The sequence below is a fragment of the Streptomyces sp. NBC_01471 genome (assembly GCF_041438865.1).
GTDB lineage: Bacteria > Actinomycetota > Actinomycetes > Streptomycetales > Streptomycetaceae > Streptomyces.
The window spans coordinates 5,990,875-6,445,000 of the sequence record NZ_CP109450.1 but is presented as its reverse complement, the minus strand read 5'-3'; the positions used below and the strand labels follow the sequence as shown (position 1 = coordinate 6,445,000).

The window sequence follows — 454,126 nt, the reverse complement described above, 5'->3', positions numbered from 1 at the left end:
GTTCTGCCCGCCGGAGCAGTACCGGGGGCTGAACCAGGTCGAGCTGACCTTCGTCACGGACGACCGTGAGATGGACGTGGTCCTGGAAATGGACAAGAAGCCGGGCCTCTTCAGCGAGGGCAGCGACTCCTATCGGGCGTTCCAGGTGGGTCTGCACGATTTCCGGGACACCGACTGGACGGGATACCTCCATCAGTGGCTGGCCGATGTGGGGGGCAGACGGAACTGGCTCTAGGGTCGGACACGGAACTGACAGCCGATGCAGGAGGTGCCGTCGTGACCGGGCTCAGCAAGCCGCCGCTCCCCCATGACTTTCATCCGCCGGTGCCCTCGTTCACCGTGGTGAGCGAGGACATCGCGCCGGGGTCGGTATTGAAGGACACTCAGGTGTACGCGGCGGGGAACACCTCGCCGCAGCTGCGGTGGGAGGGATTCCCGCCGGAGACCAGGAGCTTCGCCGTGACCTGCTTCGACCCCGACGCGCCCACCGGCAGCGGGTTCTGGCACTGGTCGCTGTTCGACATTCCGGCCTCCGTGACCGAGCTTCCGGCGGGTGCGGGAAGTGGTGCGTTCGAGGGGCTGCCGCCGGGCGCGGTCCAGGCCCGCAACGATTACGGCGCGAAGGAGTTCGGGGGCGCCGCGCCGCCGGCCGGTGAGAACCACCGTTATGTCTTCACCGTGTACGCGGTGGACACCCCGCAGCTCGGTATCGACTCGGACACCCCGCCCGCCGCGGTCGGCTTCAATCTGCGTTTCCATACGCTGGCCCGCGCCCAGCTCATCGCTGAGTACGCGGCTCCCGCCGAAAGCTGAAACCCGCGCGTCTGTTTGCCCTGCCCCGGTCTTGGAGAGACCAGGGCAGGGCCTTTTTTATTGCGTTGTCCATCGTGGCGTGCCCGGCCAGAGTTGATCCCAGTCCCGCCAGGGGGTGGGCCGGCACACGGAGGTGGGCACCATGCGGGACACATTGGTACTGAACGCCAGCTTCGAGCCGCTGTCGACGGTGACGCTCAACCGCGCGGTGGTCCTGGTGCTCCAGGACAAGGCCGTGGTCGAGCAGGCCCACCCCGGGCTCCGGGTGCGTGCGGCCGCTGTCGAACTGCCGGTGCCCCGGGTGATCAGGCTCTGCCGGTACGTCCGGGTTCCGTTCCGAAGACAGGCACCGTGGTCGAGACGGGGGGTGCTGGTCCGCGACCAGCACCGGTGCGCGTACTGCGGGCGGCGGGCCACCACCGTCGACCACGTGGTGCCGCGCGCCCAGGGCGGCCAGGACACCTGGCTGAACACGGTGGCCTCCTGTGCCGAGGACAACCACCGCAAAGCGGCCCGTACCCCGGACCAGGCCGGAATGCCGCTGCTGCGCAGGCCGTTCGTCCCGACGCCTGCCGACGCGATGATGCTCGCGCTCGGTGCCGGCGACCGGCAGGCGCTGCCCGACTGGCTCCCGCAGACCGCGTAACCGCCGCGAGCGCAACCGCCTGCCGTGCCGTACGGAACAGCCCGCCCCCGGGGCCGGGGGCGGGCTGATGGACTGCGCCGGGTCGTTACTCCGAGGGGCGCCTGGCGGCCGGCGGCGCGGGCGACTCCTTGCCGGTGTTGAAACCGGGGACGTTCTCGCCGAGGTTCCCGAAGGCTCCGCTGAGACCCTTGAGCGCGTCGCCGATCTCGCTCGGCACGATCCAGAGCTTGTTGGCGTCGCCCTCGGCGATCTTCGGGAGCATCTGGAGGTACTGGTAGGCGAGCAGCTTCTGGTCGGCGTCGCCCGCGTGGATCGACTCGAAGACCGTACGAATGGCCTGGGCCTCGCCCTCCGCGCGCAGCGCCGACGCCTTGGCCTCACCTTCGGCCCGGAGGATGGCCGACTGCTTCTCGCCCTCGGCGCGCAGGATTTCGGACTGCCGGACACCTTCGGCCTGGAGGATCGCGGCGCGCTTGTCACGGTCGGCGCGCATCTGCTTCTCCATCGAGTCCTGGATGGAGGTGGGCGGCTCGATGGCCTTCAGCTCGACGCGGTTGACGCGGATGCCCCACTTGCCGGTGGCCTCGTCGAGTACGCCGCGCAGCGCCGCGTTGATCTCCTCACGGGAGGTCAGGGTCCGCTCCAGGTCCATGCCGCCGATGATGTTGCGGAGGGTGGTGACGGTGAGCTGCTCGATCGCCTGGATGTAGCTGGCCACTTCGTAGGTCGCGGCGCGGGCGTCGGTCACCTGGTAATAGATGACCGTGTCGATGTTGACGACCAGGTTGTCCTGCGTGATCACCGGTTGCGGCGGGAAGGGCACGACCTGTTCCCGGAGGTCGATCCGGTTGCGGATCGAGTCGATGAACGGGACGACGATGTTCAGCCCGGCGTTCAGAGTGCGTGTGTAGCGGCCGAACCGTTCGACGATGGCGGCGCTGGCCTGTGGGATCACCTGGATCGTCTTGATCAGGGCGATGAAGACCAGCACCACCAGAATGATCAGAACGATGATGACGGATGGCATCGTGCTCCCCGTGCCCTTCGATTGCCGGCAGTTCCCGATGAATGATCTTCGCAGACCTCGGTCTGCCGTGTGTGCGGTTCTGTCACAGGACGACGGCTGTCGCTCCGTCGATCTCCACGACGTCAACCTGCTGACCTGGCTGATAACTGGTGTCGCCGTCGAGGGCCCGCGCCGACCAGACCTCCCCGGCGAGCTTGATACGGCCGCCGCTGCCGTCGACCCGTTCCAGGACGACGGCCTGACGGCCCTTCAGCGCATCGATTCCGGTGGCCAGTTCGGGCCGCTGGGACCGGTGCCGGTTGGCGATGGGACGTACTACGGCGATGAGCGCGACGGACACGGCCACGAAGACGAGGACCTGGAGCACCGGGCCGGCGCCGAGGGCGGCGGTGGCCGATGCGGCGACCGCTCCCACGGCCAGCATCCCGAATTCGGGCATGGCGGTGATGACGAGCGGGATTCCCAGCCCTGCCGCGCCGATCAGCCACCACACCCATGCCTCGATGTCCACGGGGTCATGGTAGGGCGGCAGTCCCCTCCGGGGACAGGGCGCAGGTGTCTTTCGGCCCGGACGAAAGACCCTGGGGATACGGAACCGGTCAGCCGAGCGGAAGACCCTGCGCGGTCCAGCGGTTGCCGCGCTGTTCGACGACGAGCGGCAGCCCGAAGCAGAGGGAGAGGTTGCGGGAGCTCAGCTCGGTCTCCATCGGACCGGCGGCGAGCACCTTGCCCTGACGGATCATCAGGACGTGGGTGAAGCCGGGGGCGATCTCCTCGACGTGGTGGGTCACCATCACCATCGAGGGCGCGTACGGATCCTTGGCCAGCCGGCCGAGACGGCGTACGAGGTCCTCGCGGCCGCCGAGGTCGAGACCGGCGGCGGGCTCGTCGAGCAGGAGCAGTTCGGGGTCGGTCATCATCGCGCGGGCGATCAGGGTGCGCTTGCGCTCGCCCTCGGAGAGGGTGCCGAACTTGCGGTCCAGGAACTCGGTCATGCCCAGGCGGTCGAGGAAGGCTCGGGCACGCTGCTCGTCGACCTCCTCGTAGTCCTCGTTCCAGGTGGCCGTCATGCCGTAGGCCGCGGTGAGCACCACCTGGAGGACGGTCTGCCGCTTGGGCATCTTCTCGGCCATGGCGGCGCCCGCCATGCCGATCCGGGGGCGGAGCTCGAACACGTCGGTACCGGGCTTGCCGAGCTGCTCACCGAGGATCGACGCGGTGCCGGTGGACGGGAAGAGGTAGCTGGACGCGATGTTGAGGAGTGTGGTCTTGCCCGCGCCGTTGGGGCCGAGGATGACCCAGCGCTCCCCCTCCTTCACCGCCCAGGAGACGTCTTCCACCAGAGCACGTCCGTCGCGGACCACCGATACGTCCAGCAGCTCCAGTACATCGCTCATGAGCGCGTTGTCTCCCCATGCAGTCTCGGTTCGCGCGTGCGCCTGTGGGCGCAGCTCCCAGGGAAAACTTACGCCACCTGACAAGTGGCCCCGTGCCTAGGGCTCTCGTTCGGCGCGAGCCAGGCCCAATCCGCACGAGAGGCCCCCGGTCCCGGTCCCTACGCTGGGTCCATGTTCACGGAACCACGCTCAGGACGGCTGGCCGCATGGGGAAATGCCCTTTTGGCCGGGAATGTATCGCCGGATGACGCCGCACTCGCCATCGTGAGTGAGGACGCTGTGCACCGGATCGAGGGGCTGCCCGGCGAGGAGGGGCCCGTCGGGCTCACGCTCGCTCTGGGGCGGCTGAGAGCGCTCGGCGCGACCGGTTACCGGGTGGCGATGCCCACAGCGGGACACCCGCTGGGCCTCAGCGGGCCGCCGGAGTTCAACGCGCGGGCGCTGGAGGCGGAGGAGGCGGTCACCGTATTCGGAGTGGCGCTGGGGCTGGTGCCCGAGCTGTACGAGGCGGGCCCGGAGGGAGATCTGCACCGGGAGGTGGTCTGGCACTGCCTGCCGGTCCGCGAGGCGCCGCCGGCCGATGTGCCCTCGCTCGGCGAGGCGGAGCGCGAGCTGGCGGAGGCCCTGCGGGAGGCGACCGCGGTGCTCTCGGGTCTCGATGTGGCGGGCGGCGGCCCGGCTGCCGAGGCGGCGATCGACGCCTACCGGGCCCGGGCCGAGGCGGGGGCCGGGGAGCTGCTCGCGCCCGGGTATCCGGCGCGTGCGGTCCGGGTGCTGGAACTGGCCCGGCGGGTCGGACTGCTGGTCTCGGTGGCGTACGAGCACGGGCCGGGCGGCGCGGTGAGTGCGTCGGAGATGGCGGCGCGGGGAGAGGCGCTGCGGCCGGTGGAGCGGGTGGCCCGGCGGGCGCAGGTGGCGGCGTACAACGCGTATGTGGAGGAGCGGGAGCGGCGCGGCTGACCTGGGCCGCTCATGCTCTCGGGCCTCGCGTGCGGGAGCGATGCGGCCGACAAGGGCCCTCGGGCCGCGCGGCCGACGCGGGGACCTTGCGGCCGACCGGCCCCCCGGCGCGGTGTCCGAGGGGCCGGTCGGCCGGTGACCGCTGTCCGGTCAGCCGTTGAGGCCGTGGTTGGCGAAGGCCGGGTTCAGCACGCCGATGACGGAGACGGTGTTGCCGACGGCGTTCACCGGGACGTGCACCGGGGCCTGCACCACGTTGCCGGAGACGACTCCCGGCGAGTTGGTCGCCGCACCCGCTGCGTGCGAGGCGGCGGACGCGGCGCCCGCTCCGGCGGCGAGGACGCCACCGGCGACGAGGGTGATGGTGGCGGCCTTCTTCAGGTTCTTCATTTCAGGTTCCTCCTAGCTGGCTGCGGCCGGCGCCGCAGCACGCATGGAGAACGGCACAGGGTTCATCCGGATACGCCATGTGGGTGACTTACACCCGACGGTATGAATCTCACATCGGAATATGTACGGCCGCTGACGGTCCGCTCAGCCCGCCGCCCCGTTCCGTACCGCCCAGAGCGCCGCCTGGGTCCGGTCGGCGAGGTCCAGTTTCATCAGGATGTTCGACACATGTGTCTTGACGGTCTTCTCGGAGAGGACCAGCGCCCGGGCGATCTCCCGGTTGGAGCGGCCGTCGGCGATCAGCCCGAGCACTTCGCGTTCCCGCTCGGTGAGCGCGGTGCCCCTCCCCTGTCCGCCGCCCGGCTCCTGGGAGAGGAGCGCCCCGGCCACCTCGGGCTGGAGGAGGACGTGCCCGGCGTGGACCGAGCGGATCGCGTCGGCCAGCGCCTCCGGGTCGACGTCCTTGTACACATAGCCCGAAGCGCCCGCGCGCAGCGCCGGAACGACGGTGCGCTGCTCGGTGAAGCTGGTGACCACCAGCACCCGGGCCGGATTGGCCAGCTCCCTGAGCCTGCGCAGCGCCTCGATGCCGTCCATGCCCGGCATCTTGATGTCCATCAGGACGATGTCGGGGCGCAGCTCCTCGGCGGCGGCCACCCCCTGCTCCCCGTCCGGCGCCTCACCCACGACCTCGATGTCGTCCTGGATCTCCAGAAAGGTGCGCAGCCCCCGCCTGACCACCTGGTGGTCGTCGACGAGCAGGACGCGGATGGCCGCCTTCGGCCTGGGTGCGGTGTCAGCCACCGGGCACCTCCATCTCGATCGTGGCGCCCTCTCCGGGCGCCGATTTCACCCTGAGCCTGCCCCCGACGCCGCTCGCCCGGTGCCGCATGGAGACCAGACCGAGGTGCCGGCCGGCCCGCCGGACGGCCGACGGATCGAATCCGGCGCCGTCGTCGGTGACCCGCAGGACCGCGCCGCGTCCGCTTCTGTCCAGTACGACATCGATCCGCCCGGCACCCGAGTGGCGCAGGGCGTTGTGCAGCGCCTCCTGCGCCACTCGCAGCAGCGCCTCCTCCTGGGCCGCGGGCAGTGCCCGCAGCGGCCCGCTCCGAAAGGTGACGTGGGGGGTGTGGGCGCGGTCGAGGACCTGGATGTGCGTCCGGAGCGTGTGGACCAGGCCGTCCTCGTCGAGGGCGGCGGGGCGCAGCTCCACGACGGCGGCACGGAGTTCGTCGGCGGCCTCCGCGGCGAGGTCGGCCACCTGCTGGAGCTCGCCCTTGGCACGGGCCGGGTCGCGGTCCACCAGGGTGGCGGCGGCCTGGGCGGTCAGCCGCAGGGAGAACAGTTTCTGGCTGACGGCGTCATGGAGCTCGTGCGCCAGCCTGGAGCGTTCCTCGGCGATGGTCAGCTCGCGGCTTCGCTCGTAGAGGCGGGCGTTGGTGAGGGCGATGGCGGCGTGCTGGGCGAGGATCGTCAGCAGTTCCTCGTCCTCCTCGGTGAATCCGCAGCTGCCGGGGGGCCTGGGGCACCGTTTGTTGGCGAGGAAGAGCGCGGCGATCGTCTCGTCTCCGTCGCGGACGGGCAGGCCCAGGAAGTCCGACATGTCGGGGTGCGCGGACGGCCAGCCGCCGAAACGGGGGTCCTGGCGTACGTCGTCGAGGCGCTGGGGCTTCTCGTCGTGCAGCATCGCGGCGAGGATGCCGTGCTGGCGCGGGAGCGGGCCGATGGCCTTCCACTGGGCGTCGCTGATGCCGTCGACCACGAACTGGGCGAAGCCGCCGTGGTCGTCGGGGACCCCGAGCGCGGCGTACTCGGCGTCCAGCAGCTCGCGGGCCGAGACCACGATCGTCTTGAGGACGTCGCGGACCTCCAGGTGCCTGCTCATGGCGAGCAGGGCGGTGCTCACGGCGGACAGGCCGGAAGCGGGTCTGTGTGACATGGCCACACCGTACCGGCGGTCCGGGCGGGCCGTATCGGGCTGTGGACGGCTCCGGCCCGGTCCATCGGGACCAGGTCGCCGGGCCGCGGGGACCAGGCCTAAAGGGCCATGGCCCCCGGGGCCCGCGGACGAGGCGCGGAGCGGGGGTGCGTTCCTACCTTGGTGGCACCAAGCGGGGAAACGAACGCGACGGAAGAGGCGTGCCATGGCGGTAGCGGTCATCACGGGCGGATCGAAGGGGCTGGGCCGGGCACTCGCGGCGGGGCTCGCGGAGCGGGGCTGGGATCTGGTCGTCGACGCGAGGAACCGGGAGGTCCTGGACGAGACCGTGCGGGGGCTGGCGGAGTACGGCACGCGGGTCGTGGCGGTGGCGGGGGATGTCTGCGACGCCGCGCACCGGAGCCGGCTGGTGGCGGCGGCGCACGGCCTGGGCGGGCTCGATCTGCTGGTCAGCAATGCGAGCGCGCTGGGCGCCGAACCGCTCGTACGCCTGGAGGAGCTGACGCCCGACGGGCTGCGGTCGGCGCTGGAGACCAATGTGGTGGCCGCGCTCGGTCTGGTGCGGGAGGCGCTGCCGCTGCTGCGGGCGGCCGGTGCGGGGGCGGTGATCACGGTGAGTTCGGACGCCGCTGTCGGGGCGTATCCGACGTGGGGCGGGTACGGGGCGTCGAAGGCGGCGCTGGACCAGCTGTCGGCGGTGCTGGCTGCGGAGGAGCCGGGGCTGCGGGTGTGGGCGGTGGACCCGGGCGACATGCGGACCGATCTGTACGCGGCCGCGGTGCCCGGTGACGAGGAGGCGAGGCCCGCTCCGTCGGAGGTGGTCCCGGCGTTTCTGCGGCTGCTCGACGAGCGGCCCGCGAGCGGCCGGTACTCGGCTCCCGCACTGGCCGGTGAGGTGCGATGAGCGCGCGGCAGGGGCTGCGGATCCCCGGCGGGCTGCTGGCAACGGTGCCGGCCGAGGAGCGCGGGCGCGGGCGGGACGACGTGCGGCTGATGGTCTCGCGCGGCGCCGCGGTCTCCCACCACGCCTTCCGGGAGCTGCCGGGACAGCTGCGGGCGGGAGACGTCCTGGTGGTGAACACCTCACGGACGCTGCCCGCCGCGATCGACGGGACAGCACCGGCGGGGGCCCGTGTCGTGGTGCACTTCTCCGCCCGCGGGGACGACGGCCGGTGGGCGGTGGAGCTGCGGGAGCCGGTGCCGGGCGGGAGCACCCGGCGGTGCGCGGGCGGCCCGGCGGGGTCCGTGGTGCGGCTGCCCGAGGGCGTGCGGCTCGTGTGGGAGGAGCCGCTGGCCGCCGGTGAGGACCGGTTGTGGTGGGCGCGGCCGTCGGTGACCGGGGTGCCGGAGCTGCTCGGGCGGCACGGCCGCCCGATCCGGTACGCGTACACCCGGCGTGACCAGCCGCTCTCCGCCTATCAGACGGTGTTCGCGCTGGCCGCGCCGGACGGGGCGGGTTCGGCGGAGATGCCCAGTGCCGCGCGGCCCTTCACCGCCGGGCTGGTCGCGGAGCTGGTGAGCCGCGGGGTCCAGTTCGCGCCGGTGGTACTGCATACCGGGGTGGCGTCGGCGGAGGCGCACGAGACCCCTGGTCCCGAACGGTTCGACGTGCCGGCGGCCACCGCCCGGCTGGTCAACGCGGCGCGGGCGGGCGGCGGGCGGATCGTCGCGGTGGGGACGACGGCGGTGCGCGCCCTGGAGACCGCGGCCGGGCCGGACGGGGTGGTGCGGGCGCTGGCGGGGTGGACGGATCTGGTGGTCACGCCCGGCCGCGGAGTGCGGGCGGTGGACGGACTGCTGACCGGGCTGCACGAGCCGGAGGCCTCGCATCTGCTGATGCTGGAGGCGGTCGCGGGGCGGGCCGCGCTGGAGCGCAGCTATGCGGAAGCGGTACGGGCGCTCTACCTCTGGCACGAGTTCGGGGACGTTCACCTCATCCTTCCGGATGAGGAACCTAACGTTCCGCATTGCTAGAGCAACGCATTGTGAATTCCCTGTGCGAACGGTGTGACGCCGCACATAGGACCCACGTCACTTACGAGGTTCGCTAGTGGATGCTTAAGGGGCTCCTGGACCGGGTACGCGCGGGCGCCCAGCCCTCCAGGACCTCCCCCACGCCACTAACCAGGATCGTACGTCACACCTTTGCCACAAGATTTTGCGGCCGCTAAGAATTGCTCCCGTCGCCGCCCCAGGGGCGCAACCGCCGCCCCCGGCGCATCGCGACTTCCGCTTATTCGAAGAGGTACGCCCGCATGACCGAGAACCACCACGGCCGTCGTCGGCTGACCAAGACCCATAAGTACTCGATCGGTGGAGTGGCCGCCATCGGCGCCGCAGCCGTCGCCTTCACGCTCGTTCCCGGAAACGCGTCCGCCGAGACGACCCACACGTCGATCGACGCGGCCCCGGTGGCCTTCGCCTCGCAGACCAGGACCGTGGAGGCCAGCCTCCACACGCAGCAGACCCACGCCGACAAGGCCGCCAAGGCCGCGGCGGCGAAGGCCAAGGCAGCTGCCAGGGCCAAGGCCGAAGCCAAGGCGAAGGCCAAGGCCGAAGCCGCCGCCAAGGCGAAGAGCGAGGCTGCCGCGAAGGCCAAGGCGAAGGCCGCCGCCGCGGCGAAGGCCAAGGCGAAGGAGCGGGAGGCCAAGGCGGCCGCCAGCCGCTCCGCCGCCCGCACGCCCGTCTACGCGAACAACCTCGACGGCTGGATCCGCCACGCGCTGGCCATCATGCAGGCCAAGGGCATCCCCGGCTCGTACGACGGCCTGCAGCGCAACATCATGCGTGAGTCCGGCGGCAACCCGATGGCCATCAACAACTGGGACATCAACGCCCAGAACGGTGTCCCGTCGAAGGGTCTGCTCCAGACCATCCAGCCGACGTTCGACACGTACCACGTCGCCGGCACGTCGACCAACATCTACGACCCGGTCGCCAACATCACCGCCGCCGCGAACTACGCCGCAGCGAACTACGGCTCGATCGACAACGTCAACAGCGCCTACTGATCCGGCACTGATCACGTACTGGCCGGGCACGGCCGGGCCACGCCGAAGGGCGGCACCCCACTGCGGGTGCCGCCCTTCGGCGTGGTCTCCGGTCCGCCGGTCCGCCCTACTTGCGCATGACCTCGGGCTCGTGGCGGCGCAGCAGCCGCGCCACCACGACGCCGCAGACCACGCCGATGGCGAGCAGGACCCCCATGTCCATCACCCAGGTACCGAGGGTGTGGTCCCAGAGCGGGTCCGTGCTGGTCGGGTCCTTCTTGTTGGGCAGCAGGACGTTCAGCGACGCCGTGGCACCCGCGGCGGCGACCGCCCAGCGGGCGGGCATCAGGAACGAGAACTGGTTGATCCCCGTGGCGCCGTTCAGGGTGAAGAGACAGCCCGTGAAGACGACCTGCGTGATGGCGAACATGACGAGGAGCGGCATGGTCTTCTCGGAGGTCTTCACCAGCGAGGAGATGATCAGGCCGATCATCATCGAGGTGAGCCCGAGGGCCATGATCGGCAGGGTCATCTCCAGCCGGGTGGAGGTGGAGAAGACCAGCCCCTCGGCGGGCGCCTTCTTCAGCCCGAAGCCGATACCGCCGATGATGGCGCCCTGCACCAGGGTGATCAGGCCGAGCACGATCACCTTGGACATCAGATAGGCGGAACGTGACAGGCCGGTGGCCCGTTCACGTTCGTAGATCACCCGTTCCTTGATCAGTTCTCGTACGGAGTTGGCCGCCCCGGCGAAGCAGGCGCCCACCGCGAGGATCAGCAGGATCACCGAGCCGTCGCCGTTGCTGAGGTGTCCCGCCGGCGGGCCGAAGCCGAGTCCGTAGTCCGCGGGGATCAGCGCACCGACCGTGCCCAGCACCGCGGGCAGCAGCAGGGAGAGCGCCATGAAGCCCCGGTCGGAGACGATCACCGAGACATAGCGCCGGATCAGGGTGAGCAGCTGGGATCCCCAGCCCTGCGGCTTCGGCGGCTTCATCGACTGGGCGGGCGGCATCTGGACCGACTGCACGGCGACCGCGTCGATGTCCGCCGCGTACATCTGGTAGTGCTGCGAACCGCGCCAGCGCCCCGCCCAGTCGTAGTCGCGGTAGTTCTCGAAGGCCGAGAAGACATCGGCCCAGCTGCTGTAACCGAAGAAGTTGAGCGCCTCCTCGGGCGGTCCGAAGTACGCGACCGAGCCGCCGGGTGCCATCACCAGAAGCTTGTCGCAGATGGCGAGCTCGGCGACGGAGTGCGTGACGACGAGGACCGTACGGCCGTCGTCGGCGAGGCCGCGCAGCAGCTGCATGACGTCGCGGTCCATGCCCGGGTCGAGCCCGGACGTCGGCTCGTCCAGGAAGATCAGCGACGGCTTGGTCAGCAGTTCGAGCGCGACCGAGACGCGCTTGCGCTGGCCGCCGGAGAGGGAGGCGACCCTCTTCTCCTTGTGGATGTCCAGCTTGAGCTCGCGCAGCACCTCGTCGATGCGCGACGAGCGCTCCGCCTCGGTGGTGTCGGCGGGGAAGCGCAGCTTGGCCGCGTACTTCATCGCCTTACGGACGGTGAGTTCCTTGTGCAGGATGTCGTCCTGCGGGACCAGTCCGATGCGCTGGCGCAGCTCGGCGAACTGCTTGTAGAGGTTCCTGTTGTCGTAGAGGACATCGCCGCGGTTCGCGGGCCGGTAACCGGTGAGCGCCTTGAGCAGGGTGGACTTCCCGGAGCCCGACGGGCCGATGACCGCGATGAGCGACTTCTCGGGGACGCCGAACGAGACGTCCTTGAGGATGTCCTTGCCCCCGTCGACCGTCACCGTGAGGTGTCGGGCGGAGAAGGAGACCTCGCCGGTGTCGACGAACTCCTCAAGCCGGTCGCCGACCAGCCGGAAGGTCGAGTGGCCGACGCCGACGATGTCGTTCGGGCCGATCAGGGCCGTGCCGGACTTGGCCATCGGCTGGCCGTTGATGTACGTGCCGTTGTGGGATCCGAGGTCACGGATCTCGAAGCGGCCGTCCGGTGTCGCCACGAACTCGGCGTGGATGCGGGAGACCTGGAGGTCGGAGACCACCAGTTCGTTCTCCAGCGCACGGCCGATGCGCATCACCCGGCCCATCGCCAGCTGGTGGAAGGTGGTCGGGCTGCGGTCACCGTACGCCGGCGAGGCCCCCGCGCCCCCGTCCGCTCGACCGCCCTGCTGGGGCACCTGGCCCTGCGGCTGCTGCCAGCCCTGCGGGGCCGCGTTCCGCGGCGGCTGCTGGGCCGGGGCCCAGCCCGCCGGGGCACCCTGCTGCTGGGCAGGTGCGTAGGCCGGCCCCTGGGCCTGGGCGGCCTGGGCGGCCTGCGGGGCGTGCGCGGGTGCCTGGGCCTGCGTCGGCGCGGACGCCTGGGCCGGCGCGGACGCCTGGGCGGCGGCCGCCGACGCGGACAGACTCAGCAGCGGGCCGTCGGTCGCGTTGCCGAGGTGCACCGCCGAACCGGGGCCGATCTCCAGCTGCTGGATCCGCTGCCCCTGTACGAAGGTGCCGTTGGTGGAACCGTGGTCCTCGATGACCCAACCACGGCCCCCCCAGCTGATAGTGGCGTGTCGCCACGAGACCCTGGCGTCGTCGATCGGCAGGTCCCCCTGCGGATCACGGCCGAGGGTGTACGACCTGGACGGATCGAGCGTCCAGATCCTGCCATTCAGTTCAACTACGAGTTCCGGCACTCCAGCCCCACTTATTGTCCCCCGAGGTACCCCCGTTGCAGGGAGTCTAGGGATGGCGAACATCGTGGGGAACTATTTCAGGCACAGGCACGTATCGGGAACCCGGGCGTGTGACGACCGCGTACCAATGGAGTGCAGGTGCACAGGTCCGGGCGACGTTCGGGACAAAAGGGAGCTGCCGCGGCGGGCGCCCCGCCCGGTCCCGCCACGGGCGTCCGGTCCTCGGGACGGGCTGCCTGCGGCCGGGCCGCGACCTATACGGTGGGAGCACCATGAGCGCATCTCAGCCACCAGTCCACGCGGACTCCCCGACTCTTCTCGTCAAGATCTTCGGGAAGGACCGTCCCGGGATCACCGCAGGTCTCTTCGATACCCTCGCCGCCTATGCCGTCGATGTCGTCGACATCGAGCAGGTGGTCACCCGTGGCCGGATCGTGCTGTGCGCCCTCGTCACAGCTCCGGGTCCCGGCGGCACCGCCCCGGGCGAACTGCGGGCGACCGTGCACAGCTGGGCCGAGTCCCTCAAACTGGAGGCCGAGATCATCTCCGGTACCGGTGACAACCGGCCCCGGGGCAGCGGTCGTTCCCATGTGACCGTGCTCGGCAACCCGCTCACCGCCGAGTCGACCGCCGCCATAGCGGCCAGCATCACCTCGACGGGCGGCAACATCGACCGTATCTTCCGGCTGGCCAAGTACCCGGTGACCGCAGTGGAGTTCGCGGTGTCCGGGGTGGAGACCGAGCCGCTGCGTACGGCGCTCGCCCTAGAGGCGTCGGCGCTCGGTGTGGATGTGGCCGTGATCTCGGCGGGCCTGCACCGCCGCGCCCAGCGGCTCGTCGTGATGGACGTCGACTCGACCGTCATCCAGGACGAGGTGATCGAGCTCTTCGCCGCGCACGCGGGGTGCGAGCAGGAGGTCGCGGAGGTGACGGCGCGCGCGATGCGCGGCGAGCTGGACTTCGAGCAGTCGCTGCACGCGCGGGTGGCGCTGCTCGCGGGCCTCGATGCCTCGGTCGTCGACAAAGTACGGTCCGAGGTACGGCTCACCCCCGGTGCCCGCACCCTGATCCGTACGCTGAAGCGGCTCGGCTACCAAGTGGGCGTCGTGTCCGGCGGTTTCACCCAGGTCACCGACGACCTCAAGGAGCGGCTCGGCCTCGATTTCGCCTCGGCCAACACGCTGGAGATCGTCGACGGCAGGCTCACCGGGCGGGTCGTCGGAGAGATCGTGGACCGTGCGGGCAAGGCCCGGCTGCTGCGGCGGTTCGCCGGGGAGGCGGGCGTCCCGCTGGCGCAGACCGTCGCCATCGGGGACGGTGCGAACGACCTGGACATGCTCAACGCGGCGGGGCTCGGTGTCGCGTTCAACGCCAAGCCCGTGGTCCGCAAGGCCGCCGACACGGCGGTGAACGTGCCGTTCCTGGACACCGTGCTCTATCTGCTGGGCATCACCCGTGAAGAGGTCGAGGCCGCGGACGGCCTCGTCGACGACGGGGTCTGACCGCCGCAGCGCACCGCCCGGAGGTCCGGGCCGGTGCGCTGCCGCGTACGGCGGGCGGGGCGGCGGTACGTGCGTGGGGGTGCCGAGCGGGTCCTACTCGTGCGGTGACCAGAACGCGGTCAGTTTGCCCACGCCGTGCTCGACGGACTTCCAGGGGCCGCTGAACTCGATGACCGCCACTCCCGCGGTCGGGAATCCGCTGCGGTTCATCCTGGCCAGTGCGTCCCCCTCGGTACGGCCCGACAGGGCGTCGGCGAGTGCGTGCGTACCGGGGTTGTGGCCGATGACCAGCACATCGCTGACGTCGTCGGGGGTCTCATTGAGCAACGCGAGCAGTTCGCCGAGGGACGCCTCGTACAGCCGCTCCTCGTACACGGTCCGGGGGCGCTCCTCCAGCTCCGGGACGGCCAGCTTCCAGGTCTCGCGCGTTCTGACCGCGGTCGAGCAGAGGGCCAGGTCGAAATGGGACGCGTGGGAGGCGAGCCAACTGCCGGCGGCCGCGGCGTCCATCCGGCCGCGGTCGGCGAGCGGCCGGTCGTGGTCGGCCACATCGGGCCAGTCGGCCTTCGCGTGCCGGAGAAGGACAATCCTGCGGGACTCGGGGGTTCCGGGGGTTGTTCCCCCGGATGACACAACGGCGCTCATACAATCCAGCTTCGCACGGATCGGACCATCGGGCGCAGGGTGTTGGGAGGCTCCCCCGGCACGAGTGAACAGGGTTCGGCCACGGTGGCCCGGCGGCGCTACCTCGGCAGACTCTGCCGGATCCGCTCCAGCACATGTGTGACGGTGGCCCCGCCGGTGTCCGCGTGTGCCTGGCCGGGTGCGCTGATCAGCAACAGCAGAACGGCGAAGGCCAGCGCGGGCAGAGCGATGGCCCACCACGGCAGCCGGACGTCGATACCGCTCTGGGCGGGTCCGTGGTGGGGGCGGGTGGTGTGCGGACGGGCCGGCATGGCCGCCTCCATGAGGTTCGCGGTGGCTGATGCACCTGAACCTACGGAGTACGGGGGCGCTCTCCCATCCGGTGACCCACCCACTTCACCCTGACCCTGGCCCCCTAGGGGATGGTGGTGCTGACCCCACCGTCCCCCGGGGAATCGGGCCGGGGAATCGGGTCCGGGAATCGAGTCAGGGCGACGCGAGCGTGGCGATGATCGCGACGATCACCGTGACCGCGAGCATGGCTCCGAGGACGAGCAGGAGCTTCTTCTGACCGTTCTGGGGATTCGGTTCGAGCACTGGCATGACGTCAGTCTCGCATCTCAGGATTCGTCCTCGATCGTCCGGTCCCGTCCGGCGAGGATCCCGACGGCGATCTGCGGCACCATCAGCCCGGCCATCAGCGCGATGGGCAGCCCCCAGCCGCCGCTGTGCTGGTAGAGGACGCCGACGAGCAGCGGTCCGGGAATCGAGATCAGATAGCCGGTGGACTGGGCGAAGGCGGAGAGCCTGACCACTCCGGCGCCGCTCCTGGAACGCATGCCGATCATCGTGAGGGCCAGCGGGAACGAGCAGTTGGAGACGCCGAGCAGCAGCGCCCAGGCCCAGGAACCGCCGGACGGGGCCAGATAGAGACCCGCGTAGCCGATGAGCCCGCAGGCGCCCAGGGCGACGACGATGGGGCCCTGGTTCTTTATCCGGCTCGCCAGGCGCGGGATGACGAAGGCGAGCGGCACGCCCATCACCATCGTGACGGCGAGCAGCAGCCCCGCCGTGCCGGCCGAGACCCCGGCGTCGCGGAAGATCTGCGGCATCCAGCCCATCGTGATGTACGCGGCGGTGGCCTGGAGGCCGAAGAAGCAGGCGAGCGCCCAGGCGGTGGGGCTGCTGGTGATCCGCCGGGCGGGTGCCTGCGAACAGGCCCGGTCGGCGGCGCCCGGAGCCTTCCCGGCTGCGTCCGGCGCGTTCGCCGCGGTGACGCTGCGGTCCTTGACGAGTGCGATCCAGGGCAGTATCGCCACGGCGGCCAGCGCCGCCCAGACCCCGAGGCCCAGCCGCCAGCTGCCGCCGAGACCGTCGGTCAGCGGCACGGTGAGGGCCGCGGCGAGGGCGGTGCCCAGGGCGAGGGCCATCGAGTAGAGCCCGGTCATCGATCCGACCCGGTCCGGGAAGTACCGCTTGACGATCACCGGCATCAGCACGTTGCTCACGGCTATGCCCATCAGGGCCAGCGCACTGGCGGCCAGGAAACCGGCCGTTCCACCCGCGAAGGGCCGGATCACCAGGCCCGCGGTGATCGCCACCATGCCGGCGCAGACGACGGCGCCGGGCCCGAACCGGCGGGCCAGCCGGGGCGACATGACACCGAAGACCGCGAAGCAGAGCGGCGGTACGGAGGTGAGGACACCGGCGATGCTGCCGCTCATCCCGAGACCGTCCCGCACCTCTTCGAGGAGCGCGCCGAGACTCGTGATGGCCGGCCGGAGGTTGACGGCGGCGAGAACGATGCCGGCCATCACCAGTTTTACGGTCCACGCGGCGGGCTGCGGACGTGCGGCATCCGCCGCGGCACGCGGCTCGGCGGCGGGGGCGAGGATCTTCGTCTCGTCGTCTGGCATAAGGACATCATAGAATCATGGGATGATTGGTTGTCCAATCCCCGTTTCCTGCCGCGCGACCCGAACGAGGAGCACCATGGCGCTGAACTCTCCCCGGCGTTCCGCACTCGCCGACCAGGTGATCACCGAACTGCGGAACCAGATCACCTCGGGCGAGTGGCCGGTCGGTGCCCGCATCCCGACCGAGCCCGAACTGGTCGAGCAGCTGGGGGTGGCCCGGAACACCGTCCGGGAGGCGGTGCGCGCCCTCGCGCACAACGGGCTGCTGGACATCCGCCAGGGCTCCGGCACCTACGTGGCCGCCACCAGTGAGCTGGCCGGGGTGATGCACCGCAGGTTCGCGGCGGCCGACCCCCGGCACGTCGCGGAGCTGCGCTCGACCCTGGAGTCGTCGGCCGCCCGGCTGGCCGCCGACCGGCGCACCGAGCGTGACGTGAAGCAGCTGGCCGCACTGCTCGCCGAGCGGGAGCGGACCTGGGAGGCGGGTGACGCGGAGGCGTTCGTGGCCGCCGACGCGACCCTGCACCTGGCGATCGTGAACGCCTCGCACAACGACGTACTGACGGAGCTCTACGCCGACCTGGGCGACCTGCTCCGCGACTGGCTCCGGGACGATGTGGGACGCGAACTGCGGCCCGAGGGGTACATGGACCACAGCCGGCTGGTCGAGGCGATCCGGAACGGCGACGCGGACCTGGCGGCCACCGAGGCGGCGAGCCACGCGTTCACCAACTGCCTGGGCAACCCTGCTTGAGGGGTGCGGCCGAGAAGCTCAGTCCGCCCGCCCGTGCGTCACCCAGACCGAGGTGATCTCTTTCCAGCAGCGGCCGGTGAGCCGCACGCTCTGCGCCGGTCCGACGTCGACCGGCGCGCTGTCCATGTCGATGTCCCACCAGCGGGCGCACTCGACGTGCAGGGCGACCCGGTCGGTCCCGACGTACCTGTTGTGGCAGGTGGCCGTCGTGTGCGAACCCCTGACGGATATGAGGCAGCCGGCGCCGAAGGGGGCCGGTTCGGCCTGCACGCTCGTGGGGGCGACGAGCCCCGCCACTCCGGCCGAGGCCACGAGCAGGACCGCTGTCCGGTAGCGGATCGAACGCATACCCGTGCCTCCTCCCCGGGAGAGCCGGGGTGCGCCCCGGCCTGATCAGTCTGCGGTGGATTGACCCGTTTCACGACTCGGGCGGCAGAGCCGGGCCCGGCGGGGGAAGTGACGTGAGAAGGGTTGACATGCCCAGGGGTCGGAATATGTTACATGCAATGTTGAGTATGCCGTAGCTGCCACAGAGTCTCTGGAGGCCCCCATGGAGTGCGATCTTCTGCTGTCGGGCGGGCGGGTGGTGACCGTGGACGGCCGGCGGTCCGTGTACGAACCGGGCTCGGTCGCCATCACCGGGAACCGCGTCGCGGCGGTGGGCCCGGCGGCGGAGACCGACGCCGCGTGGCAGGCGGCCCGTACGGTCGACTGCCGGGGCCGGGCCGTCGTACCCGGGTTCACCGACGGGCACAGCCACCTCTTCCAGTCCCTCGCCCGCGGGCTGGGCGAGGGACTCTCCATCTGGCCCTGGCTGTGCGAGTTCATGTGGCCGTACTCCATAGCCGTGACCCCCGACGACGCCAGGGTCGCCGCCACTCTCGGCGCGGTGGAGGCGCTCCGCTCGGGCATCACCACCGTCGTCGACAACCACTACGCGCCCACCGACCCGGAGACCGTGCTCGCGGTGGCGCGGGCCGTCGAATCGGCGGGGCTGCGCGGCGCGGTGGCCCGCGGCATGATCGGGCACCGGACGGCGGTGGCCCGCGCGCGGGGGCTGCCTCCCGCGCTCTTCCGGTACTCCGTCGCCGAGGAGCTGGACATCACCCGGGAGTGCATGCGCCGGCGGCCGCCCGGCTCCACCGTGGAGATCTGGCCGGCCCCCCTCAACCTCAGCTACGTGGACCAGGACCTGGTCAGGGGCGCGGCGGCGCTGGCGGCCGAGTTCGGGACGCGCTGGCACACGCACTGCAGCGAGGGGGCGAAGGACCCGGAGAGCTATCTGGAGGCGTACGGCATCAGGCCGGTCGAGTGGCTGGCCGCCGAGGGGCTGCTCGACGAGCGGACCACCCTCGCGCACGCCGTGTGGCTGGACGACTCGGAGATCCGGCGGATCGGCGAGCGGCGGGCCGGTGTCGCCCACAACCCGGTGTCCAACGCCTACCTGGCGTCGGGGGTGATGCCGCTGCGCGCGCTGCGGGAGGCGGGCGCCGTGGTCGCGCTCGGCACCGACGGGCCGAGCGCCGGGCACCGCCAGGACATGTTCGAGGTGATGAAGCAGACGCTCCTCGGTCAGCGTCAGCACACCCTCGACCCGGCCGCCGTGCGCTGCGAGGAGGCGCTGGAGCTGGCCACCCGGGAGGGCGCCCGTTACGCGGGTACGGGTGCCGGCGTCCTGACCGCGGGTGCGCCCGCGGATCTGGCCGTGGTCGCCCTGGACCGCCCGCACCAGATGCCGCTGCACCGCACGGTCTCCGCCCTCGTGTACGCGTCGCGCGGCTCCGACGTGGAGCTGACCGTCGTCGACGGGCGGGTCGTCTTCGAGGACGGCCGCTGCCTGCTGGTGGACGAGGAGGCGCTGCTCGCCGAGGCGCAGGAGCGGTCCGAACAGCTCGTGGCGCGCGCCGGGTTCGGCGCGCTGGCCCGCCCCTGGAACCACTGACCACACCACCGACCGACCGATTTCCCTGTCGGCTGCCCGTCCGCGGCCCCCGTACGTGCGCAGTGAACAACCCCCGCCGTCGGGCGGGTGGAGGGAGAACGCACATGTCGCGCAAGGCAGTTCAGGGCAGTACGGACCGGCCCGAGGACCCGGTCGAGGCGGTGCCGCCGTTCTGGCGGCTGGCCGTCTACGGACTCCAGCACGTCCTGGCCTTCTACGCCGGTGCCGTCGTCATGCCGCTCCTGGTCGCCCAGGGGATCGGGATGCCGGCCAAGGACATCGGGATGCTGGTCAACGCCTCACTGCTGGCGTGCGGGCTCGCCACCCTGCTGCAGTCCGTCGGGCTGCCCGGGATCGGCATCCGGCTGCCGGTGGTGCAGGGCACGTCGACGACAGCGGTGCCCTCGCTCGTGTCGGTGGGACTGGCCGCGGGCGGGGCGAGGGCCGGACTGCCGACCGTCTTCGGGGCGGTGATCGCCGCCGGGCTCGCCCTCTTCGTGATCGCACCGGTCTTCAGCAAGCTGGTCAGGTTCTTCCCGCCGCTGGTCACCGGCACCATCGTGACCATCGTCGGGATCACCCTGCTGGCGGTGGCGGCCCGGCAGGTGGGCGGCGGGGACCCCTCGCAGCGCACCTTCGGCTCACCCGTGCATCTGGGTCTCGCGGGCGTCACCCTGCTGGTGATCCTGCTGCTGCACAAGTTCTCCCGGGGTTTTCTGGCCACGGTGGCGGTCCTGCTCGGCCTGGTCGCCGGCACAGTGGTGGCCGCGCTCGCCGGGGAGACCGACTTCTCCGGGATCGGCGGCTCCGCGTGGCTGGGCATCACGGCCCCGCTGCACTACGGGGCGCCGCGGTTCGAGACGACCGCGGTGCTCTCCATCGTGCTGGTGATGATCATCATCGCGGTGGAGTCCATCGGGCAGTTCTTCGCGGTGGGCCGGATCGTCGGCCGCGAGGTGGACGGCAGGCAGGTGACCAGGGCGCTGCGCGCGGACGGCCTCGCGACGGTGGCGGCCGGTCTCCTCAACTCCTTTCCCAGCACGGTCTATTCGCAGAACATCGGGCTGATCAGACTGACCCGGGTGAAGAGCCGGTGGATCGTCGCGGCGTCCGGCGTGATCATGATGGTGCTGGGTGTGGTGCCGAAGGTGGGCGCGGTGGTGTCCGCGATGCCGGACTCCGTGCTGGGCGGCGCGACGATCGTGCTGTTCTCGACGATCGCCGTGGTCGGGGTGCAGATCCTGGTCCAGGCCGACCTGAGCGACCAGCGCAACACGATCCTGGTCGCCGCGAGCGTGGGCGTCGGCTTCCTGCCGACCGCGTTTCCCCAGTTCGCCGATCAGATGCCGGACCGGCAACTGCATGCACTCTTCGAGAGCGGCATCATCCTCGGCACGCTGATGGCTGTGCTGCTCAACCTGTTCTTCCACCATCTCAGGCTGCCGGGGCGCCGGAAGAGGGCTGCACGCTCCATTGACCCGCCAGAAGATTACATGCAACATGAAGAACAGCTGGAGAACGGGATTTCCAGCACACCGGACGAGGCGTCGTCAGCATCATGAGCGGCGCAGAGGGAGTTGGGGCATGTCGACGGAGAGAGCAGTGAACCCGGTCGCCGCCGGAAGCCTGCTTGCCGACCGGGCCTACGAGGAGCTGAAGGGGGCGGTGCTCGCCAACCGGCTGCGCCCCGGCGACGCCCTCTCCGTACCGGCACTCGCCACCCAGCTGGGCATCAGCCGCAGCCCGGTCCGCGAGGCCGTGCAGCGTCTGATCCACGACGGTCTGGCCACCCACGTCGCGCACCGGGGCGCCGTGGTCGCCACGGTCGACGTCGAGGACGTGCGCCAGCTGTACGTGGTCCGCGAGGTGATGGAGGGGCTGGCCGCCCGGCTCGCCACCGAGCGGCTCGACGCCACCAGGGTCGCCGAACTGCGCGACCTCCTGGAGCGGCACGAACAGGTGGTGGCGGCGGGCGACGACGAACAGGCGCACACCGAGATGGACATGGCCTACCACCGGCTCATCCGCGAGGTCGCGGGCAACGCCCATCTCACCGCGGCCCTGGACACCGTGCAGGGCAAGGCCCACCTCGCGCTGCACGCGCTGTGGCGCAGCCCCCAGGCCCCCCGGCTCGCCGTCGAGGAGCACCGCCGGATCTTCGAGGCGATGACGTCGGGCGACCCGGACGCGGCCGAGCTCGCGGCCCGCGACCACATCAGGCGGCTGCGGATCCGGCTGTCGCAGGCGGTGGCCCCGGGCCCCGACCGTACGGACGGCGGGCCCGCGCCCGTACACCCGGTCGGCCCGTAGCTCCCCGCGTCCTTGCCGCGGCTCCCGTGCGGCAGTCCCGCACCGCAGCCCCTACAGCAGAAGGGAAGTGATGGTCCGTGAGTACCGTCACCGGTATCCGGCAGGGAGTCGGCGAGAGTGTCCTGCGGCCCGACGGCCGGCTGAAGGTCCAGGGGGCCTTCGCGTACGCGTCGGATCTGCACGACGACGCGATGGTGTGGGGCGCGACCCTGCGCAGCCCGCACCCCAGCGCGCGGATCGTGCGTCTGGACACCACCGCCGCCCTCCGGCTGCCGGGTGTGGTCGCGGTGCTCACCCACGAGGACGTCCCGGGGCAGCCGCTGTACGGGATGAAGGTCGCGGACCAGCCGGTGCTGGCCGCCGACCGGGTGCGCTACCAGGGTGAGCCGGTGGCGCTGGTGGCGGCCGACCACCCGGAGACGGCCCGCCGCGCACTGCGGCTGATCGATGTCGGGTACGAGGTGCGCGAACCGCTGACCGACCCCGAGCGGGCGCTCGGCGGCGGGGGCCCGCTGGTCCATGAGCGGCGGGCCGACGGGAAGTCCGGCAACGTCGTACGGCATGTCCGCATCCGGCACGGTGACATGGCCGAGGCCCGGCGGCTCGCCGATGTGGTGGTCTCGGGGACGTACGAGGTCGGCATGCAGGACCAGGCGTTCCTCGGCCCCGAGTCGGGTCTGGCGATACCGGCGGAGGACGGCGGTGTCGATGTCTATGTGTCGACCCAGTGGCTTCACGACGACCAGCACCAGATGTGCGCGGCGCTCGGGCTGCCGCCGGAGAAGGTGCGGCTGACGCTCTCCGGGGTCGGCGGCGCCTTCGGCGGACGCGAGGACGTCTCGGTGCAGATCCACGCGGCGATGCTCGCGCTGCACACCGGCCGTCCGGTGAAGATGAGTTACAACCGCGAGGAGTCCTTCTACGGGCACGTGCACCGCCACCCGGCCCGGATGCGCTTCGAGCACGGTGCGACACGCGACGGGAAGCTCGTGTACGTCAAGGCGCGGCTGCTCTTCGACGGCGGGGCCTACACCTCCACCTCCCAGGTGGTCATAGCGAACGGCTCGTACTTCGCGGCGGGTGCCTACGACGTGCCGCACGCCGAGATCGACGGCTACTGCGTCTACACCAACAACCCGCCCTGCGGGGCGATGCGCGGCTTCGGAGCCGTGCAGTCCTGCTACGGGGTGGAGTCCAACCTCGACCGGCTGGCCCGTGAACTCGCCATGGATCCGGTGGAGTTACGCATCCGCAACGCCATGACGACCGGGACGGTGCTGCCCACCGGGCAGGCCGTGGACGGCCCGGCCCCCGCCGCCGAACTCCTTGAGCGGCTGCGCGCCCGGCCCCTGCCGCCCGCCGGTGAGGGCCCGTTCGCCCGGCCGGGCGGGCTGAACAACACCACCCACGGCGAGGGCGTCAGGCGCGGGGTCGGCTATGCGATCGGGGTCAAGGCCATCGGTTTCTCCGGCGGGGTCGACGACCGCTCGGTGGCCCGGGTCCGGCTGGCGCTGGCGAACGGGGAGCCGGTCGCCGAGATCCACACCGCGGCGGCGGAGTGCGGCCAGGGCATCGTGACCGTACAGGCGCAGATCGCCAGGACCGAGCTGGGCGTCGAGCGGGTGGTGGTGCTGCCCGCCGACACCCTGGTCGGCGACGCGGGGTCGGCGTCGGCGTCCCGGATCAGCTGGATGAGCGGCGGCGCGGTGCAGGGCGCCTGCAAGGCCGTACGGGAGGAGCTGACAGCCCGCGGCGACGGGCCCCTGGAGGTGCTGCTCGCGGACGGGCCCGTCGAGGCCGAGTACGAGTACCGCCACCGCCGCACCTTCCCCATCGACCCCGAACGCGGTCAGGGCGACGCCCATATCGCCTTCGCGTTCGCCGCCCACCGGGCGGTGGTGGACGTCGACACCGAACTCGGCCTGGTGAAGGTGGTCGAGCTGGCCACCACCCAGGATGTCGGCAGAGCGATGAATCCCCTAGCGGTGGAGGGCCAGATAGAGGGCGGCAGCGCGCAGGGCCTCGGGCTCGCGGTCATGGAGGAACTGCACGTCCAGGACGGCAAGGTACGCAATCCGTCGTTCACCGACTATCTGATCCCGACGATCGCGGACATGCCGTCGGTCCCCATCGAGCTGCTCGAACTGCCGCACCCCGACTCGCCGTACGGCCTGAACGGAGTGGGCGAGCCACCGACCCTGTCGTCGACCCCGGCCATCGCCAACGCGCTGCGTGACGCGACCGGCCTCGCACTGGCCAGGGTGCCGGTGCGCCCCGACGACCTCATCCACAGCGACCTCGTCGACGGCGAAGGGAGGTGATGCGGGCCCGCCCCCGGGTCCCCCGACGGTTCTGCACGCACCGCGTACGTACCACCAGAACCAGCAGGGAAGGAACAGCACCTTGATCATCGACACGCATATGCATCCCACCAACGTCGTGGACCAGGCATGGCGGCACGACGGAGACCCGTTCACCGGTGAGCGGACCCTGGCCATGATGGACGGCCCGTACATGATCAACGGCAAGCCCCGCCGGATCGACTACGGCTGCATCATGCCCCCGCCCGGCAACAGCGTCTGGCAGGACGGGATGCGGGGCGGCCGTGAGGGCATCCGCGACTACATGGCGTACATCACCGAGCTGGTGACGACGTACCCCGACCGCTTCATCGGGAACTTCATGTACAACCCGCGCTTCGGGCCGGAGAACGGCGCGAAGGAGCTGGAGTTCCACGTCAAGGAGTACGGCTACAAGATGCTCAAGCTGCATGCCAACATGCATGCCTACCGGCCCGACCGGGCGCTGGACTGGCTCCGTCCGGTGCTGCGGGTCTGTGACGAGCTGGGCATCCTCGTCCTGATCCACACCGGCGACGGGCCGTACTCGATCCCGACGCAGTTCTACCCGATCATCCGCGAGTTCCCGAACGTCAACTTCATCCTCGGGCACTTCGGCGTGCAGACCGGCGGCGTCTACTGCTTCGAGGCGCTCTACATGATCCTCGACTCGCCCAATGTGTACGGCGAGTCGGGGTGGCTGCTCCAGTCGCGGATCGTGGAGTTCGCCCAGCAGATGGAGAAGCACCAGCTGGTCTTCGGCACGGACTCGCCGCCCAACGAACCGGGCATGTGGGCACGCGAGCTGGAGGTCCTCTGCGGCCCGCCGCCCCAGGGCATGAACCTCTCCGAGGAGCATCTGGAGGGGTATCTGGGCAACAACGTGGCGAAGCTGCTGGGCCTGAAGCCCACTCCCCCGCCGCGCGACCAGGAGGAGGCACGGCTGCGCCTCACGGACACCTACGCCTCACTGGACACGGCCGGCACGTCGCGCGCCTGAGGGCCGCGGTTCCGGACCCCCCCCTCCGCACATCCACCACGGGCGCGGTGTCCCGGCGTCCCCGGTACGGAAGCAGGTGCCGCCATGCGGCGCATCGGTCATCTCGTCCCCTCCCCCTCCATCGGTGTCGAGCGCTGGTCGGGCCAGATCTGCCGCTCCGTCTCGATCGAGGCCGCCCATCCGGTCGCCCGCACCGCCCTGCCCGATGTGCTGTGCGGTCCGGCCATCGCGCCCTCGCAGTCCGGTGAGCTGACCCGGTCGGCCGCGCTGCTGGCCGACGCCGGCGTCGACGCCGTGGTCTGGAGCGGGAGTTCGAGCGATCTGCACGGCGCGGCGCACGGGCGGGCGGTGGCGCGCCGGATCGAGGAGGTCGCCGGCGTCCCGGCGTCGACCGTCACACTGGGCCAGCTCGATCTGCTCGCCCGCCGGGGGCTGACCTCGCTCGCGCTGGTCTCGCCGGGCTCCGGACAGGTCGCGGGGCGGCTCGCCGACACCTATCTGGCGGCCGGGTTCCGGGTCGCGTCGGTGACCGCGCTCGGCCTTTCCACCGCGCGGGAGGCCGCCGAACTGCCGGTGTCGCGGGTACGGAGACTACTGGCGGCCGCCGACGCGCCGGACGCCCAGTGCCTGGTGGTCACGGGCACGGAGCTGCCGGTGGCGCCCGTGGCGGCGCTGCTGGAGCGGGAGTTGGGCAAGCCGGTGTACGACGGGGCCCGGGTGGCGATCAGGACCGGGCTCGATCTGCTGGGTCTGACGGTCGCCGCTCCCGAGTGGGGCGAGCTGTTCTCGGTCGGGCAGCACGCGGGGGTCTGCTGTGACCACTGAGCCGGAGCCGCGGGCGGCCTCCCAGGATCTGCGTGACTTCCTCACCCGGTACACGGCCGGTCACCCGGATGACGTCCTCACGGTCGAGGAGCGGATCGAGGGCGAGGACGTGGCCGCGCTCGTCCTGGAGCTGGCCGCCCGCGGCCGGGACGAGATGGTGGTCTGCCGGAACGTCGCGGGGCTCGGCACTCCCCTGGTCACCAATGTGTTCGCCTCGCGCCGCCGCATCGCCCGCCTGCTCGGCACCGGTACGGCCGGGCTGCACCGCGCGTACCAGGCGGCGTCGGCCCGCCGGTGCGAGCCGCGCGTGGTGGCGGAGGGGCCGGTGCTCGACGTGGTGGCGGAACCGGACCTGGGCGCGCTCCCGATGATCCGGCACTTCGCCTCGGACCGGGGCCCGTACATCACGAACGGCATCATCACGGCGGAGGCACCGGCGTACGCCGAGGGCCGCTCGGGGAACCTCAGTTACCACCGCGCGATGGTGCACAGCCGGAACGAACTGGCCACCAGCCTCCATTCGCGCGGCCATCTGTGGCAGCTGCTGCGGCTGGCGCAGGAGCACGGCGAACGGCTGCCGGTGGCCATGGTCATCGGCGCGCACCCCCTGTTCATGCTGGCGGCGTCGGCCCGGGTGGGCGCGGACACCGACGAACGGACAGTGGCGGGCGGCCTCTTCGGGGCGCCCCTGGACGTCGTACGCACTCCGAAGTACGGGATACGGGTTCCGGCGAGCGCCGAGACGGTCCTTGAGGGGTTCATCGATCCGGCCCGCCGTGCGGAGGAGGGCCCCTTCGGCGAGTTCTCCGGATACTCGTCCGACCGCTCCACGCACAACGTGCTGACCGTGGAGACGGTGCTGCGCCGCCGGGACGCGCTGCTCCTGGACGTGGTGGGCGGCAGCACGGCCGAGCACCTCAACCTGGCGCGGGTGCCGCGCGAGTCGGAGATGGCGCAGAAGCTGACGGAGCGCTTCCCCGAGGTGACCGCGCTGCACTATCCGACCTCGGGCACGCACTTCCACGCGTATGTGGCGATGCGCGCCAGCCGTCCGGGCCAGGCCCGGCAGATCATGCTGGGGCTGCTCGGCTGGGACCCGTACCTCAAGACGGTGGTCGCGGTCGACGAGGACGTGGACGTCACCCGGGACGCGCAGGTGCTGTGGGCGATGGCAACCCATCTCCAGCCGCACCGGGACGTCTTCCAGGTCGGCGGTCTGCCGGGCAGCCCCCTCGACCCGTCGTCCACGGCGGACGGCACCACGTCCCGGATGGCCCTGGACGCGACCCGCGGCCCGGACTTCGACGGGGTACGGATCCGGGTCGCCCCCGGACGCGCGGAAGCCGCGCGCCGTCTGCTCGACGGTCGCGCGGCCTCCTGAGCGGTGCGGGCGGTCAGGCCCCCATCATGTGCACGCCGCCGTCGACGTGGATGATCTCGCCGGTCGTCTTCGGGAAGAAGTCCGAGAGCAGCGCGACGACGCCGCGGCCGGCCGGCTCGGGGTCGGCCATGTCCCAGGCGAGCGGCGAGCGGTGGTTCCAGACGTCCGCGAGCTCCCCGAAGCCCGGGATGGACTTCGCGGCCATCGAACCGATGGGGCCCGCGGAGATCAGGTTGCAGCGGATGTCCTGCTTGCCCAGGTCACGGGCGAGGTAGCGGGAGGTCGCCTCCAGCGCGGCCTTGGCGGGGCCCATCCAGTCGTACTGCGGCCAGGCGTACTGGGCGTCGAAGGTGAGGCCGACGACCGAGCCGCCCTCGCTCATCAGCGGCAGGCAGGCCATGGCCAGCGACTTCAGCGAGAACGCCGAGACGTGCATGGCCGTGGAGACCGACTCGAACGGGGTGTTGAGGAAGTTGCCGCCGAGCGCGTCCTGCGGTGCGAAGCCGATGGAGTGCACGACACCGTCGAGCGAGCCGAGCTCGTCCCTGACCAGGTCCGCGAGCCGGTCGAGGTGCTCGGTGCTGGTGACGTCGAGCTCGATGACCTTGGCGGGCCTGGGCAGCTTCTTGGCGATGCGCTCGGTGAGGGTGGGCCGCGGGAAGGCGGTCAGAATGACTTCGGCACCCTGCTCCTGGGCCACTTTGGCGGCATGGAAGGCGATGGAGGACTCCATCAGCACACCCGTGATGAGGATGCGCTTGCCGTCGAGAATTCCGCTCATGTGATCAGTGACCCATGCCCAATCCGCCGTCAACGGGGATGACGGCTCCAGTGATGTACGACGCGTCGTCGGAGGCGAGGAACCGCACCGTCGCGGCGATCTCCTCCGGCTGCGCGTACCGGCCGAGCGGCACCTGCGAGACGATGCCCGCGCGCTGCTCGTCGGTGAGCACCTTGGTCATGTCGGTGTCGACGAAACCGGGTGCGACTACGTTGAAAGTGATGTTGCGGGAGCCGAGCTCACGGGCGAGGGAGCGGGCGAAGCCGACCAGTCCGGCCTTGGAGGCGGCGTAGTTCGCCTGTCCCGCGGAGCCGAGCAGGCCGACCACCGACGAGACGAGGACGACGCGGCCCTTCTTGGCGCGCAGCATGGCGCGGTTGGCCCGCTTCACGACCCGGAAGGTGCCGGTGAGGTTGGTGTCGAGTACGGCGGTGAAGTCGTCCTCGGACATCCGCATCAGCAACTGGTCCCTGGTGACGCCGGCGTTGGCCACCAGCACCTCCACGGGGCCGTGCTTCTCCTCGATCTCCTTGTAGGCCTGCTCCACCTGCTCGGTGTCGGTGATGTCGCACTTGACGGCCAGGAACCCCTGTTCGGCGAGCGCTGACGGCTCACCGGAGCGGTACGTGATCGCGACCTTGTCGCCTGCGTCGACGAAAGCACGGGCGATGGCGAGGCCGATGCCCCGGTTTCCTCCGGTGACGAGAACCGAGCGGCTCAACGGATCACCCTTTCGATAGCTGTGTGGTACTCCCGCAAAACTATCGGTCCCGAGCCACTTCGGAGGAATCGGCCTCCGACAGCGCCGCACGGTGGTCCCTGTCGGGTCCCTACAGAACGCATCTGGCAGCGGCACGCGTCCGCGCGACATGATGCGAGCGACCGGTCGTGACGACAGGAGACCTCCGTGCCACATTCGATCGACGCAGCCTTCACGGCTCTGCCGCTGCGCGCCCTGGCCGACGCGGCGCTCGCCCGCGCCCGCGCGCTCGGCGCCGACCACGCCGACTTCCGTTTCGAACGCGTCCGCAGCGCGACCTGGCGGCTGCGGGACGCCAGACCTGCCGGCTCGACCGACACCACGGACCTCGGGTACGCCGTGCGGGTCGTGCACGGCGGCAGCTGGGGGTTCGCCTCCGGCGTCGACCTGTCGATGGACGCCGCGGCGCGGGTGGCCGGGCAGGCGGTCGCGATGGCGAAGCTCTCCGCCAAGGTCATCAGGGCGGCCGGGTCGGACGAGAAGGTGGAGCTGGCGGACGAGCCGGTGCACCCGGACCGGACCTGGATCTCCTCGTACGAGACCGACCCCTTCTCCGTACCCGCCGAGGAGAAGACCGGGCTGCTGGCCGACTGGTCGGCGCGGCTGCTGCGGGCGGACGGCGTCGCGCACGCGGACGCGTCACTGATGACCGTCCTCGAAAACAAGTTCTACGCGGACACCGCCGGCACCGTCACCACCCAGCAGCGGGTCAGGCTGCACCCGCAGCTCACCGCGGTGGCGGTGGACGCGGACACCGGCGAGTTCGACTCGATGCGCACCATCGCCCCGCCGGCCGGGCGCGGCTGGGAGTACCTGACCGGCACCGGCTGGGACTGGGACGCCGAGCTGGAGCGGATCCCGGAGCTGCTCGCCGAGAAGATGCGGGCACCGGGTGTCGAGGCGGGGGCGTACGACCTGGTCGTGGACCCGTCCAACCTCTGGCTGACCATCCACGAGTCGATCGGGCACGCCACCGAGCTGGACCGGGCGCTGGGGTACGAGGCGGCGTACGCGGGAACCTCCTTCGCCACGTTCGACCAGCTCGGGAAGCTGGCGTACGGCTCACCCGTGATGAATGTGACGGGCGACAGGACCGCCGAACACGGCCTGGCCACGGTCGGGTTCGACGACGAAGGTGTCGAGGCGCAGTCCTGGGACCTGATCAAGGACGGCACGCTGGTCGGGTACCAGCTGGACCGCAGGATCGCGAAGCTGACGGGGCTCGGCCGGTCCAACGGGTGTGCGTACGCGGATTCGCCGGGCCATGTGCCGGTGCAGCGGATGGCCAATGTGTCGCTCAAGCCGGATCCGGGCGGGCTCTCCACGGAGGACCTGATCGGGGGCGTCGAGCACGGGATCTATGTGGTGGGCGACCGGTCGTGGTCGATCGACATGCAGCGCTACAACTTTCAATTCACACAACAGAGGGCATATCGCATCAAGAACGGTCAACTTGCCGGGCAGCTGCGCGATGTCGCCTACCAGGCGACGACCACGGACTTCTGGGGCTCCATGGAGAAGGTCGGCGGCCCGCAGACGTATGTGCTGGGCGGCGCCTTCAACTGCGGCAAGGCCCAGCCGGGCCAGGTCGCGTCGGTCTCGCACGGCTGCCCGTCCGCCCTCTTCCGGGGCGTGAACATCCTGAACACCACGCAGGAGGCCGGGCGATGACCCCGTCGAACCGCACCAGCAGGCCGCACGAGATCGTCGAGCGGGCCCTCGCCCTGTCCACCGCGGACGGCTGCGCCGTCATCGCGGACGAGCATTCGAGCGCCAATCTGCGCTGGGCGGGGAACGCGCTGACCACCAACGGGGTGACCCGCGGCCGGACCCTGACCGTCATCGCGACGGTCGACGGCAAGGAGGGCACCGCGTCCGGAGTCGTTTCCCGGTCGGCGGTGACCGCGGCCGATCTCGAACCGCTGGTCCGGGCCGCCGAGGCGGCCGCCCGCGACGGCTCCCCCGCCGAGGACGCCCGGCCCCTGGTCACCGGGGTGCCCGCGTCCGTCGGCTTCACGGATGCGCCCGCCGTGACGACGTCGGCGGTCTTCGACGCCTTCGCCCCGGCGCTGGGCGAGTCCTTCGCCCGCGCGCGGTCCGGCGGGCGGGAGCTGTACGGCTTCGCCAGTCACGAGATGACCTCCAGCTACCTCGGCACGTCCACCGGCCTGCGGCTCCGCCACGACCAGCCGAACGGCACGCTGGAGCTGAACGCCAAGTCCCCCGACCGGTCCCGCTCCGCCTGGGCGGGCCGGGCCACGCGGGACTTCACCGACGTCGACCCGGCCGCGCTGGACGCCGAACTGGCGCAGCGGCTGCGCTGGGCCGAGCGCCGGATCACGCTGCCCGCCGGGCGGTACGAGACGCTGCTGCCGCCGACCGCCGTGGCCGATCTGCTGATCTACCAGTTCTGGTCGTCGGCCGCCCGGGACGCGGCGGAGGGCCGTACGGTCTTCTCCCGGCCCGGCGGCGGGACCCGGCTGGGCGACCGGCTCTCCCCGCTTCCGCTGACCCTGCGCAGTGATCCGGCCGAGCCGGGTCTGGAGTCGGCGCCCTTCGTCCTCGCGCACGCCTCGGGCGACGACTCGTCGGTCTTCGACAACGGCCTGCCGCTCTCGCGTACCGACTGGGTGCGCGAAGGGCGGCTGGAGCATCTGGTCACCACCCGGCACAGCGCGGAGCTGACCGGCCTGCCGGTGGCGCCCGCCATCGGCAATCTGATCCTGGAGGGCGGCGGGGACCGCACCCTGGAGGAGATGGTGGCCGCGTCGGGGCACGACGGGCCCGCGCTGCTGCTGACCTGCCTCTGGTACATCCGGGAGGTCGACCCGGCCACCCTGCTGCTGACCGGGCTGACCAGGGACGGCGTCTATCTCGTGGAGAACGGCGAGGTCACCGGCGAGGTGAACAACTTCCGCTTCAACGAGTCGCCCGTCGATCTGCTCTCCCGGGCCACCGAGGCCGGGCGTACGGAGCGGACCCTGCCGCGCGAGTGGGGCGACTGGTTCACCCGCGCCGCGATGCCCGCCCTGCGCATCCCGGATTTCAATATGAGTTCCGTCAGCCAGGGCGTATAACCTCTGGGACGTACTTCCAGCCACACCGAAGGAGACGCGAGACCCGTGACGGACATCGTCGACGAGCTGAAGTGGCGGGGGCTCTTCGCCCTCTCCACTGACGAGGACGCATTGCGCAAGACGCTCGCGGACGGTCCCGTCACGTTCTATTGCGGCTTCGACCCGACGGCGGCGAGCCTGCACGTGGGCCACCTCGTGCAGGTCCTCACCGTCCGCAGGCTCCAGCAGGCCGGGCACCGGCCGCTGGCGCTGGTGGGCGGGGCCACCGGCCAGATCGGTGACCCGCGGCCGACTGCCGAGCGCACGCTGAACGACCCGGAGACCATCGCGAACTGGGTGGGCCGGCTGCGCTCCCAGATCGAGCCGTTCCTCTCCTTCGAGGGGGAGAACGCGGCGGTGATGGTCAACAACCTGGACTGGACCGCGGGCCTGTCCGCGATCGAGTTCCTGCGGGACATCGGCAAGCACTTCCGGGTGAACAAGATGCTCACGAAGGAGTCGGTCGCCCGCCGCCTGGAGTCCGAACAGGGCATCAGCTACACGGAGTTCAGCTACCAGCTCCTCCAGGGGATGGACTTCCTGGAGCTGTACCGGCGGTACGGCTGCACGCTCCAGCAGGGCGGCAGCGACCAGTGGGGCAACCTCACGGCGGGGATCGACCTGATCCACCGCCTGGAGCCGGACGCGTCCGTGCACGCGCTGGGCACCCCGCTGATGGTGAAGGCCGACGGCACCAAGTTCGGCAAGTCCGAGGGCGGCGCCGTCTGGCTCGACGCGGAGATGACCACGCCGTACGCGTTCTACCAGTTCTGGCTGAACGTGGACGACCGCGACGTCTCCACGTACAACCGCATCCTCAGCTTCAAGAGCCGCGCGGAGCTGGAGGAGCTGGAGCAGCTCACCGAGGAGCGGCCGCAGGCGCGGGCCGCCCAGCGCTCACTGGCCGAGGAGCTGACGGCTCTGGTGCACGGCGCGGACCAGTGTGCGGCGGTCGTCGCGGCCTCCAGGGCGCTGTTCGGCCAGGGCGAGCTGGCGGAGCTCGATGAGGCGACGCTGAGCGCCGCGCTGTCCGAGCTGCCGCACACCAAGGTCGACGGGCTCGTCCCGGTCGTGGAGCTGCTCGCCGGGACGGGTCTGGTGCCGAGCCGGTCGGCGGCCCGCCGGGCCGTCAAGGAGGGCGGGGCGTACGTGAACAACGTGAAGGTCACGGGCGAGGACGCGGTGCCCGCGGCCCAGGATCTGCTGCACGGCCGGTGGCTGGTGCTGCGCCGGGGCAAGAAGAACCTGGCGGCGGTCGAGGTCACGGGCGCGTAGCACAGGGGTGAGGGGCGGCCGGTACGAACCGGCCGCCCCTCACGCACGTGTGGTGTCAGGTGGCGTGTCTGTTTCCCCGGATCGAGGTCCAGAGCTTGTCACCCACGCCGACGATGATGACGGCGCCGATCAGCTGGAGCAGATGCCTGATCCAGTCGATGCCCCGGGTGTCGTTGACCCCGAGCCCGGTGGCCGCCCAGTTGCCCAGCACGCTGCCCAGGATGCCGAACACCACGGTCAGCCACAGCGGGATCTCCTGCTTCCCCGGGATGATCGCCTTGGCGATCAGACCGAGCACCAGCCCCACGATGATGGCCCACAACCAATTCACGTCGCCTCCTGATGCGGCTGCTGGATACGCATGGGCCCCAGTTTCGGCGCAACCTCCGTACGGCGCATGTCGGACAGCTCCATACGTGCCCCGGTGGCCCCGTTACGGGCGGTACGGGCGCGCCCCGCTCTTATCGGCGGCGGAACGTCGGCGTAACGTGGTGCCGTCCGGTCCGGGGAGAGTCCGGCGCACGAATCGGGTGGTGGAGCGTGATGCGGAAGCAGAGCGGCGACGAGGTCTTCCGGATCACGGGCGCCCGGACGGGGCTCGCGGAGGACGTACGCGGGCGGCAGCGCCGGTACATCATCTCGATGACGGTGCGCACCGTGGCGGTCATTCTGACCGCGGCTCTCTGGAACGTGGCGCGGCCGGTGGCGATCGGGACCCTGGTGCTGGGCGCCTTCCTTCCGTACGTGGCCGTGGTGATCGCGAACGCGGGCCGCGAGAACACTCCGGGGCTCCCCACGACGTTCGTTCCCGCGCCGTTCCGTCCACCGCTGGAACCGTCGTCCGTGGTTCCGGGAACGGAGCCGGCGGACGAGGAGCCCACCACGGAGCGTGAGCACCGGGCGGCGGGGCCGAGCTGAGGCGTGGCCGGATCCCCACGGGGTCAAAGCTCAAGAAAAGCTCAGATCAATCATGAAGTTCCGGTGCCGCAGCCCCATGGGCCCGTGACATACTTTGCAGGCGCTCCGCATCCCCCGTCGGAGCGACAGACCGACGCCGGGCAGCTCCCCCCGTGGCTGCTCGGCGTCGCCTTTTGTCCGGCACCTCGTCCGTCCGTAACGGCGATGCGTTGGCCTAGGGTTGAGGTGTGAACTCCCCTGATACGACCGGTTCCGCCCCGGTCCCGCCCGCCCCGGTCTGCTCGGCCAAGGGATGCCGGGCCGATGCCGTGTGGGTGCTGGCGTGGAACAACCCGAAACTGCACACCCCGGAGCGCCGGAAGACCTGGCTGGCCTGTGCGGAACACCGGGAACACCTGTCGCAGTTCCTGGGGGTGCGCGGCTTCCTCAAGGACGTGGTGACCCTGGCCGAGTGGGAGCGGGACGGCGCGGCACAGACCGGGACACCGACCGAGACACCGCGGTCCGGCGAAGCCCAGACCGGCGGGACGCAGTCCGGCGGGACGCGGTAGGCCGTCAGCCGCCGATCGCCGACATGGGCCGGTCGGGCTGGAGGAACGTCGGGTCGTCCAGACCGGATCCGGCCTTCTTGCCCCACATCGCCAGCTTCCAGCGCCGGGCGATCTCCTCGTCCGGCGCCCCGGAGCGGAGCGCGGCCCGCAGGTCGGATTCCTCACGGGCGAAGAGGCAGGTGCGCACCTGTCCGTCCGCGGTGAGCCGGGTGCGGTCGCAGGCCCCGCAGAACGGGCGGGTCACCGAGGCGATGACTCCGACCCGGTGCGGTCCGCCGTCGACCACCCAGCGCTCCGCGGGCGCCGAACCGCGCTCGTCGGTGCCCTCCTCGGTCAGCGTGAAGCGGGTGCGCAGCGACTGGAGGATGTCACCCGCCGTGATCATGCCGTCGCGCTTCCAGCCGTGCTGGGCGTCGAGCGGCATCTGCTCGATGAAGCGCAGCTCGTACGCGTGCTCCACGGCCCAGGCCAGCAGGTCGGGGGCCTCGTCGTCGTTGAGCCCCGGCATCAGCACGGTGTTGACCTTGACCGGGGTGAGTCCGGCGGCGCTGGCCGCGGCCATGCCCTCCAGCACGTCGTGGTGCCGGTCCCTGCGGGTGAGGGTCTTGAAGACGTCCGGGCGCAGGGTGTCCAGCGAGACGTTGACCCGGTCGAGGCCGGCGGCCGCCAGGGCCTGGGCGGTGCGCTTGAGGCCGATGCCGTTGGTGGTGAGGGACATCCGGGGGCGTGGCTCCAGGGCCGCGACGCGCTCGACGATGCCGACCAGACCGGGGCGCAGCAGCGGCTCACCGCCGGTGAAGCGGACCTCGGTGATGCCGAGACCGGTCACGGCGATGTGGATCAGCCGGACGATTTCGTCGTCCGTGAGCAGATCGGGCTTGGCGAGCCACTGCAGCCCCTCTTCCGGCATGCAGTACGTACACCGCAGATTGCAGCGGTCGGTGAGTGACACTCGAAGGTCAGTGGCCACTCGGCCAAAGGTGTCGATAAGCACGGTGGGCCCCCTCCCCGATAAAGGAAATGCGTACGCCGTCGAGCCTACGCGACACCTGTGACAGTGACAGGGGCCGATTACCACGAGGCAGGCAGGGGCCCGGTCGTATGGATCTACGACCGGGCCCCCGGCCCGTCACCTCGTCCTGCCCGCGCCGGCCGCCGTCAGTGCGCCCCGAACCCGGTGAGGGACCTGACCTCCAGCTCGGCGTACTTGCCCTTGTCCGGTTCCTCCTTGGAGAGCAGGGAGCCCAGCCAGCCGAGCAGGAATCCCAGGGGGATCGAGATGAGGCCCGGGTTCTCCAGCGGGAACCAGGCGAAGTCGACGCCCTTGAACATCGAGGTGGGCTTCCCCGAGACGACCGGCGAGAAGAGCACGAGCACCACGGAGGAGACGAGCCCCCCGTAGATGGACCAGAGGGCGCCCATGGTGGTGAACCTCTTCCAGAAGAGGCTGTAGAGCAGGGTCGGCAGATTGGCGGAGGCGGCGACCGCGAAGGCGAGGGCCACAAGACCCGCGACGTTCAGATCACGGGCGAAGGCGCCCAGCACGATGGCGACGGCGCCGATGGCCACGGTCGCCCAGCGGGCCGCGCGCATCTCCTCCTTCTCGGTGGCCTTCCCCTTACGGATGACGTTGGCGTAGATGTCGTGCGCGAACGACGACGAGGAGGCCAGGGTCAGCCCGGCGACCACCGCGAGGATGGTGGCGAAGGCGACCGCCGAGATCACCGCGAGCAGGACCGACCCTCCGGTGGAGCCCGCGCCACCGCCGATCTCCAGGGCCGCGAGCGGGGCCGCCGTGTTGCCCGCCGGGTTGGACGCGATGATGTCGGCGGGCTTGAGCAGGGCCGCGGCGCCGAATCCGAGCACGATCGTCATCAGGTAGAAGGCGCCGATGATGCCGATGGCCCAGTTCACCGACTTGCGGGCGGCCTTGGCGGTCGGCACGGTGTAGAAGCGGATCAGGATGTGCGGCAGGCCCGCGGTGCCGAGCACCAGGGCGATGCCGAGCGAGATGAAGTCCAGCTTGGAGGTCCCCGTAGCGCCGTACTTGAGGCCGGGTTCCAGGAACGCCTTCCCCTTGCCGCTGTTCGACGCGGCCGAGCCCAGCAGGTCGGAGACGTTGAAGTGGAATTTCAGCAGGATCAGGAACGTGATGAGGATGGTTCCGGCGATCAGCAGGACGGCCTTGACCATCTGCACCCAGGTGGTGCCCTTCATCCCGCCGATCGTGACGTACACGATCATCAGGACGCCGACCAGCGCGACGATGGCGATCTTCCCGGCGTCGCTGGTGATGCCGAGCAGCAGCGAGACCAGGACGCCCGCGCCCGCCATCTGGGCCAGCAGGTAGAAGATCGAGACGACGATGGTGGAGGCACCGGCGGCGGTGCGGACGGGGCGCTGGCGCATCCGGTAGGCGAGGACGTCGCCCATCGTGTAGCGGCCGGAATTGCGCAGCGGCTCGGCGACGAGCAGCAGGGCGACCAGCCAGGCGACCAGGAAGCCGATCGAGTAGAGGAAGCCGTCGTAACCGAAGAGGGCGATGGCGCCCGCGATGCCGAGGAACGACGCGGCCGACATGTAGTCGCCGGAGACCGCGAGTCCGTTCTGCAGTGCGGAGAACTGCCGGCCGCCCGCGTAGAAGTCGGCGGCGCTCCTGGTCTGGCGTCCGGCCCAGACGGTGATGACGAGCGTGGCCACGACGAAGACCGCGAAGAGCGTGATGATCAGGGGCCGGTGCTGGGTGGTCGCCGTTGCGGCGAGCTGGACTGCGGGGCTCATGAGCGCTCCTCCATACGGGACTTGATCGCGGCGCCCTTCGGATCGAGCCGGGTCGCGGCATGCCGCGAGTAGAACCACGCGATGAGGAACGTGGTGAGGAACTGGCCGAGGCCGAGGACCAGGGCCACGTTGATGTTGCCGAAGAGCCTGGTGCCCATGAAGCCGCCCGCGTAGCTGGACAGCAGGACGTACAGCAGGTACCAGGCGACGAAGCCGACGGTCAGCGGAAAGGCGAAGGAGCGGTGGGAGCGGCGCAGTTCGCCGAACTCCGCGCTCTGCTGCACCTCGGTGAACAACTCGGTCGTGGGCAGGCCGGGGCGGGCACCCGTGCCGCCCGGGGGCTGGAGTTCATCGGTGGCCACGGAATCTCCTCGCGACGTGCGTACGGCGGGCTGGACTGCCGGAGGGCCTCCTTTACGGGGCCTCCGACAAGGGCACGGCGCGCGGGGCGGAGTGGTTCAACGTCCGGCCGTTCCTGCCGGATCGATTGACAGGCGCGGACGGCGGACCCCAGCCTCACTGGTCAGATAGCGCCCAACTGCGGCCCGCAGTCGGGTGGTTGATACGGATGATGTGGAGAACCCATGGCTCATCTGAGATCCGGGCGGTGGCGCGCGCTCGCGCTGCCCGCCGGTCTGGCACTCGTCGCCTCGCTCGGCCTCCTGCCGGGCACGGCAACAGCCGAGCAGGGCGCCGGCGGCCCCGCGTACTCATCGGCTCCCGGGGCGGGTCCCGGCCTGTCCTACGTCGTGAACACCGGGACCGACGACCGCACCCTGGCCTCGGTGAAGCGGGCCGTCTCCCGGGCGGGCGGTTCGGTGGTCATGGCGTACGACAAGGTGGGCGTGATCGTCGCGCACGCGTCGAACCCGGACTTCGCGGCGACCCTCCGCAGGACCAGGGGGGTCGTTTCGGCCGGGGCCACCCGCACCGCACCGCTGCCCGCAGCGTCCACGACGGACACCGTCACACCGCTGCGGCTCACGGCGCGGCGGCGGAAGGCGCTGGCCGCGGAGGCCGCGCCGGGCGCGGATCCGATGGAGCCGCTCCAGTGGGACATGAGGGCCATCAAGGCGGACAAGGCCCACGCGAGGACGCCCGGCAGCCGTGACGTCACGGTCGCGGTGATCGACACGGGGGTCGACGACACCCACCCGGACATCGCCCCCAACTTCGACCGCGGGGGTTCGGCGAACTGCACGACGGGCAGGCCCGACACCACGGAGGGCGCCTGGCGGCCGACCGCCGACGAGAGCCCGCACGGTACGCATGTGGCGGGCGAGATCGCGGGAGCGAGGAACGGCGTCGGCATCACGGGCGTCGCGCCCGGTGTGAAGGTGTCGGGCATCAAGGTCGGCACGGCCTCCGGGTTCTTCTACACGGAAGGCATCGTCTGCGCCTTCATGTGGGCCGCCGACCACGGCGCCGATGTGACCAACAACAGCTATTTCACCGACCCGTGGTACTTCAACTGCACGGCCGACCCGGACCAGAAGGCCCTGGTCGAGGCGGTCACCCGCGCCTCGCGGTACGCGGAACGCAAGGGCACGGTCAACGTCGCCGCCGCGGCCAACGAGAACTTCGACCTCGCCTCGCACGCGGTCACCGACCCGCTGAGCCCGGACGACGGCACTGCGGTGTCCCGCACCGTGGACCCGTCCACGTGCCTCGATATTCCCGCCCAGTTGCCGGGCGTCGTCACGGTGTCCGCGACGGGCGCCAAGACCCTCAAGGCCTCCTACTCCAACTACGGTCTCGGGGTCATCGACATCACGGCGCCGGGCGGCGACTCGGCCGCCTACCAGCCGCCCGAACCGCCGGCGACCAGCAGCGCGGTCCTCGGCCCGGTGCCGGGCGGCGGCTACGCGTACATGGCCGGTACGTCCATGGCGGCTCCGCATGTCGCCGGGGTCGTGGCCCTGATCGAGTCCCGGCATCCGCACGCCTCGCCGGCGCTGGTCAAGTCACTGCTGTACGCGGGGGCCGACCGGCTCGCCTGCCCGGAGCCGTATCCCATCGACGGTGACGGCGACGGCAAGGCGGACGCCGTCTGCAAGGGCGGCCGGGAGCACAACAGCTTCTACGGGGCGGGCCTGGCCGACGCCCTGCACGCGGTCACCCGGTAGCCCCGGCCCGCCAGGGCCACCGGGATGCCAGGGGCCACCGGGACGGGCCTACTTCACCAGCACCTTGAGGGCGGTGCGCTCGTCCATCGCCCGGTAGCCGTCCGGCACCTCGTCCAGGCCGACGGTCCGGTCGAAGACCGGCGACGGGTCGATGGTGCCGTCCAGGACGTCGGCGAGCAGTTCGGGGATGTAGGTGCGGACCGGGGCGACACCGCCGCGCAGGGCGATGTTGCGGTTGAACATGTCGCTCAGGTCCAGCCCCGTGCCGCTGCCGTGCGGGACCCCGACGTAGCCGATGGCCCCGCCGTCCCGGGTGACGGCGACGGCGGTGGCCATCGACTGCTCGGTGCCGACTGCCTCGATCACGGCGTGCGCGCCCTGGCCGCCGGTCAGCTCGCGCACCGCGGCGACGGCCTCGTCGCCGCGGACCGCGACGATGTCGGTGGCGCCGAAGGTGCGGGCGATGTCGGTGCGTATCCGGTGGCGGCCGAGGGCGATGATGCGCTCGGCGCCGAGCCGCCTGGCGGCCAGGACGCCGCAGAGCCCGACCGCGCCGTCACCGACGACGGCGACGGTGCTGCCGGGACGCACCCCCGCGCCGAGGGCGGCGTGGTGGCCGGTGCCCATGACGTCGGAGAGCGCGAGCAGCGCGGTGAGCAGACGGTCGTCGGACGCGGCGGCGGCCGGAAGCTTGACCAGCGTGCCGTCGGCGAAGGGCACCCTGACGGCTTCGCCCTGGCCGCCGTCGGAGCCGACCGAACCCCAGAAGCCGCCCTGCGGGCAGGAGGTGGTCAGACCCTCGGCGCAGTACTCGCACGTGCCGTCGGACCAGACGAACGGCGCGACCACGAGGTCACCGGCGGCGAAGCCCCGCACGCCGGAGCCCGCCTCCTCGACGATGCCGAGGAACTCGTGGCCGATGCGCTGCCCGGGGACGCGTGCGGCCACCCCCCGGTAGGCCCAGAGATCACTGCCGCAGATGCAGGCGCGCAGGACGCGGACGACGACGTCGGTGGGCTGCTGGACCGCGGGGTCCGGCACCTCTTCCACCCGGACGTCGTGAGGGGCGTGGATGACGGTGGCACGCATGGAACAGATCCTTGCTGATCAGACAGATGTACGAGTGTCACCGTACGTGGGAGACGCGGCGCCCTCGTACCGGATCACCCCGGCGGCCAGCAGGGACTGGGCTGTCAGATAGGTCACCATCACCCAGAACCCGGCCAGAGGCGGCTGCGGCAGGTCCGCGATGCCCGTGGCGATCAGCGTGTCGGAGACCAGGAAGAGCGCCCCGCCGAGCCCGGCCACCGGGCCACGACCGCTCGCCCGGTACGCCATGGCGGTGAGCAGCAGCGAGTAGCCCGCCACCGGGATCCGCAGCCCGCCGGGGAGGGCGGGAAGCAGCACGGCGGCCGTGGCGGCCAGGGCGACCGCGTACCCCGCCCCGAGGTACGGGTTCGTCCGGCCGCGGCCGAAGAGCACCAGGTAGCAGACGTGCCCGGCGGCGAACAGCGCCATCCCGGCGAGGAAGGCCGGGTCCGCGCCGATCAGCAGCAGGGTGTCGCCGCCCCAGCCGAGGAGCAGTGCCGCGACCAGCAGCCCGGGCGCGCCCCGGGCGTACACCAGGGCCGCGAGGAGCGGCATCAGCAGCGGCTTGGCGACGATGTGGAGGAGCTGGGCGGTGTGTCCGTGCGCGAGGAGGGCGGAGAGGTCGGTGAGGGCGGCGAGCGCGTAGGCGAGGAGCAGCAGCCGCGCGACCCGCTCCCGCTCCGGCGTCACGCGATGCGCTCGGACGGGGTCTCAAGGACGGCGGCGGAGGCTGTGGAAGGGACGGCAGGGGCGGCAGGTGTCACCGGGTCCAGGACGGCCCCGGCGACCGGTGCCGGCTGCCAGCCCGGTCCGCCGAAGACCCGTCCCGCCCGCTCGCGCCAGCTCGCCGCGGCCCGTACGTCCCGGGCGATGGCCGCGTACTCGTGGGTCGCGACCCGCAGCGGGTTGTAGGTCCCGATGTTCTTGGTCAGCCCGAAGACGGGCTGCACGGTCTCCGGCGTGAAGGACCCGAACAGCCGGTCCCAGACGATCAGGATCCCGCCGAAGTTGCGGTCCAGGTAGCCGCCCTGGGACGCGTGGTGCACCCGGTGGTGCGAGGGCGTGTTGAGCACGTACTCGAAGGGGCGCGGCAGCTTCCCGACGCGCTCGGTGTGCACCCAGAACTGGTAGACGAGGTTGGCGGACGAGCAGAAGGCGAGCGCGGCGGGATGCACGCCGAGGGCGATCAGCGGGACGTAGAACGGCCAGACGGTCAGCGACGTCCAGGGCTGGCGCAGCGCGGTCGTGAGGTTGAACTTGCGGCTGGAGTGGTGCACGACGTGGCAGGCCCACAGGATGCGGACGATGTGGTGGCCGCGGTGGGACCAGTAGTAGAAGAAGTCCTGGCCGAGCAGCATCAGCGGGACGGTCCACCACAGGACGGGGATGCGCAGCGGGGTGAGTTCGTACACCGCGGTGTAGATCGCGACGATCGGGATCTTCCACAGGAAGTCGAAGACCAGGCTGCCCAGGCCCATTCCGATACTGGTGACGGCATCTCTGGTCTCGTACCCCTCGGAGTCCTCGTCCGGATGGAACCGGTAGCTCGCCATCTCCACGACGGTGAGCAGGACGAAGGCCGGTATGGACCACAGCACGACATCGGGCAGGTTCGGCATGCCAGCACGGTACGGCCGCCGGATCGGCCCCGGCTAGATGTTGTTACCGACAAGTATGCGAGACATTCTGTCAGCGAGTTTTGGTGGGTTCCGCCAATCGGCCCCTCCGCACGGGTTGTTGACCGCCCCTGAGCAGCCGTGCGCCTGTGCGCCCACAGCAACTGGGGATCCCCGGGCGGCCTCGGCGGCTCAGACCCCCGCCGCACCCAGCAGCGCCCCGGCCGCGTAGGTCACCGCCATGGCCAGCGCGCCGCCGGCCATGTTCCGCACCACGGCGGGGCGTACGGGTGCGGCGCCGGACCGGGCGCTCCACCAGCCCGCCAGGGCGAGCGCCGCCAGGACCGAGAGCACCGTGATGTACAGCCGGACCGAGGCCGGTGGCAGCACGATGGCCAGCAGGGGCAGCAGCGCCCCGGCCGTGAAGGCGGCGAAGCTGGCGCCCGCCGCGTGCCAGGGGCTCGTGAGGTCGTCGGGGTCGATACCCAGCTCGACCTCGGCATGGGCGCGCAGGGCGTCGCGCTCGGTGAGCTGTTCGGCGGCCTCGCGGGCCAGTTCGGCCGAGAGCCCCTTGCCCTTGAGCAGCCGGGTCAGCTCGTCGAGTTCGGCGTCCGGGGTCTCGCGCAGCTCGCGCTTCTCCAGGGCGAGCGCGGCCTTCTCGGAGTCGCGCTGGGTGGATACCGAGACGTACTCCCCCGCCGCCATCGACATCGATCCGGCGAGCAGGCCGGAGAGACCGGCGGTGAACAGCGCGGTACGTGAGTCGGTGGCACCCGCGACACCGACGACGATGCCCGCGGTCGACACCACACCGTCGTTGGCGCCGAGCACCGCGGCCCGGAGCCAGTTGAGGCGCGCGCCGAGACCGCTGTGGTGCGGTTCGTCGTGGGAGGAGTCCGTCATCGGCCCAGAGTCTCATCCGGGGAGCCGCACACCGTACCGGCCTCGCCCGTGGCACCCCCATGAGCCGCCCGCCGGCCGGGGACCGGCGGCGACGGGACGAGCGGGACACCCGGGCGGGACGGGCCGGAGACCCGGAGGAGCGGGGCGGAGGAGCCGGACAGCACGGGAGCGGCGGTACGGGACGGACCGCGCGGTCCGGAGCCGACGCCCCGTCACATCGCTTGCACCACAGCGGAAGCCGTGCGGTGCCGCCCCGGACGCGAGGGCCGGTCACCGGGGGCGGCCGAGCGGGCCGGCCCCCGGGATTGCCGGGTTGTCGGTAGGGGCCCGTATTCTCTGTGACCATGCTCGACGACCGCCAGACAGCAGCGACAGCGTGGCCGGCCGCGTACCCGCAGGGGTACGCGGTCGTCGACGTGGAGACCACCGGCCTCGCACGCGACGACCGGATAATCTCCGCTGCCGTCTACCGGCTGGACGCCCGGGGCGAGGTCGAGGACCACTGGTACACGCTGGTCAATCCGGAGCGGGATCCCGGGCCCGTCTGGATCCACGGTCTGACCAGCGATGTCCTGGAGGGCGCCCCGCTCTTCCCGGAGATCGCGGCGGAGTTCGCCGAACGGCTCGACGGACGCGTGCTGGTGGCGCACAACGCGATCTTCGACTGGCAGATGATCGCCAGGGAGTACGCCCGCGCACAGCGCACCGCCCCGGTCCGTCAGCGGCTGTGCACCATCGCGCTCTCCAAGGAGCTCGCGCTGCCGCTGCCCAACCACAAGCTGGAGTCGCTCGCCGCGCACTTCGGCGTCGTACAGGAGCACGCCCACCACGCGCTCGACGACGCCCGGGTGCTGGCCGAGGCGTTCCGCCCGAGTCTGCACGCGGCGGCCAGGGACGGGGTGCGGCTGCCGCTCCTCGAGTGCCGGCCGCTCACCGAGTGGTCGGACGCCCCGGCCGCGCCGCGCGTCGGCTACCAGGCCTCGTACCGGCAGAGCGGCTGGCGCCCGGCCAGGAAGCGGCCTGCCTGCCCCTACCCCAATCCGGGGCGGTACGAGCCGGGGAAGCCGCTGGTGCAGGGGATGCGGGTGGCGTTCTCCGGTGACACCTCGGTCGACCGCGAGCTGCTGGAGGACCGGGCCGCCGAGGCCGGGCTGCATGTGGCGACGAGCCTCTCCCGGCTGACCAGCCTGCTCGTCACCAACGACCCGGACTCGGCCACCTCCAAGACGGTCAAGGCCAGGTCCTTCGGCACCCCCGTCATCGACGAGGCCGCCTTCACGCAGCTGCTGCGCGACGTCGCCCCGGCCCCGGCAGACGGGTGATTGGCGGGCGACTCGCCCGGCGCCCGCTCGCTCCTCGCCGCCCTCGCGTCCCACCCTGTGGCGCATGGCACGTTGCGAGGTATGCGGAAACGACTACGGCATGTCCTTCGAGGTGCACGCGCAGGGCGCGGTGCACGTCTTCGACTGCTTCTCCTGCGCCATCCACCGCATGGCGCCCATCTGCGAGCACTGCCGTGTCCGGGTGATCGGGCAGGGCGTGGAGGTCGACGGTGAGTGGTACTGCGGCGGACACTGCGCCCGCGCGGAGGGGAAGGAGGGCATCGTCGACAAGGTGTGACTCTGCCCGGTTCTGTCCCTCCGGCGGGACCCCCCGTCCGGAGGGCTCCCCGGGGCGGGTACCTTCAGAGACGTGTACCGCTTCCTGTTGACACGGCAGTGGGTGATTCTCGCCCTTGTCTCACTCGTCCTGATGCCGACGATGATCAAGCTGGGCTTCTGGCAACTGCACCGCCACCAGCACAAGGTCGCGCAGAACACCCTCATCGGCGAGAACCTCAAGTCGAAACCCGTACCGGTCGGAGACCTCACCTCCCCCGGGCACACCGTGCCGTACGACCAGTACTGGCGCCAGGTGACGGCGACCGGCCACTACGACACCGCGCACGAGGTCGTCGTCCGGCGCAGAACCTCGGCCGACGGCACCGTCGGGTACCACGTCCTGTCCCCCTTCGTCCTGGACGACGGCAGGACCGTACTGATCAACCGCGGCTGGATCCCGGACAACGGCAGCCAGACGACGCTGCCCAGGATCCCGGCCGCCCCCCGGGGCGAGGTGACGGTGACCGGTCGGCTGATGGCCGATCAGACCACCGGGGACAGCGGGATCAAGGACGTACGGGGGCTGCCGCCCCGCCAGGTGATGCTGATCAACAGCACGGAGCAGGCGAAGGCGCTGGGCAGGAAGGTGCTCGGCGGCTACATCGAGCAGACCGCGCCCGAGCCCAAGGGCGACACGCCCCAGCTGATCCCCGCTCCCGACCACTCGGACATCGGCCCGCACATGGCGTACGCCGTCCAGTGGTGGCTCTTCACCGCCGGGGTCCCCATCGGATTCGTCGTCCTCGCCCGCCGCGAGAAGCGCGAACGCGCCGCGGCCGCGTCGGAGAGCACACCCGAACCGGTGCCCGCGGCTGCTTAGCCCGACGCCCTCCCGGGAAGACGGCACTCCGTGACCCAACGTATCGAGGACTACGCCCTCATCGGCGATCTGCAGACCGCGGCCCTGGTCGGCAGGGACGGCTCCATCGACTGGCTGTGCCTGCCCCGCTTCGACTCGGCGGCGTGCTTCGCCTCGCTGCTCGGCGACGACGAGAACGGCCACTGGCGCATCGCACCGGCCGGAGCAGGCAACTGCACCAGGCGGAGCTACCGGGGCGAGTCGCTCGTCCTGGAGTCGGTCTGGGAGACGGCGACCGGCACGGTCAAGGTCACCGACTTCATGCCGCAGCGTGACACCGCCCCGGACATCGTGCGGATCGTGGAGGGCGTCACCGGCCAGGTGGAGATGGCGGGCACCATCCGCCTGCGCTTCGACTACGGCTCGGTCGTCCCCTGGATGCGCCGCTCGGACGGCCACCGGGTCGCGGTGGCCGGCCCGGACTCGGTGTGGCTGCGCAGCGAGCCCGAGGTGAAGACCTGGGGCCAGCACTTCTCCACCTGCTCGTCGTTCACGGTCGCCGCGGGCGAGAAAGTCGCTTTCGTGCTCACCTGGCACCCCTCGCAGGAACCGCGCCCTCCCCTCGTGGACCCGCACGAGTCGCTGGACCACGCGCTGGAGGACTGGCACGAGTGGTCGGCGCGCTGCCGGTACCAGGGCCCGTACCGCGAGGCCGTGATCCGCTCGCTGATCACGCTGAAGGCGCTCACCTTCGGCCCGACCGGCGGCATCGTCGCGGCCCCGACCACCTCGCTCCCGGAGGAGATCGGGGGCGTCCGCAACTGGGACTACCGGTTCTGCTGGCTGCGCGACTCGACGCTCACCCTCGGCGCGCTGCTGTCCTGCGGCTATCTGGACGAGGCCGGGGCGTGGCGCGACTGGCTGCTGCGCGCGGTCGCGGGCAGCCCCGGTGACCTGCAGATCATGTACGGGCTCGCGGGCGAGCGGCGGCTGCCCGAGACGGAGCTGGGATGGCTGCGCGGCCACGAGGGCTCCGCCCCGGTACGTACCGGGAACGGAGCCGTCAACCAGCTGCAGCTCGATGTGTACGGCGAGGTCATCGACTCGCTCTACCTGGCCCGCACCTCGGGTCTTGCCAACGAGCCGCACGCCTGGAGCCTCCAGCTGGCGCTGCTCGGCTTCCTGGAGTCGCGCTGGCGCGAGCCGGACGAGGGGCTGTGGGAAGTACGCGGGCCGCGCCGCCACTTCGTGCACTCCAAGGTGATGGCCTGGGTGGCCGCCGACCGCGCCGTCCGCACCCTGGAGGCCGAGCCGAAGCTGCGCGGGGACGTGGAGCGGTGGCGGCGGATGCGCGACGAGGTGCACCGCGAGGTGTGCGAGAAGGGCTTCGACAAGGAGCGCAACACCTTCACCCAGTCGTACGGCTCCACCGAGCTGGACGCGGCGACGCTGCTCATCCCCCAGGTCGGCTTCCTGCCGCCGGACGACCCCCGGGTGGCCGGGACGGTCGACGCGGTACGCCGGGAGCTGTGCCACCACGGCCTGGTGCGCCGCTACAGCGTGGAGGGGCCGTCGGTGGACGGCCTGCCGGGCGGCGAGGGGACGTTCCTGGTCTGCTCGTTCTGGCTGGCCGACGCGCTGCGCCTGACCGGACGGGTCAAGGAGGCCGAGGCGCTCTTCGAGAAGCTGCTGGCGCTCCGCAACGACGTCGGGCTGCTGGCCGAGGAGTACGACCCGGAGGCCGGGCGCCAGCTCGGCAACTTCCCGCAGGCGTTCAGCCACGTCGGCCTGGTGAACACCGCTCTCGCACTGGCCCGGGCGCTGGGGGCGCCCGAGGAGGATGCAGGATAGAGCCATGGATCTTGGACTGAAGGACCGCGTCTACGTCGTCACCGGGGCCACCAGGGGGCTGGGGTTCGCCTCCGCACGCGAACTGGCGGCCGACGGCGCGAAAGTGATCATCACCGGGCGTGAGGAGGAGACGGCGCGAGCCGCGGCGGCCGAGCTCGGTCCCGGTGTGATCGGGGTGGCGGCGGACAACAGCGACCCGGCGACCGCCGGGCGGCTGGTCGCCACCGCGCGCGAGCACTTCGGCCGCTTCGACGGCATCCTCATCAGCGTCGGCGGCCCCGCACCCGGCTCCGCCGCCGACAACACCGACGAGCAGTGGCGGACGGCCTTCGAGGCCGTCTTCCTGGGCGCGGTGCGGCTCGCCCGCACGGCTGCGGCCGAGCTGTCCGACGGAGGCGTCATCGGCCTGGTGCTCTCCGGCTCGGTCCATGAGCCCATCGGGGGCCTGACGATCTCCAACGGGCTCCGCCCCGGCCTGGCCGGTTTCGCCAAGTCGCTCGCCGACGAGGTGGGTCCGCGCGGGATCCGGGTGGTCGGGCTGCTGCCCGGCCGCATCGACACGGACCGGGTCCGGCACCTGGACACGCTCGGCGGTGACCCGGAGGCGGCGCGCGCGAGGAGCGAGGCCGGGATTCCGCTGCGGCGCTACGGGCGGCCCGAGGAGTTCGGCAGGACCGCCGCGTTCGTACTGTCGCCGGGGGCCTCGTACCTCACCGGGGTCATGGTGCCGGTCGACGGCGGCTCCCGGCGCGGATTCTGACCGCGGCGCCCGGCCCGGCCGGTGAGCCCGGCGGGCCGGGTCAGAAGGGCCGGGTCAGGGCAGTTCGACCGCCGTGACCAGCGCGGCCACCGGCAGGTCCGCACCGGCCGCGGCGGCCACCGCCGACCGCACCGCCCCCGCCACATCCAGGGCCCGCTGCCCGGAGGCCACCGCGAACTCCACCCGGACGTGGCCGTCGGTGCGGTGTACGGCTGCCCCCAGCACACCGGTCAGGTGGGCGACGCCGGGAACGGCGGCCGCCGCCTCCGCCTCGGGGCCCCGTACGGCGGCGGCTCCCCTGTCCGGCCCAACCACCGCCGACGGATTCGGCTGAGCCTCCAGCAGCCCCGTCACCCGTACGTCCACCTCGGCCACTTCGAGCCCCAGCGCACCGGAGCAGGCTCCGAACAGCGCGTCCCGCAGCCGCTCCACGGCCAGCGGGAGCGGCTCTCCCCCGGCCACCGCCTCGGCCTCCGCCTCGACCCGGAGCGGCCCTGGGGGCAGGGCGCTCGGCGGGGCCGGAACCGTCGCACGGGCGGCCGCGGCGGTCCCGACCGGAGCGATCCTCAGCTTCCCGAGCGCGGTCCCCGGCACCCCGCCACCGGCGTGCCGCAGCACCGCGACGGCCGCCTCCTCCGTGATCCAGGCACCGTCCCGCGCACCGCCGAGCGGCAGCAGCCTGCCGAGGGCGAGCCTGCTGCGGACGGCCTGCGCCAACCCGTCGTGCCCACACGATCCGTCACCCGTCATACCCCCACCCTGCCGCATTCCCGGCGCGGAACCGCGAAAGCACACCTACCGTGGGCACAGAATCCGCTACCGCTCGGAGAGGGACGTACGGCGATGAGTGAGACCCCGCAGCAGAACCAGTCCGACACCTCTGGCAAGGGCCCGGCGGGCCAGGGCCCGGGAAGGCCCGACGTGACCAAGCGCGGGGGCGGTGCCCCCGGTTCCCGCGGCCGGACCACCATCGCGGACGGTGTGGTCGAGAAGATCGCCGGTCTCGCGGCGCGCGACGTGGTGGGCGTGCACGCGATGGGCAGCGGTATCTCCCGTACCTTCGGTGCGGTGCGCGACCGGGTGCCCGGCGGCACCAAGTCCGTGTCGCGCGGGGTGAAGGCCGAGGTCGGTGAGGTCCAGACGGCTCTCGATCTGGAGATCGTCGTCGATTACGGCGTGTCGATCGCGGAGGTCGCCCGCGAGGTGCGGGAGAACGTCATCTCGGCGGTCGAGCGCATGACGGGACTTGAGGTCGTCGAGGTCAATATCGCGGTCAGCGATGTGAAGCTGCCCGACGAGGACGACGACGAGGAGCAGGAGTCCCGACTTCAGTAACCCCGTACCTTCGGCTTAGGAGCGCACGATGAGTATGGCTGTGGTCGGCCTGTTGGTCGGTATGGCACTTGGCTTCGCCGGCTACTTCGGCGGCTTCGGAGCCTTTCTTCTGGTGGCCGCGCTGGGCGCCATCGGCTTCGTCGCGGGCAAGTTCGCCGACGGCGACCTCGAAGCCGGCGACTTCTTCCGCGGCCGCGACCACGGCGACGGGCGGCGATGACCGCTCAGGTGGCGCCCGCGGAACGCGGTTCGACCCGGATCGCCGACCGGGTCGTGTCGAAGATCGCGGCGCAGGCGGCGCGTGAGGCGATCGGCTCGGTGCCCGACGGCGGCACCGCTCCGCACGCCACGGTCACGGTGCAGGACTCCCGCGCGCGGGTGCGGGTCAGCCTGGAGCTCGGCTATCCGTCCGACATCGGCGCCCAGTGCGGTGCGGTCCGCCGCCGGGTGACCCAGCGGGTCGAATCGCTGGCGGGCATGGAGGTGCCCGAGGTGGCGGTACAGGTGGAGCGGCTGCACTCCGAGCAGACCACCGGCTCCGGCGGGGGGAGGACCCGATGAGCGAAGCGGACGACAGCACCCGTCGGCTCCCCGTCCTGGAGAAGGACCCGGCCGGGCCCAGCGGTCCTGGCTCCGCCACGGCGTACGCACCGGTGCCCGGTTCGGGTGGCCGGGCGAGGCGTTTCTGGGCACGGCGCAGGACACCGGCGGCGCTGCTCGCACTCGTGGTGCTCGCCGCGGCGGGCGTACTGCTGTACGACGTGTCGGCGGTCCGGGCCGGGCGGCCCGCGATGCACTGGCGTCGTGTGGTCGCCGACGATCTGGCGACACGCCCCCTCGACAGCATCTGGATCAAGGTCTGCGCCGGGGTCGTGATGGCCATCGGCCTCTGGCTGCTCATCCTGGCGCTCACCCCGGGGCTGCGCTCGCTGCTGCCGATGCGGCGCGACAGCCCGCAGGTCAGGGCAGGCCTGGAACGGGACGCGGCGGCGCTGGTGCTGCGGGACCGGGCCATGGAGGTGTCCGGCGTGCAGTCCGTGCGGATCCGGATGAAGCGCTCCAGGGTCAAGGTGCGCGCGCGCTCGCATTTCCGCGAACTCGACGACGTACGGGCCGACTTGAACAACGCGATGGCGACGGGGATCACCGGTCTGGGGCTCGCGTCGCGCCCCCGGCTCTCCGTACGCGTCAGCCGTCCGGCCAAGAAGGGGTGACGCCGCGATGCTGAAGACGGTCAACCGGGTGCTGCTCACCCTCGCCGGGCTGGTACTGCTCGCCCTGGGCGGGGCGGTGCTGGCGGCGGGGCTCCATCTCTCCGTTCCGTCGTGGTGGCCCTGGAGCGGGCCGCACGACGTCCTGCTCAGCACGGCGCGCCGCACCAAGTGGCGCGGCGACGGCTGGTGGTGGCCGGTGGTCATCGCTGCGCTCGCGGTCATCGTGCTGCTCGCGCTGTGGTGGCTGCTCGCCCAGCTGCGCCGCTCGCGTCTCTCCGAAGTGCTGGTCGACAGCGGCGACGGTGACGGCGCGCGGCTCAGGGGCCGGGCGCTGGAGAACGCGCTGGCGTCCGAGGCCGAGTCGCTGCACGGCGTCGGCCGCGCGGTGGTCCGGCTGACCGGCCGGCGCACCTCTCCCGCGGCCCGGGTCGGCATGGCCCTCGCGGCGCACGCGGAGCCGGTGTCGGCGCTCTCGGACCTCACCACCGGGGCCCTGGCCCACGCCCGCGAGTCGGCCGGGCTGGCCGAGTTCCCCGCCGAGGTCCAGCTGCGCGCGGTGAAGCACCGCGCACGCCGGGTGTCGTGAGGAAGAGGTCCTGCGAGGGGGAGGGCCCGGGAGCGCCCGCGGCGGTCAGTCGGACAGGCCCGCCAGGTCACGCAGCCTGCGGGCCTGTCCGGCGCGCTCGGCCGTGCGCTGCTCCTCGTAGGTGCGGTCCGCGGCTCCGAGCAGCAGTGCCTTGGTCTCGATGACGGCGTCGCGGGGGGCGGCGAGCAGCGCGGCCGCCAGGTCGGTGACCGTTCCGTCGAGCTCGTCGGCGGGGACGGCCAGATTCGCCAGGCCCGTACGGACGGCTTCGTCGGCGTGCACGAACCGGCCGGTGGCGCAGATCTCCAGCGCACGGGCGTAACCGACGAGCCCCACCAGCGGATGCGTGCCGGTGAGGTCGGGGACGAGCCCGAGGCTGGTCTCGCGCATGGCGAACTGCACGTCCTCGGCGACGACCCGCAGGTCACAGGCGAGAGCGAGCTGGAAACCGGCGCCGATCGCATGGCCCTGTACGGCGGCGATCGTGATCAGGTCGGTGCGGCGCCACCAGGTGAACGCCTCCTGGTACTCGGCGATGGCCGCGTCGAGCGTGGCGTCATCACCGCGCGCCAGATCGAGGAAGGACGGCTCACCGTCGAAACCCTCAGGCGTGAACGCCTGCCGGTCCAGGCCCGCGGAGAAGGACTTGCCCTCACCGCGCAGCACCACGACGCGGACACTGCCCGGCAGTGACCGTCCCGCTTCTGTCAACGCCCGCCACAGAGCGGGAGACTGGGCGTTGCGCTTCGCGGGGTTGGCCAGCGTCACCGTGGCAACCGCGTCCTCGACGGTCAGCCGTACGCCGTCCTTGTCGAGCACGTAGTCGAGCGAGGTCATGGGGTCTCCGGTTCGGTGCAGACAGTTAAGTGACTGCACAGTAACCACCCTGCCGGCCTGTCGGCCGACCGGGTGGCCACCGTGGCGAACCGGTGAATCCCGGGCCTCGGCCCTGTCAGGCCGAGGCCGCCTTCTTGCCTCGCGTTGCTCCGCCGCGCCCTCGCAGCGTCACACCGGACTCACTGAGCATCCGGTGGACGAATCCGTAGGAGCGACCGGTCTCTTCGGCCAGTGCCCGGATGCTCGCACCGGAGTCGTATTTCTTCTTCAGGTCTGCCGCGAGCTTGTCACGCGCGGCGCCGGTAACCCGGCTGCCCTTCTTCAGAGTCTCGGCCACCCGTGCCTCCTCAAGGAAGTGCGCTCTGGACTCTCATGATCACCCCTACCGGCCTTCCTGGCCACCCATTCGGCAAGGTCTGTGCGACGGGGATTTCTGTGTCCCGGCTCACTGGGCGGACCGGAGCGTGGCATTCCGGCACCCGCGGGACGCACAGCGGACCGCCGCTGAGCGCGAAGGCGCTGGTCAGCGACGGTCCGGAGGAAGGAGCACGGTACGGGCCCGCGCGGCGCCCGCCGGGCGGGGAGCAGGCGCGGGACACGCCGTGGTATGAGAGCGGCTCACCCAGATGAAGGATCACCTGTAAGCCGAATGATCCATCCGAAGTGGATCAGGCGACGGACCAGCGAGCGGATCAGGCCACGGGAGCAGCCGGGCCGACCGGGCGCCGGCCCGGCGGATCAGGCCAGTGCCACCAGATCCGCGTAGTCCGGACCCCACAGGTCCTCGACGCCGTCGGGCAGCAGGATGATGCGCTCCGGCTCCAGCGCGTGCACCGCGCCCTCGTCGTGGGTGACGAGGATGACCGCGCCCTTGTAGGTGCGGAGCGCGCCGAGGATCTCCTCGCGGCTGGCCGGGTCGAGGTTGTTGGTGGGCTCGTCGAGCAGGAGCACATTGGCCGACGAGACGACGAGGGTGGCCAGCGCCAGCCGGGTCTTCTCACCACCGGAGAGGACCCCGGCCGGCTTGTCGACGTCGTCGCCCGAGAAGAGGAACGAGCCGAGCGTCTTGCGGACCTGGACCAGGTCCAGATCGGGCGCGGCGGAGCGCATGTTCTCCAGGACCGAGCGGTCGGGGTCCAGCGTCTCGTGCTCCTGGGCGTAGTAGCCCATCTTCAGCCCGTGGCCCTCGATGACCTCGCCGGTGTCGGGCTTCTCGGCACCGGCCAGCAGCTTCAGCAGCGTGGTCTTGCCCGCGCCGTTGAGGCCGAGGATGACGACGCGGGAGCCCTTGTCGACCGCGAGGTCGACATCGGTGAAGATCTCCAGCGAGCCGTACGACTTGGACAGGCCCTCCGCCATCAGCGGGGTCCTGCCGCACGGCGCCGGGTCGGGGAAGCGCAGCTTGGCGACCTTGTCGGAGACCCGCACGGCTTCGAGGCCGGCGAGCAGCCGGTCCGCGCGCTTGGCCATGTTCTGCGCGGCGACGGTCTTGGTCGCCTTGGCGCGCATCTTGTCGGCCTGCGAGTTGAGGGACGCGGCCTTCTTCTCGGCGTTCTGGCGCTCGCGCTTGCGGCGCTTCTCGTCGGCCTCGCGCTGCTGCTGGTAGAGCTTCCAGCCCATGTTGTAGACATCGATCTGGGTGCGGTTGGCGTCCAGATAGAAGACCTTGTTGACCACCGTCTCGACCAGCTCGACGTCGTGGGAGATCACGATGAAGCCGCCGCGGTAGTTCTTCAGGTAGTCGCGCAGCCAGACGATGGAGTCGGCGTCGAGGTGGTTGGTGGGCTCGTCGAGGAGCAGGGTGTCGGCGTCCGAGAAGAGGATCCTGGCCAGCTCGACCCGGCGGCGCTGACCGCCGGAGAGGGTGTGCAGCGGCTGGCCGAGCACCCGGTCGGGCAGTCCGAGCGCGGCGGCGATGGTGGCCGCCTCGGCCTCGGCCGCGTATCCGCCCTTGGTGAGGAACTCGGTCTCCAGGCGCTCGTACTTCTTCATCGCCTTCTCGCGGGTCGCGCCCTGGCCGTGCGCCATGCGCTCCTCGTTCTCCCGCATCTTGCGCAGCACGGAGTCGAGGTCACGGGCGGAGAGGATGCGGTCGCTGGCGAGGACGTCGAGGTCGCCGGTGCGCGGGTCCTGCGGGAGGTAGCCGACCTCGCCGGAGCGGGTGATGGTGCCCCCGGCGGGGACGCCCTCACCCGCGAGGCACTTGGTGAGCGTGGTCTTGCCCGCGCCGTTGCGGCCGACGAGGCCGATGCGGTCGCCCTTGGCGATACGGAAGGAGGCGGACTCGATGAGGATGCGGGCGCCGGCGCGCAGCTCGATGCCGGAAGCGGTGATCACGGAAAAACTCCAGGGCGGTATGGACGGCGGAAGGGCAGGCGGAGGGTTGCTTCGACGCCGGCTAATGCACAAGGAGAAATGCCATGCGGCCCAGTCTAACGGTGCCGCGCGGACACTCTGCCGGTGCCCGGTGCCAGACCGGGAACGAGCGACGCACAAGAAGGAAAAATCGGAAAGTTCGAACACCGGCGCCCACCACCGGAGGGCCGCGGAGCACGGGGCGGGGGTCCTGCTGCCGCCGACCGACCAGGACTACGGCACCCGGGACTGCATGGCGTGTGACGCCGAGGGCGACGTCTGGAGCTTCGGCACCTGTGCGCCGGGAGGCCCGGTCCCAGCCGTCCCGGCGCACCTCGATGCCCGTACCGCTCAGACTCCCCCGGTGTGCACCTGGAACGCGGCCCGGCGCACCGCCTTGGCCAGGGCGGGATCGGGGTGGGCGGCCGCCAGCGCCACCAGCACCTGCACGGTGCGCGGGTGCCCCACCGCCCGTACCTCTTCGAGCAGGGCCGGAACCGTGCCCTGCACCGCCGATTCCAGATGGCGGACCAGCAGGGTGCTCTCCCCGTGGTCGGCGACGGCGGCGGCGGTGTCCACCCAGAGCCAGGTCGCCTCTTCACGGGTGAGCGCGTCGTGGGCGTCCTCGGGGTCGGCGCCCTCGTACTCCGCCAGCCAGAGCACCGCGTACGGGCGGAGCGAGGTCTCACCGGCCGCGCCCCGTACCGCCGCTTCCGCGGCGGCTCCCACCACCCGCAGCGCCTCGAAGGCGAGACCGCGCAGCAGCGCGTCCTCACCGCGGGCCACCCCGAGCAGCTCGGTGACGGCGCTGCCCACGGTGCGGGCGGCCAGCCAGGCGCGGTACTCGGCCCGCGCCGGGCCGGGTGTCAGCCCCGCGCAGCCGCGCAGCATGTCGTCGGCGCGCTGCTCGATGTTGCCCGCCGGGCTCTGCGCCGCGACGCAGATCTGCTCCAGCTTGACCCAGACCGCCCAGTTGCCGAGCGGCGTCAGCGTCGCCTGGCCGGGTGCCAGCGTCAGGGCGCCGACGGCCGCCAGGCCCCGCAGCGCCCAGTCGAGCAGCGCGGCGAGCGAGGCCGGCGCCGTGGGGGGCTCGGGCTGCGACTGCGGGCCGTACGGGACCTCGCAGCGCTCCTCGTGCAGTTCGGCGACGCGCTGCTGGAGCAGGTCGAGCAGCGCCGGTACGGTCACGGGCCCCGCCGAGAGCTGGAGCAGCGAGAGCACCTGCGGTACGGCCTCGACGACCTCGGCCACCGCGGTGGCCGGTACGTCGGCGGCGGCCGGGTGGACGATCGACCAGGCGTCGAAGAGGGCGACCCAGCCGCGCAGCACCGCGCTGTCGTCACCGTCCCAGGCCCGCAGCCGCCACCCGGGGCGGGCGATGTCCCCGTGCAGTTCGACGAGTCCGGCGAGCCGGGCGCGGTCCCAGCCCGCACGGACCGCCTCCGGGGTCAACGCGAGGGTGCGTGCGGCGTGTTCGGCGGCGGGGGCGGCGAGCGCCCCGCCCTGTACCGGCCGGGCGTCCCCCGCCCAGCGGGCGATCCGGACGGCGTCGGCGAGCACCGTCCTGGCCTGGCGGGCCAGCTCCGCCGGGGCCGGGGTGCCGGCGGGCGGGCGCGGGGCGGGGCGGATGGGCCGGTTGCTCACGACACGGCGGGCCGTGACCAGAGGTCGGGGGCGGACGAGGCGGAGTCTGGAGTCGCGCGGGTTACGGGACGTCACGGGGAGCAGTCTTGCCTCTGACGGGCCGAAAGCCCAAACGGAACCCCTCGCTACAGGTTGACGCAGGGCGCACGGAAGCGGGCCGGCGGGCCCGATCCGAACGAAAGGTCCTACATGAGCGGGGTCAGGAAGCGCCGCATGGCCTCTTCGTAGGCGGCGGGATCCGCGTTCCACATGGCCCCGTGCGGGGCGCCCGCGACGGTCCGCAGCTCCACCAACGACGGCTTGCCCGCGGCGAGTTCGACCGAGCGCTGCCAGGGGGCCACCCGGTCGTCGGGGCCGTGGAAGATCAGCGTGGGTACGGTGAGCGCCCGCGGGTCGGCGGCGGCGCGCAGCCGGTCGCCGTTCATGCCCGTACGCCCCTGGGCCGCCCGTACCGCGAGCGGCAGCAGGACGGCCGGGGTGCGCCGGGCGGAGGCCAGCGCGCCGACGGTGGCCTCCCAGTCGAGGACCGGGGAGTCGAGCACCAGGCCGCTGATGCGGTCCCGCATGCCGGAGCCCGCCGCGGCGTGCAGGGCCATGGCGGCGCCGGTGGACCAGCCGTGCAGGATGACGCGCTCCGCGCCGTAGCGGACGGCGTAGCGGATGGCCGCGTCCAGGTCGCGCCACTCGGACGCGCCGAGGTGTCCGAGGCCGTCCGGGTACGCGGGGGCGCCGGTGTCCCCCCGGTAGGAGATGTCGAGGACCGGGAACTGCTGGGCGTGCAGGAAGCCCAGGACGTTCAGGGGGTGCTCCCTGCCGGTTCCCAGGCCGTGCACCGTGATCACCCAGGTGGGGCGGGGTCCGGGCACGAACCAGGCCGGCGAGGCGCCGAGTTCGCCGGGGATGTCCACGTCGGCGTGGTCGATGCCGAGCGCGGAGCGCGGGTCGCCCGCGTACACCTGCGGGGTGAGCCGGGCCTTGGTGCCGGGGGCGAGTGTGCCGTAGGTGACCCGGTCGAGACGGCGTACGACGGTGTCGGCGGTCTCGGAGCCGCCGTCGATCACCGGCCCGACGACCGCGTGGACTCCGGGACCCTCCAGCCCGTACACACCGGGGCGCAGCGAGGCCAGGCACCGGGTGAGGGTGACCCGGCCGGGGGCCGTGGCGTGGACGGAGAGCCGGGGTTCGGCGGGCAGGGCCCGGCCGTGCGGCGCCTTGAGCGCGGCGTCGGCGGCCAGCCGGCCGGCCGCTGCCGCGGCCGCGCCGACGCCGATCAGAGTGGTGACGGCCATTGCCGTCGCGGTTGCCGGGCGCACTCCTCCAGTGTCGGTGGGGGCGGGCCCGGCTGCCAGCCGGCCGGAGCAAACGGGGCCGGGCCGGACAGGGCCTAGCCGGGCTGGCCGTATCCCCGGAGCTTCTCGGTGACCTCGGCCAGCTGCCCCGGCGACAGCAGGGACGGGGCCCGGCCGGGCAGCGCGGACGCGGTCAGCCAGAGCCGGCACATCCACTCCAGCTGGGCGGTGCGGTCATAGGCCTGGTCGAGCGAGCTGCCGTAGGTGACCGTTCCGTGGTTCTGGAGGAGGCAGCCGGACCGGTCCGCGAGGGCGGTGAGCATGTTCGCGGCCAGCTCGTCGCTTCCGTAGAGCGCGTACGGGGCGACGCGCACCGGGCCGCCCAGCGCAGCGGCCATGTAGTGGACGACGGGCAGCTCGGGGACGAGGGTGGAGACCGCCGTCGCGTGCACCGCGTGGGTGTGGACCACGGCGGTGGCGGTGGTGGCGCGGTGGACGGCCAGGTGCAGGGGCAGTTCGCTGGTCGGTTTCAGCTCGCCGAGCACCTGGTGGCCGTCCAGGTCGACGGCGACGGTGTCGCCCGGGCCGAGCCTCTCGTACGGCACGCCGCTGGGGGTGACCAGGACCAGGTCGCCGCAGCGCACCGAGACATTGCCCGATGTGCCCACGACCAGCCCTTCGGAAGCGGTCCTGCGGGCGGTGGCGACGAGCTCGTGCCAGGCTCTCGCGAGCGGATCGGTCTCCTCGGGCGCCACCGGCGTCTCCCCCATCACGTCTGCCCCCATCACGTCTGCCTCGCCGCACGTCTGCCCGCTGTGCCGCTCCGGGCACCTGCGCCCGTCCACGCGATGATGCCAGGCGCCCGGGCGCCCCGGCAGGCCGCCGGGGCAGCGGCCCGCGGGGAGCGGAACAGAGGCCTCCGGGCAGGGTCACCACAGCGCCCGGCCCAGTTCATCTTCCGTTCACCCAGGTTGCCTACGTTCATCTCGTCAATGACCTCGAACGATTGCCCAGGTAAATGGAACACTTGACCCTGCTCCTTGGGATCGTGATCATTACCGCTCTCGTGTTCGACTTCACGAACGGTTTCCACGACACGGCCAACGCGATGGCGACCACCATCTCGACCGGCGCTCTCAAACCGAAGACCGCGGTGGCCATGTCCGCCGCGCTCAACCTTGTCGGGGCTTTCCTGTCCGTCGAGGTCGCCAGGACGATCTCCGGCGGGATCATCAATGAACAGGGCATCACCACAGAAGTGATCTTCGCGGCACTCGTCGGTGCCATCCTCTGGAACCTGCTGACCTGGCTGCTCGGCCTGCCGTCCAGTTCCTCCCACGCACTCTTCGGCGGGCTCATCGGAGCCACGCTGATGTCGGTCGGCTCGTCCGGTGTCAACGGCGATGTCGTCATCACCAAGGTTCTGCTCCCCGCGGTCGCCGCGCCCGTCGTCGCCGGAGTCGCGGCCCTGCTGGCGACCAGGCTGACGTACCGGATCGGCCGCCGTACGGACGAGAAGTCAGCCGCCAGGGGCTACCGGGCCGGTCAGATCGCGTCCGCCGGTCTGGTCTCGCTCGCCCACGGCACCAACGACGCGCAGAAGACCATGGGCGTCATCACCCTCGCCCTGGTGACCGGCCATGTCATCGCACCCGGATCGAACCCGCCCCTGTGGGTCATCGTCTCCGCGGGCACCGCCATCGCGCTGGGCACCTACCTGGGCGGCTGGCGCATCATCAAGACCATGGGCAAGGGGCTCACGGAGCTGCGGCCGCAGCAGGGCTTCGCCGCCCAGACCGGTGCGGCGACCGTGATCCTGGCCTCCTCGCACCTCGGCTTCTCGCTCTCCACCACCCAGGTCTGCTCGGGCGCCGTGATGGGCGCGGGCGTCGGCCGCAAGGGCGGGGTAGTCCGCTGGTCCACCGCGACCCGGATGTTCGTCGCCTGGTGCCTGACCCTGCCCGCCGCCGCGATCGTCGGCGCGGGCGCCGAGTATCTGACCGGCCGCGGCCCCTGGGGCATCGGCGCGGTCGCCGTCCTGCTGATCGCGGGCTCCGGTGTCATCTGGTCGCTCTCCCGCCGCAGGCCGGTGGGCCAGCACAGTGTCACCCCCGACGATCCTGCCGGGTCGGACGAGCCCCCGGGTGTGGTGACCGCGGCCGTCGCGGCCGTCACCCCGCCGCCGCCGGCCGGCGCGGTCTCCGACGGTCTCCGCACCACCATCCCCGCACCGGTCGGCGCCGCACCGGAGCCCACCCGGCCCGCCACGGTCTGAAGGAGAAGGACACCGCAGCATGGACATCGACTGGGCAGCACTCGGCACCGTCTTCGGCGTCAGCCTCGTGGCCACCGTCGGACTGGTGGGCCTGTTCACCCTCGGCGTGGTGGGCCTCGCGCGGAGGCCCGCGCCGGAGGCAGGCAGCGCCACCGCACCCGCCGCCGCGACACCTGCCGGTGCGGGCCGGGGCCCGGCGCCGGCCGCGCGGGCCGGTTCGTACGCCTGCTTCGCGCTCTGCGCGGCGGCCGTGGCGTACGGGATCTATCTGATCGTCGCCTGACCACCACGCCGCCCCGCACCACCGACCGCGTCACCCCGCCCGCCCGGCGGCCCGCCAACGGCCGCCGGGCGGGCGGCCCGTGTGAGCGGCCCGTGTGGGGCTCCGCACACGGCCCCGTCGCAGGTCAAGGGTGAGTTGACGGGTGTTCGCCGACCGTGGTGGACTTCCGGGGCCAATACGGCGGCAGGAGAGGAAGTCCGGTGCGAATCCGGCGCGGTCCCGCCACTGTCACCGGGGGTCGCACCCCGGGAGCCAGGAACTCTCACCGCCGGTCACGTCGAACCAGGGCGCGGACACCCTGAGTGAGGACTACGCCATGCGCGGCCGCCTGCTGCCCGAACCGCCCGACGCTCCGAGTACGGCTGCTGAACGGGCCCGCCGAGGCATACCGGGCTGCTGACCCATGCGTGCCGAGCGTGTCTTCGTGTACGGCGCCACCACGGGCCTCCTGGCAGACCTCCTCTTCGCCGACCCCCGGCGCGGGCACCCCGTCGCCGCCTTCGGGCGGGCCGCCGCCGCCGTCGAGCGCCGGCTCTGGCGCGACCACCGCGGGTGGGGCGCCCTGCACACCGCGGTCTGCGCCGGGGGCGCGACGGGCGCCGCCGTACTGGCCGGACGTGCCGTACGCGGCCGGCCCGCGGCGGGTGTCGCGCTGACCGCCGCCGCCACCTGGGCCGTCGTCGGCGGCACTTCGCTGGGGCGTGAGGCCCGCGCGGTGGGCGACGCGCTGGCCGCGGGAGACGTCGAGGCGGCCAGGGAGCGGCTGCCGCATCTGTGCGGACGCGATCCGCAGGCGCTCGACGCGCAGCAGATCGCGCGGGCCGTCGTGGAGTCCGTGGCCGAGAACACCTCCGACGCGGTGGTGGGCGCACTGGTCTGGGGCGCCCTGGCCGGGGTGCCCGGTCTCGCCGGGTTCCGGGCGGTGAACACCCTGGACGCGATGGTCGGCCACAAGTCCCCCCGTCATCTGCGGTACGGCTGGGCATCCGCCCGGCTCGACGACCTGGCCGGCTGGCCGGGCGCCCGGCTCACCGCCGTACTCGCGGTGCTCGCGGGCGAGGACCCGCGCGGCGCCCTGCGGGCCTGGCGGTCGGACGCGGGCGGCCACCCGAGCCCCAACGCGGGCCCGGTGGAGGCCTCGTTCGCGGGCGCGCTGGGCGTACGGCTCGGCGGCACCCTCGCGTACGGCGGCCGGGTCGAGCACCGGGCGGTACTGAACGCCGGCGGCCGGCCCGTTGCCGCCGGCGACATCGAGCGCGCGGTGCGGCTGTCGCGCCGGGTGTCCCTGCTGGCGCTCGCGGCAGCTCTCGTGGTGAGGAAGGTGCGCGGATGAGTGGCGGACTACTGGTGGCCGGAACCACGTCGGACGCGGGGAAGAGCGTGGTCACGGCGGGCATCTGCCGGTGGCTGGTGCGCCAGGGTGTGAAGGTCGCCCCCTTCAAGGCGCAGAACATGTCGCTCAATTCGTTCGTCACCCGCGAGGGCGCGGAGATCGGGCGGGCCCAGGCGATGCAGGCGCAGGCGGCGCGGGTCGAGCCCACGGCGCTGATGAACCCGGTGCTGCTCAAGCCGGGGAGCGACCGGTCGAGCCAGGTCGTGCTGATGGGGAAGCCGGTGGGCGAGATGAGCGCCCGCGGCTACCACGGCGGCCGCCAGGAATCGCTGCTCGGCACGGTGACGGACTGTCTGGACCAGCTCCGGGGCATGTATGACGCGGTGATCTGCGAGGGGGCGGGGAGTCCGGCCGAGATCAATCTGCGGCGCACCGACATCGTCAACATGGGCATCGCGCGCGCCGCGCGGTTCCCGGTGGTCGTCGTCGGCGACATCGACCGGGGCGGTGTCTTCGCGTCGTTCTTCGGTACGACGGCGCTGCTGAGCGCCGAGGACCAGTCGCTCGTCGCCGGGTACCTGGTCAACAAGTTCCGCGGCGACGTGTCCCTGCTCGAACCGGGGCTCGACATGCTGTACGGGCTGACCGGGCGGCGGACCTACGGTGTCCTGCCGTTCGCACACGGTCTGGGCATCGACGAGGAGGACGGGCTGCGGGTGTCGATGCGGGGCACGGTGCGCGAGTCCGCCGTGGCCGCTCCGTACGGGGAGGACGTGCTGCGGGTCGCCGTGTGCGCCGTGCCGCTGATGTCGAACTTCACGGATGTGGACGCGCTGGCGGCCGAACCGGGCGTCGTGGTGCGGTTCGTGGACCGTGCGGAGGAGCTGGCCGACGCGGACCTGGTGATCGTGCCGGGGACGCGCGGCACCGTGCGCGCGCTGGAGTGGCTGCGGGAGCGCGGGCTCGCGGACGCGCTGGCCCGGCGGGCCGCCGAAGGCCGTCCGGTGCTGGGCGTCTGCGGCGGTTTCCAGCTGCTGGGCGAGCACATCGACGACACGGTCGAATCGCGTGCCGGGGCCGTGGCCGGGCTCGGACTGCTGCCCGTCCGGGTGCGGTTCGCCGTGGAGAAGACCCTGGCGCGGCCCGTCGGCGAGGCGCTCGGGGAGCCCGTCGAGGGGTACGAGATCCACCACGGGGTCGCGGAGGTGCTGGGCGGCACCCCTTTCCTGGACGGCTGCCGCACCGGTTCCGTGTGGGGCACCCACTGGCACGGCTCGCTGGAGAGCGACGGTTTCCGCCGGGCCTTCCTGCGGGAGGTCGCCGCCGTCGCGGGCCGCCGCTTCGTACCGGCGCCCGACACCAGCTTCGGCATGCTCCGTGAGGAGCAGCTGGACCGGCTCGGCGACCTCATCGAGGAGCACGCGGACACCGACGGGCTGCTCTCGCTCATCGAGTCGGGCGCTCCGGCCGGACTCCCCTTCGTTCCGCCCGGAGCGCCGTGAGAGCGGCCGGGGCCACGGGCCCCCTCCGACCGGGAGCGTCCCGCCGGCCCCCCGCGCCCCCGCCCGTTACCGAACCTGTCACCCGAGCATCTGAAGGAGTGATCCCGAAGTGACCACGCCCTACCCGTTCACCGCTGTCGTGGGCATGGACGACCTGCGTCTCGGGCTGCTGCTCAACGCGGTCAGCCCGGCTGTCGGCGGCGTACTCGTGCGCGGCGAGAAGGGGACCGCGAAGAGTACGGCGGTGCGGGCCCTGTCCGCGCTGCTGCCCGGGGTCCCGGTGGTCTCCGGGTGCCGCTTCTCGTGCGACCCCGGCGCACCCGACCCGGCGTGTCCGGACGGCCCGCACGAGGGCACCGACGGCGTGTCGCGCGACGCGCGCATGGTCGAACTGCCCGTCGGCGCTTCGGAGGACCGGCTGGTCGGCGCGCTGGACATCGAACGCGCGCTGGCCGAGGGCGTGAAGGCTTTCGAGCCGGGGCTGCTCGCCGACGCGCACCGCGGGATCCTCTACGTCGACGAAGTCAACCTGCTGCACGACCACTTGGTGGACCTGCTGCTCGACGCCGCCGCGATGGGCGCCTCGTACGTGGAGCGCGAGGGCGTCTCCGTACGGCACGCCGCGCGGTTCCTGCTCGTCGGGACGATGAACCCCGAAGAGGGCGAGCTGCGGCCGCAGTTGCTGGACCGCTTCGGGCTGACCGTCGAGGTCGCCGCGTCGCGCGACCCGGATCAGCGGGTCGAGGTGGTGCGCAGGAGGCTCGCGTACGACGACGACCCCGCCGGGTTCGCCGCCCGCTGGGCGGACGAGGAGAGCGAGCTGCGGGCCCGCATCGTGGCCGCGCGGGCGCTGCTGCCCTCGGTACGGCTGGGCGACCCGGCACTGCGGCAGATCGCCGCGACCTGCGCCGCCTTCGAGGTGGACGGGATGCGCGCGGACATCGTGATGGCGCGTACCGCGACGGCGCTGGCCGCCTGGGCGGGGCGTTCGGACGTCACCGCCGACGATGTACGGCAGGCGGCGCTGCTGGCCCTGCCGCACCGCCGCAGGCGCAATCCGTTCGACGCGCCGGGGCTCGACGAGGACAAGCTCGACGACACGCTGAAGGAGTCCGCCGGGCAGGACGACGGCGGGACCGACGGCAACGACGACGACCCCGATCCGGACGGTGGCGGCGGTGGCGGGCTGCCGCCGCAGCGCGACGGGGACGGCGGTCCGGGCGACACGCCGCAGCAGCAGGAGCCCGCGGCGGACGGGTCCGACACGCCCGCGCAGCCGGAGGCAGACGGGTCCACCGCACGGGGTGGCGGCGGGCAGCAGGCAGCCGCGAAGGCGGCGGAACCCTTCCGTACCCGGATGCTGAGCGTGCCGGGCCTCGGCGAGGGCGCCGCGGGGCGCCGTTCCAGGGCGCGGACCGAGCACGGCCGCACCACCGGTTCACGCCGGCCGCAGGGTGCGCTCACCAAGCTGCATCTGGCGGCGACGGTCCAGGCCGCCGCGCCGCATCAGCGGGCACGCGGGCGCTCGGGCCGCGGGCTCGTGGTGCGCAGGGACGATCTGCGGCAGGCCACCCGCGAGGGGCGCGAGGGCAATCTGGTGCTCTTCGTGGTGGACGCCTCCGGATCGATGGCGGCCCGGCAGCGGATGAGCGCGGTGAAGGGCGCCGTGCTCTCGCTGCTGCTCGACGCGTACCAGCGGAGGGACAAGGTCGGTCTGGTGACCTTCCGCGGGAAGGACGCGGAGATCGCGCTGCCGCCGACGTCGTCGGTGGACGCCGCGGCGGCCCGGCTCGACACGCTGCCGACCGGCGGGCGCACCCCGGTGGCGGCCGGGCTGCTGAAGGCCCATGAGGTGCTGCGGGTCGAGCGGATGCGGGACCCCTCGCGCAGGCCGCTGCTTGTGGTCGTCACCGACGGCCGGGCCACGGGCGGCCCCGATCCGGTCGCGCTGGCGGCGCGTGCGGCGCGGCTGCACGAGGCCGAGGGCGTCGCGTCGGTCGTCGTGGACTGCGAGGCGGGGCCGGTCAGGCTGGGGCTCGCCGGGGAGCTGGCGCAGCGGCTCGGCGGTACCGCCGTGACGCTGGACGAGCTGCGGGCCGAGAGCATCGCGGGGCTGGTGAAGGACGTTGTGAAGGACGTACAGAGCAGTTCGCCGAGGAGGGCAGCGTAATGCCGCAGGGACAGCCGACCACCGTGCCCGAGGACGGGCTCACCACCCGGCAGCGCCGCAACCGGCCGCTGACCATGGTGCACACCGGCATCGGGAAGGGGAAGTCGACCGCGGCCTTCGGGCTCGCGCTGCGCGGCTGGAATCAGGGCTGGCCCATCGGGGTGTTCCAGTTCGTGAAGTCCGCCAAGTGGAAGGTCGGCGAGGAGCGGGCCCTGAAGGTGCTCGGTGACAGCGGTGAGGGCGGGACCGTCGCCTGGCACAAGATGGGCGAGGGGTGGTCCTGGGTCCAGCGGGACATCGAGTCGAGCGAGGAAGCCGCCCGTGAGGGCTGGGAGCAGGTCAAGCGCGATCTGGCGGCGGAGAGCTACCGGCTGGTCGTGCTCGACGAGTTCGCGTACCCGATGCACTGGGGGTGGGTCGACACCGACGAGGTGGTATCCGTACTGCGGGACCGGCCCGGCACCCAGCACGTGGTGATCACCGGGCGGAACGCGCCGCAGCCGCTGCTCGACTTCGCCGACCTGGTGACCGACATGTCCAAGGTCAAGCATCCGATGGACGCGGGGCAGAAGGGGCAGAGGGGCATCGAGTGGTAGCCAGACTCGTCATAGCCGCGCCCTCGTCGGGCAGCGGCAAGACCACGGTCGCCACCGGGCTGATGGCCGCGTTCGCCGGGCGCGGCCTCGCCGTGTCGCCGCACAAGGTGGGGCCCGACTACATCGACCCCGGCTACCACGCGCTGGCGACCGGCCGCCCCGGGCGCAACCTCGACGCGTACCTGTGCGGTACGGAGCTGATCGGGCCGCTCTTCGCACACGGTGCGGCCGGCGCGGATCTGGCGGTCGTCGAGGGGGTGATGGGTCTGTACGACGGGGCGGCCGGGCAGGGCGAGCTGGCGTCCACCGCGCAGATCGCGAAGGTGCTGCGGGCGCCGGTGGTGCTGGTGGTCGACGCGTCGTCGCAGTCCCGGTCGGTGGCCGCGCTGGTGCACGGGTTCGCCTCCTGGGACCCGCGGGTGCGGATCGGCGGGGTGATCCTGAACAAGGTGGGCTCCGACCGGCACGAGGTGCTGCTCCGGGAGGCGCTGGACGAGTCGGGGGTGCCGGTGCTCGGGGTGCTCCGGCGTACCGGGCAGGCCCAGACCCCGTCCCGGCACCTGGGCCTGGTGCCGGTGGCGGAGCGGCGGCCCGACGCGGTGGGCGCGGTCGCGGCGATGGCGGAGCAGGTGCGCGCGGGGTGCGATCTGGAGGCGGTACTGGCGCTGGCGCGGAGCGCGCCGCCGCTGGACGCCGGGGCGTGGGACCCTCGGGAGGCGCTTGCCGTGGGGTCCGGCGACGGGACTGCCGGGGGTGACCAGGCGGCCCCGGGCGGCGGGAAGGCCCGCCGTGCGCGCCCCGTCGTCGCCGTCGCGGGAGGGGCCGCGTTCTCCTTCTCGTACACCGAGCACACGGAACTTCTCACCGCCGCGGGCGCCGATGTCGTCGGCTTCGACCCGCTCCACGACGAGCGGCTCCCCGAGGGCACCGGCGCGCTCGTCATCGGGGGCGGCTTCCCCGAGGTGTACGGACCGGAGCTGTCCGCCAACGAGCCGCTGCGCGGGGCCGTCGCGGAGCTGGCGGCATCCGGCGCGCCGGTCGCCGCCGAGTGCGCCGGGCTGTTGTATCTGTCGCGCTCGCTCGACGGGCATCCGATGTGCGGCGTGCTGGACGCCGAGGCCCGGATGTCGGAGCGGCTGACGCTCGGCTACCGGGACGCGGTGGCCGTGTCGGACAGCTCGCTGGCGCGGGCCGGTACCCGGCTGCGCGCCCACGAGTTCCACCGCACGGTCCTGGAGCCCGGCGCGGGTGCGGTGCCCGCGTGGGGTGTGCACCAGCCGGAGCGCCGGGTCGAGGGGTTCGTCCAGCAGGGTGTGCACGCGAGCTATCTGCACACACACTGGGCCGCGCAGCCCGCGGTCGCCCGCAGGTTCCTGGACCGGTGCGCGGGATGAGCAGGCGGGCCCCCGGCGCGGGACACGGCCGCCGGCGCTCAGCCCGCGAGGCCCACCACCACCCAGATGAACGCCACCCCGGCCACGGTGCAGAGCAGCGTGGAGCGGGCCGGGTGGTCGTGGTGGGCCTCGGGGAGGATCTCGGCGGCGGCGAGATAGAGCAGGACACCGCCGAAGAAGCCGAGATAGCAGCCGAGCGGCTGCTCCGGAAGAGTGAACAGCAGGGTCGACGCCGCGCCCACCACGGGGGCCAGCGCGTCGGCGACCAGCATGACGATCGCCTTGCGCCGTGCGTTCCCGTACAAGCTGGTCAGGGTGTACGTGTTGAAGCCGTCCGCGAAGTCGTGGGTGACCACCGCGACGGCCACGGCGGCGCCCATCCCGTCGCCCACCTGGAAGGCGGCGCCGATCGCGACGCCGTCCATCAGGCTGTGGCCGACCATCGCGGCCGCCGCCGTCAGACCGACCTGGGGCACCCGTTCCTCCGAGGCGCCGTGCGCCGCCTGGCGCACCGCGAGCAGCCGCTCCACCAGGTGGGCGACGAGGAACCCGCCGACGAACAGCAGCAGCGCGGCGGGAACGCCGAAGACCTCACCGCCCGCAGCGCGCAGCGCCTCCGGCAGCAGGTCGAGACCGACCACCCCGAGCATCAGACCGCCCGCCAGGCCCAGCACCAAGTGACGCTTGTCGGTGACCCGCTGGGCCGTCCAGCCGCCGACCAGCGTCATCAGGAACGCGCCGAGCGCGACGAAGACCGCCATGGGCCCTGCCTAGCCCATAACACCCCGGTCCCGCATGTCAACGTCTGAACCCGTCGGAGAGGAAGCCGCCCCCATGACCGCTGTCGGCCCCGGCCCGGCGCGTGCGGCGGAGCATCCGGCGGCCCCGCTCGTCGTGGGCGTCGGGGCCTCCCGGGGGGTCCGCGCCGGCGAGGTGCTCGGGCTGATCGAGGGCGCCCTGCGGGACGCCGGTCTTTCGCCGCTCGATGTCGCCGAGCTGACGACCGTGGACAGCAGGGCCGGTGAGCCGGGGCTGGTCGCCGCGGCCGTACGGCTGGGGGTGCCGCTGCGCCCGTACAGCGCCGCCGCGCTCGCCCGGATCGAGGTGCCCCACCCGTCGGACACGTCGCGGGCCGCGGTCGGCACCCCGTCGGTCGCGGAGGCCGCCGCGCTCGCGGGAGGCGGCGAACTGCTCGTCCCGAAGCGCAAGTCGGCGCCGTACGGCCGGCCGGCGATGGCGACCTGCGCCGTGGTGCGACGGGGCACCCCGGGACCGCCCGGCCCGGACCCCGCCCACCGGACGGCACCGCCCGCCGGGACGGCGCGCCCGGGACTTCCACAACAGCCCCACGTCCACCCTGATGACGGCGGACACCACCTTCACCACGATGGCAGTCATGCGCACACACACTGACGTCCACGATCTCCGGCACCACGGCGACGCGGAGGTGCGGGACTGCGGCCCCGGCGGCCTCACCGACCTCGCGGTCAATGTCAGGGCGGGCACTCCCCCGCCCTGGCTCAGGGACCACATAGCGGGGTCGCTCGGCGGCCTGGCCGCGTATCCCGACGGCCGGGCGGCCCGGGCCGCGGTGGCCGCCCGGCACGGGCTGCCGGTCGAACGGGTCCTGCTGACGGCCGGCGCCGCCGAGGCCTTCGTACTGATCGCCCGCGCCCTTGCGGTGCGCAGACCGGTCGTCGTGCATCCGCAGTTCACCGAGCCGGAGGCGGCGCTGCGCGACGCCGGGCACACGGTGCGGCGGGTCCTGCTGCGTGCGGAGGACGGTTTCCGGCTGGACCCGGCGGCCGTCCCCGGCACGGCGGACCTGGTGGTGGCCGGCAATCCGACCAACCCGACGTCCGTACTGCATCCGGCGGGGACGCTGGCCGCGCTGGCGGCGCCGGGCCGGACGCTGGTGGTGGACGAGGCGTTCATGGACGCGGTGCCCGACGAGCGCGAGTCGCTGGCGGGCCGTACCGATGTGCCCGGCCTGATCGTCCTGCGCAGCCTCACCAAGACCTGGGGGCTCGCGGGGCTGCGGATCGGCTATGTGCTGGCCGAGCCGGAGACCGTGGAGCTGCTGGCGCGGGCGCAGCCGCTGTGGCCGGTGTCCACCCCGGCGCTGGCCGCGGCCGAGGCGTGCTCGGCGGCCCCCGCGCTCGCCGAGGCCGCGCTCGCCGCGCACGCCATCGCCGCGGACCGCGCCCATCTGCTGGCCGGTCTCGCGGAGTTCGACGAGGTACGGGCGGTCGAGCCGGCCGAGGGCCCGTTCGTACTGGTCCGGATGGAGCGCGCCGACGAGGTGCGGGAGCGGCTGCGGAGGCTGGGCTTCGCGGCCCGCCGCGGTGACACCTTTCCAGGGCTCGGGCCCGAGTGGCTGCGGCTCGCGGTGCGCGACCGCGCGACGACCAACCGATTCCTGCAAGCGCTCGACCAGGCGCTGACCGGAATCTCCGGCTGACCTCCGGACGGCCGGGCGGGGGCCGCACTCTGATGCGGCCCCCGCCTGTCCCCCCCTGCCCCCTGCCCCTCCCCTTTTCCCCTGCCCCCGCTCCCCCCTGCTTCCCCCCCCTCGGGCCACACCCCCCGTGCGGCCCGGGCTCCCCTGCGGGTCAGGCCTTGTTGCGGCTCCGTCCGCGGGCCACCGCGAGCGCACCGCCGCCGGCCAGCACCAGGGCCGCCGCGCCTCCCGCGATGTACGGAGTCACGGAGCTGCCCCCGGTCTCCGCGAGGTGTTCCTTCTCCGGCGCGGTCACGGGCTTCGGGTGGGCCACGGTCTGCTCCTTGACCCCGGGGGCCGGGGTGGGCTGCGCCGGGTGGCCGCCGCCGTGGTGGCTCGGCGGGGCCGCCTTCGGCGACTCGCAGGTCGCCTGCGCGAGGGTGACCTCGCCCCGGACATCGGCGACGTTCAGCTTCAGGGGGTTGACCGACACCTTGAGCTGCAACGCGGTGGCAGCCGCCGTACGGGACGTCGTGCTGGTCTTCGAGAGGTCGAGGGTGATGTCACCGACGGCGGGCACGTGGACCTGCGTCGTGCCACCGGCGGTGAGCGTGATCCTCTTGCCGAGCACGGTCACGTGGCCGAGTACGTTCGACTCCGCGTGCGGCCGCGCACCGGCCTCGCAGACCGCCTTCGACGTGACCTTCTCGACCTCGATCAGCGACAGCAGCGGCAGCCCGGGGACATGGACCGACGCGCGGGCGATGTTGGCGTACCCCTCGGCCTTGTGCCGGTCGGCCGTCGCACGGGCGGTGGCGACGTCGGCGCGCAGCAGGCTGAACGTGCGGCCCTGGTCGACGCCGTCCAGCTTCGCGGTCAGCGCGGTCTTGTCCGCGCTCGCCGGTGCGTGCACCTCGTTGAGCGCGACCGTGAGCGGTACGTCGACGGTCTTGTTGAGCAGCGAGACATCGAGCCCGGTACGGAGCACGACAGCACTCGCCTTTCCGTCGCTGCCGGTGGTCGCCTGCGCGGGTGCCGCGGCGAGGAGCGCCGCGGGGCCCGCGGTCAGCGCGGCGGCCACGAGGACGGTGGCCGTACGGCGTGCGGGCATACGGAAGGTGTTGCTGTTCAAGGCGGTGGAACCCCCACAAGAGACATGACGTCGCCGGGGGCGCGGTTCCACGGGGACTTCGTGGGTGCGCCGGCGACCGAGACACCGGAATCTTTACGCACTGTGGGTGAACGGTCAGCGACCTGACGTGAGTTCACTCCAAAGTGGCGTTTCCGCGTCCGCATTCGAATCCCCAGGCACGGGAGTTCCCCTGAACCCCTCGTTTCACTGCCGAGCGCTGCCTCCGAGGTCGTGCGCCGGTGGACTCGCAGGGCGCGCACCAGGTGCCTCAACGAGTACCGGAGCCCTCACGTCACGCCCGGTCAACCCCGCGCGACACAGGGCGTCAACGCGATCGGCCCGCGCCCCCCTCCCTCCCCTCACCCCACCTGACGGCCTTCGAGGATCACCCGGTGCGGGGCGCCCAGCACCCGCACGTCCTCGCGCGGGTCCTCCGTGTACACCACGAGGTCCGCGGGCGCGCCCTCCGCGAGCCCCGGCCTGCCCAGCCACTCGCGGGCGCCCCAGGACGCCGCCGACAGCACGTCGGACACCGGGATGCCCGCCTTCACCAGCTCCGCCGCCTCCTCGGCGACCAGGCCGTGCGGCAGCGACCCGCCCGCGTCCGTCCCGACGTAGACCGGGACACCCGCGTCGTAGGCGGAGCGGACGGTGTCGTAGCGCCGCTCGTGCAGCCGCCTCATATGCGCAGACCAGCGCGGGTACTTGGCGTCGCCGCCGGCGGCGAGCAGCGGGAAGGTCGCGATGTTCACCAGCGTCGGTACGATCGCGACCCCCCGCTCGGCGAAGAGCGGAATGGTCTCGTCGGTGAGCCCGGTGGCGTGCTCGACGCAGTCGATCCCGGCCTCCACGAGATCGCGCAGCGAGTCCTCGGCGAAGCAGTGCGCGGTGACCCTGGCACCGAGCCGGTGCGCCTCGGCGATCGCCGCCTCCACCTCCCCGCGCGGCCAGCAGGCGGACAGGTCCCCGGTGTCCCGGTCGATCCAGTCGCCGACGAGCTTGACCCAGCCGTCGCCGTTCCGGGCCTCCCTGGCGACGTACTCGACGAGGTCCCCCGGCTCGATCTCATGGGCGTAGTTCCGGATGTAGCGGCGGGTGCGCGCGATGTGGCGGCCCGCCCGGATGATCTTCGGGAGGTCGGCGCGGGCGTCGATCCACCGGGTGTCGGAGGGCGACCCCGCGTCCCGCAGCAGCAACGCCCCGGCCTCCCGCTCGCCGAGCGCCTGCTTCTCGGCGGTGGCTTCGTCGACCGCCCCGCGCGCGTCGAGCCCGACGTGGCAGTGCGCGTCGACCAGACCGGGCAGCGCCCACCCCCGCACCGTGACGGCCTCCGCGGCCGGGCGTACGTAGGTGATCCGCCCCCCGACCACCCACAGCTCGTCCCTGACGTCGTCGGGCCCGACCAGCACCCGCCCCTTCACATGCAGCACCGCGTGATCGCTCATGCGGCGAGCCTAACGACGGTACGGCGCAGGGCGGGAGGGGCCTCGGAGCCCGCTCAGTACCATCGGACCGGCAGCCCGAACGAACTCGCGAAGAGAGCACCACAGTGACGCACCCCTTCCTTGACCTCGCCCCGCTCACCCCCGCGCACTTCGCCGCGATCGAGCGGCAGACGGCCTCGCTGCTCGGCACCCGGCAGGATGTCGTGATCATGCAGGGGGAGGCGCTGCTGCCGCTGGAGGGATGCATCCGCTCCGGTGCGCGGCCGGGCTCCACCGCGCTCAATGTGATCACCGGGCCGTACGGCCAGACCTTCGGCAACTGGCTGCGCGACTGCGGGGTCACCGTGGTCGACCTGGCCGTGCCGTTCCACACCGCGGTCACCGCTGCCCAGGTGCGCGAGGCGCTCGCCGCCCGCCCGGAGATCGACTTCGTGTCCCTGGTCCACGCGGAGGCCGCGACCGGCAACACCAACCCGGTCGCGGAGATCGGTGAGGCGGTCCGGGCGCACGGAGCGCTCTTCATGCTGGACGCGGTCGCGTCGGTGGGCGCGGAGCCGCTGCTGCCGGACGCCTGGGGGGTGGACCTCTGCGTGATCGGCGGGCAGAAGGCGATGGGCGGCCCCGCCGGGGTCTCGGCCGTCTCCGTGAGCGAGCGGGCCTGGCAGCGGTTCGCGGAGAACCCGCAGGCTCCGCGCCGCTCGTACCTGTCGCTGCTCGACTGGAAGGAGCGCTGGATCGACGCGGGCCGCACCGCCCTGCCGCACGCCCCCGCCCAGCTGGAGATGCTGGCGCTGGGGGCCTGTCTGGAGCGGATCGAGTCGGAGGGCGCCGCGGCCGTGATGGACCGGCACGCACGGGCCGCGGCGGCCACCCGGGCCGGCGCGCTCGCCCTCGGCGGCGGACTGGCGCCGTTCGTGCACGAGGCCCGGGACGCGGCCCCGGTGGCCACCACGCTCCGCACCCCGGCCGGGGTCGACGCGTCGGAGCTGGTCGCGCAGGCCCTGGCGGCCGACCCGACACTGCCGCTGATCGCGGGCGGCGGGGCGCTGGCCGGGGAGATGCTGCGGATCAACCACTACGGTCCGGACGCCACCCAGGGTGTGGTGCACTCCTCGCTCGCGGCACTGGGTGCCGCGCTGAGCGATGCGGCGCTGGGCGGTTCGGGCGCTCCCGTGGATCTGGAGGCCGCGCGCGGTGCGGTGTCGGCGGCCTGGCAGCGCGGCTGAGCCGGCGGCCCCGCACGGCGGTGGGCTGTGTGCTGCCCGGTGCCCGGGCAGCACACAGCCCACCTAATGAAAGAATTGCAGAATGCAGAATTCCGGCTTTTACCAGTACAGCGCTCCGTTTTCTTCTGCCCGCTTTCCCGGACCCTAAACGCAGGATTCTCAACAGCCCGACCAGCGGGTTTCGGACACGCGTCACGAAGGTTACACACATGTGACCGACCCCACAGGTCGGGCGGTTTGCCCGGTAATTCCGGGACAAATCAGCCATATTCGCGACCGGGCGGGCTCCGACCCGCGCCCGCGCGGTAACACGGACTGCACTTTTGGCCAACCCCGCGCCAGAATGCATTTTTTGAATTTGCTGGGTAAATTCCCTTACATGACCGCCGCGCAAGAAGACCTTGTACGTGCCCGTAGCGAATTCCACGAGATCGACACCCCACGAGTGGAGGACGGGGCCGCGATCTGGCGTATCGCCCGCGACTCCGAGGTACTGGACCTCAACTCCTCGTACAGCTACCTGCTGTGGTTTCGCGACTTCGCAGCGACCTCTGTGGTGGCGCGTGACACGACCGGTGCCCCCATCGGCTTCGTCACCGGATACGTGCGCCCGGACCGCCCCGAAGCCCTCGTCGTCTGGCAGGTGGCCGTCGACCAGGCATACCGCGGCCAGGGCCTCGCCGGTGTGCTGCTGGACGGGCTGACCGCCAAGGTCACCGCCAGGGGAGTGGTTCGGGAGCTCGAAACCACCATTTCGCCGGACAACACCGCGTCCGACCGCCTGTTCCGCTCGTTCGCAAAGCGGCATGGGGCAGCAGTGGAACGTGAAGTGCTCTTCGACGGCGAAATGTTCCCCGAAGGGACGCACCAGCCGGAAGTGCTGTACCGCATCAGCCCCATCTCGGCCTGACTGACATCCCTCACCCCAGGAGACTTGCTGTGACCATCACCCCGCCCGCCCTGAGTGTCTTCGAGACTCTTGAGTCGGAGGTGCGCAGTTACTGCCGCAGCTGGCCGGCCGTGTTCGACCGTGCCCAGGGCAGCTACCTCCATGACGAGGACGGCCACACCTACCTCGACTTCTTCGCCGGTGCCGGATCGCTCAACTACGGCCACAACAACCCGGTGCTCAAACGCGCGCTGATCGACTACATCGAGCGTGATGGCATCACCCACGGCCTTGACATGGCCACCACGGCGAAACGGGCCTTCCTGGAGTCCTTCCAGAACGTGATCCTGCGCCCGCGTGACCTGCCGTACAAGGTGATGTTCCCGGGCCCGACAGGCACCAACGCCGTCGAGTCGGCGCTGAAGCTGGCCCGCAAGGTCAAGGGCCGCGAGTCCGTCGTCTCGTTCACCAACGCCTTCCACGGCATGTCGCTCGGCTCGCTCGCCGTGACCGGCAACGCCTTCAAGCGGGCCGGCGCCGGTATTCCGCTGGTGCACGGCACGCCGATGCCGTTCGACAACTACTTCGACGGCCAGATCCCGGACTTCCTCTGGTTCGAGCGCCTGCTGGAGGACCGGGGATCCGGTCTCAACAAGCCCGCCGCCGTGATCGTCGAGACGGTCCAGGGCGAGGGTGGCATCAACGTGGCGCGCGCCGAGTGGCTCCGCGCGCTCCAGGATCTCTGCCACCGCCAGGACATGCTGCTGATCGTCGACGACATCCAGATGGGCTGCGGCCGGACCGGTGGCTTCTTCTCCTTCGAGGAAGCGGGCATCACCCCCGACATCGTCACCCTGTCCAAGTCCATCAGCGGCTACGGACTGCCCATGTCGCTCTGCCTCTTCAAGGGCGAGCTCGACGTGTGGGAGCCGGGCGAGCACAACGGCACCTTCCGCGGCAACAACCCGGCGTTCGTCACCGCCACCGCGACCCTTGAGACGTACTGGGCCGACGGCCAGATGGAGAAGCAGACGCTGGCCCGCGGCGAGCAGGTCGAGCGCGCGCTGCTGGCCCTCGTCGAGGAGAACGACGGCGCGGGCGTGAGCTTCCGCGGCCGCGGCCTCGTCTGGGGCATCGAGTTCGAGGACAAGCCGCGCGCCACGGCCGTCTGCCGCCGCGCCTTCGACCTCGGGCTGCTCCTGGAGACCTCGGGTCCGGAGAGCGAGGTCGTCAAGCTGCTGCCGCCGCTGACCGTTTCCTCCGAAGAACTCGACGAGGGCCTGAGCATCCTGGCCCGCGCCGTCCGCGAGACCGCCTGACGCGCGGCGCATCCGCCGCGCAGCGACCCGCAACACAGAGAAAGGCACACGTCACAGTGATTGTCCGATCGTTCAAGGACGTCGAGGGAACCGACCGGCACATCAAGTCCAAGTCGGGGACCTGGGAGAGCAAGCGCATCGTGCTCGCCAAGGAGAAGGTCGGCTTCTCCCTGCACGAGACCATCCTGTACGCGGGGACCGAGACGTCGATGTGGTACGCCAACCACATCGAGGCCGTGCTCTGCACCAAGGGCGAGGCCGAGCTCACCAACGACGACACCGGCGAGGTCCACTGGATCGAGCCCGGCACCATGTACCTCTTGAACGGGCACGAGAAGCACACTCTGCGCCCGAAGACCGATTTCCACTGCGTCTGCGTCTTCAACCCTCCGGTCACCGGACGGGAGGACCACGATGAGAACGGCGTTTACCCGCTGCTGACCGAGGAGGTCTGAACAGCCATGACCGAAGTACTGTCCAACATCCGGGCGGATCTCTATCCCACCCGTGGTGCGAGTGAAGTGACCACCCCCCGCCAGGATCCGGTGGTCTGGTCGCAGCCCGGCGCGGCGGGCCCGATTTCCCAGCCGGAGCTCCAGGGCTTCGAGCGGGACGGGTTCCTCACCGTGGGCGAGTTGCTCACGGACGATGAAGTGGCCCTCTACCGTGCGGAACTGGACCGGCTGGTAGCCGACCCGGTCGTCCGCGCCGATGAGCGCTCCATCATCGAGCCGAAGTCTCAGGACGTACGGTCGGTCTTCGAGGTGCACAAGCTCAGCGAGGTCTTCGCGCGGCTGGTGCGGGACGAGCGGCTGCTGGACCGGGCCCGGCAGATCCTGGGGTCGGACGTCTACGTCCACCAGTCCCGGATCAACGTCAAGCCGGGGTTCGGCGCCAGTGGCTTCTACTGGCACTCGGACTTCGAGACGTGGCACGCCGAGGACGGTCTGGCGAACATGCGGACCGTGTCCGTCTCGGTCGCGCTGACCGAGAACTTCGACACCAACGGCGGCTTGATGATCATGCCCGGCTCGCACCAGCACTTCCTGGGGTGCGCGGGCAGGACGCCGAAGGACAACTACAAGCGGTCGCTCCAGATGCAGGACGCGGGCATCCCGTCGGACGCGGCGCTGACGCGGATGGCGGACGAGCACGGCATCAAGCTCTTCACCGGCCGGGCCGGTTCGGCCACCTGGTTCGACTGCAACTGCATGCACGGTTCGGGTGACAACATCACTCCGTACGCCCGCAGCAATGTCTTCATCGTGTTCAACAGTGTGGACAACGCAGCGGTGGAGCCCTTCGCGGCTCCGATCCGGCGGCCCGAGTTCATCGGGGCGCGGGACTTCACTCCGGTGAAGTGATCTGAGATACGCGGGAGGGGGACGGCACACGGTGCCGTCCCCCTCCCGCGTATACCGGTGCCTCCCCGGCTCAGCCGGAGAGCGCGTCGAGGAGCCGGTCGACGTCGGCGGCCGAGTTGTAGAGGTGGAAGGCGGCGCGCAGATTGCCCGCGCGGTCGGAGAGTTCGACACCCGCCCGGCTGAGCTCGTCACGGCGGTGGCCCAGCCCCGGGGCCGCGACGATCGCCGAGCCGGGAGCCGCGACGACGCGCTGCCCGATCCGGTCGAGCCCCGCCCGGAAGCGGTCGGCGAGCGCGGCGTCGTGGCGCTGGACCGCCGCGGGCCCGATCTCCTCGATCAGGGCGAGGGACCGCCGGGCTCCGGCGTACGAGAAGAGACTCGGGCTCTCGTCGAACCGCCGCGCGGAGTGGGCCAGTTCACCCACCGGCCCGTAGCAGCTGTTCCAGGGCTCCTCCCCCGCGACCCATCCGGCGAAGACCGGCGTCAGCCCGCCCAGGTCCTCGGGGACGACCAGGAAGGCGACGCCGCGCGGGCAGGTCAGCCATTTGAAGGCGACGGCCACGGTGTAGTCGTCCCCGGCCGCGTCGAGCGGGAGCCATCCCGCCGACTGCGACGCGTCCACCAGGGTGCGGGCCCCGTGGGCACGGGCCGCGGCCCGGATCGCGTCGAGGTCGGCGATCCGGCCGTCGGCCGACTGCACCGCGCTCACCGCGACGAGCGCGGTGCCCGGACGGACCGCTTCGGCCAGCGACTCCAGTGGCGCGAAACGCACCTTGAGATCGGCACGCACCACGAAGGGGTTCACCACCGAGCTGAAATCGTCCTCGGCGACCAGTACTTCGGCGCCCTCGGGGAGCGACGTGGCGATCAGCCCGGTGAAGACGGCGACGGATGCCCCGGCCGCGACGCGGGAGACCGGGACCCCCGCGATCCGGGCGAAGGAGGCGCGGGACGCCTCCACATCGGCGAACATGTCGGTCGGCCTGCCCGCGGCCGCCCTCGTCACCGCGGTGTGCATCGCGGCGACGGTGCGGGCCGGGAGCAGTCCGCTGCTCGCGGTGTTCAGATACGTCATCTCGGGCGCGAACTCGGCGCCTGCCAAGGTCTCCATGGAGTCCACTCTGCGGCCCCGGCCGGTCTCCGTCCATGGCGCGGAAATCTCGGACACCACAAAGCAGCGCTTATGGAGCGGACCTGACCTGCGCGTTCTCCCTCCTGTGCGGGACTCGTTCATGCACCGGCGTACGCCACCACATCGATTTCGACCAGGATGTCCATGAGCTCGGAGCCCACCGTGGTGCGCACCGGGTACGGGGCGGTGAAGAACTCGCCGTACGCCGCGTCGAAGGCGGCGAAATCCCGGTGCAGATCGGCCAGATGCACGGTCACCTTGACGGCGTCGTCCAGGGTCAGCCCGCGCTCGGCGAGCACCGCCCGGACGTTGCGCAGCGCCTGGGCGGTCTGCTGTCCGACCGTGCCGGGCGGTTCCCCGGTCGCCGGGTCCTGCGGGCCGAACCCGGCCGTGTACAGAAACCCTCCGGCCGGCACGCCCTGGCTGTAGGCCCCGGCGGGCCGGGGCGCGTGCGCACTGCGTACCGCCCGCCTGCCGGCCCGCTCCCCCCGCTGTCCTGGTGGCGTGCTCATCCGGTCAGGTCCCCTTCCCTCTCGTTGACACCGGCGAAGTGGCGCAGTTTCTCCTCGTCCACGCTCACGCCCAGGCCGGGTCCGGTGGGCACCCGCAGCCGGCCGCCTTCGAGGTGCAGCGGCTCGATGATGTCGTCGGCGTGCAGGTAGTACATGCTGTCGATCGCCCGTGAGAGCACCGGTGTGCTGGACACGACCGCCAGATGTGCCGCGGTCGCGATGCCCAGCTCGCCGCCGCTGTGCAGATTCATCCCGAGCCCGAACGTCTCGCAGTGGGCGGCGAGCGCCTTGGTCGCGGCGATTCCGCCCCACTTGTAGACGTCGCCGTGGATCACGTCGACGGCGTTCAGCCGCATCGCCGGGGCAAACTCCTCGAAACGGACGACACACATATTGGTGCACAGCGGGATCCGGACCTTGGCGTGCACCTGGCTCATGCCCTCGATGCCCACACAGGGGTCCTCCAGGTACTCCAGGTCGAGTTCCTCCAGGGCGATCCCGGCGCGCACCGAGTCGGGGACCGACCAGGCCGCGTTCGGGTCGACCCGCAGGTCCACCCGGGGCAGGGCCCCGCGGACCGCCCGCAGAATGGCGACGTCACCGGCGACGTCCCTGGTGCCCTTGAGCTTGACCGCGTCGAAGCCGCCCTCGGCCACGACCCGTGCGGTGTGCTCGGCCAGCGCCTGCGGCAGCCCGTCGGCGCCCACCCCGGGCGCGTCGGCGCGGGTCACCAGCGCGGTGATCGGGACCTCGTCGCGCACCGGCCCGCCCAGCAGGTCGGTGACCGACTGCCCGGTCGCCTTGCCCATCGCGTCCCAGCAGGCCACGTCCAGGGCGGCGATGGCCGCGTAGCCCAGATAGCCGTGGAAGAAGGGCACCATGTGCTGTTTGCGGTGGAAGCTCTCCAGCGCGAACGGGCTGGTGCCGATCAGGTCGGCGGCGAGCGCTTCGACGATCGCCGCGACCGGGCGGCCCCACATCGTCTCGCCCCAGCCGTCGACACCCGTGTCGGTACGGATCCGCACCACCGTGCGGGTCTCCCCCGTCTTGGTCTCGAACGAGCTGGTGAACGGGTTGACCAGCGGAAGGTTCACAACCCATACGTCGACATCGGTGATCTTCATATCTCTCTCTGTCTCTCCTCGGGTCCGGCTCGGTTCAGTGCTGCGGTGGCTCAGTGGTTCAGCGGGACGCCGCGTCGAACGCGCGGATCGCGCGGGCCAGCCCGGCGGCCCGGTCGTCGAGCAGCCGGGCGCCGCTCTCCGCCTCGGCGCCGGACGCATCGTCGGTCGAACCGCCGACCCGCTCCCACTCGCCGTGGCGCTCCACGGTCAGCCCCGGGTACGGCGGGTTGTCGAAGAGCGGTGGGGGCTCGACGGGCGGGCGCGCCGGTACCGGTGTGCGGACGAGACGCGGATGGGCCGCCAGCATCAGCGAGGTCTCGAACCACCCGGCGTGGCCGGGGGTGATCCCGGGCCTGCCCCCGTCGTCCGCACCGGAGGTGACGGTCCAGTACGAGCAGGCGGCGACCGTCACCTCGGAGCGCAGCGCGAACCGCTTCACGGCGAGGCGCATGATCTCGTCATTGCCGCCGTGTCCGTTCACCACCATGATCCGGCGGTATCCGCTGGTCACGAGCGAGTCCAGGATGTCGTCCAGGACCGCGCCCAGAGTGGCGGCGGAGAGCGAGACGGCGGCGGCGAACAGATGGTGCGGGCTGTGCCCGAACGGCAGGGCAGGGAGCCGGACCAGTTCCGGAACGTCCCCTTCCCGGTCGAGCAGGGCGCCCGCCCGGTCGATCACCGCCTCGGCGAGCAGGGTGTCGGTGCCCATCGGCAGATGACCGGCATGCTGTTCCTGGGACCCGATGGGCAGCAGGGCGATGCCGTGCTCGCCGGCGGCGCGCACCTCGCCCCAGGTCAGTTCGGTCAGCCGGGTCTGTCCGGTCGTCGGTTGCAGTTGGCTCACAGCGCTACCTCCTCGAAACTCCGCCGTGGCAGAGTCGGCGCATGGTGCAGAGACGTTCTCCGTTGCGGTTGGTGCCCGAGCCCGCTCCGGCCCCCCTCGCGTCCGGCGCCCGGCGGACGCTCGGCGCGGTCGAGCTGGTGCCCGGCCGGATCACGGCGGCCGTCCTGACGATGTCGGGCGCCGTGCTGGAACGGGCGGAGACCACGTACGACGCGGGCGCGGCGACACCGCGCGACATCGACGCAGCGCTCGCCGGGGCGGCCCGGGTCTTCGCCGGTCATGACCCGGACGGGGTAGGGGTGGCCGCCGCCGGGCTCGTCGACCCGGGCGCGGGCCTGATCACCGAGGTCAACGACGTCCCCGGACTGCACGGCTATCCGGTGGCGGCACGGCTGGGCGCGCTGACCGGGCTGCGGGTGCGGGTCGAGCACCGGGCCAGGCTCCAGGTGCTCGGCGACCGCTGGTTCGGTGCGGGCCGCGGACGGCGTACCTTCGCATCGGTCTCGACGGGCGGGGTGCTGGGCGTGGGCATCCTCTACGACGGTGAGGTGCTGGCCCCGCCGGGTGGCCGCAGCGGCGCCCATATGACCGTGTCGGCCAGCGGTGATCCGTGCACCTGCGGCCGTCGCGGCTGCTGGAAGACCGTGGCCACGACCCGCTGGCTGCGGGAGCGCGCCCGGGCGGCCGGGCTCGGCGACCGGGTTTCGCTGGCCGGGCTGGTGGAGCGGACGGACGGGCCGGCCCGCCGGGTGGTCGAGGAGTACGCGCGGAACCTGGCCCTGGGCCTGGTCAATGTGCAGCAGCTCTTCGCCCCCGGACTCTTCGTGCTGCACGGCGAGGCACGGGAGGGCGGCGAGCGGTTCCGGACGCTGATCGAGGAACGGCTGCGCGCCGACAGCGCCGACGGGGCGTCGGGCGCCGCCGAACAGCCGAGGGTGCTGGTCGGCGCGGCGGCCGTGGACGATGTGGCGCTGCTGGGCGGGGCCGGTCTCGTTCTGTCGTACCTGTAGGGCAGCGCCGCGCGTGACGGCCGGGCCCGGGAGGTCCGTGCGTACGGTGGCGGGCGCCGCGGCGGTCCCGGTCATCGCGGGCCCGTCCCTGCCGCGCCGTCCCGCGGCCCGGCCGTCCGGCGTGCGGTGCGCGGGTCCGGGTCCGGCACCGCGTCGAGGAGCCGGCGGGTGTACTCGTGCCGGGGGCGCCGGAACACATCGGCGGCGTCGCCGACCTCCACCAGGGCGCCCCGGCGCATCACGGCGACCCGGTCGGCCACCTGGCGCACGACGGCCAGGTTGTGCGAGACGAAGACATACGTCAGGCCGAGGCGCTGCTGGAGCTCCGCGAGCAGATCCAGGATCCTCGCCTGCACCGAGACGTCCAGGGCGCTGGTGGGTTCGTCGAGCACCACGAGCCGGGGTTCGATGGCGAGTGCGCGGGCGATCGAGACGCGCTGGCGCTGGCCGCCGGAGAACTCGTGCGGATAGCGGTCCTGGATGCCCGCGTCCAGACCGACCGCCTCCAGGAGATCGCCGACGCGCTCCCTGGTGCGGGCCCGGCCACGCCGGCCGCGCGCGGCCGGATCGTGGGTGACCAGGGGTTCCGCCACGATGTCGGCGATCCGCATCCGCGGGTTCATGCTGGAGTAGGGGTCCTGCAGGACGACCTGCATCTCACGCCGGACGGCCCGCAGCTGGGCGGAGCTGAGTGTGCCGAGGTCCTGCCCCGCGAACCGCACGCTCCCGGCGGTGGGTTCGACGAGCCGCAGCAGCAGCCTGGTCAGCGTGGTCTTGCCGCACCCCGATTCGCCGACCAGGGCCAGCGTCTCGCCCTCGTACACCGTCAGCGACACGTCGTCCACCGCCACGCTCACCGGCCTGCTGCCGAACTCCTTCCGGAGAGAGTCGAGTTCGAGCAGTGGACGGCCTTGTCCGGGGCGCGGTGCGGGCTCCGCACCGGCGCCCGGGCCGGGGTCTGTGCCGGGCTGTGCCGGGCCGGTTCCGGATGTCATGCCGGCTCCAATCGAGGGGTCGCGTCCAGGAGTCGGCGGGTGTAGTCGTCCGCCGGGTGGGCGAAGACGTCCAGGACGCCACCGGTCTCCACGACCCTGCCGTGGTTCATGACGGCGACCCGGTCGGCGGTCTCGGCCACCACGCCGAGGTCGTGGGTGATGAGGACGACGGCCATGCCGTGCCGTTGCCGGAGCTCGACGAGGAGGTCGAGGATCTGCCGCTGCACGGTGACGTCCAGCGCGGTGGTCGGCTCGTCGGCGATGAGCACCCGCGGCCTGCCCACCAGCGCGGTCGCGATCATCACGCGCTGGCGCAGCCCGCCGGAGAGCTCGTGCGGGTACTGCCGGTAGCGGCGTTCCGGGTCGGGGATGCCGACCTCGTCCAGTGCCGCGACGGCGGCCTCCCCGGCGCGGGCCCGGGACAGCCCCTGGTGGTGCCGGAGCACTTCGGCGACCTGGCTGCCGACGCGTTGGAGCGGGTCGAGGCTGGTCACCGGGTCCTGGAAGACCATGGCGATGTCATGTCCCCTGATCCGCCCGAGTTCCTTCTCGGAGAGCGCGAGCAGGTCCTGGCCGTCGAAGAGGATCTCGCCGCCGCTGTAGACGCAGAGCGGAGCCGGGTTGAGGCGCAGCACGGAGAGGGCGGTGGCCGTCTTCCCACTGCCGGACTCCCCGACCACGGCGAGCGTCTCGCCCGCGGCGACCTCCAGGGAGACGCCCCGTACGGCGTGCACGGTGGAGCTTTCGAGCCGGAAGTCGACGCTGAGGTCGCTGATGCGGAGCAGCGGCTCCGCCTGACTGGCTTTCATCGGCGGTACGCCTTCGGGTCCGCGACGTCGCGCAGGGCGTCGCCGGTGATGTTGACAGCGAGCGAGGTGACCATCAGGGCGGCTCCCGGGAAGACGGCGAGCCACCAGGAGGTGCCCAGGTAGAGCTGTCCGTCGGAGAGCATCGAGCCCCAGGTGACGGTCTCCTTGGGGACCCCGAGGCCGAGGTAGCTCAAGGACGCCTCCGCGACGATGGCGGCGGCGACGTGCAGGGTGCCGATGGTGGCGAGGGGCGCCATCACGTTGGGCAGCAGATGGCGGCGCATGATGGCGGCGTCCGTGACGCCGATGGCCCGTGCCTCGGTGATGAAGTCGCGGGAGCGCAGCGACATGACCTCGGAGCGGACGACGCGGGCGTAGGAGACCCAGCCGGTGAAGCCGAGCACGAGGATCACGTACCAGAGGCCGGAGCCGAGGAAGCCGACGATGGCCAGCGCCAGCAGGATCGCCGGGAAGGCGAGCTGGACGTCGGCCAGCCGCATCAGTACGCGGTCGGTCCAGCCTCCGAAGTACCCGGATGCGAGGCCGGCGGCCGTGCCGATGACTCCGGCGAGGAGCGCGGCGCCCGCGCCGACCAGGAGCGAGACCCGGGTGCCGTAGACGACCCGGGACAGCATGTCCCGGCCGAGCTGGTCGGTGCCGAGGAGGTGGGCGCTGCTGCCGCCGTGCTGCCAGGCGGGCGGCCGGAGCCGCAACAGCAGGTTCTGCGCGTTCGGGTCGCAGGGGGCGATGAGCGGGGCGAACACGGCGGCGATCAGCATGACCGCGAGTACGGCCAGGGCGGCGACGGCGAGCCGGTTGCGCAGCAGGGCCCGCAGCGCGGCGGATCCGGGGCCGCCGCCCCGAGCGGTGGGGCGGGTGGCCGGCGGGGTGGTGGTGGTCGGAGGCAGCGGACTCATCGGGATGACCTCACCCTCGGGTCGAGGAAGCTGTAGGAGAGGTCCACCAGCAGGTTCACCACGACGAAGGTGGCGGCGAAGAAGAGGACGGTGGCCTGGACCAGCGGGAAATCCCGTTTGGAGATGGCCTCGATGGTCAGCTGTCCCACGCCGGGCCAGGAGAAGACCTGTTCGGTGAGGATCGCGCCGCCGAGCAGGCTGCCCACTTCGAGCCCGACCACCGTGATCACGGGCAGCGAGGCATTGCGCAGCCCGTGTCTGAGCACCACCTCGACCGGGCCGAACCCCTTGGCCCTGGCGGTCCGGATGTGGTCGGAGGAGAGCACGTCGATCAGTGAGGACCGCAGCAGCCGCGCCACCACCGCGACGGAGTAGACGGCGAGGGTGACCGAGGGCAGGACGAGGTTGGCGAAGGTGCCGTATCCGGACGCCGGAAGGACGTGCAGCCCCACCGCGAAGACGAGGATCAGCAGGATGCCGACCCAGAAGGGCGGCGTGGACTGCCCGAGCAGCACCCCGGTCATCACTCCGCGGTCGCAGGCCCGGCCGCGGCGCATGGCCGCGAAGATCCCGGCGGGCACCGCGACGACCAGGGTCACCACCAGTGCGGCGCCCGCGAGTTGGAGGGTGGCGGGCAGCCGGTCGGCCAGCACGGTCCTGACCGGCTCGTTGTAGAAGAGGGAGTTGCCGAAGTCGAGGCGGGGCAGCCCCCACAGGAAGTCCAGGTACTGGGTGAACAGCGGCCGGTTCAGGCCGAGGCTCGCGCGCAGCACGGTCTCCTGGTGGGCGGTGGCGTCCGGCGGGAGGAGCTGTTTGACGGGGTCGCCGGAGAGCCGGACCAGGAAGAACGAGACGGTCGCCGTGCACAGCAGGACGAGCAGCGCGGTGCCGAGCCGGACCAGGACGCCGCGCAGCAGTCGGGTCCGGTCGCGGGCGGTCCGGGCCGGGGTGGCCGGCGTACCGTCCGGTTCCGACGTGTCCGGTTCCCGGAGGGACAGGTCGCTCATACCGTGACCTCCGCGTTCTGCATGGCCAGCGAGCCCGCGGCGCCCGGTTTCCAGCGGGGCCGTGCGTTGCGGGCGAGGATGTTGTCGAGCTGGTAGAGGAAGACGAAGGGCGCCTGCTCGCGCATCAGCCGCTGGAGGTCGGAGAAGGCGCGGGCGCGTCCGGCGGGGTCGACGCCGAGTTCCTCGGTGTCGATGAGCCGGTCCGCCTCCTTGGAGTGCCAGCGGCTCTGCCTGCGGTCGCTGCGTACGACGGACTGGAGCATGCTCTCGCCGTCGAGGGTCCAGACGGTGCTCGCGGCCAGGTACATCGGACCGAGCGCGCCGTGGTCGTCGGAGGTGAGCCGGGCCGCGTACGTACCGGGGTCGAGGAGGGCGACGCGGGCGTGCACCCCGGCCTCGGCGAGGAGTCCCGACAGCGCTTCGGCGACATTGGAGTCGACGTTGGACGCGGTGAGCGTGGTGGAGAAGCCGTGCGGGTAACCGGCCTCGGCGAGCAGCGCTCGGGCCCTGGACGCCGAGCGGGTGAAGGGTGTGACGGACGGGTCGAAGCCGAAGGCGCCGCGCGGGATCATCGCGGGGACCTCACGTGCCTTGCCGCCCAGCACCGCCTTGATGAGCAGCGGCACGTCGATCGCGTGGTTGAGCGCCTGCCGCACCCGGTGGTCGCCCAGCGGGCCGCCGTCCAGGGTGTTGAGCGAGAGGTACGAGGTGCGGATGCCGGGGTAGCTGTCCAGCGTCACCCCGGGGTACCCCTCCAGCTGCTGCGCGGCGTCGGGGGTCAGTCCGGTGACGAGGTCGACGCCGCCGCTCTGGAGTGCGGCCAGCGAGGAGGAGGGGTTGGGCGCCGGGCTGAAGACCAGTTCGTCCACGCTCGGCCTGCCCTGCCAGTGTTCGGTGTTGGCCCGCATCCGCAGCTGGTGGTCGCGCTGCCAGCTGACGAAGGTGAACGGGCCGGTGCCGACGGGGTGGTTCGCGAATCCCTCGTCCCCGGCCCGGGCGATGTAGCGCGGCGGGACGACCACCCCGCCGAACAGGGAGAGCTTGTCGGGCAGGATCGGGTCGTGCAGCGTGGTGTGCACATCCACGGTGAGGCGGTCGACGACGCTCACACTCTTCACGTAACGCAGCTCGACGATGGGCGACTTGGTCGCCGGGTCGAGCAGCCGCTCGATGCTGAACTTCACGGCGGCCGCGTCGCAGGGCTCGCCGTTGTGGAACGCCACGCCGGGGCGCAGCCGGAACCGCCAGGTGTGTGCGGAGCGGGCCGTCCAGGAGAGCGCGAGGCGCGGGTGGAGCTTGTTGTCGCGGCCGCGGGTGGTGAGCGTGTCGAACATGTTGATCAGGGCGTTCATCGACACCATGTCGCCCTGTTTCTGCGGGTCCATGGTCGTGGCGTCGCTGGGCTGCGAAACCCGCAGGACATTGCCGGCGCTGCTCGCGGGGTTGGCGCCGCACCCCGTCAGGAGAGCCGGGGCGGCAAGGGCCGGGACGAGCAGACCGCCGAGCCGCACCACGTCGCGGCGGGACGGGTGGCTGCGGTCCACGGCCCACCTCTGACGTATTCGTTCCATTGAACAACACTTCCGTTCCGGAAGATGGAATGCGATGGCGTTAAGCTAGGCGTCATGCCGAACACGGTCAACACCCGATCGAGCGAGCAGGAGCCCGGGAAGGGCCCCGTCGACAAAGCGATGGAGGTACTGGAGGCACTGGTACAGGCGGGCGGCCCGCACCGGCTGGGCGAGATCGCGCGGCGCACCGGGCTCACCAAACCGACGGTCCACCGCCATCTGCGGACCATGGCCGAGTACGGCTTCGCCCAGCCCGCGGAGGGCGGCAGTTACCGCGCGGGGCCCCGGCTGCTCGGCCTGGCCGCGGCCGCGCTGGACACCGGGGACGACCTCCGGCTGGTCCGCCCGGCGCTGGCCGATCTGCGCACCCGCACGGGCCTGCTCGCGTACTACGCGGTACGGCACCGGGGCGCCGCCGTACACCTGGAGCAGTCGGAACCGGTGCGCGGCTACCGGATGAGCACCCGGCCCGGCGGCGAGACCCCGCTGTACTGCACCGCGGCGGGTCTCGCGATGCTGTCCGTGCTGCCGGATGCGGAGGTGGGCGCGGTGCTCGACGAGACTCCGCTCACCGCGCGCACCTCCCGTACCCCCACCGAACCCGGCGCGATCCGGGCCGAGTTGCGCCGTACGGCGGTGCGCGGCTACGCGGTCGACGACGAGTACCACGAGCAGGACGTCCGCGCGGTGGCCGCACCGGTGACGGACGGGGACGGGCGGGTGGTGGGCGCGATCGGCGTCTCCGGGCTGACGTTCACCCTGGATCCGGAGAGCGCCGAGTTGTTCGGACCGATGGTGCGCGCGGCGGCCCGCACCGTCTCGGCCGGCCTCGGCAGCAGCGGGCCCGCGCTCGGCGTCGTCGGAGGTACGGCGGCGCGGGACGGGGGCCGGACGTGAGCGCGGCGGGCACCGGCCGGCCGGCCGCGCTGCTCACCGCCGGGCGGGAGCGCCGGGTGTACTCGGCGGCCGCCTGGTCGGTGGGCACCGCCGAAGGCCCGCTGGACCGGGGCTGGACCGGCACCAGGAGCTGGACGGGCCCTGAACTCGACGGCAGTGAGCTGTGGGATCTCGCATCGGTGACGAAGCCGGTCGCGGGCCTCGCGGTGATGGCCCTGGCCGATACAGGCACCCTGGCGCTCGATGACACCGTCGGCACCCATCTGCCGGAGTACCGGGGCGGCGACAAGGCGGGGCTGACGCTCCACCACCTGCTCACACACACCTCGGGGCTGCCCGGAGGGGTGCCGCTCTACCGGGAGAACCCGACGCGGGCGACGCTGCTGGACGCGGTACGGAAGCTGCCGCCGACCGCCCCGCCCGGCACCCGCGTCCAGTACTCCTCGCAGGGCTTCATCCTCCTCGGGCTGATCGCGGAGGCCGCCACCGGGCGCCCCCTGGACCGACTGGTGGCGGAACTGGTCTGCGCGCCCCTGGGGATGGCGGACACCGGTTTCATCCCGGGCCCGGCGGGCCGGACGCGCGCGGTGTCCACCGAGGACTGCCCGTGGCGCGGCCGGGTGGTGACCGGCGAGGTGCACGACGAGAACGCCGCGGTGCTCGGCGGGGTGGCCGCCCACGCGGGTCTGTTCGCGTCGCTGGGAGACATGGAGCGACTGGGCAGGTCACTGGCGGGCGGGGGCCGGGAACTGCTGCGCCCCGCGACGTTCGCCCTGATGACAGCGGCCCGCACGGACCGCCTGGCGCTGCGCAGGGGGCTCGCCTGGCAGGGCCAGGACCGGGCCGGCTCCCCCGTCGGCGACTCCTTCGGGCCCGCTTCGTACGGGCACACGGGGTTCACCGGCACGAGCCTCTGGGTCGACCCGGCGACCGGACGGTACGCGGTGCTGCTCACGAACCGGGTGCATCCCAGCAGGGAGGGGGACGGCATCGCAGCGGTGCGCCGCGCCTTCCACGACGCGGCGCAGGCGCTCGGCGGGGGGTGACCTCCGGGCGGCCGAACCGGACGATCAGGCCCGGTCCCCCGCCGCCGGGACCTCGCATCCGTCGGGACCGCAGACCTCACCGTCACCGCTGACCATCGCCGGCCGGGGCTTGGCGTCCCAGGCCTGGCCCAGCGCCTGGGTGAAGACCTCGGCGGGCTGGGCGCCGGACACGCCGAAGGCCCGGTCCAGGACGAAGAACGGCACGCCGTTCGCGCCGAGCTCGGCCGCCTCGCGCTCGTCGGCCCGTACGTCGTCGGCGTAGGCGGAGGGGTCGGCGAGCACCGCGCGTACCGCGTCGGCGTCGAGCCCGGCCTCCACGGCCAGCTCCACCAGATACGCGTCACCGTCGAAGACGGACCGCTCGTCGGCGAAGTTCGCCCGGTAGAACAGCCCGATCAGCTCGTCCTGGCGCCCCTGCTCCTTGGCGAGGTGCAGCAGCCGGTGCATGTCGAAGGTGTTCCCGTGGTCACGGCCCTCCGTGCGGTAGCCGAGCCCTTCGGCACCGGCGTTGGCGGCGATGTTGTTCTCGGCCTCCTGCGCCTGCTGCGGGCTCATCCCGTACTTCTTGCTGAGCATCCCGATGACGGGCGTGGCGTCGCCCTTCGCCCGCCCCGGGTCGAGCTCGAAGGAGCGGTGCACCACCTCGACCTGGTCACGGTGCGGGAAGCCGGCGAGGGCCTTCTCGAACCGGGCCTTGCCCACATAGCACCAGGGGCAGGCGATGTCGCTCCAGATCTCGACGCGCATGTTCTTCATCTCTCCAGGGGGCGTACGGCGCAGGAGGCTCCCCGCGCACCCAGGTGAACATGCCCGCGGACCGGCTCATTCCCGGCGGCCCCGGCCCCCGGGGTCCGGGGTCCGGGGCGGCTCGCGGTGGCCGGTGACCGGTGGGGCAGGGTGGGGGCATGGCTACGTACGAGACGATGTCGTTCCACCTGGAGACCGAGCGGTTGATACTGCGGCCGTGGGCCGAGTCGGACGCCGCCGAGTTCCGCGCCCTCCTCACCGAACGCGGCAAAGGGACGCCCACGGTCGAGCACGCCCGGACGTCCATCACGAAGCTGCTCACCGCGACGGCGACAACGGGGATCGCCCTGTTGCCCGTCCAGCGCCGTGCCGAAGGCGATTTCATCGGCTATTGCGGGCTGATCATCGGCCGCTCCACCCTGGAGGAGCCCGAAATCGCGTACGAGTTGTTCCAGCACGCGCAGGGGCGCGGCTACGCCACCGAGGCGGCCGGCGCGGTGCTCGATGCCGCTGTGGCGACCGGGCGGAAACGGCTCTGGGCGACCGTCGGCACCTGGAACACGCCGTCGCTCCGCGTCCTGGAGAAGCTCCGGTTCGAGCGGGATCACGTCTCCACGGAAGACAGCGGTGAAGTGGTGTGGCTCACCCGCCCGTTGCCGTGACCCGGGGTCGCGCCCCGGGGACTTCACGCTCGCGTGATCGAGTGCGCTCGCGGCGCTCACGACAGCGCTCACGAAGCGCCCTCGGATCCGGCTACCCGTCCCTGTCCGTGCCGTTCGGCGGCGGGGCCGGGGGGCTGTCCGGCGGGGCACTCGGTGGGGCGAGGAGGAGCGGGAGGTAGACGTCGTCGACGATCTCGGTGATGACGGCCTCCGGGACCGGGGCCCCGAAGAGCAGGAAGTGGTTGCGGAGCAGATCGACCGCCACGGTCGCGCGCCGTGACGCGGGGATCCACGGCTCGATCTCGCCACGCGTGACAGCACGCCACAGGACACTCTGGATCGGCCCGGGGCCGGCGCTGTGGACCCGCTCGCGGACCAGCCGGGCGAACTCGGGATCGTGCATGGCCTCGGTCAGCAGGCCGCGGAGGATGTCGCCGTGCGAGGTGGCCAGCCGGGCGGAGAGCTGCCGCAGCGCGGCCATGACATCGGTGCGCAGAGCGCCGGTATCGGGCAGATCCGCGTCGGACAGACGGGAGGCCGCACAGGCGTCGACGACGAGTTCGGCACGTCCCGGCCACCGGCGGTACAGGGTGGCCTTGCCGGTACGGGCCCGCGCCGCCACCCGCTCCATCGTCAGTCCGGCGTAACCGGCCTCGGCGAGTTCCTCGACGGTCGCCGTCAGGATGGCCTTCTCCAGCTCCTCGCCCCGGCGGCGCGGATTTCTGCGATGGTCGCCGGCCGATCGGTCCGGCACGTCCCCGTTGGTTGGAGGCATGACTCCCAGCCATTTGTTGAACACCCGTTGTGGACCTCGCGTGCGTCAGCCTAGCCTCAGTTTAGAGAACTGACCGTTCTTTAAGCGTCGAGCACATCGAGGGAACGATGACCGAGACCGTTACGACGCCCCCTTCAGGCGCCCCCGCCTTTCCCAGCGACCGCACCTGCCCCTACCGCCTGCCCGACCAGTACAACGACCTCCGAGGACAGGACGGGTCGCTGCAGCGGGTCACTCTCTACGACGGGCGGCAGGTCTGGCTGGCGACCGGGTACGACACGGCGCGGAAGCTGCTGGCCGATCCCCGGCTGTCGTCCGACCGGACAGACCTCGCCTTCCCCGCGACGTCCGAGCGGGTGGTGAGCTTCCGGGACCGCCGGCCCGCTTTCATCGGCCTGGACCCGCCCGAGCACGGGCCGAAGCGCCGCATGACCATCAGCGAGTTCACCGTCCGGCGCATCAAGGGCATGCGCGCCGACGTCGAGCAGATCGTGCACGGCTTCCTGGACGAGATGATCGCCTCCGGGCCGCCCGCCGACCTCGTCAGCCAGTTCGCACTCCCCGTGCCGTCCATGGTGATCTGCCAGCTCCTCGGCGTGCCCTACGAAGAGCACGACTTCTTCCAGGACGCCAGCAGGCGGCTGATCCAGTCCCCGGACGCGGCGGGGACGCGTGCCGCCCGCGACGAACTGGAGGACTACCTGGGCGGCCTGGTGGACTCCCTGCGCGGCAAGCCCGGGCCGGGCCTGCTGAGCACCCTGGTCACGGAGCAGCTGGAGAAGGGCACGATCGACCGCGAGGAACTGGTGTCGACCGCCATCCTGCTGCTGGTGGCCGGCCACGAGACGACCGCGTCGATGACTTCGCTCAGCGTCATCACCCTGCTCGAACACCCCGACCAGTACGCCGCGTTGCGCGCCGACCCGTCGCTCGTGCCGGGCGCGGTGGAGGAGCTGCTGCGTTATCTGGCGATCGCGGACATCGCCGGGGCGCGGCTCGCCACGGCCGACATCGAGATCGACGGGCAGTGCATCCGGGCGGGCGAAGGCGTCATCGTCACCAACTCCATAGCCAACCGGGACGGTTCGGTCTTCGCCGACCCGGACACCTTCGACGTACGCCGCGAGGCCCGCCACCACCTGGCGTTCGGCTACGGCGTACACCAGTGTCTCGGCCAGAACCTGGCCCGGCTCGAACTGGAGGTCATCCTGACGGCGTTGTTCGACCGGCTGCCGAACCTGCGGCTGGCGGTCCCGGTGGACCGTTTGACACTGCGCCCGGGTACGACGATCCAGGGCGTCAACGAACTCCCGGTCACCTGGTGACCGCGGCGAAAGGAGCAGCCATGCGCGTGACGGCCGACCGGGAGGTCTGCGTGGGAGCGGGCCTGTGCGCGATGACGGCGCCCGGCGTCTTCGACCAGGACGACGACGGTGTGGTGACGGTGCTGACCGCCGATCCCGGCGACGAGGCCCGTGCCGGGGCCCGCGAGGCCGGCATGCTCTGCCCGTCGGGCGCGGTGCACGTCACCGAATAGCCCCTCGGAGACAGCGGAACGACGGGGACGGCCGGACGGCGCGGCCGCCCCCGTCGTTCGCGCGGAACCCGGAGCCCGGGTTCGGGTGCGCCGGAGCGGGGTGCGCCGGGCCCGGCGCTCGCCCCGGCCCTCAGCTCCGGGCCGGGGCAGCCGGGACCTCCAGCCGCAGGGAGAGGTGTGCGCTGTCGGGGTCGCTGACCGCCGACTCGTCCGGCAGCCAGCCGTGGCGGGCGTAGAACCGCTGGGCGCGCAGGTTGTGTTCGTACACTTCGAGCCGGGCTCCCGGCACCGCGTCCCGCTGCCAGGCGGCCACCACCGCGTCGTGCAGGGCGCTCCCGATCCCCCGGCTCCAGCTCGGCGGGTCGACGTGGAACTGCGTGAGGGTCATGGACCCGTCGATCACCCGGAACGAGGCGACCGCGGTGACGATGTCCGAGACCTCGGCGCAGAGCACCCCGCCGTCCTGCCGGTCCACCGCGCGGACCCAGCCGTCCCGCACCTGTGCGTGCACCTCGGGGCTCGCGTACTCCTCGACCGGTATCCGGCCTTCGTAGTACGTGGCACGGGCCGCCGCGTGGAATGCGGCGATGGCGTCGATGTCCTCCGGGCGGGCCGGGCGGATCACAGCAACGGATGTCATGCGGGGATGGACGCCGGCTGATCACCACGCGGTTGCAGGACGGCTGAAAACGGCGGCGGGACCGGGCGGGCGCTGCCCCCGCCCGGCCCCTCCACCGTCGGCCGCCGTCAGCCCCGTCAGCTTCCGTCGCGGAGTCCCCGGGGCGCGTGGTCCCGGTAGGCGACGGAGTCGAACGTCACCGCGCAGCCGCCCGCGGCGGGGCACTGGGCGAGGAAGCCGATCCGGGCGCCGGCCGCCGCGCCGGCGTCGCCGAGTGCGAAGACCCGGACGAACGTCCAGCGCTCGCCGTCGGCCGACGCGTGGAAGGCGAACGCCTTTCCGGTCCGGCTGATCCGCAGCCAGACGCTGCCGCCCTCCACCACCGAGGAGTTGACGTCGTCGGAGTACCCCCTGGTCACGACCGAGCAGACGGTGGGGGTGTCCGGGGAGAGTTCGAAGCAGAGCTTGGCCCACTCCCGTGCGCCGGTCTCCAGGTACAGCGCGCCCGCGTCCCCGGCGCCGACGAAGCCGACCGCCACCCGGGCGATCAGCTGGAAGTCACCGGGCGGTGGCGTGCCGAGCAGCCTGGGCGCGTCCGACGCCGGGTCCAGCGAGTCGCCCGCCGGGGGCACGAACAGGTCCTCGCGCGCCCCGGCGCGCACCGAGAGCGCCCCGTCCTCGTACGACCAGGGGGCCTGCGGGCCCTCCGGAAGCAGCGGGAAGGGCAGCTCGGGCAGCCGGGTCACTCGGGCTGGCCGTTGATACGGCGGGGCAGGCCCAGCGGGTTGGCCTCGCGCAGTTCCGGCGGGAGCAGTGGGTCGGGCGTGCTCTGGTACGCGACCGGGCGCAGCCAGCGCTCGACGGCGGTGCCGCCGACCGAGGTGGAGGTGGAGGTGGTGGCCGGGTAGGGGCCGCCGTGGTGCTGGGCGGGTGCGACCGCGACCCCGGTGGGCCAGCCGTTGACCAGGACCCGTCCGGCGAGCGGGGTGAGCTCGTCGAGCAGGGCGGCCGCGGCGCCCTCGCCCGCGGCCTCGGCGGCGGAGACCTGGAGGGTCGCCGTCAGATTGCCCGGCAGCCGGGAGAGCACGGCGGTGACCTCGTCGGTCGAGTCGTAGCGGGCGACGACCGTGACCGGGCCGAAGCACTCCTCCAGGAGCAGATCGTGCTCGCCGTCCGCGGCGAGCAGCGCGGCGGGCAGGGTCAGGAACCCCGCGCTGACGGTGTGCTCGCCGCCCGCCCCGGGGGTGACCGGGACGTCGACGCCGGTCAGGGCGGCCCGTTCGCGTACACCCGTCAGGAAGTTGTCCCGCATCCGGTGGTCGAGGAGGACACCGGCCTCGCTGTCGCTGACCGCGGCGGTCAGCGCCTTGACCAGGGCGTCGCCCGCGGGGCCGGTGGGTGCGAGCACGAAGCCGGGCTTCACGCAGAACTGTCCGGTGCCGAGTGTGACGGAGCCCGCGAGCCCCGCGCCGATCTCCTCGGCACGCTCGGCCGCCGCGGCCTCCGTCACGACGACCGGGTTGAGCGAGCCCAGCTCGCCGTGGAAGGGGATCGGGACCGGCCGGGCGGCAGCCGCGTCGAAGAGGGCGCGGCCGCCGCGTACCGAGCCGGTGAAACCGGCCGCGGCGACCAGCGGGTGCTTGACGAGTGCCACTCCGGCGTCGAAGCCGTGCACCACGGAGACCACCGCGGGGTCGAGGCCGACCTGCTCGGCGGCCCGGTGCAGCACGGAGGCGCACAGCTCCGACGTGGCGGGGTGGTCGGGGTGCGCCTTGACGACGACCGGGCAGCCGGCCGCGAGCGCGCTCGCGGTGTCGCCGCCCGGCACCGAGAAGGCCAGCGGGAAGTTGCTCGCCGCGTACACCGCGACGACGCCCAGGGGCAGCTTGTACCGGCGGAGATCGGGCCGGGGCGGGGTCGCCCCCGCGTCCGGGTGGTCGATGCGGATGTCGAGGAAGGAACCCTCGTCGATCACGTCGGCGAACGCCCGGAACTGCGCTGTGGTGCGGGCGAGTTCACCGGTGAGCCGGCCGGGGCCGAGCGCCGTCTCGGCGTCGGCGGCCTCGATGACGTGCGGCCCGGCCTCGTCGAGCAGGTCGGCGGCGGCGCGCAGCAGCGCTGCCCGTACTCTACGGTCGGCGAGCGACGCGCGTGCGGCGTGGGCGGCGCGGACCACCTGGTCCACTTCACCCGTCGTGGCCTCCAGCGCGACCTGCTCGCGCTGCTTCCCGGTTCGGGGGTCGACACTCCAGACTGGTGTTGCTGCCACCGCGAACGTCCTTCCAGATCCACTGCCGCAAACCACTGCCGCACAACGAGTTGTTCGGTAAAGTTGTTCGGTATTCTGAACAAAGTTCCTGATGATGAATTCTCCTGGAACTCTAATGACGCGCGTTCAACATTGACAAGAGGGGCAAGGTCGAATGTCGGCTGCCGAGACAGCAGGTGGGGCGCAGGTCAAGTCCGCGGTGCGGACGGTCGAGTTGCTCGAGTACTTCGCCGGGCGCCCCGGCATGCACTCGCTCGCAGCCGTCCAGGAGGCGGTCGGCTACCCCAAGTCCAGTCTCTACATGCTGCTGCGCACGCTGGTGGAGCTGGGCTGGGTGGAGACCGACGCGACCGGCACGCGGTACGGCATCGGCGTACGCGCCCTGCTCGTCGGCACGTCGTACATCGACGGAGACGAGGTCGTCGCCGCGGCCCGCACCACCCTGGACCGGCTCTCCGACGACACGACGGAGACCATCCACCTCGCCCGCCTCGACGGGACGAACGTCGTCTATCTGGCCACCCGGCAGTCGCAGCACTATCTGCGCCCGTTCACCCGGGTCGGCCGCAGGCTGCCCGCGCACTCGACCTCGCTGGGCAAGGCGCTGCTCGCCACCCACAGCGACGAGCAGGTCCGCAAGATGCTGCCGGAGACCCTGCCGCAGCTGACCGAGCACACCATCACCGACCGCGAGAAGCTCATCGAGGAGCTGCGTCTCGTCCGCGAGCAGGGGTACGCCGTGGACCGCGAGGAGAACACGCTGGGGCTCCGCTGCTTCGGCGTGGCGATCCCGTACCGGACCCCGGCCCGCGACGCGATCAGCTGCTCGGTGCCGGTGGCCCGGCTCACCCCGGCCCATGAGCAGATGGTCAAGGACGCGCTCTTCGACGCCCGCGACCGGCTGACCCTCGCCACCCGCAGGCTCTGAGAGCGGTCCGCGCCGCGGACCGGCAGATGAGAGATCGCTGAGAAATCAGCCGGAGGGGAACGGCTCCGCCCGTCCCGCTCGTCCTCATACGGGATGAACAAGACAATCAGGCGTGCCTCGGTCTTCTGCCTGCTCCTGGTCCTCGCCCTGCTCGGGCGGGCGACCTGGGTGCAGGCGTACGAGAGCCAGGCCCTCGCGAACAACAAGGACAACCGGCGTACCGCCATCGCGCAGTACGCCAAGCCGCTCGGCGACATCATCGTGGGAGGCAGGTCGGTCACCGGTTCGAAGAAGACGGACGGCGGCGACCTCGCCTACCGGCGTACGTACACCGACGGAGACCTGTACTCGGCCGTGACCGGGTACAGCTCACAGGCGTACGGATCGACGCAGCTCGAAGGGATCTACAGCGATGTCCTGGACGGAACGGACAGCCGGCTGAAGAACCCGGTCGACGCGTTCACCGGCAAGCAGACCGCCCCCGGTGACGTCCTGACGACGATCGACCCCTCGGTGCAGAAGGCGGGGTACGAAGCGCTCGGCAGCAAGAAGGGCGCCGCCGTCGCCATCGATCCGAAGACCGGCGAGATCCTGGGGATGGTCTCCACACCGTCCTACGACCCGTCGAAGATCAGCGGTACGACGGACGGCGACGCCTGGAAGCAGCTGACCACCGACAAGAACCAGCCGATGCTGAACCGGGCGCTGCGCCAGCCGCTGCCCCCGGGATCGACCTTCAAGCTGGTGGTCGCGTCGGCGGCGCTGGAGGACGGGCTCTTCTCGTCGATCGACGAGAAGACCGACAGCCCCGACCCGTACCGGCTCCCCGGCACGTCCACGGACCTCGGGAACGAGAGCGCCGCGGACCCCTGCAAGAACGCGACGCTCCGCGCCGCCCTGGAGTACTCCTGCAACACGGTCTTCGCCAAGGTGGCCGACGACCTGGGCCAGGCCAAGGTGAAGGCGATGGCGGAGAAGTTCGGTTTCAACGACGCCAAGCAGGACATGCCGGTGCGCGCGACGGCGAGCAACTACCCCTCGGGCATGAACAAGGCGGAGACGGCCCTGAGCGGCATCGGCCAGTTCGACGTGACGGCCACCCCGCTCCAGATGGCGATGGTGACGTCCGCCCTGGCGAACGGCGGGGTGATGGCCGACCCCCACATGGTCTCCAAGGTGACGGACGGCGACGGCAACACCCTCCAGTCCTACGAGAAGGAGCCGTCCAAGCGGATCGTCTCGTCGTCCACGGCGGCCCAGCTGCAGAGTGCGATGCAGACGGTCGTCGAGCAGGGTACGGGTTCGAGCGCGAAGGTCCCCGGCGCCGTGGTGGGCGGCAAGACCGGCACGGCCCAGCACGGTGTGAACAACGACAAGGCGCCGTACGCCTGGTTCACGTCGTACGCGAAGGACAAGTCGACCGGCAAGGAGGTGGCGGTCGCGGTGCTCGTCGAGGACTCGGACGCGGCCCGTGCGGAGGTGAGCGGCAACGGCCTCGCGGGGCCCGTCGCCCAGAAGATGATGGCGGCGGCGCTGAAGTAGCCGGCCGGTCACGGGACGGCGGCCGGCTCCCGCCCCGCCGGCCCGACCGGGCAGGCGGGTCCGGCCCGGCGCCGCGCCTCGCGGGGGCGCCGGGCCGGGCCGGTCACGGCAGGAAGTACATCGGGTTCGGGATCTTGTACGTCTTGTCGGCGTAACCGCCGCTGAGGTCGGAGTACTGATCCCCGAAATTGGCGACGATGCTGTAGCCGAGAGACTCGATGTGCTTCCTGGTCCCGGCCTTGAACTGGACCGTGCTGCACGTCCACTTGGGCTTCGCGCAGCTCAGATAGGACGGGGCGGCGGCCGGGTCCTTGAGGTAGAAGTGGGACCTGTCCACCGGCACCTGGTAGCCGGCCCGGGTGAGGTTGGTGGCCGAAGCGGTGCGCTGCGACTCGTCACGTCCGGTCAGGAAGAAGACGGTGACGCCCTTCTTCGCCGCGTAGTTGACGACGTCGGGCATGCCGAAGACCGCGATCGACCGCGCGCTCTGGACGTAGTCGTTGAAGGCGGTCGCGTTGTAGGCGAAGCCGTTCTTCTTCTCCCAGTCGTACGTGAGCAGCGTCGTGTCGTCCACGTCCAGCACGATGGCGGGCCTGCGGCCGTGGCTCGTGCGGTGGGCGGCCTCGGCTATCTGCCGCTTCGCCCGTGCCTCGATGCCTCCGACCTGCTTGGCGTAGTTGCTCTTCGGGGACGCCTGGTAGGCGCCCGAAGCGTCGGCCGTACCGCCGTAGTAGGCGTTGATGCTGTCTTCGACCTTGGTGACGTTCGGGATCTCCCGGTCCGTCCGCGGCACGGAGTTGTCGGCGGTGGCGACGCCGATGCCGTAGAGGGCGCTGCCGGCCGCGGCGAGGGCGACCGTACAGGCGGAGATCCTGGCGAGTCTGGAGGGCATGCGCGTGTGCTCCGGTTCTGGTGGTGACGGACTGCAGGTCACTGGTTGTCTACGCGCATCACATGGACTTCACAAGACTCTTTGCGGATCTGTTGCGGAGAAACCCGGTTGCGGCCCGCGGGGCCCGGATATTGAGTGACCGCATGGACCTCGAAGCGGTACGGGTGGCGTTCGACCTACGCATGCGGCGGGACGCGCCACCGGAGGGGCCCGGCAGCGTGGTCGAGCGCGTCGGTGACGTCGTGCGGCAGACCGGCCCGGACGCGGACAGCTGGAACGGCGTCGTCTGGTCGGGCCTCGACGCGGCCGGCGCGGATGCGGCCATCGCCGGGGAGGTACGGCATTTCACCGCACTGCACCGTGAGTTCGAGTGGAAGCTGTACGCCCACGACCGCCCGGCCGACCTGGCGGAACGGCTCGTGGCGGCCGGATTCACGCCCGGGCCGCCGGAGACCCTGATGGTCGCCGAGGTGCGGCAGCTGCCGACCGGGGTGCGACTGCCCGAGGGAGTGGAGCTCCGGCCCGTGACCGATGCCGCCGGGGTGGCTCTCATGACCCGCGCGCACGAGGCGGCGTTCGGTGAGGACGGGTCTCGGATCCACCACCAGGTGCTGACCCGGCTGGCCGATGACCCGGATTCGATGGTCGCGATGGTGGCGATGGCCGGTGACGAACCGGTCTGCGCGGCGCGGATGGAGTTCCATCCGGGCACCGGGTTCGCCAGTCTCTGGGGCGGCGGGACGGCTCCGGCCTGGCGCGGCCGGGGCATCTACCGGGCCCTGGTCGCCCACCGCACGGGGATCGCTGCCGCACGCGGCGTCCGTCTCCTCCAGGTCGACGCGTCCGACGACAGCCGCCCGATCCTCCAGCGGCTGGGCTTCTCCGCACTCACCACCACGACCCCCCATGTGTACCGGGTGCGGGACGAGCAGGGGTGAGACAAGAGGGGTGAGGCGGGCAGGGGTGAACGGGCTCCGGGGTCAGGACAGCGCCGCCCGTACGAGCGCGAGATCGGGGTCGGACGCCAGCCCGGCGTGGTACAGCCGCAGTTCGGTCGCTCCGAATCCCGCGGCGCGGGCCGCGCCCTCCGCCAGGCTGGCCGGGCTGCCGCCCATGCCGGAGACGACGGTGAGGTTGGCCGCGAGCACCGTGCGGGCCGTGCGGTGCACGGCGAAGGGGGCCAGCAGGGTGGGGCCGCCGGTGCAGGGGACGACCACACCGTCGGCGACGCCGAGGATGTGCTCGGGGTCGACGCCCGCGTTCGCACCGCAGTGGTGGACGGCCGGGTCGGCGTGCAGCAGCACCTGGAAGCCGGGGGGCGCCGCGGCCCGCACCGCGGCGACGGCGCGTTCCTGAAGTGTCCGGGCTGTCCGGGTGCGCCACTGCAGCACGGCGGCGGCGACATCGGTCCCGAGCTGCTTCTCGATCGCGGAGCTGTCCGCTCCGGACGACCCGGTGGACCACCCCGGCTCCAGTGCCCGGCGCACGGCCGCGCTCAGCTCATCGGCGTCCAGGCCGAGTCCGCCGTACCCTTCCGCGCAGGCCGGACAGAAGCAGAGCGACATCAGGTACTGGCCCGCGTCGCCGAGCCCCACTCCGGCGATCTTGTCGTGGGCGTGCAGATGGGCGAGGCCGTACCAGCCGAGCGACTCCAGCTCGGTGCCGCGCGCTCCGGGTCGCACCGCGGCCTCCACCGCCAGATCGGTGAGGTAGGCACGGGTGGCGGGCTGGGCGATGCAGGGCGCCCAGGGGTAGCGGTCGCCGTAGGCGTTGACCACCGAAGTGCCGGGGTGCTCGGTGCCCAGACGGGAGTTGTGCGCCAGGACCACCCAGGTGTGGACGTCGAGGCCGGCGGCGGCCAGCGCGGCGGCGGCCTCGCCGTACGGATCGGGGGTGGGGGCCCAGGACCCGGCAGCGTACGGGCGCAGCTCCCGCCCGGCCCACCGCTCCGGGGACGGCGGGTAGAGCACGGACGCGTGTCCGGCGGTGACGATCCGGTGCCGGGGGTGACGCGGCGTCAGGGCGCGGGTCGAGTGGTAGGCGGAGGCAAGGGTGACCTGCTGGACACCGAGGCCGGCGATACGGGCCGGTGCTTCCGGGTCGCCGACGATGTCCCAGGGGTAGAGGAAGGCCGAGGCCTTCACGCCCGGCCCCCCTGTCCCGCGGGGACGGCCAGGGCCGCGCGGCCCCGCTCGATGATGGCGGCGAGCTGTCCGGTGTGCTCGGCGGAAGGCTCACCGAGCGGGGGACGGACCTCGCCGACGTCAAGGCCGCCGAGCCGGACCCCTGCCTTGATCAGCGACACCGCGTATCCGCGGCGCTGGTTGCGCAGTTCGACGAGCGGGCGGTAGAAGGCGTCGAGCAGCCGGTTCGCCGTCGCGTCGTCGCCGGAGCGCAGTGCGCGGTGGAAGGCGAGCGCGATGTCCGGGGCGAAGCAGAAGACGGCTGACGAGTAGAGCGTGACACCGACGGCGCGGTAGGAGAGCGCGGTGAGTTCGGCGGTGGGCAGCCCGTTGAAGTAGAGGAAGTCCCGGCCGGGCAGCTCGGTGCGGACCGCGCTGATGATGCGCTGCATCAGGTCGAGGTCGCCGTGCCCGTCCTTGAGCCCGATGATTCCGTCGACCTGTGCGAGTGCCACGACCGTCTCGGGAGTGAACACCGCGTTGTCGCGCTGGTAGACGATGATGTCGAGCGTCGTGGCCGCCGCGAGCGCCGTGTAGTGGCGGACCAGCCCGTCCTGACCCGCGGTGACGAGGTACGGCGGCATGGCGAGCAGCCCGTCGGCGCCCGCCTGCTGTGCGGTCCTCGCGAACTGGACGGCGAGCGCCGTGCCGTATCCGGTCCCGGCCACGACGGGCACCCGGCCCTCGCTCACCTCGACCGCGGCGGCGACGACCGCGCCGAACTCCTCCGGCGAGAGCGCGTGGAACTCACCCGTGCCGCAGCAGGCGAAGACCGCGGCCGCACCGGAGTCGATGCCGCTGCGCACATGCGCGCGGAAGGCATCGAGGTCGACGGCGCCGTCCGGCCCGTACGCAGTCACGGGGAAGAACAGCAGACCATCGAGTCGGCCGGCGAGCGGGGCTGAGGACACGGGCGCTCCCTGGGGCATCCAGTCGTGCACAGTTCTGATCAGTGTCTATATTTCTGAACTTCGCCACGCTAAGGCAGCGAGGCAGGGGTGGTCAAGACGAGAAACGCCACCACAGAAGCAGAATCCGCAGCTCCGCGCGACACTTGACGGAGCCCGGCGAGGCTCCTTAACTTGTCCATGCATGTGAATGTCATCCATGGACAGATCCGTCGTGGCAGGTCCGCCGCCGGTCCGTCCGTTGCCGGTCCGTCGTCGCAGTTCCGCCGCCGCGGGTCCGTTATCGCGGTCGGCCGGTTCCGATTCACCGAGGAGAGACCCGCTCATGTCCGCTCCCCGCACCGTCCTGCTCACCGGAGCCGCCGGAGGCCTCGGCACCCTGATGCGGGGCCTGCTGCCCGCGTACGGCTACGAGCTGCGCCTCTTCGACGCCGTACCGGTCGAGGGCGAGCCCTCGGCGATCACCGCGGACCTGGCCGACAAGGAGGCGCTGCACGAGGCGGTGCGGGGTGTCGACGCCGTCATCCATCTCGCCGGCATCTCCCTGGAGTCGTCCTTCGACAAGATCCTCCGGGCCAACATCGAAGGCACGTACAACCTCTACGAGGCGGCCCGCGCGGCGGGGACCGGACGCATCGTCTTCGCCTCCTCCAACCACGCGGTGGGCTACACCCCGAGCCCGGGGAGCGAAGTCCCCGCCGCCCCGGGCACGTTGATCCCCGTCGACACCCCGCGCAGGCCGGACACGTACTACGGGCTCTCCAAGTGCTTCGGCGAGGACCTGGCCCAGCTGTACTGGGACAAGTTCGGCCAGGAGACGGTGTCCGTACGGATCGGCTCCTGCTTCCCCGAGCCGTCCTCGGTACGGATGCTCTCGGTCTGGATGAGCCCGCGGGACGGCGCCCGGCTCTTCCACGCGGCCCTGACCGCCGACGGCGTCGGACACTCGGTCGTTTACGGATCGTCGGCCAACACCCGCATCTGGTGGGACCTCGCGTCGGCGCGGGCGCTGGGGTACGAGCCGCAGGACGACTCCGAGCCGTACGCGGCGCAGCTCATCGCCGAACAGGGCGAGCTCGACCCGGCGAACCCGGCCCACTCCCACCTCGGCGGGCCGTTCCTCACCGACCCGCCGATCTGGCCCCGCTGACCGGCCCGCGCCGGCCCGCCGCACCGCGGGCGCCCGCATCCGGGCAGTGAACGGGCCCGTCCGGCACACCGGACGGGCCTTCGCCGTGCCCGGACGGGCACACCACCCCAGGTGGGGCCGGGTATCACCCTTGCCGGATACGGGCAGGAACGGGCAGGATCAGGCCCGTTCCTGCCCTGTTCACATGATCCGGACGGCTGTACAACTCTCCTCACAGCAAGCGAAGAGCCGAGGAGAGCCAGTGTCAGTGAGCGCGGAGCAGCGCCGGCGGGAGATCGTCCGGTCCGCCCGGAAGGCGGGCTCGGTCGATGTCACCGAACTGTCCGCACAGCTCGGCGTGGCCAAGGAGACGGTGCGCCGCGATCTGCGCGCACTGGAGGACCACGGGCTGGTCCGGCGTACGCACGGCGGCGCCTATCCGGTGGAGAGCGCGGGCTTCGAGACGACGCTGGACTTCCGGACGACGATGCACGTACCGGAGAAGCGGCGGATCGCCGAGGCCGCGGCGCAGCTGCTCGGCGACGCCGAGACGGTCTTCATCGATGAGGGGTTCACCCCGCAGCTGATCGCCGAGTGCCTGCCGCACGACCGTCCGCTGACCGTGGTCACCGCTTCCCTGGTGACGGCGGGGGCGCTGGCGCTCGCCGAGCGGACGACCGTCCTGCTGCTGGGCGGCCGGCTGCGCTCGGGCACCCTGGCCACCGTCGACCACTGGACGACGCGGATGCTGTCCGGGTTCGTCATCGACCTGGCCTTCATCGGTGCGAACGGGATCTCCCGGGAACACGGTCTGACCACCCCCGATCCGGCGGTCGGCGAGGTCAAGGCGCAGGCCGTCCGGGCCGCCAGGCGCCGGGTGTTCGCCGGGAACCACACGAAGTTCGGCGCGTCGAGCTTCTGCCGGTTCGCCGACGTCACCGACTTCGAAGCCATCGTCACCAGCACGCTGCTGCCCGCACCCGAGGCCCACCGCTACTCCCTGCTGGGACCGCAGGTCATCCGGGTCTGAGCCCTCTCTCTCCCCCCCCCACCGGCCGGTCCGAGCCCTCCCCTCTCCACCGGCCGGTCCGAGCCCCAACCACCCGAGGAGCGATCCATGCGAAGCCCGATCCGACGGAGGCCGCGCGCACTGCTCGCGCAGGCCGCATCGGGGGCGCTGCTCATCAGCCTGTCCGGCTGCTGGACCGGCGCCGGAGGAAGCGGGTCCGGCGGGGACTCGATCAATGTGCTGATGGTCAACAACCCGCAGATGACGGAGTTGCAGAAGCTCACCGCGGCCCACTTCACCCGCGAGACCGGCATCAAGGTGAACTTCACCGTGCTGCCCGAGAACGACGTTCGCGACAAGATCAGCCAGGACTTCGCCAACCAGGCGGGCCAGTACGACGTCGCGACGCTGAGCAACTACGAGATCCCGATCTACGCCAGGAACGGCTGGCTGCACGACCTCGGCCCGTACACGGCCAAGGACACCGGCTTCGACCAGAAGGACATCCTGCCCGCGCTGCGGCAGTCCCTCACCGGGGACGACAAGAAGCTCTACGGTGAGCCCTTCTACGGCGAGTCGTCCATGCTGATGTACCGCAAGGACGTCTTCGCGCAGAAGCATCTGACCATGCCGGCCCACCCCACCTGGCAGCAGGTCGCCGCGCTCGCCGCCAAGGCGGACGGCGCGAAACCGGGGATGAAGGGCATCTGCCTGCGTGGTCTGCCCGGCTGGGGGGAGCTGATCGCCCCGCTGACGACCGTGGTGAACACCTTCGGCGGGACCTGGTTCGACAAGGACTGGAAGGCCCGGCTCGACTCCCCCGCCTTCAAGGAGGCGGTGAACTTCTACGTACAACTGGTCCGCGAGCACGGGGAGTCGGGGGCAGCCCAGTCCGGGTTCGCCGAGTGCCTCAACGACCTCACCCAGTCCAAGACCGCCATGTGGTACGACGCCACCTCGGCCGCCGGATCGCTGGAGTCGGCCAAGTCCCCGGTCAAGGGCAAGATCGGCTACGCACCCGCGCCGGTGGAGAAGACGGACAACTCCGGGTGGCTCTACACCTGGGCCTGGGGCATCCAGAAGACCTCCCGCAACCCCGACAAGGCCTGGAAGTTCATCTCCTGGGCGTCGGGCAAGCAGTACGAACAGCTCGTCGGCAAGGAGACCGGCTGGTCCGACGCCCCGGCCGGCAAGCGCGCGTCCACCTACACCGACCCGTCCTACCGCAAGGCGTCCGCCGCCTTCGGGGACGTCACGCTCAACGCCATCAGAAGCGCCCGGCCCGGCAACCCGGGGGTGCAGCCGCGCCCCGCGCCCGGTATCCAGTTCGTCGGCATCCCCGAGTTCACGGACCTCGGCACCAAGGTCTCCCAGGAGATCAGCGCGGCCATCGCCGGGCGCAAGTCCGTCGATTCGGCCATCGCCGCCTCCCAGCGGCTCGCCGCGAAGATCGCGAAGGAGTACGAGGGACGATGACAGCGACCACCGCTCCGTCCGCGCCCCGCGCGGTGTCCCCTCCCGGCCCCACGGCCCCGCCGGGCAACCGGCTGCGCGCCTGGGCCACCCGGGCCCCACTGCTGCCCGCCCTGATCTTCATGATCGTGGTCACCCAACTGCCCTTCGTGGCAACCGTGGTGATCTCCTTCTTCAACTGGAACGCGCTCTATCCGAAGGCGCGGCGCTTCACCGGATTCGCCAACTACTCCGATGTGCTCACCGACCCGGACCTGCGCAAGTCGGTCCTCACCACGGTGCTGCTGACGGTCGCGGTGGTCCTCGTCAGCCTGGTGCTCGGACTCGTCCTGGCGCTGCTGCTCGACCGCCGCTTCACAGGCCGGGGGTTCGTCCGTACGCTGCTGATCGCGCCGTTCCTGCTGGTCCCGGTGGCGGCCGCGCTGCTCTGGAAGCATGTGCTCTACAACCCGGAGTACGGGCTCTTCAACGGTCTGCTGCACTGGGTGGGGGGCGGCAGCGCACCGCAGCCCGACTGGGTGTCGAACACCCCGCTGCTGGCGGTGGAGGCGTCGCTGATCTGGCAGTGGACGCCGTTCATGATGCTGATCCTGCTGGCCGGGCTGCAGAGCCGCTCACCGGAGCTCATCGAGGCGGCACGGATCGACGGCGCGGGCGCCTGGCAGATCTTCCGTCATCTGACGCTGCCCCATCTGCGGCGCTATCTGGAACTGGGCGCGCTGCTCGGCTCGATCTACATCGTGCAGAACTTCGACGCCGTCTTCACCATCACCTCGGGCGGCCTGGGCACGGCGAACCTTCCGTACACCGTCTACCAGGCCTTCTACCAGGCGCACGAGAACGGTCTCGCGTCCGCCGCCGGGGTCCTGGTCGTCATCGGCACGATCATCATCGCGACCTTCGCGCTCCGCGTGGTCTCGTCCCTCTTCAGCGAGGAGGCATCACGCGCATGAAGTCCGCAGACACGACGGCGCCCCGGGGCGCCGCCCGTACCGGGGGCACGCTGCTGGGCCTGCTGGCCTGGCTGGCCGGGATCCTCTTCTTCCTGCCGATCGCCTGGATGGCGCTGACCTCCTTCCACGCGGAGGCCGACGCGGCCACCAACCCGCCGTCGCTCGCCGCCTCGCTCACCCTCGACGGCTACCGGGAGTTCTTCGGCGCGGGCGGCGGCCAGAGCCCCTGGCCCGCGCTGGCCAACTCGGCCGTGGCCTCGGTCGTCTCGACGCTCTGTGTGCTGGTGCTCGCGCTGCCCGCCGCGTACGCGCTCTCCATCCGGCCGGTGAAGAAGTGGACGGACGTTCTCTTCTTCTTCCTCTCCACGAAGATGCTGCCGGTGGTGGCCGGTCTTCTGCCGATCTACCTGTTCGCGAAGAACACCGGGATGCTCGACAACATCTGGATGCTGGTCATCCTCTACACCTCGATGAACCTGCCGATCGCGGTGTGGATGATGCAGTCCTTCCTGGCCGAGGTGCCGGTCGCGGTCATCGAGGCGGCGCGGGTCGACGGAGCCCGGCTGCCGGTGATCCTCACCCGGATCGTGGCCCCGATCTCCGCGCCCGGAATCGCCGCGACCGCGCTGATCTGCTTCATCTTCAGCTGGAACGAACTGCTCTTCGCCCGGGTGCTCACAGGCGTCGTCGCCGAGACCGCGCCCGTCTTCCTGACGACGTTCATCACCAGCCAGGGCCTGTTCCTGGCGAAGGTGTGCGCCGCGTCGCTCGTCATCTCCCTGCCGGTGCTCGCCGCGGGGTTCGCCGCCCAGGACAAGCTGGTCCAGGGCCTCTCGCTGGGAGCCGTGAAATGAAGGCCGCCATCATCGAAGCCGTCGGCAAGGTCGGGTACGGGGAGGTGCCCGACCCCACCCCCGGTCCGCGCGACGTGATCGTCGAGGTGGCCGCCTGCGGGCTGTGCGGCACGGATCTGCACATCCTCCAGGGCGAGTTCGCGCCCACCCTGCCGGTGGTGCCCGGCCATGAGTTCGCGGGCACGGTCGTGGCGCTGGGCTCCGAGGTCACCTCACTGGCCACGGGTGACCGGGTGGCCGTCGACCCGTCCCTGTACTGCTTCGAGTGCCGCTACTGCCGTCTCGGCCACAACAACATGTGCGAGAGGTGGGCGGCGATCGGGGTGACCACGGCGGGCGGCGCCGCCGAGTACGCCGTGGCACCCGCCGCCAACTGCGTGAAACTGCCCGAGCACGTCCGGACCGAGGACGCGGCCCTGATCGAACCGCTCTCCTGCGCGGTACGCGGCTACGACGTACTGAACAGCAGGCTCGGCTCGCACGTGCTCATCTACGGCTCGGGGACGATGGGGCTGATGATGCTGGAGCTGGCCAAGCGGACCGGCGCCGCCAGCGTGGACATGGTCGACATCAACGCGGAACGGCTGACCACCGCCCGCGGTCTGGGCTGTTCGGCGGCGGCGGGCGGCGCGGACGAGCTGGACCGGGCGGGGCAGGGCTGGGACGTCGTCATCGACGCGACCGGCAACGCGGCCGCGATCCAGGACGGTCTGGGACGGGTGGCGAAGGCCGGGACCTATCTGCAGTTCGGCGTCGCCGACTACGCGACACGGGCGACGATCGACCCGTACCGGATCTACAACCAGGAGATCACGATCACCGGTTCGATGGCGGTACTGCACAGTTATGAGCGGGCCGCCGAGCTGTTCGCCGCCGGGGTGCTGGACCCGGCGGTCTTCATCAGCGACCGGCTGCCGCTGGAGAGTTATCCGGCGGCGCTCGACCGCTTCAAGGCGGGCATCGGCCGGAAGATCGTGGTGCTGCCGGGGAAGTGACCGGGCGCCGGAGGGAGCAGCGGGCGGGGCGCACGGGGCCGGGAAAAGATTCAAGGAACCGTAAAGCCCCGCCGCTCGTTCCTCCGGACATGACCGCAATGACCCCAGGCTCGAACATCCCGCTTCCGATCTCCCGCGTCGCGGTGGACGTGGCAGCTCCGGTGCGGCTCGACGTGTCGGGCCTGCTGCTCACCGTCGACGGCAAGGTGCGCTCGGACGACGACTTCATCTTCTACAACCAGCCGTCGGGGCCCGGCGTCAGCCACCGCTCCGGCGGCGGCTCGGCGCCGGACGCGATCGTGGTGGACACGGCCGCCGTCCCCGCGGGCATCGACAGGATCGTGATCACCGCGAGCCCGGACGCGGCGGGCCAGACGTTCCAGGGCATCGAGCCGACGGCCACCGTCCGCTCCACCGAGGACGGCAGCGTCCTGGCCTCCTTCACCCCGCCCCGGCTGGGCGCCGAGACAGCGCTGGTCATCGTGGAGATCTACCTGCGCAACGGCGCGTGGAAGGTACGCGCCGTGGGCCAGGGGTACGCGAACGGCCTGGCCGGGATCGCGACGGACTTCGGGGTGTCGGTCGAGGAGCCTGCCGCCCCCGTGGCCGCACCGGCCCCCGTCCCCGCAACAGCCCCATTGGCGGCTCCACCGGTGCCGGCCACGCCGCCGGCCGACCCCCGGGTGGCCGTCGCGGCCCCGGCGGCCCCGCCCGCCGCGCCGTCGGCCCCGCCCGCCGGCACCGGGCGGATCAACCTGGACAAGGGCCGGGTCAGCCTCCAGAAGAACCAGACGGTCTCGCTGGTCAAGGGCGGAAAGCCGCTGCTGTCCCGGGTGAAGATGGGCCTCGGGTGGGAGCCCGCCTTCCGTGGCAAGGACATCGACCTCGATGCCTCGGTCATGGCCTTCGGCCCGCAGCGCAACCACATCGACAGCTGCTACTTCGGCAAGCTCGCGATCCTCGACGGCGCGGTCAAGCACTCCGGCGACAACCTCACCGGCGAGGGCGCGGGTGACGACGAGGTGATCGTGGTCGACCTCGGCAGAATCCCCGCCGAGGTGTCCGCCCTCGTGTTCACGGTCAACTCCTTCACCGGCCAGAAGTTCACCGAGGTGGGCAAGGCGTACTGCCGGCTGATCGACGCGGCGAGCGGGGAGGAGCTGGTCCGGTTCGACCTGACCGGCACCGAGCCGCGGACCGGGGTGCTGATGGCCAAGCTGATCAAGCAGTTCTCGGGCGAGTGGGAGATGACGGCGGTGGGCGACTTCGTCAAGTCCCGCACCGTCCGGGGCATGGTCAAACCCGCGGGGCAGGCACTGTAACGGCGCGGGACGCGGGGCGGGGGCGGCGGCCCCGGGCACCGACTGCGGCGAGCGGCCCGGGGGACAAGTGGCGGCCCCGCCCCGGCGTCACTGGCGGTATCCGGCCAGGAAGCGCCCGATACGGCTGATCGCCGCGTCCAGGTCGTCGGCCTGCGGCAGCGTCAGGATCCGGAAGTGGTCGGGGCGCGGCCAGTTGAAGCCGGTGCCCTGCACCACCTGGATCTTCTCGCGGAGCAACAGGTCCAGGACGAACTTCTCGTCGTCATGGATCCGGTGGACCTTCGGGTCGAGCCGGGGGAACGCGTAGAGCGCGCCCTTCGGCTTCACACAGGAGACGCCCGGGATCTCGTTGAGCTTCTCCCACGCCCTGTTGCGCTGCTCGTGCAGGCGGCCGCCGGGCGCCGTCAGATCCTTGATGGACTGGCGGCCGCCCAGCGCGGCCTGGATGGCGTACTGGGCGGGGGCGTTGGCACACAGCCGCATGGAGGCGAGCATCATCAGCCCCTCCAGATAGCTCTTCGCGTGCTGCTTGGGCCCGGTGACGACCAGCCAGCCGGACCGGAAGCCGGCCACCCGGTACGACTTGGACAGACCGCTGAAGGTGAGGACGACCAGGTCGGGCGCGAGGGCGGCCGCCGAGTGGTGGACGGCGTCGTCGTAGACGATCTGGTCGTAGATCTCGTCGGCGAAGACCATCAGGCCGTGGCGGCGGGCGAGATCGAGGATGCCCTCGACGATCTCGCGCGGATACACCGCTCCGGTGGGGTTGTTGGGGTTGATGATCACCACGGCCTTGGTGCGGTCGGTGATCTTCGACGCCATGTCGTCGAGGTCCGGGTACCAGTCCGCCGACTCGTCGCACAGATAGTGCACAGCCCGCCCGCCGGCCAGCGTGGTGACGGCCGTCCAGAGCGGGAAGTCGGGCGCCGGGACGAGGACCTCGTCCCCGTCCTCAAGGAGCGCCTGGACCGCCATCGAGATGAGTTCGGAGACGCCGTTGCCGAGGAAGACGTCATCGACGGTGACGTCGGGCAGCCCGAGCGCCTGATAGCGCTGGGCGACGGCGCGCCGCGCCGAGAGGATGCCCCGCGAGTCCGTGTAGCCGTGCGCCTGGGGCAGCATCCTGATCATGTCCTGGACGATCTCCTCCGGCGCCTCGAAACCGAAGAGCGCCGGGTTGCCGGTGTTCATGCGCAGCACGCTGTGCCCGGCCTCCTCCAGTGCGTTGGCATGGTCGATCACCGGGCCCCGGATCTCGTAGCAGACCTCACTCAATTTGTTCGACTGGCGGAACTCCATGCCGTGGCCCTCCCAGGTCTCACTTGCTTCACTTGGTTTTACCAAGCAGCAGCTTGGTAAGTCCAACTTTCTGTCTAGACTGCGGTGCATGCCACGCCGAAGTTACGACCAGTACTGCGCCGCCGCCCGCGCGCTCGACGCCGTCGGAGACCGCTGGACCCTGCTGATCGTCCGCGAACTCCTGGCGGGCCCCCGCCGCTACACCGACCTCCACGCCGACCTGCCGGGCGTCAGCACCGATGTGCTCGCCTCACGGCTCAAGGACATGGAGCGTGAGGGGCTGGCGACCCGGCGCAGGCTACCGCCGCCCGCACCCGCGTCCGTGTACGAACTCACCCCGCGGGGGGCAACGCTCCTGCCCGTCCTCACCGCGCTGGCCGACTGGGGCACTCCCGCACTGGCCGAGCGGCGGCCGACGGACGCCCTGCGCGCGCACTGGTTCGCGATTCCGCTGGCCCGGCACCTGGCGGACCTCGGCGCCGGGGTGGTCGAGGTCCGGATGGACGAGGGCGTCTTCCACGTCCGCACCGACGGCGGTGAGCCGCTCTACGGCGACGGCCCCGCCGAGCGCCCCGACATCCGGCTCACCCTCGACGCGGACACGTGTATCGCCGTCGTCGACGGCAGCCTCGCACTCGGCCACGCGGTCCGGGACGGCCGCGCGAAGCTCGAAACCCTGCCGCGCGACGCGCCGCACGAGACCCCGGCCGGCGTGCGCGCACAGCGTCCGGAGTGACCCGCGTCGCACCTCCGGGAGGCAACCCCGCAGGCCCGAACTCCGTCCCCATAAAGGCGCGTTAAGGCCGTCGAACGCCCTACCGCCGGGTACGAGTGACGGACAACACGCCCTTACCCGGAACACGTGACCGATACCACGCGCAGATGAGGGTTAACTGTCAGTGGCAGGCCGTAGCCTTGTTCGTATGTCCACCACCCCTTCCGCCTCCCAGGCCAACGACGCCATCCGCAGGCTCGTCGATGCCCAGACGACGGGCGCCGAGTGGCCATCGGAGGACTACGAAATCCTGCTGCTGGAGTGGGCCGCCGCGATACAGGGCGGGATCGAGCCCGCGGCCTAGACCGCCGGTCGCCGTCCGGTCACTCGGACGTAGCGACGCAGCCCCAGAAGCAGACCCAGAAGCACACGCGGACGACGGACGTATCGACCAGTGCCGTCAGTCCAGGCCGGGAAAGTCCAGGCCGGGAATCGGCTCCTGATCGACCCCGTGCCTGCGGGTCCGGATATCCGGACCCGCCGGATGCAGTTTCGCGTCGCAGGCCGGGCCCAGACCGGTGCGCCGTGAGGCCAGGCCCGTCAGCGGCCTGCCGCACATCCGGCACAGCACCACCCGGCCCGCATCCTCCGATCCGGCCCCGTCCACCGTCCCCGACCCCTCCCCCGCCCCGGCCGTGACCCCGGGCAGTTCCTCGGGTTCCGAGCCCATCGGGCCGACCCGGCTCACAGGGACATCGTCCGCCGGTCCCCGCCGCCGATCCCCTCGATCATCAGCGACAGATAGCGGCGCACATCGGGCGTCCCGCCCGCACCCAGCTCGGCCGCCGTGGCCACCGCGTGGGTCAGCCGCAGCACCTCCGCGGTCTCCAGGTCGGCGCGCGCCGCACCCGCCTTCTGCGCGGCCGTGAGCAGGTCGGCCGCCGCGTCCATGAGCCGGCCGCTGCAGTCCGAGATCACCGGGGTGCTGCCGTCGGCCATCGCCGCACCGAGCAGCGTCTTGAGGCCACGCAGGTGGATCATCTGCTCCGCCAGCTTCTGCAGCCAGTCGGCCAGCGCCTCGCCCGGCGCCCGGGCCGACGCGCCGAACTCGACCGCCTGGTCGGCGAGTTCGTCGATGCTGTCGACGTAGACCCCTTCGAGGAGGTCCTGTCGCGTGGGGAAGTGCCGGTAGAGCGTGCCCGAGCCGACACCCGCGCGCTTCGCGATGTCGTCCAGCGATGCGTCCACCCCGCGCTCGGCGAATGCCAGAGCCGCCTCCTTCAGGAGGCGTTCGTAGTTGCGGCGCGCATCGGCCCGCATCGGCTTCGGCATCAGCTGCTCCTTGCGAACCGGGGACGTCTCCGTGTCGTATGGATCGTATGGGCAGTAAACGGAGATGCTCCCCCGCTCACTTCCCGGGCACTGAGCGCTGCCTGCTCACCGGGGGTTGAGCACGTCCCGGCCGTCCGTCGCCCCGTTGCCCGCCGCCGGGTCCCGGTCGCGGCAACCCGGTGCCGTCCCCGCCGTCATCGCCACTGCCTGCTTCATGGTCGCTATCACCGGCACTGTCGTCAATGTCGCCCGACGCACCGGGACGCTCCGTCCCGGTGGTCCCATACGGAAAGGTGACCCGGCATTCCACCGGGTCACCTCACGCCGCCCTCGTGGCCGAGGGCCGACGGCCGTTCCCTGACTGACCTCGCTGACCTGTCCTCGCCGGACTCAGAGCTTGGTCAGCTTGGCGTAAGGGCTGAGGATCCTCCCCTGACGCCCTGAGAAGTCGATGAGCACAGCGTCGTTGTCGCCCTCGATTCCGATGACTCTTCCGAGCCCGAACTGATCATGCGAAACACGGTCGCCCACATCGAAGATCTCGATGGGTGCGGCGGCCTGGGCCGGGCGGTTGAAGGGACTGGAGGGCAGGTGGCGCCGGGATCCGGCTGACTTAGTCATTGCTCTCAGTATGCGCCCGCGAGACCTCCTCACGCCATGTCTGTCCCGCCGCACGGCCCTGGGCAGGGATTCCCCGCGAGGATTTTCCCTGCGATGATCAGGGGATGAAATTCTCGGCAACCAACCGTCGTGTGCTCATCACTGGTGCCTCCCGAGGCCTGGGCCGTGCCATCGCCCACGCCTTCGCCGCCAACGGGGACCGGGTTGCTGTGCACTACGGGACCAGGCAGGACGACGCCCGGCACACGCTCGCGGCGCTCCCGGGGTCCGGCCACGTGCTGGTGGGCGGCGACCTGTCGGACCCGGCGGTGGCCGCCGAAGTCGCCGGGCTCGCGGCCGACGGGCTGGGCGGCATCGACGTCCTGGTGAACAACGCCGCCGTGAACGACCGTCACCCGCTGCCCGGGACTCCGTACGAGGAGTGGGTGGCCGTCTGGCAGCAGCATGTCAGCGTCAATCTGCTCGCCACCGCGCATCTCAGCCATCTCGCCGGGCACCGCATGATCGACGCGGGGAACGGCGGCCGGATCGTGAACATCGGCTCGCGCGGGGCGTTCCGCGGGGAGCCCGATCACCCGGCGTACGGCGCGACCAAGGCGGCCGTGCACGCGCTCGGCCAGTCGCTGGCCGTCTCCCTCGCACCGTACGGAATCGGGGTCGCGTCGGTCGCCCCCGGCTTCTTCGAAACAGAGCGGGTGGCGGACCGGCTGAGCGGCGCCGAGGGTGAGGCGATCCGGGCGCAGTCCCCGTTCGGCCGGGTGGCCTCGCCCGAGGAGATCGCGGCCGCGGTGCTGTGGCTGGCCTCACCGGCCGCAGAGTGGTCGTCGGGCACCGTGCTGGACCTCAACGGGGCTTCCTACCTGCGGACTTGAGGACGCCCCCGGCCGACGAAAAGGCCGGACGGAGCCGGGGCGGCGGTCCGGACAGGCCGGGAGCCCTGCGGACCGGGGCCGCACAGGCCGGCAGGCGCGGGCCGCACAGGCCGGCAGGCGCGCAGGCCTGCGGGCGCCGGTGTCACCCGCCGCGGCGCGCGCCCGCCCCTCACGCCTGCGTGCGCGCCCCGGAACGCACGCAGGCGCGCCCCCGGGCGCGGCCGCAGGCCCAGGGGCGGCCCGGCAGCGGGGCCGGCCGCCTCAAGGCCCGCGTGGACCGCCTCAGGCCCGCGACCTCGCCTTGAAGGCCGCCTTGCGGGCGTCCTTCGCCGCCTTCCTGTCCGGGTGCAGCTGCCCCATCGCCTCCAGCACCTCGGCCGTCGCCGGGTGGTCCACCCTCCAGGCCGCCTCGAAGAAGCCGCTGTGCTGTCCGGTCAGCCCCTCCACGAGTCCCTGCAGCTCCTCGACCTCGCCCTCCGCGTCCAGCTGTGCGGCCAGCGTGTCGATCGCCAGCCAGAAGATCATCGAATCCGGAGGCGCGGGCACGTCGGCCGCGCCCCGCTCGGCCAGCCAGACCCGGGCGAGCCCGCCGAGCTGCGCGTCGTCGAGCACCTCGCGGACCTCGCGCTCCGCCGCGTCGTCGGCCACCAGCGAGAGCGCCTGCTGGCAGTGCAGCCTGCGCAGCGGCGCGCTCCGGTCCTCGCCCCGTGCGGCGGACAGCAACTCCTTCGCGGCGGCGGCCGGTTCACGTCCGTTGAGCCACAGAACAGTCTCGGCGCGGGCGGCCCCCTCGGGGAAGTTCGCGAGGGCGTCGAGGAGGGCGCCGGCGTCCTTGTCCGCGAGCTCACCGACGGCGGGCGCGTCGACGCCGGCATCCAGCATCCGGGCCCGGATGCCGTAAAGACCCAGCGGGGTGAGCCGCACCATGCCGTACCGGGAGACGTCCTCGTCGTCCACCGGCCGCTCCGGGCCCCCCTGTCCCTCCGCGTACTCCGCCTCCTCGGCCAGCAGGGCCTCGTCGACCGGGTGGTACTCGACCAGGCCGATCGGTTCGAGCAGGCTGAACTGGTCGTCCAGGCGCATCATCGCCTCCGACACCTGCTCCAGCACGTCGTCCGTGGGCTCGCCCATGTCGTCGGGGACGATCATCGAGGCGGCCAGCGCGGGGAGCGGCACCGGGGCGTCCTGGGCGCCGGTCTCCGTCACGGTGAGCAGATAGAGGTTCCCCAGAACTCCGTCGAGGAACTCCGCCTCCGCCTCGGGGTCCCACTCCAGCTTCTCGAAGTCGATCTCGCCGTCGTCGCCCACCAGGTCGGCGAAGTCGTCGAACTGCGGGGCGATGGCGTCGGCGTGCACGGTCTCCAGTCCGTCGAGCCACAGCGCCAGGATCTCCTGGGGGCTGCCCGACGTGATCAGCGCCAGGTTCTCGCCGGGCGCCGCCGTGCCCTCGCCGTCCCCGCTCTCGGCGTTTTCGGCGTCCTCGGCGTCGACGACGTCGACCAGGCCGGTGTCCACGGCGAGCCGCCACGCCTCGCTCGCCAGGGCTGCGCCGTCCTCGTCCGCGCCGAGACCGAGCTCCTTCGCGGCCGCGGGCAGCTGCTCGTCGACCAGCTCGCCCCCCGCGCCGACCCGCGTGCCGGGCCCGGCCCAGCGCGCCAGCCGGACGGCCCGGGTGAGGAGGGGCGCGGCCAGCGCATCACGTGCGAGTTCCGCTTCGGAGTTCAGCCGCACCGGCGGCAGAGTGGGGCGGTCTCCGGACATCGGTGGTTCTCCTCGGGGCTGAGACCGACCGGCGACAGTGCGCGGTCTTCGGGCATACGGTTCGGGCGCCCCAGCGTAGACGCATTTCGACCCATGCAACCTGGTTCATGTACCCGTCAGCCATCGTCCACCTCGGGACCCTTGACAACTCCCCTCCCCACACAAGAGATTGACGCGCGTAGAACGTAGCCCCGCTCCGCTCCACCCTCACCTCCGGAGTTCTGTAGATGCGCGCTCTCCCTTCTTTCGCCCGTACCAAACCGGCCGCCGTCACCGCCGTCGTCTCGGCCGCGCTGGCGGCCGGGCTGCTCGCCGTCACTCCCGCCTCGGCCGGTGCAGCCGGGGTCAGGATCCACGACGTCCAGGGCAGTACCCGCCTCTCCCCGCTGGCCGGGAAGGCGGTGGCCGGTGTGCCCGGCATCGTGACAGGTGTACGGACGTCGGGTTCCAAGGGCTTCTGGTTCCAGGACCCGCACCCGGACGCCGACCCGGCGACCAGTGAGGGCGTCTTCGTCTTCACCGGCTCCGCACCGACCGTGGCCGTGGGTGACGCGGTCACCGTCTCCGGCACGGTCGACGAATACATACCGGGCGGCGCCGCCTCCGGGAACCAGTCGGTCACCGAGATCGGCAAGCCGTCCGTGACCGTCGTCTCGTCGGGCAACCCGCTGCCTGCCGCGACCGTCATCAACTCCCGTGACGTGCCCGGCACGTTCGCCCCGGCGGGTGACAAGGCGGCGGGCGGCAGCATCAACGGCCTCACCCTGCGGCCGACGAAGTACGCCCTCGACCGCTACGAGTCCCTGGAGGGCATGAACGTCCGGATCGGCACCTCACGCGTCACCGGCGCGACCGACTCCTACGGGGAGCTGTGGGTCACCGTGAAGCCGGACGAGCGCCCCACGCCTCGCGGCGGCACCCTCTACAACGGGTACTCCTCGCAGAACACCGGCCGGCTGATGGTCCAGTCCCTCGCTCCCGCCACCGCCGGGTCCTTCCCGGTGGCGAATGTCGGTGACTCGCTGACCGGTACGACCGAGGGTCCGCTGGACTACAACCAGTTCGCCGGTACGTACACGGTGGCCGCCCGGCAGCTGGGCACCGTCAAGGCGGGCCGGACCAAGCCGGAGGTCACCCGCAAGCAGCGGAAGGACGAGCTGGCCGTCGCCACGTACAACGTGGAGAACCTGGATCCGACCGACCCGCAGAGCAAGTTCGACAAGCTGGCGGCCGGGATCGTGGACCACCTCTCGTCCCCCGACATCGTGGCCGTCGAGGAGATCCAGGACAACGACGGCGCGAAGAACGACGGCGTCGTGGCGTCCGATGTGACCGTCGGCAAGTTCATCGACGCGATCGTGGCGGCGGGCGGCCCGCACTACGCGTGGCGCTCCATCGACCCGGTCGACCAGGCGGACGGCGGAGAACCCGGCGGCAACATCCGCCAGGGCTACCTCTACAACCCGGACCGCGTCGGCTTCACCAGCCGCCCGGGCGGCACCGCCACCAACGCCACCGGCGTCACCTCCCAGGGCGGCAGGGCCGCGCTGACCTACTCGCCGGGCCGCGTCGACCCCGCCAACCCCGCCTGGAAGGACAGCCGCAAGCCGCTCGCCGGGGAGTTCACCTTCCAGGGCAGGAAGGTCTTCCTGGTCGCCAACCACTTCGCGTCGAAGGGCGGCGACCAGGCGATCGACTCGCAGTACCAGCCCCCGGCGCGCAGCTCGGAGACGGCCCGCCACGAGCAGGCCAAGGCCGTGAACGCGTTCGTGAAGAAGATCCGGTCGGTGCAGCCCGACGCCGAGGTCGTCGTGCTCGGCGACCTCAACGACTTCGAGTTCTCCGACACCGCGAAGATCCTCACCGGCGGGAAGGCGCTGTCGGCGACGGCGTACTCCCTGCCGGCGAACGAGCGGTACTCCTACGTCTTCGAGGGAAACTCGCAGATCCTGGACCAGATCCTGGTGAGCCCGTCGGTCCGCGACTACCAGCTGGACATCGTCCACATCAACGCCGAGTTCGCCGACCAGAACAGCGACCACGACCCGAGCGTGCTGCGCTTCCGTCCGTAGCACGGCCGTCGGTGCCCGACCGTCCGTGCTGTGACCGTCCCGGGCAGTGGCCACCGCGGCCGGGGGTGCGGGCCGGGGGTGCCGTACCGCACCCCCGGCCCGCACCCCCGGCCCGGAGCTCCGGCTCCGGGCCGGCCCCGCCCGTCGGCCCCGGAGGCCGGAGCCGGATGTGCCCGGGATAAAGGCGTGAGCCGGGCAGAGCGGGATGCGTGCGAAGATCTGGGTGAAATGCGAGGTCCCGGATGCGGTGAGGGTGGGCGATGTGACGGTCGGCACGGAGTCAGGCCAGGAGAGCGACGCGTCGGACGCGCGGGACCCGGGGCACGGCAGGACCACCAGGAGCACGCAGCGTTCCTTGTGGAAGGAGCTGCCGCTGCTCGTCGTCATCGCGCTGGTGCTCGCGCTGCTGATCAAGACGTTCCTGCTGCAGGCGTTCTCCATCCCGTCGGACTCCATGCAGAACACGCTGCAGACCGGCGACCGTGTGCTGGTCGACAAGCTGACCCCGTGGTTCGGCGCGGAGCCGCACCGCGGCGAGGTCGTCGTCTTCCACGACCCGGACGGCTGGCTGGGGGACGAGCCGGTCAGCAAGCCCAACCCCGTCCAGAAGGGGCTGAGCTTCATCGGGCTGATGCCGTCCGCCAATGAGAGGGATCTGATCAAGCGGGTCATCGGGGTCGGCGGCGACACCGTGGAGTGCAAGGGCACGGGACCGGTGAAGGTGAACGGCAAGGCCCTCAAGGAGCCGTACGTCTTCGCCGGCAACACCCCGTGCAGCACGGACCCGCAGAGCCAGTTCAAGATCAAGGTGCCCAAGAACCACCTCTGGGTCATGGGCGACCACCGGCAGTACTCGGAGGACTCCCGCTACCACCAGGACAAGAAGGGCGGCGGCTCCGTCCCGGTGAAGGACGTCGTGGGGCGTGCCGAGGTCATCGCCTGGCCGCTCAACCGGCTGAACAACCTGCCGGTCCCCGCCACCTTCGGCCAGCCCGGTCTCAGCGCCGCCGCGGCGTCGGCCCCCGCCGCGGCCGGTCTGATGGGTGCCGTGCCCCTGGTGCTGTGGCGCAGGCGCAGGCGCGCTCCGGAGCAGACCCGGCGGGCGGACGCTCCGGGCGCCTCGTAGCAGTCGCCGGGCTCCCGGGCCTCCGGGACCGTACTCCGGACGGCTCTTCCGGGTGGCCCGCCGCCGGGACTCGCGGTCCAGTGGATCCGGCGGCCCGCTCCGGGCCGGCCACCAGCGCCGCCCGTCCGGCGGCCGACCGGAGGAGCACCCATGAGGAGCACTACCAGTACAGCGGCCGCCGTAGCTGCGGTCGGCCTTTTCGCCGCGGCGGTCAGCGGCTGTTCCGGCGCGAGCGGATCGAAGGCACAGGACAGCGGGGCCGGCTCCTCGCCGTCCAGCAGCATGACGGCGTCGAGCAGCCCGTCGGCCATGACCGCGATGAAGACGGTCATGGTCAGGAAAACCCCGCTGGGCAAGATCCTCGTCACCGGCAAGGGCCGGACGCTCTACCTCTTCGAGGCGGACAAGACCACCAAGTCGACCTGCTCGGGTGCCTGCGCCAAGGCGTGGCCGCCGCTGCTGGCCAAGGACAAGCCGACCGCGGACAGCGGGGTGCAGACGAAGCTGCTGGGGACGTCGCTCCGCAGCGGGGGCGCCAAGCAGGTCACCTACAAGGGCCACCCGCTCTACACGTACCTGGGTGACCGCAAGCCCGGCGATCTCAACGGCCAGGGCCTCACCCAGTTCGGCGCCAAGTGGTACGTCCTGAGCCCCGACGGCAAGAAGGTCACCGCCCAGCCGAAGGCCAGCAGCTCACCGTCGAGCAGCTCCAGCAGTTCGCCTTCGAGCAGTTCCAGCAGCGGCGGGGGCTACTGATCCGTAGCTCAAGCTTCGGGCAGAGACCGTTCAGCCGTGGTGCGCATCCGGTCGAAGAAGTACGGGCGGCCGCGGAGGCAGTCGGCGACCGGGCGCACATCGTGGCGGGGGGTGGGCAGCGCCTCGACCCGGCACACCGTCGAGCCGGCACGGGGCCGGTCCGTGAGCCGCTGCACCCGCCGGCCGCGATGCGGTCGACGGGCTGCGGAGGGCGTACGCGGAGCTGCCCGCCGCCGGGTGAGACCGGCACCGGGCGGCGGCGGGGCAGGGCGTGTCAGTTGTGGTGGTGCAGGATCTCGTTGAGGCCGCCCCAGACCGCGTTGTTCGGACGGGCCTCCACCGTGCCGGTGACCGAGTTGCGGCGGAAGAGGATGTTCGAGGCGCCGGAGAGCTCACGGGCCTTGACGACCTGCCCGTCGGGCATCGTGACCCGGGTCCCCGCGGTGACGTAGAGGCCGGCCTCGACGACGCATTCGTCGCCGAGCGCGATCCCGACACCCGCCTCGGCGCCGACGAGGCAGCGCTCACCGATGGTGATACGGACGTTGCCGCCGCCGGAGAGAGTACCCATGGTGGAGGCGCCGCCGCCGATGTCGGAGCCGTCGCCGACCACGACGCCCGCCGAGATCCGGCCCTCGACCATGGAGGTGCCGAGCGTGCCCGCGTTGAAGTTGACGAAGCCCTCGTGCATGACGGTCGTGCCCTCGGCGAGGTGCGCGCCGAGCCGAACCCGGTCGGCGTCGGCGATCCGGACGCCCTTGGGCACGACGTAGTCCGTCATCCGCGGGAACTTGTCGATCGAGGTGACCTGGAGGTGCAGGCTCTCGGCGCGGGCGTTCAGCCGCACCTTCTCGATGTCGTTCACGGCGACCGGGCCCAGCGAGGTCCAGGCGACGTTGGCGAGCAGGCCGAACATCCCGTCCAGGCTCTGGCCGTGCGGCTGGACCAGCCGGTGCGAGAGCAGGTGCAGGCGCAGATAGGCGTCGTGCGCGTCCAGCGGCTTGTCGTCGAGCGAGGCGATGACCGTACGGACGGCGACGACCTCGACGCCACGGCGCGGGTCGGGGCCCACGGCCTTCGGGGCGGCCTCGCCCAGCAGCTCCGCGGCGCGCTCGGCGGAGAGCCGCTCGGTGCCCGCGGGGCCGGGGTCGGCGGTGAGCTCGGGCGCCGGGAACCAGGTGTCGAGAACGGTGCCGTCGGCGGTGATCGTGGCAAGTCCGGCGGCCACGGCGCCGGTGGAGCGGTCAGGGGTCTGCGAGAGCGTGTCGGTCATGCCCAAAACCTAACCGGCAGGACGCCGCACCGGCGAACCGGTCTCAGCGGTCGGCCACCCCGTCGACCCAGGTGTATTGACCCGCAGTGCTGTTCACCCGGCTGATCGGGGGGCCGCATGATCCTGGCCCGGGCCATCAGGGTCCGGGTGGCCCGGCGGCCGGGACGTCCCGGCCGCCGATGATCCGCACCAGCGCCTCCCGTACCTCATCCGGGTCGAACGCCCTTCCCGTCAGAAGGAGTTGGATCAGCAGCCCGTCGATCAGGGCCACCAGCGCGCGGGCCGTCGCGGCGTCACCGCCGACCTGGGCCCGGACGACCTCCACGAAGGAGTCCAGCCACTCCGCCGCGACGGGCCGCAGCGCCTCGCGGCGCAGCGCGGCGAGATACAGCTCGTACTCCAGCCGCACCCGACTCCGGTCCCCCGCGACGAGCCGTCCGAGCAGCGTGGTGAGCCGGCCGGCCAGCCCTTCGCCCGGCCCGGCGAGCGCCCGCGCCCACCCCTCGACGGCGGTCTGCGGTTCGTCGCTGACCTTCCGCAACGCGGCGACCAGCAGTTCGTCGAGCGTGGCGAAGTGGTACGTCGTCGAGCCGAGCGGCACATCGGCCTCGGCGGCGACCGATCGGTGGCTCAGCCCGGAGATTCCGTGGTCGGCTACGACCCGGATCGCGGCGTCGATGATCCGGTCGCGGCGGTCCGGGTCGTAGCGCCGGGCCATCAGTGCGAGCCGCCCAGATTGAGCAGCACGACCCCGCCGATGACCAGGGCGATGCCGCCGAGCTTCGCCACGCTCATCGACTCCCCCAGGAAGACCATGCCGATGGCCGCGACGGCGGCGGTGCCGGTGCCGGCCCAGATCGCGTACGCGGTCCCCACCGAAAGGGACTTGAGCACCTGGGCGAGCAGGACGAAGGCGAGTACGTACCCGGCCGCCGTCGCCAGCGAGGGCCACAACCGGCTGAATCCGTCGCTGTACTTCATGGCGGTGGTCCCGCCGACCTCTGCGGCGATGGCCGCGGCAAGCAGTACGTAGGGCATGCGTACGACCGTACACATCAGCGACCGGCTACGGTGTGCCGTCCGGCAGAATCCAGTACGCGGATCCGGGCGGGTGACGCACGGGGGACGGAGTGAGCGGTGGCACAGGATCAGGGGTGGGCAGGGGCGTACGGAGGTCCGCCGTACGGGGGGCCTCCGGGGTGGGGCCCGCCGGGATGGGGCGCCCCGCAGCCGCCCCAGGCGCCCAAGCCGGGCGTGATACCCCTGCAGCCCTTGCAGCTCAGCGACATCCTGAACGGCGCGGTCTCCACGGTCGGCCGCTACTGGAAGCAACTGCTCGGCATGGCGGCGGCGGTGTACGGCGGCGCCGCCGCGATCATCGGGGTGGCTCTCGCGATCCTCTACGCGTCGCTCTCCGGCCGGATCCACGGGATCGTCCACGCGCCGGAGGCCTCCGACGTCACCTGGGACCAGGCCGGTCCCGTGGTGCTGGGGTTCTCCGCGGTGCTGCTCGCCGCCGGCCTGCTGAGCATGGTGTGCACGGCCCTCGTCCACGCCACGTGCGCCACCGTGCTGCGGGAGGCCGTGCTCGGCCGGCCGACGACCTTCCGGGCCGTCTGGCGGCGGGCCTGGTCACGGGTGTTCCCGGTGATCGGCACCGTCCTGCTGAGCGGACTGATCGTCCTTGTGCCCCTGCTGCTGATCGCGGGAGCGTCGGTCGCCGTCGTCGTCGCCGCGGTCGGCGCGCACAACCCGGCCGTGGCGATCGTGGTGGGCGTGGTCGGCGGGCTGGCCCTGCTGCCGCCGGCCGTGTGGCTGTGGGTGCTCCTCAGCCTGGGCCCGGCCGCCGTGGTGTTCGAGCGTCAGGGGCCGGTCGGCGCGCTGCGCCGCTCGGCCCGGCTGGTACGGGGCGCCTGGTGGCGGGTCTGCGGCATCTCGCTGCTGGCCCTGGTGATCGGCTCCACTGCGGGCTCGTTCATCCAGCTCCCCTTCACGATGGTGGGGATGTTCAACAGCTCGATGCTCCACCTGGACACCGCCGCCGGCCCGAGCACGGCCCAGCTGCTGACCGGTGCCACCGGCTATCTGGCGCTCTCCATGCTGGGCCAGACGCTCAGCCAGATCGTGTCGGTGACCTTCCCTCAGCTGGTGACCGGACTGCTGTACGTGGACCGGCGGATGCGCCAGGAGGACCTGGGCCCGGTGCTCATCGAGGCGGCGGCCGGAGAGACCGCCGCGCAGGACCCGCCGGACGTCACTTCCCCACGGTGAACCAGGTGGCGCGGGACTTCTTCCACTCGTCGTGGGTGAGGTCCTTCGCCTCCGTGCCGTCCCCGTAGAGGTCGGCGGAGCCGTCGTCGGTGATCAGCTGGGCGCGCGCCCCGGCCGCGTTCAGGTCGGGGACGTCCACCACGGCCTCCCAGCCCCCCGGGTCGCTGGTCGGCAGGTCGGCCCGCTTCACGGGGGCGTGCCCGGCGGCACCGTCCCAGGAGTAGAGGGCGTACGGATCGGAGTTGTCGTCGGCGGCCCAGGAACCGGCGACGATCAGGTACTGGTCGGCCGCGTTCTTCCGGATGTCCCGGATGGCGAGCCCTCCGAGGTCCAGCTCGATCGGCGTGCCGAAGGCGGCCTTCTTGCCGGTGATGACCTTGTCGATGTTGGTGACCGGCACGATCAGCGCCTTGCCGCCGTTCTCCGGCGGCACCAGCGGGGCGCGGAAGCCGAGGTAGGCCGTGGTGGACGAACCGGGCGCGAACTCCAGCCCCTCGATGTTGAATCCGTCAATCTGCTTGGGCACCTGGCCGTCCTTGGTGCCCGCGGCGAATCCGTAGCGGTCGCCGTTGGCTTGGTCCCAGGCGACCAGGTCGTCACGGAGCTTCGCGTACGAGCCGCCGAAGGCCAGCTGGGTGGCGGCTCCCGAGCCGGTGACCTTCGTGGTGAAGATCCGGTTGCGGTCGGACTTGTACTCGCCGTCCTTGTTGTTGCCCAGCGAGCCCGTCCAGTAGACCGTGTCGCCGACCCGGGCCGCGCCCTCGATGTCGACCTCCTTCTTGACCCCGAGATCGTCACTGAAGTCCCAGGTCCGCACGGGCGCCCCGGACGTCGAACCGTCGTACAGCCGGAGGGTGTTGGACTCGTCGTCGGCCACCACCACATAGCCGCCGCCGACCGGGACGGCGGCCGACGCGTCGGACGAGCCGGTGAAGTAGCGGGTGTCCGCGCTGTGCTGGACCGCGGCCGACGCGGCGTAGTGCAGGGTCTTGGTGGCGCTCTTGCCGCCGAGACCGGTGACCTTGAGGGTGAGGTCGGTGTAGCCCTGCGCGCGGGCGCCGACCGTGACCCGGCGGGTGGCGCCCGTGCCGGTGACGGAGACGTCGCCGGTCCCGGCGACGGAGGACGTGGAACTGGCCGATGCGGCCACGGTGAGCGCCGAGGCGTCCGCCCCGCTCTGCCCCACGGTGACGGTGACGGCGGGGTCACCGGTGGCGCCGACCGCGCCGGAGAGATAGGCGGCCGAGAGGGAGACCGTGGGGGTGCCGTAACTCGCCGCGTGCGCCGGGGCGTTGAGCCCGGTGAGGGCCAGCGAGACCAGCCCGCTCGCGGCGGCGACCGCACCGGCGGTCCTCGGGCGGAACGAGCGGCGGGACAGGATGGCGGAGATCTGCGCGGGAATCTGTACGGGGATCTGCACGGGAACCCTCTCGTCGTGGGGGATCGCGGTGGGGGACGTCGTCGACGAGAAGGCTCCGGTCTCCGCGCCAACGGGGCGCGCACACCGTACGTACGGAAGGCGAACAGCACAATACGGCCCCGGTGCGCGGAGCACCGGGGCCGTACGGGAAGAGTCACGGCCGGCCTGAGGGCGGCCGGGCAGGACCGGTCAGACGTTGAAGCCGAGCGCGCGCAGCTGCTCACGGCCGTCGTCGGTGATCTTGTCCGGGCCCCACGGCGGCATCCAGACCCAGTTGATCTTCAGCTCGTTGACGATGCCCTCGGTGGCCGACTTCGCCTGGTCCTCGATGACATCGGTCAGCGGGCAGGCCGCGGACGTCAGTGTCATGTCCAGCGTGGCGATGTTGCCGTCGTCCACGTGAATGCCGTAGATCAGGCCGAGGTTGACCACGTCGATTCCCAGCTCGGGGTCGACGACGTCGTACAGCGCCTCGCGGACCTCCTCCTCGGAGGCCGGCTTGATCAGGGCGGTCTCGTTGTCGCTCATGCGGTCTTCCCTTCGGACAGCGCCTGCGCCGTCGCGTCCTTCCACGCCATCCAGCTCAGCAGCGCGCACTTGACGCGCGCCGGGTACTTCGAGACACCGGCGAACGCGACGGCGTCCTCCAGCACCTCCTCCATCGCGTCGTCCGGCTCGATCTGCCCCCTGGACTGCATCAGCTCCAGGAAGGTCGACTGGATCTTCTGGGCGTCGCCCAGCTCCTTGCCGACCAGCAGTTCGTTCAGCACGGACGCGCTGGCCTGGCTGATGGAACAGCCCTGGCCCTCGTACGACACGTCCGCGATGCGGTCGCCCTCGTACCGCACACGCAGCGTGATCTCGTCGCCGCACGTCGGATTGACGTGGTGCACCTCGGCATCGCCGTCACGGAGACCGCGCCCGTGCGGGTGCTTGTAGTGGTCCAGGATCACTTCCTGGTACATCGAATCCAGCTTCACGATCCAGTCCCTACCCGATGTCCTCGTCCATATGGCCGGGCCTGCGAGGCCCCAAGCCCTGTCCTAGCCGAAGAAATTCCGTACGTGCTCCAGCCCGTCCGCCAGCGCGTCGACCTCTTCGGGCGTGGAGTACAGATAGAACGACGCTCGCGTGGTCGCAGGAATTCCGTACCGCAGGCAGACCGGCCGCGCGCAGTGATGGCCGACCCGGACCGCGATGCCCTCCTCGTCGAGGACCTGACCCACGTCGTGCGGGTGGATGTCACCCAGCGTGAAGGAGATCGTCGCTCCGCGGTCCAGGGCCGTGGACGGTCCGATGAACCGCAGGTCCGGGATCTCGGCGAGACGCTTCATCGCGTACTCGGTGAGCGCGTGCTCATGCGCGGCGATCTTGTCCATGCCGATCGACGAGAGGTAGTCCACGGCCGCGCCGAGGCCGACGGCCTGGGCGATCGGGGGCGTACCGGCCTCGAACTTGTGCGGCGCGGGGGCGTACGTCGAGGAGTGCATCGACACGGTCTCGATCATCTCGCCGCCGCCGAGGAACGGCGGAAGGTCCTCCAGGAGCTCCTGACGGCCCCAGAGGACGCCGATCCCGGTGGGGCCGACCATCTTGTGGCCGGTGAAGGCCACGAAGTCGGCCTGCAGCGCCTGCACGTCCAGCACCATGTGCGGTGCCGCCTGGGAGGCGTCGATGCAGACCAGCGCACCGACCTCCTGGGCGCGCCGGATGATCGCCTCGACCGGGTTGACCGTGCCCATCAGGTTGGAGACCAGCGTGAAGGAGACGATCTTCGTCTTCTCGGTGATGATCTCCTCGACGTTGGACAGGTCGAGGCGGCCGTCGTCGGTGAGGCCGAACCACTTCAGCTTCGCGCCGGTGCGCTGCGAGAGCAGCTGCCACGGCACGATGTTGGAGTGGTGCTCCATCTCCGTGATGACGATCTCGGTCTCGTGGTCGACGCGGTACGGCTCGTCGGCCCAGCCGAGCATGTTGGCCACGAGGTTGAGCGACTCGGAGGCGTTCTTGGTGAAGATCACCTCGTCGCGGCTCGGCGCGTTGATGAAGGCGGCGACCTTGTCGCGGGCACCCTCGTACAGCGCCGTGGCCTCCTCCGCGAGCACGTGCACGCCGCGGTGGACGTTGGCGTTGTGCTGCTCGTAGTACTCGTTCAGCGCGTCGAGTACCTGGCGCGGCTTCTGCGAGGTCGCCGCGTTGTCCAGGTAAACGATCTTCTTCCCGTCGTGGACCACACGATCCAGCAGGGGGAAGTCCTTGCGGATCGCGTCGGTGTCCAGGAGGCCCGGCAGCTGTGTCACGCGACGTCCTCCTCCGGGTTCGCTCCGCTCACGGTGCCAACCTTCGTGTAGGCCTCGTAGCCCTCGTTCTCCAGCTTGTCGGCGAGCTCCGGGCCACCGGACTCGGCGATCCGGCCGTTCGCGAAGACGTGCACGAAGTCGGGCTTGATGTAGCGCAGGATGCGCGTGTAGTGGGTGATCAGCAGGGTGCCGACCTCGCCGCCCTCACGGACGCGGTTGACGCCGTCGGAGACCTGGCGCAGCGCGTCGACGTCCAGACCGGAGTCCGTCTCGTCGAGGATGGCGATCTTCGGCTTGAGCAGCTCCAGCTGGAGGATCTCGTGGCGCTTCTTCTCACCGCCGGAGAAGCCCTCGTTGACGTTGCGCTCGGCGAAGGCCGGGTCCATCTGGAGGGTCTCCATGGCCGTCTTGACCTCCTTCACCCAGGTACGGAGCTTCGGCGCCTCGCCGCGGATGGCGGTGGCCGACGTACGCAGGAAGTTGGAGACGGAGACGCCGGGGACCTCGACGGGGTACTGCATGGCGAGGAAGACACCGGCGCGGGCCCGCTCGTCGACGGTCATCTCCAGCACGTCCTCACCGTCGAGGGTGACGGTGCCGCTGGTGATCGTGTACTTGGGGTGCCCCGCGAGGGAGTACGCCAGCGTCGACTTGCCGGAGCCGTTCGGGCCCATGATGGCGTGGGTCTCGCCCTGCTTCACGGTCAGGTCGACGCCCTTGAGGATCTCCTTCGTACCGTTCTCGGTTTCGACGGAGACGTGCAGGTCGCGGATTTCAAGCGTTGCCATGGGTGACTCAGGACTCCTGGGATACGGAGACGAGCACATCGTCCCCTTCGATCTTTACGGGGTAAACGGGGACGGGGCGCGTCGCGGGAAGGCCGGACGGCTTGCCGGTACGGAGGTCGAAGCTGGAACCGTGCAGCCAGCACTCGATGGTGCAGTCCTCGACCTCCCCCTCGGAGAGGGAGACGTTCGCGTGCGAGCAGATGTCGTTGATCGCGAACACCTCCCCTTCCGTGCGGACCACGGACACCGGCGTGCCGTCGAGCTCCACCCGCTTCGGGGTGTCGTCCTCCAGCTCGCTCAGCGCACAGGCCCTGACGAAGGCGGCCATCAGACGGCTGCCTGCAGCTCGGCGTCGATCTTGGCGAGCAGGCGCTCCTCGACGTCCGGCAGACCGATCTGCTGGACCAGCTCGGCGAAGAAGCCGCGGACCACCAGCCGGCGGGCCTCGGACTCCGGGATTCCGCGCGACTGCAGGTAGAAGAGCTGCGAGTCGTCGAAGCGGCCCGTGGCCGACGCGTGGCCCGCGCCGGCGATCTCGCCGGTCTCGATCTCCAGGTTCGGGACCGAGTCGACCCGCGCGCCGTCGGTGAGGACGAGGTTGCGGTTGAGCTCGTACGAGTCGGTGCCCTCGGCGGCGGCCCTGATCAGGACGTCGCCGATCCAGACGGCGTGCGCGTCCTGGCCCTGGAGCGCGCCCTTGTAGGCCACGTTCGACTTGCAGTGCGGCGCGTTGTGGTCGACGAGGAGGCGGTGCTCCTGGTGCTGGCCGTGGTCGGTGAAGTAGAGCCCGAGGAGCTCGGCCTCACCGCCGGGGCCCGCGTACTGCACCCGCGGGTGGAGGCGTACGACGTCGCCGCCGAAGGTGACCACGACCGACTTGAGCGAGGCGTCCCTGCCCACCAGCGCGTTGTGCTGCGCCACGTGCACGGCGCCGGGCTCCCAGTCCTGGACGGAGACGACGGTCAGCTTCGCACCGTCACCCAGGATGTAGTCGACGTTGGCGGCGAGCACCGCGTCGCCGGTGTGGTCGATGACCACGAGGGCTTCGGCGAAGGCCCCGAGCTCGATGACCTGGTGGCCGTAGGCGACGCCGCCGGCGCCGCGCACGGCGATCCGGATCGGCTCACTGAGCACGGTCTCCTTGGGCACCGAGACGACCGAGGCCTTCTCGAAGGAGGAGTACGCCTGGGCGGCGACCCGGTCGACCGGGGTGCCGGCCCGGCCGATGCGCGCGTCGTCACGGCCGACGGTCTCGACGCGGACGCCCTCGGGGGCGGACACCTCGATCTCGACGCCGGAGCCGGTCGCGACGGCGGTGCCGTCGTGCAGGCCCTTGAGCCGCTCCAGCGGGGTGAACCGCCACTCCTCCTCACGGCCGTGAGGGACCGGGAAGTCCGCCACGTCGAAGGACGGCGGTGCACTCATACGGGTGGCGACGGTGGACTCGGCAGCCACCGCGATGGACCCGGCGGTGGTGGAACCCGTCGGAGAATTCTGAGCCTCAGCCATGGCTGTCGTCGTGCTCGCTTTCTGATGGATACGTCGGGGTCGGGCGAGGGGGCGGGGCTGACAGCTGCCAGGCAGCTGCTAGCCGACCGAGCCCTCCATCTGCAGCTCGATCAGCCGGTTGAGCTCCAGGGCGTACTCCATGGGGAGCTCCTTGGCGATCGGCTCGACGAAGCCGCGCACGATCATCGCCATCGCCTCGAACTCCGTCATACCGCGGCTCATCAGGTAGAAGAGCTGGTCGTCGGAGACCTTGGAGACGGTCGCCTCGTGGCCCATGGACACGTCGTCCTCACGGACGTCCACATAGGGGTACGTGTCCGAGCGGGAGACCGTGTCGACGAGCAGGGCGTCGCAGAGGACGTTGGACTTGGAGCCCGCGGCGCCCTCACCGATCTCGATCAGACCGCGGTAGGAGGTACGGCCGCCGCCTCGCGCCACCGACTTGGAGACGATGTTGGAGGAGGTGTTGGGGGCCATGTGGACCATCTTGGCGCCGGCGTCCTGGTGCTGGCCCTCGCCCGCGAAGGCGATCGACAGCGTCTCGCCCTTGGCGTGCTCGCCCATCAGGTAGACGGCCGGGTACTTCATGGTCACCTTGGAGCCGATGTTGCCGTCGACCCACTCCATGGTCGCGCCCTCGTACGCCACGGCACGCTTGGTGACGAGGTTGTAGACGTTGTTCGACCAGTTCTGGATCGTCGTGTAGCGGCAGCGGCCGCCCTTCTTCACGATGATCTCGACGACGGCGCTGTGCAGCGAGTCGGAGGAGTAGATCGGGGCGGTACAGCCCTCGACGTAGTGGACGTAGGCGTCCTCGTCGACGATGATCAGCGTCCGCTCGAACTGGCCCATGTTCTCCGTGTTGATACGGAAGTAGGCCTGGAGCGGGATCTCGACGTGCACGCCCTTCGGCACGTAGATGAAGGAACCGCCGGACCACACGGCCGAGTTCAGCGAGGCGAACTTGTTGTCGCCGACCGGGATGACCGTGCCGAAGTACTCCTGGAAGAGCTCGGGGTGCTCCTTCAGCGCGGTGTCGGTGTCCATGAAGATGACACCCTGCGCCTCCAGCTCCTCGTTGATCTGGTGGTACACGACCTCGGACTCGTACTGGGCGGCGACACCCGCGACGAGGCGCTGCTTCTCCGCCTCCGGGATGCCGAGCTTGTCGTACGTCTTCTTGATGTCCTCCGGCAGGTCCTCCCAGGACTCCGCCTGCTTCTCGGTGGACCGCACGAAGTACTTGATGTTCTCGAAGTCGATGCCCGAGAGGTCGGAGCCCCAGCTGGGCATGGGCTTCTTGCCGAAGAGCTTGAGGCCCTTGAGACGCAGCTTCAGCATCCACTCGGGCTCGTTCTTCTTCGCCGAGATGTCGCGGACGACAGCTTCGGACAGACCCCGCTTGGCTGCGGCGCCTGCCACGTCGGAGTCGGCCCAGCCGAATTCGTACGTACCCAGGCCCTCGAGTTCGGGGTGGGCAGTCTCCGTGGGGAGAGTCATGCGGGGTTCCTCCCGGCCGTACTGGCGGATGCTGAATCGGTGGTCTGATGGGTGGTCTTGGGAATGAACGTCGTGCACACACCGTCGCCGTGGGCGATGGTGGCCAGACGCTGGACATGGGTCCCGAGCAGGCGGGAGAAGACCTCGGTCTCCGCCTCGCAGAGCTGCGGGAACTGTTCGGCGACATGGGCCACCGGGCAGTGGTGCTGGCAGAGCTGCTCGCCGACCGGGGCGCTTCGCGCCGTAGCAGCGTACCCGTCGGTGGTCAACGCCTTGGCCAGAGCCTCGGCGCGGTTCTCCGGCGCCGCGGCGTCGACGGCCTCGCGGTACGTCTCCGCCTGCGTGGCGAGCCGGTCGCGGGCGAACGCCATGACCTCGTCGTCACCGGAGCGCTGGGCGATCCAGCGCAGGGCGTCGGCGGCGAGCTGGTCGTAGGACTGGTCGAAGGCGTCGCGGCCGCAGTCGGTGAGCGCGAAGACCTTGGCGGGACGGCCCCGGGTCCTGGCGCCGTACACCCGCTGCTCGCGGGCGGCGACCACGTCGTCGGTGACCAGGGCGTCGAGGTGGCGGCGGACCGCCGCCGCGGTGAGCCCGAGACGCCCCGCCAGTTCGGTGACGGTGGACGGGCCGTGGTCCAGGATGGAGCGCGCGACCCGGTTGCGGGTGGACCGCTCACCGGTCGCGAGTTCCTCCTGCGCAGTCTTTCCGACTGGAGCCTCGCCGACGTTTTTCACAACGCCATTGTTGCGTAATTCACCGGCCCGCGACAAGTGAAGATCGGGAACTCCAGCGGTGGCCTCGATCACTTAGGGTCACCTAAACAGGCCGGATGTCTGTTCCCCCATGGCCTCCGCCCCCTGAAGGATCCGCGACCCGTCCGCTTCGTAGACTCCCCCGTATGAGTACAGATCCCGCCGTTGAGGTCCGCGGCCTCGTCAAGCGGTACGGCGCCAAGACCGCTGTGGACGGCCTGGACCTCACGGTCGGCACGGGCACCGTCACCGCCGTACTCGGGCCCAACGGCGCAGGCAAGACCACCACCGTCGAGACCTGCGAGGGATACCGCCGCGCCGACGCCGGCACCGTCCGGGTGCTGGGTCTCGACCCGGTGGCCGACGCGGCCGGGCTGCGCCCCCGGATCGGGGTGATGCTCCAGTCCGGCGGCGTCTACTCCGGCGCCCGCGCCGACGAGATGCTCCGCCACATGGCGAAACTGCACGCGCACCCGCTCGATGTCGGCGCGCTGATCGAGCGGCTCGGCCTGGAGAGCTGCGGCCGTACGACGTACCGCAGGCTCTCCGGCGGGCAGCAGCAGCGGCTCGCCCTCGCGATGGCCGTCGTGGGCCGCCCCGAGCTGGTCTTCCTGGACGAGCCGACCGCCGGCCTCGACCCGCAGGCCCGCAGGTCCACCTGGGATCTCGTACGGGAGCTGCGTGCGGACGGGGTGACGACCGTGCTCACCACCCACTTCATGGACGAGGCCGAGCAGCTCGCCGACGCGGTGGCGATCATCGACGCGGGCCGGGCCGTCGCACACGGCACCCCCGAGGAGCTCTGCCGCGGCGGCGCCGAGAACACCCTGCGCTTCGGCGGACGGCCCGGACTCGACGTCGGCTCACTGCTGAAGGCGCTCCCGGACGGGTCTGCGGCCACCGAGCTGACCCCGGGCAGCTACCGGATCACCGGTACGGTCGACCCCCAGCTGCTCGCCACCGTCACCTCCTGGTGCGCCCAGCACGGAGTGATGCCCGACCGCATCTCGGTGGAGCGCCACACCCTCGAAGACGTCTTCCTGGAACTGACCGGCAAGGAGCTGCGCGCATGAGCGCCGGTACGTACACCCCCCGGCCGGGCGCGGCCCCGCTGTCGCGCATGATCGCCGCGCAGACCGCCTTCGAGACGAAGATGCTGCTGCGCAACGGCGAGCAGCTGCTGCTGACCGTGATCATCCCGTCGCTGCTGCTGGTCCTCTTCTCCGCGGTCGACATCGTCGACACCGGGGCGGGCAAATCGGTGGCCTTCCTGGCTCCGGGCATCCTGGCGCTCGCCGTGATGTCCACCGCCTTCACCGGGCAGGCCATCGCGACCGGCTTCGAGCGCAGGTACGGGGTGCTCAAGCGGCTCGGTGCCTCCCCGCTCCCCCGCTGGGCGCTGATGACGTCCAAGACCCTGTCCGTGATCGTGACCGAGGTCCTGCAGATCGTCCTGCTGACCGTGATCGCCCTCCTGCTCGGCTGGTCGCCGCACGGCAGTCCGCTCGCCGTCCTGCTGCTGCTCGTCCTGGGTACGGCCGCCTTCTCGGGTCTGGGCCTGCTGATGGCGGGGACGCTCAAGGCGGAAGCCACACTGGCCGCGGCCAACCTGGTCTTCCTGCTGCTGCTCGTCGGCGGCGGGGTGATCGTCCCGATGGACAAGTTCCCCGGCGGTGTCAGGTCCGTACTGGAGCTGCTGCCGGTCTCGGCGCTCTCGGACGGCCTGCGGGACGTCCTGCAGCACGGCGCTTCGATGCCGTGGGCCGACCTGGGGATCGTCGCGGTGTGGGCGGTGCTCGGCCTCGGCGCGGCCGCCCGGTACTTCCGCTGGGAGTAACCGGAGGGAGGACGCGGCCCGGCTGGGGTCCGGTTCGCCCGGTCCGGCGGGAAAGCGCCCCCTCGTGAAAGTAGGCACAAGCGCCCGGCCTACGATGTCCCCGTGCCGAAACTGACCCTCGCCGAAGCCTTCGGCGCCGTGCGCAATCCACTCGCCTTCATCGCCGACCGCTGGACTCCGGACCCCCGGACCGTCCGGCGCGCCGCGCTCGCCGCCCTGGTGATGTCGGTCGTCATCGTCGTCACCGGGGGCGCGGTCAGGCTGACCAGCTCCGGGCTCGGCTGCCCGACCTGGCCCAAGTGCACCGACCAGAGCCTCACCGCGACCAGCGAGATGGGCATCCACGGCGCCATCGAGTTCTCCAACCGGATGCTCACGTACGTGCTGTGCGCGGCGGTCGGCTGGGCGATCATCGCGGCCCGCTCGGCGAAGCCGTGGCGGCGCTCGGTGACCCGGCTCGGCTGGGCCCAGTTCTGGGTGGTCATGGGCAACGCGGTGCTGGGCGGCATCGTGGTACTGGTCGGCCTCAACCCGTACACGGTGGCCGCGCACTTCCTCCTGTCCACCGCGCTGATCACGGTCGCCGTGCTGACCTGGCAGCGCGTCCGCGAGGGCGACGAGACGCCGAGGCCCCTGGTGGGCAAGGCGGTCGTCCAGCTGACGTCGCTGCTCGTCGTGGCGGCGGGCGCCCTGATCGCGATCGGTACGGTCGTCTCGGGAGCGGGACGCCACGCGGGCGACTCCAGCGAGGTGGAGCGCATCCCGGTCGACTGGTCGATGATCGCGCAGCTGCACGCCGACTTCGCCTGGGTCGTGGTGGCGCTCACCGCGGCGCTCTGGTTCGTGCTCAAGGCCGTGGACGCGCCCGCCGGGCCGCTCCACCGGGCCCGCGACCTCTTCCTGATCCTGATGGGCCAGGGTGTGATCGGCTACGTCCAGTACTTCACCCACACCCCGGAGATCCTCGTCGGGCTGCACATGTTCGGCGCGTCGCTGGTGTGGATCGGTGTGATGCGGGTGCTGCTCTCGCTCCGCGAACGGCCGTTCACCGGTGCGGGGATCCCGGCGCAGTCCGAGGACACGGCGCTCACGGCCGTCTAGGGCCTGTCCGGGCCTTCGAGGCCGTAGACGCGGCGGGCGTTGCCCGCCGCGATCATTCCGGCGACCCGTGTCGCGTCCGTGTGCGACCAGGCACCCTCGTCGACCCAGCCGCCCAGCGTGCGGGCCAGCGCCTCCTGGAACACCCGCGCACGCACCACGTGCAGTTCGGGGAGCTCCTGGGCACCGCTGGAGTACAGCAGCTTCCCGAAGGGCGCGAGCTCCAGGATCTCCGCGAGGACGACGGCGGCCCGCGCCCCCGTGTGCGCCAGGGCCGGGCCCAGATCCGCGTACACATGCGGATGGACGCTCGCCAGCTGTGCGGCCTGCCGGTGGTACGGGTAGCCGTGCAGCAGCACCAGATCGGTGCCGAGCCCGGTGGCCGCGACGATGAAGTCCGTCAGCAGCAGCGGGTCGCCCGCCCCGATGTGCAGCTGGAGCGGACGGCCGGACGCGACGGCGTTCCACAGCAGATGGCGCAGCAGCACCGGATCGGTGAGGCTGCCGCCGACCCGGCGGTCGGCCAGCCAGCGCCCCGCGGCGCCGCGCACCTCGCCGGCGCCCGGCGGGTCGGGCGCCAGGGTGAGTCCGAGCCGCACCGGGGCGACCGAGCTGAAGGCCACGGCGGAGCCCGCCGCTCCGTGCACCGCCTCAGCGACGTTCGCGAGGAAGGAATCGACGGTGCCCGAGGTGTCGGCGACCTGCTCGGCGAGGAGTTCGAGCCGGACGATCTCATGGGCCTCGGCGCCGCCGGCCGCCGCGATCTCGGCGGGGCCCGTGAGGTCGCCGGGCAGCCCGGTGTCCACCAGATAGGTGGTGATCCCGCTGGAGCGCAGCAGCCGTCTGCCCACCTCCAGCACGCCGAGTTCCCGGCGGCGGGCGAGGTAGCGCGCGGGCGCGCAGTGCGGTTCCAGACCGAGCAGCGGCGGGCACCAGCGGCGTACGGCGAAGCCGGTCTGGGTGTCGAAGAAGGTGGTGCCGGGGGCGGGCGGCCCGGGGGTCCTGCCGAGGTGCGCCTCGAAGGTCCCGAGACCGAGCTCGGTGCGGAGCACGCCGTGGCAGTACTGATCCACCAGGCAGGGTGTCTCGATCATCCGGGCCTCCGCTTCGGGCTGTTCTCCTCCAGCCCTAACGGGGAAACCCGCCCCCAGGTGTTGCCCTCAGCCTTCGGCACCGGCCCGGGAGCCGCCGAGCTGGATACCGGCCATCCGCTTCCACTCGTAGGGACCGGTGCGGACCTTGGCCGCGAGATCGCCGTCGAAGGACTCGTGGACGGTGACGCCCGCCTGCTCGGCCGCGCTCTGCGCCATGGCGTACGACGGTGCCACCAGGTCTCCCCAGCCGCCGTCCTCGCCCACCAGCACGATGCGGGCCCCGCGCTCACCGATGTACGCGAGCTGCGCCTCCGCGCCGCCGTGCTCCCGGCCGAAGGCCTGGATCTGCCGGGCGAGCCTGGCCGTCTTCCGGTCGGCTCCGGCGTCCCGCTTCTCGTCAACCTGCGTGTCTGCCATGGCCGCATGCTACTAGCGGGTAGCGACACGCGCGACGGGCAGGTCCAGTGGCGTGAACCACTGCACCTGCCCGTCGCGTGACGCAGGGGGGCGGGAGATACCGCGGGGCTATCGCAGGAAGGGATCCACCGCGACGGCCACGAAGAGGAGCGAGACATAGGTGATGGACCAGTGGAAGAGCCGCATCTCCTTGAGCTTGGCGCCCGTCACCCCGTTCCTGGCCCGGCTCCGCAGCGCGTGTGCCTCGCGCAGCCAGAAGGCGCCGGCCAGCACGGCCACCACCGTGTAGAACCAGCCCGTGTAGCCGAGCGGGGTCAGCAGCAGCGAGACCACGACCATCGCCCAGCTGTAGATGACGATCTGCTTGGCCACGACCTGGTTGGTGGCGATGACCGGCAGCATCGGGACCCCGACGCGGGCGTAGTCGTCCTTGACGCGCATCGACAGCGGCCAGTAGTGCGGCGGTGTCCAGAAGAACATCACCAGGAAGAGGATGACCGGGGCCCACGACATGGAGTCCGTGACCGAGGACCAGCCGATGAGTACCGGCATGCAGCCCGCGATGCCGCCCCAGACGATGTTCTGCGAGGTCCGGCGCTTGAGGATCATCGTGTAGACGACGACGTAGAAGAGGAGCGCGCCCAGTGAGAGCGCCGCCGAGAGCCAGTTGACCAGCAGCCCGAACCAGAGCGTGGAGAAGGTGGCCAGCGCGAAGGCGAAGACCAGGCACTCGCGCGGCGAGACCATGCCGGTGACCAGTGGACGCTGCGACGTGCGGTCCATCAGCGCGTCGATGTCGCGGTCGATGTACATGTTGAACGCGTTGGCACCGCCGGCGGAGAGATAACCGCCGAAGCAGGTCGCCAGGACCAGCCACAGATTGGGTACGCCCTGCTTCGCGAGGAACATCACCGGAACGGTGGTGATCAGCAGCAGTTCGATGATCCGCGGCTTGGTCAGCGCCACAAAAGCCTTGACGCGGGCCCCGAATGGCCGATGGGCCCCCGGGCTGGGAGTCAGGACGACCCCTGCGGGTCGGGACTCGACGGCCGTCACGTACACCCCTGACAGAGAATTTCCCAGCAAGTTCCAGCCGTGAAGGGCCGGTAAAGACTTGCGCGTACCACGCCACTCTAGACGTTGCCCATACGTCACCATCCCCGGGGGTGCGGTCGTGTTGGGCCCGTCGTTCCGGGCGGAAAGGGCGGCTCTTACGAGCGGAGGTGCGCTCTTCGACGGGCGGATCGGCAGTCGCGCCCGCACCCTGAGAAGTGTCTGTCTGCAACCGGCGGGAACTCGAAAAGACGGGCGTTGTGGCGGGGGTAGGCTCGACAACGCCCGGTGCACCGAACGTAACCGGGATTACATATCTGGAGAGGAGCCCTGACCCAGGGTGAGTACCAAGCCGACCACCACTGAACTCGCGTGGACCGAATTGGACCAGCGGGCCGTCGACACCGCCCGCGTGCTGGCCGCGGACGCCGTACAGAAGGTCGGCAACGGCCATCCCGGTACGGCCATGAGCCTGGCCCCGGCCGCGTACACCCTCTTCCAGAAGGTGATGCGGCACGACCCGGCGGACCCCGAGTGGACCGGGCGTGACCGGTTCGTCCTCTCGGCCGGCCACTCGTCGCTGACCCTCTACACCCAGCTCTACCTGGCCGGTTTCGGTCTGGAGCTGGCGGACCTCGAGGCGTTCCGCACCTGGGGCTCGAAGACCCCCGGACACCCGGAGTACGGGCACACCTCCGGCGTGGAGACCACCACCGGCCCGCTGGGCCAGGGTGTCGCCAACGCGGTGGGCATGGCCATGGCCGCCCGCTACGAGCGCGGTCTCTTCGACCCGGAGGCGGCCCCCGGCACCTCCCCGTTCGACCACTTCATCTACGCGATCGCCGGCGACGGCTGCCTCCAGGAGGGCATCTCGTCCGAGGCGTCGTCGCTCGCGGGCCACCAGAAGCTCGGCAACCTCGTGCTGCTGTGGGACGACAACCACATCTCGATCGAGGGCGACACCGAGACCGCGGTGTCCGAGGACACCTGCGCGCGCTACGAGGCGTACGGCTGGCACGTGCAGCGTGTGGCGCCGAAGGCGAACGGCGACCTCGACCCGGACGCCCTGTACGCGGCGCTCCAGGCGGCCAAGGCCGAGACCGGGCGCCCGTCGTTCATCGCGATGCGCTCGATCATCGCCTGGCCCGCCCCGCACGCCCAGAACACCGGCGCCGCGCACGGCTCGGCGCTCGGCGACGAAGAGGTCGCCGCGACCAAGAAGATCCTCGGCTTCGACCCCGAGAATTCCTTCGACGTGTCGGACGAGGTCCTGGCGCACACCCGCGCCCTGGGTGACCGCGGCCGTGAGGCCAAGGCCGTCTGGGAGAAGGGCTTCGCCGCCTGGCGCACCGCCAACCCGGAGCACGCCGCCCGGTTCGACCGGGTCAGGGCGGGCGAGCTGCCCGAGGGCTGGACGAAGGAGCTTCCCGCCTTCGAGGCCGGCGCCTCCATCGCCACCCGCGCCGCTTCCGGCAAGGTGCTCGAAGCGCTGGGCGGTGCCATCCCGGAGCTGTGGGGCGGCTCGGCCGACCTCGCCGGGTCGAACAACACGACGATCGACAAGACGTCGTCGTTCCTGCCCGAGGGCAACCCGCTGCCGGGCGCCGACCCGTACGGCCGCACGGTCCACTTCGGGATCCGCGAGCACGCCATGGCCGCGGAGATGAACGGCATCGCGCTGCACGGCAACACCCGCATCTACGGCGGCACCTTCCTGGTGTTCTCCGACTACATGCGCAACGCCGTCCGGCTCTCGGCGCTGATGCACCTGCCGGTGACCTACGTGTGGACGCACGACTCGGTCGGCGTCGGCGAGGACGGCCCGACCCACCAGCCGGTGGAGCACCTGGCCGCCCTGCGCGCCATTCCGGGTCTGAACCTGATCCGCCCGGCGGACGCCAACGAGACGGTCATCGCCTGGCGCGAGGTCCTTGAGCGCTACACCAAGGTGTTCGGCAAGGGAGCCCCGCACGGCTTCGCGCTGACCCGCCAGGGTGTGCCGGTGTACGAGGCGAACGAGGGCGTGGCCAAGGGCGGCTACGTACTGTTCGAGGCCGAGGGCGGCACGCCCGAGGTCGTCCTGATCGGTACCGGCTCCGAGGTCCAGCTGGCCGTGGAGGCGCGTGAGCAGCTCCAGGCCGCGGGTGTTCCGACCCGGGTGGTCTCGATGCCGTGCGTCGAGTGGTTCGAGGAGCAGGACCAGGCGTACCGCGACTCGGTGCTTCCGCCGTCCGTCAGGGCGAGGGTGGCCGTCGAGGCCGGTATCGGTCTGACCTGGCACCGCTTCGTCGGTGACGCGGGACGGATCGTGTCGCTGGAGCACTTCGGTGCGTCCGCCGACGGCAAGCTGCTCTTCCGCGAGTTCGGCTTCACCGCCGAGGCCGTCGCCGACGCCGCCAGGGAATCGCTCGAAGCCGCAGCGCGCTGACGCTCATATACAAACAAGTAGGAGATGCAATTCCCATGACAGACGCACTCAAGCGCCTCTCCGACGAAGGCGTCGCGATCTGGCTCGACGACCTTTCGCGCAAGCGCATCACATCCGGCAACCTCGCCGAGCTGATCGACCAGCAGCACGTGGTGGGTGTCACCACCAACCCGTCGATCTTCCAGAAGGCGATCTCCCAGGGCGACGGCTACGACACGCAGCTCACCGACCTCGCGGCCCGCAGGGTCACCGTCGAGGAGGCTGTCCGCATGATCACGACGGCGGACGTCCGTGACGCCGCCGACATCCTGCGCCCGGTCTTCGACGCGACGGACGGCCAGGACGGCCGGGTCTCGATCGAGGTCGACCCGCGCCTCGCCCACAACACCAGGGCCACCGCCGCCGAGGCCAGGCAGCTCGCCTGGCTGGTGGACCGCCCGAACACGCTCATCAAGATCCCGGCGACCAAGGCCGGCCTGCCGGCCATCACCGAGACCATCGGCCGGGGCATCAGCGTCAACGTCACGCTGATCTTCTCGCTGGAGCGCTACCTCGCGGTCATGGACGCCTACCTGGCGGGCCTGGAGAAGGCCAAGGCCGCCGGCCTGGACCTCTCCAAGATCCACTCGGTCGCCTCCTTCTTCGTGTCCCGCGTGGACACCGAGATCGACAAGCGGCTGGACGCCCTGGGCACCGACGAGGCCAAGGCCGCCAAGGGCAAGGCCGCCGTGGCCAACGCGCGCCTCGCGTACCAGGCGTACGAGGAGGTCTTCTCCTCCGACCGCTGGGCCGCCCTCGACAAGGCGCACGCCAACAAGCAGCGCCCGCTGTGGGCGTCGACCGGCGTCAAGGACCCGGCGTACCGGGACACGATGTACGTCGTGGACCTGGTGGCGCCCAACACGGTGAACACCATGCCGGAGGCGACGCTCGACGCCACCGCCGACCATGGCGAGGTCACCGGCAACACGGTTTCCGGCACCTACGAGCAGGCCCGCGCCGCGCTCGATGCCGTGGAGAAGCTCGGGATCTCGTACGACGACGTCGTACAGGTCCTGGAGGACGAGGGAGTCGAGAAGTTCGCGACCTCCTGGAACGACCTGCTCAAGTCCACTGAGGCAGAGCTCGAGCGCCTCGCCCCTTCGGAGGGCTGAAACCTTGTCAAGCAGCAACCCGCTGCGTGACGCTGCGGACCGACGGCTCCCGCGTATCGCGGGGCCGTCGGGCCTGGTCATTTTTGGCGTCACGGGTGATTTGTCCCGTAAAAAGCTGATGCCCGCTGTCTACGACCTGGCCAATCGCGGCCTGCTGCCACCGGGCTTCTCGCTCATCGGGTTCGCGCGCCGCGACTGGGAGGACGAGGACTTCGCCCAGGTCGTCCACGACTCCGTCAAGGAGCACGCGCGGACGCCGTTCCGTGAGGAGGTCTGGCAGCAGCTCATCCAGGGCATGCGCTTCGTCCAGGGCGACTTCGACGACGACGCGGCGTTCGCCACCCTCAAGGCGACGATCGAGGAGCTGGACAAGCAGCAGGGCACCGGAGGCAACTTCGCCTTCTACCTCTCGGTCCCGCCCAAGTTCTTCCCCAAGGTCGTCCAGCAGCTCAAGAAGCACGGGCTCGCCGACCAGCAGAACGGCTCCTGGCGCCGTGCGGTCATCGAGAAGCCGTTCGGCCACGACCTGAAGAGCGCACAGGAGCTCAACAAGGTCGTGCACGAGGTCTTCCCGCCGCACGAGGTCTTCCGGATCGACCACTACCTCGGCAAGGAGACCGTCCAGAACATCCTGGCGCTCCGCTTCGCCAACACCCTCTTCGAGCCGATCTGGAACCGGTCGTACGTCGACCATGTCCAGATCACCATGGCCGAGGACATCGGGATCGGCGGCCGGGCCGGGTACTACGACGGCATCGGCGCCGCCCGTGACGTCATCCAGAACCACCTGCTCCAGCTGCTCGCGCTGACCGCGATGGAGGAGCCCGCCTCCTTCGACGCCCACGCGCTGGTGGCCGAGAAGACCAAGGTGCTGGGCGCCGTCAGGCTGCCCAAGGACCTCGGCCAGGAGACCGTGCGCGGTCAGTACGCCGCGGGCTGGCAGGGCGGCGAGCAGGCGGTCGGCTACCTCCAGGAAGACGGCATCGACCCCAAGTCGACGACCGACACCTACGCCGCGGTGCGGCTGGAGATCGACAACCGCCGCTGGGCGGGTGTCCCCTTCTATCTCCGCACCGGCAAGCGCCTGGGCCGCCGCGTCACCGAGATCGCCGTGGTATTCCAGCGTGCCCCGCACTCCCCCTTCGACCACACGGCGACGGAGGAGCTGGGCCAGAACGCGATCGTCATCCGCGTCCAGCCCGACGAGGGCATCACCATGCGGTTCGGCTCCAAGGTGCCCGGCACCTCGATGGAGATCCGGGACGTGTCGATGGACTTCGCGTACGGCGAGTCCTTCACCGAGTCCAGCCCGGAGGCGTACGAGCGGCTCATCCTCGATGTGCTGCTCGGCGACTCGAACCTCTTCCCGCGCCTGGAGGAGGTCGAGCAGTCCTGGCGGATCCTCGACCCGATCGAGGAGTACTGGGACACCCACGGAAAGCCCGCGCAGTACGAGTCGGGCACCTGGGGACCGGCCGAGGCGGACGAAATGCTCGCACGAGAAGGACGGAGCTGGCGTCGGCCATGAAAATCGATCTGACGGAAACCACAGCCAGCAAGGTCAACAAGGCACTGGTGGAGGGCCGCCGCGCCGTCGGCACCCCCGCCGTCGGCATGGTGCTGACCCTCGTCATCGTGACCGACGAGGAGAACGCCTACGACGCGCTCAAGGCGGCCAACGACGCCTCCCGCGAGCACCCCTCGCGCACCCTCGTGGTCGTCAAGCGGGTCTCCCGCTCCCCGCGCGACCGGGCCACGGCCCGGCTCGACGCGGAGATCCGGGTGGGCACGGACGCGGGCAGCGGCGAGACCGTCGTCCTGCGGATGTACGGCGAGGTGCTGCACCACGCCCAGTCGGTGGTGCTGCCGCTGCTGCTGCCGGACGCCCCCGTGGTGGTCTGGTGGCCGGTGAACGCGCCGCTCGACCCCGCCAAGGACCCGCTCGGTGCGCTGGGCCAGCGCCGTGTCACCGACTCGTACGCGGCCGAACACCCCATCGCGGAGCTCTCGGGCCGCGCCGCCGCCTACACACCGGGCGACACCGACCTGGCGTGGTCGCGCATCACCCCCTGGCGCTCGATGCTCGCCGCCGCCCTGGACCAGGTGCCGAGCCGGGTGAAGGGCGCCGAGGTGGAGGGCGAGGAGTTCAACCCGAGCTGCGAACTGCTCGCGATGTGGCTCGCCGACCGGCTCGACGTACCGGTGACCCGTTCCATCTCGTCCGGCCCGGGTCTGACGGCCGTACGGATGCAGACGGACCACGGCGAGATCGTGCTGGACCGCCCCGACGGTTCGCTGGCCACGCTCTGCATGGAGGGACAGCCGGACCGCGCGGTGGCGCTGAAGCGCCGGGAGACCTCGGAGCTGCTCGCCGAGGAGCTGCGCAGGCTCGACCCGGACGACACGTACGCGGCTTCGCTGAAGTACGGCGTGGACCGGCTGGTCACGGCCTCGCCGAAGGAGGCCGGCGACGGATCCGGCAACGGATCCGGGGACGCGGCGGACGAGCCCGCCAAGGCCGCCCCCGCCGCGAAGAAGGCACCCGCAAAGAAGGCGGCGTCGAAGTGAGTGCGCCGCAGCTCGTCGTCCACCGCGACAAGGAGCTGATGGCCCACACCGCGGCGGCCCGGCTGATCACGAAGATCGTGGACGCCCAGGCCGCCCGTGGTTCCGCTTCGGTGGTGCTCACCGGCGGGCGCAACGGCAACGGGCTGCTCGCGGCCCTCGCCGAGGCGCCCGCGCGGGACGCCGTCGACTGGTCGCGGATCGACCTGTGGTGGGGCGACGAACGCTTCCTGCCGGAGGGCGATCCCGAGCGGAACGTCACCCAGGCGCGGGCCGCGCTGCTCGACTCGGTGGGCGTGGCCCCCGAGCGGGTGCACGCCATGGCCGCCTCGGACGGTCCGTACGGCAGCGATGTGGAGGCGGCAGCCGCGGCGTACGCGGCGGAGCTGGCCGCCGCGGCGGGTCCCGAGGACCACGGCGACGTGCCGGCGTTCGACGTGCTGATGCTGGGTGTGGGCCCGGACGCGCACGTGGCCTCGCTCTTCCCCGAGCTGCCGGCCGTACGGGAGTCCGTACGCACCGTCGTCGGTGTGCACGGCGCGCCCAAGCCGCCGCCCGTGCGGCTGTCCCTGACGCTGCCCGCGATCCGGGCGGCACGCGAGGTGTGGCTGCTCGCGGCGGGCGAGGACAAGGCGGGGGCCGCGGCTCTCGCCCTGTCCGGGGCCGGAGAGATCCAGGCCCCGGCAGCGGGCGCCCGGGGTCGCGGCAGGACGCTGTGGCTGCTGGACACGGCGGCCGCTTCGCAGCTGCCGCCGCAGCTCTACCCGCCGGCCACCGCCTGACCGCCCGGCACGCGACAGAAAGGACCGGCCCGCCTCCCCGCAGGGAGTGCGGGCCGGTCTGCCTTTGTCCCCTTACCGCTACTGCTTGGCCCGCAGCGCCCGGTAGGTGTCGACCAGCGTGGCGGTGGAGCTGTCGAGGTCCGCTCCGCCCCTGCCGCCGGTCAGGACCGACTCGATCTTCTTGGCGAGCACCTTGCCGAGCTCGACGCCCCACTGGTCGAAGGAGTCGATGTTCCAGATGGCGCCCTGGACGAAGACCTTGTGCTCGTAGAGCGCGATCAGCTGCCCCAGGACGGACGGGGTGAGCGCGTCGGCGAGGATCGTGGACGTCGGGTGGTTGCCGCGGAACGTCTTGTGCGGGACCAGCTCCTCGGCGACACCCTCCGCCCGTACCTCGTCGGGCGTCTTGCCGAACGCCAGGGCCTGGGTCTGGGCGAAGAAGTTCGCCATCAGGAGGTCGTGCTGGGCCTTCAGACCCGAGGTCAGGTCATCGACGGGCTTGGCGAAGCCGATGAAGTCGGCCGGGACCACCTTGGTGCCCTGGTGGAGCAACTGGTAGTACGCGTGCTGGCCGTTGGTGCCGGGCGTCCCCCAGACCACCGGACCCGTCTGCCAGTCGACCGGACGGCCCTCACGGTCCACGGACTTGCCGTTGGACTCCATGTCCAGCTGCTGGAGGTACGCCGTGAACTTGGAGAGGTAGTGCGAGTACGGCAGCACGGCGTGCGACTGGGCGTCGAAGAACGCGCCGTACCAGACGCCCAGCAGGCCGAGCAGGAGCGGGATGTTCTCCTCGGGCGGCGCGGTGCGGAAGTGCTCGTCGATCAGGTGGAAGCCGTCGAGCATCTCCCGGAAGCGCTCCGGGCCGATCGCGATCATCAGCGAGAGGCCGATCGCCGAGTCGTAGGAGTACCGGCCGCCGACCCAGTCCCAGAACTCGAACATGTTGGCCGTGTCGATACCGAAGTCCTCGACCTTCTCCGCGTTCGTGGACAGCGCCACGAAGTGCTTGGCCACGGCGTCCTGGCCGGCCCGCAGATTCGTCAGCAGCCAATTGCGCGCGGAGGTCGCGTTGGTGATGGTCTCGATGGTGGTGAAGGTCTTGGAGGCGATGATGAAGAGCGTCTCCGCCGGGTCCAAGTCCCTTACGGCCTCGTGCAGATCGGCCCCGTCGACGTTCGACACGAAACGGACCGTCAGCCCGCGGTCGGTGAAGGAGCGGAGCGCCTCGTACGCCATCGCCGGGCCCAGGTCCGAGCCGCCGATGCCGATGTTGACGACGTTCTTGACGGGTTTGCCGGTGTGTCCGGTCCACTCCCCCGACCTGACCTTCTCCGAGAAGGCGGCCATCTTGTCGAGCACGGCGTGCACGGCGGGCACGACGTTCTCCCCGTCCACCTCGACGACCGCTCCGCGCGGGGCGCGGAGCGCGGTGTGCAGCACCGCGCGGTCCTCGGTGGTGTTGATCTTCTCGCCGCGGAACATCGCGTCACGCAGCCCGGCCACCCCGGCGGCGGCGGCCAGCTCACGGAGCAGGCCGAGCGTCTCACCGGTCACCAGGTGCTTGGAGTAGTCGAGATACAGATCGCCCGCCCGGAGGGTGTAGGTGCGCCCTCGCTCCGGGTCCCGGTCGAACAGCTCCCGCAGACGCGTGTCGCCCAGCTGCTCCCGGTGCTTGCCCAGAGCGGTCCACTCGGGCATCTGGTTGAGCCTGGTACGGCCTTCTGCGTTCATCTCGGACATCAGTCCATTCTTCTCGTACCTGCGTACATGCCCCGCTGCCCGTCCAACCTAATTGATCCGGCGGACGAGTGCCGCGACCACCGCCCCCGGCTCACGGGCGGTCCCCACCACGGCCGGACGGGAGCTCTACGCAGTCCGGCCGGACACCCGAAGGGGTTCCGGCCGGAATTCACACTCTAGATCTCGCCCCGCAGCTTCGCGAGGGCCTCGGCGAGGATCGCCTCGCCGTCCTCGTCGCTGCGGCGCTCGCGCACGTAGGCAAGGTGCGTCTTGTACGGCTCGGTGCGCGGCGGGTCCGGGGGGTTGTCGCTGTCCTGACCGGCCGGGAACCCACAGCGCGGGCAGTCCCAGGTCTCGGGAACCTGCGCGTCGTGGGCGAAGCTAGGCTGCGTCTCGTGCCCGTTCGAGCACCAGAAGGAGATGCGGAGGCGCGGGGCGGACTCGCCCCGTTCGGCCTCCCCCATCGGCCCCGCTCCGACCCGGCTTCCCCGGATCGCGTTGCCACTTGCCACGGTCGTAACTCCCTGCGTGATGGTGCTCGAAGATGCCCCAGTCTACGTAAGGCCCAACGCGCGTCCAGTGATTGGAGTTACACCCCCGCACCGAAACGCGGGCAACACGCGGAGAGAACGTGGATACAGACAGTCAGTTCTTCAGCTTCATCAGCAGGCCGAGTACGACGATGCACGCGAACCAGCAGAGGCCGAGCACCACGGTGATGCGGTCGAGGTTGCGCTCGGCGACCGAGGAGCCACCGACGGACGACTGCATGCCGCCACCGAACATGTCGGAGAGGCCGCCGCCCTTCCCCTTGTGCATCAGCACCAGCAGCATCAGCAGCAGGCTGAAGACGATCAGGGCGATCGAGAACCCCAGAATCACGGCTGGACCAACTTCCTCGGAACTCAAAACGGACGAAGGGGCCGGACGGCTGCTGCCAGCCGTCTCGGCCCCGCAAGGGTACGACGGATCCGCGCTAGCGCATACTCACTGGTCGCGGAACCGGACGATCTTGACGAACTCGTCGGCGTCGAGGGCGGCGCCGCCGATGAGCGCACCGTCCACGTCGGGCTGCGCCATGATCGCGGCCACGTTGCCGGACTTGACGGAGCCGCCGTACTGGATGCGGACCTTGTCGGCCAGCTCCTGCGAGTACAGCTCGGCCAGCCGGCCGCGGATCGCCCCGCAGACCTCCTGGGCGTCCTCGGGAGTGGCGACCTCGCCGGTGCCGATGGCCCAGACCGGCTCGTACGCGATCACGATCGACTCGGCCTCGTCGGCCGGGATGTCCTTGAGCCCGCCGTCGAGCTGGCCCAGCGTGTACTCGACCTGCTGGCCGGCCTTGCGGACGTCCAGGCCCTCGCCGACACAGAGGATCGGGGTGATGCCGTGCTTGTAGGCCGCCTTGACCTTGGCGTTGCAGACCTCGTCGGTCTCGGCGTGGTACTGGCGGCGCTCGCTGTGCCCGACGGCCACATAGGCGCACTTCAGCTTGGCCAGCATCGGCCCGGAGACCTCACCGGTGTACGCGCCGGAGTCGTGCGCCGAGATGTCCTGGGCGCCGTACTTGATCTTCAGCTTGTCGCCGTCGACCAGGGTCTGGACGGAACGCAGGTCCACGAAGGGCGGCAGGACCGCCACCTCGACCGCGTCGTAGTCCTTGTCGGCGAGCGCGAAGGAGAGCTTCTGGACGTGCGCGATGGCCTCGAGGTGGTTGAGGTTCATCTTCCAGTTGCCCGCCATCAGCGGGGTGCGGGTGCTCTGATTTGTCATGAGGTTTGTCAGTTCTCCAGTGCGGCGAGGCCGGGAAGCGTCTTGCCTTCGAGGTATTCGAGGCTGGCGCCGCCACCGGTCGAGATGTGTCCGAACTTGTTCTCGTCGAAGCCCAGGATGCGTACCGCGGCGGCGGAGTCACCGCCGCCGACGACCGTGAAGGCCGGGCTGTCGAGGAGGGCCTGCGCGACGGCGCGGGTGCCGTCGGCGTAGTCGGGGTGCTCGAAGACGCCCATCGGGCCGTTCCAGAAGACGGTGGCCGCGTCGGCGAGCTTCGATGCGTAGAGCTTGTTGGTCTCGGGGCCGTTGTCCAGACCCATCTTCCCGGCCGGGATCGCGTCCGCGGGGACCGTCTCGGGGTGCGTCGGAGCCTTGGCCTTGAGGTCGGGGAACTCCGCGGAGACCACGACGTCGACCGGGAGCACGAACTCCACGCCCTTGGCCTTGGCGCGCTCCAGGTATTCGCGGACCACCGGGATCTGGTCCTCCTGGAGGAGCGAGCTGCCGACCTCGTGGCCCTGGGCCTTGAGGAAGGTGTACGCCATGCCGCCGCCGATGAGGATGCGGTCGGCCCGCTCCAGCAGGTGGTCGATGACGCCGAGCTTGTCGGAGACCTTGGCGCCGCCCAGGATCACGGCGTACGGGCGCTTGACGTCGGACGTCAGCTTCTTGAGGACGGCGACCTCGGTGGCGATGAGGTAGCCGGCGGCATGCGGCAGGCGCGCGGGGAGGTCGTAGACCGAGGCGTGCTTGCGGTGCACGGCGCCGAAGCCGTCGCCGACGTAGACATCGGCCAGCTCGGCGAGCCGGTCGGCGAAGGCGCCGCGCTCGGCGTCGTCCTTCGAGGTCTCACCGGCGTTGAAGCGGAGGTTCTCGATGACGGCGACCTGGCCGTCGGTGAGGGCGGCGACCGTGGCCTTCGCGGACTCACCGACCGTGTCGGTCGCGAACGCGACGTCGGCGCCGAGGAGTTCGCCGAGGCGGGCCGCCGCGGGAGCGAGCGAGAACGCCGGGTCCGGGGCGCCCTTCGGGCGGCCCAGGTGCGAGGCGACGACGACACGGGCGCCGGCCTCCGCGAGCTTGGCCACCGTCGGCTGGACGGCACGGATCCGGCCGTCGTCGGTGATGGTGGTGCCGGAGAGCGGCACATTGAGGTCGGCGCGGACGAATACCCGCTTGCCCGCGACCCCTTCAGCGAGAAGTTCGTCGATGGTCTTCATGGGTTCCTGGACTCCTTGGACGATCTGGACAGGCCACGGGGCCCGGACCGCGCTTCGTCGCGCAGTCCGGGCCCCGTGCTCACATTCGAGGTGCCTACCGGCCCGTGATCAGAGCTGGTTGCCGACGAAGACGGTCAGGTCGACCAGTCGGTTGGAGTAGCCCCACTCGTTGTCGTACCAGCCGATGACCTTGACGCTCTTGCCCTGGACCATGGTCAGGGAGGAGTCGAAGGTGCAGGACGCCGGCCAGTTGACGATGTCCGAGGAGACGATCGGGTCCTCGGTGTAGTCGAGGAGGCCCTTGAGCTGGCCCTCGGAGGCCTTCTGGAACGCGGCGTTGACCTCGTCCTTGGTGACCTCGCGCTCCAGCTCGATGACCAGGTCGGTCACGGAGCCGGTCGGGACCGGGACGCGCATCGCGATGCCGTCGAGCTTGCCCTCGAGCTCCGGGATGACCAGCGCGGTGGCCTTGGCGGCACCCGTGGTGGTCGGAATGATGTTCTCGGCGGCGGCGCGGGCGCGGCGCAGGTCCGAGTGCGGGTAGTCCAGGATGCGCTGGTCGTTGGTGTACGCGTGGACCGTCGTCATCATGCCCTTGACGATGCCGAAGTTCTCCAGGAGAACCTTGGCCATCGGCGCCACACAGTTGGTGGTGCAGGAGGCGTTGGAGATGACGTTGTGCTTCGCCGCGTCGTACTTGTCCTGGTTGACGCCCATCACGATGGTGATGTCCTCACCCTTGGCCGGAGCCGAGATGAGGACCTTCTTGGCGCCGCCGGCGATGTGCTTCTCGGCATCGGCCTTCTTCGTGAAGAAGCCGGTCGACTCGATCACGATGTCGACGCCCAGCTGACCCCAGGGGATGTCGGCCGGGTTGCGCTCGGACAGCACCTTGATGGTGTGGCCGTCAACGGTGATGGTGTCTGCGGTGTGCGTGACCTCGGCCTTGAGACGGCCCAGAATCGTGTCGTACTTCAGCAGATGCGCGGTGGTCGCGGTGTCACCCAGGTCGTTGACAGCCACGATCTCGATGTCAGCACCCTGCTCCAGCAGCGCGCGGAAGTAGTTACGACCGATGCGGCCAAAGCCGTTGATGCCTACGCGGATCGTCACGAACTCGATCTCCTCGTTGGTACGCCGGGTTTCGACGCCACGGCGAGATGTATGGGATGTCCCCGACCGCCTCCGACCCTACCTCTCGAAAGCCCCCAGGGTCATATCGAACAGGACCGTACGGAATTTCACATGCGGTACGGACACCCGTACCCACCAGTACATTCGCGGGCTCATACGACGGTGCCGGTACCCATATGGGCACCGGCACCGTCGGGTTGAACACCGGGTGAATGCGGGGGCGCGGGAATACGGCGCGGGATTCCGCCGGATTCCGCCGGTGCTCAGCCGACGAGGCTGTCGTCCATCTCCTCGGAAAGCGTGGACTCGGTACCGGGAATCCCCAGATCCTGTGCCCGCTTGTCGGCCATGGCGAGCAGCCGGCGGATCCGGCCCGCGACGGCGTCCTTGGTGAGCGGCGGGTCGGCGAGCGCGCCGAGCTCCTCCAGCGACGCCTGCTTGTGCTCCATGCGCAGCCGGCCGGCCGCCGCGAGGTGCTCGGGCACCTCGTCGGCGAGGATCTCCAGTGCGCGGCCCACCCGGGCCCCGGCGGCGACCGCGGCCCGTGCCGAGCGGCGGAGGTTGGCGTCGTCGAAGTTGGCGAGGCGGTTGGCGGTGGCGCGGACCTCACGGCGCATCCGCCGCTCCTCCCAGGCCAGCACGGACTCGTGTGCGCCGAGCCGGGTGAGCAGGGCGCCGATCGCGTCCCCGTCCCGGACGACGACCCGGTCCACACCGCGGACCTCACGGGCCTTCGAGGCGATCTGGAGCCTGCGTGCCGCGCCCACCAGGGCGAGCGCCGCCTCGGGTCCGGGGCAGGTCACCTCCAGTGAGGAGGAGCGACCGGGCTCGGTGAGCGAGCCGTGTGCCAGGAAGGCACCGCGCCAGGCCGCCTCGGCATCACAGGTGGCCCCCGAGACCACCTGCGGGGGCAGACCGCGGATCGGGCGGCCGCGGCCGTCGACCAGGCCGGTCTGGCGTGCCAGCTGGTCGCCTCCCGCCACGACGCGTACGACGTAGCGGCTGCCTCTGCGCAGCCCGCCGGGGGCCATCACGATCAGTTCGGAGTTGTGCCCGAAGATCTCCAGAATGTCCCGCTTGAGCCGGCGTGCCGCCATGGCGGTGTCCAGCTCCGCCTCGATCACAATCCGCCCGCTCACCAGGTGCAGCCCGCCGGCGAACCGAAGAATCGCCGAAACCTCCGCCTTCCTGCAGCAGGTCCGGGTGACGGGGAGCCGGGAGACTTCGTCCTTCACCGCTGCCGTCATCGCCATGGGCCGATCCTTCCATGCATCCGAAAAATACGGTCGTACGCGGCGGCCAGCAGCTCCCTGTCATGCGTAGGGGAGCCATCGGGCGAGGCCACGGGCGCCAGCTCGACCGCCGCACCGAGCCCTTTGGCGGCTTCGGCGAGACTCGCGCGGTCGGGCACGGCGGCCTCGTCGGCAAGCACCACGTCCAGGGCGAGTTTAGGGGCGTGTCGGGCCAAAACCTCCAAATGACGCTGCGGTGAGAAGCCATCGGTTTCACCGGGTTGCGGTGCGAGATTGAGCGAGAGCACCTTGCGGGCCTTCGTCTCGACCAGTGCGTCGAGCAGTTCGGGCACCAGCAGGTGCGGGATCACCGAGGAGAACCAGGAGCCGGGGCCGAGCACCACCCAGTCCGCGTCGAGGACCGCGGCGACGGCCTCCGGGACGGCCGGCGGGTCGTTCGGCACGAGGTGCACGGACTGCACCTCGCCCGGGGTGAGCGCGACCGTGGCCTGGCCGCGGACCGTGTCGATGTCGTCGGGGCGGTCCGGATCGTGGCCGCGTACGAGCGCCTGGAGCTCCAGCGGCACCGCGGACATCGGCAGCACTCTGCCGTGCGCGCCGAGCAGCTTGCCGACCAGGTCGAGCGCCTGCACATGGTCGCCGAGCTGCTCCCACAGGGCGACGATCAGCAGATTGCCGACCGCGTGCTCGTGCAGCTCGCCCTTGGACTGGAAGCGGTGCTGGATGACACGGGCCCAGGTCTGCCCCCAGTCGTCGTCCCCGCAGAGCGCGGCGAGCGCCTTGCGCAGATCCCCGGGCGGCAGCACGCCCAGCTCCTCGCGGAGCCGGCCGCTGGAGCCGCCGTCGTCGGCGACGGTGACCACGGCGGTCAGGTCCCCGGTGATGCGGCGCAGCGCGGCGAGCGAGGCGGAGAGCCCCATCCCGCCGCCCAGCGCGACGACCTTCGGCTGGGTGCCGCGCCTGATCCGGCCCGGTACCAGCCGTACCCGCCGCGGCTTGGCGGTGCTGCGGCCTGTCACTCGCGCCCCATGTCGCGGTGGACGAGCACCGTCTCGATCCCTTCCGACGCCAGCCGGGCGGCGAGCTTCTCGGACATCGCCACCGAGCGGTGCTTGCCGCCGGTACAGCCGACGGCGATGGTCACGTACCGCTTGCCCTCGCGCCGGTAGCCGGTGGCGATGATCTGGAGCAGTTCGCTGTACTGGTCGAGGAACTCCTTGGCACCCGGCTGGTTGAAGACGTACGCGGACACCTCCTCGTTGAGGCCGGTGAAGGGGCGCAGCTCGGGGACCCAGTGCGGGTTGGGCAGGAAGCGGCAGTCGACGACGAGGTCCGCGTCGACCGGGAGTCCGTACTTGTAGCCGAAGGACATCACGGTCGCCCGCAGCTCGGGCTCCTCGTCGCCGGCGAACTGGGCGTCCATCTTGGCCCGCAGCTCGTGCACGTTGAGGCTGGAGGTGTCGATCACCAGGTCGGCGTCACCGCGCAGCTCGCGCAGCAGGTCACGCTCGGCTGCGATGCCGTCGGTGATCCGGCCGTCCCCCTGGAGCGGGTGCGGTCTGCGGACGGATTCGAAGCGGCGCACCAGGGCGTCGTCGGAGGATTCCAGGAAGACGATCCGCCGGGTGACCTGCTTGGCGGCCAGGTCCGCGAGGGACTGGCGCAGGTTGTCGAAGAAGCGGCGGCCGCGGACGTCGACGACCACGGCGATACGGGCGACATTGCCCTGCGAGCGGGCGCCGAGCTCCACCATCGTGGGGATCAGGGCGGGCGGCAGGTTGTCGACCACGAACCAGCCCAGGTCCTCCAGGCACTTCGCCGCGGTGGAACGCCCGGCGCCGGACATCCCGGAGATGATCACCAGCTCCGGGATGGCCGCCTCTGTGGTCTCGGCCGGTGTACCCGCTCCCGCACTGCCCGTACTCACCTGTGCTCCGTCCCGTTCCTGCTCGTCACTCATGTGTGTCGCCCCCGTCGTCTTCCATGATCTCTCCTGTTGCCGTGTTCACGGCAGGTGCGGCCGGGGCCGCCTGTGCGAGCGCCGCGGCCACCGACTCGGCCGTCCTGCGGCCTATGCCGGGCACTTCGCAGATCTGTTCGATTGTGGCCTGTCTCAGCTTCTTGACCGAGCCGAAGTGCTTGATCAGGGCCTGTTTCCTGGTCTCGCCCAGACCGGCTACGGAGTCCAGCGGCCCCGCCCTGAAGCGCTTGGCCCGCTTGGCGCGCTGGTAGGTGATGGCGAAGCGGTGGGCCTCGTCACGCACCCGCTGGAGGAGGTAGAGCCCCTCGCTGGACCGGGGCAGGACCACCGGGTCGTCGTCCCCCGGGAGCCAGACCTCCTCCAGCCGCTTGGCCAGACCGCACACGGCGACGTCGTCGATGCCCAGCTCGTCCAGAGCGCGCTTCGCGGCCGCCACCTGGGGCTGGCCCCCGTCGACCACCACGAGCTGGGGCGGGTAGGCGAACCGCTTGGGCCGTCCGTCCTCCTCGACGGCCTCGGCGGTCTGCTCCTCGGTCCACTCCCCCGTCCGCTCCTTCTCCTGGAGATACCGCCGGAAGCGCCGGGTGATCACCTCGTGCATGGACCGGACGTCGTCCTGGCCCTCGAACCCCTTGATCTGGAAGCGGCGGTACTCCCCCTTGCGGACCAGCCCGTCCTCGAAGACCACCATCGAGGCCACCACGTCGTCGCCCTGGAGGTGCGAGATGTCGTAGCACTCGATCCGCAGCGGCGCGCTGTCGAGGCCGAGCGCGGCGGCGATCTCCTCCAGGGCCCGGGACCGGGTGGTCAGGTCGGACGCGCGCTTCGTCTTGTGCAGGACCAGCGCCTGCTGGGCATTGCGCTGGACGGTCGCCATCAGGTCCTTCTTGTCACCGCGCTGCGGGATGCGCAGCGAGACATGCGAACCACGGCGGTCCGTGAGCCACTGGGTGACGGCGTCGGCCTGCTCCGGCAGGGCCGGGACCAGCACCTCCTTGGGCACGCCCTCGCCCTTCTCGTCGCCGTACAGCTGCTGGAGCGCGTGCTCGACGAGACCGGAGGTCTCCACGGCCTCGACCTTGTCGGTCACCCAGCCGCGCTGGCCGCGGACCCGGCCGCCCCGGACGTGGAAGATCTGGACGGCGGCCTCCAGCTCGTCCTCCGCGACCGCGATCAGGTCGGCGTCGGTGGCGTCGTTGAAGACGACCGCGTTCTTCTCCAGGGCACGCTTGAGCGCCTCTATGTCGTCGCGGAGCCTGGCCGCCTTCTCGTACTCCATCTCCTCGGCCGCGTCCCGCATCTCCTGCTCGATACGGCGTATGTACGCGCCGGTGCGGCCGGCCATGAAGTCGCAGAACTCCTCGGCGAGTTCGCGGTGCTCCTCGGGGGTGACACGGCCGACACAGGGCGCCGAGCACTTGCCGATGTAGCCGAGCAGGCAGGGGCGGCCGATCTGCGCGGAGCGTTTGAACACCCCGGCGGAGCAGGTGCGTACGGGGAAGACGCGGAGCATCAGGTCGACGGTCTCGCGGATGGCCCAGGCATGGCCGTAGGGACCGAAGTAGCGCACGCCCTTCTTCTTGGGTCCGCGCATCACCTGTACCCGGGGGAACTTCTCGTTCAGCGTCACCGCGAGGGACGGATAGCTCTTGTCGTCGCGGTACTTGACGTTGAAACGGGGGTCGAATTCCTTGATCCAGGAATATTCGAGCTGGAGCGCCTCGACCTCGGTGGAGACCACCGTCCACTCCACGGACGCGGCCGTGGTGACCATCGTGCGGGTGCGCGGGTGGAGATTCGCGAGGTCCTGGAAGTACGAGGACAGGCGCGGGCGCAGGCTCTTCGCCTTCCCGACGTAGATCACCCGGTGGTGCTCGTCGCGGAATTTGTAGACCCCCGGGGAGTCGGGGATCTGTCCCGGCTTGGGGCGGTAACTGGAGGGGTCTGCCATGTCTCCCACCCTACTGGCGGTGACTGACAGCGCGGAGTCACCGCGGGCGGCGTCAGGCCTTCTTGTCGGGGCCCGCGATCAGCTTTCCGCCCACCACCTTGACCGGCACGTCGGCGAGCGGGCGGCCGGCGGGGCCCTGCAGCACCTTGCCGGTCGTGACGTCGAACCGGCTGCCGTGGCAGGGGCAGATGCCGACCTTGCCCTCGATCTTCTGCAGCGGGCAGTTCTGGTGGGTGCACCGTGACCAGAGCGCCTTGTACTCGTCGGCGCTCGGCCGGCTCACGAGCAGGAACTGGTCCCGGTAGTACTTGACCCCGCCGACCGGCACGGCGTCCGCCGCACCGAGGTCGACGGGCTTGTCAGGGCCCGACGAGGTGCTGCTGCCGCCGCCCGAACAGGCGGTGAGCCCGAGCCCGGCGGCGCCCGCCAGGGCGGCTCCCATGAGGACGGAACGGCGGGCGGGGGGCAGACCGGACATGGGAGGCTCCACGGTTCAGCAGGCATCGGCGACGGAACCGACCATACCGGTGGAGATCTCCGCCATCGCAGGCGGTGTTTGGGGCGTTTACGGGCCCGGGAACTTCGGCTACGTTCGGGATCTGTGATCACCGTCGCCGGAGAGTCCCTGATCGACCTGGTGCCGCAGAACGCCGCCGCGCCCGGTGAGCCGCTGCCCGCACTGCTGCCACGGCTGGGCGGCGGGCCCTACAACACGGCCGTCGCCCTCGGGCGGCTCGGCGCCCGGGTGGGCTTCTGCTCACGGGTGTCCACCGACGGCTTCGGAGAGGCACTGCTCGGCGGACTGCGGGCAGCCGGGGTGGACCTCTCCCTGGTGCAGCGCGGCCCGGAGCCGACGACACTCGCGGTGGCGGCGCTGGGCGCCGACGGTTCCGCGGGATACGGCTTCTACGCCGAGGGCAGCGCGGACCGGCTCTTCGAACTCCCGGAGCAACTGCCCTCCGAGGTACGGGCCTTGTCCCTGGGCACCTGTTCGCTGGTCCTCGAACCGGGCGCTAGCGCGTACGAGGCACTGCTCCGGCGGGAATCGGCGCGCGGGGTGTTCACCCTGCTCGACCCGAACATCAGGGCGGGGCTGATCCGGGACGGGGACGCCTACCGGAAGCGGTTCCGGGGCTGGCTGCCCGACGTCACCCTCCTGAAACTGTCGGAGGAGGACGCCCAGTGGCTCGGCGGTTCCCCGGAGGAGTGGCTGGCCGCGGGGCCGGAGGCGGTGGTGGTCACACACGGCGGTGACGGCCTGACCGTACGGACCAGGGCGGGCGGCGCGTACGCGGTCCCCGGCGAGGCGGTCGACGTGGTGGACACCATCGGCGCGGGCGACACGGTCAATGCGGCGCTGCTGCACGGCCTCGCGGAGCGGGACGCACTGTCGGCGGCGGCGACGGCCGCACTGTCCGGCGACGACTGGGCCCAGGTCCTGGGCTTCGCGGCCCGGGCGGCCGCGGTGACCTGCTCACGTACGGGCGCCCAGCCGCCGTACGCGGGAGAGCTGGCCTGACCTCCGGACCGGATGCCCCACCGGCCGGGGCCGCCGTGGCAGAGAACACCACGGGCGGACCCGGGCCCGGGCGCACGGCCACAGGGCCGTGCGCCGTCGTCGGCCCGTACCCGGTCACGACCCCGGCCCCGTCAAAGCGCCATGGCTCCCGGCTCAGCCACCGGCACGGTCACCGTCGCCGTCACGAAGCGCGGCGTGTTCGCGTCGCCTTCTTCGCCGCCGCCTTCTTCGCCGTGCTTCCCTTCGCCGCAGTGCCCTTCGGCGCCGGCTTCTCCACCGCCGCCTTCTTGGCCGCTGTCTTCTTGGCCGCTGTCTTCTTCACAGCGGCCTTCTTCGCCGGCGCCTTCCCGGACAGGGCCGCGTCGCTGATCCGGTCGCCGTCCAGGATGTCCCGGAGGAACTTCCCGGTGTGGCTGGCCGGGACCCCGGCGACCTGCTCCGGAGTGCCCTCCGCGATGACCAGGCCACCCCCGTTGCCGCCCTCGGGCCCCATGTCGACAACCCAGTCCGCAGTCTTGACGACATCCAGGTTGTGCTCGATGACGATGACCGTGTTGCCCTTGTCGACCAGGCCCGACAGCACGTTGATGAGCTTGCTGATGTCCTCGAAGTGCAGGCCCGTCGTCGGCTCGTCCAGGACGTAGACGGTGCGGCCGGTGGAGCGCTTCTGGAGCTCGCTCGCCAGCTTCACCCGCTGTGCCTCACCGCCCGACAGCGTCGGCGCGGACTGCCCGAGCCTGACATACCCGAGGCCCACCTCGTTGAGCGTGCGCAGGTGACGCGCGATCGTCGGGACGGCCTCGAAGAAGTCCAGGCCCTCCTCGATCGGCATGTCCAGGACCTCCGCGATGGACTTGCCCTTGTAGTGGACCTCAAGGGTCTCCCGGTTGTAGCGCGCGCCGTGGCAGACCTCGCACGGGACGTACACATCCGGCAGGAAGTTCATCTCGATCTTGATCGTGCCGTCGCCCGAGCAGTTCTCGCAGCGGCCGCCCTTGACGTTGAAGGAGAAGCGTCCCGGCAGATAGCCCCGGACCTTGGCCTCCATCGTTTCGGCGAAGAGCCGGCGCACATGGTCGAAGACCCCGGTGTACGTCGCCGGGTTGGACCGGGGGGTGCGGCCGATGGGCGACTGGTCGACGTGTACGACCTTGTCGACCAGGTCGTCGCCGTCGACCCGGGTGTGCCGGCCCGGCACCGTACGAGCGCCGTTGAGCTCGCGCGCCAGGTGTGTGTAGAGGATGTCGTTGACCAGGGTCGACTTGCCGGATCCGGAGACACCGGTGACCGCGGTCAGCACCCCCAGCGGGAAGGACACGTCGATGTCCTGGAGGTTGTTCTCCCGGGCACCGTGCACCGTCAGCTGCCGCCCCGGGTCCACGGGCCTGCGCAGGTCCGGGATCGGGATGGCCTTCTTGCCCGCCAGGTACTGGCCGGTCAGGGACTCCTTGTTGGTAAGGAGGTCCTTCAGCGACCCGGAGTGCACGACCTTGCCGCCGTGCTCACCCGCGCCGGGGCCGATGTCCACGACCCAGTCGGCGACCTTGATGGTGTCCTCGTCGTGTTCGACGACGATCAGGGTGTTGCCCATGTCACGCAGCCGGATGAGCGTCTCGATGAGGCGGTGGTTGTCGCGCTGGTGCAGGCCGATGGACGGCTCGTCCAGCACGTACAGCACCCCGACCAGGCCGGAACCGATCTGGGTGGCCAGCCTGATGCGCTGCGCCTCGCCGCCGGAGAGCGTGCCCGCCGCGCGGTTGAGCGAGAGGTAGTCGAGACCGACGTCGACCAGGAACTTCAGCCGTTCGTTGACCTCCTTGAGCACCCGCTCGGCGATCTTCTTGTCGCGGGCGTTGAGCTTCAGCCGGCCCAGGAAGTCCGCGCACTCGCTGATCGACATCGCGGCGACCTCGGCGATGGACTTCTCCATCACGGTGACCGCGAGGACGATCGGCTTCAGCCGGGTGCCCTCACAGGTCGGGCAGGGCACCTCGCGCATGTAGCCCTCGAAGCGCTCCCGGCTGGAGTCGCTCTCGGCCTCCGAGTGCCGCCGCTTGACGAAGGGCACCACGCCTTCGAAGGACGTCGTGTAGGCGCGCTCGCGCCCGTACCTGTTCCGGTAGCGGACCTCGATCTGGGTCTTGTGGCCGTGCAGCAGGGCCTTCTTCGCGCGCTGCGGGAGCCCGGCCCAGGGAATGTCCGTCCGGAATCCGAGCTCCTCGGAGAGCGCGCCGACCAGCCGGGCGAAGTACTCCTTGGTGTGGCCGAGCGACCACGGAGAGATCGCACCCTCGTCGAGTGACTTGTCCTCGTCCGGGATGATCAGCTCGGGGTCGACCTCCATCCGCGTCCCGATGCCGGTGCAGTCGGGGCAGGCGCCGAAGGGCGAGTTGAACGAGAAGGAGCGCGGCTCCAGCTCCTCGAAGGACAGGTCGTCGTACGCGCAGTAGAGGTGCTCGGAGTACATCCGCTCACGCTCGGGGTCGTCCGCGGGCAGGTCGACGAAGTCCAGGATGACCATGCCGCCGGCCAGCCCGAGGGCGGTCTCCACCGAGTCGGTGAGGCGGCGCTTGGCGCTGTCCTTGACCGTGAGGCGGTCGATGACCACCTCGATGGTGTGCTTCTCCTGCTTCTTCAGCTTGGGCGGCTCGGAGAGCTGGATCGTCTCGCCGTCCACCCGGGCACGGCTGTACCCCTTGGTCTGAAGGTCGGAGAAGAGGTCGACGAATTCACCCTTGCGCTCCCGCACGAGCGGCGAGAGCACCTGGAAGCGGCTGCCCTCGGGCAGTTCGAGGACCTTGTCGACGATGGCCTGCGGGGACTGGCGCGAGATGGGCCGGCCGCACTGGGGGCAGTGCGGCTTGCCGATGCGCGCGAAGAGCAGACGCAGGTAGTCGTAGACCTCGGTGATGGTGCCGACCGTCGAGCGCGGGTTGCGCGAGGTCGACTTCTGGTCGATGGAGACAGCGGGGGACAGACCCTCGATGAAGTCCACATCGGGCTTGTCCATCTGCCCGAGGAACTGCCGGGCGTACGAGGAGAGCGACTCGACATAGCGGCGCTGCCCCTCGGCGAAGATCGTGTCGAACGCGAGGGAGGACTTACCCGATCCGGAGAGCCCGGTGAAGACGATCAGGGAGTCACGCGGGAGGTCGATCGAGACGTTTTTGAGGTTGTGCTCGCGAGCGCCACGAACGATGAGACGGTCGGCCACGCCGGTCCGCACCTTTCTGAGAGAAGAAGCAGGGGCGGAGCCCCCTTCCCAGGGTATGGGGGGCGCCTCAGCGATGTCGGAAGATGGCTTGTTGGATGTCTCTCACGAGCCTATAGCACGCGCATTCGAATTACGGCCATCGGTAAACAGCTTCACTCGAAGGAGTGGAGGGGCCTATCGTCAGCTGCATGATCGATCACGCGCGCGACCTGAAATCCGTGGACGAGGCGACCGAACGGCTCCTGGCCGCGGTTGCCGGACTGGACAACGCCGCGGCCGCGGAACCGTCACGGCTTCCCGGCTGGTCCCGCGGTCACGTCCTCGCCCATCTCTCCCGTAACGCCGACGCGATCGGAAATGTTCTCGCCGGACTGCCGATGTACGCCTCCGCCGAGGTCCGCGACGCCGACATCGAGCGCGACGCACACCGCCCGCTCGCCGTACAGCTGGCCGATCTGCGCGAGAGCGCGGCCCGGTTCCGCGAGCGCACGGCGCTTCCCGCGGACTGGTCCCGCACCGTGACCCTCCGCAACGGCGTCACCGACACGGCCTCCCGCGTCCCCTTCCGGCGATGGGCCGAGATGGAGCTGCACCACGTCGATCTCGGTATCGGTTACGAGCTGGAGGACCTGTCCGCGGAGTTCACCGAGCGGGAGATCGCATTCCTGCGGGACCGCTTCGCCGCCGATCCCGCGGTGGCCGGTGTGACCGGACCTGCCCCAGCCCTGCTGGGCTGGCTCTCGGGCCGCGGTGACGGCAAGGTGCTGACGGTCCCGGGCGGTGGCGCGCTGCCGGTACTTCCCGGACTCTAGAGGGCCGTTCGCGATCCGTGCTCCGGTCCCGGGGTCCGGCGTACGCCCCTGGACCTAGACTCGGCACCATGACGTACAGCGGAGTGGTGAAGGTCGGCGGCGCGGCGGACGTACACGAGCTGACAGCACTGATGATCTCCAAGGTCGCAGTGGGTCCGATGAACAACAACGCGTATCTGCTGCGCTGCCGGGAGTCCGGTGCGCAGTTGCTGATCGACGCGGCGAACGACACCCCGACGCTGCTGCAGCTGATCGGCGCCGACTCCATCACCTCGGTGATCACCACCCACCGCCACGGCGACCACTGGCAGTCCTTGCAGGACGTGGTGGACGCAACGGGTGCCCGTACCTACGCGGGGCGGTACGACGCCGGTGGCATCCCGGTCGCCACCGACGTCCCCGTGGAGGACGGCGACACGATCTGGGTGGGCCGGGTCGGGCTCATGGCCCGCCGGCTGATCGGTCACACCCCGGGCTCGATCGCGCTCATCTACGACGACCCGCACGGCCACCCGCACATCTTCACCGGTGACTGCCTCTTCCCGGGCGGCGTCGGGAACACCCACGACGACCCAAAGGCCTTCACCAGCCTGCTCGACGGTGTCGAGGAGAAGCTCTTCGACCCGCTCTCCGACGAGAGCTGGGTCTATCCGGGGCACGGCCACGACACCACGCTGGGCGACGAGCGCCCGCACCTCGCGGAGTGGCGCGCCCGCGGCTGGTGAGCGACCCGTACCCGTACGTCTCCCCCGTCTTTCCCCGGATCACCTTGGCCGTCAGGCGCCGATGCTGTCCTTGTCCGACGCCTCGGCTGCCTCCGCCGCCGCCTGCTTCCTGTTGGCGAGGAGGCTGGTCACCGTGGTGATGATCAGCACGCCGCAGATGACCGCCAGCGAAACGGGGATGGAGATCTCCGGAACGGGCACCCCCGACTCGTGCAGCGCGTGCAGCAGCAGCTTGACGCCGATGAACCCGAGGATGACCGACAGCCCGTAGCTGAGGTGCACCAGCTTCTTCAGCAGGCCGCCTATGAGGAAGTACAGCTGGCGCAGCCCCATGAGGGCGAAGGCGTTGGCCGTGAAGACGATGTACGGGTCCTTGGTGAGGCCGAAGATCGCGGGGATGGAGTCCATCGCGAACAGCACGTCGGTGGTGCCGATGGCGAGCATCACGACCATCAGCGGCGTCATGATCCGCTTGCCGTTCTGCTGGATGAAGAGCTTGGTGCCGTGGTAGCGGTCGGCCACACCGAGACGCCGCTCGACCGACTTGAGGAGGCGGTTCTCCTCGAACTCCTCTTCCTCGTCGTCCGACCGCGCTTCCTTGATGAGCTTCCACGCGGTGTAGATCAGGAACGCGCCGAAGAGGAAGAAGACCCAGGAGAAGCCGGCGATGATCGCCGCACCCGCCGCGATGAAGACGGCACGCAGCACCAGGGCTATCAGGACACCGAACAGCAGCACCCGCTGCTGGAGGTGGGACGGCACCGAGAACTTCGCCATGATCAGGATGAAGACGAAGAGGTTGTCGACGCTCAGCGACTTCTCGGTGATGAAACCGGCGAAGAACTCGCCGGACGCCTGGCCACTGCCGAAGAGCAGCAGTCCGAGGCCGAAGAGGGCGGCCAGAGCGATCCAGACCACGGTCCAGACGCCGGCCTCCTTGACCGATACGTCATGGGGCTTGCGCCCGATCACGAAGTCGACCGCGATGAGGGCACCCAGACCAAGAATGGTCAGCGCCCACAGGGTCAGTGAAACGTCCATCACGCCTCCGGCGATTGCTACGGCTACTTGATCAGCGTCGTCGCTGCCGGAGGTCTCCTCCACCCGCACCGGACGGACCGGCACCTCGGGCCGGCGCCCCGGGACCTTGCAGGTCCGTACTGACGGGTGCGCCGCACTTGGGGAGTACTCCCCTCCGCACCAAGAACAGTACAGGGAGTACCAAGTAAAGGTAAAGGGATTGGTAAAGGGTAATTCAAACTCGCAGGTCAGCCGAGTTGGAGAATGGGAGACGCCGACGATCCGGGAGAGCCGGAAGAGCTGGGGGCCGATCGGGGTCAGGACCGGCGGGCAGCGGCGACCTGGTCCAGTACGTACCGCAGCACCTCACTGCCCGGCGGCGGCAGTGACGGCTCGAACGTCCAGGCATGCCCGACCCAGGGGTCGGCGAGGTGGTCGTCCGGCACCGGAGTGATGCGCAGAAGCGAACGCCACAGCGGATCGAGCACCGGACCGTACTCCCGGGCGTCCTCCCGGTCGGCGACCATCAGCAGATGGACACCGACCGCGGGCCCCTCGTCGGCCAGATAACGCAGGTGTGTGAGGGCTCGGTCATCGAAACCGTGCGGGAAGTCATTGACGATCAGCAGCTGCCCGGCCGTGTCCAGATCCGGCGGAAGGGAGTCGGCCGCACCCCCGCGAACCGCCATCTGCACCAGATCCACCCGCCGCACCAGCCGGGCGAGTACGTCGGCCACCCCCTGCGCGCCGGCCGCCGGTGGCGCGTCGAGCACCCCGGACCCGGTCAGCGGAGCCAGCGGCCCGGCGCCCGCGCCCGCCGGATCGATCACCTGCACGGTGAACTCCCCCGCCGGGTGGACGGCCAGCAGACGGGCGGCGTGGGCGACGGCGGTGTCCATGGCGCGCCTGCGCAGCGCGGCGGAGTCCAGTTCTGCCCCGGATCCGGGACGGCCGCTGTCGACCCAGAGGCCGCGCTCGAGCGGCAGCCGCACCAGCATCGGAATGTGCAGCTCGGGGCGGACCGGCAGGTGCAGATCACCGAGGCGCAGCGCCAGCGGAGCCTCCACCGGGACCCGGTACCCGTGCCAGACCGGGTGGTCCCAGCGGGCGAAGGCGGGGGCCAGGGCCGGCTCGACCACCCGGGACTCGGCGATGAGCTGGTCGAGGTCCCGGTCGAGCACTTCTCTTGCCTGAGCGGTCAGCCCGTCCCGCTTCTCCTGCGCCTGCCGCCGGGCTTCGCTGCCCGTGGGTCCGGTACGGCTGCGGGGGTCGGAGAGCGCCGCGTCGATCTCGCGCTCCAGCCGCGAGTCGGCGAAATCGACAGCGCTGCGGTAGGCGGCCGCCGTGCGGGCCAGGTCCTCGAACATGCCCCAGACCTGGTTGTACAGGCGCTCCTCCATGGACCAGCCGGTGGCGTCACCCGCGACGGGCCGGGGCCGCTCGCCGGGCCGGGGGCTGGGGACAGCCGGGGCCGGCGCCGGGCGCGTGGGGCGCTTCCGGCGCGGGTGCGTGTAGTCGACGGGGCCGCCCCCGGAACCGCCGGCTCCGGGGGCGCTCGGCGCCTCGTCGCCCACGAACTGCCGCGAGGGTGCCGCAGGGACGTCAGGACGGTCGTCGCGCGGTGGGCCGCCGGCACCCGGGCCGGGCCGTACCCGGTCGCCCTGTGGGGTACGCGGCGAGGCGGGCGCCACCGAGCGGGCCGCGCCGCCGACGGCCGCGGCCTGGATCTCGTCCGCGAGGTCCCGGGCGCCCGGCAGCCCCTGGTCACCGAGCAGGTCGGCGAGCCCGCCCGCGTACCCCTGGCCGACAGCGCGGACCTTCCAGGCCCCCTGCCTGCGGTAGAGCTCCAGGGCGACGACGGCCGACTCGGTGCCCAGTCCGGTGATGCTGTAGCTGACGACGTCCGCACCGGTCGGCCCGGTGACAGCGGTGAAGGGCGCGGCGACGGAGGCGAACGAGGTGGGACCGCCGGTGCCGGTGGGCAGAGCAAGCAGGACGCTCACCCGGTGCACAGCCTCCGGCAGCGCATTCAGATCCACCACGAGCCGGTGGTCCGCAGCCGCCTGCCGGGCCACTTCGAGGCCGGGCAGCCGCGGAGACCCGGGGTGGGCGACCCACTCCGCACCGCGGACCTTGCCCTGCACGTCGCTGAGCGTCGCACCGGCGAGCACCGGCTTCCCGGCCGAGACCCGGATTTCCAGTCGGTCCATGGGCAGGGGTTGATTCTGCCCCCGGACCAGCTCGGCCGTCATCGCGCGTGTCCCCTCGTCGCGGTGCAGTTGGTCGTCAGCTCGCGGTTCCGTCTGCCGGAACAGCCAGTTCCCGGCAGCATCGCGCCGCCGGGAACTGTTCGCGCACTCTTCGAGGGCGCCGGGTGGTGACCAGGCCCTGTCCGGGTTGACTACAGGTGCGGCAGGATCGCCGGCATCAGGTCCTGGAACGTGCGGCCGTTGGCAGGGTTGCCGATGGCCGTCATCTGCCAGCCGCCGCCCGAACGGTGCACCTTTGCCATGATCTGGGCCGTGAACTGGCCTCCGCCGTCGAGCGTGTAACGGGCGAGCTCTTCACCGTTGGTCTCGTCGACGATGCGGCAGAAGGCGTTCTGCACCTCCTGGAACGTCTGGCCGGTGAAGGAGTTCACCGTGAAGACGATCTGGTCGATGTGGACGGGGACCCGCGCGAGGTCGACAAGGATCGCCTCGTCGTCGCCACCCTGACCCGCGCCGCCGACCAGGTTGTCACCGGTGTGCTGCACCGAGCCGTCGTCGCTGACGAGGTGGCGGAAGAACACCACGTCCACCGGCTGCTTGTCGGCGAACAGCACCGCCGACGCGTCGAGGTCGATCTCCCGGGTGCGGGAGCCGAACAGCCCACGGCGCGGCGCCGCCTGCCAGCCGAGCCCCATCCGCACCGCGGTCAGGGTGCCCCCGTCGTTCTTCTGCAGGCTGATGGCCTGCCCCTTGGTCAGATTGACGCCAGGGCCTTTGGCAAAATTGGCCGTCACGCGCTGTCCCTTCTTCCTGTTTCCCCACGTTTTCCCCGCACCCTACGCAGTCGCGCGGACGCCGCAGGAGGGCCAGGGCTTTTTTGTGTCGTTCTTGCAACAACAGGGTCAGGCCAGCCCGCCCTCCTTCATCTGGCGCAGCTCCTTCTTCATCTCACCGACTTCGTCACGGAGCCGGGCGGCCACCTCGAACTGCAGGTCCGCGGCGGCGGCGCGCATCCGCTCGGTCATCTCCTCGATGATTCCGGCCAGTTCCTCGGCGGGGCGGTCGGTCGGGACCGCCCTCCCCGTCTTCGCACCCTTGCCGCCCTTCGCGGCCGCACCGCCGAGCGCGGGCACCGGAGCCTTCGGCTGCTTCCCGTCCTTCGGCTTGCGGTAGCCCGTGCCGAGCAGCTGCTCGGTGTCGACCTCCTCGCGAGCGATCGTCGCGACGATGTCGTTGATCTTCTTGCGCAGCGGCTGCGGGTCGAGCCCGCGCTCCTTGTTGTACGCGACCTGCTTCTCGCGGCGGCGGTTGGTCTCCTCGATGGCCTTCTCCATCGCCGGAGTGACCCGGTCCGCGTACATGTGGACCTGCCCGGAGACGTTGCGCGCCGCGCGGCCGATCGTCTGGATCAGCGACGTGCCCGACCGGAGGAAGCCTTCCTTGTCGGCGTCGAGGATGGCGACCAGCGACACCTCGGGCAGGTCGAGCCCCTCACGCAGCAGGTTGATGCCGACCAGTACGTCGTACTCCCCGGCCCGCAGCTCGCGGAGCAGCTCGATACGGCGCAGCGTGTCCACGTCGCTGTGTAGATAGCGCACCTGGATGCCCAGGTTGAGGAAGTAGTCGGTCAGGTCCTCGGCCATCTTCTTGGTGAGGGTGGTGACCAGGACCCGCTCGTCCTTCTCCGTACGCATACGGATCTCGTGGACCAGGTCGTCGATCTGGCCCTCGGTGGGCTTGACGACGACCTCGGGGTCGACCAGCCCGGTGGGGCGGATGATCTGCTCCACGAAGCCGTCGCCCCGGGAGAGTTCGTATTTGCCCGGTGTGGCGGAGAGGTAGACGGTCTGGCCGATCCGCTTCTGGAACTCCTCCCACTTCAGCGGCCTGTTGTCCAGGGCGGAGGGCAGCCGGAAGCCGTGGTCGACCAGGGTGCGCTTACGGGAGGCGTCACCCTCGTACATCGCGCCGATCTGCGGAACGGTGACGTGTGACTCGTCCAGGACGAGGAGGAAGTCCTCGGGGAAGTAGTCGAGGAGGGTGTTGGGCGCCGTGCCGGGGTCGCGGCCGTCGAAGTGCATCGAGTAGTTCTCGACGCCGGAGCAGCTGCCGATCTGGCGCAGCATCTCCAGGTCGTAGGTGGTGCGCATGCGCAGCCGCTGGGACTCCAGCATCTTGCCCTGCTTGTCCAGCTCCGCGAGCCGCTCCTCCAGCTCCTTCTCGATGCCGTTGACCGCCTTCTCCATGCGCTCCGGGCCCGCCACGTAGTGGGTCGCCGGGAAGATGTAGAGGGACTCGTCCTCGCTGATGATCTCGCCGGTGAGCGGGTGCAGCGTCGAGAGCGCCTCGATCTCGTCGCCGAACATCTCGATGCGGACGGCGAGCTCCTCGTACACCGGGAAGATCTCGATGGTGTCGCCGCGGACCCGGAAGGTGCCCCGGGTGAACGCCACGTCATTGCGCGTGTACTGGATGTCGACAAATCGCCGCAGCAGCTCGTCCCGGTCCAGTTCCTGGCCGACCTTGAGGGACACCATCCGGTCCACGTACTCCTGCGGCGTACCGAGGCCGTAGATACAGGAGACCGAGGCGACCACGACCACGTCGCGGCGGGTCAGCAGCGAGTTCGTCGCGGAGTGGCGCAGGCGCTCGACCTCCTCATTGATCGAGGAGTCCTTCTCGATGTACGTATCGGACTGCGGGACGTACGCCTCGGGCTGGTAGTAGTCGTAGTACGAGACGAAGTACTCGACGGCGTTGTTGGGGAGCAGCTCGCGGAACTCGTTCGCCAGCTGGGCGGCGAGTGTCTTGTTCGGCGCCATCACCAGCGTGGGGCGCTGAAGCTTCTCGATCATCCAGGCGGTGGTGGCCGACTTGCCGGTGCCGGTCGCGCCGAGCAGGACGACATCCTTCTCACCTGCACGGATACGCTTGTCGAGCTCTGCGATGGCCGTCGGCTGGTCACCGCTGGGCTGGTAGGGACTGACGACCTCGAAAGGCGCCACCGTGCGTTCGATCTTGGAAACGGGCCGCATGCAACCACCGTACGACCACCCACTGACAACCGGGTCCGTTCGCCGTCCGGCCGGGCTGTCGGTGGGCCGCCGTACGGTGGGGCCGTGGAGAACGGAACGCAGGTCATCGAGATCGAGTGGACCACGGTCGCGAGCGACATCGGTCCGCTGCTGCTGGCCGCGAGCAGCAGAGGGCTGGTCAGCGTGGGCTTCCACGCCGTTCCCGCGGTGCGCCGCAGGGCGCTGGAGCGGCTGGCCGCACGCTTCGCGGCCGCGCCCGTCGAGGCGCCGGAATCGGCGCGGCTGGCCGAGCCCATACGCCAGCTGGCCGCCTATTTCGACGGCGGCCTGCGGAGCTTCACCCTGCCGCTGGACTGGACGCTGACCACCGGGTTCAACCGCCGGGTACTGCGTGAACTGGCGGCCGGCGTGCCGTACGGGTCGGTCGTGGGGTACGGCGACCTGGCCCACCGCGTGGGACAGCCGCGTGCGGCGCAGGCGGTGGGCGTCGCGATGGCGTCGAACCCGCTGCCCGTCGTCGTGCCCTGCCACCGGGTGGTGGAGAGCGACGGCGGCCTGGGCGGATTCGGCGGAGGCCCGGAGACGAAGCGGCAGCTCCTGGCGCTGGAGGGGGTGCTGCCGCAGCCCCTGTTCTGAGCGTTCCCCGTCGGCCCGTGTGGCCCCGGGCCCGGCACTCCCACCCCTCGTGGGGCCACAGCGGCCGACGGGCCCGTGGCCCGGCCTCCGGGACGGGACCTCAGGTCAGCAGTCGCAGGGGCGTCAGATGCCTCAGAGACTGATGTGGTAGGCCTTGCGCAGCGTCTCGTGGACGGTCCAGGTCGTACGGTCGCCCTCCCGCAGCACACACCCGTCGCCGGGGCCGATCCGCAGCGTCTCGCCACCCTCCACCACGACGGTCGCCCGCCCGCTGACGACCACGAACAGTTCGTCGGCCTCCGTGTCGGTCACCACTCCGGGCGTGATCTGCCAGATACCGCGCAGCTGCGTGCCGTCCGCGGACTCCCACAGGACCTTTCCGGTGACCACCGGGTCCCCGGACACGATCTGCCCGGGGTCGAGCGGTTCGGGCTCCAGGTCTGCATCCGGTATGTGCACGGCGAAGGAGGCGGGTGTCTGATCATTTGTCGTCATGGCGGGCAACCTTAGCGACCAGGACGGGCTGGAAGAATCCGGTGTCCACAGGCTCATGCCGGCTGGTCTCCGTGAACCCCGCGGTCGCAGCGAAACCGGCCGCCTCGGCCTGCGTCAGAGCCCAGTGGGTGGCATGCCTGGTACGTGTCACCCACGTACCGTCCCCGGGCAGCAGCTGGAAGTGCTCCAGGTCGTAGCGTTCGCCGTCCGGGTGCCAGTCCCACAGCTGGAAGGTGATGGTGCGGTCTTCTGCCGTCCCGTCCCTGACCTGCGGCGGGGTGGACTGCGGCTGTTCCCGGCGCAGTTGGCCGAAGCGGCGGGTGGACAGCAGGAGCAGCCCGCCGGGCCGCAGGGCCTGACCTGGCGAGCCGAGCCGATTGTCAGTGGTGCCCTCTAGCTTGGAGTCAGTGGAGACCGGCCGGACGGGCCGGTCCTTGGGGAGGGGTGTGCTGTGGCCGCTGGCGGGTCGGGAGAGACGACGTATCTGGAACTGTCCCAGGAGGGCGCCGGAGCGCACAAGTTCTACGAAGTGACCGTCAGCGGGACAGCGGTGTCCGTGCGGTACGGCCGGATCGGCGCGGACGGCCAGCGCCAGGTCTCGGCCTTCCCGACCACTGCCAAGGCGCAGGCGGCCGCGGCGAAGAAGGTCGGAGAGAAGATCCGGAAGGGATACGCGCCCGCGGTGCGGGGGCAGCGGGCGGCCCGGGCGGTGACCCGCCGTCAGGTCACCTCCGCACCCTCGACGGCACGGGCCACCGCGCCCGTCCTCTGGCGCTTCCGTACCGGCACTTCGGCGTTCGGAATCCATATCGACGAGGACCACTGCTGGGTGGGCAATCAGCGCGGCGACGTGTACACGCTGGGCCACGACGGCGAGGTGCTGGCCAGGTTCTCCCTGCCCGACGGGGTCAAGTGCCTGGTTGCCGACGACTTCTGGATCTACGCGGGCTGCGACGACGGCAAGGTGTACGACCTGTCGTCCAAGGTGCCCTTCGCCGCCTACGAGATCGCCGAGGACGTGGACATCTTCTGGCTGGACATCCACGAGGGCGTGCTGAACGTGTCGGACCACAACGGCGGCCTCACGGTCATCGACCACGAGGACGAGTTCCAGTGGTCACGCCGCTCCAAGGGCACCAACGCCTGGATGGTGCGTGCCGACGACCATGCGGTCTACCACGGGCACACGCACGGCGTGACGGCGTACGCGGCGGACGGCAGCGGCGAGTTGTGGCACACGGACACTTTCGGCGGGGTGCTCTTCGGCTGGCAGGAGGAGACGTCGGTGTACGCGGGCACCGGACGTCAGGTCGTGGAGCGGCTCTCCAAGGCGACCGGCCGCAGCGAAGCGCGGTACCAGTGCGACGCGGCCGTGTACTCCTGTGCGACATCCGCCGGCGGAGAGTACGTCTTCGCGGGTGACCTGGCCTCCTCCGTCTACTGCTTCGCCTCGGACGGCACCCGGTTGTGGAAGCTGGGAACGGGCGGCGGTTCGGCGCTGTCCATGCAGTACCACGACGAGAAGCTCTACATCGTCACCACCGACGGCTCACTGGCCTGCATCGACGCCAGTGAGGCGGCGATCACCGCGGCGCAGGGCGGAAGCCTGCCGGTCGCCGTGGATGTCAAGCAGGCCGCGGCCCTGCCCACCTACACGCCGACGGCGGACGTGGCCACGGTGAGCGCGCTTGCCGCGCCGGGCGCCGGGATCGTCGTGGAGTGCGTCCAGGTCGGGGGCCGGCTGCGGGTACAGGTGGTGTCCGACGGCTATGAGCCGACGTGGCACGTGCAGTTCCCCCGGGGGATACGCCAGGCGGGCGCACGTTATGTGGTGGACGCCCTGCACTCCTCGTCGGGTGGTTTCTACCGGGTCCGGGGCGAGATAAAGCGCCTCGTGTAGCAGAGCGCCCGCCTGTTCTCAGACCGGTGGTCCGCTCCAGGCGAGATGGTCCGGATGGTCCGCCCGTACGACAACATCCGCGGTCTCCGCCGGGGCGACCTCCTCCTCGTACCGCTGGAAGGCGGACAGCATCCACTGGTCGTCCGTATCGGTACGGCGCTGGAGTGCGCCCGGCGAAAGCCGCAGATGGACGCTCAGATCGAAGGGAAACCAGTGTCCGAAGAGCAACGGCCCGTGCACGATGAGCACAGCTCCATCCGCCAGTTGCTGATACGGGCTGCGGGTGGCCCGGTCGGTCGACGGGTCCCAGAGGTCGGTCAGTACACGTCCACCGCCACCCGCCTCCAGCGGCCCGAAGACCTCTCGCCAGAGCGCCCCGGTGTCGAACCAACCGCTGTAGTACGCGTCCGGATCACGCTTCCCGTACTCGTACCGCAGTGAGGCCGGACGCAGGAAGCCCTGCGTACTGACGACGTGGACGGACCGGCCGCGGAGCCGCAGCCCCTCGGCGACAGCGGCAGCCAGCTCTCCGGTGGGGGCGGCGGGCGCACCGTCCACCGCGATCTTGGGCCAGGGACCGCCGTCCGCGGCCTTCAGTTCGTCGGCGCTCCGGACCAGAGCGTCGGTCAGCCGTTTCCAGGAGATCGCTTCGAGTCGCACGCGTCCATCATCACCGGACCGGCCTCTACGATCGGCCGCATGGATCTGGAATTCGCGCAGAAGTTCGCCGCGGAGTGGCAGGAGCACTGGAACTCGCACGACCTGGAGCGCGTTCTCGCGCACTACCACGAGGATGTGACCTTCAGTTCACCGATGATCGCGCGCTTCAACGGTGACGCGTCGGGGACCGTTCACGGCAAGGCCGAGCTGCGGGCGTACTGGCGGACGGGGCTCGCCCGTATCCCCGATCTGCACTTCGAGGTCATGGACGTACGGGCGGGGGTGGACTCGCTCGTGATCGACTACCGGAACCAGATCGGAGGGCGGGTCTATGAGGTGCTGACGTTCCGGGACGGTCTGGTGATCGCCGGCTTCGGCGCGTACGGAACGGTGCTTGCTGTCGAAGAGTAGTCGCAGAGTAAGGGGCCGAAGAGTACCGAGGAGCAGGAGCCGTGAACTGCCAAGTGTGCACGGAGGCATGGAGCGGGCCCGAAGGTATGTCCAACCCCCGGGCCCTGATGATGCCGCCCCACTGCACACTCCGGCGCGCTTGAGGACACAGGTCAGCTGTTACGTCGTCGCGCTCTGCCATTGAGCTACCGCCCCACGGAAGAGGGGCGGGCCGGGGTCGAACCGGCAACCGACGACCAAGCCCGTGCCCGGTCGGACCGGAGATGAGCGGCGAATGCTGAGTCTGGAGCGAGAGTCTGAGATGGAACGCGGCTCATGCCGCTTCATCACGACGAACTTCAGTTTCAGCTTGCGCTCCTCGCGCACCCCGGGCCGCACTGAAGCGGCCGGGGAGTCTCTGACGCTACCCCTGCCCGCCCCCGAAGAGATAGCCGAATACCGCATCGCCCACGTGCTCGTCGGTGACGTCGGCGCTGTTGGCGTCCTCTCGTGCGAACTTCACCGCCTGCTGCAGCTTCTCGATCCTGCCCACCAGCTCATTGACCCGGCGGGCAGGCAGCGCACCGGAGAACTTCACCGTGGTCCAGTAGCCGACCGGCACATCCTCGTAATACACCTCGACCTGCGCCGGATGGTTTTCGGTCGCCTCGGCCTTGACGTGATTTCGGGGCACCTTCCTCGTACGGACCGTGCGCACCGGCTCGGTCTTCCACGCGTCCGTCGAGGGATCCTGCACCCAGAATTCGGATGCGTCCAGAATCGGCAGCTTCCGTGCGAAGGTATGGAGGTCGGTGAGCTGTTTCTCCAGGAAAAGCAGATACGAGACCGGCACGGCGGTGAGCAGCGTACGCCCGTCGACCAACACATCGGCGCGGGCGGAGCAGTTCGCCCAGTCCTTGGTGGCAGTGACATCAAAGAGCCTGGTCAGGGTGGATGCGGTGTCCCGCAGCACATCCTCGGCCTGCACCTGGACCCGCGTGGACTCGGGCGGCAACTGCTCGCCCTCTTCGTCCTTCGGCTGGTAGGTGCGGGAAATCCCCGACAGCAGGACCGGCTTCTGCAGTCCCTGCTGGGACGCGGTGAGGTCCTGGTGGGACCTGGACTTGATTCCCTTTTCGACTGCGATGATCTGATTGAGTTTCGCCACGGATGGAACGTAGCAGCGCCAACTCCCCCGGATCCAGGGATTATTACTGCCATGGTTCAAGGCGCGAGGAACAGAAGCAGCACTCCCGGTAGAATCTCGGCATGCCACTGCCCGAGCCGTCACATACGCAAGAGAATGGCAAAGACGCCATAACCGGCAGTGGGCCATGGACTAGGATGAACGATCCAATAGCGGGCAGCGGGCAGCGGGCAGCGGGCAGCGGGCAGCGGGCAGTTCAGAAGTCGGTCCTCTTCGCTGCGCGTTCGGCCACCGCTCTGCACCGGCTCCTCGACGTGGCGCCGGTCTTCGCCGGCGACGGGCGAATCGGCCACCGCAGGTTCACTCTGGTCCCCGGCTCCGATTTCGGGGTCGACGCACTCGCAGCGATAGAGACCGCGGGTGCGCGCACCGTCCCCTGGGCGGAAGCCCTGCGGCAGCCGTACGACCTGGTGGTCGCCGCCAGCCCCAAGGGCGATCTGCATCTGCTCACCGGGCCGCTCGCCCTGCTCCCGCACGGAGCGGGCTTCAACAAGTCGCTCACCGGAGAAGGCTCCGCCGATGCGGCCTCCGGGCTCGACCCCGTATGGCTGCTGCGCGACGGCCGGCCGCTGGCCGATCTGCACGGGCTCGCCCACCCCGGCCAGATCGCACGGCTCGCGGCCCGCTGCCCGGCGGCGGCAGCCCGCGCGACCGTGGTCGGAGACCCCGTGCTGGACCGCATGCTCGCATCACTGCCGCGCCGTGACGCCTATCGCGCCGCCCTGGGGACCGGAGACCGCAGGCTCATCGCCCTGACCTCGACCTGGGGGCCGGAGTCCCTGCTGGAGCGCCGGCCGGAACTGCCCGCCGAGCTGGCCGCCCACCTCGACTGCGACACCTACCAGTTGGCGCTGATCCTGCATCCCAACGAGCACAGCAGGACGGGCGCGTACGACCTGCGGCAGGCCCTCGCCCCCGCGCTCGCATCAGGAATGCTCCTGGCGCGACCGTACGAAGAGTGGGCCTCGGTCCTCGTGGCGGCCGACGGCGTCATCACCGACCACGGTTCGACGGCACTGTACGCGGCGGCGCTGGGCATCCCGATGGCGGCGGGGTGCGACGGCGGCAGCGAACTGATCCCCGGCACGCCGATGGCCGAACTCCTCTCCCGGGCAACGGTCCTGGACACGGCAGCCGACCTGGAACCGGTGCTGGCAGCCCACTCCCCGCAAGCGGTCCGCGTCCTGGCCGCGCCGGCCTTCGCCGAACGGGGCAGGGCCCTGGACCGGCTGCGCACCGAGCTCTACGCACTGCTGGGCCTCGCTCCCCCGACGGCCGCGATCAACGCCCGCCCCCTTCCGCCGCCCACTCCCGCCCCGAGCACCCCGGCGGCCTTCGCCGTGCGGACGGAGGTCCACGGAGCGGACATCAGCGTCGAGCGCCGCCCCGCCCACACCGAACTCCCGGCCCACCACCTCGCGGTCGAGCCGGAACGCGCCACCGTCCCCCAGTCCCGGAGCGCGGCGCTGTTGTTCCGCCGCCGCACCACCCGGCCGGAGCGGATCGCGCCGCACTCGGTCACCTGGACGGCAGCAGGCTGGACCGCGCGCACGCTCGCCGACCACCCGGGGCGCCGAACGGCCGCGGTCGAACTCTCCGCCTCCCGCTGGCTGCTCCGCAGGGCGCAGATGCCGCTGCTCACCGTCCGCATCGAGGGGTCCCCCGCCGAAGGGACCGTCGTACGGACAGATCCGGCCGCCGTTCTCTCCGGTGTGCACGCCTGGCTGAGCGACAACCCGCACCCCGGCGCTCCGGTCACCCTGCGCTGCCAGGTGGCGGGCCGGACGTACCGCACACACCTGGCTCCCGCCGGTGAGGACGAGGCGGCCTACGAGCTGTAGCCGCCGCCCAGCAGGATCGGGTGGGCGTGCCTTGCCCCGCCGCGCCTGGGCAAGGCAGGGCAGGGCAAGATGAATCCGGCCGGATCAGGACGGGCTGTCGGTGCCGGTGTCCGGAAGGCCACCCTCCCGCTCGCGGATCGCCCGGGCCGACGCCCGGTGCTCCGACGCCGTCCCCTCATCGCCGCAGTCCGCCGCCAGTGAGGCGAGCGCCTCCAGGATCCGCACTTCGTCCCGCCCTGAGCCACGCCCACGAGCCCCGGCCAGGGCGGCTGCGTACAGTTCGGCGGCCTCCTCCCGGCGCGCGAGCCCCTGCAGCACCCGGCCCAGCTCGAAGCCGGTCCGGGCGGTCATTCGTTCGCGCCGTTGCTCCCGGGCCATCCCGTGGGCCTGCGCCAACAGCGTTGCCGCCCTGTCCAGTTCGCCCAGGGCCGCGGCGGCCTGGCCCAGCAGGTGGGTCTGGAGCAGCACTCCGTACGGGTTCTTGATCCGGGTGTGGATCTGCCGGGACTCCTCGAAGTCCGGCACGGCGCCCGCCCAGTCCCCTCGCACGGAACGGACCTTGCCACGGAACTCCAGTGCGGACGGCCACAGTTTCAGCTCGTTGTCGGTCAACTCGCCACCGAGCACCCGGGCGCCGCTCACCGCGAGCCCCACCTCGGTCTCCGCCTCCTCGTACCGCTCCTGTTCCCACAGCGGGCGGGCCAGTTGGCAGCGCATCCGCACCAGGGCGGCGATGTTCCCGGCTCGCTGAGCGGCGTCCCGGCCCGTGCGGAATGCCTCGGTCACCTCGCCGTAGTGCGCGTGATCGAGGAAATGCGTCCACAAGGGTTCGCAGAGAGCCCAGGCCTCCGTGTCCATCCCGTACGTGTAGGCGGCGCGGACGCATCCGTACAGGGCGAGCCGTTCGCTCTCCAGCCACCGCAGAGCGTGCTGCTTGCCCGATCCGAACTCCACATCCGGTGCCCCCTCGATGGCGGGCACCGCGTCGGCGAACTTCATGCGCGGTCCTGCGGCCAGTTCGTCCGCCCGCTGGGCCTGGCGCAGATACCAGCGGACGACCCGCACACGTGCCTCGGCGGCCCCGGCCTCTCCGCCGTCCCGCCGGGCGCAGCGCACCGCGTGGGCCCGGAGCAGATCGTGCATCGCCGGGCGGCCGCCGCGCCCCGGCAGCAGCAGACTGGCGCGCTCCAGCTCCTCCAGGGCGTCCTCAGCGGCATCCGCACCCTCGCCGAACAGCGCGGTGACGGCCTCCGGCGCGAGATACGGGCCGGGGTGCACCGTGAGCAGCCGGTACAGCCGGGCGGCGTCCGGCCCGAGATCCCCGTACGCCGCGTCCCAGACGGCTTCGACCATGGGAAGGCCCCTCTCCGCCAGCTCGTCGGTCAGCTGGGCGACCAGCCGCAGGAGTCTCCTCCTACGGTGCTTGCGCAGCCACTCACCCGCGACCTCCAGCGCGGCGGGCAGGCCCCCGCACGCCCGGGCCAGGGCCTCGGCAGCCGCCGGCTCGGTGGAGAAGCGCGGGTCGTCGGCGATTCCGCGCAGCAGCTGTACGGCGTGCTCGTCGCCGAGCGGCCCGAGGGGGATCTCCAGGTCGGCGCCGCCCTTCAGGTCGTCCAGCCGGCCCTGGCTGATGGCGATCACGACGGAGTCCGCCGATGCGGGCATCAGCTGATCGAGTTCCAGCCCGAACCGGACGTTGTCCACCACCAGGACCAGGCGTCTGCCCTGGGTGCGGGCCCAGTACTGACTGCGGCGCCCCGCGTACGCCGGCTCCACCCAGTCCGGCCGCACCCCGAGCGAGCGGAGCAGTTCCCCCAGCACCTCCGCCGTGTCGACGCCTCCGTCCCTGCGGTGGTCGTCGAGGTCGACGAACCTCAGGGCATCAGGGAATTCCTCCGCCAGCCCCCGCGCGAGCCGCACTCCGAGCGCCGTCTTGCCGACACCGCGCAGCCCGCGGACCGCTACGACGAGCGGCCGCTCCGCAGTGACCCTGCGGGCCTCTGCGCCTGCCTCTCTGCGCTCGTGAACCGCCCTGATCACAGAGGCCTGTTCGTCGTCCCGGTTGACGAAGTGGCCGGCGCCGGGCGGAAGCTGGAACGCGGCGATCTCAGGACCCGTATCCGCACTCTCATGAAAGTGGACCTCCCCCATACTTCCGGCCTGAACGACCGTCCTCACGTCGGCCTGCCCGCTCACGCTGTTCCGCGTCTCTTCGACCACGTATCAACTGTATGCAGAGCCACAGACATTGGGGCCCCTCGCGAGGGGAAGTAACGTGGCATGACGGATCGCCCGCTGCTCCTCATCGACGTGGATGGCCCCCTCAACCCGTACAGCGCCCGGCTCGCTCGCCTGCGCGGCTACACGGCCCACCGCCTCCACCCGGCGAACTGGCTCGCGCGCCAGACCCCGGGTTCCCGGGCCCACCGCCGCGGCCTATGCGTCCGCCTGCATCCGGAGCACGGCGCCCGCCTCACGGCTCTCCCCTTCGAACTCGTGTGGGCGACCACCTGGATGCACGAGGCGAACGAGATGATCGGCCCGGTCATCGGCCTGCCGCACGCGCTACCGGTCATCGAATGGCCCGAGCTCTTCGCCAAGGACCCCGACGGCCTCTTCTGGAAGACGCGCCCGCTTCTGGAGTGGGCGGCGGGCCGCCCCTTCGCCTGGGTGGACGACATGATCACGGACCTGGACACGGCTCATGTCACGACTCACCATGACGCGCCGTCGCTGCTTCTACGGATCCGGCCCCGACACGGCTTGCGGGAGAGGGACTTCACCACTCTGACCAACTGGTCGAAGTCGTTGTGAGGCGGTGGGCGAGGCTCTGCTCGACCGCAACCGTGCTGATAGCGCCGGCCGGGGGGAAAGAGGCTCCGGGTTGGCGTACGGACTTGCACCGACAAGTAAGGGCGACCAGAAAGCGCTGATGCCACTTCGCCAGGAGTTCGCGAAAAGGTCTGCCGTCCGGACCGGGCGGCAGAAGACAAAATAAAAAGCAAGGAGAGTTCCCACTCCTTGCCACTTTTAACTTATAGCGCACTGGGGGGCTTGCGGCAAGGCCCCCTCCGTACCGCAGAATCGTCGGCCGAACCAGGATCTACGGGAATGCGAGTCGCGAAGTGCGCGTGCTGTTGACGACGTATGGGTCGCGCGGGGACGTCGAACCGCTGGTGGGGCTCGCGGTGCGGTTGCGCGCCCTCGGCTCGGAGGTACGGGTGTGTGCGCCGCCGGACGACTAGTGCGCCGAGCGGTTGGCCGGTGTCGGCGTGCCGCTGGTGCCGGTCGGCCGGTGGGCGCGGGCGCTGACGGCCCGGACCCCGCGGCCCTCATCTCTGCCCCGGCGCGCGCCCCAGTTGATCGTCTCCCGGTTCGGCGCGGTCACCCCGGTGGCCGAGGCATGCGATGTGCTGGCGGCGACCGGTGTGACGCCGGCCGCGGCCGGTGCGCGGTCGGTGGCCGAGAAGCTGGGCATCCGCTCCGTGCCCCTCACTTCCAGCAGCTCACCCTGCCGTCGCCGCAGCACCCGCACTGGCGTATCCGGGCCGGCCGTTCCTGCAGGACGTGACCGACAACCGGATGCTGTGGGACCTGGATGAGCACGGTCCGCACCGACGGGGCGACCGTGGTCGCTGAACTGCTGCTCGGCATGGGCAGCCGAGAAATGCCGCCCATGTCCGCGTGAACCCCGGAACGAACACCCCAGAACGAACAACCCCAGACCGAAGGACCCAGTATCCGCGTTCGGCGGAATCCGCGTCCGGCGGAGCAGTGCCGCCGCGGTGGCCACCACGTTCGTCACACCGGTCCGGAAGCCCTGCTGCGCGCAGCGGCTGCAAGCGACCTCAGATCGGAGCCCCTCACATGAACCCGCTGACCACCAGAGCGTTCGACCTTCCCGACCGCCTCTCCCTCAAGGCCGACCCGTCGCTGGTCGGGGGCGATGAGCAGCACTTCGCGGCTATCGCGGAGTGCCTGGACCGGTCGATCGCCGAGCTGTCCGCCCGCCTCGATGCCGAGCGCAGGGCACCCGGCGGCGTCGGACGGCAGGCGATGGACCGGGACATGGAGATCCACCGGCTGACCGCCCGCCTGCGCACACTGCGCCGCTTCGGCCTGGACCTGTGCCTCGGGCACATGGTCGGCGAGGACAGCCACGAGCCCGTGTACGTCGGGCGCCTCGGCCTCAAGGACAGCGCGGGCCGCAGGCTGCTGATCGACTGGCGTTCTCCCGCGGCTGAGCCGTTCTTCGGAGCCACCCATGCCAACCCGATGGGTCTGGCGAGCCGCCGCCGGTATCGCTGGACGGGTGGCCGGATCAGCGACTACTGGGACGAGGTGTTCACCCCGGACAGGTTCGCCGGGCACGCCGCGCTCGACGACCAGTCCGCCTTCATCGCGAGCCTGGGCAGCAACCGGTCACCGCGGATGCGCGACGTGCTCGGCACCATCCAGGCCGACCAGGACGCCATCATCCGCGCGGGATCCCGCGGCGCTCTCGTCGTCGACGGCGGCCCGGGCACCGGAAAGACCGTCGTCGCTCTGCACCGCTCCGCGTACCTTCTCTACTCCGATCCGCACCTGGGCCACCACCGGGGCGGCGTGCTGTTCGTCGGTCCGCACCAGCCGTACCTGGGGTACGTCGCCGACGTCCTCCCCAGCCTCGGCGAGGAGGGCGTACAGACCTGCACCCTGCGGGACCTCGTCACCGAGGGAGCCTCAGCCGCTACCGAGGCCGACCAGGGCGTGGCCCTTCTGAAGTCGTCGGCGGACCTGGTGAAGGCGGTCGAGACGGCCGTCAGGTTCTACGAGGAGCCGCCCGCCCGGGGCATGACGGTCACGACCCACTGGTCCGACATCTGGCTGAGCGCCGGTGACTGGGCCGCGGCGTTCGAAGCGGCAGAGCCCGGTACTCCGCACAACGAGGCGCGCGACCAGGTCTGGGAGGAACTGCTCACGATTCTGGTGGACAAGCACGACGAAGACGCCCCGGCAGGCCTGCTCCGCACGTCGCTGCTGCACGACCGGGAGCTGCTGGCCGCGTTCAGCCGCGCGTGGCCGCTGCTCGAAGCGGCTGACCTGGTCGGAGACCTGTGGTCGGTGCCCGCCTACCTGCGGATGTGTGCCCCCTGGCTCGGCCCCGATGACGTGCAGCGGCTACAGCGCGAGGACGCCCGCGCCTGGACGGTGTCCGACCTGCCGCTCCTGGACGCGGCACGGCAGCGACTCGGTGACCCGGAGGCGTCGCGGCGCAAGCGCCGGCACCACGCCTCGGTCGCCGCCGAACGCGAACAGATGGCCAAGGTCGTCGACACCCTGCTCCAGTCGGACGACGACGGTGAAGGTGTGCTGACGATGCTGCACGGACAGGACATCAAGGACAGCCTGGTCGATGGGGCCGCACAGCCCGGCGGCGAACCGGATCTGCTCGCCGGGCCGTTCGCACACGTCGTCGTGGACGAAGCGCAGGAGCTGACCGACGCGGAGTGGCAGATGCTGCTGCTCCGGTGTCCGTCCCGGAGCTTCACCGTCGTCGGAGACCGCGCCCAGGCACGGCACGGGTTCACGGAGTCGTGGCGGGAACGGCTTGAGCGGGCCGGGCTCGACCGGATCAACCTGGCCTCCCTGAGCGTCAACTACCGGACACCGGAAGAAATCATGGCGGAAGCCGAGCCGGTCATCAGGGCCGCGCTCCCGGACGCCAATGTGCCGGTCTCCGTCCGCAGCACCGGGATCCCCGTCGCCCACGGATCTGCTGCGGACGTGCACGCGATCGTCGACGCCTGGCTCGCCGCGCATACCGACGGGATCGCCTGCGTGATCGGCGATCCCGGGTTCCGGGCGACGTCCCGCGTCCGGTCGCTGACCCCGGAGCTCGCGAAGGGGCTCGAGTTCGATCTGGTCGTCCTCGTCGACCCGGAGGCGTTCGGCGAGGGCATCAAAGGAGCGGTCGACCGCTATGTCGCGATGACCCGCGCGACCCGGCAACTGGTCATCCTCACCAGCCCCTGACACCGGCCGGACGAGGGCCCGGTTTCCCCGGTCCCCACCGCCCCCGTTCACCATGTGCAACGGGGGGTTGACCGCGCCCCCATGGCCTCATACGGTGCTCCCACCTCGCAGGTATATCGATTAACCACCTCCCAGGTTCCTCACTCCCCTGCTCCCCCGTAGGAGGCCGCACGCCGTGCGTTCCATGCTGAATCGCCGTGGATTCATCTCCGCGGGTGCGGCCGTCGCCGCCGGTGTCGCCGTGCCCGGGCTGTCCGGGTGCGGGATGCTCGGAGGGGACGAGTCCGATCCCGACACCCTGGTCATCCACAGTTCGCTGGGCGGCACCGCGCCCGGCTCCGCGACCTTCCGGGCCGTTCTCGACATGTTCCGCAAGGAGAACCCGGGGCTCAAGGTCAAGAGCCTGATCAACGGGGACGAGCTGGGGCAGGTCTACGAGACCTCGCGGCTGGCGCACAAAGAGGCCGACGTCGTCATGGTCAACCTCTATGACAAGACCGTCTCCTGGACCGAACTCGGCGCCACGGTGACCGTGAACGGCTATCTGGACGACTGGGACCTGCGCAAGCGCATCCTGCCCGCCGCGCTCACCGAATGGACCGACGAGAAGGGCCGGCTCCGTGCCCTTCCGTACATCGCGAGCAACTGGCCGGTCGCCTTCAACCGCGGTCTGATGCGCAAGGCCGGTGTCGAGGACATCCCGCTCACCGGGGACGCGCTGATCGCCGCGGCGAGGAAGCTGCGCGCCAAGGGCACCGCCCCCGTCACCATCGGCGGCAACGACTGGACCGGGCAGAAGCTCCTCGCCCAGATCATCCAGTCGTTCCTCACCGCCGACCAGGCGAAGAAGCTCTACGCCACCGGTGACTTCAGCGGGATCAAGGGGGCGCGGGAAGGCATCGAGTACTTCGTCGAGCTGAGGGACGCCGGGGTCTTCACCGACAAGGCCCAGGGGCTCACCACCGACTCGATGACCACGCAGTTCAACACCGAGGCCGCCGCCATGCAGTCCGCGATGTCCTCCGCACTCGCCCGCGTTCCTGACAACGTTGCCAGCCATACGGACGTCGGCGGCTGGCCGCTGCCGCCCGGCGCCGTGCACGACAGGCCGACCATCCTGCGGACCTTCACCGTCTCCGGGTTCTGGGTCAGTCCCAACGGCACCAAGAAGATCGAGACCGTCGAGAAGTTCGTCCGCTTCATGTACCGGCCGGAGGTCGTCAGCCGGTTCATCAAGGAGGGCGGCCGGGACATGGCGGTGCGGACGGACACCCTGAGCGACCAGTTCCCGCTCGTCGCCAAGGCCCAGCAACTCGGCTCCGGTGTCAGCCAGGTCGTGCTGCCCGACCTCTACGTACCGCCGTCGGCCGTCCAGCCGATGATCCAGGCCACCAGCACCGCCTTCACACCGGGCGTCAGCTCCCGCCGTATTCTCTCCGCGCTCCAGGGCGCGTACCGCAACGCCTGAGGAGGCAACCCCATGACGATGACCTCGTCCGTCAGGCCCGCCTCCCGGCAGGCAGTCCCGCCCGCCGGCACCCGGCGGAAGCAGCACGGTCCGCGCACCATGGTCCTCGCGCTGCCCGCCCTCGTCTGGTACCTGGTCTTCATGGTCGGACCGATGGTCGCGATCTTCGTGATCGCCGCCCTGCACTGGCCCGGCATGCTCCAGCCGACGTCCTTCGCAGGCGTCGACAACTTCCGTGCCCTGTTCGACGATCCGGTTTTCTGGCAGGCGGTGCGCAACACCGGCCTGCAAATGGTCATCGCGCTTCCGGTGATGATCGTCTGCGCCTACATGGTCGGGTACTACGTCGCCCAGAAACCGCCCGGCCACCGGGTGATCCGCTATCTGCTGTTCGTCCCCGGGCTCATCTCCACCCCGGCCAAGGCCATGGTCTTCTACGCCGCCCTCTCCCCGGACGGTCTGGTCAACGGCGCCCTCAAGTCCGTCGGCCTCGGATCGGTGACCGACGCCTGGCTCGCCAACCCCGACACCGCGCTCTACTGCCTGATCGCCCTGGACGTCTGGGCCGGAATCGGCTTCACCGCGGTCCTGTTCGCCGCGCGGCTCGACAGCGTGCCCGAGGAGATCGGCGAGGCCGCGCAGCTGGACGGCGCCGGGCACTGGCGCGCCATGTGGCGCATCCACTTCCCGGTCATCAAGGAGTACGTGGGCGTCGTCACGATGCTCCAGTTCCTCTGGACGCTCTTCGGCTCGGCGCAGCAGGTGCTGCTGCTGACCCAGGGCGGTCCCGCCAACTCCTCGACCACGCTGTCCTTCCTCGTCTACGAGAAGGCCTTCATGGAGAGCGACCTCGGCTACAGCCAGGCCGTCGGTGTGGTCCTCTTCCTGGCGGGGCTCGCCGGACTGCTCGCCATCCGCCGCGCCTTCCGCCAGAGCTACTGATCGGAGCCCGACCCCATGGCCACCATGAAGTTCAGAAAGTCCTGGCTCCCCGCGCACATCCTGGTGTGGGCCTACGCCGTGCTGCTCGCCGTCCCGCTCTACTACTTCCTGGCGTCGGCGTTCAAGTCCAACGAGGCCATCTTCGCCCACCCGCTCGCCCCGCCGACCTCGCTCGGGTTCGGGAACTTCCGTACCGCCTTCGAGAGCGCCGATCTGGGGATGGCGATCCTCAACTCCGGGATCGTGACGGTGTTCTCGCTGGCCCTGACCCTGGGCCTCGCCATACCCGCGGCGTTCTCGCTGGCCCGGGCGCGGGGCCGGGTCGGCGCCGCCATCGAGAGGATCTTCTCGCTCGGGTTCCTCATCCCCACCTTCGCCGCCCTGTTCCCGACCTTCCTGCTCTCCGCGGCCACCGGGCTCTTCCACACCCGGCTGTTCATGGTGCTGTTCCTGCCCGCCACCGCGATGCCGCTGTCGGTGGTGATCCTCATCCAGTTCATGCGCACCATCCCGCCCGAGATGGAAGAGGCCGCGCGGATCGACGGCGCCTCGACCTTCGGCGTGCTGCGGCACATCTACACCCCGATGTGCATGCCCGGCATCGCGACGGTGCTGCTGCTGAACTTCCTGACCTTCTGGAACGAGTACCTGTACTCCCTGATCATCATCGGCCCGGACCCGGACCTGCGGACCATCCAGGTCGCCCTGCCCACCCTCAAATCGCAGATCGGTACCGACTACGGCATCCTCACGGCCGGGACGATCCTCACCCTCGTACCGGTCTGGATCATGTACACGCTGCTGCAGAAGCGGATGCAGCAGGCCCTGGTCAGTGGCGCGGTGAAGATGTGAGTCCGGGTACGGCGGCCGGTCCCCGGCCCACGATCAAGGACGTCGCCGCGGAGGCCGGGGTCTCCACGGCGGCCGTGTCCAAGGTCTTCAACAACACCGGCCGGATCTCCGAGTCCACCCGGCGCCGCGTCCTGGAGACGGCCGGGCGGCTCGGCTGGTCACCGAGCGCGTCCGCGAGCGCCCTGCGCCGGGCCCGTACGCACACGGTCGCGATGGTCGTCCGCCGCCCCACCGACGTCCTCGGCACCGACCTGCACTTCTCCGAGCTGATCACCGGTCTGGAGAGCGAGCTGTCGCCGCGCGGATACGGGCTGCTGCTGCATCTGGCCGGCGATGTGCGCGAGGAGACCGCGCTGTACGAGCGACTCGCCGCCGAGGGCCGGGTCGACGGGGCGGTGCTGACCGAGCACCGGGCCGACGATCCGCGGCCGCCGCTGCTCGAACGGCTCGGGCTGCCCGCGGTCCTGCTGGGCACGGCGCACGGCAGCGGGGTCAGCGAGGCGGTCCGCCACCTGCTGGACCTGGGGCACCGGCGCATCGCCTATGTCACCGGGCCGACCGGGCTGCTGCACACCCGATTCCGGCAGCGGGTCTTCGAGGAGACCCTGGCCGCGGCGGGCCTGTCCCCCGTCTCGGTCCTCCACACCGACTTCACCGAGGCGGCGGCCACCGCGGCCACCGAGCGGCTGCTCGCCCTGGACCCGCGGCCCACCGCCATCGCCTTCGCCAACGACTCGATGGCGGTGTGCGGCATCGGCACCGCGCAGCGCGCGGGCCTCTCCGTGCCCGCCCAGCTCTCCGTGGTCGGCTACGACAACCTGCCGGTCGGCAGCTGGATCCACCCCCGGCTGACCACCGTCGACCAGTACGTCCAGCGGGCCGGCGCGGCTGCCGCCCGGGCGCTGCTCGCGCAGTGCGGCGAGGACGTACCCCCTGAACCCCTCACCGGACAACCCCGGCTCGTCGTCCGCGAGTCGACCGGTCCCGTCTGATTCTCTGGAGCACGAAACATGCAGCGCCACAGCGCCCAGCTCACCCACGACCCGGCCGTTCTGCCCTGGCTCGGCGCCAACTTCTGGTCCCGCACCGGCGGCCCCCTGATGTGGCGCGACTACGACCCCGGTGTGGTGCGCGAGGAGCTCGCCGTGCTGCGCGAGCACGGGCTCAACATGACCCGCTCGTTCTTCTACTGGCCGGACTTCCACCCGGAACCGCACCGGATCGACGAGGAACTGTGCGACCGCTTCCGGGACTTCCTGGACGCGCACAGCGAGTACGGGATGGGCACGGTCCCGACCTTCATCGTCGGCCACATGTCCGGTGAGAACTGGGACCCGGTCTGGCGTGCGGGACGCGATCTGTACGAGGACGTGTGGATGGTCGGCCGGCAGGCCTGGTTCGCGAGCGAGATGACCCGGCGCTTCAAGGATCACGCCGCCGTCACCGGGTGGCTGATCACCAATGAGATGCCGGGGTACGGGCGGATCTACCAGGTCGACCCGCCGTCGTCGGACGTGGTGACGGCATGGGCGCAGTCGATGTGCAACGCGGTGCGGGCGGCGGGCGGCACCCAGCCGGTCTCGCTCGGCGACGGCGCCTGGGGGCAGGAGGTGACCGGGCGCGACAACGGCTTCTCGCTGCGCGAGACCGCCGAGTACGTCGATTTCGTCGGGCCGCACGTCTACCGCTCGGACACCGACACGGTCCGCCAGCACTACCGGGCGGCCTTCGAGTGCGAACTGGCCGCCGTGACCGGGCAGCCGGTGGTCCTGGAGGAGTTCGGCCTCTCCACGGACACCGTGTCGGCGCGCAACGCGGGCGTGTACTACCGCCAGACGCTGCACAATTCGCTGCTGGGCGGGGCGACGGGCTGGATGGCCTGGAACAACACCGACTACGACGATCTGTGGGACCAGTCGCCGTACGACCACCACCCCTTCGAGATGCACTTCGGCATCACGGACGGCGAGGGGCGCCCGAAGGAGCCGCTGCGGGAACTCGCGGCCTTCGCCACGGTGCTCGGCCAGGTGGACTTCGCCCGTTGCCGGCGCTCGGACGCCGGTGCCGCACTGGTCGTCCCCGCGTTTCTGGAGCGCGGCTACCCCTACAGCCGGCCCGCGGACCGTCCGTTGATCTTCTCCTCGCTGCACCAGGGGTACGTCTCGGCGCACGGCGCCGATCTGCCGGTCGGGTTCGTACGGGAGGCGGACGGGCTCGCCGATGACGTCCAGTTGTATCTGCTGCCCTCGACCCGTCAGCTGACGACCCGGACCCGGCGGGACCTGGAGCGGCGGGCCCGCGAGGGAGCGACCGTCTATCTGTCGTTCTGCTCGGGCGAGCACCCGGCGACCCGGGGGCCCTGGTTCCACGACCTGGACGGGCTCTTCGGGGTGGAGCACCAGCTGTCGTACGGGGTCGCCGAGCCGGTCGAGGACACGGTCCTCGACCTGACCTTCACCGAGGACTTCGGCCCGCTGAAGGCCGGTGAGACGCTGCGTTTCCCGGTCGCGGGGAACGAGGACAGCACCGCCTACCTGCCCGTCGTACCGGTGGACGCACGCGTGGTCGCGACCGACGCGCACGGTCGGCCCGCGCTGCTGGTGAACGAGACGGGAGCGGGCAGGACCGTGCTGGCCACCTACCCGCTGGAGCACATGGCCGCCCGCACCGCACGCATCAACCCCGAGCAGACGCACCGGCTGTACGAGGCCCTGGCGGAGGTCGCGGGGGTGGCCCGCCCGGTGACGGTGGACACCCCGTACGTCAGCGCCGATGTGCTGGTCCATGAGGACGGCCGGCGCTTCGTCTGGCTGGTCAGCCAGTCGCAGGACACGCTGACCGTACGGCCGGGCGGGGGCAGGCTCTTCGACCTCGGGACGGGGACGGAGTCGCCGGAGGTCACGCTGGAGCCGTACGGGGTCCGGGTCCTCGAACTGCGCTGACGGCCGGCACCGGCGGGGCGCCACCCCGCCGGTACCGGTTGCGCACGGTGCCCCTCAGCGCCGGCCGCCGGAGTCCGTACTGCCGATGCTCCCGGCCTGGATCACGGTGCTGTTGTGGGCGACCCCGCTGAAGCTGTTGCTGACGCTGCCGATCTGCGGGGCCGTCACCGGTGGCGTCAACTCGCCGAGCAGCGCGCGCAGTTCCGCTGCGGCGTCCGGGTCGGCCACCAGGGCGCGCCGCATCCGCAGCCGCCACTCCCCCTGCACATCGGCGGCGGTCTCCTCGTCGCCGTCCTGCCGGGCCGTCGCCAGTTCGGCGCGGGCCGCGTCCAGTTCGGCCGCGACCGCCGAGGGGTCCGCGCTGCTGCGGCGGGCCAGGAAGGCAGCCACCCGGTCCCGCGTGCGCGACCACGCGTCGGTCGCCATCTGCTGTACGAGCGTGGTCGCCCCCGCCGTCACCAGCGCCGTCAACTCCGCGTCCACCGTGCCCCCTTGAGTTGTTCCGTTAGCTGTTCCGTGAGCCGTCGAGTGAGCCGTTCCGCGAGCCGAGTCGGTCCGTGGGCCGAGCCGTTCCGCGGGCCTCTCAGACTGGCGCCCTTCGAGGTTAGCGCCGGAGTGCCTCCACCGGGTCGGCGTCCGGGGTGTCCCGCGGCCACCAGTCGTCCCTGCCCGGGTCGGATTCGTAGGCGTACCAGCGGTTGTCCCGGCCGAAGCGGAGCTGGAGGGCGCCGCCCGGCACGGTCAGCCGGTTGCGCGAGGGCTGGAAGCGCGGCAGCCCGGCGGCGGCCAGGGCGGCGCGGGCCCGGTCGAAGGGGCCGGCGGGCGGGTCCCACGGCGTTTCGAGTACGGCCAGGCCCTCGGCGCCGCCCTGCCGCCAGGCGGCGACGGCCCGCGCCAGGTCCGTGGGGGTACGGCCGGTTGCCGACGCGAGAGCGCGGTAGAGAGTGCGGGTGGTGGCGGTCAGTCCGGCGGTGGGGCGGGCCGCTGCCAGCCGGACCGCGTCCTGCCAGGGGGTGAGGCCGCTGACGGGGTCGGCGCCGGTGGTGAGCAGGGTGTGGGCGCGCGCCGCGGCGTCGGTGGCGAGGTCGTCGAGAGCCGACGGGTCGGGAGCCCCGGGTGCCTCGGGGTAGGCGGGCGGGCGGCCCGGATACGGCCCGACGGGCAGGGGCGGGGGAAGAGGCGGCAGGAACCGCGGGGTGAGCGCTTCCCGTGCGGGGACTCCGGGGGCGGGCGGCGCGGTGGGCTGCTCCCGTGCGGCATTGGCCGCGTTGCGCCGGGCCAGTTCGTCGAGGAGTTCACGCTCGCTCCTCCCTCGCATCAGGAGCAGGACGAACGGATCGGAGTCGAGGAGGCGGGCCGTCTCGTAGCAGAGGGCGGCAGCATGCTTGCAGGGGCGGCCGCTGTCGGGGCAGGTGCAGGACGGAACGAGATCGCCCGGCGCCGGGAGCAGGGCGACACCGGCCTCGGCCGCCGCGTCGACCAGCGAGTGGGGCATGTCCTTGTCGAGCAGCGCGGCGATGTGGCCCGGCTGGGCGGCGGCCACTTCCAGGAAGTGGTCCCAGTCGGCGCCGGAGAGCGTGCGCAGCCGCAGCTCCGCCCGGTAGGGGCGCGGGCGGCTCCCGTGCACGTAGGCGAGGATGCGGCCCGGTGCGACGTTCACCGCGGCGACATGGCCGGCGTCGGCGTAACTCCTGCCCCGTTCGAGCCGTCCCGGGTCGAGCGACAGCGCTTCCAGGGCGGCCACCCAGGCGTTCCCCCACCAGCTGCTCATGAGGGCCTCCGCAAGGACACCAGGTCCGCGAGCTCCGCGTCGCCCAGCTCGGTGAGGGCGCTCTCACCGGAGCCGAGCACCGCGTCGGCCAGCGCGCGCTTGGCCGTCAGCATCTCGGCGATCCGGTCCTCCACGGTGCCCTCCGTGATCAGCCGGTGGACCTGCACCGGCTGAGTCTGGCCGATGCGGTACGCGCGGTCCGTCGCCTGTTCCTCGACGGCCGGGTTCCACCAGCGGTCGTAGTGGATGACGTGACCGGCTCTGGTGAGGTTCAGCCCGGTCCCCGCCGCCTTGAGGGAGAGCAGGAAGACCGGGCACTCGCCGGCCTGGAAGCGGTCCACCATCTCCTCGCGCCGGGCCACGGGCGTCCCTCCGTGCAGGAGCTGCGAGGGGATGCCGCGTGCGGTGAGGTGTTCGGAGAGCAGCCGGGCCATCGCCACGTACTGGGTGAAGACCAGGACCGCGCCGCCGGAACCGCCCTCCGCGAGGATGGTGTCGAGGAGTTCGTCGAGGAGGGCGAGCTTGCCCGAGCGTCCGGCGAGGCGGGAGGGGCCCTCCTTCAGATACTGCGCGGGGTGGTTGCAGATCTGCTTGAGCGCGGTGAGCAGCTTCATGATCTGGGCGCGCCGGCCGAAGCCCTCACCGGCTTCGATGACCGCCATCGACTCGCGGACGACCGCCTGGTAGAGCGATGCCTGCTCCCTGGTGAGCGGGACGGGGTGGTCGGTCTCCGTCTTGGGCGGAAGCTCGGGGGCGATACCGGGGTCGGACTTCTTGCGGCGCAGGAGGAACGGCCTGACGAGCCGGGCCAGCCGCTCGACCGCGCCGTCCTCCTCGCCGTTCTCGACGATCCTCGCGTGGCGGGCGCGGAACGTCTTGAGCGGTCCGAGGAGCCCGGGGGTCGTCCAGTCGAGGAGCGCCCACAGTTCGGAGAGGTTGTTCTCGACGGGGGTGCCGGTGAGGGCGACCCGCGCCGGGGCGGGGATGGTGCGCAGGGCCTTCGCCGTCGCCGCGTTGGGGTTCTTGATGTGCTGTGCCTCGTCGGCGACGACCATGCCCCAGGGGTGCCCGGCCAGTTCGGCGGCGCTGGTCCGCATCGTCCCGTACGTCGTGAGGACGAAGCCGCCGTCGGTGCCGGCCAGTGAGCGGTCGGTGCCGTGGAAACGGCGGACGGGCACGCCCGGGGCGAAGCGGGTGATCTCGCGCTGCCAGTTCCCGAGCAGCGAGGCGGGGCAGACGACCAGCGTGGGTTCGGCGCGGGCGCGGTGCAGATGGAGGGCGATGAGCGTGATCGTCTTGCCGAGGCCCATGTCGTCGGCGAGGCAGCCGCCGAGGCCGAGCGAGGTCATCAGATCGAGCCAGCCCAGACCGCGCAGCTGGTAATCGCGGAGCGTGGCCTCCAGTCCGGCGGGCTGTGGCAACGGCGCCGTGTCGGACGTGAGTCTGGAGTGCAGGGTCGCGAGCGCGCCGACCGGGACAGCCTCGACCGTCTCACCGTCCACGTCGGCGCTGCCGGTCAGTGCCACCGACAGCGCGTCCACCGGTGCGAGGAGCCCCAGCTCCCGCTTGCGTGCCTTCCGTACGAGGGCCGGGTCGACGACGACCCACTGGTCGCGCAGGCGCACGATCGGGCGGTGCGCCTCGGCCAGGAGGTCCATCTCCGATTCGGTCAGCCGGTCGTCGCCGACGGCCAGCTGCCAGCTGAAGGCGAAGAGCTGTTCCGCGTCGAAGAACGAGGTGCCGTCCGTGGCCGAGCCGGGCGCGGGTCTGACGACCGCGGCGGCGGACAGCGACCGGACCAGGTCCCGCGGCCAGTGCACGACGACGCCCGCCGCGGCGAGCCGTGCGGCGGCCGGGCCGAGCAGCTCGTACAACTCGTCCTCGGACAACGGCAGTACGTCGGGCACGGGCCGCTCCAGGAGCCCGGCCAGCGGGGGCCATACCCGCGCGGCGCGCCGCAGCGCCAGTACGGCGTCGATCCGTACCCGCGGCCCGAAGTGCTCGTCGCCGTCACCGGCCCAGAGCCGTCCCGCGTCGGCCACCAGCGTCGGGTCGGCGAGGCTGTGCACCTGGACGACGGCCGCGGCGGCCCGCCGCTCCCGTGCCGCGGCACGACCGGCCGCCCCGGTGTCACCGGCGGCGGTGTCACCGGCCGCGCCGTCCGCCGGGGTGGCCACGTCGTCGGCGCGGTCGAACAGCTCGTAGCCGGAGAGGTCGAGCCGGAGCGAGACCTGTACGCCCGCGTCCGCCCCTGCCGCCACCTCGGCCGCCCACTCGCGCAGCCCCGGCAGCCGCTGGGGTGCGCGGGCTGCGTAGACGGGCCCGGCCGCGTGCGGTGCGGCCGGGGTGCGCGGCAGGGCGTCGGCGACGGCGTCGTAGAACGACCGGATCAGCCCTTCGGGCTCCGGGAGCTCCAGGGGTGTGCGGCCGGGGAGCGGGACGGCGTACGCCTCGGGCGGCATGGCGGCGGCCACCGCACGCAGATGTGCGACGTCCTCCGCGTCGAGCGGCCCGGCCCGCCAGGCGTCGTGGTCATCGGTGGTCAGTCCGGGCAGGAACCGCCCCCGGGCGGCCAGTTGAAGGGCATGCAACGCCGCCGCGCCCCAGCAGCGGGCGGCGGGGTGGGCGACCGGGGAGTGCCGCGCGGCGGCCAGCAGCGGCAGCGCCTCGGTGACGGGCAGCAGAACAGCTGGCACGGTACGGCGACGGGCCGCCGTACCGTGCCGCTGTACGACCACGAGTTCCTCGGAGCCGGCGGCCGGCACCTGTCCCGCTGCCGGATCCCAGAAGGCGAACCGGCCTTCGCGGGGCAGGGCGGCGGGCAGGAAAACCGCCGCCTGCCGGGTGAGCGCCGCGGGCCCGGCCCCGGTCTCCCCTTGTGTCTCCGCTGTCCGGCGCACCCCGCTCACCTGCCTTTCCACCCTGCTTCCGTCTCTCTGCGAGTGTAGGTGCGGGGTCCGACAGCCGACCGCCGGCAAGGTCGGCAGGTGGCTGGCGGAGGCGGCGGGGACCGGCTCAGCGCACCCCTTCCCACAAGGCGCGCTCCGCGGGACGCGGATCACGGACGGGGCCTGACGCGTCGGCGAAGATCATCGTGGTGCGCTCGGCCGGTCCGTACGCCGGCCAGCCCGGGTCCCCGGTCTCCGCGAAGGCCACCCAGGCTCCGTGCACCGTGTCGGCCAGCGCCTGGGGCGGGTGGCTCCCGAGCATCGGGCGATACGTGGGGTCGTGCAGATTGTCGAAGACGAAGCCCAGCTCGGAGGCGTGGCAGGCGCCGAGTCCACCGTCGAACTGCGGTGAGCGCCAGGCGAATTCGTACACGTGCGAACCGGGTACGGCCTCGGCCAGGCGGAGGGCGGGAATCCGGTAGAACCAGTCGGTCGCCAGCGCGTCGAAGAGCTCGCCCGGGCTCGCCTGCTCGCGCCCCGAGCGGTAGACGGCGAGGGCCCGGTCCGGGTCGAGTCCGTACGCCGTCGCGGCCAGCCGCAGCCGCTCCTCCGTGATCGCGTCCATCCGCCCGGTCGGGACCATGAAGAGGCGGTTCTCCTCCTGGTTGCTGCCGACGAGCAGGTCGACACCGCAGTCCGGGCCGGGCAGGGTGAGTCCGGGAGCGACCGGCTCGAAGGGCATCGCATTGAGCGCGGCGTCTCCCCACAGCTCCGGATCGGGACGGCGCCCGATCTCCGCGCGCAGCTCCGCCTGCGCCCCGAGCAGCGTGGCGAGCGGCAGAGCGGCGAATTCCGTGGCGACGGGAGCGACGCCGAGCCGCTCGGCGAGGTGCGCGGCGATCAGCTGGGCGGAGCGGGGGCGCAGGAAGTGATGCGCGCCCCCGCTCTGCAGAACGGCCCGCCGGAACAGCCCGCGGGCCGGCTCCATCCCCAGCAGCATGCCGATGCTCATCGCACCGGCCGACTCCCCGAAGACCGTGACCCGGTCGGGGGCACCGCCGAAGGAGGCGATGTTCTCGTGCACCCATTCCAGGGCCGCGATCTGATCGAGCAGCCCGCGGTTGTCGGGGGCGCCCTCCAGGCTCAGGAAACCGTCGGAGCCCAGCCGGTAGTTGACCGTCACACAGACCACGCCGTCGCGGGCGAACGCTCTGCCGTCGTAGGCGGAAGCCGACCCCGAGCCGTTCGAGAACGCCCCTCCGTGGAGCCACACCATGACCGGGAGGCCACCGTTGGGCCCCGGCTCGGGCGTCCAGACACTGAGGTTGAGACAGTTCTCGCCTTCGTTGCCGAGGTCCTCGGGGATCAGGACGTCGAAGGGGGGCGCGTACGGCGCTCTGGGCGCGGTCGGACCGTGGACATGTGCTTCCCGCACACCCTGCCACGGTGCGGGCGGCGCGGGCGCACGGAACCGGCGCGGTCCGAACGGCGGCGCCGCGTAAGGGATTCCGAGGAAGGATGCCACCCCTGCGTCGTCCATCCGACCGCGGACGGCGCCCTGACGCGTCATGCACACCGGTTCCATCTGGTTCAGATCTCCACTCTTCACTTCGGTCCCAACGGCTCGGTGGAAAGCATGCGTTCACCGGCGGGGTCCGGACGGCCCGCTCGGCGGAGCCCGGCCGGAAAGGAGAGGTGCCGGGCCCCTCCCCCCTGGTACCGTCCCACGACCTTCCCGTAAAGGTCCCGGCTCCTCATGTCGGGTGAAAGGCGGCCAGGATGGCCCGGCACAGCACGGTCCCGACACTCTTCCCGCCGCCCGGCTACGCGCATGCGGCCGTGGTCGAAGCCGGACAGCAGCTCGCCTTCATGGCCGGATCGGTACCCCTCGACGCAGCGGGAAAGCTGGTCGGGCCCGGCGATCCGCTGCTGCAGACCGAACAGGTTCTCGCCAATCTGGAGGAGGCGCTGCGGGCGATCGGAAGCGGCCTCTCCCTGGTCGTCGCCACCACCGTGTACGTGGTCGCCGATACCCCGGAAACGCTGTCCGGCGTCTGGCAGGTCGTCCGGGCCTCCGGTCTCGGCGCAGGGCCGCACACCTCGACTCTGCTCGGGGTCGGCTGCCTGGGGTATCCGGGCCAGCTGGTCGAGATCACCGCGACCGCCGTCGTGGACTGAGCGCCGTCCCCCGCGCGGCCCAGCACCGGATGCCGCGGGGTCCGGAAGCGGGCAGGGTTGCTCCCACCAGTGACTCTCCGTACAGACGGGACCGCGCATGTCCGATCACCGGCGCCTCGGCTTCATCGCCGGCGCAGTGCTCCTGCCGTTCGCCGTAGCCGGGTGTTCCGGTCTCAGCCGCACGGCGGTCGGCACGATCTCGTACACCACACCGGATTCGAAGGTCGTCACCGTCTCGAATCCGTCCGTGAGCGGCTGCCATCCGCTGCCGCGCGGGGGCGCCGCGTCCGTCGCCAACAAGACGCTGATCGACATGTGGCTGTACCCGGGCGCCGGGTGCACCGGAAAGCCCTCGGTGTACAACGCGACCACGATGACGAACACGGTGACGCCACCGCTCGTGGCCTGGCGCAGCTACACCCTGGTCCACTGACAGCGGCGCGCCGGCCGTCGGAGCGCCCGCGGGCAGCCGCCCGCACCCCGGGCATCCGGTACTCACCGTGCGGGCAGTGCCCGGACCCACGTGCCGTCCTCCGTGAGGAAGCTGTCCACGACGAGCCCGGCCTCGCCCAGGTGCCGCTCGAACTCCTCGTGGCTCAGCGGGCGCGACAGGAACGTCTGCGTCCACGTCGCGTCCGGGTACTCGTACTCGCAGAGCATCGCGTCCACACCGTCACCGACCGGGGTCGCGGATCTGATCCGGACGATCCCGCCCGCGCTGTTGCGCCGCTCCCTCGGTACGTCCGTGTGCCAGTCGAGGCCCTCGCGCTGTATCAGCACACACCCGTCGTCCTTCACGTGACGGCGGCAGGTGCGCAGCAGCCCGTGGCGCACCCGCGGATCGCCCGCGTGCACCAGATAGGACGCCAGCATCACCACGTCGTAGCGCTCGCCGGTGTCCAGTTCCTCGATCGGACTGCACACCGTGCGGACGCCCCCGGTGCCCTCGATCTGCTCCAGCATGCCGGGTGACTCGTCCACCGCTGTCACCCTGAAGCCCCGTTGGGCCAGCGGGCGGGTGACCCGGCCCGCGCCGCTGCCCAGTTCGAGGATGCTCGCTCCGGCCGGGACCGCCGCCGCGACGACATCCGGTTCGCCCCCGACGGGGAGCCGCTTGTAGAGCTCGACGGAGCACCCGTCGGGCGTTCTCGCTCCCGGCCCCGTGCCCTCGTATCCCTCGCGCATCCGGATGCTCATGCCGTACAGAACGAACGTGCCCCGGCCGCCGTTCCCGCCACCGTCCGGAACTCCCGCCCCGGTCCCCGGAGTCAGTCCTCGGAGTCGAACCGCGCGGCCCGCAGATATTCGGGCTGCGGGTCGAGCGCGGCGGCCAACCTGAAGTGGCGCCTTGCCTGTTCGGGGCGGCCGGCCCGCTCGAAGGTCCGGGCCAGGGCGAAGTGCGCGAAGGCGTTGTCCGGCTCCCGCTCCAGCACCAGCTGGAATTCCAGCTCGGCCGGGCGGAGTTGCGCGGCGGCGAAGAACGCCCGGGCGCGCAGCAGGCGCGCCGCGGTGTGCTCCGGGTGAGCCGCGATGACTTCGTCCAGCAGTTTCACGGCGCCTCGTGGGTCGCGGGCGTCCAGCAGCTGTTCGGCCGCGCGGTAGTCGATGACGTGGGTCTCGGGTGTGCTGTGGGACATCGGTGCTGGCCTTTCTTCTCGGTCGCCCGGACGATCAGCGCCCGGCCCGCTCCGTCAGCTGTGCCCAGACCGTGCGCACCTGCGGCTCCAGGGCGTCCAGCGGGCCGTCGTTGTCGATCAGGATGTCGGCGATCTCGCGGCGCTGCTCCCTGGTGGCCTGGGCTGCCATCCGGGCGCGGGCCTCGGACTCCTGCATTCCGCGCAGCCGTACCAGCCGGTCCAGCTGCGTCTGCGGCGACGCGTCCACCACGACCACCAGGTCGTAGAGCGGGGCGAGACCGTTCTCGGTGAGCAGCGGTACGTCGTGGATGACGACCGAGTCCGCGTCCGCCAGGCCCTCCAGTTCGGCGGAGCGGGCTCCGACGAGCGGGTGGACGATCGCGTTCAGCGTCGCCAGGCGGTCCGGGTCGGCGAAGACGACCGAACCGAGAGCGGGCCGGTTAAGGCTGCCGTCCCCGGCGAGTACGGACTCACCGAACGCCTCGACCACGGCTGCCAGCCCCGGAGTTCCCGGTTCCACCACCTCGCGGGCGATCCGGTCGGCGTCGATCAGCACCGCTCCGTAACTGACGAGCAGCCGGGACACTTCGCTCTTGCCGGCGCCGATTCCACCGGTCAATCCCACTTTCAGCATGGCCAGGAGCCTAGAGCCTGTCCGCCGGGGTCTTCCGGCGGGGCATCAGGCGTCTCCCTCCCGCTCCGCGAGGAAGCGTTCGAATTCGCGGCCGATCTCGTCCGCCGACGGCAGTTCGACCGCCTCGGCGACCAGATTGCCACGGGTCTCCGATCCGGCCAGCGCGTCGTACTGGTGCTCAAGTCCCTGGACCAGGGCGGTCAGTTCCTCGTCGCCCTCGCCGATCTGGCGCTCGATCTCGTCCTGAGTGCGCTGCGCCTCGGTGCGCAGCGCGTGCGCGACGCTCGGCAGGACCAGACCGGTCGCCGCGGTGACGGCCTCAAGGGCGGTCAGCGCCGCGTCGGGGTACGAGGACCGCGCGACGTAGTGCGGCACATGGGCGGCCACACCGAGCACGTCGTGCCCCGACTGCGCGAGCCGGAACTCCACCAGCGACTCCGCGCTGCCCGGCACCTGCGCCTCGTCGAACGGCGACTTGTGCCCGGGCATCAGATCCGTGCGGTTGCCGTGCGGGGTGATCCCGACCGGGCGGGTGTGCGGCACCCCCATCGGGATCCCGTGGAAGTTCACCGAGATCCGCACGCCGAGCCGGTCGACGATCTGCTCGACCGCGGCCGCGAACCGCTCCCACTCGACATCGGGCTCGGGGCCCGAGAGCAGCAGGAAGGGCGCACCCGTGGCGTCCTGGACCAGGCGCACGTCGAGCGTCGGGGTCTCGTAGTCCGTCCACTGGTCGCGCTTGAAGGTCAGCAGGGGGCGGCGCGCGCGGTAGTCCACGAGCCGGTCGTGGTCGAAACTGGCGACCAGCTCGTGGGGCAGCGTGTCCAGCAGACCCTCGACGATCTGGTCGCCGGTCTCGCCCGCGTCGATGTACCCGTCGAAGTGATAGAGCATGACCAGTCCGGCCGACTCCTGGGCGAGCGCCACATCGACGACTGCCAGGCCCTTCGGCTCCCATGCGTACAACTCTTGCGGATCAAGCACGATTACCGCTCCTCCTCGTGTTCACCGGGGAGAACGCCCCGCACGGCCCGCGCATTCCCCGCCGCCACGCCTTGCGCACGGACCCGGGCCCGTGCGGACATGAGTGAGGCCCGCCCCCCGAAGGGAGCGGGCCTCGACTTCAGCTATGCACCAGCTGGGACCTGAGCGTCAGCTCTGGCCACCGGCCAGCTTCTCGCGCAGGGCGGCCAGGGCCTCGTCCGACGCCAGGGCGCCGGAGTTGTCGTCCGACTCCGAGGAGTACGAACCGCCCGAGGCACCCGCACCCGCGTTGCCACCGCTGGCCGCGGCCGGAGCGGCAGCGCCCTCGGCAGCAGCGGCCTCGTCGGCCTCGCGGGACTTGATGACCTGGGCCTGGTGCTGCTCGAAGCGCGTCTGCGCCTCGGCGTACTGGCCTTCCCAAGCCTCGCGCTGGGTGTCGAAGCCCTCGAGCCAGTCGTTGGTCTCGGGGTCGAAGCCCTCGGGGTAGATGTAGTTCCCCTGGTCGTCGTACGACGCGGCCATGCCGTACAGCGTCGGGTCGAACTCGACCGAGGCCGGGTCCGAACCGAAGGACTCGTTGGCCTGCTTCAGCGAGAGGCTGATGCGGCGGCGCTCAAGGTCGATGTCGATGACCTTGACGAAGATCTCGTCGTTGACCTGGACGACCTGCTCCGGGATCTCCACGTGGCGCTCGGCCAGCTCGGAGATGTGGACCAGGCCCTCGATGCCCTCGTCGACGCGCACGAACGCACCGAACGGAACGAGCTTCGTGACCTTGCCCGGGACGACCTGACCGATCTGGTGCGTACGGGCGAACTGCTGCCACGGGTCTTCCTGCGTCGCCTTGAGCGACAGGGAGACACGCTCGCGGTCCATGTCCACGTCGAGAACCTCGACGGTGACTTCCTGGCCGACCTCGACAACCTCGGAGGGGTGGTCGATGTGCTTCCAGGAGAGCTCGGAGACGTGCACGAGACCGTCGACGCCACCCAGGTCCACGAAGGCACCGAAGTTGACGATCGAGGAGACGACGCCGGAGCGGACCTGACCCTTCTGCAGGGTCGTGAGGAACGTCTGGCGAACCTCGGACTGGGTCTGCTCAAGCCAGGCACGGCGGGACAGGACCACGTTGTTGCGGTTCTTGTCCAGCTCGATGATCTTGGCCTCGAGCTCCTTGCCCACGTAGGGCTGGAGGTCGCGGACACGACGCATCTCGACCAGGGAGGCCGGCAGGAAGCCACGGAGGCCGATGTCGAGGATGAGACCACCCTTGACGACCTCGATGACGGTGCCGGTGACGATTCCGTCTTCTTCCTTGATCTTCTCGATGGTGCCCCAGGCACGCTCGTACTGAGCGCGCTTCTTCGAGAGGATCAGGCGGCCTTCCTTGTCCTCCTTCTGGAGAACCAGGGCCTCGATCTCGTCGCCGACCTTGACGACCTCATTGGGGTCGACGTCGTGCTTGATCGAGAGCTCGCGGCTCGGAATGACGCCTTCGGTCTTATAACCGATGTCGAGGAGGACCTCGTCCCGGTCAACCTTGACGATGACGCCGTCAACGATGTCGCCATCGTTGAAGTACTTGATCGTCTCGTCGATCGCCGCGAGGAACGCGTCCGCGTCGCCGATGTCGTTGACCGCAACCTGCGGCGTGGTGGCGGTGGTCTCGGTGCTGCTCGTCATGTGGGAAAGGGCTCCGGTACGGACATTGAAGTCGTAGGTACTGCTACGCCGGGAGCCCGTATCGCCTCTGCAGACGCCGGACAGCCCAGGAAGCGCCGATCCGGTATTCCGTGCTCGTTGCCGAACACATCGGTGGCGCCTCGATAACCGAGGGGACATGCAACAGATGCAAGCGCAGCCTGCTAGGTCTGAGGAGCGCAGGCTCGCAGCGCAACTTGTAGCATACGGGGACGGCCGGACACGGTCAATGCGCGAAGGCGCACACCCGGGGCGGATCGCACCAATCCCGGCACAACTTCAGTTGCACGAGGCCACATCGGCCCCGGTGCCGTTCTGCCGGTGCCGGGCACCGGCACTGCCGCCGCTGCCGACGATACAGACTGGCACGATGAACGAAGAGTACGAGTACGAACCCGAGGCGACGCGCCGTGACGCCGGGGACACCGAGAGCAGCCGGGCCAACCGGGGCTGGTGGGACCGCAACGCCGACGAGTACCAGACCGAGCACGGCTCCTTCCTGGGCGACGACCGTTTCGTCTGGGGGCCCGAGGGCCTCGACGAGGTGGAGGCCGAGCTGCTCGGCCCGGCCGAGGGGCTCAGGGGACTGGACGTCCTGGAGATCGGCGCCGGAGCCGCGCAGTGCTCGCGCTGGCTGGCCGCCCAGGGCGCACGCCCGGTGGCCCTCGACGTCTCCCACCGGCAGCTCCAGCACGCGCTGCGGATCGGCGAGAACAGGCCCGGCGCGGCCGCGGTCCCGCTGGTGGCGGCCGACGCATCGGTCCTGCCGTTCCGCGACGGCTCCTTCGACCTCGCCTGTTCCGCGTACGGCGCCGTGCCGTTCGTCGCGGACCCGGTGAAGGTGTTCCGCGAGGTGCACCGGGTGCTGCGGCCCGGCGGCCGCTGGATCTTCTCCGTCACACACCCGATCCGCTGGGCGTTCCCCGACGAGCCGGGGCCCGAGGGCCTCACGGCCACGTCCTCCTACTTCGACCGCACCCCGTACGTCGAGCAGGACGAGCAGGGGAACGCGGTGTACGTCGAGCACCACCGCACCCTCGGGGACCGGGTGCGGGACGTGCTGGCGGGCGGCTTCCGGCTGGCCGATCTGGTCGAGCCGCAGTGGCCCGAGTGGAACACGTCGGAGTGGGGCGGCTGGTCCCCGCTGCGGGGCAGGCTGATTCCCGGCTCGGCGATTTTCGTCTGCGTGCGGGACGACGTACGAGACTGACCGGGTGATCCGTACCGGCGCGCTCGACGTGCTTCCCGTCCGTACCGCCGTGCCCGCCCTCGAACGGGCCCTCGACACGCACGGGACCGCCGTGCTCTGCGCGCCGCCCGGCACCGGCAAGACCACGCTGGTGCCGCTGGTGCTGGCGGGGCTCGTCGGTGGTGCGGCCGGGGAGGGCCCGGTGCGGAAGGTGATCGTCGCCGAGCCGCGCCGGATCGCCGCCCGGGCCGCCGCCCGGCGGATGGCGTGGCTGCTGGGCGAGGAGCCGGGCGGGCGGGTCGGGTTCACCGTGCGCGGCGAGCGGGCCGTGGGGCCGGACACCGTGGTGGAGGTCCTCACCACCGGGGTTCTGCTCCAGCGGCTCCAGCGCGACCAGGAGCTGGCCGGGGTGGATGTGGTCATGCTCGACGAATGCCACGAGCGCCATCTCGACGCGGACACGGTCGCCGCCTTCCTCCTCGACGTGCGGGCCGCGCTCCGGCCGGAGCTGCGTCTGGTGGCGGCCTCGGCGACGACCGATGCCCAGGGGTGGGCACGGCTGCTCGGGGACGCACCCGTGGTGGAGGCGCACGGCGTCTCGCACCCGGTGGAGACCGTGTGGGCGCCGCCCGTCCGGCCGGTGCGGCCGCCGCACGGGATGCGGGTGGACCCCGCCCTGCTCACGCATGTCGCCTCGGTCGTGCGGCGGGCGCTGGCCGAGCGGACCGGCGATGTGCTCTGTTTCCTGCCGGGGGTCGGTGAAATCACCAGGGTGGCCGGGCAGTTGACCGGTCTGGATGTCGACGTGCTCCAGGTGCACGGGCGCGCGCCCGCCGCCGTGCAGGACGCGGTGCTCGCGGGTTCGGCCGGCCGCCGGGTGGTGCTCGCGACGTCGGTGGCCGAGTCGTCGCTGACCGTTCCGGGGGTACGGGTGGTGGTGGACGCCGGGCTGGCGCGCGAGCCGCGCATGGACCATGCGCGGGGCCTGAGCGCGCTCACGACCGTACGGGTCTCGCAGGCCGCGTCCCGGCAGCGCGCGGGACGGGCGGGCCGGGAGGCCCCCGGCACCGTCTACCGCTGCTGGACGGAGGCCGAGGACACCCGGCTCACCCGCTTCCCCTCCCCGGAGATCAAGGTCGCCGATCTGGCCGCGTTCGCCCTCCAGACGGCCTGCTGGGGCGATCCGTCGGCCGCCGGCCTCGCCCTGCTCGACCCGCCGCCCGCCGGGGCGATGGGCGCGGCGCGCGACGTGCTGGCCGCGATCGGGGCGGTGGACGCGGACGGCCGGGCCACCGGCCGGGGCGCACGGATGGCACGGCTCGGACTGCACCCCCGGCTTGCGCGGGCGCTCCTCGACGGCGCACGCGAGGTCGGCGCACGCCGGGCGGCGGAGGTGGTGGCGCTGCTCAGCGAGGAGCCGCCCAGGGAGTACGGGGACGATCTCACCGCCGCCTGGCGCGCCGCACGCACGGGGGGCGACGGCTACGCGGGCCGCTGGCGCCAGGAGGTCCGCAGGCTGGTGTCGGGGGTGGACGGCGCACGGGCCGGGCGGAGTGCGCGGGACGGCGCCGGTGCCGGCGGTCACGGCAGCGGTGCTGACAGCGAGGACTCGGTGGCGGGTCTCGTGGCCGCCCTCGCCTTCCCGGAACGGGTGGCAAGAGCCCGGGGCGAGGGCGCGTTCCTGATGGTGTCGGGGACCGGGGCGGAGACGGCGGCCGGGTCACGGCTGCGTAGTGCGCCGTGGATCGCGGTCGCGGTGGCCGACCGCCCGGCGACCGCCGCTTCGGCACGGGTACGGCTCGCCGCCGTCGTCGACGAGGACACCGCACGGCTGGCCGCGGGACATCTGCTCAGCACCGCCGACGAGGTCCGCTGGGCGGACGGTGACGTGCTGGCCCGGCGCGTGGAACGGCTGGGCGCGGTCGAGCTGGCGGTACGGGCGCTGAAGAGCCCGCCGCCCGCCCTCGTACGGGAGGCGCTCCTCGACGGGCTGCGGCGGGAGGGGCTCGGGCTGCTGCGCTGGACCCCGCACGCACGGGAGTTGCGGCAGCGGCTCGCCTTTCTGCACCGGGAACTGGGCGGCGGCTGGCCGGACGTTTCGGAGGAGGCGCTGCTGGCGCGGACCGACGAGTGGCTGGAGCCCGAGCTGTCCAGGGCGCGGCGGCGGAGCGACCTGACGCGGATCGAGGCCGGGCAGGCGCTCGGCAGGCTGCTGCCCTGGGCGACCGGCGAGGCGGCGCGGCTGGACGAGCTGGCGCCCGAGCGGTACGAGGTGCCGAGCGGGTCCCGGATCCGGCTGGACTACGGCGGGGCGCAGCCGGTGCTCGCGGTGAAGCTCCAGGAGATGTTCGGTCTCGCCGAGACCCCGGCCGTGGCGGGTGTGCCGGTCCTGGTGCACCTGCTGTCCCCGGCGGGGCGGCCCGCCGCGGTGACGGCCGATCTGGCGTCGTTCTGGCGGGAGGGCTACCGGTCGGTGCGGGCCGAACTGCGCGGGCGCTACCCCCGGCACCCGTGGCCGGAGGACCCTTCGGACGCGGCACCGACGCGGTACACGAAGGCACGCCAGAACCGCGGGTAGGGGACGGCCCGGTCCGCCTCCGGCCGGAGTGCCGCCTGTCCGGCTGCCGGACCGCTGCCCGTTCGGCTGCCGCGGCCGGGTGTCTGTTACGGATGTCAGGCGATGACCGGTTCGGGGTCGGGCAGCCGGGCGTCCGGCCGGTCGGGCTCCCCCGGCCGACGGCTGCGCGCCTCCAGCCAGAGGGCGAGGGCGAGCAGGCAGCTGCCGAGGCCCAGGAAGCCCCAGGGCAGATACGAGGTGAGCAGCAGCACGAGCAGCCGGTTCGACTTGACCAGGTTGACCGTGTAATTGACGTAGTCCGGGCGCATCTTCACGTCCCCGGCGAACGCGGTGACCTTCGCCCGGCCGCCCAGCAGGGTGCCGCCGCGCAGCTCCTCCTTGTGGATCTCCTCGCCGTTGACGGGGGCGCCGGTGACGGGGTCGACCCAGAACATCCGCTTGGTGGAGTACCAGCGTGTGGTGCCGGTCTTCGCGACGGATTCCGGGGTGATGCCCTTGACCGGCATCTTCGTGGGCAGCGACACCTTGGTCCAGGGGATGGTCTGCTCGAAGTAGTAGACGTCGAGGCCGTGGAACTTCACCGTGCCCCGGTAGTGGATCGGGGACGAGGTCCGGGTCTGCGCGTCGAAGTACTCGTAGTCGCGCTTCTGGGTGAGGAAGGGCCACTTGAACTCGATGCCCTCCCGGCTGACCGGGGTGCCGTCGACCATCTCGCCGGTCGCGTGGACCGGTGCCTGGGTGTGCGCGTCGAAGATGTAGCGCTCGGGGATCTCGGACACCATCTTGCCGTCGGGTCCGGCGACATAGGACAGCGAGTCCCAGACGACGACGTCGCGCCCCGCGCTCTGCTCGATGCGGTTGGATTCGGCCACGTTGCCCCGGAGTGTCTGCACGATGGTCACCTGAGGGACCTTCTTGGCCTGCATGGTGCCGTAGTCGAGGAGGGTCGCGGGCTTCGCCTGGAGGACTTCCTCCTGGTACTGGTTGGCCGGGATCTTCGCCAGCCGGGGGAAGGCGTACCAGCGCAGCAGCGGGGACATGGCGGCGCAGAAGACCGCGAAGGCGAGCAGCACCAGACTGGCTTTACGGCGCATGGCCGTCCTCCTACTGGGTCTTGGGGCCTACTGGCTCTTGGGGCCGGGGACGGTGGTGAGCAGCGGTTTGGGTGAGGTCTTGCCGGTGGGTGAGCCGACCGCCGCGATGGTGAGGACGAGGGCGAAGGCCACGGCCAGCCCGATGGCTGCGGCGATGAGGGCGCGCATGCACGGCCTCCTATGGGATCTGATGCATCGTCAGGGATGGGGCACCGTAGCAACGCGGCGGCGAGATGAGAACACGTTGCACGGACCTGATGCCCGCGCCGGATCCGGGCGGGCACGACTGAGCCCGGCCGCACACCGCTTTCGGTGTGCGGCCGGGCTCAGTGGCTCGGCCGGACGGACCTGCGCCCCGCCGGGGCGGACGGCTCGCACCGTCCGGCGACGGGTGGGCGCCGCTTCGTCAGCCGGTGGCGCAGGGCGACGGGCTGCTCTGGGTGGGCGACGGCGAGGGCGAACCGCTCGCGCTGCCGGACGGGGACGGGGTGGGCGACGGGGACGGCTTTCCCGAACCCGAGGGGGACGGTGACGGGCTCGGGCTCGCGCTGTCCGACGGCGAGGGGGTCGGGCAGCCGGAGCCGCTCGGCGAGGGTGACGGCGAACCGCTCGGGCTGCCCGAAGGGCTCGGGGAGGGCGAGGGCTTTCCGCTCTTGCTGGGGCTCGGCACCGGGGAGATCGTCCCGGTGCCGGACTTCGTCGGCCTGGGGCTGGGCCTGGCCACCGTGGACGGGAACGGGGACGGCGTCGAGCCGTGCCGGGGCGAATTGCCGCCGTGAGCGGGGGTGTTGACGATTCCGCCGCTGTGTTCCTGGCCGCCGAAGCCCTGGCCGTCGGGTCCGGTACCGGCGGGCAGCACACCCGTGCCGTCCGGGACGTCGTGGGTGCCCTTCTTGTAGAACTCGAACCAGGACAGGACCGTGCTCAGATACTCCTGCGAGTGGTTGTAGCCCAGGATCGCCTGGTCGAGATCGTGCTGCACGGCGACATCGCGTTCGTCGGCGCAGAGATAGCGGCCGGTGGCGAGCGACGCGTCGAAGACGTTGTTGGGGTCCTTCTTGCCGTCGCCGTTTCCGTCCTGTCCCCAGGTGGCCCAGGTGGAGGGGATGAACTGCATCGGGCCGACCGCGCGGTCGTGTGTCGCGTCGCCGTCGTACTGCCCGTTGTCGGTGTCGGAGATGTTGGCGAAGCCCGCGCCGTTGAGCACGGGGCCCAGGATGGGGCTGAGCGTGGTGCCCTCGGTGTCCACCCGTCCGCCGCGCGCCTGACCAGACTCGACCTTGCCGATCGCCGCGAGCAGTTGCCACGGCAGATGGCAGCCGGGGTCGGTACCCGCGACGGTCTGCTCCGCCTTCCGGTAGGCGGCGAGCACCGAGGCCGGTATGCCCGACGCCGCCGATCCGGCCGGAGTGGTGACGGGAGTCGCCGGCTTGGCGGGGGTGTTCAGCGGGGGGAGGTCGGTGAAGTACGGGGAGTCGCCGCTCACCGGGGTACCGGCCGGGGGCGCCGCGTCAGCGGCCTGCCGGCTGTTCTCCGGGGACTGGCTGCCCATGGCGTCCGGCGCCTGCGAAGCGGTCATCGCCGCCACCGCGAGCGCGGCCACCGTGGTCGCCGTCGCCCCCTTGCGCAACCGGCTGCTGAAGTGCGGTGCCATGGATGTAGTCCCTCCCCGTCGGCTGATCGCGCTCCCCAGCGCGAGACTCCGGTGACACTACGACAACTACCGCCCCCGCAACACCGGTCGCTGACCGTTTTTCACCGATTCTTCAGCTCTGGTCCGTCCGGCGTCTCTCTGGGGCGGTGCACGGGCCGGAGCCCCGTCGGGACACCGCAGGAGCCCGGCGGAGTCCGGCGCCGTTCGGCGGAATCCGGTGCCGCCCGCTGCCGCCCCGAGCCAGCGCCCCCGGCACCCCCCGGGCCACCCTCCCGGGGCGGTGCCTGTCCCCACACCTCAGTGCGCGGCGGACTCCCAGTCCGCGCCGACGCCGACCGACACATCGAGCGGTGCGCGCAGCTCCGCCGCGGCCGCCATCTCCCTGCGGAGGATCTCCTCCACCTGCTTGCGCTCGCCTGAGGCGATCTCCAGCACGATTTCGTCGTGGACCTGGAGCAGCATCCGCGAGGCCAGCCCGGCCTCGGTCAGTGCCCGGTCCACCTTCAGCATCGCGACCTTGACGATGTCCGCGGCGGTGCCCTGGATGGGCGCGTTGAGCGCCATCCGCTCAGCCATCTCCCTGCGCTGACGGTTGTCGCTGTTGAGATCGGGCAGATAGCGGCGGCGGCCCAGCATCGTCTGGGTGTACCCGGTGGCGCGGGCCTCCTCGACGACGCGCTGCAGATAGTCCCGCACCCCGCCGAACCGCTCGAAGAAGGTGTCCATCAATCCGCGCGCCTCGCCGGCCTCGATGTTCAGCTGCTGGGAGAGTCCGAACGCCGAGAGCCCGTAGGCGAGTCCGTACGACATCGCCTTGATCTTGCGCCGCATCTCCGGGTCGACGGCGGACTTCTCCACCCCGAACACCTGGGAGGCGACCGTGGTGTGCAGATCCTCGCCCGAGGTGAACGCCTCGATCAGCCCGGCGTCCTCCGACAGGTGCGCCATCACCCGCAGTTCGATCTGGCTGTAGTCGGCGGTCATCAGGGATTCGTACCCCTCGCCGACGACGAAGCCCCTGCGGATGGCCCGGCCCTCGTCCGTACGCACCGGGATGTTCTGCAGGTTCGGGTCGGTGGACGACAGCCGCCCGGTCGCCGCCACCGTCTGGTTGAAGGTGGTGTGGATCCGGCCGTCCGCCGCCACCATCTTGATCAGGCCCTCGACGGTCACCCGCAGCTTGGCCTGCTCCCGGTGGCGCAGCATGATCACCGGCAGGTCGTGCTCGGTCTGCGCGGCCAGCCAGGCCAGTGCGTCCGCGTCCGTCGTGTACCCGGTCTTGGTCTTCTTCGTCTTGGGCAGACCCAGCTCGGTGAAGAAAACCTCCTGAAGCTGCTTGGGCGAGCCGAGGTTGAACTCGTGGCCGACCGCCGCGTGCGCCTCCTTCACCGCCTGCTGCACCGCGCCGGCGAACTGCTGCTCCATCCCCTCCAGATGGGCGCGGTCGGCGGCGATGCCGTGCCGTTCCAGCCGGGCCAGCAGGATCGACGTCGGCAGCTCCACGTCGTGCAGCAGCCCGGCGGCGCCGACTTCCTCCAGCCGCTCGCCGAACGCGTCGCCGAGGTCGAGCACGGCGCGGGCCTGGGTCATCAGGGACTCGGCCTCGGCCTGCTCGTCCGTACCGAAGGCGAGCTGGCCGTCGGCCGAGGCAGCCGGGGCGAGCTCCCGGCCCAGATACTCCACGGCCAGGGGCTCCAGTGCGAAGGAACGCCGACCCGGCTTCACCAGATAGGCGGCGAGCGCGGTGTCCATCGCGACGCCCTCGACGCTCCACCCGTGCTCGGGGAAGACCCGCATCGCGTTCTTCGCGTTGTGCATGACCTTGGGGCTCTCCGGGTCCGCGATCCAGGCGGCGAAGGCCTGCTCGTCGGCCTCGTCCAGCTGGGTCGTGTCGAACCAGGCGGCAGGCCCCTCCGCCGCGGCGAGCGCGATCTCGCGGACACTGCCGGTGCCCAGCGCCCAGCTCTCGACGGTGGCCATGCCCAGCGGCTGCCCGCCGTGCTCGGCCAGCCAGGGTGCCAGCTCCCCGGAAGCCAGCACGGAGCCGTCCAGCTCCACTCCGGCGGCCGGGGCCTGCGGGGCTTCGTCCGCCGCGCCCGGGTCGACGGCCAGCAACCGCTCGCGCAGGCTCGGGTTCCGGATCTCCAGCACATCCAGCACGTGCGCGAACGCCTCCCGGTCGTACGCGGCGCGCTCCAGGTCCGCCGGGCCCTTCGGCAGCTCGACGTCACGGACCATCTCGGTGAGCCGGCGGTTGAGCCGCACCGACTCCAGGTGGTCGCGGAAATTCTGCCCGGCCTTGCCCTTGACCTCGTCGGCGCGCTCCACCAGCTCGGCGAACGAACCGAACTGGTTGATCCACTTCGCGGCCGTCTTCTCGCCGACCCCGGGGATGCCCGGAAGGTTGTCCGACGGGTCGCCGCGAAGCGCCGCGAAGTCCGGGTACTGCTGCGGGGTCAGCCCGTACTTCTCCTCGACCTTCTCGGGTGTGAAGCGGGTCAGCTCCGAGACGCCCTTGGTCGGGTACAGCACGGTGACGTGGTCGGAGATCAGCTGGAACGAGTCCCGGTCACCCGTGACGATCAGCACCTCGAAACCGTCCGCCTCGGCCTGGGTGGCCAGCGTCGCGATGACGTCGTCCGCCTCGAAGCCCTCGATCGCGAAGCGGTCCACCCGCATCGTGTCCAGCACCTCGCCGATCAGCTCGACCTGGCCCTTGAACTCGTCCGGCGTCTTCGAACGGTTCGCCTTGTACTCGGGGAACTCCTCCGCACGCCAGGTCTTGCGGGAGACGTCGAAGGCCACCGCGAAGTGGGTGGGCGCCTCATCACGCAACGTGTTCGCCAGCATCGACGCGAAGCCGTAGACGGCATTCGTCGTCTGACCGCTCGCGGTCGTGAAATTCTCCGCGGGCAGCGCGAAGAACGCCCGGTACGCCAGAGAGTGCCCGTCCATGAGGAGCAGGCGGGGGCGGGTGTCTGCGGTCTGCTTCGATGCTGTCTTTGCCACGGGTCCGATCCTGCCACGGAGCACTGACAATCCAGACCTCCGGACACCTCACCGGGGAGGCTGTCAGTGGCGCGTGACAGGATCGGAGCTGTACGTCGGATCCGCCCGCTCGAAGGAGAGCGCCATGGCTGCCAAGCCGCCCGCAGGTGACCCGGTCCAGGACGCGCCGCAGGTCGCGGCCCCCAAGCACGCCGCCGCCGGGCTGCCCGCCATCGGCCACACGCTGCAGATGGCACAGCAGCAGATGGGCGTCGTGCGGACCGCGCGGACCCTGCTCAAGGTCAATCAGAAAGACGGCTTCGACTGCCCCGGCTGCGCCTGGCCGGAGGGCGACAAGCGGCACACCGCGGAATTCTGCGAGAACGGCGCCAAGGCCGTCGCCGAGGAGGCGACGCTGCGCCGGGTCACGCCCGCCTTCTTCGCCGCCCACCCCGTGGCCGATCTCGCCTCGCGCAGCGGCTACTGGCTGGGACAGCAGGGCCGGATCACCGAGCCGATGCTCCTGCCCGAGGGCGGCGACCGGTACGAGCCGGTCAGCTGGGAGCGCGCCTTCGAGATCATCGCCGAGGAGCTGCGCGCGCTGGACTCCCCCGACGAGGCGCTCTTCTACACCTCGGGCCGCACCAGCAACGAAGCAGCGTTCCTGCTCCAGCTCTTCGCCCGCGCCTACGGCACCAACAACCTGCCCGACTGCTCCAACATGTGCCACGAGTCCTCCGGCTCGGCGCTCTCGGAGACGATCGGCGTCGGCAAGGGCAGCGTCTCCCTCGACGACATGCACCAGGCGGACCTGATCATCGTCGCCGGGCAGAACCCGGGCACCAACCATCCGCGCATGCTCTCCGCGCTGGAGAAGGCCAAGACCGCGGGCGCGAAGATCATCTCGGTGAACCCGCTGCCCGAGGCGGGCCTGGAGCGCTTCAAGAACCCGCAGACCCCGCAGGGCATGATCAGGGGAGCGGCACTCACCGACCTCTTCCTGCAGATCCGTATCGGCGGCGACCAGGCGCTCTTCCGCCTCCTGAACAAACTGATCATCGAGACCGAGGGCGCGACCGACGAGCTCTTCGTACGCGAACACACCCATGGGTACGAGGAGTTCGCGGCCACCGCACGCGCCGCCGACTGGGACGCGACACTCACCGCCACCGGCCTCTCCCGTACGGACATCGAGCAGGCCCTCGCGCTGATCCTCGCCTCCAAGCGGACCATCGTCTGCTGGGCCATGGGCCTCACCCAGCACAAGCACGCGGTGCCCACCATCCGCGAAGTCGTCAACTTCCTGCTGCTGCGCGGGAACATCGGCCGCCCCGGCGCCGGTGTCTGCCCCGTCCGCGGGCACTCCAACGTCCAGGGCGACCGCACCATGGGCATCTTCGAGCGGCCCGCTCCCGCCTTCCTCGACGCCCTGGACAAGGAATTCGGGATCACCTCGCCCCGCCACCACGGCTTCGACGTCGTCCGCGCCATCGAGGCGCTGCGCGACGGCAAGGCGAAGGTCTTCTTCGCCATGGGCGGCAACTTCGTCGGCGCGACACCGGACACCGATGTGACCGAGGCGGCCATGCGGCGGGCCTCCCTCACCGTGCAGGTGTCGACCAAACTGAACCGCTCGCACACCGTCACCGGCACCCGCGCCCTGATCCTCCCCACCCTGGGGCGCACCGACAAGGACGTCCAGGCGAGCGGAAAGCAGTTCGTGACGGTCGAGGACTCCATGGGGCTGGTCCACGCCTCCCGGGGCAACCTCACCCCCGCGGGCCCGCGGCTCCTCTCCGAGCCGGCCATCGTCGCCCGGATGGCACGGGCGGTCCTCGGCGCCGGATCCGCCATCGGCTGGGAGGAGTTCGAGAAGGACTACGCCACGATCCGGGACCGGATCTCGCGCGTCGTGCCGGGATTCGAGGACTTCAACACCCGCATCGCCGCACCCGGCGGCTTCTCCCTCCCGCACGCCCCGCGTGACGAGCGCCGCTTCCCCACGGCCACCGGCAAGGCGAACTTCACCGCCGCGCCCGTCGAGTACCCGGAGCTCCCCGAGGGCCGGCTGCTGCTGCAGACCATGCGCTCGCACGACCAGTACAACACCACGATCTACGGCCTCGACGACCGCTACCGCGGCATCAAGGGCGGCCGCCGCGTCGTCCTGGTCAACCCGGACGACGCCCGTGAGCTCGGCCTCGCCGAGGGCTCGTACACCGATCTGGTCAGCGAGTGGAAGGACGGCGTCGAGCGGCGCGCTCCCGGATTCCGGGTGGTGCACTACCCGACCGCCCGCGGCTGCGCCGCCGCGTACTACCCGGAGACGAACGTCCTGGTCCCGCTGGACGCTACCGCCGACGTCAGCAACACCCCCGTGAGCAAGTCCGTGGTGGTCCGTCTGGAACAATCCGGCCCGGCCTAAGCGTTCGCTCAAGCCACCGGGCGGCGGACCCTCCGGAGGTCCGCGGCCGGCAGCCGCCACGACGATCGGAGCCTGACCACCATGGGCGAGCAGACCACCGTGAAGTTCCCTCAAGAGGTCATCGACGAGTACGCCGTACTCGGCGTCGACCTGCCCGGGCTGTTCTCCGCCGGCCACCTCGGCGAGCGGATGGACGTGCGGATCATCGAGGCCGCCGCCGACCGCGTCGTCGGCACCATGCCGGTCGAGGGCAACACCCAGCCGTACGGCCTGCTGCACGGCGGCGCCTCCGCCGTACTCGCCGAGACCCTCGGCTCCATCGGCTCGATGCTGCACGGCGGCCCGTCCAAGCTCGCCGTCGGCGTCGACCTCAACTGCACCCATCACCGCGGCGCCCGCAGCGGACTGGTCACCGGAGTGGCCACCCCGGTCCACCGCGGCCGCTCCACCGCGACCTACGAGATCGTCATCACCGACGAACAGGACAAGCGGGTCTGCACGGCCCGGCTCACCTGCCTGCTGCGCGACGTCTCCCCCAACGGCTCCGCGGGCTGACCGGCCCGACCAGGAGGCGGGAGGCGCCGGGGACCCTGCCCGGCCGGGGTGGGGCGGGCCGGGGCGGGCCGTCCGGCTGTCCCCGTCGTACCTCGGGCCGGAACCCACCGCGGAGCTACTGCTCCTTGGCCGCCTTCTTCTCCTCGGCGTCCTCGATGACCGCCTCGGCGACCTGCTGCATCGACATCCGGCGGTCCATCGACGTCTTCTGGATCCACCGGAAAGCGGCGGGCTCGGTCAGTCCGTACTGCGTCTGCAGCACCGACTTGGCCCGGTCCACCAGCTTCCGCGTCTCCAGCCGCTGCGAGAGGTCCGCGACCTCCTGCTCCAGGGCCTTCAGCTCGGTGAAGCGGGACACGGCCATCTCGATGGCGGGCACCACGTCGCTCTTGGAGAACGGCTTCACCAGATACGCCATCGCTCCGGCGTCCCGGGCCCGCTCCACGAGGTCGCGCTGCGAGAACGCGGTCAGCATCAGTACCGGGGCGATGGACTCCTCGGTGATCTTCTCGGCGGCGGAGATCCCGTCCAGAACGGGCATCTTCACATCGAGGATCACCAGGTCGGGCCGGTGTTCCCGGGCCAGCTCGATGGCCCGCTGACCGTCACCGGCTTCGCCGACGACCGCGTAGCCCTCTTCTTCGAGCATCTCTTTGAGGTCGAGACGGATGAGGGCCTCGTCCTCGGCGATGACGACACGGGTCGTCAGCGGCGGGACGTGCGACTTGTCGTCGTCGGCGACGGGCTGGGGCGACTCGGGGGCGGTCACGGGGGGCTCCTCGTTATGGGGCAGGTGCAGCTCCCAAGAGCCTACCTAGCTGCGGTATGGTTGTGGCGCGGAGGGTCCTTACCTTCCTTCGTTTTGAAGGAGCCCCGGTAGCCCAGCGGTAGAGGCCATGGATTCAAAACCCATCCAGCGTCGGTTCGAATCCGACTCGGGGCACTTTCCCTTCGGTTCCAAGGTCTGTGACTGGTAACACGATCTTCAACCGTCCCGGTGAATGCTCCTTCGATGCCACCGCTCGCAGTAATGCCTCCCGTGACGCTCCGGGCACGGAGGAGCGCAGCCCTTCGATACGGGACGAAACGCCCGCTCTGCTCCGGCAGGGCGTGAACAACCGCGATGTGGCCGAACGAACAGGCGTGCAGGCATGCCGCGCGGGACAGTTGGCTGGTGGCGCCCGCATCGAAGCCATACGACATTTCGGTCGCCGAGCGCGCACCCGCCGCCCTCATGAACACCCCCCGTGCGCGCCACATTCCGATCTGCTACTTCGGGGAGTCGTCCTCTCCGACATGGTGGACGCGGACAAGATTGGTGGAGCCCGCGACGCCGGGCGGGGAGCCCGCGGTGATCACGACGATGTCGCCCTTCCGGCAGCGGCCCGCCTTCAGGAGCTGTTCGTCGACCTGGGCCACCATCTCGTCCGTGGAGTCCACGTGCGGTCCGAGATAGGTCTCGACACCCCAGCTCAGGGTGAGCTGGGCGCGGGTCGCCGGGTCCGGGGTGAAGGCCAGCAACGGGATCGGTGAGCGGTAGCGCGAGAGCCGCTTCGCGGTGTCGCCGGACTGGGTGAAGGCCACGAGCAGCTTCGCGCCGAGGAAGTCGCCCATCTCGGCGGCGGCACGGGCGACGGCGCCGCCCTGGGTGCGGGGCTTGTTGCGGTCGCTCAGCGGGGGCAGGCCCAGGGCGAGGATGTCCTCCTCGGCGGCCTCGACGATGCGGCCCATCGTCCGCACCGTCTCCACCGGGTACTTGCCGACGCTGGTCTCGCCGGAGAGCATCACGGCGTCGGTGCCGTCGATGACCGCGTTGGCGACGTCCGATGCCTCGGCTCGGGTGGGCCGGGAGTTGTCGATCATCGAGTCGAGCATCTGGGTCGCGACGATGACGGGCTTGGCGTTGCGCTTGGCCAGCTTCACGGCGCGTTTCTGGACGATGGGCACCTGTTCGAGCGGCATCTCGACGCCGAGGTCGCCGCGGGCGACCATGATGCCGTCGAAGGCCGCGACGATCCCGTCGATGTTCTCCACGGCCTGCGGCTTCTCGATCTTGGCGATGACGGGGAGCCTGCGCCCCTCCTCCGCCATGATCCGGTGGACCTCGTCGACGTCCCGGCCGCTGCGCACGAAGGAGAGCGCGATGATGTCGGCACCGGTCCGCAGCGCCCAGCGAAGGTCCTCGGCGTCCTTCTCGGACATCGCGGGGACCGACACCGCGACACCGGGGAGGTTGAGCCCCTTGTGGTCGGAGACCATGCCGCCCTCCACCACCATGGTGTGGACGCGGGGGCCCTCGACCGAGGTGACTTCGAGGGCCACCTTGCCGTCGTCGACGAGGATGCGCTCGCCGGTGGTCACGTCCCCGGCGAGGCCGTCGTAGGTGGTGCCGCAGCTGCTCCGGTCGCCCCGGGCGCCGGGAGCGACGGTGATGGTGAACTCGTCACCGCGTTCAAGGAGTACGGGGCCCTCGGCGAAGCGGCCCAGGCGAATCTTCGGACCTTGAAGATCCGCGAGGATACCGACACTGCGCCCGGTCTCCTCGGCCGCCTTGCGTACCCGGTGGAAACGCTGCTCGTGCTCGGCGTAGCTGCCGTGACTGAGATTGAATCGGGCCATGTCCATTCCGGCCTCGACCAGTGCCTTGATCTGGTCGTACGAGTCGGTCGCGGGGCCCAGGGTACAAACGATCTTTGCTCGGCGCATGGTTCGAGCGTATGCCTTACCGATGGGTAAGTGATGGGTCACACATGACTACTCAACCACCTTTCCTTGAAAGGCTATTGACAACTGTTGAATTGTGCGCGGGTGCGCTCTGATGAGCAATTCCGATGCCCCGGACGCGGAATGAGGGAAACCCCGGGAGCATCAGGGCCGAGCTGTCAGGGGCGGGCTGTCAGGGGCGAGCCGGCAGGTGCGTACCGGCAGGGACAAGCCTCCCGGCACGCGGCCTCAGAGCGCGGGCGGTGACATGGTGAAACGGGCGTTCACCTGTGCGTAAACGGTCTGGCGCTGGGGTTCGAGGTCGATGACGGGCGCATCGTCCGACGCACCGGGCGCCGCCCCCGGCGAACCGAACATGCGGCTGCCGGCGAACCCTGGGGCGGGCGGCCGCGCGCCCTCCGCGCCGGGGTCGGAGAGCTCGACGAGGGCGGACAGCTCGGCGCCGAGCGCCTCGGCGTACTCACGGGCGCGGGTCACGGCGTCCCGCACGGCCTGCCGGCGGGCGTCGCGGTGTGCGGGCGATCCGGGGCGCAGCGCCCACCACGGCCCGTCGACGCGGGTCAGTTCCAGGTCGGCGAGGCGGGAGGTGAGCTCGCCGAGTGCGGTGAAGTCGTTCAGCACGACGGTGATCCGGACGTGGCCGAAGTAGGCGCGGACCTTCTCGCCCCGGCCGTGCTGGGCCAGTTCGGGGCTGACGGAGAGCGCGCCGCTCTCCAGCTTCTCGACGGCTCCGCCGTATCCCCTGGCGAGTTCGAGGATGGCGGTGTTGCGCCGGGTGAGGTCCTGGAGCGCCGCCCGCCGGTCCTTGCCGCGGGCGCTCGCTGTGACGGCGAGGGTGGCGGTCTCGGGCTCCACTTCGAGGGTCGCCTCGCCGCGGACGGCGACGCGGGGGGTGCCGGGGGTGCCGTAGGGGGCTGCGGGGTGCTGGACTTCGTCGGTCATGGTTCCCACTCTCGCACCCCGGTACGACAGTCGGCGGTCACCAGATCGAAACCTGCGGGGGGTGTTGCACCGCATACCTCCTGGGTCAGAATCTACGCGCGTTGTGCATGGTCGCAGTCCGCATCTACGCGCGTTGTGTACGTGAATAGGGAGACGAAATGCCGCTCAATCGTAGGACGTTCCTGGGTACTTCGGCCGCCGCCGGCGCCGGTGTGGCCATCGCCGGAGGCACGGCAGTGCCCGCCGACGCGCAGGGGCGCGGCCATGGCCACGGTCACGGCCGTCCGCAGCGGCGGTACTCGTTCACCGTGATGGGGACGACCGACCTGCACGGCAATCTCTTCAACTGGGACTACTTCACGGACAAGGAGTTCGACGACGCCGCGCACAACGACGTCGGCCTGGCGAAGATCTCGACGCTGGTCAACGGGATCCGCGAGGAGAAGGGCCGCCACAACACCCTGATGATCGACGCGGGTGACACCATCCAGGGCACCCAACTGTCCTACTACTACGCCAAGATCGACCCGATCACGGCGAAGCACGGGCCGGTGCACCCGATGGCGCAGGCGATGAACCACATCGGCTACGACGCGGCGGCACTGGGCAACCACGAGTTCAACTACGGCATTCCGGTGCTGCGCAAGTTCGAGGAGCAGTGCCGCTTCCCGCTGCTGGGCGCCAACGCCCTGGACGCGAAGACGCTGAAGCCCGCGTTCGCCCCGTACGTCTTCAGGACGCTCCGCACTCCGCACGGCCGGGACGTGAAGGTCGCGGTTCTCGGGCTGACGAACCCGGGCATCGCCCTCTGGGACAAGGCGAATGTCCAGGGAAAGATGGTGTTTCCGGGGCTTGAGGAGCAGGCCGCGAAGTACGTCCCGCGGCTGCGTTCCATGGGTGCCGACGTGGTGATCGTCGCGGCGCACTCGGGGGCCAGCGGCACATCCTCGTACGGCGACCAGCTCCCGTACGTGGAGAACGCGGCCGGTCTGGTCGCCGAGCAGGTTCCGGGGATCGACGCGATCCTGGTGGGCCACGCGCATGTCGAGATCCCCGAGAAGTTCGTGGCGAACAAGAAGACCGGGAAGCAGGTCGTCCTCTCGGAGCCGCTGATGTGGGGCGAGCGGCTCACGGTCTTCGACTTCGACCTGGTGTGGGAGAAGGGACGCTGGACGGTCGAGAAGGCCGGTGCCCGGGTGCTGAACTCCAATACCGCGGCCGAGGACCCGAAGCTGGTGAAGCTGCTGACGGACGAGCACAAGAAGGTCGTGGCGTACGTCAACCAGGTGATCGGGACGTCTGCCGCCGCGATGACCACGGCGGACGCGCCCTGGAAGGACGAACCGATCATCGATCTGATCAACGCCGTCCAGACCGACACGGTGAAGGCGGCGCTGGCCGGCGGTGAGTACGCGGCGCTGCCGGTGCTCTCGCAGGCGTCGTGTTTCTCGCGTACGGCGCAGATTCCCGCCGGGAACGTGACGATCAAGGACGCGGCAGGGCTCTACCCGTTCGAGAACACGCTGGAAGCACGGCTGGTGACGGGCGCGCAGATCAAGGACTATCTGGAGTTCTCGGCACGCTACTACGTACAGACGCCGGCGGGCGGCCCGGTGGACACGTCGAAGCTGACGAACGCGGACGACACTCCGGACTACAACTACGACGCGGTGTCGGGTCTGACGTACGAGATCGACATCGCCAAGGCGGCCGGTTCGCGGATCGCGAAGCTGTCCTTCGGCGGCAAGGCGATCGATCCGGCGGCGCAGTTCGTGCTCGCGGTGAACAACTACCGGGCGAGCGGCGGCGGGAACTTCCCGCACGTGCCGGCCGCCAAGCAGCTGTGGGCCAATTCGGACGAGATCCGGAACACGATCATCGCGTGGGTGCAGGCGAAGGGGACGGTGGACGCGTCGGAGTTCGCTTCGGTCGACTGGAAGCTGACACGGGACGGCACCCCGGTCTTCTAGTACGCGGGGTCCGGCCGGACCGGGTGGGCCGGTCCGGCCGGAGCCGGTGCGCGCTCAACCGCGGTCAGCTGCGCTCGCCCAGGGGGACGAGAGCGGTACGGCGCTGCGGGGGCAGGGCGTGTTCGCGGTCGAGGCCGAAGCTGGTGAACGCGGTGCGCCGGGGCAGCGGGTAGGGGTCCTTCCCGGTGAGGGAGTTGAGGATCGTCGCGCTGCGCCAGGCGGCGAGGCCGAGGTCGGGGGCGCCGACGCCGTGGGTGTGGCGTTCGGCGTTCTGTACGTACACGGAGCCGGTGACGGCGGGGTCGAGGAGCAGCCGGTACTGGTCGTCGATGCGGGGGCGCTCGGACGCGTCCCGCCGCATGTAGGGGTCGAGGCCGGCGAGCATTCCGTCGAGCGGGCGCTCCCGGTAGCCGGTGGCGAGGACCACGGCGTCGGTGGTGAGGCGGGAGCGGGAGCCCTGCCGGGCGTGTTCGAGGTGGAGTTCGACCTTGGTGGTGGCGACGCGTCCCGCGGTGCGGACGGTGACACCCGGGGTGAGGACGGCGTCGGGCCAGCCGCCGTGCTGGGTGCGGCGGTAGAGCTCGCCGTGGATGGCCGCGATGGTGTCGGCGTCGATGCCCTTGTGCAGCTGCCACTGCTGCGGGGCGAGGGAGTCGCGGGCGGACTCGGGCAGCCGGTGGAAGTAGCGGGTGTAGTCGGGGGTGAAGTGCTCCAGGCCGAGCTTGGAGTACTCCATGGGGGCGAATGCCTCGGTGCGGGCGAGCCAGGTGATCCTCTCGTGGCCTGCGGGGCGGGCCCGGAGCAGGTCGAGGAAGATCTCGGCGCCGGACTGGCCCGCGCCGATGACGGTGATGTGCCCGGCGGTGAGCAGCCGTTCGCGGCTGGCGAGGTAGTCGGACGAGTGCACGACGGGCACCGACGGTGCTTCAGCGAGCGGCTTGAGGGTTTCCGGGATGTACGGCTCCGTGCCGACGCCGAGTGCCAGGTTGCGGGTGTGCGCGCGGCCGAGTGCCTCGGCTTCTCCGTCGGCGTCGAGTTTGGTGAAGTCGACCTCGAAGAGGGCGTGTTCGGCGTTCCAGCGGATGGCGTCGACCTGGTGGCCGAAGTGGAGTCCGGGCAGGCTCTCACTCACCCAGCGGCAGTAGGCGTCGTACTCGGTGCGCCTGATGTGGAAGTGCTCGGCGAAGTAGAAGGGGTAGAGCCGCTCGCGCTCCTTGAGGTAGCTGAGGAACGACCAGGGGCTGGCGGGCTCCGCCAGCGTCACCAGGTCGGCGAGGAAGGGGACTTGGAGGGTGGCGTCCTCGATCAGCAGCCCGGGGTGCCAGTGGAAGGCGGGACGCTGTTCGTAGAAGGCGGTGGAGAGCTCGGTGAGGGGGTGGGCGAGCGCCGCGAGGGAGAGGTTGAACGGTCCGATGCCGACCCCCACCAGGTCGTGGGGCTGGTCTACGGGAGGCTGGTGGTCCGTCATCGGGGCGTACTGCCTTCCAGGAGTTTGAGGAGAGCTTCCAGGTCACCGGTGGTGGCGTGGGGGTTGAGCAGGGTGGCTTTCAGCCAGAGGCGGTTGTCGGCGCGGGCCCGGCCGAGGACGGCGTGGCCTTCGGCGAGGAGGGTGCGGCGGATGGCGGCCACGGTCGCGTCGTCCGCTCCGGTGGGGCGGAAGAGCACGGTGGAGATGGTCGGCCGGTCGTAGAGCTCCAGGCCGGGATGGGCCTCGACGAGGCCGGCGAGTTCTCCGGCGATGGCGCAGGTGCGGTCGACGAGGGCGGCGAGGCCGGTCCTGCCGAGGGCGCGGAGTGTGACGGCGATCTTGAACACGTCGGGCCGCCGGGTGGTCCGCAGGGAGCGGCCGAGGAGGTCGGGGAGGCCCGCTTCGGTGTCGTCGTCGGCGTTGAGGTAGTCGGCCTGGTGGGTGAGGGCGTCCAGGGCGGCGGGGCCGGGGACGGCGAGGATGCCTGCCGCGACCGGCTGCCAGCCGAGTTTGTGCAGGTCGATGGTTACCGAGTCGGCGCGTTCGAGCCCGGCGAGCAGGGGCCGGTGCAGGTCGCTGAAGAGGAGCGGTCCGCCGTATGCGGCGTCGATGTGCAGTTCGGCGCCGTACCGGTCACAGAGGTCGGCGATCTCGGGGAGCGGGTCGATGAGTCCCGCGTCGGTGGTGCCGGCGGTGGCCACGACCAGGACCGGACCGTGGGTCGCGGTGAGGGCTTCGTCGAGCGCGGCGAGGTCGATGACCCCGGAGGGCGACGGAACGGTGAGGGGTTCGGGGAGGCCGAGCAGCCAGGCGGCACGGTGCAGCGAGTGGTGGGCGTTGGCACCGCAGACGATCCGTACGGCGCCGTGGCGTTCCCGGGCGAGCAGCAGCGCGAGCTGGTTGGACTCGCTGCCGCCGGTGGTGATCAGAGCGTCGCCCGCCGGGTAGATCTCGGCGGCGATGGCGCGGGTGACGAGGGCTTCCAGCTCGGAGGCGGCGGGTGCCTGGTCCCAGGAGTCCATCGAGGGGTTGAGGACGGAGACGGCGAGGTCGGCGGCTGCGGCGACGGCCAGCGGCGGGCAGTGCAGATGGGCGGCGCAGCCGGGGTCCGCCGGGTCGGCGGCGCCTTCGGTGAGGGCGTGGACCAGGGTGCGCAGGGCCTCTTCGGCGCCGGTTCCGGTGTCGGGCAGTACGGGGTGGGCCGTGGCCCGTACCCGTGCGGCGACGGTGTGCGGGCCGCCGGGCGGCAGGGGGCCGAGCCGGTCGGCGGCCCCGTCGTGCAGCGCGTCGAGGACGGCACCGACGAGGGGCCGCAGGGCGCTCGGCCCTGCGGCCCCTCCGGCGAGGGGCGGCGTGCTCATACGGGTGTCCTTCGGTGCGCTGGGGGCTGTCGCCCCAGCCTGTACGGGGGACAGGCGGCGCGCCCGAAGAGCACAACGAGCTCAACCCGAAAGTGGTATTGCCCTGGTGCGGGGGGAAGTTGGGGCCTCCGCCGGTGGTACAAGGGGCGGCCGGCCCGCACCGCAGGTCATGCCCCGCGGACCTCCAGGGCGCGCCGCAGGTCGTCGAGCTGGTCGGCGAGCTTGCGGCGCAGGGCAGGGATCATCTCGGTGTCGCGCAGACAGGCTTCGCCGCGGGCGAGGGCCTCGGCGGTGATCTCGTACGCGGGGAAGGCGTACCGTCCCGCCGCCTCGGCGATGGCGGGGCCCCGGCGGCCGGCGAGGGCGACGGCGTCCTCGTAGTAGCGCTCCGCGTACTCCGCGACGAGTGCGCTCTGCTCGGGCTGCCAGAAGCCGCGGGCGGTGGCGGTGAACAAGTAGTTGGAGAGGTCGTCGGAGGTGAACATCCGCTGCCAGGCGGCGTCCTTGGCCTCCGGTGCGGGCAGCGCGGCCCGGCAGCGGGCGGCGCCCTCCTGTCCGGTGGCGCTGATGTCCCGGTCGAGTTCGGCGTCGATGGCGCTCTCCTCGGCGGCGCCGAGGGCGGCGAGACGCTGGAGGATGCGCCAGCGCAGCTCGGGGTCGAGTTCGGGCCCGCCGGGGACGCTGCCGTCGGCGAGCCAGGCCTGGATGCCGTCGGGCTGGGTGGCCGCGTCGATGAAGTGGCGGACGGCGATGAGGCGCAGTCCGGGGTTGTTCCCGTCCTCGGTGCGGCGGATGAGCGCGCGGCAGATCGTGCTGATCGTGGCGAGTGCGGCGGGCCGGTCGGCGGGCGGCAGGTAGCGGTCGGCGATCTGGGTGGCGGCGAAGACGAGGACGCCCTGGACGAGGGCGAGGTCCGACTCGTGCGGGAGGTGGGCGAGCGCGGCGTCCAGGTAGGCGGCCGGGGGCAGTTCGCCGTCGCGGACCATGTCGCGCGCGGCGTTCCAGACGACGGCGCGGGTCAGCGGGTCGGGGAGGCCGGAGAGCGCACGTACGACGGTCTCCCAGGAGGCGGCGTCGAGGCGGACCTTGGCGTAGGTGAGGTCGCCGTCGTTGAGGAGGAGCAGGTCGGGGCGGCGGCCCTGGAAGGTCCTCGCGGCCTCGCCCTCGGCGGGGACGTCGATTTCGAAGCGTTCGCGCAGGACGAGGTGGGTGGGGTCGACCGGGTCGTGGTCGTAGGCGCCGACGGCGATGAGGTGCGGGCGGCTGCCGGTGCGGGCGACGGCGAACGACCAGTCGCTGTCGGTCTCGGTGACGGTGGGGGTGAGGGTGTCGACGCCGGTGGTGCCCAGCCACTGTGCGGCCCAGCCGTGGACGTCACGGTCGGTGGCGGAGGCCAGATTGTCGATGAAGTCGGCGAGGGTGGCGTTGCCGAAGCGGTGCCGGGCGAAGTGGACGTTGATGCCGGCGAGGAAGTCTTTCTCGCCGAGCCAGGCGACGAGCTGGCGCAGCGCGGAGGCGCCCTTGGCGTACGAGATCCCGTCGAAGTTGAGCATCGCGGACGCGGTGTCCGGGACGAGGGCCGGGTCGGGGGCGACCGGGTGGGTGGAGGGGCGCTGGTCGGCGTCGTACCCCCAGCTCTTGCGGGCGATGGCGAAGTCCACCCAGGCGCCGGTGAAGCGGGTGGCTTCGGCGAGGGTCTGGTAGCCCATGTACTCGGCGAACGACTCGTTGAGCCAGATGTCGTCCCACCACTGGAGGGTGACGAGGTCGCCGAACCACATGTGGGCCATCTCGTGGGCGATGACCATGCCGCGGGTCTGCCGCTCGGTGTCGGTCACGGCGGAGCGGTAGATGAACTCGTCGCGGAAGGTGACGAGGCCCGGGTTCTCCATCGCTCCGGCGTTGAACTCCGGAACGAACGCCTGGTCGTACGAGTCGAACGGGTACGGCTCGTCGAACTTCTCGTGGTAGCGGTCGTAGCAGGCGCGGGTGATCTCGAAGATCTCCTCGGCGTCCGCGTCGAGGTGGGGTGCGAGCGAGCGGCGGCAGTGCAGTCCGAAGGGGAGCCCGGCGTGCTCGGTGGTCACGGAGTGCCAGGGGCCCGCGGCGACGGCGACGAGGTAGGTGGAGATGAGCGCGGTGGGCGCGGCCTGCCAGTGGCCACCGCCGGTCGGCCGGGTGACGGCGTTGGCGAGGACGGTCCAGCCGTCGGGTGCGGTGACGCCGAGTTCGAAGACGGCTTTGAGGTCCGGCTGGTCGAACGCGGCGAACACCCGCTGGACGTCCTCCATGAACAGCTGGGTGTAGACGTAGGTCTCGCCGTCGGTGGGGTCGGTGAACCGGTGCATGCCCTCGCCGGTGTGCGAGTAGCGCATGACGGCGTCGATCCGCAGCTCGTGCTCACCGGCCGCGATGCCGGTGAGCGGGAGCCGGTTCCCGGAGAGCGTCCCGGGGTCGATGGGCTGTCCGTCGAGGGTCACGGAGCGCAGCTCGGCGGGCTTGAGCTCGACAAAGGTGTCTCCGGCCGCACGCGCGGTGAAGCCGATGACGGTGCGGGAGTCGAAGGTGTCGTCGCCCTGCGTCAGATCGAGGTCGATCGTGTACCGCTGGACATCGAGGAGCTGGGCTCGGAGCTGCGCTTCGTCGCGCGTCAGTACGGACATGAGCCCATCGTGCCGTACGCCGTCGACACCGCGCACGGGGTCTCGGGTACTGCGGGCGGGGCGGGTCGGTACGGGGTTCGGTGCGGGTCGTGGGCGGGGGCGGTACGGGGTGTGGCTGGTTCGGTACGGGGGTGTGGCGGGGCGGTCACAGGGGGTGGCGGGGGTGCGGGTGGGGCCGTTCGGCCGCAGGCGCTATGTGCTACCTGGACTCGCCCTCCCCACGGAATGCCTCAACTCTCTCAAGACCCACCAGGAACGGCAGGAGGAAGAGCGCCAGGCAGCCGGAACGGGCTGGACGGACAACGGGGTCATCTTCACCGCCCACCCCGAAGGGCGGGCCACTCGGCCTCACCAACCTCACCCACCGCTTTCGCCTCCTCCTCCATGCGCGGGACTCCGGCCGATCCGGTTCCATGATCTCCGGCACTCAGCAGCCACCCTCTTCCGGAACAGGGCGTCGAACTCGTCGTGATCAAGGAACTCCTCGGCCACGCCCACATCGGCGTCTACGCCCACGTACGCCTCCGCCTTCAGCGCTAGGCCATCGACACCCTTGGCAGCATCCTTGACACGACTGATGCCCCGGACGACCCGCCCACCGCAGCCGTCGTCCGCTGACGTTGCCACCCACCATTGCCGTCAAACAACAGGACGCCCTTTCTCCGGCTTACGGAGAAAGGGCGTCCTGCTTCATTCCGCGAGAGCACCTATAGGCGAGTTAGCTTTCACCCAGGAATTGCAAAACCCCTTCAGGTCCACCTGACTCGACAATCCCCTTGAACGAATCCAACATCGCCGCCAGACCACCCTCCGGAATTATCACAAGATCGGGGCACTGGAAATATGCCCCGCCGGAGCATTCTCCAGTATCCCGCCACCGACTCATCACCTGCCCGATCGCACGCAGTGTCATGAATGTGGCGCTCCATCGCGTCCCATCCGGAAGGCCGAGTTCTGCGTCCACATTCTCGATGGTTTCCTTGTCGTCCTCTGCGCCCAACATGAAGAGCGCGCTGAACTGAGGGTTCTCTACGCGGTAGAGAGGGTCATTGGCCATAGAGCTGATTCATCCTCGCAATCACCTTGGATTCGTTCGCCTTGTCTGATTTCCCAACGACCTGAATCCCACCATCGACGTTCCGAAAGAACAGGCGACCGCCGTTCCTTCCTCGCGCATAGGTAACATCCGTTCCAGCCAATGCCTTACTCCCGAGCCCAGGATTCATGTTTCCGCGCGACAGCTGCTGGAACAGACTGTCCAAGTCGCCCTGGACCTTCTGATTCTTCCCCGCCTGCTGAGCAGCTTTCACGAGCGATGAGTCCTCGCCAATCGCTGACGACATCGTGAGACAGCCACTGGAGTTATGAACCAGGACCGGCGTCCCGCCCGCCAGCACACAGTACGTGTGCTACGCGAAGCCTTCGACCTGCTTTTTCGCAGGTCAAGTGCGGTTTGCTGGTCCGGTGAAGTGCGTGGGTGTCCGTGGTTGTGCGGGGTTGTTGCCGTCGCTACTGCCATCAGGCGGTTCAGCCCAGGTACGGCTTCTCGCGCTGTTCCAGGAAGTGCTGGAGCCTGAGTCGTTGGGTGTGGTGCATCGGCAACTGCTCGATCTCGTCCGGCGGTACATACCGGAGTTCGGTGGACTCGTCGGAGATCTCCAGCCGGCCGCCGGTGATGCGGGCGGTGAAGCAGACGTTGAACTGTCGCCGGACCTCGCCGTCGGTGTAGGCGATGATGTGTTTCGGGTCGGTGTAGGTGCCGACCAGGCCGGTGATCTCGACGTCGAGGCCGGTTTCTTCCTTGACCTCGCGGACGGCCGTGCCTGGCAGCGAGTCGGTGAGGTCCATGCCGCCTCCGGGCAGTGCCCAGAGGTCGTTGTCGCGACGGCGCTGGAGGAAGATGCGCCCGTGGTCGTCGGTGACGACGGCGGAAGCGGCGACGACCATGCTGTTCGGCTTGGGCGCGCTCGGGTCGTCGTAGTACTCGGTGCGGGCCACGGTCAGCCTTCCTGTTGTACGGGGGTTGCTGTCGTCCACACGGCGTCGAAGCTGTCGGCGTAGGTGTCGAACATGCCGCTCTCTTGGTGTCGGCGAAGGTGCCATACAGGGGCGGCGTAGGCGTTGACACCCCAGACGTGTGCGTTGACGAGTTGCTGGTCGTCGGCCCGGTAGAGGGAGTTGTAGAGCGTGGTTGCGTGGGTGCGGACTTCGATGCCGGGGGTGTCGGCGAGCGGCTTGTAGTGCATGAGTGCGAGGCGGCAGCGGGATTCGATGCCGTGGCCGAACCGCTCCTCCTGGCCGCGGGCTTGGACGTTGTTGCTGTCGGGGTCCCCGATCGCGATGCGGACGGTGCAGCCTTCGGCGGCGCGTTCGCTGAGGAGTTCGTTCAGCCGTGGGTATGCCTCGTGGAGGAAGATGGCCGCGTAGACGAGGATGTCGATCCGTTCCCGGGCCTGGGTCAAGAGGTCGGTGAACGTCGAGACGGGATGTCGGCCCGCTGCTGGTAGAGCGCGACCAGTTCGGGGCTGATGGCGCGGGCGGGGCGGGCCTGGCGGAGCGCCGGCCAGAGTGCGTGCACATCTTCTCCCAGGGCCTTGGCCGCCTGGAGGGCGGTGGCACACAGAACACCGATCACCGCCCACCTGGGCACACGCATGGGCATCGCCCTGCCGGTGGCCACCACCGCACTCGCCCAGCTCTGAGCACCGGCCCCCACCGGCCGCATCTCCCTCGCTGAACCCACGCCCGCCCCTGGGCCTGGTTCGCCATGCCCCGAGCAGCACCAACACGCCTTCCAGTTCGGCTGGTTGCTGCTCGGGGCCACCCACCCGAACAGAAGGGATACGACCCGAATGGTCACCCTGGACCTGCGCCACGTGGCAAGCCCCGCCGTACGGGACCTGCTCCACCTGGTCAATCACCCGACTTCGACCGCGCGCAGCAGCAGATCGAACGCCTCGGCGGCTGCGCCGAACCCGTCCGCCTGACCGGACAGACCACCACCGTCAACGCCCACGCCGGAGCCTTGTGGGCCCGCTTCGCGATCTACCTGCGGCGGGAGCTCGCCACCCGGCTCGGCATAACGCAGATGGCCGCCCGCGCAGTGTTTCGGGTGTCCTTCGCCAAGGTCGCCGAGTACCAGAAGCGCGGCCTGGTCCACTTCCACGCCGTGATCCGCCTCGACGGCCCGGACGGCAACACCCAGCCCCCAACGTCCTACGCCACCGCCTCCGTACTCACCGACGCCATCCGCTCCGCCGCACCACGCGCCCGCATCTCGGTCACCTCGGACGCGATCGGGGAACGCGAACTCTCCTGGGGCCAGCAGTTCGACGTACGCGAGATCGCCGCCTTCGGCACCGACAGCGAACTCACCGACCAGGCGGTGGCCGCCTACGTGGCCAAGTACGCCACCAAGTCCGCCGACGCCTCCGGCACCCTCGACCGGGCCCTGTTCTGCCGCCCCTGCCAGGGACGCGGCGCCACCCTCCTGCCCCACGGAACGCCGCTCCCGTGCACCGCGTGCGACGGGACCGGACAGGCCCGCCCGCTGACCCGGCTCCCCGTCGCCCGGCACATCCGGCAGATGATCCGCACCTGCTTGGAGCTGGGCAGGTTGCCGGAGTTCGCCCACATCAAGCTCCGGAAGTGGGCGCACATGCTCGGCTTCCGGGGCCACTTCTCCACCAAGTCCCGCAGCTACTCCACCACCCTGGGCGCGCTGCGCGAAACCCGCCGCTCCTGGCGCACCGAACAGGCCCGCGTCCACGCCGGCCTGCCCGACCTCGACCCGACGACCACGCTCGTCGTCGGTCGCTGGGACTACCTCGGCTCGGGCTACAGCCCCGGCGGCGCACTCCTCGCAGCCCACATATGGCACCGCAAGGAACTGGAACGGCAGTTCGCGGCCGAAGGGGGCTGTTGATGACCTCGCCCCCGCTCGCTGGCCTCCACGCGGAGGCGGCACCGGCGCTGGATCTGCTCACGGTGCCCCAGGTCATGGGCCGCCTCCAGCTCGGCCGCTCCGCCGTCTACGACCTGCTCCGCACCGGGCAACTCGCCTCGATCACCCTCGGCCGCGCCCGCCGCATTCCCACCCACGCCCTCACCGACTTCATCCACACCCGCCTCGAACAGGACTCCGCCTGATGACCACATCCCGCGACACCCCAGCCTCTCGCCGCGTCCGTGCCAACGGCGACGGAACCGTCTACCAGCGCAAGGACAGCCGCTGGGAAGCCGCCGGATACGTCCTCGCCCCCGGCAACACCCGCAAGCGCATCCGCGTCTATGGCGCCACCCGCAAAGACGCCCTCGCCAAGCTCACCGAGAAGATCGCCGCCAGCAACCGCGGCATCCCCGCGCCCTCCGCGCAGGGCAGCCTGGCCGCGTACCTGACGTACTGGCTCGACGCTGTCGCCGTCCACCAACTCCGCGAGAACACCCACACCCGCTACACCGCCGTCACCCGGCTCTACCTCATCCCCGGCCTCGGACGGAAGAAGCTCGCCAAGCTCACCGCCAAGGACGTCCGCACCTGGCTCAACCAGCTCCGCACCACCTGCCAATGCTGCGCGCGCGGCCTAGACACCGCCCGCGATGAGCCCCTGTGCTGCGCTGCCGGAAAGTGCTGCGCAAGGCGGCTCTCACCGCTGACCTTGGCCTACGTGCATTCCGTTCTCAAGTCCGCCCTGGAGCACGCCGTACGCGAGGAGGAGATCCCGCGCAACGTCGCCCGCAACGTCCGCACCGGCACACCCCGGCCCCGCCGCTTCGAACCCCTCACCGCCGACGAAGCGCGTACGTTCTTGGCCGCGACGAGCGGTCACCGGTTGCAGCCGCTGTTCGAGCTCGCCCTGCATACCGGGCTCCGCAAGGGCGAACTCCTCGGCCTGCGCTGGGAAGATCTCGACCTGGCCGGCGGAACCGCCAGCATCAGACGTACTCTCCAGCGCACCTCCTCCGGCGGCCTGACCGCCCTCCCGACCAAGACCAAGAGCTCGGAGCGGCGCATTGTCCTGCCGACGCCATGCCGGCGCTCCCTCGAAGAGCACCGCGACCGGCAACTCCAGGAACGTGAGGCGGTGGGGACGGGCTGGGAGAACAGCGGCTACGTCTTCACCCGCCCCGACGGCGCCCCGATCGAAGGGTCCACCCTCACCCGGCACTTCAACATCCTGCTCCGACAGGCCGGGCTCCGCCGCATCCGCTTCCACGACCTCCGCCACTCGACGGCCACCCTCCTCCTGGAACAGGGAGTGGAACTCGTTGTGATCAAGGAGCTGTTGGGGCACGCTCACATCGGCGTCACCGCCACCGTCTACGCCCACGTCCGACTCCGCCTCCAGCGCGACGCCATCGACCTCCTCGGACTCGCCCTCCGCGCTCCCGCCGACACCGGAAACCGGCCTGACGACGGCAAGGAACCGCCGCTCTGCGCAGCCCCCGTCCGCTGACGTTGCCGTCAACTACTGCCGTCACGGCACGCTGAAGCCCCGCCCGGCACTGCCTGGCGGGGCTTCATATTTGCGAACGCACACTTCCTGGCGAATCCTCAAAGGTCCTGGAGAACCCAATCACGGGAAGTCGCAAGGCAGGATTCAAGATCGCCTGGCGACGCCAGGCGGCCGCTCCGCGTCCGAACTTGACCCGTCTCCGCGTTCACTAGATCTTCCTCGAATTCCCCGGTATCCCACAGCACAACCTGGGCCATGAAGTTACCGCCATCAAGGATCCAGCTCACCGACGCCAGTTCACCCCCATTTAGGGATGTTTCAATCTCTGAAATATCCCTCAGGGCTTCCGCCTTGCAGATTTCCTGCCGGATCCATTCCTGAGCCCGGTCCAGCAACGCACTACCTAGGGACATCCCCATCCTCCCAGCTTGATGTTCTTCGCCTCGGGAAGTTGAGGAACAGGGTTCCCCTTCTTCTGTGACAGGCGAGCAAAGATGGTGTCAGAATCTGACATCTTAAAGTCCCCCGGCCTGCCGCCGGGAATTAGCGAAGATTTCGGCACATCGAATTCTGCGTACACGGATCCCGGGCGTGCCGATATGTATGCGTCTCGGCTTGCCGGGTACACGACGTAGGTGAAACCACCCCCGCCACGCTGAACCATTCCTGTCTCCGCCATCGCCTGATGTTCTGCCGCAGACATCCAACGGCCTACAGTGACCATCCCGTCATCTGGGGTGTGGCCTCCGCTGTTGTGAACGAGTACCGGCGTCTGACCAGCGAGTACATAGTACGTATGGAGCCCCTCGACCGTAAGGTTATAGGTCCTCGCGTGCTTGACGAAGGGGTGGTTGGCCGTGACCGTGACTCTGCTGCCGTCGTCCGTCAGCAGGGTCATACCCCGCTTCAGCTTGGCCGTCCCGGTCCAGCGCCCTTCAGAGGGGGACCAGAAGGGATGCTCATAGGTGGCGGTGATCTTTTCCGTACCGCTTTTTGTAGCGATGGAAAGAGTGTTGAAGCGTTTGTCGTCATTAGTGACGATGAGGCGGGTCACCTTCCGGTGACCGGATTTACCCGTTTCAGGATCGGTGGCTTCTACCTCATCCCCAACCTTGACGTCTTCAATTTTCTTCTTTTCCCCGTCGGCCATGAGGACACGAGTGTCGGCCAAGAAGCACTGCCCACATCCAAATTTCGCTCTGCCGGCTCGCTTCCCTTTTCCGCCCTCGATTCTCCCCTCTCCTGGCCCGAACGCAAACACCTCCTTCATGCCGGCCTTGATTACTTTGCTGAACATTGTCTTGCTATCGGGGCACCTGGTGGCTTGGCATGCGAAGGCCGCATTCACCGAAATCGCATATTCGTCAGGGTGTTCAACCTCGCAATCAAGGCCCCCCAGCCCGTGACACAGACTTTCCATCCGGTCGTAGAAAATTGCGATGAATGCTTTCGCGACATTCGGTTTCCAGGTGGCACGCACCTTCACCAGCGGGTAAACATTTATATAGCCGTCATGGTCGAAGTCCGCCGCATTTGATCCCTCATTTTCCCAGTCCCCAGGGCGCGTAATGGGCGTCGCGACAGGTGTCGAGTTGTCTTTTACAGGTCCCTTGCCATTCGCCCATCTATCTCCTACCTGGCAAGGGAAGGTGATGCCGCAGACAGTTCCGCCCGGGTCACTCAGGCCGGTGGGGTCACTATTGGATACAGGGGTGTTATGGGAATAGCTGTATCCGTTGAGAGACTGCGGGTCGCTGGGATCGAGCAGGGGGTCGACGCTGATGAAGCGTCCAGTGGTGGGGTCATATTCACGGGCCCCGAGGTGGGTCAGGCCGGTGTCTGCGTCCTTCGTACCTCCGACAATGCCCTTCGTTCCAGGCCAGCCGGCAGGCTGGGCTCCGCGGGCCGAGCCGAAGGGGGTGGAGCGACGCTGACGCATGGACAGGTCGGCTGCACCGATGGCGAGTTCGGAGGTGCCGTGATGGTCCCCGATGAGGAAGGTGAGTTTGTTGTCGTCGGTGCGAACCGCCTGGTTACCACCGCCGAGGTCGTAGTAGCGAGTGGCCTTGGCCTTCGTCGCGCCCACGGCAAGGGTGAGTTCTGTGGCACCGAGATAGAGGGTGGTGCCGGTGGGGGTGCGTGCGATCAGGCGGTTTCCGTCTGCGTCGTAGACGTAGGACCCGAGCGTCTTTGTTCCGCTGCCATCTTTCTGGACGACTTTCGCGAGGTGCCCTTCGGCGTCCCAGGTCATGCTCTGCTTGGTCGCACCTTCGGTGCGGGAAGCGGTGTTGCCGGTGGGGTCGTAGGTGTAGTCCGTGGTAGCGGCACCTTCCGGTCCGCCGGCTGTGATTCCGCTCAGGGTGTGAGGCTGCGGGGATTTCGCATCGGGGTACGAGTAAGTGCGGTGGGTGTCCTTGGAAGGGTCACCGCTCTGGTCGTGGAGCGTCTCGGTTTTACGGTTGCCGGTGAGGTCGTAGGTGTACGACTGCCAGTACGGTGCCGGTCCGCCCAGAACGGATCCACCGGGGGCTCCGCAGGTCCTTGTGCTCTGGGCCCAGGCCTCGGTCAGACGGTTGAGGTAGTCGTACTGGAAGCACTGATTGTCGGTACCGTCACGAGATACGTCGCTGATGGACTGGACATTGCCTGCGTCGTCGTATCCGTAGGTGGAGGACTTGTCGGTGCCGGGAACGTCCTCCCGGTCGACACGTGCATTTTCCAGACGCTGGGTGCCCCATTGGTAGGTATTGGTCGCCTGGGTCTTCTTGCCACCGCTCTGATAGGTGAACTGCAGAGGCTTACCCGTGTAGCTGTAGGTGGTACCGCTGATGTAGCCGGTCCCGCCGCTGCCGGACAGGGTCGTGGGCCGCAGCACGTCGTCATAGGCCGGCGTGAGGGCGTCCGCGGCGAGAGAACCTGCCGCGGGATAGCCCGTGGACTGAACTGTGCCGTTGGCGTTGTACTTGATGTTGTTCTGGTACGCCCCGGCCAGAGCCTCTTCCCCCTTGACGGAGGGAATGGTCGTGGTCACCCGGTTCGGTCGATAGAGCGTGTCGTAGATGTTGTACGTGGTGGTGTAGGCGTCTCCGCCCGCTCCTCCGACGTACCGGGTCGTGGAGGCGAGCTGCCCCTTGGCTCCTGCGGGATCCCACGTGTGCTTGGTCAGAACGGGCCCTGTCGCGCTCCCGTCGTGGGTCTCGGTCTCCCTGCCCAGACCGTCGTAGAGATGCGTGATGGTCTGATGGGGATCGCCGTTCGCGGACACCCGATCGTCACTTACCGAGACGATCTGGTCACGGTCGTCGTAATGCGAGCTCGTGACGCCCTTGTCCGGGTCGTGGGCTGTGATCTGGTTACCGCGCTGGTCGTACGTGTACGTCCACTCGTTGCCCGCCGGATCGGTGACCTTCGCCAGTTTGCCCGTGGGTGTGTATGCGTAGTGGGTCGTATCTGCCACACCCGCGGGGTTGGTGGCGTGGTACTGGAGCAGATCGGTGGTTCTGCCCCGTGCGTCGGTCACGGTTGTGGTGGGAGTGGCCCCTTGCGGCGGGGTGACGGTCGTGCGGTCGCCGCCGTAGGTGGTGCTGGTGGTGGCGAGCACCTTGCCGCCATCACTGTTGCCGGCCACTTCCTGTGATCTGGTGGCACGGCCGAGGCCGTCGTAGGTGTTCCACTCCTGGGTCTCGACGGCGAGCGCGTCGTCGAGCTTCAGGAGGGCCGCTGCCGGTGCCTGGGTGTTGTAGTACGGGGCGAAGGTCTTGGCCGTCAGCCCACGCTCGTCGTAGAAAGTGTCACTGACCAGCCGTCCGCCACCAGGTCCAGGAGCTTGCACCTGCCGGGGACGCAGGGACCCGTCATAGAGCGTGTAAGAGGTCTGTTGTGCGCTGTCGCTCTTGAGAGTCTTCGTGGCAACGGATACGGCGTTCTTGTCGGAGATGCCGTAGACGAACTCGTAGTTCGGGATGTCGCTGTTTGCCTTGGACCGGTCGGGCAGCCAGATCCTGAGCCGGCGTCCGAGGGAGTCGTACGTCGTGTCCGTTCGTTTGCGATTCGTGTCAAGAACGGTGAGAGGCGAACCGCGCAGGGTGTCGTAGGTGGTCGTCGACGACTGCGCTGTGGCGGCGTTGCCCGGTGTGGCAGGCGGCCCGGTCACGGTGATTTCCGTCGGGAAGCCGCTGGCCGGCGTATACGCCGTCGTAGTGGTGTGGCCATCAGTACGGTTGGTACGCACCGGAGCGGTTGATTCCGTGGCAGTGACCGTGCCGGTGATGTCGGTCGCTGTGAGAATCCGGCCGCTCTGCGTGTCGTAGGTGGCGCCCGACTCGGTGTACGTAGCGGTGGTGCCGTCGTGGGACTTCAGAATGGCGACGTGTGTCGCGTCGCCCTTGGTCGGGGCCGCACCGTACGCCTGTCCGTCATAGGCGGTGCGGACGTCGGAGACGACATCCTTGGACCGATCGGGGGTGTCGGTGCAGGCCTTGGTTACGACTTCGACTCTCGTCGGCAGGTTGAGGATCCACTGCTTGGTGTTGTCGACGTACGTCGTGCGCGTGCAGGTGTCGTCGCTCGCGATGGAACTGTCACCGGCGTCGTGCGCCTGAGTGATGCGTCCTGCGGTCTTCTCGTGACTGTAGGAAACATAGGTCTTCCGCCACTTGCTGCCCGCGCCGTTGTCCAGTGACGTCCACGACCACGTGTGCAGCGTGCCGGTCAGGTTGGCGGTGGTGGTGCCCCAGTCCCGGACCCGCTTGGCCGTCTCAAAGTGCCACGGAGTATTGACCGACTTGGTCAGGACCTTGCCGCCAGGACCGCTGTACTGCTCGGTCTTGTACTCGAATCCCGCTGCGGAGGCGTGGTCGGTGATCGTGCCGCCGTTGTCGTCCGGGACAGTCACCGACTTGGTCGTACTGGAGGAGAGAGAGTCCTTGTCTCCGTCCATGCCACGAAGGAAATAGTGATCGGCCTGGGACTTCATGCCGACAGGATCCTGACCGCCCGTCTGCACTCTGACATGGCCGTACCCTCGCCAGCTGGACCAGGTTTTGTACTTCTCCTTGGTCAGCCCGTCATCGTCGTCGTAATGCCAGGCAGCGCCGTCCAGGTAGGAGTAGCGGGTGACCATGTCCGGCGACGACTGAGTGCGATCGGTCTGAGTGACGGCGTCAACCACATATTTGTTGAACCACTGTCTAGTCGGGTCCTCAGCACCTGGCTTGGTGTAGTAGACGGGATAACAGCGTGAGGTGTTCGACTCGGGTACGGGAAGGTGATCCGCGTCGCACGCAGCGGTGGAGTAGGTAACGTCCAGCTGTCCTCCCGATTCGTCTACGACAGTGGAAAGGCGCTCCTTGATGAACGGTGACGTGTCGTCGCCGGGAACGTCGAGCCGGTTGGCTCGCTGATCGTAGGTAAACGTGACCTTGGGGAGGGTAATGCTTGAGGCGGCCGACTTTCCGGTGTGCTGTATGGACTTCAGCTCGAGCTGATAGTCGGTGTCCGCCATTCCCCAGCCGTGCTCGAAGTCCCAGGAGTCGATGTCGGAGTACCCGGTGCTGTCCGGCTTGAGGACCTGGGTGGTCACTCCGGCCAGGCGTTTACGGCTCCAGAAGCTGGGAGAGACAGACTTGGTACAGTCCGCTCCGGACTTGCAGTTCAAGTCCCACGGAGTGTCGTACCAGTAGAAGGACTTGTCACCGATCGTTGACGCTTCGCATGTGACACCCGTCTCCGGTACGCAGCGTTCGGCCGAGTCGAAGTCGACCCGGGCAAGGGGCTTTTTGCTGTATACCGTCGAGGACGTCAGTCCGTATTCGATCCGGTCCAGACTGCCACCACGGTCGTAGACCGTCTCATCAGCGGCCTTCAAGTTGCGGGCGTAGTAGTTGGTCTCCTTGTCGTAGTAATAGGTGATCGCGTTCCCGCGCGCGTCCACCGCATAGTCGAGATTCCAGCGCCATGCCTGCTGGCACCAGGAGTCCGCGAACGACGACGCGTGGCAGGGCTCGTCCGTGTTGTTGCCGTAGACAGGTACGGTCCAGGTCGAATCAGTGGTCTCGTCACCGGCAGACCAGCCCGGCAGTTTGTTGTAGCCGAAGTAGTACCGCGACCCGTCGGGAGTAGTGACCACCCAGTACTCGTCCTTACGGGCTCCGTTGTCCCGTACGTCGGTACTGGATCCGTACAGCCGCTGTACCTTGGTCCCGTCGTCCCCCTTGATCTTGAACGTGTCGGTACCGGTCGGGATCAGTTCGCCGGAGTGACCGTTGAAGGAAAGGGTCGCGTTGTCGTAGGCCCAGCACAGGTCGCCCGGCTTCTTGCCATCGGCATTCTTCACTCCATCGTCGGCGCACTGCTTGTAAGAGCGCTCGATGGATCCTGACCAGAGGGAGAAGCCGTCCCCGGCCCACGACGACTGGTTGTTGGTGTTTGACGTACGTCCGTCCACCGCGTTGGACGAATAGGAGAGCTTGACGGCCGGAGTGAAGTCTCCCGGTACCGCGGGGGACGGCAAGTCGTAGGACCAGGAGAAGTCACCTGTGTTGAGACTCGTGTCCCATGCGGCGGAGGGAGACAGCGATGATGCGCCGTAGTCGCCGTGGTCACTGGAGGTTCCGGCTGCGACCGCGAAGAGGGAGACGCCACTCGGGTCGTTCGTACTCACTGAACGGGCGGTGAGCACATGTGTGTTCTGGTTGTTGACGGCAGGTACCGGCGTGGAGTTCGTGCAGGCCTTCTTCTTCGGAGTGGTGGCCGCGCAGGCAGGCAGCTTCACCAGCTTGACCCTGTCGGCGTACGCACCGCCGTATGCCTGGGCGAAGGCGCTGTAGTCGACGGTGAGCCCCACTGCGTCACCAGTGGCTCCAGCCTTGCGGGCGAGGGAGAACAGCATGCCGTCGACGCCGGCGCGCTGGGCCGCCCCGTGATCGAGCACCCGCACCGTTGCCGCACCCGCGAGCGGGGTGCCGGACGTCTTCGCGCTCTTCACTCCGACCGGTGCGGACAGGGAGACCGGCGTTCCCGTTGCTTGAGCGGCCGTCGGCCTGGTCTTCGGGTGGAGCGTGACCACGGTGGAAGTGGCCTTCGGCCAGGCACGTTTGGGTGCCTGTTCCGGGGTTCTGGGAGTGCCCTTGGTGGGGCGGGGTTTCATCTTCACCCCATGGCCGCTGAGTGCTTTCTCCGAGGCGGGGACCTTCGGCATGTCATCGGCCTCGGCTGCGGGGGTGACCGCGCCCTGCAACAGGGTGCCGATGAGTGCTGCGGCGAGCGACACTCCGATTCTTCGCCGCATCCGTGTCCGTGTTCTTGCTGGCATTCTTCGCTCCATCTCCATGCCCGCCCAGGGCTGCGCGCGACGCACACAGCCCGCCCCACGACAGGGCACAGTGCTGGGAAACGTCTTGAGGGTTCTGCGAGGTGTTACGAGTGGCCTACAGGCCGGCCGCACAGCGAGGTGCCGCCTGCCACCGGATCAGGGGCCGGGGTTGGTCGCCAGATCGACTCCGCCGGCGAGCTCGGCGATCTGCTCGTCAGTGGCAACGCCCTGAAGCATCCACACGTCGTCGATGCCACCCGACCAGTACTCACCGAAGCTTCCACCGGTCCGGGTTCGGCCGAGCTGCAGTCCCTGGGACGCGTCAAAGGGATGCACGTCCGAGTTCCAGGAGGCCTTCTCCGTACACGCGGGGTCGTTGGGTACGCCATCGTCATCGTCGTCCAAGCACGATGTCTGGCGTACCTCTCCGTTCACGTACAGGCGCATTTCGGTGGTGAAGGCGTCGTAGACGACGGTGATGTTGGTCCAGGTGTTGTCCTGGAAGTTGGTGTGCTCCGCGACGGTGTGTGTCGTGGTGGTGCCGTCGGTGTCTGCCATGTCCAGCTGCCAGGCGCCGGCGTTCACCGGGTCTTTCTTGTCCGGCATGTAGCGGACGGTGAATGCGCTGTTCTTCGCTCCGGCCTGACTCATCACCGTCACTGGGTGATCAGGGCGACCGGGAGTCGTCACCCAGGTGCTGGCGGTGAAACTGGCGTTGGTGTGCAGCGGTGAGGCCGCGGTGGCGGCGTAGCTGCTGGTGGTGCCGTCCAGAAGCAGACCGCCGATGCCGACGTAGTTGTTGCTGCCACTGGTGTCGATGCTCGCGCCGGACCCCAGGGTCAGCGGGTGCCGGGCGGTTGAAGTCGGCAGGTCGTCCGGAGAGACGGCCGGGCTGCCCGCCGCGCCGTCCAGCCTCCAGCGGCCTTCGACGATCGGACGTGCGCGGTACAGGTCCGATGCCTCAGGTGCCGACAGCGCCCGGTCGTACACCTGCACGTCGTCGACCTGTCCGGGAAAGAAACTGTCGGGTTTCCCGCTGTAGGAACCAGCGCCGATCCGGACGGGCCCGCCGCCGTAGAAGGGGGCCGTGAATTTGGCAGTGGAGACCCACACGCCATTCACGTAGAGGCGCAGGTCGTTGGTTACCGCGTCATAGGAACCGAGAAGCTGTGTCCACTCACCGGCCGGCGACTTCGTGGTGCCGCCCTGAGAGGCGCGCACCGGGGTCCCGGCAGTGCTGTCGGCGGTGTACTGATTGAAGGACCAGCCATAGGTGGGCGAGTAGTAGAGCTCGAACCCGGGCTTCACCTTGCCGGTCTGAGTGGCGACGATCCCTGCGTGGGTCGGCTTTGTTGAGAGCCTCGCCCAGGCGACAACGGAGAAACTGGCCTGATTGTTGACATGCGGAGAAACAGTGGTGGCGTAGTCGTCCACTCCGTCCAGACTCAGTGCCTTGCCATAGGCGCCCGCTTCGCCGGGCTCGGCACCGTTCTTGAGGACGGCAGCTTCCACATCCGCCTGGCCGTGAAGCTCCATGGTGGGCTTGCCGTCCCCTCCGACAGCTGAATCGTCCAGAGGGAATACCGCGCGGGCCGGACGGCCGGCGTTGAGCGACTTCTTGCTCGCCAGTTGTGTGACGTCGGCCGGGGCGAGCGGCTTGTCGTAAATCCGTATGTCATCGATGGCGCCCGGAAAGTAGGAGGCGGGTTTGCCGTCGTACGATCCAGCGCCGATCTGCAGGCCGCGATGCGCATCCCACGGTGTGGCGTACGCCGCTGTCCCGGCCAGGCTGCCGTTGACGTACAGGCTCAGCAGGTCGGTGGCGGTGCTGTAGGTACCCGCCAAGTGCACCCATTCATCAGGCTTCACCCCGCCGCCGGAAGCCTGCATGGCGCGCACCGGCGTCGCCGAGGCAGTGTCGGCGGTGTACTGGTCGAAAGCCCAGCGATCGGACGTTTTTGAGTAGTAGAGCTCGAAGCCGGGGCTGTTGTTCCCCGGTTGGGTGGCGATGACTGCCGCACCGTCCGGCATTTTGGAGAGCTTCACCCATGCGGACACCGAGAATCCGGCTGAGGTGACCACGGTGGGAATGTCGGATTGCAGGTAGTCGTGTGCCCCGTCGAAGCTAACGGCATCACCGACCGCGCCTTCGACACCCAGAGTGGGGGCGCCGTTGACTGCGAGAGTGCGGTCTCCCGCACTTCCCTCCGCCTGGCTGGATCCTGCCGCGTCGTCCAGCTTCCACTGTGCCCGGGCCGGCTGACCGGCCTTGACCTTGAACTCATAGGGAATCGGCGCGCTCTTGTTGCCGGCCGCGTCCAGAGTGGCGGCGTACAGGAAGTTCGTTCCCGATTTCGTGGGCCGGAAGCTGACGGTCTTGGCGGCGCCGGCTGTGGTCAGTACTTCGTTGTCCTCGGAGGGTTCCTCGTTGACGCCGAACCAGTACCTGGTGACGCTGGTGTCGGTGGAGGACATGGTGAAATTGCCGTATCGGCCCACCCCGTCGTAACTGGGGTCCGCAGGATCCTCGTCGTTGATGGCCGGGTAGTCGCCGGAGCTGATCTTCGGTCCGGGCGGGGCATCCGGGTCGTAGATGAAGTAGCAGGCAGTCGCCGATCCGGTCTGTGACCAGGGCGAGTAGCTGTAGTACTTGCCGGCGTCGTAGTCGATCGCCCGGGCAGCCCAGTCGACGGTCTTGTTCTTCGGGATCGACGAAGGCAGGGCGGTCGAGAAGTTCGACCCGGACTTCTTCGGGGTCGTCTTCGCCGACGTCCACCGGGCCACGGTGCCCTTGCCGTCCCCGGTGTCCCAGTACGCCTGGAACTGCACACTCACTTGATCGTGGTCCGGGTCTGTGACGTCAGTCGCCTGGATCATCGGGCGGGTGTGCACGGAAACCTTGTTCTCCGGCTTCTTGCACATACCGCCCGGGTTCATGGACAGATGCGACATGGCGATCTGCTTCGGCGGGTTGTTGTACTTGACGCGCAGGTAGGCGTCGTCGGAGAAGCGCTTCCAGCCGAACTTGTCGGTCTCGCTGGAGGCGCGCAGGCCGAAGGACGTGGACGAGTCGTTGTGCGAGGCCGCGTACTTCACGCCGTCGATGGCGTTGAACTCCACATCACCGCCCGGGCACGTGGTGCCGCCTCCGTATGCGACATCCCGGGTCTCAAGACGGTCCAGCCAGTCGTCCTGCGAGTTGTTCCACGTCGTTGCCTTACCTATCCCCTTGGTGCGCCACAGCTCCACCCCCCGGCCGTCGCAGGAGGCGGAGTGGGTTTCGTGCGCCACGAACGTCGCGCTGAGGATGGACTTGCCAGCGAAGGCAGAAGTCGGCATCTGGAAGAAGACTCGCTTGACGTCGTACGGCGCGCAGTAACTCCACTCGCAGTCACCCACGCCCGCGTCCGAGTCGCCGTTGAACCGCCACTGCGGGCTGTCGGCCCAGTACCGCGAAACCATCGTCCACGCACCGGCCTTGGGCGTGTAGGTCTGCGGATCGATGAACACCGGGAAGTGTGTAGCCGCGCTGCCCAGCATGTCCTGATCCGGTGTCAGGCGCAGCTCACTGCCGTCCGCTGCCACTTCCACACCGATCGGAGCCACATTCGAGGCGTCTCCCGGTCCCTCAGCCTCAGCCGCGCCGGCCCTCGGCTCAGCAGTAAGCGCCTTCGCGCTCCGAGTGGCAGCCGGGCCGGCCGAATCCCACATCAGCGGGGTCGGCGCCTCGAAGGCCAGACCGCCCCCGCCGTTGTCGTGCGCTTCCAAACCGCCCTGGGCCGACTCCTTCAAGGTCAGACCGGGCGCATCCACCCCCAGCTTCAGCTCCGCAAGGGCGGGGTTCTTCGCGGCCTCAGCGGTACGCACCACAAGCAGTTGGTGAAAGCCGTCGACGTCGGCCCGCAGCTGCAGGTCCACGTCCGGGAGTACGTTCTTGTAGGTCGCCGTGTCCCCCTCCAGCGCCGGGGCTGGCAGTGAGGTCGGCCAGGAGTACGCCAGCTTCTTCCCCGCCCGCTCCAAGGACACCAACGGGGTGTCGCCGCCGCCGGAGAATGCCATGTCAACGGCTGGGGCAGCGGGAGCAACCGTGCCGTCGCCGGTTTTGGCCAGCGTGTTGTCGACGGGCTTCCATGCCCCGCGTACGCGCGCTCGAACCGGCCGCACATGCTGGACCGCCTCCAACTGCCCGTCCGCGGTGGCGTAGACCTCACTCGACTCCGAACGCAGCGAGGTGATCTCGACATCCGCACCTGTGTCAGCGGCCTTCGCTTCAGCCGCCTGCTCGGTCAGCGCCGTCTTCGCACTCCCCGTGGCCGCAGACGCGGTGAGAGCTCGCCCCGGCGCGGCGAGCGCCTGACCTCCGGCCCCCACAGGCGCGAGCACCCCCGCGACAACCGTCGCCACCACGGTGGCAATCAGCGTCCTGCTGCCGCACTTGTTCATCACTGCACTCATCCCCGCCCACACCGACTCCACAGTCCCCACCCCGGAGTCACAGAATCTTCATAAGTTGCGCGATCTTAACTGCCCCCTACATGCGCACGTCAATAGCAATTAGCATGGACCTGACAAAACCTGCGCCCTACCGAACGGGATCAGTCGATCACCCGGACGTGATCAGTCAACGCATCAACGCCATTCGAGACGGGGCGGATACTTCCCATTCATGGATAAATTGCCCATGTCACGCACAGCTCGGCCCCATCGGGAACGCCTCCGGTAGCCGCGGACCGGCGCCGCGTGGCCGATTGGCACGAGAGCCGGCGCCGGCCCCCGTCCCACCGGCGGGCTCCGGTCAGCTGTCGTCCGCGGAGCCCTCCGCGATGCGTTCGTGGTGTCTGATCACTTCCGCGACGATGAAGTTGAGCAGCTTCTCGGCGAAGGCCGGGTCGAGCCTGGCGCTCTCGGCGAGGCTGCGCAGCCGGGCGATCTGGCGGGCCTCGCGGGCCGGGTCGGCGGGCGGGAGCTGGTTGCGCGCCTTGAGGAGGCCGACCTGCTGGGTGGCCTTGAAGCGCTCGGCGAGCATGTGGACGACGGCGGCGTCGATGTTGTCGATGGACCCGCGCAGGCGGTCCAGCTCGGCCTGTACGGACGGGGCTGTCTCGGTCATGGTCGTCGAGCTTACGTCGTGATCGTCGGCGGGTTGTCGGGGTCCGGTATCTGGTCACTCCAGCCGCCGGGGACGGTGTGTCCCTGCTGCTGGCGGAAGACGACGGGGGCTTTCCCGACCCGGCGGGTGAACAGCCGGGAGAAGTACGCGGGGTCGTCGTAGCCCACCCTGCGGGCGACGGCGGCGACCGGCAGATCGGTGGCGGCGAGCAGTTCCTTGGCCCGGCCGAGACGGATCCCCAGCAGGTAGTCCTTGGGGCTGCAGCCCGCCCCCTGCCGTACCGCGGTGCGCAGTTCGGCCGGGGTCATGCCGTGCCGGGCCGCGTGTTCGGCGACGGTCAGCGGCTGGAAGGCGTCGCGGGCGAGCGCCTGGAGGACGGGGGCACCTTCGGCGTCGGTGTCGGCGCGGGCGCGGCGCAGCGCGACGAGCAGTTCGTGGACGGCGGCCCCGCTCTCCACTTCGAGCAGCGGGTTTCCGCGGCGCGCGGCGCGGACGATCCGCCCCACGGCCGCGCGTGCGCCCGCGACATCGGTGAGCGGGACGACGGGCCGGTCGGGTTCGATGTAGCCGAGTTCGGTGTAGGTGGCGGTGGCGGGCCCGGTGAAGTCGACGAAGGACTCGTCCCAGCCGGTGGCCGGATCGGCTCCGTAGTGGTGGGTGACGCCGGGCGTGATCCAGATGAGCGCGGGCGCGGTGACGGCCGTACGGCGTCCGTCGGCGCCGCGGTACCAGCCGCTGCCCGCGCCGACGACGACGGCGACATGGTGGTCGAGCGTCCGCGGCCCGACCGCGGGCAGGGTGCCGTGCTGGAGGCCCACTCCGAGACAGACGAGGCCGAGCTTGTGGTGGACGGGGCTCGGAGTGAAATAGCGCATCCAGGTGTGGTACATCCCTTTTCCGGCCTCCCTGTACGGCGCGTCGTGATCCATCACGGGCTGTTCACCGCGTTCGCTTGCGTTCCGTCGCCGTCTCGTACGGTCTGTTGCTGTGTCGTGCGGTCTGCCGCTTCCGTCGCGGACCGTGACGGAAGTGTCCGCGCCATGGCGATGTGCTCCGTTGCGTCCAATGAGCGTTGATCTTTGTCCATGGACCGGGCAGCCGCCAGGGGTGAGAGTGTCGACGTGGCTGATTTCACTGTGGGTGACGAGGATTTCCTGATCGACGGGCGGCCGGTCCGGCTGCTGTCGGGGGCACTGCACTACTTCCGGGTGCACGAGGACCAGTGGGGGCACCGGCTGGCCATGCTCCGGGCCATGGGGCTCAACTCCGTGGAGACATACGTCCCGTGGAATCTGCACGAGCCCCAGCAGGGCCGCTTCCACGACGTGCAGGCGCTCGGCCGGTTCCTGGACGCGGCGCACGAGGCCGGTCTGTGGGCGGTCGTCCGCCCGGGACCGTACATCTGCGCCGAGTGGGAGAACGGCGGGCTGCCGCACTGGCTGACCGGAGCACTGGGTCCGCGGGTGCGTACGCGTGACGCTGAGTATCTGCGCCACGTGGACCGCTGGTTCCACCACCTCCTGCACGAGGTCGTCCCCCGGCAGATCGACCGGGGCGGCCCGGTGATCATGGTGCAGGTCGAGAACGAGTACGGCAGCTACGGCTCCGACCAGACCTATCTGCGCCACATGGCGGGGCTGCTCCGCACGCTCGGCGTGAGTGTTCCGCTGTTCACATCGGACGGGCCGGAGGACCACATGCTGACCGGCGGTTCGGTCCCGGGAGTGCTGGCCACGGCCAACTTCGGCGCGGGCGCGCGCGAGGGCTTCGAGGTGCTGCGCCGGCACCGGCCGAAGGGGCCGCTGATGTGCATGGAGTTCTGGTGCGGCTGGTTCGACCACTGGGGTGCCGAGCCCGTCGTACGGGATCCGGCGGACGCCGCGCGGGCGCTGCGGGAGATCCTGGAGTGCGGCGCGTCGGTGAATCTGTACATGGCGCACGGCGGGACGAACTTCGCCGGCTGGGCGGGCGCCAACCGCTCGGGCGAGCTGCACGACGGTGAGCTGCTGCCGACCGTGACCTCGTACGACTACGGTGCGCCGGTCGACGAGTACGGACGGCCGACGGAGAAGTTCTGGCTGTTCCGCGAGGTGCTCGCGGAGTACGCGGCCGGGCCGCTGCCGGAACTGCCGCCGCCGCCCGCCGCGCTGGCGGCGCCCGCCCGGGCCGCGCTCCAGGAGTGGGTGCCGCTCGGCGAGGTGACGGACGCGCTGGGCGGGCCCGAGCAGGTCACGGGCGCTCCGCCGTCCTTCGAGGAGCTGGATGTCGACCGGGGTCTTGTCCGCTACCGCGTCCGGATACCGGGCCCGCGACAGCCGTACCCGCTGACCGCGCCCGGACTGCGTGATGTGGCGCAGCTGTACGTCGACGGGGTGCGTACGGAACTGGGCGCGCCGGTGGCGGGTCCCGCCTCCGTGGAGCTGTGGGTGGAGTCGCTCGGCCGGGTCAACTACGGCCCCCGGCTGGGTGAGCCGAAGGGCCTGACGGGCGGGGTGCTGCACGAGCGGCAGTATCTGCACGGGGTGCGCGCGCGGGGGCTGCGGCTCGACGCGTTCGACGACGCGGCGGCCGTCGCGAAGCTGCCGTTCCGCGCGGTGCCGCCGGGCGGCCCGGATTCCGGGGCCCGGGGGCTGCACCGGGGGACGTTCGAGGTGACCGGGGCCGGGGACGCGACGCTGGAACTGACCGGCTGGGTGCGGGGCTTCGTCTGGGTGAACGGCTTCGGCCTGGGCCGCTACTGGTCGGCCGGGCCGCAGGGTTCGCTGTTCGTACCGGGCCCGGTGCTGCGCGAGGGTGAGAACGAGGTGTGGGTGCTGGAGCTCGCGGGAGCGGCGGCCGAGGGCGGCGAACCGGGGCTGGCGCTCCGCTGAACCGGACCCGCCACCGGGCGGAGACGGCAGGGGCCGGTCCTCGACGCGTTCGAGGACCGGCCCCTGCCGGGACAGGCGGGCCCTACACCTCGCGGACCTCGAACGCGTCGAGGGCGAACTCCGCGACGCCGTCGTCGCCGACCTTGCGCAGCCCCACCCAGGCGTCGCCCTTGGCCGGCGCGGTGAACTCGTAGCTCAGCTGCGTCGGTTCGGTCGCGACGGGCAGTGCCTTGCGGTCCAGCTCACGCGCTGCGGGCTCGTCGACGCCGGTGATCCAGGCGTACTGGCCGGCCGTGTCGTTCTCGTACCGGAAGGAGACCCGGTACCGCTTGGACGGCTCGAAGCGGACGGTGTGCTGGACGGTCCGGTAGACCAGGCCGTCGTTCTCGCCGCGAGACTTGAGCGACTGGCCGCCGTCGATGACGTCATCGATGGCCTTGCCGTTCCAGCCCCGCTGGGTGAACGGCGCGTGCCGCTGCCCGACGTGGGTGCGCGGGTCGGTCGAGCCGCCCGCGTCGCCCTTGACGAAGACGCCCCAGCCCTGCGGGACGTTCTCGAAGTCCTCGAACGCCAGCGCGCCCGCCTTCCGGGTGGGCTTCGCCCCGGCGATCCGCAGGTTGTCGAACCGCACCTGCGCGTCGCCCGCCGCCACCCGCAGCGTGAGGTCGACCCGGCCGCCGCTCTCCGGCACGGTGAAGTACGTGAACATCCGCTGGAAGCGGGTCTCGTGCTTGCGGTCGGCCGCGACGTAGTTGCCCGCGCACGACGTGTCGGTCCAGTTGGCGGCGGTGACACCGTCGGCGGTCCGGATCTCCAGGGCGGCCCGGCGCTGCTCCCCCGCCTTCTTGCCGACTTCCACCTGCACCGATGCGACGTAGGTGCCGGCGGGCAGCCGGCCCAGGCGCTGGCCTACGGTGGTGGCCGCTCCGGCTCCGATCACCAGCTCGTAGTCGCCGATGGTGTTGCGTACGACCGATGCCGGCCCCCCAGCCGGCGTGACCTGCCAGCCCTTCAGAGAGCCGGAGTTGAAACCGGGGTCGTACACCGGGGTGCCCTGCCCCCACCGGGGTTCGGCGGGCGCTCCCACCCGTGCGCGGTACAGCACATAGGGCTGGCCCGCGGTGGCGTCCACGGTGACCTTGCCCGAGCGGACCGCCAGGTCACCGGCGTGCACCCGGCCCTGGTCGGTGAGCCGGTAGAGCGCGACGCGCGAGGAGTGCGACCAGCCGCGCGGCAGCTGCCAGGTGGTGCTGCCGCCCTTCGGGTTGTAGTGGTAGAGCTTCTCCGGGTCGGTCGCCCTGCGGGGCTCCCAGGGCAGCAGATAGCTGCCGCCGGTGTAGACGACCCGTCCGTCGGTGGTGATGCGGCGGTTGCCGTCCGTGTCACCGACGACGGTCCCGGTGGGGCCGAAGAAGGTGATCTCGTGCTCGGTCCACCGCTTGACCGGGTAGGCCTGGAGGTACTTCGCGGGCAGCGCCTCGGTCCAGATGATGTCGTAGAAGGCGTTCCAGTCGGTCTTGTTGACCCAGCCCTCGAAGTTGCCCATCCGCCCGGCGCCCAGCAGGGTGGGCCACTTGTTGGAGAAGACGTCCTTCTGGTGGTTGCGGATGAAGCGGATCAGCTGCGAGTTGATGCCGCGCGAGGTGTCCGCGCCGTAGTCGGTCTCGTTCGCCCAGTGCGACCAGACCGAGGAGCGCTCCAGGCCGTGTCCCCACTCGCTGCTGACCGTCCAGCCCTGCTCGCGCAGAGCGCGCTGGAGCCGGTCGCCGTTCCAGCCGGACTCACGGAAGACGTCGAAGTAGATGGCGTTGAGCGCGGGATGCGCGTCGTCGCGCAGGTCCTTGAGCCGCTTGATGATGTCGCCCGAGACGAGGTCACGCCGGGAGTCGATGCGGTAGGACTGGTCGAGCCAGTCCCACTGCTTGTCGGTCTTGTCGACGAGCTTCTCGGAGAAGGCGTGGGCGACGGGATACGACTCGGTGGCGTTGACGTGCACGCTGAAGTCGCTGTTCCACTTGCTGCCCTCCTTGACGAGGGTGTTCATGTCGGCGAGACCGCCGGCCCGCTCGTTGTAGTTGCCCGCGTAGTCGGGGTGGGCTGAGTCGTGGCCCTCCGACTGGTACCCCTTGAGCAGCGTGTACTGGCGCAGCCCGTCCGTGGCGAGCGAGATCCGCTTGACGTTGTCGAGCGTCGCGAGGAACGGGTTGGTGGCCTGCGAGGCGAAGTTGAACGGGATGTGCGGGACGACCCGAAGATGGGTGTCGTCCGCGCCGAGCGGGGTCACCATGACGTCGCGGAAGGCGATGGCAGCGTCCTGCCAGTCGACCACGCCGTCGCCGTTGCGGTCCCGGGTGACGATGACGGTCGCGTACGGCAGCGGCTCGGTGGCGTCGACCGGCGAGGTGTCCGCGCGGTGGGTCCACTGGCCGCACGCCAGCTGCGCCTTGACGTAGCCGTCCTTCTTGACGGTCTGCCGCCACATCCGGCCGTTCTCCCAGGTGGCGCCCGGGGTGTCGGCCGGCTTGTCGTAGACCGTGTTGGTCTCGACGGCCCCGCCGAGCCCGTCGTGCGCCACCACGGCGTACGCACAGCCGGCCGGCGCCGCGTCCGCCGCGCTGTCCGGCGTGACCTTCACCAGGGTGTCGCCGCTCTTGGCCTTGTCCAGGTCGAGCTTGGCGGCCAGCAGGGTGGCACCGGGCTGGTCGCTGCGTACGGAGAGGAAGGCGAGTGCGGGGATCTCCAGCGTCCCGACGCGCAGCGCCGCGGTGTCCGCGATGCGGGTGACCCGCCAGTCGGTCTGCCATCCGTCGACCCGGATCTCGACCCGGATCTCGGTCCCGCCGTCGAAGGCGAGGGTGTACGCGATCCGGTCCCGGCCCGGCCTGGACGTCACTTTCGGGGTGTGCGCGGTCCCGTCGATCAGCACCGAGGTGACGGGGTCCTCCTGCCCGTGCAGCAGCGCGCCCGTCCGGCGGTCGGTGTACGACACGATGCGCGGGAAGCCGCGGTCGACGCGTACGTCGAGGGCTTCGGAACGCAGGACGGCCCCGGCTCCGCCGGCGGTCCCGGAGCCCGTGGTCGCTGCGTCCGCCGCGAAGGCGGACGGGGTGGCGAATGCCGCGCCGACACCGGCCAGCGCGGTGGCGGCCACAACGGTCCTGCGGCTGGGCCCTCGGTCTTCTTCGTGCACGCTCGCTCCTCCATCGCGACGATCATCCGTGCACGTCACGATGGAGGGGCGGGGCGTGTGAGCCTATGGACAAAGGAGGGACAGGTCTTGGACTAAAGCGAAATCCGGCGCTTTGCCCGGGGCCCGCGCCCCTTCGTCCGACCGGCTTGACCGGCCTTTTACCCGGCTCGTGCGCCGGGCGCCCGACACGGCCTCAGTGCAGCGCGGCCGCGGCCGACTTGATGTCCGCCGAGAGGGCGGACACCTGGCTGTACACACCCGGGTAGCCCGGCTCGGCGCAGCCCTGGCCGTAGCTCACGATGCCGACCTGGATCCAGGCGCCCTGGTCGTCCTTGCGGAACATCGGGCCACCCGAGTCGCCCTGGCAGGTGTCGACGCCGCCCTTGTCGACGTCTCCGGCGCAGATCTCGTCACCGGCGTTGAACTGCGTTCCGTACGCCTCCCCGCACTGCGCGTCGGACACGTACGGGACGGTCGCCTGCCGCAGATAGCGCTGCTGGGCGCCGTCCTCGCTCGTCGAGCCCCAGCCCGCGATGGTGAAGGTTCCCTTGTCGTACGCCGTACTGGTGACGGTGGGCAGGGTCGGCAGGTCGAAGGGCGTGGCCAGTTTGACCAGCGCCCAGTCCTTGCCCTTGCCGTCGTAACCGGGGGCCTGGACGACCTGGGTGGACTTGATGTGGACGGCTTGCGGGCTCTGGAGGTCGACGGAGCCCGCGGTGGCGGTGATCGAGGTGTTGGCCCCGGAGCCGGACACGCAGTGGGCCGCGGTGAGGACGATGTCCTTGGCGTAGAGGGCGCCGCCGCATCCCTGGGAGAGATGCACCATAAAGGGGTACTGACCCTCCGCCACCCGGGTGCCTCCGACGACGGGTTCGGGGGCGGTGGCCGAGGCCGGGGCGGGCTGGAGGCTGAGGACGGCGAGTACGGCGGCGCCGATGGCCGCGCATCGTCCGATGGTGCGCACTGGCTGGTTCAACGGGCTTCCTCTCGTGGGGGCTGAGGGGTCCTCAAGCCCTGTCCGGACAGGACCTGGTCCCATCGTCCGGAAAGGGCTCCTCCCACGACAATGGCCGCTGTCCGGGGTTTCCGCCCGGCCGTAGAGTGGATGCGTGACGGACGACAGCGAGGTCGTACACGGCTTTCCGCATCTGGAGACCGTGCAGGCGGCGATCACGGCGCTCCACAGGCGCCTCTCGTACGACGGCGTCCTCAGCTACGCGCCGAGCGTCGCCCCCGCCGATGTCGCCTTCACCGACCTGGACGATCTGCATCTGGGCGCCCAGCGGGTGGCCCGTGCGCTGGTCCACCACCTGCGGCTGCCCGAGGCCCGGATGATTGTCGGCTTCCGCGAGATGGAGCACGCGGCGGCGGTCGAACTGACCGCAGGGCCGGAGTACTTCATCGAGCTGAACGACCGCTTCCGTACTCACCGGGGCGACATCGGGGCAGCTCTCGCCCATGAGGTCATGCACGTGCTGTTGCACCGGCTCGGCCTCGGCTTCGCGGGGACCCGGGACAACGAGATCCTCACCGACACCGCGACGACCTATCTCGGGGCGGGCTGGCTGCTGCTGGACGCCTTCCGGGAGGACAAGCTGTCCAGCCAGAAGCTCGGCTATCTCACCCCGGAGGAGTTCGGGTACGTCCTGGCCAAGCGGGCGCTGCTCTTCGACGAGGACCCGTCGATCTGGTTCACCAGTCCGCAGGCGTACACGGCCTACACCAAGGGGCGTGCCCGGGCCGCTCAGGACGGCAGCCGCCCGCCGCTGACCGCGGCGGGCTGGGCCGGGCGGCGGGCCTATGCGAAGCACCGCAGGTCCGCGCTGGAACACGGCGGGCGTACCCCTCCGGGCCTGCCGTACGCCTTCGAGCAGACGGCGGACGGACCGCGCGTCAGTTTCGCCTGCCCGACCTGCCATCAGCGGATCCGGGTACCGGTCAGGGGCCGGGTGCGGGCACGCTGCGGGCTCTGCCACACGGTCCTCGACTGCGACACCTAGCGCGTTCCGCGGGTCGGGGGCCTGGCGCCGGGCCCGCTCCGCGGAGGGGCCCGGTCACACACTGCCGTACGTCAGGCAGCGGCCCTGCGGCCGCCCTGGCCGCCACGGCTCTGACCGCCGCCGCCGGCACCACGGCCGGCGCCGCCACGGCCCTGACCACCCTGGCCGCCGCCCTGACCCTGACCTCCACGGCCCTGGCCACCACGTCGGCCGCGGCCCCCGCGGCCCTGCCCGGACGGGGCGACAGCCCCGGTCGCGGGCCTGCCGGGCCTGGAACGCCGCTGCGGTGCGGTGGCCTGCTGCGGTACGTCGATGACGATCGCCACGCCGGAGGGCTCCTGCGCCCCGGTGATCCGGGTCAGCTCTTCGTCGCTCGACCTGACCCGGGCGGTCCTGGGCGTGATGCCCGCGTCCGACATCAGGCGGGTCATCTCGCGCTTCTGCTCCGGGAGCACGAGCGTGACGACGCTGCCCGACTCGCCGGCCCGCGCCGTGCGGCCGCCGCGGTGGACGTAGTCCTTGTGGTCGGTGGGCGGGTCCACGTTCACGACCAGGTCGAGGTCGTCGATGTGGATGCCGCGCGCCGCGACGTTGGTCGCGACCAACGCGGTGACCTGGCCGTTCTTGAACTGGTCGAGGGTGCGGTTGCGCTGCGGCTGGGAGCGGCCGCCGTGCAGCCCGCCCGCCCGTACACCGCTGGCGAGCAGCCGCTTCACCAGGCGGTCGACGGACCGCTTGGTGTCCAGGAAGAGGATCACCCGGCCGTCGCGGGCCGCGATGCGCGTGGTGACGGCCTTCTTGTCGGTCTCGTCGGCGACGTAGAGCACGTGGTGGTCCATCGTGGTCACCGCGCCCGCCGACGGGTCCACCGAGTGCACGACCGGGTCGGTCAGGAACATCTTGACCAGCCGGTCGATGTTCTTGTCCAGGGTCGCCGAGAACAGCATCCGCTGACCGCCGGGCTCGACCTGCTTGAGCAGGGCGGTGACCTGCGGCATGAACCCCATGTCGGCCATCTGGTCGGCCTCGTCGAGCACGGTGATGCCGACCTGGTCGAGGCGGCAGTCGCCGCGCTCGATGAGGTCCTTGAGCCGTCCCGGGGTGGCGACCAGCACCTCGGCGCCGCGCCGCAGCGCCCCGGACTGCTTGGAGATCGACATCCCGCCGACGACGGTGGTCAGCCGCAGCTGGACCGAGGTGGCGTACGGCGTCAGCGCGTCGGTGACCTGCTGCGCGAGCTCGCGCGTGGGCACCAGCACGAGAGCAAGCGGCGCCTTCGGCTCGGCCCGGCGGCCCGCGACACGGGCCAGCATCGCGAGCCCGAACGCGAGCGTCTTGCCGGAGCCGGTGCGGCCGCGGCCCAGCAGGTCGCGGCCCGCGAGGGAGTTCGGCAGGGTCGCTGCCTGGATCGGGAAGGGGTCGGTCACACCCTGGGCCGCGAGGGTCTTCAGGAGTGCGGCGGGCATGTCCAGCTCGGCGAAGGCCTCGACGGCGGGCAGCGCGGGGGTGATGGTGTCCGGCAGCGTGAATTCGGCAGGCCTGGGAGCTGCCTTGCGGGCCGGAGACTTTGCGGGGGCCTTGCCTCGGCCCCTCGGCGGACTGGTGCGTGCGGGGCGTGCCGGGCGTTCAGCGGAGCGGGTCATGCGGTTCAAGCCTTCCTGCCGGATGTAGGACAGCACAAACCGGGACCCGCACCTTGGAGGTGCGGGCCCCGGTCAGCGAGGTACGCGTCCGACAATTAGGCCGGGACGATGTTCTCCGCCTGCGGGCCCTTCTGGCCCTGCGTGACGTCGAAGGAGACCTTCTGGCCCTCCTGGAGCTCACGGAAGCCCTGGGTGGCGATGTTCGAGTAGTGGGCGAAGACGTCGGCGCCGCCGCCGTCCTGCTCGATGAAGCCGAAGCCCTTTTCCGAGTTGAACCACTTCACGGTACCGGTGGCCATAACATTCTCCTCAACAGGTGCAGTGCCGGAAATTCGCACTTTACGAATTCCGCGTCGCCGCATTGAACCCCATCCGGAGAAAGCCGGAAAACAATAATGCGCCTGTCGGAGCATTCCCGTCAGGCGCACATAAAGTTCATGGGTACCAAAACTGCAACAAGGTCAGCCTAGCACGCTTGTCGCCCGGATGTCTGGACGCACCGGGTCACGAATGATCTCCGTTCACCCCTCCGACCGGTGGTTCCGCCCCGGGCGGATCGCCACGGGCGGTCAACTCGCCTGGGCCGGAAGAGCAGTTGCCCCGGTGCACGGGAACGCCCGGGAAGCCGGCGGAAGGCAGATCGGTCCCCGGACCGTGAACCGGACGGATGAAGGAGTCCCGGCACTGTTCGATTGACGTTCACCCGCGCCCGGGGCGGCCGGGACGCCCCTCCCCCTCCGGGGCGCGCCGGCCCGCAGCCTAGGATTCCGGGCATGATCGCCGAATTGCAGTGCATAGTGCTGGACTGCCCCGACCCCGCAGACCTGGCCGCGTTCTACCGGTCGGTCCTCGGCGGCACCGTCGACCGGCCCGACCCCCGCTGGTCGCTCAGCTCCGACTGGTCCACGCTGCACACCGCGTCCGGTCTCGTGCTGGCCTTCCAGCGCGCCGAGAACCACCGCGCGCCGGCCTGGCCGGACCCGACCAGGCCCCAGCAGTTCCACCTGGACTTCGGCGTGCCCGACCTCGACCGGGCGGAGGTCGAGGTGCTCGACGCGGGCGCCCATCTGCTCGACGACAGCGCACCGGGCTGGCGCATCTACGCCGACCCCGCGGGGCACCCCTTCTGCCTGGTCCGCCACTGAGCGGAGGGCGAGGCGGGCAGGACGCAGGACAGGCTGCACGCGGGACGGGCGGGCAGGCAGGACAGGCCGGCCACCGCGTCGTCCACTGCACGGCAGGCGGAGCGCGGCAGGTCAGCCCCTGGACCGCTCGGCGGTGCTCCGCTCGACACAGAACTCGTTGCCCTCGATGTCGGCCAGCGTCGCCCACCCCCGGCCGTCGGGCCTGCGGTGGTCCTCGACGAGTGTGGCGCCGAGCGCCAGCAGCCGCTCGACCTCCTCCTCGCGGGTGCGGTCCGTCGGCTGGAGGTCCAGATGCAAGCGGTTCTTGATCTGCTTGGGCTCGGGTACCTGGATGAAGAGCAGCCCGAATCCGGTGGCCTGGATCAGCGCCTCGGGGTCACCGGGCCGGTCGTCGTCGGTGAGCGGGATGTCGAGGACCTTGGCCCAGAAGCTGCCGAGCCCATAGGCGTCGGCGCAGTCGACCGTCACATGGCGCACGAAGGAAGTCATGATCGCATCATGCCTCAACCCCCCTGCGGCGCAAGGGAATTCAGCTGCTCCCTGGCCCGGTCCGCGGCCTGCTCCGCAGGGTGACGAGAGCCGTGCGGCCGTCGGCCCGCAGCACACCGGGTGACTCGCCGGTCACCATCGCCGCGTCGAAACGCCCCAGGGCGGCGCCCGAGTCCTCCAGGACCGCGGTCCCGTCCAGTACGACGGCCAGCACGGTGGCGTCCGGCGGGACGCCGACGGTGAGTCTGCCGCGTACGACCGAGGTGAGCGCTTCGGTGAGCGCCTCGCGGTACATCACGTTGAAGTTCACGACGGGGCCGTCGAGCAGCCGTCCGTGCGTCGCCACGTCACCGGCGAAGCGGTGCGGCACGAACCGCTCGTCCGCCCGCAGCGGGACTCCCCCGGGCGTCAGCTCCATCCCCGCGCCGTCCGCCACCGTCAGCACCCTGGTGACCCCGGGGAAGACGGAGAACGGCCCGTCGGCACCGACATCGGCCAGGCTCACCCGCCAGGCGAAGGTGTCCATCCCGGCGCCGTCCGGCGCGGCCGCGATCTCACGGGTGACCCCGCCGCCGTTCTTCCAGGGCGCGGCGGTCCGCCCGGCGGCCCGCAGTATCCGTACCGTCACGCCCGCACCGCCTGTGCCCGCCGGTCCGCGCCCCGGTCCGCCCGCTGATCCATCCGCTTCACCCGCTGGTCCACTCCCTCGCCCGCCCTGTCGTCGTCCGCCGCCCGGAGGCCGGACGCGCCACGGCGCCCACCCAGTGTCCGGTCGGGGACAAGGCAGGCGCCGCGTTCAGTTCCGCACCCCATTGTGCGGGACGTTCTTGTGGGGCCGTCAGACCGTCAGTGCCCGGTCCGTCGGCTTGATCGGGGCGTGCAGCTCGCTGGCGCCCGTGAGGAAACGGTCCACGCCGCGCGCCGCCGAGCGGCCCTCGGCGATCGCCCAGACGATCAGCGACTGGCCGCGGCCCGCGTCACCTGCAACGTACACGCCGGGAACATTGGTCGCGAAGTCGGCATCACGGGCGATGTTCCCGCGGGCGTCGAGCTCCAGGCCGAACTGCTGGACGAGGCCGTTGGCCTGGTCGGTGCCGGTGAAGCCCATGGCCAGGGTGACGAGCTCGGCGGGGATACGCCGCTCGGTGCCCGGCTTCTGCTCCAGCTTGCCGTCCTTGAACTCCACCTCGGCGAGGTGCAGGTACGTGACGTTCCCGACCGTCTCCCCCTCCTCGGGCGCGGAGCCCTCGAAGTGCGTGGTCGAGACGGCGTAGACGCGCTCGCCGCCCTCCTCGTGCGCGGAGGTGACCTTGTAGAGCATCGGGAAGGTCGGCCAGGGCTGGCTCGGATTCCGCTCGTCACCGGGGCGGGGCATGATCTCCAGCTGGGTGACCGAGGCGGCGCCCTGGCGGTGCGCGGTGCCCACGCAGTCGGCGCCGGTGTCGCCGCCGCCGATGACCACGACGTGCTTGCCCTCGGCGGTGATCGGGGCCACCGTGAGGTCACCCTCCTGCACCTTGTTGGCGAGCGGCAGGTACTCCATCGCGAAGTGGATGCCGTTCAGCTCGCGGCCCGGTACGGGCAGGTCCCGGGAGACCGTCGCGCCGGCCGCGATGACCACCGCGTCGTACCTGCGGCGGAGCTTCGCCGCGTCGATGTCGCGGCCGATCTCCGTCTCGGTGCGGAACTTGGTGCCTTCCGCGCGCATCTGCTCGATGCGCCGGTTGATGTGGGACTTCTCCATCTTGAACGCGGGGATGCCGTACCGGAGCAGTCCCCCGATGCGGTCCGCGCGCTCGTAGACGGCGACCGTGTGCCCGGCACGGGTCAGCTGCTGGGCGGCGGCGAGACCCGCCGGGCCGGAGCCGATGACCGCCACCGTCTTGCCGGAGAGCCGCTCGGGCGGCTGCGGGGTGACGTCGCCGCTGTCCCACGCCTTGTCGATGATCGAGACTTCGACGTTCTTGATGGTGACGGCGGGCTGGTTGATGCCGAGGACACACGCCGACTCGCAGGGCGCCGGGCAGAGGCGTCCGGTGAACTCCGGGAAGTTGTTGGTGGCGTGCAGCCGCTCGGAGGCCGCCGACCAGTCCTCGCGGTACGCGTAGTCGTTCCACTCGGGGATGAGGTTCCCCAGCGGACAGCCGTTGTGGCAGAACGGGATGCCGCAGTCCATGCAGCGGCCGGCCTGCTTGCTGATGATCGGCAGCAGGGATCCGGGAACGTAGACCTCGTTCCAGTCCTTCACCCGCTCCTCGACGGGGCGGGTCTGCGCGACCTCGCGGCCCGTTGTCAGAAAGCCCTTGGGGTCAGCCATTGGTCGCCGCCTCCATCATCTTCTCGGTGGTCTCGTTCTCGGAGAGACCTGCCAGCTCAGCGGCGTCCTTGGCGGCGAGCACTGCCTTGTAGGTGGTCGGGATGATCTTGCTGAAGCGGGCGGCCGCGGTGTCCCAGTCGGCCAGCAGCTTCTCGGCCACGGTGGAGCCGGTCTCCTCCTGGTGGCGGCGCACGACGTCGTGCAGCCACTGCTTGTCGGAGTCGTCGACGGGCTCGACCGCGCCGATGTTGCCGGCGTTGACGTTGTCGCGGTCCAGGTCGATGACGTAGGCGACACCGCCCGACATACCGGCGGCGAAGTTCCGCCCGGTCTCGCCGATGACCACGGCGTGGCCGCCGGTCATGTACTCGCAGCCGTGGTCGCCCACGCCTTCCGAGACGACCGTCGCGCCGGAGTTGCGGACGCAGAACCGCTCGCCGGTGCGGCCGCGCAGGAACAGCTCGCCGCCGGTCGCGCCGTAGGCGATGGTGTTGCCCGCGATGGTGGAGTACTCGGCGAGGTGCTCGGCGCCGCGGTCCGGGCGGACGACGACCCGGCCGCCGGAGAGGCCCTTGCCGACGTAGTCGTTGGCGTCGCCCTCCAGCCGGAGTGTCACCCCGCGCGGGGCGAAGGCGCCGAAGGACTGGCCAGCGGAGCCGGTGAAGGTGATGTCGATGGTGTCGTCGGGCAGGCCCGCGCCACCGAACTTCTTCGTCACCTCGTGGCCGAGCATGGTGCCGACCGTCCGGTTGATGTTCCGGATGGCGATCTGCGCGCGGACCGGCTGGGCGGCCTCCGCGGAGTCGGCGTCCAGCGCGTCGGCGGCCAGCTTGATCAGCTGGTTGTCGAGCGCCTTCTCCAGGCCGTGGTCCTGTACGGCGGTGCGGTGGCGTGCCGCGCCCTCGGGCAGCTCCGGGACGTGGAAGAGCGGGTTGAGGTCGAGCCCCTGCGCCTTCCAGTGGTTCACGGCGCGCTCGGTGTCGAGCAGCTCGGCGTGACCGACGGCCTCCTCCAGCGTACGGAAGCCCAGCTCGGCGAGGAGTTCGCGGACCTCTTCGGCGATGAACCGGAAGAAGTTCACGATGTACTCGGCCTTGCCGGAGAAGCGCTCGCGCAGCACCGGGTTCTGGGTGGCGATGCCGACCGGGCAGGTGTCCAGGTGACAGACGCGCATCATGACGCAGCCCGAGACGACGAGTGGCGCGGTCGCGAAACCGAACTCCTCGGCGCCGAGGAGCGCGGCGATGATGACGTCGCGGCCGGTCTTGAGCTGACCGTCGGTCTGTACGACGATGCGGTCGCGCAGGCCGTTGAGCAGCAGCGTCTGCTGGGTCTCGGCGAGGCCGAGCTCCCAGGGGCCGCCCGCGTGCTTCAGCGAGGTGAGCGGGGACGCGCCCGTGCCACCGTCGTGGCCGGAGATGAGGACGACGTCCGCGTGCGCCTTGGAGACGCCCGCGGCGACCGTGCCGACACCGACCTCGGAGACCAGCTTCACGTGGATGCGGGCCGCCGGGTTGGCGTTCTTCAGGTCGTGGATCAGCTGGGCGAGATCCTCGATGGAGTAGATGTCGTGGTGCGGCGGCGGCGAGATGAGGCCGACGCCCGGCGTCGAGTGACGCGTCTTGGCGACCCACGGGTAGACCTTGTGGCCGGGCAGCTGGCCGCCCTCGCCGGGCTTCGCGCCCTGCGCCATCTTGATCTGGATGTCGTCCGCGTTGACCAGGTACTCGCTGGTCACACCGAAGCGGCCGGACGCGACCTGCTTGATGGACGAGCGGCGCGCCGGGTCGTACAGCCGGTCCGCGTCCTCGCCGCCCTCACCGGTGTTGGACTTGCCGCCCAGCTGGTTCATGGCGATGGCGAGGGTCTCGTGCGCCTCCTTGGAGATGGAGCCGTACGACATGGCGCCGGTGGAGAAGCGCTTGACGATCTCGGACGCGGGCTCGACCTCGTCGAGCGGGATGGACTCGCGGCCGGAGGCGAAGCCGAACAGGCCGCGGAGCGTCATCAGCCGCTCGGACTGCTCGTTCACCCGGTCCGTGTACTTCTTGAAGATGTCGTACCGGCCGGAGCGCGCCGCGTGCTGGAGGCGGAAGACCGTGTCCGGGTCGAAGAGGTGCGGCTCGCCCTCACGGCGCCACTGGTACTCGCCGCCGATCTCCAGCTTGCGGTGCGAGGCGGAGATGCCGGACGCGGGATACGCCTTGGCGTGGCGGGCGGCGACCTCGGTGGCGACGACGTCGAGTCCGGCGCCGCCGATCTTGGTCGCGGTGCCGTTGAAGTACGTGTCGACGAAGGACTGGTCGAGGCCGACGGCCTCGAAGACCTGCGCGCCCCGGTAGGAGGCCACGGTCGAGATGCCCATCTTGGACATGACCTTCAGGACGCCCTTGCCGAGGGCGTAGATCAGGTTGCGGATGGCCTGCTCGGGCTCCAGGCCCTCGATGAAGGTGCCGGCGCGGACCAGGTCCTCGACGGACTCCATGGCGAGGTACGGGTTGACGGCGGCGGCGCCGTACCCGATGAGCAGCGCGACGTGGTGCACCTCGCGGACGTCACCGGCCTCGACGAGCAGCCCCACCTGAGTGCGCTGCTTGGTGCGGATGAGGTGGTGGTGGACGGCCGAGGTGAGCAGCAGCGACGGGATCGGGGCGTGCTCGGCGTCGGAGTGCCGGTCGGAGAGGACGATCAGCCGGGCACCGGCCTCGATGGCCGCGTCGGTCTCGTCGCAGATGTCCTTCAGCCGGGCGGCCAGCGCCTCGCCGCCACCGCCGACCCGGTAGAGGCCGGCGAGCGTCGCGGCCTTCATCCCCGGCATGTCGCCGTCGGCGTTGATGTGTATGAGCTTGGCCAGCTCGTCGTTGTCGATCACCGGGAACGGCAGCGTCACGCTGCGGCAGGCGGCCGCGGTGGGCTCCAGGATGTTGCCCGCGGGCCCGAGCGTGGAGCGCAGCGAGGTGACGAGCTCCTCGCGGATGGCGTCCAGCGGCGGGTTGGTGACCTGGGCGAAGAGCTGGGTGAAGTAGTCGAAGAGCAGCCTGGGGCGCGCGGAGAGCGCGGCGATCGGCGAGTCCGTGCCCATCGAGCCGAGCGGCTCGCCCGAGGTGCGGGCCATGGGCGCGAGGATGACGCGCAGCTCCTCCTCAGTGTAGCCGAAGGTCTGCTGGCGGCGGGTGACCGAGGCGTGGGTGTGCACGATGTGCTCGCGCTCGGGGAGGTCCTCGAGCTCGATCTCACCGCTCTCCAGCCACTCCTCGTACGGCTGCTCGGCGGCGAGGCCGGCCTTGATCTCGTCGTCCTCGATGATGCGGTGCTCGGCGGTGTCCACGAGGAACATCCGGCCGGGCTGCAGGCGGCCCTTGCGGACGACCTTCGCGGGGTCGATGTCCAGGACGCCGACCTCGGACGAGAGGACGACGAGGCCGTCGTCGGTCACCCAGTACCGGCCGGGGCGCAGACCGTTGCGGTCGAGGACCGCGCCGACCTGCGTGCCGTCGGTGAAGGTGACGCAGGCGGGGCCGTCCCAGGGCTCCATCATCGTCGCGTGGTACTGGTAGAAGGCCCGGCGTGCCGGGTCCATCGACTCGTGGTTCTCCCACGCCTCGGGGACCATCATCAGCACGGAGTGCGGGAGCGAGCGGCCGCCGAGGTGCAGGAGCTCCAGGACCTCGTCGAACGAGGCGGAGTCCGAGGCGTCGGGGGTGCAGAGGGGGAAGATCCGGTCCAGCTTCTGCGGTCCGAAGAGGTCGGACGCGAGCTGGGACTCGCGGGCCTTCATCCAGTTGCGGTTGCCCTTGACCGTGTTGATCTCGCCGTTGTGCGCGACGAAGCGGTACGGGTGGGCGAGCGGCCAGCTCGGGAAGGTGTTCGTCGAGAAGCGCGAGTGCACCAGCGCGACGGCGGTGGCGAAGCGGCGGTCGGAGAGGTCCGGGAAGAACGGTTCCAGCTGGCCCGTCGTGAGCATGCCCTTGTAGACGATCGTGCGGGCGGAGAGCGAGGGGAAGTAGACACCGGCCTCGCGCTCGGCGCGCTTGCGCAGGACGAATGCCTTGCGGTCGAGCGCGATGCCCGTCGCGGGGGCGTCCTGGCCGTCCGCCGCGTCGGCGACGAAGAGCTGGCGGAACTCGGGCATGGTGGCGCGGGCCAGGCTGCCCAGCAGGTCCGGGGTCACCGGGACGTCGCGCCAGCCGAGGACGGTGAGGCCTTCCTCGGCGGCCAGCGCCTCTATCCGGGAGACGGCGGCGGGGCTGTCGTCGAGCGGCAGGAAGCCGATGCCGACGGCGTACGCGCCCGCTTCGGGAAGCTCGAATGCGGTGGCCTCACGCAGGAAGGCATCGGGTACCTGGAGCAGGATTCCGGCGCCGTCGCCGGAGTCCGGCTCGGATCCGGTGGCGCCGCGGTGTTCGAGATTGCGCAGTACGGTCAGCGCCTGCTCGACCAGCTCGTGGCTGGCCACGCCGGTAAGAGTGGCCACGAACCCGACACCGCAGGCATCGTGTTCGTTGCTGGGGTCGTACATCCCCTGCGGGGCGGGGCGACCCTCCATGGGCGACCAGGCGTGGATGCGCATCGGCTCTCCCGTCGTCGTCGTGGCATATGCAAGTGCATAGGGACGACGTTGGCCCTCTGCGAAATTTCGAGCAGGTTACATGATGGAATGCTTCTCGAAAAGCGGATGTTTCATTCCAGCATGCGGACACCGCAGAGCGGTGGAAGCGGGGGCGACACGGCCGGAGTCAGCGTCCGTGGGCCCGGAACGGAGCAGGCGACGTTGCCTGCGGCGTTCCCCGCTTATGCCCGGTGGTCCGGGGCTCGAAACCGCCCGGTAACCGATACCTATGATGCGGGACGCATAATGTCTCACTCCGTCGCGCCGAAGGCCACCCCTTCAGCCCGTCAGCCCACCGCGGTACCGAACAGCGTGCCGAGCGCGTAGGTGATCCCGGCCGCCGCCCCGCCCAGCGCCAGCTGCCGGAGCCCGCTGTACCACCAGGAGCGTGCGGTGACCCGCGCCACCACGGCGCCGCAGCCGAAGAGCCCGATCAGCGCCAGCAGCAGGGCCGGCCAGAGCGCGGTGGCGCCGAGGAGGTACGGCAGCAGCGGGAGCAGCGCACCCAGCGCGAAGGCGCCGAAGGACGACACCGCGGCGACCAGCGGGGAAGGAAGGTCGTCCGGGTCGATGCCCAGCTCCTCCCTGGCATGGATCTCCAGTGCCTGCTCGGGGTCCCGGGAGAGCTGTTCGGCGACCGCGGCCGCCAGCCCGGGCTCCACCCCGCGCGATACGTAGAGCGCTGCGAGCTCCTTCATCTCGTCCAGCGGGTGCTTGCGCAACTCCCCCCGCTCGACTTCGAGTTCGGCCTGTACGAGCTCGCGCTGCGAGGCGACCGAGGTGTACTCGCCCGCAGCCATCGAGAAGGCTCCGGCCGCCAGTCCCACCAGCCCGGTGATCACGATGGTGCGGTGCGAGACGTCGCCGCCCGCGACCCCGGTCATCAGCGCGAGGTTGGAGACCAGTCCGTCCATCGCACCGAAGACGGCAGGGCGCAGCCAGCCGCCATTGACATCCCGGTGGGTGTGGTTGTCGCGGTGCGCCTCGTGCAGCGCCGCCTCGTTCTCCATGATGGACATCGGTCCCCGCCCTCTCTTTTCGTCAGCACCCCCACGCCGCACAGCGACCCGGGAACACACTCGAAAGTACGCACGAAAAATGGCCTCCGCCAGCAAGGAAGGCCGTACTTACCAGGGGTGCGGAGGGCCGGGACCAGCCCGGATGCGATCTCCCCGAAAGACCATGGAGACATGGATCACACGACAGGCGCGTTGACGCCCCGGAGACGGGTTCGCACTATCTGTAAACGTTTCGCCGAGCGCCCGGGGTGTCCATCGCGTCCGTCCCCACCGACGCGGTCGTGGAGGGCGAGCTCGCGGCGGTCCCTGCTCCGCGCCTCCACCGCGCCGGCGACCGGCCCGGAGAACCCGAGGTCCGTATGAGTCTCACCGCAGCCCGTGGCAAAGACGCCGTGGGCCACCGCGGCGCCCCACCGCCCCGCACCCCCGACCAGCGCAAGCGGGCGCTCGGTCTGGACCGGGGAGCCTGGTTCCTGCTGGCGCCCGCCCTGATCCCGATCCTGGTGCTCAGCGTGGGTCCGCTGCTGTACGGCTTCTCGCTCGCCTTCACCGACGCACAGGCCGGGCGCACGACGCCGACCCGGTTCACCGGGTTCGCCAACTTCGCCGACCTGCTGCACGACACGCTGTTCTGGGAGTCGTTCAGGACCGGCGTCGTCTGGGCCGTCAGTGTCACCGCGCTGCAGTTCGCGATGGCGCTGGGACTTGCCCTGCTGCTCAACGAGAACCTGCGCCTCCGCTGGCTGGCGCGCACGCTCGCGCTGGTCCCCTGGGCCATGCCCGAGGTGGTCGTCGGGATCATGTGGCGCCTCGTGTACCACCCGGACGCGGGCATTCTCAACAGGACACTGACGCAGCTGCACCTGATCAGCGACAACGTCGACTGGCTGACCAGCCTCCCGGTCGCGCTCCCGGCCGTCATCGTGGTCGGCGTGTGGGCTGGGATGCCGCAGACCACCGTGGTGCTGCTGGCCGGGCTGCAGAACGTGCCGGTGGAACTGAAGGAGGCCGCACAGCTCGACGGCGCCGGCCTGTGGCGCCGCTTCACCACCGTGACCTGGCCGGCCCTCGGACCGGTGGCCGCCGCCGTGACCGCGCTGAACTTCATCTGGAACTTCAACTCGTTCGGCCTGGTCTATGTACTGACACAGGGAGGCCCCGGCGGTAGGACCCGGCTGCCGATGCTCTTCTCGTACGAAGAGGCCTTCACCTACGGCCAGTTCGGCTACGCGGCCGCGATGGGCCTGGTGATGGTGGCCCTCATCGCCGTCCTCCTCACCGCGTTCCTGCGCAAGAAGCTCAAGGAGGAGGCGGCATGAGCGTCCCCGCACGGATCCGCGTCCGGCGGACGGCCGGCCGCACCGGTCAGTACCTGGCCCTCCTGTGCTACCTGGTCTTCCTCGCGTTCCCGCTGGTGTGGCTGGTGTCCACCGCGTTCAAGTCCCCCCGTGAACTGGGATCGATCAGCCCCACCTGGCTCCCCCGGCATCCGACCCTGGACAACTTCAGAGCCGCCTTCGACGCGCAGCCGCTGCTGCACTCCGCGCTCAACAGCCTGATCGTGGCGGGCGGCGCGACGGTGATCTCGGTGGTGCTCGCGGTGCCCGCCGCGTATGTCCTGGTCCGCTTCCGCAGCCGGATGTCCACGGTGGCCAACGGCTGGGTGCTGGTCAGCCAGATGTTCCCGTTCGTACTCGTCATCATCCCGCTGTTCCTGGTGCTGAAGAACCTGCACCTGATCGACTCGCTCGCCGGCCTGACCGGGGTGTACGTGGTCTGGAACCTGCCGTTCTCGCTCTGGATGCTCCAGGGGTACGTCAAGGCCGTGCCGGCCACGCTGGAGGAGGCCGCGGCCGTCGACGGCGCGGGACGGCTGCGGACCCTGGTCAGTGTGGTCCTGCCGCTGCTCACCCCGGGGCTGGTCGCCACCGCGATGTTCACCTTCGTCACCGCCTGGAACGAGTTCTTCTTCGCCCTCGTACTGCTCAAGTCCCCGGAGAACCAGACGATGTCCGTGATCCTCACCCGTTTCATCGGCGCCGAAGGCGTCGCCGACCTGGGGCCGCTCGCCGCGGCCTCCGTCATCGCCACCCTCCCCAGCCTGCTCTTCTTCGCGCTGCTCCAGCGCAGACTGGTCGGCGGCATGCTCGCAGGGGCGGTGAAGGGCTGATGCGCACCCGGATCCGTACCGCGGTGACGGCGCTGGCCGCCGCTGCCGGGCTCGTCCTCGTCACCGGCTGCGGCCAGGGGAAGAGCGACGACTCCTCGGGCCGTGTCACACTCCAGTTCCTCAGCCTGGCCTGGCAGAAGGACTCGGTGGCCGCCAACAAGGCGCTGGTCGCGCAGTGGAACGGACAGCACCCCGATGTCCACGTCAGATATGTGCAGGGCAGCTGGGACGGGATCCACGACCAGCTGCTCACCTCCTTCGAGGGCGGCCGGGCGCCGGACATCATCCATGACGACGCGTCGGACCTCACCGACTTCGCGTACGGCGGCTACCTCGCCGACCTGCGCGGGATGCTGCCCACATCGCTGAAGAAGGACATCCCGCGCCAGTCGTGGTCCATGACCACCTTCGGCAAGGGGGTCTACGGCGTGCCGTTCCTCCAGGAGCCGCGCGTGATGGTCGCCGCCACCAGGCTGCTCAGGGCGTCCGGTGTACGGATCCCGACCGCCGAACGCCCCTGGAGCTGGCCGGAGTTCGAGCAGGCCGCCAAGAAGCTCACGGTGCGGGGAGCGGGCGGAAGGACGCAACGGTACGGAGTCGCCTGGTCGATGAAGGAGCCGGTGAGCCAGTCCGTCAACAGCTCCGCGTCCACCGGCGGACAGATCTTCAAGAAGACGGGCGGCAAGAACAAGGTGAGCTTCGACGCCGCCGACTCGGCGGTGTCCCAGGTCATCAACCGGCAGATCAACCAGGACCACACCGCCCCCAGGAGCAGTCTGGGCATGGGCGGTTCGGACACCCTGCCGGGCTTCTTCGCGGGCCGGTACGCCATGGTGCCGCTGAACTTCTCCTTCCGGCAGCAGGTCCAGCAGCAGGCGCCGAAGGGCTTCGGCTGGACCGTGCTGCCGATGCCCGCGGGGAGCGGACCGGGTGGCAGCTCGCAGGGGGTCGTCCCGCAGACCCTCTCGGTCGCGCAGGACTCCCGGCACAAGCAGGCGGCGGTCGACTTCGTCTCGTTCCTCACCCAGGGCAAGAACGCCGCGCGCCTCGCCCTCGGCGACTGGCTGCTGCCGAGCAGCCGCTCGGCGCTGAAGGACCCGGCACTGCGCACCCCCGAGAACGGCTGGCGTACCGGCAGTCGGATGTCCGGCGACCTGGTCCCCTCCCCCGCACTCGGGGTGCGGGGCTACGCGGAATGGAAGGACAAGATCGCCACCCCTGCCTTCCAGGAGTACTACAACGGCTCGATCGGTCTGAACTCGCTGCGCTCCGAGCTCACCGGCGACGGCCAGCGGGTCCTCGACCGGTACCAGCGCTGACGCCTCCCGTGCCGGTCAGCCCTTCTCGGCCTGCGCTTCCGCCTTGACTCCGTCCGGCTCCGCCGTCCCGGCTGCCTCGTCGTGTGCGTCGGGACCCGCGTGACCGTCGGTGTCCTCGCCGTCGGCGTCCCGGGTTTCTCCGCCCTGGGCGTCCTCGGCCGCATCGACGGCGGCGGCCCCGACGGTGGCGGGCTCGACGGTCTCCTCACGGCCCGGCCGCAGCTTCGACGAGACGACCAAGTACGTCACGGCGAGCAGGAACATGATCAGCGCGGTCCAGTCGTTGAGCCGCAGCCCCAGGATGTGGTGCGCGTAGTCGACCCGCATGTGCTCGATCCAGGCGCGGCCCACGCAGTACGAAGCGACATACAGCGCGAACGCCCGCCCGTGGCCGAGCGTGAAGCGGCGGTCCGCCCAGATGACGAGGAGGCCGACGCCGACGCACCAGAGCGACTCGTAGAGGAAGGTCGGGTGGTACGTCCCGGCGACCCTGTCGGTGCCTTCGCTGATCTTCAGCGCCCAGGGCAGATCGGTCGGCTTGCCGTACAGCTCCTGGTTGAACCAGTTGCCCCAGCGGCCGATGGCCTGGGCGAAGGCGAGGCCCGGAGCCAGTGTGTCGGCCCATGCGGGGAGCGGGATCCCGCGGCGGCGGCAGCCGATCCAGGCGCCGACCGCGCCGAGCGCGACCGCGCCCCAGATACCCAGGCCGCCTTCCCAGATCTTGAAGGCGTCGACCCAGTCCCGGCCACTGCTGAAGTACAGCTCGTAGTCGGTGATGACGTGGTAGAGCCGCCCGCCGACCAGGCCGAAGGGCACGGCCCAGACCGCGATGTCGGCCACGGTGCCCGCGCTGCCGCCCCGGGCGACCCAGCGCTTGTTGCCGTACCAGACGGCGACGAAGACACCGATGATGATGCAGAACGCGTAGCCGCGCAGCGGGATCGGTCCGAGATGGATCACGCCGGTCGACGGACTGGGGATGAAGGCAAGGTTCATGGCACCGCAGACGCTACATGGCCGGGCGGGCCGTCGGACCACCCGCCCGGCAACGTATGCGTAACAAGGCCCGCTCCCGGTGGGCTCAGGCCGCGGGCGCCGGTGAGACCGTGCCCGCCTTCTTGCCCTGGTTGGCCTCGGTCACCCACTTCTTCAGATTGGCGGGCGAGATCTGCTCGTTCCCCTTCTTGGGGAAGACCGACTGGCCGTTGAGTTCGACGGTCGGGGTACCGCTGAAGCCGCCCTTCTGGAAGGCCGCGTTCGAGCGCTTCACCCAGCTGTCGTGCTTCCCGCTGTTCACACAGGAAGTGAAGGCGGCCGTCCTCAGCCCCTTGACCTTCCCCGCCAGCTCGATCAGCTTGCTGTTCTGCGCATAGGGGTCCTGGGTCTCCTCGGGCTGGTTCTCGTAGAGCACGTCGTGGTAGGCGGGGAACTTCCTCTCGTCCTGCGCGCAGGCGGCCGCGTTGGCCGCGCGCAGCGAGCCCGTGCCGCCCATGTTGCTGTCGATGAGCGTGGCGATGTGGTACTCGACCTTCAGCCGGCCGGACTTCTCCAGCTCGTGGACGGTGCTGCGGAAGCCGTTCTCGAACTGGCCGCAGGCCGGGCAGCGGAAGTCCTCCCAGACGGTGAGCGTGGACGGTGCGTCGCTCGCGCCCACCGGCACCGCCAGGCTGTCCTTCCCCGTCGCACCACTCGGCACGGTGAGGGGGCTGTTCGCGCTGGAACCGCCGCTGTCCTTGCCGGTGTTGGCCGCGACCACTCCGATCACCGCGGCCAGCGCCAGCACCCCCACCACGGAGCCGCCGACGATCATTCCGCGCTTGCGCCGGTCACGGGCCTTCTGCTTCTCGCGCTCTTCGACGAGCCGCTCTCGGGCGGCCCTCTTCGCGTCTCGGTTCTTCTCGCTCACACCCGCAGCAACGAACCGGGGAGGCACGAGCGTGCCTCCCCGGTCCCAGTTCCACCCGTACGAGCGACGGCGTCAGCTTCGGCGTACGCCCTTGGCCAGGTCGCCCGCCAGTTCGCGGACGGCCTCCAGACCGGCTGCGCCGTTCTCCGCGTCGAGCATCCGCTTGACGAACGCGGAACCGACGATCACCCCGTCGGCGAATCCCGCGACCTCGGCGGCCTGTTCGGCGTTGGAGACCCCGAGCCCCACGCACACCGGCAGCTCGGTGGTGGCGCGGGTGCGCCGTACGAGCTCCTGCGCCTGCTCGCCCACGGAGTTCCTGGTGCCGGTGACCCCCATCAGCGAGGCCGCGTAGACGAAGCCGGACCCGGCCGCGGTGATCGTCGCCAGCCGTTCGTCCCTGCTGCTCGGCGCGACGACGAAGACGGTCGCGAGACCGTGCTTCTCCGCGTGCTCGCGCCACAGCGCGGACTCCTGGACCGGCAGGTCGGGCAGGATGCACCCGGCGCCGCCCGCCTCGGCCAGTTCGGCGGTGAACCTCTCGACGCCGTACCGGTCGACGGGGTTCCAGTACGTCATGACGAGGATGGGCGCGCCGGTGGCCTCGTACCCCTCGCGCACCGTGCGCAGGACGTCGGCGATCTTCACCCCGCCCTTGAGCGCGATGTCGTCGGCGGTCTGGATGACCGGTCCGTCGAGGACCGGGTCGCTGTGCGGCAGCCCCACCTCGACGATGTCGGCGCCGCCCTCGATGACGGCCTTCACCGCCGCGATACCGCCGTCGACCGTGGGGAAACCGGCCGGGAGGTACGCGATGAGCGCCGCCCGGTCCTCGGCCTTCGCCCCGGCCAGGACCGAACTCAGGAGCTCTGTGTTGCCGCCGTGCCCGCTGTTTCCGCTCACTTGGCCGCCACCTCCGCATCCACGTCGTACAGCCCGAAGTAACGGGCAGCCGTGTCCATGTCCTTGTCACCGCGGCCGGACAGGTTGACCACGATCAGCCCGTCCTTGCCCAGCTCCTTGCCGAGGTCCAGCGCACCGGCCAGCGCGTGCGCCGACTCGATGGCCGGGATGATGCCCTCGGTGCGCGACAGCAGCCGCAGCGCCTGCATCGCCTCGTCGTCGGTCACCGCGCGGTACTCGCCCCGTCCGACGTCCTTCAGATAGGCGTGCTCCGGGCCGATGCCCGGGTAGTCGAGCCCGGCCGAGATCGAGTACGGCTCGGTGATCTGGCCCTCCTCGTCCTGGAGTACGTACGAACGGGAGCCGTGCAGGATCCCCGGCTCGCCGGCGGAGAGCGTGGCCGCGTGCTCGCCGGTCGCGATGCCGTGTCCTGCGGGCTCGAAGCCGACCAGCCGCACCGAGGTGTCCGGGATGAACGCGTGGAAGAGCCCGATGGCGTTGGAGCCGCCGCCCACGCACGCGGCGACGGCGTCGGGGAGCCGGCCCGCGCGCTCCAGGATCTGCCGCCGCGCCTCGACGCCGATCACCCGGTGGAAGTCACGCACCATCGCGGGGAAGGGGTGCGGTCCGGCGACCGTACCGAAGAGGTAGTGCGTGCGGTCCACATTGGCGACCCAGTCGCGGAACGCCTCGTTGATGGCGTCCTTGAGGGTGCGGCTGCCGGACTTCACGGCGACGACCTCCGCGCCGAGCATCCGCATCCTGGCGACGTTGAGCGCCTGGCGCTCGGTGTCGATCTCGCCCATGTAGATGGTGCATTCGAGACCGAACAGGGCACAGGCGGTCGCCGTGGCGACGCCGTGCTGACCGGCCCCGGTCTCGGCGATGACCCGGGTCTTGCCCATGCGCTTGGTCAGCAGGGCCTGGCCGAGGACGTTGTTGATCTTGTGGGAGCCGGTGTGGTTGAGGTCCTCGCGCTTGAGGAACATCCGCACGCCACCGGCGTGTTCGGCGAACCGCGGCACCTCGGTGAGGGCGCTCGGCCGGCCGGTGTAGTTGACCATGAGGTCGTTGAGCTCGGCCGCGAAGGCCGGGTCGGCCTTGGCCTTGTCGTACTCGACGGCGACCTCGTCCACCGCGGCGACGAGCGCCTCGGGGATGAACTTGCCGCCGAACTCGCCGAAGTAGCCCTCGGCGCTGGGGATCCGGCCGTCCGGATCCGGGATGAAGAACTCTGAAGACATGCGTGATCTCCGCAGGTACGTAAGGGGTGGTACGCAGGAGGTGAGTGGCGTTGCTGAGCTGTCCGCTCAGCGGCGCCATCGCATGCCGTTGATCTGGCCGGGCTCGGAGCCGATGTGGTAGCGCACCCGTCGCCCGTGCACCCGCCGTGCGGGCGCACGGCAGCCGCGGGGCTTGCACCCACGCGAGAGACGGGCGATGGCCATGCCGGGTCAGTCCCGTCCGTGGCGCAGCGCCGGGTGGGCGCCGGCGGCGACCAGGTCGGCGACGGCCCCCTTCGGGTCGCGGCCGGTGACCAGGGACTCGCCGACCAGCACGGCGTCGGCGCCCTCGTTGGCGTAGGCGATCAGGTCGTGCGGGCCGCGGACACCGGACTCGGCGACCTTGACCACGTGCGAGGGGATCTCGGGGGCGACGCGCTCGAACGTGCCGCGGTCGACCTTGAGGTCCTTGAGGTTCCGTGCGTTGACCCCGATGATCCGGGCTCCGGCGGCGACCGCGCGCTCGGCCTCGTCCTCGTCGTGGACCTCGACCAGCGGGGTCAGCCCGATGGACTCGGCGCGCTCGATCAGCGAGACGAGCGCCTCCTGCTCCAGGGCCGCGACGATCAGGAGCACCAGGTCGGCGCCGTACGCGCGCGCCTCCCAGAGCTGGTACGCGGTGACGATGAAGTCCTTGCGCAGGACCGGGATGTCGACCTTGGCGCGGACGGCCTCCAGGTCGGCCAGCGATCCGCCGAAGCGGCGCTGCTCGGTCAGCACGGAGATGACGGACGCGCCGCCCGCCTCGTAGTCGGCGGCGAGCGCGGCGGGGTCGGCGATGGCGGCCAGCGCGCCCTTCGAGGGGCTGGAGCGCTTGACCTCGCAGATGACCTTCACGCTGTCACCGCGCAGCGCGGCGACGCCGTCCTTGGCCTGGGGAGCCTTCGCGGCGCGGTCCTTGAGCTCGTCGAGGCTGACGCTCGCCTGCCGCTCCGCGAGGTCGGCGCGTACGCCTTCGATGATCTCGTCGAGCACACTCACGCGAGCGGCCCCCTTCCGGGACGTGTGGATGGATCAGGATCAGCCATGGCGATGGTATCCGCAGAAGACCCGGCACCCCGCATCCGGCCGGTGCGAGTTCCGGTCCGTGGACACTCACGGCGCCAGGAAGGACCCCATGGGGAGGTTGCGCAGCACGCTGAAGACCAGGGCGACGGCGCCGATCCCCCACCAGAGGGCCGGCCGGATCGTGAATCGCGCGGACCGACCCCGTACGGCGCGAATCAGCCACACCACCATGACCACGGCGAAGACGCCGTACCCGACGACAGCGAGCGCGTTGTCACCGAGGGCCGCCACGAAGTCGCCGTGGGCGACGGCGTGGGCACTGCGCAGACCGCCGCAGCCCGGGCAGTAGATGCCGGTGACCGCGTACAGCGGGCAGACCGGGTAGTGACCGGGGTGATTGGGGTCGACCGCCCCGACATAGGTGAAGGCGGCGGCGACCGCGGCCAGCGTGCCGGCCGGTACGAGCAGCCTGCGTACGAGCGGCTCCGGGGCCGCGGGTCCGGGGTGTCCGGGAGCCGGGGGCCAGGCCGGCTGCTGGGCAGGGGCCGGGGCACGGAGAGCGGCAGGGGCCGCGTTGGGGTCCACTCGGCGATTCTCCCTGTTCGTACGGGAAGGCGCAGCTCATAGGAGAAGGCGCAGCCCGGGTTGCCGGACTGCGCCCGCAGGACGGTGCTCGCGGGGAGGGCCGTCAGTGCGCCTGCGCCTGGGCGGCCCGGGCCCTGGCCTGGATGAAGGCCTCGGACTCCTTCGGCATGCCGAGACCCGCGGCCTTCATGCCGAGCCCGACGACGCCGCCGAGAACCACGACGACGAGTCCGACGACGACCCCGACCGGGCTGGCCATCACCATGAAGGCGCCCGAGACGCAGAAGCCGATGAAGGCGATGATGACGCCGGTCCAGGCGGCCGGGGTGTGTCCGTGGCTGGTGCCCGCCATGAGTTGCTCCTCGTTGCTGTGTGTCCAGGCCCTGTCCGGGCCGAATGTTCCTCGGTCGCCCGTCCCGGCCGTGGCCCGGCCGGGCGCCGGAAGCTCACGCCCATTGTCGCGCACCGCCGCGCCGGGGGATGAGCTGGGGGGTGAGCTGTCCGTCACGCTCCCCGCGTGGGGTCCTCGCCGCGGTCGAGCGCCTTCCAGATCTCCTCGGGGCGCTCCGGGTCCGGAGCCGTGCGCGGCCTGCGCGGCCGCGGGGTGCCGTCGCGCTCGTACCGGCTGGACATGGTGGGCCACTGCTTGCCGTAGCGGAGGGCGAGCAGGCCGGCGAAGAGGATCAGCAGGCTGCCGAACGCGGCCACGTAGGGCCAGGCCGTGTGCGAGAGCGCCTCGATGGTGGTGGCGGTGTTCCCGGCGGTGGTGGCCGCCTTCTCGTCCAGGGCCGAGCTGTCGCTCGCTCCGGCGACGGCTGCCACGGCCGCGCCCGCCCCGCAGAGCGCGAGCAGCGCGGAGACGAAGAGGCGGCCCGCGCTGCGCACCGCGAAGACGGCGACGAGAGCGGCGAGACCGACGATCGCGAGGGCCGTGGGCACCCCGGTGACATCGCCTCCGTCGGCCGTCAGCGGCAGGGCGCCGCCGCCGACCGGGGCGTTGCCCCGGGCCCAGGTCTGCCCGGAGGCGAGGAGGACGACGGCAGCGCCGACTGCGCCGAGTAGCAGAGCGGTGGCAAGACTGCGGCGGCTGCCCGGGGAGGCTGCGGCCGGTCCTGCTTCGGATCGGGGCTGGGGTACGGCACTCACGCCCTCCACTATCCCCTATGCCCCGAAGGCCGGGTGAGGCGGTTGGCCGAACCGACGGCGCGGAGTACGGCGGCCGCCTTGTTGCGGCACTCGTTGTCCTCGGAGACCGGATCGGAATCGGCGACCACGCCCGCCCCGGCCTGGACATAGGCGGTGCCGTCGCGCAGCAGCGCCGTGCGGATGGCGATGGCGGTGTCGGAGTCGCCCGCGAAGTCGAGGTAGCCGACGCAGCCCCCGTAGAGCCCGCGCCGGGTGGGCTCCAGCTCGTCGATGATCTGCAGCGCGCGCGGCTTGGGAGCGCCGGAGAGCGTGCCGGCGGGGAAGCACGAGGTGAGGACGTCGAAGGCGGTGCGCCCCTCGGCGACCCGGCCCGTCACGGTGGACACGATGTGCATGACGTGGGAGTACTTCTCGACCGACATGAAGTCGACGACCTCGACGGAGCCCGGCTCACAGACCCGCCCGAGGTCGTTGCGTCCGAGGTCGACCAGCATCAGGTGCTCGGCGCGCTCCTTCGGGTCGGCGAGCAGCTCGTCGGCGAGTTCCTGGTCCTCGCGGGGGGTCGCTCCGCGGTGCCGGGTCCCGGCGATGGGGTGCACCATGGCGCGCCCGTCCTCGACCTTGACCAGCGCCTCGGGGCTGGAGCCGACGACGTCGAAGCCGTCGAAGCGGAAGAGGTACATGTACGGCGAGGGGTTGGTGGCGCGCAGTACCCGGTAGACGTCCAGCGCGCTCGCCGTGCAGGCGGTCTCGAAACGCTGGGACGGCACGACCTGGAAGGCCTCCCCCGCCCTGATGCGCTCCTTGATGTCCTCGACCACGTCCTGGTAGTCCTTGCCGCCCCAGAGCGCGGTGTACTCGGGAAGCTCGGACGCGGGCAGCACGGCGGGCGCGGTCCCGGCGGGACGCGTGAGGTCGGCCTCCATGGCGTCGAGCCGGGCCACGGCGTCGGCGTACGCCTCGTCGACGCCGGTGTCGAGGTCGTTGTGGTTGATCGCGTTGGCGATCAGCATGACCGTGCCCGCCCAGTGGTCGAGCACGGCGAGGTCCGAGGTGAGCAGCATGGTCAGCTCGGGAAGCTTCAGGTCGTCCCGCTCGCCGGGTCCGACCTTTTCGAGACGGCGCACGATGTCGTAGCCGAGGTAGCCGACCATGCCGCCGGTGAAGGGCGGCAGGCCGCCCGCGAGGTCGCGCGGGGTGTGCAGCGCCTCGACGGTGGCGCGCAGTGCCTGCAGCGGGTCGCCGTCGACCGGCACGCCGACCGGCGGGGCGCCCTCCCAGTGGGTGGCGCCGTCGCGCTCGGTGAGGGTGGCGGCGGACCGTACGCCGATGAAGGAGTAGCGGGACCAGGTGCGCCCGTTCTCGGCGGACTCCAGGAGGAAGGTGCCCGGGCGCTCGGCGGCGAGCTTCCGGTAGAGACCCACCGGGGTGTCTCCGTCGGCGAGGAGGGTGCGGCTGACGGGGATGACGCGGCGGTCGGCGGCGAGCTTGCGGAAGGTCTCCAGGTCCATGGCGGAAGTCTAGGGGCCGCGGCCGGGCCCCTGATCAGCGCGACCGCCGTCTCAGCCGAGCAGGATGTCCGCGTCGAAGCAGGTCCGCTCACCCGTGTGGCAGGCCGCGCCGACCTGGTCCACCTTCACCAGGACCGTGTCGGCGTCGCAGTCGAGGGCGACCGACTTGACGTGCTGCACGTGCCCGGACGTGTCGCCCTTGACCCAGTACTCCCGGCGGCTGCGCGACCAGTACGTGCAGCGGCCGGTGGTGAGGGTGCGGTGCAGGGCCTCGTCGTCCATCCAGCCGAGCATCAGTACCTCGCCGGTGTCGTACTGCTGGGCGATGGCCGGCACCAGGCCGTCCGCGCTGCGCTTGAGGCGCGCGGCGATGGCGGGGTCGAGACTGCTGGACTGCGGTGTGCTGGGCGTGCTGCTCATGGGTCCATTGTGCCGCCCGCGCGAGGCCCGGCAGACCCGGCCGCCCACCACAGTCCACTGGGCGGAACGGCGCGCGCGGCCGTACGCTGGCGGGCATGTCGACCCATGCCAAGCGCGAACGACTTCTCCTCGCCGACCTGTTGGAGGCGGCGGGTCCCGGCGCCCCGACGCTCTGCGAGGGCTGGAAGACCCGCGATCTCGCCGCCCATGTGGTGGTACGCGAGCGGCGGCTCGACGCGGCGGGCGGGATCATGATCGGCGCGCTCAAGGGGCGTCTCGACCGGGTCCAGGGCGAATTCGCCGCGAAGCCGTACGAGGAGCTGATCCAGCTGATCCGTACGGGGCCGCCCAAGTTCTCCCCGTACTCGCTCAAGCAGGTGGACGAGGGCGCCAACGCCGTCGAGTTCTTCGTGCACGCCGAGGACGTCCGCCGGGCGCAGCCCGACTGGTCGCCCCGCGAGGTGGACCCGGTGTTCGCCGAGGCTCTGTGGCGGCGGCTGGAGAAGGCGGCCAGGCTGATGGGGCGCAAGGCTCCGGTGGGTCTCGTGCTGCGGCGGCCGGACGGTCAGACCGCGGTCGCGCACCGCGGCACGCCGGTGGTGACGGTCACCGGGGAGCCGGGCGAGCTGACGATGTTCGCCTTCGGGCGGCAGGACGCGGCGAAGGTGGAGGTCGACGGGGACCCGGAGGCCTCGGCCAGGGCGATCGAGGCCAGGCTCGGCATGTGAGCGGCCGGCCGGCGGCCCCTGGGGGAGGCGGCCGACCGGGCCTGCGGCGCTACCTGACCGGGTGACCGGCCTGCCTCAGCTCGTCCTTGACCTGGGAGATCCGCAGGTCACCGAAGTGGAAGACCGATGCGGCGAGCACCGCGTCGGCGCCCGCGCCGACGGCCGGAGGGAAGTGCCCCAGGGCGCCCGCGCCGCCGCTCGCGATGACCGGGACGGTGACGTGTGCGCGTACCGCCGCGATCATCTCGGTGTCGTAGCCGTCCCTGGTGCCGTCGGCGTCCATGGAGTTGAGCAGGATCTCGCCCGCCCCGAGCTCGGCCGCCCGGTGCGCCCACTCGACGGCATCGATCCCGGTGCCCCGGCGGCCGCCGTGCGTGGTGACCTCGAAGGTGCCGTCGGCGGTGCGGCGCGCGTCGACCGAGAGGACGAGCACCTGGCGCCCGAAGCGCTCGGCGATCTCGCTGATGAGTTCCGGGCGGGCGATGGCCGCGGTGTTCACGCCGACCTTGTCCGCGCCGGCCCGCAGCAGCTTGTCGACGTCCTCGGTGGTGCGGACGCCGCCGCCGACCGTGAGCGGGATGAAGACCTGCTCGGCGGTACGGCGCACCACGTCGTACGTCGTCTCGCGGTTGCCGGACGAGGCGGTGATGTCGAGGAAGGTCAGCTCGTCGGCGCCCTCGGCGTCGTAGAGCCTGGCCATCTCGACGGGGTCGCCCGCGTCCCGGAGGTTCTGGAAGTTGACGCCCTTGACGACGCGGCCGTTGTCCACGTCCAGGCAGGGAATGACCCGTACGGCGAGTGTCATGCGCGCTCCCTGCGGTACGCCTCCACCTCGACCTCGACGACCAGGCTGGGGTCGACGAAACCGGAGACGATGATCATTGACGCGGCGGGGCGCACCGCGCCGAACCGCTCCTTGTGGGCGCGGCCGACGTCGTCCACGTCGCGGGCGTGCGTGACGTACATCCGGGTGCGGACCACGTGCTCGGCGCCGAGGCCGAGCTCCCTGAGCGCGTCGACGGCGACACCGAAGGCGGTGACGGCCTGTTCGTACGGTCCGCCCTCCGCGATCCGGCCGTTGGCCATGGCGGTGCAGCCGGCGACCAGCACCAGGCCGCTGGGGAGCTCCACGGCGCGGGAGCAGCCGATGGACTCCTCCCACGGGCCGCCGGAGGCGATACGGCGTACGCCGTCGTCCGTGGCGCCTTCGCTCATGCCGCCACCGCTACCGCTTCGAGGGCCTCTTCCAGGGTGAACGCCTTGGCGTACAGCGCCTTGCCGACGATGGCGCCCTCGACACCCGAGGGGACGAGCGAGGAGATGGCCCGCAGGTCGTCGAGCGAGGAGACGCCGCCGGAGGCGACGACGGGCTTGTCCGTGGCCGCGCAGACGTTCTTCAGGAGCTCCAGGTTGGGGCCCTGGAGGGTGCCGTCCTTGGCGATGTCGGTGACCACGTAGCGGCCGCAGCCCTCGGAGTCGAGGCGGGCGAGCGTCTCGTAGAGGTCGCCGCCGTCACGGGTCCAGCCGCGGCCCCGCAGGGTCGTACCGCGTACGTCGAGGCCGACCGCGATCTTGTCGCCGTGCTCGGCGATGATCTTCGCGACCCACTCGGGGGTCTCCAGCGCCGCGGTGCCGAGGTTGACCCGGGTACAGCCGGTGGCGAGCGCGGCGGCCAGGGAGGCGTCGTCGCGGATGCCGCCGGAGAGTTCGACCTTGATGTCCATCGCCGAGGTGACCTCGGAGATCAGCTTCCGGTTGTCGCCGGTGCCGAAGGCGGCGTCGAGGTCGACCAGGTGCAGCCACTCGGCGCCCGACCGCTGCCAGGCGAGCGCTGCCTCCAGCGGGGAGCCGTAGGAGGTCTCGGAGCCGGACTCGCCGTGGACGAGGCGGACCGCCTGGCCGTCCCGGACGTCGACGGCGGGGAGGAGTTCGAGCTTCTTCTGCAAGGCGGACATCAGAGGGTTCCGATCCAGTTGGTCAGCAGCTGGGCGCCGGCGTCGCCGGACTTCTCGGGGTGGAACTGGGTGGCCGACAGGGCGCCGTTCTCGACGGCCGCGACGAAGCGCTCGCCGTGCGTGGCCCAGGTGACGCGCGGGGCACGGATGTTGGCGTTGGTGACTTCGAGCGACCAGTCGTGCGCCGCGTAGGAGTGCACGAAGTAGAAGCGCGCCCCGGCGTCGAGCCCGGCGAAGAGCTCGGTGTCCGCCGGGGCTTCCACGGTGTTCCACCCCATGTGCGGGACGACGTCGGCCTTGAGCGGGCCGACCGTGCCGGGCCACTCGTCGAGGCCCTCGGTCTCCACGCCGTGCTCGATGCCGCGCTCGAACAAAATCTGCATCCCGACACAGATCCCCATGACCGGTCGGCCGCCGGCCAGCCTGCGGCCGACGATCCAGTCGCCGCGGGCCTCCTTGAGCCCCTTCATGCAGGCGGAGAAGGCACCGACGCCGGGGACGAGGAGTCCTTCGGCGTTCATGGCGCGGTCGAAGTCACGGGTGATCTCGACCTCCGCTCCGGCGTGCGCGAGCGCGCGTTCGGCGGAGCGGACGTTGCCGAAGCCGTAGTCGAGGACCACGACCTTCTTGCGGTCGGTCATGTCCAGATTCCCTGGATACGCATCACACCCGCCGCCAGGCACATCACGGCTCCGATGGAGAGCAGCACGATGAGGCTCGCGGGCATCTTCTGCTTGGCGAAGGAGTAGACACCGCCGGCCAGGAAGAGGCCGACGACGATGAGGATGGTGTTGAGGCCAGTCATGCTTACAGCGCGCCCTTGGTCGAAGGAAGAATGCCCGCTGCCCGCGGGTCGTGCTCGGACGCGTAACGCAGCGCTCGGGCCAGGGCCTTGAACTGGCACTCCACGATGTGGTGGGCGTTGCGCCCGTACGGCACGTGGACGTGCAGCGCGATCTGGGCCTGCGCGACGAACGACTCCAGGATGTGCCGGGTCATCGTCGTGTCGTACTCGCCGATCATCGGTGCCATGTTCTCCGGCTCGGTGTGCACCAGGTAGGGGCGGCCCGAGAGGTCGACGGTGACCTGGGCGAGCGACTCGTCCAGCGGCACCGTGCAGTTGCCGAACCGGTAGATGCCCACCTTGTCGCCGAGCGCCTGCTTGAAGGCGGCGCCGATCGCCAGGGCGGTGTCCTCGATGGTGTGGTGCGAGTCGATGTGCAGGTCGCCGTCCGTCTTGACCGTGAGGTCGAAGAGGCCGTGGCGGCCCAGCTGGTCGAGCATGTGGTCGTAGAAGCCGACCCCTGTCGACACGTCGACCTTGCCGGTGCCGTCGAGATTGATCTCGACCACGACCGAGGTCTCCTTGGTGGTGCGTTCCACCCGTCCGATGCGGCCCACGCGAGTCATGCGGTGATCTCCTTGTGCAGTGCGCGTGCCGCTTCGAGGAACGCGTCGTTCTCGGCCGGAGTGCCCACGGAGACCCGCAGCCATCCGGGGACCCCGTTGTCCCTGATCAGGACACCGCGGTCGAGGATCGCCCGCCAGGCAGCCTGGGCGTCCCGGAAGCGGCCGAACTGGATGAAGTTGGCATCGGACTGCGTCACGTCGTATCCGATGGAGCGCAGCTCGCCGACGAGCCTGTCGCGCTCGGCCTTCAGCTGCTCGACGTACCGCAACAGGGTATCCGTGTGCTCCAGGGCGGCGAGCGCGGTGGCCTGGGTGACGGACGACAGGTGGTACGGCAGCCGGACGAGCTGGACGGCGTCGACCACGGCCGGGTCCGCCGCGAGGTAGCCGAGCCGCAGCCCGGCCGCGCCGAACGCCTTGGACATGGTCCGGGAGAGGACCAGGCGGGGGCGGCCCTCGATCAGCGGGAGCAGCGAGGGCGCGTGGCTGAACTCGCCGTACGCCTCGTCCACCACGACCATCGAGGGCCCCGCCGCCTGTGCCGCGTCGTACAGCGCGAGGACGGTCCCGGCATCGACCGCGGTACCGGTGGGGTTGTTGGGCGAGGTGATGAAGACGACGTCCGGCCGGTTCTCGGCGATGGAGCGCTCGGCCGCCGCGACGTCGATGGTGAAGTCCTCGTTGCGGGGTCCGGAGATCCAGCCGGTGCCGGTGCCGCGGGCGATGAGGGCGTGCATCGAGTACGAGGGTTCGAAGCCGATGGCCGTGCGGCCGGGGCCGCCGAAGGTCTGGAGCAGCTGCTGGATGACCTCGTTGGAGCCGTTCGCCGCCCAGACGTTGGCCGTCGTGACCGTGTGCCCGGCCGTCCTGGTGAGGTAGCGGGCCAGCTCGGTGCGGAGCTCGACGGCCTCGCGGTCGGGGTAGCGGTTGAGCGTGCGGGCCGCCTCGCGTACCCGCTCGGTGATCCGGTCGACCAGTGCCTCGGGCAGCGGGTACGGGTTCTCGTTGGTGTTCAGCCGTACGGGGACGTCCAGTTGGGGCGCCCCGTAGGGGGACTTGCCGCGCAGTTCGTCCCGTACGGGCAGGTCGTCGATGCCGGTCATGCGGTGGGCACCTGCCATCCGAACCTCGCCTTGAGGGCGGCGCCGTGCGCGGGCAGGTCCTCGGCCTCGGCGAGCGTCACCACGTGGTGGGTGACCTCGGCCAGCGCGTCCCGGGTGTAGTCGACGATGTGGATGCCGCGCAGGAACGACTGGACCGAGAGGCCGGAGGAGTGGCAGGCGCAGCCGCCGGTGGGCAGCACGTGGTTGGACCCGGCGCAGTAGTCCCCGAGGGAGACCGGGGCCCAGGGGCCGACGAAGACGGCTCCGGCGTTGCGGACCCGGGCGGCGACCGCTGCGGCGTCGGCGGTCTGGATCTCCAGGTGCTCGGCGCCGTACGCGTCCACGACCCTGAGGCCGTCCTCGACCGAGTCGACGAGAACGATCGCGGACTGCTTGCCCTCCAGCGCGGGCACGATCCGGTCGGTGACGTGCTTGGTGGCGGCGACCTGCGGGGCCAGTTCCTTCTCGACCGCGTCGGCCAGCTCCGCCGAGTCGGTGACGAGGACGGCGGCGGCCATCGGGTCGTGCTCTGCCTGGCTGATCAGGTCGGCCGCGACGTGCGCCGGGTCGGCGGTGGCGTCGGCGAGGACGGCGATCTCGGTGGGACCCGCCTCGGCGTCGATGCCGATCCGGCCGGTGAAGTACCGCTTGGCCGCCGCGACCCAGATGTTGCCGGGCCCCGTGACCATGTTGACCGGGGGGCAGGACTCGGTGCCGTGGGCGAACATCGCGACGGCGGTGGCGCCGCCCGCCGCGTACACCTCGTCGATGCCGAGCAGCGCGCAGGCGGCCAGAATCGTCGGGTGCGGCAGGCCGCCGAACTCCCTCTGCCCCGGGGACGCGAGGGCGATCGACTCGACCCCGGCCTCCTGGGCGGGGACCACGTTCATGACCACGGAGGAGGGGTAGACGGAGCGTCCGCCCGGCGCGTACAGCCCGACACGCTCGACCGGTACCCACTTCTCGGTCACCTTGCCGCCGGGGACGACCTGGGTGGTGTGTTCGGCGCGCCGCTGGGCGCGGTGGACCAGCCTGGCGCGCCTGACCGACTCCTCCAGCGCTGCCCGCACGGCCGGGTCGAGCCCGGCCAGGGCGTCGGTGAGGGCGGCCGCGGGCACCCGCACCTGCGCCAGCCGCACACCGTCGAACTTCTCCGCGTACTCGATGAGCGCCGCGTCGCCGCGATGGTGCACGTCCTCGCAGATCGGCCGCACCTTTTCCAGGGCGGCCTGTACGTCGAAGTCGGCACGGGGCAGCAGGTCGCGCAGGGCGCCGCCCTCGGGGAGGGCGTCGCCGCGCAGATCGATTCGGGAGATCATGACCCCAATTCTCTCAGACCGGTTACGGCCTCCGGTCGCCCGTATCAGTGGCTGATACACAACCGGCCCTCTGGCGGTGACCGCTAGCGTTCACTCCATCACTCGTGGGCAGGGAGGGGCGGCAGTGACAGAGGCGCAGCACGACGAGCATGCGCCCGACTGGCTGACCGTCGCCGAGCTGGGCATGTGGGAGGCCTTCCGCAACGGCAGTACGTACGATCTGCGCACCCGCAACCCCGTCATGGACAATCCGCTCTCGGCCAGGACCTGGGGCCCCGAGCGCACGGTCCGCGCGCGCGTGGTGGCCCTGCTGCTGCTCAGCGGGCCGCCGGCGCTGGCGGGCCGGGTCTCCTCGCTGAAGCTGACCGGGGTGCAGATCACCGGCGCGCTGGATCTCGCGGGCGGCACGGTCACGCCGTACGTGGAGCTGACCGGCTGCCGGTTCGAGGACGAGGTGCTGCTGCCCGAGTGCCGGGTCACCACGGTCAGGATGGTCGGCTGCGCGATGCCGCGCCTGGAGGCGGCCCGGCTGCACACCGAGGGGGATCTGCATCTGCCGCGCTGCCAGGTGGCGGGCGGCATCCGGCTCACCGACGCGCAGATCGGCACGGATCTGCTGATCAACATGATCGTGGTGCACCCGGACCGCAAGGGCCGCTCCATCGCGGCCGACGGGCTGTACGTGGCACAGGACCTGCAGGCCGAGATGATCGAGTCGCACGGCGAGGTGAGTCTGCGCTCGGCACGGATCGGGGTCTCGCTGAGCTTCAACGGCAGCCGGCTGCTCAATCCGGACGGCAGGCGGGCGCTGAACGCGCCGCAGCTCTCGGTGGAGCGCACGCTCTACCTGTCGGCGGCCGGGGTGGCACCGGACGGCGGTGGCACCACTCCCCCGTACGGCACCGGGCCGACCCCGCCGTACGGGACGCGGCTCCAGTCGTTCGAGTGCGTCGGCGGGATACGGCTGGACGACGGACGGTTCGGGGACGCGGTGGACCTGCGGAGCGCGAAGTTCCGTATGCACAGCGACCAGGAGCTGTCGCTGCGCCGCATCCAGACCCCCGAACTGCGCTTCCTCGGGGACCCCCCCGAGCAGGGCCGGGTGGTGCTGTCGGGTGCCAAGGTGGTCAACCTGGTCGACATGTCGACGAGTTGGCCGGGCCCCGGCGGTCTGGCGATGGGCGGCTTCAGCTACGAGAACCTCATCCCGGTCGGCCACTTCCCGCTGGAGCAGCGGCTGGAGTGGGTGACGGCGGCGACTCCGGAGTACGCGCCGGAGCCGTACGAACGGCTGGCGTCGGTGCTGCGCAACAGCGGCGAGGACGCGGACGCCCGCGAAGTGCTGCTGGCGAAGCAGCGCAGGCGCCGCGAGACGCTGCCGCTGGCCGCCAAGGTGTGGGGCTACCTCCAGGACTGGACGGTGGCGTACGGCTACCGGCCGGGCCGGGCCGCGCTCTGGATGGCGGTGCTGTGGGCAGCGGGAACCGTCGCGTTCTCGCGCTACCGCCCGGAGCCGATCAGCCCGGACGGGCATCCGCAGTGGAACGCGGCGCTCTACGCCCTGGACCTGCTGATCCCGGTGATCAACCTCGGCCAGGACGGCTACTGGAAGCTGTACGGCGGCTGGCAGTGGGCGGCCGCCGCGCTGATCGTGCTCGGCTGGATCCTGGCCACGACGGTCGCGACGGGTGCGACGCGTCTGCTGCGCCGGAGCTGACGGACGGGGTCCGACGGAAACGGTCCGACGGAGAGGTCCGACGGACGGGGCTGACGGACGGGGCCCGCGCCCGGAAAGGGCACCCCGGATGAAGCCCCACCCGGAAGGCCTTGCCCGGGAAGTCCGGTCCGCCCCGATACCTCTTTACCGCTCCTTGACCACTCGGCGTACAACCATCGCCCCGATACGAAAGCTTCACGTCCTGCCCCTGGCGCCCTCCTCACCTGCGGTTTTCAATGGTCCGCACCATGTCTCTGATGACTTCCCTGCCCTCCCTGCGCACCATGCCCCTGCGGTCCCTGCGCACCCTGACCGGGACGGCGCGCCGCCCGCAGCGCCGGCCTGCCGCCGGGCAGGCCGACCACCACCGCGACGACGAGGTACTGCTCGACGTCCCCGACACCCGGCTGGCGCCCGTGCTCGTCGCGGCGGCCGAGGGCGACCACGGGCCGGCGGCCGTGCTGCTGGCCGCCACGCGCGCCACGGCCGGGTGGGAGGACCGTGACCGCCACCTGACCCGGCTCGCCGCCTTCGCCCTGAGCAGGGACGAATGGCTGACCGGCTGGCTCTCCGCCTCACCCCACGATCCCGACGCGCTGCTCCTCACGGCCGGCCTCGCGGTCCTCAGGGCCTGGGACTCCCCCGCCCGGGCCGAACTGCTGCGGGAGATCGCCCCGCTGGTCGACGCGGCGGCCGCCGGTGCCCCCCGCGACCCCGTGCCGTGGCGCATAGCCCTGGACCACGCCCGTGGTGTGCACGCCGCGCACACCGCCTTCGAGAGCCTCTGGGAGCAGGCGCTGCGCCGCTCCCCCTGGCACTACGGCTGCCATGTGGCGGCCCTGCGGTACCTGTCGGCGCAGTGGCACGGCTCGCACCGCGAGTGCTTCGACTTCGCGGAACAGGCCGCCGACGACGCACCGCCCGGATCGCTGGTGCGGGCTCTTCCCGTACGGGCCGCGTTCGCCTACCTCGCCGGCGGCGGACAGCCCGCCGCCGTCCGTGCGCGGATCGACGGGGCCGCGGACCGTGCCATCGAGCTGTCCGCCGGGTACGGGCCGGGCGACGCGCTGCCCGCGGAGATCCGGAATCTGCTGGCGTACGTGCTGATCAGCCGGGAGAGGTGGTCCGAGGCGCTGGAGCAGTTCCGGCTGATCGGCCCGGACGTGACCTCGTTCCCGTGGGCCCGGCTGAGTGACGATCCGCTGGGCCGGTTCATCGAACTGCGCGGCTCGGCACGCCTGCTGGCGGCTGCCGGGGGTGTGCGGCGGGACGGGACGGGGCGCACCCGCGGCCGCGGCCATTACGCTTGACCGCTGTGACCACCGCGCGCCTCCCTCTCTTCCCGCTGAACTCGGTGCTGTTCCCGGGCCTCGTGCTGCCTCTGAACATCTTCGAGGAGCGTTATCGCGCCATGATGCGCGACCTGCTCAAGGTGGACGACGAGGTTGAGCCACGCCGCTTCGCCGTCGTCGCCATCCGCGACGGCTCCGAAGCCGCGCCCACGCTGCCCGGACTGCCCAGCGGCGCCCCGCCCCCCGAGCCGGGCCCGGCCGCCGGTTTCGGCGACGACCCGGCGACCGCCCTGCACGGCATCGGCTGCATCGCGGACGCGGCGACGATCCGGGAGCGCGACGACGGCAGCTTCGAGGTCCTGGCCACCGGCACGGCACGGGTGCGGATCCACTCGCTGGACGCGAGCGGCCCGTATCTGACCGCCGAGGTCGAAGAGCTGCCCGAGGACACGGGCGAGGACGCGGGCGCCCTCGCCGAGGGGGTACTGCGCGCCTTCCGCGCCTACCAGAAGCGGCTGGCCGGTGCGCGCGAACGCTCGCTCACCACCGGGGCCGAGCTTCCCGACGAGCCCTCGGTGGTCTCGTACCTGGTCGCGGCGGCGACCGTGCTCGACGTACCCGCCAAGCAGAAGCTGCTCGAAGCGCCGGACATCGCGACCCGGCTGCGCGAGGAGCTGAAGCTGCTGCGGTCGGAGACCGCGGTGATCCGGCACCTGCCGTCGCTGCCCGCCACGGACCTGACCCGGGCCCCGACCCACCTCAACTGACCCCGGGCCGGCAGTCAGGCCCCGACCGGACCCGAGGAGCGCCCGGTGGCGAAGAAGGCGAAGAAGCAGCAGCAGTCGGGCGGCACGCCCGCCACGGCGGCACTGACCGCGGCGGGCACGGCGTACACCCTGCACGCGTACGAGCACGACCCGGCCGCCGCCTCCTACGGAGGGGAGGCCGCCGAGGCCCTCGGGGTCACTCCCGACCGGGTCTTCAAGACACTGGTGGCCGATGTGGACGGCGAACTGACCGTGGCCGTCGTCCCGGTCGCGGGCAGCCTGGACCTCAAGGCGCTGGCCGCCGCGGTCGGCGGCAAGCGCGCCACCATGGCGGACCCGGCCGTGGCGGAACGCACCACGGGGTACGTCCTGGGCGGCATCTCCCCCCTGGGCCAGCGCAAGCGCCTGCGCACGGTGCTGGACGCCTCGGCGTCGGCGCACGGGACGATCTGCGTATCGGCGGGGCGCAGGGGCCTGGAGGTGGAACTGTCCCCGGCGGACCTGGCCGGGCTCACCGGGGCGTTGCTGGCCGCGGTGGGGCGGGCCGCCTGACGCGGCGCTAGTGCCGCGGCCCGCCCGGCTGCCCCGGAGCGGGGTCCTCGTACGGCAGCGGGGGCAGCGGAGAGGGCGGGGACGGCGGGGTCCACTCCGGCTCCGGGTCCCGCGGCCCGAACACCGCGGTCACGCCCAGGTGCACGATCATCGCCGCCACCGGCCACGCGAGCAGCGCGCCCTTCGCGGCCAGTTTCAGCGGTGCGTCGAAGGTGACGCCCTTGCCCGCGTGCTTCGCGGCGGCGACCACGTCCTGCGACGGGCCGAGCCAGATCCCGACGCGCCAGGCCAGCAGCGATCCGAGCAGGCCGCCGACCGCGAGGGCGAGGACCAGCGGCACCCCGCCGCGCTTGCGGAAGAGGAAGACGGCGGCCGCGCTCACCACGCCGAACGCCAGTCCGAGCAGCGCGAACGTGCCGTCCCCGCCGATCGCCTGCTCGCCCTCGGAGTCCTTGAGGTAGACGGCCTTGCCGTCGGAGATCAGCGGAACGTGCGGCGCGAGCCACATCCACAGCAGGCCGAGCAGGACGCCCAGGACCGCCACCACGACCGCGACGACGGCGGCCTGTACCAGCTCGGCCCGGAGTCCGGGGCCCTCGTCCCCGTTCCGGCCGGGGCCCGGCCAGGGGGTGGCTCCCGAAGGACCCTTCTGCCACGGGTCGTCGTTCGGCGGCGGCTGGTGCGGAGGTGTCAGTGGCGCGGTCACTCTGCCATCGTGCCAGGCGGGCCTGTGTGCCGCCTCACCGGACCGCCGCCCGCCGGTAGGCCCAGGTCGCCACGGCCAGCGAGACGACCCCCACCGCCGCGCACACAGCGAGGTCGGCGCCGACCGCCGCCCAGTCGGGGTGGTCGCCGAAGGTACGGGCCAGCGCCTCCACCCCGTAGGTGGACGGCAGCAGGTCCCGGGCGTACGCGATCGGCTCCGGCAGCCGGTCGGCCGGGAGCACGCCCAGCAGCAGCGCCGCGGACATCCCGAGCTGCCCGAGCAGGGTGGCCAGCTCCTGGCGCGGCGCGAGCAGCCCGAGCGCCGCGCCGAGTCCGGCGAGCGCCGCTCCCGCGAGCGGGACGACGGCGGCGAGCACCCACAGGTGCGCCAGCGGCAGCTGGAAGAGCACCGAACCGGCGACCGCGGTGACGACCGTGCCGGGCACCGTGAAGGAGGCGTACGCCCCGGCCGTCCCCAGCACCACCGACGCGGGCGGCACCGGCAGGGTGGCGTAGTGGTCGAGTCCGCCGCTGGCGCGCAGCTGCCCGAAGTACTGCGCGAGCAGATTGAGCGCGACGAACGCCACGACCAGGACGGTCGAACCCGCCACCACGGCGCGGGCCTCGTCTCCGCCGTCGACGACCCCGCGCATCAGGATCATGATCCCGACGGACTGGAACGTCGCCACGAAGAGCAGCGGAATGCGTGCTACCCGGGCCCGCGACAACTGCGCCCGGTAGACCGCGGCGAGCGCGGGCAGCAGCCGGGCGCGCGGCGCGAGCGGCTCGGCCTCGGTGGCCGGGCCGGCGTCGACGGCACCGGAGTCGTGAGGGGGACGCGGCTCGTCGCGCGCCGGGATCCCCGGGTAGGGCTGCGACTGTGCGGAGACCACTGCGCTCACGCCTTCACCAGTCCCTTGGTACGGCCGCCCAGCGCCATGTACACGTCCTCCAGGCTCGGTGTGGACAGCGTGAAGTCGTCGAGTGCGGTGAAGGCGGGCCCGCCGGTCACCGCGGCGACGGCGGCCCGCGCCTCGTCGGGCGCCAGCCGCAGCACCCAGCGGCGCCCGGACTCCTGCGCCGACTCGCGCAGCACGGCGACCTCCGGGATGTCGAGCGGCGCCCGCTCCCGCCAGACCAGCTCGACCCGGACCTCGCCCGCGACCTGGGCCTTCAGTCCTGCCGGGGTGTCGCAGGCGATCACCCGGCCGCGTTCGATGACGGCGACCCGGTCCAGCACGGTCTCGGCCTCGATGACGTTGTGCGTGACCAGCAGGACCGTCGCACCGCGCTCGGCCCGCCGCCGGTCGACCGCGGCCCACACCGCGCGCCGTGCGACGGGGTCCATCCCGGTGGTGGGCTCGTCCAGCACGAGCAGCGAGCGGTCCCCGACGAGCGTCGCGGCGAAACAGGCGAGGCGGCGCTGACCGCCGGAGAGTTTCCTGAGCGGCCGCCCGGCGAGCTCGGTGATCCCCAGCTCCTCCAGTACGGCGTCCCGTTCCCGGCGCGCGTCCGGCACGGAGAGACCGCGCAGCCGGCCGGTGGTCTCCGCGGCCAGGGCGACGGTCAGTTCGTCGAGTGCGGTGGACTCCTGGCCCAGGTAGCCGAGCAGCCGCGCGGCGCGTTCGGGGTGGCGTACGAGATCGTGGCCGAGCACCTCGACCCGGCCCGAGTCCGGCCGCATCAGCCCGGTGAGCTGGCGCACGAGGGTGGACTTGCCCGCGCCGTTGGGTCCGAGCAGCCCGAAGATCTCGCCGCGGCGCACGGTCAGGGAGATCCCGTCGGTGGCCCGCACCTCGGGCGTGGCGGGAGCCCCCCGTCTGCCGCGCGCGGCCGGGTACGTCTTCACCAGCTCGCGCACCACGCACACATTGCCCGTACTCACGAGGGACGAGCCTACGGGGTTGGACGGCCCGGAAGGGCGCCGGGGCCGCCCGGGCCCGCTTCCGGCGGCGCCCGCCGGCACGCGTCAGCGCCCGGACTGCTCCCCCGCGGGAGCGTGCTCCGCGGCCCGTACGTCGATCTCGCGCCAGAACCCGGCCCTGATCGCGTACCGGTCGTGCTCGTCGATCTGGTCGTCCTTGTGGGCGAGCAGCCCGAACCGGGCCGCGTACCGCAGCAGCTCACCGTCGATCCGGTGCGGGATCCGCGGGTACATCGCCGACAGCTTCTGCACCTGGCCGGGGTCCGGCAGCCGCTCCATCCACCGCCTGGCGAAGACCTGTCCCACCTCGAAGGGGTCACCGCCGACCGTGGTGATGTCCTCCTCGCGGTCCGCCCACCGCTGCTCCGCGGTGGTGAGCTGGGCGAGCGTCGGCAGGGTGGCCGTCTCCGCGGGCTCACCGGCCTGGCCGCCCGGGCGCTCGATCCAGCCGCGCTCCGACGACCAGCGCAGCGTCGCGTTCGCCGGGTGCTGGTTCGCCGGGTGCTGGGCGGGCTGCGCTCCGGGGCCGCGCAGGCCCGCGAGGTCCTTGGGCGTGGGCACACCGGCCTTGGCCGCCGCGTGGGCCCGTTCCTCCTCGGTGGGCTGCTCGGTGGCCGGGCCCGCCGACGCGCCGTTGTGCACGGCCGCGGCCTGCGCCGCCCGCTCGGCCGACGCGGCGAGCGCCGACTCGGGCAGCGGGGCGGAGAGGATCGCGGCGATCTCCGGACGGGGGGCGGGCGCGGGCGCGCAGACCCCGCCGGTCTCCTTGGCCCGTACGGCCTTGGTGATCCAGGCCCGGTCCAGCACCCGGCGTTCGTCGGCCTCGGCGACCAGGTCCTCGGACTGGTTGTAGTCCCCGTCGGCCGCCTGCACGGCCCACAGGTGTACGGCGACGCCGTGCTCCTTCGCGGACATCAGGCCGGGCAGCAGGTCGCCGTCGCCGGTGACCAGCACGATGTCCGAACAGGCGCGATTTCTGGCCAGTTCGGTCAGCTCCGCGTGCATCGCGGCATCGACGCCCTTCTGCGCCCAGCGGCCGTCGCTCCTGGTCAGCGCGCCCAGCCGGACGGTCACCCGGGGCATCACCCGCAGCCTGCGGTGTTCGGGCTGCGGGACCCGGTCGGGCGCTCCGTCGAACCAGTAGATCCGCAGCAGCGGCTGCTCCGTGTCACCCTCGGCGCGCTCGCGCAGGCCCTGGATGAGCGCCGCGTGGTCGACAGTGATGCGCGAGCGCGCAGGTTCTCCCGCGAGGAGACTCGCGGCGGCGCCCAGCAGGTATCCGGCGTCCACCAGGACGACGCAGCGGTCCACGCGATCCACCCTCTTTCGGGTACCTCGGGAGAAGGGGAAGTACTTCGGGTTTCCTTCGAGTCTGCCCGACCGCACGAGGGTTAACGGCCGGAACTCGATCATCGGCGTGGCGCAGCGCGAAGTTGGTCCGAAGTGGCGTGGGACAAGGCCTCATTACGCACGGTAATGATCCAAAATGCGGCAGTCTGTGCGATATGTGAATCTGGTCGCGGCCCTGGCCCCTAGTCCCCCTCAAGGAGGCATCACCATGGCCAAGCACAAGAACCGTCATAAGCACGACAGTCAGCAGGACCGCTCGTCCGCCGCCGAGACCGGCGGCCAGGACGACCGGTCCGGCTCGTTCGAGTCGCAGAATCAGTCCCAGCCGCAGTCGATACCGGGCAGCCCGTCCGATGTCGCGCGCAAGCACCAGAAGCGCTTCGGCCACAACTGACGTCACAACTGATCTTCGCCGTAACGATGTTCGAGGGGCGCGCCGTGCACGGCGCGCCCCTCCATCAGCCGACTCCCGGCTCCCCTGGCCGCCGGGCCGGTCAGCCCGCCAGGCAGGACGGGCCGAGCAGCACCTTCAGATCCCCGAAGAGCGCCGGGTCGGGCTGCACCCGGTGCCGGTCGAGCCGGAGCACCGTGGTCTTGCGGGAGCCCTGGAGCTTGATCCGCACCTCGGAGTTGCCCCGGTGGTGGGAGAGGATCTCACCGAGCCTGCTGACCATCGGCGGGGTGACCTTCACGGTCGGGATGGTGATCGTCACCGGGGCGTTGGTCCCGGCGGACGACAGGTCGGGGACCTGGAGTTCCATCGCGACGAGCCGCGGGATGTCCTCGCGCTTGTCGAGCCGGCCCTTGACGAACACCACGGTGTCCTCCACCAGCTGGGTCGAGACCAGTTGGTAGGTGGCCGGGAAGAACATGCACTCGATGGTGCCCGCGAGGTCCTCGACGGTCGCGATGGCCCAGGCGTTCCCCTGCTTGGTCATCTTGCGCTGGAGGCCCGAGATGATGCCACCGATGGTGACCACCGCGCCGTCCGAGTGCTCCCCGCCGGTCAGCTGGGCGATGGCGGCGTCGCTCTTGTCCGAGAGCACGTGCTCCAGGCCGAAGAGCGGGTGGTCGGAGACGTAGAGGCCGAGCATCTCCCGCTCCTGCGCGAGCAGATACGACTTCTCCCACTCGATGTCGGAGAACTCCACGTCCAGTCCGAAGCCCGGCTCGGAGCTGTCCTCCTCGCCGCCGCCGAAGAGGTCGAACTGCCCCTCGGCCTCCTTGCGCTTGACCGCTACCACGTTGTCGATCATCGGCTCGAAGTGCGCGGTGAGGCCCTTGCGGGTGTGCCCCATCTCGTCGAAGGCGCCCGCCTTGATGAGCGATTCGGTGGTGCGCTTGTTGCAGGCGACGGCCTCGACCTTGTCGAGGTAGTCGGGGAAGGAGCTGTACTTCCCCTTGGCCTTGCGGGAGCGGATGATCGACTCCACCACGTTGGTACCGACGTTGCGCACCGCGGAGAGGCCGAAGAGGATCACGTCGTCGCCCTGGGCGGCGAAGTTGGACTCGGACTCGTTGACGTTCGGCGGCAGCACCTTGATGCCCATGCGGCGGCACTCGTTGAGGTAGATCGCCGACTTGTCCTTGTCGTCGCGCACGGAGGTGAGCAGCGCCGCCATGTACTCGGCCGGGTAGTTGGCCTTGAGGTACGCGGTCCAGTAGGTGACCAGGCCGTACGCGGAGGAGTGCGCCTTGTTGAACGCGTACCCGGCGAACGGCACCAGGACGTCCCAGAGCGCCTTGATCGCCGCGTCCGAGAAGCCTTCCTTCTTGGCCCCGGCCTCGAAGAGCACGAAGTTCTTCGCGAGCTCGTCGGCCTTCTTCTTGCCCATCACGCGGCGCAGGATGTCGGCCTCGCCGAGCGTGTAGCCGGCGACGATCTGGGCGGCCTTCTGCACCTGCTCCTGGTACACGATCAGGCCGTAGGTGAGACCGAGGACCTCCTTGAGCGGCTCCTCCAGCTCCGGGTGGATCGGGGTGATCTCCTGGCGGTTGTTCTTGCGCTCCGCGTAGTTCGTGTGCGAGTTCATGCCCATCGGGCCCGGCCGGTACAGGGCCGAGACGGCGGAAATGTCCTCGAAGTTGTCGGGCTGCATCTGGCGCAGCAGGGAGCGCATCGGGCCGCCGTCGAACTGGAACACCCCGAGCGTGTCACCGCGGCAGAGCAGCTCGAAGGTCTTGGGGTCGTCCAGCGGGAGGGCCAGCATCTCCAGGTCGATGCCCTTGTTGGCCTTCACCATCTTGACGGCGTCGTCCATGATCGTCAGGTTGCGCAGGCCCAGGAAGTCCATCTTCAGCAGGCCGAGCGACTCGCACTGCGGGTAGTCCCACTGCGTGATGGTGACGTTGTCCGTGTGCCTGACCCAGACCGGGGCGTGGTCGACGATGGGCTCGCTGGACATGATCACGCCGGCCGCGTGCACACCCATCTGCCGGACCAGGCCCTCGACACCGGTGGCGGTGTCGATGACCTTCTTCACGTCCGGTTCGTTCTCGTACATCCCCCGGATCTCGCCCGCCTCGCTGTAGCGGGGGTGCTTCGGGTCGGTGATGCCGCTGAGGTCGATCCCCTTGCCGAGGACGTCCGCGGGCATCGCCTTGGTGAGGCGGTCGCCCATCGCGTACGGGTAGCCCAGCACCCGCGCGGAGTCCTTGATCGCGTTCTTGGCCTTGATCTTTCCGTACGTGCCGATCATGGCGACCTTGTCGGCGCCGTACTTCTCGGTCACGTACCGGATCACCTCGACGCGCCTGCGTTCGTCGAAGTCGATGTCGACGTCGGGCATGGAGACGCGCTCGGGGTTGAGGAACCGCTCGAAGATCAGCCCGTGCGTGATCGGGTCGAGGTCGGTGATGCCCATGGCGTACGAGACGATCGAGCCGGCCGCCGAGCCACGGCCGGGGCCGACCGCGATGCCGTTGTTCTTGGCCCACATGATGAAGTCGGCGACGACGAGGAAGTACCCCGGGAACCCCATCTGGATGATGATGTCCATCTCGTACTCCGCCTGCTTCTGGCGGTCTTCGGGGACACCCCCCGGGTACCGGCGCTCCATGCCGACCCGGACCTCTTCCTGGAACCAGGTGATCTCGGTGTAGCCGTCCGGGATGTCGAACTTCGGCATCAGGTCGCGCTTCTCGAACATGCCGGAGGTGTCGATCTGCTCCGCGACCAGGAGGGTGTTGGCACACCCCTGCTGCCAGGCGTCCGAGGAGTCGATGGCGTACATCTCGTCGGTCGTCTTGAGGTAGTAGCCGGTGCCGTCGAAGCGGAAGCGGTCCGGGTCCGAGAGGTTCTTGCCGGTCTGGATGCAGAGCAGGGCGTCGTGCGCGCTCGCCTCGTGCGCGTAGGTGTAGTGCGAGTCGTTCGTCACCAGCGGCGGGATGCCGAGCTTCTGGCCGATCTCCACCAGGCCGTCGCGGACCCGGCGTTCGATCTCGATGCCGTGGTCCATCAGCTCCAGGAAGTACCGGCCCTCACCGAAGATGTCCTTGTAGTCGGACGCCGCCTGCACCGCCTCGTCGAACTGCCCGAGCCGCAGCCGGGTCTGCACCTCGCCCGACGGACAGCCGGTGGACGCGATCAGCCCCTCCGACCACTGGGAGATCGTCTCCTTGTCCATGCGCGGCCACTTCTGCAGCCAGCCCTCGGCGTACGCGTCCGACGACAGCTTGAAGAGGTTGTGCAGGCCCGTGCTGTTCGCCGCCCAGATCGTCTTGTGCGTATAACCACCCGAACCGGACACGTCGTCGCGCTTCTGATGCGGCTGGCCCCACTTGACCTTGCGCTTGTTCCGCCGGGATTCCGGGGCGACGTACGCCTCGATGCCGATGATCGGCGTCACGCCCGCCTTCTGCGCCGAGTGGAAGAAGTCGTACGCCCCGTGGAGGTTGCCGTGGTCGGACATGGCGATGTGCGACATGCCCATCTCGTTGCAGGCGTTGAACATGTCCTTGAGCCGCGCGGCACCGTCCAGCATGGAGTACTGCGTGTGGACGTGAAGGTGCGTGAACGGCGTCTTGGCCACGGGGGTGCCTCCTGGGACGAGTGGGGAACAGCGTGGAAGTCTACGTCGGCGCACTGACAGCCGCGGGGCACTCCCGGGTGGCTCCGTGCGTTGAGCCCGTTGGAACAGCTGTCCCATATGTCATGCACCTGGAGGCACACGCGATGTCGGTCCCGCAGTCCAGCTCCGAGGAGCGCGGCGAGCAGATCCTCGCCGTTTTCGGCACCGCGTTCGGCGAGCTGCTGGCCGCCGATCCGGCGGCCTTCCGGGTCAAGTTCCGGAAGATGGCGGCCTCGGCCTTCGCCTTCTACCGGGGCGCGGCCTGCCTCTTCTACCAGGACCTGGGCGAGAGCGCGGAGGGCGGACCGTATCTGGACGAGCGGACCGGCCGGGTCTGGGTGCACGGCGATCTGCACGCGGAGAACTTCGGCACCTACATGGACGCCAACGGCCGGCTGATCTTCAATGTGAACGACTTCGACGAGGCGTACGTGGGCCCGTTCACCTGGGACGTCCAGCGCTTCGCGGCCTCGCTGGCGCTGCTCGGCCACGCCAAGGCGCTCAGCGACGACCAGATCACCGGTCTGGTGGAGACCTATGCCGCCGCCTACCGCGAGCGCATCCGGGTCCTGGCGTCCGGCGCGCAGGACGACGACGTGCCGCCGTTCACGCTGGACACGGCGGAGGGACCGCTGCTCGGCGCGCTGCGCGCGGCCAGAGCGCGCACCAGATTCGCCCTCCTCGACTCCATGACGGAGATCCGCGACCACGAGCGCCGCTTCACCGCCGACAGCAGCTCGGTCGAGCTCGACGCCGCGACGCGGTACAAGATCCTCGCCGCCTTCGACGGCTATCTGGAGACGCTGCCGGAGGAGAGCCTGGGCCGCCCCGAGTCGTACCGGGTGAAGGACGTGGTGGGCCGCAGAGGCATCGGCATCGGCTCGGCCGGGCTGCCCTCGTACAACATCCTCCTGGAGGGCCACAGCGACGCCCTGGAGAACGACGTGATCATCTACATGAAGCAGGGGCAGACCCCGGCGGTCTCCCGGCACATCACGGATCCGGCGGTCCGCGGGTACTTCCGGCACGAGGGCCACCGCACGGTGATCTCGCAGCGCGCCCTCCAGGCGCACGCCGACCCGTGGCTCGGCTGGACCGAGCTGGACGGGGCCGGGCAGCTGGTGGCGGAGGTCTCGCCGTACGCGGTCGATCTCGACTGGTCGGACCTGGACGACCCCGAGGAGATCGCGGCGGTCGTCGCCGACCTCGGGCGGGCCACGGCCACCATGCACGCGGCGGCGGACGTCGAGAGCGGCCACTCCCTGGTGCCGTTCTCGACGGAGCGCGCCATCGACGCGGCCATCGCGGCCGACGAGGACGGCTTCGCCAAGATGCTGGTGGACTTCGCGCACGCGTACGGGGCACAGACCCGGCGCGACCACTCGATATTCGTGGAATTGTTCCGCAATGGCCGGATCCCCGGTCTCTAGACTCAGGAACCTTTAAGGGTCTCTTACCGGCGCCCATGGCACACTCGGGGCCGATGGACATATCAGGGACGCAGCTCAGAGCGGTTCGCGCGGCGCTTTTCACAGCGCTGGTCGTGACCCTCTCCGCTGCGTCCCATGTGCTCCTCTCGCGGGTCCCGCTGCCGCCGTTCACCGTGGCGGCGCTCGCCGCCGCCGTGTTCACCGTGGCCTTTGCGCTGGCCGGCCGCGAGCGGGGTTTCGGAGCGATAGCGGGCGTGCTCATTCCGCTCGAACTCGCCGCCGACACCGTCTTCACCGCCGGCCAGCACGTCTGTTACGGCCCGTCGGGCGGTCCCGTCGCGGGCGCGCTGCGCTCGGTCGGGGTGGACGTGCTCTGCGGCGGCCAGGTCGGCACCCCGCTGGCCTCCGTGACCGGCCCCGGCAAGGACGCGGTGGCACTGCTCGACTCACCGGCCCCTGCGCTGCCCTGGCTGCTGCTCGGCGCGCACGTGGCCGTCGGGCTGCTGGCCGCGCTCTGGCTGCGGCGCGGCGAGAGCGCGCTGGCCTCGGTGGCCCGCTCGGTCGGCGCGCTCGCCTTCCGGCCGCTGCTCGTCGCGGTGGCCGTCGCCGGCGCGGTCCGCACCTCGCTGCGCGACGGCGCGCTTCCCCTGCACCGGCCGCGCACCTCGCGCACCCTGCTCCTCGTGCACTCCGTGGGACTGCGCGGACCTCCGTACCCGGCTCCTGTCCTGAGCTAGTACGCAGTTCCGCCCTGCCCGATCACGTACCGCACGGAGAACACCACCATGAGCGCACGCAACAACCAGTCCAACAAGGCAGCTGCCCGCGAGCGGCTGCGCGCCGAGCGCGAGCGCCAGGCGAAGAAGGACAAGACGCGCCGGCAGGTCGTCGTCGCCGGGTCCATCGTCGTCGTCCTCGCGATAGCCGCGGGCGTCGGTTACGGCGTGATGCAGCTGAACAAGCCCTCCCAGTGGGAGGCCGCGAAGAGCGACAAGGTCGTCGCGCCGAAGAACACCACGGGCACGGACGGCACCACGGTCACCGTCGGCAAGGCGTCCGCCAAGAAGACGCTGCAGATGTACGAGGACCCGCGCTGCCCGATCTGCGCGACGTTCGACCAGACGGTCGGGCCGACGGTCCAGAAGGACCTGGACGCGGGCAAGTTCAAGATCCAGTACATCGGGGCCACGTTCATCGACAACAACGGCGGCGAGGGCTCGAAGAACGGCCTGAGCGCGCTGGGCGCCGCGCTCAATGTGAGCCCCACCGCATTCGAGCACTACAAGACCGCGATGTACTCCACGAAGTGGCACCCCGACGAGACCACGGACACCTTCAAGGACGACTCGTACCTCATCAAGATCGCGCAGACCGTGCCCGAGCTGAAGGACAACAAGGCCTTCCAGAAGGCGGTCAACGACGGCACCTATGACGCGTGGGCGATGAAGATGTCCGCGAAGTTCGACAAGAGCGGGGTCACGGGCACGCCCACCCTCAAGATGGACGGCAAGAAGCTGACCACCCCGGGCAGTGACAACGCGCCCATGACCGTCGCCGACTTCAACACCGCGCTGGACAAGGCTCTCAAGGCCTGACCGGACAGCAGACCAGACCGCTACAGCGTTTCGAGGAAGCCGAGTGCGACCCGCCAGGTCCGCTCGGCCGACTCGGCGTCGTAGTCGGGCAGCTCGGGGTCGGTGTAGAGGTGGCCCGCGCCCGCGTAGCGGTGCACCTCCACATCGGCCCCGATCCGCTGCATCCGCAGATACCAGGCGTTCAGCCAGTCGTGCGGCTCGAACGGGTCGGGGTCGGCGACATGCAGCTGTACGGGCAGCTCGTCCACCGACGCGTCGTCGGCGATGTCGGACGTCCCGTGCAGAAGCAGCAGTCCGCGCGCCTTCTCATCGGCGATGGCCAGATTCTGCGCGAGGGAACCGCCGAGTGAGAACCCGGCGTAGACCAGGCCCTCGTCCGAGTGGGGAGCCGCGGCCGTCACCGCGCGCTTGAGGAGCTCCTCGGAGCCGAGTTCCTCCTTGAAGGCCATGCCCTCCTCGACGGTCCCGAAAGTAATACCGTCGAAAAGATCGGGCACCAGCACGTGATGACCGGCTGCCCGCAGCCGGTCGGCCGCCGCATGAACGGCCGGCCGCAAACCGTAGGTCGAATGGAAAAGGATGATGTTCACGTGGCCATGGTGCCAGTTGCGGCCGGAGGCGTGGAGAGCGTAGTGCGGCCCCTGATCGTCATCGGCGGTTCGGTGGTGCTGACGCTCGCGGTGGGCTGGCTGGTCGACCGTGCGCTCAGGAGAACGGACGCGCGCCACCACGAGACCCCGCTCTGGGGCCTGCTCCGGCGCTGCCGGGTGCCGCTGCAGCTGGTGCTGATCACGGCGTTGCTGCGCGGCAGCTACCACCAGGTGCGGCTGAGTCCGGTCAAGCACCACGACACCGCGATCGGGCAGCTCCTCACCCTGGTCCTGATCGGCTCCACGGCCTGGCTGGCCCTGCGCATCGCCGCCGCGATCGTCGACTCCTCGTACGCCCGCTACGCGGCGACCACCCGTGATCCGGCCAGGCTCCGCCGGGTCCGCACGCAGGTCACGCTCATCCAGCGGGTGGTGACGGCGATCGTCGGGACGGTGGCCGTCGCGGCGATGCTGCTGACCTTCCCCGCGATGCGTACCGCGGGCACCTCGCTGCTGGCCTCCGCCGGTGTCCTCGGCATCGTCGCCGGTGTCGCCGCCCAGTCCACCCTGGGCAACCTCTTCGCCGGGCTGCAGATCGCCTTCGGCGACATGGTCCGCATCGGGGACACGGTGGTCGTGGACGGTGAGTGGGGCACCGTCGAGGAGATCACGCTGACCTTCCTCGCGGTGCGCACCTGGGACGAGCGCCGGATCACCATGCCGGTCTCGTACTTCACCAGCAAGCCGTTCGAGAACTGGTCGCGCGGTGGTGCGCAGATGTCCGGCACGGTCTTCTTCGAGCTCGACCACTCGACGCCGGTCCCGCAGATGCGTGAGAAGCTGCGGCAGATCCTGCCCGAGATCCCGTCGTGGGACGGGAGGAACTGGTCGCTGGCCGTCACGGACACCTCACCGAGCACGATCCAGGTGCGGGCCGTGGTCACCGCGAGGGACGCGGACGACATCTGGACCGTGCGGTGTGCGGTGCGGGAGCAGCTGATCGCCTGGCTGCGGGACGAGCATCCGTACGCCCTGCCGCGGATCTCGACGGCGCCGGCCGAGCTGGCGAAGAACGACTGGGGACCGGATCTGTTCAAGCACGACCCCGCTCCCCGGACCGGCCGGGGCTGAGGGACCGATCCCGGACGAGGCCCTGCCCAGGGGCTCTACCGCAGGCTGCGCACATCCAGGTGGCGCAGCACCCGGTCGACGATCTCCGGGTCGGCGCCGGGCTCGTTGCGCGCGGAGAGCACTTCATGGCGGGCCGCCGACATCATCTCCCGCTGGATCCGCTGGACGGTCTTGAGCCGCTCGGCCCGCTTCAGGTAAGCGGCGTGCCGTTCTTCGTCGACCATGTCGGGGCTGATCCTGACGCCGATCTCGAACGCCCCGCGGGCCAGCCGCTCCATGACGTCCTCGGGCAGCTCCTCGACGTTCTGGATCTCCTTGAGCCGGTGCCTGGCGGCCTTGGCCGCCCGTACCGCCAGGCTCCGTTCGAGTTCGCGCTCGGCACCGGCGTCCGCGCGGACACCCAGCTTCTTCACCAGCCAGGGCAGTGTCAGCCCCTGGAAGACCAGGGTGACCATGACCACGGCGAAGGCGATGAAGACCATCTCGCTGCGCGCCGGAAAGGGGCTGCCGTCGTCCTTGGTCATCGGGATGGCGAGGGCGAGCGCGACCGAGGCGACCCCGCGCATCCCGGACCACCACATGATGACGGTCTCGCGCCAGCTGGTGGGGATCTCCTCGTCGTAGTCCCGCAGGGTGTGCAGTCTCTTCGCCAGCCAGGTGGCGGGCAGCAGCCACAGCAGGCGCAGTCCGACGACCACTCCGACGGCCGCCGCGCCCCAGCCGATCATCTCGGCCAGATGCCCTCCGGCGGTGCCGAACACCACGTGCAGTTCGAGTCCGATGAGGCCGAAGGTCACGCCGGTGACGAGGGTGTCGACGATTTCCCAGAAGGCGTTGCCCTCAAGCCGGCCGCGTACGTCGTCGGCGTCGGCGGTGTGTTCGGCGAGGAACAGCGCGGACGTGAGCACGGCCAGCACGCCCGACCCCATCAGCTCCTCGGCCAGCACATAGCTGAGGAAGGGCACCAGCAGGGTCAGGCCGATCTGCAGGGTGGTGTCGCCCAGCAGCCCCATCAGCTTGTTGGTGGCCCAGCCGAGGGCGAGACCCACCACGACGGCCACCACGGCGGAGAGCACCAACTGTCCTGCCGCGACCGGCCAGGAGAACGTTCCGGTGACGGCGGCGGCGATCGCCACGTGGTAGAGCACGATCGCCGTCACGTCGTTGAACAGCCCTTCGCCCTCCAGGATCGAGACCAGCCGCCGGGGCAGCCCGAGCGCGCCCGCGACGGCGGTCGCCGCCACCGGATCGGGCGGCGCCACCAGCGCGCCCAGCGCCACGGCCGCGGCGATCGGCAGGCCCGGCACGATCGCGCTCGCGACGGCGGCCACCGCGGCCGTCGTCACGAAGACCAGCGCCACGGCGAGCAGCAGGATCGGCCGGAAATTGGCCGTGAACTGCCGCCAGGAGGTGCGTTGTACGGCCGCGTACAGCAGGGGCGGCAGCACCAGCGGGAGGATGAAGTCCGAGGGGATGTCGACATTCGGTACGAAGGGCAGCAGGGCGAGGCAGATCCCGCCGAGCGTCATCAGGACCGGGGCGGGCAGCCCGAGCCGCTCACCGATCGGTACGGAGACCACCGCCCCGATCAACAGCAGGAGCAGCAGTGCCAGTTGGTCCACGGGGTGCCCTCCGGGGCTGTCGGGATCTGCGTCGGCGTCGCAGCCGAAACCTTGACGATCAGTGGCTCAAGCGTGCCATGCAATGCGCGCGTATCGGCCCAATAGCCCCGCCCGTTCCAGCTCCGCACTCGCCACACCTCATCTTTCATCCGATGTCTATGGCGTCGGAGGTCTTCCCGTGCGGTGGAGGCACGGGCACTATGCAGGGTGCATGGATTCAGGGACAAGAACTGTCGACACATACCTGACTGGAGCTCATATGCCCTCCGCGCAGCGCCGTCGAGCCGACGACCGGGTCCCGCTGGAGCGATTACGCCCGCCGCGTCCCGGAGCGGCCTTCCGCACCGTCGACGATCGGATCTTTCGGTCCGCACACCGGCCGCCGGACACCACGGCACCGGACACCACGGCACCGGCCCCGACAGCACCGGACCACGCAGGGAACAGGAGTCACCACCGTGCATGAACTCTCCCGCAGACGCTTCGCCGGTACGGCGGCGGGTGCGACCGCCGCACTCTGGCTGGCCGGGTCCCGCACCGCCTGGGCCGCACCCGGCGACGGCCGGCCCGCGTCCCACAGCCCCGATGTGTACGAACGGACGGTACGTGCCGCCGCCATGAAGTGGCGCCGGCTGCCGGCCGGCTGGCAGGACGCCCCGTTCCTCGCCAACGGCTACCTGGGCGCGCAGCTCTACCGGGGCACAGCGGGGAACACCCTGAAGCTGATGATCAGCCACACCCAGGTGCAGGACCAGCGCGGCCAGTGGCGCGGCGGCACGGGCTACTCCCGGCTGCCCGTCGGGTACTTCACCCTCACCCTGGCCGGGGAGATCACCGCGGTCGACTGGACGCTCGATCCCTACGACGCGGAGCTGCGCGGCACACTCACCACCACCCGCGGCTCCCTCACCTTCTCCGCGCTCGTCCAGAACGATACGGGCGCGCTGCTGGTATCGACCCGGCCGAGCGCGGGCGAGGAGTCCGCTGCCTGGTCCTTCCAGTGGCTCCAGGCGGCCAGTACCCGGCTCATCGACAAGCCGGCCGACTACACGCCCAACCCGGACCCGCGGGTCGGCGCGGGCTTCGTCGAACAGCCGCTCCTTGCGGGCGGCGGCTGGACGACGGCCTGGCGGGAGCAGCGCGAGGGGACCGGGCGGCTGCTGGCCGCGCAGCTGGTCTACCACTTCCCAGGCGATGTACGGCGGGCGACCGCGGACGCCGTACGGGCGGTGGACCGGGCCCTGGCCACCGGTCCCGACCGGCTGGTCGCCCGGCACCGGGAGTGGTGGCACGCCTACTACCGGCGCAGCTTCTTCTCCGTACCGGACAAGCGGCTCCAGGCGTTCTACATCCTCCAGCTCTACAAACTGGCCTCGACCACCCGCGCCCAGGGCCCGACGCTGTCCGAGTGGGGACCCTGGTACCCGGAGGTCGGGAACAGCTGGACGGCGGTGTGGTGGAACCTCAACGTCCAGATCGGGATGCCCGCCGTCAACGGCACCAACCACCCCGAACTCGACTCGGTGACCCGGACGTTCCACCGCTTCGAGAAGAACCTGTCGACGTCCGTGCCGGCCGCGTACCGCGACGGCCGCAACTACGCGCTCGGCCACCCGTCCGACTGGCAGCTGCGGGCGGGCGACACCTACGACGTAGGGGTCCCCGGCTCCGGCCACATCTCCGACAACTTCGGCAATCTCACCTGGGCGCTGCACAACGTCTGGCTCTCCTACCGGCACTCGATGGACCTCGCCACCCTGCGCGACGTGGTGTATCCGATCCTCGCGAAGGCGATCAACTTCTACGCCCAGTTCCTGCACGAGGGCGGCGACGGCAAGCTGCACCTGCTGACCACCCGCTCCCCCGAGTACGCCAACGCGGCGGACTGCACCTACGACCTCTCGCTGATCCGCTGGGGCGTCCGTACGCTCATCGAGTCGGCCCGGCTGCTGCGCGTCGACGACCCCGGGGCGCGGCAGTGGCGGGACATCGCGGCGCGGCTCACGCCGTACGCCGAGGACCCGGCGGACGGGGTGATGATCGGCAAGGACGTGCCCCTGGCGGACTCGCACCGCCACCACTCCCATCTGCTCTGGCTCTATCCGCTGCGCGAACGGAACTGGGACCGGCCGGGCGACCGGGACGTGATGCGGCGTTCGCTGGCGCACTGGACGAGCATGCAGAGCGCCTGGCACGGCTACAGCTACGCCACCTCGTCATCCATGTACTCCGTGATGGGCGAGCCAGAGAAGGCCCTGGACCAGCTGACCCTCTTCACCGACGGGAACACGGTGGCGGACTGTCAGCTGACGCCCAACACGATGTACCGCGAGGGCAAGAACCTCGCACTCGAATCCCCCCTGGCGGCGGTCCAGTCGATGCTCGACATGGCGGTGCAGGGCGACGGCGGGGTGCTGAAGGTCTTCCCGTCGGTGTCGGAACGGTGGGCGGACGCGTCGTTCGCCTCCCTGCGCACCGAGGGCGCCTTCCTCGTGGACGCGGACCGCGCGGGCGGAACCACCCGCTGGATACGGATCAGGAGCGAGGCGGGCGAACCACTGACACTCGACCACGGGATCTCCGGCGCGGTGGACGTACGGGACGAGCACGGGCGTCCGCTGTCCTGGCACGGGGCGGGGCCCGGCCGGATCACGGTGCGGCTGGCGCGCGGCGCGACGGCCGTGGTCACCCCGCGCGGCGCTCGCGGGTCGCGGGGGCCCAGGGACGTACCGGCGAACGGTCCGGCCGAGCCGTGGGGACTGCCGTCCTGACCCGCACCCGGTCCTGACACCCGGTCAGGGAGCGGCGCCGGCAGCAAGCGGTCCTAGGCCTCCGGGCCGCTGCCCGGCGCCGCATCCCCGACAGCACGGCGCATCGCCCGGTGCGGGATACCCGCATCCGGGAACTCGGGTCCGTACGCCACGTACCCGAGGCGCTCGTAGAAACCCAGCGCATGGGTCTGCGCATGCAGATCGACCGCGGTCAGCCCGCGCTCACGGGACTCGTCCTCGATCGCCCGGACCAGCGCGACGCCCACGCCCCTGCCGCGTGCGGCAGCGGCGACGGCGAGCCGGCCGAGCGAGCCGACGCCCGGCTCGTCCACACCGCGCCCCGGACCGGCGGCGGGCAGCAGCAGCCGCCCGGTCCCCAGCGGCCCGTCCGCGTCGGCGGCCAGCAGGTGCACGGTGACCGTGTCGTCGGCGGCGTCGTACGCGTCGTACTCCAGCTCGGGCGGCACGCCCTGCTCGGTCACGAAGACGTCCCTGCGGACGGCGAAGCAGGCGTCGAGACCGGCCTGGTCGGCGACCACCCGGACCTCGTACCCGCCGGTCATCGCTGCTCGCTCTCCGCCCGGATCGCCTCCAGCGCGTTCCGCAGGTCTTCCGGGTACTCGCTCCGGAACTGGACCCACTGCCCGTCCGACGGGTGCTCGAAGCCCAGGCTCATCGCGTGCAGCCACTGCCGCGTCAGACCGAGCCGCTTCGCCATGGTCGGGTCGGCGCCGTAGGTGATGTCGCCCACACAGGGGTGGCGGTGGGCGGACATGTGCACCCGGATCTGGTGCGTGCGCCCGGTCTCCAGCTTGATGTCCAGCAGCGAGGCCGCCCGGAACGCCTCGATCAGGTCGTAGTGCGTGACGGACGGCTTGCCCTCGGCCGTCACCGCCCACTTGTAGTCGTGGTTGGGGTGGCGCCCGATGGGGGCGTCGATCGTGCCGCTCATCGGGTCCGGGTGGCCCTGTACGAGCGCGTGGTAGCGCTTGTCGACCGTGCGCTCCCGGAACTGCTGCTTGAGCAGGGTGTACGCACGCTCCGACTTGGCCACCACCATCAGCCCGGACGTGCCCACGTCCAGCCGGTGCACGATGCCCTGGCGCTCGGCCGCGCCCGAGGTGGAGATGCGGTACCCGGCAGCGGCGAGACCGCCGATGACGGTGGTGCCGGTCCAGCCGGGGCTGGGGTGCGCGGCGACACCGACGGGCTTGAGGATCACCACGATGTCGTCGTCGTCATGGACGATCTCCATGCCCTCGACGGGCTCGGCGACGATCTGCACGGGGGCCGCGGCCGCGGGCATCTCGACCTCCAGCCAGGCGCCGCCGTGGACCCGCTCGGACTTTCCGACCACTGACCCGTCGACCTGCACCTTTCCGGAGGCGGCGAGGTCGGCCGCCTTGGTGCGAGAAAACCCGAACATACGGGAGATGGCGGCGTCGACACGCTCACCCTCCAGGCCGTCGGGAACGGGCAGGGTGCGGATCTCGGGAACGGTACTCACCCGTCGAGTATGCCTTGCCCGGAGAGCCGCCCGGGCCGTCAGTCCTTGTGGACGGTCCCGTCGGGGTCGAGGCCCTTGAACGAAAGCAGCACGATCAGGATGCCGCCGCAGACGATCGCGGAGTCGGCGAGGTTGAACACCGCGAAGTGCGCGGGCCTGATGAAGTCGACGACCTCGCCCTGGAAGGCGCTGGGCGAGCGGAAGATCCGGTCGGTCAGATTGCCCAGCGCGCCACCGAGCAGCAGGCCGAGCGCGACCGCCCAGGGTGCGCTGTAGAGCTTCCGGGCCAGCCGGACGATGACCACGATCACGGACGCCGCGACAATGGTGAAGATCACGGTGTACGCCGACCCGAGCCCGAAGGCGGCGCCCGCGTTCCGGATCGCGTCGAACTGCAGCAGATCACCGATCACCTTGACCGGGGCATGGTGCTCCAGCTTGGCCACCACGATCGTCTTGCTCACCAGATCGAGCAGATAGGCGAGGACGGCGACGACGAAGAGCACCGTGAGCCTGCGCTTGCCCCGGGGCCGCTCCTCGGAGCTCTCCCCGTCCGGGGCAGGCCCGTCCGCGCCCCGTGTCCCGGGGGCCGCGGAGGTCTCCTCCTCGGGCGACTGCTCCGGTGCGTCCCCCGCCGACTCGGGAATGTCCGGCGTACCGATGATGCGCTCCGCCTCTGCCACGTGATTCCCTCGCCCTAGTACCTGACTGAGGACGAGGGTACGACACACCGTCCCGGAAGCTCTCAGTACCTGCGCTCCTGTTTCTGCTTGCACTCGACGCAGAGGGTGGCGCGCGGGAAGGCCTGCATCCGCGCCTTGCCGATCGGGTTGCCGCAGTTCTCGCAGAGCCCGTACGTCCCCGCGTCGAGCCGCTCCAGCGCCCGCTCGGTCTGCTCCAGCATCTCCCGGGCATTGGCCGCGAGCGCCAGCTCGCTCTCCCGGGTGATGTTCTTGGTGCCGGTGTCGGCCTGGTCGTCACCCGCGCCGTCGCCGGAGTCCCGCATCAGCCCGGCGAGAGCCGTCTCGGCCGCCGCGATCTCGGCTCCCAGCCGCAGGTCCTCGCTCTGCAGCCCGGCCCGCGCGTCCGCGACCTCCTCCGGGGTCCAGGGATCCTCACCGGGCCGTACGGGCAGCTCCCCCGGGGCCACGGGCGCGGCGACCCGGGCCTTGGGCACGGGGGAGGCGGCGCGCTTGCCTGCCGCCGCGCTGCCTCCAGCGCTCTTCTTCGCAACCACCGTCTTGGCTCCCGTCTGTTCCGCGGCCTCGGCCGCCCCCTGGGCCGCGGTCGCGGCCGTGCTGCCCGGCGCCCGGTGGCCCGGTGACGTACTGGACGCGGCCTTCTTCGCGGCCGCCTTCCCGGCGCCCGCCTTCTTGGCTGCGGTCTTCTTCGCGGGTGCCTTCTTGGCGCCCGCCTTCTTGGCTGCGGTCTTCTTCGCCGCCGCGGCCTTCTTCGCGGTGGGTTTCCCGGCGACGGTCCCGTCCGCGGCGGCTCCGTGCTCGCCTGCCGCGTCCCCGGCCGTCGCCCCAGTGGATTCTGTGGACGCCGATCTTGATCCGGCGGTCTTTTTCGCCACCATGGCCGCGGCCCCTTCACATATTGTGATCTTGCTCGCGAGTCTGCTGGGACGATAAATCGACACCAGTCGCGCGGCAACGGGGCACGCCGCCGGTTCAGCCCTCCTCACGTCCGGGACAAGCCGAGCCTGCAAGCGTTGTGCCCAGCTCCCCGCCCGGTAATCCGCCAACCGGGAGTCCCGGTATTCCGCACGGCCGCGTATGGCCATTCGGGTCAGTGAGGCAGCCGGGAGCGCCCGCCGGAAAACCGGTCGGAGCCCGCCCGGGAGGCCCCGTACACTGGCACCAGCGGAAGGCATGGACGGGACGAGTAGCGGCGCAGGCGGCCACGAGCGATCCGGGGACGGTGTGAGCCCGGAGGCAGGCACGGCGTGAAGATCATCCCTGAGCCGTCGGAAGAAAGCCCCTGAGCGACCGGACGGGGCGAGTAGAACCGGCACCGCGACCCCAATGAGGGGGCCACGGCACGACCGCCGGGGCCAAGGAGGGTGGTACCGCGGGAGCGACTGGGCTCTCGTCCCTCCGACGGAGAGAGAAACGTCCGTTGGAGGAGTTCGATGACACCGCCCCTGTACCGCCAGGTGCCCGCCCAGGTCGACCTGCCCGCCCTTGAGCACGCCGTGCTCGACTTCTGGCGCGAGGCACAGGTCTTCTCGAAGAGTCTGGAGCAGTCCGAAGGACGCCCCGAGTGGGTGTTCTACGAAGGGCCGCCGACCGCCAACGGCATGCCGGGCGCGCACCACATCGAAGCCCGTGTCTTCAAGGACGTCTTCCCGCGCTTCCGCACGATGCGGGGCTATCACGTGCCCCGGAAGGCGGGCTGGGACTGCCACGGTCTGCCTGTCGAGCTTGCCGTCGAGAAGGAGCTCGGCTTCGACGGCAAGAAGGACATCGAGGCGTACGGCATCGCCGCCTTCAACGACAAGTGCCGCGCCTCGGTGACCCGGCACACCGACGCCTTCGCCGAGCTGACCACCCGGATGGGCTACTGGGTCGACCTCGACAACGCGTACCGGACGATGGACCCGTCCTACGTCGAGAGCGTCTGGTGGTCGCTGAAGGAGATCTTCAACAAGGACCTGCTGGTCCAGGACCACCGCGTCGCCCCCTGGTGTCCGCGGTGCGGCACCGGCCTCTCGGACCACGAGCTGGCCCAGGGGTACGAGACGGTCGTCGACCCCTCGGTCTTCGTACGCTTCCCCCTCACCTCGGGGCCCCTGGCCGGCGAAGCCTCGATGCTGGTGTGGACGACCACCCCCTGGACGCTGGTCTCCAACACGGCTGTCGCCGCGCACCCCGACGTCAGCTACGTCGTCGCGACCGACGGCACGGAGAAGCTGGTCGTCGCGGAGCCGCTCCTCGGCAAGGCGCTCGGCGAGGGCTGGGAGACCACGGGCGAGCGGTTCACCGGCGCCGAGATGGAGCGCTGGACCTACCAGCGCCCGTTCGCCCTGATCGACTTCCCGGCCGAGGCGCACTACGTCGTCAACGCCGAGTACGTGACCACGGAGGACGGCACCGGACTGGTCCACCAGTCCCCCGCCTTCGGTGCGGACGACCTCAAGGTGTGCCGGGCGTACGGCCTGCCGGTCGTCAACCCGGTCCGCCCCGACGGCACGTTCGAGGAGGACGTCCCGCTCGTCGGCGGTGTCTTCTTCAAGAAGGCCGACGAGACGCTGGTCGCCGACCTCCAGGCCCGCGGCGCACTCTTCCGGCACGTCCCGTACGAGCACAGCTACCCGCACTGCTGGCGCTGCCACACCGCGCTCCTCTACTACGCGCAGCCGTCCTGGTACATCAGGACCACCGCGGTCAAGGACGCGATGCTCCGGGAGAACGAGAAGACCAACTGGTTCCCGGACTCGGTCAAGCAGGGCCGCTTCGGCGACTGGCTGAACAACAACGTGGACTGGGCGCTCTCCCGCAACCGCTACTGGGGCACCCCGCTGCCGATCTGGCGCTGCGAGGACGACCACCTCACGGTCATCGGCTCGCTCGCCGAGCTGACCGATCTGACGGGCACCGACCAGTCGGACCTCGACCCGCACCGCCCGTACATCGACGAGGTCACCTTCCCCTGCCCGCAGTGCGAGAAGACCGCGACCCGGGTCCCGGAGGTCATCGACGCCTGGTACGACTCGGGTTCGATGCCGTTCGCGCAGTACGGCTACCCGTACCGGAACAAGGAGCTCTTCGAGCGGCGCTACCCGGCGCAGTTCATCTCCGAGGCCATCGACCAGACGCGCGGGTGGTTCTACACGCTGATGGCGGTCGGCACGCTGGTCTTCGACAGGTCGAGTTACGAGAACGTCGTCTGCCTGGGCCACATCCTCGCCGAGGACGGCCGGAAGATGTCCAAGCACCTGGGCAACACCCTCGACCCGATCCCGCTGATGGACCAGCACGGGGCGGACGCGGTGCGCTGGTTCATGGCGGCCGGCGGCTCCCCCTGGGCGGCCCGCCGGGTCGGCCACGGCACGATTCAGGAGGTCGTCCGCAAGACCCTCCTCACGTACTGGAACACGGTGGCCTTCCAAGCCCTGTACGCCCGTACGTCTGGCTGGGCCCCTTCGGCCTCCGATCCGGCGCCCGCCGACCGCACGGTCCTGGACCGCTGGCTGCTCAGCGAACTCCACGCACTGGTGGACCAGGTCACCCAGTCGCTGGACACGTACGACACCCAGCGGGCCGGCAAGCTGCTGTCCGCCTTCGTCGACGACCTGTCGAACTGGTACGTGCGCCGTTCACGCCGGCGCTTCTGGCAGGGCGACGCGGCGGCGCTGCGCACCCTGCACGAGGTCATCGAGACGGTCACCGGGCTGATGGCGCCGCTCACCCCGTTCATCACCGAGCGGGTCTGGCAGGACATGGTCACCCCGGTCACGCCGGACGCCCCCGAGTCGGTACACCTCTCCAGCTGGCCGAAGGCGGACCTGGCGGCCATCGACCCGCAGCTCTCGCAGCAGATGGCGCTGGTGCGCCGTCTGGTGGAGCTGGGCCGCGCGACGCGCGCCGAGTCGGGCGTCAAGACCCGCCAGCCGCTCTCCCGCGCGCTGGTCGCCGCGGCCGGGTTCGAGTCACTGACGCCCGAACTCCGCGCCCAGATCACCGAGGAGCTGAACGTCTCGTCCCTGGCCTCGCTCTCCGAGGTCGGCGGCTCGCTGGTGGACACCACGGCCAAGGCCAACTTCCGGGCGCTGGGCAAGCGTTTCGGCAAGGGCGTCCAGGCAGTGGCCAAGGCGGTGGCCGGGGCCGACGCGGCAGCGCTCTCGCTCGCGCTGCGCGAGGGCACGGCATCGGTGACGGTCGAAGGCGAGACGGTCACGCTCTCCCCCGACGAGGTGATCATCACCGAGACTCCGCGCGAGGGCTGGTCGGTGGCGTCCGACTCGGGCGCGACGGTGGCCCTGGACCTGGAGATCACCCCGGAGCTGCGCAGGGCGGGGCTGGCGCGCGACGCCATCCGCCTGATCCAGGAGGCCCGCAAGAACAGCGGCCTGGACGTCGCGGACCGCATCGCGGTCCGCTGGTCCAGCACCGCCCCGGAGACCAGGGACGCCCTGGCCGAACACGCGGGTCTGATCGCGGACGAGGTCCTGGCCCTGGACTACGCGGAGGGCGACGCAGACACGGGGGCGTACGGCGAGGCGTTCACGGACGAGGGCCTCGCGCTGACGTTCCGCCTCCACAGGACAGAGGCGTAACAGCCGGACTCCACCGATGGGCCCGGCCGGGGAATTCCCGGCCGGGCCCATCGGGCTTCTCCCCCTGCGCACGGTCCGGCCCGTTCCGGAATACAGCCTCTCCGGCGTGTGAGGAGCGGGGCCCGGGGCGGAGCCCCGGTTACGCGAAGGGGCGGGGAGGGGAACAGGCCCGCCGCGGGCGCCACCCACCCGCACCCACCGGACGCACCCACCCCACCCCGCCAGCCACCCCCCATAACCACCCACACCGCACAAAAGGGCCGGGCCCCGGGGAAACCCCGGGGCCCGGCCCTCAGTCTGCCGACCGTCAAGCGCTCAACGCACTCACCGTCAGTTGTCGTCCTCGTCGATCAGGAACCCGCGCATGGGCGACGGCGCCTGCTGCATCGGCTGCGGAGCCTGCGGCCGCACCGGCGCCATCGGCTGAGTCATCGCCGGTGACATCTGCTGCTGACCGCCGTACGACGGAGCGCCGCCCATCGACGGCTGGCTGCCCATGGACTGGTTGCCACCGCCCATGCCGTGCTGCGTGTGTCCCATAGCGCCCGCGCCGGCCGGAGCCATCGAGGGCGACGGCGGCAGCGAAGCGGTCGCCGGGGTCCGCGGTGGGGCGAGCGAGTCGTCCGCCTGGGTCTCCAGCTGACGCAGCTGGCTCTCCAGGTAGGACTTCAGCCTGGTCCGGTACTCACGCTCGAAGCCACGCAGATCCTCGACCTTGCGCTCCAGCGTCGCGCGGGCGGACTCCAGGGAGCCCATCGCCACGCGGTGCTTCTCCTGAGCGTCCCGCTCCAGTGCGTCGGCCTTGGCGCGAGCGTCCCGCTCCAGACCCTCGGCACGGCTCCGCGCCTCGCCGACGATCTTGTTGGCCTCGGAACGGGCCTCCGCGATCGCCTGGTCGGCCGTCTGCTGCGCGAGCGAGAGCACACGGGCAGCGCTGTCTCCGCCGGGGCCCTGCTGCTGCATCTGCGGGGGACCGCCGTGGCCGCCCATCGGACCGCCCATGGGTCCCTGGGCGAGCTGCCCCTGACCACCCATCGGACCCTGCTGGCCCATCGGGCCCTGACCCATCGGACCCTGCTGGCCCATGGGACCCGGGCCGAGCTGGCCCTGGCCACCCATCGGACCCTGCTGGCCCATGGGACCGGGGCCGTGCTGACCCTGCGGACCCGGACCGTGCTGGCCCTGCGGACCGGGGCCGTGCTGACCCTGGGGACCCGGGCCGTGCTGGCCCTGGGGACCGGGGCCGTGACCGCCAGGACCTGCAGGCAGCTGCGGCTGACCGCCCGGCAGTTGGGGCGGACCCATCTGCGGCTGCTGCTGGCCCTGCGGTGGACCGGATATGGCGGCGGGCACCGGAGCGTTCGGACCGCCGCGGCCGTCCTGCTGCTCGGGCGGCTTGCGCATGCCCTGCTGCTGATTCTGCGCGGCGGCACGCGTGGCGGCTGCCAGCTTGGCGCGCAGGTCCTCGTTCTCGCGGAGCAATCGCGTCAGTTCGGCTTCGACCTCGTCGAGGAAGGCATCGACCTCGTCCTCGTCATAGCCTTCTCGGAGGCGGACGGTCGTGAACTGTTTGTTCCGCACGTCCTCGGGGGTCAGCGGCATCTCTTCTTCACCTCTACGTAGTCGTCGGCAGTCGGCAGGACCGAATCGTTCACACCTGGCTCACAATGTTGATCAGGATGTAGACGATGATCATCAGAACGAAGAAGGACAGGTCGAGTGCCACGCCCCCGAGACGCAGCGGCGGAATGAACCGCCGCAGAAGCTTGAGCGGTGGATCGGTGACAGTGTAAGTGGCCTCCAGAACGACCACCATCGCCTTGCCAGGTTGCCATGAACGGGCGAACTGGAAGACGTAGTCCATGACAAGCCGGAAGATCAACACGATGAGGAAACACATCAGCGCGATGTAGACCACATCCAATGCGATGCCCATCTAACGCTTCCCTCTCCCCTGACGCTCTCGTCTTCCGGCCTCCCGGCCGGGGTTGTACCCGGTGTCTCGTCTCAGCTCTGGTTGAAGAAACCGCCCTCTGCGATACGGGCCTTGTCCTCCGCCGTGACATCGACGTTAGCAGGCGACAACAGGAACACCTTCTGCGTCACCCGCTCAATGCTGCCATGCAGACCGAAGACAAGTCCTGCGGCAAAGTCGACAAGTCGCTTCGCGTCCGTGTCATCCATCTCGGTCAGATTCATGATCACCGGAGTGCCCTCACGGAAGTGTTCCCCGATGGTACGGGCCTCGTTGTAGGTCCGGGGGTGCAGCGTGGTGATGCGGTAGGGCTCCCGCTCGGACACAACCTTGGGCATGATCACCGGGGCGTTCTTCTCCATACTCGGGCGTTCAGGTGTGATGGACGCCACGGGGGCGATTCGGGCGGGTCGTCCGCTTTCCGCCGGTAGCGCAACAGGCTCGCGCTGGGCGGGCGGTTGCACCATTCGCACCGGTTCGTCCTGCTGGGACTGGTGCAACTGATGCGGAGGTTGGTGTCGCCGTCGGTCCCTCTCGGGCTCGGGCTCGGGTTCGAACTCGTCGTCGGGGTCGAACCCCGGGCCGTCGTACCCATCGTCCTCCACGAGGCCGAGGTAGACCGCCATCTTGCGCATCGCGCCGGCCATGCTCTGAGTCCTCCGCTCTGTGGTGGATCGCCCTTGTGCCAATTTCGCAGCGTCACCAAGTGCCCGCGATCCACTGGGTCTGCCCGCCGATCGGCGGGAATGACCATATTTTCTGCTGTGGTCCGACTTGCTTCGCGACGTTACCCGAGCGGGGGACGGACGCCGAGTACCGCAGTGCCGACGCGGACATGTGTCGCACCCGCCTTCACCGCCTCTTCGAGATCCGCACTCATCCCTGCTGACACCATGTTGGCAGCAGGATGGGTCACGCGCAGGCCGGATGAGATTTCCATCAGCCGCTCGAATGCCGCTTGTTGCCGTCCCGCATAGGGTCCGGCCAGTGGTGCGACGGTCATCAACCCGTCGAGCCGGAGCCCTGGCGCGGCGGCCACCGCATCGGCCAACTCGCCGACTCCGTCGGGCGCGACGCCCCCGCGCTCCCCGCGCCCGCCGGCCTCCGCGTCGAGTGCGACCTGGACCAGGCACCCCAGTTCACGGTCCGCCCGGACGGCGGCGGCTGAGAGAGATGTAACAAGTTTGGCCCGGTCCACCGACTGCACGACATCGGCATAACTCGCCACAGAACGGACCTTGTTGGTCTGGAGTTGACCGACAAAGTGCCAGGAGAGTGTCAGATCCGCACATTCAGCGGCCTTGGGTGCCGCGTCCTGGTCGCGGTTCTCCGCGACCTGCCGTACGCCGAGTTCCGAGAGAAGTCGCACATCGCTCGCGGGATACGTCTTGGTGACCACGATCAGGGTCACCTCGTCCCGCTCGCGGCCGGCGGACGCGCAGGCGGAGGCGATCCGTTCCTCGACGCGGGCCAGGTTTGCGGTGAGTTCGCGCTTACGGTCCGTCATGCCCTATCAGTCCAGCCAGACATATCCGGCGAGCCGCCCAGTGGTGCGGTCGCGACGGTAGGAGAAATGGTCGGTCGATTCCAGAGTGCAGACCGGCGAGTGCCGCCGGTCAGCGACGCCGAGCGCCGACAACTGGGCGAGCACTCCGGCGGTGACGTCCACCGCCGGAGTGGACCAGCTCGTCTCCGACCAGGCTTCGGGAACGGTCCGCGCGACCTCGGCCCGCATGTCGGCGGGCACTTCATAGCAGCGGCCGCAGACGGCCGGGCCCGTGCGGGCCGTGATCCGTGCGGGGTCGGCGCCGAGCGAGACCATCGCACCGACCGCGGCCGGGACGACCCCGGCGACCAGTCCGGGACGGCCCGCGTGAGCGGCGGCCACGACCCCCGCGACCGGGTCGGCGAGCAGTACGGGGACGCAGTCGGCGGTGAGTACCGCCAGCGGCACTCCCCGGCGGGCCGTCACGACGGCATCGGTGGCCGGGATCTCCGCACCGTCGCCGCGTGTCTGTGCCCAGGGGCCGTCGACCACGGCGACCTCGCGCCCGTGCACCTGGTTCATCCAGACGACCCGTGCCGGGTCGATGCCCAGTGCGCGCGCGGCGAGTTCACGGTTCGTCACGACCGCGGCCGGGTCGTCACCGACCGCTCCGCCGAGGTTGAGCTCCTCGTACGGAACGGCGCTCACCCCGCCCCACCTGTCGGTGAAAGCGAAGTGCGCGCCGTTCGTAGACATCTCGGTGCCGCACGCGGTTATGGGACGCCGCATCACTTCAAGAAGTCCGGTACGTCCAGCTCTTCGGCCTGGCTGTCCTGGTAGGGACGGGCCGGCGGGACCTGCGGCGGGGCGACCGGCGCCGCCGGGGCCTCGTTCGCACGCTCCGTCTCGACCGGAACCGGAGTCTCCTCGCGCTGGGTGACCGCACCGAGACCGCCGAGCGAACGGGGTGCCTCGGTGGCCCGCACCGGCACGGGCTCCTCACGCTTGGCGGAGCCGGAACCGATGGCGCTCTCCCGGCGGGTCGGCGGCTGTCCGCCGTCGAAGCCCGCCGCGATGACCGTCACCCGTACCTCGTCGCCGAGCGCGTCATCGATGACGGCGCCGAAGATGATGTTGGCCTCGGGGTGGGCGGCCTCGCTGACCAGCTGCGCGGCCTCGTTGATCTCGAAGAGACCGAGGTCCGAACCGCCGGAGATCGAGAGCAGCACCCCGCGTGCGCCGTCGATGGACGCTTCGAGCAGTGGCGAGGAGATCGCCATCTCGGCAGCGGCCACCGCGCGGTCGTCGCCGCGTGCCGAGCCGATCCCCATGAGCGCCGATCCGGCCTCGGACATCACGGACTTGACGTCGGCGAAGTCGAGGTTGATCAGACCCGGTGTGGTGATCAGATCGGTGATGCCCTGGACACCCGACAGCAGGACCTGGTCCGCCGACTTGAACGCGTCCAGCACGCTGACCTGGCGGTCCGAGATGGACAGCAGGCGGTCGTTGGGGATGACGATGAGGGTGTCGACCTCTTCGCGGAGTTCGGCGATGCCGTCCTCCGCCTGATTGGCGCGGCGCCGGCCCTCGAAGGTGAAGGGACGGGTGACCACGCCGATGGTGAGTGCGCCCAGCGAACGGGCGATGTTGGCGACGACGGGTGCGCCGCCGGTGCCGGTGCCGCCGCCTTCTCCTGCGGTGACGAAGACCATGTCGGCCCCCTTGAGGACCTCCTCGATCTCCTCACGGTGGTCCTCTGCCGCCTTGCGCCCGACTGCCGGGTTCGCCCCGGCGCCGAGGCCGCGGGTCAGTTCACGGCCGACGTCGAGCTTGACGTCGGCGTCGCTCATCAACAGGGCCTGTGCGTCGGTGTTGATCGCGATGAACTCGACGCCCTTGAGGCCGACCTCGATCATTCGGTTGATGGCATTGACACCACCGCCGCCGACACCGATGACCTTGATGACTGCGAGGTAGTTCTGCGGTGCTGCCACGTCGAAGGCCTCTCGCCTCGAGTTACGTGTCGTCGCTGCGCGCTTGCCGCGTCGCGACGACGGATGCCGATGGGACGGTCCGAACGCCGACCCGAACCCTAACTGTGAAGTTCAGGGTTACCAGTGTGTCTGCTCCTTGGACTCTCCGAACAGGACACTAAGTCGACAAGTGGCGCACGTTCAATGAACACGCCGAACCTCCCGTTTTTCTTTTCACCCTATGTGATCAGCCGTTGCGCTGACCAACCAGGGTGCTGGCCAGCGAGGATGCGCGTCAACTCCCCGACGCCGCAGGGGCAGTGGGGGCGCTCACGTCGAAGTGCGCCGCCTTGGGAGCGGCTTTCGTCAGCGCGATGAGCGCGCGCGCCTTCGCCGCGCCGGACTCGCTGCTCCCCCAGGCCACCGTGCGGTGCCCGGTCAGCTCCAACGAGATGGAGTCATATGAACTGACCCGGACGAACAGGGTGTCCCGGGCGACAGCGGACGGAAGTTCTCCGGCCACCCGGACCGCCTCGACCCGCAGCCGGTCCGCGCCGAAGCGGCGGAGGCTGGGTGACTGACCAGCCGTCAATTCGAGTACCGGAACTCTTCGGGGAGCGCTTTCCACTGTGGCGAAACGCACGCCCTTCGCGTCCACTTCTGTGAACTTACCGCCCGACTTCATGAGCAGTACCGGCTTTCGCTCCGTCACTTTCAGACTGATGCCGTGCGGCCAGGAACGTGAGACAACGACCGAGTCGATTCGGGGCAATTTCTTCCGAAGCCGGTTCTCCATCGCATCCGTATCGACAGAAATCAACGGATCGCCGATCGGAACGGCCGCGGCCGACTCCACCTCGTCCGGGGTCAGAACCCGCACCCCCGTGGTCCGAATATGTTCCACCCGCAGCCACGAAGAGCCGTAGAGCGCCCAGATGACGCCACCCAGCAGAAGCAACAGAACGGCCGGCACCACGATCACCAGCAGCCTGCCGCGCGGCCGGAGACGGCCGGGGGGCTTCCCCTGCCGCCCGGAGCGGCCGCGGCCGGACTCCGCCGCTGGATTGCGCTCACCGCGCTGTGCGGTCGTCGGTCCGGCCACGCTCGCTCCTTCGGGCGGTCACGCCTGGCGGCGCGCCGCAATCGCCTCGTACACCATGCCGACGAGCAGGTCGTCGGCGTCCCGGCGGCCGAACTCGGCGGCTGCGCGGGACATCTCGAACAGCCGGTGCGGATCGGCGAGTACCGGCAGGACGTTGCCCTGCACCCACTCGGGGGTCAGCTGGGCGTCGTCCACCAGCAGGCCACCGCCCGCGTTGACCACCGGCTGGGCGTTGAGCCGCTGTTCACCGTTGCCGATCGGCAACGGCACATAGGCGGCGGGCAGCCCGACGGCGGAGAGTTCGGCCACGGTCATCGCGCCCGCGCGGCAGAGCATCATGTCGGCCGCGGCGTACGCGAGGTCCATCCGGTCCACGTACGGTACCGGGAGGTAGGGCGGCATTCCGGGCATGTTGTCGACACGCGGCAGTTCGTTCTTCGGGCCGACCACGTGCAGGATCTGGATCCCGGAGCGCTGGAGCACCGGGGCGACCTGCTGGACCACCTCGTTGAGGCGGCGGGCCCCCTGGGAGCCGCCGGAGACCAGCAGCGTCGGCAGATTGGGGTCGAGACCGAAGGCGGCACGCGCCTCGGGACGGACCCTGGCCCGGTCGAGGACGGCGATGGTGCGGCGCAGCGGGATGCCGATGTAGCGGGCCCCGCGGAGCTTGCTGTCCGGGGTGGAGACGGCCACGGCGGCCGCGTACCGGGAGCCGATCTTGTTGGCGAGCCCCGGCCTGGCGTTGGCCTCGTGCACGATGATCGGCACCCCGAGCCGCTTGGCCGCGAGGTAGCCGGGCAGCGCCACGTAGCCGCCGAAGCCGACGACGCAGTCGGCCCTGGTCCGCTCCAGGATCTGCTCGGCGGCCTTGATCGTCCCGCGCAGCCGCCCGGGAACGGTGATCAGTTCGGGGGTGGGCCTGCGGGGCAGCGGTACGGCGGGGATCAGCCCCAACTCGTAGCCCCGTTCGGGCACGAGGCGGGTTTCGAGTCCGCGCTCCGTGCCGAGGGCCGTGATGCCCACGGCCGGGTCCTGCCTGCGCAGGGCATCCGCAAGGGCGAGCGCCGGCTCGATGTGGCCGGCGGTCCCCCCGCCGGCGAGTACGACATGCACCGAAATTCACCGCTCTCCGGACGGACGCTTCTTGACGCGCCGTCTCATCGACTTCCATCTCACCCCGGGCCTCCGCAAGGCCAGAGCCGTTCTCGCTGCGGGGTCCGACCGCGCAAAGGCGATCAGCAGCCCGACGGCGAACATGGTCGGCAGCAGGGCGGAGCCCCCGTAGGAGAACAGCGGGAGCGGGACACCGGCGATCGGCAGCAGACCGAGCACCGCACCGATGTTGATCACGGACTGGACCGTGATCCAGGTGGTCACACCTCCCGCTGCGTACCTCACGAAGGGGTCCTCCGTGCGTCCGGCCACGCGGATACCCGCATAGCCTAGAGCCGCGAAGAGGCCGAGTACCGACAGAGTCCCCGCAAGACCCAGTTCCTCACCGGTGACGGCGAAGATGAAGTCGGTGTGGGGCTCCGGGAGTTGGCCCCATTTCTCCACACTCGCACCCAGTCCGGATCCGAACCAGCCGCCGGACGCGAGCGCGTAGATTCCGTGCACCGCCTGCCAGCACTGGTCCTGCGGGCCCGGGTCGGTCGCACCGATGCAGGCGAGCCTGCCCATCCGGTTCGGGCTGGTCTCGATCAGCAGCACGGTCATGACCGCGGCGATACCGAGCACCATCGCGAACATCCGGGTGGGAGCCCCCGCCAGCCACAGCAGCCCGAAGAGAATCGCGGTGAGGATGATCGCCGTACCCATGTCGCCGCCGAGCATGATCAGTCCGAGCAGCATGAAGGCGACGGGGACGAGCGGTACGAGCATGTGCTTCCACTGCGTGAGCAGCTTCTTCTCCTGCTTGCGGGCGAGCAGGTCGGCTCCCCAGAGGATCAGGGCGAGCTTGCCGAACTCGCTCGGCTGGAGCATGAAGGGGCCGCCCAGCGAGATCCAGTTCTGGTTGCCGTTGACCGAACGCCCTATCCCCGGCACCTGGACGAGGACCATCAGGAAGACGGTGCCCGCGAGCATCGGGTAGGCGAAGGCCCGGTGCAGCTTCACCGGCATCCGGGTCGCAACGAGCGCGAGACCTCCGCCGAGCACTGCGGCGAAGAGCTGTTTGCGGAAGAAGTACGAGCCGGGCTCGGAGATTTCGAGCGCCTTGATCATCGAGGCGGAGTAGACCATCACCAGGCCGAGCACCGTGATCAGGAGGGCGGAGCCCACCAGCAGGTAGTAGGCCGTCAGAGGGCGGTCCAGGGTGCTCCGCGCCTGCTCGTAGGTGCGGCGCAGCTGGCTGCCGCCCGCGCCGAGCGGTCCGGAGCCGCGCCGGACCGCGGACGGGCGGCGCGCCGTCCCCGTACCGCCACGCCCGCCTCTGTCCTTGACCGGCATGCCTGTCCCCTCCACTCGTGCCCGGCGTCCGCCGGGTCCCGGCGCGGGGCCGTACGGCCGGCCAGGAGACACGCTCCTAGCCGCTCTCGGCGGCCAACTCGCGTACCGCGTCGGCGAATGCCTCGCCACGCTTGTTGTAGTTGGCGAACATGTCCATGGAGGCACAGGCCGGAGCCAGCAGGACCGTGTCCCCCGGCCGGGCGAGCCGTGCCGCCTCCCGGACCGCCGCCGACATGGCCCCAGTGTCGGTCCGGTCGAGGTCGACCACCGGTACTTCCGGGGCGTGTCGCGCCAGGGCTTCGGCGATGAGCGCCCGCTCGGCGCCGATCAGTACGACGCCCCGCAGCCGCTTCGCGGCCCCGCCGACCAGCTCGTCGAAGCTCGCGCCCTTGGCGAGGCCGCCCGCGATCCAGACGATCGGATCGTAGGCGGCCAGGGAGGCTTCGGTGGCATGGGTGTTGGTGGCCTTGGAGTCGTCGATGTACGCGACACCCGCGACGTCGGCCACCTTCTCGATGCGGTGCGGATCCGGCCGGAAGGCCCGGAGCCCGTCCCGTACGGCGGCCGGTGCCACGCCGTACGCGCGGGCCAGCGCGGCCGCCGCGAGGGCGTTGGCGATGTTGTGCGGGGCCGGCGGGGTGACGTCGCCGACCTCGGCCAGCTCCTGGGCCTGCTTCTGGCGGTCGGCCACGAAGGCCCGGTCGACCAGGATCCCGTCGACCACGCCGAGCTGGGAGGGCCCCGGTGTACCGAGGGTGAAGCCGATGGCCCGGCAGCCCTCCTCCACGTCCGCGGCACGGACCAGTTCCTCGGTGGCCGGGTCCGCGGCGTTGTAGACGCAGGCGACGGTGTTGCCCTCGTAGACCCGGCCCTTGTCGGCCGCGTACGCCGCCATGGAGCCGTGCCAGTCGAGGTGGTCGGGGGCCAGGTTGAGCACGGCCGCCGAGTGGACGCGCAGGCTGGGCGCCCAGTGCAGCTGGTAGCTGGAGAGCTCCACGGCCAGCACGTCGTACTTCTCGCCGTCCTCGTCGCCGAGGACGGCGTCCAGGAGCGAGACGCCGATGTTGCCGACGGCCTCGGTGCGCAGCCCGGCGGCGCGCAGGATCGAGGCGAGCATCAGTACGGTCGTGGTCTTGCCGTTGGTGCCGGTGACCGCGAGCCAGGGCGCGGCGCCCGGACGCCGCAGCCGCCAGGCGAGTTCGACGTCGCCCCAGACCGGTACGCCCGCCTCGGACGCCGCCTGGAAGAGCGGCTTGTCGGGCCGCCAGCCGGGCGCGGTGACAACCAGCTCGGTACCGTCCGGCAGGGTTGCCCCGTCGCCGAGGCGCACCGTGATGCCGAGCGCGGTGAGTTCGGCGGCCTGGGCGCGGGCGCGCTCGTCGGCGCCCTCGTTGACGACGGTGACCTCGGCGCCGAGGCCGTGCAGGGCGCGCGCCGCCGGAAGTCCGGAGACACCCATGCCCGCAACGGTGACGCGCTTGCCCTGCCAGATCACTTGGCGGCCGCCCAGCCCGCGTAGAAGAGCCCGAGGCCGACGATCACGCACATGCCCTGGATGATCCAGAAGCGGACCACGACAAGGACTTCGGACCACCCCTTGAGTTCGAAGTGGTGCTGGAGCGGTGCCATCTTGAAGACGCGCTTGCCGGTCATCTTGAACGAGCCGACCTGGATCACGACGGACATGGTGATCAGGACGAAGAGGCCGCCGAGGATGGCCATCAGGAACTCGGTGCGGGAGCAGATGGCGAGCCCGGCGAGCGCGCCGCCCAGTGCCAGCGACCCGGTGTCGCCCATGAAGATCTTGGCGGGCGACGTGTTCCACCACAGGAAGCCGAAGCAGGCGCCCATCAGCGCCGATGCGACGACTGCCAGGTCGAGTGGGTCCCTGACCTCGAAGCAGGCGCTGGGGTTGGTCAGGGTCGCCGCGTTGGCGCAGGACTCCTGGAACTGCCAGACGCCGATGAAGGTGTACGCGCCGAAGACCATCACGGAGGCGCCGGTGGCGAGACCGTCGAGGCCGTCGGTGAGGTTCACCCCGTTCGACATGGCCAGGATCATGAACAGCGCCCAGACGACGAAGAGCACCGGGCCGATCGACCAGCCGAAGTCCGTGACGAAGGACAGCTTGGTGGAGGCCGGGGTCTGGCCCTGGGAGTCCTTGAACATCAGGGCCAGGACCGCGAAGGCGATGCCGACGATTAGCTGGCCCGCCATCTTCGCCTTGGCCCGCAGACCCAGCGAGCGCTGCTTGACGATCTTGATGTAGTCGTCGAGGAACCCGACCAGGCCCATCCCCGTCATCAGGAAGAGCACCAGCACACCCGAGAACGTCATCGGGTCGCCGGTGATCAGCTTGGTGGCGAGGTACGCGATGACCGTGGCCAGGATGAAGGCGATACCACCCATGGTCGGGGTACCGCGCTTGCCGTGGTGGCCGCGCGGTCCGTCGTCCCGGATGAACTGCCCGTACCCCTTGCGGGCGAGCAGCTTGATCAGCAGCGGTGTGCCGACCAGGGTCAGGAAGAGTCCGATGACTCCCGAGAAGAGAATCTGCTTCATCGGGCGGCGACCTCGCCCTCGGTACCACCGTCGAGCAAGGCGTACGCCACCTGCTCCAACCCCACCGACCTGGACGCCTTCACCAGCACGACGTCTCCCTCACGCAGTTGACTGCGCAACAGGTCGACGGCCGCCTGCGCGTCGGACACGTGCACCGACTCCTCACCCCACGAACCCTCGTTATAGGCGCCCAGTTGCAGCCAGGACGCTTCCATGCCCCCGACTGCCACGAGCTTGCTCACGTTGAGCCGGACGGCCAGCCGTCCGACCGCGTCGTGCTCGGCGAGTGACTCGTCTCCGAGCTCGGCCATCTGACCGAGCACCGCCCACGTGCGTCCCCCCTTTGCCTGTGAGGCCTTGCCCATGGCCGCCAGCGCACGCAGCGCGGCTCGCATGGATTCGGGGTTGGCGTTGTAGGCGTCGTTGACAACCGTCACACCGTCCGGACGCTCGGTGACCTCCATGCGCCAGCGGGAGAGCGAGCCAGCCTCGGAGAGCGCCGTTGCGATCTCGTCTGCGGACATGCCCAACTCATGTGCGACGGCGGCCGCGGCGAGCGCGTTCGACACGTGGTGCTCACCGTACAGGCGCAAGGTCACATCGCTGCACCCGGTGGGTGTGTGCAGCGTAAATGCGGCCTGCCCGGTGTCGGTCAGGCGGACCTTCTCGGCACGTACGTCCGCTTCATCCGCCTCTCCGAAGAGCAGGACACGCGCCTTGGTACGGACGGACATGGCCCGTACGAGGGGGTCGTCGGCGTTGAGCACGGCGACGCCGTGCTCCGGAAGCGACTCGACCATCTCGCCCTTGGCCTGCGCGATCTGCTCGCGGCCGCCGAACTCCCCGATGTGCGCGGTCCCGACGTTCAGGACGAGACCGGTCTTCGGCGGCACCAGGCCGGTGAGGTAGCGGATGTCGCCGATGTAGCGCGCGCCCATTTCGAGGACCAGGTAACGGGTGTTCTCGTCGGCCCGCAGCGCGGTGAGCGGCAGGCCGATCTCGTTGTTCAGATTGCCCTCCGGGTAGACCGTCGGGCCCTTGCGCTCCAGGATCTGGGCGATCAGGTCCTTGGTCGACGTCTTGCCTGCGGAACCGGTGAGTGCGACGACTTCGGTGCCCAGGCGCTCCACGACGGTACGCGCGAGCGTCCCGAGCGCGGCGGTCACGTCGGGCACCACGAGGGCCGGTACGCCGACGGGCCGGGTGGCCAGCACGGCCACCGCCCCCGCTTCGGCGGAGCTCCGCGCGTAGTCGTGGCCGTCGACGCGTTCACCGGCGAACGCGACGAAGAGACTGCCGGGCCGCACCGCGCGGGAGTCGGTGACGACAGGACCGGTGACCAGGACGGACGGATCCGGTATGTCGTGCGGCTGCCCGCCGATGATGTCGGCGATCTCGGCGAGGGAGAGGGTGATCACTTGGTCATCCCTGACTGTTGTTCTCGATTGCTGCGCGCTCGATTGCTGCGCGGAGGACCTGGCGGTCGTCGAAGGGGCGTACCACTCCGGCGATGTCCTGGCCCTGCTCATGGCCCTTGCCCGCGACCAGCACGGTGTCGCCGGGGCGGGCGCGGACCACGGCCGCGGCGATGGCCGCCGCCCGGTCCGAGTCGATCAGGACGTCGCCGCGCTCGTGGACCGGCACCTCGGCGGCGCCGGCGATCATCGCGGCGAGGATCGCGAGGGGGTCCTCGCCACGCGGGTTGTCGGAGGTCAGTACGGCGGTGTCGGCGAGGCGGGCCGCCGCCGCGCCCATCGGGCCGCGCTTGGTCTGGTCGCGGTCGCCGCCGCAGCCGAGCACGATGTGCAGACTGCCCTCGGTGACCTTGCGCAGAGCGCGCAGCACCGACTCGACGGCGTCCGTCTTGTGCGCGTAGTCGACGACGGCGAGATACGGCTGTCCGGCGTCCACCCGCTCCAGCCGGCCCGGCACCCCGGGGACGGCCGCGATGCCGTCGGCCGCCGTCTGCGGGTCGGTGCCCGCGACGGCGAGGGTGACGATCGCGGCGAGGGTGTTGGCCACGTTGAAGGGGCCGGCCAGCGGCGAGGTGGCCGCGATGCGCTCCCCCTTCGGGCCGACGGCGGTGAAGGTGCTGGTGAACAGGGCGACTTCGACGTCCTCGGCCCGCCAGTCGGCGTCCGGATGCCCCTCGGCCGAGAAGGTGGTGATGGGGACGGTCGCCTCGTCGACGAGCCTGCGGCCGTACTCGTCGTCGTAGTTGACGACGCCGACCCTGCTGCGCAGCGGGGTGAACAGCTGCGCCTTGGCCTGGAAGTAGTCCTCCATCCCGGAGTGGAACTCCATGTGCTCCGGGCTGAGGTTGTTGAAGACCGCGACGTCGAAGACACAGCCGTCGACCCGGCCGAGCACCAGCGCGTGGCTGGAGACCTCCATGGCGACCGTGTCGACCCCGCGCTCGCGCATGACCGCGAACAGCGCCTGGAGGTCGGTGGCTTCGGGCGTGGTGCGCTCGGACTTGATGCGCTCGTCGCCGATCCGCATCTCGACCGTGCCGATCAGGCCGCTGAGGTGCCCGGCCGCCCGGATGCCGCCCTCGACCAGATAGGCGGTGGTGGTCTTGCCGGACGTGCCCGTGATGCCGATCTGGAGGAGGTCGCGGCCGGGGTGGCCGTAGATCTCCGTGGCCAGCTCGCCCATCACGGCCCGCGGGTCGGGGACGGTCAGCACGGGAAGCCCGGTGGCCTCGGCCCGTTCGGTGCCCGTGGGGTCCGTGAGCACCGCGGCGGCCCCCAGGCCGGCCGCCTGCTCGACGAAGTCGGCACCGTGCAGCCGGGCGCCCGGGAGTGCGGCGTACAGGTCTCCGGGGCGCACCGCCCGGGAGTCGTGGGTGATGCCGGTGACCTCAGCGGCACCAGGTGACGCGATGCCCAGTCGTCCTGCCAGTTCCCCCAGGGGGGTCGGTCGGACCTCGGCCGGACGGGGTGCTCCCGGATAGGTCACAGAAGGGTCTTTCTGGGCGATTTGGTACTGATCAGCGTGTGGCACGGCGGTGAGCGTACCGGGCGCACCGGGCTCCCCGCGAAGTGAGGGTCCGGGGGTGTTCCGGTTCCCCGGCTCCGGGGTGATGGTCGTCACTGATGCTTCCTGAGTCACTGGTGGGGGCCGAAGGTGACCGGCAGCGGGTCGGCCTTCTGGCCTGTCGGTGGGGCCTGGAGGGACTTGAGGGCGAACTCCATGACTTTCTTGTAGACGTTGCCGCAGGTGGAGCCGCCGAAGTGGCTTCCGCTGGTCGGGTTCTGGATGGCGCAGTAGACGGTGACCCGGGGTTTGTCGGCGGGGGCGAAGCCCGCGAAGGAGGCGGTGTATCCGCTGTAGCGGCCCGTCTTCGGATCCACCCGGTTGGCCGTTCCGGTCTTGCCCGCGACCCGGTAGCCGGGGATACGGGCGGAGACGCCGGTGCCCTCCACGTCGCTGACGACCGACTCCAGCATCCGGGAGACCGTCCTGGCCGTCCGCTCGCTCACGACCCGGGTCCTCTTCGGCGCGGGCGACGGGGTGAAGCGGCCGTCGGGGCCCTTGGTGCCGCTGATCAGCGACGGCTCCACCCGTACGCCGCCGTTGGCGATCGTGGAGTACACGGAGGCCGCCTGCAGCGCGTTGAGCGAGAGCCCCTGACCGAACGGGATCGTGTACTGCTGGGACGTCGACCAGTCCTGCGGCTTGGCCAGGATCCCCGAGGTCTCGCCGGGGAAACCGACACCGGTGGGGCTGCCGATGCCGAACTTGTGCAGATAGGAGTACAGGATCCTGTTGGCCTCGGGCTGGGTCCTGCCGAGCTGGCCCGCGGCCTCGATGGTGCCGATGTTGCTGGACTTGGCCAGTACGCCGTTGAGCGTCAGCGACCAGGTGTCGTGGTCGACGTCGTCCTTGAAGAGCCGGTCCCCGCGGTGCAGCCGGTTGGGGACGGTCACATGGGTGGTCGGCGTGGCCACCCCCTGCTGGATGATGGCGGCCATGGACATGATCTTGCTGACGGAGCCCGGCTCGTAGGCGTCCTGGACCGCGGCGTTGCCGAGCGCCGAGGGGTCGGCGTGGGTCAGGTCGTTGGGGTCGAAGCCGGGCGCGTTGGCCATGGCGAGGACCTGACCACTCCTGGTGTCCTGCACGACGACATAGCCGCGGTCCGCCTTGGACTCCTTGACCTGGGCGGCGATGGCGCTCTGCGCGGCCCACTGGATGTCGCGGTCCAGGGTCAGTTCTACGTCCGAGCCCGGGACGGCCGGCTTCTCGCTGGCCCCGGCCGTCGGCACCGTACGGCCGCCCGACTGGGCGTAGGTGATCTTGCCGTCCTTGCCCGCCAGCTCCTTGTTCAGCGAGGATTCGAGCCCGCCGGCGCCCTGGCCGGCCGAGTTGACCCAGCCGAGCACCCCGGCGGCGAGATCGCCGTTCGGGTACACGCGTTTGGTGCTCGGCTCCTGGAAGACCCCGGCGATCACGTCGGCGCCCTTGCCGCCCTTGGCCTTGTCCGCGGAGGCCTTCTGCGCGAAGACGTTCTTCAGGTCCTTGATCTGGTTCCAGACCTGCGGGGTCTGCCGGCTCGCCAGCAGCACGTAACGGGTGTCGGGCGTCCTGAGCTTCCTCGCGATCGCCTCGGCGTCCTGCCCGAGGATCGGTGCGAGCAGCGCGCCCGCCTGCTCGGGGGCGTCGGTCGCGTGGCTCTGGGCCCGGCTGAACATCGTGGGGTCGGCCGTGATGTCGTACGCGTCGACACTGGCGGCCAGGGCCACGCCGCTGCGGTCGGTGATCTCCCCGCGCTCGGCGGTCAGCGTGTGGCTCAGATAGCGGTTCTTGTCCGCCTTGGCCGTGTAGGCGCTGGCGTCGACGGCCTGGACCTGAAGCAGCCGTACGACGAAGACCGCCATCACGAGCGTCAGGCCGAGGGTGACGAGCCGCAGCCGGGGGCGCGGGCTGCCGAGCCGCAGCTTCCGGGGCTGCCGTGCGGGCCGCGGACGGCGCTGTGCCGGACGCGCGGTTCGCGCGGCGGGCCGGGCCGGGCGGGCGGGGCCCGGTACACGGCGGCGCGGGGGTTCCTTGGACGGCACTGCGTCACCTGCCGGGGGTCGGGGTCGGCGCTGCTGGCGTGCCCGCCGGCGCGGATGGCACGGAGGGGGCGCCGCCCGGGACGGCCGGGGCGCTGCCCGACGGGGTCGCGGCCGGTGCCGAAGGGGTGGCGGACGGCTTGGGCCCGGCCGGGGGCGGCGGCGGTGCGGGCTGCGCCGTGGACTCGGCGGCCCGGCCCAGAACTCTGCCGTCCGGGTCGAGGAAGGCGGGGCCGCCGCCCGGCACCATGCCGAGTTCGCGGGCCCGCTTCGCCAGCGCACCGGGCGCGGAGCGGTCGTCGACGTCCCGCTGCAGTGCCTGCTCCTCGTCGGTCAGCTCGGTGATCCGCTTCTGGTCCTTGCTGAGCTTGAAGGAACCTTCGTTCAGCGCCGAGTTGAGCAGCAGGAGCGTGATCAGGCCGCCGCCGAGCAGCACGACGACCAGCAGTACGAAGGGCATCCGGGCCGCCCGGCCGGGCCCGGCGGGCATCAGCGCGGCCAGGCGCGCGGCGCGGCCCTTCAGCTGTCTCGGCTGCTTGCTCACAGAGCCTCCTCGCGGATGCGCTGCGCACCCCGCAGCCGGGCGGGCGCCGCGCGCCGGTTGTCCGCGACCTCCTCCTCCGCAGGGAGTTCCGCACCGCGGGTGAGGAGCTTGAGCCGTGGCTGGTAGCGCTCGGGCACCACCGGCAGGCCGGCCGGCGCCGTGTTGGCCGCGCCTGCCGCGAAGACCTGTTTGACCAGCCGGTCCTCCAGCGAGTGGTACGAGAGGACGGCGATCCGCCCGCCCACGGCGAGGGCCTGCACGGCGGCCGGAACGGCCCGCTCCAGCACGGTGAGTTCGCCGTTGACCTCGATGCGCAGGGCCTGGAAGGTGCGTTTGGCGGGATTGCCGCCGGTGCGCTTGGCGGCCTGCGGCAGTGAGTCACGGATCAGCTCGACCAGCCGGGCGCTGTTGGTGAAGGGTTCCTTCTCCCGCTCCCGCACGACGGCGGAGACGATCCGCTTGGCCTGCTTCTCCTCGCCGTACGCGCGCAGGATCCGGACGAGTTCGCCGGGCGGATAGGTGTTGAGCACCTCGGCCGCGCCCATACCGGTCGTCTGGTCCATCCTCATGTCGAGCGGGGCGTCCTGGGCGTAGGCGAAACCGCGGTCCGCCTCGTCCAGCTGCATCGACGAGACGCCGAGGTCGAAGAGGACTCCCTGTACGCGCGGGACCTCCAGCCGGTCCAGGACCTCGGGCAGTTCGTCGTAGACGGCGTGCACCAGGGTGGCGCGGTCGCCGAACGGCGCGAGCCGCTCGGCGGAGAGCCGCAGGGCTTCCTTGTCCCGGTCGAGTGCGATCAGCCGGGCCGCCGGGAAGGTCGACAGCAGCGCCTCGCTGTGGCCGCCGAGGCCGAGGGTGCAGTCGACGACGACCGCACCGGGCTGGGCGAGGGCCGGGGCCAACAGGTCCAGGCATCGCTGGAGCATCACCGGGACATGTCGGGACTGGGTCATGCGCCCTCTCAGGTACGGCGCGGGCGGACGTACTGCCGGGTCCCCGCCCGCTCGGAAGGGGACGGTCCGCCGGCGCCGGGAAAGGCGTCGGCCGGCCGGCGAGCGGGAGAGGGCCGGGCCGTACGTACGCCGCGCATGCGCGGGTGTGCGGGATGTGTCCGTCAAGCAGGTGTGTCTGGGGTGAGTGACCGTGAGGAGTACGTCCGTGCACGCACGTGACGACGCTCACGCCTCCCACTTCGCGCCACTTTAGTCCACTCGTCCCCCCGGTCAATCAACCGCCCAGCGCGCCGCGGGCTCCGGTTTTCACCCGAACGGGTCACTGGCCATCACCGCTGTGGATTAGGTCACAACCGTCCGTGTTGACGCTCGTTTTCCGGCCCCTGGGCAGGACTGTTCGATCAGCGGCGGCTACCGTCATACACATGTCGACTGCTGCGCACTCTCCCGCAGAGCCCACCCCGCCCCGCCCCCACCTGGCCGTACGTGACGGCGGAACGGTGACCGACCGGCTCGTCGAGGCCAACCGGCAGTACGCCGGGGCATTCGAGGACCCCGGCATGGACGCCCGGCCCGTACTGCAGGTGGCCGTGGTCGCGTGCATGGACGCCCGGATCGATCTGCACGCCGCCCTCGGGCTCGAACTCGGCGACTGCCACACGATCCGCAACGCGGGCGGTGTGGTCACCGACGATGTCATCCGGTCACTGACCATCAGCCAGCGCGCCCTGGGCACCCGGAGCGTGATACTGATCCACCACACCAGCTGCGGTCTGGAGAGCCTCACCGAGGACTTCCGGATCGAGCTGGAGGAAGAGGTGGGTCAGCGTCCGCCGTGGGCGGTGGAGTCGTTCCGCGACGTCGACCAGGACGTACGCCAGTCGATGCAGCGGGTGCGGACCTCGCCGTTCCTGCTGCACACCGACGATGTCCGGGGCTTCGTCTTCGACGTGCGGTCGGGGCTCCTGCGGGAGATCGAGCCGGCCGGCCGCAACCCTCAGGAGTGAGCTCACGGGCCGGCGTTCGCGCCCCCGGAGCAGGACGAAATCACGGCAACCTGCGACATGTCCCGCCCACTTGTCCACAGGCGAGTGACACGAAGCGGTAACGGCAACAACAATGCGGGGGCGGCACCTCGTCCGGATCCCTCCGGGCGGGGCGTCGGCTGTTCGGGGCCGGGCCGGGCCGTACGCAGTGCCCCGGCACGTGGATGGGGTATCCCCTGCTTCTCAGGAGCGCGGGAGTAGGGCCGAGGAGGGCCGGGTGACGACCTATGACGATCGAGCGAGCCTCACGGATCTGACGACCACGGCGGAGCGCATCCGCAGGTCGGTGGAGGGTGTGATCGAGGGCAAGCCCGAGGTCGTACGGCTTTCGCTGACCGTGCTGCTCGCCGAGGGGCATCTCCTCATCGAGGATGTGCCAGGCGTCGGCAAGACCATGCTGGCCAAGGCGCTGGCCCGCAGCATCGACTGCTCGGTGCGGCGCATCCAGTTCACCCCCGACCTGCTGCCTTCGGACATCACCGGGGTCTCGATCTTCGACCAGCAGCGGCGGGACTTCGAGTTCAAGCCCGGGGCGATCTTCGCGCAGATCGTGATCGGCGACGAGATCAACCGCGCCTCGCCGAAGACCCAGTCGGCGCTGCTCGAATCGATGGAGGAGCGCCAGGTCACCATCGACGGGCAGACGTACGAACTGCCCGGTCCGTTCATGGTGGTGGCCACGCAGAACCCGGTGGAGATGGAGGGCACCTACCCGCTCCCCGAGGCGCAGCGCGACCGGTTCATGGCGCGGGTCTCCATCGGTTATCCGAGCCCCGAAGCCGAGCTCCGGATGCTCGACGTGCACGGCGGTGTCTCACCGCTGGACGACCTCCAGCCGGTGGCGCACGCCCACGAGATCCTGAAACTCATCGACGCGGTGCGCGGAGTGCACGTCGCCGACGCGGTGCGCCGGTACGCGGTGCAGCTGGTGACGGCCACCCGCAGTCACCAGGACCTCCGACTCGGCGCTTCGCCGCGTGCCACCCTGCACCTGCTGCGGGCGGCCAAGGCGGCGGCCGCGCTGAGCGGACGGGAGTACGCGCTGCCCGACGACGTCCAGGCACTGGCCGTCGCGGTCCTCGCGCACCGGCTGCTGCCCACGGCCCAGGCCCAGTTGAACCGCCGTACGGCGGAGCAGGTCGTCCAGGAGATCCTCCAGCAGACTCCCGTTCCCGCGTACAACGACCAGCAGCCCGGCGCCCGGCGGCTGTGATGGCCGTCGGGGGTGCTCCGGCCGCCGCCGACGAGGACGGGGGCGGACTGCGGACCGCGCTGTCGGGGCTCACCACACGGGGCCGCTCGTTCATCGCGGCCGGGGTCGCCGCGGCGGTCTGCGCGTATGTCCTGGGCCAGAGCGATCTGCTGCGGGTGGGGCTCCTGCTGGCGGTGCTCCCGCTGGTGTGTGTGGCCGTGCTGTTCCGTACCCGGTACCGGGTCGCGGCCAGCAGGCGGCTCGCCCCGGCCCGGGTGCCTGCCGGGTCGGAGGCCCGCGTCCATCTGCGGATGGACAACGTCTCGCGGCTCCCCACCGGACTGCTGATGCTCCAGGACCGGGTGCCGTACGTGCTGGGGCCGCGGCCCCGGTTCGTCCTGGACCGGGTGGAGGCGGGCGGCCGGCGCGAGGTGTCGTACCGGGTCCGTTCCGATCTGCGCGGGCGGTATCCGCTGGGCCCGCTCCAGCTGCGGCTCACCGACCCGTTCGGGATGTGCGAGCTGACCAGGTCGTTCAGCGCGCACGACACCCTGACCGTGATTCCCAGGACCGAGCCGCTGCCGCCGGTCCGGCTGACCGGTGAGGCGGCCGGATACGGGGACGGCAGACACCGCTCGCTCGCGCTGGCCGGCGAGGACGACGTGATCCCGCGCGGCTACCGGCACGGCGACGATCTGCGCCGGGTGCACTGGCGCTCCACCGCCCGCTACGGCGAGCTGATGGTGCGCCGCGAGGAGCAGCCGCAGCGGGCCCGCTGCACGGTGTTGCTGGACACCCGCCGGGGCGCCTACCAGGGCGCGGGGCCGGACTCGGCCTTCGAATGGGCCGTGTCGGGGGCGGCCTCGGCGCTGGTGCACGTACTCGAACGGGGCTTCTCGGTACGGCTGCTGACGGACACCGGCAGCTCGGTGCCGGGCGAGGGCTCGGGCGGGTTCGCCGGGTCCACCCAGGATTCCGCCGACTCCGCCGGGCTGATGATGGACAGCCTCGCCGTCGTAGGCCACTCCGACGGGACCGGCCTCTCCCGCTCGTACGATGTGCTGCGCGGCGGGAACGAAGGACTTCTGATCGCCTTCTTCGGCAGTCTCGACGAGGAGCAGGCCGCGGTCGCGGCCCGGATGCGGCAGCGCAGCGGGGCAGCCGTCGCCTTCGTACTGAACAGCGATGCCCGGGCGCACGGCGAGGCGGCGGCGGAGCGCGACACCAAGACGCTGCGGCTGCTGCGCGACGCGGGCTGGACCGCGCTGGAGGCCGGGCCCGGGGCGGCGCTCGCCGAGCTGTGGCGGCAGGCGGGGCAGCAGCGCAGCGGTACGGGTGCGGCGTCCTGGCACGGCGGTACGGCGGCCACGGGTGCCGGCGCGGAGGCGGGCAGCGGGACAGGCGCGGGGGGATGGTCATGAGCGGCCGGACGAGGGTGGCGCTGTGCGCCTATGCGGCCACGATGCTGGCCGCGTGCGCACTGCTGCCGCTGGTCCAGCCGGTCACGTGGATCATTCAGGCCGCACTGCTGCTGGCCGTTCAGAGCGGGGTGGGCGCGCTGGCCCGGCGGGTTCCGCTGGCGCGTCCGCTGACCGTGGCCGCGCAGGCGGTGACCGCGCTGCTGATCCTCACCGTGGTCTTCGCGCGCGGCCAGGCGCTCGGCGGCATCGTGCCGGGCCCGGAGGCCGTGGAGCATTTCGGGGCGATGCTGCGGGCGGGCGCCGACGACATAGGGCAGTACTCGATACCGGCACCGACGACCGCGAGCATCCGGCTGATGCTGTTCGGCGGGGTGCTGCTGGTCGGGCTGCTGGTGGACGCGCTGGCGGTGACGTTCCGCAGCGCCGCGCCGGCCGGGCTGCCGCTGCTCGCCCTGTACTCGGTGGCGGCCGGCATCTCGCAGAGCGGCGCGGCCTGGCTGTGGTTCGTGCTCGCCGCTTCCGGCTATCTGCTGCTCCTGCTGGCCGAGAGCAAGGACCGGCTCTCCCAGTGGGGACGGGTCTTCGGTTCGCCGCGCGGGAGCGGGGCCGGTGGTCCCGCGAGCGGTGGCGGCGGCCCGTCGGCGCCGGTCCGCACGGGGCGGCGCATCGGGGTGGTCGCACTGGGGTTCGCCCTGGTGGTGCCGGCCGCGCTGCCCGCCATGGACACCGGGCTGCTCGGCGGCGCGGGGCGGGGCGCCGGGCCCGGGGGCGGCGGGGGGACGATCTCCGCGGTCAACCCGCTGGTCTCGCTGCAGAACAGCCTCACCCAGTCCGACGACCGCGAGGTGCTCCGCTACCGCACCAACGCGGTCGACACCGACGGGATGTATCTGCGGATCGTCTCGCTCGACCGGTTCGACGGCACCGCCTGGAAGTCGTCGGAGCGCCGGATCACGGATGTGCCGAAGGAGTTGCCGAGGCCGCAGGGGCTCGGCTCCGATGTGGGCACCACCCAGGTCAGGACCAACATCTCGGCGGCCGGCTGGTACGCCCAGAACTGGCTGCCGCTCCCCTACCCGGCCACGAAGGTGGACATCAGGGGCCGCTGGCGCTTCGAGCCGGCCGGGCGGACGCTCGTCGGCGACCGCGGGCAGACCACCCGCGGTGCGGAGTACGGCGTGGACAGCCTGGTCGTCCAGCCGACGGCGGCGCAGCTGGCTTCGGCCCCGCAGCCGTCCGCCGCGCTGCTGCGGGAGTACACGGAGGTGCCCGGCTCACTGCCCGGCGTGGTGAAGTCCACCGCGGACCAGGTGACGAAGGGCGCCACGAACGACTACCAGCGTGCGGTGAAGCTGCAGGACTGGTTCGCGTCGGAGGGCGGATTCACCTACGACACCCAGGTGCAGTCGGGCACCGGCACCGCCGCCATCGCGCGTTTCCTGAAGCAGAAGCAGGGCTTCTGCGTCCACTTCGCCTTCACGATGGCGGCGATGGCCAGGACGCTGCACATCCCGGCCAGGGTCGCGGTGGGCTTCACTCCGGGCACCGCACAGCCGGACGGCACGATGTCGGTCGGGCTGCGCGACGCACACGCCTGGCCCGAGCTGTACTTCGAGGGGGTGGGCTGGACGCGCTTCGAGCCGACGCCCACCCGGGGGTCCGTACCGTCCTACACCCAGCCGGACAGCTCGTCCGACGGCCCGGCCTCTCCGGCGCAGCCGGATTCCACGTCATCGGCCGCGCCCGAGACGGCCCCGTCCGCGACGTCCGCCTGCCCGCCGCAGGTGCACAAGCTCAGCGGCTGCGGGGCGGTCGCGCAGGGCGGCGGCGTACCGCCGGCCGACGGGGGCACGGATCCCGGCACGGTGGTGGGCGTGGGGCTGGCCGCGCTGCTCGTGCTCCTGTTGCTCCTGCTGCCGCTGCTCTGGCGGACCCGGGCACGGGCCCGGCGGCTGGGGTCCGGCGGGCGGACGCCCGCGGACGCCGGGGAGCGGACGCTGTCGGCCTGGCGGGAGATCACCGACTCGGCGTGGGACTACGGGGTGCGGCCCGACGATTCGCTGACCCCGCGCAAGTCGGCCGACCGGATCGTACGGACCGGCGCGCTGACGGGTCCGGCGGCCGATGCGGTGCACCGGGCCGCCCGGGCGGTGGAGCAGGTGCTGTACGCGCCCCGGGCCGGTGAGGTGAGCGGTCTTACCGATGACGTCGTGCTGGTCCGGGCCGGGCTGCGGGCCGGTGCGGGCCGGGCGGCACGGGTCCGTGCGGTGCTGGCACCGCGCTCGTCCGTACGGGTGGTGTGGGAGGCGTCCCGGCGCCGGGAGCGGGCGGCGGAACGCTGGGCCCGCCGCCGTGCGGGACTGAACCGCTGGGTGGCGGATCTGCGACCCTCCCGGCAGCGCGGCTGAACCGGCCGGCCGGGGGGCCGCAGGGCCCGCTCGGACCGGCTCGCCGGAACGCCCCGTGATCCGGGGCTGCGGAAGGAGGTCCGTCCGGGCTGCGATCCGGTCAGTGGCCCTGTTCGTCGCGGCGGCGCTGCCACCGCTCCTCGATGCGGTTCATCACCGAACGGTGTTTCCTGGCCTGCCGGCCCGGGGCCGGGCCTCCGGCCTGTTGCTGTTCACCGGGCTTTGGCGCCTTGCGCCATCCGGTGACCGCGAGCACCGCACAGCCGAGCATGACGAGGAACCCCACCACACTGATCCAGATCTGCTGAGCGACCATTCCCGCCATGAGGAGGGCGATACCCACCAGAAAGCCAGCGATCGCCTGGTACACCCGACGACGGGTGTACGTACGCAGCCCGCTTCCCTCAAGCGCTGTCGCGAACTTGGGATCTTCGGCGTACAGCGCTCGCTCCATCTGCTCGAGCATGCGCTGCTCGTGCTCCGAGAGCGGCACGGAGTCCTCCTACTCGTCGGTCGCGGGGTACGACCGTGATGCGGCCCTTTCAGAATAGGCAGGGATTCGCCCCCGTGAAACCCGCCCTCTACGCCAATTCACCATCCGGGCCGCCATGCAGGCACAGCTGCCGGGGCGTGCATTCCCCGACGGCCGGACCGTCATGCCGGATGGTTACCCCGATCATACGGGGACTAGCCCCCGTATGGGGGGCCTGTGTGTCAGTCCGTGCGTGACTGCACTGCTGATCAGCCCTGCTTCTCGCCCAGGACGTGCAGCTGGGTGGCGACCGAGTGGAAGGCGGACAGCTCCGCCGCGGCCGCCTCCAGCTTCAGCAGGGCCTCCAGGGCGCCCGGCTCGGTGTCGACCAGGACGCCGGGAACGAGGTCGGCGAAGACCCGGACACCGTGCACCGCGCCGACCTCCGCACCGGCCGTGGTGACCAGCTCGGTGAGCTGTTCCGCGGTGAAGCGCCGGGGCACCGGGTCCCCGTCGCCCCAGCGTCCCGCCGGGTCCGTCAGCGCCTGCCGGGCCTCGCTGAAGTGCCCGGCGAGCGCCCTGGCGAGGACGGCGCCGCCGAGCCCGGCGGCGAGCAGGCTGAGCGCGCCGGAGGGGCGGAGCGCGTCCACCGCGTTCCTGATGCCCTCGGCCGGGTCCTCCACGTATTCGAGGACGCCGTGGCAGAGCACCGCGTCGTAGCCGCCGCGCTCCACCACGTCGAACAGACCGAGCACATCGCCCTGCACCCCGCGCACCTGGTCGGCGACCCCGGCCTCGGCGGCCCTGCGCTCCAGGCCGAAGAGCGCGTTGGGGCTGGGGTCGACCACGGTGACCCGGTGGCCGAGCCGGGCGACGGGCACCGCGAAGTTCCCGGTGCCGCCGCCGGTGTCGAGCACGTCCAGAGTGGTCCGGCCGGTCGCTTCGGCCCGGCGGTCGAGAGCGTCCTTGAGTACGTCCCACACCACGGCGGTACGAAGGGAGGCGCGGGGGCGCAGCTGGTCCGACACGGCGGTTGACTCCTCGGCGCGGTGCCGCCGCGGACGGCGGGCCGTAGACAGCAAAGACTGGCTCCCACCCTATTGCCTTCGAAGGTCCCGCTGGTCACCCCGCGTGGGGGTGCTCCGTCCTCGGCTGCGGCAACACCGGCTGGAGGGCCAGCAGCCGCTCGACCAGCCGCAGGAACATGGCCGCGTCGCGGAGCAGATCGTCGGCGTCACGGCTGCACGCCGCGCCCGGTATGCCGGCCTCGGCCCTGGCCCTGCGGCCTGCTCCGGAGGCGAAGAGCGCGCTCCACTCGGTCAGTTCGGGTGCGAGCTCCGGCAGCAGCTCCCAGGCGGTACGGATCGCGTTCCTGCGGCGGGCGCCTCCCGCCTTCCGGCGCGGTACTTCCTCGGGCCTGGCCCGCGAGGCGAGGACCGCGGCTGCGGTGCGCAGCGCCGCGAGGTGGGCCGTCGCGTACCGCTCGTTGGGCACTTCGAGCCCGGCGGCCTCGTCCAGTCCGGCACGGGCCTGGGCCAGCAGGTCGAGGGCGGCAGCGGGCGCCGTCGTACGGCGCGCGACCGGGTGGATGTCACCCGCGGGGCCTGCCGACGGGGAACCGGCGGGCGGGGCCGGGGAGGCTGGCGTGAAGAGGGCCGGTGACGCGGGTCCGGTGGAGCGGGACGGATCGGGGGACGCGGCGAGCGCGGGCACGGGGACAAGTGAAGGGGCAGGGGCGGTGACACGGTGCCAGTGCGCTGGTGCGGCGTTCGAGCTGGCCATGACGGAACCTCCTGTCGTCGTGTGACGGCACTGTGGCCGTCTGTGCCCATGGTGCGGGCCACCACTGACAATCGGCCCTGACCTGGGCCTTTGCGAGGACCCCCGTACACGGCGTACTTTTTTGTACTGACCGGTCAGTACAAGGTGATGCGAACAGTGCACCCACGGCTCGTATCGGCAAGGCAGGGGAGGGTGTCGTGGACAGCCCGCACGGGGCAGCTGTCATGGCGGAGGATCTGGGGCTCAAGGGCCCGTACGGCTGGGCGTTCCGGGGCGTGAGCATCGCGGCGGAGCCGGGCGCGCTCATCGCGGTCGAGGGCCCGTCGGGCTCCGGGCGCACCTGTCTGCTCCTCGCCCTGACGGGCCGGATGCGGACGAGCGAGGGCCATGCCGAGGTGGCCGGGCTCCGGCTGCCCGGGCGACTGGCCGAAGTGCGCCGGATCAGCGCGCTCGGCCCGGTCCCCGGGGTCAACGAGCTCGACCCCGCGCTGACCGTCGAGGAGCATCTGCGCGAGCGCGCCCTGCTGCAGCGCAGGTACCGCGGATCACTCCGTGCGCTGCTGCGGCCCCGTTCCGAGCGTGCCGCGACGGCCCGGGGCCGTATCGACACGGCGCTGGAGGCCGCAGGCCTGGATCTCGCCACCCTGCCCAAGGAGGGCCGGACCCCGGCGCGGGATCTGGAGCGTCTGGAGGCGCTGCGGCTCTCCGTGGCGCTCGGCCTGATGGACGCTCCGCGGCTGCTCGCCGTGGACGACGCGGATATGAAGCTCTCCGGCCCCGAACGCGACGAGGCCTGGGACCTGCTGCGCTCCGTCGCCGCCGGCGGTGTCACCACCCTCGCCGTCTGCGGCCGCGCTCCGGACGGTGCGATCACCGTCTCCACCCGGCGGACCGCTCCGCAGGACACGAAGGAACCGAAGGGCCCGACAGACTCCGCGGCCGCAAACGCCACAGAGGCAACAGAGGACTCGCAGGAAGGGGCAGCCGATGCGCTCGCCGAGACTGGCCGCCCTTGAGCTGAAGCGGTTCGGCAGGGGCAGGCTCCCGCGCGCCGCCCTCGTCGCACTCCTGCTGCTTCCCCTGCTCTACGGCGCGCTGTACCTCTGGTCGTTCTGGGACCCGTACGGGCGGCTCGACCGGATACCCGTAGCCCTGGTCAACGACGACCGGGGCGCCGAAGCCGCCGGACAGAAGGTCCGGGCGGGCGACGACATCACCGAGGGGCTGCGCGACAGCAAGGTCTTCGACTGGCACGAGACCAGCGCCGCCGGGGCCCGCAAGGGCGTCGAGGACGGCACGTACTACCTGTCGCTGACCGTGCCGGCCGACTTCAGCAAGCGGGTCGCGTCCAGTGCAGGCGACTCCCCCGAGACCGGCGCCCTCCAGGTCCGGACGGACGACGCCAACAACTACATCGTCGGTCAGCTCTCGCGGACGGTGTTCTCCGAAGTCAGAGCCTCGGCGTCGACACACGCGTCCCGCACCTTCCTGGACCGCATCTATCTCTCCTTCGCGAGTCTGCACGATCAGACCGCGAAGGCCGCCGACGGTGCCTCCGACCTCACGTCGGGCCTGGGCAAGGCGCGGAAGGGGTCCAAGGACCTGGCCGACGGGCTGAAGGACGCCAAGGCGGGGAGCGGCAAGCTGGCCGGTGGCATCAAGAAGCTCGACAAGGGCTCCGCGAGTCTCCAGTCCGGGTCCAAGCAGGTCGCCGCGGGCACCCGGACCCTCGCGAAGAAGGTGAACGGCGCGGCGGGCGCCGTCCGCCCCTTCCTCAAGGACAACGGCAAGTCCATCGGTGACGCGGCCCGGCTGGTCTCCGACTCCACCCAGGTCGTCCGGGACCACCTCGCCACGCTGGTGAAGGCGGCGCCGGTCGCGGCGGAGGGCGCCGCCACCGCCTCCACCGACCTCGACAGCGTCTACCGGGCGCGCTGCCAGGACCTGCCCGTCCCCGATCCGGCCTGCCCCCAGCTGAAGAAGGCCAAGGAGGCGGCAGCCGATACGGCGCGGATCGCGGGCGACGTCAACGACCTCGTCAAGCAGCAGAACGGCGATCTGAAGAAGCTCGACGGACAGCTCGCCACGCTCCAGAAACAGGCGGACAGCCTGGCGGAGCACGCCCCGGACCTCGCCGGTGACCTGGACACGGCCGTGGCCAAGGTCAACGAGCTGGACAGCGGGGCCCACCGGGTCGCGAGCGGCGCCGCACAGCTGCACACCGGGCTCTCGACGGCCAGGACCGGTGCCGCCTCGCTGCACACCGGCGTCGGCAAGCTGAACACCGGGGCGCACACCCTGCACACCGGGATCGTCAAACTCTCCGACGGCGCGGGCACCCTCGCCACCGGTCTGCACGACGGGGTGTCCAAGATCCCCGACTACGACAAGCAGGACCGGGACCGGCGCACCGGAGTGATGGCGGATCCGGTGCAGCTGGCCTCCAAGTCGCTGCACCCGGCGCCCAATTACGGGACCGGCTTCGCCCCGTACTTCATCCCGCTCTCGCTCTGGGTCGGCGCGATGGTGGCGTACATGCTCATCCAGCCGCTCAGCCGGCGCGCGCTCGCCGCGGGCGCCTCGGCGTGGCGGATCACCTTCGCGGGCTGGCTCCCGGTGGCCGCGATCGGCGTGCTCCAGACCGCCGCGCTGATGGCCGTACTGCACTGGGCGATCGGTCTGCAGATGGCCCGCGCCGCCGGGACCCTGGGCTTCCTGGCCCTGGTGACCTGCTGCTTCGCCGCGATCGTGCAGTGGCTCAACGCCCGCTTCGGCGCGGCGGGGCGGATCCTGGTGCTGGCCCTGCTGATGCTCCAGTTGACGTCGGCGGGCGGCACCTATCCGGTGCAGACGAGCCCGGCCTTCTTCAACGCCATCCACCCGTATCTGCCGATGAGTTACGTGGTCGAGGGGCTGCGCAGACTCATCACGGGCGGGGGCCTGGCCCCGGTCTGGACCGGTTCCGCCGTGCTGCTCGCGTTCACCGCGGGCGCGCTGGCGCTGACCGCGCTCTCGGCGCGGAGCAAGCAGGTGTGGACCATGGAGCGCCTGCATCCGGAGCTCAGCCTGTGAGAATCGGCCCCATGGACACCAGCACCAGACGGCAGGCCACCCGCCAGAAGCTGTACGAGGCGGCTGTCACCCTCATCGCGGAGAAGGGCTTCTCCTCCACGACGGTGGAGGAGATCGCCGAGCGCGCGGGGGTCGCGAAGGGCACGGTCTACTACAACTTCGCGAGCAAGACCGTGCTCTTCGAGGAGCTGCTGCGGCACGGGGTCGGTCTGCTCACCGCCTCGCTCCAGGCCGCTGCCGACACGACGGCCGAGCGGGGCGGTACCAAGGTCGAGGCGCTGGACGCCATGATCAGGTCCGGCCTCGGTTTCATCGACGCCTATCCGGCCTTCACCCAGCTGTACGTGGCCGAGCTGTGGCGTACCAACCGGGCCTGGCAGTCGACCCTTCTCGTGGTACGCCAGGAGGCCGTCGCCGTCGTCGAGACCGTGCTGCGCGAGGCCGTCGAAGGCGGCGAACTGAGCGAGGAGATCGACATTCCGCTGACGGCTGCCGCCCTGGTCGGGATGGTCCTGGTGGCGGCGCTCGACTGGCAGGCCTTCCAGAGCGAGCGGTCGATCGACGACGTGCACGCGGCGCTCTCGCGGCTGCTGCACGGGCGCGTCAGCGGACGCTGAAAGCGCGGAGGACCGAGACGGCCGGGAGGAGCGGGAAGTGCGGGAAGTGCGGGAAAGGAAAGAGCGCCGCCCGTCCCCGCCCGGTCTCCCGGGCCGTTCCTGAGCGGCGCTTCCCCCGTACTCCCCCGCTGTACTCCCCCGTACACCCGTACTCGTCAGGGGAGCCGCGCCGTTCCGCCGCCCCGTGTCGGCAGTGCCGGCGCCGCGCCCCTTCCGTGCCCCACACTCTGCCGTCTTCGCAGGTGGGAGCCTATCCGCGTAACTACTCATCTCCGCTTCTAGGTACGGATACTCAGACGTGTGTGCGCCACCGGGGGCGTGCGGACACCGATAAAGTCCCTGCCATGGCACGGATTGCGGTGATCGGCGCCGGGATGGGCGCCATGGCGGCTGCCGCCCGGCTGGCTGTGGCAGGCCACCGGGTGACGGTGTACGAACGTACGGAGACCCACGGCGGGGCGGTGGGCCGCTTCGCACGCGACGGCTTCGCCTTCGACACCGGGCCCGGGCTGCTCCAGCTGCCCGCCGTCTACCGCGACCTCTTCGTGAAGACGGGCCGTGAACCGCTGGAGCAGTGCGTCGGACTCGTCCAGGTGGACCCGGCGAGCCGCCATCTCTTCGACGACGGGACGGAGGTCCTGCTGCCGAACGCCTCACGTGCAGGGGCCGTGGCGGCCCTGGACGCGGCGCTGGGCGGCGGCGCCGGCGCCCGCTGGGGTGCGTTCCTCGACCGGGCCCGGGAGACCTGGGACAGGACCAGGCGCCCGCTCCTCGAAGAGCCGCTGCCCGCCGATCCCGCACCGCTGGGCCGCGAACCGTACCCGGCACTCAGAACCGGGCTGCTGCGGCGCGGCGCGTCCACGCTCGGCGAGATCGGCAGCAGGGAGCTGCGCGATCCGAGGCTGGCTGCCCTGCTGGCGAGTTACGCCCTGTCCCACGGTTTCGATCCGCTGACCGCCCCGGCGTCGGCCGCCGTCCTGCCGTACATGGAGCAGACCTTCGGCAACTGGTACGTACGCGGTGGGATGCGCGCGCTGGCGGACGCGGTGTACGAGCGGTGCCTGGCGCGGAAGGTCGAGTTCGTGTTCTCGGCCGAGGCCACGGACGTACGGGAGAAGGACGGCCGGGCCTGCGGTCTGGAGCTGGCCGACGGGCGCGGCGTCGACGCCGACCACGTGGTCGCGGGCGCCCCGCTGCCGTCGGCCCGTGCGCCGCGCCGGGAGACGGACGCGGGGTCCGGCCGGTTCGTGGTCTGCCTGGCGCTGCGCGGTGACCGGCCGGCGGACGCCGTCCACCGCACCGTGGTGCACCGGGCGGAGAGCACCCTGCCGATGGTGACCGTGCTGCGCCCCGACGATCCGGCGCTGGTTCCCGGCCCGGGGCACGAGTCCCTGACGCTGACGGTCACGGTCCCGGTCATCCGCGGGACCGTCGGCGGGACGGAGAACTGGTCCACCGGCGACCAGGCCGAAGCGTTCGCGGACCGGGTGGTGGCAGCAGCGGAGGCGGCCGTGCCCGGGCTGCGCGAGCGCACGCTGTGGCGCGAGGTACGGACCCCCGCCGACACGCTTCGGGAAACGGGTTCGCCCGAGGTGCCGGGCCCGGCACTGGCCGGTGCGCACGGGCAGCTGCTGCCCGCCCCCAATAGGTCTCCGCTGCCCGGCCTCTACCGCGCGGGCGGCTGGTCGCACCCGGGCGGCGGGCTCGCCCACGCCGGCATGTCCGGGGCGCTGGCCGCCGGGCTGATCGTCGAGGGCGAGGGGTTCCGCGGCTCGCGGTGAACACCCGGCGGACGGCGCGGCACCGCCCGCGCCGCCCGGGACACGGCGTACCGCACCCGGTGGCGGGCGCCGACCGCTCTCAGTACCGCTGCTGCTCGTTGTGGCCGTCGTGGCCGCTCTGGTACGGCTGCTGCCCGGAGTGGTCGGGGTGGTCGGCGTGCTCCCCGTACGACGGGTTGTGCGGGAAGCCGTACGCCGGTTCGGTGTCGCGCTGCTGCGGGACCCAGACCCCGCCGGGCGGGGTGTCGTTGGCGTACTGGTCCGCGTACGGATCGGTGTACTGCTGCTGGCCCCCGTAGGAGGCTCCGTACTGGCCCGCGCCGATGTACGGGTCCGAGTAGGCGGGGTACTGCTGCTGCTCGCCGCCGTAGCCGTACTGGCCGTCGTACGACTGGCCGTTCTGGTCGTAGCCGGTGCCGTACTGCGCCGCGGTTCCGTACGCCGTGTCGCTGTATATGCCGTACTGGCCGGTGTCGTCGGGCATCGGCTGCGGGGCGTAGACACCGGCGGCCATGGGCTCGGGGGTCTGCGGCTCCGGGGAGGTGCCGGAGTCCGCGGTGTGCTGCGGGTAGGCGGATCCGTGGTAGCCGAACCCGTCGTCCGTCCCGTAGCCGCTGCCGCCGTACCCGGCCTGCTCGTAGCCGTCGTGGTCCGGGCCGTGCTGCGCGAAGGGGCCCTCGTGGCCGCCGTGCGGGCCGCCGTCCAGCAGGTCCTGGTCCTGGCCGCCCGGCCGGTCCTGCCCGGGCTGCTCGTACTCCAGGTCCGAGACTTCGAGTACCGGATCCTTCGCCGTGTTCCCGCCGCGCGCCCTGCGCCGCTTGTTCTCCCGGGGTGCGCCCTTCATGGCCCAGCCGGTCGAGAAGCCGCGCCGGAAGGAGAGCGTGACGTACAACTGGCCGACGGCGAACGCGAGGGCGCCCACCACGATCACCGGTACGGAGTGCAGCAGCACACCGACGACCACGCCGAGGAACCCGGTGAAGGCGAGCAGACGCCAGCGCAGCCGGGCCTTGTACTGCAGCAGCACCTCGCCCAGCAGCCACAGCGCGACGAATCCGAACCCGACATAGAGGACCGTCCAGCCCATGTACGCCCCTCTCTGCGGCCATCGTCCCGTGCGGGGGACGGATGGACCGGTCAGGACTGCTTGTGCAGTCCGAGATTCTCGTAGATTTCGAGGGTCGCGGTGGAGTTGTTCAGCGTGATGAAGTGCAGTCCAGGAACATCCTCGGAGAGCAGCTTCGCGCAGAACTCCGTAGCGAACTCGATGCCAATGGAGCGTACAGCGGCCGGGTCGTCCTTGACCGCGTGGATGCGTTCTTTCAGGCCGGACGGGAAGTGCGCGTTGCTGAGCTGGGCGAACCGCTCCAGCTGCCGCACATTGGTGATCGGCATGACTTCCGGGATGACCGGGGTGTCGCAGCCTGCGGCGACGACCCGCTCGCGCATCCGCAGATAGTCCTCCGGGTCGAAGAACATCTGGGTGATCGCGTAGTCGGCGCCGGCCCGGCACTTGTCGGTGAAGTGCCGGATGTCGCTCTCCCAGTTCTCCGAACGCGGATGCATCTCGGGGAAGGCCGCGACGCCGACGCAGAAGTCGCCGGACTCCTTGATCAGCCGCACCAGGTCGGCGGCGTACATGACGCCTTCCGGGTGCTTGACCCACTCGCCCATCGGGTCGCCGGGCGGGTCACCGCGGACAGCGAGGATGTTCCGGATCCCGGCGTCCGCGTACTGGCCGATGATGTTGCGCAGCTGGGCGACGGAGTGGTCGACGGCCGTGAGGTGCGCGACCGGGGTGAGTGTGGTGTCAGAGGCGATCTGCTCGGTGGCCCTGACCGTGCCCGCACGCGACGAACCGCCCGCGCCGTAGGTCACGGACACGAAGCTGGGTGCCACCGACTCGACGCGGCGCAGCGCGTTCCAGAGGTTCCGCTCGCCCTTCTCGGTCTTGGGCGCCCAGAACTCGAAGGAGTACAGCGTCCTGCCGGTCGCGAGCAGATCGCGCACGGTCCGGGCGTGGTCGGTTCTGGTGGAAGAGGTACCGAAGGCCATACGGGCAGATTAGTCAGGGCTTACCTCTCCCCCAACCACGCCGGGACTTTATGACCGATTTGCGAGATACTTGTCCACCCATCGGACAGTTATCCGGAACCGGTACGTCCGTTTCCCTGCCGGCCGTCTGCCAGACCCCGGCCGGACCTCCTGGCCCTGCTGATCGCCGGTCCCCGGCGGGGCCTCCCGGTCCCTACCGGGCTTCCTGCCCGGTACGGGCCCGGACCCGGGCGGCGAGAGCGGCAGCCGCAGCAGCCGGGTCGCCCGCCTCGGTGATCGCACGGACGACCACGACGCGGCGCGCCCCCGCGTCCAGCACCTCGTCCAGGTTGCCCGCGTCGATCCCGCCGATCGCGAACCAGGGCCGGGAGGTGCCGAGCGCCGCCGCGTACCGCACGAGGCCGAGCCCCGGCGCGTGCCGACCCGGCTTGGTCGGGGTGGGCCAGCAGGGCCCGGTGCAGAAGTAGTCCACGCCCGGTTCGGCGGCGGCCGCGTCCACCTCGGACTCGGCGTGGGTCGAGCGGCCGATCAGCACCTCGGGGCCGAGCAGCGCACGGGCGGCGGGGACCGGCAGGTCGCCCTGGCCCAGGTGCAACACGTCGGACGCGATGGCGTGCGCGACATCCGCCCGGTCGTTCACCGCGAGCAGCTTGCCGTGCCTGCGGCAGGCGTCGGCGAAGACCTGGAGGTGGTCGAGCTCTTCGGCCGCCTCCATCCCCTTGTCCCGCAGCTGGACGATGTCCACGCCGTGGGACAGGACGGCGTCCAGGAACTCGGGCAGGTCACCCTGGCGCCTGCGCGCGTCCGTGCAGAGATACAGCCGGGCGTCGGAGAGCGGTGCGGGTGCGGTGGACATCGGGCGATTCCCCCCAGGGACGGCGATGGACTGCTGAGCTGATGGACAGGTGAGCTGATGCACTGGTGGACAGCGATGGGCTGCCGTACAGGAACGGCGGTGACGAACGGCGGTACGGACCCGCGGTGTACGGGCCGGGGCTGCGGGCCCCTTCCGTACACCGCGGGGTGGTCACCATCCGGTCAGAGGGCGAGCGCCTGGGCCCGGCGCTTCACCTCCGTCCCGCGATTCTCGCTCAGCGCCTGCGCGGGCGTGCCGGGCAGGGTCTCGTCGGGGGTGAAGAGCCACTCCAGCATCTCCTGGTCGCTGAAGCCGTCGTCCCGCAGGAGCGTCAGGGTCCCGGAGAGGCCCTTGACCACTTTGGTGCCGTCGATGAAGGCGGCGGGCACCTGGAGCGCCCTGTTCTCACCACGGCGCACCGCGATCAGCGTGCCGTCCCTGACCAGCTGGCGTACCCGGGTCACCTCGACGTCGAACATCTCGGCGATGTCGGGCAGGTGCAGCCAGGCGGGGATGAGAGCATCGGTTTTTGCGTCAATCTCGGTCACGGGACAAGCCTGCCATCCCGCACTGACAGTCGATACCCGGACTCAGCCCTTCAGGCGGCGCGTGCTCAGCTCCGGCCCGTCTCCGGGCGTACCGCCGACTTGAGCGGCACGGCCGGATCGGCGGTACGCACCGGATCCACCGGGGCTCCCGACTCGATGAGCTTCCGGCCCTGGGCCAGGTCCCGGGGCCTGCCGACGGCGAGCACCGCGACCAGCCGCCCCTCCCGCAGCCAGCACACCGACCAGGCCGGACCGGACGGGTCGCCGCGCCGGACCAGGGTGTCGGCGGCCGCGTGGTGGCCCGCGTACTGGACGAACCGGCCGAACTGCTCGGACCAGAAGTACGGCACCGGGTCGTAGACCTGCGGCGTCTCGCCGATCACGTCCGCCGCCACCGTGCGCGGCCCCTGGAGGGCGTTGTCCCAGTGGTGGACCAGCAGCCGCTCGCCGTACCGGCGGGAGGGGAAGGACGCGCAGTCGCCGACCGCGTACACATCGGCGACCGAGGTGCGCAGCCGCTCGTCGGCGGTGACCGAGCCGTCGGTGCCCAGCGCGATTCCGGAGCCGGCCAGCCAGCCGGTCGCGGGCCTGGCCCCGATGCCGACGAGGACGGCCGCGGCGGGCAGCCGCCGCCCGGACTCCAGGACCACGGCCCCCGGCTCGACGCGGGCCACGCGTGCGTGGGTGACGAGTTCGGCGCCGCTGTCGGCGTACCAGTCGGCCATGGGCGCCGCGATCTCGGCCGGCAACGCCCCGACGAGCGGCCGGCCGGCCGCCTCCACCACCGTCACCGCGCACCCCGCCTCCCGTGCGGCCGTGGCGAACTCGGCGCCGATCCAGCCGGCGCCCACCACCACGACGTCCCGCCGGTCGGCGAGGACGGCCCGCAGCCGCCCCGCGTCGTCGAGCGTGCGCAGCAGATGGACGCCGGGAACGCCCTCGCTGCCGGGCAGCGTGACCGGGTGGGCGCCGGTGGCGACGACCAGCGACCCGTACGGGACGGGGCCGCGCGAGGTGTCCAGCTCCCGTTCCCGCGGGCGTACGCCGGTCACCTCGCAGCCCAGCAGCAGCTCGACCCCGAGCGCGCCGAAGTCGACGTCGAAGGCGGAGCCCTCGGCCTTGCCGAGCAGCACGGACTTGGAGAGCGGCGGTCTGTCGTACGGCTGGTGGGACTCCTCACCGATCAGCGTGACGGGCCCGGTGAAGCCCTGGTCCCGCAGGGCGACAGCGGTCTGCACTCCGGCCATGCCCGCACCGGCGATGACGACGTTCCTCGGCTCACTCACCCGATCACCTTAAGCAGCTGACGCACCGTCAGGACAGGGGGCCGTCCCGGGACGCCTTACGGGGCGGCGCGGACCGGGGTTAGGCTGGCCACGCTGAACCACTCGCGGGAGTCCGGGCGTACCGGGCTGAGAGGGGGGCTGGACGGCCTCCGACCGTACGAACCTGATCCGGGTCATGCCGGCGAAGGGAGGGGCTGGACGCCCATGCACGCGCATCACGCCAACCACCACGCGCACCGCACCGACCGCGCGGACACGCTGCCCGACGTACTGATCATCGGTGGCGGGATCATCGGCCTCGTCACGGCCTGGCGGTCGGCGCAGCGCGGACTGCGCACCGCCGTCGTCGACCCGCAGCCGGGCGGCGGCGCCGCACAGGTCGCGGCCGGCATGCTGGCCGCCGTCACGGAACTGCACTACGGCGAGCAGGTCCTGCTCGGTCTGAATCTGGAGTCCGCCCGCCGCTACCCGGCGTTCGCGGCGGAGCTGGAGGAGGCATCGGGGCAGGAGCTGGGTTACCGCGCCTGCGGCACCCTCGCCGTGGCACTCGACCTCGACGACCGGGCCCGTCTGCGGGAGCTGCACGCGCTCCAGCTCCGCTCGGGCCTGGAGTCCGAATGGCTCACGGGACGCGAGTGCAGGCGCCTCGAACCGATGCTCGCGCCGGGGGTACGCGGCGGGCTGCGGGTGGACGGCGACCACCAGGTCGATCCGCGGCGGCTGGCGAAAGCGCTGCTCACCGCGTGCGAGCGGGCCGGGGTCACCTTCCACCGCGGCTGGGCGGAGCGGCTGACGGTGGAACGCGGCCGGGCTACCGGCGTCGTGCTCGCCGACGGCGTCGCGCTCACCGCCGACCGGGTGGTCCTGGCGGCGGGCAGCCTCAGCGGCCGGCTCGCCGGGGTGCCGGACGCGGTGCTTCCGCCGGTACGCCCGGTCAAGGGGCAGGTCCTGCGGCTGACGGTGCCGCCCGTGTACGCGCCGTTCCTCAGCCGGACCGTCCGCGCGGTCGTCCGGGGCAGCGATGTCTATCTGGTCCCCCGCGAGAACGGGGAACTCGTGGTCGGCGCGACCAGCGAGGAGCTCGGCTGGGACACCACGGTCACCGCGGGCGGGGTGTACGAACTGCTCCGCGACGCCCACGAGCTGGTGCCCGGCATCACCGAACTCCCGCTCACCGAGACGCGCGCGGGACTGCGTCCCGCGTCGCCCGACAACGCGCCGCTGCTCGGCCCGACCGCGCTGCCCGGCCTCCTGCTGGCCACCGGGCACTTCCGGAACGGCGTGCTGCTCACCCCCGTCACCGGCGATGTGATGGCCGAACTGCTCACCACCGGGGAGCTGCCCGCCGAGGCCCGCGCCTTCACTCCCCGGCGCTTCTCTCCCGTACGACAGGAGCAGCCCGCATGAACACGCCGCCCACGCCCACGAACGTGCCGCCGGTGGACGCACCTCCCGCGGACCCGCCGCCGGTCGACGTGTCGGTCAACGGCGAGCCCCGCAGGATCGCGCCGGGCACCACCCTCGATGTGCTGGTCACCGGCCTCACCAGCGCTCCGTCGGGTGTCGCCGCCGCGGTCAACGAGACCGTCGTGCCCCGGGGCAGCTGGTCCCGCACCGCGCTCGGCGACGGCGACCGCGTCGAGATCCTCACCGCAGTCCAAGGAGGCTGAACCGGACATGGCAGACGATCCCCTCACCCTCGCGGACACCGTCTTCTCCTCCCGGCTGATCATGGGGACCGGCGGTGCGCCGAGCCTCGATGTGCTGGAGAGGTCCCTGATCGCGTCGGGCACCGAACTCACGACGGTCGCGATGCGCCGCCTCGACCCGACGGTGCAGGGCTCGGTCCTCTCGGTGCTCGACCGGCTCGCCATCAAGGTGCTGCCGAACACCGCCGGCTGCTTCACCGCGGGCGAGGCGGTCCTGACCGCGCGCCTGGCCCGCGAGGCGCTGGGCACCGACTGGATCAAACTTGAGGTCGTGGCGGACGAGCACACCCTGCTGCCCGACCCGGTGGAGCTGCTCGACGCCGCCGAGACGCTGGTCGACGACGGTTTCACGGTCCTGCCGTACACCAACGACGACCCGGTGCTGGCCCGGCGCCTTGAGGAGGCGGGCTGCGCGGCGATCATGCCGCTCGGCTCCCCCATCGGCTCGGGCCTCGGCATCCGCAACCCGCACAACTTCCAGCTGATCGTGGAGCGGGCGGGCGTGCCGGTGATCCTCGACGCGGGGGCCGGTACGGCCTCGGACGCCGCGCTGGCGATGGAGCTCGGGTGCGCGGCCGTGATGCTGGCCTCGGCGGTGACGCGCGCGCAGGAACCGGAGCTGATGGCGTCCGCGATGCGGCGGGGCGTGGAGGCGGGCCGGCTCGCGTACCGCGCGGGACGGATCCCCCGGAGGCACTTCGCCCGGGCGTCGTCACCGGAGGCGGGGCGCGCGGCACTCGATCCGGAGCGGCCCGCGTTCTAGGGCGTGTCCGCTTGCACGGAGCCGGCCGAGCGGGTCGGCGGGAGGTGCGTGATGCCTCCCCCACAGCCGCCTCCCGCCCTGTCACAGCTCGGCCTCAGTCCCGGCCGATTCGCCAGGACCGCTTAGGCCCTGTCAGCGCCGACTCGTACACTCGCCAGCGTGGATACGACGCTTGGTGACCCGCAAGCCCCGCTCGTCGGGCAGCTGCTCGACGGCCGCTACCGGGTGGACGCGTGCATCGCCGTCGGTGGCATGGCCACGGTCTACCGGGCCGTCGACACCCGTCTGGACCGGGTGGTCGCCCTCAAGGTGATGCACCCCGCACTGGCGGTCGACGCCACGTTCGTGGAGCGGTTCATCCGGGAGGCCAAGTCCGTCGCACGGCTCGACCACCCCAATGTGGTCGGCATGTTCGACCAGGGCGCGGAGGGCGCGCACGTCTATCTGGCGATGGAGTACGTCGCCGGGTGCACGCTGCGCGACGTCCTGCGCGAGCGGGGCGCGCTGTGCCCCCGTGCGGCCCTGGACATCCTGGAGCCGGTCCTCGCCGCACTCGGCGCCGCGCACCGGGCCGGATTCGTCCACCGCGACATGAAGCCGGAGAACGTGCTGATCGGGGACGACGGCCGGGTCAAGGTCGCCGACTTCGGCCTCGTCCGGGCCGTGGACACCGAGACGAACAGCACGGGCACCATCCTGGGCACCGTCTCCTACCTGGCCCCCGAGCAGATCGAGCAGGGCACGGCCGACACCCGGGCGGACGTCTACGCCTGCGGCGTGATGCTGTACGAGATGCTGACCGGCGCCAAACCGCACGGCGGCGACACCGCCGCACAGGTCCTCTACCAGCACCTCAACGAAGGCGTGCCCGCGCCGTCCGCCGCCGTTCCGGGACTCGCCGGCCGGCTGGACGACCTGGTGGCGAGCGCCACCGCCCGGCACCCCGGCGACCGGCCGCACGACGCCGTGGCGCTGCTCGGCCAGGTCCGCGAGGCCCGCGCCGCACTGAGCGACGCCGAGCTGGACGCCGAACCGCCGCAGGCGCTCGCGACCGGCGCCGCGCGGCCGGGGGCGGACTCCTCCGAGGACCGTACGGATGTGATCCGGCGCCCGTTGCCCGCAGCGGGGATCAACCGGACCAGCCGTCTGGTGATGCCCGCCGCCGAGGAGCCGGAGCCCGGGCGGCAGCCCGTGCGCCGCGGCCGGCGGGCCCGCCGCGGTCTCATCGCGTCGGTCGTCGCCGTCCTGCTGGTGCTGGGCGTCGGGGCCGGTGTCTGGTACATCAACTCGGGCCAGTTCACCCGGGTCCCCTCGCTCCTCGGCCAGCCCGAGAAGACCGCGACGTCGCGGCTGTCGGCCGCCGGTCTCGACGTGAAGAGGACCGAACGCAAATTCAGCGACACCTACGACCGCGGCCAGGTCATGAGCAGCAGCCCGGCGTCGGGCGCCCGCATCCGCGACAACGACGCGGTGTCCCTGGTCATCTCGCGCGGACCCAGGGTCGTCCGGGTGCCCCGCGTCGAGGGCCGGCCGCTCGCACAGGCCAAGCAGGACCTGACGAAGGCGGGGCTGGCGTCCGGCATGGTCACCAAGGAGTTCAGCGAGGACGTCGGACGGGGCAAGGTGATCCGTACGGACCCGGGGTCCGGCACGGAGCGGCACGCCGACTCCGCGATCGCCCTCGTCGTCTCGAAGGGCGCCCCGGTCGACGTACCGGATGTCACCGGCGAGTCCCTGGACGACGCGCGCGCCGACCTCAAGGACGAGAACCTCAAGGTCGTGGTCGCGCCGGAGCGGATCAACTCCACCGAGGACGCCGGACAGGTCGCCAAGCAGTCGCCTGCCGAGGGGGCGCGGGCGGAGGAGGGCGACACCATCACACTGACGGTCTCCAAGGGTCCCCGGATGATCAGCGTCCCCGACGTCACGGGCGACAACGTGGACGACGCGAAGAGCGCGCTCACCGACAAGGGCTTCAAGGTCCATGTCGACCGGCCGTTCCTGTCCTTCAGCGACACCGTCGACAGCCAATCCGTCGACGGCGGCGGCCGGGCCCCGGAGGGCAGCACCATCACCATCAAGACCAAGGGACTCTGAACACACCGTGCGCAACCCCATCGGCGGCCACGTCCCCGTGGCCGGCGGACTCGCCAGGACCGGACTGCCCTACGCCCGGGAGCTGGGCGCGGAGACCGTACAGGTCTTCGTGGCCAACCCGCGCGGCTGGGCCACACCCACCGGGAACCCGGACCAGGACGAGCAGTTCCGCAAGGAGTGCGCGAACGAGGCGGTCACGGCGTACGTTCACGCGCCGTATCTGATCAACTTCGGTTCGCACACGGCCGCGACCGTGGAGAAGTCGGTGGAGTCCCTGCGCCACTCGCTGCGCCGGGGCCGGGAGATCGGCGCGCTGGGCGTCGTCGTGCACACCGGCTCAGCGACCGGTGGCCGTCCGCGGTCCGAGGCACTGGCGCAGGTCCGCGCGCATCTGCTGCCCCTGCTCGACGAGCTGACCCACGACGACGACCCGTTCCTGCTGCTGGAGTCGACGGCGGGCCAGGGTTCGTCGCTGTGCTCCCGCACCTGGGACTTCGGCCCGTACTTCGAGGCGCTCGACTCCCATCCGAGGCTCGGGGTCTGCCTGGACACCTGCCACATCTTCGCGGCCGGCCACGACCTGGCAGGGCCCGGCGGGATGAACCAGACACTGGACCTGCTCGTGGACACCGTCGGCGAGGGCCGGCTCAAGCTGATCCACGCCAATGACTCCAAAGAGGCCACGGCCGCGCACAAGGACCGGCACGAGAACATCGGGGCGGGTCACATCGGTGCGGAGCCGTTCCGGGAGCTGCTCGCCCATCCGGCGACCGCGGGGGTGCCGCTGGTCATCGAGACCCCCGGCGGCAAGGAGGGGCACAAGGCGGACGTGGACCGTCTGAAGTCGCTCCGCCTCTGAGACGCTCCGCCTCCGGGGAACGACCCGCTCAGAGCTCGGGACCGTCCTCCGGGCCTTCCTGGTACGAGTAGCGCTGCTCCTGCCAGGGGTCGCCGAGATTGTGGTAGCCCCGCTCCTCCCAGAAGCCACGGCGGTCCGCGGTCATGTACTCGATGCCCCGGACCCATTTGGGGCCCTTCCAGGCGTAGAGCTGGGGCACCACCAGCCGCAGCGGGAACCCGTGCTCGGCGGTCAGCAGCTCACCGGCCTTGTGGGTCGCGAAGAGAGTATTCGCATCCGTGAAGTCCTCCAGGCGCAGATTGGCGCTGTAGCCGTACTCGGCCCAGACCATCACATGGGTGACCTGCGGCGCGGGCGGTGCGAGCTCGGCCAGCGTCCGGGCCCGTACGCCGCCCCATTCGGCCGCCAGCATGGAGAACTTCGTCACGCAGTGCAGGTCGGCGACCACGGTGGAGAACGGCAGAGCCGAGAACTCCTCGTGGTTCCAGCAGTGCTTCTCGCCGTCCGCGGTGGCTCCGAAGATCCGGAATTCCCAGCGGTCGGGCTTGAACTTGGGGACGGGACCGTAGTGGGTCACCGGCCAGCCGCGCTGCAGCCGCTGCCCCGGGGGGAGCTCGGACTGCGCCGCTCCCTGTTGCTCCCGGCTCTCCGGCTGACCCATGCATCCATGGTGACAGACCTCGCGGGGTGGTCATGACCAGGTCTGCACCGATGAGGGCAACTCGTACTAAGCCTGCACTTACTGGACTGCCCCGATGGGCGGTGACAGGATGCGCGGAATCTGCCCAGATCCACGCCTGGAAGGAGCCTCTGCGATGCAGGGCGACCCCGAGGTCATCGAGTTTCTCAATGAGCAGCTGACCGCAGAACTCACGGCGATCAATCAGTACTTCCTGCACGCGAAGATGCAGGAGAACTTCGGCTGGACCAAGCTCGCGAAATACACCAGGTCCGAGTCGATCGACGAGATGAAGCACGCCGAGATCCTCACCGACCGGATTCTCTTCCTGGAGGGGCTGCCGAACTACCAGCGGCTCTTCCATGTCCGGGTGGGCCAGACGGTCACCGAGATGTTCCAGGCGGACCGGCAGGTCGAGGCCGAGGCCATCGACCGGCTCCGGCGCGGGATCGAGGTCATGCGCGGCAAGTCCGACATCACATCCGCGAACATCTTCGAGGCGATCCTGGCCGACGAGGAGCATCACATCGACTATCTCGACACCCAGCTGGAGCTGGTGGAGAAACTCGGCGAGCCGCTCTACATCGCCCAGGTGATCGAGCAGCCGGAGAGCTGAGCCTCAGCGCGTACGGACGCGCCGTACGGTGACAGGCTCGGGGTCAGGCGGCCTCGGGGAGCGGAACTCCGGCCGGCTCCGGTGTGCCGACGGGCTCCTGTGCGGGCTGCCGGCGTCCGTCGAGCAGTTCCCGGCGGGGGCAGCCGCCCCGGCCCAGGATCGCCTGGATGCTGCGTACGCAGCCGCCGCAGTCCGTGCCGGCCTTGCTGGCCGACGCGATGTCACGGGGGGTGCAGGCGCCGGCGTCCGCGTGTTCCTTCACCTGCTTCTCGGTCACGCCGAAGCACGAGCAGACGTACACGCGGGTTCACCTCCCGGACGGGATCGCTGACGGGCACCACCCCGACCAATCGGTGAGGTAACCCTTACCTTACCCGCCGATCCCGGGGGTGCAAAAGGGCCGTGGGGTCCGGATCTCTGTGATCCGCACCCCACGGCCCTTTCCGCTGTGCTCGCCGGCCGTACCGCAGGGTCCGCCGGCCGGGGTCCTGCCTACTGCGCCCGGTACATCTCCGCGACCAGGAACGCCAGGTCGAGCGACTGGCTGCGGTTGAGCCGCGGGTCACAGGCCGTCTCGTAGCGCTGGTGCAGGTCGTCGACGAAGATCTCGTCGCCGCCGCCCACGCACTCGGTGACGTCGTCACCGGTCAGCTCGACATGGATACCGCCGGGGTGCGTGCCCAGGCTCTTGTGGACCTCGAAGAAGCCCTTGACCTCGTCGAGCACGTCGTCGAAGCGGCGGGTCTTGTGGCCGGACGCCGCCTCGAAGGTGTTGCCGTGCATCGGGTCCGTCACCCAGACGACCTGGGCGCCGGACGCGGTGACCTTCTCGACCAGGTTCGGCAGCCGGTCGCGGACCTTGTCCGCGCCCATCCTGACGATGAAGGTCAGCCGGCCGGGCTCGCGGTCCGGGTCCAGACGCTCGATGTAGCTGAGCGCCTCCTCAGGCGTGGTCGTCGGGCCGAGCTTCACACCGATCGGGTTGCGGATCTGCGAGGCGAACTCGATGTGCGCGTGGTCCAGCTGGCGCGTGCGCTCACCGACCCAGACCATGTGGCCCGAGGTGTCGTAGAGCTTGCCGGTACGGGAGTCCGTGCGGGTCAGCGCCGACTCGTAGTCGAGGAGGAGCGCCTCGTGGGAGGCGTAGAACTCGACCGCGCGGAACTCCGCCGGGTCGGTCCCGCACGCCTTCATGAAGTTCAGCGCGCTGTCGATCTCGCGGGCGAGCTGCTCGTAACGCTGTCCGGACGGTGAGGACTTCACGAAGTCCTGGTTCCAGGCGTGCACCTGGCGCAGGTCCGCGTAGCCACCGGTGGTGAAGGCGCGGACCAGGTTCAGCGTCGACGCGGACGCGTGGTACATCCGCTTGAGCCGCTCGGGGTCCGGGATCCGGGACTTCTCGTCGAAGTCGAACCCGTTGACCGAGTCGCCGCGGTACGTAGGCAGCGTCACGCCGTCGCGGGTCTCGGTCCCCTTGGAGCGCGGCTTGGAGTACTGGCCCGCGATCCGGCCGACCTTCACGACGGGCACCGAGGCCGCGTAGGTGAGCACGGCGCTCATCTGCAACAGCGTCTTGAGCTTCGCCCTGATGTGCTCGGCGGACACCGCGTCGAAGGCCTCGGCACAGTCGCCGCCCTGAAGCAGGAACGCCTCGCCCCTGGCCACGGCTCCCAGCCGCTCGCGCAGCTGGTCGCACTCGCCCGCGAAGACGAGCGGCGGATACGACGTGAGGTCCGCGATCACATCGCGCAGCGCGCCGGCATCCGGGTACTCGGGCTGCTGCACCGCGGGAAGGTCGCGCCAGGTCGCCTCTGCGGCGGGGGCTTGGGTATCAGCGTTCACGGTCACAGCGCCAACAGTACGGGGTCGCCGTCACCGGTTTTGGTGGTGCCCGGTGGATGAGACGGCCGGGGAGCCCGGACGGACACCTCCGATGCGCTACAGTCCCCACCATGTTCGCGACGACGACTCGAAACTGGTGGTGGACCGCTCATCCGGCGGCCCACTGACATCGCGCGTACAGACGAAGCGAAGGCCGCCCGAGGGGCGGCCTTCCGTGTTTCCACCGGCCGTTCCTCCCCGTATCCCTCCCCGCACCGCGGGGCGCCCGGAAGGAACAACCCCGATGCTCATCAGCGCACTGCTGGACGACCACCGCCCCTTCGCCCTGCTGCGCAGGCGTGCTCCCGGCCATGACCACGACACCGTCGAGCTGCTGACCGGCGAGGTCCACCAGGTGGCACGGCTCGCGGACATCCCGGCGGGCGGCAGCGGTCCCGTGCTGGCCCTGGTGCCGTTCCGGCAGATCGCGGAGCGCGGATTCGACGTGCGCGACGACGGGACGCCGCTGGCGGTCCTGGTCGCCGACGAGTGCTGTGAGCTGCCGCTCGGAGAGGTGCTCGACCAGCTGCCCGCCCACGGCGTACAGGTCGAGGACGGCGGCTTCGACGTCAGCGACGACGCCTACCGGGAGATCGTCGGGCGGGTCATCGAGGACGAGATCGGCCGGGGCGAGGGGGCGAACTTCGTCGTCCGGCGCACGTACACCGGCTCCGTCCCGGGCTTCGGCCGGGCGGACGCGCTGGCCCTCTTCCGGCGGCTGCTCGACGGCGAGCGCGGGGCGTACTGGACCTTCGTGGTGCACACCGGGGAGCGCACCCTGGTCGGCGCGAGCCCCGAGGTCCATGTCCGGATGTCCGGCGGGACGGTCGTGATGAACCCGATCAGCGGGACCTTCCGCTATCCGCCGGAGGGGCCGACCACCGAGGCGCTGCTGGAGTTCCTCGGCGACCGCAAGGAGACCGACGAGCTCTCCATGGTGGTGGACGAGGAGCTGAAGATGATGTGCACCGTCGGCGACAGGGGCGGGGTCGTCGTCGGGCCGCGGCTGAAGGAGATGGCCCATCTCGCGCACACCGAGTACGAGTTGCGGGGCCGCAGTTCGATGGATGTGCGGGAGGTGCTGAAGGAGACGATGTTCGCCGCGACCGTCACCGGTTCGCCGGGGCAGAACGCCTGCCGGGTGATCGAGCGGTACGAGGCGGACGGGCGCGGCTACTACGCGGGGGCGCTGGCGCTCATCGGGCGTGACGCGGGCGGGGCGCAGACCCTGGACTCGCCGATCCTGATCCGGACGGCCGACATCTCGGCCGCGGGCGCGCTGCGCGTCTCGGTCGGCGCCACGCTCGTACGCCACTCGGATCCGGCGAGCGAGGTCGCCGAGACCCACGCCAAGGCGGCGGGGGTACTGACCGCGCTCGGGGTGCGGGAGGACAGGCCCCGGCCGGCCGCCGCCGGGCCGCGGCTCGCGGACGATCCGCGGGTGCGGGCGGCCCTGGAGTCCCGGCGGGGCGACCTGGCGCCGTTCTGGCTGCGGATGCAGGAGACGACCGCCGCCGTGGCGGGCCATGCGCTGGTGGTGGACGCGGAGGACACCTTCACCTCGATGCTCGCCCATCTGCTGCGGTCGTCGGGGCTGGACGTGACGGTGCGGCGGTACGACGAGCCCGGTCTGCGGGACGACGTCCTGCGGCACCGGGGTCCGGTGGTGCTCGGCCCGGGGCCCGGCGACCCGGCGGACCGGGCCGACCCGAAGATGCGGTTCCTGCGGGGGCTCACCGCGGAGCTGCTCCGCGACCACCGGCACGGGCTGCTCGGGGTGTGCCTGGGCCATGAACTGATGGCGGCCGAACTGGGCCTGGAGATCGTCCGGAAGGCGGTCCCCCACCAGGGCGCCCAGGAGCGCATCGACTTCTTCGGGCGACCGGAGACGGTGGGGTTCTACAACTCGTACACGGCGCGGTGCGACGAGGGCGCGGCGGCGGAGCTGGCGATGCACCGGATCGAGCTGAGCCGTGACCCGGCCGGCGGCGAGGTGCACGCGCTGCGCGGTGACGGGTTCGCCGGGGTGCAGTTCCATCCCGAGTCGGTGCTGACGAAGAACGGGGCCCGGCTTGTGACGGGGCTGCTGGCCGGGGTGCTGGCGCAGGCGTCCGGACGGCGGGGCGCTCAGCCGAAGAAGACCCCGGCCTCCCGGTAGAGCGCGGGGTCGACCGTCTTGAGCCGCGCGGTCGCCACGGCGATCGGCACCCGCACGATGTCCGTCCCGCGCAGCGCGACCATCATGCCGAAGTCCCCGTCGCGCACGGCGTCGATCGCGTGCAGGCCGAAGCGGGTGGCCAGCCAGCGGTCGAAGGCGCTGGGGGTGCCGCCGCGCTGGACATGGCCGAGGACGGTGGTGCGGGCCTCCTTGCCGGCCCGCTTCTCGATTTCGGTGGCGAGCCATTCGCCGACCCCGGAGAGCCGGGTGTGGCCGAAGGAGTCGAGCGTGCCGTCCTTGAGCACCGCGTCACCGTCCTTGGGCATCGCCCCTTCGGCGACGACCACGATCGGGGCGTACGAGGCCCGGAAGCGCGAGGTCACCCACGCGCAGACCTGATCGATGTCGAAGCGCTGCTCGGGGATGAGGATGACGTTCGCGCCGCCGGCCAGCCCGGAGTGCAGGGCGATCCACCCCGCGTGCCGGCCCATCACCTCGACCACCAGGACGCGCATGTGCGATTCGGCGGTGGTGTGGAGGCGGTCGATGGCCTCGGTGGCGATCCCCACCGCCGTGTCGAAACCGAAGGTGTAGTCCGTGGCCGAGATGTCGTTGTCGATGGTCTTCGGTACGCCGACGCAGGGGATCCCGTACTCGTCCCAGAGACGGCCCGCCACACCCAGCGTGTCCTCGCCGCCGACCACGATCAGCGCGTCGACCCCGTGACCGGCGAGGTTCTCCCGCACCCGCCGGACGCCGTCCTCGGTGCGGAAGGGGTTGGTGCGCGACGAACCGAGGATGGTTCCGCCGCGCGGCAGGATCCCCCGCACCTCGGGGATGCCGAGTGTGACGGTGGCGCCCTCCAGGGGGCCACGCCAGCCGTCCTTGAATCCGGTGAATCCGAAGCCGTACTCCTGCACGCCCTTGCGGACGGCAGCCCGGATGACCGCGTTGAGCCCGGGGCAGTCGCCGCCCCCGGTCAGCACTCCGACCCGCATGGAACCACGTCCCTTCGCAGTGGAAGACACCGTGCCCTCCACGCTACGGTGACCCAGGTCACAAAGGGATAGGGCGGAAGGTCAATTCCCGCCGTTCTGCGTGCAGTTGACCTTGATACGCGGCTTGGTGCACGGCTAGACGTCGTCGAGGCCGCGCTCGATGGCGTACCGCACGAGCTCCACACGGTTGTGCAGCTGGAGCTTGCCCAGGGTGTTCTGTACGTGGTTCTGGACGGTGCGGTGCGAGATGACGAGGCGTTCGGCGATCTGCTTGTAGCTCAGCCCCTTCGCGACGAGCCGCAGCACCTCGGTCTCCCGCTCGGTGAGCCGCGGGGCCTTCGGCTCGTCGGAGGCCGCGGGCGCCGGGTCGGACGCGAGCCTGCGGTACTCGCCCAGGACCAGGCCCGCCAGGCCCGGGGTGAAGACCGGGTCGCCGGCCGCGGTACTGCGGACGGCGTCCGACAGCTCCTGCGTGCTGGCGGACTTCAGCAGATAGCCGGTGGCGCCGGACTTCACCGCCTCCAGGACGTCGGCGTGCTCACCGCTCGCCGAGAGCACCAGGACGCGGAGTGCGGGGTAGGCCCCGACGAGCTCCTTGCAGACCTGGGCGCCCGGCATCCCCGGCAGGTTGAGGTCGAGCACCAGGACATCGGGCACGACGGCCCTGGCCCGCCGCACCGCCTGGGGGCCGTCGCCCGCCGTGGCGACGACGTCGAAACCGGCGGCCGCCAGGTCCCGGGCGACCGCGTCCCGCCACATCGGGTGGTCGTCGACCACCATCACCTTGACCGCCTCGACCATCCGCTGCTCGCTCATGTCGTTCCGCTCGCTCATGTCCGTCCGTTCCCCCGCGTGGTGCGCGTGTTCCTCGGCACTTTCAGTTCCACCTCGGTGCCCTGGCCCGGTACCGAGATCAGCTCGGCGCTGCCGCCCAGATCCCGCAGCCGGCCGCGGATGGAGAGGGCGACACCGAGGCGCCCCTCCCCCTCGGCGACCGCGAGCCTCCCGTCCGGGATGCCGGGGCCGTCGTCGCGTACCGTCACGATCACCTCGTCCGGCTCGTCCTCCACCAGGATCCACGCCCGCGCGCCGCTGCCCGCGTGCCTGCGGACGTTGTCCAGGGCCGCGCTGACCGCGGCGGCGAGCTCCTTCGCCGCCGCGGGGTCGAGGAGCACCGGAGCGCCCGGTTCCGCGAAGCTCACCCGCGATCCGGCGTGCGGGGCGAGGAGCGCCCGCAGATCGATGCGCCCCGGCTCTCCGGCTTTCTGCCCGCCGGGCTCCCGGACGCCGCCCGGCCTTTCCCGGACGCCCCGGCTCTCCCCGTCGGCGGGATCCGCCTCGGCGGGGTCCCTGGCCAGGGGGACGAGACCGCTGGAGACCAGGGTGCGCAGGGCGACCTCCTGCTCCCCCGCCATCCGGCCGAGCTCGGCCGACTCCCCGCCCAGCGCGGCGCCGCGGCGCTGCACCATGGCCAGCACCTGGAGCACGCTGTCGTGGATGTCGCGGGCCAGCCGCTCCCGCTCCCGGGTGGCCGCCTCTATCTCCAGGGCGCGGGCGAGGGTGCGCTCGGACGCCCGGGCGACCTCGACGATGTAGCCGATGGCGATGGAGGCGATCCACACCAGGACCACGTTGTGGATGGTGTCCCCGCTGGGCTCGCCGCGCTCGGTGACGTTGGCGACCGCCACCACCGACGAGGCGAAGGCGGCCCACCGCCAGCCGCCCTTGATCGCGAACGCGAGGACGGAACCGGCGGTCCATATGGACGGCATGGTCGTGGCGCCCCCGACGACCCGGGCGTGCGAGTCGGCGACCGGCGTCAGCAGGATGCCCGCGATGGCCACCGTGAGATCGGCGCCGAGGAAGCGCTTGGTGCAGCGGGCCGCGCCGGCCACCCTGGGAAGGGTGGCCAGGGTCCAGGCGGCCAGCACCGCGAAGTAGGCGACGGCCACCCACTGACGGTGGAACTCCCGGTACGCGAAGGCGAACAGCAGGATCGCGTAGACCATCGTCAGCACGCGGTAAGCGGTCAGCGCACGCCACAGGGGCAGTTCCACCGACATCCGCACGACGCGCTCGCGCCGGTCCTTCCCCATCGCACCCCCCGGCGGACGGTACGGCTAGCTGCCGGACCCGTCCGCCCCCTCGCTCTTCTCCGCGGCCTCGGCGGCCCTCCGGGCCTTGTCGTCGTCCGCGATCCGGCGCTTGGCGGCGGTCGCGTAGATGTCGACGTACTCCTGGCCGGAGAGCTTCATGATCTCGTACATGACCTCGTCGGTCACCGAGCGCAGGATGAACCGGTCGTTCTCCATGCCGTAATAGCGGCTGAAGTCGAGCGGCTTGCCGATCCTGATCTCGGGCCGCATCAGCTTGGGCATGACCTGTCCGGGCGGCTGGATCTTCTCGGTGTCGATCATCGCGACCGGGATGACGGGCGCACCGGACGCCAGCGCCACCCGGGCGAGGCCTCCGGGCTTGCCCCGGTAGAGGCGGCCGTCCGGTGAGCGGGTGCCCTCCGGGTAGATACCGAAGAGCTCGCCCCGGGCCAGCACCTCGACACCGCTCCTGACCGCGGCCTCGCCCGCGCCGCGGCTGCCCGAGCGGTCGACCGGCAGCTGGCCGACGCCCTTGAAGAACGCGGCGGTGAGCTTCCCCTTCACACCGGGCGACGTGAAGTACTCGGCCTTGGCGATGAAGGTGAGCTTGCGGTCCATGACGGCGGGCAGGAAGAAGGAGTCCGAGAACGACAGGTGGTTGCTCGCGAGGATGGCGGGCCCCTCCTCGGGAATGTTCTCAAGCCCCTCCACCCACGGCCTGAAGGCGACCTTCAGCGATCCCCCGATGGCGAACTTCATTGCGCCGTAGATCAACTCGGATGCCTTCCTGTGACGGTCGAACCGACCATAACCCGCGCGGGGCGTGCGCTCCCGGCCATCCGCTCTCCGTCCCGGGGGTGACGGCCCTGGTCGGTGTCGGTCCGGTCGCGTACGGTGAAGTACACCTTTCGAGACCTGACGAACAGGAGACCCGGTGCCGGTGCTTCCTGGAGCCGAGCCCTACCGCCACGAAGGCGGAGAGACCGGCGTCCTCCTCTGTCATGGATTCACCGGCTCGCCGCAGTCGCTGCGCCCCTGGGCGGAGTATCTGGCCGAGCAGGGGCTGACCGTCTCGCTGCCGCTGCTCCCGGGGCACGGCACCCGCTGGCAGGACATGCAGGTCACCGGCTGGCAGGACTGGTACGCGGAGGTCGACAGGGAGCTGCGCGCCCTGCTCGACCGGTGCGAGCGGGTCTATGTCTTCGGTCTCTCGATGGGCGGCGCGCTGGCCCTGCGGCTGGCCGCCAAGCACGGCCACTCGGTCAGCGGCCTCGTCCTGGTCAACCCGCTGAACAAGGTGCACGGCATCGCGGCCCACGCACTCCCGGTCGCCCGGCATCTGGTGCGTACGACGAAGGGGGTCGCCAGCGACATCGCCCTGGGCGGCTCCGTCGAGGTGGGCTACGACCGGGTGCCGCTGCACTGCGCCCACTCGCTGCGGCGTTTCTGCCGGCTCGTGGACCGTGAACTGCCCCAGGTCACCCAGCCGTTGCTCCTTCTGCACAGCGCCGAGGACCATGTGGTGCGGCCCTCCGACTCGGCCCGCATCCTCAGCCGGGTCTCGTCGACGGATGTCGAGGAGGTCCTGCTGGAACAGAGCTACCACGTGGCGACGTTGGACCACGATGCGGAGCGGATTTTCGAGAAGAGCCACGCGTTCATCGGCCGCCTCGCTCCGAGCGTCGGGACGAAGGGGAGTACTACCGGTGGCTGAGAACGAGGCGGAGCGCGAACCGCAGCCGATCGACGAGGAAGCGGTGTGGGCCGCGATCGTCGCGGGGTACGGTGCGGAGCCCGCCGATCCCGCGGGCACCAAGCCCTTCAAGTCGGTGGAGGACCTCGCCCTGCTGGAGGAGGGGGTCAACGCCGACGGGGCCCGGGAGTCCGGGGCCGAGACGCCGGATGCGGAGGCCGAGTCCGAGACCGCGCCTGATCCGGCGAGTGGGCCGGACCGGCCGCTGGGCAGCTCGGTCGTGTTCGCCCCGGGTATCGGCGGGCCCCGCGACCACAGCCTGGCGGAGCCGTCCGACGACGACCTCGGGCCTTCCGACGAGGGCCACTTCGTCCAGCCGGACCCGGAGCTGCCCGAGGCGGACGTCACGGCGAAGTTCGCCTGGCTGGCCGTCGTGGGCGGACCGGTGCTGCTGATCCTCGCCGTGGTGCTGGGCTGGGACATGACGTGGTGGCTCACGACGCTCGGTATCGGCGGGTTTCTCGGCGGATTCGCGGTACTGGTGGTGCGGATGGGGCCGGAGGACGACGACGAGGACGATCCCGGCCGGGGCGCCGTGGTCTAGGGGCCGGATCCGGAGTCGGGGACCCGGGGGTCTGGGATGCAGAATCCAGGGCCTGGGGGCCCAAGGCTCTCCGTCCGGGTCAGGCCGGACCGACCCCGCCTGACCCGGACCAGCCTCCCCGGACCGGCGCGGCCCTCTCAGGCGCCGGTCGGGCCGGTCCGCACCCGGAGTGCCGCCAGCACCGGAAGGTGGTCGGACGCCGCCCGGAGATCCGCCTGCGGGATGTCCTGCGGCACCCCGCACCCCAGCACCTCGACCTCCGGCGTCGCGAACACCGCGTCGATCCGCCGGTCCGGGGCCGCCGCCGGGTAGGTGTGCCCGCCGCCCCACGGCTTCACCGTCCGGCAGTCCTGGAGCTCCGTCGCGAGCCGCCCGAAACTCCGGCCGTCCGGGCCCTCGTTGAGGTCCCCGGCGACGACCGCGTGCGGGACGTCCATCGAGCCGAGCCGGTCGAGCAGCAGCCCGGTCTGCGTACGGCGCTCGGCGGACTGCAGGCTCAGATGGCAGCTGAGGACGCCGAGCCGGGCGCCCCCGATGCGGACCACAGCGGTCGCGAACCCACGCTGGTGCAGGCCGGGGGTGCGCGGCAGCAGCACGTCCTCGGTGCGCTCCACGGTGGCGCGCAGCGAGCAGAGCAGCAGCGGACCGGCCGCCGTGGCTCCGCCGCCGAGTGTCACCAGGCCGGTACTGGTCGCGAGCCGGGCCGCGGCCTTGCGCCAGCGGAAGAAGCGCGGGGCCTCCTGGATGAGCACCAGATCGGGGTCGCAGGCGCGGATCACCCGGACCAGCGCCGCGCGGTCGTCGCGCATCGAGCGGATGTTGTAACTGAGCACCCGGATTACGGCCGAGTCGCTCTCCGTACGGGATTCGGGCAGCGTAGTGATCGCCATGGGCGACACCCTACGACGGCGGGCAGTGAGCGGCGCCTGCCGCACCCCTGGGGTGCGGCAGGCGCCGGTCCGGCTGCTCGGGTCAGCCCTGGCGGGCCAGGTCCGCGGCGCCCACCAGCCCTGCCTCGCCGCCGAGTTGGGCCGCGAGCACCTGGGCGTGCGGCCGCCACGCGCCGCCGATCAGCCAGCGCCGGAAGGACTTGCGGATCGGGTCGAGGACCAGTTCGCCCTCGTCCGACACACCGCCGCCGACGATGAACGCCGAAGGGTCGAAGAGCGAGGCCAGATCGGCCAGCCCCGCCCCGGCCCAGCGGGCGAGCTCGCGGAACGAGTCGACGGCCACCGGGTCGCCCTGGCGGGCGGCCTCGCTGATGTGCTTGCCCTGGATGCCGGCGGGGGTCCCGTCGCCGAGGCCGAGCAGCACCTGTGCGTTCTCCGGGGTGGCGTTGGCCCGCTGCGTCGCGTACCTGACGAGGGCCCGCCCCGACGCGTACTGCTCCCAGCAGCCCTGGCTGCCGCAGCCGCACAGCAGTCCGTCCGGTACGACCCGGATGTGGCCGAACTCGGCTGCCACACCGAACCGTCCGCGCCGCAGCTTGTTGCCGATGATGATGCCGCCGCCGAGACCGGTGCCGAGCGTGATGCAGATGACGTCCTCGTGCCCCTGCCCCGCACCGAACTTGTACTCCCCCCAGGCGGCCGCGTTGGCGTCGTTCTCCACGACCACGGGCAGGCCGACGCGCTGCTCGACCTTGTCCTTGAGCGGCTCGTGCCGCCAGTTGATGTTCGGCGCGAAGAGGACGGTCGCGCGCTTGTCGTCCACGTAACCGGCCGCCCCGATGCCGACCGCCTCGATCTCGTGCCCCTTGCCGGCCTCGGAGACTGCCGCGCAGATAGCGTCGACGATGCCTTCGGCGGTCGGCGGGGTGGGCACCTTGTGCACATCGAGAATGGTGCCCTCTTCGTCGACCACTCCGGCCGCGATCTTCGTGCCGCCGATGTCGACGCCGATGGTGAGTCCCATGAGTCCCTCAGTTTTCGGTCGAGCCCCGCTGAGGGGCAACCGTACCCGAGGGCCGCCGGGCCGGGGTGATCAGTCCAGATCGATGCGCTCGGCCGGGCCGGGCCCCTCGTCGCCGCCGTCGTCCTTGCCCGCGTCGCGGTCGGCGGCCGTTTCCCGGCCCGCGGTCCACCGCTGCTCCTGCTTCTCCACCGCGGAACGGTAGGCGGCGAGGAGTTCGCCACCGGCGGCCGCCAGGTGGTCGAAGACGTCGGGGTTGCGCTCGACGACCGGTTCGACCACGGACTTCGCCTGGCTGAGGAACTGCTGGACGGCGCCCTGGGCGGCCAGGCCGGGGATCGACGACTGGAAGTCGGAGACCTTGTCGGCGACCGCGTCGAAGAGCTTCCGCAGCTCGTCGGCGGCCGACCCCTCGGCGCTCCCGTACTCGGCGCGGCGGCGCGCCTTCTCCTCGGCGAGATCCTCGGCGCAGGCCTTCGCCCAGGCGTCCGAGTCGGTGGCGGGCTGCTCGGGGGCTTCGCTCATGGCGGACTCCTGCGACGGGATACGGGTGTGCTTAGGACCGTACTCCCGACGTTACCCGAACGGCCCTGCGGCGTTCACCGGCCCGGCCACCGGCTCTGTGGCGGGGCCGGTGGCACCGGCTCTGTCCGGTCCTGTTGCCGACTCGGTCAACGGCCCGGTGCCGAATCCGTCAACGGCCCCGGGCCGGCTCGGTCAGCGGTTCTGCGGCCACAGCCGCGGATCCGGCGCGAACCGGATGCCGAGCACCCCGTCCGTGAGCCCCGCACCCTCCACCGTGCAGCGGCGGAGCGCCGACGGCAGGGTGACGGTCCTGCGGAAAGGACCGGCGGTGAGCAGCAGTTCGTCGCCGCGCCTGACCAGGCCGAGCTCCTCCTTGACCGCGCCGGGCAGCGGCAGCCGCCAGACCAGGACGCCGTCGTCGGCGAGCCGGTCCTCGACGTCCCACTCCGGGGCCGTCGCACGGGGAGCGGCCGGGAGCTCCAGCGGGTCCAGCTGGTCGGCGGTGCGGGGTGCCCGGCCCAGATGGGGAAGCTCTGCCACCTCGATGTCGCCGAAGCAGGCGGACAGTTCCTTGAGGTGCTCCTGCTGTTCGGCCGCCAGCGCGGTGAGCCAGTGGTCCCCGGAGCCGGTGGGCACCAGCCGGTTCGCGACGACCAGGTCGAGGATGCGGCGGTGCAGCGCGATCCCGGTACGGGCGGTGCGCAGCGCCCGGGTCGCGGCGGGCCCCGGCTCGGCCACCAGTCGCAGGGTGGTGTCCGGGTCGTCGATCCTGGTCTGGACGGCGGCCAGCTCGTCCTCCCACCGGGCGGCCGTCCCGTACAGCCACTGCGCGGGCATCGGGACACCGGCGAGCTGGGCCAGCACCGGGCGCAGCGCGCGGGCCGCCTGCCGCTCGGGCGGCAGCAGTCTGCGCAGGTAGCGGCGGAGCTGCTCCGGGAGGGCGAGGACGGCCAGTGCCTCCTGGACGGGCGGCATGTCGACGACGGTCAGGTCCCACTCGGCCGGATCGGCGGTGCGCAACGCGTGCAGCAGCGCGAACTGCGCCGCCCCCGGCAGCTCGGTCAGCTCCTCCTCTTCCAGCCTGGCCGCGCCGAGCAGGTCCAGGGCCGCGGTGCCGCGTTCCTGGAGGGCCAGCAGTTCGGTACGGAAGTGGGCGCCGGAGTCGATCCGCTCGGCCCGCACCCCCGCGTCGCGGGCGGCGGACAGGCTGTCGCCCGGGTCCTGGTCGGTGGAGAGCAGCAGGACCCGCTCGCCTTCGCGGGCGGCCGCCAGTGCGGTGGCCGCCGCGACGGTGGTGCGGCCCGCGCCGCCGAGGCCGGTGACGAGGACCGTACGCATCGGGCGTCAGCCCTCGGACTGCGCTGCGGCGCCGGACTCGACCCGCTTCTTCAGACCGGCCAGGGCGCGGTCGATGATGACCTTCTCGGCCTTGCGCTTGATCATGCCGAGCATCGGGATCTTGACGTCGACGGTCAGCCGGTAGGTGACCTCGGTGGCGCCGCCCGCCGGAGCGAGGAGGTAGGTGCCGTCGAGCGAGCGGAGCATCTGCGACTTGACCAGCGTCCAGCTGACCTCGTTGGCACCGGTCCAGGTGTACGCGAGGGTGTGGTCGTCCTTGATCGCACCGGCGTCGAGCACCAGCCTGACCTGCTCGGCGCGGCCCTCGGCGTCGGTGGAGAGGACTTCGGCCTCCTTCACCTCGCCGGTCCACTCCGGGTAGCGGGCGAAGTCGGCGATCACGCCCATGACGTCGGCCGGTGCGGCCTCGATCGTGATGCTTGAGCTGGTGTGTTCAGCCATCGCCGTGGCTCCTCCAGTGCGGAATCCGGTGTTGCATGCGCTGTGAAGGCTATCGCGTACGCACCGGGCCGCTGACCGCTACCACTCCATGACCCAGGGCCGTGAGGTCGATGCGAAGTGGCCGACGTTCACACACTCGGTCCGGCCGACGCGGACGCGGCGGGACAGTGGCTGGTGCACGTGGCCGAAGAGCGCGTATCTGGGCCGGATGCGCTGGATCGCGGCGAGCAGGGCGCGGCTGCCCCGCTCGAAGCGGCGGGCCACCGTGTCGTACACCAGCTCGGGGACCTCGGGCGGGATGTGCGTGCAGAGCACGTCGACGTCCCCGAGCGCCTCGATCTTGGCCGCGTACTCCTCGTCGCTGACCTCGTAGGGCGTGCGCATCGGGGTCCTGAGGCCGCCGCCCACGAAGCCGAAGACCCGGCCGCCGATCTCGACGCGCTCGCCGTCCAGGACGGTGGTGCCGGGGCGCGCGTACTCGTGCCAGAGCGGTGGGACGTCGACATTGCCGTAGGTCGCGTACGTGGGAGTGGGGAAGGCCGCGAACAGCTCGGCGTACTGGCTGCGCACCGCCGTCTCGATCGCGGTGTCGCGGTCCACCCCGCTCCAGAGCCTGCGGCCGAGGTCGCGAGCCTCGTCGAAGCGGCGCGCGGTGCGCAGCTCCACGATGCGGTCGGCGTTCTCGACGCCGAAGAGGTCGGGAAAGATCCCGCGGGAGTGATCCGCGTAGTCCAGGAAGAGGACCAGGTCACCGAGGCAGATCAGGGCGTCGGCCCCGTCACCCGCCCTCGCGAGACCGCTGGTGTTGCCATGGACGTCACTGACCACATGCACGCGCATGGAGATCACCCTAGGACGCCTGGGCACAACCTGGATAGAGGGGGCCGGACCTGCGAATACCGCCGTCGTGCGACATGCGTGGACTAGTCTGCGCGAAGCACAGCGATGTCGTGTGACGCATGGAACATCTGGCCGGACCCCCCTATCGGGAACCTCTTACCCATGGGTAACGTCCGGGCGGTCAGGTCCAGTCGTGGCGACAGCGATGTCGACCAGAGGAGCAGCAGTCTTGCGTGAGTTCAGCCTTCCGGCCCTGTACGAGGTCCCATCGGACGGCAATCTGACGGATCTGATCCGCCGCAACGCCGCTCAGCATCCCGATGCAGCGGTGATGGGCCGCAAGGTGGCCGGCGCCTGGACCGATGTCACCGCAGCCCGGTTCCTCACGGAGGTCCACGACGCGGCGAAGGGCCTGATCGCCGCAGGTGTGCAGCCGGGCGACCGGGTCGCCCTGATGTCCCGCACCCGGTACGAGTGGGTGCAGCTGGACTTCGCGATCTGGAGCGCGGGCGCGATCACCGTGCCGGTGTACGAGACCAGCTCGGCCGAGCAGGTGCAGTGGATACTCGGCGACTCCGGCGCGGTCGCGGTGCTCGTGGAGAGCGACGCGCACGCCGGGACCGTCGAGGCCGTACGGGACTCGCTGCCGGCCCTGAAGCACGTCTGGCAGATCGGCAGGGGCGCCGTCGACGAACTGAGGGCGAGCGGCGCCGAGGTCACGGACGCGACGGTGGACGAGCGCAGCTCCCGGGCGCGGGCCGACGACCCGGCCACCATCGTCTACACCTCGGGGACCACCGGCCGCCCGAAGGGCTGCGTGCTGACCCACCGCAGCTTCTTCGCCGAGTGCGGCAACATCGTGGAGCGGCTGAAACCGCTGTTCCGTACCGGCGAGTGCTCGGTACTGCTCTTCCTGCCCGCCGCGCACGTCTTCGGCCGGCTCGTCGAGGTCTCCTCCGTGATGGCGCCGATCAAGATCGGCTGCGTACCGGACATCAAGCACCTCACGGACGAACTCGCCTCCTTCAGGCCGACGTTGATCCTCGGCGTCCCCCGGGTCTTCGAGAAGGTCTACAACTCGGCGCGCGCCAGGGCGCAGGCCGACGGCAAGGGAAAGATCTTCGACCGGGCCGCCAACACCGCCATCGCCTACAGCCGGGCGCTCGGCACCCCGCAGGGCCCGTCCGCCGGACTGCGGATCAAGCACAAGGTCTTCGACCGGCTGGTCTTCAGCAAGCTGCGGGCGGTCCTCGGCGGGCGCGGCGAGTACGCGATCTCCGGCGGCGCGCCGCTGGGCGAGCGGCTCGGGCACTTCTACCGGGGGATCGGCTTCACGGTGCTGGAGGGGTACGGCCTCACCGAGTCCTGTGCGGCGACCGCCTTCAACCCGTGGGACCGGCAGAAGATCGGCACGGTCGGCCAGCCACTGCCCGGTTCGGTCGTCCGGATCGCGGACGACGGCGAGGTGCTGCTGCACGGCGAGCACCTGTTCAGCGGCTACTGGAACAACGAGACGGCGACGGCCGAGGCGCTGGCTGACGGCTGGTTCCACACCGGTGACATCGGCACGCTCGACGAGGACGGCTACCTCGCGATCACCGGCCGCAAGAAGGAGATCATCGTCACCGCGGGCGGCAAGAACGTCGCCCCCGCGGTGATCGAGGACCGGATCCGTGCGCATGCCCTGGTCGCCGAGTGCATGGTGGTCGGCGACGGGCGGCCGTTCGTCGGGGCACTGGTCACGCTGGACGAGGAGTTCCTGGCGCGCTGGGCCGAGGAGAGCGGCAAGCCGGTGGGATCCACCGCCCTGTCGCTGCGCGAGGACCCGGAGCTGCTCGCCGAGATCCAGCGGGCGGTGGACGACGGCAACGCGGCGGTCTCCAAGGCCGAGTCCGTACGCAAGTTCCGGGTCCTGCCCGCACAGCTCACCGAGGAGGCGGGACACATCACCCCGTCACTGAAGCTCAAGCGCGCCGTGGTGGCGAAGGACTTCGCCGACGAGATCGAAGCGATCTACCGGGGCTGACCGGGCGTCACGGAAGAACCGGGTGCGGGCCGCGGGCCCGCACCCGCTTTCGCTCCGCACCCGGGGCCGCACCCGGCCCCGGCCCCGGGTCCCGTCAGAGCAACTCCCTGAGTTTCTCGGCGAGCAGGTCCCAGCGCCACTTCTCCTCGACCCAGGCCCGGCCGCGCTCGCCCATCCGCCGCCGCAGCGCCGGATCCCGCAGCAGCGTGACGATCCGGTCCGCCGCGTCCTCGGCCGAGCCGCCCCGCACCACCCAGCCGGTCTCGCCGTCGAGCACCGCGTCGGGCGCACCGCCCGAATCGCCCGCCACCACAGGCAGCCCGGTCGCGGACGCCTCCAGGTAGACGATGCCGAGCCCCTCGACATCGAGTCCGCCCCTGCGGGTGCGGCACGGCATCGCGAAGACGTCGCCCGCGCCGTAGTGCGCGGGCAGCTCGGCCCAGGGCACCGGCCCGGTGAAGCGCACCGAGTCCACGACGCCGGTCCGCTCCGCGAGCTTCTCCAGGTCCCCGGCGTACGGTCCGCCGCCGACGATCAGCAGGACCGCGTCCGGGACCTGTCGCAGGATCCGGGGCATCGCCAGGATCAGCGTGTCCTGGCCCTTGCGCGGCACCAGCCGTGACACGCACACGATCACCGGCCGGTCCGTGAGCCCGAGCCGGGCGCGGACCGCCGCACCGCCCGACCCGGGGTGGAAGGTCTTCTCGTCGACGCCGGGCGGCAGTTGGACCATCCGGCCCGCGGCCGCCGGGGTGAGCGCGGCGGCGATCCGCGAGCGCGTGTACTCGCCGAGGTACGTCAGGGTGTCCGTGCCCTCGCCGATCCGCCGCAGCAGCTGCCGCGATCCCGGCAGCTGCGCCCAGCCCGCCTCGTGACCGTGCGTGGTGGCCACGAGCCGTTCGGCGCCGGCCGCCCGCAGCGCGGGAGCCATCAGGCCGAGCGGGGCCGCCGCCCCGAACCACACCGACGTACAGCCGTGTTCGCGCAGCAGCCCGCTCGCCCTCGCCGTGACGCGAGGGGTGGGCAGGAGCATCGTGGTCCGGTCCCGTACGACCGTGAACGGCTGCTCCGCGTCGAACGCGGCGGTGGCATCGGCGCCCTCGGCGCCGCGCTTCCACGTGGAGGCGTAGACGACGAGCCGCTCGGGGTCCAGGCGCAGCGCCATGTTGTGCAGGAAGGCCTGGATACCGCCGGGGCGCGGCGGAAAGTCATTGGTCACGATCAACGTCTTGTGCATCGCCGCCGACAGTACCCAACGGCCCTGCCTCACCGCTCCCGCGCGCCCACGCACGGCATCATGACCCCGATGTCGGAGCACACCACGGCGCAGGCCGTCAGAGCGGACGGGGCGGTCATGCGGGGCGTACGCGGCGCGGCACGTCCCGTCCTGGTCTGGGCTGCGACCAGGGCGCTGCTGCTGCTCTGCGTGTTCAAGGTGCTGACCGTGCCGGGGGCCGATGTCACCGTCGACGTGTCGGGGATCTACCACGGCTGGTACGAGGTGCTGCGGACCGGCACCTTCCCGCTCTCCGACGTGACCTGGCAGTACCCGCCCGGTGCGGCGCTCGCGGTCCTCTCCCCCGCCGTACTGCCGTTCCTCGGCTACGCGCCCGCCTTCTTCGTACTGACCCTCCTCGCCGACGCGCTGGTGCTCGGCCTGCTGCTGTACGCGGCGGGCAGGCCCGGCAAACGGCAGGCCGGCGTCTGGGTGTGGGTGGCGGGCCTGCCGCTGCTCGGCCCGACGGCGTATTCCAGGTACGACCTGATGGTGACCGCCGTCGCGGTGGCCGCGCTGCTGGCCGGGGCCCGGCGTCCGCGCGCCATGGGGGCGCTGGCGGCGTTCGGCGCGCTGCTCAAGGTCTGGCCGGCGCTGCTGCTCGCGGGCGTGGCGCGCGGCCGTGCGACGCGCCGGTCCTGGACGGCTTTCGCCGCGACGTCGGCGGGCCTGCTGCTGCTCGCCGGTACGGCGGTGCCGGGCGCCTTCGCCTTCCTCACCTTCCAGCGGGAGCGGGGCACCGAGGTCGAGTCGCTGGGCGGCCTGGTCTTCCAGGTGGCCCGGCAGTTCGGCTGGCAGGGGCAGGTGCTGCTCACCTACGGGTCGGTGGAGTTCGTCGGACCGTACGTCCACGTGGTGAGCGCCGCCGCGCTGGGGCTGACCGCCACGGCCTTCGGCTGGCTGCTGCTGTGGCGGCTGCGGGCCGGGGAGTACGCACCGGCCACGCCGTGCGACGCGGCGTTCACCGCGGTGCTGCTCTTCACCGTGACGAGCCGGGTGATCAGCCCCCAGTACCTGGTGTGGCTGGTCGGTATCGGCGCCGTCTGCCTGGTCTTCCGTACCAGCGCGATGGCGGTCCCTGTCCTGCTGGTGGTGGGCGCCACCGCTGTGACCATCCTGGAGTTCCCGCTCGGGTTCGACCACGTGGTGGCCGGGGACGCGGTCGGCCTCGTGCTGATCTTCGTACGGAACGGCCTGCTGGTCGCGGCCGCGCTGGCCGCGGCCCGCGTGCTGTGGCGGCGTACGGTCCCGCGGCGCGGGCGCGCGGCGGGCTCAAGCACCGCCGGGTCCGGGGACGGAACCACAGCAGGCACCGGGACCGCCGGGGTCGCAGACCCGGGAGACACCGACTCGGGCGGAACCGACCCGGGCCGTGAGCCGGTCAGTCCAGCTGCGCCCTGAGGTACTCGCGCCACCGGGCCGTGAAGGCGGCCGGATCCGTACCGAGCACGTCGTTCATGGCCTTCTCCAGCGCGCCGCCGGCCTGCCCCTGCGCCCCGACCGCCCGGTAGAAGTCCGTCAGTCTCTGCTCGCCCCAGTGCGCGGCGATCAGCCGGCAGGCCAGCCAGCCGCCCTCGTACGCCCGCGCGAGCCGGTCGGCGCCGTCGCTGAAACCGAAGTCGGCGTCGGTGGGCAGGGTCGCGGGCAGGGACCCGGACCGCACCGCCCGCTGGAGCTCCGGCGCCGTCTCCCGGGGGCTGTTGCCGGTGTCCCGGTAAGCGACCCAGTCGGCGAACCCCTCGGAGAGCCAGAGCGGCGTGGCCGCCGACGTCGCGGTGCGGGTGGCGACATGGGTGGTCTCGTGGGTGATGACCACCTGCCGGCCCAGCCGGCCCAGGAGCGCGTACGCCTCGGGGTTGACGATGACCCGGTCCGCGGGCGCGGCCCCGGCGCCGCCCGCCTCGCCGGTGGTGACGGCCGCGATGCCCCGGTAGGTGGCGGCGGGCGACCCGAGCAGGGCGCCCATCGCGTCCAGCGAGGACGGCACGAGCACCACCACGCGCCCCGCCCACTTCCGGTGCCAGGCCTTGCCGACGGCGGGGACGGCACGGTCGGCGGCGGCGGCCACCTGGCGGAGCAGCCCGACGGACCCGCCGACGCCGAGCACCAGGCTGTGCTTGCCGCGGGCGGTCCGCACCGGACCCTGCTGCCAGAGCTGCTGACCGGTGCCGGGGGCCGGACTGTCGTCGTCCAGGTACCAGCGGCCGTCGCGCTCCACCAGTTTGAGGGTGCGCCGGGACGCCACCGGCGCGCTGTCGTAACCGGTGATCCGGTACCGCAACTCGACCCGGGCGGTGGCGGTGGTCCCCCGCGACCGCACGTCATCGACCCGGTACTGCCAGGAACTCAGCGGTACGGAGGCCAGATTGCGGAACTCCGCGCGCTGCGCCGTCCGCAGCCCCTTCGCCCGCGGATCGACGACGGACAGATACCCGCTCTCGTCATGGCCGGTGACGGCGGCGGCGCGGCGGTCGAGAGTACGGCGGATGCCCCGCTCCGCCGTGCCGGACGCGGCGGAGCCGGAAGGCCCGGTGCACCCGGGAAGCAGCAGGCAGAGCGCGAGCACACAGCCCGCGGCCCGCTTCCGTCCCGTCCTGCTCCCCCGCCCTGTCACGCGCCGATCGTACGTGTCCGGCCGACGGGCCCGACCGGCGCCCGGCCTGGTCAGACCCGGGTCACCGACGAGACGGGCATCATGCCGACCGGATCGTAGCGGACCCTGGCACCCGGATACGGCGCGTGCAGGACCTGGCCGTTGCCCACGTACATCGCGACGTGGCTGGCGTCGCTGCGGTACACCACGAGGTCGCCGGGCCGCGCCTGGGAGAGCGGAATCCGCCGGCCCGCGTACCGCTGCTCCTGCGAGGTGCGCGGCAGCGAGACGCCAGCGTGCGCGTACGCCCACTGCATCAGTCCCGAACAGTCGAAGCCCGAGGGCCCGTTGGCGCCCCACACGTACGGCCTGCCGAGCGCGCTGCGGGCCGCGGCCAGGGCTGCTCCGGCCCTGCCCGACACCGGCAGCGCGCCGAGCACGGGGAGCGCGCCCCGGTCCGAGCGCGAGACCTGGTCGTACTGGGCGCGCTGCTGCGTGGGCAGCGCGTCGAGCAGCCGGCGCGCCCGGGCGAGCTTGCCCTCGACGGTGCGCTTGTGGCGGGCCACCTCGGTGCGGCTGCGCCGGAGTTCGGCGAGCCGTCGGGTCGCGTCGGCACGCCGCTGGGTCAGCTCGCGCTGGGCCTGCTGGATGCGGTGCAGTTCACCCGCCTGGACATCGCCGATCTGGGCCAGGGCCGCGGCCTTGTCGAGATACGAGTCGGGGTCCGACGAGAGCAGCAGCGCGAGTGAGGGGTCGATGGCACCCGCGCGGTACTGGGCGCCCGCCAGCGCGCCGAGCGCACCGCGCATCCGGTTGAGCCGCTGCTGGCCGCGGGCGACGCCGTCCTGTGCCTCGGCGACCTGGTGGCGCAGCCGCCCGGCCCGCTCATCCGCCTTGTCGTACTGCTGGGTGGCCCGCTCGGCCTGGGCGTAGAGGCCGTCGACCTTGCTCTTGGCCGCTGCCGCCGACTCGTGCGGCTCGGCGCCCGCCGGTGCGGCCCCGAGGCCTGCCGCGGCCGTCGCCAGCGCGGCGGACAGCACGGTGATCCGGGCGCTCTGCGCGAGGCCGGACTGGGTGACACGGCGATGGGACACCACAGGAGCCGCACTCCTTCTGCTGGGTGCGGTCCCTGCCGCCCCGTTGGGCGGACCAATTGCCGGGCACCGCACGCCGGACAGTAGCCGTGCGACCACGCTGTGGCCAAAGACCCCGCCGTGCACACAGAGTGACGCCCCGCCGGAGACACAAGGTCACCGACGGGGCGGGGAGTCAGCTCACGGCGCCGTAATTCGCCCGATTGGGCGGTGTCGGCGGCGTCGTTCGAGACGGGTCCGGATCAGATACGGACGCCGAACTGGAACGGCATGTTGCCCATCGCCTCGTACCGGACGACCGCACCGGTGTGCGGGGCGTGGAGCACCTGGCCGTTGCCCGCGTAGATGCCGATGTGGTGCAGGTCGCCGTAGAAGAGCACCAGGTCGCCGGGCTTGAGGGCGCTCTGCGAGTAGATGCGCTGACCGGCGTTGGCCTGGGCCTGCGAGGTGCGCGGGATCGTGACACCGGCCCGGGCGTACGCCCAGGATGTCAGCCCCGAGCAGTCGAAGGAGGCGGGACCGGTGGCGCCGTAGACGTACGGCTTGCCCATCTGGGTCTTCGCCGCGTCGAGGGCGGCGGCGCCCCGGGCGGAGGCCGGTACGGCGTCGCCGAGGTCCGCACGGTCGCTGGCGCGGTTGGCGCGCTGGTTGTCCTCGGCTATCGAGGCGCGCTCGGCGGCGGTCAGGCTGCTGAGCAGCTTGCGCGCGGAGGCCAGCTTGTCCTGGACCTCCTGCTTCTTCTTGCCGAGTTCCGTGCGCGTCGACGCCAGGTCCTTCAGCTTGTCCTGCGCCTCGGAACGCTCCTGGGCGAGACTGCGCTGCTTGGCCTGGATCTTCCTGACCGCGTCGGCCTGCTGGTCGCTCAGCTGGTCCTGCGCGGTGGCCTTGTCGAGGAAGGTGGTCGGGTCGGACGAGAGGAAGAGCTGCACGGACGGGTCGATGCCGCCCGAGCGGTACTGGGCGCTCGCCATCGAACCGAGCTGGCCCCGGAGCTTGTTGAGGTCCTCCTGGCCGCGGGCCACGCTGTCCTGGAGGTCGTCGACCTGCTTCTTCAGCTTGGACTGCTGGTCCTTGGCACCGTCGTACTTCTGGCTGACCGCGTCCACGTCTTCGTAGAGCTTGTCGACCTTCGCCTTGACCTCGCTCTTGGTCGGCTTCGGGTCTGCGTGCGCGGCCTGAGCGGTCAGGGCCACGGCTGCGGCAGCGGTCGCGGTGAGTACGGTCACGCGAGTGCGGCTCGGCTGCTTGAGTCGACGGTGGGACGCCACGGAGGCGAGCTCCTTCTTCCTCAGAGCCGCCGAACACGTAGCAATACCGTGTGGGGATCGGCGGTTCCTTCGCTGCCACCCGGAATGAGTGATCGACCGCGCGAAGGTTCGAGGCCCGACCTTAGTGACCTACTTGTGATCAGTTCAAATCCTGTTGCCAAAAATCTCGGTCACTGAGTGCATATTTTACAGACATCGCACGGGCAGTAACGGTCACTTGACGCTGTGGTGGAAAAACCGCGCCGCGAAGTAGGGCATTGCGCACAGGAGTTACTAGGCGCGCGAAAGCCTCTTCAGCAACAAGACGGACGCGACGGGCCTGGCGCCCGCTCTCGCCACGCCGTCGGCGACCTCGCGGTCGGCCGACACGACCACCACAGGGCGCCCGGAGGGCTCCGCCCGCACCAGCTGACGGATCACCTCGTCCGCGGTCACCCCGGGCTTGCTGAACAGCACCCGCACACCGCGCGGCGGCGCGAGCAGCACCGGCGCCGCCAGCTCGGCCCCGTCGAAGACACAGGTCATCTCGGCGCCCGTCTGCGCGGCGAGCATCGAGAGCCCGCCGAGCAGGCGCAGCCGCTGCTTCTCCAGCGGCAGTTGCGGATAGCCGGTCTTGGTGACGTTGTAGCCGTCCACCACCAGATGGGCCTGTGGCAGCGAGAGCAACTGGTCCAGCAGGGCCGGGTCGGTGTCGGAAAGGGCCCGGGCCGCGATGTCCTTGGGCGAGAGCCGGCCCGGCTCGACCGCGTCCACCGAGTCGGCGGGGCGCGAGGTCACCGGCGGCAGGGCCAGTTCGCGCCGCAGCCCCTGGGCCGCGTCGAGCACCGTGTCGAGCAGCAGCCGCAGCCGCATGTCCTCGACGGAACGTCCCTCGCGTACGGCGCGGCGGCCGGCCTCGACCGCCGCCTCGGCCTCACCGAGCCGCGCCTTCAGCCGCCGCGACTCGCTCTCCGCCGCGGCCACCCGGGCCGCCGCGTCGGACCGGATCGTGTCGATCTCGGAACCGGAGCGGCGCAGCGCCGCCTCGCCGCGCTTCACATCGCTCTGCGCGCTGCGCAGCTTGCGCTGAAGCGATTCAGCATCCTTGCGGGCCGCGTCCAGCTCCGCGCGCAGCCGCTCGTTCTCGGACCTGGTCTGCTCCCGTGCGTCGGCCAGCTCCGCACGCAGCCGCTCCAGCTCGTGCCGGCCCGCCTCGTCGGCCCGCTCGGCGACGACCCGCTGGGCCTCCTCGCCCGCGGCGGCGACGAGCTTCACCCAGCCGGCCGGGCGCAGGACGTAGGCGGCCGCCGCCACATCCACCGGGTCGGCGGCCGCGGGCGGTGAGCCGGCTTCGAGGGCCCCGGTCAGTTCGGGCTGGGACTCCTTGAGGCGCTCGCCGATGCGCCCGCGGAACAGCGGGTCGCCCTCCAGGGCCGCGGCCATCGCGTTGCCCGCGAACTTGGCCCGTCTGGTGGGGGTGAACCGGGCGTACTGCCGCAGCTGCGCCGGGAGTTCGGGTACGGTCAGCCCGCCGAAGGCGTCGGACACGAGCGCGACGACCCGCCGCCGTACTGCTTCGGGCAGCGGACGGTCGAGCGCCTCTGCGACGTCGTCGGCCGCGTCGGCCGGCTCCGCACCGCGTTCAGCCTCCACCATCCGTCACCCCACTGTCACTCGTCAGGGGGCTCCCTCAGGAGCCGCCGCCCGGCCTGTCCACCAGCTCGATCTGATCCACCGCGTTGCACCAGCGGCAGCGCACCGACTCGATGGTCTCACTGACCACCTCACGCTCCTCCACCTTGGGCTCACCGGCCAGGTCGAGGTGTATGTACTCGACAACCTTCGACGAGCGCGTCACATCGAACCGGGTGAGATTGCCGCAGAGCGTGCAGCGCCACCGGGTGTCGGCCGTCGGCATGGGAACCGTGGTCATACGTGCGTCCTCTTCGTTCGTACTGCCTCGGTCGCGGTGCGCCATCGAACTGCGGATGTACTGCCCGCAACCCTACGGCCTACGGCATACCCCGGGGGCGGACCTGCCGACCGTACGGGACCCGGCGAGGCGATCTGCCCGATTGCGTCCGGTTGGGCCATGCTCGGTGGATGCTCAAGTGGCGGGATGCACCCGGACGGAAGGCGCCGGGGCGGCGCGGGGACGCGCTCGGCGGGCCGGTGGTGACGTACGGCCTGATCGGGGTCTGCTGCCTCGTGTTCCTGATGAGCCCCGTCTCGGGGCTCGATCCGGCGTACGGGACCGGCGACAACCTCCTCGCCGCCCAGAGCGCGTACTTCGAACACTGGGGCGTCGTTCCCACCGAACTGATGAGCGGGACGCCGGGCGCCCTGCTCACCCCGCTCACCGCGCTCTTCATCCACGCGAACTGGCTGCACCTCCTCGGCAACATGCTGTTCCTCTACGTCTTCGGCGCGATGGCCGAGGAGCGCATGGGCCGCCTGCACTTCGCCGTCTTCTACGTCGTGACGGGCTACATCGCCCTGACGGCGTACGCGCTCACGCACTCCGCGTCCGACCAGACGCTGGTGGGTGCCTCGGGCGCGATCTCGGCGGTGCTCGGCGCGTTCCTGAGCCTCTTCCCCCGGGCCCGGGTGACGAGCATCTTCCCGTTCCTGCTGTTCCTGCCGCTGCGCTTCCCGGCCTGGATCGTGCTGGTCTTCTGGTTCGTCCTGCAGTGGCTGGCGGCCGGCCAGCAGACCGGGACCGGCCCAGGGGTCGCCTATACGGCGCATCTGGTGGGGTTCTCGCTGGGCTTCGGCTACGCGGCGGTGCGGTACTGGCGTACGACTAGAGTGAAACTCCCAGCGACGGCCACCGAGGGAGAAAGCAAGCCGTGATCACCGCGATCGTGCTCATCAAGACCAGCGTGGACCGGATCCCCGAGATCGCCGAATCGCTCGCCGCCCTGGAGAACATCAGCGAGGTCTACTCCGTCACCGGTACGTACGACCTGATCGCGCTGGTCCGGGTGGCCCGCCACGACGATCTGGCGGACATCATTCCCGGCCGGATCAGCAAGATCCCCGGAGTGGAGGCGACGGACACGCACGTCGCGTTCCGTACCTACTCGCAGCACGACCTGGAAGCGGCTTTCGCCATCGGCCTGGACGCGTAACGCACGTACGGCCGCTCACGCACGTACGGCCGCCCCGCCGCACCGGACGGCCGTACACTTCCGCGTCGCCGCGGTCAGAACAGTCAGAACAGTCAGACAGCCGGCACGCAGCGGCCGTCCTCGGTGCGGTAGTTCCAGCGGGCACCGTCCCGGACCAGTTCCTTGACCGCGCCCACGAAGCGCTCCACGTGCTCGTCCGGCGTACCGGCGCCGAAGCTCACCCGGACCGCGTTGAGCGAACGCTCCCCCGGCTCGCCCTCCGGGGCGCCGCACTCGCCCTGGTCCTGCGGGTCGCTGCCGAGCAGGGTCCGGACGAGCGGGTGGGCGCAGAACAGGCCGTCGCGCACCCCGATCCCGTACTCGGCGGAGAGCGCCGCCGCGAAGTGCGAGCTGTTCCAGCCGTCCACCACGAACGAGATGACACCGACCCGCGGGGCGTCGTCACCGAAGAGTGAGAGGACCTGGACCTCGTCCACCTCGGCGAGCCCGCCGAGGACCCTGCCGACCAGCTTCTGCTCACGCTCGACCAGGGAATCGAAGCCCGCCTCGGTCAGGGCCCGGCAGGCGGAGGCGATGGAGTGGACGCCGATGACGTTGGGCGATCCGGCCTCGTGGCGGGCGGCCGTGGTGTGCCACTCGACGTCGACGCCGCCGTCGGTGCGCCGGGCCACGGTGCGGGAGGCGCCGCCGCCCGCGAGGTACGGCTCGGCGTCGCGCAGCCAGTCGGAGCGGCCCGCGAGGACCCCGGAGCCGAACGGCGCGTACAGCTTGTGCCCCGAGAAGGCGACCCAGTCGACGTCCAGCGCCGCGATGTCCACGGGGTGGTGCGGCGCGAGCTGCGCCGCGTCCAGCACGATGCGCGCACCGTGGGCGTGGGCGGCGGCCGCCAGCTCCCTGACCGGCCACAGCTCACCGGTGACGTTCGACGCGCCCGTGACACAGACCAGGGCGGGTGCCTCGGGCGTCGCACGGTCCGCCAGCGCGCGCTCCAGGGTCTCGACGGCCTGCTGCGGCGTGCGCGGGGCGTTGAGGTAGGTCACGGCGGCGTCGCGCCAGGGCAGCAGCGAGGCGTGGTGCTCGGTCTCGAAGACGAAGACCTCGCAGCCGGCGGGGACCACCGCGGCCAGCAGATTGAGCGAGTCAGTGGTCGAACGGGTGAAGACCACCTGGTCGTCCGGGCGGCAGCCGAGGAAATCGGCGACGGTCGTCCGGCTGTTCTCGAAGAGGTCGGTGGAGAGCTGCGAGAGGTACCCGGCGCCGCGGTGGACGCTGCCGTAGTACGGGGCGTACGCCGCCACGTCGTCCCAGACGCGCTGGAGGGCCGGGGCGCTCGCCGCGTAGTCAAGTGCCGCGTAGGTGACCTCGCCGCCGGTGACGAGCGGGACCAGGACGTCGCGTCCGAGGACGGGGAGACTCCCGGAGGAATCCTGACAAACCGACGGGTTGACGGCAGCGCTGGGAACAGACATGACGAACTCCCGGAAAAGGGCAGGCGAATTCACCGCGCGGCTACCCGCGGCAGTGCAAGAAAAGGGGTGCGGAGAAGGGGGCTACTGCCCTATCGCATTCGCTGAACCACGGAAGAACTCCCTCGACGACCAGGATCCCTGTCGAGGGATCCGCGCTTGCCGAGGACTTCGCTGCCCACGGCCTGGTCTTCACCCAGGGCACCCCGCCACGGACGGAGGGTTGCCGGACAGCGGGCTGGGGCCGTAGTCGCTGTCACTCATGACCTGAAGAGAATCCTGCCATACGGATCCGGACGCGCCAAGGCGCAGTCCACAGCATGAGACCGATGGCCGGTCGTGGGCCGCGCGACTGCGCCCTGGAGATCCCGTGCCGGGGAGCTCAGGCGTTGCTGGCGACGACCCATCGCTCCAGCGCCCGGGCCGCCGCCCCCGAGTCGATGGAGTCGGCGGCCCGGGCGATGCCGGCCGCGATCCGCTCGTTGAGGGATCCGGGGCCCGGGTCCAGGGCGACCAGCGCCGCCGCCGAGTTGAGCAGGACCGCGTCCCGTACCGGACCGGCCTCACCGGCGAGCAGCCTGCGGGCCACATCCGCGTTGTACGACGAGTCGCCGCCGCGCAGTGCCTCCACCGGGACCAGCCCGATGCCCACGTCGCGCGGGTCGAAGGGCTCCTCGCGCACCGTGCCGTCCGCCACGGTCCAGACCCGGGACGTGGCGGTGGTGGTCAGCTCGTCCAGCCCGTCGTCACCCCGGAACACCAGGGCCGACGAGCCGCGCTCGGCCAGCACACCCGCGACGATGGGCGCCACCCGGGCGTCGGAGACACCGGTCGCCTGTGCCCGGACCTTCGCCGGGTTGGTGAGCGGCCCCAGGAAGTTGAAGGTGGTGCGGATGCCCAGCTCCTTCCGGGCGGCGGCCACATAGCGCAGTGCGGGGTGGAACTTCACCGCGAAGCAGTACGTGATGCCCGCTTCGGCCGCCACCTCGACGACCCGCTCCGGGGTCAGCTGGAGATTGACGCCCAGCTTCTCCAGGACGTCGGACGCCCCGCTCTGGGACGACGCCGCGCGGTTGCCGTGCTTGACGACCTTGGCGCCGGTGCCCGCCACGACGATCGAGGACATGGTCGAGATGTTCACGGTGTTGGCGCCGTCGCCCCCGGTGCCGACGATGTCCACGCTCGGGCCCGGCACGTCGATCAGCCTGGCGTGCGCGTACATCGCCCGGACGAGTCCGCCGATCTCCTCGACCGTCTCACCCTTGGCACGCAGCGCGACCATGAACCCGGCGATCTGCGCGTCCGTCGCCTCGCCGCTCATGATGCGGTCCATCGCCCAGGCGGTGGCGTCCGCACTCTGGTCGATGCCGCGGAGCAGGGAGTCGAGTACGCCCGGCCAGGAGTGGGCCGCCACGCTGTCGCCGCCGACCGGGGTCACAACGCTCATGGTCCACTCCTGGGGTCCACCGCCGAATAGGGATACGGCCAGCTTATCCAGCCCCGGGGACCGCGAAGAGCCCCGTCCATCGAATGGACGGGGCTCCTGCTGTGGCGACTTTTCAGTCGGTCAGGTGATCAGTGGTGACCGTGGCCGCTGGTGATCTCCTTGTACTCGTCGGCAGTGGGCTTCTCGATCTGGTTGTGCTCGCCGTAGTAGCCCTTGCTCAGCTTGGCGCGGACCCGGGTCAGACGGGACACCTTGCGCGTGACACCGTTCTCGTCGACCTCGGGGCCGATTTCGAGCGGCTGGTACTGCTCGTGCGCGGTCAGGGTGTGCAGCTGCTCGGGCTTGAGCGGCTCGTGGACCTCGATGAACTCACCGTGCGGCAGGCGCTTGATGATGCCGGACTCGCGCCCGTGCAGCACCTTCTCGCGGTCACGGCGCTGCAGGCCGAGGCACCAGCGCTTGGCGATGATGAACGCGATGACCGGTCCGGCGAACATCCCGATCCGGACGAACCAGGTGATCGAGTTGATCGACAGGTCGAAGTGCGTCGCCCAGAGGTCGTTGCCGCCGCCGACGAGCAGGATCAGATAGAGCGTGATCCAGGCGACGCCGAGACCCGTACGCGTCGGGGCGTTGCGCGGGCGGTCCAGGATGTGGTGCTCGCGCTTGTCCCCGGTGATCCAGGACTCGATGAACGGGTAGACGCCGATACCGACCAGGACCAGCGGGAAGACGACGATCGGGATGAACACGCCCAGGACGAGTGTGTGTCCCCACGCGTTGATCTCCCAGCCCGGCATGATGCGGACGAGACCTTCGGAGAAGCCCATGTACCAGTCGGGCTGGGCGCCGGTCGACACCTGGTCCGGACGGTACGGGCCGATCTCCCAGATCGGGTTGATCGAGGCGATCGCGGCCATGGCCGCGATGACACCGAAGACCAGGAAGAAGAAGCCTCCGGCCTTGGCCATGTAGACCGGCAGCAGGGGCATGCCGACGACGTTCTTGTTGGTCTTGCCGGGACCCGCGAACTGCGTGTGCTTGTGGTAGAAGACCAGGATCAGGTGGCCGACCAGCAGTCCGAGCATGATGCCCGGCAGCAGCAGTACGTGGACCGAGTAGAACCGCGAGACGAAGTCGCCGCCGGGGAACTCACCGCCGTACAGGAACATCGACAGGTACGAGCCGACGATCGGGATGGAGAGCATGACGCCCTCCATGAACCGCACACCCGTACCGGAGAGCAGGTCGTCCGGGAGGGAGTAGCCGGTGAAGCCGGTGAACATCCCGAGCACCAGCAGCAGGAAGCCGAAGAGCCAGTTGATCTCGCGCGGCTTGCGGAAGGCGCCCGTGAAGAACACGCGCATCATGTGCACCAGCATGCCGGCCAGGAAGACCAGCGCCGCCCAGTGGTGGATCTGCCGGATGAGCAGACCGCCGCGGACCTCCAGGCTGATGTTCACCGTCGAGGCGTACGCCTCGGACATGTGGATGCCCTGGAGCGGCACGTACGGGCCGTCGTAGACGACCTCGTTCATGCTCGGGTGGAAGAACAGCGTCAGATAGACACCCGTGAGGATGATGATGATGAAGCTGTAGAGGCAGATCTCCCCGAGCATGAAGGACCAGTGGTCCGGGAAGATCTTGCGCATGTTGGTCTTGGCCAGGCCGTAGATGCCCAGACGGCCATCGGCCCAGTCGGCCACCCGCTCGCCGGCGGGCGCCTTGCGCTGTGTATCCGTCACGGTGCTCATCCGCGCTCCCAGAAGGCAGGACCGACGGGCTCTGCGAAGTCGCCGAGCGCTTCGAGATTACCCTCGCCGTTCACACCGATCCGCAGCTGCGGAAGCGGGTGGCCGGCCGGGCCGAAGATGACGCGGGCGCCGTCGGACAGGTCGAAGGTGGACTGGTGGCACGGGCAGAGCACGTGGTGCGTCTGCTGCTCGTACAGGCTGATCGGGCAGCCGACGTGGGTGCAGATCTTCGAGAACGCGACGATGCCGTCGTGGGCCCACTCGCGTTCCTTCTTGTCCTTGATGTTGTCCGGCTGGATACGGACGATCATCAGGGCGGCCTTGGCGATCTGCGTCTGGAAGTCCTCGTCGGACTCCGAGAGGCCCTGGGGCATGGCGAACGTCAGCGAACCGACGGACACGTCCTCGGGACGCAGCGGCTGGTTGGTGTTCATGTTGATGAGCACCTTGCCGCGCGCCCACAGCGTCTTGCGGAGCTTCTTCTCCGGCAGCGGGCCCAGGTCGCGCAGCAGCATCACACCGGCGAGCGGCACCATGGCCATGGCGCCGAACATCGTGGTGCGGATCAGCTTGCGGCGGCCGAAGCCGGACTCGGCGGCACCTGCCGCGAAGTCGGCCAGCACCTGCGCCTTGACCTCGGCCGGGGCCTCGATCGGGTGGCGGTCGGCCGGCATCTCGACGTCCGACATCAGCGTGCGGGCCCAGTGGACCGCGCCGGCGCCGATCGTGAAGAGCGCCACACCCAGGGTCAGGCCCAGGGAGAAGTTGAGCGCGCTCACGTGCCCGAACGGGAAGACGAAGATGATCTTGTCGACGGGGAAGATCACGTAGGACGCGATGAACCCGATCGTCGCCAGCATCGAGAGTGTGAACAGGAAGGCGACCACGCGCTCGGAGCGCTTGGCGGCCCGCTCGTCGATGTCCTGGATCCGCGGCTTGTGGGCCGGCAGTCCCGGGTCCGCGAACGGGTCGTCCGCGGGCTCCACCGCGCCGTGCGCGGACTCCTGCGTACGCGGCAGGTTCTCTTCGGAATTCTCTTGGCTACTCATGACTTCTTGGCCTTAGCGGTGTGGGCCGCGACCCAGATGGCAACTGCGATCAGCGCACCGAGTCCGAAGATCCAGCCGAACAGACCCTCACTGACCGGACCGAGGCCGCCCAGCTTCAGGCCGCCCTCGCTGGCGGAGTTGTCGCCGTTGACGGTCTTGATGTACGCGATGATGTTCTGCTTCTGCTTCTCCGGCATCGTCGTGTCGGGGAAGTTCGGCATGCTCTGCGGGCCGGTCTGCATGGCCTCGTAGATGTGCTTCGGGTCCACGCCCTCAAGGCTCGGGGCGAACTTGCCGTGCGTCAGAGCACCGCCCTCACCCGTGAAGTTGTGGCACTGGGCACAGTTGGTGCGGAAGAGGTCGCCACCGGCTGCGATGTCGGCACCCTTGTCGCTGTACTGCTTCGAGGTCGGCGCGATGGGTCCGGCACCGAGGGAGGCCACGTACGCGGCGAGCTGGTCGATCTCGCCCTGCGAGTAGATGACCTTCTTCTTCGGCACCTGGGCGCCGGGCTGCTGGGCAGGCATACGGCCGGTGCCGACCTGGAAGTCCACGGCGGCAGAGCCGACGCCGACCAGGCTGGGACCGTCGGACGTGCCCTGGCCGCCCATTCCGTGGCAGCTTGCGCAGCCCACGGAGAACAGCTTCTTGCCCTCACTGATGGCGAGGGACTGGGAGGTGTCGTCGGCCTGCGCCTTGCCCGCGGGAGCGAACGCGGCGTACAGCCCCCCGGTGGCCGCCAGCGCGAGGAGTAGGACGACGACCGCCGCCAACGGGTGGCGTCGTCGTGCGGAGAGCTTTTTCACGGATTACCCCGGTGTCAGGATCTTCTGCGTCGGTGCTTGCTGGATGAGTGGGGCGTCGGGCCCGATTACTTGATCAGGTAGATCGTCGCGAAGAGGCCGATCCACACGACATCGACGAAGTGCCAGTAATAGGACACGACGATGGCTGCGGTCGCCTGCTGGTGCGTGAATCTCTTGGCTGCGTATGTCCTGCCGAGAACGAACAGGAAGGCGATCAGGCCGCCTGTCACATGCAAGCCGTGGAAGCCTGTGGTCAGGTAGAACACCGAACCGTACGGGTCGGAGGAGAGCGAAAGGCCGTCCTCCTTCACCAGGTTGGTGTACTCGAAGATCTGGCCTCCGATGAAGATCGCACCCATCACGAACGTGATCGAGAACCACGAGCGCAACTTCTTCACATCGCCGCGCTCGGCGGCAAAGACGCCGAGCTGGCATGTGAGGGAGGAGAGCACAAGGATCGTGGTGTTCGTCGCCGAGAAAGGAACGTTCAGCGAGGACGCCATATCCTTCCAGTGCTCGGGACCCGTCACCGATCGCAGGGTGAAGTACATCGCGAAGAGGGCCGCGAAGAACATCAGCTCGGAACTCAACCAGATGATGGTTCCGACGCTGGTGAGGTTCGGCCGATTGACCGACGGGTGCGCGTGCCCGGTTTCTACTGTCGTTGCTGTCGCCACGACCGACATTATGTCGGTCGCTTATCCCGCCCTCACCCTGGGGGGTGCCGTTCGGTGTGTCAGCGGCTCGTGTCCAGCCCGAACGGCCCATCGCGAGGCAGTCCGTAACGGTGTTGACGGGGTGTCGGACGGAGTAGCATCCGCGCCAGGGTCCAACCCCCAACGGGCCCCGCGGGCCCCGCAGATCCCGCTGATCTTCGAAGACACAGCCGTCACGGAGGAACAATGCAGCCGAGCGCCACGGTCCTGGTCTACAGCGACGACGCGAACACCCGGGAACAGGTACGGCTCGCGGCGGGTCGCAGGCCGGCCTCGGACGTGCCGCCGGTGCAGTACCTGGAGTGCGCGACGCTCGACGCGGTCATCGGCGCCCTGGACAAGGGCGGGATCGACGTCTGCGTGCTGGACGGCGAGTCGGTCCCCGCGGGCGGTATGGGCGTCTGCCGGCAGATCAAGGACGAGGTCTTCCGGTGCCCGCCCGTACTGCTGCTGATCGGCCGCCCGCAGGACGCCTGGCTGGCCACCTGGAGCCGCGCGGACGCCGCTGTGACCCTTCCGGTGGAGCCGGTGGAGTTCGCGGGCACACTGGCCGCCCTGGTCCGCGACAGGCTCGCGGCGGGCACCGTGTCCACGGGGGCCTGAAGGGCCCTGAACAGGGGTTCCGGGCCCTCCCCCGCGGAAGCACGGCGCCGGCTGCGGATCAGAGCGCGGCGGGCCGCAGCCGGGCCGTCTGCGCGGGTGCGTCGGTGCCGCCGGGGTTCTGCTTTCCGTCCGTCAGTGCGCTGCCCTTGGCCCACTTGGCCCAGGACAGGTTCCAGTCGCCGTAGCCGTTGTCGAACGGTGTCATCGTGTCGCCGTCGCTGCCGACGACCTTGACTATGTCGCCCTGGCGCACGTGGTTGAAGAACCACTCGGCGTTGCCGGTGCTCATGCCGGTGCAGCCGTGACTGGTGTTCGCGGACCCCTGTGACCCCTCGGACCAGGGCGCGGCGTGCACGTACTCACCGCTGAGTGTGACCTGCGTCGCGTAGTAGACCGGCAGGTCGTACGAGTCGGAGCTGCCGGCGGCTATCCCGATGCTGGAGCTGGTCATACGTACGAAGTACGTCTTGCCCAGCACGACCTTGACACCGTTACGGGTGGAGAAGCCCGGCTTGCCGGTGGTCACCGGGATGGTGTTGATCACCTGGCCGTCGCGCTTGACCGTCATCTCGTGCGCCGAGGCGTCGGTTATGGCCTCCAGACGGTCCCCCGTCCTCAGCTTGAGCGGCTTGGCGGCGCCGCCGTAGAGCTTGTCGCTCACCTTTATCCCGTTGAGATTGCTGTGCACGCTGATCGTGGCGTGCGCGGGCCAGTACTCCTTCGGCCGGTAGTGCAGCGTCCTGCTGTCCACCCAGTACCAGGCGCCGTCGGCGGCGGGCACCGAGTCCACCTTCAGGGCGCGCTCGACCTGGGCCCTGGCCGCCTTGTCCTTGATGGGGGCGCTGAGTTGGGCGGTGACGGGCTGGCCCACGCCGTACTCGCCCCCCTTGGGGCCGAAGGTGACGTTCAGCCGGTGCGAGGCGGGGGCGGTGTCGAAGCCCATCGTCCGGCCCCCCGGCGCGCCGTCCTCGTCCTCGGTGGCGACCCGGACCGTGTAGTGCACACCTGCGGCCAGCGGAGCGGTGCTGTGCCACCTGGTGCCGTCGGCGGAGAGTTCGCCCGCGAGCTGGCGTCCTGTGCTGTCGGTGGCCGTCACATCGGTGATGCGGCCGTCGTCGTCCTTGGAGGTGACTTCGAGCGGCTTGTCGGGGTCGGCCTTGCCGTTGCCCTGGGGACCGTTGAAGGAGATCGAGTCGTCCGCGTCGAACGGCGACGCGGAGAGCGGATTACTGCCGGAACTGCCGCACGCGGTCGCCGCTGCCCCAAGGGACACGACCAGCAGCGTGCAGCTCAGGACCGTACGGATTCGAGGTGCATGGCTCATATGCACACGTTAAGAAGATCCCCTGGTAACGGCACGCCGGATGACTGCAAATGAGGAGGCCCGGACACCTGATCGGCGTCCGGGCCTCCTCATACGGTCCAGCGGTGGGGCTCAGCCCCTACTGGTTCTGGTTCTCTCCGCGGTAGAACTCGAAGACCCAGCCCCAGAGGCCGACCACGACGAGCGGTGCCGAGAAGTACAGCAGCCACCAGCCCATGGCGATGGCCAGGAAGGCGAGCGCGCCGCCGACGGCCAGCGAGATCGGCTGCCAGCTGTGCGGGGCGAAGAAGCCCACCTCACCGGCGTCGTCCGCGACGTCGGCCTCCTTGTTGTCCATCGCGCCGGCGTCGATCCGCCTGGCCGTGAAGGCCAGGTAGAAGCCGATCATGATGCTCAGCCCGAAGGCCATGAAGAGGGCCGTCGTTCCGGCTGCCTCCTTCGACCACACGCCGTAGACGACCGCCACGGCGAGGATGAAGACGGCCAGCCAGATGAACATCTTGCCTTGGACCTTCACTTGCCTGCCTCCTTGCCACCGGACAGGACCTTGTCACCGGCGCCGTGGCTGTCGAGCTGTTCGAGAGCCGCGATCTCCGGGTGGTGCAGGTCGAACGCCGGGGATTCGGAGCGGATCCTCGGAAGGGTCGTGAAGTTGTGCCGGGGCGGCGGGCAGGACGTCGCCCATTCGAGCGAGCGGCCGTAGCCCCACGGGTCGTCGACCTCGACCTTCTTGCCGTACTTGGCGGTCTTCCAGACGTTGTAGAAGAACGGCAGGATCGACAGGCCCAGCAGGAAGGAGCTGATGGTCGAGATGGTGTTCAGCGTGGTGAAGCCGTCAGCGGCGAGGTAGTCCGCGTACCGCCGCGGCATGCCCTCGACACCCAGCCAGTGCTGCACCAGGAACGTGCCGTGGAAGCCCACGAACAGCGTCCAGAAGGTGATCTTGCCGAGCCGCTCGTCCAGCATCTTGCCCGTGAACTTCGGCCACCAGAAGTGGAATCCGGAGAACATCGCGAAGACCACGGTGCCGAAGATGACGTAGTGGAAGTGCGCGACCACGAAGTACGAGTCGGACACGTGGAAGTCCATCGGGGGCGAGGCCAGGATGACGCCGGTCAGACCACCGAAGGTGAAGGTGATCAGGAAGCCGACGGCCCAGAGCATCGGTGTCTCGAAGGACAGCGACCCCTTCCACATCGTGCCGATCCAGTTGAAGAACTTCACACCGGTCGGCACTGCGATCAGGAAGGTCATGAAGGAGAAGAACGGCAGGAGCACACCGCCGGTGACGTACATGTGGTGGGCCCACACCGTCACGGAAAGACCGGCGATCGAAATCGTCGCAGCGACCAGGCCGATGTATCCGAACATCGGCTTTCTGGAGAACACTGGAATCACTTCGGAAATAATTCCGAAGAATGGCAACGCGATGATGTACACCTCTGGATGGCCGAAGAACCAGAAGAGGTGTTGCCACAGGAGCGCGCCGCCATTTGACGCATCGAATACATGAGCGCCGAACTTGCGGTCCGCCTCCAGCGCGAAGAGTGCCGCGGCGAGGACCGGGAAGGCCAGCAGGACCAGCACACCGGTCAGCAGGACGTTCCACACGAAGATCGGCATACGGAACATCGTCATGCCAGGGGCGCGCATGCAGATGATCGTGGTGATGAAGTTGACCGAGCCGAGGATCGTGCCGAAGCCGGAGAAGGCCAGACCCATGATCCACATGTCGGCGCCGACACCCGGTGACCGGACGGCGTCCGACAGCGGGGAGTAGGCGAACCAGCCGAAGTCGGCCGCGCCCTGCGGGGTGATGAAGCCACCGACCGCGATGAGCGAGCCGAAGAGGTACAGCCAGTACGCGAACATGTTCAGCCGTGGGAACGCCACATCGGGCGCCCCGATCTGCAACGGCATGATCCAGTTCGCGAATCCGGCGAAGAGGGGCGTCGCGAACATCAGCAGCATGATCGTGCCGTGCATCGTGAACGCCTGGTTGAACTGCTCGTTCGACACAATCTGCGTACCCGGACGGGCCAGCTCGGCGCGCATGACGAGCGCCAGCACACCGCCGATGCAGAAGAAGGCGAACGATGTGACCAGATACATCGTGCCGATCGTCTTGTGATCAGTGGTGGTCATCCACTTGATGACGATGTTTCCCGGCTCTTTGCGCCGTACCGGCAGCTCGCTCTCGTAGGAGTCGTCTGCTGCGGCGGCACCCTGAGGTTCGTTGAGGATGCTCACAGGTTGTTCGTCTCCGCGTTCTTGGCGTGGCCAGTCTGCGCGATCCCGGCGGGGATGTAGCCCTTCTGGTTCTGCTTGTCCAGGTCCTTGAGGTGCTGCTTGTAGCGCTCCGGGGAGACGACCTTCACATTGAAGAGCATCCGGGAGTGGTCCACGCCGCACAGCTCAGCGCACTTGCCCAGGAAGGTGCCCTCCTGGTTGGGGGTCACCTCGAAGGAGTTGGTGTGGCCCGGGACAACGTCCATCTTCATCAGGAACGGCACCACCCAGAAGTCGTGGATGACGTCGCGCGAAGTGAGAACGAAGCGGACCTTCTGACCCTTGGGCAGCCAGAGGGTCGGCCCCGGATTGCCGGTCTGCGGGTTCCGGGAGGCCGGCGTACCGACGTCGTAGACGCCTTCGGCTCCCTTGGGGAAATCCTTGGTGAAGCGGTCCGGGATATCGGACAGCTCTGTGGTCTTCGCCGCGTTGCCCGTGGACGGGTTGCCGTCCACGTCCTCCACGTAGTTGAAGCCCCAGCTCCACTGGAAGCCGACCACGTTGATCGTGTGGGCCGGCTTCGCCGAGAGGTTGAGGAGCTTCGACTCATCGCGCGCGGTGAAGTAGAAGAGCACCGAGACGATGATGAGAGGGACCACGGTGTACAACGCCTCGATCGGCATGTTGTACCGGGTCTGCGGAGGTACCTCCACCTTGGTCCGGCTACGCCGGTGGAAGATGACACTCCAGATGATCAGCCCCCACACCAGCACGCCCGTGGCGAGCGCTGCCGCCCACGAGCCCTGCCAGAGGGAGAGGATCCGAGGTGCCTCTTCCGTTACCGGGGTGGGCATACCAAGGCGGGGGAAATCCTTGTACGAGCAACCGGTAGCGGTCACAAGGATCAGGCCCGCAGTCAGCACCTGCGGCAGCTTCCGCCGCATCGGGCGCCGCGACGAGCGGTCGGAGCCGTTGGGACTCACGTAGCGCCTTCCCGAGAGTCTCGCCCGTGCGGCCGGCTGCGGCCGCATCGAGGTCGGTCGCCGGTCCTGCTCGGGCAGGGGTTTGGATGTTTATGCGGACCAAACCCTACTGGAGGCCATTTGGGGCCGCGCGGGGAGGGTGCCCAACGCGCCGTCCGACACCCCGAAGGGGTGGAATCCCGGCTTCCGGGAGGGATCTGACGATCCCTCCCCCGACGGGGCCGGCCGCCGGCCCACGACCGGCGGCTAGCGTGGCGCCGTGTCCTACTTCGATGCCGCGTCCTCCGCACCCCTGCACCCCGTCGCACGTCAGGCCTTGCAAGCCTCCCTTGACGACGGCTGGGCCGATCCGGCCCGGCTGTACCGGGAGGGGAGGCGGGTACGACTGCTGCTCGACGCGGCCCGCGAGGCGGCGGCCGAGGCTGTCGGGTGCCGCCCGGACGAGCTCGTATTCACCTCTTCCGGCACCCGCGCGGTCCACTCCGGAATTGCTGGAGCACTTTCTGGCCGTCGGCGTGTCGGCGGCCATCTCGTGGTGTCGGCGGTCGAACACTCTTCGGTGCTCCATTCGGCGGCGGCCCATGAGGCGGGCGGCGGTTCGGTGACCGAGGTGCCGGTCGGCCGGACCGGGGCGGTCGTCCCCGGCACGTACGCGGCCGCGCTGACCGGGCGGACCGCGCTGGCCTGTCTGCAGTCCGCCAACCATGAGACCGGCACCGAACAGCCGGTCGCCGAGGTCGCCGACGCGTGCCGGGCCGCCGGGGTGCCGCTGCTGGTGGACGCGGCCCAGTCGCTGGGGTGGGGGCCGGTCGACGGGGGCTGGTCGCTGCTCACCGCCAGTGCGCACAAGTGGGGCGGGCCTGCCGGGGTCGGGCTGCTCGCCGTACGGAAGGGTGTGAGGTTCGTCCCCCAAGGCCCGGCGGACGAGCGGGAGTCCGGACGTGCCGCCGGTTTCGAGAACGTCCCGGCGATCGTGGCCGCCGCGGCGTCGCTGCGGGCCGTACGGGCCGGGGCCGCCGCCGAGTCGGTACGGCTGCGCGGTCTCGTGGACCGGATCAGGGCCTCGGTGGGCGAGCTGGTGACGGATGTCGAGGTGGTCGGCGATCCGGTACGGCGGCTGCCGCACCTCGTGACGTTCTCCTGTCTCTATGTCGATGGGGAGACTCTGCTGCACGAGCTGGATATGGCCGGTTTCTCCGTCTCATCCGGTTCGTCCTGCACCAGCAGCACGCTGACTCCCAGTCATGTGCTGCGCGCGATGGGGGTGCTCTCGGAGGGCAACGTCCGCGTCTCGCTGCCGCTCGGCGTGGCGGAGGCGGAGGTCGACCGGTTCCTTGAGGTGCTGCCGGGGGTGGTGCGTTCCGTACGGGAGCGACTGGGCGCCGGGACCGGAACGGGCGGGCCGCCGGGGCCGGTGCGCGGTACGGAGGCGGGACCGCCGGCGGACGCCGCCGCGGAACCGCGTGCGGGGGCCGGGGCGGAGCTCGTCGTGGACGCGCTCGGGAAGCGGTGCCCGATCCCGGTGATCGAGCTGGCCAAGGTGATCGGGGACGTGCCGGTGGGCGGGGTGGTGACGGTGCTCTCGGACGACGAGGCCGCGCGGCTCGATGTGCCGGCGTGGTGCGAGATGCGGGGGCAGGCCTACGAGGGGGCGCACCCGGTGGACGGGGGTACCGCCTTCCGGGTACGCCGCGTGTCGTGAGCCGGCCCCCCGGAGCCGCACCAAGGCGCCCCGGGGCCCGGTCCTGCGGGCGGTGGGCTACTGGAGGTGGATCTGGATTTCTTCCGCCGCGTCCTGGCCGTACGCCTTGGTGAAGCGGTCCATGAAGTCGGCGCGGCGCAGGGTGTACTCCTGCGTACCCAGCGTCTCGATCACCAGCGTGGCCAGCATGCAGCCGATCTGCGCCGCGCGCTCCAGGCCGACGCCCCACGAGAGCCCGGACAGGAAGCCCGCACGGAACGCGTCGCCCACGCCCGTCGGGTCGACCTTGGCCTCCTCCTCGGCGCAGCCGACCACGATCGGGTCCTCACCCTTCCGGTCGATCCGGACACCGCGCGCGCCGAGCGTGGTGACCCGGTGGCCGACCCGGTCGAGGATCTCGTCCTCGGTCCAGCCGGTCTTGGACTCGATGAGCCCCTTCTCGTACTCGTTGGAGAAGAGGTACGTCGCGTCGGCGAGCAGCGTACGGATGTCGGCACCGGTCATCCGGGCGATCTGCTGCGAGAAGTCGGCCGCGAACGGGATCGACCTGGTGCGGCACTCCTCCGTGTGGCGGAGCATCGCCTCGGGGTCGTCCGCGCCGATCAGCACCAGGTCGAGACCGCCGACGCGCTCGGCGACCGACTGGAGCTCGATCTGGCGGGCCTCGCTCATCGCGCCCGTGTAGAACGAGCCGATCTGGTTGTGGTCGGCGTCCGTGGTGCACACGAAGCGGGCGGTGTGCAGGACCTCGGAGATCCGGACCGATCCGGTGTCCACCCCGTGCCGGTCGAGCCAGGCGCGGTACTCGTCGAAGTCCGGGCCCGCCGCGCCGACCAGGATCGGGGCCGTGCCGAGCAGGCCCATCCCGAAGCAGATGTTGGCGCCGACGCCTCCGCGCCGTACGTCGAGGTTGTCGACCAGGAAGGAGAGGGAGACCGTGTGGAGCTGATCGGCGACCAGCTGGTCGGCGAAGCGGCCGGGGAAGGTCATGAGGTGGTCGGTGGCGATGGAGCCGGTGACTGCGATGCGCACGGCGAGGACTCCTGCGGAGGAGGGAGGCTGACACCTCACGCTACCGGTTCGTCCCTCTCCGCTCTAAGGGAGGAAACTACCCGATAGTAGGGCTTTCTCCGCAGGCCACCCCGTGCCTACGGTGGCGATATGCCGAACTCCATCGCGCCACACCCCGCAGCCCCGTCCGAGTCCGAAGCCGACCTGACCGATCTGCGCGGCGACTGCGCGCGCATGGCACCGCACTGGGTGGTGCCCGTGGGGCCCGCGCCCACGCCCGTATCCCCGTCCCTGATCCACGGGGTCAGGGTGCCGCCCGCCTCCGCGCGACTGATCGACGGCATGTCCGAGTACGGGGACTGAGCGGCACCGCCCGAGCACCAGCACCAGCGGTACCGCGGACAACTGAGGGAACCGTGCGCTCCGCCGCCCCGTCCCACCCCTGTTCCCCCGGACGGGGGAACGCCACATGGCAGTGGACGGCAGCGGAGTCGAAGGAGCATGCGGTGAGCAGCGAGCGACCCGAGCACGACACGGCACGTCCCCGTCGGCGGCGGTCCCCCGCCGCCGTCACCTCGGTCGCGGCAGCGGTGCTGCTGGCGGGAGGCGGCGGGGCCTACTGGGCGGCGACCGCGGCGGGCCACGACAACGGCGGCGCGGAGACCAGCGGCGCCCCCGGCGGCACCACGGACCCGCCTCCCCTGGCGCTGGACCAGTCGGCGCGGAGCGGCGGCGCCCCGGGCATCGCCCCGGGGGAACCGGACCCCCGGGGCCCCGTCTACCGCGCCGACGGGACCTTCCCGGACCCGCCGAAGAGCGCTCCGGTGTACCGCGCCGACGGCACCGTGAGCGCCGCCGACGTAACCCGGCTGGCCCATGCGCTCGGCGTGCCGGGGACACCGCGGCTCGTGGGCACGGACTGGAAGGTGGGCGCGGCCAAGGACGGTACGGGCCCGCTGCTCCAGGTCGCCCGGCAGGCCCCCGGCACCTGGACGTTCACCCGGTTCGGCAGCGGCGGCAGCGACAACTGCCCGCAGGGGAAAGGCTGTTCCTCCGGCGGGAGCGCGTCGGCCGGCGGCGGCAAGGCCGTGAGCGAGCGGGCGGCGAAGGCCGCGGCCGCCCCGCTGCTGAAGGCGCTCGGCGAGAGTGACGCGAAGGTCGACGCCGGGCGGGTGATGGGTTCGGTGCGGGTGGTGAACGCCGACCCGAAGATCGGCGGGCTGCCCACGTACGGCTGGACGACCGGGCTCCAGATCGGAGCGGACGGCCGGCTGACGGGCGGCAGCGGCCCGTTGAAGGCTCCCGTCAAGGGGGCCGGGTATCCGCTGATCGGCGCGGCCGACGCGCTGAAGCGGCTGAACGCTCCCACGGCCGGGGCCACAGGCTCCGGGGGCTGCGCCACCATGGAGCCGCTCACCGAGCGCTCGGCCTCCGGCGCCGGTACGGACGCCGAGCGCACCGCCACCACGGGCACGGCGGGTGCGCCGCCCTCACCGTCCTGCGCCCCCTCGTCCAAGGCCCCGGGATCCCGGGCGGTCACCGTGAGCCACGCGGAGCTGGGGCTCGCGATGCGGCTGGCCGGAGGGCGGCAGGTCCTCGTCCCCTCATGGCTGTTCGAGACACGGCCCGCGGGTACGGCCGGACCCGGCACGGTCACCGCACCGGCGGTGCCGGACCGCTATCTGGCGACGCCGGAGCCGCCCGCCGACGGGAACCGGCCGGGAGGTTCGGACCAGACCCCGACGGCCTACCGCGCGGAGGGCCGGACCCTGACCCTGCGCATCATGGGCCAGGTGTGCGGCCGGTACGGCATCCGGACCACCGAGAACAGGAACACGGTGCGGGTGGCACTGAGCGCGCCGGCCCGGAAGCCGGGGAAGGTCTGCCCCGACATCATCGCCTCGGTGACGCAGAAGGTGGCGCTGGAGCAGCCGCTGGGGAACCGGCAGGTCGTCAATGCGTCGACCGGTGACCCCGTACCGCGGATGTGAGCCGGGAGGGGTGACACCGGAGAGGTGACACGACAGCGGCGGCGGCCCCGGATGTCCGGGACCGCCGCCGCTGGGCGCTTTGCCGAGAGGCTCAGCTGAACGAGTCGCCGCAGGCGCAGGAGCCGGTGGCGTTCGGGTTGTCGATGGTGAAGCCCTGCTTCTCGATGGTGTCCACGAAGTCGACGGAGGCGCCGCCCAGGTACGGGGCGCTCATCCGGTCGGTGACGACCTTGACTCCGCCGAAGTCCTTGACCACGTCGCCGTCGAGCGAGCGCTCGTCGAAGAAGAGCTGGTAACGGAGGCCGGAGCAGCCGCCGGGCTGAACGGCCACGCGGAGCGCGAGGTCGTCACGGCCCTCCTGGTCGAGCAGGGCCTTGACCTTGGACGCGGCGGCGTCGGACAGGAGGATGCCGTCGCTCACCGTGGTCTTCTCGTCCGATACGGACATCTGCTTCACTCCCGGGATGGGGTCTCCCCGCCGAGGCAGGGGAAGTACGGACTGCTTGCCGACCATTGCAACCGGCAGGGCCACGGATTCATTCCGGGCCTGGCACTTCTCTTTGCCCCTTCATGCTCGCACACCCCTTCCGTCGCGTCACAGAACCGGGCGCCCAGGGATACGTCACATTGACGAGATTGACATCGTCAATGTGACGTGAAGCAGCTATGATAAATAGCGTCATTTAGACGAGAAGGCCCCGGTGTCAGCACCGGCTCCACCGGGAGCGGCACAAGCCGCACGTATTTCTTGAGAAGAAAGGGTGCGTGTCGTGACCACCGCCCAGCCCCGTCAGGATCTCGATGTACAGCCCTCGCCGCTCGCGCTGCTGCTGCTCGGCCGCGAGGCCGACCCGAAGAGCGAGCGCGGTGTGGAGTGCCCGGGCGACCTGCCCTCCCCGTCCGACCCTGACCTGGTGGAGCGCGCCCGCGCCGCCAAGGAGAAGCTCGGGGACAAGGTCTTCGTGCTCGGCCACCACTACCAGCGCGACGAGGTCATCCAGTTCGCCGACGTGACCGGCGACTCCTTCAAGCTCGCCCGCGACGCGGCCGCCAGGCCGGAGGCCGAGTACATCGTCTTCTGCGGCGTGCACTTCATGGCCGAATCGGCGGACATCCTGACCACCGACGACCAGAAGGTCGTGCTCCCGGACCTGGCGGCGGGCTGCTCCATGGCCGACATGGCCACCGCCGAGCAGGTCGCCGAGTGCTGGGACGTACTGACCGACGCCGGTATCGCCGACCGCGTCGTGCCCGTCTCGTACATGAACTCGTCCGCCGACATCAAGGCCTTCACCGGCCGGCACGGCGGCACGATCTGCACGTCGTCGAACGCGAAGCGGGCCCTGGAGTGGGCCTTCGAGCAGGGCGAGCAGGTCCTCTTCCTCCCCGACCAGCACCTGGGCCGCAACACCGCGGTACGGGACCTGGGGATGTCGCTCGACGACTGCGTCCTCTACAACCCGCACAAGCCGAACGGCGGCCTCACCGCCGAGCAGCTGCGCGGCGCGAAGATGATCTTGTGGCGCGGGCACTGCTCGGTGCACGGGCGGTTCTCGCTGGACTCGGTGAACGACGTCCGTGAGCGGATCCCCGGCGTACGGGTGCTGGTCCACCCCGAGTGCAAGCACGAGGTCGTCTCGGCGGCGGACGAGGTCGGCTCGACCGAGTACATCATCAAGGCACTCGACGCGGCGCCCGCCGGCTCGAAGTGGGCGATAGGGACCGAGCTCAACCTGGTGCGCCGGGTGGCCAACGCGCACCCGGACAAGGAGATCGTCTTCCTCGACAAGACGGTGTGCTTCTGCTCCACCATGAACCGGATCGATCTGCCGCATCTGGTCTGGACGCTGGAGTCGCTGGCCGAGGGCAACCTGGTGAACCGGATCGAGGTCGACCCGGAGACCGAGAAGTACGCGAAGCTGGCGCTGGAGCGGATGCTGGCGCTGCCGTAGGGATTGCGGCAGGGGGTTGCTGCTCACGGCATGGCGTAGTGAGCAGCAACCGCCGTTCGGTTCCATCCCTATGGCAATCGCCGAGGCTCTCAGTGGGGCCGCCTGAAGCTCACCACCCCGCCGTCAACCGGCGTTCCCGCCGCTCTCCAGCCGCCCGCCCCGGCTCTCCGCGATCCGCAGGGTGTCCCCCAGCGATTCGGCGAGCCGGGTGCCCGCGAAACGTAGCTCCCGCTCCCCCACCACGGTCTCCGCGAACAGCTCCCGGGCCTGCTCCAGTACGTACTCGGCCGAGGCGATCATGTCGGCCTCCAGTTCGTCGGCCATCCGGGAGAGGTGACTGTCCGGGTTCGCCGTGCTCAGCCAGCACGGGCCGCCGCGCTCGTTGGTCCACGGGAGCAGTCGCAGGGCCCGGCCCTGTCCGTCGAACATCATGTCGGTCGCTACCTCCGGAGCAGGCCCTCTGGCGCACCGCACGAGAGGGTGGTTACGGTGTGTGCCGCAATCGTCGCCCTGGGAGACCCCGCCCCAACAGGGTGCCGCTGTCCCGGCCTTGGGAACGGGACACACGAAAGGCACGCACCGTGACGTTCAAGCCCCAGCCCCTCACCCCGTACCTCTCGGCCCGCCACTACTTCGGCTCCGAACAGCGCCGCCACCGCGAGCGGGCGGACCTGTCGCTCGTACAGCTCGCGGGCATCGTGAACTCCAGCAAGAGCACGCTGGCCCGGATCGAGACGGCCGACCTGATGCCGCCGCCGGATATTCCCAGCCGACTGGACATGGCCTTCGGGACGGATGATCATTTTTGCGGGCTCTATGAGCTCGCCCGGCGCGAGATCCACCCCGACCAGTACCAGCGGTACATGGACTTCGAGTTTCGGTCCGAGGTGATAGAGCAGTTCGGCGCGCAGGCGATGCCGGGGCTGCTGCAGACCGAGGAGTACGCGCGCACGTTCCTCCGTTGCCAGGAGGACCTGAGCGCCGAACAGGTCGAGGAACGCGTCACCGCACGCATGTCGCGACAGGAGCGACAGCGTTCGGAGAACCCGCCGTTCCGGTGGGCGATCATCGACGAGGGCGTACTGCGCCGGCAGATGGGCAGTGCGGCCTGCATGCGTGAGCAACTGGCTTCGCTGCTGGAGCAGGTGGATACTCCGAACAGTAAAGTTCAGGTGATGCCGTTCAGTGCGGGACTTCACTCGCTGCTGGGGGGCGCGCTGACTCTGCTGGCCCTGCCCGACGGCACTTCGGTGGCATACGAGGAGGGCATCCAGGCCGGTCATCTCTACGAGGATCCGGCCGCGGTGAAGAAGTGGCGGCGGCAGTACGACGTACTGCGTGCCAACTCCCTCCCCCTGGCCGAGTCGGCGAAACTGATCCGGACCGCGATGGAGGGCTACCGACCATGACCCACTCCCCCGAGCTGAGCACCGCCCACTGGCGCCGCAGCAGCTACAGCAATTCCAATGGGGGCGAATGCGTCGAGATCAGCGAGGACTTCCCCGGCGTCGTCCCCGTACGCGACAGCAAAAACCCCACCGGCCCCGCGCTCATCGTCCAGGCCCCGGCCTGGAGCGCGTTCGTCTCCACGCTCAAGTAGAGGGCTACCGACCATGACCCACTCCCCCGAGCTGAGCACCACCCACTGGCGCCGCAGCAGCTACAGCAACACCAACGGGGGCGAATGCGTCGAGATCAGCGAGGACTTCCCCGGCGTCGTCCCCGTACGCGACAGCAAGAACCCCACCGGCCCCGCGCTCATCGTCCAAGCCGCGGCCTGGGGCGCGTTCGTCTCCTCGCTCAAGTAGCAAGCAGGGCTCAAGCAACAGCGCTCAAGCAGCAAGCGGAAACCCGAAGGGGCCTGTCCCACACGCTCGTGTGGGACAGGCCCCTCGTCATGCCGGGCGGGTCAGACGTTGGCCGGCTCCGGCTCGTCCGACGACGAGTCGGCGCCCGCCGGGTCCACGTCGCCCGACTTCTTCTCGCGCTTGGCCGCCTTCTTCGCCGCGCGGCGCTCCTTGCGGAGCTCCACCAGGGCGTAGAGCGTCGGCACAAGGAGCAGCGTCAGCAGTGTCGAGGTGATCAGACCGCCGATCACCACCACGGCCAGCGGCTGCGAGATGAAGCCGCCCTCGCCGGTGACGCCCAGCGCCATCGGGAGCAGCGCGAAGATCGTCGCCAGTGCGGTCATCAGGATCGGCCGCAGACGGTGCCTGCCGCCCTCCACGACCGCCTCGACCACGCCGAGGCCCTGCGAGCGGTACTGGTTGATCAGGTCGATCAGCACGATCGCGTTGGTGACCACGATGCCGATGAGCATCAGCATGCCGATCATCGCCGGGACACCCATCGGGGTGCCGGTGATGAGCAGCAGGCCGATGGCGCCGGTGGCCGCGAACGGGATCGAGACCAGCAGGATCAGCGGCTGGATCAGCGAGCGGAACGTCGCCACGAGGAGCATGAAGACGATCGCGATGGCGGCCAGCATGGCCAGTGCCAGGTTCTTGAACGCGCTGCTCTGGTCGGAGGAGACGCCGCCGATCTCGACGGTCGCTCCGCTGGGCAGCGCCTTCTTGATGTCGTTGATCTTCGACTGGAGCGCGGTGGTGACCGCGCCCGTGTTGTCACCGGTCGGCTTCGCCGTGATCGTCGCGGCGCGGGCGCCGTCGATACGGGTCATCGAGACCGGTCCGGGGACCAGCCTCACCGTGGCGATGTCACCGAGCTTGACCGGGCCGAGGCTGAGGTTCCTCAGCTGGGCGAGGGTGGTGGCCGGCTGCGCCGACTTCACGACGACGTCCCGCTCGGTGTCGTCCAGGATCATCTTGCCCGACGTGGTGCCCTGGACCGCCTGGCCCACGGCCGCGCCCAGCGTCGTCTCGTTGTAACCCGCCGCGGCTGCCTTGTCGTTGGTCTTCACCGAGATGCGCGGCACGCTCTGCGAGAGGTCGCTCTCCACGTCCTTGACGTGGTCGAGCCCGGCCACGGCGGCCCGTACCTGCTCGGACGCCTTCTTGAGGGTGTCGCCGTCGCCCGCCTTGACCACGACGCTGAGGTCCTGGTCGCCGAAGCCGCCGCCGCTTCCGACGCTGGCATCGCCGATGCCGTGCAGCCCCGCGAGGCCCTTCTCGATACGGTCCTGGGTCTTGTCGTAGTCCGACGCGTTCTTCAGCGTCACCTGGTACGAGGCCTGGTTGGCGCCCGTACCGCCGCCGAAGGCGGCGGCGAAGCCGGAGGAGCCGACCGTGACCTGGTAGTCCTTGATCGTGTCGACGCCGTCGAGCACCTTCTCGACCTTCTTGGCCGCGGTGTCGGCGGCCTGCAGGCTGGTGCCCGGGTCGAGCTTCTGGGTGAGCGACAGGGTGTCCTGGTCGCCCTGGTCGAAGAAGTTGGTCTTGAGCAGCGGCGCCATGCCGAAGGTGGCGATGAGCACCACGGCCGCGATGACCAGGCTGGTGATACGGCGCCGGGTCGCGAAGCGGAGCACCGGGACGTAGAAGCGCTGGAGCCGGCTGCGCTCCTCCTTCTCCTCGGCCCTGCGGCGCAGCTCCTCCGGGTCGACGCCCGCCGAGCCCTTGGGGGCGCGCAGGAACCAGTACGAGAAGACCGGGACCACCGTCAGCGAGACCAGCAGCGAGGCGAGCAGCGCCGCGGTGACCGTGATGGAGAACGAGCCGAACAGCTGGCCCACCATGCCGCCGACGAGGCCGATCGGCAGGAAGACCGCGACGGTCGTCAGGGTGGAGGACGTGACCGCGCCCGCGACCTCCCGGACCGCGCCGATGATCGCCGCCTGGCGCTCCTCGCCGTAGCTCAGGTGCCGCTTGATGTTCTCCAGGACGACGATCGAGTCGTCGACCACCCGGCCGATCGCGATGGTCAGCGCGCCGAGGGTGAGCACGTTGAGCGAGAGGTCGCGGGTCCACAGCACGATCAGCGCCAGGAGCACCGAGAGCGGGATGGAGAGCGCGGTGACCAGGGTGGAGCGGAGCGATGCCAGGAAGATCAGGATGACGATCACGGCGAAGAGGAGGCCGAGCGCGCCCTCGGTGGTGAGGCCGGAGATCGACTTCGAGACGGACGGGCCCTGGTCGAAGATGACCTTCAGGTCGCTGTCGGAGCCGAGGGTCTTGCGCAGCTCGGGGAGCTTGTCCTTGACCGCGTCGGAGATGGCTACGGCGCTGCCGTCCTGGTCCATCGTCAGCGAGAGGGAGAGGCTGGGCTTTCCGTCCGTACGCGTGATGGACACCGCGCTCGCGGGCTGCTCGGCGACCTTGGCGATGTCACCGAGGCGAACCGGCTTCGGCGCCTGGCCGCCCGCGGACGCACCGCCCGGCGCGGGCTGGCCGGTGACGCGCAGGTCCTCGATCTGCTTCAGCGAGGTGTAGCCGCCGCCGACCTGGACCGTGCGGCTCTTGCCGTCCTCGGAGAACGCGCCAGCCGGGAGCGTGGCGCCGCCCGCCTGGAGTGCCTGGCTGAGCGTCGCCGCGTTCAGCCCGGCGCCGGCCAGCTTCTTGGAGTCGGGGGTGACGGTGACCTGGAGATCCCGCACACCGTCGACGCTGACCTGGCCGACGCCGTCGATGTTCTGGAGGACCGGGACGACCGAGCGGTCGAGCTGGTCGGAGAGCGCCTGCTGGTCCTTGTCGGAGGTGACGGCGAGGACGACCGTCGGGATGTCGTCGGTCGAACCGGCGACGACCTGGGGGTCGACCGAGTCGGGGATCTTCACCCGGGCCCGGTTCACGGCCTGCTGGACATCGGCGACGAGCTGCTTGGTGCCGTTGCCGTAGTCGAACTGGGCCATGATCACGGCGTTGCCCTCGCTCGCCGTGGAGGTGACGCCCTTGATGCCGTCGACAGCCTTGATGGTGTCTTCGAGCGGCTCGACGACCTGCTTCTCGACCACGTCGGGGGACGCGCCCTGGTACGGGGCGAGCACCGACACCATCGGCAGTTCGATGGTGGGCAGCAGCTGCTGCTTGAGCTGCGGTATCGCGATAGCGCCGAAGACGACGGCGACGATCGATATCAGCCCGATCAGGGCCCGTTGCGCGAGGCTGAATCTGGACAGCCAGGACATGGGGTCTCTCTTCTGTGGCGTGCGAGGCAGGTGGAGCCGAAGGTATGAGGGGCACGTGTGGCCCACCCCTACCTTCAGCCATCCCGCAGGCCGGATTCGTCGCTCCCAGGTGCCCTACTTATCCGGCGCATACCGCAGCTGGAGTATGCCGCCGCTACGCCCTTGGGTGGACCAGGCCCGATTCATAGGCTATTACCACCAATTGGGCCCGATCGCGGGCCCCGAGCTTGGCCATCGCCCGGTTCACGTGGGTCTTGACGGTGAGGGGGCTGACGGCCAGCCGCTCGGCGATCTCGTCGTTGGAGTGGCCGCCGCCGACCTGGACGAGGACCTCCCGCTCGCGGACGGTGAGCGCGGCGAGCCGTCCCGCGTACGCCTCGGGGGCCGATCCGTCCGAACTGCCGCCCTGGGCAAGGAATCGCGCGATGAGCCCCTTGGTGGCCACCGGGGAGAGCAGCGCCTCGCCCGCCGCCGCGATACGGATCGCGCTGAGCAGCTCCTCCGGCTCCGCGCCCTTGCCGAGGAACCCGGACGCACCGGCCCGCAGGGACTGGACCACGTACTCGTCGACCTCGAAGGTCGTGAGCATCACCACGTGCACCGCGGTGAGTTCGGGGTCGGTGCTGATCATGCGGGTGGCGGCGAGCCCGTCCGTGCCGGGCATCCGGATGTCCATCAGGACGACGTCGGGCGCCTCCGAGCGGGCGAGGGCCACCGCCTGCGCGCCGTCCGCCGCCTCCCCGACGACTTCCATGTCGGACTCCGAGTCCACCAGCACCCGGAACGCGCTGCGCAGCAGCGTCTGGTCGTCGGCGAGCAACACCCTGATCGTCATACGTCCTCCCCCGCTCCGGCCGTGACCGGCAGTATCGCCTGTACGCGGAAGCCGCCGCCGTAGCGGGGCCCCGCTGAGCAGGAGCCGCGCAGCGCGACCGCCCGCTCGCGCATCCCGATCAGACCGTGGCCCCCGCCGTCCGCCGCCGTACGGTACCCGGTGCTCTCCGGCCCGGCCGCTCCGTCCCGGCCCGCTCCGTCGTCGAGGACGGTGACCTCCACGGCGGGGCCCACCCGCACCACGCTGACCTCGGCCCTGGCGCCGGGACCGGCGTGCTTGCGCACGTTGGTCAGCGCCTCCTGGATGATCCGGTAGGCGGCCAGGTCGACGGCGGCCGGCATGGCGGTCCGCTCGTGGTTGCAGGCGACCTCCACCGGCAGGCCCGCGTTGCGGAAGGTGTCGACCAGCTCGTCGAGCACCGCGAGTCCCGGCGCCGGTTCGGTGGGCGCCTCGGGGTCACCGGACTGGCGCAGCAGGCCGACGGTGGCGCGCAGTTCGTTCAGCGCGGAGCGACTGGCCTCCCGTACGTGGGCGAGGGCCTCCTTGGCCTGGTCGGGGCGCTTGTCCATGACGTGGGCGGCCACCCCGGCCTGGACGTTGACCAGGGCGATGTGGTGGGCGACGACGTCGTGGAGGTCGCGGGCGATCCGCAGCCGCTCCTCGGCGACCCGGCGTCCGGCCTCCTCCTCGCGGGTGCGCTCCGCCCGCTCGGCGCGCTCCCGGATGGCGTCGACGAAGGCGCGGCGGCTGCGTACGGCATCGCCCGCCGCCGACGCCATTCCGGTCCAGGCGAAGATGCCGAGGTTCTCCTGCGAGTACCAGGAGGTCCGGCTGAAACACATCGCCGAGGCGGTCAGCACGGCCATGGTCAGCAGCCCGACCCGCCAGGTGGTGGGGCGGTCGGTGCGGGAGGCGACCGTGTAGAGCGCGATGACCGCGCTCATCGCCACCGGCGCGGGCGGCTCACCCGCGACCAGCTCGACCATGGTCACCGCGCCGGTCACCGCGAGCACGGGCATCGGACTGCGGCGACGCAGCACCAGGGCGGCGGCGCCCACCACCATCAGGACGACGCTGCGCAGCTCCGGGCTCCTGGTGCCGAAGGTCGGCCCGTCGGGGCCGCCGGTGTCGGCGAACGAACCGGTGATCATGCAGACGAGCACGGCCAGGGCCAGTACGGCGTCGAGCGCCAGCGGGTGGGCGCGCAGCCAGCCGCTGGCCCGGGCGTAGCGGGTGGCGGCTTTCGACGGTGGGTTCACGTCCAGCAACGGTACGGCGTGCCGCGGAATGGTCCGGCCGGTCCGCCGGACCCGCACCCCACCCGCCGGATTCCACGCACAGGACCCCACACGCACAGCACGCCGCACACAGCACGGCGCCCCGTCCTGTTCCGTCCCCTCGGCGGGAGGGGGCGGGACGGGACGGGGCGCCGGACAGGCTCCGCCGGAGTGGTCCGGGTGGCCGGGAAGCGGCTGGCCCGGCAAGCGGCTCAGGCCAGGACCAGGGCGGCTCAGCCCGGGATCAGACCGTCGTCGTTGAGCATGTCCCTGACGTCTGCCAGTGTCGCGTCGGCGGGCGGCAGGATCAGCTCCGACGGGGCCAGGGAGTCGTCGGGAAGCGGCGTTCCCAGCTCCCTGACCTGGTCGAGCAGGGCGTGGAGTGTGCGACGGAAACCGGCTTCGTCGCCGCCCTGCACCTCGACGAGCAGGTCGTCGTCCAGCTTGTTGAGCTCCGTGAGGTGGCTGTCGGCCAGCTCCATCTGGCCTTCACCCATGATCCGTACGATCATGACGCGTCCCTACTGCTTGTCCAGATTCGGATGGGGCTTGTCCTGCGGCTCACTGCCTTCGATGGCCTGCTGGGACGAGGACGACCCGCCTGCCAGCTCGGCCTTCATGCGCTGCAGTTCCAGCTCCACATCCGTACCACCGGAGATCCGGTCCAGCTCGGCGGAGATGTCGTCCTTGCCCATGCCGGACTGGTCGTCGAGGGCGCCGGAGGCGAGCAGCTCGTCGATCGCGCCGGCCCTGGCCTGCAGCTGGGCCGTCTTGTCCTCGGCCCGTGCGATGGCCTGGCCGACGTCGCCCATCTCCTCGGAGATGCCCGAGAAGGACTCGGCGATCCGGGTCTGCGCCTGCGCCGCCGTGTAGGTGGCCTTGATGGTCTCCTTCTTCGTACGGAAGGCATCGACCTTGGCCTGCAGACGCTGGGCGGCGAGAGTGAGCTTCTCCTCCTCGCCCTGCAGCGTCTGGTGCTGCGTCTCCAGGTCGGTGACCTGCTGCTGCAGCGCGGCACGGCGCGACAGCGCCTCCCGGGCCAGGTCCTCACGGCCCAGCGCGAGGGCCTTGCGTCCCTGGTCCTCCAGCTTGGTGGACTGTCCCTGCAACTGGTTCAGCTGCAGTTCGAGACGCTTGCGCGAGGTGGCCACGTCGGCGACCCCGCGGCGCACCTTCTGCAGCAGTTCGAGCTGCTTCTGGTACGAGTAATCGAGGGTCTCGCGCGGATCCTCGGCCCGGTCCAGGGCCTTGTTGGCCTTCGCGCGGAAGATCATTCCCATACGCTTCATGACACCGCTCATGGGCTTCGCGCGCCCCCTTCTGACGGACTACAGCTCCAGCACTTGAACCCACACTACGGGGCCTACATCCATTACCGCACTGTTCAGGAGCGGATGCGCTCCTCCTCCAGGACGACCTGAGGCGATTCCGCTCCCGCGCAGGGAGTAGGGACGCCTCAGGGAAAGCCCCGGAGGACCGTCGGAAAAGGTGCGGGGAGCTCTTCCGGGGAGTGCGCGCCCGGCAGACCGTTGCGGGATCGTTCCCCCTCGGTCCTGGTGCCCCGCACAGCACCCCGTACCCTTGGGCTTTGTGTTCCGAAGCCGCGCCAATGAAGAGAAGGTCCGCACCTCCAAGGTGACGCCGGACCTCTCCAAGCAGCCCCGCGACCCGCAGGCCCCCAAAGGTCGCCCCACCCCGAAGCGGAATGAGGCGCAGTCCCAGCGACGCCGCGCGGTCACTCCCACGACCGACCGCAAGGAGGCCTCCAAGCGACAGCGCGAGGTCCGCCGTGCGGACATGGCGAAGCAGCGTGAGGCTCTCGCCAGCGGCGACGAGCGCTATCTGCCGGCCCGGGACAAGGGCCCGGTCCGCCGCTTCGCGCGGGACTACGTGGACTCGCGCTGGTGCCTCGCCGAGTTCTTCCTGCCGCTCGCCGTGGTCATCCTGGTCCTGAGCGTCATCCAGATGCCGGGCGTGCAGAGCATCGCGCTGCTCCTCTGGCTCATCGTGATCGTGCTGATCATCATCGACTCGGCCGGCATCTGGTTCCGGATGAGGAAGCAGATGAACGAGCGCTTCCCGAACGAGCCCAAGCGCGGCGCCCTGGCCTACGGCCTGATGCGTACGCTCCAGATGCGCCGGATGCGCCTGCCGAAGCCGCAGGTCAAGCGCGGAGAGCGGCCCTGAACACGGGCGTCTCGCGGTTCGAGGGCGCTTCGGCCGCATGGCTGAAGGGCCTGGGAGGGCTGCGCAACACCGTCCGCCAGGAGCTCGTCGCGCGTCAGCTCGACGAGCAGCTTGCGGCGCGTTTCCCGGTGGGGCAGCGGCTGCGGATCCTCGACGTCGGAACGGGACAGGGCACCCAGGCCCTGCGCCTGGCCCGGGCCGGGCACACGGTGACCGGCCTGGAGTCCGACCCCGGGATGCTCAAGGTGGCCCGTGAGGCGCTGGCCACCGAGCCCGAGGGCATCCGTGCGCGGATGCGGCTGCTGGACGGCGACGGCCGGGAGACCGGTGCGCACTTCCTGCCCGGCAGCTTCGACGTCGTGCTCTGCCACGGCGTCCTGATGTACGTCCAGGAGCCGGACGCGATGCTGGCCGGGCTGGCCCGGATGCTGGCACCCGGCGGGCTGCTCTCCCTGCTCGTACGGAACGCCGACGCCCTGGCCATGCGGCCTGGGCTGTCCGGTGACTGGTCCACCGCGCTGACCGCCTTCGACAGCGCCACGTACGACAACAGGCTCGGCCTGACGGTGCGCGCCGACCGCCTCGAAGCGCTCACCGCCACCCTGGCCGGGATCGCCGCCCCCCTGCACGCCTGGTACGGGGTCCGGGTCTTCACGGACAACGTGGGCAACGACGAGGAGCTGCCGTCCGCCCACGAGCTGGACCGACTGCTGGCGGCCGAGGACCGCGCCGGGCGCACCGAGCCGTACAAGAGCGTGGCGGCGCTGCTGCATCTGTGCGGTGTACGGGGCTGACGCCCGCCGGGCCCTCCCCTGATCGGCGGCGCACCGCAGGCAGACCCCGCTTGGCAAAAGCGACACTACGGACATGGATTCCTCCCGTACCCGTGGCCGTGTCCGTAGCCGTGTACGCCGGCTGCTGCTGCCGCTGACCGCAGGAGTCTGTGGCGTCGCCCTGGTCGGCGGCTGCTCAGGTTCCGGTTCGTCGTCCGGCCCCGCCCCCGGCTCCGGTCCTTCCTCGTCGTCCTCGGCCGGCTCCGGGACCGCCGCCGCCCCGGCCACCGGCGGGGACGCCCTGCAGAGCAACTACGAGCAGGTGATCAAGAACGTCCTGCCCTCGGTCGTCCAGATCGAGTCGGGCAACGACCTCGGCTCGGGCATCGTCTACGACAGCAAGGGCGACATCGTCACCAACGCCCATGTGGTCGGCAAGGCCAAGCAGTTCAAGGTCACGTCGGCCACCGGCGGCGGCCAGCTGCACGCCCGGCTCGTCTCCAGTTACCCCGCGCAGGATCTCGCGGTCATCAAGCTCGACAAGGTGCCGTCCGGGCTGAGGGCCGCCTCCTTCAGTCAGTCGTCCAAGGTCGACATGGGGAAGATCGTGCTCGCGCTGGGCTCGCCGCTCGGGCTCTCCAGCAGTGTCACCCAGGGGATCGTCTCCGCCACCGGACGCACCGTCAGCGAGGGCAGCTCCGGCGGCGGCACCGGGGCCACCATCGGGAACATGGTGCAGACCTCGGCCGCGATCAACCCCGGGAACAGCGGGGGCGCGCTGGTCGGCCTGGACGGGAAGGTCATCGGCATCCCCACCCTGGCGGCGACCGACCCGCAGCTGGGCAGCGGCGCCGCGCCCGGCATCGGCTTCGCCATCCCGGCCTCGATGGTGACCAACATCGCGGACCAGATCATCAAGGACGGCAAGGTCAGCAACTCGGGCCGGGCCGCCCTGGGGATCACCGGGCGCACTGTCGTGGGCGCCGACTCCCAGCCCGCGGGGGTCGCGGTGGTCGCCCTCACGAAGGGCGGTGCGGCGACCTCCGCCGGACTGCGAACCGGGGACGTCGTCACCCGGTTGGCCGCCACCCCGGTCACGTCACTGACAGCGCTCTCCGAGGCGCTGGCCTCGTACAAGCCGGGGCAGAAGGTCAAGGTCGGCTACGAGCGCGACGGCCGCGCGAAGACGGCCGAGGTCACGCTCGGCACGATGTAGACCCGGGGACGGAAAGCAAGCCGGGGTCAGCGGGCGGGAGTCCGGGGCCGCGGACAGGGGCGGGCCCGTGCGGGATGCTGTTGGTCAATTCCGTCCCTGGTGCTTCGCCCCGTCGGCTGGTTGGTCGGCGGGGCGAAGTTTTGCGAAGTGGCTGACGCGGGTGCGGGCTCGTGGGGCGTCGGTGTGGTGGGCGTCGATGCGGATGAGGTTGATCGCGGCGCCGGTGAGTTGGTGCTGGAGGCTGGTTTTCGTCAGCCCGCGGTAGCGGGTTCTGCGCAGGTCGCAGCGCCCGACTGCTTGGGAGATGGTGCCTTCGACGCCGGCGCGGACCTGGTAGCGCTGCTTCCAGGCGTCGGTGTGCTGTTCGGCGCGGCGGTCGTGGATCGCCTGGTGTTCCTCGCGGGGACGCAGCATGATCTCGCGGCGTTGTCCGGTGGGTGAGCCCAGGCAGTCGGTGCGGTGCGGGCAGGGGCGGCATTCGCTGTGGCGGAACCGGACGCGGATCACCGCTCGGCCGCCTGAGTCGGTGCGGGGATACCACTGGGTGGTGGTGACGTCGCCGGGGCAGGTCACCTGTTCTCCCTCCCAGTCGATGGTGAACGCGTCAAGGCTGTAGGGGCCGTCGGACTGGGTGGTGGTGTTGTCGGCGAGGGGTCCTTGCAGGTCGACGCCGTGGGTGTGGCGGGCGGTGACGATCTGGGCGGCATTGGGGTAGCCGGCGTCCACCCAGTGCTCGGCTGGCAGGCAGCCCCGGTCCGCCAGGGCCGCGTGGATGTCCGCCGCCATGATGCTGTCGGGCACGGTGGCCACTGTGGTGGCCACGTTGGTGATCAGATTCGGGACACCGGGCTCGCAGGTCTCGGTGAGGTGGACCTTGTAGCCGTCCCACATCGTGTCCCGCTTGACCCCGACACGGGCCTCCGGGTCATAAGGGTTGACCAGGCGCAACGCGCCCGGCGGGCGGTCTTTTGGGCCCCGTCGCCTCACCTCGCCCTCCACCCGGTGGAAGTGCTGGACCCAGACCTGGCGCAGGATCTCCACCTCGTCCAGTGCGCGCACGGCCGCGGGCGCGTCAGCAGCGAAGACCGCTTCCAGCAGGAGGGTGCCGTCCCGCCCGATTCGCGACCCCACCTCGTCCCGCTTGGTGCGGGCCTTGGGGAACCTGGTGTCCTCGGCCCTGGCCGCGTAGTGCCTGAACCAGTCCGGCTCCGCAACCTCGGACAACCAGCCCGGAGCGGCCTGAGCCAGCGCGTTCAACGCCGCCCGCAGCGTCTCGGCCACCTGCTCCAGCCAGCACAGTTCACGCGCCGACGACAGCACATGCGTGGAGTCGGTACGGGCCCGGCCCGCGCTCTTCAGCAGCCCCTTCTCCCGGGCGGCAGCCAGCACACCATCCAAGACACGGCGCCCGCCATCCGCTCCAGCCAGCCGGTCCCGGAACTCCGACAACACCGAGAAATCGAAGCCCGGATCGTCCAGCCGCAGCCCGAGTGCGTACTTGTAATCGATCCGTGCTCGCACCGCCTCCGCGGCCTGCCGGTCGGTCAGTCCTTCCACGAACTGCAACACCGACACCAGCCCCAGCCCGCCCGGCGACCAAGCAGGCCGGCCCCGCGAGGCAAACAGGTCCGCGAACTCCTCATCCGCGAACAGCACCCCCAGCTCGTCCCGCACCCGGATCGCCAGACTCCCCTTCGGGAACGCGGCCCGGGCCACCCGCACTGTCTCTACCGGAATCTCCCCCGGCCCCTTCGGCTGCATCGACATCAACATCCACCCCATACGACAACGTCGGCCTTCAAGACCACAACCAGGTCTTGAAGGCCGACGTCACGCAGAGGGACGGAATTGACCAACAGCATCCGTGCGGGCGCCGCCCCTCACCGCTTCCGGAACGGCCTCAGGCCTCCGGGCCCGCCGCGTCGGCCGCCTCCTGCGGGTGCAGGCTCATCGGGCCGTAGATCTTGGTCGCGTCCTCGAAGAGCGTCACCTGGTCGGCGCCGCCCTCGGCGAGCTCCTTCCACACCTCGCCGACCCAGGACTCCGCGTCGCCCTGCGTGGTGAACTCATCGGGCGCCACCGCCGGCTGGGTCTCCGTACCGTCGGACTTCTCGAACCGCCACGTCCATGCCATGTCCGCCTCCTGGATGCCACGCTGCTGCCACGCTGTCTTCGGCCCGCCGGGATCCCGGTTCGGGTCTCCCCGGCGGGTTCACAGCCTGCTGGCAGCGTAGCCGGGCGAGCACCGCGAGCGGCCGCGCGGGAGGATCTTCCTGTGGAACTCACTCTCCTCGGCACCGGTGCCCCCGACGGCCTGCCCCGTCCCGACTGTCCCTGCGCCGTCTGTGCGGCAGCCCGGGGCGACCGGGCGCGGGCGGCGACCGCGCTGCTCGTCGACGGCGTACTGCTGCTCGACCTCACTCCGGGGGCCGCGCTGGCCGCCGCACGCGCCGGGCACTCGCTGGCCGGCGTACGCCAGGTGCTGCTCACCCATCCGCACGGCGGCCCCCCGGTGGAGCTGCCGGCCGGGCTGCCGCCGGCCGGCCGGGTGGCCGACGGACGGGTGCTGACGCTGATCAGCGGGCACCGGGTGCGGGCGGTCCCGATGGACTCCCCCGGTACCGGGTACGAGGTGACGTCGCCGGATGGCGACTGGCTGCTGTACCTGCCGCCCGGCGCCTCACCGGCCGGACTCCCGGACGTCAGCCCGGCCCCGTACGACATGGTGCTGGCCGATGTCGTCGGGCGCCCGGACGCCCTGGCCCGGCTGCGGGCGACCGGGGCCGTCGGTGCCACCACCGATGTCCTGGCCGTCCACCTCGATCACGAGGTACCGCCGGGTCCGGAGCTGGCGAGACGGCTGGCCGCGGCGGGGGCGCGGGCGGTGCCGGACGGCACGACGCTGATCGTCGGCGAGTACCACGCGGTGCCCGATCTGCCGCGCCGCACGCTGGTGCTCGGCGGGGCCCGCTCGGGGAAGTCGGTGGAGGCCGAGCGGCGCCTGGAGGGCTTCCCCGGCGTCGTGTACGTGGCGACGGGCGGCAGCCGCGACGGCGACGCCGAGTGGGCGTCCCGGGTGGGGCTGCACCGCGAGCGCAGACCGGGGTCCTGGCGGACCGAGGAGACCTGCGACCTGCTGCCGCTGCTGGCGCGGGACGGCGGACCGCCGCTGCTGATCGACTGCCTGTCGCTGTGGCTGACCGACGCGATGGACCGGGTGGGCGCCTGGGACGACGAGCGGTGGGCGGACGGCGGCGAGCGGGCGCTGCACGCGCGGGTGAGCGAGCTCGTCGCCGCGGTCCGGGCCACCCGGCGCATGGTCGTCGCCGTCAGCAACGAGGTGGGCTCGGGTGTGGTGCCCGCGACCGCTTCGGGGCGGCGCTTCCGGGACGAACTGGGGCGGCTGAACGCGGCCTTCGCGGCCGAGTGCGAGCACCTTCTGCTGGTCGTCGCCGGGCAGGCGATGGTGCTGCGCGGCTGACCGCACGGTCCGGTGACCGGGCGCACAGCGGAACGCGGGGGGCGCGCGGCGCCCGGCCGGGGAGGCTGCCGGTACTGTTCGGCGAATGAGCTCGCTGAATCTCGACGACTTCTCCGATCTGATCGAACGCCCCGACAGCGGCGTACGGCGCGAAGCCGAGGAACGCCGGGAGCGGCTGGCCGTCCCGCCCGGCGCGCTCGGCCGGCTCGACGAGCTGGGTGAGTGGCTCTCGGCGGCGCAGTCCGCGGTGCCGGTCAGGCCGGTCGACAACGTCCGCGTGGTGCTGTTCGCGGGCGATCACGGTGTGGCCGGACTCGATGTGTCCGCGCGGCCCGCCAGGAGCGCGCACGTGCTGGTGCGGGCCGTGCTGGACGGGGAGAGCCCGGTCGCGGTGCTGGCCCGCCGGCTCGGACTGCCGGTCCGGATCATCGACGCCGGTCTCGACTGCGACCCGGCACTGCTGCCCGAGGACGTCGTACGGCACCGGGTGCGGCGCGGCACCGGGCGGATCGACATCGAGGACGCCCTCACCGTGGACGAGGCCGAGCAGGCCGTACGTCTCGGCATGGCCATCGCGGACGAGGAGGCCGACTCGGGCACGGACCTGGTCGTGCTGGGCGATCTGAGCGTCGGCGGCACCACGGCCGCGGCCACGCTGATCGCCGCGCTCTGCGGCACGGACGCCTCGGTCGTCACCGGGCGCGGCGGAGCGGCCATCGACGACCTGGTCTGGATGCGCAAGTGCGCGGCGGTCAGGGACGCGCTGCGCCGGGCCCGCCCGGTCCTCGGCGACCAGTTGGAGCTGCTCGCCACGGTCGGCGGCGCGGACCTGGCCGCGATGACCGGGTTCCTGCTCCAGTGCTCGGTGCGGCGGCTGCCGGTGATCCTCGACGGGGTGGTCTCGGCCGCGTGTGCGCTGGTGGGGCAGCGGGCAGCCTTCCGCGCCCCCGAATCCTGGCTGGCCGGCCAGGTCAGCGGTGAACCGGCCCAGGCGAAGGCGCTGGACCGGATGGCGCTCACCCCGCTGCTCGACCACGGCGTGACGGTCGGCGAGGGCACGGGGGCGCTGCTGGCGCTCCCGTTCGTCCAGGCGGCGGCGGCACTGGCGGCGGAGCTGCCGGAGCGCCCGGACGGCGTCGAAGGCGCGGGCGGCGTGGAGGGCTCCGAGAGTGCGGGCGACGCCGGGAGCGCGGGTGGCGCCGGTGCCGCGGCCGACGGGGATCCGGCCGGAATCGCACCGAACTCCGCCGGGAACGACGCGACTTCGATGGCGTCGGGGCCATCGGCGGGAGACAGTGGGGAGTAGTACCGCGGCCGGCGGCCTGCCGTCGGCCACAGCAGGTCCCGGCAGGACACCCGGCGCCCCATATCATCGCTTTTCATGGGAGAAGTCCGTACATCTGCCGGGGGTACCCCCCTGACCACGGTCCGCTCGCGCCGCTGTGCGGCATTCGCTGTCTGGTATCTGCGCGCCGTGACGTTCATCAACCTGCTGGGTGCCGCATGGGTCTCACTCGGCCAGGATCTGCGGCGGCACAACACCGAGTACTTCTTCACTCCCTATCTGCTCACCGCGGGCTTCGCCTCGGGCGCCTTCGCCCTCTTCCTGGCGATCACCATGCGCCGCCGCAAGCGGGCCGCCTGGCTGCTCAACCTCGTCCTGGGCGGACTCTTCCTGCTGGTCCTCGTGCTCGCCATGTGCTTCCCGGAGTTCCGCAGGTACGCGCAGAACTGGGTCTCGCTGGTGCTGACCGCCGCCTTCGTCGTGTCGCTGCTGATCGGCAGGCGGGAGTACTACGCCAAGGGCGACCGCTCCAACCCGAAGCTGGCCGCCGCCGTGGCCGTGGGCGGGCTGCTGGCCTGCTCGCTGCTGGCCTCGCTGCTCGTCACCGTCGCCAACACGGCCCACGACACGTACCGTTCGACGTTTCTGGACCGCTGGCGGTACGGCGTGATGCGGCTGATCTCACTGGTCCCCGACGACTCGCGCATCCAGGGCATCGAGACCCCCGCCTGGGTCGACGTCTTCATCAACGTCCTCTCCACCCTGCTGCTGCTCGCGGTGCTGTTCGCCGCCTTCCGCTCCCGGCGCGCCGTCGACCCGCTCACCCCGGACGACGAGGAGCGGCTGCGCGCCCTCCTGGACAAGCACGGTGAGCGCGACTCGCTCGGCTACTTCTCGCTGCGCCGCGACAAGAGCGTCATCTGGTCCCCCACGGGCAAGGCCGCGGTCGCCTACCGGGTGCTGGGCGGGGTCTCGCTCGCCTCCGGGGATCCGATCGGCGATCCGGAGGCCTGGCCGGGGGCGATCGAGCCGTGGCTCGCCGAGGCGCGCGAGCACGGCTGGCTGCCCGCGGTGATGGGGGCGAGCGAGGAGGCCGGCACGGTCTACGCCCGGCACGGACTCGACGCGCTGGAGTTCGGCGACGAAGCCATCGTGGACACCGGTGAGTTCACCCTGGAGGGCCGGGCCATGCGCACGGTCCGCCAGGCGTACAAGCGGGTGCAGCGCGCCGGGTACACGGTCCGGATCCGGCGGCACGAGGAGATCCCCGAGGCCGAGATGGAGCACCTGCTGCGCCGGGCGGACGACTGGCGCGACGGCGCCACCGAGCGGGGGTTCTCGATGGCGCTGGGACGGCTCGGCGATCCGGCCGACGGCCGCTGCATGATGCTCGAATGCCGGGACGGCGAGGGCGAGTTGCGTGCCGTGCTCAGTTTCGCGCCCTGGGGGCCCGAAGGGGTCTCGCTGGATCTGATGCGCCGGGACCGGGAGGCCGAGAACGGTCTGATGGAGTTCATGATCATCGAACTCCTGCAACAGGCGAAGGAGATCGGGATCACTCAGATCTCACTCAACTTCGCGATGTTCAGATCGGTCTTCGAACGTGGCTCGAAGCTCGGGGCCGGCCCCGTACTGAGGCTCTGGCGCTCGTTCCTCACCTTCTTCTCACGGTGGTGGCAGATCGAGTCGCTGTACCGCGCCAACGCCAAGTACCGGCCGATCTGGGAGCCCCGTTTCATGCTGTTCGAGAAGAGCGCGGATCTGCTGCGCATCGCTGTCGCCTCGGCGCGCGCCGAAGGCTTCCTGGAGGCCCCGGGGCTGCCCGGGTGGCTGCACCGCAAGCCGCTCGGGACCAGACGGTGAACCGGGGCGCCCTGCGCGCCGCGGCCCGCCGCGAGTGGGGGCCGCTGTTCACCGCCGTACGGACGGCGCTCGTCGCCCGGAAGTGGCGCGCCGTCCCGCTGACGCTCGGCGCCGTCGTCCTGACCGCGTGTTTCCAGGCCGTGCAGAACCAGTCGTGGGGGCTGCGGCCGGTGCAGGACATCGGGTTCGTCCGGGCGATGGACCCCCTCTGGCTCGCACTGCTGCGCACCCCGCTCTCGCTGTTCGTACCGGCGCTGGACCTGCCGGTCTGGGGCGCGCTGCTCCAGATCCTGCTGGTGTTCGGCATCGCGGAGATCTGCATCGGCTGGTGGCGGACGCTGCTGATCTCGTACGTCACCACACTCGCCGGGACCCTGTACGCCCGCGTCGCGATCTCGCTGGGGCCCGGCAGCGGCCTCGGCGTGAAGGCATCGGACGCGCTGATCGTCGACACCGGGCCGTCGGCCGCCGTGGTCGGTCTCGCCGTCTTCGTCTGCTGGCGGCTGGGCGCCCGGTGGACGGCGGGCGCGGTGATCGTGGGCATGGTCCTGGAGCTGGTCGTCAAGGACAACCTGGCGGGCAAGGAGCATCTGGCGGCGATCCTGACCGCGCTGGCGCTCTGCGCCCTGGCGGCCTGGCGGGACCGCCGGCTTCAGCGGGGCGGGCCGCCGTCCCCTCCGGGCAGCGTGGTCCGGTCCGGGTCGGGGGCTCCGCCGATGAACTCCTCAAGCCGGCGCCGGGGGCCCGCCCAGCGCCTGTCGTGACGGTAGGCGCGCCGGATCGCCCGGGCACGGGCCCGGTGCCGGTGGCGGTAGAACCGCTTGGCCCACGGGGACACCGGCCGGGCCAGCCGCACGGCGCCGACCAGCGCGACGAACGGGATCACCGCGCCGATCAGGGCGGTCCGGGGTTTGCCCTTGCTCAGCGCGATGAGCGCGAACGCGAAGTTGAGCGCGGCGTTCACCGCGAACACCCCGCGGTCCTGGGCCTCCTGGGGCGACAGCTCATTGACGCCGAACGGCAGGAAGCCGCCCAGGATCAGCCCCACCAGGGCCGCGGTGAGCACCACGATCTCGACGCTCTTGCGGCCCTGTTCGCTCCAGTACACGTCGGCGAGGTGGAGGAGCAGGGCGAACTCGTCGAGGACCAGGCCCGCCCCGGTGCCGAAGATGACCGCGCAGACCGCGGCGCCCACCCCGTACCGCCCGCTGGCCACCGCGCCGAAGCCGCCGACGATCACCAGGATGACGCCGGGCACCACATGGTGGATGTGCATACCGCCCGGGGTCACGTTCCGGAACGGGCCGCGGCCGGCGCGGATGAGCCGGGCGACGGACCGCACGGCCACGAAGGACAGGACGAAGGAGAACAGCGCCAGCGTCAGCGGGAGCTTGCCCGGTTCCACGATGTTCCGCGCCCACCAGTGACCCATGCCACCCGCTTCCCTTTTGACTGTTACGGGCAACTTATCCGCCCGCGGCAGCGGATAGCCTGCGCGCCATGGACGGCATACGTTTCGCCTTCGGCACGCTCACGGTCCTCCCGGTCCGTGTGACGCGCTGGGACCGGGCCGCGGCGCGCTCGGGCATGCTCTGCGCCCCGCTGGCCGGCCTGGTCGTGGGGGCGTGCGCGGCGGCGCTCGGCGCACCGGTGCTGCTGCTCGGACCGGGTCCGCTGCTCGCGGCCGTAACGAGCACAGCCGTACCTGCGGTGCTGACCCGCGGCCTGCATCTGGACGGGCTCGCGGACGTCGCCGACGGACTCGGCAGCGCGAAGCCGGCCGAGAACGCGCTGCGCGTCATGAAGCAGTCGGACATCGGCCCGTTCGGGGTGGTGACGCTGGTCCTCGTCCTGCTCGCCCAGGTCGCCGCGCTGGACCGGCTGTACGGGGAGGGCTGGGCGCACGGAGCGGCCGGCGCGGTCGTCTGCGCGCTCGCGGCCAGGCTGGCGCTGACGCTCGCCTGCCGCCGGGGCGTACCCGCCGCCCGCCCGGACGGGCTGGGCGCGGCGGTGGCCGGGACCGTACCCACAGGGGCCGCGCTGGGAGCGGCCGTTGGCGTCACCGCGGTGTGCGCGGCGGCCGGCGCGCTCCTCGGACCGTACGGGGCGCTGCGCCACGCACTCGCCGTGCTGCTGGCGCTCGGCGCGGCCCAACTCCTGCTGCGGCGCTGCGTGCGCCGCTTCGGCGGGGTGACCGGCGACGTCTTCGGGGCGCTGGCCGAGACGGCGGCGACGGCGGCCCTGCTGGTGCTGACGTTCGGATAGCGGGAGCGTCCCGGCCGCGCCGTTCCGGCCGGTCCGGGGCCCCGCTTTATTTGCTGCTCTGTCTAATAAGCAGCCCGCGTGGGCGATTTCCGTCACCGAGCGTAGGCTCTGCGGCGGGGCGGCCCCATCCATCGGCCACCGACCAACTCAACGGAAGCGAGATTTCACCACCGTGACTGCTCTCACTCTCAGCACGGCCGGCGCCGCGACGCTGCGCGCCGACGCCGTCGTCGTAGGCGTGGCGAAGGGCGCCAAGGGCCCCGTGGTCGCACCGGGCGCCGAAGCCGTGGACAAGGCGTTCGGCGGGAAGCTCGCCGCCGTTCTGGAGACCCTGGGTGCCACCGGCGCCGAGGGCGAGGCGACCAAGGTCCCCGCGCCCGCCGGCCTCAAGGCCCCGGTCGTCCTGGCCGTCGGGCTGGGCGCCGTACCGGACAAGACGGATGCGGGTGACGCCGGGGACGGCGAGTACGCCGAGGAGACGCTGCGCCGCGCCGCCGGTGTCGCCGCCCGGGTGCTGGCCGGTGCCAAGAAGGCCGCCTTCGCGCTGCCCGTCACCGCCGCCGAGGACGTCCAGGCGATCGGCGAGGGCGCGCTGCTCGGGGCGTACGCCTTCACCGCGTTCCAGGCCGTCCCCAAGGACGCCAAGGGTCCGCTCGGCGAGGCCGCCCTGCTGGGCGCCAAGCCGCGGGACAAGGCGCACAAGGCCGCCGCCGAGCGCGCCGTGGCCGTCGCCGAGGAGATCAACCGCGCCCGCGACCTGGTCAACACCCCGCCGAACGAGCTGAACCCGGCGTCCTTCGCCGCTGTCGCGACCGCGGCCGGCAAGGAGCACGGCGTCAAGGTGCAGGTGCTCGACGAGAAGGCGCTCGCCAAGGGCGGCTTCGGCGGCATCCTCGGCGTCGGTGTCGGCTCGGAGGCCCCGCCGCGGCTGGTGAAGCTCTCGTACACGCACTCCAAGGCGGAGAAGTCACTCGCCTTCGTCGGCAAGGGCATCACGTACGACTCGGGCGGCATCTCGCTCAAGCCGGCCGGCCACAACGAGACGATGAAGTGCGACATGGCCGGCGCCGCCGCCGTGTTCGCCGCCGTCGTCACCGCCGCGCGGCTCGGCCTGCGGGTCAACGTGACCGGCTGGCTGGCGCTCGCCGAGAACATGCCCTCCGGCTCGGCCACCCGCCCGGGCGACGTGCTGCGGATGTACAGCGGCAAGACCGTCGAGGTCCTCAACACCGACGCCGAGGGCCGGCTGGTGCTGGCCGACGCGCTGGCGAAGGCCTCCGAGGAGACCCCGGACGCGATCGTCGACGTGGCGACACTGACCGGCGCGATGATGATGGCGCTCGGCAGCCGCACCTTCGGCATCATGTCGAACGACGACGCCTTCCGTACCGAGCTGCACGAGATCGCGGAGGAGGTCGGCGAGCCGTCCTGGCCGATGCCGCTCCCGGCCGACCTGCGCAAGGGCATGGACTCCCCCACCGCCGACATCGCCAACATGGGCGAGCGGATGGGCGGCGGCCTGGTCGCCGGTCTGTTCCTGAAGGAGTTCGTCGGCGAGGGCATCACCTGGGCCCACCTGGACATCGCGGGTCCTGCCTTCAACGAGGCGGGCCCCTTCGGGTACACCCCCAAGGGCGGCACCGGCTCGGCGATCCGCACCCTGGTGCGCCTCGCGGAGCGCACCGCCGACGGCGACCTCGGCTGATCCGCGCCACCGCACCTCCCGTACGGCCCCGGGCTCCACGCCCGGGGCCGTACGGCTTTGCCCCGCCTTTGCCGGTGTTCGCCCTGAACGAAATCCGTACGTACGTACGCCGGGGCAAGGGGCCCGGAGGGCGGATGGGACGTACCACACTGCGGCCCGGCGTCCCGTCCACGGCCGACAAGTGCGAAGATGGGTCTTCGGCAGGACAGGGCCCCCACCACAGGGCCGAAATAAAAGCGGCCGTACACCCGCCGCCGCCCGGTCAGGGAAGACCGGACCGGCGCACCATGCATGGAGGACGTGACGTGGCGAACGACGCCAGCACCGTTTTCGACCTAGTGATTCTCGGCGGCGGTAGCGGCGGTTACGCCGCGGCGCTGCGCGGGGCGCAGCTTGGTCTCGACGTCGCCCTGATCGAGAAGAACAAGCTGGGCGGTACCTGCCTGCACAACGGCTGCATCCCCACCAAGGCCCTGCTGCACGCCGGCGAGATCGCCGACCAGGCGCGCGAGAGCGAGCAGTTCGGTGTCAAGGCCACCTTCGAGGGCATCGACATCGCCGGGGTCCACAAGTACAAGGACGACGTGATCGCGGGCCTCTACAAGGGCCTGCAGGGACTGGTCGCCTCCCGCAAGGTGACCTACATCGAGGGCGAGGGGCGTCTCTCCTCCCCCACCTCGGTCGATGTGGACGGCAAGCGCATCCAGGGCCGCCACATCCTCCTGGCCACCGGCTCCGTACCGAAGTCGCTGCCCGGCCTGGAGATCGACGGAAACCGCATCATCTCCTCCGACCACGCCCTGACGCTGGACCGGGTCCCGGAGTCCGCGATCATCCTGGGCGGCGGCGTCATCGGCGTCGAGTTCGCCTCGGCGTGGAAGTCCTTCGGCGCCGAGGTGACCATCGTCGAGGGCCTGAAGCACCTGGTGCCGGTCGAGGACGAGAACAGCTCGAAGCTCCTGGAGCGCGCGTTCCGCAAGCGCGGGATCAAGTTCAACCTGGGCACCTTCTTCGACAAGGCCGAGTACACCGAGAAGGGTGTCAAGGTCACGCTGGCCGACGGCAAGGAGTTCGAGGCCGAGGTGCTGCTCGTGGCCATCGGCCGCGGACCGGTCTCGCAGGGCCTCGGTTACGAGGAGCAGGGCGTCGCGATGGACCGCGGCTACGTCCTGGTCGACGGGTCCATGCGGACCAACGTCGAGACCATCTCGGCCGTCGGTGACCTGGTCCCGACCCTTCAGCTCGCACACGTCGGCTTCGCCGAGGGCATCCTCGTCGCGGAGCGTCTGGCCGGTCTGGCGACCGTGCCGATCGACTACGACGGTGTGCCGAAGGTGACGTACTGCCACCCCGAGGTCGCATCGGTGGGACTCTCCGAGGCCAAGGCCAAGGAGGTGTACGGCGCGGACAAGGTCGTCGCCCTCAAGTACAGCCTCGCGGGCAACGGCAAGAGCAAGATCCTCAAGACCGCGGGTGAGATCAAGCTCGTCCAGGTCAAGGACGGTGCCGTCGTCGGCGTCCACATGGTCGGTGACCGGATGGGCGAGCAGGTCGGCGAAGCCCAGCTGATCTACAACTGGGAAGCTCTGCCGGCCGAGGTCGCGCAGCTCATCCACGCGCACCCGACGCAGAGCGAGGCGCTCGGCGAGGCCCACCTGGCCCTGGCCGGCAAGCCCCTGCACTCCCACGACTAGCAGCCCCTCCCGGGCACTGAGTCCCAGGGACGCGACGACCACTTCACTTTTCCGTAAGGAGCAACTGAAACCATGTCGGTTTCCGTAACCCTGCCGGCGCTCGGCGAGAGCGTCACCGAGGGCACCGTCACCCGCTGGCTCAAGGCCGAGGGCGAGCGCGTCGAGGCCGATGAGCCGCTGCTGGAGGTCTCGACCGACAAGGTCGACACCGAGATCCCGGCCCCGGCTTCCGGTGTGCTGGCCTCCATCAAGGTCGCCGAGGACGAGACCGTCGAGGTCGGCGCCGAGCTGGCCATCATCGACGACGGCACGGGCGCTGCCGCCCCGGCCCCGGCCGCCGCCGAAGCACCCGCCGCCGAGGCCCCCGCCGCCGAGGCCCCCGCGCCTGCCGCCGAGGCACCCGCCGCCGAGGCGCCCGCCGCCGGCGGTTCCGCCGAGGGCACCGACGTCACCCTGCCGGCGCTCGGCGAGAGCGTCACCGAGGGCACCGTCACCCGCTGGCTCAAGGAAGTCGGCGACGACGTCGCCGAGGACGAGCCGCTGCTGGAGGTCTCGACCGACAAGGTCGACACCGAGATCCCGTCGCCCGTGGCGGGCACCCTGCTGGAGATCCTGGTCGGCGAGGACGAGACCGCCGAGGTCGGCGCCCGGCTCGCCGTCGTCGGTGCGAAGGGTGCGGCCCCGGCCGCGGCGCCCGCCGCCCCGGCCCCCGCTGCCACCCCGGCACCGGCCGCTCCGGCTCCGGCCGCCGCGCCGGCCCCGGCCGCTCCGGCCCCGGCCCCCGCCCAGCCGGCCCCGGCCGCGCCCGCCGCACCTGCGGCTCCGGCGCCGACGCCCGCCCCGGCCGCCTCTCCGGCGCCCGCCCCCGTCACCCCGGCCCCGGCTCCGGCTCCGGCCGCGACCGCCGCTGACGACGCCGCCTACGTGACCCCGCTGGTCCGCAAGCTCGCCGCCGAGAACGGTGTCGCGCTGGGCTCGGTCAAGGGCACCGGCGTGGGTGGCCGCATCCGCAAGCAGGACGTCATCTCCGCAGCGGAGGCCGCCAAGGCCGCCGCCCCGGCGCCGTCCGCGGCTCCGGCGGCCGCCGCCAGGGCGCCGAAGCTGGAGGCGTCCCCGCTGCGCGGCCAGACCGTCAAGATGACCCGCATGCGCAAGGTCATCGGCGACAACATGATGAAGGCGCTGCACAGCCAGGCTCAGCTGACCACCGTGGTCGAGGTGGACATCACCAAGCTGATGAAGCTGCGCAACCAGGCCAAGGAGAGCTTCGCCGCCCGCGAGGGCGTCAAGCTGTCCCCGATGCCGTTCTTCGTCAAGGCCGCCGCCCAGGCGCTGAAGGCCCACCCGGTCGTCAACGCCCGGATCAACGAGGACGAGGGCACGATCACCTACTTCGACACCGAGAACATCGGTATCGCGGTGGACTCCGAGAAGGGTCTGATGACCCCGGTCATCAAGGACGCGGGCGACCTCAACCTCGCCGGCATCTCGAAGAAGACCGCGGAGCTGGCCGGCAAGGTCCGGTCCAGCAAGATCAGCCCGGACGAGCTGTCCGGTGCGACCTTCACGATCAGCAACACCGGCTCGCGCGGTGCGCTGTTCGACACGGTCATCGTCCCGCCGAACCAGGCAGCCATCCTGGGCATCGGCGCGACCGTCAAGCGTCCGGCCGTCATCGAGACCGCCGAGGGCACCGTCATCGGCGTCCGCGACATGACGTACCTGGCTCTCTCCTACGACCACCGCCTGGTGGACGGCGCCGACGCGGCCCGTTACCTGACGACGGTCAAGGCGATCCTGGAGGCCGGCGAGTTCGAGGTCGAGCTCGGCCTGTAACCAGCCTCACCTGCGGTGCCCCCGTCCGGATCGCTTCCGGGCGGGGGCACCGCCGTATTGTCATGGGGGGCCTGGTCCGCGCGACCGTCCCCACCCAGACCAATACGGTCCGAAGGAGCACAAAATGACGCCGCCCGTCATCCACTCCCTGCGCGAGCAGATTCGCGAGCACATCGTGGAGGGCATCGTCCGCGGGCGGTGGCAGCCCGGTGAACGGATCGTGGAGCGGCGGATCGCCGTCGAGCTGGAGGTCAGCCAGACGCCGGTCCGGGAGGCCCTGCGCGAGCTGGAGTCGCTGCGGCTCATCGAGTCCGCCCCCAACAAGGGCGTACGCGTACGGAACCTGACCGCGGCCGACCTGGAGGAGAGCTATCCCGTCCGGGCCGGCCTGGAGCAGATCGCGGCCGAACTGGCCGTCGACCGGCTGGCCACCGATGTCTCCGCCCTGGAGCCGTCGGTCGCCGCGCTCTACCGGGCCGACCGGGCCGGCGACAGCGCGGCGCAGGTCAGGCACACCGTGGCCTTCCACAGGGAGCTGGTGCGGGCCGCCGGGAACAGCGTGCTGATGCACACCTGGGAGTCGCTGGGCATCGAGGTGTTCACCACACTGTCGATCCGCTGGCTGGGGACCGTGCAGAAGTCGTACGCGGAGGAGCACGAGGCGCTGGTCGAGGCGTTCCGGCGGCGGGACCCGCAGATCGGCCCTCTGGTGAAGGACCATGTGCTCGGATGTGCGCCGCGAGCCTGATTCCGGGGCTTTTTGCGGCACCGCGTGCCCACATTACTGACACCGCATGCCGACTTTTTACGTAGCGGAAAGATTTTTCCTTCAACCCTTTGATCGATCATCGATCAGCGACTTACAGTCTCCGGAGGGCTTCACCCAGCCCGTCGCCCTGTCCTGCCAGACCGGGCCTTTCTTCACCCCCTGTTCTGTCCGGAAGGCGGCGACCATGACCGACCCCGTAGGCAAGCTTCACAGCGAGCTCGACCAGCTCCCGGACCGCGACCCCGAGGAGACCGCCGAGTGGGCGGCTTCCCTGGACGCCGTCACCAAGGCCGCCGGCCCCCACCGTGCCGCATATCTGATGCGCCGCACGCTGGAGCGGGCCGACAGCGACGGTCTCGCGCTGCCGAAGCTGCTGGAGACCGACTACGTCAACACCATTCCTACTTCCGCCGAGCCCGCCTTCGACGGCGACCTGGCGATGGAGAGCCGGATCACCGCGTGGAACCGCTGGAACGCGGCCGCGATGGTCACCCGCGGCTCCCGGTTCGGCGTCGGCGGCCACATCGCCACCTTCGCCTCGGCCGCCTGGCTGTACGAGACCGGCTTCAACCACTTCTTCCGCGGCAAGGAGGGTGACGGGTCCGGCGACCAGCTCTACATCCAGGGCCACGCGTCGCCCGGCATCTACGCCCGCGCCTTCCTCGACGGCCGCCTCAGCGAGCAGCAGCTCGACAACTTCCGCCAGGAGGCGGGCGGCGACGGCCTGCCGTCCTACCCGCACCCGCGGCGGCTGCCCTGGCTCTGGGAGTTCCCCACGGTCTCCATGGGCCTGGGCCCGATCTCCTCGATCTACCAGGCGCGGTTCAACCGCTACCTGTCCGGCCGCGGCATCAAGGACACCTCGAACTCGCACGTCTGGGCCTTCCTCGGTGACGGCGAGATGGACGAGCCCGAGTCGACGACCGCGCTCACCCTGGCCGCCCGTGAGGGTCTCGACAACCTCACCTTCGTCATCAACTGCAACCTGCAGCGCCTCGACGGCCCGGTGCGGGCCAACTTCCGGGTCGTGCAGGAGCTGGAGGCCCAGTTCCGCGGCGCCGGCTGGAACGTCGTCAAGACGCTCTGGGGCTCCGCCTGGGACGAGCTGTTCCAGCTCGACACCACGGGTGCGCTGATCCGCCGCCTCCGCGAGGTACCGGACGCCCAGTTCCAGACGTACGCGACGCGCGACGTGGCCTACATCCGCCAGCACTTCTTCGGCGCCGAGCCCGCGCTCGCCGAGCTGGCGAAGCTGCTCACCGACGCGAAGATCGCCGAGTGCTTCCACACCTCGCGCGGCGGCCACGAGGCCCGCAAGGTGTACGCGGCGTACAAGGCGGCCCTGGAGTTCAAGGGCGCGCCGACCGTGATCCTCGCGCAGACCGTGAAGGGCTACACGCTCGGTGAGGGCTTCGAGTCCCGCAACGCCAACCACCAGATGAAGAAGCTGGACGGCAAGCAGTTCCGCACCATGCGCGACCTGCTGGACCTGCCCATCCCGGACGCGAAGCTGGACGAGGACCTGGTGCCGTACGGCCACCCCGGTGCCGACTCCCCCGAGGTCCGCTACCTCCAGGAGCGCCGGGCCGAGCTCGGCGGTCCCGCCCCGGCCCGCCGGGTGCACCAGGTGGTGCTGCCGGACCCCGAGGAGCGTGCCTTCAAGGCGCTCATCAAGGGTTCGGGGCAGCAGGAGATGGCCACCACCATGGCCTTCGTCCGGCTGATGAAGGACCTGATGCGGGACAAGCAGACCGGCAAGCGCTGGGTGCCGATCGTCCCCGACGAGGCCCGCACGTTCGGTATGGAGTCGCTGTTCCCGTCGGCCGGTATCTACTCGCCGAAGGGCCAGACGTACGACGCGGTCGACCGCGACCAGCTGATGTACTACAAGGAGGCCACCGACGGCCAGATCCTCAACGAGGGGATCACCGAGGCCGGCGCCATGGCCGACTTCATCGCCGCCGCCACGTCGTACGCGACGCACGGCGAGCCGATGATCCCCTTCTACATCTTCTACTCGATGTTCGGCTGGCAGCGCACCGCCGACCAGATGTGGCAGCTCGGCGACCAGCTCGGCCGCGGGTTCATCGTGGGCGCCACCGCGGGCCGCACCACCCTCACCGGTGAGGGGCTCCAGCACGCGGACGGCCACTCGCATCTGATCGCCTCCACCAACCCGGCGTCGCTCAACTACGACCCGGCGTTCGCCTTCGAGATCGCGGTGATCGTCAAGGACGGTCTGCGCCGGATGTACGGTCCGGACGCGGAGAACGTCTTCTACTACCTGACGGTCTACAACGAGCCGATGCGGCAGCCCGCGATGCCCGAGGGCGTCGAGGACGGCATCCGCCGCGGTCTGTACCGCTTCAAGGAGGGCGCGGCGGCGTCCGGCACCCCGCGGATACAGCTGCTCGCCTCCGGTACGGCGATCCACTGGGTCCTGGAGGCCCAGGAGCTGCTCGCGGCCGACTGGGGCGTCACGGCCGACGTCTGGTCGGCGACCTCGTGGGGCGAGCTGCGCCGCGACGCGCTGGAGTGCGACGAGGCGATGCTCCGCGGTGAGCAGCGCACCCCGTACGTCACCCGGGCGCTGGCCGGGGCCCCCGGCCCGGTGCTCGCGGTCAGCGACTGGATGCGCCAGGTGCCGGACCAGATCAGCCAGTGGGTCGAGCAGGACTGGACCTCCCTGGGCACGGACGGCTTCGGCCTCTCGGACACCCGTGAGGCGGCCCGCCGCCACTTCGGTGTCGACGCGCAGTCGGTCGTCGTCGCCGCGCTGGCCTCGCTCGCCAAGCGCGGTGAGGTCCCCGTGTCGGCGGTCAAGGACGCCCGCGAGCGCTACGGCCTGTGACCGTGGCACATCGGGTGTGAGGGCGTGACGTGACGACGTGACGTGACGACGGGCGTGTGACTCGGGGGGTGCCCGATGTCACGCGCCCGTTGTCGGTGGTGGCGGGCATGCTGTTTCCATGCGCGCTGCCCGCCTGATCAGGATGGTGCTGCTGCTCCAGTCCCGGCCGCTGATGACGGCGGCCGAGCTGGCGCAGGAGCTCGACGTGTCCGAACGCACCGTCACCCGGGACGCGCTCGCCCTCTCGGAGGCGGGCGTTCCGGTGTACGCGGAGCGGGGCAGGTCCGGTGGGTACCGGCTGATCGGCGGTTACCGCACGCGGCTGACCGGTCTGGCCCGCACCGAGGCGGAGGCGCTGTTCCTGTCCGGACTGCCCGGCGCGCTGCGCGAGATGGGGCTCGACGACGCCGCGTCGGCGGCCCGTCTGAAGGTGTCGGCGGCCCTTCTCCCCTCGCTGCGCGACGCCCCGGCATCGGCCGCCCGGCGCTTCCATCTGGACGCGCCGGGCTGGTACCAGGAGCCGAGCACCCCGGCGCTGCTGCCCCCGCTGGCCGACGCGGTCTGGTCGGACAGACGGGTGCGGGCGGACTATCGCCGCCGGGACGGCTCCGAGGTGGAACGCGACCTGGAGCCGTACGGACTCGTGCTGAAGGCCGGTGTCTGGTACGTCTGCGCCCGCGCGGAAGGCGAACCGCGCGATGCGATCGAGCCGGATGACCCGACCGGGCCGCACGATCCGGCTGACTTCCGGGTGTACCGCATCGACCGCTTCACCGCGCTCACACCGCAGGAGGACGGCTGTTTCGTGCGGGACGAGGCGTTCGACCTGCCCGCCTTCTGGGAGCAGCGGGCCGCCGGCTTCGCCCGGTCACTGCTCCGGGCGGAGGTGGTGGTCCGGGTCTCCGCGTCCGGTGCCGAGTCCCTCCCGTACGCGGTGGACCGCGCGGCGGCGAACGAGGCGCTCACCGCCGCCTCGGCCCCCGACGGGCTCGGCCGGGTGACGGTCGTGCTGCCGGTCGAGTCGCTGGATGTGGCGTACGCGCAACTGCTCGCGCTGGGACCGGAGGCGGAGGTCCTGGAGCCGCCGGAGCTCCGGGCCCGGTTCGCCGAGGCACTGACGGCGGCGGCGCGGCTGTACGCATGACCCGGACCGGCCGTCAGCGGTAGTCCTCCGCCGACCCGCCGGAGCCACCGAGCGCGACGTCCGTGATGTACCGCCAGGCGTCCGGACGGCTGCCGTCGGTGTCCGTGAAGCCGTACTCCGCGGCCAGCTGTCCGCTGGAGAGCGACTGTCCGTTCCACCGGTCCCGGTCCGCGTCGGCGGCGACCGCCGCCACCGCACGGCCCACGAACACCGGGGACTCCGCGATGGCGAAGTGCGGGTCCTTGGCGATGGCGTCCCGCCAGGTCGCCTCCGTCACCCCGAAGTGGTCGAGCATCGCCTCCGAGCGCAGGAAGCCGGGGGTGACACAGACCGCCGTGGAGCCGACGGACTTCAGGTCGTGGGCGAGGTCGGAGGCCATCCGGATCGGTGCGTTCTTGGCCAGGTCGAAGTAGAAGTTCTCCCGGTAGTCCCGGTTGAACTCGGCCGTCCCGTCGGTCACTTCGACCACCAGGCCGCCACGCGCGCGGACCAGCAGCGGGAGCGCGACGCTGCTGGTGACGATGTGGCTCCGCACGCCGAGCTCCAGCATGCGGAGTCCGTCGTCGAGCCGGATCTCCCACATCTTGTTCCCCTCGCCGATCCCGGCGAGATGGTCACCGCCCCAGATGTTGTTGACCAGGATGTCCAGCCGCCCCTGCTCACGGTCGATCCGCTCGACCAGGGCGCGGACCTGCTCCTCCACCAGATGGTCGGTGGGCACGGCGAACCCGGTGCCGCCCGCGGCACCGATCAGCTCGGCCGTCTCCTCGATGGTCTCGGCACGCCCCACCTCGCTGCGCTGCTCGCGGGTGGTGCGCCCCGTCGCGTACACGGTGGCGCCCGCCGCGCCCAGCTGTACGGCGATGGCCCGGCCCGCGCCCCGGGTGGCACCGGCGACCAGGGCGATTCGTCCCGTCAAAGGCTTCTCTGTCTCCATACGGGTCACCGTGCCATCGATACCCGACAGCCTCGGTCCGGATTTCCCGGGAGGTCCGGATTCCCGGGGCGGCCGGGAATCCGGGGGGCGGTCCGGTTCCGGCGTTCAGCCCAGCGCCTTCAGCCTGCCCCCGTTCGCCAGCCGGGCCGTCATGACGGCCCGGTCGCGCTGACCCGCCCGTACCGCCATGGTCGTACCGTCCGCCGTGGCCCGTACGCCCCCGGTCGCGTCGATCTCACGGACCTCCCTGCTGCCCGCGGCCAGCAGGTACCACTTTCCCGAGCCGGACTTCCACTTGGCACCGGCCAGGACGTTCTGGCCGAAGCGGCTGCACAGTGCGGTGTTCTTCTGCTGCGCCACGACGGCGCCCGGCCGGGACACCTGCCCGGTGGGGAGCTGGAGCTGTACGGAGACCCTGCCGGGCCCCTTCCAGGTGTCCGCCCTGGTGCACACCCAGGAGGCGCGGCCGCCGTTCTCGGGGAGCTGCTGGCGGGCGTACTCCCAGTTGTTCACGGACCGTACGCCGCTGCCGCGGACCCCGGCCAGCGAGCAGGCCGTGTGCGCCCAGCTGAGCAGCGCCTGGCCGCCGGTCGCCTCCCGGGGCGCCCTCGCCGGGACCCCGCCGCCAGGCGGCGGGGTGTAGGTGAGGTGGACGGGTGTGAGGTCACCGAGGTCGGTGAGGAGGAACGCGTGCTTCTCCGCCACCTTGCTGGAGGAACGGAGCTGGAGCGCGGGCCAGGACCCGCATCCGGTCCCGCCCGCGGGAACCACCGGGCTCGACACCGGTGCGGTCACCCCGTCCTTGCCCTCGTCGAGCGGGCGCGCCGGGGTGTCCGGGGTGAGGAGGTCACGGGTGGTGGACTCGGCGACCCAGGGAGCCAGCAGGAACCGGGCGTTGCCGTCGGTGCGGCCGATGACGACCGCGGCTCCGGTGGTGATGTCCGCGTCGTCGGTGCGGGCGAAGTCGAGCGCGGGCGCGCCCTCGCCGTCGGTGGGCTCGGCGTACCGGACGACGCGCTCACCGTCGGCGAACAGGACCACGGCCGCGCCGTCCACGTCGCCCGCGTAGAGCAGCCGGGGCGGCTGGGCCGGGGGCACGGTCGCGGCGCCCTGGGTGGCGGAGATCCGTACCGTACGGGCCGGGCTCGCCCAGACCTTCAGCGCCCGGCCGAGCAGCGCGCTGTCCCCCGTACGGGCGCCGCGCGCGGGCCAGGCCGTGAAGTCCATGCGCGAGGTGTGGGCCCACTCCTGCGCGGGGGCGCGCAGCAGCAGCGCGGGGTCGGCGGCCCGGGCGCTGACGGCGGGGTCGAACGGTCCGGTCGCGGCGGGCGGCGCGGAGCTGCCGTCGCGGTCCACCACGACCAGCGCCACGGCGAGCACGGTCACCACGACGCCCACGAAGCGCGCGAACCTGACCCGCTGCCTGCGCCGGATCAGGTCGGTGGGGCGGGTGTGCACCAGGCAGGGATCGAACTCGTCGGAGCTCAGCAGCGCGTCGGCGCCCGCCTCAGCCGGGGTACGGGCCAGCCGGAGCGCCGTGCGCAGCGCGGACCCGGCGTCGGTGGCGCCCGCCGCCGTCAGCAGCGTACGGGTGGCCTGTTCGCTCAGGCCCTCGATGCGGTGCAGTACGAGCGCGGCTCTCGCGGCCGCCGTGGTCCCCGACAGCGCCTGTTCCAGGGCGAGTTCATCGGCGCCACCGGACCGGGGGAAGATCCGCAGCCCGAAGACGGCGGGCAGCACGGGCCGCAGCGTACGCGGCGCGGGCAGCTGCCGGGGCCACCAGCCGGGGCGCTGTCCGTACGCCAGGGCGGTCTCCAGTACGCGCTGTCTGACCAGTGCGTATCCGGGGTCCTCCGGGGCGCCGCGCTGGACGGGCACGCGCGGCTCGACCGGACCGCTGTCGCGGGAGGCGGGCAGCGCGCGCTGGACGACCGCGTGGGCGGCGAGCACACGGCGGTGGCGGCCCAGTGACGGGGGCAGCGTGAGGTAGGCGAGGCGGACGAGCCGCGGATAATGCTCGACGAGTGCGGCTTCGGCCTGTTCCACGCCCACTCGGGCGGCGCCGGACCGCGCCCCTTCCGGTTGCTCTTGCGTTCGCATGACGGGGGTGACCCCTTTGGGGTGAGTGATCGGAATCGCTACAACCGTCAAACGAGTGAATCATCGGACGGTCACATCGCCTGGTAACAAGAGGGCCGCTGATCGGCGCTCCGCGTGCGCGGCGCCCCGCCAACCACGATGCTGTACGCGTGAGGGACGAGACGGAGTTCTGGGAGACCATCGACAGCACTCGCGCGGCCGCCGACGGCGACCCCGAGGACCATGCCGATCTGCTCACCGAGCGATTGGCGCAGCTCGACCCGGAGTCCGTGCTGGAGTTCGCGCGGTACTTCGAGACGCGCTACAACCGTGCGTACCGCTGGGATCTGTGGGGTGCGGCGGTCGTGCTGCTGCGCGAGAGCGACGCCGACTCCTTCGACTACTTCCGCTGCTGGCTCATCGGCCAGGGCCGGGAGATCTTCGAGGGCGCGCTGCAGGATCCGGACGCCCTGGCAGACCTCCTGGACGACTTCGACGAGGAGATCGACGGCGACGGCGAGGAGCTGGGATACGCGGCCGACGAGGCGTACGAGCAGCTCACCGGGGCGCCCACCCCCGATCTGGGCATTCCGCCGCAGGCCGCCGACCCGGAGGGGCCGCCGGTCGACTTCGACGACGAGGCGCTCGCCGAGCGGTATCCCCGCCTGTGGGAGCGGTTCGGCTCATGAGCGCCCACACGGCCTGTCCGTACGCGCGGCCGTCCGTACAGGGACTCAGTACGCGGTGAGGCCGCGCCCCATCAGTACGTCGTCGACATACCGGCCCGCCAGGTGGAACTCGCCCGGCAGCACACCCTCCACCGCGAACCCCTCGGCGGCGTAGAGCTCGCGGGCCGGGGTGTTGTGCCCGAGCACCCGCAGGGTGATCCGGGTGGCGCCCTGGCGCCTCGCCTCGGCGCACGCGGCCCTCAGCAGCGCCCGGCCCACCCCGTGGCGGCGCGCCGTTCCGGCGACGGCCAGGCCCCGGATCTGGCGTACATGGGCGTTGCTGGCGAGCGGCGTGGGCGGCACCAGCCGGATGTAGCCCACGATCTCGCCCGCCAGCTCGGCGACCAGAAGGTCGCCAGGCGGGTGTTCTTCATCGAAGAAGGGCCGGTACGGGGGCCGAGGCGGCGGCATGACCTCGTGCAGCGTGGACCAGGTCGTGCGGTCGAGCTCACCGAGCGCGTCACCGTCGTCCAGTACGGCCATACGTATGTGCGGATCGGGCATGCGGGCCACTCTGCCACGGCGACGGGTGCGGGCGCTGCGCGATTTCGACGGGGTGCGTGAGGATGGGCCCATGCGTATCGCGATTGCCGGAGCATCAGGACTGATCGGTACGGCGCTGGGCCGCTCCCTGCGCGCCGACGGGCACGAGGTGGTGCGGCTGGTCCGCCGCGCCGCCCGGGCCGCGGACGAGACGGAGTGGGACCCGGCCAGGGAGTACGTGGACACAGCGGGGCTGACCGGCTGTGACGCGGTGGTCAACCTGGCCGGGGCGGGCGTCGGCGACCACCGCTGGACGGACGCGTACAAGAAGGAACTGCGGGACAGCCGGGTCCTGGGCACCGCCACCCTCGCGGAGGCCGTCGCCTCCCTCGACGTACCGCCGGCGGTGTTCCTGTGCGGCAGTGCGCTCGGCTACTACGGGGACACGGGCGACCGCGCGGTCGACGAGAGCGCACCCCCCGGTGAAGGCTTCCTCGCCTCGCTCTGCGTGGAGTGGGAGGAGGCGGCGCACGCGGCCGAAGAGGCGGGCATCCGGACGGCGTTCGCCCGTACGGGACTGGTGGTGGCCAAGGAGGGCGGAGCCTGGGGCCGGCTCTTCCCGCTGTTCAGGGCGGGGCTCGGCGGCCGGATGGGCGACGGCGGCCAGTACTGGAGTTTCATCGCGCTGCACGACCATGTCGCGGCGCTGCGCCACATCCTGGACACGGAGTCGCTGTCGGGCCCGGTGAACCTGACCGGCCCCCAGCCGGTCACCAACCGCGAGGTGACGGCGGCCATGGGCCGGGTCCTGCACCGCCCCACCCTGTTCACGGCCCCGGCACCCGCGCTGCGGATCGCGCTGGGCGAGTTCGCGGGGGACGTGCTGGGAAGCCAGCGGGTCCTGCCGAAGAAGCTCCTGGAGTCGGGCTTCACTTTCGCGTTCCCGGAGATCGACGAGGCGATCCGGGCCGCGGCGCAGTAGGGCGAGTTCACCTCGCGGATTCAGGCAGGAGACGTCCCAAGCCCCGCTCGGCCATGGGCGGGAGGCGTCCCGGGCCCCTCCGGCGATCGAGGCGCGGGGTCCGGGGCGGGCCCCGCCCCAGGTATCCGTACGGCCCCGCGCCGCGCGGTGGCCGAACGGCCCGCGCCGCGCCCCGCGCCGCCCCGCCGTGCGACCCCGCGCCCCCATGCCCCCGCGTCGCGCGCCTGCCGCGCGCCGCCCCTCTCCCTAGTCTCGACCCGAACCAGGGCATTTCCGCGACCCGTTGGGGAATCAGCCCCGCACGGAACACCGCGGCCGCGCCGACCCCGGGGAGGGGCACGTGCTCAGTACCGCACAGCATGCCGACGTGATCATCGTCGGAGCCGGGCTCGCCGGCCTGTCAGCCGCCCACCGGCTGACCAGTGCCGGTGTGTCCGTCAGCGTCCTGGAGGCCGCCCCGTCGCCGGGCGGCCGCATGTCCACCGAGCTGGCCGGCGGCTTCCTCCTGGACCGCGCCGGAGGGTTCCTCAGCACCTCGTACCCGGAACTGCTCCGTGCTCCGTGCCTGGGCGAGACGGACCTCAGGCTGTTCTCGCCCGGCGTCCTCGTCCACAGCGGGGGCCGGCTGCACCGGACGGGCGAGGCCGGGGGCACGCGGGGCGCACTCAACGCCGCGCGCGCCCTGCGAAGCGCCTCACGCGCCCCCCTCGGCGGTGGACTCGTCGGCGGTGGACTCGGCAGCAGCGGACTCGGCGGTTCCGGCTTCACGGGCAGTGGCCTCGCCGGCAGTGCGCTCGCGAGCGGCGCGCTGGTGAGCGGCGCTCTCGACCGGGCCAGGCTGCGCGCCGCCCTGGCCCGCCTCGCGGCCACCCCGGTGGAACGTCTGCTGGCCCGCCCCGAGCAGACCGCACTGGCCGCACTCCGCTCGTACGGCCTCCCCCCGCGCGCCGCCGCGGGCTTCCTCAGGCCCCTGCTGTCCGCGCTGCTGAGCGACCCCGGGCTGACCACGTCGAGCCGGTGCGCGGATCTCGCCCTGCGCGGTTTCGCCCGGGGCCGGCTGTGCGTACCGGCGGGCGGTGCGGCCGTCCTGCCCGAGCGGCTGGCGGCGACGCTGCCGCCCGGCACGGTGTCCACCGGGGTGACCGTCACCGCGACCTCCATCAGCTCGGTCACCACGGTGGAGCTGGGCACGCTGAGCTGCCGTGCGCTCATCGTCGCGACCGACGCCCGCTCGGCCGCCCTTCTGCTGCCCGGGCTGCGGATCCCGGACTTCCACCCGGTGACGGTCCTTCACCACGCGGCCCCGGTGGCCCCGTCCACCGGGGCGGCCCTGGTCCTGGACGCCGACCGCTCGGGCCCCGTCTCGCACACCGCGGTCATGAGCGAGGTCGACCCCGCACGGGCCCCGGGCGGCCGCGCGCTGATCTCGTCGACCGTGCTCGGCGCCCCCGGTCCCGGCCTGGACCGGGCGGCCCTCATCCAGCTGGCCGCGCTGCACGGCACACCGACCGACGACTGGGAACTCCTCGCCGTCCACCACTCCCCCGACGCGGTCCCCGCGATGCCGCCACCGCACGACGTGCGCCGCCCGGTCCGGCTGCTGGCGGGTCTGTACGTGTGCGGCGACCACCGCGACACCAGCACCGCGCAGGGCGCGCTCGTCTCGGGCCGGCGCGCCGCGCAGGCCGTGATGCGGGACTTCGGCATCAAACCGGACATCGCGGTGGACGGATTCCCGCTCGCCGCGTGACGCCCGGCGGGAGCGGATGACGGGGCGGACGGGGGACGGCCCCCCGCCCGCCCCGTCACCCGCCCGGCCTCAGCCCATCGCCGCGACGCGGTCCCGGTACCCCCGTACCGCCGCCGCGTCCCGGTACGGCTCCAGCCTCCGTTCGAACTCGCGCACATACTCGACGGCCCGCACCGACCGCATCTCCCCCGCCTGCTGCGCCGACTCGGCGCCCAGCGCGCACGCCTGGTCCAGTTCGCCGAGGCCGAGCCGCGCGGTCGCCAGCACGACCCGGCAGAAGAGCCGGGAACGCGCGAAGGCGGGAGCGCGCAGCTGGAGCGAGCGTTCCGCGTACTGCGCGGCGGCCCGGTACTGCTGGAGGTCCCGGTGGCAGTGGCCGAATTCGTCGGCCAGCTGCGCTTCGTCGAAGAACCGTGCCCAGTACGGCACTTCGTCGCCGGGACGCACCGCCTCCATGGCCCGCTCGGCCCGTGCGAGGGAGGCCGTGCAGGCCCGTACCTCGCCGAGCACCCCGTGTCCGCGCGCCTCGACGGCGTGCAGCAGCGCCTGGACGACCGGCGGCGCCGAGGTCCCGACGCCCTGCTGCGCCACGCGCGCCAGCTGGACCGCCTCCCGGCCGTGCCCGAGATAGACGGCCTGGCGGCTCATGGTGACGAGCACGTACGAGCCGTACGCCCGGTCCCCTGCGGCCTGCGAGAGCCGCAGGGCCTGGACGAAGTAGCGCTGGGCGAGCCCGTGGGCCGCGATGTCGTACGAGGTCCACCCCGCAAGCCGGGTCAGGTCCGCGGCGGCAGCGAAGAGCCGCCGGCCGGTCGCCTCCCCGTACGTCCCGCGGAGCATGGGCTCCGCCTCGTGCTCCAGATAGCGCACCAGGGCCTGCCGGGCGTGGCCGCCGCCGTACGCGTGGTCGAGCGTGCGGAACAGCTCGCCCACCGAACGCAGGGCGGCGATGTCCCCGGCGCCGACCCGCTGCCCGGTCGTCCGGTCGGTCTGGCGCTGGCGCGGCACGGCCGGGCGGGGCTGCGAGGGGATCCGGGCACCGGAGCGCGGCGGCTCGGCGCGACCGCTCTGCCCCGGCCTCACTCCACCGGCCGAACCGGGGGTGCCCCAGTCGTCCGGGCGGCCGATCAGCCAGTCCCGGCTCGGCACGACGAGCCCGGCCGGGGTGAAGGCGATCTTGCGCAGTTCGGCATGGCTGCCGGAGTCCTTGCGCCAGAGACCGCTGACGATGTCGACTGCCTCCTCGGGCGTACCGGCGAATTCCAGCCCCGCGTAGACGGGCGCGCAGGCGTCGAGGCCCAGATCCTGGGCGGAGAGCCTGCGCCCCAGACGTCTGGTGAAGACCTCGGCGATCAGCGCGGGCGTGGTTCCGCGCGGCTGCTGGCCGCGCAGCCAGCGGGTCACCGACGTCTTGTCGTACCTCAGGTCGAGACCGTGCTCAAGGCCGAGCTGGTCGACTCTTCGGGCCAGCCCCGCGTTGGAGAACCCTGCCTCTCCGATGAGCGCGGCGAGCTGGCGGTTGGACGTGCGCTGCGGAGTTCGTTCCGTCATCAGCTGTGCGGTCTCCTGCCTTCCGGGCCGGGAGCAGCCCTCATGGAACGGCGCGAATTTAGCGGGCTCCACCGCTCGTTCCGCCACCTTCGCCCCGGATTCATCCGATCGTGTGAGGAGGTGTCGTTTCTGCCCGCCCAGAGGTGCCGTTCGAAGCGGTCGTACAGTTGCTGAGTGGCGCCCTCCGGGGCGTGCTGTCCGTATGCGATGAGGAGCTGCCGTGAGCGAGCTGCGGTTTGTCCGTCTGGGGTTCGGCGAGGAAGCCGTCGAGTACCGGGAGGCCTGGCAGAAGCAGCGTGAGGTGCATGCGGCCCGGTTCGCGGACGAGACGCCGGACACCGTGCTGCTCCTGGAGCACCCGCCCGTCTACACGGCAGGGCGGCGCACGGACGACAGCGAGCGCCCTCTCGACGGGACGCCGGTGGTGGATGTGGACCGCGGCGGCAAGATCACCTGGCACGGTTACGGCCAGCTGATCGGCTACCCGATCCAGAAGCTCCCGCGCCCGGTGGACGTGATCGCCCATCTGCGCCGTCTGGAGGAGGCACTGATCCGGACCTGCGCGGAGTTCGGCGTCGAGACCAGCCGGGTCGAGGGCCGCGCCGGGGTCTGGGTCCTGGGCGACCCGGTGGAGCAGCGCCCGTCGATCGGCGGTCTTTCGCTGGATCTGGACCCGCGGCTGCACGACGAGGAGTTCGACCCGCGGATGAACGGCCCCGAGTACGCCCCCTCCAATGCCGGGCAGCGCCGCGAGGACCGGAAGATCGCCGCCATGGGCATCCGGGTCGCGAAGGGCGTGACCATGCACGGTTTCGCGCTGAACTGCAATCCGGACACCACCTGGTTCGACCGGATCGTGCCGTGCGGCATCCGGGACGCGGGGGTGACATCGCTCTCGTACGAACTGGGCCGCGAGGTCACGATCGCCGAGGCGCTGCCCGTCGCGGAGAGGCATCTGCGGGACGTGCTGGAGAACGCGGCCCTGGCGCCGCGTACGGTCGAGGGTGCCACCGCGTAACGGCGGCAGGTGAGCTTCGTCCGGGCGGTCCGTCCCCGTCCGGAACAGGCCGGAACAGGCGCTGTCCGGGCCGTTCGGGGGAATGTGCCTCAGCGGTCGCGGGTTGGCCAGAAGACAAGCCATACATATGACGGGCGTACCCTGGTGTTCGCCGAAGAATCGAAGCTGTAGGGAGCCGGACGTGTCCGCTGTCGCACCCGATGGGCGCAAGATGTTGCGTCTGGAGGTCCGGAACAGCCAGACCCCCATCGAGCGCAAGCCCGAGTGGATCAAGACTCGCGCCAAGATGGGCCCCGAGTACACGAAGATGCAGGCCCTGGTGAAATCCGAGGGGCTGCACACGGTCTGCCAGGAGGCGGGCTGTCCCAACATCTACGAATGCTGGGAGGACCGCGAGGCCACCTTCCTCATCGGCGGCGACCAGTGCACGCGGCGCTGCGACTTCTGCCAGATCGACACCGGCAAGCCGGCCGCGCTGGACCTGGACGAGCCGCGCCGGGTCGGTGAGTCCGTCGTCACGATGGACCTGAACTACGCGACCATCACCGGCGTCGCCCGCGACGACCTGGAGGACGGCGGCGCCTGGCTGTACGCGGAGACCGTGCGGCAGATCCACGCGATGACGGCCGAGCGGGCCGAGGGCCGCACCAAGGTCGAGCTGCTGATCCCCGACTTCAACGCGGTCCCCGAGCAGCTGGCCGAGGTCTTCTCGTCCCGCCCCGAGGTCCTCGCGCACAACGTGGAGACGGTGCCGCGCATCTTCAAGCGGATCCGCCCCGGCTTCCGCTACGAGCGCTCCCTGGAAGTCATCACGAAGGCCCGTGAGGCCGGTCTCGTCACCAAGTCGAACCTCATCCTGGGCATGGGCGAGGAGCGCGAGGAGATCAGCCAGGCGCTCCAGGACCTGTACGACGCGGGCTGCGAGCTCATCACCATCACCCAGTACCTGCGCCCGTCCCCGCGCCACCACCCGGTCGAGCGGTGGGTGAAGCCGGCCGAGTTCGTGGAGCTCCAGCAGGAGGCCGAGGAGATCGGCTACTCCGGCGTGATGTCGGGTCCGTTGGTCAGGTCCTCGTACCGCGCGGGCCGCCTCTTCCGCCAGGCAATGGACCGGCGCGGCGCCGCCGCCGTGTGAATCTGCGCACAAGCAACTACTGTGCGGTAGTGGCCGTGAGACGCGGCTCGTACGGTCCTCGCAGGTCGGGGGCGGGTACGGGCCGCGTCGCCCGTTCCACGGGGAGCACCCGGCATTCACCGGCGTTTGACCGCCCGGACATGCCTTGGTAACAACAATCAGTGACTCTGGAATTACGCACCGCCCTGCCGGACCGGACACCGGTCCGGGGAGCGATGCGGGGAGCGGCACGGCGCACGGCCCGGAGCGAGGTTGCTACGGCCCGGAAGAATCGTTCCGCCCGCCAGTCCCGCGCACGCCGCGGACCCGCTCCGCGTCTCGCACCGCACCACGTCGTCACGCTGTATCCGCTGTATCCGCCGTGTATCCGCTGCCGTCCCGAGGGGCCCCATCATGCAGGCCGCGACCCAGTCCGTACGCGCCACCGCCATCCCGACCGTCACCGGAGCACTCCGTGCGGTCGAGTCCCTGCTGCTGAGCAACGGCCAGCGCACCGCCCGCCGCAATGCCTGGACATCGGTCCTGGAGGACCGCCGCCGGGCCAAGGACCGGGTGGACGCAGAGCACGTACTGGAGGCCGTGGCGGCCCGCACTTCTTAGTCCGCGTAAACTTCTGGCCATGGCGAGGAAGGCAAACGCAGACTCTGAGAATCCCGGGCGACTCAAGCAGATCGCCCTGACCTACAAGATGACCCGCAAGGCCGATCCCAAGGTCGGTCTTGTCGTCGGTGGCCTGGGAATCGTCGTCTTCGGCGTCCTCCTCGGCGTCGGCTTCTTGATCGGTCACCCCATCTACCTGGGCATCCTGGGTCTCCTGCTGGCCTTCCTCGCGATGGCGATCGTCTTCGGACGCCGCGCCGAGCGAGCGGCCTTCGGGCAGATGGAAGGAAAGCCCGGCGCCGCGGCGGCGGTGCTCGAAAACGTGGGCCGCGGCTGGACCACGACCCCGGCCATCGCGATGAACCGCAGCCAGGACGTCGTACACCGCGCGGTCGGCAAGGCCGGCGTGGTCCTGGTGGCCGAGGGCAACCCGAACCGGGTGAAGTCCCTGCTGGCCGCCGAGAAGAGGAAGATGGCGCGCATCGTGGTGGACGTGCCGGTGCACGACATCATCGTGGGCGACGGCGAGGGCCAGGTGCCGCTGAAGAAGGTGCGCACCACGCTGCTGAAGCTGCCGCGCGTCCTGACCGGCGCCCAGGTCACCGCTGCCAACGACCGGCTGCGCGCGATGGGCGACCTGATGTCGAACATGCCGCTCCCCAAGGGCCCCATGCCGAAGAGCGCCCGCGCCCCGCGCGGCGGAAAGACGCGCTGACCCCGCCACACACGGAAGGCGGCCCGGACCATGTACTTGGTCCGGGCCGCCTTTGTCGTGGCCGCCCTTTGCTGCGACTGCCCTCTGCTTGCTGTGGCTGCCCTCTGCCGTGCGCGCCTTTGTCGTGTGGCGTGTACTGGGTGACCGTGCGGGTGACCGTGTGCGCCGGGTGACCGTGTGCGCCGGACGTCAGATCCGGACCTGGACGGCGCGGGCCAGCCGGTCGTGGAGGCCGCGTCCGTCGCGGTCCCAGATGAGTGCGGGGATGGCCACGCAGAGCAGCAGACTGCGTACGAAGACACGGCCCGCGCCGAGGCGCCCGCCGCCCTCCGCGACGACCCGCAGCCGGAGCAGGCGCTTGCCCGGGGTGAATCCGACCGTCGAGACGGTGAGCAGGCTCAGCACGAAGAACACGAGCAGGGCCCAGTTCCCCGCCGACTGCTGTCCGCCGCGCGAGATGAGTCCATATGCGATAAGCATGCAGAGTGCCCAGTCGATGAAAACGGCCCCGAACCGGCGGCCCAGCGGCGCGATCGCGCCCGGCCCTTCCTCCGGCAGACCGAGCCGCTTGCCCCGGTAGCCGAAGTCGGCGCCCATCTCTTTCGCGGCCTCGCCGGGCCCGGAGAGCCACGATCCGACTGCTTGCCTGTTGTCCACGCGTCCACGGTACTGCGGCCCCCTTCCGATCCGTACGGTCGGGGGTCGTCGCGGCACTCTCACACCCGGCCCGGTTAACTTCAGCGAAACAAATGGGTCATGCTTGAGAAATCCGCTGTCCCTATGGTCAGGTCCAGCGTGTGCCACCGCACTGGCCCCACAACGAGCTGCAACCCCGCCCCTCCCGGGTCGGGAGTAGGAGGAGTTGGATGTTCCAGAACGCCGACGATGTGAAGAAGTTCATCACCGACGAAGACGTCAAGTTCATCGATGTCCGGTTCTGTGACCTGCCCGGTGTGATGCAGCACTTCACCATCCCGGCGGCGGTCTTCGACCCGACCGAGGAGCTCGCGTTCGACGGCTCGTCGATCCGCGGCTTCCAGGCCATCCACGAGTCCGACATGGCGCTCCGCGCGGACCTGTCGACCGCCCGGGTCGACCCCTTCCGCCGCGACAAGACCGTCAACATCAACTTCTTCATCCACGACCCGATCACCGGCGAGCAGTACAGCCGTGACCCGCGCAACGTGGCGAAGAAGGCCGAGGCGTACCTCACCTCGACCGGGATCGCCGACACCGCGTACTTCGGCCCCGAGGCCGAGTTCTACGTGTTCGACAGCGTCCGCTTCCAGACCTCGGCGAACGAGAGCTTCTACCACATCGACTCCGAGGCCGGCGCCTGGAACACCGGTGCGGAGGAGAACAACCGCGGCTACAAGGTCCGTTACAAGGGCGGCTACTTCCCGACCCCGCCGGTCGACCACTTCGCCGACCTGCGCGCCGAGATCTCCCTGGAGCTGGACAAGAACGGCCTCCAGGTCGAGCGCCAGCACCACGAGGTCGGCACCGCCGGCCAGGCGGAGATCAACTACAAGTTCAACACGCTGCTCGCCGCGGCCGACGACCTGATGCTCTTCAAGTACATCGTGAAGAACGTCGCCTGGCGCAACAACAAGACCGCGACCTTCATGCCGAAGCCGATCTTCGGCGACAACGGCTCGGGCATGCACGTCCACCAGTCCCTGTGGACCGGTGGCTCCCCGCTCTTCTACGACGAGCAGGGTTACGCGGGCCTCTCGGACATGGCCCGCTACTACATCGGCGGCATCCTGAAGCACGCCCCGTCGCTGCTCGCCTTCACCAACCCGACGGTGAACTCGTACCACCGCCTGGTCCCCGGCTTCGAGGCCCCGGTCAACCTGGTCTACTCGCAGCGCAACCGCTCGGCCGCGATGCGGATCCCGATCACCGGCTCGAACCCGAAGGCCAAGCGCGTCGAGTTCCGCGCGCCCGACCCGTCGTCCAACCCGTACCTGGCGTTCTCGGCGCTGCTGATGGCCGGCCTGGACGGCGTCAAGAACAAGATCGAGCCGGCCGAGCCGATCGACAAGGACCTCTACGAGCTGGCCCCCGAGGAGCACGCGGGCGTCGCCCAGGTCCCGACCTCGCTCCCGGCGGTGCTCGACGCCCTGGAGGCCGACAACGAGTACCTCCAGGCCGGCGGCGTCTTCACGTCCGACCTGATCGAGACGTGGGTCGACTACAAGCGCACGCAGGAGATCGCCCCGATCCAGCTGCGCCCGCACCCGCACGAGTTCGAGCTGTACTTCGACCTCTGAGACCACGGGTCTAGGTGACCTGGGCCGAGATCCTAGAAAACTGGCTGTGATCGGCGAAAACCCTTCTCAGTAGTCCTCCAGTTCTCGCTGTCACCGATTGCTTTCCGCCCCGTTGTGCACCGAGTGTGCGCTGCCCGGCCGATTCGCCGGCCGGACGTCGGCGGCATGGACGAGGGCCGCTATTCCGCGATGGGGATAGCGGCCCTCGTTCGTCTGCGGCCCCGTTCTCCGAGCGGCCTGTGCACGAGCTGCGGATCCCACTTCGCAGAACACTGCAGTGGGGCGGCACGTAAACTTTGGGCGGCGAGTCCGTACCCGCCTCAGACCGTATGAGAGACGCAGTGGGCAGCACTCGCGCGGACCGCCCGGAAGGACATTCCGCCCGTGGACGGCAACACCGTCTTCACCTCAGGGAGGGCAACACCCTCCGCCTCCGCAGCATTCGCCCGGCTGCGAAGTGACACGCTTCAGCGCTGTGGTCTCGACGGTGATCTTCAGGGCCGTGGGACGAGTCCCCGGACATCGAAGAAGGCCATACCCTTCTAGCGCGTCTCCTGGGCTGCGGGCGAGACGACGTGCACAGGTTCCCCGTTGCTCGGCGTCGCCTGCTGGGGAACCTCAGCTGCTGCCGGTTGCAGTGGTGACGTCCCGAAGAATGCCTCGAAGACGAGGTCGAACTCGCAAGCCGTCGCTCCTTTGAACACTGGCAGCCCACGGATGCTGTCTGCGGTGGTGTAGCGCTCACAGAACGCGCGGGCACGGTCATTCTTGTTGTTCGACTCATTGACCTGGAGTTCGGGGTAGTAGGCCTCGATCGCCCCGCGCTCCCAGACATAGATGTCCTCGTGGCGAAGCATCCGCAGCAACTCGGACTTCATCTTCTCCAGCTCCGGGTTTTTGGCTTCTTCGAGGACTCGGCGGGCAGTGCCGGAAGTGGAGCGGGCGAAGAATGCTCGCACCGCTGTGTCCACTTCTTCGAACTCACACAGCCCTCGGGCGTGCTCTTCGCTCTTGAGCTGTGCATACTCCCACAGGGCGCGTGCGCTACCGCTCTTGCTGAGGCTTTTGAGAGTGCCGGCGGATACGTTGACGTCCTCGTTCTTCACCAGTTCAGTGACCTTGGAGACAACTCGGTCACGCAGTCGGTGGCACTCGTCGCTCGCGCCGAGTTTGTCGAACCCGTCGAGCACCGCGTCCAGGTCCGCGACAACTGCGACCCTCATCTCGAAGCGCTGGAAGAAGCTGCGGTACCGCTCGATGCTGCCCTTGCCTTCGACCTTGGCGATCGCAGCACCGTGCTTATCGAAGTCCCACTGCGGGCTGAGGGTACGCGCGATGTGGGGGATGAGAGTGCGGTCGCTCGGGCCTTCCACGAGGAGCACTGAGGTGGCGAAGAACGCTGCCTCATTATTCTCGTGCGTAATGATCTCGAACTGATCGCGGGCGTCCATGTCGGACAGGTCGATCACGCAGGTCCGGCTGGCTGGTGGATCCAATGTGTGGTCCTTCACGACTTTCACGAAGGTGCCGGTCGCGCCGGGCGCGCAGAAGGCCGACGAGTGTGTGCTGACCAGCACATCATTGAACCCGGAGAAGACGGTCAGGGCCTCGAAGAGTTTACGCTGCGCCTGCGGATGCAGAAATACCTCGGGCTCCTCGAACAGCAGTAGAGACGGCTGTTGGGCACTGTCCGTCTGATTCGGCTCTGCGGTCTTCAAGTCCACGTAGGCGCGCAGGAGGGCAAAAGCCACTGACCGACGCAGGCCGTCGCCCTTGGTCTTGAATGGGCCCCTGATTCCGTCGTTGACGGCAATCTGCGCCTCCTCCAGCAGGCTACGCAGACGCGGTGGGGGGATCTCCAGGCGAACGCTGGCACGAGGGAATGAGTCCTGCAGGTTGCGCTGGATCAGCGATTCGATCTTGCGCACCTCCGGCAGCCGATCGTCCGACTCACTGCCGTCCTCCTTCGAAACGACGTTCAACTGGCCGCGAAGCTGCTCGAAGGATGCTTCCAGTTGCGGCAGTTGATGCTTGATGTCTCCGAACAAGATGGAGAGCAGTCGTCCGAATGTTGCTGTGGAACTGGTCTTGAGATCGTCGTTGAGTTCCTTCACGGCCGGGATATAGATCGGCTCCGGGAGCAGCGGAGCCACTGACTTGTCCAAGCCAGTCATGAGTGGATCGTCGCCCGTGGTGTACTCATCGTCCTGGAGAGCAGAAACATCTTCGGCCCATTCCCGTCTCACAGCAACACGAGTGATCTTGCCGGAAAGTCTCGCGAAAATCTCCGGGTAGGCGTGCTGAACATTCGCCTCAAGCTCCGCGGCAGAGATCTTGGGCCTGATTACCTCCTCCAAAACTTGTTTATGGAACCGCGGGTCGCTCGGGATCTTCCGGACCACCTTCATCGAGCCCTTGCCGGCTCCCTCATACGTCCGCGCCAGGGTCAGACGCCCATCCTCAACCACAGGCCCGATGCGTGAGCGGTGGCCCTCCTCCAGGCGCTGCAGATCTGCCGAGTCGACACCCGCGAAGGTGAGCTGGATGCGGATGGGCCGCGCCGGGTTCAAGAAGTCGGTGTCGAGCGCAGATCCTGATCGAAGGAACATGTTGAGGGCCTGGAACACCGATGACTTCCCAGCATTGTTCTCGCCGATGAGGCAGCCGAATCGGGAGAATGACATGCCCACGTGGCTCAGCCCGCGGAAATTATCGATCCTGATGTGTTCGAGGCGCATGGTGCTCCAGAGGATGGTCGAGCCGAGCGATCATCGTAGAGGCACGCGTGACATCGGCGCCGGACTAAGCCCGGATCACCCGATCCGTCGGCAGTGAAAAGGTGCTGACCCCGTGGAAGTCAGGGATCGAGCCCCAAGTAGCAAGCACCTGGCCCCCGATGTGCGCCCGCGCGTTGGGCTCGGCAGCAACCGTGCGGGGTAACAGGGTTGCCACAGCTGCACTTTGGCCTCTGCGAGCGTGCACCGCTCGGGATGGGAGCAGAAGCCCCCGCCACCGGTCCCGTACCGCGAAAGGGCCGCCGCCCAGTTCCTGGGCGGCGGCCCTCGGTCGTGTCTCCCTCCCGGGTCAGCGTCCGGGGCGCGGCGAAGCCTGGTTCAGGCCACCACCGAGATCAGCAGGGCCATCAGCAGGCCGCAGACGCTCACGATCGTCTGGATCGCCGTGTGTGACTTCGTGGCCTGGCCGAGCGACATCCCGAAGGACTCCTTGACCAGCCAGAAGCCCGCGTGGTTCACGTAGTTGAGACCGATCGAGCCTGCTCCGATCGCGACCACGAGCAGGGCCGTGTGCAGGCTGCTGCCGGTCGCCGCCAGGGGGGCCAGGATGCCCGTCGCCGCGACGATTCCCACGGTGGCCGAGCCTGTGGAGAACGACAGGAGCAGGGCCAGCAGCCAGCCCAGGATCAGGACGTTGATGTGCAGTCCCGAAGCGGCCGACTCGACGGCCTTGCCGATGCCCGAGTCCTCCAGGACCTGGTTGAACGCGCCGCCGCCCGCGATGATCAGCAGGATGCCCGCCACCGCCTTGAGGCTGTCCGTCAGGGACGACCGGATCGCGTCGGGTGTCATGTCGCTGCGGTAGCCGAGTGCGAACAGCGCGAAGAGGAAGCCCGCGAGCATGGCGATCACCGGCTCACCGGTGAAGGTCAGGACGTGGCGTACCGGGCTCGACTCGTCGTACACCAGCTCCGCGAGGGTGCGCAGCAGCATCAGCACCACCGGGACGAGGACGGCGGTCAGTGCCCAGCCGGTGCGGACCCTGTTCGTGGGGGGTGTGGAGCCCGGCGCCGCGGCGTCCGTGGCCTTGTCGGGCCTTTCCGGCCCGGTGAACTTCGCGACGAGTTCCGGGTCGGGGTGGACGTCGAGGCGCGGCGCGATCCAGCGGCCGTACACCGGGCCGGCGATGATGATCGTCGGGATCGCGCAGATCAGGCCCACCACGATCGTGATGCCCAGGTTGGCGTGCAGGCCCTCCACCGCGACCAGCGGGCCGGGATGCGGTGCCACCATGCCGTGCAGGGTCGACAGCGCGGCGATCGCGGGGGTGGCGAGGAAGACGTACGGCGAGCCCTTGACCTGGTGGGTGTCCTGGAGGCGGCGGGCCACGCTGAAGATCAGCGGGAGCAGCACGATCAGCCCGATCTCGAAGAACATCGGGACACCGATGATGAACGCGGCGCCCGCCATGTACCAGGGCAGGGAGCGTTGCCCGGAGCGGTCGACGATCAGGCGGGCGATCTTGTCCGTGGCGCCCGACCCCGACAGCAGCCTGCCCAGCATCGCGCCGAAGGCCAGCGTCACGCCGACGTCGCCGAGGATGCCGCCCGCGCCCGACTCCAGTGACTCCGCGATCTTCTCGACGGGCTGGCCCGCGGCCAGGGCGACACCGATCGACACGGTCATCAGCGCCACGAAGGGGTGGAACCGCAACCGTGAGTTGATCAGCAGGATCAGCACGGCGATGGCTGCCGCCAGGATGATCAGCAGCGTCCAGGTGTGCCCCGTCACAGCCGGCCCCCGCGGGTGCGACGCGAACGGGCCCGTGGTCCGGGGCGCGGTATCTTCAGCAAGAGAACTCCTGGTGCGGCTCGTTGTGTCCCGGGCGGAAGCTATCCGGCGCCTGCCACTGCGCTCCAGGTTCTGCGCGCAACCCGCGAAACCCCTGATCCGCGCGTTCTGTGCGTTCTGTGCACCGGGACGACGCCGGTTACCGTCGACGGGGTGAGATTCTTCGAACCGGCCGGCCGGTGGGCGTCCGTGCGCCGGTCCTCCCACGGGCTGTCCTCCGCGCGCCTGCGGGGACGCGGGCGGCCGGGACTGGGACTGGGACTGCGGCTGCGGCTGCGGACCCAGGTTCTGCTGCTGCAGTGCGCGGTCGTCGCGGTGACCCTGGCGACGGCGTTCGGCGCCTTCGCGTACTCCAACGAGCACCGGCTCGTGCACGAGTACCAGCTGCGCGCGCTCGCGGTGGCCCGTACCGTCGCCGCTCAGCCCGCCGTCCGGCGCGGCGCGGCGCAGTACTCGGCGGCCAACACCCGGCCCGGCGGCGGGGCCGCGAGCACGCCGCGGGGGACGCTCGCCGCCGGGCCGGTCCAGACGGCGGCCGAGGCGGCCCGTACGCGGACGGGTTCGCTGTTCGTGGTGGTCACCGACGACCGGGGCATCAGACTGGCGCACCCGGAGCGGTCCCAGCTGGGCAGAGTGGTGAGCACCGACCCCAGCGGTGCGCTCTCCGGCCATGAGGTGCTGGCGCGGGACCGTGCGCATCTCGGTGACGAGGTGGTCGCGAAGGTCCCGGTGTACGCACCCGGCTCGCACCGGGTGGTCGGGGAGGCCAACGCGGGTGTGGCCGTCTCCGACGTGCGGGCGCAGCTGGTCCGCGTACTGCTGGGCGGTCTCGGCTGGCTGGTCGTCGCCCTGCTGCTCGGTGTCGGGGCTTCGGCTCTGCTGGCCCGCCGCTGGAAACGGCTGACGCTCGGCCTCGAACCGGAGGAGCTGGCCGGTCTGGTGCAGGAGCAGGAGGCCGTCCTGCACGGGATCGGCGAAGGGGTCCTCGCCGTCGACAACGGCGGGACAGTCACCGTGGTCAACGACGAGGCGCGCCGCCTGCTGGCGACCCCGGCCCGGCCCGGACGGCCCCTGGACTCACTGGGACTGACACCGCGGGTGCTGGACACGATCCGTACGCCCGTCGGCGGGCCGGTCATGGCGGCGGTCGGCGAACGCGTCCTGGTGCTCTCGGCACGCGCGGTCGAACGCGGCGGGCAGGATCTCGGCACGCTGCTGACCGTGCAGGACCGCACCGACGTCGAGTCACTGACCCGGCAGCTCGACGCGGTCCAGGCGATGAGTTCGGCGCTGCGTGCCCAGCGCCATGAGTTCGCCAACCGGCTGCATGTGATCTCCGCGCTGGTCCACGGCGGGCACCTCGCGGAGACGACCGAGTACATCGGCACGCTGCTCGGCACGGGCCCGCTGGGTGAGGCCCTGCCCGGTGTCGACGCGGTCCGCGACTCCTACGTACGGGCCTTCCTGGCCGCGAAGGCCGCCCAGGCGCGGGAGAGCGGGGTGACGCTGGTGATCGGCGGGGCGACCTGGGCCGACGGGACCGTGACGGCGCCGGTCGATGTCACCACCGTGTTCGGGAACCTTGTCGACAATGCGATCGATGCCGCCCGGCAGGGGGCCCGCTCCCCCGCCCTGGTCGAGGTCGAGCTGATGACCGAGGGCACCGCCCTCCTCATCACTGTGGCCGACAACGGCGACGGCGTGCCGCGTGAACCGGGCGGCGCCGCGTTCGACGACGTGTTCCGCGAGGGCATGTCGACGAAGGACCACACGTCGGCCGTCGGCGGCCGGGGCATCGGGCTGGCGCTGGCGCGGCAGATCGCGCGGGCCAGGGGTGGCGACGTCCATCTCGCGGAGCGCGGCGGGCCGCCTCCCTGGCCGTCCGGGCCGGATGCCGGGCCGGATGCCGGGCCGGATGCCGGGCCGGATGCCGGGTGCGGTGCCCCGCCCGGACCGGACGACACCGGACCGGATGACAGTGGACCGGACGACACCGGACCGGGCGACGCAGGACCGGACGACAGCGGGGCCGAGCAGGGACGGGTCTCCGGCGGTGCCGTGTTCGTGGCCCGGCTGCCGGGAGTCATGGAGTCAGGAGTGACCGGGTCCGGAGCGGTCGGGCCCGGAGCCGAGGACGAGGACGAGGATGGGCAGACCGATGACCGAACGTGAGCCGTTCTCCGTCCTGGTCGTCGACGACGACTTCCGGGTGGCCGGGATCCACGCGTCGCTGGTGGACGGCGTACCCGGTTTCCGGACCGCCACCACGGCGAACTCGGTCGGGGCCGCGCTTCGGGCCGCCTCCGACTGGCCCGTGGACCTGGCCCTGATCGACCTCTATCTGCCCGATGGTTCCGGCATCGACCTGCTGCGCGGTCTGGAGTGCGACGCCTTCGTCCTGAGCGCGGCCGCCGAGGGAGCGATGGTGCGGCGCGCGGTGTCGGCGGGAGCACTCGCCTATCTGGTCAAGCCGTTCACGCCGGAGCTGCTGGCCGAGAAGCTGCGCGGCTACGCCCGCTTCCGCCAGCTGACCGATGCGGAGATCGTCGACCAGGGCGCGGTCGAGAGTGCGTACGCGGCGCTGCGGAGTCCGTCCGGCAGCCGTACGGCCCGTCCCGCTGCCCGCACGGTGACCGGCGACGCGGTGCTCTCGGCGGTACGGGGTTCGGCGTCCCCGCTGTCGGCGGGAGAGGTCGGGGCACTCATCGGCGTCTCGCGCGCCACGGCGCAGCGCTACCTGGCCGGACTGGTCACGAGCGGGCTGCTGAAGATGAAGCTGCGCTACGGGGCGACCGGGCGCCCCGAGCAGGAGTACCGGATTCCGTGAGTGTCCGGAACGACGGCCCGCACGCGTGACGCGGCGGGAGGGGATGTGCGGGGCCGCTGCAACTCGGCGCCCCCGGCAGGGAGGTTGAGGCGGGGGCCGGCCGGGAGCGGAGCGGAGCGCTCAACGGGCTCGGCTCCCGGGGGTGTTGACCCCGGGAGCCGAGCCCGCGCGCCACCCGTCGCCGGTGGCCTGCGTCCGTCAGTGGCGTGCCGTCGGGGTTTCCGTGACGTCCGCCGAGTTGACCAGGATGTACCGGTGGTTGAACTGGACCGTGTAGTAGTGCTTGGCCCCGGTGACCACCTTCCCGCCCGTCGGGAAGAAGTCCGCGCTGCCGAGCGGCGGCTGGTCGGCCACATAGGCCTGGCCGACCGGGATCGAGTAGTTCTTCGCCGTCAGCGGAGCCTGCTTGGACGGGGAGAGGCCGGACGGGTACTCGGACGCGTCCGGGTACGCCGTGCCGTACACCGGGGCGGCGGTGGTGCCGGCCGGCTTGATGATCCGTGCGCCCGGGGCGGGCGAGGTGTTGCTGCCGCCGGGGTTGTGGATCCAGCCCTTCTGGCCGTCGTACCAGATCGCCGTCCAGTCACCCTGCTGTCCGGCGACGACGAACTGCTGCCCGGCCTGGACCGTGACGCTCCAGTCGCTGACGCTGTCGGTGCCGCCCTTGGCCCCGGCGTCCGGGTGGACGACCGGGTCGAGGATCAGCGGGGCGTCGTCGCTCGGTGCGCTGCGTACGAACAGGGCACTCGACGGCGTGGTCACCGGTGTGCAGGTGGTCACCTCACCCGTCGGGTCGTCAGCGGGGCAGACCGTGTACGTCTGCTTGTTCTCGCTGAATCCGGGGGTGATGGTCACGGCGGACCCGACCGGGCCCACACCGTGGGCGCCGAGGTCGAACGGGGCGCCGATCAGCTGCATGAAGCGCGTCCAGTCCCAGCCGTCGGCCGGGTCCCAGTGCATGCCGGACAGGGTGGCGTCCGACGGACCGGGCACGTTGTCGTGGCCGAGGATGTGCTGCCGGTCGAGCGGGATGTCGTACCGGGCGGCCAGGTACTTCACCAGCTCGGCCGTCTGCTCGTAGGCGGCCGTCGTGTACCAGTCCGCGCCGTGTGCCGAGAAGCCCTCGTGCTCGATCTGGACCGCGTGCAGGTTGCTGTCGTAGTTGCCGTCACCGAACGCGACGTCCTTGTTGGCCACCATCTGGGTGACCGCACCGTCCGACGACCGCATCACGTACTGCGCCGAGGCGCCGCCCGGGGTCTGGAAGGTCTTGATCGCGTCGTCGTACGCACCCTCCGTGGTGTGGATGATGATCTGGGTGATCTTTATGCCGTTGGCGGGGCGGTCGGACACCTGGCCGTTGGACGGGTCCGCGGCGACGAACTGGCAGTTCATCGACTGCGGGCACTCGGCCTGCGGGGACGCGGTGTCCTTGAGCCGGAGCTTGGTCAGCTGGCCGGTGACCGGCTTCGCCGACGGCACGGCCCGCATCGTGACCGCGGCGGTGTGCCCGGCGGGTGCTGCGGCGGCCTTCGATCCGGTGGCAGTCTTCGATCCGGCAGTCTTCGATCCGGCAGCGGCCTTGGCGTCCTGCCTGGCGCCCGACGCGATGGTGGCGAACACGTCATGGACGTACGACGTCGCCGCCTTCCGGTCCGACATCCGGCTGTACTTGGCGATCGCCGCGGTCCACTGCGACGGGTCGGCGGACGTGCTGCCGGTGAGCTGCTTCTGGTACGAGGCGAGCAGGGCGGCCCCGCCCCGGATGTTGTCCTTCTGGTTGTGCTGGAGCTGGTCCGCCGGAATGCCGGTCAGCTTCGCCGCCGCCCGCAGGGTGTGCAGTTCGGGGTGGCCGGTGAACGACGTGAGGTCGGAGCGGCCGGATGCGCCGGCCGAACCGTCCGCCACCATCTCCGATGTCACATCAGTGAGGTTCATCAGGCCCCAGCCACCGGTGTTGCTGTAGCCGGTGTGCTGCTGCCAGCCGGATTCCTCGTGCGCCACGCCCTGGAGGACGGAGACCGGAACCTTGAACTCCGCAGCGGCGGCCGTGAAGTCGGCCTGTGCGGACGGCTGCTTCGCGTCGTCCTCGTTTCCCGCCTGGGCGATGGCAGGCAGGAAAGCAAAGGCTCCTGCGGCCAGGGCGCCGCTGAGGACGGCCGCCGGTAGCCAGCGCTTCCCTTTTCTCTTGTGCAAGGGTGTTTCCTTCCGTGCAACTGACCCCGGAGCGCCCGCGGCAGGACGTCTGTCGCTTCGCCCTGCGGACGCCGGGGATGGTGGGGGGTGGCGCGCGGGGTCCGCTCGCGCACACCGAGGTGGGTGGGGCCTCCTGAGTGGAGACGGCCCCCGGTGTCCCGGCGCCATCTGATCATTCAGTTTGTCAGTTTCACGTGACGGGGTGAAGAACCCGAGCCGTTCCCCCAGCAAAGATTCACGCAGGCTACGGATGCGGAGGCCCCGGTTTCGCGGCCCGCCGGGGGCCGGGGCGGCCGGCCGGTAGGTTGGCGAGGTGACGACCGAACAGATTCCCGCCGGTGGCGTCGTGGTGGCTCCCGACGAGATCGACGCACGGTGGGCGGCCTGCTGGCACCCCCGGGACGTGGCCGCGCGTCTCACCGGGGTCACCGCGCCCTGGTACGTCGCGGCGGGCTGGGCGCTGGACCTGTTCCGGGGTGAGCAGAGCCGGGAGCACGACGACATCGAAATCGCGGTCCCGGCGGCCCGCTTCCCCGAGATCCGCGCCCGCCTCACCGGCGGGCCGGAGGCCGGAGCCCGTTTCGAGTTCGACGCGGTGGGGTCCGGGCACATCTGGGAAGCCGCCCCGGCCGAGGTTCTGGCCGTGACGCATCAGACCTGGCTGCGGGACCGGGCCACCGGGACATACCTGCTCGACGTCTTCCGAGAGCCCCACGACGGGGACGTCTGGATCTGCCGCCGCGATCCGGCGATCCGGCTGCCGTACACCTCGGTCATCCGGCGGACGGCGAGTGGTATCCCGTACCTCGCACCGGAGTTGGTGCTGCTCTTCAAGGCCGCGCGCACCCGTCCCAAGGACCAGCGGGACTTCGCCGCCACGCTCCCCCTGCTGTCCGCCGCCGAACGGGCCGCGCTGGCCGGGTTCCTGGCCCGGGCACACCCGGGGCACGGCTGGCTGACGGCGCTGCGGTAGCCGGCTCCGCCGCCCGGGGTCCGGGATCCGGGGTCCGGGCGTGGACGCCACCGGGCGACCCGGCCACCGTAGGCTGCCCGGATGTCTTCCGTACTCGTTCTCGGTATTGATCCGCAGGGGGTGCCCGGCCTCGACGGGGACGGCCTCCGTGCGCTCCTCGACGGTGAGCTGGCCCGCTTCGGTGAGCTCGGCATCGATGCGTCCATGGCACTCATCGCGCTCGACGGGTCGGCCGGACCGGCGATGGTCTCCGCGCTGTCCGGACGGGCGTGGGACGTGGTGGTCGTCGGAGGCGGCATCCGTAAGCCGGAGGTGCTCCTGGAACTGTTCGAGCAGGCGGTGAATCTGGTCCGGCAGCACGCACCGCAGGCCGCCATCGCGTTCAACACCAGTGGCGGCGACAGCGTCGAGGCCGCCCAGCGATGGCTGTGAGGACACGGCCGAGCCCGGTGACGTCCGGCAGTGCCGAGCCCGGTGACGTTCGACAGTCCGGCGGCTCGGCACCATTACCCCCGACGTAATCGACCCCTTCGCGCCCGCACGGCAGGCTGAGGCCAACCGAAGCCCGGGAGGCGCACTCCTTCGGGGTTCGGAGCCCATCGCCCGTACGACCTGCCGGAGGCTGATCCACCATGTCTGTGCACGAGACCGCTGTCGCCCGTTACTTCGAGGCGTGGAACGCCGCCGGGCGCCCCGGGGAGATCGCCAAGGCCGTGGCCGCCGCCTGGAGTGAGGACGGCAGCTATACCGACCCGGTGGCCGACGTCACCGGGCACGAGGGCATCGCGGCCGTGATCGCGGCGGCCGGAGTACAGTTCCCCGGCTTCGAGTTCCGGCAGACCGGGACCGTCGACGGCCACCACGGCATCGCCCGCTTCGGCTGGGAGCTGGTGTCCCTCGCCGACGGCTCGGCGCCCGTCGCCGGGTCCGATGTGATCGCGCTCGCCGAGGACGGCCGCATCCGTACGGTGTACGGCTTCCTGGACCGCGTTCCCGCCGCCTGAGGGCCTGCCCCGATCTGCCCCGGCCCGGCGGCATCGGGCCGGGGGTGTCCGGGCCGTCGGGTGTCCGGGGCGAGGGGTGTCCGGCCGTCGCGGCCGTCGGCGGCCGGCCCAGCGGTCCGATCGCGCCGATGCGAGGCAGAATGGCGTTATGCCTGAATTGCCGGAGGTCGAGTCCCTCACCCGGTTCCTGGGCGAGCACGTCGTCGGCCGCACCGTCGCCCGTGTCCACCCGGTGGCCGTCCACGCGCTCAAGACCTACGACCCGCCCCTCACCGTGCTCGAAGGGCAATCGTTCGACAGTGTGACCAGGCACGGCAAGTTCCTCGACCTCGGGATCGGCGGAGTGCATCTGGTCATGCATCTCGCCAGGGCGGGCTGGGTCCGCTGGAGCGACCGTCTGCCGGACGCGCCACCCCGCCCGGGCAAGGGCCCGCTGGCGCTCCGTGTCCGGCTGACCGAGCCCGAGGGCGCGGGGTTCGACGTCACCGAGGCCGGTACCCAGAAGCGGCTGGCGGTCTACGTCGTCCGGGATCCGCTGGAGGTGCCCGGCATCGCCCGCCTGGGGCCCGACCCCCTCGCCGACTCCTTCACGCCGGCCGCCTTCACCGGCCTGCTGGAGGGAGAGCGCCGCCAGATCAAGGGCGTGCTGCGCGACCAGAGTGTGATCGCCGGGATCGGCAACGCGTACTCGGACGAGATCCTGCACGCCGCCCGGATGTCGCCGTTCCGGCTGGCCGCCAAGCTCTCCGAGGAGGAGGTGGCCGTGCTGTACGCGACGATCGGGACGACGCTCGGCGAGGCGGTCGAACGGTCCCGGGGGCTGGCCCTGCGCAATCTCAAGGCGGAGAAGAAGAGCGGGCTGCGCGTGCACGGGCGCGCGGGAGAGCCGTGCCCCGTCTGCGGGGACACGATCCGCGAGGTCTCCTTCGCGGACTCCTCGATGCAGTACTGCCCCACCTGCCAGACAGGCGGCAGAATCCTGGCGGACCGGCGGATGTCGCGGCTGCTGAAGTAGCCACCGTGACACCGGGCCGCGTCCCCAGGGCTGCGGCCCGGCCCTCAGACCCTGTCCGGACAGGACCTAGGCTGACGGGTCCACGTTCTTCACCACCGCAGTCCGGGACCCCGCAGCCCGTGAACGTGCGGTGGTGAACGCGCGGCCCTGAACCCCAGCCGCCGAACCTCAGCCGTCGAACCCCTGGTGCACCTCGTGACTGAAGCCTCCGCCGTACTCGCCCAACTGGAGTCCGTAGGGCCGTACTTCACCGTTCAACACGGCGAGCGGCCCGATCCGGAAGGGTTCAGGACCCTGTCGGATCTGTACGGAACGGACGGCGCCGACGCCCCCGACGGCGACGGCACGGGCGGTCCGCTCGGTGCGTATGTGCGGCTGTACGCCCGGCGGATGGGGACCGACCAGCTCCGGGTGGCCGCTTCCACCCTTCAGCTGGGTCTCGCCTCCCGCCTCTGGTCGGTCGCGCTCGGCGCGGCCGTTCTCGCCGGGCGCCTGCCGGACCTGGCCCCGGACCGGCTGCGGGTGCGTCTCACCGGCGAGGGGCCGCTCGAACTGTGGCTGCCCGAACCGGTACTCGCACCGCAGGGGCCACAGCAGGACCACCCGGCCGGTGCCGTAGTCGCGGCGGTGGGCCTCGCCCATCTGCGGCCGTTCCACACGGTCCTGCGGGCCCGGTATGGCCTCTCGCCGCACACGCTGCGGGGCAACGCAGCGTCCGCCCTGGTCGGAGCGGTGCGCGTACTGAACGGCAGGCGGCCCGACGCCGAGGCGCGGACCACCTCGCTGGCGGCTGCCGTGCTGGAGAGCGAACCCCTCGCCGGCAGCGGCGATTTCATCGTCGAGGAGGGGCTGGGCTTCGCGTTCCTGCGCAACAACTGCTGCCTCTACTACCGGATTCCGGGCGGCGGCCTCTGCGGCGACTGTGTCCTGCGGCATCCGCCCAACAGCCGGCCCGCCCGGTAGGCCGGCAGCCGCTCTCACCCTCACCTGCCCTCACCGACGACCCACACGGCAAGAGATTTCTGCAACTTGCAGGAAACTTTTGCGCAAACTCTTGAAGTGCTCATGCCTTACCGGCAGGCTCCTCTGCGTCTCCCCCCAAGGCGGTCGGCCGCACGCGGCCGCCCCGGGACACCGCACTGCCCGCACGACGAAGGAGCCGCAACGATGCGCAACCGTCTGATCGGCGTGTCCATGGCCGGGGTCATGGCTGCCGGCGGTCTGCTCGCCCTCACCCCCTGGCAGGCGCAGGCCGCGCCTCCCGGCGACCGGACCGTCACCGCAACCCTCTTCGAGCGTCCGTACACGGACGTCGGCAAGATCTGCACGGACTCGCTCGGCCCGGCCGGTTACGGGTACGTCGAGGTGTCACCCGCCACCGAGCACATCGCCGGGCCGCAGTGGTGGACCTCGTACCAGCCCGTGAGTTACCGGATCGCCGGACGCCTCGGGGACGCGGACGCGTTCCAGTCCATGGTGAGCGCGTGCCACGCGGCGGGTGTCAAGGTGATCGCCGACGCGGTGATCAACCACATGTCGTCCGGTTCCGGCACCGGGACCGGCGGCACGCAGTACAGCAAGTACACCTACCCGGGGACCTACGGCGACGCGGA

General features: G+C 70.8%; 406 protein-coding genes, 1 tRNA gene, 5 pseudogenes and 3 riboswitches (2 of these 415 running past the window's edge). Of the genes and pseudogenes, 182 read left to right on the top strand and 230 right to left on the bottom strand.

Features of this window, described 5'->3' with window-relative positions; genetic code table 11:
• The 3 genes from OG285_RS28870 to OG285_RS28860 form a co-directional block, all read left to right on the top strand.
• Positions 1-235 carry the 3' end of a sporulation protein gene (locus tag OG285_RS28870; protein WP_356836703.1) on the top strand. 548 nt of this gene lie to the left of the window's left edge, so 235 of the gene's 783 nt are visible here — the last part of the coding sequence; its start codon lies off the left edge, out of view; the stop codon is at positions 233-235.
• Between the two features lie 41 nt (positions 236-276).
• Positions 277-813 carry a YbhB/YbcL family Raf kinase inhibitor-like protein gene (locus tag OG285_RS28865; protein ID WP_356836705.1) on the top strand — a complete coding sequence of 179 codons (537 nt, stop codon included), beginning with the start codon at positions 277-279 and terminating at the stop codon, positions 811-813.
• A 142-nt stretch (positions 814-955) separates the two neighbouring features.
• Positions 956-1,459 carry an HNH endonuclease gene (locus OG285_RS28860; protein WP_266858388.1) on the top strand — a complete coding sequence of 168 codons (504 nt, stop codon included), beginning with the start codon at positions 956-958 and terminating at the stop codon, positions 1,457-1,459.
• A gap of 85 nt (positions 1,460-1,544) precedes the next feature.
• Here OG285_RS28860 and OG285_RS28855 read toward each other — a convergent pair whose 3' ends face one another.
• The 3 genes from OG285_RS28855 to OG285_RS28845 form a co-directional block, all read right to left on the bottom strand.
• Positions 1,545-2,486, bottom strand: a complete 942-nt coding sequence (locus OG285_RS28855) for an SPFH domain-containing protein (protein ID WP_164267481.1) — start codon at positions 2,484-2,486, stop codon at positions 1,545-1,547.
• Positions 2,487-2,568: 82 nt separating this feature from the next.
• Complete coding sequence (locus tag OG285_RS28850) at positions 2,569-2,997, bottom strand: NfeD family protein (RefSeq protein ID WP_356836708.1); 429 nt, start codon at positions 2,995-2,997, stop codon at positions 2,569-2,571.
• 88 nt (positions 2,998-3,085) lie between these two features.
• On the bottom strand, positions 3,086-3,883 hold the full coding sequence (locus OG285_RS28845; RefSeq protein WP_356836711.1) for an ABC transporter ATP-binding protein: 798 nt from the start codon (positions 3,881-3,883) through the stop codon (positions 3,086-3,088).
• Between the two features lie 171 nt (positions 3,884-4,054).
• On the opposite strand from OG285_RS28845, the gene OG285_RS28840 reads away from it, so the two are divergent.
• The gene (locus tag OG285_RS28840) at positions 4,055-4,843 is read left to right on the top strand and encodes a hypothetical protein (RefSeq protein WP_371792636.1); all 789 of its coding nucleotides are present in this window, start codon (positions 4,055-4,057) and stop codon (positions 4,841-4,843) included.
• 150 nt (positions 4,844-4,993) lie between these two features.
• On the opposite strand, the gene OG285_RS28835 is transcribed toward OG285_RS28840, so the two are convergent.
• The 3 genes from OG285_RS28835 to OG285_RS28825 all read right to left on the bottom strand — a co-directional run bounded on the left by OG285_RS28835 (position 4,994) and on the right by OG285_RS28825 (position 7,175).
• Positions 4,994-5,233, bottom strand: a complete 240-nt coding sequence (locus OG285_RS28835; RefSeq protein WP_356836715.1) for a chaplin — start codon at positions 5,231-5,233, stop codon at positions 4,994-4,996.
• A gap of 144 nt (positions 5,234-5,377) precedes the next feature.
• Positions 5,378-6,037 carry a response regulator transcription factor gene (locus OG285_RS28830; RefSeq protein WP_328325225.1) on the bottom strand — a complete coding sequence of 220 codons (660 nt, stop codon included), beginning with the start codon at positions 6,035-6,037 and terminating at the stop codon, positions 5,378-5,380.
• The gene (locus tag OG285_RS28825) at positions 6,030-7,175 is read right to left on the bottom strand and encodes a GAF domain-containing sensor histidine kinase (protein WP_371792635.1); all 1,146 of its coding nucleotides are present in this window, start codon (positions 7,173-7,175) and stop codon (positions 6,030-6,032) included. Before OG285_RS28825 ends, OG285_RS28830 begins: the two co-directional genes overlap by 8 nt.
• Positions 7,176-7,380: 205 nt before the next feature.
• On the opposite strand from OG285_RS28825, the gene OG285_RS28820 reads away from it, so the two are divergent.
• The 3 genes from OG285_RS28820 (at position 7,381) to OG285_RS28810 (ending at position 10,186) form a co-directional block, all read left to right on the top strand.
• A complete protein-coding gene (locus OG285_RS28820; protein WP_356836719.1) occupies positions 7,381-8,079 on the top strand; it encodes an SDR family oxidoreductase in 699 nt (232 codons plus the stop codon).
• Positions 8,076-9,149 (top strand): S-adenosylmethionine:tRNA ribosyltransferase-isomerase, encoded by a 1,074-nt coding sequence (locus OG285_RS28815; RefSeq protein WP_371792634.1) that lies wholly within the window; start codon positions 8,076-8,078, stop codon positions 9,147-9,149. Before OG285_RS28820 ends, OG285_RS28815 begins: the two co-directional genes overlap by 4 nt.
• 281 nt (positions 9,150-9,430) lie before the next feature.
• Positions 9,431-10,186, top strand: a complete 756-nt coding sequence (locus tag OG285_RS28810) for a transglycosylase SLT domain-containing protein (RefSeq protein WP_356836723.1) — start codon at positions 9,431-9,433, stop codon at positions 10,184-10,186.
• A 106-nt stretch (positions 10,187-10,292) separates the two neighbouring features.
• Here OG285_RS28810 and OG285_RS28805 read toward each other — a convergent pair whose 3' ends face one another.
• A complete protein-coding gene (locus tag OG285_RS28805) occupies positions 10,293-12,866 on the bottom strand; it encodes an FHA domain-containing protein (protein ID WP_371792633.1) in 2,574 nt (857 codons plus the stop codon).
• Between the two features lie 272 nt (positions 12,867-13,138).
• Between OG285_RS28805 and serB the strand changes: the two genes are divergently transcribed.
• Positions 13,139-14,368 (top strand): phosphoserine phosphatase SerB, encoded by a 1,230-nt coding sequence (serB, locus tag OG285_RS28800; protein ID WP_356836727.1) that lies wholly within the window; start codon positions 13,139-13,141, stop codon positions 14,366-14,368.
• A 93-nt stretch (positions 14,369-14,461) separates the two neighbouring features.
• Here serB and OG285_RS28795 read toward each other — a convergent pair whose 3' ends face one another.
• The 4 genes from OG285_RS28795 to OG285_RS28780 all read right to left on the bottom strand — a co-directional run bounded on the left by OG285_RS28795 (position 14,462) and on the right by OG285_RS28780 (position 16,929).
• Positions 14,462-15,013 (bottom strand): histidine phosphatase family protein, encoded by a 552-nt coding sequence (locus OG285_RS28795; protein WP_356836729.1) that lies wholly within the window; start codon positions 15,011-15,013, stop codon positions 14,462-14,464.
• A gap of 98 nt (positions 15,014-15,111) precedes the next feature.
• Positions 15,112-15,324 carry a hypothetical protein gene (locus OG285_RS28790; protein ID WP_356836731.1) on the bottom strand — a complete coding sequence of 71 codons (213 nt, stop codon included), beginning with the start codon at positions 15,322-15,324 and terminating at the stop codon, positions 15,112-15,114.
• 175 nt (positions 15,325-15,499) lie between these two features.
• Positions 15,500-15,616 (bottom strand): SGM_5486 family transporter-associated protein, encoded by a 117-nt coding sequence (locus OG285_RS28785; protein ID WP_327298391.1) that lies wholly within the window; start codon positions 15,614-15,616, stop codon positions 15,500-15,502.
• Between the two features lie 17 nt (positions 15,617-15,633).
• Complete coding sequence (locus OG285_RS28780) at positions 15,634-16,929, bottom strand: CynX/NimT family MFS transporter (protein ID WP_371792632.1); 1,296 nt, start codon at positions 16,927-16,929, stop codon at positions 15,634-15,636.
• A gap of 76 nt (positions 16,930-17,005) precedes the next feature.
• Here OG285_RS28780 and OG285_RS28775 point away from each other — a divergent pair, with 76 nt between their 5' ends.
• A complete protein-coding gene (locus tag OG285_RS28775) occupies positions 17,006-17,683 on the top strand; it encodes a FadR/GntR family transcriptional regulator (protein ID WP_356836736.1) in 678 nt (225 codons plus the stop codon).
• An 18-nt stretch (positions 17,684-17,701) separates the two neighbouring features.
• On the opposite strand, the gene OG285_RS28770 is transcribed toward OG285_RS28775, so the two are convergent.
• Complete coding sequence (locus OG285_RS28770; protein ID WP_356836738.1) at positions 17,702-18,031, bottom strand: hypothetical protein; 330 nt, start codon at positions 18,029-18,031, stop codon at positions 17,702-17,704.
• Positions 18,032-18,233: 202 nt separating this feature from the next.
• Here OG285_RS28770 and OG285_RS28765 point away from each other — a divergent pair, with 202 nt between their 5' ends.
• The 7 genes from OG285_RS28765 to OG285_RS28735 all read left to right on the top strand — a co-directional run bounded on the left by OG285_RS28765 (position 18,234) and on the right by OG285_RS28735 (position 27,480).
• Positions 18,234-19,625: an amidohydrolase family protein gene (locus tag OG285_RS28765; protein ID WP_371792631.1), complete on the top strand. Its 1,392-nt coding sequence runs from the start codon at positions 18,234-18,236 to the stop codon at positions 19,623-19,625.
• Positions 19,626-19,729: 104 nt separating this feature from the next.
• Positions 19,730-21,187 carry a nucleobase:cation symporter-2 family protein gene (locus OG285_RS28760; protein ID WP_371792630.1) on the top strand — a complete coding sequence of 486 codons (1,458 nt, stop codon included), beginning with the start codon at positions 19,730-19,732 and terminating at the stop codon, positions 21,185-21,187.
• 22 nt (positions 21,188-21,209) lie between these two features.
• The gene (locus tag OG285_RS28755; protein WP_356836744.1) at positions 21,210-21,935 is read left to right on the top strand and encodes a GntR family transcriptional regulator; all 726 of its coding nucleotides are present in this window, start codon (positions 21,210-21,212) and stop codon (positions 21,933-21,935) included.
• 77 nt (positions 21,936-22,012) lie between these two features.
• Complete coding sequence (locus OG285_RS28750; RefSeq protein ID WP_356836746.1) at positions 22,013-24,256, top strand: molybdopterin cofactor-binding domain-containing protein; 2,244 nt, start codon at positions 22,013-22,015, stop codon at positions 24,254-24,256.
• An 82-nt stretch (positions 24,257-24,338) separates the two neighbouring features.
• Positions 24,339-25,274: an amidohydrolase family protein gene (locus tag OG285_RS28745; protein ID WP_371792629.1), complete on the top strand. Its 936-nt coding sequence runs from the start codon at positions 24,339-24,341 to the stop codon at positions 25,272-25,274.
• Between the two features lie 84 nt (positions 25,275-25,358).
• Positions 25,359-26,099, top strand: coding sequence for a hypothetical protein (locus tag OG285_RS28740; protein ID WP_356833666.1), 741 nt, complete (start codon positions 25,359-25,361; stop codon positions 26,097-26,099).
• The gene (locus OG285_RS28735; protein ID WP_371792628.1) at positions 26,089-27,480 is read left to right on the top strand and encodes a UbiD family decarboxylase; all 1,392 of its coding nucleotides are present in this window, start codon (positions 26,089-26,091) and stop codon (positions 27,478-27,480) included. Before OG285_RS28740 ends, OG285_RS28735 begins: the two co-directional genes overlap by 11 nt.
• A 13-nt stretch (positions 27,481-27,493) precedes the next feature.
• Here the strand turns inward: OG285_RS28735 and fabI are convergent, their stop codons facing one another.
• Complete coding sequence (gene fabI / locus OG285_RS28730) at positions 27,494-28,261, bottom strand: enoyl-ACP reductase FabI (RefSeq protein WP_356833662.1); 768 nt, start codon at positions 28,259-28,261, stop codon at positions 27,494-27,496.
• Positions 28,262-28,265: 4 nt separating this feature from the next.
• The gene (fabG, locus tag OG285_RS28725) at positions 28,266-28,982 is read right to left on the bottom strand and encodes a 3-oxoacyl-[acyl-carrier-protein] reductase (protein ID WP_356833660.1); all 717 of its coding nucleotides are present in this window, start codon (positions 28,980-28,982) and stop codon (positions 28,266-28,268) included.
• A gap of 186 nt (positions 28,983-29,168) precedes the next feature.
• On the opposite strand from fabG, the gene OG285_RS28720 reads away from it, so the two are divergent.
• The 3 genes from OG285_RS28720 to tyrS are packed head-to-tail and all read left to right on the top strand — an operon-like array spanning position 29,169 to position 33,412.
• Positions 29,169-30,692, top strand: coding sequence for a TldD/PmbA family protein (locus OG285_RS28720; RefSeq protein ID WP_371792627.1), 1,524 nt, complete (start codon positions 29,169-29,171; stop codon positions 30,690-30,692).
• The gene (locus OG285_RS28715; protein WP_371792626.1) at positions 30,689-32,098 is read left to right on the top strand and encodes a metallopeptidase TldD-related protein; all 1,410 of its coding nucleotides are present in this window, start codon (positions 30,689-30,691) and stop codon (positions 32,096-32,098) included. Before OG285_RS28720 ends, OG285_RS28715 begins: the two co-directional genes overlap by 4 nt.
• 45 nt (positions 32,099-32,143) lie before the next feature.
• On the top strand, positions 32,144-33,412 hold the full coding sequence (tyrS, locus tag OG285_RS28710; protein ID WP_371792625.1) for a tyrosine--tRNA ligase: 1,269 nt from the start codon (positions 32,144-32,146) through the stop codon (positions 33,410-33,412).
• A 55-nt stretch (positions 33,413-33,467) separates the two neighbouring features.
• Here tyrS and OG285_RS28705 read toward each other — a convergent pair whose 3' ends face one another.
• The gene (locus tag OG285_RS28705; RefSeq protein WP_371792624.1) at positions 33,468-33,743 is read right to left on the bottom strand and encodes a GlsB/YeaQ/YmgE family stress response membrane protein; all 276 of its coding nucleotides are present in this window, start codon (positions 33,741-33,743) and stop codon (positions 33,468-33,470) included.
• A 212-nt stretch (positions 33,744-33,955) separates the two neighbouring features.
• Here OG285_RS28705 and OG285_RS28700 point away from each other — a divergent pair, with 212 nt between their 5' ends.
• The gene (locus OG285_RS28700) at positions 33,956-34,330 is read left to right on the top strand and encodes a DUF3099 domain-containing protein (RefSeq protein ID WP_356833650.1); all 375 of its coding nucleotides are present in this window, start codon (positions 33,956-33,958) and stop codon (positions 34,328-34,330) included.
• Positions 34,331-34,557: 227 nt separating this feature from the next.
• Complete coding sequence (locus OG285_RS28695; protein ID WP_371792623.1) at positions 34,558-34,881, top strand: hypothetical protein; 324 nt, start codon at positions 34,558-34,560, stop codon at positions 34,879-34,881.
• Between the two features lie 4 nt (positions 34,882-34,885).
• Here OG285_RS28695 and moaA read toward each other — a convergent pair whose 3' ends face one another.
• The 3 genes from moaA to OG285_RS28680 form a co-directional block, all read right to left on the bottom strand.
• Complete coding sequence (gene moaA, locus OG285_RS28690) at positions 34,886-35,875, bottom strand: GTP 3',8-cyclase MoaA (RefSeq protein WP_356833646.1); 990 nt, start codon at positions 35,873-35,875, stop codon at positions 34,886-34,888.
• Positions 35,876-36,039: 164 nt separating this feature from the next.
• Positions 36,040-37,662 (bottom strand): cation acetate symporter, encoded by a 1,623-nt coding sequence (locus OG285_RS28685; protein WP_371792622.1) that lies wholly within the window; start codon positions 37,660-37,662, stop codon positions 36,040-36,042.
• Complete coding sequence (locus OG285_RS28680) at positions 37,659-38,024, bottom strand: DUF485 domain-containing protein (RefSeq protein WP_356833642.1); 366 nt, start codon at positions 38,022-38,024, stop codon at positions 37,659-37,661. Before OG285_RS28680 ends, OG285_RS28685 begins: the two co-directional genes overlap by 4 nt.
• A 222-nt stretch (positions 38,025-38,246) precedes the next feature.
• Between OG285_RS28680 and OG285_RS28675 the strand changes: the two genes are divergently transcribed.
• Complete coding sequence (locus OG285_RS28675) at positions 38,247-39,788, top strand: S8 family serine peptidase (protein ID WP_371792621.1); 1,542 nt, start codon at positions 38,247-38,249, stop codon at positions 39,786-39,788.
• A gap of 48 nt (positions 39,789-39,836) precedes the next feature.
• Here OG285_RS28675 and OG285_RS28670 read toward each other — a convergent pair whose 3' ends face one another.
• The 4 genes from OG285_RS28670 to OG285_RS28655 all read right to left on the bottom strand — a co-directional run bounded on the left by OG285_RS28670 (position 39,837) and on the right by OG285_RS28655 (position 43,396).
• Positions 39,837-40,877: a zinc-dependent alcohol dehydrogenase family protein gene (locus OG285_RS28670; protein ID WP_371792620.1), complete on the bottom strand. Its 1,041-nt coding sequence runs from the start codon at positions 40,875-40,877 to the stop codon at positions 39,837-39,839.
• Positions 40,878-40,895: 18 nt separating this feature from the next.
• On the bottom strand, positions 40,896-41,567 hold the full coding sequence (locus OG285_RS28665; protein WP_356833636.1) for a lysoplasmalogenase: 672 nt from the start codon (positions 41,565-41,567) through the stop codon (positions 40,896-40,898).
• Positions 41,564-42,496: a sterol desaturase family protein gene (locus tag OG285_RS28660; RefSeq protein ID WP_371792619.1), complete on the bottom strand. Its 933-nt coding sequence runs from the start codon at positions 42,494-42,496 to the stop codon at positions 41,564-41,566. Before OG285_RS28660 ends, OG285_RS28665 begins: the two co-directional genes overlap by 4 nt.
• Before the next feature lie 189 nt (positions 42,497-42,685).
• Positions 42,686-43,396 (bottom strand): VIT family protein, encoded by a 711-nt coding sequence (locus OG285_RS28655; protein WP_356833632.1) that lies wholly within the window; start codon positions 43,394-43,396, stop codon positions 42,686-42,688.
• Between the two features lie 338 nt (positions 43,397-43,734).
• Between OG285_RS28655 and OG285_RS28650 the strand changes: the two genes are divergently transcribed.
• The 5 genes from OG285_RS28650 to OG285_RS28630 all read left to right on the top strand — a co-directional run bounded on the left by OG285_RS28650 (position 43,735) and on the right by OG285_RS28630 (position 48,467).
• Entirely contained in the window at positions 43,735-44,718 is a 984-nt protein-coding gene (locus OG285_RS28650) for a DEDDh family exonuclease (protein WP_356833630.1), read from the top strand.
• Positions 44,719-44,782: 64 nt separating this feature from the next.
• Complete coding sequence (locus tag OG285_RS28645; RefSeq protein WP_356833628.1) at positions 44,783-45,016, top strand: hypothetical protein; 234 nt, start codon at positions 44,783-44,785, stop codon at positions 45,014-45,016.
• Positions 45,017-45,088: 72 nt separating this feature from the next.
• Entirely contained in the window at positions 45,089-45,877 is a 789-nt protein-coding gene (locus OG285_RS28640; protein WP_356833626.1) for an SURF1 family protein, read from the top strand.
• 30 nt (positions 45,878-45,907) lie between these two features.
• Positions 45,908-47,707: a glycoside hydrolase family 15 protein gene (locus OG285_RS28635; protein ID WP_356833624.1), complete on the top strand. Its 1,800-nt coding sequence runs from the start codon at positions 45,908-45,910 to the stop codon at positions 47,705-47,707.
• Between the two features lie 4 nt (positions 47,708-47,711).
• A complete protein-coding gene (locus tag OG285_RS28630; RefSeq protein WP_371792618.1) occupies positions 47,712-48,467 on the top strand; it encodes an SDR family oxidoreductase in 756 nt (251 codons plus the stop codon).
• A 54-nt stretch (positions 48,468-48,521) separates the two neighbouring features.
• Here the strand turns inward: OG285_RS28630 and OG285_RS28625 are convergent, their stop codons facing one another.
• Entirely contained in the window at positions 48,522-49,217 is a 696-nt protein-coding gene (locus OG285_RS28625; RefSeq protein WP_371792617.1) for a hypothetical protein, read from the bottom strand.
• A gap of 93 nt (positions 49,218-49,310) precedes the next feature.
• Here OG285_RS28625 and OG285_RS28620 point away from each other — a divergent pair, with 93 nt between their 5' ends.
• From OG285_RS28620 to amaP, 5 genes are read left to right on the top strand one after another with little or no spacing between them, the layout of a single operon-like run.
• Positions 49,311-49,802, top strand: a complete 492-nt coding sequence (locus tag OG285_RS28620) for an Asp23/Gls24 family envelope stress response protein (RefSeq protein ID WP_356833618.1) — start codon at positions 49,311-49,313, stop codon at positions 49,800-49,802.
• A gap of 28 nt (positions 49,803-49,830) precedes the next feature.
• On the top strand, positions 49,831-50,022 hold the full coding sequence (locus OG285_RS28615) for a hypothetical protein (RefSeq protein ID WP_266858302.1): 192 nt from the start codon (positions 49,831-49,833) through the stop codon (positions 50,020-50,022).
• Positions 50,019-50,363 (top strand): Asp23/Gls24 family envelope stress response protein, encoded by a 345-nt coding sequence (locus OG285_RS28610; RefSeq protein WP_356833616.1) that lies wholly within the window; start codon positions 50,019-50,021, stop codon positions 50,361-50,363. The genes OG285_RS28615 and OG285_RS28610 overlap by 4 nt, the downstream gene beginning before the upstream one ends.
• Positions 50,360-51,016, top strand: a complete 657-nt coding sequence (locus OG285_RS28605) for a DUF6286 domain-containing protein (protein WP_356833614.1) — start codon at positions 50,360-50,362, stop codon at positions 51,014-51,016. The genes OG285_RS28610 and OG285_RS28605 overlap by 4 nt, the downstream gene beginning before the upstream one ends.
• Positions 51,017-51,023: 7 nt before the next feature.
• Entirely contained in the window at positions 51,024-51,602 is a 579-nt protein-coding gene (amaP, locus tag OG285_RS28600) for an alkaline shock response membrane anchor protein AmaP (RefSeq protein ID WP_356833612.1), read from the top strand.
• 45 nt (positions 51,603-51,647) lie between these two features.
• Here the strand turns inward: amaP and OG285_RS28595 are convergent, their stop codons facing one another.
• From OG285_RS28595 to OG285_RS28570, 6 genes are all read right to left on the bottom strand, one after another.
• A complete protein-coding gene (locus tag OG285_RS28595; RefSeq protein WP_371792616.1) occupies positions 51,648-52,439 on the bottom strand; it encodes an enoyl-CoA hydratase/isomerase family protein in 792 nt (263 codons plus the stop codon).
• 115 nt (positions 52,440-52,554) lie between these two features.
• A complete protein-coding gene (locus tag OG285_RS28590; protein ID WP_006123601.1) occupies positions 52,555-52,776 on the bottom strand; it encodes a helix-turn-helix domain-containing protein in 222 nt (73 codons plus the stop codon).
• 401 nt (positions 52,777-53,177) lie between these two features.
• A complete protein-coding gene (locus OG285_RS28585) occupies positions 53,178-54,776 on the bottom strand; it encodes an ABC-F family ATP-binding cassette domain-containing protein (protein WP_356833608.1) in 1,599 nt (532 codons plus the stop codon).
• A 369-nt stretch (positions 54,777-55,145) separates the two neighbouring features.
• Positions 55,146-56,513 carry a hypothetical protein gene (locus OG285_RS28580; protein ID WP_371792615.1) on the bottom strand — a complete coding sequence of 456 codons (1,368 nt, stop codon included), beginning with the start codon at positions 56,511-56,513 and terminating at the stop codon, positions 55,146-55,148.
• Positions 56,514-56,623: 110 nt separating this feature from the next.
• Entirely contained in the window at positions 56,624-57,751 is a 1,128-nt protein-coding gene (locus OG285_RS28575) for an alpha/beta hydrolase family protein (protein ID WP_371792614.1), read from the bottom strand.
• Positions 57,752-57,822: 71 nt separating this feature from the next.
• Positions 57,823-58,512, bottom strand: coding sequence for a class II aldolase/adducin family protein (locus OG285_RS28570; RefSeq protein WP_356833602.1), 690 nt, complete (start codon positions 58,510-58,512; stop codon positions 57,823-57,825).
• Positions 58,513-58,745: 233 nt separating this feature from the next.
• Between OG285_RS28570 and OG285_RS28565 the strand changes: the two genes are divergently transcribed.
• From OG285_RS28565 to OG285_RS28535, 7 genes and pseudogenes are all read left to right on the top strand, one after another.
• The gene (locus OG285_RS28565) at positions 58,746-60,002 is read left to right on the top strand and encodes an anion permease (protein ID WP_371792613.1); all 1,257 of its coding nucleotides are present in this window, start codon (positions 58,746-58,748) and stop codon (positions 60,000-60,002) included.
• Positions 60,003-60,021: 19 nt separating this feature from the next.
• Complete coding sequence (locus OG285_RS28560) at positions 60,022-60,285, top strand: hypothetical protein (RefSeq protein ID WP_371792612.1); 264 nt, start codon at positions 60,022-60,024, stop codon at positions 60,283-60,285.
• 141 nt (positions 60,286-60,426) lie between these two features.
• Positions 60,427-60,568, top strand: a riboswitch (cobalamin riboswitch).
• A gap of 120 nt (positions 60,569-60,688) precedes the next feature.
• The gene (locus tag OG285_RS28555; RefSeq protein ID WP_356833596.1) at positions 60,689-61,618 is read left to right on the top strand and encodes a cobalamin biosynthesis protein; all 930 of its coding nucleotides are present in this window, start codon (positions 60,689-60,691) and stop codon (positions 61,616-61,618) included.
• A pseudogene (locus OG285_RS28550) lies at positions 61,615-63,214 on the top strand (cobyric acid synthase). Before OG285_RS28555 ends, OG285_RS28550 begins: the two are co-directional and overlap by 4 nt.
• Positions 63,215-63,229: 15 nt before the next feature.
• The gene (locus OG285_RS28545) at positions 63,230-65,290 is read left to right on the top strand and encodes a putative cobaltochelatase (RefSeq protein WP_371792611.1); all 2,061 of its coding nucleotides are present in this window, start codon (positions 63,230-63,232) and stop codon (positions 65,288-65,290) included.
• On the top strand, positions 65,290-65,886 hold the full coding sequence (gene cobO / locus OG285_RS28540) for a cob(I)yrinic acid a,c-diamide adenosyltransferase (RefSeq protein ID WP_356833590.1): 597 nt from the start codon (positions 65,290-65,292) through the stop codon (positions 65,884-65,886). Before OG285_RS28545 ends, cobO begins: the two co-directional genes overlap by 1 nt.
• Positions 65,880-67,280 (top strand): cobyrinate a,c-diamide synthase, encoded by a 1,401-nt coding sequence (locus tag OG285_RS28535; RefSeq protein ID WP_356833588.1) that lies wholly within the window; start codon positions 65,880-65,882, stop codon positions 67,278-67,280. The genes cobO and OG285_RS28535 overlap by 7 nt, the downstream gene beginning before the upstream one ends.
• Positions 67,281-67,318: 38 nt before the next feature.
• On the opposite strand, the gene OG285_RS28530 is transcribed toward OG285_RS28535, so the two are convergent.
• Complete coding sequence (locus OG285_RS28530; protein ID WP_356833586.1) at positions 67,319-68,041, bottom strand: ZIP family metal transporter; 723 nt, start codon at positions 68,039-68,041, stop codon at positions 67,319-67,321.
• Positions 68,042-68,114: 73 nt separating this feature from the next.
• Between OG285_RS28530 and OG285_RS28525 the strand changes: the two are divergent.
• Both OG285_RS28525 and cobC read left to right on the top strand, forming a co-directional pair.
• Positions 68,115-68,541, top strand: a pseudogene (locus tag OG285_RS28525) (cobalamin biosynthesis protein); the annotation flags it as partial.
• Positions 68,542-68,667: 126 nt separating this feature from the next.
• The gene (gene cobC / locus OG285_RS28520; protein WP_371793643.1) at positions 68,668-69,741 is read left to right on the top strand and encodes an Rv2231c family pyridoxal phosphate-dependent protein CobC; all 1,074 of its coding nucleotides are present in this window, start codon (positions 68,668-68,670) and stop codon (positions 69,739-69,741) included.
• 151 nt (positions 69,742-69,892) lie between these two features.
• Here the strand turns inward: cobC and OG285_RS28515 are convergent, their stop codons facing one another.
• Positions 69,893-70,852 (bottom strand): SCO1860 family LAETG-anchored protein, encoded by a 960-nt coding sequence (locus OG285_RS28515; protein ID WP_371792610.1) that lies wholly within the window; start codon positions 70,850-70,852, stop codon positions 69,893-69,895.
• A gap of 359 nt (positions 70,853-71,211) precedes the next feature.
• Positions 71,212-72,297 (bottom strand): amidohydrolase family protein, encoded by a 1,086-nt coding sequence (locus OG285_RS28510; RefSeq protein WP_356833582.1) that lies wholly within the window; start codon positions 72,295-72,297, stop codon positions 71,212-71,214.
• Between the two features lie 104 nt (positions 72,298-72,401).
• Between OG285_RS28510 and OG285_RS28505 the strand changes: the two genes are divergently transcribed.
• The 5 genes from OG285_RS28505 (at position 72,402) to thpD (ending at position 77,095) form a co-directional block, all read left to right on the top strand.
• Positions 72,402-73,523 carry an aminotransferase class V-fold PLP-dependent enzyme gene (locus OG285_RS28505; RefSeq protein ID WP_356833580.1) on the top strand — a complete coding sequence of 374 codons (1,122 nt, stop codon included), beginning with the start codon at positions 72,402-72,404 and terminating at the stop codon, positions 73,521-73,523.
• Between the two features lie 379 nt (positions 73,524-73,902).
• A complete protein-coding gene (gene ectA / locus OG285_RS28500) occupies positions 73,903-74,433 on the top strand; it encodes a diaminobutyrate acetyltransferase (protein WP_356833578.1) in 531 nt (176 codons plus the stop codon).
• 29 nt (positions 74,434-74,462) lie between these two features.
• The gene (gene ectB, locus OG285_RS28495) at positions 74,463-75,731 is read left to right on the top strand and encodes a diaminobutyrate--2-oxoglutarate transaminase (RefSeq protein ID WP_356833576.1); all 1,269 of its coding nucleotides are present in this window, start codon (positions 74,463-74,465) and stop codon (positions 75,729-75,731) included.
• A 56-nt stretch (positions 75,732-75,787) separates the two neighbouring features.
• Complete coding sequence (locus tag OG285_RS28490; protein ID WP_356833574.1) at positions 75,788-76,186, top strand: ectoine synthase; 399 nt, start codon at positions 75,788-75,790, stop codon at positions 76,184-76,186.
• A 6-nt stretch (positions 76,187-76,192) separates the two neighbouring features.
• Entirely contained in the window at positions 76,193-77,095 is a 903-nt protein-coding gene (thpD, locus tag OG285_RS28485; protein WP_356833572.1) for an ectoine hydroxylase, read from the top strand.
• Between the two features lie 70 nt (positions 77,096-77,165).
• Here thpD and OG285_RS28480 read toward each other — a convergent pair whose 3' ends face one another.
• From OG285_RS28480 to OG285_RS28465, 4 genes are all read right to left on the bottom strand, one after another.
• Positions 77,166-78,206, bottom strand: a complete 1,041-nt coding sequence (locus tag OG285_RS28480; RefSeq protein ID WP_371792609.1) for an aminotransferase class V-fold PLP-dependent enzyme — start codon at positions 78,204-78,206, stop codon at positions 77,166-77,168.
• A 119-nt stretch (positions 78,207-78,325) separates the two neighbouring features.
• Positions 78,326-78,739 (bottom strand): RidA family protein, encoded by a 414-nt coding sequence (locus OG285_RS28475; protein ID WP_371792608.1) that lies wholly within the window; start codon positions 78,737-78,739, stop codon positions 78,326-78,328.
• Positions 78,736-79,863 (bottom strand): enolase C-terminal domain-like protein, encoded by a 1,128-nt coding sequence (locus OG285_RS28470; RefSeq protein ID WP_356833568.1) that lies wholly within the window; start codon positions 79,861-79,863, stop codon positions 78,736-78,738. The genes OG285_RS28475 and OG285_RS28470 overlap by 4 nt, the downstream gene beginning before the upstream one ends.
• Before the next feature lie 58 nt (positions 79,864-79,921).
• Positions 79,922-80,698 carry a creatininase family protein gene (locus tag OG285_RS28465; protein ID WP_371793642.1) on the bottom strand — a complete coding sequence of 259 codons (777 nt, stop codon included), beginning with the start codon at positions 80,696-80,698 and terminating at the stop codon, positions 79,922-79,924.
• Positions 80,699-80,748: 50 nt separating this feature from the next.
• On the opposite strand from OG285_RS28465, the gene OG285_RS28460 reads away from it, so the two are divergent.
• A complete protein-coding gene (locus tag OG285_RS28460) occupies positions 80,749-81,717 on the top strand; it encodes an ROK family protein (RefSeq protein ID WP_371792607.1) in 969 nt (322 codons plus the stop codon).
• Positions 81,718-81,788: 71 nt separating this feature from the next.
• Here the strand turns inward: OG285_RS28460 and OG285_RS28455 are convergent, their stop codons facing one another.
• Genes OG285_RS28455 through OG285_RS28435 form a run of 5 tightly spaced genes read right to left on the bottom strand, consistent with a single transcriptional unit; the run spans position 81,789 to position 87,016 of the window.
• On the bottom strand, positions 81,789-82,712 hold the full coding sequence (locus tag OG285_RS28455; protein ID WP_371792606.1) for an ATP-binding cassette domain-containing protein: 924 nt from the start codon (positions 82,710-82,712) through the stop codon (positions 81,789-81,791).
• Positions 82,709-83,521 (bottom strand): ATP-binding cassette domain-containing protein, encoded by an 813-nt coding sequence (locus OG285_RS28450; RefSeq protein WP_371792605.1) that lies wholly within the window; start codon positions 83,519-83,521, stop codon positions 82,709-82,711. The genes OG285_RS28455 and OG285_RS28450 overlap by 4 nt, the downstream gene beginning before the upstream one ends.
• Positions 83,518-84,438, bottom strand: coding sequence for an ABC transporter permease (locus tag OG285_RS28445; protein ID WP_371792604.1), 921 nt, complete (start codon positions 84,436-84,438; stop codon positions 83,518-83,520). The genes OG285_RS28450 and OG285_RS28445 overlap by 4 nt, the downstream gene beginning before the upstream one ends.
• Entirely contained in the window at positions 84,435-85,445 is a 1,011-nt protein-coding gene (locus tag OG285_RS28440) for an ABC transporter permease (protein WP_371792603.1), read from the bottom strand. The genes OG285_RS28445 and OG285_RS28440 overlap by 4 nt, the downstream gene beginning before the upstream one ends.
• Positions 85,442-87,016 carry an ABC transporter substrate-binding protein gene (locus tag OG285_RS28435; RefSeq protein WP_356833558.1) on the bottom strand — a complete coding sequence of 525 codons (1,575 nt, stop codon included), beginning with the start codon at positions 87,014-87,016 and terminating at the stop codon, positions 85,442-85,444. The genes OG285_RS28440 and OG285_RS28435 overlap by 4 nt, the downstream gene beginning before the upstream one ends.
• Before the next feature lie 54 nt (positions 87,017-87,070).
• Here OG285_RS28435 and OG285_RS28430 point away from each other — a divergent pair, with 54 nt between their 5' ends.
• Positions 87,071-87,913, top strand: coding sequence for an IclR family transcriptional regulator (locus tag OG285_RS28430; protein ID WP_356833556.1), 843 nt, complete (start codon positions 87,071-87,073; stop codon positions 87,911-87,913).
• Positions 87,910-88,959: a serine hydrolase domain-containing protein gene (locus tag OG285_RS28425; RefSeq protein ID WP_371792602.1), complete on the top strand. Its 1,050-nt coding sequence runs from the start codon at positions 87,910-87,912 to the stop codon at positions 88,957-88,959. The genes OG285_RS28430 and OG285_RS28425 overlap by 4 nt, the downstream gene beginning before the upstream one ends.
• 24 nt (positions 88,960-88,983) lie before the next feature.
• Here OG285_RS28425 and OG285_RS28420 read toward each other — a convergent pair whose 3' ends face one another.
• Positions 88,984-89,706 (bottom strand): DsbA family oxidoreductase, encoded by a 723-nt coding sequence (locus OG285_RS28420; protein WP_356833552.1) that lies wholly within the window; start codon positions 89,704-89,706, stop codon positions 88,984-88,986.
• A gap of 158 nt (positions 89,707-89,864) precedes the next feature.
• Between OG285_RS28420 and OG285_RS28415 the strand changes: the two genes are divergently transcribed.
• A complete protein-coding gene (locus OG285_RS28415; RefSeq protein WP_371792601.1) occupies positions 89,865-90,368 on the top strand; it encodes a GNAT family N-acetyltransferase in 504 nt (167 codons plus the stop codon).
• 91 nt (positions 90,369-90,459) lie between these two features.
• Here the strand turns inward: OG285_RS28415 and OG285_RS28410 are convergent, their stop codons facing one another.
• Positions 90,460-91,122, bottom strand: a complete 663-nt coding sequence (locus OG285_RS28410) for a TetR/AcrR family transcriptional regulator (protein WP_371792600.1) — start codon at positions 91,120-91,122, stop codon at positions 90,460-90,462.
• 128 nt (positions 91,123-91,250) lie between these two features.
• Between OG285_RS28410 and OG285_RS28405 the strand changes: the two genes are divergently transcribed.
• Both OG285_RS28405 and OG285_RS28400 read left to right on the top strand, forming a co-directional pair.
• On the top strand, positions 91,251-92,468 hold the full coding sequence (locus OG285_RS28405) for a cytochrome P450 (protein ID WP_356833545.1): 1,218 nt from the start codon (positions 91,251-91,253) through the stop codon (positions 92,466-92,468).
• Between the two features lie 20 nt (positions 92,469-92,488).
• Complete coding sequence (locus tag OG285_RS28400) at positions 92,489-92,680, top strand: (4Fe-4S)-binding protein (protein WP_356833543.1); 192 nt, start codon at positions 92,489-92,491, stop codon at positions 92,678-92,680.
• Positions 92,681-92,810: 130 nt separating this feature from the next.
• Here the strand turns inward: OG285_RS28400 and OG285_RS28395 are convergent, their stop codons facing one another.
• The 3 genes from OG285_RS28395 to OG285_RS28385 all read right to left on the bottom strand — a co-directional run bounded on the left by OG285_RS28395 (position 92,811) and on the right by OG285_RS28385 (position 95,568).
• The gene (locus OG285_RS28395) at positions 92,811-93,320 is read right to left on the bottom strand and encodes a GNAT family N-acetyltransferase (RefSeq protein ID WP_371792599.1); all 510 of its coding nucleotides are present in this window, start codon (positions 93,318-93,320) and stop codon (positions 92,811-92,813) included.
• A gap of 116 nt (positions 93,321-93,436) precedes the next feature.
• Positions 93,437-94,045 (bottom strand): DUF1349 domain-containing protein, encoded by a 609-nt coding sequence (locus OG285_RS28390; RefSeq protein WP_356833538.1) that lies wholly within the window; start codon positions 94,043-94,045, stop codon positions 93,437-93,439.
• On the bottom strand, positions 94,042-95,568 hold the full coding sequence (locus OG285_RS28385) for an aldehyde dehydrogenase (NADP(+)) (protein ID WP_371792598.1): 1,527 nt from the start codon (positions 95,566-95,568) through the stop codon (positions 94,042-94,044). Before OG285_RS28385 ends, OG285_RS28390 begins: the two co-directional genes overlap by 4 nt.
• 154 nt (positions 95,569-95,722) lie before the next feature.
• Here OG285_RS28385 and OG285_RS28380 point away from each other — a divergent pair, with 154 nt between their 5' ends.
• Both OG285_RS28380 and OG285_RS28375 read left to right on the top strand, forming a co-directional pair.
• Positions 95,723-96,496 carry an IclR family transcriptional regulator gene (locus tag OG285_RS28380; RefSeq protein ID WP_371792597.1) on the top strand — a complete coding sequence of 258 codons (774 nt, stop codon included), beginning with the start codon at positions 95,723-95,725 and terminating at the stop codon, positions 96,494-96,496.
• A 93-nt stretch (positions 96,497-96,589) separates the two neighbouring features.
• Positions 96,590-98,038 (top strand): penicillin-binding protein 2, encoded by a 1,449-nt coding sequence (locus OG285_RS28375; RefSeq protein WP_356833532.1) that lies wholly within the window; start codon positions 96,590-96,592, stop codon positions 98,036-98,038.
• Positions 98,039-98,141: 103 nt separating this feature from the next.
• On the opposite strand, the gene OG285_RS28370 is transcribed toward OG285_RS28375, so the two are convergent.
• Positions 98,142-98,930, bottom strand: a complete 789-nt coding sequence (locus OG285_RS28370; protein WP_356833530.1) for an HAD family acid phosphatase — start codon at positions 98,928-98,930, stop codon at positions 98,142-98,144.
• A gap of 143 nt (positions 98,931-99,073) precedes the next feature.
• Between OG285_RS28370 and OG285_RS28365 the strand changes: the two genes are divergently transcribed.
• Entirely contained in the window at positions 99,074-99,868 is a 795-nt protein-coding gene (locus OG285_RS28365) for a GNAT family N-acetyltransferase (protein WP_371792596.1), read from the top strand.
• A 42-nt stretch (positions 99,869-99,910) separates the two neighbouring features.
• Here the strand turns inward: OG285_RS28365 and OG285_RS28360 are convergent, their stop codons facing one another.
• On the bottom strand, positions 99,911-101,074 hold the full coding sequence (locus OG285_RS28360; protein ID WP_371792595.1) for a hypothetical protein: 1,164 nt from the start codon (positions 101,072-101,074) through the stop codon (positions 99,911-99,913).
• Positions 101,071-102,024, bottom strand: coding sequence for a 5-dehydro-4-deoxyglucarate dehydratase (locus OG285_RS28355; RefSeq protein WP_356833524.1), 954 nt, complete (start codon positions 102,022-102,024; stop codon positions 101,071-101,073). Before OG285_RS28355 ends, OG285_RS28360 begins: the two co-directional genes overlap by 4 nt.
• Positions 102,025-102,346: 322 nt before the next feature.
• On the opposite strand from OG285_RS28355, the gene OG285_RS28350 reads away from it, so the two are divergent.
• The 7 genes from OG285_RS28350 to OG285_RS28320 all read left to right on the top strand — a co-directional run bounded on the left by OG285_RS28350 (position 102,347) and on the right by OG285_RS28320 (position 109,756).
• Entirely contained in the window at positions 102,347-103,171 is an 825-nt protein-coding gene (locus tag OG285_RS28350) for an NAD-dependent epimerase/dehydratase family protein (RefSeq protein ID WP_371792594.1), read from the top strand.
• Between the two features lie 247 nt (positions 103,172-103,418).
• The gene (locus tag OG285_RS28345; protein ID WP_356833678.1) at positions 103,419-104,180 is read left to right on the top strand and encodes a DeoR/GlpR family DNA-binding transcription regulator; all 762 of its coding nucleotides are present in this window, start codon (positions 103,419-103,421) and stop codon (positions 104,178-104,180) included.
• 87 nt (positions 104,181-104,267) lie between these two features.
• Positions 104,268-105,635 (top strand): sugar ABC transporter substrate-binding protein, encoded by a 1,368-nt coding sequence (locus OG285_RS28340; protein ID WP_371792593.1) that lies wholly within the window; start codon positions 104,268-104,270, stop codon positions 105,633-105,635.
• A complete protein-coding gene (locus OG285_RS28335; RefSeq protein WP_356833518.1) occupies positions 105,632-106,585 on the top strand; it encodes a sugar ABC transporter permease in 954 nt (317 codons plus the stop codon). Before OG285_RS28340 ends, OG285_RS28335 begins: the two co-directional genes overlap by 4 nt.
• Positions 106,582-107,439, top strand: coding sequence for a carbohydrate ABC transporter permease (locus tag OG285_RS28330; protein ID WP_356833516.1), 858 nt, complete (start codon positions 106,582-106,584; stop codon positions 107,437-107,439). Before OG285_RS28335 ends, OG285_RS28330 begins: the two co-directional genes overlap by 4 nt.
• Positions 107,436-108,434 (top strand): zinc-dependent alcohol dehydrogenase family protein, encoded by a 999-nt coding sequence (locus tag OG285_RS28325; RefSeq protein ID WP_356833514.1) that lies wholly within the window; start codon positions 107,436-107,438, stop codon positions 108,432-108,434. Before OG285_RS28330 ends, OG285_RS28325 begins: the two co-directional genes overlap by 4 nt.
• A gap of 89 nt (positions 108,435-108,523) precedes the next feature.
• The gene (locus OG285_RS28320) at positions 108,524-109,756 is read left to right on the top strand and encodes a TerD family protein (RefSeq protein ID WP_371792592.1); all 1,233 of its coding nucleotides are present in this window, start codon (positions 108,524-108,526) and stop codon (positions 109,754-109,756) included.
• 87 nt (positions 109,757-109,843) lie between these two features.
• On the opposite strand, the gene OG285_RS28315 is transcribed toward OG285_RS28320, so the two are convergent.
• Positions 109,844-111,055 (bottom strand): pyridoxal phosphate-dependent aminotransferase, encoded by a 1,212-nt coding sequence (locus tag OG285_RS28315; RefSeq protein ID WP_371792591.1) that lies wholly within the window; start codon positions 111,053-111,055, stop codon positions 109,844-109,846.
• A gap of 88 nt (positions 111,056-111,143) precedes the next feature.
• Between OG285_RS28315 and OG285_RS28310 the strand changes: the two genes are divergently transcribed.
• Positions 111,144-111,791 carry a helix-turn-helix domain-containing protein gene (locus OG285_RS28310; RefSeq protein WP_356833508.1) on the top strand — a complete coding sequence of 216 codons (648 nt, stop codon included), beginning with the start codon at positions 111,144-111,146 and terminating at the stop codon, positions 111,789-111,791.
• 187 nt (positions 111,792-111,978) lie between these two features.
• The gene (locus OG285_RS28305; protein WP_356833506.1) at positions 111,979-112,134 is read left to right on the top strand and encodes a hypothetical protein; all 156 of its coding nucleotides are present in this window, start codon (positions 111,979-111,981) and stop codon (positions 112,132-112,134) included.
• A 96-nt stretch (positions 112,135-112,230) separates the two neighbouring features.
• Here OG285_RS28305 and OG285_RS28300 read toward each other — a convergent pair whose 3' ends face one another.
• The 3 genes from OG285_RS28300 to OG285_RS28290 form a co-directional block, all read right to left on the bottom strand.
• Complete coding sequence (locus OG285_RS28300; protein ID WP_371793641.1) at positions 112,231-112,500, bottom strand: DUF6011 domain-containing protein; 270 nt, start codon at positions 112,498-112,500, stop codon at positions 112,231-112,233.
• A 14-nt stretch (positions 112,501-112,514) separates the two neighbouring features.
• Complete coding sequence (locus OG285_RS28295) at positions 112,515-113,102, bottom strand: TetR/AcrR family transcriptional regulator (RefSeq protein ID WP_371792590.1); 588 nt, start codon at positions 113,100-113,102, stop codon at positions 112,515-112,517.
• A 390-nt stretch (positions 113,103-113,492) separates the two neighbouring features.
• Positions 113,493-113,723 carry a CarD family transcriptional regulator gene (locus OG285_RS28290; RefSeq protein WP_164267523.1) on the bottom strand — a complete coding sequence of 77 codons (231 nt, stop codon included), beginning with the start codon at positions 113,721-113,723 and terminating at the stop codon, positions 113,493-113,495.
• Between the two features lie 104 nt (positions 113,724-113,827).
• On the opposite strand from OG285_RS28290, the gene OG285_RS28285 reads away from it, so the two are divergent.
• Positions 113,828-114,595: an SDR family oxidoreductase gene (locus OG285_RS28285; protein WP_356833500.1), complete on the top strand. Its 768-nt coding sequence runs from the start codon at positions 113,828-113,830 to the stop codon at positions 114,593-114,595.
• Positions 114,596-114,877: 282 nt separating this feature from the next.
• Here OG285_RS28285 and OG285_RS28280 read toward each other — a convergent pair whose 3' ends face one another.
• Positions 114,878-116,356, bottom strand: a complete 1,479-nt coding sequence (locus OG285_RS28280; protein ID WP_371792589.1) for a hypothetical protein — start codon at positions 116,354-116,356, stop codon at positions 114,878-114,880.
• 227 nt (positions 116,357-116,583) lie between these two features.
• Between OG285_RS28280 and OG285_RS28275 the strand changes: the two genes are divergently transcribed.
• From OG285_RS28275 to OG285_RS28265, 3 genes are all read left to right on the top strand, one after another.
• Positions 116,584-118,428, top strand: a complete 1,845-nt coding sequence (locus tag OG285_RS28275; protein WP_371792588.1) for an endonuclease/exonuclease/phosphatase family protein — start codon at positions 116,584-116,586, stop codon at positions 118,426-118,428.
• A gap of 253 nt (positions 118,429-118,681) precedes the next feature.
• A complete protein-coding gene (gene lepB, locus OG285_RS28270) occupies positions 118,682-119,554 on the top strand; it encodes a signal peptidase I (protein ID WP_356833674.1) in 873 nt (290 codons plus the stop codon).
• Positions 119,555-119,704: 150 nt separating this feature from the next.
• On the top strand, positions 119,705-120,310 hold the full coding sequence (locus tag OG285_RS28265; protein WP_371792587.1) for a hypothetical protein: 606 nt from the start codon (positions 119,705-119,707) through the stop codon (positions 120,308-120,310).
• 274 nt (positions 120,311-120,584) lie between these two features.
• Here the strand turns inward: OG285_RS28265 and dapD are convergent, their stop codons facing one another.
• The 3 genes from dapD to OG285_RS28250 all read right to left on the bottom strand — a co-directional run bounded on the left by dapD (position 120,585) and on the right by OG285_RS28250 (position 122,621).
• Entirely contained in the window at positions 120,585-121,583 is a 999-nt protein-coding gene (dapD, locus tag OG285_RS28260; RefSeq protein WP_371792586.1) for a 2,3,4,5-tetrahydropyridine-2,6-dicarboxylate N-succinyltransferase, read from the bottom strand.
• Positions 121,584-121,719: 136 nt separating this feature from the next.
• Positions 121,720-122,301: a TetR/AcrR family transcriptional regulator gene (locus tag OG285_RS28255; RefSeq protein ID WP_371792585.1), complete on the bottom strand. Its 582-nt coding sequence runs from the start codon at positions 122,299-122,301 to the stop codon at positions 121,720-121,722.
• Entirely contained in the window at positions 122,301-122,621 is a 321-nt protein-coding gene (locus tag OG285_RS28250) for a multidrug efflux SMR transporter (protein ID WP_356833486.1), read from the bottom strand. The genes OG285_RS28255 and OG285_RS28250 overlap by 1 nt, the downstream gene beginning before the upstream one ends.
• A gap of 234 nt (positions 122,622-122,855) precedes the next feature.
• Between OG285_RS28250 and OG285_RS28245 the strand changes: the two genes are divergently transcribed.
• Entirely contained in the window at positions 122,856-123,854 is a 999-nt protein-coding gene (locus tag OG285_RS28245; RefSeq protein ID WP_356833484.1) for a hypothetical protein, read from the top strand.
• Here the strand turns inward: OG285_RS28245 and OG285_RS28240 are convergent.
• The 9 genes from OG285_RS28240 to OG285_RS28200 form a co-directional block, all read right to left on the bottom strand.
• A complete protein-coding gene (locus OG285_RS28240) occupies positions 123,838-125,175 on the bottom strand; it encodes a DUF3616 domain-containing protein (RefSeq protein WP_356833672.1) in 1,338 nt (445 codons plus the stop codon). The genes OG285_RS28245 and OG285_RS28240 overlap by 17 nt on opposite strands.
• A 288-nt stretch (positions 125,176-125,463) precedes the next feature.
• Positions 125,464-125,802, bottom strand: coding sequence for a metal-sulfur cluster assembly factor (locus OG285_RS28235; protein WP_371792584.1), 339 nt, complete (start codon positions 125,800-125,802; stop codon positions 125,464-125,466).
• Complete coding sequence (sufU, locus tag OG285_RS28230) at positions 125,799-126,254, bottom strand: Fe-S cluster assembly sulfur transfer protein SufU (protein ID WP_356833479.1); 456 nt, start codon at positions 126,252-126,254, stop codon at positions 125,799-125,801. The genes OG285_RS28235 and sufU overlap by 4 nt, the downstream gene beginning before the upstream one ends.
• Positions 126,255-126,317: 63 nt before the next feature.
• Positions 126,318-127,574, bottom strand: coding sequence for a cysteine desulfurase (locus OG285_RS28225; RefSeq protein WP_356833477.1), 1,257 nt, complete (start codon positions 127,572-127,574; stop codon positions 126,318-126,320).
• Positions 127,571-128,362 (bottom strand): Fe-S cluster assembly ATPase SufC, encoded by a 792-nt coding sequence (gene sufC, locus OG285_RS28220; protein ID WP_328316869.1) that lies wholly within the window; start codon positions 128,360-128,362, stop codon positions 127,571-127,573. Before sufC ends, OG285_RS28225 begins: the two co-directional genes overlap by 4 nt.
• 7 nt (positions 128,363-128,369) lie before the next feature.
• Positions 128,370-128,690 (bottom strand): bifunctional 3-phenylpropionate/cinnamic acid dioxygenase ferredoxin subunit, encoded by a 321-nt coding sequence (locus tag OG285_RS28215; RefSeq protein WP_356833474.1) that lies wholly within the window; start codon positions 128,688-128,690, stop codon positions 128,370-128,372.
• Positions 128,690-129,871 carry a Fe-S cluster assembly protein SufD gene (sufD, locus tag OG285_RS28210; RefSeq protein WP_356833472.1) on the bottom strand — a complete coding sequence of 394 codons (1,182 nt, stop codon included), beginning with the start codon at positions 129,869-129,871 and terminating at the stop codon, positions 128,690-128,692. Before sufD ends, OG285_RS28215 begins: the two co-directional genes overlap by 1 nt.
• 78 nt (positions 129,872-129,949) lie before the next feature.
• Entirely contained in the window at positions 129,950-131,371 is a 1,422-nt protein-coding gene (gene sufB, locus OG285_RS28205; RefSeq protein ID WP_356833469.1) for a Fe-S cluster assembly protein SufB, read from the bottom strand.
• Positions 131,368-132,105 (bottom strand): metalloregulator ArsR/SmtB family transcription factor, encoded by a 738-nt coding sequence (locus OG285_RS28200; RefSeq protein ID WP_356833467.1) that lies wholly within the window; start codon positions 132,103-132,105, stop codon positions 131,368-131,370. Before OG285_RS28200 ends, sufB begins: the two co-directional genes overlap by 4 nt.
• Before the next feature lie 164 nt (positions 132,106-132,269).
• Between OG285_RS28200 and OG285_RS28195 the strand changes: the two genes are divergently transcribed.
• The 3 genes from OG285_RS28195 to OG285_RS28185 all read left to right on the top strand — a co-directional run bounded on the left by OG285_RS28195 (position 132,270) and on the right by OG285_RS28185 (position 135,061).
• Positions 132,270-133,196, top strand: a complete 927-nt coding sequence (locus OG285_RS28195; protein ID WP_371792583.1) for an ABC transporter ATP-binding protein — start codon at positions 132,270-132,272, stop codon at positions 133,194-133,196.
• The gene (locus tag OG285_RS28190) at positions 133,193-133,960 is read left to right on the top strand and encodes an ABC transporter permease (protein ID WP_371792582.1); all 768 of its coding nucleotides are present in this window, start codon (positions 133,193-133,195) and stop codon (positions 133,958-133,960) included. Before OG285_RS28195 ends, OG285_RS28190 begins: the two co-directional genes overlap by 4 nt.
• Positions 133,961-134,062: 102 nt before the next feature.
• Complete coding sequence (locus tag OG285_RS28185; protein ID WP_371792581.1) at positions 134,063-135,061, top strand: heme A synthase; 999 nt, start codon at positions 134,063-134,065, stop codon at positions 135,059-135,061.
• Here OG285_RS28185 and OG285_RS28180 read toward each other — a convergent pair.
• The 3 genes from OG285_RS28180 to OG285_RS28170 form a co-directional block, all read right to left on the bottom strand.
• Positions 135,058-136,152 (bottom strand): amidohydrolase family protein, encoded by a 1,095-nt coding sequence (locus OG285_RS28180; protein ID WP_356833459.1) that lies wholly within the window; start codon positions 136,150-136,152, stop codon positions 135,058-135,060. The two genes, OG285_RS28185 and OG285_RS28180, sit on opposite strands and share 4 nt — an antisense overlap.
• Positions 136,153-136,218: 66 nt before the next feature.
• Positions 136,219-136,569 (bottom strand): hypothetical protein, encoded by a 351-nt coding sequence (locus OG285_RS28175; RefSeq protein ID WP_356833457.1) that lies wholly within the window; start codon positions 136,567-136,569, stop codon positions 136,219-136,221.
• Between the two features lie 108 nt (positions 136,570-136,677).
• Complete coding sequence (locus OG285_RS28170; RefSeq protein WP_371792580.1) at positions 136,678-137,631, bottom strand: heme o synthase; 954 nt, start codon at positions 137,629-137,631, stop codon at positions 136,678-136,680.
• A 331-nt stretch (positions 137,632-137,962) separates the two neighbouring features.
• Here OG285_RS28170 and tkt point away from each other — a divergent pair, with 331 nt between their 5' ends.
• The 5 genes from tkt to pgl are packed head-to-tail and all read left to right on the top strand — an operon-like array spanning position 137,963 to position 144,551.
• On the top strand, positions 137,963-140,050 hold the full coding sequence (tkt, locus tag OG285_RS28165; RefSeq protein ID WP_371792579.1) for a transketolase: 2,088 nt from the start codon (positions 137,963-137,965) through the stop codon (positions 140,048-140,050).
• Between the two features lie 35 nt (positions 140,051-140,085).
• Positions 140,086-141,204 carry a transaldolase gene (gene tal / locus OG285_RS28160; protein ID WP_356833451.1) on the top strand — a complete coding sequence of 373 codons (1,119 nt, stop codon included), beginning with the start codon at positions 140,086-140,088 and terminating at the stop codon, positions 141,202-141,204.
• A 4-nt stretch (positions 141,205-141,208) separates the two neighbouring features.
• Positions 141,209-142,732 carry a glucose-6-phosphate dehydrogenase gene (gene zwf / locus OG285_RS28155; protein WP_356833449.1) on the top strand — a complete coding sequence of 508 codons (1,524 nt, stop codon included), beginning with the start codon at positions 141,209-141,211 and terminating at the stop codon, positions 142,730-142,732.
• A complete protein-coding gene (gene opcA, locus OG285_RS28150; protein WP_371792578.1) occupies positions 142,729-143,772 on the top strand; it encodes a glucose-6-phosphate dehydrogenase assembly protein OpcA in 1,044 nt (347 codons plus the stop codon). Before zwf ends, opcA begins: the two co-directional genes overlap by 4 nt.
• Entirely contained in the window at positions 143,769-144,551 is a 783-nt protein-coding gene (pgl, locus tag OG285_RS28145; RefSeq protein WP_356833444.1) for a 6-phosphogluconolactonase, read from the top strand. Before opcA ends, pgl begins: the two co-directional genes overlap by 4 nt.
• Before the next feature lie 78 nt (positions 144,552-144,629).
• On the opposite strand, the gene pgi is transcribed toward pgl, so the two are convergent.
• The 11 genes from pgi to OG285_RS28090 form a co-directional block, all read right to left on the bottom strand.
• On the bottom strand, positions 144,630-146,285 hold the full coding sequence (gene pgi, locus OG285_RS28140) for a glucose-6-phosphate isomerase (protein WP_371793640.1): 1,656 nt from the start codon (positions 146,283-146,285) through the stop codon (positions 144,630-144,632).
• Between the two features lie 185 nt (positions 146,286-146,470).
• Positions 146,471-146,806: an RNA polymerase-binding protein RbpA gene (locus OG285_RS28135; RefSeq protein ID WP_164263395.1), complete on the bottom strand. Its 336-nt coding sequence runs from the start codon at positions 146,804-146,806 to the stop codon at positions 146,471-146,473.
• Between the two features lie 133 nt (positions 146,807-146,939).
• Positions 146,940-147,176 carry a preprotein translocase subunit SecG gene (gene secG, locus OG285_RS28130; protein WP_343235085.1) on the bottom strand — a complete coding sequence of 79 codons (237 nt, stop codon included), beginning with the start codon at positions 147,174-147,176 and terminating at the stop codon, positions 146,940-146,942.
• A 105-nt stretch (positions 147,177-147,281) separates the two neighbouring features.
• Positions 147,282-148,067 carry a triose-phosphate isomerase gene (gene tpiA, locus OG285_RS28125; RefSeq protein ID WP_356833441.1) on the bottom strand — a complete coding sequence of 262 codons (786 nt, stop codon included), beginning with the start codon at positions 148,065-148,067 and terminating at the stop codon, positions 147,282-147,284.
• An 8-nt stretch (positions 148,068-148,075) separates the two neighbouring features.
• Positions 148,076-149,287, bottom strand: a complete 1,212-nt coding sequence (gene pgk / locus OG285_RS28120; protein ID WP_356833439.1) for a phosphoglycerate kinase — start codon at positions 149,285-149,287, stop codon at positions 148,076-148,078.
• 108 nt (positions 149,288-149,395) lie between these two features.
• A complete protein-coding gene (gene gap / locus OG285_RS28115; RefSeq protein ID WP_266858128.1) occupies positions 149,396-150,400 on the bottom strand; it encodes a type I glyceraldehyde-3-phosphate dehydrogenase in 1,005 nt (334 codons plus the stop codon).
• A gap of 284 nt (positions 150,401-150,684) precedes the next feature.
• On the bottom strand, positions 150,685-151,674 hold the full coding sequence (gene whiA / locus OG285_RS28110; RefSeq protein WP_266858127.1) for a DNA-binding protein WhiA: 990 nt from the start codon (positions 151,672-151,674) through the stop codon (positions 150,685-150,687).
• Positions 151,665-152,693 (bottom strand): uridine diphosphate-N-acetylglucosamine-binding protein YvcK, encoded by a 1,029-nt coding sequence (yvcK, locus tag OG285_RS28105; protein WP_356833436.1) that lies wholly within the window; start codon positions 152,691-152,693, stop codon positions 151,665-151,667. Before yvcK ends, whiA begins: the two co-directional genes overlap by 10 nt.
• On the bottom strand, positions 152,690-153,634 hold the full coding sequence (gene rapZ, locus OG285_RS28100; protein WP_356833434.1) for an RNase adapter RapZ: 945 nt from the start codon (positions 153,632-153,634) through the stop codon (positions 152,690-152,692). Before rapZ ends, yvcK begins: the two co-directional genes overlap by 4 nt.
• Positions 153,627-155,606 carry an excinuclease ABC subunit UvrC gene (uvrC, locus tag OG285_RS28095; RefSeq protein WP_356833432.1) on the bottom strand — a complete coding sequence of 660 codons (1,980 nt, stop codon included), beginning with the start codon at positions 155,604-155,606 and terminating at the stop codon, positions 153,627-153,629. The genes rapZ and uvrC overlap by 8 nt, the downstream gene beginning before the upstream one ends.
• Before the next feature lie 52 nt (positions 155,607-155,658).
• A complete protein-coding gene (locus OG285_RS28090; protein WP_356833430.1) occupies positions 155,659-156,084 on the bottom strand; it encodes a Rieske (2Fe-2S) protein in 426 nt (141 codons plus the stop codon).
• Positions 156,085-156,207: 123 nt separating this feature from the next.
• Between OG285_RS28090 and OG285_RS28085 the strand changes: the two genes are divergently transcribed.
• The gene (locus OG285_RS28085; protein ID WP_371792577.1) at positions 156,208-157,125 is read left to right on the top strand and encodes a carbohydrate kinase; all 918 of its coding nucleotides are present in this window, start codon (positions 156,208-156,210) and stop codon (positions 157,123-157,125) included.
• A gap of 181 nt (positions 157,126-157,306) precedes the next feature.
• On the opposite strand, the gene uvrA is transcribed toward OG285_RS28085, so the two are convergent.
• Positions 157,307-160,339, bottom strand: coding sequence for an excinuclease ABC subunit UvrA (gene uvrA, locus OG285_RS28080; protein ID WP_371792576.1), 3,033 nt, complete (start codon positions 160,337-160,339; stop codon positions 157,307-157,309).
• Between the two features lie 188 nt (positions 160,340-160,527).
• Here uvrA and OG285_RS28075 point away from each other — a divergent pair, with 188 nt between their 5' ends.
• Together OG285_RS28075 and OG285_RS28070 are read left to right on the top strand one after the other, a co-directional pair.
• Complete coding sequence (locus tag OG285_RS28075) at positions 160,528-161,151, top strand: maleylpyruvate isomerase family mycothiol-dependent enzyme (protein ID WP_356833422.1); 624 nt, start codon at positions 160,528-160,530, stop codon at positions 161,149-161,151.
• A gap of 68 nt (positions 161,152-161,219) precedes the next feature.
• A complete protein-coding gene (locus tag OG285_RS28070) occupies positions 161,220-161,876 on the top strand; it encodes an MBL fold metallo-hydrolase (protein WP_356833420.1) in 657 nt (218 codons plus the stop codon).
• Between the two features lie 51 nt (positions 161,877-161,927).
• On the opposite strand, the gene OG285_RS28065 is transcribed toward OG285_RS28070, so the two are convergent.
• The 4 genes from OG285_RS28065 to uvrB form a co-directional block, all read right to left on the bottom strand.
• Positions 161,928-162,917: a TerC/Alx family metal homeostasis membrane protein gene (locus OG285_RS28065; RefSeq protein WP_356833418.1), complete on the bottom strand. Its 990-nt coding sequence runs from the start codon at positions 162,915-162,917 to the stop codon at positions 161,928-161,930.
• Positions 162,918-163,213: 296 nt separating this feature from the next.
• Positions 163,214-165,148: a TerD family protein gene (locus tag OG285_RS28060; protein WP_371792575.1), complete on the bottom strand. Its 1,935-nt coding sequence runs from the start codon at positions 165,146-165,148 to the stop codon at positions 163,214-163,216.
• A gap of 149 nt (positions 165,149-165,297) precedes the next feature.
• Positions 165,298-165,864 (bottom strand): TerD family protein, encoded by a 567-nt coding sequence (locus OG285_RS28055; RefSeq protein ID WP_356833668.1) that lies wholly within the window; start codon positions 165,862-165,864, stop codon positions 165,298-165,300.
• A 144-nt stretch (positions 165,865-166,008) separates the two neighbouring features.
• Positions 166,009-168,141 (bottom strand): excinuclease ABC subunit UvrB, encoded by a 2,133-nt coding sequence (gene uvrB / locus OG285_RS28050; protein WP_356833414.1) that lies wholly within the window; start codon positions 168,139-168,141, stop codon positions 166,009-166,011.
• A gap of 84 nt (positions 168,142-168,225) precedes the next feature.
• Here uvrB and OG285_RS28045 point away from each other — a divergent pair, with 84 nt between their 5' ends.
• On the top strand, positions 168,226-168,777 hold the full coding sequence (locus tag OG285_RS28045) for a methylated-DNA--[protein]-cysteine S-methyltransferase (RefSeq protein ID WP_371792574.1): 552 nt from the start codon (positions 168,226-168,228) through the stop codon (positions 168,775-168,777).
• A 132-nt stretch (positions 168,778-168,909) separates the two neighbouring features.
• On the opposite strand, the gene OG285_RS28040 is transcribed toward OG285_RS28045, so the two are convergent.
• Together OG285_RS28040 and OG285_RS28035 are read right to left on the bottom strand one after the other, a co-directional pair.
• Entirely contained in the window at positions 168,910-169,272 is a 363-nt protein-coding gene (locus tag OG285_RS28040; RefSeq protein WP_371792573.1) for a cupin domain-containing protein, read from the bottom strand.
• Positions 169,259-169,789, bottom strand: a complete 531-nt coding sequence (locus tag OG285_RS28035) for a hypothetical protein (protein ID WP_371792572.1) — start codon at positions 169,787-169,789, stop codon at positions 169,259-169,261. Before OG285_RS28035 ends, OG285_RS28040 begins: the two co-directional genes overlap by 14 nt.
• Between OG285_RS28035 and OG285_RS28030 the strand changes: the two genes are divergently transcribed.
• Positions 169,724-171,172: a WGR domain-containing protein gene (locus tag OG285_RS28030; RefSeq protein ID WP_371792571.1), complete on the top strand. Its 1,449-nt coding sequence runs from the start codon at positions 169,724-169,726 to the stop codon at positions 171,170-171,172. The genes OG285_RS28035 and OG285_RS28030 overlap by 66 nt on opposite strands.
• An 18-nt stretch (positions 171,173-171,190) precedes the next feature.
• On the opposite strand, the gene OG285_RS28025 is transcribed toward OG285_RS28030, so the two are convergent.
• Positions 171,191-171,832, bottom strand: coding sequence for a uridine kinase (locus tag OG285_RS28025; RefSeq protein ID WP_356833406.1), 642 nt, complete (start codon positions 171,830-171,832; stop codon positions 171,191-171,193).
• Between the two features lie 39 nt (positions 171,833-171,871).
• Here OG285_RS28025 and OG285_RS28020 point away from each other — a divergent pair, with 39 nt between their 5' ends.
• On the top strand, positions 171,872-172,243 hold the full coding sequence (locus tag OG285_RS28020) for a nuclear transport factor 2 family protein (RefSeq protein WP_371792570.1): 372 nt from the start codon (positions 171,872-171,874) through the stop codon (positions 172,241-172,243).
• Between the two features lie 403 nt (positions 172,244-172,646).
• Here the strand turns inward: OG285_RS28020 and OG285_RS28015 are convergent, their stop codons facing one another.
• On the bottom strand, positions 172,647-173,390 hold the full coding sequence (locus OG285_RS28015; RefSeq protein WP_371792569.1) for a hypothetical protein: 744 nt from the start codon (positions 173,388-173,390) through the stop codon (positions 172,647-172,649).
• 176 nt (positions 173,391-173,566) lie between these two features.
• Here OG285_RS28015 and OG285_RS28010 point away from each other — a divergent pair, with 176 nt between their 5' ends.
• Positions 173,567-175,270, top strand: coding sequence for a translation initiation factor 2 (locus OG285_RS28010; protein ID WP_371792568.1), 1,704 nt, complete (start codon positions 173,567-173,569; stop codon positions 175,268-175,270).
• An 84-nt stretch (positions 175,271-175,354) separates the two neighbouring features.
• On the opposite strand, the gene OG285_RS28005 is transcribed toward OG285_RS28010, so the two are convergent.
• Complete coding sequence (locus tag OG285_RS28005) at positions 175,355-177,490, bottom strand: hypothetical protein (RefSeq protein ID WP_371792567.1); 2,136 nt, start codon at positions 177,488-177,490, stop codon at positions 175,355-175,357.
• Between the two features lie 60 nt (positions 177,491-177,550).
• On the opposite strand from OG285_RS28005, the gene OG285_RS28000 reads away from it, so the two are divergent.
• Both OG285_RS28000 and OG285_RS27995 read left to right on the top strand, forming a co-directional pair.
• On the top strand, positions 177,551-178,084 hold the full coding sequence (locus tag OG285_RS28000; protein WP_356824731.1) for a hypothetical protein: 534 nt from the start codon (positions 177,551-177,553) through the stop codon (positions 178,082-178,084).
• A gap of 311 nt (positions 178,085-178,395) precedes the next feature.
• The gene (locus OG285_RS27995) at positions 178,396-178,515 is read left to right on the top strand and encodes a glycosyltransferase (protein ID WP_371792566.1); all 120 of its coding nucleotides are present in this window, start codon (positions 178,396-178,398) and stop codon (positions 178,513-178,515) included.
• On the opposite strand, the gene OG285_RS27990 is transcribed toward OG285_RS27995, so the two are convergent.
• A complete protein-coding gene (locus OG285_RS27990; protein ID WP_371792565.1) occupies positions 178,512-178,748 on the bottom strand; it encodes a hypothetical protein in 237 nt (78 codons plus the stop codon). The two genes, OG285_RS27995 and OG285_RS27990, sit on opposite strands and share 4 nt — an antisense overlap.
• 389 nt (positions 178,749-179,137) lie before the next feature.
• Between OG285_RS27990 and helR the strand changes: the two genes are divergently transcribed.
• The 6 genes from helR to OG285_RS27960 all read left to right on the top strand — a co-directional run bounded on the left by helR (position 179,138) and on the right by OG285_RS27960 (position 187,489).
• On the top strand, positions 179,138-181,285 hold the full coding sequence (gene helR / locus OG285_RS27985) for an RNA polymerase recycling motor ATPase HelR (protein ID WP_371792564.1): 2,148 nt from the start codon (positions 179,138-179,140) through the stop codon (positions 181,283-181,285).
• A gap of 175 nt (positions 181,286-181,460) precedes the next feature.
• Entirely contained in the window at positions 181,461-182,753 is a 1,293-nt protein-coding gene (locus OG285_RS27980; RefSeq protein ID WP_356824743.1) for an ABC transporter substrate-binding protein, read from the top strand.
• Between the two features lie 12 nt (positions 182,754-182,765).
• The gene (locus tag OG285_RS27975) at positions 182,766-183,695 is read left to right on the top strand and encodes a carbohydrate ABC transporter permease (protein ID WP_371792563.1); all 930 of its coding nucleotides are present in this window, start codon (positions 182,766-182,768) and stop codon (positions 183,693-183,695) included.
• 24 nt (positions 183,696-183,719) lie between these two features.
• Positions 183,720-184,547: a carbohydrate ABC transporter permease gene (locus OG285_RS27970; RefSeq protein ID WP_356824747.1), complete on the top strand. Its 828-nt coding sequence runs from the start codon at positions 183,720-183,722 to the stop codon at positions 184,545-184,547.
• Positions 184,544-185,539, top strand: a complete 996-nt coding sequence (locus OG285_RS27965; protein WP_371792562.1) for a LacI family DNA-binding transcriptional regulator — start codon at positions 184,544-184,546, stop codon at positions 185,537-185,539. Before OG285_RS27970 ends, OG285_RS27965 begins: the two co-directional genes overlap by 4 nt.
• 18 nt (positions 185,540-185,557) lie before the next feature.
• Complete coding sequence (locus OG285_RS27960) at positions 185,558-187,489, top strand: cellulase family glycosylhydrolase (protein ID WP_371792561.1); 1,932 nt, start codon at positions 185,558-185,560, stop codon at positions 187,487-187,489.
• A 54-nt stretch (positions 187,490-187,543) separates the two neighbouring features.
• Here OG285_RS27960 and OG285_RS27955 read toward each other — a convergent pair whose 3' ends face one another.
• The 4 genes from OG285_RS27955 to OG285_RS27940 all read right to left on the bottom strand — a co-directional run bounded on the left by OG285_RS27955 (position 187,544) and on the right by OG285_RS27940 (position 193,718).
• Positions 187,544-187,972: a hypothetical protein gene (locus OG285_RS27955; protein ID WP_371792560.1), complete on the bottom strand. Its 429-nt coding sequence runs from the start codon at positions 187,970-187,972 to the stop codon at positions 187,544-187,546.
• Positions 187,973-188,093: 121 nt separating this feature from the next.
• Entirely contained in the window at positions 188,094-189,260 is a 1,167-nt protein-coding gene (locus tag OG285_RS27950; RefSeq protein ID WP_371792559.1) for an SWIM zinc finger family protein, read from the bottom strand.
• Positions 189,257-192,169 carry a DEAD/DEAH box helicase gene (locus tag OG285_RS27945; RefSeq protein WP_371793639.1) on the bottom strand — a complete coding sequence of 971 codons (2,913 nt, stop codon included), beginning with the start codon at positions 192,167-192,169 and terminating at the stop codon, positions 189,257-189,259. The genes OG285_RS27950 and OG285_RS27945 overlap by 4 nt, the downstream gene beginning before the upstream one ends.
• 106 nt (positions 192,170-192,275) lie before the next feature.
• Positions 192,276-193,718, bottom strand: coding sequence for a carboxylesterase family protein (locus tag OG285_RS27940; RefSeq protein ID WP_356824757.1), 1,443 nt, complete (start codon positions 193,716-193,718; stop codon positions 192,276-192,278).
• 209 nt (positions 193,719-193,927) lie between these two features.
• Here OG285_RS27940 and OG285_RS27935 point away from each other — a divergent pair, with 209 nt between their 5' ends.
• Positions 193,928-194,326, top strand: a complete 399-nt coding sequence (locus tag OG285_RS27935; RefSeq protein WP_371792558.1) for a RidA family protein — start codon at positions 193,928-193,930, stop codon at positions 194,324-194,326.
• A gap of 97 nt (positions 194,327-194,423) precedes the next feature.
• The gene (locus OG285_RS27930) at positions 194,424-194,759 is read left to right on the top strand and encodes a hypothetical protein (protein WP_356824761.1); all 336 of its coding nucleotides are present in this window, start codon (positions 194,424-194,426) and stop codon (positions 194,757-194,759) included.
• A gap of 62 nt (positions 194,760-194,821) precedes the next feature.
• Here the strand turns inward: OG285_RS27930 and OG285_RS27925 are convergent, their stop codons facing one another.
• From OG285_RS27925 to rpsA, 5 genes are all read right to left on the bottom strand, one after another.
• Positions 194,822-195,523 carry a class I SAM-dependent methyltransferase gene (locus OG285_RS27925; protein ID WP_371792557.1) on the bottom strand — a complete coding sequence of 234 codons (702 nt, stop codon included), beginning with the start codon at positions 195,521-195,523 and terminating at the stop codon, positions 194,822-194,824.
• Positions 195,524-195,594: 71 nt separating this feature from the next.
• Positions 195,595-195,963 carry a tetratricopeptide repeat protein gene (locus tag OG285_RS27920; protein ID WP_356824765.1) on the bottom strand — a complete coding sequence of 123 codons (369 nt, stop codon included), beginning with the start codon at positions 195,961-195,963 and terminating at the stop codon, positions 195,595-195,597.
• A 34-nt stretch (positions 195,964-195,997) separates the two neighbouring features.
• Entirely contained in the window at positions 195,998-196,597 is a 600-nt protein-coding gene (gene coaE, locus OG285_RS27915) for a dephospho-CoA kinase (protein WP_356824767.1), read from the bottom strand.
• Positions 196,598-196,642: 45 nt separating this feature from the next.
• Positions 196,643-197,581: a PAC2 family protein gene (locus OG285_RS27910; protein WP_356824769.1), complete on the bottom strand. Its 939-nt coding sequence runs from the start codon at positions 197,579-197,581 to the stop codon at positions 196,643-196,645.
• Between the two features lie 168 nt (positions 197,582-197,749).
• Positions 197,750-199,264, bottom strand: coding sequence for a 30S ribosomal protein S1 (rpsA, locus tag OG285_RS27905; RefSeq protein ID WP_356824771.1), 1,515 nt, complete (start codon positions 199,262-199,264; stop codon positions 197,750-197,752).
• Positions 199,265-199,652: 388 nt separating this feature from the next.
• On the opposite strand from rpsA, the gene OG285_RS27900 reads away from it, so the two are divergent.
• Together OG285_RS27900 and hrpB are read left to right on the top strand one after the other, a co-directional pair.
• Positions 199,653-200,492, top strand: a complete 840-nt coding sequence (locus OG285_RS27900) for a class I SAM-dependent methyltransferase (RefSeq protein WP_356824773.1) — start codon at positions 199,653-199,655, stop codon at positions 200,490-200,492.
• A 4-nt stretch (positions 200,493-200,496) separates the two neighbouring features.
• A complete protein-coding gene (gene hrpB / locus OG285_RS27895; RefSeq protein WP_371792556.1) occupies positions 200,497-203,049 on the top strand; it encodes an ATP-dependent helicase HrpB in 2,553 nt (850 codons plus the stop codon).
• Between the two features lie 95 nt (positions 203,050-203,144).
• On the opposite strand, the gene OG285_RS27890 is transcribed toward hrpB, so the two are convergent.
• The 4 genes from OG285_RS27890 to polA all read right to left on the bottom strand — a co-directional run bounded on the left by OG285_RS27890 (position 203,145) and on the right by polA (position 208,806).
• Positions 203,145-204,143: a DUF3068 domain-containing protein gene (locus OG285_RS27890; RefSeq protein ID WP_371792555.1), complete on the bottom strand. Its 999-nt coding sequence runs from the start codon at positions 204,141-204,143 to the stop codon at positions 203,145-203,147.
• Between the two features lie 27 nt (positions 204,144-204,170).
• Positions 204,171-204,311 (bottom strand): SPW_0924 family protein, encoded by a 141-nt coding sequence (locus OG285_RS27885; protein ID WP_371792554.1) that lies wholly within the window; start codon positions 204,309-204,311, stop codon positions 204,171-204,173.
• A gap of 238 nt (positions 204,312-204,549) precedes the next feature.
• Positions 204,550-205,797, bottom strand: coding sequence for a lytic murein transglycosylase (locus tag OG285_RS27880; protein WP_371792553.1), 1,248 nt, complete (start codon positions 205,795-205,797; stop codon positions 204,550-204,552).
• Between the two features lie 297 nt (positions 205,798-206,094).
• On the bottom strand, positions 206,095-208,806 hold the full coding sequence (gene polA, locus OG285_RS27875; protein WP_356824781.1) for a DNA polymerase I: 2,712 nt from the start codon (positions 208,804-208,806) through the stop codon (positions 206,095-206,097).
• A 124-nt stretch (positions 208,807-208,930) separates the two neighbouring features.
• Between polA and OG285_RS27870 the strand changes: the two genes are divergently transcribed.
• Both OG285_RS27870 and OG285_RS27865 read left to right on the top strand, forming a co-directional pair.
• Positions 208,931-211,210: an FdhF/YdeP family oxidoreductase gene (locus tag OG285_RS27870; RefSeq protein ID WP_371792552.1), complete on the top strand. Its 2,280-nt coding sequence runs from the start codon at positions 208,931-208,933 to the stop codon at positions 211,208-211,210.
• Positions 211,211-211,291: 81 nt separating this feature from the next.
• Positions 211,292-211,765, top strand: coding sequence for a hotdog fold thioesterase (locus OG285_RS27865; protein WP_356824785.1), 474 nt, complete (start codon positions 211,292-211,294; stop codon positions 211,763-211,765).
• 115 nt (positions 211,766-211,880) lie between these two features.
• Here OG285_RS27865 and OG285_RS27860 read toward each other — a convergent pair whose 3' ends face one another.
• Complete coding sequence (locus OG285_RS27860; RefSeq protein ID WP_356824787.1) at positions 211,881-212,534, bottom strand: response regulator; 654 nt, start codon at positions 212,532-212,534, stop codon at positions 211,881-211,883.
• A 101-nt stretch (positions 212,535-212,635) separates the two neighbouring features.
• On the opposite strand from OG285_RS27860, the gene OG285_RS27855 reads away from it, so the two are divergent.
• A tRNA-Leu gene (locus tag OG285_RS27855) sits at positions 212,636-212,708 on the top strand.
• Between the two features lie 326 nt (positions 212,709-213,034).
• On the opposite strand, the gene pyk is transcribed toward OG285_RS27855, so the two are convergent.
• Entirely contained in the window at positions 213,035-214,471 is a 1,437-nt protein-coding gene (pyk, locus tag OG285_RS27850; protein WP_356824789.1) for a pyruvate kinase, read from the bottom strand.
• 246 nt (positions 214,472-214,717) lie between these two features.
• Entirely contained in the window at positions 214,718-215,431 is a 714-nt protein-coding gene (locus OG285_RS27845) for an SIMPL domain-containing protein (RefSeq protein WP_356824792.1), read from the bottom strand.
• A 158-nt stretch (positions 215,432-215,589) separates the two neighbouring features.
• On the opposite strand from OG285_RS27845, the gene OG285_RS27840 reads away from it, so the two are divergent.
• Positions 215,590-217,401 (top strand): 5'-nucleotidase C-terminal domain-containing protein, encoded by a 1,812-nt coding sequence (locus tag OG285_RS27840; protein WP_356824794.1) that lies wholly within the window; start codon positions 215,590-215,592, stop codon positions 217,399-217,401.
• 64 nt (positions 217,402-217,465) lie between these two features.
• On the opposite strand, the gene OG285_RS27835 is transcribed toward OG285_RS27840, so the two are convergent.
• The 3 genes from OG285_RS27835 to pepN form a co-directional block, all read right to left on the bottom strand.
• On the bottom strand, positions 217,466-218,869 hold the full coding sequence (locus OG285_RS27835; RefSeq protein ID WP_356824796.1) for a SidA/IucD/PvdA family monooxygenase: 1,404 nt from the start codon (positions 218,867-218,869) through the stop codon (positions 217,466-217,468).
• On the bottom strand, positions 218,866-220,230 hold the full coding sequence (locus OG285_RS27830) for an aminotransferase class V-fold PLP-dependent enzyme (RefSeq protein WP_356824798.1): 1,365 nt from the start codon (positions 220,228-220,230) through the stop codon (positions 218,866-218,868). Before OG285_RS27830 ends, OG285_RS27835 begins: the two co-directional genes overlap by 4 nt.
• A gap of 167 nt (positions 220,231-220,397) precedes the next feature.
• Positions 220,398-222,893, bottom strand: a complete 2,496-nt coding sequence (gene pepN, locus OG285_RS27825; protein ID WP_371792551.1) for an aminopeptidase N — start codon at positions 222,891-222,893, stop codon at positions 220,398-220,400.
• A 208-nt stretch (positions 222,894-223,101) separates the two neighbouring features.
• On the opposite strand from pepN, the pseudogene OG285_RS27820 reads away from it, so the two are divergent.
• Positions 223,102-223,511 (top strand): annotated as a pseudogene (locus OG285_RS27820) (tyrosine-type recombinase/integrase); the annotation flags it as partial.
• Positions 223,512-223,611: 100 nt separating this feature from the next.
• On the opposite strand, the gene OG285_RS27815 reads toward OG285_RS27820, so the two are convergent.
• From OG285_RS27815 to OG285_RS27800, 4 genes and pseudogenes are all read right to left on the bottom strand, one after another.
• Positions 223,612-223,950 carry a hypothetical protein gene (locus tag OG285_RS27815; RefSeq protein WP_371792550.1) on the bottom strand — a complete coding sequence of 113 codons (339 nt, stop codon included), beginning with the start codon at positions 223,948-223,950 and terminating at the stop codon, positions 223,612-223,614.
• A complete protein-coding gene (locus OG285_RS27810) occupies positions 223,940-224,203 on the bottom strand; it encodes a hypothetical protein (RefSeq protein ID WP_371792549.1) in 264 nt (87 codons plus the stop codon). The genes OG285_RS27815 and OG285_RS27810 overlap by 11 nt, the downstream gene beginning before the upstream one ends.
• Positions 224,204-224,420: 217 nt before the next feature.
• On the bottom strand, positions 224,421-224,891 hold the full coding sequence (locus OG285_RS27805) for an NUDIX domain-containing protein (protein ID WP_371792548.1): 471 nt from the start codon (positions 224,889-224,891) through the stop codon (positions 224,421-224,423).
• Positions 224,892-224,893: 2 nt separating this feature from the next.
• A pseudogene (locus tag OG285_RS27800) lies at positions 224,894-225,555 on the bottom strand (XRE family transcriptional regulator).
• A 363-nt stretch (positions 225,556-225,918) separates the two neighbouring features.
• Between OG285_RS27800 and OG285_RS27795 the strand changes: the two are divergent.
• Genes OG285_RS27795 through OG285_RS27785 form a run of 3 tightly spaced genes read left to right on the top strand, consistent with a single transcriptional unit; the run spans position 225,919 to position 228,349 of the window.
• Complete coding sequence (locus OG285_RS27795; RefSeq protein ID WP_371792547.1) at positions 225,919-226,818, top strand: replication initiator; 900 nt, start codon at positions 225,919-225,921, stop codon at positions 226,816-226,818.
• Positions 226,818-227,042 (top strand): helix-turn-helix domain-containing protein, encoded by a 225-nt coding sequence (locus OG285_RS27790; protein WP_371792546.1) that lies wholly within the window; start codon positions 226,818-226,820, stop codon positions 227,040-227,042. Before OG285_RS27795 ends, OG285_RS27790 begins: the two co-directional genes overlap by 1 nt.
• Complete coding sequence (locus OG285_RS27785; protein WP_371792545.1) at positions 227,042-228,349, top strand: tyrosine-type recombinase/integrase; 1,308 nt, start codon at positions 227,042-227,044, stop codon at positions 228,347-228,349. Before OG285_RS27790 ends, OG285_RS27785 begins: the two co-directional genes overlap by 1 nt.
• A gap of 98 nt (positions 228,350-228,447) precedes the next feature.
• Here OG285_RS27785 and OG285_RS27780 read toward each other — a convergent pair whose 3' ends face one another.
• The 5 genes from OG285_RS27780 to OG285_RS27760 form a co-directional block, all read right to left on the bottom strand.
• Positions 228,448-228,768, bottom strand: a complete 321-nt coding sequence (locus tag OG285_RS27780) for a hypothetical protein (RefSeq protein ID WP_371792544.1) — start codon at positions 228,766-228,768, stop codon at positions 228,448-228,450.
• A complete protein-coding gene (locus tag OG285_RS27775) occupies positions 228,753-235,619 on the bottom strand; it encodes a polymorphic toxin-type HINT domain-containing protein (RefSeq protein ID WP_371792543.1) in 6,867 nt (2,288 codons plus the stop codon). The genes OG285_RS27780 and OG285_RS27775 overlap by 16 nt, the downstream gene beginning before the upstream one ends.
• Positions 235,620-235,817: 198 nt before the next feature.
• Positions 235,818-240,116, bottom strand: a complete 4,299-nt coding sequence (locus OG285_RS27770) for a LamG-like jellyroll fold domain-containing protein (RefSeq protein ID WP_371792542.1) — start codon at positions 240,114-240,116, stop codon at positions 235,818-235,820.
• 340 nt (positions 240,117-240,456) lie between these two features.
• Positions 240,457-240,771 carry a chorismate mutase gene (locus OG285_RS27765; RefSeq protein WP_356824808.1) on the bottom strand — a complete coding sequence of 105 codons (315 nt, stop codon included), beginning with the start codon at positions 240,769-240,771 and terminating at the stop codon, positions 240,457-240,459.
• Positions 240,772-240,782: 11 nt separating this feature from the next.
• A complete protein-coding gene (locus OG285_RS27760; protein WP_371792541.1) occupies positions 240,783-241,661 on the bottom strand; it encodes a helix-turn-helix domain-containing protein in 879 nt (292 codons plus the stop codon).
• Positions 241,662-241,892: 231 nt separating this feature from the next.
• On the opposite strand from OG285_RS27760, the gene OG285_RS27755 reads away from it, so the two are divergent.
• A complete protein-coding gene (locus OG285_RS27755; RefSeq protein ID WP_371792540.1) occupies positions 241,893-243,641 on the top strand; it encodes a beta-galactosidase family protein in 1,749 nt (582 codons plus the stop codon).
• An 82-nt stretch (positions 243,642-243,723) separates the two neighbouring features.
• On the opposite strand, the gene OG285_RS27750 is transcribed toward OG285_RS27755, so the two are convergent.
• Positions 243,724-246,831 (bottom strand): endo-alpha-N-acetylgalactosaminidase family protein, encoded by a 3,108-nt coding sequence (locus tag OG285_RS27750; protein WP_371792539.1) that lies wholly within the window; start codon positions 246,829-246,831, stop codon positions 243,724-243,726.
• A 193-nt stretch (positions 246,832-247,024) separates the two neighbouring features.
• Entirely contained in the window at positions 247,025-247,807 is a 783-nt protein-coding gene (locus tag OG285_RS27745) for a serine protease (protein ID WP_356824816.1), read from the bottom strand.
• A 133-nt stretch (positions 247,808-247,940) separates the two neighbouring features.
• On the opposite strand from OG285_RS27745, the gene OG285_RS27740 reads away from it, so the two are divergent.
• A complete protein-coding gene (locus OG285_RS27740) occupies positions 247,941-248,831 on the top strand; it encodes a hypothetical protein (protein ID WP_371792538.1) in 891 nt (296 codons plus the stop codon).
• Positions 248,832-248,902: 71 nt separating this feature from the next.
• Here OG285_RS27740 and OG285_RS27735 read toward each other — a convergent pair whose 3' ends face one another.
• A complete protein-coding gene (locus OG285_RS27735) occupies positions 248,903-250,474 on the bottom strand; it encodes a DEAD/DEAH box helicase (RefSeq protein WP_371792537.1) in 1,572 nt (523 codons plus the stop codon).
• 95 nt (positions 250,475-250,569) lie between these two features.
• On the bottom strand, positions 250,570-250,773 hold the full coding sequence (locus tag OG285_RS27730) for a cold-shock protein (RefSeq protein ID WP_015607926.1): 204 nt from the start codon (positions 250,771-250,773) through the stop codon (positions 250,570-250,572).
• A 474-nt stretch (positions 250,774-251,247) separates the two neighbouring features.
• On the opposite strand from OG285_RS27730, the gene OG285_RS27725 reads away from it, so the two are divergent.
• The gene (locus tag OG285_RS27725) at positions 251,248-251,619 is read left to right on the top strand and encodes a VOC family protein (RefSeq protein WP_356824822.1); all 372 of its coding nucleotides are present in this window, start codon (positions 251,248-251,250) and stop codon (positions 251,617-251,619) included.
• 120 nt (positions 251,620-251,739) lie between these two features.
• Here OG285_RS27725 and OG285_RS27720 read toward each other — a convergent pair.
• From OG285_RS27720 to OG285_RS27700, 5 genes and pseudogenes are all read right to left on the bottom strand, one after another.
• A pseudogene (locus tag OG285_RS27720) lies at positions 251,740-252,108 on the bottom strand (VOC family protein); the annotation flags it as partial.
• Positions 252,109-252,148: 40 nt separating this feature from the next.
• Positions 252,149-252,736, bottom strand: coding sequence for a HutD family protein (locus OG285_RS27715; RefSeq protein ID WP_371792536.1), 588 nt, complete (start codon positions 252,734-252,736; stop codon positions 252,149-252,151).
• 210 nt (positions 252,737-252,946) lie between these two features.
• Entirely contained in the window at positions 252,947-254,425 is a 1,479-nt protein-coding gene (locus tag OG285_RS27710; RefSeq protein WP_356824826.1) for a glutamate synthase subunit beta, read from the bottom strand.
• The gene (gene gltB, locus OG285_RS27705; protein WP_371792535.1) at positions 254,418-258,995 is read right to left on the bottom strand and encodes a glutamate synthase large subunit; all 4,578 of its coding nucleotides are present in this window, start codon (positions 258,993-258,995) and stop codon (positions 254,418-254,420) included. Before gltB ends, OG285_RS27710 begins: the two co-directional genes overlap by 8 nt.
• A 326-nt stretch (positions 258,996-259,321) precedes the next feature.
• Positions 259,322-260,053: a VIT1/CCC1 transporter family protein gene (locus OG285_RS27700; protein ID WP_356824830.1), complete on the bottom strand. Its 732-nt coding sequence runs from the start codon at positions 260,051-260,053 to the stop codon at positions 259,322-259,324.
• Between the two features lie 359 nt (positions 260,054-260,412).
• Here OG285_RS27700 and OG285_RS27695 point away from each other — a divergent pair, with 359 nt between their 5' ends.
• The 3 genes from OG285_RS27695 to OG285_RS27685 are packed head-to-tail and all read left to right on the top strand — an operon-like array spanning position 260,413 to position 263,542.
• A complete protein-coding gene (locus OG285_RS27695) occupies positions 260,413-261,372 on the top strand; it encodes a sugar ABC transporter permease (protein ID WP_356825920.1) in 960 nt (319 codons plus the stop codon).
• Entirely contained in the window at positions 261,369-262,223 is an 855-nt protein-coding gene (locus OG285_RS27690) for a carbohydrate ABC transporter permease (protein WP_371792534.1), read from the top strand. The genes OG285_RS27695 and OG285_RS27690 overlap by 4 nt, the downstream gene beginning before the upstream one ends.
• Complete coding sequence (locus OG285_RS27685) at positions 262,223-263,542, top strand: ABC transporter substrate-binding protein (RefSeq protein WP_371792533.1); 1,320 nt, start codon at positions 262,223-262,225, stop codon at positions 263,540-263,542. The genes OG285_RS27690 and OG285_RS27685 overlap by 1 nt, the downstream gene beginning before the upstream one ends.
• Positions 263,543-263,557: 15 nt before the next feature.
• Here the strand turns inward: OG285_RS27685 and lgt are convergent, their stop codons facing one another.
• From lgt to hisI, 11 genes are all read right to left on the bottom strand, one after another.
• Positions 263,558-264,538, bottom strand: a complete 981-nt coding sequence (lgt, locus tag OG285_RS27680) for a prolipoprotein diacylglyceryl transferase (protein WP_371792532.1) — start codon at positions 264,536-264,538, stop codon at positions 263,558-263,560.
• An 85-nt stretch (positions 264,539-264,623) separates the two neighbouring features.
• Positions 264,624-265,448: a thioredoxin domain-containing protein gene (locus OG285_RS27675; RefSeq protein ID WP_356824838.1), complete on the bottom strand. Its 825-nt coding sequence runs from the start codon at positions 265,446-265,448 to the stop codon at positions 264,624-264,626.
• 72 nt (positions 265,449-265,520) lie between these two features.
• Entirely contained in the window at positions 265,521-266,351 is an 831-nt protein-coding gene (gene trpA, locus OG285_RS27670) for a tryptophan synthase subunit alpha (protein ID WP_356824840.1), read from the bottom strand.
• Positions 266,348-267,595, bottom strand: coding sequence for a tryptophan synthase subunit beta (trpB, locus tag OG285_RS27665; protein ID WP_356824842.1), 1,248 nt, complete (start codon positions 267,593-267,595; stop codon positions 266,348-266,350). Before trpB ends, trpA begins: the two co-directional genes overlap by 4 nt.
• A 66-nt stretch (positions 267,596-267,661) precedes the next feature.
• Positions 267,662-267,799, bottom strand: coding sequence for a tryptophan biosynthesis modulator TrpM (gene trpM, locus OG285_RS27660; protein WP_368078203.1), 138 nt, complete (start codon positions 267,797-267,799; stop codon positions 267,662-267,664).
• A 6-nt stretch (positions 267,800-267,805) separates the two neighbouring features.
• A complete protein-coding gene (gene trpC / locus OG285_RS27655; RefSeq protein WP_356824844.1) occupies positions 267,806-268,615 on the bottom strand; it encodes an indole-3-glycerol phosphate synthase TrpC in 810 nt (269 codons plus the stop codon).
• Positions 268,616-268,729: 114 nt separating this feature from the next.
• Positions 268,730-269,227, bottom strand: coding sequence for a DUF2752 domain-containing protein (locus tag OG285_RS27650; RefSeq protein WP_371792531.1), 498 nt, complete (start codon positions 269,225-269,227; stop codon positions 268,730-268,732).
• Positions 269,228-269,330: 103 nt separating this feature from the next.
• Positions 269,331-269,579: an HGxxPAAW family protein gene (locus tag OG285_RS27645; protein ID WP_356824846.1), complete on the bottom strand. Its 249-nt coding sequence runs from the start codon at positions 269,577-269,579 to the stop codon at positions 269,331-269,333.
• A 152-nt stretch (positions 269,580-269,731) separates the two neighbouring features.
• Positions 269,732-270,382 (bottom strand): TIGR02234 family membrane protein, encoded by a 651-nt coding sequence (locus OG285_RS27640; protein WP_356824848.1) that lies wholly within the window; start codon positions 270,380-270,382, stop codon positions 269,732-269,734.
• Positions 270,382-271,884, bottom strand: a complete 1,503-nt coding sequence (locus OG285_RS27635) for an anthranilate synthase component I (protein ID WP_371792530.1) — start codon at positions 271,882-271,884, stop codon at positions 270,382-270,384. Before OG285_RS27635 ends, OG285_RS27640 begins: the two co-directional genes overlap by 1 nt.
• 51 nt (positions 271,885-271,935) lie before the next feature.
• Complete coding sequence (gene hisI, locus OG285_RS27630) at positions 271,936-272,304, bottom strand: phosphoribosyl-AMP cyclohydrolase (RefSeq protein WP_371792529.1); 369 nt, start codon at positions 272,302-272,304, stop codon at positions 271,936-271,938.
• A gap of 95 nt (positions 272,305-272,399) precedes the next feature.
• Here hisI and OG285_RS27625 point away from each other — a divergent pair, with 95 nt between their 5' ends.
• Positions 272,400-273,032: a TIGR03085 family metal-binding protein gene (locus OG285_RS27625; protein ID WP_356824854.1), complete on the top strand. Its 633-nt coding sequence runs from the start codon at positions 272,400-272,402 to the stop codon at positions 273,030-273,032.
• Positions 273,033-273,081: 49 nt separating this feature from the next.
• Here OG285_RS27625 and hisF read toward each other — a convergent pair whose 3' ends face one another.
• Genes hisF through hisD form a run of 8 tightly spaced genes read right to left on the bottom strand, consistent with a single transcriptional unit; the run spans position 273,082 to position 278,819 of the window.
• The gene (gene hisF / locus OG285_RS27620; RefSeq protein WP_371792528.1) at positions 273,082-273,837 is read right to left on the bottom strand and encodes an imidazole glycerol phosphate synthase subunit HisF; all 756 of its coding nucleotides are present in this window, start codon (positions 273,835-273,837) and stop codon (positions 273,082-273,084) included.
• Entirely contained in the window at positions 273,834-274,247 is a 414-nt protein-coding gene (locus OG285_RS27615; RefSeq protein ID WP_371792527.1) for a Rid family hydrolase, read from the bottom strand. Before OG285_RS27615 ends, hisF begins: the two co-directional genes overlap by 4 nt.
• Positions 274,244-274,987 carry a bifunctional 1-(5-phosphoribosyl)-5-((5-phosphoribosylamino)methylideneamino)imidazole-4-carboxamide isomerase/phosphoribosylanthranilate isomerase PriA gene (gene priA / locus OG285_RS27610; protein WP_328376524.1) on the bottom strand — a complete coding sequence of 248 codons (744 nt, stop codon included), beginning with the start codon at positions 274,985-274,987 and terminating at the stop codon, positions 274,244-274,246. The genes OG285_RS27615 and priA overlap by 4 nt, the downstream gene beginning before the upstream one ends.
• Entirely contained in the window at positions 274,987-275,628 is a 642-nt protein-coding gene (gene hisH / locus OG285_RS27605) for an imidazole glycerol phosphate synthase subunit HisH (protein WP_371792526.1), read from the bottom strand. The genes priA and hisH overlap by 1 nt, the downstream gene beginning before the upstream one ends.
• A complete protein-coding gene (locus tag OG285_RS27600; protein WP_203599910.1) occupies positions 275,625-275,792 on the bottom strand; it encodes a hypothetical protein in 168 nt (55 codons plus the stop codon). The genes hisH and OG285_RS27600 overlap by 4 nt, the downstream gene beginning before the upstream one ends.
• Positions 275,793-275,794: 2 nt before the next feature.
• Entirely contained in the window at positions 275,795-276,388 is a 594-nt protein-coding gene (gene hisB / locus OG285_RS27595) for an imidazoleglycerol-phosphate dehydratase HisB (RefSeq protein WP_266861158.1), read from the bottom strand.
• A 5-nt stretch (positions 276,389-276,393) separates the two neighbouring features.
• The gene (locus OG285_RS27590; RefSeq protein ID WP_371792525.1) at positions 276,394-277,500 is read right to left on the bottom strand and encodes a histidinol-phosphate transaminase; all 1,107 of its coding nucleotides are present in this window, start codon (positions 277,498-277,500) and stop codon (positions 276,394-276,396) included.
• Positions 277,497-278,819 carry a histidinol dehydrogenase gene (gene hisD, locus OG285_RS27585; protein ID WP_371792524.1) on the bottom strand — a complete coding sequence of 441 codons (1,323 nt, stop codon included), beginning with the start codon at positions 278,817-278,819 and terminating at the stop codon, positions 277,497-277,499. The genes OG285_RS27590 and hisD overlap by 4 nt, the downstream gene beginning before the upstream one ends.
• A 124-nt stretch (positions 278,820-278,943) precedes the next feature.
• Here hisD and OG285_RS27580 point away from each other — a divergent pair, with 124 nt between their 5' ends.
• The 4 genes from OG285_RS27580 (at position 278,944) to ybaK (ending at position 283,147) form a co-directional block, all read left to right on the top strand.
• Positions 278,944-280,536 carry an oxidoreductase gene (locus tag OG285_RS27580; RefSeq protein ID WP_356824865.1) on the top strand — a complete coding sequence of 531 codons (1,593 nt, stop codon included), beginning with the start codon at positions 278,944-278,946 and terminating at the stop codon, positions 280,534-280,536.
• 257 nt (positions 280,537-280,793) lie between these two features.
• The gene (locus OG285_RS27575; protein ID WP_371792523.1) at positions 280,794-281,846 is read left to right on the top strand and encodes a hypothetical protein; all 1,053 of its coding nucleotides are present in this window, start codon (positions 280,794-280,796) and stop codon (positions 281,844-281,846) included.
• A gap of 5 nt (positions 281,847-281,851) precedes the next feature.
• Positions 281,852-282,595, top strand: a complete 744-nt coding sequence (locus OG285_RS27570) for an LON peptidase substrate-binding domain-containing protein (RefSeq protein ID WP_356824869.1) — start codon at positions 281,852-281,854, stop codon at positions 282,593-282,595.
• A gap of 45 nt (positions 282,596-282,640) precedes the next feature.
• On the top strand, positions 282,641-283,147 hold the full coding sequence (gene ybaK, locus OG285_RS27565) for a Cys-tRNA(Pro) deacylase (protein ID WP_356824871.1): 507 nt from the start codon (positions 282,641-282,643) through the stop codon (positions 283,145-283,147).
• Positions 283,148-283,154: 7 nt separating this feature from the next.
• On the opposite strand, the gene OG285_RS27560 is transcribed toward ybaK, so the two are convergent.
• The 4 genes from OG285_RS27560 to OG285_RS27545 form a co-directional block, all read right to left on the bottom strand.
• Positions 283,155-283,853 carry a hypothetical protein gene (locus OG285_RS27560; RefSeq protein ID WP_371792522.1) on the bottom strand — a complete coding sequence of 233 codons (699 nt, stop codon included), beginning with the start codon at positions 283,851-283,853 and terminating at the stop codon, positions 283,155-283,157.
• A 34-nt stretch (positions 283,854-283,887) separates the two neighbouring features.
• Complete coding sequence (locus tag OG285_RS27555) at positions 283,888-284,712, bottom strand: ABC transporter permease (RefSeq protein ID WP_371793638.1); 825 nt, start codon at positions 284,710-284,712, stop codon at positions 283,888-283,890.
• A gap of 38 nt (positions 284,713-284,750) precedes the next feature.
• Entirely contained in the window at positions 284,751-285,722 is a 972-nt protein-coding gene (locus OG285_RS27550) for an ABC transporter ATP-binding protein (protein ID WP_356825929.1), read from the bottom strand.
• Positions 285,723-285,821: 99 nt separating this feature from the next.
• Positions 285,822-287,096, bottom strand: coding sequence for an NYN domain-containing protein (locus OG285_RS27545; RefSeq protein WP_371792521.1), 1,275 nt, complete (start codon positions 287,094-287,096; stop codon positions 285,822-285,824).
• A 238-nt stretch (positions 287,097-287,334) separates the two neighbouring features.
• Between OG285_RS27545 and OG285_RS27540 the strand changes: the two genes are divergently transcribed.
• The gene (locus tag OG285_RS27540; RefSeq protein WP_356824877.1) at positions 287,335-287,520 is read left to right on the top strand and encodes a hypothetical protein; all 186 of its coding nucleotides are present in this window, start codon (positions 287,335-287,337) and stop codon (positions 287,518-287,520) included.
• Positions 287,521-287,620: 100 nt separating this feature from the next.
• Here the strand turns inward: OG285_RS27540 and dnaE are convergent, their stop codons facing one another.
• Positions 287,621-291,157: a DNA polymerase III subunit alpha gene (gene dnaE / locus OG285_RS27535; RefSeq protein ID WP_356824879.1), complete on the bottom strand. Its 3,537-nt coding sequence runs from the start codon at positions 291,155-291,157 to the stop codon at positions 287,621-287,623.
• Positions 291,158-291,300: 143 nt separating this feature from the next.
• Here dnaE and OG285_RS27530 point away from each other — a divergent pair, with 143 nt between their 5' ends.
• Genes OG285_RS27530 through OG285_RS27520 form a run of 3 tightly spaced genes read left to right on the top strand, consistent with a single transcriptional unit; the run spans position 291,301 to position 294,221 of the window.
• Positions 291,301-292,626, top strand: a complete 1,326-nt coding sequence (locus OG285_RS27530) for a DUF2252 domain-containing protein (protein ID WP_371793637.1) — start codon at positions 291,301-291,303, stop codon at positions 292,624-292,626.
• A gap of 53 nt (positions 292,627-292,679) precedes the next feature.
• Complete coding sequence (locus OG285_RS27525) at positions 292,680-293,363, top strand: hypothetical protein (protein WP_356824881.1); 684 nt, start codon at positions 292,680-292,682, stop codon at positions 293,361-293,363.
• Positions 293,364-293,411: 48 nt separating this feature from the next.
• Positions 293,412-294,221 (top strand): thioredoxin domain-containing protein, encoded by an 810-nt coding sequence (locus tag OG285_RS27520; RefSeq protein WP_356824883.1) that lies wholly within the window; start codon positions 293,412-293,414, stop codon positions 294,219-294,221.
• A 20-nt stretch (positions 294,222-294,241) separates the two neighbouring features.
• On the opposite strand, the gene OG285_RS27515 is transcribed toward OG285_RS27520, so the two are convergent.
• Complete coding sequence (locus OG285_RS27515; RefSeq protein WP_356824885.1) at positions 294,242-294,811, bottom strand: dienelactone hydrolase family protein; 570 nt, start codon at positions 294,809-294,811, stop codon at positions 294,242-294,244.
• 30 nt (positions 294,812-294,841) lie between these two features.
• Between OG285_RS27515 and OG285_RS27510 the strand changes: the two genes are divergently transcribed.
• On the top strand, positions 294,842-295,942 hold the full coding sequence (locus OG285_RS27510; protein ID WP_356824887.1) for a mechanosensitive ion channel domain-containing protein: 1,101 nt from the start codon (positions 294,842-294,844) through the stop codon (positions 295,940-295,942).
• Between the two features lie 35 nt (positions 295,943-295,977).
• Here the strand turns inward: OG285_RS27510 and OG285_RS27505 are convergent, their stop codons facing one another.
• Positions 295,978-297,564: a Na+/H+ antiporter gene (locus OG285_RS27505; protein WP_356824889.1), complete on the bottom strand. Its 1,587-nt coding sequence runs from the start codon at positions 297,562-297,564 to the stop codon at positions 295,978-295,980.
• A gap of 458 nt (positions 297,565-298,022) precedes the next feature.
• Between OG285_RS27505 and OG285_RS27500 the strand changes: the two genes are divergently transcribed.
• Positions 298,023-300,335 (top strand): hypothetical protein, encoded by a 2,313-nt coding sequence (locus tag OG285_RS27500; RefSeq protein ID WP_371792520.1) that lies wholly within the window; start codon positions 298,023-298,025, stop codon positions 300,333-300,335.
• 53 nt (positions 300,336-300,388) lie between these two features.
• Here the strand turns inward: OG285_RS27500 and OG285_RS27495 are convergent, their stop codons facing one another.
• From OG285_RS27495 to OG285_RS27480, 4 genes are all read right to left on the bottom strand, one after another.
• The gene (locus OG285_RS27495) at positions 300,389-300,898 is read right to left on the bottom strand and encodes a GNAT family N-acetyltransferase (RefSeq protein WP_356824893.1); all 510 of its coding nucleotides are present in this window, start codon (positions 300,896-300,898) and stop codon (positions 300,389-300,391) included.
• A complete protein-coding gene (locus OG285_RS27490) occupies positions 300,895-301,842 on the bottom strand; it encodes an RluA family pseudouridine synthase (RefSeq protein WP_356824895.1) in 948 nt (315 codons plus the stop codon). Before OG285_RS27490 ends, OG285_RS27495 begins: the two co-directional genes overlap by 4 nt.
• Positions 301,843-301,880: 38 nt before the next feature.
• Positions 301,881-302,525, bottom strand: a complete 645-nt coding sequence (gene lspA / locus OG285_RS27485; RefSeq protein ID WP_356824897.1) for a signal peptidase II — start codon at positions 302,523-302,525, stop codon at positions 301,881-301,883.
• Positions 302,526-302,587: 62 nt separating this feature from the next.
• Positions 302,588-303,421, bottom strand: a complete 834-nt coding sequence (locus OG285_RS27480; RefSeq protein WP_356824899.1) for a TraR/DksA family transcriptional regulator — start codon at positions 303,419-303,421, stop codon at positions 302,588-302,590.
• A gap of 555 nt (positions 303,422-303,976) precedes the next feature.
• Between OG285_RS27480 and ileS the strand changes: the two genes are divergently transcribed.
• Complete coding sequence (gene ileS / locus OG285_RS27475) at positions 303,977-307,123, top strand: isoleucine--tRNA ligase (protein WP_371792519.1); 3,147 nt, start codon at positions 303,977-303,979, stop codon at positions 307,121-307,123.
• A 330-nt stretch (positions 307,124-307,453) separates the two neighbouring features.
• On the opposite strand, the gene OG285_RS27470 is transcribed toward ileS, so the two are convergent.
• The 16 genes from OG285_RS27470 to rsmH all read right to left on the bottom strand — a co-directional run bounded on the left by OG285_RS27470 (position 307,454) and on the right by rsmH (position 325,229).
• Positions 307,454-308,725, bottom strand: coding sequence for a DivIVA domain-containing protein (locus tag OG285_RS27470; protein WP_371792518.1), 1,272 nt, complete (start codon positions 308,723-308,725; stop codon positions 307,454-307,456).
• Between the two features lie 49 nt (positions 308,726-308,774).
• The gene (locus tag OG285_RS27465; RefSeq protein WP_356824905.1) at positions 308,775-309,059 is read right to left on the bottom strand and encodes a YggT family protein; all 285 of its coding nucleotides are present in this window, start codon (positions 309,057-309,059) and stop codon (positions 308,775-308,777) included.
• 71 nt (positions 309,060-309,130) lie between these two features.
• Positions 309,131-309,745, bottom strand: coding sequence for a cell division protein SepF (locus OG285_RS27460; RefSeq protein WP_371792517.1), 615 nt, complete (start codon positions 309,743-309,745; stop codon positions 309,131-309,133).
• A 140-nt stretch (positions 309,746-309,885) separates the two neighbouring features.
• Positions 309,886-310,605, bottom strand: a complete 720-nt coding sequence (locus OG285_RS27455; RefSeq protein WP_356824907.1) for a YggS family pyridoxal phosphate-dependent enzyme — start codon at positions 310,603-310,605, stop codon at positions 309,886-309,888.
• Between the two features lie 6 nt (positions 310,606-310,611).
• Positions 310,612-311,340, bottom strand: coding sequence for a peptidoglycan editing factor PgeF (gene pgeF, locus OG285_RS27450; RefSeq protein WP_356824909.1), 729 nt, complete (start codon positions 311,338-311,340; stop codon positions 310,612-310,614).
• 32 nt (positions 311,341-311,372) lie between these two features.
• On the bottom strand, positions 311,373-312,581 hold the full coding sequence (gene ftsZ, locus OG285_RS27445) for a cell division protein FtsZ (RefSeq protein ID WP_356824911.1): 1,209 nt from the start codon (positions 312,579-312,581) through the stop codon (positions 311,373-311,375).
• A 274-nt stretch (positions 312,582-312,855) separates the two neighbouring features.
• Positions 312,856-313,662 carry an FtsQ-type POTRA domain-containing protein gene (locus tag OG285_RS27440; RefSeq protein ID WP_356824913.1) on the bottom strand — a complete coding sequence of 269 codons (807 nt, stop codon included), beginning with the start codon at positions 313,660-313,662 and terminating at the stop codon, positions 312,856-312,858.
• An 18-nt stretch (positions 313,663-313,680) separates the two neighbouring features.
• Positions 313,681-314,775, bottom strand: a complete 1,095-nt coding sequence (gene murG, locus OG285_RS27435) for an undecaprenyldiphospho-muramoylpentapeptide beta-N-acetylglucosaminyltransferase (protein WP_371792516.1) — start codon at positions 314,773-314,775, stop codon at positions 313,681-313,683.
• Between the two features lie 6 nt (positions 314,776-314,781).
• Positions 314,782-316,110, bottom strand: a complete 1,329-nt coding sequence (gene ftsW / locus OG285_RS27430) for a putative lipid II flippase FtsW (protein WP_356824917.1) — start codon at positions 316,108-316,110, stop codon at positions 314,782-314,784.
• Positions 316,111-316,186: 76 nt separating this feature from the next.
• Positions 316,187-317,569, bottom strand: coding sequence for a UDP-N-acetylmuramoyl-L-alanine--D-glutamate ligase (murD, locus tag OG285_RS27425; RefSeq protein ID WP_371792515.1), 1,383 nt, complete (start codon positions 317,567-317,569; stop codon positions 316,187-316,189).
• 32 nt (positions 317,570-317,601) lie between these two features.
• Entirely contained in the window at positions 317,602-318,672 is a 1,071-nt protein-coding gene (gene mraY / locus OG285_RS27420; RefSeq protein ID WP_356824921.1) for a phospho-N-acetylmuramoyl-pentapeptide-transferase, read from the bottom strand.
• Positions 318,669-320,090, bottom strand: coding sequence for a UDP-N-acetylmuramoyl-tripeptide--D-alanyl-D-alanine ligase (murF, locus tag OG285_RS27415; RefSeq protein ID WP_356824923.1), 1,422 nt, complete (start codon positions 320,088-320,090; stop codon positions 318,669-318,671). Before murF ends, mraY begins: the two co-directional genes overlap by 4 nt.
• Positions 320,091-320,094: 4 nt before the next feature.
• Positions 320,095-321,768 carry a UDP-N-acetylmuramoyl-L-alanyl-D-glutamate--2,6-diaminopimelate ligase gene (locus OG285_RS27410; RefSeq protein WP_356824925.1) on the bottom strand — a complete coding sequence of 558 codons (1,674 nt, stop codon included), beginning with the start codon at positions 321,766-321,768 and terminating at the stop codon, positions 320,095-320,097.
• A 14-nt stretch (positions 321,769-321,782) separates the two neighbouring features.
• Positions 321,783-323,735, bottom strand: coding sequence for a peptidoglycan D,D-transpeptidase FtsI family protein (locus tag OG285_RS27405; protein ID WP_371792514.1), 1,953 nt, complete (start codon positions 323,733-323,735; stop codon positions 321,783-321,785).
• A gap of 4 nt (positions 323,736-323,739) precedes the next feature.
• Entirely contained in the window at positions 323,740-324,276 is a 537-nt protein-coding gene (locus OG285_RS27400) for a hypothetical protein (RefSeq protein WP_371792513.1), read from the bottom strand.
• Positions 324,273-325,229: a 16S rRNA (cytosine(1402)-N(4))-methyltransferase RsmH gene (rsmH, locus tag OG285_RS27395; RefSeq protein WP_356824929.1), complete on the bottom strand. Its 957-nt coding sequence runs from the start codon at positions 325,227-325,229 to the stop codon at positions 324,273-324,275. Before rsmH ends, OG285_RS27400 begins: the two co-directional genes overlap by 4 nt.
• 425 nt (positions 325,230-325,654) lie before the next feature.
• Here rsmH and OG285_RS27390 point away from each other — a divergent pair, with 425 nt between their 5' ends.
• The 4 genes from OG285_RS27390 to OG285_RS27375 all read left to right on the top strand — a co-directional run bounded on the left by OG285_RS27390 (position 325,655) and on the right by OG285_RS27375 (position 331,296).
• A complete protein-coding gene (locus tag OG285_RS27390; RefSeq protein ID WP_371792512.1) occupies positions 325,655-326,236 on the top strand; it encodes a beta-class carbonic anhydrase in 582 nt (193 codons plus the stop codon).
• Positions 326,237-326,492: 256 nt separating this feature from the next.
• The gene (locus OG285_RS27385; protein ID WP_371792511.1) at positions 326,493-327,488 is read left to right on the top strand and encodes an AAA family ATPase; all 996 of its coding nucleotides are present in this window, start codon (positions 326,493-326,495) and stop codon (positions 327,486-327,488) included.
• On the top strand, positions 327,488-328,888 hold the full coding sequence (locus tag OG285_RS27380) for a DUF58 domain-containing protein (protein WP_356824935.1): 1,401 nt from the start codon (positions 327,488-327,490) through the stop codon (positions 328,886-328,888). Before OG285_RS27385 ends, OG285_RS27380 begins: the two co-directional genes overlap by 1 nt.
• The gene (locus OG285_RS27375; RefSeq protein WP_371792510.1) at positions 328,885-331,296 is read left to right on the top strand and encodes a DUF3488 and DUF4129 domain-containing transglutaminase family protein; all 2,412 of its coding nucleotides are present in this window, start codon (positions 328,885-328,887) and stop codon (positions 331,294-331,296) included. Before OG285_RS27380 ends, OG285_RS27375 begins: the two co-directional genes overlap by 4 nt.
• 100 nt (positions 331,297-331,396) lie before the next feature.
• On the opposite strand, the gene OG285_RS27370 is transcribed toward OG285_RS27375, so the two are convergent.
• From OG285_RS27370 to OG285_RS27360, 3 genes are all read right to left on the bottom strand, one after another.
• Positions 331,397-331,789, bottom strand: coding sequence for a DUF3040 domain-containing protein (locus tag OG285_RS27370; protein ID WP_356824939.1), 393 nt, complete (start codon positions 331,787-331,789; stop codon positions 331,397-331,399).
• A gap of 248 nt (positions 331,790-332,037) precedes the next feature.
• Positions 332,038-332,796, bottom strand: a complete 759-nt coding sequence (locus tag OG285_RS27365; protein WP_356824941.1) for a methyltransferase — start codon at positions 332,794-332,796, stop codon at positions 332,038-332,040.
• A gap of 94 nt (positions 332,797-332,890) precedes the next feature.
• On the bottom strand, positions 332,891-333,550 hold the full coding sequence (locus OG285_RS27360; protein WP_371792509.1) for an SAV_6107 family HEPN domain-containing protein: 660 nt from the start codon (positions 333,548-333,550) through the stop codon (positions 332,891-332,893).
• Positions 333,551-333,747: 197 nt separating this feature from the next.
• Between OG285_RS27360 and OG285_RS27355 the strand changes: the two genes are divergently transcribed.
• From OG285_RS27355 to OG285_RS27340, 4 genes are all read left to right on the top strand, one after another.
• Positions 333,748-334,566: an ATP-binding cassette domain-containing protein gene (locus OG285_RS27355; protein ID WP_371792508.1), complete on the top strand. Its 819-nt coding sequence runs from the start codon at positions 333,748-333,750 to the stop codon at positions 334,564-334,566.
• A complete protein-coding gene (locus tag OG285_RS27350) occupies positions 334,538-336,622 on the top strand; it encodes a YhgE/Pip family protein (protein WP_371792507.1) in 2,085 nt (694 codons plus the stop codon). The genes OG285_RS27355 and OG285_RS27350 overlap by 29 nt, the downstream gene beginning before the upstream one ends.
• Positions 336,623-336,633: 11 nt before the next feature.
• Positions 336,634-337,239, top strand: coding sequence for a TetR/AcrR family transcriptional regulator (locus OG285_RS27345; RefSeq protein ID WP_371792506.1), 606 nt, complete (start codon positions 336,634-336,636; stop codon positions 337,237-337,239).
• 344 nt (positions 337,240-337,583) lie between these two features.
• Positions 337,584-339,020 (top strand): phytoene desaturase family protein, encoded by a 1,437-nt coding sequence (locus OG285_RS27340; protein ID WP_371792505.1) that lies wholly within the window; start codon positions 337,584-337,586, stop codon positions 339,018-339,020.
• Positions 339,021-339,099: 79 nt separating this feature from the next.
• Here the strand turns inward: OG285_RS27340 and OG285_RS27335 are convergent, their stop codons facing one another.
• The 5 genes from OG285_RS27335 to OG285_RS27315 all read right to left on the bottom strand — a co-directional run bounded on the left by OG285_RS27335 (position 339,100) and on the right by OG285_RS27315 (position 343,765).
• On the bottom strand, positions 339,100-340,107 hold the full coding sequence (locus tag OG285_RS27335) for a hypothetical protein (protein WP_371792504.1): 1,008 nt from the start codon (positions 340,105-340,107) through the stop codon (positions 339,100-339,102).
• A 50-nt stretch (positions 340,108-340,157) separates the two neighbouring features.
• Complete coding sequence (gene metF, locus OG285_RS27330) at positions 340,158-341,075, bottom strand: methylenetetrahydrofolate reductase [NAD(P)H] (RefSeq protein ID WP_356824955.1); 918 nt, start codon at positions 341,073-341,075, stop codon at positions 340,158-340,160.
• 193 nt (positions 341,076-341,268) lie between these two features.
• Entirely contained in the window at positions 341,269-341,931 is a 663-nt protein-coding gene (thiE, locus tag OG285_RS27325; RefSeq protein WP_356824957.1) for a thiamine phosphate synthase, read from the bottom strand.
• A gap of 182 nt (positions 341,932-342,113) precedes the next feature.
• A complete protein-coding gene (locus OG285_RS27320) occupies positions 342,114-342,479 on the bottom strand; it encodes an Rv2175c family DNA-binding protein (RefSeq protein WP_356824959.1) in 366 nt (121 codons plus the stop codon).
• A 65-nt stretch (positions 342,480-342,544) separates the two neighbouring features.
• A complete protein-coding gene (locus OG285_RS27315; RefSeq protein WP_371792503.1) occupies positions 342,545-343,765 on the bottom strand; it encodes an NAD(P)/FAD-dependent oxidoreductase in 1,221 nt (406 codons plus the stop codon).
• A gap of 94 nt (positions 343,766-343,859) precedes the next feature.
• Positions 343,860-343,972, top strand: a riboswitch (TPP riboswitch).
• Here OG285_RS27315 and thiO point away from each other — a divergent pair.
• From thiO to OG285_RS27290, 5 genes are all read left to right on the top strand, one after another.
• Complete coding sequence (gene thiO, locus OG285_RS27310) at positions 343,970-345,172, top strand: glycine oxidase ThiO (RefSeq protein ID WP_371792502.1); 1,203 nt, start codon at positions 343,970-343,972, stop codon at positions 345,170-345,172. It overlaps the preceding riboswitch by 3 nt.
• Positions 345,169-345,435: a sulfur carrier protein ThiS gene (gene thiS, locus OG285_RS27305; protein WP_356824965.1), complete on the top strand. Its 267-nt coding sequence runs from the start codon at positions 345,169-345,171 to the stop codon at positions 345,433-345,435. The genes thiO and thiS overlap by 4 nt, the downstream gene beginning before the upstream one ends.
• A 7-nt stretch (positions 345,436-345,442) precedes the next feature.
• Positions 345,443-346,237 (top strand): thiazole synthase, encoded by a 795-nt coding sequence (locus tag OG285_RS27300; RefSeq protein WP_371792501.1) that lies wholly within the window; start codon positions 345,443-345,445, stop codon positions 346,235-346,237.
• 159 nt (positions 346,238-346,396) lie between these two features.
• Positions 346,397-348,334, top strand: a complete 1,938-nt coding sequence (gene pknB, locus OG285_RS27295) for a Stk1 family PASTA domain-containing Ser/Thr kinase (protein ID WP_371792500.1) — start codon at positions 346,397-346,399, stop codon at positions 348,332-348,334.
• Positions 348,335-348,341: 7 nt separating this feature from the next.
• Positions 348,342-349,193, top strand: coding sequence for a deoxyribonuclease IV (locus OG285_RS27290; protein ID WP_371792499.1), 852 nt, complete (start codon positions 348,342-348,344; stop codon positions 349,191-349,193).
• A 28-nt stretch (positions 349,194-349,221) separates the two neighbouring features.
• On the opposite strand, the gene OG285_RS27285 is transcribed toward OG285_RS27290, so the two are convergent.
• Positions 349,222-349,854, bottom strand: a complete 633-nt coding sequence (locus OG285_RS27285; RefSeq protein WP_356824973.1) for a sulfite oxidase-like oxidoreductase — start codon at positions 349,852-349,854, stop codon at positions 349,222-349,224.
• 154 nt (positions 349,855-350,008) lie between these two features.
• Between OG285_RS27285 and bfr the strand changes: the two genes are divergently transcribed.
• Entirely contained in the window at positions 350,009-350,488 is a 480-nt protein-coding gene (bfr, locus tag OG285_RS27280) for a bacterioferritin (RefSeq protein WP_356824975.1), read from the top strand.
• A gap of 43 nt (positions 350,489-350,531) precedes the next feature.
• Here the strand turns inward: bfr and OG285_RS27275 are convergent, their stop codons facing one another.
• Together OG285_RS27275 and OG285_RS27270 are read right to left on the bottom strand one after the other, a co-directional pair.
• The gene (locus tag OG285_RS27275; RefSeq protein WP_356824977.1) at positions 350,532-350,789 is read right to left on the bottom strand and encodes a (2Fe-2S)-binding protein; all 258 of its coding nucleotides are present in this window, start codon (positions 350,787-350,789) and stop codon (positions 350,532-350,534) included.
• 191 nt (positions 350,790-350,980) lie between these two features.
• Positions 350,981-352,336, bottom strand: a complete 1,356-nt coding sequence (locus OG285_RS27270; protein ID WP_356824979.1) for a class II 3-deoxy-7-phosphoheptulonate synthase — start codon at positions 352,334-352,336, stop codon at positions 350,981-350,983.
• A 50-nt stretch (positions 352,337-352,386) separates the two neighbouring features.
• Between OG285_RS27270 and OG285_RS27265 the strand changes: the two genes are divergently transcribed.
• Together OG285_RS27265 and OG285_RS27260 are read left to right on the top strand one after the other, a co-directional pair.
• Positions 352,387-352,497: a trp operon leader peptide gene (locus tag OG285_RS27265; RefSeq protein ID WP_371792498.1), complete on the top strand. Its 111-nt coding sequence runs from the start codon at positions 352,387-352,389 to the stop codon at positions 352,495-352,497.
• Between the two features lie 116 nt (positions 352,498-352,613).
• Entirely contained in the window at positions 352,614-354,527 is a 1,914-nt protein-coding gene (locus tag OG285_RS27260; RefSeq protein ID WP_371792497.1) for an anthranilate synthase family protein, read from the top strand.
• Here OG285_RS27260 and OG285_RS27255 read toward each other — a convergent pair.
• From OG285_RS27255 to OG285_RS27240, 4 genes are all read right to left on the bottom strand, one after another.
• Positions 354,497-355,525 (bottom strand): 6-phosphofructokinase, encoded by a 1,029-nt coding sequence (locus tag OG285_RS27255; RefSeq protein WP_371793636.1) that lies wholly within the window; start codon positions 355,523-355,525, stop codon positions 354,497-354,499. The two genes, OG285_RS27260 and OG285_RS27255, sit on opposite strands and share 31 nt — an antisense overlap.
• Positions 355,526-355,660: 135 nt before the next feature.
• A complete protein-coding gene (locus OG285_RS27250) occupies positions 355,661-356,359 on the bottom strand; it encodes a response regulator transcription factor (RefSeq protein ID WP_356824983.1) in 699 nt (232 codons plus the stop codon).
• A complete protein-coding gene (gene macS / locus OG285_RS27245) occupies positions 356,356-357,621 on the bottom strand; it encodes a MacS family sensor histidine kinase (RefSeq protein ID WP_371792496.1) in 1,266 nt (421 codons plus the stop codon). Before macS ends, OG285_RS27250 begins: the two co-directional genes overlap by 4 nt.
• 24 nt (positions 357,622-357,645) lie before the next feature.
• A complete protein-coding gene (locus OG285_RS27240; RefSeq protein ID WP_371792495.1) occupies positions 357,646-358,395 on the bottom strand; it encodes a lysophospholipid acyltransferase family protein in 750 nt (249 codons plus the stop codon).
• A gap of 160 nt (positions 358,396-358,555) precedes the next feature.
• Here OG285_RS27240 and OG285_RS27235 point away from each other — a divergent pair, with 160 nt between their 5' ends.
• Both OG285_RS27235 and OG285_RS27230 read left to right on the top strand, forming a co-directional pair.
• On the top strand, positions 358,556-359,335 hold the full coding sequence (locus tag OG285_RS27235) for an alpha/beta fold hydrolase (RefSeq protein ID WP_356824989.1): 780 nt from the start codon (positions 358,556-358,558) through the stop codon (positions 359,333-359,335).
• Positions 359,328-359,918, top strand: coding sequence for a hypothetical protein (locus tag OG285_RS27230; protein WP_371792494.1), 591 nt, complete (start codon positions 359,328-359,330; stop codon positions 359,916-359,918). Before OG285_RS27235 ends, OG285_RS27230 begins: the two co-directional genes overlap by 8 nt.
• A 137-nt stretch (positions 359,919-360,055) precedes the next feature.
• Here the strand turns inward: OG285_RS27230 and OG285_RS27225 are convergent, their stop codons facing one another.
• From OG285_RS27225 to OG285_RS27200, 6 genes are all read right to left on the bottom strand, one after another.
• Positions 360,056-360,808: an endonuclease/exonuclease/phosphatase family protein gene (locus tag OG285_RS27225; protein ID WP_356824993.1), complete on the bottom strand. Its 753-nt coding sequence runs from the start codon at positions 360,806-360,808 to the stop codon at positions 360,056-360,058.
• An 82-nt stretch (positions 360,809-360,890) separates the two neighbouring features.
• On the bottom strand, positions 360,891-361,832 hold the full coding sequence (locus tag OG285_RS27220; protein ID WP_356824995.1) for an ROK family glucokinase: 942 nt from the start codon (positions 361,830-361,832) through the stop codon (positions 360,891-360,893).
• A gap of 69 nt (positions 361,833-361,901) precedes the next feature.
• The gene (locus OG285_RS27215; protein WP_371792493.1) at positions 361,902-362,354 is read right to left on the bottom strand and encodes a DUF5304 domain-containing protein; all 453 of its coding nucleotides are present in this window, start codon (positions 362,352-362,354) and stop codon (positions 361,902-361,904) included.
• Positions 362,355-362,546: 192 nt separating this feature from the next.
• The gene (locus tag OG285_RS27210) at positions 362,547-363,692 is read right to left on the bottom strand and encodes an ArsA family ATPase (RefSeq protein WP_371792492.1); all 1,146 of its coding nucleotides are present in this window, start codon (positions 363,690-363,692) and stop codon (positions 362,547-362,549) included.
• Between the two features lie 6 nt (positions 363,693-363,698).
• Positions 363,699-364,154, bottom strand: a complete 456-nt coding sequence (locus tag OG285_RS27205) for an SRPBCC family protein (RefSeq protein WP_356825001.1) — start codon at positions 364,152-364,154, stop codon at positions 363,699-363,701.
• Positions 364,155-364,232: 78 nt separating this feature from the next.
• Positions 364,233-364,994, bottom strand: a complete 762-nt coding sequence (locus OG285_RS27200) for a metallophosphoesterase (RefSeq protein ID WP_356825003.1) — start codon at positions 364,992-364,994, stop codon at positions 364,233-364,235.
• 229 nt (positions 364,995-365,223) lie between these two features.
• On the opposite strand from OG285_RS27200, the gene OG285_RS27195 reads away from it, so the two are divergent.
• Complete coding sequence (locus OG285_RS27195) at positions 365,224-367,020, top strand: AMP-dependent synthetase/ligase (RefSeq protein WP_356825005.1); 1,797 nt, start codon at positions 365,224-365,226, stop codon at positions 367,018-367,020.
• Positions 367,021-367,114: 94 nt separating this feature from the next.
• Here the strand turns inward: OG285_RS27195 and OG285_RS27190 are convergent, their stop codons facing one another.
• Positions 367,115-368,257 (bottom strand): glycosyltransferase family 4 protein, encoded by a 1,143-nt coding sequence (locus tag OG285_RS27190; protein ID WP_371792491.1) that lies wholly within the window; start codon positions 368,255-368,257, stop codon positions 367,115-367,117.
• Between the two features lie 117 nt (positions 368,258-368,374).
• Here OG285_RS27190 and OG285_RS27185 point away from each other — a divergent pair, with 117 nt between their 5' ends.
• Entirely contained in the window at positions 368,375-369,697 is a 1,323-nt protein-coding gene (locus OG285_RS27185) for a glycosyltransferase 87 family protein (RefSeq protein WP_371793635.1), read from the top strand.
• On the opposite strand, the gene OG285_RS27180 is transcribed toward OG285_RS27185, so the two are convergent.
• The 5 genes from OG285_RS27180 to OG285_RS27160 all read right to left on the bottom strand — a co-directional run bounded on the left by OG285_RS27180 (position 369,678) and on the right by OG285_RS27160 (position 375,163).
• Positions 369,678-370,910, bottom strand: coding sequence for a hypothetical protein (locus OG285_RS27180; protein ID WP_371792490.1), 1,233 nt, complete (start codon positions 370,908-370,910; stop codon positions 369,678-369,680). The two genes, OG285_RS27185 and OG285_RS27180, sit on opposite strands and share 20 nt — an antisense overlap.
• A 50-nt stretch (positions 370,911-370,960) precedes the next feature.
• Positions 370,961-371,986 (bottom strand): NlpC/P60 family protein, encoded by a 1,026-nt coding sequence (locus tag OG285_RS27175; RefSeq protein WP_371792489.1) that lies wholly within the window; start codon positions 371,984-371,986, stop codon positions 370,961-370,963.
• A 239-nt stretch (positions 371,987-372,225) separates the two neighbouring features.
• A complete protein-coding gene (locus OG285_RS27170; RefSeq protein ID WP_356825013.1) occupies positions 372,226-373,251 on the bottom strand; it encodes an NlpC/P60 family protein in 1,026 nt (341 codons plus the stop codon).
• A 273-nt stretch (positions 373,252-373,524) separates the two neighbouring features.
• Positions 373,525-374,886, bottom strand: coding sequence for an NYN domain-containing protein (locus OG285_RS27165; protein ID WP_371792488.1), 1,362 nt, complete (start codon positions 374,884-374,886; stop codon positions 373,525-373,527).
• A 34-nt stretch (positions 374,887-374,920) separates the two neighbouring features.
• Positions 374,921-375,163 (bottom strand): hypothetical protein, encoded by a 243-nt coding sequence (locus tag OG285_RS27160; protein WP_164264249.1) that lies wholly within the window; start codon positions 375,161-375,163, stop codon positions 374,921-374,923.
• Between the two features lie 170 nt (positions 375,164-375,333).
• Between OG285_RS27160 and OG285_RS27155 the strand changes: the two genes are divergently transcribed.
• Positions 375,334-376,083 (top strand): rhomboid family intramembrane serine protease, encoded by a 750-nt coding sequence (locus OG285_RS27155; RefSeq protein WP_356825017.1) that lies wholly within the window; start codon positions 375,334-375,336, stop codon positions 376,081-376,083.
• Positions 376,080-376,361 (top strand): Lrp/AsnC ligand binding domain-containing protein, encoded by a 282-nt coding sequence (locus tag OG285_RS27150; protein ID WP_164264247.1) that lies wholly within the window; start codon positions 376,080-376,082, stop codon positions 376,359-376,361. The genes OG285_RS27155 and OG285_RS27150 overlap by 4 nt, the downstream gene beginning before the upstream one ends.
• A 92-nt stretch (positions 376,362-376,453) precedes the next feature.
• Here OG285_RS27150 and OG285_RS27145 read toward each other — a convergent pair whose 3' ends face one another.
• The 6 genes from OG285_RS27145 to OG285_RS27120 all read right to left on the bottom strand — a co-directional run bounded on the left by OG285_RS27145 (position 376,454) and on the right by OG285_RS27120 (position 383,569).
• Entirely contained in the window at positions 376,454-377,830 is a 1,377-nt protein-coding gene (locus tag OG285_RS27145; protein ID WP_371792487.1) for an aminotransferase class V-fold PLP-dependent enzyme, read from the bottom strand.
• A 147-nt stretch (positions 377,831-377,977) separates the two neighbouring features.
• Positions 377,978-378,095, bottom strand: a riboswitch (SAM riboswitch).
• Positions 378,096-378,209: 114 nt separating this feature from the next.
• Entirely contained in the window at positions 378,210-379,274 is a 1,065-nt protein-coding gene (gene trpD, locus OG285_RS27140; protein ID WP_356825022.1) for an anthranilate phosphoribosyltransferase, read from the bottom strand.
• A 128-nt stretch (positions 379,275-379,402) separates the two neighbouring features.
• Positions 379,403-381,028, bottom strand: a complete 1,626-nt coding sequence (locus OG285_RS27135; RefSeq protein WP_356825024.1) for a cytochrome bc complex cytochrome b subunit — start codon at positions 381,026-381,028, stop codon at positions 379,403-379,405.
• Positions 381,025-382,077, bottom strand: coding sequence for a Rieske 2Fe-2S domain-containing protein (locus tag OG285_RS27130; protein ID WP_356825026.1), 1,053 nt, complete (start codon positions 382,075-382,077; stop codon positions 381,025-381,027). Before OG285_RS27130 ends, OG285_RS27135 begins: the two co-directional genes overlap by 4 nt.
• Positions 382,074-382,883 (bottom strand): c-type cytochrome, encoded by an 810-nt coding sequence (locus OG285_RS27125; protein ID WP_356825028.1) that lies wholly within the window; start codon positions 382,881-382,883, stop codon positions 382,074-382,076. Before OG285_RS27125 ends, OG285_RS27130 begins: the two co-directional genes overlap by 4 nt.
• 65 nt (positions 382,884-382,948) lie before the next feature.
• The gene (locus tag OG285_RS27120) at positions 382,949-383,569 is read right to left on the bottom strand and encodes a heme-copper oxidase subunit III (RefSeq protein WP_356825030.1); all 621 of its coding nucleotides are present in this window, start codon (positions 383,567-383,569) and stop codon (positions 382,949-382,951) included.
• A 216-nt stretch (positions 383,570-383,785) separates the two neighbouring features.
• Between OG285_RS27120 and OG285_RS27115 the strand changes: the two genes are divergently transcribed.
• Positions 383,786-384,202, top strand: a complete 417-nt coding sequence (locus OG285_RS27115) for a hypothetical protein (RefSeq protein ID WP_356825032.1) — start codon at positions 383,786-383,788, stop codon at positions 384,200-384,202.
• 58 nt (positions 384,203-384,260) lie between these two features.
• Here the strand turns inward: OG285_RS27115 and OG285_RS27110 are convergent, their stop codons facing one another.
• From OG285_RS27110 to coxB, 4 genes are all read right to left on the bottom strand, one after another.
• Complete coding sequence (locus OG285_RS27110; RefSeq protein WP_356825034.1) at positions 384,261-385,526, bottom strand: Ig-like domain-containing protein; 1,266 nt, start codon at positions 385,524-385,526, stop codon at positions 384,261-384,263.
• Between the two features lie 118 nt (positions 385,527-385,644).
• Positions 385,645-386,043 (bottom strand): cytochrome c oxidase subunit 4, encoded by a 399-nt coding sequence (locus tag OG285_RS27105; protein WP_266857821.1) that lies wholly within the window; start codon positions 386,041-386,043, stop codon positions 385,645-385,647.
• A complete protein-coding gene (gene ctaD, locus OG285_RS27100; RefSeq protein ID WP_356825036.1) occupies positions 386,040-387,776 on the bottom strand; it encodes a cytochrome c oxidase subunit I in 1,737 nt (578 codons plus the stop codon). The genes OG285_RS27105 and ctaD overlap by 4 nt, the downstream gene beginning before the upstream one ends.
• Complete coding sequence (coxB, locus tag OG285_RS27095) at positions 387,773-388,738, bottom strand: cytochrome c oxidase subunit II (RefSeq protein ID WP_356825038.1); 966 nt, start codon at positions 388,736-388,738, stop codon at positions 387,773-387,775. The genes ctaD and coxB overlap by 4 nt, the downstream gene beginning before the upstream one ends.
• 259 nt (positions 388,739-388,997) lie before the next feature.
• Here coxB and OG285_RS27090 point away from each other — a divergent pair, with 259 nt between their 5' ends.
• Entirely contained in the window at positions 388,998-390,440 is a 1,443-nt protein-coding gene (locus OG285_RS27090) for a cysteine desulfurase/sulfurtransferase TusA family protein (RefSeq protein WP_371792486.1), read from the top strand.
• 57 nt (positions 390,441-390,497) lie between these two features.
• Here OG285_RS27090 and OG285_RS27085 read toward each other — a convergent pair whose 3' ends face one another.
• The gene (locus OG285_RS27085) at positions 390,498-391,472 is read right to left on the bottom strand and encodes a carbohydrate kinase family protein (RefSeq protein ID WP_356825042.1); all 975 of its coding nucleotides are present in this window, start codon (positions 391,470-391,472) and stop codon (positions 390,498-390,500) included.
• 129 nt (positions 391,473-391,601) lie between these two features.
• On the opposite strand from OG285_RS27085, the gene OG285_RS27080 reads away from it, so the two are divergent.
• Positions 391,602-391,814, top strand: a complete 213-nt coding sequence (locus OG285_RS27080; protein ID WP_356825044.1) for a hypothetical protein — start codon at positions 391,602-391,604, stop codon at positions 391,812-391,814.
• A gap of 143 nt (positions 391,815-391,957) precedes the next feature.
• A complete protein-coding gene (locus tag OG285_RS27075) occupies positions 391,958-393,442 on the top strand; it encodes a hypothetical protein (protein ID WP_371792485.1) in 1,485 nt (494 codons plus the stop codon).
• Positions 393,443-393,533: 91 nt separating this feature from the next.
• Here OG285_RS27075 and OG285_RS27070 read toward each other — a convergent pair whose 3' ends face one another.
• On the bottom strand, positions 393,534-393,890 hold the full coding sequence (locus OG285_RS27070; RefSeq protein ID WP_164264231.1) for an iron-sulfur cluster assembly accessory protein: 357 nt from the start codon (positions 393,888-393,890) through the stop codon (positions 393,534-393,536).
• A gap of 313 nt (positions 393,891-394,203) precedes the next feature.
• Here OG285_RS27070 and nadA point away from each other — a divergent pair, with 313 nt between their 5' ends.
• Positions 394,204-395,394 carry a quinolinate synthase NadA gene (gene nadA / locus OG285_RS27065; RefSeq protein ID WP_371792484.1) on the top strand — a complete coding sequence of 397 codons (1,191 nt, stop codon included), beginning with the start codon at positions 394,204-394,206 and terminating at the stop codon, positions 395,392-395,394.
• Positions 395,395-395,517: 123 nt separating this feature from the next.
• Here the strand turns inward: nadA and OG285_RS27060 are convergent, their stop codons facing one another.
• Positions 395,518-395,826, bottom strand: a complete 309-nt coding sequence (locus OG285_RS27060) for a hypothetical protein (protein WP_371792483.1) — start codon at positions 395,824-395,826, stop codon at positions 395,518-395,520.
• 149 nt (positions 395,827-395,975) lie between these two features.
• Between OG285_RS27060 and OG285_RS27055 the strand changes: the two genes are divergently transcribed.
• From OG285_RS27055 to OG285_RS27045, 3 genes are read left to right on the top strand one after another with little or no spacing between them, the layout of a single operon-like run.
• The gene (locus tag OG285_RS27055) at positions 395,976-396,803 is read left to right on the top strand and encodes a Scr1 family TA system antitoxin-like transcriptional regulator (protein ID WP_371792482.1); all 828 of its coding nucleotides are present in this window, start codon (positions 395,976-395,978) and stop codon (positions 396,801-396,803) included.
• Positions 396,800-396,994, top strand: a complete 195-nt coding sequence (locus OG285_RS27050) for a DUF397 domain-containing protein (protein ID WP_371792481.1) — start codon at positions 396,800-396,802, stop codon at positions 396,992-396,994. Before OG285_RS27055 ends, OG285_RS27050 begins: the two co-directional genes overlap by 4 nt.
• A 13-nt stretch (positions 396,995-397,007) precedes the next feature.
• Complete coding sequence (locus tag OG285_RS27045; RefSeq protein ID WP_371792480.1) at positions 397,008-397,202, top strand: DUF397 domain-containing protein; 195 nt, start codon at positions 397,008-397,010, stop codon at positions 397,200-397,202.
• Positions 397,203-397,303: 101 nt separating this feature from the next.
• Here the strand turns inward: OG285_RS27045 and OG285_RS27040 are convergent, their stop codons facing one another.
• The 5 genes from OG285_RS27040 to OG285_RS27020 all read right to left on the bottom strand — a co-directional run bounded on the left by OG285_RS27040 (position 397,304) and on the right by OG285_RS27020 (position 403,890).
• The gene (locus OG285_RS27040; protein WP_371792479.1) at positions 397,304-400,477 is read right to left on the bottom strand and encodes an efflux RND transporter permease subunit; all 3,174 of its coding nucleotides are present in this window, start codon (positions 400,475-400,477) and stop codon (positions 397,304-397,306) included.
• A 154-nt stretch (positions 400,478-400,631) separates the two neighbouring features.
• Positions 400,632-401,312, bottom strand: coding sequence for a response regulator transcription factor (locus tag OG285_RS27035; RefSeq protein WP_356825054.1), 681 nt, complete (start codon positions 401,310-401,312; stop codon positions 400,632-400,634).
• Positions 401,309-402,571: a sensor histidine kinase gene (locus OG285_RS27030; protein WP_356825056.1), complete on the bottom strand. Its 1,263-nt coding sequence runs from the start codon at positions 402,569-402,571 to the stop codon at positions 401,309-401,311. Before OG285_RS27030 ends, OG285_RS27035 begins: the two co-directional genes overlap by 4 nt.
• 251 nt (positions 402,572-402,822) lie before the next feature.
• Positions 402,823-403,101, bottom strand: a complete 279-nt coding sequence (locus OG285_RS27025; protein ID WP_356825058.1) for a hypothetical protein — start codon at positions 403,099-403,101, stop codon at positions 402,823-402,825.
• 9 nt (positions 403,102-403,110) lie between these two features.
• Positions 403,111-403,890: a PspA/IM30 family protein gene (locus tag OG285_RS27020; protein ID WP_356825060.1), complete on the bottom strand. Its 780-nt coding sequence runs from the start codon at positions 403,888-403,890 to the stop codon at positions 403,111-403,113.
• Between the two features lie 289 nt (positions 403,891-404,179).
• On the opposite strand from OG285_RS27020, the gene OG285_RS27015 reads away from it, so the two are divergent.
• From OG285_RS27015 to OG285_RS27005, 3 genes are all read left to right on the top strand, one after another.
• Entirely contained in the window at positions 404,180-404,776 is a 597-nt protein-coding gene (locus tag OG285_RS27015; RefSeq protein ID WP_356825062.1) for a DUF3043 domain-containing protein, read from the top strand.
• A gap of 59 nt (positions 404,777-404,835) precedes the next feature.
• The gene (locus OG285_RS27010; protein ID WP_371793634.1) at positions 404,836-405,570 is read left to right on the top strand and encodes a class I SAM-dependent methyltransferase; all 735 of its coding nucleotides are present in this window, start codon (positions 404,836-404,838) and stop codon (positions 405,568-405,570) included.
• Between the two features lie 73 nt (positions 405,571-405,643).
• Positions 405,644-406,765: a trypsin-like peptidase domain-containing protein gene (locus tag OG285_RS27005; protein ID WP_356825064.1), complete on the top strand. Its 1,122-nt coding sequence runs from the start codon at positions 405,644-405,646 to the stop codon at positions 406,763-406,765.
• 84 nt (positions 406,766-406,849) lie between these two features.
• Here OG285_RS27005 and OG285_RS27000 read toward each other — a convergent pair whose 3' ends face one another.
• Both OG285_RS27000 and OG285_RS26995 read right to left on the bottom strand, forming a co-directional pair.
• Entirely contained in the window at positions 406,850-408,532 is a 1,683-nt protein-coding gene (locus OG285_RS27000) for an IS1182 family transposase (protein WP_371791214.1), read from the bottom strand.
• Between the two features lie 133 nt (positions 408,533-408,665).
• A complete protein-coding gene (locus OG285_RS26995) occupies positions 408,666-408,899 on the bottom strand; it encodes a hypothetical protein (protein ID WP_356825066.1) in 234 nt (77 codons plus the stop codon).
• Between the two features lie 141 nt (positions 408,900-409,040).
• Here OG285_RS26995 and OG285_RS26990 point away from each other — a divergent pair, with 141 nt between their 5' ends.
• The 4 genes from OG285_RS26990 (at position 409,041) to OG285_RS26975 (ending at position 414,158) form a co-directional block, all read left to right on the top strand.
• A complete protein-coding gene (locus OG285_RS26990) occupies positions 409,041-410,246 on the top strand; it encodes a bifunctional adenosylcobinamide kinase/adenosylcobinamide-phosphate guanylyltransferase (RefSeq protein WP_371792478.1) in 1,206 nt (401 codons plus the stop codon).
• Between the two features lie 85 nt (positions 410,247-410,331).
• Entirely contained in the window at positions 410,332-411,552 is a 1,221-nt protein-coding gene (gene cobT / locus OG285_RS26985) for a nicotinate-nucleotide--dimethylbenzimidazole phosphoribosyltransferase (RefSeq protein ID WP_371792477.1), read from the top strand.
• A gap of 75 nt (positions 411,553-411,627) precedes the next feature.
• Positions 411,628-413,394 carry a phosphatidylglycerol lysyltransferase domain-containing protein gene (locus OG285_RS26980; RefSeq protein ID WP_356825072.1) on the top strand — a complete coding sequence of 589 codons (1,767 nt, stop codon included), beginning with the start codon at positions 411,628-411,630 and terminating at the stop codon, positions 413,392-413,394.
• The gene (locus OG285_RS26975; RefSeq protein WP_356825074.1) at positions 413,391-414,158 is read left to right on the top strand and encodes a hypothetical protein; all 768 of its coding nucleotides are present in this window, start codon (positions 413,391-413,393) and stop codon (positions 414,156-414,158) included. Before OG285_RS26980 ends, OG285_RS26975 begins: the two co-directional genes overlap by 4 nt.
• Here the strand turns inward: OG285_RS26975 and OG285_RS26970 are convergent.
• Complete coding sequence (locus OG285_RS26970) at positions 414,047-414,826, bottom strand: hypothetical protein (RefSeq protein WP_356825076.1); 780 nt, start codon at positions 414,824-414,826, stop codon at positions 414,047-414,049. The two genes, OG285_RS26975 and OG285_RS26970, sit on opposite strands and share 112 nt — an antisense overlap.
• Before the next feature lie 68 nt (positions 414,827-414,894).
• On the opposite strand from OG285_RS26970, the gene OG285_RS26965 reads away from it, so the two are divergent.
• From OG285_RS26965 to OG285_RS26935, 7 genes are all read left to right on the top strand, one after another.
• The gene (locus tag OG285_RS26965) at positions 414,895-415,659 is read left to right on the top strand and encodes an adenosylcobinamide-GDP ribazoletransferase (RefSeq protein ID WP_371792476.1); all 765 of its coding nucleotides are present in this window, start codon (positions 414,895-414,897) and stop codon (positions 415,657-415,659) included.
• Between the two features lie 172 nt (positions 415,660-415,831).
• Complete coding sequence (locus OG285_RS26960; protein ID WP_356825080.1) at positions 415,832-417,364, top strand: leucyl aminopeptidase; 1,533 nt, start codon at positions 415,832-415,834, stop codon at positions 417,362-417,364.
• A gap of 305 nt (positions 417,365-417,669) precedes the next feature.
• Positions 417,670-419,058, top strand: a complete 1,389-nt coding sequence (gene lpdA, locus OG285_RS26955) for a dihydrolipoyl dehydrogenase (RefSeq protein ID WP_356825082.1) — start codon at positions 417,670-417,672, stop codon at positions 419,056-419,058.
• A 72-nt stretch (positions 419,059-419,130) separates the two neighbouring features.
• On the top strand, positions 419,131-420,894 hold the full coding sequence (gene sucB / locus OG285_RS26950) for a 2-oxoglutarate dehydrogenase, E2 component, dihydrolipoamide succinyltransferase (RefSeq protein WP_371792475.1): 1,764 nt from the start codon (positions 419,131-419,133) through the stop codon (positions 420,892-420,894).
• 124 nt (positions 420,895-421,018) lie between these two features.
• Positions 421,019-421,642, top strand: a complete 624-nt coding sequence (locus tag OG285_RS26945) for a GntR family transcriptional regulator (RefSeq protein WP_356825086.1) — start codon at positions 421,019-421,021, stop codon at positions 421,640-421,642.
• 205 nt (positions 421,643-421,847) lie between these two features.
• Positions 421,848-424,514, top strand: coding sequence for a pyruvate dehydrogenase (acetyl-transferring), homodimeric type (gene aceE / locus OG285_RS26940; RefSeq protein ID WP_371792474.1), 2,667 nt, complete (start codon positions 421,848-421,850; stop codon positions 424,512-424,514).
• Positions 424,515-424,632: 118 nt separating this feature from the next.
• Positions 424,633-425,658, top strand: coding sequence for a helix-turn-helix transcriptional regulator (locus OG285_RS26935; protein WP_371792473.1), 1,026 nt, complete (start codon positions 424,633-424,635; stop codon positions 425,656-425,658).
• A 13-nt stretch (positions 425,659-425,671) separates the two neighbouring features.
• Here OG285_RS26935 and OG285_RS26930 read toward each other — a convergent pair whose 3' ends face one another.
• Positions 425,672-426,595 carry an SDR family oxidoreductase gene (locus tag OG285_RS26930; RefSeq protein ID WP_371792472.1) on the bottom strand — a complete coding sequence of 308 codons (924 nt, stop codon included), beginning with the start codon at positions 426,593-426,595 and terminating at the stop codon, positions 425,672-425,674.
• A 105-nt stretch (positions 426,596-426,700) separates the two neighbouring features.
• Positions 426,701-428,695: a hypothetical protein gene (locus OG285_RS26925; protein WP_371792471.1), complete on the bottom strand. Its 1,995-nt coding sequence runs from the start codon at positions 428,693-428,695 to the stop codon at positions 426,701-426,703.
• Between the two features lie 149 nt (positions 428,696-428,844).
• On the opposite strand from OG285_RS26925, the gene OG285_RS26920 reads away from it, so the two are divergent.
• A complete protein-coding gene (locus OG285_RS26920) occupies positions 428,845-429,363 on the top strand; it encodes a DUF4240 domain-containing protein (protein WP_356825096.1) in 519 nt (172 codons plus the stop codon).
• A 45-nt stretch (positions 429,364-429,408) separates the two neighbouring features.
• On the opposite strand, the gene OG285_RS26915 is transcribed toward OG285_RS26920, so the two are convergent.
• Complete coding sequence (locus tag OG285_RS26915; protein ID WP_371792470.1) at positions 429,409-429,906, bottom strand: N-acetyltransferase family protein; 498 nt, start codon at positions 429,904-429,906, stop codon at positions 429,409-429,411.
• A 70-nt stretch (positions 429,907-429,976) separates the two neighbouring features.
• Between OG285_RS26915 and OG285_RS26910 the strand changes: the two genes are divergently transcribed.
• The gene (locus tag OG285_RS26910; protein ID WP_356825100.1) at positions 429,977-430,867 is read left to right on the top strand and encodes a TIGR01777 family oxidoreductase; all 891 of its coding nucleotides are present in this window, start codon (positions 429,977-429,979) and stop codon (positions 430,865-430,867) included.
• A gap of 340 nt (positions 430,868-431,207) precedes the next feature.
• Positions 431,208-432,617, top strand: a complete 1,410-nt coding sequence (locus tag OG285_RS26905; protein ID WP_371792469.1) for an NAD(P)/FAD-dependent oxidoreductase — start codon at positions 431,208-431,210, stop codon at positions 432,615-432,617.
• 69 nt (positions 432,618-432,686) lie between these two features.
• On the opposite strand, the gene OG285_RS26900 is transcribed toward OG285_RS26905, so the two are convergent.
• On the bottom strand, positions 432,687-434,168 hold the full coding sequence (locus OG285_RS26900; RefSeq protein ID WP_356825104.1) for a regulator: 1,482 nt from the start codon (positions 434,166-434,168) through the stop codon (positions 432,687-432,689).
• A gap of 220 nt (positions 434,169-434,388) precedes the next feature.
• On the opposite strand from OG285_RS26900, the gene lipB reads away from it, so the two are divergent.
• The 4 genes from lipB to OG285_RS26880 all read left to right on the top strand — a co-directional run bounded on the left by lipB (position 434,389) and on the right by OG285_RS26880 (position 437,636).
• Positions 434,389-435,186, top strand: coding sequence for a lipoyl(octanoyl) transferase LipB (lipB, locus tag OG285_RS26895; RefSeq protein ID WP_356825106.1), 798 nt, complete (start codon positions 434,389-434,391; stop codon positions 435,184-435,186).
• Positions 435,187-435,367: 181 nt separating this feature from the next.
• Positions 435,368-436,321 carry a lipoyl synthase gene (gene lipA / locus OG285_RS26890; RefSeq protein ID WP_356825108.1) on the top strand — a complete coding sequence of 318 codons (954 nt, stop codon included), beginning with the start codon at positions 435,368-435,370 and terminating at the stop codon, positions 436,319-436,321.
• Positions 436,322-436,714: 393 nt separating this feature from the next.
• Complete coding sequence (locus tag OG285_RS26885) at positions 436,715-436,921, top strand: hypothetical protein (protein ID WP_356825110.1); 207 nt, start codon at positions 436,715-436,717, stop codon at positions 436,919-436,921.
• 19 nt (positions 436,922-436,940) lie between these two features.
• A complete protein-coding gene (locus OG285_RS26880) occupies positions 436,941-437,636 on the top strand; it encodes a DUF4191 domain-containing protein (protein WP_328317099.1) in 696 nt (231 codons plus the stop codon).
• Between the two features lie 189 nt (positions 437,637-437,825).
• Here the strand turns inward: OG285_RS26880 and OG285_RS26875 are convergent, their stop codons facing one another.
• Positions 437,826-438,293, bottom strand: coding sequence for an RDD family protein (locus OG285_RS26875; protein WP_371792468.1), 468 nt, complete (start codon positions 438,291-438,293; stop codon positions 437,826-437,828).
• A 209-nt stretch (positions 438,294-438,502) separates the two neighbouring features.
• Here OG285_RS26875 and glnA point away from each other — a divergent pair, with 209 nt between their 5' ends.
• Positions 438,503-439,912 carry a type I glutamate--ammonia ligase gene (gene glnA, locus OG285_RS26870; RefSeq protein ID WP_266857753.1) on the top strand — a complete coding sequence of 470 codons (1,410 nt, stop codon included), beginning with the start codon at positions 438,503-438,505 and terminating at the stop codon, positions 439,910-439,912.
• Positions 439,913-440,454: 542 nt separating this feature from the next.
• Here the strand turns inward: glnA and OG285_RS26865 are convergent.
• Entirely contained in the window at positions 440,455-442,650 is a 2,196-nt protein-coding gene (locus OG285_RS26865; RefSeq protein WP_371792467.1) for an ATP-dependent endonuclease, read from the bottom strand.
• 375 nt (positions 442,651-443,025) lie between these two features.
• Entirely contained in the window at positions 443,026-444,438 is a 1,413-nt protein-coding gene (locus OG285_RS26860; protein ID WP_371792466.1) for a GntP family permease, read from the bottom strand.
• Between the two features lie 213 nt (positions 444,439-444,651).
• Here OG285_RS26860 and OG285_RS26855 point away from each other — a divergent pair, with 213 nt between their 5' ends.
• Positions 444,652-446,670 carry an ATP-binding protein gene (locus tag OG285_RS26855; RefSeq protein ID WP_371792465.1) on the top strand — a complete coding sequence of 673 codons (2,019 nt, stop codon included), beginning with the start codon at positions 444,652-444,654 and terminating at the stop codon, positions 446,668-446,670.
• Complete coding sequence (locus OG285_RS26850; protein ID WP_371792464.1) at positions 446,657-447,325, top strand: response regulator; 669 nt, start codon at positions 446,657-446,659, stop codon at positions 447,323-447,325. Before OG285_RS26855 ends, OG285_RS26850 begins: the two co-directional genes overlap by 14 nt.
• A 198-nt stretch (positions 447,326-447,523) precedes the next feature.
• On the opposite strand, the gene OG285_RS26845 is transcribed toward OG285_RS26850, so the two are convergent.
• Positions 447,524-449,521 (bottom strand): N-acetylmuramoyl-L-alanine amidase, encoded by a 1,998-nt coding sequence (locus OG285_RS26845; protein ID WP_371792463.1) that lies wholly within the window; start codon positions 449,519-449,521, stop codon positions 447,524-447,526.
• A gap of 313 nt (positions 449,522-449,834) precedes the next feature.
• Here OG285_RS26845 and OG285_RS26840 point away from each other — a divergent pair, with 313 nt between their 5' ends.
• From OG285_RS26840 to OG285_RS26815, 6 genes are all read left to right on the top strand, one after another.
• Positions 449,835-450,494, top strand: a complete 660-nt coding sequence (locus OG285_RS26840) for a nucleotidyltransferase domain-containing protein (RefSeq protein ID WP_356825124.1) — start codon at positions 449,835-449,837, stop codon at positions 450,492-450,494.
• A gap of 81 nt (positions 450,495-450,575) precedes the next feature.
• Entirely contained in the window at positions 450,576-450,926 is a 351-nt protein-coding gene (locus OG285_RS26835; RefSeq protein ID WP_356825126.1) for a hypothetical protein, read from the top strand.
• Between the two features lie 200 nt (positions 450,927-451,126).
• Complete coding sequence (locus OG285_RS26830) at positions 451,127-451,498, top strand: nuclear transport factor 2 family protein (RefSeq protein ID WP_371792462.1); 372 nt, start codon at positions 451,127-451,129, stop codon at positions 451,496-451,498.
• A 148-nt stretch (positions 451,499-451,646) separates the two neighbouring features.
• Entirely contained in the window at positions 451,647-452,513 is an 867-nt protein-coding gene (locus OG285_RS26825; RefSeq protein ID WP_371792461.1) for an Fpg/Nei family DNA glycosylase, read from the top strand.
• 195 nt (positions 452,514-452,708) lie between these two features.
• Positions 452,709-453,476, top strand: coding sequence for a (2Fe-2S)-binding protein (locus OG285_RS26820; RefSeq protein ID WP_371792460.1), 768 nt, complete (start codon positions 452,709-452,711; stop codon positions 453,474-453,476).
• A 204-nt stretch (positions 453,477-453,680) separates the two neighbouring features.
• Positions 453,681-454,126 carry the 5' portion of an alpha-amylase family protein gene (locus OG285_RS26815; protein ID WP_356825132.1) on the top strand. The gene runs 922 nt beyond the window's last position, so the window shows 446 of its 1,368 coding nt (coding positions 1-446); its start codon is at positions 453,681-453,683; its stop codon lies off the right edge, out of view.

Coding starts and splice junctions, on each gene's coding strand:
- gltB (WP_371792535.1), bottom strand. CDS start 258,995: ATGCGCATCCACGCCTGGTCGCCCATGGAGGGTCGCCCCGCCCCGCAG.
- hisD (WP_371792524.1), bottom strand. CDS start 278,819: ATGATCTCCCGAATCGATCTGCGCGGCGACGCCCTCCCCGAGGGCGGC.
- OG285_RS28215 (WP_356833474.1), bottom strand. CDS start 128,690: ATGGCCGCCTTCGTCAGGGCCTGTGCGCTGAGCGAGCTGGAGGACGAC.
- ftsW (WP_356824917.1), bottom strand. CDS start 316,110: ATGCCGGTCAAGGACAGAGGCGGGCGTGGCGGTACGGGGACGGCGCGC.
- OG285_RS28255 (WP_371792585.1), bottom strand. CDS start 122,301: ATGGCCCGGCGCTACGACCCGGACCGCCGCGACCGGATCATCGACGCC.
- OG285_RS26865 (WP_371792467.1), bottom strand. CDS start 442,650: ATGCGCCTCGAACACATCAGGATCGATAATTTCCGCGGGCTGAGCCAC.
- sufC (WP_328316869.1), bottom strand. CDS start 128,362: ATGGCAACGCTTGAAATCCGCGACCTGCACGTCTCCGTCGAAACCGAG.
- bfr (WP_356824975.1), top strand. CDS start 350,009: ATGCAGGGCGACCCCGAGGTCATCGAGTTTCTCAATGAGCAGCTGACC.
- OG285_RS27710 (WP_356824826.1), bottom strand. CDS start 254,425: ATGGCTGACCCCAAGGGCTTTCTGACAACGGGCCGCGAGGTCGCGCAG.
- OG285_RS28670 (WP_371792620.1), bottom strand. CDS start 40,877: ATGCGTGCCACCGTCATCCACGCCCCTCACGACGTCCGGGTGGAAGAG.
- OG285_RS28620 (WP_356833618.1), top strand. CDS start 49,311: ATGAGTGAGACCCCGCAGCAGAACCAGTCCGACACCTCTGGCAAGGGC.
- OG285_RS27390 (WP_371792512.1), top strand. CDS start 325,655: ATGTCGACTGCTGCGCACTCTCCCGCAGAGCCCACCCCGCCCCGCCCC.
- pepN (WP_371792551.1), bottom strand. CDS start 222,893: ATGTCCGTACTGACGCGCGACGAAGCGCAGCTCCGAGCCCAGCTCCTC.
- OG285_RS28570 (WP_356833602.1), bottom strand. CDS start 58,512: ATGGGGGCAGACGTGATGGGGGAGACGCCGGTGGCGCCCGAGGAGACC.
- OG285_RS26980 (WP_356825072.1), top strand. CDS start 411,628: ATGGGAGAAGTCCGTACATCTGCCGGGGGTACCCCCCTGACCACGGTC.
- OG285_RS28435 (WP_356833558.1), bottom strand. CDS start 87,016: ATGGAACGAATACGTCAGAGGTGGGCCGTGGACCGCAGCCACCCGTCC.
- OG285_RS28615 (WP_266858302.1), top strand. CDS start 49,831: ATGAGTATGGCTGTGGTCGGCCTGTTGGTCGGTATGGCACTTGGCTTC.
- OG285_RS27070 (WP_164264231.1), bottom strand. CDS start 393,890: ATGTCCGTATCGGACGAGAAGACCACGGTGAGCGACGGCATCCTCCTG.
- OG285_RS27045 (WP_371792480.1), top strand. CDS start 397,008: ATGACCCACTCCCCCGAGCTGAGCACCACCCACTGGCGCCGCAGCAGC.
- OG285_RS28395 (WP_371792599.1), bottom strand. CDS start 93,320: ATGACATCCGTTGCTGTGATCCGCCCGGCCCGCCCGGAGGACATCGAC.
- OG285_RS28470 (WP_356833568.1), bottom strand. CDS start 79,863: ATGAAGATCACCGATGTCGACGTATGGGTTGTGAACCTTCCGCTGGTC.
- OG285_RS27210 (WP_371792492.1), bottom strand. CDS start 363,692: ATGCGTACGGTCCTCGTCACCGGCCTCGGCGGCGCGGGCCGCACCACC.
- OG285_RS27205 (WP_356825001.1), bottom strand. CDS start 364,154: ATGGCTGAACACACCAGCTCAAGCATCACGATCGAGGCCGCACCGGCC.
- thiO (WP_371792502.1), top strand. CDS start 343,970: ATGCACGCGCATCACGCCAACCACCACGCGCACCGCACCGACCGCGCG.
- OG285_RS28835 (WP_356836715.1), bottom strand. CDS start 5,233: ATGAAGAACCTGAAGAAGGCCGCCACCATCACCCTCGTCGCCGGTGGC.
- OG285_RS26925 (WP_371792471.1), bottom strand. CDS start 428,695: ATGCGAACGCAAGAGCAACCGGAAGGGGCGCGGTCCGGCGCCGCCCGA.
- OG285_RS27120 (WP_356825030.1), bottom strand. CDS start 383,569: ATGTCGGTCGTGGCGACAGCAACGACAGTAGAAACCGGGCACGCGCAC.
- OG285_RS28845 (WP_356836711.1), bottom strand. CDS start 3,883: ATGAGCGATGTACTGGAGCTGCTGGACGTATCGGTGGTCCGCGACGGA.
- OG285_RS27690 (WP_371792534.1), top strand. CDS start 261,369: ATGAGCGTCCCCGCACGGATCCGCGTCCGGCGGACGGCCGGCCGCACC.
- OG285_RS27060 (WP_371792483.1), bottom strand. CDS start 395,826: ATGATGTTCGACGGACAGGGCCGGGCCCTGCGACTGCTCCCGTGGACC.
- OG285_RS28380 (WP_371792597.1), top strand. CDS start 95,723: ATGTCGGCTGCCGAGACAGCAGGTGGGGCGCAGGTCAAGTCCGCGGTG.
- sufB (WP_356833469.1), bottom strand. CDS start 131,371: ATGACTCTCCCCACGGAGACTGCCCACCCCGAACTCGAGGGCCTGGGT.
- OG285_RS28555 (WP_356833596.1), top strand. CDS start 60,689: ATGCGTGCCGAGCGTGTCTTCGTGTACGGCGCCACCACGGGCCTCCTG.
- OG285_RS26900 (WP_356825104.1), bottom strand. CDS start 434,168: ATGACGGAACGAACTCCGCAGCGCACGTCCAACCGCCAGCTCGCCGCG.
- OG285_RS26935 (WP_371792473.1), top strand. CDS start 424,633: ATGCGCGCTGCCCGCCTGATCAGGATGGTGCTGCTGCTCCAGTCCCGG.
- OG285_RS27950 (WP_371792559.1), bottom strand. CDS start 189,260: ATGAGCAGCTGGTGGGGGAACGCCTGGGTGGCCGCCCTGGAAGCGCTG.
- OG285_RS27300 (WP_371792501.1), top strand. CDS start 345,443: ATGGCAGACGATCCCCTCACCCTCGCGGACACCGTCTTCTCCTCCCGG.
- OG285_RS27380 (WP_356824935.1), top strand. CDS start 327,488: ATGGCCGTCGGGGGTGCTCCGGCCGCCGCCGACGAGGACGGGGGCGGA.
- OG285_RS27040 (WP_371792479.1), bottom strand. CDS start 400,477: ATGTCCTGGCTGTCCAGATTCAGCCTCGCGCAACGGGCCCTGATCGGG.
- OG285_RS28305 (WP_356833506.1), top strand. CDS start 111,979: ATGTCCACCACCCCTTCCGCCTCCCAGGCCAACGACGCCATCCGCAGG.
- OG285_RS27265 (WP_371792498.1), top strand. CDS start 352,387: ATGAGACGGCCGGGGAGCCCGGACGGACACCTCCGATGCGCTACAGTC.
- pgeF (WP_356824909.1), bottom strand. CDS start 311,340: ATGTCTACGAACGGCGCGCACTTCGCTTTCACCGACAGGTGGGGCGGG.
- rsmH (WP_356824929.1), bottom strand. CDS start 325,229: ATGACCCAGTCCCGACATGTCCCGGTGATGCTCCAGCGATGCCTGGAC.
- OG285_RS27695 (WP_356825920.1), top strand. CDS start 260,413: ATGAGTCTCACCGCAGCCCGTGGCAAAGACGCCGTGGGCCACCGCGGC.
- OG285_RS28285 (WP_356833500.1), top strand. CDS start 113,828: ATGAAATTCTCGGCAACCAACCGTCGTGTGCTCATCACTGGTGCCTCC.
- OG285_RS27830 (WP_356824798.1), bottom strand. CDS start 220,230: ATGAGCACGCCGCCCCTCGCCGGAGGGGCCGCAGGGCCGAGCGCCCTG.
- OG285_RS27760 (WP_371792541.1), bottom strand. CDS start 241,661: ATGTACCACACCTGGATGCGCTATTTCACTCCGAGCCCCGTCCACCAC.
- OG285_RS27190 (WP_371792491.1), bottom strand. CDS start 368,257: ATGCACAAGACGTTGATCGTGACCAATGACTTTCCGCCGCGCCCCGGC.
- OG285_RS28190 (WP_371792582.1), top strand. CDS start 133,193: ATGAGCGCCGGTACGTACACCCCCCGGCCGGGCGCGGCCCCGCTGTCG.
- cobO (WP_356833590.1), top strand. CDS start 65,290: ATGCCGCAGGGACAGCCGACCACCGTGCCCGAGGACGGGCTCACCACC.
- trpM (WP_368078203.1), bottom strand. CDS start 267,799: ATGGCCATCGCCCGTCTCTCGCGTGGGTGCAAGCCCCGCGGCTGCCGT.
- thiS (WP_356824965.1), top strand. CDS start 345,169: ATGAACACGCCGCCCACGCCCACGAACGTGCCGCCGGTGGACGCACCT.
- OG285_RS28405 (WP_356833545.1), top strand. CDS start 91,251: ATGACCGAGACCGTTACGACGCCCCCTTCAGGCGCCCCCGCCTTTCCC.
- OG285_RS27020 (WP_356825060.1), bottom strand. CDS start 403,890: ATGAGCGGTGTCATGAAGCGTATGGGAATGATCTTCCGCGCGAAGGCC.
- OG285_RS27700 (WP_356824830.1), bottom strand. CDS start 260,053: ATGTCCATCATGGAGAACGAGGCGGCGCTGCACGAGGCGCACCGCGAC.
- OG285_RS28675 (WP_371792621.1), top strand. CDS start 38,247: ATGGCTCATCTGAGATCCGGGCGGTGGCGCGCGCTCGCGCTGCCCGCC.
- OG285_RS28310 (WP_356833508.1), top strand. CDS start 111,144: ATGCCACGCCGAAGTTACGACCAGTACTGCGCCGCCGCCCGCGCGCTC.
- OG285_RS27990 (WP_371792565.1), bottom strand. CDS start 178,748: ATGCCCAGCTTCTCGGCCACCGACCGCGCACCGGCCGCGGCCGGCGTC.
- OG285_RS27870 (WP_371792552.1), top strand. CDS start 208,931: ATGGCTGCCAAGCCGCCCGCAGGTGACCCGGTCCAGGACGCGCCGCAG.
- OG285_RS28560 (WP_371792612.1), top strand. CDS start 60,022: ATGGACATCGACTGGGCAGCACTCGGCACCGTCTTCGGCGTCAGCCTC.
- OG285_RS28700 (WP_356833650.1), top strand. CDS start 33,956: ATGCGGAAGCAGAGCGGCGACGAGGTCTTCCGGATCACGGGCGCCCGG.
- OG285_RS28625 (WP_371792617.1), bottom strand. CDS start 49,217: ATGACGGGTGACGGATCGTGTGGGCACGACGGGTTGGCGCAGGCCGTC.
- OG285_RS28040 (WP_371792573.1), bottom strand. CDS start 169,272: ATGACGACAAATGATCAGACACCCGCCTCCTTCGCCGTGCACATACCG.
- OG285_RS28770 (WP_356836738.1), bottom strand. CDS start 18,031: ATGCGTTCGATCCGCTACCGGACAGCGGTCCTGCTCGTGGCCTCGGCC.
- OG285_RS27525 (WP_356824881.1), top strand. CDS start 292,680: ATGGACATATCAGGGACGCAGCTCAGAGCGGTTCGCGCGGCGCTTTTC.
- OG285_RS27815 (WP_371792550.1), bottom strand. CDS start 223,950: ATGGCCAATGACCCTCTCTACCGCGTAGAGAACCCTCAGTTCAGCGCG.
- OG285_RS28510 (WP_356833582.1), bottom strand. CDS start 72,297: ATGAGCGATCACGCGGTGCTGCATGTGAAGGGGCGGGTGCTGGTCGGG.
- tal (WP_356833451.1), top strand. CDS start 140,086: ATGACAGACGCACTCAAGCGCCTCTCCGACGAAGGCGTCGCGATCTGG.
- OG285_RS27530 (WP_371793637.1), top strand. CDS start 291,301: ATGTCGGTCCCGCAGTCCAGCTCCGAGGAGCGCGGCGAGCAGATCCTC.
- OG285_RS28250 (WP_356833486.1), bottom strand. CDS start 122,621: ATGCCCTACGTACTGCTTGCCGCGGCCATCGCCGCAGAGGTCGGCGGG.
- OG285_RS27930 (WP_356824761.1), top strand. CDS start 194,424: ATGTCCGATCACCGGCGCCTCGGCTTCATCGCCGGCGCAGTGCTCCTG.
- dapD (WP_371792586.1), bottom strand. CDS start 121,583: ATGACCGACACGCTCTCGCAGACCCCTGACCGCTCCACCGGCGCCGTG.
- OG285_RS27780 (WP_371792544.1), bottom strand. CDS start 228,768: ATGGGGATGTCCCTAGGTAGTGCGTTGCTGGACCGGGCTCAGGAATGG.
- OG285_RS28370 (WP_356833530.1), bottom strand. CDS start 98,930: ATGCCCTCCAGACTCGCCAGGATCTCCGCCTGTACGGTCGCCCTCGCC.
- OG285_RS27520 (WP_356824883.1), top strand. CDS start 293,412: ATGAGCGCACGCAACAACCAGTCCAACAAGGCAGCTGCCCGCGAGCGG.
- OG285_RS28000 (WP_356824731.1), top strand. CDS start 177,551: ATGACGGATCGCCCGCTGCTCCTCATCGACGTGGATGGCCCCCTCAAC.
- OG285_RS28265 (WP_371792587.1), top strand. CDS start 119,705: ATGAGGAGCACTACCAGTACAGCGGCCGCCGTAGCTGCGGTCGGCCTT.
- OG285_RS27080 (WP_356825044.1), top strand. CDS start 391,602: ATGCCGAACTCCATCGCGCCACACCCCGCAGCCCCGTCCGAGTCCGAA.
- OG285_RS26970 (WP_356825076.1), bottom strand. CDS start 414,826: ATGGGTCACTGGTGGGCGCGGAACATCGTGGAACCGGGCAAGCTCCCG.
- hisI (WP_371792529.1), bottom strand. CDS start 272,304: ATGAGCAGCACGCCCAGCACACCGCAGTCCAGCAGTCTCGACCCCGCC.
- OG285_RS28440 (WP_371792603.1), bottom strand. CDS start 85,445: ATGAGCGACCTGTCCCTCCGGGAACCGGACACGTCGGAACCGGACGGT.
- metF (WP_356824955.1), bottom strand. CDS start 341,075: ATGGCCTTCGGTACCTCTTCCACCAGAACCGACCACGCCCGGACCGTG.
- OG285_RS27785 (WP_371792545.1), top strand. CDS start 227,042: ATGACCACATCCCGCGACACCCCAGCCTCTCGCCGCGTCCGTGCCAAC.
- pyk (WP_356824789.1), bottom strand. CDS start 214,471: ATGCGCCGAGCAAAGATCGTTTGTACCCTGGGCCCCGCGACCGACTCG.
- OG285_RS26930 (WP_371792472.1), bottom strand. CDS start 426,595: ATGGAGACAGAGAAGCCTTTGACGGGACGAATCGCCCTGGTCGCCGGT.
- OG285_RS28765 (WP_371792631.1), top strand. CDS start 18,234: ATGGAGTGCGATCTTCTGCTGTCGGGCGGGCGGGTGGTGACCGTGGAC.
- OG285_RS28810 (WP_356836723.1), top strand. CDS start 9,431: ATGACCGAGAACCACCACGGCCGTCGTCGGCTGACCAAGACCCATAAG.
- OG285_RS28655 (WP_356833632.1), bottom strand. CDS start 43,396: ATGACGGACTCCTCCCACGACGAACCGCACCACAGCGGTCTCGGCGCG.
- OG285_RS28530 (WP_356833586.1), bottom strand. CDS start 68,041: ATGGCGGTCTTCGTCGCGCTCGGCGCGTTCCTGATGACGCTGGTCGGC.
- OG285_RS27455 (WP_356824907.1), bottom strand. CDS start 310,605: ATGACGGACCGTAAGCGCGAACTCACCGCAAACCTGGCCCGCGTCGAG.
- OG285_RS27480 (WP_356824899.1), bottom strand. CDS start 303,421: ATGGTGGCGAAAAAGACCGCCGGATCAAGATCGGCGTCCACAGAATCC.
- OG285_RS27050 (WP_371792481.1), top strand. CDS start 396,800: ATGACCCACTCCCCCGAGCTGAGCACCGCCCACTGGCGCCGCAGCAGC.
- OG285_RS27735 (WP_371792537.1), bottom strand. CDS start 250,474: ATGACCCGCTCCGCTGAACGCCCGGCACGCCCCGCACGCACCAGTCCG.
- pgi (WP_371793640.1), bottom strand. CDS start 146,285: ATGAACGCAGAAGGCCGTACCAGGCTCAACCAGATGCCCGAGTGGACC.
- OG285_RS27145 (WP_371792487.1), bottom strand. CDS start 377,830: ATGTCTGTTCCCAGCGCTGCCGTCAACCCGTCGGTTTGTCAGGATTCC.
- OG285_RS27865 (WP_356824785.1), top strand. CDS start 211,292: ATGGGCGAGCAGACCACCGTGAAGTTCCCTCAAGAGGTCATCGACGAG.
- hisF (WP_371792528.1), bottom strand. CDS start 273,837: ATGACACTCGCCGTACGGGTCATTCCCTGCCTGGACGTGGACAACGGC.
- OG285_RS28795 (WP_356836729.1), bottom strand. CDS start 15,013: ATGAGCGCCGTTGTGTCATCCGGGGGAACAACCCCCGGAACCCCCGAG.
- OG285_RS28785 (WP_327298391.1), bottom strand. CDS start 15,616: ATGCCAGTGCTCGAACCGAATCCCCAGAACGGTCAGAAGAAGCTCCTG.
- sufD (WP_356833472.1), bottom strand. CDS start 129,871: ATGGCTGAGGCTCAGAATTCTCCGACGGGTTCCACCACCGCCGGGTCC.
- OG285_RS27155 (WP_356825017.1), top strand. CDS start 375,334: ATGCTCAAGTGGCGGGATGCACCCGGACGGAAGGCGCCGGGGCGGCGC.
- OG285_RS28460 (WP_371792607.1), top strand. CDS start 80,749: ATGGTGCAGAGACGTTCTCCGTTGCGGTTGGTGCCCGAGCCCGCTCCG.
- OG285_RS27725 (WP_356824822.1), top strand. CDS start 251,248: ATGATCGCCGAATTGCAGTGCATAGTGCTGGACTGCCCCGACCCCGCA.
- OG285_RS26835 (WP_356825126.1), top strand. CDS start 450,576: ATGTCTTCCGTACTCGTTCTCGGTATTGATCCGCAGGGGGTGCCCGGC.
- OG285_RS27220 (WP_356824995.1), bottom strand. CDS start 361,832: ATGGGACTCACCATCGGCGTCGACATCGGCGGCACGAAGATCGCGGCC.
- macS (WP_371792496.1), bottom strand. CDS start 357,621: ATGGGGAAGGACCGGCGCGAGCGCGTCGTGCGGATGTCGGTGGAACTG.
- OG285_RS27540 (WP_356824877.1), top strand. CDS start 287,335: ATGGCCAAGCACAAGAACCGTCATAAGCACGACAGTCAGCAGGACCGC.
- OG285_RS28685 (WP_371792622.1), bottom strand. CDS start 37,662: ATGAGCCCCGCAGTCCAGCTCGCCGCAACGGCGACCACCCAGCACCGG.
- OG285_RS27345 (WP_371792506.1), top strand. CDS start 336,634: ATGGACACCAGCACCAGACGGCAGGCCACCCGCCAGAAGCTGTACGAG.
- OG285_RS28755 (WP_356836744.1), top strand. CDS start 21,210: ATGTCGACGGAGAGAGCAGTGAACCCGGTCGCCGCCGGAAGCCTGCTT.
- OG285_RS28340 (WP_371792593.1), top strand. CDS start 104,268: ATGCGAAGCCCGATCCGACGGAGGCCGCGCGCACTGCTCGCGCAGGCC.
- OG285_RS27135 (WP_356825024.1), bottom strand. CDS start 381,028: ATGAGCACCGTGACGGATACACAGCGCAAGGCGCCCGCCGGCGAGCGG.
- OG285_RS28480 (WP_371792609.1), bottom strand. CDS start 78,206: ATGGAGACCTTGGCAGGCGCCGAGTTCGCGCCCGAGATGACGTATCTG.
- OG285_RS28180 (WP_356833459.1), bottom strand. CDS start 136,152: ATGATCGAGACACCCTGCCTGGTGGATCAGTACTGCCACGGCGTGCTC.
- cobT (WP_371792477.1), top strand. CDS start 410,332: ATGAGCTCGCTGAATCTCGACGACTTCTCCGATCTGATCGAACGCCCC.
- whiA (WP_266858127.1), bottom strand. CDS start 151,674: ATGGCGATGACGGCAGCGGTGAAGGACGAAGTCTCCCGGCTCCCCGTC.
- OG285_RS27900 (WP_356824773.1), top strand. CDS start 199,653: ATGAACGAAGAGTACGAGTACGAACCCGAGGCGACGCGCCGTGACGCC.
- OG285_RS27790 (WP_371792546.1), top strand. CDS start 226,818: ATGACCTCGCCCCCGCTCGCTGGCCTCCACGCGGAGGCGGCACCGGCG.
- OG285_RS27925 (WP_371792557.1), bottom strand. CDS start 195,523: ATGAGCATCCGGATGCGCGAGGGATACGAGGGCACGGGGCCGGGAGCG.
- OG285_RS27575 (WP_371792523.1), top strand. CDS start 280,794: ATGACTTCCCTGCCCTCCCTGCGCACCATGCCCCTGCGGTCCCTGCGC.
- OG285_RS26945 (WP_356825086.1), top strand. CDS start 421,019: ATGACGCCGCCCGTCATCCACTCCCTGCGCGAGCAGATTCGCGAGCAC.
- OG285_RS27115 (WP_356825032.1), top strand. CDS start 383,786: ATGCAGCCGAGCGCCACGGTCCTGGTCTACAGCGACGACGCGAACACC.
- amaP (WP_356833612.1), top strand. CDS start 51,024: ATGCTGAAGACGGTCAACCGGGTGCTGCTCACCCTCGCCGGGCTGGTA.
- OG285_RS28400 (WP_356833543.1), top strand. CDS start 92,489: ATGCGCGTGACGGCCGACCGGGAGGTCTGCGTGGGAGCGGGCCTGTGC.
- OG285_RS27890 (WP_371792555.1), bottom strand. CDS start 204,143: ATGCGCCGTAAAGCCAGTCTGGTGCTGCTCGCCTTCGCGGTCTTCTGC.
- OG285_RS27885 (WP_371792554.1), bottom strand. CDS start 204,311: ATGCGCGCCCTCATCGCCGCAGCCATCGGGCTGGCCGTGGCCTTCGCC.
- OG285_RS28420 (WP_356833552.1), bottom strand. CDS start 89,706: ATGCGCGTCGAGATCTGGAGCGACATCGCCTGCCCCTGGTGCTATGTG.
- OG285_RS26915 (WP_371792470.1), bottom strand. CDS start 429,906: ATGCCCGATCCGCACATACGTATGGCCGTACTGGACGACGGTGACGCG.
- OG285_RS28660 (WP_371792619.1), bottom strand. CDS start 42,496: ATGCCGAACCTGCCCGATGTCGTGCTGTGGTCCATACCGGCCTTCGTC.
- OG285_RS27960 (WP_371792561.1), top strand. CDS start 185,558: ATGCAGCGCCACAGCGCCCAGCTCACCCACGACCCGGCCGTTCTGCCC.
- sucB (WP_371792475.1), top strand. CDS start 419,131: ATGTCGGTTTCCGTAACCCTGCCGGCGCTCGGCGAGAGCGTCACCGAG.
- OG285_RS28860 (WP_266858388.1), top strand. CDS start 956: ATGCGGGACACATTGGTACTGAACGCCAGCTTCGAGCCGCTGTCGACG.
- OG285_RS28325 (WP_356833514.1), top strand. CDS start 107,436: ATGAAGGCCGCCATCATCGAAGCCGTCGGCAAGGTCGGGTACGGGGAG.
- OG285_RS27255 (WP_371793636.1), bottom strand. CDS start 355,525: ATGCGGGTCGGAGTGCTGACCGGGGGCGGCGACTGCCCCGGGCTCAAC.
- helR (WP_371792564.1), top strand. CDS start 179,138: ATGAACCCGCTGACCACCAGAGCGTTCGACCTTCCCGACCGCCTCTCC.
- OG285_RS28280 (WP_371792589.1), bottom strand. CDS start 116,356: ATGTCCGGAGACCGCCCCACTCTGCCGCCGGTGCGGCTGAACTCCGAA.
- OG285_RS28855 (WP_164267481.1), bottom strand. CDS start 2,486: ATGCCATCCGTCATCATCGTTCTGATCATTCTGGTGGTGCTGGTCTTC.
- OG285_RS28445 (WP_371792604.1), bottom strand. CDS start 84,438: ATGAGTCCGCTGCCTCCGACCACCACCACCCCGCCGGCCACCCGCCCC.
- trpD (WP_356825022.1), bottom strand. CDS start 379,274: ATGAGCGTTGTGACCCCGGTCGGCGGCGACAGCGTGGCGGCCCACTCC.
- opcA (WP_371792578.1), top strand. CDS start 142,729: ATGAAAATCGATCTGACGGAAACCACAGCCAGCAAGGTCAACAAGGCA.
- OG285_RS28175 (WP_356833457.1), bottom strand. CDS start 136,569: ATGGCAGACACGCAGGTTGACGAGAAGCGGGACGCCGGAGCCGACCGG.
- OG285_RS27185 (WP_371793635.1), top strand. CDS start 368,375: ATGCGGGGCGTACGCGGCGCGGCACGTCCCGTCCTGGTCTGGGCTGCG.
- OG285_RS28090 (WP_356833430.1), bottom strand. CDS start 156,084: ATGTCCGGTCTGCCCCCCGCCCGCCGTTCCGTCCTCATGGGAGCCGCC.
- OG285_RS27260 (WP_371792497.1), top strand. CDS start 352,614: ATGCTCATCAGCGCACTGCTGGACGACCACCGCCCCTTCGCCCTGCTG.
- OG285_RS27285 (WP_356824973.1), bottom strand. CDS start 349,854: ATGGGTCAGCCGGAGAGCCGGGAGCAACAGGGAGCGGCGCAGTCCGAG.
- OG285_RS28430 (WP_356833556.1), top strand. CDS start 87,071: ATGCCGAACACGGTCAACACCCGATCGAGCGAGCAGGAGCCCGGGAAG.
- OG285_RS28815 (WP_371792634.1), top strand. CDS start 8,076: ATGAGCGCGCGGCAGGGGCTGCGGATCCCCGGCGGGCTGCTGGCAACG.
- OG285_RS28645 (WP_356833628.1), top strand. CDS start 44,783: ATGGCACGTTGCGAGGTATGCGGAAACGACTACGGCATGTCCTTCGAG.
- OG285_RS28840 (WP_371792636.1), top strand. CDS start 4,055: ATGTTCACGGAACCACGCTCAGGACGGCTGGCCGCATGGGGAAATGCC.
- OG285_RS28740 (WP_356833666.1), top strand. CDS start 25,359: ATGCGGCGCATCGGTCATCTCGTCCCCTCCCCCTCCATCGGTGTCGAG.
- OG285_RS28335 (WP_356833518.1), top strand. CDS start 105,632: ATGACAGCGACCACCGCTCCGTCCGCGCCCCGCGCGGTGTCCCCTCCC.
- fabI (WP_356833662.1), bottom strand. CDS start 28,261: ATGAGCGGAATTCTCGACGGCAAGCGCATCCTCATCACGGGTGTGCTG.
- ileS (WP_371792519.1), top strand. CDS start 303,977: ATGACACCGCCCCTGTACCGCCAGGTGCCCGCCCAGGTCGACCTGCCC.
- OG285_RS27250 (WP_356824983.1), bottom strand. CDS start 356,359: ATGAGCGAGCGGAACGACATGAGCGAGCAGCGGATGGTCGAGGCGGTC.
- uvrB (WP_356833414.1), bottom strand. CDS start 168,141: ATGCGGCCCGTTTCCAAGATCGAACGCACGGTGGCGCCTTTCGAGGTC.
- OG285_RS28020 (WP_371792570.1), top strand. CDS start 171,872: ATGGATCTGGAATTCGCGCAGAAGTTCGCCGCGGAGTGGCAGGAGCAC.
- OG285_RS26965 (WP_371792476.1), top strand. CDS start 414,895: ATGGACGGCATACGTTTCGCCTTCGGCACGCTCACGGTCCTCCCGGTC.
- uvrC (WP_356833432.1), bottom strand. CDS start 155,606: ATGGCAGACCCCTCCAGTTACCGCCCCAAGCCGGGACAGATCCCCGAC.
- OG285_RS27160 (WP_164264249.1), bottom strand. CDS start 375,163: ATGACCACGGTTCCCATGCCGACGGCCGACACCCGGTGGCGCTGCACG.
- OG285_RS28820 (WP_356836719.1), top strand. CDS start 7,381: ATGGCGGTAGCGGTCATCACGGGCGGATCGAAGGGGCTGGGCCGGGCA.
- OG285_RS28605 (WP_356833614.1), top strand. CDS start 50,360: ATGAGCGAAGCGGACGACAGCACCCGTCGGCTCCCCGTCCTGGAGAAG.
- OG285_RS28760 (WP_371792630.1), top strand. CDS start 19,730: ATGTCGCGCAAGGCAGTTCAGGGCAGTACGGACCGGCCCGAGGACCCG.
- OG285_RS28475 (WP_371792608.1), bottom strand. CDS start 78,739: ATGAGCACGCCACCAGGACAGCGGGGGGAGCGGGCCGGCAGGCGGGCG.
- OG285_RS28300 (WP_371793641.1), bottom strand. CDS start 112,500: ATGGGCTCGGAACCCGAGGAACTGCCCGGGGTCACGGCCGGGGCGGGG.
- OG285_RS28375 (WP_356833532.1), top strand. CDS start 96,590: ATGAACAAGACAATCAGGCGTGCCTCGGTCTTCTGCCTGCTCCTGGTC.
- OG285_RS27130 (WP_356825026.1), bottom strand. CDS start 382,077: ATGAGTAGCCAAGAGAATTCCGAAGAGAACCTGCCGCGTACGCAGGAG.
- coaE (WP_356824767.1), bottom strand. CDS start 196,597: ATGCTGAAAGTGGGATTGACCGGTGGAATCGGCGCCGGCAAGAGCGAA.
- hisH (WP_371792526.1), bottom strand. CDS start 275,628: ATGACCGACCGCAAGAAGGTCGTGGTCCTCGACTACGGCTTCGGCAAC.
- OG285_RS27975 (WP_371792563.1), top strand. CDS start 182,766: ATGACGATGACCTCGTCCGTCAGGCCCGCCTCCCGGCAGGCAGTCCCG.
- OG285_RS28275 (WP_371792588.1), top strand. CDS start 116,584: ATGCGCGCTCTCCCTTCTTTCGCCCGTACCAAACCGGCCGCCGTCACC.
- OG285_RS27765 (WP_356824808.1), bottom strand. CDS start 240,771: ATGACCGAGACAGCCCCGTCCGTACAGGCCGAGCTGGACCGCCTGCGC.
- aceE (WP_371792474.1), top strand. CDS start 421,848: ATGACCGACCCCGTAGGCAAGCTTCACAGCGAGCTCGACCAGCTCCCG.
- OG285_RS27375 (WP_371792510.1), top strand. CDS start 328,885: ATGAGCGGCCGGACGAGGGTGGCGCTGTGCGCCTATGCGGCCACGATG.
- lgt (WP_371792532.1), bottom strand. CDS start 264,538: ATGAACCTTGCCTTCATCCCCAGTCCGTCGACCGGCGTGATCCATCTC.
- OG285_RS27730 (WP_015607926.1), bottom strand. CDS start 250,773: ATGGCCACCGGTACCGTGAAGTGGTTCAACTCGGAAAAGGGCTTCGGC.
- OG285_RS28630 (WP_371792618.1), top strand. CDS start 47,712: ATGGATCTTGGACTGAAGGACCGCGTCTACGTCGTCACCGGGGCCACC.
- OG285_RS28415 (WP_371792601.1), top strand. CDS start 89,865: ATGGCTACGTACGAGACGATGTCGTTCCACCTGGAGACCGAGCGGTTG.
- OG285_RS27460 (WP_371792517.1), bottom strand. CDS start 309,745: ATGGCCGGCGCGATGCGCAAGATGGCGGTCTACCTCGGCCTCGTGGAG.
- OG285_RS27970 (WP_356824747.1), top strand. CDS start 183,720: ATGAAGTTCAGAAAGTCCTGGCTCCCCGCGCACATCCTGGTGTGGGCC.
- OG285_RS28595 (WP_371792616.1), bottom strand. CDS start 52,439: ATGACCTCGCTCGACTACGTGCTCGACAAGGACGGCGTACGGCTGACC.
- pgk (WP_356833439.1), bottom strand. CDS start 149,287: ATGAAGACCATCGACGAACTTCTCGCTGAAGGGGTCGCGGGCAAGCGG.
- OG285_RS28330 (WP_356833516.1), top strand. CDS start 106,582: ATGAAGTCCGCAGACACGACGGCGCCCCGGGGCGCCGCCCGTACCGGG.
- OG285_RS27840 (WP_356824794.1), top strand. CDS start 215,590: ATGCCGCTCAATCGTAGGACGTTCCTGGGTACTTCGGCCGCCGCCGGC.
- OG285_RS27215 (WP_371792493.1), bottom strand. CDS start 362,354: ATGAGCGAAGCCCCCGAGCAGCCCGCCACCGACTCGGACGCCTGGGCG.
- thiE (WP_356824957.1), bottom strand. CDS start 341,931: ATGTCCACCGCACCCGCACCGCTCTCCGACGCCCGGCTGTATCTCTGC.
- OG285_RS28825 (WP_371792635.1), bottom strand. CDS start 7,175: ATGTCACACAGACCCGCTTCCGGCCTGTCCGCCGTGAGCACCGCCCTG.
- OG285_RS27350 (WP_371792507.1), top strand. CDS start 334,538: ATGCGCTCGCCGAGACTGGCCGCCCTTGAGCTGAAGCGGTTCGGCAGG.
- OG285_RS26825 (WP_371792461.1), top strand. CDS start 451,647: ATGCCTGAATTGCCGGAGGTCGAGTCCCTCACCCGGTTCCTGGGCGAG.
- OG285_RS27495 (WP_356824893.1), bottom strand. CDS start 300,898: ATGACCGGCGGGTACGAGGTCCGGGTGGTCGCCGACCAGGCCGGTCTC.
- OG285_RS27600 (WP_203599910.1), bottom strand. CDS start 275,792: ATGACTGGCCTCAACACCATCCTCATCGTCGTCGGCCTCTTCCTGGCC.
- OG285_RS27470 (WP_371792518.1), bottom strand. CDS start 308,725: ATGCCGCTGACCCCCGAGGACGTGCGGAACAAACAGTTCACGACCGTC.
- OG285_RS27225 (WP_356824993.1), bottom strand. CDS start 360,808: ATGGCGATCACTACGCTGCCCGAATCCCGTACGGAGAGCGACTCGGCC.
- OG285_RS26910 (WP_356825100.1), top strand. CDS start 429,977: ATGCGTATCGCGATTGCCGGAGCATCAGGACTGATCGGTACGGCGCTG.
- OG285_RS27465 (WP_356824905.1), bottom strand. CDS start 309,059: ATGGGCATCGCATTGGATGTGGTCTACATCGCGCTGATGTGTTTCCTC.
- OG285_RS27685 (WP_371792533.1), top strand. CDS start 262,223: ATGCGCACCCGGATCCGTACCGCGGTGACGGCGCTGGCCGCCGCTGCC.
- OG285_RS28775 (WP_356836736.1), top strand. CDS start 17,006: ATGGCGCTGAACTCTCCCCGGCGTTCCGCACTCGCCGACCAGGTGATC.
- OG285_RS27110 (WP_356825034.1), bottom strand. CDS start 385,526: ATGAGCCATGCACCTCGAATCCGTACGGTCCTGAGCTGCACGCTGCTG.
- OG285_RS28790 (WP_356836731.1), bottom strand. CDS start 15,324: ATGCCGGCCCGTCCGCACACCACCCGCCCCCACCACGGACCCGCCCAG.
- OG285_RS27025 (WP_356825058.1), bottom strand. CDS start 403,101: ATGATCGTACGGATCATGGGTGAAGGCCAGATGGAGCTGGCCGACAGC.
- OG285_RS28195 (WP_371792583.1), top strand. CDS start 132,270: ATGAGTACAGATCCCGCCGTTGAGGTCCGCGGCCTCGTCAAGCGGTAC.
- murD (WP_371792515.1), bottom strand. CDS start 317,569: ATGGGTGTCTCCGGACTTCCGGCGGCGCGCGCCCTGCACGGCCTCGGC.
- OG285_RS28075 (WP_356833422.1), top strand. CDS start 160,528: ATGATCGATCACGCGCGCGACCTGAAATCCGTGGACGAGGCGACCGAA.
- OG285_RS28610 (WP_356833616.1), top strand. CDS start 50,019: ATGACCGCTCAGGTGGCGCCCGCGGAACGCGGTTCGACCCGGATCGCC.
- OG285_RS27645 (WP_356824846.1), bottom strand. CDS start 269,579: ATGGCGGGCACCAGCCACGGACACACCCCGGCCGCCTGGACCGGCGTC.
- OG285_RS28235 (WP_371792584.1), bottom strand. CDS start 125,802: ATGAGCGACAACGAGACCGCCCTGATCAAGCCGGCCTCCGAGGAGGAG.
- OG285_RS28365 (WP_371792596.1), top strand. CDS start 99,074: ATGGACCTCGAAGCGGTACGGGTGGCGTTCGACCTACGCATGCGGCGG.
- OG285_RS28065 (WP_356833418.1), bottom strand. CDS start 162,917: ATGGACGTTTCACTGACCCTGTGGGCGCTGACCATTCTTGGTCTGGGT.
- OG285_RS26830 (WP_371792462.1), top strand. CDS start 451,127: ATGTCTGTGCACGAGACCGCTGTCGCCCGTTACTTCGAGGCGTGGAAC.
- OG285_RS27920 (WP_356824765.1), bottom strand. CDS start 195,963: ATGTCCCACAGCACACCCGAGACCCACGTCATCGACTACCGCGCGGCC.
- OG285_RS26850 (WP_371792464.1), top strand. CDS start 446,657: ATGACCGAACGTGAGCCGTTCTCCGTCCTGGTCGTCGACGACGACTTC.
- OG285_RS27590 (WP_371792525.1), bottom strand. CDS start 277,500: ATGACCGGCATCGACGACCTGCCCGTACGGGACGAACTGCGCGGCAAG.
- OG285_RS27935 (WP_371792558.1), top strand. CDS start 193,928: ATGGCCCGGCACAGCACGGTCCCGACACTCTTCCCGCCGCCCGGCTAC.
- OG285_RS26880 (WP_328317099.1), top strand. CDS start 436,941: ATGGCGAGGAAGGCAAACGCAGACTCTGAGAATCCCGGGCGACTCAAG.
- mraY (WP_356824921.1), bottom strand. CDS start 318,672: ATGAAGCAGATTCTCTTCTCGGGAGTCATCGGACTCTTCCTGACCCTG.
- OG285_RS26885 (WP_356825110.1), top strand. CDS start 436,715: ATGCAGGCCGCGACCCAGTCCGTACGCGCCACCGCCATCCCGACCGTC.
- OG285_RS27200 (WP_356825003.1), bottom strand. CDS start 364,994: ATGCGCGTGCATGTGGTCAGTGACGTCCATGGCAACACCAGCGGTCTC.
- trpB (WP_356824842.1), bottom strand. CDS start 267,595: ATGTCTTCAGAGTTCTTCATCCCGGATCCGGACGGCCGGATCCCCAGC.
- serB (WP_356836727.1), top strand. CDS start 13,139: ATGAGCGCATCTCAGCCACCAGTCCACGCGGACTCCCCGACTCTTCTC.
- OG285_RS26995 (WP_356825066.1), bottom strand. CDS start 408,899: ATGGCATGGACGTGGCGGTTCGAGAAGTCCGACGGTACGGAGACCCAG.
- OG285_RS27340 (WP_371792505.1), top strand. CDS start 337,584: ATGGCACGGATTGCGGTGATCGGCGCCGGGATGGGCGCCATGGCGGCT.
- OG285_RS27940 (WP_356824757.1), bottom strand. CDS start 193,718: ATGACGCGTCAGGGCGCCGTCCGCGGTCGGATGGACGACGCAGGGGTG.
- OG285_RS27035 (WP_356825054.1), bottom strand. CDS start 401,312: ATGACGATCAGGGTGTTGCTCGCCGACGACCAGACGCTGCTGCGCAGC.
- cobC (WP_371793643.1), top strand. CDS start 68,668: ATGGCAGTCATGCGCACACACACTGACGTCCACGATCTCCGGCACCAC.
- OG285_RS28565 (WP_371792613.1), top strand. CDS start 58,746: ATGGAACACTTGACCCTGCTCCTTGGGATCGTGATCATTACCGCTCTC.
- OG285_RS27000 (WP_371791214.1), bottom strand. CDS start 408,532: ATGTCGATGCAGCCGAAGGGGCCGGGGGAGATTCCGGTAGAGACAGTG.
- OG285_RS27615 (WP_371792527.1), bottom strand. CDS start 274,247: ATGAGCGAAGGCGCCACGGACGACGGCGTACGCCGTATCGCCTCCGGC.
- OG285_RS28455 (WP_371792606.1), bottom strand. CDS start 82,712: ATGACATCCGGAACCGGCCCGGCACAGCCCGGCACAGACCCCGGCCCG.
- OG285_RS27335 (WP_371792504.1), bottom strand. CDS start 340,107: ATGGGCTGGACGGTCCTCTATGTCGGGTTCGGATTCGTCGCGCTGTGG.
- OG285_RS27005 (WP_356825064.1), top strand. CDS start 405,644: ATGGATTCCTCCCGTACCCGTGGCCGTGTCCGTAGCCGTGTACGCCGG.
- OG285_RS28315 (WP_371792591.1), bottom strand. CDS start 111,055: ATGGAGTTCCGCCAGTCGAACAAATTGAGTGAGGTCTGCTACGAGATC.
- OG285_RS28350 (WP_371792594.1), top strand. CDS start 102,347: ATGTCCGCTCCCCGCACCGTCCTGCTCACCGGAGCCGCCGGAGGCCTC.
- rpsA (WP_356824771.1), bottom strand. CDS start 199,264: ATGACGAGCAGCACCGAGACCACCGCCACCACGCCGCAGGTTGCGGTC.
- rapZ (WP_356833434.1), bottom strand. CDS start 153,634: ATGAGTGACGAGCAGGAACGGGACGGAGCACAGGTGAGTACGGGCAGT.
- OG285_RS28060 (WP_371792575.1), bottom strand. CDS start 165,148: ATGACGGCCGAGCTGGTCCGGGGGCAGAATCAACCCCTGCCCATGGAC.
- OG285_RS28450 (WP_371792605.1), bottom strand. CDS start 83,521: ATGAAAGCCAGTCAGGCGGAGCCGCTGCTCCGCATCAGCGACCTCAGC.
- OG285_RS27880 (WP_371792553.1), bottom strand. CDS start 205,797: ATGGCACCGCACTTCAGCAGCCGGTTGCGCAAGGGGGCGACGGCGACC.
- OG285_RS27625 (WP_356824854.1), top strand. CDS start 272,400: ATGTCGACCCATGCCAAGCGCGAACGACTTCTCCTCGCCGACCTGTTG.
- thpD (WP_356833572.1), top strand. CDS start 76,193: ATGACCGAAGTACTGTCCAACATCCGGGCGGATCTCTATCCCACCCGT.
- OG285_RS28715 (WP_371792626.1), top strand. CDS start 30,689: ATGACCCCGTCGAACCGCACCAGCAGGCCGCACGAGATCGTCGAGCGG.
- OG285_RS27835 (WP_356824796.1), bottom strand. CDS start 218,869: ATGACGGACCACCAGCCTCCCGTAGACCAGCCCCACGACCTGGTGGGG.
- OG285_RS27360 (WP_371792509.1), bottom strand. CDS start 333,550: ATGGCCAGCTCGAACGCCGCACCAGCGCACTGGCACCGTGTCACCGCC.
- OG285_RS28070 (WP_356833420.1), top strand. CDS start 161,220: ATGACGTACAGCGGAGTGGTGAAGGTCGGCGGCGCGGCGGACGTACAC.
- tpiA (WP_356833441.1), bottom strand. CDS start 148,067: ATGACAAATCAGAGCACCCGCACCCCGCTGATGGCGGGCAACTGGAAG.
- glnA (WP_266857753.1), top strand. CDS start 438,503: ATGTTCCAGAACGCCGACGATGTGAAGAAGTTCATCACCGACGAAGAC.
- OG285_RS27845 (WP_356824792.1), bottom strand. CDS start 215,431: ATGACCGACGAAGTCCAGCACCCCGCAGCCCCCTACGGCACCCCCGGC.
- OG285_RS28010 (WP_371792568.1), top strand. CDS start 173,567: ATGAACGATCCAATAGCGGGCAGCGGGCAGCGGGCAGCGGGCAGCGGG.
- OG285_RS28295 (WP_371792590.1), bottom strand. CDS start 113,102: ATGCCGAAGCCGATGCGGGCCGATGCGCGCCGCAACTACGAACGCCTC.
- OG285_RS27165 (WP_371792488.1), bottom strand. CDS start 374,886: ATGGTGGAGGCTGAACGCGGTGCGGAGCCGGCCGACGCGGCCGACGAC.
- OG285_RS28780 (WP_371792632.1), bottom strand. CDS start 16,929: ATGCCAGACGACGAGACGAAGATCCTCGCCCCCGCCGCCGAGCCGCGT.
- priA (WP_328376524.1), bottom strand. CDS start 274,987: ATGTCCGCCTTGCAGAAGAAGCTCGAACTCCTCCCCGCCGTCGACGTC.
- OG285_RS27635 (WP_371792530.1), bottom strand. CDS start 271,884: ATGGACCTGGAGACCTTCCGCAAGCTCGCCGCCGACCGCCGCGTCATC.
- OG285_RS27770 (WP_371792542.1), bottom strand. CDS start 240,116: ATGAGTGCAGTGATGAACAAGTGCGGCAGCAGGACGCTGATTGCCACC.
- OG285_RS28320 (WP_371792592.1), top strand. CDS start 108,524: ATGACCGCAATGACCCCAGGCTCGAACATCCCGCTTCCGATCTCCCGC.
- OG285_RS28290 (WP_164267523.1), bottom strand. CDS start 113,723: ATGACTAAGTCAGCCGGATCCCGGCGCCACCTGCCCTCCAGTCCCTTC.
- ectA (WP_356833578.1), top strand. CDS start 73,903: ATGACCGCCGCGCAAGAAGACCTTGTACGTGCCCGTAGCGAATTCCAC.